Below are 380,959 nucleotides of genomic sequence, written 5' to 3'. Positions count from 1 at the left end.
CTCCAAAGCGGGTGCAAATATAAAACGACTTTTCTTCGCAAACCAAATAAATTCAGAAAAAAATTTATTTAATTTTTGATAGCTAATAACTCGCTATACCCCATTCCCAGTACTTTCAGTGAACTTCCCACCTCCTCTCGAAAGCGGCTGCAAACATACAACGACTTTTGCTCTCCAACCAAATAAAATTTGAAAAAAATTTTATTTAATCCTTAAGACCCTTTATCGCCTCGCAACCCTTACCATCTCTCGTGTCAGTGAACATCGCCTTGCTCTCAAAGCGGCTGCAAATATACGTCAACTTCTTTCTTTCAGCCAAACAAAATCTTTGGTTTTTTTGGAAAAATTTAAGGTTTTTAGTTATTGCACTGGAAGACAGTGAAAAAGACTGGAGAAGTTAACTGCTTTTTTTGGAAGTCACACTATTATTCCACTTATCACTCAAATCAAGGTACTCAAAATCCAGGGCACTTTCCTGCCTTTCCAATATATTATCACGGAAAGATCGTTGCAATATATCTTCAATTAGGAAATCTTCCTGATTGGTTTCCGGATGATATTCCTCCTTTAAGGATATATCGAACATGCTTGCTGTAGTATTATACCAGAATGCTCTCCACCCACTTTTAAGATCCTTTACCAGGTCAAAGGTTGTAATGCCGGTTTGCCTGTGGATTAACTTAACCAGGATTTGTCCTTCTGTCCTGGTGAGTTTCTTTAATTCAGCAGAAAATTCTTTCTCGATATAATCCTGGACAATCTTGGTGTATTTCTTCCTGTCTCTTTTCGATTTGATCTGATCTAAACGCGAATTGAGGTCTACTAGTCTTTCTGAAGCCAGTTTAGCATAAGGATAAACTTTACGGGTTTTTCTACGAAGGATCAAATAACGCTTTCTATCCTTCATACTGTTGAATTTCAGCTTACGTAACAAGACAACTTCCTCCAGGTCTATCATTTCCCTGGGTATAGAATCACCGGCAATGATCATGTATTGTTTCTCAATAGAATCGGTCTCAACGCTATCCTTAGGGAAAATCTTTGTTGATTTCTGCCCAATTGCATTGAAACTTACCAATACCATTAATATGTATATATACCTAATCACTATAATTTAATTCAATCGTTTGTTCATTGATTTAAACCAAAATCATTCCAAAATTAATCATTCGCAAGTTGTCACCAATCTAAAACTTTTTAAATTCGTGAAAATAATTCTGAATAATGAAGAAAAGCAAGATACTAGACAAAAAATCGATGGAGTTCCTGGAGAACTACCTTAATAATGCAGCACCAACCGGATATGAAGCCAAAGGTCAGAAATTATGGATGGAATACCTGAAACCTTACGTGGATGAATTCATTACCGACACCTATGGAACTGCCGTTGGAGTGATTAATCCTGAAGCTGAATATAAGGTTGTAATAGAAGGACACGCCGATGAGATCTCCTGGTATGTCAATTACATTTCAGACGAAGGTCTTATATATGTAGTTCGCAACGGTGGTAGCGACCATCAAATCGCTGCTTCCAAAAGAGTGAATATCCACACCAAAAAAGGAATTGTAAAAGGTGTTTTTGGATGGCCTGCTATTCATACCCGCGATAAAGAAAAAGAACAGTCTCCTAAAATGGATAATATCTGTATAGATGTTGGTTGCTCTAATAAAGAAGAAGTTGAAAAGCTAGGAGTACACGTTGGTTGTGTGATCACTTACCCGGATGAATTTTTTGTACTGAACGAAGATAAATTTGTTTGCCGTGCACTTGATAACCGAATCGGCGGATTCATGATCGCTCAGGTTGCTAAGCTATTAAAGGAAAATGGTGAAAAATTGCCTTTCGGATTATACATTACAAATTCGGTTCAGGAAGAAATAGGTTTAAGAGGCGCTGAAATGATCACCCATAGAATTCAGCCGAATGTTGCAATAGTGACAGATGTAACTCATGACACCACTACTCCAATGATCGAGAAAAAGACCAACGGACTGAATAAGATTGGTGACGGACCGGTTATTTCTTATGCTCCAGCGGTTCAGAATAAATTGAGGGAATTAATCATCGACACTGCCGAGGAAAAGAATATACCATTCCAGCGTCATGCTTCTTCGAGATTTACCGGGACAGATACCGATGCCTTTGCCTATAGTAACGGAGGGGTACCTTCTGCCTTAATATCTTTACCATTAAGGTATATGCATACTACGGTGGAAATGGTGCATAAGGATGACGTAGAAAATGTGATCAACCTTATCTACGAATCACTTTTAAAAATTAAATCAGGTGACAGCTTTAGCTATTTCGAATAGGCTATACGATTCCTAATAAATTCATAAACTCCCTGAAATCAGGGAGTTTTTTATTTTCATTGGCTGAAGTTTCACAAATCTTTAAATGTACCCCATAGTTATTCCGCTTATATTTAAATAAAAAATCTATGACGCTGTCGCCTGATGATGTAGAAACGGTAATGAACGATCCGCATGAAGCGGTGAAATTGGCCAATCTCAGATATGTTTCCGAAAGCCACCTCTCAATAATTAGAAAAAAAGTGGGGCGTGGTTTCGCTTATTACAAAAAGGAGGAGAAAATTTCAGACTCCAAAACCATAGACCGGATAAAAGGCCTGGTGATTCCACCGGCATGGAAAAATGTAAGAATCACTCATCTTCCCAATGGGCATCTTCAAGTAGTGGGTAGAGACGAAAAGGAGCGCAAACAGTATATGTATCATCCTACCTGGTCAAAGATCAGGAATCAAACCAAGTTTTTTAAAATGACTTCCTTCGGAAAAATGCTGCCGAAGATTAGAAAACAGGTTGATAAAGATCTTAATCTTGAAGGGATGCCAAAAAGAAAAGTTCTTGCATTGGTAATCCGACTTATGGAAGAAACTCATATTAGGGTAGGAAATCATTACTATGCAAAGAATAATAAAACCTACGGTCTTTCCACCTTTAGAACCAGGCACGTAAAAACCTTTAAAGACGGATTGAAGTTTGAATTTATTGGCAAAAAAGGTAAAGAGCATTCGATAACAGTTGAAGATCAAAGGCTGGTAGAATTGATCAATCAATGTGAAGAGATCCCTGGCTGGGAACTCTTCAAATTCTATAATGAAAATGGAGAAAAGCAAAGTATAGATAGTGGGATGATTAATGAATATATCCATGAAATTAGTGGCGATATGTTTTCGGCTAAGGACTTCAGGACCTGGTCTGCCACTAAGATCTTTTTCGAAACCTTACATGAAATAGGATATACCGAGGATGAAAAGCAAAACAAAAAGAATATCTTGATAGGATTTGATGCTGCTGCTGAAGGACTTGGAAATACCAGGTCTGTTTGTAGAAGCTATTATGTACACCCAAAGGTTATTGAAACTTATGAAACTGGAGAGATCAAACCTTATTTCAAGAAAGTGAACAGGGATATTGAACCGGAATATGTGCAACTTTCAGAAACTGAAAAGGCCATCTATAAACTGATAAGCGATTATAAAATTGAAATTGAGGATTAATAATATTCCATTTTTGTCATTTTTCAGATAAATTTGGTCTATGACGAATTCTATTGCCATAAGGATTGCCGACTTTTTAGCCGACTTCCCCCCTTTTTCCCTTCTTCATCGGGCCGAACTTGACAAGATTGCTTCGGAAATAAAGGTGATGTATTTTGAACAGGGACAAACTATTTTTTCAAAAAATGAAAAGGTTCATGAGTATTTCTACATAGTTCAGAAAGGTGCAGTAGATCTTCAAAAGGCAGATAACGGACAGGAACCTGAGACGATTGACAAATGCGATGAAGGCGATGTATTTGGCTTAAGACCGCTTTTTGCCAAGGAAAATTACCAGATAAACGCGATCACCGATGAAGAAAGCGTGATCTATGCCATACCCCTGAATGTCTTTAAACCTTATACCATTAGCAATTCTCAGGTTGGTAATTTTCTGATCGAGAGTTTCGCCTCTAATACGAGAAATCCATATTCCAATGAACATCGTGGAAAATTAATCGCAGACGAGGACGATATTAGCCTTAAGAAGGAAGCTCATTTTGAATTACAACCAATCCCAATCGTAAAGAAAATGGTCACTGTTTCTCCTGAAACAAGTATTCAAAAGGCAGCTACACTGATTAGCAAAAGAAAGGTTGGTTCTGTAATTGTAGTTGAAGATAAAAAACCGGTAGGTATAGTTACGGATGTTGATTTTAGAGAACTGGTTGCAACCGGAAGGTTTACTATCCAGGATTCCATTGCTGAAATAATGAATTCTCCGGTAATTTGTTATTCCAAAAATTTAACGATCTCCCAGGCCCAATTAACCATGATGAAGCATAACATCAATCATTTATGCATCACTAAAGATGGGACTCCAAACACAAAAGTTAAAGGTATAGTTTCTGAACATGATATTATAGTTTCCCAGGGTAATAATCCTGCCGTATTGATGAAAGCTATTAATCGTGCTAGCAGTACCAAAAAACTAAAAAGGATCAGGAATAAGATCATGATCTTGCTTAATGGCTATTTAAAAAGCAACATTCCACTTTCACATGTTTCCAATATTATTTTCGAGCTGAATGACGCCACCATTAAGCGTACTATTAAAAGGTGTATTGATAAAATGGATTCACCTCCACCGGCGAAATTTGCCTGGATGTCGCTAGGTAGCCAGGGAAGAAAGGAACAATTACTTCATACAGACCAGGATAATGCATTGGTATTTGAGGATGTTCCTGAAGAAAAACTTGCTGAAACGAGAGCTTATTTTCTTAAGCTAGCCACCAAGGTCACCAAAAGACTGAATATTATAGGCTACGAATTCTGCCCGGCAGAGATGATGGCCAGAAATCCGAAATATTGCCTCTCACTTAGCGAATGGAAAGAGCAATTCTCTGAATGGGTGACAACCTCAGGAAATGATGAGATCCTGCTTTGCCAGATCTTTTTCGATTTTGATATTTCCTATGGTGAAGTAAAACTCACCAATTCCGTTTCAGACCATATATTTGAGATCTTGAAAGGCAATAGTAATTTCCTGAACAGATTGGCGGCACAAGCCCTGAGAAATCCTTCTCCGTTAGGCTTTTTCAGACAGTTTTTAGTTGAACAGGATGGAGAGAAAAAAGACCTGTTCGATATCAAAAAACGTGGAATCATGCCTCTTACCGATGCTGCCAGATTGCTTATTCTCGAACACCGGGTAAAAAATATCAGCAACACTTCAGAAAGATTTGAAAAACTAGCTCAACTGGAACCAAACAATAAAGAGATCTACAAGGCATGTGCTTATTCATCCAGAGTAATGATAAAATTCAGAACAAAACAGGGCTTGAAAAATAAAGATAATGGTAGATTCATCAACCTCGAGGACTTAAGCAAGGAAGATAAGATAAAACTTAAACGCTGCTTTAAGACTATTAAAGAGATACAGGAGTTGATTAAAGTTCGTTTTCAAACGACTTATTACTTATGATCTGGAACATATTCAATAAAAAACCTATAGATGAGAACCTTCCGGAGTTCTGGCAGAATTATGCCAGAAGTTTTGAAGAGAAACTCCCTGAGGATATCTCGAAAATCAGGTTCGTTGTTTTTGATACTGAAACTACGGGATTTGATTTTGATGAGGACAGGATCTTAAGTATAGGTGCAGTTAGAATAGAAAATAATAGTATCGAGATAGGTGACAATTTTGAGGTTTTCCTGGAGCAATCAAGATTTAATCCCGAAACCGTAAAGATCCATGGCATTATTCAGAATGAAAAGTTTGAAAAAGTACCCGAACTAGAAGGCCTGAAGAATTTTCTAAACTACGTTCAAAATTCTGTTCTGGTGGCCCACCACGCCGGATTTGACTTTAAAATGATAAACCGTGCCCTTAACAGACACGGTCTTCCCAAATTAAAAAACAAAGTTCTGGATACTGCGGTTCTTTATAAAAGCACCCGTATTGCTACAAATCTTATTAACAGGGATAAGATATACTCCCTGGACGAGATCGCTGAAGCTTATAATATAGAACTTACAGACCGGCACACCGCCTCGGGCGACGCATATATCACCGCAATAATTTTTATGAAACTACTGGGTAGGATCAACAAAAAAAATAAATTGGGCATGAAAGATCTTTATAAGATCAAAAATTAATAGGTTTCATAATATTCCAGGAAATCTATGGCATCTGCTACTTCCTTTATTTTATTCTCATCAAGAAAATCCTCGCCCCTGTCATCAAGGTTAAGATATTTTTCAAAATCCCTGTTTTTAATTTTTACAGATTCCAGCCTGGAATCTCCCTTGGCCAGGTAATAATTCATATCTACTTTGTAATGAGCTGTCTTAGCCTTACTGTAGCCTGAGGATTGCTTTTCGGCTTTTCTTACAGAAATACTGGGCAGCCCCATGAACTTAACCTTATCTCCTTCAAAATACTTTACGTAATACCCTTTTTTCCAACCTTCTTCCGTAAGCAGGTTCATCCAGACATATTCATACCCTTCAAGCATATACCTGGTAGATTGATCCCTGGGAAGAGTAATCACTTCATCATTCTCATCTACCTTGATCTCTATTTGATTCGACAGAACATTATACCTTAAAAGAACTGGCATCTCTTTTCCACGGGACAGTATTTTTCCCATTCTGAATTCATCGTCTAAAAACGGGCTTCCGGAAAATTTTTCTTTTGACATGTTTGGATGCCTGGATAAATTATCCATTTCATTCAAAAAATCCAGCGTGACTTGAGTTATCTCACTGGGATTATTTGTTGGTGGAGGTGGTGGCGCCCCATTGGTACCAGATTGTGCATTAAGAAATCCTGAAAATAGCAAAATTGCCGGCAAAGTAAAATTCTTCATAAATGAAATTTTTTAGTTGTAACCGTTATAATCAAATAATATGCCAGAACTTATAATGCTTTTTCAATAATTCCTTCTACTACTTCCGGGTTTAAAAGTGTGGATGTATCTCCAAGATCTGAAGTGTCTTTCGAGGCAATTTTCCTTAAAATCCTTCTCATGATCTTTCCACTTCTGGTTTTTGGAAGTCCTTCCACGAATTGGATCTTATCAGGTTTGGCTATAGGACCGATCTTATCTGCAATTTGCTGATTGATCTCCTTTCTCAGGTTATCCTGATTACGTGATTCCCCGGTTTCTTTCAGAATAACAAATCCATAAAGAGCATTTCCTTTTACTTCGTGTGGGAATCCAACAACCGCCGATTCTGCAACAGCCGGATGCTCATTGATGGCATCTTCAATTGGAGCCGTACCCAGATTATGTCCGGAAACAATAATTACATCATCCACTCTACCCGTGATCCTGTAATATCCGGTTTCATCTCTTAAGGCACCATCACCGGTAAAATATTTATTTTCATAGGCTGAGAAATAGGTATCTTTATATCTTTCGTGATTACCCCAGATGCTTCGTGCCATAGAAGGCCAGGGATATTTAATACAAAGTCTTCCTTCAACCTGGTTTCCCTGTATCTCCTTACCTTCTTCATCCATCAGAACGGGTTGAATCCCCGGAAATGGTAAGGTAGCAAAGGTTGGTTTGGTAGGTGTTGCAAATGGAATTGGTGAGATCATAATTCCACCAGTCTCTGTTTGCCACCAGGTATCTACAATCGGACTTTTATTTTTACCAATATTATTGTCATACCAGTGCCATGCCTCCTCATTTATAGGCTCGCCAACCGTTCCAAGGACTTTTAGAGAGGAAAGGTCATATTTATCTACAAAATCAAGGTTCTTTTTAGCCAGGGCTCTTATCGCGGTTGGTGCAGTATAAAATTGATTTACCTTATGTTTTTCAACGATCTCCCAGAACCTGCCAAAATCGGGATAAGAAGGAACTCCTTCGAACATTACTGTAGTGGCACCATTCAATAAAGGACCGTAAACTATATAGGAGTGCCCGGTGATCCAGCCAATATCAGCGGTACACCAGTAAACATCATCATCTTGATAATTGAAAATATTCTTAAAAGTATACGCTGAATAAACCATATACCCGGCGGTAGTATGCAACATTCCTTTAGGTTTCCCTGTAGACCCGGAGGTATACAAAATGAATAAGGGGTCTTCAGCATCCATAATTTCGGGCTTGCAAAGATCAGAAGCTTTTTCCATTAAAGGTTCCAGCCATTTATCCCGCCCTTCCTTCATGTTCACCTCTGCCCCAATTCGTTTTGCAACTAAAACTGTCTCAACATCCGGGCAATCTTCCAGCGCCTTGTCAACTATTCCTTTAAGGTCTATGGTTTTATCTCCGCGATAAGACCCGTCTGATGTGATCATCATTTTACAATCGGCATCAAGCGTCCTAGTAGTCAAAGCTGAAGCTGAAAATCCTGCGAAAACCACCGAGTGAATTGCACCAATTCTGGCACACGCGAGTACGGCATAGGCCAATTCGGGGATCATAGGTAAATAGATACAAACCCGGTCGCCTTTCTGTATTCCGTTTTCCTTTAAAACATTGGCGAACTGATTCACCTTTTTATGCAACTCATTAAAACTAAGATGCAAGGTATCTTCCTTTGGATCGTTAGGCTCCCAAATGATCGCAGTTTTATCACCCTGGGCAAGCAGATGCCTGTCTATACAATTTTCAGTAATATTTAATTTGGCATTTTCAAACCATTTTACTTCAGGTTTTGAGAAATCCCAACTAAGCACATTATCCCATTTTTTTCTCCACACAAAATGTTCTTCGGCTACCTCCTGCCAGAATTTTTCCGGTTCTCTAACAGACTTTCTATATACCTGAAAATATTCCTCTAGATTTTTTATGTGATAATTGCTCATAATATAGGTTGGTTTAATTAAAAAAGGCAAAACCGGATAAACCGGTTTTGCCTTTAAAATTATTAAATCGGGAGGAATAAAAAAACGTTCTAGTAATAAAAGCAAGATAATATTCCATAAATAATAGAATAAATCATACTTTTTTGAGAAGCTTCTACTTTATTAAGCTTTTAAATAGGATTCTACGTTTTTCCTGATCCGGTTGTCGATATCTGAAACATCGGCTTTTTCAAATTTTTCACCGGTGATATTCTCATATAATTCAATATATCTTTCAGAAACAGATTCAATATAATCATCGCTCATTTCAGGAACGCTCTGACCTTCCAATCCCTGGAAACCATTAGAAATAAGCCATTGACGAACAAATTCCTTTGAAAGTTGTTTCTGTGCCTCGCCTTTTTCCTGCCTGTCGTTATAGCCTTTCTTATAAAAGTATCTTGAAGAATCTGGAGTATGGATCTCATCGATTAAAACGATCTCTCCATCTGCAGTTTTTCCAAATTCATATTTTGTGTCCACTAGGATAAGATCTTGTTTTGCCGCGATCTCGGTTCCGCGTTGAAAAAGTTTTCGGGTATAATCTTCCAGTTTCAAATAATCTTCTTCGGAAACTATTCCTCTTTTAATGATATTCTCTCTGGAAATATCTTCGTCATGATCACCATGTTCGGCCTTAGTAGCAGGAGTGATAATAGGCTCAGGAAACTTATCATTCTCCTTTAATCCTTCAGGCATGGCAACGCCACATAATTCCCTTTTTCCAGCTTTATATTCCCTGGCTGCATGACCAGACATATAGCCGCGAATCACCATTTCTACTTTGAATGGTTCACATTTTTTGCCTACCGCCACATTTGGATCTGGAGTCGCCTCGAGCCAGTTTGGAACAATATCACTGGTCTTTTCCATCATTTTAGTAGCAATCTGGTTCAGGATCTGTCCTTTATAGGGAATACCTTTTGGCATCACCACATCAAAAGCTGAAAGCCTGTCTGAAGCTATCATCACCAGGCGATCATCCTCCAGTGAGTAGACATCCCTCACCTTACCTTTATAAACCGACTCCTGGCCGGGAAAATTGAAATTTGTTTCAGTTATAGTATTACTCATTGAGAGCTAAACTTTAAATATTAATCGTTGTGTTCTATTTCTTTATATGCTGCAATGATCTTTTTCACCAATCGGTGACGAATCACATCCTTATCATCGAGATAAACCATTCCCACACCTTTTACATCTTTCAGAATAAGGAGTGCCTCTTTTAATCCTGAAATCACTCTTCTTGGAAGGTCGATCTGCCCCGGGTCACCGGTTATAATGAATTTTGCGTTTTTACCCATCCTGGTAAGAAACATTTTCATTTGGGCGTGGGTAGTATTTTGCGCCTCATCGAGTATCACAAAGGCATTATCCAGGGTCCTACCACGCATAAAAGCAAGAGGAGCAATTTGTATAACTCCTTTTTCTATAAAGATCTCCAGCTTTTCATGAGGTATCATATCTCTTAACGCATCGTATAATGGCTGCATGTAAGGATCAAGTTTTTCCTTTAAATCCCCGGGAAGAAATCCAAGATTCTCCCCTGCTTCTACTGCAGGCCTGGTAAGAATGATTCTTTTTACCTGTTTCTCCTTCAGGGCTTTAACCGCTAAAGCAACCCCGGTATAGGTTTTCCCGGTTCCGGCTGGACCAATTGCGAAAACAAGGTCATTCTTTTTAGAAAGCTCTACCATTTTCCTCTGGTTTGCGGTCTGGGCTTTAATAACCTTACCGCTTATACCATGAACAATAGGCTCCCCGCTTTCTTTGGAAGTACTATAATCTTCTTCGCTCTCACTTGTTAGAACTCTTTCGATGGTATTTTCATCGAGTTTATTATACTTCCCGAAATGATCCATAAGCATAGAGAATCTCTTATCGAATTCCTCCAGCATTTCCTCATCTCCAAAGACGCGAATTTTGCTACCCCTGGCAACGATCTTTAATTTTGGAAAGTACTTTTTTAAAAGTTCAATGTGTTCATTTTGCTGCCCGAAAAATTCTCTAGGGCTTATTTCTGAGAGTTCAATAAGAAGTTCGTTCAAAAGCTATTAGTTTTAAGATGAAGCATTGTAGATTTTCAGGTTATTTTTATTTGCCCTTCGCATTCCAATATCCTAATTTTGAAACCGAATTTATGGTATTTTTTACCTTATAGCCGAAGCGAATCGTTAAAAATAAAATTATATTCGCCTTCTATACAAACTTAAGGAAAATTACCAGTCTCAGATTAAAAAAATATTAACAATCGCCTATGGCAATCATTACGTTAACGACCGACTTCGGAGAGAAAGATTATTTTGCTGGTGCGGTTAAAGGAGCTATTTACAGCGAGCTTAGTGATGTTAGAATTGTTGATATTTCTCATTCTGTTTCTCCATTTCATATTAGCGAGGCAGCCTACATTATTAAAAACGCCTATAAGAGCTTTCCAAAAGGCACTATTCATATTATTGGGATAGATTCTGAATTAACCCCGGAAAACAAGCATTTAGCGGTTAAGCTGGATGAGCATTATTTTATTTGCGCCAATAATGGGATACTTTCCTTGCTAGCTTCAGAAATAAGGCCTGAAAAAATCGTGGAAATCAATATCCACGATAAGATACAGACAAATTTTCCGGTTCTTGATGTTTTCGTAAAGGTAGCCTGTCATATCTCAAGGGGTGGAACCCTGGAAGTTATAGGTAAGAGCGTTAGCAAAATTAAACATTTGAAGCAATTCGAGCCTCTGATAAATTCAGATAAAAATCAAATACTTGGCCATGTGATCTATGTTGATAACTATGGAAATGTGATCACCAATATCACTCGCAAGTTATTTGAAAATGTGGGTAAAGGAAGAGCTTTTAAAATTAGTGCCAGAACGGTTAATTTCAATACTATCTATGAAACCTATAGTCACGCTATCAATTTTAATGTAGAGAAGGAGAAACGCAAGGAAGAGGATGGTAAAAAACTGGCGGTTTTTAATTCGGCCGGTTATATTGAATTGGCCATGTATAAAAGTAATCCAAGCACCGTTGGAAGCGCCGCGAGTTTATTTGGGCTGGAATACCTGGACACCATAACTGTAAATTTTGAATAGATGTTTGTAAGAATAGTAAAAATGGGTTTTCAACCAGATAAGATCGATGAATTCCTTTGGAATTTCGAAGAAAATAAGGCTAAGATCAGGGGATTTGAAGGTTGTGAATTTTTAGAACTCTATCGAGGAAAGGACAATACAAACCAGTTTTTCACGTATAGTTACTGGAAGGATGAAGAATCTTTAGAGAATTACAGGAATTCTGAACTTTTTAAAAATGTCTGGGCCAGTACCAAAATACTGTTTAATGAAAAGCCTGAAGCCTGGAGCGTGGATAAAGTAGTTAGTTTGGAGTAAGGAGAATTGAGTATTGAGATTTGAGATGTTAGAATTTATATTTCTCACTGCATTCGAAATGACCTATTTACAAAAAACCGAAAAGCCGACAACAGACAACCGAAAACAGATAACTGATAACTGATAACTGATAACTGATAACTGAAAAGTATGCTGGCGATACTGAATAAAGAAATACAATCTTTTTTCTCTTCCTTAACGGGTTACCTCGTGATAGGACTATTCCTTATTGCATGCGGATTTTTTCTATTCGTATTTTCAGGAGGATATAATATTCTGGATAGTGGTTTCGCCGATCTGAAACCATTTTTCAACCTGGCGCCCTGGATCTTTCTCTTCCTTATCCCGGCAATTGCCATGAAAAGTTTTGCAGATGAAAAACGCATGGGTACTATGGAGATATTGTTAACTAAACCAATCGGATTCTGGAAACTTATCGCAGGAAAATATTTAGGAGTTTTAACTTTAGTAATTCTGGCTATAATCCCCACTTTTTTATATGTTCTAACCATAAGTCAGTTAGGTCGACCGATTGGAAATTTTGATGTAGGTGGCACCATAGGTTCTTATATGGGATTGATTTTTCTGGGAGGTTGTTATTCCGCAATAGGAATTTTCGCATCGAGCCTTTCCTCCAACCAGATTGTATCATTTTTACTTGGAGTTTTTCTTTGCTTCATTTGTTATTATGCATTTGAAGGATTAGGACAGACCAACATTTTTGGCACTTCCAGCTATATTCTAGAATCTTTTGGGATCAGTTTTCATTATAAAAGCATAAGTCGCGGTGTAGTGGATACCAGGGACATTGTATATTTTTTAAGTGTGATTTTTCTCTTCCTGCAACTCACCGAGATCAACCTTTCAAAAACAGAGAACCGACGTTAATGAGAGGAGCGAGTAAAATAAGGTCCTTATTGATTTTGCTGGTTATCCTGATAGCCGCAAATTTCCTAGCTTCAGAATTTTACCTGCGGTTTGACCTCACCCACGACCAGAGATACAGCTTGTCCCCCGCCGCTAAAGAAATAGTAGCCGAGGTTGAACAACCGATAACATTTGATGTTTTTCTTGAAGGTAGTTTTCCTTCAGAATTCAGGAGATTACAGAATGAAACAAGACAAATGCTGGAAGAATTTTCAGCATATAATAGAAATATTAAATTCAATTTCGTAGATCCGCTGGAAGAAGGTGGAGACGCTAACACCATCGCAGAAGAGTTTTACAGGATGGGAATGACCCCGGCTAGGCTTAATGTTAAAGAGAACGGAAAGAATAGCGAGAGCATTATTTTTCCATGGGCTATTGCCAATTATGGCGATAAAACCGTTAAAATTCCATTACTAAAAAACCAGATTGGAGCTACCGACGAAGAACGTGTAAACGCATCGGTGCAACAACTGGAATATTCACTGGCAGATGGATTGAGTAAACTCATCTATCCCCGCGAAAAGAAAATCGCGGTGATGCGTGGAAATGGCGAACTTCCCGATGCCGAAATTGCCGATTTTATTAAGACCATCCAGGAATATTACTTTATGGCTCCTTTTACCCTGGATTCCGCAACGGTAAATCCACAGAAAACCCTGGAAGATCTTAAAGATTACGACCTAATCCTTGAACCGAAACCCACTCAACCATATACTGAGAATGAAAAATATGTGCTGGATCAGTATCTAATGAATGGTGGGAAAATGCTTTGGCTGGCCGAGGCTACCAATATGGAAACTGACAGTCTTTTTAACGAGCGTGGCTCTGCCATCGCCCTTCCAAGGAATCTGAACCTGGGGGATTATTTCTTTTCCTACGGCGTACGAATTAATCCCAAACTGGTGAACGACCTCTACTCTGCCCCAATCATCCTGGCAAGCGGTAGTGGGAACAATACCAGGTTCAATCCGTATCCCTGGTTCTATAGCCCGTTAACGAGTTCTCCCAATGAGCACCCCATTATTAATAATATCGAAGCGGTAAAATTCGAGTATGCAAATCCTATAGATACTCTTGCGAACGATATTGAAAAAACCATTCTTTTAAGCAGCTCTCCAAAAACAAAACTGGAGGGTGTTCCCGTACAAATAAATTTGGATCTGGTTGGTGAAAAACCGGATATCAATTCATACAATTCCGGTGAACAAGCCCTGGCCGTTTTGCTGGAAGGAGAATTTAAATCGGTTTATAAGAACAGGGTCAAACCTTTTGAAATTACAAATCATAAGAATAAGAGTGTAGATTCTAAAATGCTGGTCATTTCAGACGGAGACGTGATTAAAAATGACATCCAGGGTGGCAAACCTATGGAACTTGGTTTTCAACGTTATACCGGCAATACTTATGGTAACAAGGAGTTCTTGTTGAATGCGGTGAATTATCTTCTGGATGACAACGGACTAATCGACATTCGCTCAAAAGAGATCAAACTTGCTTTCCTGGATAAAGAGAAAGCTGCAGCACAAAGGCAGCAGTGGCAACTCATTAATCTGGCAGGACCCTTGGTTATTTTGCTCATCTTCGGAATCGCTTTCCGGTTTTACAGAAAATGGAAATACTTAAACTAAAGCTTCTATAGAAATCTTCAGAAAGCCCATGAGGCACATATTAACAATTTCCAGAGCCATTAATTTCACAACCTATTGTTTTACTGACACTTATATCATTTTCAGCCTTCAAGTCTGTTAATAAAAACTAAGTGCAGAAGCCTTTATTTTTGACTTATTAAAATATATTTGTAAATGATTAAAACAAATCAATAAAAGCCGATGAAATTTATTGTATCCAGCAATTACCTGCTGAAACAGCTACAAATACTTGGAGGGGTAATCAACAATAGTAACACATTACCAATATTAGACAATTTCCTTTTCGATCTTAATAATGATGAATTAACCGTTTCTGCTTCAGACCTTGAGACTACCATGTCTGCCAAACTGAAGGTTGAATCAGATTCTGAAGGTAAAATTGCGGTTCCTGCGAAATTACTTTTAGACACGCTCAAGACTTTTCCTGAGCAACCACTAACCTTTGTAGTTGAAGATAACAATACTATAGAATTAAGTTCTAACCATGGTAAATATGCGCTGGCATATGCCGATGGTGAAGAATTCCCTAACCCGGTAGAGCTTGAAGATCCAAGCAGCACGGTTGTAGAGGCCGATATTCTTGCTTCTGCTATTTCCAAGACCATTTTCGCTTCAGGTAACGATGATCTTAGACCGGTAATGAGCGGGGTTTTCTTTCAATTTAAGGAAGACGGACTTACTTTCGTGGCAACCGATGCACATAAACTTGTAAAATATTCCAGAGAGGACATCAAAGCAAACCAGGCTGCTGAATTTATCATGCCAAAGAAACCATTGAACCTTCTTAAGGGAATTCTTGCAGGAAGCGAATCTGAAGTTCTTATTGAATACAACGAATCGAATGCGAAATTTACTTTCGACGACACTCAGTTGATCTGTAGGCTTATCGACGGGAAATATCCAAATTACGAAGCGGTAATTCCTAAGGAGAACCCAAATAAATTAAGTATTGAGAGAAATCAGTTCTTAAGTTCTGTAAGAAGGGTTTCCATATTCTCAAATAAAACGACCCACCAAGTAAGATTGAAGATCGCCGGAGCCGAGCTTAATATTTCTGCAGAAGATGTAGATTACAGCAATAAGGCTGAAGAGCGTTTAACCTGTTCTTACCAGGGAGATGACATGCAAATTGGTTTCAACTCTAGATTCCTGATCGAGATGCTAGGAAATCTAACAGCAGATGACGTAATGCTGGAAATGAGCCTACCAAACAGAGCGGGAATTCTAACTCCCGTTGATGGTCTTGATCCAGGAGAAAAGATCACGATGCTCGTAATGCCAGTTATGCTGAATAACTAGAAGAACCAATCGTTCAAAATAGAAAAAGCCCCGCCAGATCAGCGGGGCTTTTTCATTCTAACTAAAAAAAACCAACTACAGCTTTTATTGTGTCAAGCTGAACTTGTTTCAGCTTCTCTTTCTAAGACTTTCTTAGATGAGATCCTAATCTTTCGTCTTAACTCAAGATGACTATTCAGGATGACCTTGTTTCATTTTATTATTTCAGAAATTCTATAGTCAAAGGATAATATGGCATCTCTCCATTACTCACCTTTAAGGCATTCATAATTGGCAGGATAAGGGCGATCAAACCAATAATGATCAATCCCAGAATTCCCAATCCGAATAAAAGGATAAGCGGAATGCAGATAATAGAATAAATAAACAGACTTATCTGAAAGTTCAGGATCATTTTACCGTGCATATCCATCCCTGCTACTTTATCTTTTTGAGTGAGCCATAAAATAAGCGGAACGATAAATCCACCTACTCCGGTAACCAGGTCTAATAACTGGCTAAGGTGTGTCATGACTAACATTTGATTGTCTTCTCTCATTTTTTAAGATTTGATGGTTATTGATGGTCTCTATATAAAAGACGAGCAATCTTATGGTTTGTTACGGAAATAGGAATAGCAATAATTTCTTTCATAAATTTGCCACATGAAATTGAATGATACTATTGTTGCCCTTGCTACCCCTTCGGGTGCGGGAGCAATTGCCGTGATAAGGGTTTCAGGACCTGATGCATTAAATATTGTAGCTCCTCTTTTCAAAGCCAAAAGCAATAAGCCTTTGGAAGATCAGCCTACACATACGATTCATCTTGGAAATGTGATGGATGGAGAAAGGACTATCGATGAAGTACTTGCTTCTGTATTCCGCGCTCCTAAATCATACACCGGTGAGGAAACGGTAGAATTATCCTGTCACGGCAGTCCGTATATTCAACAGGAAATCATTCAGTTATTAATTCGCAAAGGTTGCCGTTCCGCGGAAGCCGGAGAGTTTACACTTCGTGCGTTTTTGAACGCAAAGATGGATCTTAGCCAGGCAGAGGCCGTAGCCGATCTCATCAATTCTGAAAATGCGGCATCTCACCAGATGGCTATGCAGCAAATGCGTGGAGGTTTTTCAAATGAAATTGCAAAACTGAGAGAAGAACTTTTGAATTTCGCTTCGCTTATTGAGCTGGAATTGGATTTTGCCGAAGAAGATGTGGAGTTCGCGAATAGAGATCAATTCAGAGATCTGGTTTCAAGAATCCAAACCGTACTAAAAAGACTGATCGATTCTTTTGCTACCGGAAATGTTTTGAAAAACGGAATTCCCGTTGCTATTGTCGGCGAACCTAATGTAGGAAAATCTACCCTACTGAATGCTCTTCTGAATGAAGAAAGAGCCATTGTTTCCGATATCGCCGGAACCACCCGAGATACCATCGAAGATGAGATGAGTATTGGCGGAGTTGGATTTAGGTTTATAGATACAGCCGGGATCCGTGAAACCAAAGATGTGGTGGAAAGTATAGGTATTAAAAAGACCTTTGAGAAGATCAGTCAGGCGCAAGTGGTAGTTTACCTGGTTGATAGTTCCCAGATCGCGGTAAACCGGGAAAGACTTCAGGAAGTTAGGGTTGAAATTGAAAAGATCAAAAACAAGTTTCCGCAAAAACCTTTGTTGATAATCGCAAACAAGACAGACCGACTCGCTGAAGAGGAAGTTGAAAATTTAAAGGAGAAACTACAAGATATTTCCAGTCACGCTGAAAGAGCAGAATTTTTACTATTATCTGCTAAGACCAATCTTGGAGTTGAAGAATTAAAAGATAGGCTACTGGAATTCGTAAATACCGGTGCTTTGAGAAATAGCGACACCATCGTTACTAATTCAAGACACTATGCAGCGCTTTTAAAAGCACTGGAAGAGATCAACAAGGTAGAAGACGGTTTGAATGCTGATCTATCAGGAGACCTGCTAGCGATCGATATCCGCCAGGCGCTACATCATTTTGGAGAGATCACCGGGGAGATCACAAATGACGACCTGCTGGGGAATATTTTTGCTAATTTCTGTATTGGGAAATAGACCAACAAAAAGCAAATCAACTAAATCGCAATTATATTTAGGTTTTAAAACGTAATCTTATTTTTTGAGTTTTTATTGTAAAAAGATTTCACATTTTAATTTATTACTCGGGATTATACCAAATAGGACTGGTATAAGCTCTCTCTTGAATGCTAACTGGAACATCCTTCGGTCTTTCTACACCAAATATCTTCGCGTCTATGGTTGTCCATCTAGGAGTTGGAATTTCTAATACTCTCACATAATAAAAAGCCCTTAGGTTTGAATCAAAATCAGGATCCACCCAATAACCTTCCAGTAGGGGAGCACCAATTGAGTTGTCATAGGTTGCATGTTCTATGTTTACAGTATTACCTACCTTTTCCCTGGCAATTCCATCACCGCCAATTACCCGATTTCCGGAAACCACCACGTCATAGACCTTTTCCCGGGTTTTTCCAGAATTATCCAACCAGCCCTTGACGATCTGGATTCTGTCAAGATTTGCACCGATTGGATCCCTGAGTGCTTTTATTAAAAACGATGGAGACTTACCTGAACCCGTTTTTTTTAGATCTCCGCCCATGGGAACTCCGATTTGATATGCATATTTAGCAAAATCTGAACGATTGAGATCATCTTCTTTAAAGTCAAAACTGCCAAATACTCGCACACGAATTCGTGTCCCGGTAGTGGCAAACACCTCTTTCCTTGCAAATGCGTCAAAGAGAGATTCCCGTGTATTTTCCCGAGCCCAGACTCCAGCTAGCCCTGCTGAAGCTATCTGGCGAGCATAAGTTTGAGAACCCTTTGGTGAAAACCTCCCAGCAATCACTTCTTCAAAACGAATTGGGTCTGAGGAGGGTTCCAGGCTAGCAACTTTTCCAAAATAATTGTCTTCCTCAGTGGAAGCAAGTCCAGTATGTGCATCTGTAGAACCAATAATACCGAACTTAAAAGGATTGATCTCAATTTCCTCTTCGTAAGCTAAACCTCTCTTCCAGGCCTCACGTGCATATTCACGAGGAAGCATGTCCTCTGTTTTAGGATTTGGTCCAAAACTTCCGTTGTCCCATGTTTCATAATCAGCAAATTCATCATTAGGCGATAATGCCGGGTGTGCCTCCCCATCCCCTTTCATCTGCGTGACCTCGTAGACAGGTTCTCTTTTCATACGGCGCTCTGCATATTCCTTTGTAATCGGTTCTCCGGTAAATGTTTTATCGTCAAACATCAATCCATTTGAAAGATTCCCATTATGTGGAATAGCTAATAGCTTTCCTCCTGTCTTTTGCTCATAACTACGCATCCAATCCCAAAGATCTTCTGGATTAAAGCTATCATATTGTGAAAATGGTAATACCTGAATTGCTTTATCACCTCCGTCTCGAAATATGATATTCCTATGCAGATTATTTCCTTCTGGACTTGACGTCCACTCATATCCAATGAATGCGGTAAAGGTTCCCGGCTGGTTATATTTTTCAGCAGCCTCAATTACCTTTTTCCAATAGGTCTCCATGAATTCAGGCTTATCCTCAAGAGGATCATCCCTTTCACCTAATTTTACAAGCCAATTATCGTAGGCTTCTGCCGCTCCATCAAGTCCTGATTTCACCAGGTCGTGAACTTTCTTTCCCCAATCATTAGAAAGAAGAATTGGATCAGAAGCCGCTATTGCAGGTGCCAGTCCCAAATTCTCAGCATGGTCTGCAACCACCAGAAAATCAAGAGGACGACTTAAACGAGCTTTTAGACCGGTATTGGTTTTTACTTCTTTTCCTAAGGCAAAATTGTAAGCATCTTCAGGTGTTAAAACAGCACCAATCATTCCGGCATCTGTAGAGTAACTTGTATGAAGATGTGTGTCTCCATAAAAAACCTGATTCGGAAAATCTTCTGCTGGATATGGCGAATATTGAATATTCTTAGTATTTGGAGCGGGAGTATCTTGAGAAAAACCAGCCAGACGAAATACTATAATCCACAAACTTGTGAAAATGAATTTGCATTTTTTCATAACGGGAATTTTAAATTAATTTTTAAAAGCAAATTCACGTAGATATAAGGCAATGATTAAGATAACTAAATTCTTCCTATAAAGCACATAAACAATTATTAAACAGAATTTTACAAAACGCCCATAGATTTCTATTTTATCTATGTTGACTTCAAGATAAATTTTCAAATTATCTCCATTTTCGGAAGAAGGGAATATATAACTGGTAAACTTTAATAGTACTATCTTAAATACAGTTAAAACCTACTTCCTATCATACTTTATGTTCACTCTTTTCAGAAAATATATTAGTCTCCTATTTGATTTTTATCATTTACTTAACCATTTTAAAATCGGGCATTTTGAAACTACCATCGTATAAACTTTCTGTCGGGCCATAAAAACGGAATGTAGGTAAAGGCTTTTTACCCTCCGTAGGAATCCAGTTGGTTTCTAGGCCTTTAGGTGCCTTTGATCCAACGTATATTGTTACACTACCATCATTATTCTTTTTCATTTTATTCAAATCGTAAGAAGATAAAGTGGTACGATTTAATTCGTTGTAAATTAAAGCAAATGTTGCCCTATCATAAACAGTAAGTGCCCAAAATTGTTGAATTGGCATGTTAGGTGGAACCGTCACTTTATAATCTTTACCTGGTAACAAAGGATTTCCATTCTCATCTGCTATAGAAGCCAAATACTCTGTTGCTGGACGATTGGACACAACACTTGGAAGTAAGGTGGCTGATGCCCAAAGTGCGCCTCGGGCATCTATATCAATATAGCTTCCATAATCAAAAGAAAATGTCCTGTTGTCATCTGCCAACATAAGGGAAGTGTAATATCGGTCTTTCCAAAGCCTAGCTTCAAAAGCTTCCTTTTACCATTGTTCCTGGATATGGATATATAAATCTCCCATGGCATTGTTCATTGCTTCTATAGTTTTTGTATCGGGATTGAAAGGCTTCCCTTTTTTAATTCCCAGGTATTCCAACATTCCCGTCATATGCTTATCACCTTCCTCTACATTTTCCAAAGAAAATATTTCGTGAACATCCCTGAAATAAGTGTAATCGTAAACAGGCAAAGTAGAATACCGATTATCTTCAGCATCTTCAAACTGCTGTTGGTTGGGTGCACCATCCTTGAGATAATACATTTTTAATTTTTTTGCATAATTATAGGCATCTTCTTCTGTTTTATCCTTTAGACGTATAGAACGAAATACAAATGCTATTCGATAGCTTGGTGAAGATACATGCAGATATTCTTCAGGAACATCCTTTTCATAGCCTGGAGGTGTGAAAATATAGTTTCCACCCTTTCCCTGGTCTAGGCCGGATGGCCCAACATCTGCTATTGTTCTTTGCCAATGATCTACCACCTGGCCATATAATTTTCCTTCCTCATTTGAAGAAGGGATACTTAAAACCACCGGCCCCTTACTTAAATCGGTGAAGGCAGTGATATAAGAGGTGGAGCTATTGGCTGTTAATAACTCTTTACTTGGCCCTGCCAAGGAAAGACTTGCAGCTATAATATTATTATCCAATCCAATTTCAGGAGTAAATGCGGCCGTTCTTAATTTATAAATGGCTACAGCCGGCATTGCCCAAAGTGAAGTTTCAAAAGCTCTTTGATACTTTAATTGATAATCTAAATCTTCTTTACTAAGAGGCCTGTTAGATTGACCACCAATGGGGTCTTTGACTTTTTGGGCATGTAAGCTAGAACTAAGAATTAAAATTGCACAAACCGAGTAAATCAATTTATTTGCATACATAATTAGTGTTTTCTTTAATTACTAAATTTCAATTCCCAATCCACTTTGCCATGTGATATATAGTCTAATTGAGATTCTCTTTCGGGAGGTTTATTATAAATTGTAACTTTACAGAGCCGTTGAGCTCGGGAATATTTAAGATAATTAATTTCCTGTTATTGTAATTATAAACGTTTGTTAAACAGATCGTTACATTTATTTAAAGAAAAGAAGCGTTTGATTTTAACTAAGGATTAGTTTTTAATTATAAAGGTTGAAAAGTTTATCAATAATGCTCTCTATTTGAAAAATTAAAGGTCTTGCATTAACCTAAACTACCGGAAGATTACTATTTAAATCTAACCGGTATTTTGTGTCAAACAACCTGGTGGTTAAAATCGATGAAAATTTACTTATGAATAAATTAGACCAAACTTCCAAATTTACCTTCTTTAAAGTCATTAAATGCCTGTAGAAGCTCTTGCTTTGTATTCATTACAAAAGGACCTTGCGCCACTATAGGCTCATTCAAAGGCTCACCGCTAAGAACTAAAACTAAAGCATTTTCTTCCGCCCTAACTTCAAAGGATTCTCCATCATTTGTCATCAAAGCTAAATGGTCAGTAGCAACTTTTTCTGTTTCATTAATAGAGATGCTGCCTTCTAAAACCAATAAAACGGTATTATAATTTGAAGGAAAATTAAATTTAGCTTTCCCTCCTTTCTTAAGTCTGGCATTATACATATGAATTGGCGAAAACGTAGATGCTACCCCTTTACCATTTTGATATTCTCCAGCAATCACCTCGATTTGTCCTCCGTTGTCAGGTAGACTTACTCTTCGAATATTCTCGTATTTTATTGCCTGATATTTTGGAGCACTCATCTTATACTTCTTTGGTAAGTTTACCCAAAGCTGTACCATTTGAAATTCACCACCTGCTTTACTCCATTCCTCTTCGTGGTATTCCTTATGCAAAACTCCACTGGCAGCGGTCATCCATTGCACATCACCTTCACCAATGATACCTCCCCCTCCACTACTATCATGATGAGCCACTCTTCCCTTATAGGCAATAGTTACTGTCTCAAATCCTCTATGGGGATGAACACCAACTCCTCTGGGTTTATCTGATGGTTCGAAATAATATTTGGAATTATAATCCATTAATATGAATGGATCCATTCTTTGCATATCCAACCTGAATCCACTAGGAATAAAATTATGCACTCTAAAGCCATCGCCAACGAAATGTGGTGCTCTGGGCGATGCTACTAACTCAACTGATCTGTCCATATGTTTATCTTTTATATTTACAGTAAAATTATGACGATAAGCATAAATGATAATTGATCTATGATAAGAAATCAGACTTACTTTATTTTGAAGCTATTTTACTTCTTATACGGCTTAAACTCTCAGGAGTTATACCCAAATAAGAAGCTAAAACCGCCTGAGGTATCCTGGGAAGCATTTTGGGATAGGTATTGATAAATTCAATATATCGCTTTTCTGCATCTGCGCTGAGTAAAAGTTCGATTCTCCTCTGTAAATGTCTTATATGATTATGCAATAGTCTATTATTAAAATCGGTGAAATCAGGAATGTTCTCAGATAGTTTTTGAAGAAATGCTTCACCCAACATCATCACCCTTGTATTTTCCATTGCTTCTATAATATATCTAGCGGGCCTATTGAAATAAAGGCTTTCCCGGTCTGAAAGATACCAGCTTTCCGAAGCAAAAAGTATCGTATGCTCTTTTCCTTCTTCGTTTAGGTAATATTGCCTTAAAAGTCCTTTTTCAACAAAAAATGTGTGTTCACAAAAGTCATTTTGTTGAAGTAGAACTTCCCCTTTTTGATACTCCTTAACGGTACAACTATTTACAAGTGTTTTAATAACTTCTTTATCTATATTCAGATGTGATTCCAAAAAATTGGCTAAACTAATTTGATACATAATTGAAGATAAAGAAGTAAAATACTGATAAATCAAAGATTTAAGCTGAAAGGCATTTATTTAGTTTCTAAATCTAGAAATTTAAAACCTTTTTTCAGTAAGAATTTATTGTTCTGTCTATTTTGAAAAATTAAATACAAAATATTGTATCTATTGCTTCAGAACAATTAAGGAATTATATATTAAAATGATTAACAGTCATTTAATTATTGAATTTTCAGCACCAAAAAAAATTAATTCTCAGATTATTTAAAGCTGAATGATTAGATCCCTTCTATTATCGGATATTTGGAAATTTGAATTTAACTTTCAATTAGCTATCTACCCAGGAGAATTTGACCTTTTTAGCTCTATGTAATATTCTATAGTTTAATTACGTCAATAATAACGATCATAGTAGAAAGATCATCTGGATTAGGTATTGGAGTAATTTCAAAATCATTGATACTATGATCATACTTGAATAGATTATATCCCTCCTTCCCTATTAGAGCAACCATTTCGCCTGAGTGCAGATTGACAAAGGTTTTATGGGCAAAATGTATTCCTGAAATACGGGGAACAGCTTCCAATAGATCTAATTGCTCATTTTCGATATCATAAATGTATGGCTTAACCGCACCGGAGTAACCCGTGTTCAACTGAGGAGCAAAACCCAATAAGGAATTAGTTTCAGGAATTCTTCCCAGGTTTAATAATCCGGTGTTTATACTCTCTTGTGATAATACCTTTAAGGTTTTTACTGCAAGATCTATTTCCAATAGGTCAGCATCGATCAATTCAGAATTCTTTGAAGCACTTACATAGAGTTTTTGACCTATCAGTTGAGAAGAGAATACATTTCTATAGCCCAGGCTATTTAAATCCAGATTTTCCAAAACCTGTATTTCATAAGTATCAGGATGTATTCTGGCAATCTTAACTGGTTTATCCAGTGATGGAATATCAAATTCCTCTCTAATTATACCTAGCAGATTTCCCTGACTTGGATCCCAGTCTAATGACATAAAACCAGGAACATTCCCAAACTCATCAGGAAATTCTAATTCAACCATCTGGCTATTACCGCTGGTACGATTACGAATAAATAATCTTGGCTGTGGTGGATCAAACCAGGCTTCATAGATATAAGTATTTTCTGAAGAGGATGTAACAGTATTGAATATTGTATTGAACTCCAGACCTGAAATCCTTCCGGCGTCCTCTACAACTCCAGTTTGATCACCTATAGTAAACAATCTACCGTCATTTCTAAGGGCTACATACTGGTAGTTATCCTGGACAATAGTTTCTCCTGAATCCTCTTTCTCGGGGGTTGGATCAGAATTGGTGGAGCAGGAAAATAAAGTAAAACAGGATAAAAAGATAACGGAAAGTCTCCTTAAGTTAAATTTCATTGAAATTAGATTTGAAGGTGATGAAAGTAGTAAATTTTCATTTTTAATTCATCAACTATACATCAAAAAATAATTTTATCAAAGAGACGCTATATTCGCTGGTTTGGGACCATCCCCTTACCTATTTTGCTCAAAAATAAATGGTTTTTTAAAACAGTTTAAAGGAATATGTGATCGAAATTAAATATCCATTCCTCCTAACGGTTACTGGTCGAAAAAGAACCATCCAAGGCTATTGATAAAGCGAAATATCACCTATCCTATATGATTTTATGCACTGGAGAAATAACCGGTGAATTCACTAAAGATTAATATTTGATAATATTTTATAACTTATTTTCAATATGCTAAAGTGACCATGTATCTGGATTACACTTCATTTTTCGCTAAGCCCAGTATTTTCGGGGTCTGAAAAATTCGGTAGCAAAGAATAAAAACTTCAATTATGAAAATTGAATTGATCAATTCGAATCCCATTGCAAAATATGCTAAACTAAGCATTGCCTTCAACCAGATTATAAATATTAAATCCAAAAAGTAAGACTATTGTTAAAAGGGCCAAAACAGTAGGTATGGGGATATTATTGACATTCATGGGAATTCTGAAAACCTTTTTATCGTTTTCCTCCCTGTTCCTCATTCGGTAGCGCAGTAAAGCAACATTCACCACTCCGAAGACTGTAAAAACAAAAATATTACTGATAGATGCTACAACTTTTAAATTGCCTATCAGTCCGAAGCCTATGGTCACTATGGCTATCGCGATAATTGCATAATTTGGTGTGTTTTCACCAATTCCTTTGAGGGTCGTAAATTTCTTCAGCCAGGGTATTTCGCTGTCCCGGGACACATCATAAAGAAGTCTCGAGGTACCCAGTATATTGCTTAAGATTGTTTTACTGGTAGCAAAAAGTGCAACGATTACCAGGATGGTTCCACCAATCGCTCCCCATTGAGATTTTATTACTGCCGCAAGCGGACCTTCTTTCTGAGCCAGTTCACCGGCTTCAAAAGTACTCACTGCACTTATGGCAATCAAAACATAGAGTATAAGCACGATAACTCCACTAATTAAAACGCCTTTGGGCAGTACTTTTTTAGGATCTTTAGTTTCTTCTGCTACTTTAACCAGATCTTCGAAACCGACATAGCTGAAAAAGATCAATGCAGATCCGGCCAGTATACCTGTCATTCCCTGCTCGCCCATTTCGAAAAAAGCAACGCTTCCCCAGTCCGGAACACAGAATCCTATCACTATCCCAAGCCCCGCGAGGGTAATAATGGTCGCCACGGTATTGTAATAAGAACTATATTTTGATCCTACAATATTAAAAAGTGCCATCAGAATAACAATTCCTATAATCGCTATCCAGTTAGGCACTTCAATTAACCTGCTCAAATATTCAGCAAAACTAATCGCAATGGCGGCGGGAGCAACTATCCCTGTAAAAGTCATAAAAATGGATAGAAACAAGGCGGTTTTTTCTCCTATACCCTGTTTAATATATTCAAAACTACCACCTGCATCTGGAAACCTGCTTACAAATTCTGCATAGGAAAGTCCGGTGAGTAAAGCAACTATAGCCGCTATTGCAAAGCTTAACCATAACATATTGCCACTTAGTCCTGCTGCCTGGCCTATTATCGCATAAATGCCGGCTCCAACAATTCCTCCTACTCCAAACATAAGAATGTCCCAGAAACCTAAGGTCCTTTTTAACTTATCTTCTGCCATCGAATATTATTGATCGGTTTTCCGGGAAAATAATAAAACACTTTTGAAGAAAGCCAGGGCCACTTAAACCTTAATAAACATTTAAGAAGACCAACTTTAAATACACCCAATATAACCCGTGATAGTTTCAGGCAAGATCTTAAAATCACATTTTTTTTGAGTGGGAATTAAATGGCTGTCCGTATATTTGCACCCGTGAAATTCCTGTTTCCCATATTCGCTTTTTTAATCGTTTTACGGCCTGCCTTTCCGGTAGTGGAATATGTGCTGAATTACGATTATATCGCGACCGAGCTTTGTGAGAACAAAGAGCTGGTAGAGCTGGAATGTAACGGGAAGTGTTACCTGATGAAGTCCCTGGCCGAGGCTGCCAGTGAAGAATCTCAGCAAAATAAGGAGCAGAATTCCAAAAAAGCCGAAGTACCACTTTTATTCTTTGAGCAGAAAGAGGCAGAAACCGAATTTTCCCCTGAAGAGTTAGAATTTCAGATCACAGATCACTACAAAAACCAGTATTCCAACATACTGATAGCGGAATTTTTTCACCCACCCTGCAGTTAGTTTCCTTCCGTGAAACCAAATAATAACTGCAAATAAATTTTTATGTTTTTTAATAAATTCAAAGCTTTTTTCCTTTTAACAGCTTTAACTATGGTGTCCTGCGCAGAGGATACTTCAGAAAAAAGGGCGGAATATGACCAGCTTTTCAATGAGGTGCTGGAAGTACACGATGAGGTGATGCCGAAAATGGGAGAAATCTCCTCGCTTTCTCAACAACTTTCTAAAATGGCCGATACCAGCGAGACTCCCGAGCCTTACCTGGATGCCCGGGCACATCTTAAGGAAGCCGACAGCCTGATGATGACCTGGATGCGCAGTTTTAGCGATGAATTCGTCAAGAATAAATCGGCGCTGAAGAAGATGAACAATCAACAGCTGCAGGAGCAGATCGAAGCCCTCGAGGAAGAGCGCGAAGACGTGGAAGCGATGAAAGAAGCCATCAATTCCAGCCTGGAAAACGCCCGGGCAGTTACACAGCAATAATTTCTATTTACATAGCGATTTAAACCTGCTTTCTACAAAGCGGGAAGAAGAATGCTATGCATATCCGGAAAAAGTCTGGTTGTGAAACGATGCCAATTTTCAAACAAAACTTAAAAAATAATTTGGCTTAACCGCCTTAATTTATGCTGTATCCCAACAGCCTTATTCAAATTTTAAAAAAATGAAGACCAATATTTTCAAATTAGCACTGATTGCGATGATCACTATTCTAGCCTCCTGTTCAAACGACGATGAAATGAACAATGAGCTAACAGGAACCAATGACCTAGTTATCGAATTCGATAATGGAGTGAATGGAGACGATCTTATTCTAGGGGCATCATCCTACATCAATTCTAATGGGGAAAGCCTGAAGATCGACAGGTTTAATTATGTCGTGAGCAATTTTGTGCTTATCGATGCGGAAGGTAATGAATACGTTTACCCGAAAAATGAAAGTTATTTCGTGATTAGCGAAGAAGCTGGAGAAACCGAAGTGATCCTCAAAGACATTCCTGCCAGGAAATACACTGCGATAAAATTCGGCATTGGGGTAGACCAGAAAAAATACCAGCAGGGAGCCGAAGGTCAGGGTGACTTTTTAAGCATCGCTGAAGCCCACAACATGATGTGGTCGTGGCAGGCAGGTTATAAATTCCTGAATTTCGAGGGCCAGTTCACTTCTGCTTCGGTTACTGAAGCTACGAATTTTAAGGTTCATATGGGAAGCCACGGCAGCAGCCTGGATAACTACAAAGAGGTAAACCTGGATCTTAATACCCAGGCGCTTGTTAGTTCAGAACTTAGCCCGATCGTGCATTTAATGGTAGACGCGAACAAGGTACTGGACGGCCAGCACAAGATCAAACTTTCTGAAAAAGCGGTGGTAATGGTAGACGAGGTGAAAAGTCCGCAGGTAGCCGAGAATCTTACCGGAATGTTCTTGGTAGACCACGTACATAACGGCGACGCTTCAGGACACTAAAAATTTAGACTGTCTGGAAATTGAAATTTTCGTCAAGCCGAACTCGTTTCAGCTTCTAATTTTATTGGAAAAATTCTTGAGATCCTGAAACAAGTTCAGGATGACGTTTTCATGTTTCCAGACAGTTTCTTTTTATAAAATTGCTCTCAATTCATATCAAAATGAAAAGAATGCTGATCTTTTTCGTCCTAAGCGGTTTTTTACTTAGCTGCTCGAAAGACGAACCTGAATATATTCCCATTCCCGAGAATAAAACGCTGGAAGTTGTAATTCCGCCGAATTTCCCGGAAATGGAATACGATCTCTCTGCGAACCCGCCAACCGAGAAGGGTTTTGAGCTTGGTAAAAAACTATTTTATGACGGGAAGCTTTCGGCCAATGGCTTTATTTCCTGCGGTTTTTGCCATGAACAAAAATTTGCCTTTACCCATCACGGGCATCAGTTTAGTCATGGGATCGATGACCTGGAAGGCATCAGGAACACCCCGGCCATCCAGAATATGGCTTTTCAGAATGAATTTTCCTGGGACGGGGCCACTTCGCATCTGGATCTTTTTCCCATCATTCCCATCACCAACGAGGTGGAAATGGGTGAAAGCGTTTCCAATGTGATCGAAAAGCTGAAGGCCGATGCTGAATATCAGCAACTGTTTTCCGAAGCCTTTGATAAAGGAGAAGTGAATGCTGAAAATATGCTGAAAGCCATGTCCCAGTTTATGGTGATGATGATCTCGGCAGAATCGAAATATGACAAATATGTTCGGGCAGAAGAGAATGTAAGCTTTTCTGAAAAGGAAAACTACGGAATGCGGGTTTTTCAGAATAAATGTGCTTCCTGCCATAAAACCGACCTTTTTACGGATAATTCTTTCAGAAATAATGGTCTGCCGGTAAACCCAAATATCAACGACCTTGGGCGCTACGAGGTGAGCGGAAAGGCAGCCGATAAATACAAATTCAAGGTGCCGAGCCTTAGAAATGTGGAAGTGACCGCGCCTTATATGCATGACGGCCGCTTCGGAAGCCTGGAATCGGTGCTGAATTTCTACCAAAATGGTGTACAGGATTCTGAAAGCCTGGACCCGATCTTAAAACAGAATGACCGGTTGGGAATTGATCTCAATGAAAACGAAAAAGCGGCTTTAATCGCCTTTCTGAAAACCCTGACCGATGAAAATTACCTAAATGATGAACGTTTTGCAGAATATTAAAAATATGGGAATTTTAGTACTTATCTTTTTCAGCTTTCAGTTTTTAGCGGCTGAAGACTTAAAAGATTCCATACCTACCTCTCCTGAATCTTTACATAATTACGAAGCATATTTTTGTGATGCATGTGGCTGTGCCAGTAGTGGCGGCAGTATGGGATTTAGTACGGTTGGCGACCAGAACTTTTTCGGAACCAGATATATTTACCAGCAATATCGCTCGCGGAGTGGGATTTTTAATGATTCCCCCTGGATCGATGAACATTTTAATACGCTTCAACTCTGGGGGAATATCCCAATTTCCGAAAAGATCAAGGTCAGCGCCATTCTGCCTTTTCATTTTCATAATCGTGACTTCCCTGATGGAAGCGCCCAGGAGATTTCAGGCCTGGGAGACATCAGTGTCATTGCATTTTATAATCTTATCGCTCCGTATGTGGATGGTTTTCTGCCCGAGCAGCAAAAGGCTTTAAAACACAGTCTGGATGCCGGCCTTGGCGTAAAAATGCCCACAGGGAATTACAAAAGGGAAAATAACGCAGGGAGTGTAAATCCCGGGTTCCAGGCTGGAACCGGGAGCTGGGACCTTATAGCCGCGGCAAGTTATACGATGAGCTATAATTCCTGGGGTGCTAATTTGAATGCGAATTATACCTGGAAAACCGAGAATGACCAGCAATACGAATTTGGAGATCAAACCAATTACGGACTCCTTTTTTACCGGAATTTTTCCTGGGTGGCAATGGAAAAGGTAGTGCCGGTAAGCATTCTTCCTTTTGGAGGAATTGCCGGGGAAATCTATGCCGAAAATAGGAATTTTGGACAGCCTGTACAGGAAACAGCCGGGGATATTCTCTTCGGAAAGCTGGGATTTGAAGCCGGTTACGGCAAACTTTCAGTAGGTGCGAATCTAATGCTTCCCATCACCCAAAACCTAAATAAAGGAGCTATTGAGGCCAGTCACAGGATAGGTTTTCAGTTAAATTACAGTTTATAAAAAAAAGAGGTGCCAAATCATGCCACCTCTTCCAAACTTACTTAATTACTATATGAATAAAATTAATTATTCCACTACTATACCATGGTCATGATCGTCGTGATCATCATGGTCACCATCATGATGTCCTATCATGATTTCAACAAAGGCTTCCTCCTGGTTTCCGGCAGCATCAACAACGACAACTCCAAGATGGTATTCACCTTCGGCGATACCTTCAGGAATATCAATATGTTCATGAGCTTCAAAACTTGTAGGATTTCCTGCTATCTGAAAAGTTTCCTGGTAAGACCATAGCTCTTCTTCTTGCTGCTTCGCAACCGAGTGGGTGTGTCCATCAAAGTTATTATGGATATCCACTTTATAAGAGGCAAGCCCCTGATTGTCCGTAAGGTCTATGTCAAAATGTAGCTCACCGCCTATTTCAAATTCCTCGCCATCTTCTGGCTCGCTCATCATGATCGTTGGCTTTTCGCTATCCAAAGCGTCATCATCATCACTACAGGCAGTAAAAACAGTTACTGTTAGCAGTACTAATAAAATTTTTAAATAATCTTTCATTTTTATAATTTTTAAATTAATTCGGTTTTAAGTTCATTTATATTTCAGACTGAAAAGGCCTACGAGGTGGACCTCTTACGTAAAAAATTAGGTTTGGTGATGTTACCTGGCTAATTCTAACATCGAAATTTTTCTTCTTCCTTTCCGGTATATTTCTAAACAGATTATTACTATCGAACCCGGGTACTAAGCCTTTGTATTCGGCATGAATAAAATGATCATCCCAGTGAGGCAGGCTCTTTTTGCCAAATTTCAACTCACTTAATTCGTAAATATTGGCGTGATCGTCCAGCACAAAATGAGCCGTACGCAGCATTGGTCCTGCTGTGAGCAGAAGCAATAAAAGTCGGCTTGTATGTGTGATCAAAGTATTCATTAGCTGCCAAATGGAATTTTAATATTGAGCTGTATATTTCTTCCCATCTCGGGGATCTGCAACCTCCTGTAAAAACTGGTATGATTGAAATAACGTTCGTTTAAGAGGTTGTCTACCCTTATATTGATATTTGCCTTAAGGTTGTTGATCTTTAGTTCATTTTGCCAGCTTAATCCCCATAGGGCGTAACCCGGAGTGATTTCCTCTCCCTGGGCGATACGATCCTGTTCCATTACCAGCCTATTGTTGATGCTCAATTCTGAATTATTGAAGATTCCGGAATCCTGAAAAAACTGGTAACCCACTTCAGTGAAAAGATTATTTGCAGGAGTAAATGGCAACGGAAAATTCCTGGACTTATCTGAAGTTAACTGCTTGTTATATAAATATTCACCGGCAAGGCTAAAATGCCAGCGACCTATTTCCTTATCCACGGCAAGTTCAATGCCCGAGAGTATTGCTTCAGATTCGGTGTATTGATACAACTGCCCGGAATGCGGTAATAATGAGAAAATTCCACTTGGCTTCAGGAAAATATAATTACTAAAGAAGTAAGCGTATGGGCTCAGGCTTATATTCCAGGAATTTCTGGAATAAGCCAGGTTTAGATCAAACATAAAGCCCTGCTCCGGTTCAAGATTTGGATCTCCCTGCTCGTGCCTGAAAGAGCCGTGATGTATCCCATTTGCTCCAAGTTCAATGGCTGTTGGCAATCGGAAAGCCGTACCTACATTCACCTTAGAGCTCCAGGTTTCATTAAAGTCATGATCCCAGCCTAAGCGGGCGTTAAAACTGGTAAAATTGCGATCTATTTCCTCACTTCTTTGAGCATAGGCACTGGCAACTTCTTCAGTTTGATTATTTCTTATTAAAAAATCATATAATGTTGGGTCGTAAAAACCTTCCATTTCGATTGTTCCGTAATCAATTCTAAGGCCCAGCGTCCAGAGGTTGTTTGCCGAGGGTTCATATTCGTGAATTGCAAAAAGACCATAATTGCCAGCCTGGTACTCTGGAAGTAAAAAATTAAAGCCGCCTATATCATTATTTTTCCACTGAAGATCGGCACCTACCTGTGTTTCGTTTTCGCTATTAATAGTATGATGATAAATGGCTCTGGTGGAATAAGTATGCAGATCGAAATCCAGTTCCAGGTTCGGGTTTACCTCCGGTGGCTCCTGATTGCCATAATGTGTATGAAACAGGCTCCATTCCTGGCGGTGATTCTTCTGGTAAGCAAAATCCAGTTCCAGTTCCCCATTGTCATAGATAAAACTCGTATTGCTAATCACCTTGAAGTGATTTACCCTCTGGAAAGGCTCTTCGATATTTCTGGAATCACCATCTGGCTGTACGCGGCTTATATCTGGAATACCATGAGAACCGGGGAAAAAACCAGATTTTTGATAAACGTTGCTAACGCTAAGCCTGGTAGAGAAATTATCTTTTACAACACCAACCTGGGTATACCAGTCAAGTTCTTTTCCGGCGGTATTTTTCAGTTGCTCGTCAAAAATGGGAATGTTGAAATTGAGATATGAAATCTGTTCTGCAGGTAAGCTATAATCACCAAAACTTATACCCGTAAATTTACCTTTAAAGAACCAGTCATTTTCGGTATAGGCCAATTTTACTGAAATTCCCAGGCTGTTATTCACACTTTGAGCAAAGCTGTAAACGCTCCCAGTGAATCCTTCCACTGGGAGCGTATTATTCTTGATTCTTACTACTCCGCCAATAGCATCACTCCCGTAAGCGATAGAGCCTACCCCTTTCACGATCTCCAGGTTTTCCACGTTCAGCGCGTCGATCTCCAGGCCGTGATCGGCGCCCCATTGCTGGCCTTCCTGTTTAATGCCATTTTCAGTAACGGCAACCCGGTTTAATCCAAGCCCGCGTATAATAGGTTTAGAAGCACCTGAACCTATTTGCATGGCGTTAAAACCAGGCATTCTTTCGAGTGTAGTAGCTAAAGAACCGCTGAACTGTTTCTCCAGGTATTCATTTTCAACATATAAAACCTGCTGACTCGTCTTTCTATGCTGATGTCCCTGCAACAATACTTCCTCAAGACCAGTTACAGATGTGGACAGGGTGAAGTCCAACCTTAGATCCTGGTTGAGTTGGATTATGGTATCAACATCCTTGAATCCAATCATGGAAACATGAAGTTCATAAGTTCCGGAATTCAAATCTGCTTTGTAATTTCCATCCGTAGAGGTCCAGAAGTACTTGCCGTTGATTTTAACGTAAGCACCTTCCAAAGCATCTCCTGTTTGACTTTTAACTGAACCAGATAACCTGTGAGCATTGGTATTCTGGGAGTAAGTATTGTAAGAAAACAGGGATAAGATCAAGCCTATCCAAAAGAGTTTCATATAGTTAAACCGTAAATAAAAATTGTAACAAAAGCCTGAAGTAGAAATTCTTCAGGGAATTAATAAACACTAATTATACACGGAAAAAGGGTGGTGCCCTTAATGAAAAATAGGGATCTGGAGATTTCCAGTCTGTTTCGGTAAGTGAAAGTGAATAAACGGTTTCCTTCAAAGGAACAAATGGATCAAAAGAAAGAAACTCCGTATTATCAAATCCTGAGAATTGAAAATCACAAATTTCACAATCCATCGTAGAAGTCACAAGATTCTTGTCTGTCTTCACAAGGTGCGAGTGATCTCCAAGATTTAAATTTTGAGATAAGTTATGCTCAAAGACGTGAACATATGGGTACACCAGCGCAAATAGAATAAGTAGCGCAGTGAATAAGGAAATATGTCCGGTTGCTTTTTGCATTATGGGCAAATATACATACTACAAATCTATAACAAAAGGTAATTTTCTAAAATAAGGCCATGAAACAAAGTTGATAGACCTAAGGAAATTTAAAAGTTTGCATCTATTAATGATATTGATAATAAAAAAAGCCGCTGTTCAATTACCAGCGGCTTTTTATTTTTTTAAATCTTAGAGATCACTCGGAAGTATTTGTGCTATCTATTTTTTCCATGATAGCTTCATGATCTTTTTCCATCATTTCGTGGTCTTCTTCCATACTGCTATGTTCATCCATTAACTTTTTATGATTCTCGACCATTTGTTCGATCTGTTCTTTTTTCTCTGCTTCAGATTTTCCATCGAAGTTCGCTTTCATTTCCTGATGTGCTTCAATTATTTCATCATGGCTTTTAATGATTGCATCATGTTGTTCCAGTATGGTGCTGTGTTTTGCAACATCATCAAATATCGTGGAATCTTGGATCTCTACTGATTCAAGTTTCTGATTAAAATCCTGAAACTTTTTTGACATCTCGTCGTGAGTAGCTTTAAATTCTGAATGTACCTTGGTAATACTATCGTGCTGACGGTTCAATTTATCAAATTGTTCTGATAATTTTTTGTTGTTACTGTTTTCGCATCCTGCAATTAAGATTAGTAATGCAAAAAGGTTGATTAGTCTTTTCATTTTGTTTTTGCTTTTAATCAAAATTACTAAAACGTTAATGGTTAAAGTATTAAAGGATTGATAATGTTTATCATTCATAAACTCTAAAAAAATAAAATTTTCATAACGATCTACAACACAAAAGACATTAATTAACGTAAATAAAGAAATCAATTTAAACTAAGTTAGTAGAACCTAAAAGACTTGAGTTTCAACCACCGTAATTTGTTTATGAAAAGCTGCTTGATCGAATAAATTCATCCACGAAAACATCAAGGTACAAACAGAAAGGCTCCTAAAGCCGGCCTTTGAATTTTTTTCTCCGAAGCAAAGTGGTTAGCTTTAATATAAACCTTGAGAATTAATTAGAATTAAATCTCTGATTTTCGAAATTCTATAAATAATTTTAGTTGTGTTTTATTAAAGAAGATTTCCTTTTTCATCTAACATTAAAATGACCTTTTTATCGCCATTTGCCAGTTTTAGCTTAACTTCAAGAGTTTTACACAAATTGTTATGATTGCTTCAACCAGCTTATGGTTCTTTCCATACCTTCTTCAAGTCCAACGGTAGGCTTCCATTTCAGCATTTTGTTGGCTTTTTCAATAGGAAAGAATTTATTTGAAGTTGCCATTTCAATAAAACCCTTATCGATAGGTGTTTTGACTCCTGGTAAATTATTGGCTGCTGACATTAGCTTAGCCACGAACAATGGTATTCCTTTAGGTTTTTTTCCGCAGGCTTCCCCGTAGTAATTCATGAATTTTTTCCAGGTGGTAACTTCTGAAGAAATATTAAAAGCTTCCCCATCTACCCCTGTACTTATAGCGGCTTTTATCATTGCATCTACCACATCATCTAGATAAACAGGATTGAAATTGTAGCTTCCATCGCCCAAAAATACTGGTTTTCCTTCGCAAACATTCTTATACATCATGCGGGTCCAGACGCCGTTGCCAGGCCCGTAGACCATGGAAGGCCGAATGGCAACCACTTCGATGTTATTCTTTTTGCCTGCTTCAAAAGCCAGCTTCTCACCTTTTGCTTTAGTTCTTGGATAGTTTGAAGAATGATCCAAAGCCAGTGGTGTGTTTTCCTCAATTATATCTGTTCCGCTCATATCATATACGCCAACGGTACTAACATGAACTATACGCTGTACACCAGTCCTACCGGCAGCCTCAACAAGCTTTCTCGTAGCGGTCTCATTGATAAGCTCAGCTGTTTTATCATCTCCTCCAATTGCTCCCGCGCAATGAAACACATAATCTATATTCGAAAGAGCTTTATCAAGCTCAATTTGATCTGTTAAATCAAGAGCCACCAGATCTATTCCATGATCTTTTAACTTTGAAGCCTTTTCCAGTTTCCTGCCTGCACCTGTGACCATTGCATTTTCATCTTTGGCCAGTGTTTCTGCCAGCCTGTAACCTATAAAGCCAGTAGCACCTGTCACCAGCACCTTTTTTTCTGATAGCTCTCCTGAATTCATATGAATAAAATTTATAGTTAGTATTTAAAGCAAATCCTTCAACTATAGACCTAAATATATAAAAGATAAATAGTTACGAAAACCCAAGATTCAAATCAATTTCACGCCTCGCTTTGATTGGTACTTAACAATTATTTATGAAAAACACCTAATTATTTGTATTTTATCCCACATGTATATAAAAATATGCTCCATTTTTATCGCAATTTTAATCATCCTTTCATCCTGTTCAAAGAATAGGAAAGATTCTGGTACTAATGATAATCTTTTTGGTTCCAATAAGAGAGAAGCCCCTTATAAAACCCATAAGGATCTTGAAGAAATCAGGAAAGATGGCGTACTTCACGCTATAACTATTTACAATTCCACCAGTTACTTTTTGTATAAAGGAATGCCAATGGGATTTGAATACGAACTATTATCGCGCTTAGCCGAGGATCTCGACCTGGAACTGAAAATAACTGTTGCCGATGATATTGACGAACTCTTTGATATGCTTAATAATGGAGAAGGTGATCTTATCGCTTACGGACTTACCATTACCGAGCCGCGTAAGCAACTGGTAAGTTTTACCAGTAATCATTACGTAACCCACCAGGCCTTAGTTCAGCGTATGCCAAAAAACTGGCGATCGCTTCCCGGCTACAAGATCGATAAAGAGTTGATTTCAAACACCCTTGAATTAATAAATGATACTGTTTGGGTGAGACAAAACTCCTCTTATGCCGAAAGGTTGCGAAACCTTCAGCATGAGATAGGGGCAGAAATACCGATAAAACATATAAACGGAAATAAGACTACCGATGAGATCATCAAAATGGTTGTAGATGGTGAAATTGAAAGAACCGTTGCCGATTATAATATCGCTGCCGTAAATAAAACTTTTTACCCTATTCTCGATATAGATACCCGAATTTCCTTTTCCCAGCGTATAGCCTGGGCTGTTAGAAAGAATTCCCCGAAGTTGCTTACTGCAATAAATAAGTGGATTCAAAAAGAGAAAAAAAGAGATGATTATTATGTGATCTATAATAAGTATTTCAAAAATAAGAAATCATATAGAGGAAGAATAAAGAGTGATTTCTATAGTAAGAATAGTAACAGGATAAGCCAGTTCGATGCTATTATCAAAGAGAATGCATTGAAAATTGGTTGGGACTGGCGATTTCTTTGCTCCCAGGTTTACCAGGAATCGAGGTTTGACCCAAAGTCTGAGTCGTGGGCAGGTGCCAGCGGCCTTATCCAGTTAATGTCAGATACGGCGGAAGAAGTTGGGGTGACCAATACCTTTAGCCCGGAACAAAATTTAAAAGGAGGAGTAAAATATCTCGATCGAATAAGAGATAATTTTGAATCCGTCGAAGATTCAATTCAGAGGGTTAAATTCACCCTTGCTGCTTTTAACTGCGGACCAGGCCATGTTTTTGATGCCATGCGGCTGGCAGAAAAGAATGGAAAGAATCCTAAGATCTGGGACGATAATGTAGAAGATTATATCCTGAAATTATCAGAGAAAAAATATTACCTGGATAATGTGGTGAGGCATGGTTATGTTCGAGGATCTGAACCCTACAATTATGTAAGGGATATTTTCCTGAGATACGAGCACTATAAGCAATTCATAGATAACAAACCTGAGGTTAAGATCGCCCAGGGATATTAAGATCTACCTGATTCATACAGTATTATATTTAGTTTAATACCAGCCCCACTCCTATTTTTTGCAGCAGATATGGGTTATGATCTATAATTAGAATATCATTGGCTTTGCTTAATTTCTGAAGAATATTAAACAGTAAATCAATATCGGCAAAATGAAGCCCAGTACTGGGTTCATCTAAAATATAAAGGGCATTAGTTTTTTGCTCCTGAAGCCAGTTTAATAACAATAATCGCTGCTTTTCTCCAGAAGATAAAGATTGTACCGATTGTTCAAGGTTTAAATGTGACAATCCTATCTCATTACAATCTTTAAGTAGATCTGATACTTTCCCGGAACCATCGTTTTTTTCATACCACGCTTCAAATTCTGAAATATTCAATGCTAAAACCTCAGCTATATTTTTAGATCCTACTCTGGATTCCAGGATCTCCGGTTTATACCTTTTGCCGTTACAAAATTCACATTTTTCTACTGAATTCGCTACCACATCAAGGCTCGTCTCCGTATAGCCCTTGCCTTTGCAATTCGGGCACTGACCTGATTTCATTTTATAGGAAAATTCACCAGGTTTTTTACCGGTCTCCTTAGCGAAAACCTTACTTATTTCTTTAAGCAAATTTAAATAAGAGGCCAGCAATGTATCTGAATGCGTACGTAACTTTTTGGATTCAAAATAATACGCTCCAGAAAATTCCTTTGGCAGGTCTATATTTCTACAATTTACTGGTCTTCCTGATTGAATGCTTGGGATCAGGATCTCTTTGACCAGGGTTGTTTTTCCAATACCCGACTTACCACTAATGGCCGTAATCCCTCCTACTGGTACATTCAAGGTATCTTTTACCAAAGAATGTTTAGAAAGCTTACGAAGTCTAATAGCTTCTTTCCCGTTTTTTAATTCCAGGGCCTCAGATGGCATTTTTAGAAATGGATGACATTCAGGCTTCTTAAGAAATTCTGAAGGAGTCCCCTGGTAAATTATCTGTCCTCCCATTTTTCCTGCCTGCGGTCCCATCTCAATTAATTCGTCGGCAGCGAGAATCACCTCCTTATTATGCTCGATCGCCACAACCGTATTCCCCTTATCGATAAGGTCTTTCAGAATATGAATAAGGTCTGGGATGTTTGCATTAGATAATCCTGCGGTAGGTTCATCCAGTAAATAGGTAATGCCCGTCAAGGGAGAGTTCAACTGCTTAATAAGTGCAACTCTCTGGTTTTCTCCTCCCGAAAGTGTTGAAGATTTACGGTTAAGCTGAAGATGATCTATATGCAATTGTTTCGCCCGTTCAATAGTGTTTACCAAATGTGGGCGAATTTTGGAAATCAGCTCTATATCTATTTTCTCCGTGAATTTTTCTGCAGAAAGCCATTCTTCCAGGAAATTAAAATCCATGCCTTTGATCTCATGTATGGCCTTACTGCCAATTTGAATTTTTAATCTTTCAGGCTTCAGCCCACTACCCTCGCAGGAGCTGCAAGCTGTAGGAGAAAAAAGTGCTTTTAGATTTTCGATATTCTTGTTCTTCCGGGTTTTAAAATATTCATCGGTCAAATAATGAAAAAGCCCCTTCCATTGCATTTTAAGCTCCTGAACTCCTTCCCTGGTTTTGGTCTTGAATTTCCAGTTGGTTTTCCATTCCTTCTCACCAGTTCCTTTAAAAATAATTCCTTTTTGTTCTTCTGAAAGTTGATGGAATGGAGTCTCCAGGCCAAATCCATATGCTCTTCCTATCTCCTCAACAATCGCCATATACTGGCTATCGGGCTGTCCGTAATATGCCAGGGCCTTATTATGTTTAAAGAGACCATCAGCGATACTTTTTTTCTTATCTACAACGATCTTTTCCAGGTCTGGTAGTAATTCCTCACCCAGACCATCGCAGATAGCACATTTACCGAGTTCATGATTATTAAAGAAATGGCTTGCAGATAGTTGCTCACCTTGATACTGAGCTTTTCTGGAAAAAGCAAAACGAAGGGTCTTGTCTATCCCGGTTTGTTTGGCAATATCAGAGCGTTCAGTAAAACTTTTTTCCTTTCGGGTCACGCATATCGTAGGGGTAAGGCCTTCAATATGATCTATCTCCAACTGAAAGTTCACTCCTACCCTGGAGCGCTGGTAAGAGGAGAATTGCTTGGTCATTTCCTGTAAGCCAAAACCGTGTAAAGTATCGATCACAAGTGATGACTTACCCGATCCTGAAATTCCCGTAATCACCGATAGTTTATTTTTGGGAAGTTCCAGATCAAGATCTTTAAGATGATGAGTCCGGGCTCCTTTCAGGGAGATTCTATCTCTTCTCTGGTCTACTGGTTTCTGAAAAGCAATATTTTCCGCATCTAATGAATTTTCAATTAGGTTATCACAACCGATCTTGAAAAGCTTATTATTCTCGAAACATACGATCCCGGCGGTTTGTTTTTTAAGTTGATGTAAAGCAGAAATTAGCTGCCTTACATTTCTCTGATGTAAACCAGTACTTGGTTCTTCCAGGATCAGGATGGTTTTCTTAAATTGTTTTGCGAAATGTTTGGTGAGCTTGATCCGTTGGGCCTCTCCACCAGATAAAGTATTGGAAGGCTGCCCGAGCTTGACATATCCCAGCCCCAACTGCAGCATCAGGGAAAGAATGCCGGTAATTTTACTTTCTTCAGCAAAGAATTCATAGGCCTCTTCAATGCTCAGGTCATAGATCTCCGCTATATTTCTGGAATTCCAGTCCACCTGAAGGACCTCTGGCTTAAAACGTTTTCCATTACAACTTGGACAAACCTGGTTAATCGTTCCCAGTACATTCATCGCAAGTGTGATCACACCGGCACCTTCGCAAGTTTCACATCTTCCACTTTTATTATTAAAAGAGAAGGCACCTTTAGTAAGTTCCAGAGATTTTGCTTTTGCAGATTTTGCCAGCAGGTCCCTGATCTTATTGGCAAGACCTGTATAAGTAGCCGGGTTGCTCCTTGGTGTTTTTCCTATCGGCTGATCTGATACCGCAATGAGTTTTAGTTTTTCCTTTTCTGAAAAGGAAGAAATACTTTTCAGAATTTCAGAAGTTTTCCTACTAATTACAGTGAGATCACCGGGTTCGGGATTGAATGACTTTGAAATTGAATTAGTTCCAATTTTATCTTCCCCGGGATCGTCTTTTTGTAATTCTTTCAGGGTTGGACTATTTAGCTCTTTATTTTTCAGAAAATCTTTTACAGATCCATTAAAAATGACTTCTCCCCCGTTTATTCCAGCTTCCGGACCCAGTTCCACGATCCAGTCTGCATTCCTGATAAAATCAAGGTCGTGCTCCACAACCATTACCGTATTCCCTCGACTAATCAACCTGTCTAAAATATGGCGTAAATAATCCTGGTAATTTTGAGACAAGCCTATGGAAGGTTCATCAAAAACATATAAAATCCCCTGCAGGCTGGAATTCACCTGCTTGATCAATTTGATGCGCTGGGCATCGCCGGAAGTAATCTCGGTACTCAGCGTACTCAATTGATAATCCTCCATCCCCAGCCTTATAAGATCGAATAATTGGATAAGCATTTTATCTACGAGAACCTGTTCTCCTGAATTCAATTCTTCCCCTTTCAACCGGTCATATAAACTAGTTAGAGAAAGTTCCATCCATTCCTGAAAGTTTAGACCTTTCCATCTGAATTTAAGGTGTCCTGCCTTGATACGGGCACCATCACAATTCGGACAAACCCTTGAGCTTACAAATTTCAGAATGTTCTTATTCCGGTCCCTTCTCAGGATATCGCTCATAATTGGCAAAATTCCTTTGTAATAACCCTCTTCTCGTGGTTTCGCTTTCAGTCCTTCCCAGCGCAAACGTGACTCAATACTATGTTTTCCATAATAAACCTTGATCCTGTCGCTTCCGTTCAAGACAACATTCTTTTGCTCTTTAGTAAGATCTTTCCAGGGCACATCCACGTTAAAGCCATGAGCATTGCAAACCTTATTGAGTTCTTCCACCGTCACCTGGGAATAGACAATATAACCATTGGGCAGGGTGGTGACAATTGCTCCTTCACGCAAAGTCTTATTTTCATCACCAACAAGCTTTTCGAGGTCGATATATTCTGCCTCACCTATACCGTTACAAAATTCACAAGCTCCTTTAGGGTGATTAAAGGAGAATAGCGATTTACTCATGTTCTCATTAGCACTGCAACGAGCAAAAAGGATCCTGAAAATAGCGGTTAGTTCCGAAAGGGTTCCAAAAGTGGCATTGATGGACTGAAAACGTTTCGATTGCTCCACCCTCACCACCGGAGGCAAACCTTCAATATCATCAACCTCAGCAGTAGGAATAGATTGCGCATTCTGCTGGTTGTAAGCTGAAAGACTCTCAAGGAAATAGCGATATCCTTCGTTGGCGATCACGTCCATGGCCAGGGAAGACTTTCCCGAACCCGACAGCCCGGTCACCACGATAAGCTTATTTTCAGGAATCTTTAGATCAATATTCTTAAGATTATTCTGGTGAGCATTAATAATGCGCATAGACTTGAGACTTTCAGTTTTTTGGAAAAATAAAGATAGAGAGATTCTTAAAGCTGGGAATAAGTTTTCATCGAAACTATATGGAATATAGCCAGCAATTAATAACCTATATTTAGAATTCAAAGATAGAATTCTATTTTTGCAAGTTCATTCAAGACCATATCTGAAATTAAAATGAAAAATATATCATTCCCTTCAGCCCAGGCAATTTTATTGATTATTGCCGCAATAGTTGCCATTTTAACCTGGGTGGTACCAGCCGGACAATATGCAACTCTAACTTATAACAGTTCAGAAGATGTGCTTGTGGTAACCAATGATGACAAGGTAGAAAAACTGCCGGCTACGGCAGAATCCCTTGAAACATTAAACGTAAAAATTCCTCTCAAGAATTTCACCTCGGGAGCGATCTATAAACCTATAAGTATTCCTGGAACCTATAAGAACGTTGAAGCCAGGCCGCAGGGATTATTCAAATTTCTGCAGGCTCCGGTGAAAGGTATCATTGAAACTGCAGATATAATATTCCTGGTTCTCATCATTGGCGGAACCGTAGGAGTAGTTGAAAGATCCCGGGCTTTTAATGCCGGTATTCAATGGCTCTCAGAATTCTTAAAAGGAAGAGAATATATTCTGATTATAAGTACTACCAGCCTTATTGCATTGGGAGGTTCAACTTTTGGTTTTGGAGAAGAGACCATTGCTTTTTTGCCCATCCTGGTCCCGGTATTCCTGGCTGCAAAATATGACGCCATGGTAGCTGTTGCCTGTATTTTTCTGGGGTCACAGATAGGTGTGATGGCTTCCACCACCAATCCGTTTTCAACTATCATTGCTTCAGATGCTGCAGGAATTGTGTGGACAACAGGACTCTATGGCAGAATTGCCATGCTTGTTATTTGCGTAGGTATAACCATTGGCTTTATTCTTCGATATGCAGCAAAAGTAAAAGCAGATCCCGCCAATTCTGTAATTTTCGATCAAAAGCAAGAACTTGAAAAGCATTTTGCAGTAAACTCAGATCTTACGAAGCATAAACTTACTTCCAGGCTTAAATTGATTTTACTGGTCTTTATTATTTGTTTTGTATTGATGGTCTGGGGCGTAGTTGCGCGTGACTGGTGGTTTGTAGAAATGACTACAGTCTTCTTTTTCGGAGCGATAATTATAGGTTTCCTGGCCAGAATGAAAGAAGACACCTTTATAAATGCATTTATGAAAGGAGCTGGAGATCTGCTGGGAGTGGCATTTATTATCGGGCTCGCCAGAGGTATCTCTATACTTATGAGCGATGGTTTAATTAGCGATACTATTCTTTTTACAGCTGGCAGTTTTACCGAAGGAATGGAAAAAGGTGTTTTTATAAATGCACTCTTTGTGGTTTACAACATCATCTCATTTTTCGTCTCCTCTACTTCCGGTACCGCCGTGCTTACTGTTCCAATACTCGCCCCACTGGCAGATACTGTGAATATAGGACGGGAGGTAATTGTAAACGCCTTTCAGTTTGGACACGGACTATTTAACCTAATCAACCCAACTGGGCTCATCCTTGCCTTCCTGGGAGTAGCAAAGATCGGTTATAACCGATTTTTGAAATTTGTCTGGCCATTACTGGTAATTCTGGGATTGGTCATCATGGCTTTTTTAACCATCTCAATTTTATAATTGAACTTTTTTAAAATCTATAGACCAGGGAAATATTTCAAACGAAATCATCTTCAGGCAGAATTTCAGTTTTAATAGCCTCGTTCAAAATAGAAGTAAGTGAAAATGGAAAATCTCTTTTTCCAAGAACAATGAATGAAACAGAATAGATCCCATTGAGATCATCCTGGATTAAATGATACAGCTGTGGAGAGAAATTAAGATATATGTTATTAAACAGGTCTATATCATTAAAAAAAGTATTTAAAACCATGAAATATTTATGTGTGGCTGTATTGTTCAAACCACGGCCATAAAGGTATTAAAGACCTAAATCTACGTTCCTAGTTAATTTATAGGTTGGAGCAAATTCTCCGGCTAGTAATCTGGATGCTTCAATAAATTCTTTTTCCTCTCTATTATCAATCACATATTCGATTGCAAAATTATAAGCCGGATGCACACCCCCCTAGAGGAAAATTTCTCGCTTTGAATAGCTTATTGGCACAGCCCGAAATTGAAGAAATGGTATTCTTTCCTGTGAAAATCTCCTATCTGGCTCAATACTGAAACTTCATCGATTTAATATAGGTCTAATGGGATAGACGGTTCGCTAAGGGAAAATGCGGGCGACCACGAAATATAATTATTGGTAAGGCTAACAATTCCCTTAAAACTATCTCTGGTAATTATGATTTCGGTTCGCATAGCCCGAACCGATTATAAAATTAACGGTTGAATCAAAAACAAAAGCTGAGAAGGTGATTCTAGAAGTCATTGGCTCCATTAAGATTATTTTCATCCTGAAATAGAAATTATTAAAGCTTGCTCATTCCAAGAATTCTGGTTTTGACTATAAGTAGATACTATACTCTACATAATACCGAAACAACTCAATTTAAAATAGTTAAAATTTAAAGGCGATTTCCTTCAGACGATCTATTTTTCTAATTTTTAGATAATTAACGTTAAATTAGTACGGCTACTTAATATGAATAGTGAATCAAGCTTTTCAGAATATCAAAAGGCAACTAACTAAAAAACTAAGACCGATGAAAAATTCAATTTCAGACATTTCGCTAAAAATTTTAATTTTCAGCCTGTTTCTCCTGGTAGGCCCATTGAGCTTTGCCCAGGAGGAAGAGTCGACCTCGAGGGCCGACGAACTGGCAAAGAAATTACAAAACCCTGTAGCCAGCCTTATCAGTGTTCCATTCCAGGGAAATTTCGATTTCGGCATAGGTCCTGAAGATGGAAGCAGGTTTACCATGAATTTTCAACCGGTTATTCCATTAAGTATTAGCGAAGACTGGAATTTGATAGGAAGAGTGATACTTCCGGTTATTAGTCAGAATGATGTTTTCGGCAATAGTGGCAGACAAACTGGCCTTGGAGATGCTGTAGTGAGTGCCTTCTTTTCACCTAAAGAGCCCACCTCGGGAGGACTTATCTGGGGAGTAGGTCCTGTATTTTTAGTTCCAACCGCTACAGATAATCTTGGGACAGATAAATTCGGGATTGGCCCCACAGGTGTGGCTTTAAAACAGTTTGGAGATGTCACTGCCGGGGTATTAGTGAATCATATCTGGTCTGTGGCCGGGGATGATGACAGCCCCGATGTAAACACCTCTTTCCTTCAACCCTTTATAGCAAAGAATTTTCCCGGAGGTTACGCCATCACTCTGAATACAGAATTAACCCAATCCTGGGATTACAACGCGACCTCAGGATTTTTGCATATAATTGGTTCAAAAGTAATTAGCCTTGGTTCTCAATTGGCACAGGTAGCCGTTGGCCCCAGAATTCCGTATGGAGGAGCTAATACCGGAGAATGGGGGTTCCGAGCTCAGTTTGTATTATTATTTCCAAAATAAACATCCATATGAAAAGATTTTTATTGTTAACCTTACTCTTCCTGATCAATTTAACCTCGCACGCCCAAAAGGATTCCCTGGTTTTTACCAATAATAACATCATGGTTGGAGAAGTTAAGTCTCTGGACAAAGGAGTTATTACAATTGAAACAGACTACAGCGATAGTGATTTCAAAATAGAATGGGATAAAGTAAAGGAACTATTTTCTGAAAGCACCTATCTTATCAACCTTACCGACGGACGAAGATTGAACGGAACCATCAAATCTGTTGCTGTACCAGACTGGGAGATCTACAGGATAGCTGGAGATACTGTAAAAGTAAGGCGAGATGAGATCGTGTATTTTAAATCCTATGAACAAGATTTTTGGAGCAGGGTTACCGCCTCTATTGATGCAGATTACAGTTTTACAAAAGCCAATAATTTTAACCAGATTGGCGGAAGAGCAAATATTGGCTACACCGCTCCAAAATGGTGGTTGAAGGCTAGCTATAGTTTATTAAGATCTAATCAAGATGATGTAGAGCCTGTAAAAAGACAGGATGGAAGTATATCTTACCGGGCTTTCCTTAAAAAAGACTGGTATTTTCAAACCATGATCTCCTTTCTTTCAAATACAGAACAATTACTGAATTTAAGAACAAACTTAAAGGCAGGGATGGGAAAATTCATAATCCATACGAATGTTTCTTACCTGGCCGTAGAAGGAGGTGTTTCCGGGGTTAATGAAAATTTTGAAAGCCAGATGGAAAATCAAAACTCGCTCGAGGCATATCTGGGAAGTGAGCTGGATCTTTATGATGTGGGCGACTGGAGTTTATTAACTCGTTTGATAATTTATCCCAGTTTAACTGAAAGTGGGAGATGGAGAGCAGACTATGTCCTGGATACAAAATATGACCTGCCCCTCGATTTTTATATCAAAGCAGGCCTAACGGTAAATTACGATAATCAGGCAGTTGAGGGTGCGGCAGACCTTGACTATGTAGTACAAACAGGAATTGGATGGGAATTCAATTGATTGTCATTTCGTTGCTGAAAAACCATCTGAATAATAATTGAATTTCATTCATAAGAGATGATTAGGCCTAGGTAAACAACTGAAACATAACAATTAAGGCTTTTAATTTGGTCATGAGATGACACCTTATTTCTTATAAAATATTTAAATTTATAAGGCTGTTAATCAAATACTTACATATCTAATTCCTGTCTCATGAATTTTTCAAAAAGCTTAACAATTTCATTCCTTATTCTATCGACAATTTTTACAACTTCAACCTTGTTAGGCCAGGAAACCGTTAAAACCAACAAACTTTATTACAATGGTGATATACTAACCATGGCGGGTGAAAGTCCCGAATATGCTGAAGCCTTGGTGGAATCTGATGGAAAAATAATTTATGTTGGTAACCTGGAAGAAGCGAAGAAAATTGCCGGTGATAATCACATAGATTATTCGCTTGAAGGTCAAACTCTTATTCCGGGGTTTATAGACGGGCATGCCCATTTCAGCAATTTTTCTACCCAGGCCATTGGGGCTCAACTTTTGCCATCTCCAGATGGAACAGCAGATAATATTCCTCAACTCATCAAGATTTTGAAAGAATGGAACACTCCTGAAAACAGGGAATTAACCGGATGGATTTTTGGTACCGGATTCGATGATTCCGTACTCGAAGAGAAAAGTTTCCCCACAAAACATGACCTGGACCAGGTTTCGACCGAGCACCCCATCATGATCACACATATATCCGGACATTTTGCCGTAGTAAATTCAAAGGGTCTGGAGGTTCTGGGAATCTCATCTCAAACGGAAAATCCTGAGGGCGGAATAATACGAAGAGAACCTGGGTCTAGTGAACCTAATGGTGTTCTGGAGGAACTTGCGGCAATTCCATTTATGTTCAACGCACTTGTGCCAAAAACTCCGGAAGCTCAGGTTAAATTTTTTGATGCTGGCCAGGAATTGGCTTTATCTTATGGCTATACCACCGCCCAGGACGGCCGAACCATGGATAACGATTTTATGCTGAAAATGGCAAAAGATGGCAACTTAAAGATAGATGTTATAAGTTATGTGGATTATACAATGGCTGGAAAATATCTATCAAAAAATAACAAAAAATGGAGTTATAACAATCATTTTCGATTTGGAGGTATGAAAATAACCCTTGATGGATCTCCTCAGGGAAGAACGGCGTGGAGAACCCAGCCATATCTTATCCCTCCCGATGGAACCTCTAAGGATTATAAAGGTTATCCGGCTATCCCGAATGATGAGGATGTTATAGCATATTATAGAAAGGCCCTGGAAAACAACTGGCAAACAATGACCCATGCCAATGGTGATGCGGCTATGGATCAAATGATAAGAACTCTGAAACCTTTATTAAAAGAATATGGCAATGAAGACAGAAGGCTGGTTTTAATTCATGGGCAATATGTCAGGGAAGATCAGCTAGATGAATTTAGTGAAATGAAAATTATTGCATCACTATTTCCATTGCATACATTTTATTGGGGAGACTGGCATAAGCAGATCATTGGCGACTCTCTAGGCAACTATATAAGCCCTACCCGTTCCGCATTAGATAAAGGATTAAAAGTCACTATACATACCGATGCTCCGGTAGCGTTACCTAATTTAATGCGCGTTGTATGGACCGCAGTAGAACGAAAATCCAGGTCGGGAGAGATCATTGGGCCTTATGAAAGGCTTAGCGCATTTGAAGCACTAAAAGCAATTACTTGCTGGAGCGCTTATCAGCATTTTGAAGAAAAGACTAAAGGAACGCTGGAGAAAGGTAAGCTAGCAGACCTTGTAATTCTGGATAAAAACCCTTTAAAGGTGACACCAGATAAAATCAAGGAAATTCAGGTGATGGAAACTATAAAAGAAGGAAAACAGCTATTCAGGCAGCCTAAATTTTGAAGCCACATTACCCTTCTTTAAAGAATAGCTTTTTCCAAAAAAGTTATTACTTGTATTCGCAATTATATTTTATCAATATTTTTGGAACATTAGCAGCTTTGTAATGAATGTTACCGAACAGATTCTTAGCTTGCCTTACTTTTGTATCCATAGAATCTGACTTATATTAATTATAGGATCAGGAAAATTAAAGATCATGAAAATAGAACAAATTTATACGGGTTGCCTTGCACAGGGTGCCTATTATATTGAAAGTAAAGGAGAAGTCGCAATCATAGACCCACTTCGGGAAGTTCAGCCTTACATTAATAAAACTTCGGAATCAGGAGGTAAAATCAAATATATTTTTGAAACTCACTTCCATGCAGATTTTGTTTCGGGGCATATTACCCTTTCTGAAAAAACCGGAGCACCCATTATTTACGGGCCGAATGCCAATCCAAATTTTGAGGCAATCATTGCGGAAGACGGCCAGGAGTTTAAACTTGGAGAATTAACTATTGTTGTGCTGCATACACCAGGTCATACTATGGAAAGCACTACTTATCTGCTAAAAGATAAAAATGGTAAAGATCATGCTCTTTTTACAGGAGACACATTATTCCTTGGTGATGTGGGTCGTCCAGATCTTGCCCAGAAAGCTGCCAACATGACCCAGGAAGAACTTGCCGGAACTCTTTTCGATAGTTTACGCAACAAGATCATGCCTCTTGCAGATGATATCATCGTTTACCCGGCGCACGGTGCAGGTTCTGCCTGTGGAAAAAATATGATGAAGGAAACAGTGGATACACTTGGTAACCAGAAAAAAATGAATTACGCCCTTAGAGCAGATATGACCAGGGATGAATTTATTGAGGAAGTGACCGATGGTCTTCTTCCTCCGCCTGCGTATTTCCCAATGAATGTAAAAATGAACAAGGAAGGTTACAAAAATATTGAGGAAATAATGGCAAAAGGGAAAAGTGCTTTATCTCCTGAAGCTTTTGAAGCCGCAGCTAATGAAACCGGAGCTGTAATGCTGGATATTCGCCATCAGAGCGAATTCGCTGAAGCTCATATTCCAGGATCTATATTTATTGGGCTTGACGGAGGTTTTGCTCCCTGGGTAGGAGACCTAATCAAAGACGTTCAGCAGCCAATACTTTTAATAGGCGATGAAGACCGAATTGAAGAAGCTATCACAAGACTTTCCAGAGTTGGATTCGATAATACCCTGGGATATCTGGAAGGTGGTTTTGAATCATGGAAAAAAACCGGTAAAGAAACCGATTCTGTAAAAACTGTGCCGGCGACTGAATTTAAAGAAGTAGCTAAGAACGTTCCTGTTTTCGACGTTAGAAAACCAGGAGAATTTCAGGCAGAACATGTAGCAAATGCCAGGCATACTTCCCTATCTGAGATCAATGAGCATTTGGCAGAATATCCAGAAAATGAGACTTTTTACGTTCACTGTGCCGGAGGTTACCGAAGCATGATCGCAGCATCTATCCTAAAAAGCCGTGGTATTCATAATCTTGTGGATGTCCAGGGAGGATTCAAGGCTATTAAAGAAGCAGGGATCGAGACAACAGACTATGTATGTCCATCTACCTTAAAATAAATAGAAGAATTTGATATTACAAAAGGCGGCAAAAGTGCCGCCTTTTTACTTGTGGGGATCCATTAATTATTCATCAATCTATGTAACCAAGGTTACTTATTTAAACCATTCTCCTACATAACTTTACAATGGGAAAAAATTTATGCTAATAATGTCTCTATTTGCAAGCCTTTTAGGAAAAGCACAGCAAGATGAAAATATTAAGGTATTAAACGCTACCGAATTTGAATCTGCTATCTGTGGTGATGAAGTTCAATTAATAGACGTAAGAACACCGGGAGAATTCAATCAGGGGGCCATAGAAGATGCTCAGAACCTTGATTTCTTCGATCAGAAAACTTTTTTAGCCGGCCTTGAAAAACTAGATAAGAATAAGCCTGTATATGTTTATTGCAAAGTAGGCGGAAGAAGTAGTAAAGCAGCCCGTATTATGAAGAAAATGGGTTTTGAAAAGATCTTTGATCTCGAAGGAGCCTATATCAACTATACATTCTAATTTCATGGAATCAATTGATCTCATTGATGACTCCTTCTACCATTCCACAATTACTAGCTATCCATAAATAAAGGAACTGGTTCAGGAAAAAATAGAATCCCAGGCCAATCCTCCAATTCTCCTCTATAGTGAGAATATAGATCTAAGGCGTGAACAGAATGTGAAAAAGATCAATGAAAGCTACCTGAATAACTCAAGAATGTTATAAGACAAAGTAGCGAGAGCAATCGTGATATGTGCCATCACTCCTCATATAGTCTTCGAATTTGCGCAGCCCAGGATCGATATTTCCATTATCCGTATAGCCGATGCCATTGGAAAAGAAGCGAAAAAACAAGGTTTAAAAACGCTCGGTCTCCTTGGGAGCAAACCTACAGTGACCAAGAACTTTATTCCTAAGATATTAAGAGAGAAATACGGTATTGAAACAATCATTCCTGAAGAGCATTGTCTTAGCCAGGCTCATGTTTTGTATCGAAAGAACTTACCCAGGGTATTTTTTCTGAAAAAGCCAGGTAACTCTTTTTAAACCAAATGCACCTGCTCAAAAAGCGGGGCGCAAATGGAATCATTTTAGGCTGTAATGAATTGCCTATCCTGTTTGAAAATACAAATTTTGATTTGCCTTTAGTATCTACCACAGATCTGCATGCACAAATAGGGGCAGATTTCATTCCGAAGAGTTGATAAAATATTCCAATCCAGATTTAATAGAACTTGTTTTTCAAACAATAAAAAAGGGAATTGTACAATACAATTCCCTTTTCGATTTCAATTCATATGAGTTTTATTTCTTATCAACTAACTCCCTGGTTAACCATCCTCTTCTACTCGCCGTAGCAATAGCGTAAGGTGTGATCCAGAACAATCCGAAAGTATATAGAATACTATACGAATAAGCCCATAAAGATTCAGAAAGTTTATACCTCTTGGCATAGAACAATACCGGGAAACTAGACCAGATAAGAATACTTAATAAAGTAGAGCTAATGAACAATACCGGATTGGTTATCACAAAAAATAACATCAGTAAAACAAACGGATAACTCATGATCAGTTTCAATACCTGATTGAAGAAAAGTATTCTGGTTCCAGTTTTTGATCCTTCCCTGAAATTCCCAAATACATAAGTAGACATGGCCAGGTTTTCACGCACATTACTTCTACCCCATCTAATGAACATCTTATACAGGCCTTTATATTTTTCAGGTACATTGGTATAAGCGTAAGCATTTCTTTGGAAAAGAACATGATACCCTTGCTTAAGGATCATATTGGTCATGGCTCTGTCTTCGCCAATATCAGAAGGCTGCCCCATGAAAGTCTGGTTGATCCACTCCGGAAGTACCTTGAATACCGCTTCACTGCGATAAGCAGCAAGAGCTCCAGGAGTACAAAGTACCGATTCCAGGCTACTTTCTGCAGAACGAACAAACTCAAAGCTAAGCACAAAACTCACGTCAAGCATTTTTGGTAATAACGCCTTCTTTTCATTATTAAGAACACGAATATTCCCGGCTACAGCTCCACATTTTTCGTTCACCACAAAAGGACTTACCAAATTCCTTAGGGTATCTTTCGCCACTATTGAATCACTGTCAACCGTTACGAAAATTTCACCTTTACCTAATTGGAATCCACGGTATAAAGCATGTCGTTTTCCTTTATTTTCAGGTTGCTGATAGATTGAAAGTTTGTCTCCAAGTACTTTTTTGGCCTCTTTCATCCAATACCAGGTGTCATCCTTACTACCATCGTCAATAGCCAGTAACTGTAATTTTTCTTTTGGGTAATCTCCTTCAGAAAGGCTCATCAATGTTGCCCAAACCTGTTTTCCTTCATTATAGGCCGGTACTATAACCGTACAGGTAGGCAACTCTTCATCTTTTACTCCTTCAACAGGCTTATATTTAAGATAAAGAATGAGGTTATATATAAAAAAGCAAGCTTTAAAAAGGAACAACGCGGTTGCGATTACAAAAAATGTAAAACCCCAGGTGGAATCCATTCTTCCCAGGTTATATTCTGTGAAATCACTCTGAAGAATATACACCAGATAGGCCGATCCCAGAAGTAACATAAAACTGGCTGCCCTTACCAGAACCCCAGTACGGCTTCTTACCTTTCCCGGCATAATATCATTCTGCGAAAACACAGGTTTAGACTGCCCATCTTTACCTTTAGGCTGAACGAAACCTTGCGAATTATGTTCTGATTTTTTATTATTAATTCTCATTTCAATTTTAAAATTAGTTGATCTATTTATCGCATTTAATCCGCGACACCGAGGGATCTTTCAATTCACGTGCCAATTCGAAAATCTCCGGAATCCGGGGCCATTCAACGCTAAAAATCAAGAAGCTTTGCGGATTATTACCCCAATTAATTTTTTAATTACCCAGTTTTATAAACATTATACCCAGAACATGAACTAAATCTCATTGAGATGAATTCTTTTCACGACAGGTGTACTGAAGGAATTCCTAAATTCTGTTCCATTTTTTGACCTAAAAAAAGCATCCCGTAAATAAGGGATGCTACCTTTTTAATTATCAGTATTTTAAAGGATATTTTAAACTACCTCATCTTCCTCTACTAGTTCTTCAATATCTACTTCCTCCTCGCTGTTTTCATTCATCGAAGATCCTTCAGGTTCTTCATCTCCGCTGAAATATGGAAATACATCCAGGATATTCGATTCAGAAATGGCAGGAATAGTATATTCTCCCATCGTATTCTGCATGGCCTGATTTGTGTTCTCAAAAGCTTCCTTTACATCGTTCGCCTGAATCAGCAAATAGATATTCGATTTTTTCTCCTTTCCGCTCTTGTCGTCATAGGCTATTAAGGATACTTTCACCTTGAACCAGCGATCTGAATTCTCAAATGGATGGATTTCAGAAAGATTAGCCACTTTAATATTGGTGATCATAAATTCCTCACTCGTATACGCAGTCATTTCCTCACTTATTCTGGCCTCAGCTTCGGTATAAGAAACCGCGTCCAGCAAATAGGTCTCAGTCACCTGCTTTTGTTCTCCGCTTTCAAGAGTTTTTCTATATTTTACTTTACATTCATACCAGGTTACGCTCATTATCTTAATTTTAGGGAGCGCAAATATAGATTTCCAGCAAACACTAGAATAATAAAATCTGTAATAGATATTCACAATTAAAATTCGAATGCAAAATCAGAAAATATCTTAAACCCTATATCATCTAATCGACTAAAAACAAAGCATCGTAAATTTTAAATCACTAAATTTGAAACAGTTACATTAATCAAATTTTAAAATGAATATCATGAAGTGTTTGAAATTCATAATCATCCTTATGATGTTTACAGGTTATGCTCAAGGTGATGACTGGAAAAAACTGGCTGAAAAAAGTGTTGCCTTTAAAAGTGAAACCGATAACGTAAACCTAGTGGGGAATGAACGCAATGTAGATAAGATCAAAATTAAATGTGTTCAGGGAACTGTTCAGCTAAAGGAACTCACCATCATAATGGAAAATGGAAAGGAAAAGAAATACGACGCAAAGGGGATTGGAGTAATGACCAAAGGAATGTCTTCCATGGGTTATGCTGTTCCAGATAAGGATGATAAAGTAAAACGAGTAGAATTAAAATATGACTCGAAAGGCTCAATCGCCCTGAACAAGCGTGCCAAGGTTGAAATTTGGGGTAAAAAGGACAAAGACGAATAGCCTAATTATTGCTACATTCAAAAAAACCAATAAAATATGAAAAGAAGAATATTCATGATCGCTCTGGTCATAATAGCAATTATAAATGTTGCATGTAATGATCAGAAAAAAACTTCAGAAGAAAACAGTGAAGTGACAAAAAAAGAACAAAAAGCGAATCTGATAGATGGAAAATGGGAAATGGACTATATGATTCCTCAGGAAAAATCCCTGGATTCGCTCTATCCAGAATCCAAGCCTTCATTAACCATTAATTCTGAGAAATCTCAGATCTCCGGGATGACCGGTTGCAATAATTTCAGCGGAGGGTTAACTATTGATGGCAAACAATTCAAGATAGCAGAAAACCTTGCTCTTACCCGTAAAATGTGCCCGGACATGACGGGGGAAGATACGTTCCTGAAAAATCTGGAAAAAGCAGATGCCTATTCAGTTTCAAACCGTGGAAACACGCTTAACCTCATTATGGGTGACATAGCCATAATGCGTTTTCAAAGAAAGTGATAAATTCTGTGACTATAATGATCAAAAAAAGCACTATGAATTATAGTGCTTTTTTAATTTATTTCTTTGGCGGAAGATCAAAAGCTTCTGCCTGATGTTCAAAATAATTCCGATGTGAGCCATCACAAAAAGGTTTGTTTTTAGAAAGTCCACACCTACAAAGAGAGACCAGATCTCTTCCGCCGAGATCATACACGTTTCCATCCTTATCTACGATCTCAAAATCGCCCTGGACTTTAAGTGAACCATTACTTAGAACCGTTAGTTTTGTTTTAGACATGTTTTTTATTTTGGTTAATTACAGAAACCCAAAAATAGTTCTGAAAAAACAATTTCAGGCGAAAACAACCGAAATTGCGCATAATAAAAGGGCTTTTTTGAATATTCCGATTTACAACGCTCTATTACAGGTTCTTAAATTTTGATAAAAATCAATAAAAAACTTTAAACTATAAGGTTTTCGTAATAATTTACACATATTGCCAAGTGATTATAATTAAAAAACAATGATTATGAATGCCGAAAAACCGAATGTCTTTTTCCAGCTGGAGCCAGATGAACTTATAGATATCACCCTTAAAAACAATGAAGGCAAGCTAACCGATACCGGAAGCCTCGCAATCAACACCGGTAAATTTACTGGTAGATCTCCCAAAGATCGGTTCATCGTTAAAGATGATCTAACTGAAAATAAAGTATCCTGGGGAGATATTAACCAGCCATTTAGTACAGAAAATTATGAACAGCTCAAAAATGAGGTTTTAGAATATCTGGAAGATAAAAATGTATTCAAAAGGTTTGCCTATGCCGGCGCTCTGGAAGAGTATCGTTTAAACCTTGAAGTGATCACCGAATATTCCTGGTCTAATCTATTCGCATATAACATGTTCATTCGGCCTGCAGAGGCAGATTTAGAAAATTTCGATAAAGAATGGACGGTTATAGATGCACCGGGTTTTCTGGCAGATCCTGAAAAACATGGAACACGACAAGAAAATTTCGCAATATTAAGTTTTACAGATAAGACGGTTTTGATTGGAGGAACCGGCTATACCGGTGAGATTAAAAAAGGGATATTTTCGGCTCTAAATTTTATCCTTCCGGTAGAACACCATGTGCTTCCCATGCATTGCTCTGCCAATGTTGGAGAAAAAGGTGATACCGCGATCTTTTTTGGTCTTTCTGGAACTGGTAAAACTACCCTTTCCGCAGATCCCTCGCGAAAGCTGATTGGAGATGATGAGCATGGCTGGACTCCAGATGACCGCATCTTCAATTTTGAAGGTGGTTGTTATGCTAAAGTGATCAACCTTAGCGCAGAGTCTGAGCCGGATATTTACAATGCTATTAAAAAAGGATCACTGCTAGAAAATGTAATTATTAAAGATGGAAAGGTGGACTATTCAGACACTTCTATCACGCAGAACACAAGGGTAAGTTATCCTATACATTTTATAAAGAACATTCAAAAACCATCAGTAGGAAAGAATCCTAAGAATATTTTCTTCCTCACCGCCGATGCTTTTGGAGTACTGCCTCCGGTTTCTAAATTGACTTCGAGCCAGGCAGCCTATCATTTTATTTCAGGCTATACTTCGAAAATTGCCGGTACCGAGGCTGGTATCGTAGATCCGCTGCCTTCTTTTTCTGCCTGTTTTGGTGCACCTTTTATGCCACTAAACCCAACAGAATATGCTGAAATGCTCAGTGAAAAGATAGATAAAAGCGGTGCTAACGTCTGGCTTATAAATACTGGCTGGACCGGCGGTCCATATGGCGTAGGTTCCAGAATTAAATTAAAATATACGCGGGCTATGGTTAATGCCATCCTGGAAGGCAAACTTCCCTCCAGATATACCTATGAAAAATATCATATCCATTCGGTTTTTGGAGTTGCCCAGCCAAGGACCTGCCCCGGAGTTCCAGATAAGGTTCTTAGTCCAAGGGCAACCTGGAATGATGATAAGGCTTATTACACCATGGCATTTAAACTGTCGAATTCTTTTAGAAAGAACTTCGAAAAGTTTGAGTCATATGCCAATGAGGATATAAGACGTGGCGGACCACAAAGGTTTGATTTTTAGATTCTAATTGAATGTTGATTTTCAATTTATGGTAAAAGCTGATCAATAAAATGTTTTTTATGAAAAAAAACCAATTACAGGAAATATGAAATTAAACAAAAACGTATTCCTGATTCTCGGGCCACTCGTTTTCCTGATTTTGCAAAATATTCAATCTCCAGAGGGAATGCCAGAACCAGCCTGGGATATTCTTAGCGCTACCTTCTGGATAGCCCTTTGGTGGGTCACTGAAGCGGTTCCAATTGCCGTTACCGCTCTTTTACCCATTGTTTTATTTCCCTTAACCGGTGCCCTGGATCTTTCAACAACCACGGCTTCCTATGGTCATAAATATATTTTCCTGTACATGGGAGGCTTCATTCTAGCTATAGCTATTGAAAAGTGGAATTTACACAAAAGAATAGCCTTACATATTATAAAATTGATCGGTACGAACATTAGAAAGATCATTCTCGGGTTTATGGTTGCCACTGCCTTTTTATCAATGTGGATCTCTAATACAGCCACATCGGTTATGATGCTACCAATAGGGATGTCTATTGTGTCACAATTAAAAGATGATAAAAGAACCAGCCAGGATGAAAATGATGTTTTTGGTAAAGCATTAATGCTTAGTATCGCTTACAGTGCCTCTATTGGAGGAATCGCTACTCTAATTGGAACACCACCCAACTTGGTCTTTGCAGGTTATATTCAAGAGGTTTATGCCATAGACATTAGTTTTTTCCAATGGTTAAAATTTGGGTTGCCAATTTCAATTATCTTATTAATAGGTTCCTGGTTTTATATTACTCACGTTGCCTTTAAATTTCAGGAGAAGAAATTCTCAAGAGGAAAAGAGGAAATTCAACGCTTGATAACAGAGTTAGGCCCAATGAAAAGAGAAGAAAAAGTAGTTCTTTTAGTTTTTCTAATTACCGCTATTGCTTGGATCTCTAGATCTTTTATCCTGGAAAAATTTTTTCCTGGCATAGATGACACAATTATTGCCATGATAGCAGCAATATGCCTTTTCACCATTGGTACGAGCCAGAAAGGCAACAGGATTATCCAGTGGAAAGATGCCTTGAATATTCCATGGGGAATAATTTTATTATTTGGTGGAGGTATGGCCCTTGCATCTGGATTTGAAGTTACCGGACTTGCAAAATGGATAGGTATGCAAATGACATTGCTTCAGGCTTTTCCTTTATTATTGCTTGTTTTGGTTGTTATATTCAGTGTTAATTTTATTACTGAACTAACATCAAACCTGGCTACTACCGCAATGTTGTTACCTATCCTTGCACCTATAGCCCTAAAGTTGGATCTTAATCCATATATGCTCCTTGTAGCGACTACAGTAGCTGCTTCCTGTGCATTTATGCTTCCCGTAGCTACACCGCCCAATGCCGTAGTATTTGGTTCAGGTTATCTAAGAATTCCAGACATGGTTAGAACGGGAATCTGGATGAACCTGATCTCCATACTTTTCTTAACGTTAATGGTTTATTTTATGCTACCATTAATTTGGGAATTTGAACCATTCGGTTTCAGCGATCAATTCAAGATTGAAAAGCCATAAGATTTATAGAGGTTCTGGGATTGTAAAATAAAACATAAACGGCTGCCATTTCAGGCAGCCGTTCTTTTGGCTAAAGTTTATAAACTAATTATAATTAAAAATGATTTAAGTTTTGATCGGCGACTAAGCCTGGTTATTTTCTTTTTTTCCTGAAATGACCTCAGCACTTTTCATTTTATAAGCCCCTAGTATTTTCTTATCAAAATACACTCCGTTGCAGTGCATGTCTGCCAGCACAAAATTTTCCCGTATTTTCTTTCCTGTATTTTCCATTTTTATTTTAAATATAAACATTTTGTTTAACTTTTTAATGTTTTTATTAAACATTTAAAAAAGAATTAACCATGGAAATTGAAAATGAATAATAAAACTTCCAGTGAATAAATCCATATTTTCACCCTACAGAACCTTGAATTTTTCCCATTTTTGCAAAAGATTTGAAATCAAATTATTTTCAAAAATTGTATCGATTCTTAACTAGGTTATCTGGCCTTTTCATCATCGCCCTGCACTTCGTATTTATCCTGACCGCCATTTATGACAAATGTCCTAACCCCTATCTTATCGCTATATTTTCAGGGATAATCGCATTACTTGCTTTCTTCTACATCAAAAAATTCAGTTTTCGGAATTCTGTTTACAGAAAATTAGATGTAATACTGATCCTTTTTACTGGTTTAGGCGCTGTGGTTACTTATGCCTTTAATATTGAAGCAGGGCTTGGAGTAGTTCTTTCCGCCGGGATTACAGGTTTAGCCAGTTCCCTTCTCCCCTATCTCAACAGAAGATCTGAAATTTTAAGAGAGCTCCCTGTTGCTATGTATTGCGGAGCCTTCGCCGGGATGACCTCTCCTTTGATTGCAAACGGGTACGCTTTTATTCTGGCAGCAGGTTTATTTAGCGGAATCCTTTTAATATTTACTAAAACAACCCTTCAGGGATTTGGAGGGAAACTTGGAACCATTGCTTTTGGTGGTGTAGCCCTGGTTTCACTTATCCTTTACCTGATTTTCTAATATGGATATAGCGATCATTTTAATATCTGGTATTGCCGGCGCCTTGCTCACTTTTTTACTGAACAACAAATTCCAGCTGGGAGGTGTGATGGCTTCAGCAGGAGTTTCAGTATTTGCAGGAGGTTTTTTCTTTTTCATTCCTGACCTTTTGAATGAAAACCTTACTACTCATATTCCCCTGGTCGTTATGGGTACTTCATTTATTGGAATGGCTACTTCCAGAGTAATTAAAGAGGTCTGGATCATAGGCCTATCCGGACTCACATTTTCGATAATTTACCTGCTAACAGGATCCTTTTTTGAAGGTTATGGCGGAAGCCTGGGTACCACTGCCGCCATTTCATTAATTGCCTCATACTCCATTAGCCAGATATCAAAATAGTCAGAAAACCATCCGGTTGCAAAATCAGAATATACCCAGGTGAGGGTATTCCATGAGGAAGTTAAATGCTTTAAATTAAAGCTTGAACTAATTCTCAGGATAATGAAAAGATTCACCTATATCATTTTAGTCATCTGCTTTTACAACCTTCCGCTACATTCCCAATCCTATATTGGCCACACTCTGGATAATTACAGCGGAATTCATGGTATAATTACTAACCCTTCAGCGGTTACAGATTCCAGAATGAGAACTGATGTCAACCTTTTTTCTGTTTCGACATTCGCCGGTAGTGACTATTTTTCGATTGAATTCAGCGACCTCAATAATGAGGACGGTTTCGATTTTGAAGATGATGTAGATCAAAATCCAATGAATAACAATCAATTCTTCCTGAATTTTGATGTTTTAGGGCCTTCATTCATGTTTAACCTGTCTCCTAAACATAGTCTGGGATTTACTTCCAGGCTAAGGGCTTTTCTCAACCTGAATAACATAAACGGTGAACTATATGAAAGCCTGTCCAAAGATTTTGATACCGCTGAAAATTTTAATTTTGAAATGAATGATTTCACCGGGACTACCCATGTCTGGGGTGAAATTGGCATTACCTACGGCCGGATATTATTAGACCAGCAATCCCATTTTCTAAAAGGAGGAATCACCTTGAAATATTTACAGGGTGGTGGTACCGCGTTCGCAGGATCACCGGCTCTGGAAGGACAATATGATGCGATGAATGAAATACTTACCACTTCAGGAACTCTCAATTATGGTTTTTCAACAGATTTTAACGGCGAAGATTTTGAATTTGAAGCCACGGGATCTGGATTTGGTGGAGATATTGGTTTCATATATGAATTCAGAAATACTCCGGACCTTGACTCTCTAACTAAAAAAGACAATAAGTATAAATTCAAATTAGGGCTTTCCTTAACCGATATTGGAAAGGTTTCATATGATGATACCGATTTCACTGCTTACAACCTCAATAATACAGCTTCTACAAGCGAACTTGAAAATAAAACCCTGGAAGAATTTCTGGACGATAACTACGAGGGTAATCAGAGATTTCTAAACAGTAAGATAAGTTTGCCCACTGCCCTGCATTTCATAGCCGACTATAATTTTACCAAAAGACTCTACGTTAGTTTGAATGGATCTTTTTCTCTTGTTTCCAACAACAAGGAACAGGCCAACAGAATAATAAACACGGTGACTGCCACTCCAAGATTCGAAACAAGGATTTTCAGTTTTTATCTGCCAGTCAGCATAAGGCAATATGACGGATTCGCTGCAGGAGCAGGTTTAAGATTAGGACCACTTACGATAGGTTCAGCATCTTTAATTACCAGCCTTTTATCAGATTCCAGTAAAACGGCAGATCTTTATGTAGGTTTAAAAGTGCCAATTTATCAATAAGATTTTCACTTCTTCGAATTAACCATTCTTCTCTGGAAAAAGCACCAAATGGGGTGCTTTTTTTATTCCTGTACAATTGGTTTAAGAACTTCCCAAACATTTTCGGCAAGGATCCTATGCCCTTCAGCCGTTGGATGTATACCATCCTGTTGATTCAAATCGGGATTTCCAGCAACATCTTCAAGTAAAAATGGGATTAGATGAACCTTATTTTTTTCAGCAAGTTCAGGAAAGATATTTTTGAATTCCGAGGTATAATTCTGTCCCATATTGGGCGGTATTTGCATCCCGGCAAGAACTATCTCCACGTCAGGGTTTTCTGCTCGAACAAAATCGATGATCTCCTGAAGGTTTTTACGGGTCTCGGAAAGTGGAATACCGCGTAATCCATCATTTGCTCCCAATTCCAGAACAAATACATCCACGTTTTGTTTAAGCACCCAGTCTATCCTGTTTCTACCTCCCGAAGTCGTTTCACCACTTAATCCTGCATTCACGACTTTATATGCTAATCCAAGTGAATCGATCTTCCTTTGCAGAATTGCCGGAAATGCCTCCTGCTCTTCCAATCCGTAACCGGCCGTAAGACTATCGCCAAACATCAGTATCACTTTATCTTCCTGAGCCTGGGCAGATTCCTGTTGAACAGATTCTTCAGATTCACTGGCTTCCTTTTTTTTATTGTCACCACATCCGGAAATAAGGATCATCATGAACAATGTTAAAAACAATGTGAAGCTTCTCATAGTTATATAGATATTATTGAAATCATTTCTTTATTTTGTTCAGATCGATAAAGAAACCTAAAAGTAAGAAGATGGCAAAAATTTTAAGTATTCAAAACCTGAAGAAAAGTTACAAAAGTGGATCGAAAGATCTCACGGTGCTTGAGGATATCAGTTTTGAAATTGAAGAAAAAGAGACCTTTGCCATCATAGGTCCTTCCGGAAGTGGTAAAACTACCTTGCTAGGTCTTTGTGCAGGTCTTGATCAACCAGATTCAGGAAGCATTGAACTTTGCGGCACTTTTATTAACGATCTAAACGAAGATGAAAGAGCTTTATTAAGGAATCAGAACGTAGGTTTCGTGTTTCAGGACTTCCAATTAATACCAACCCTTACAGCTCTTGAAAATGTAGCAGTCCCCCTTGAACTCCGTGGAGATAAAAATGCAACTAAAATTGGAATGGAATTATTGACTAAGGTTGGTCTGGGAGATCGATTTGATCATTACCCTACACAACTTTCAGGTGGTGAACAACAAAGAGTGGCAGTTGCCAGGGCCTTTAGCAACAGGCCGGCAATACTTTTTGCCGATGAGCCTACCGGTAACCTGGATGAGGAAACCGGGCAGAAGGTTATAGACCTTCTTATGGAATTGAACCAGGACGCAGGCACTACACTTGTGATCGTAACCCACGATTTGGAACTGGCCAGAAAAACCCAGAAGATCCTTAGGCTTAAAGGTGGAAGGATCCTGGAAACCTTAAAGGTTTGAATATGTTAGACCCTAAATTGAACACACCCAAAAAGGCAGGTTTTAACTGGCTTTTAAAAATGGCTCTCCGGGACGGAAAAGCCAGCAGTAGAAAACTGACCTTATTCATGGCGTCCATAGTTCTTGGTATAGCGGCGGTGGTTTCCATCCAATCTTTTAGCAGTAACCTGAAAGATAATATCGCATTGCAATCTAAATCCCTAATGGGTGCCGATTATATCATAGACAGTGATAATCTGCCGAATGAAAGAGTTTCTTTCATTTTAGATTCCCTGGGTGGCCCAGATGCTAAGGAAATAAGTTTTGCGTCGATGGCTGCTTTCCCGGGTAAAGAAGGAACCAAATTGGTTCGGGTTCGAGGAATTAAGGGCGGCTTTCCATTCTATGGAGATCTGGAAACAGTTCCGAAAGAAGCTGCCAATGAATACCAGGGAAATGGTTCAGCCCTACTGGATGCTACGGTTATGCTTCAGTTAGGAATAGAAAAGGGAGATAAGATCAAAATCGGGAATATTGAATTACCCGTTGGAGGCGCATTAAAATCTGTTCCGGGTAGTTCGGAAATATTTAGCTCTATAGCTCCTCCCGTGATAATTCCGCATAGATTCATTGAAGAAACCGGGCTGGTCCAGGTAGGAAGCAGAATTGACTATAACTACTACTTCGTTACAGATCCAAAATTGGATCTGGAAAAATTTGATAAAAAAATAGACCCTATCCTTGATGCGAACGATGCCGATCTTGATACACACACTTCAACCAGTGAGAGACTTGGGCGCAGATACGAGAATTTCGGAAAGTTCCTGAACCTAGTTGCTTTTATTGCACTGCTGCTTGGTTGTGTCGGGATTGCCAGTGCGATTCATATTTATATAAAAGAAAAATTACGCTCTATCGCAGTCTTAAAATGCCTTGGAGCCAGCAAAAGACAGAGCTTTTATATTTTTCTTATCCAGATAGCGATCATCGGATTTATTGGTGGGGTTCTGGGTACCACTCTTGGCCTTTTCTTGCAGCAATTATTCCCTTTGATCCTGGAGGATATTCTACCAGTGAATGTTGAAATCAATTTAGCACCCAGGGTGATCTTTATGGGTATTCTTTTAGGAATCTTAATGTCTGTGTTATTTGCATTATACCCTCTTATATCTACACTATATGTATCTCCCTTGGAGACATTAAGAGCTCAGGGTTCAGAAAAATTGAAATCAAAAAAAGCAGGAATACTGGTTTTAGCAGGCATCTTTATATTTATTTTTCTATTCGCCTTCTGGCTTCTTGAGGACTGGAAATATTCTGTTTTTTTCGTAATTGGAATCATCATTACCTTCTCTCTTTTAGCCGGGGTCGCGAATCTTTTCATGAAAAGTATTAGAAAAAATTTTCCAGGTACCTGGGGATTCATTCCGAGACAGAGCCTTCTGAACTTATTTCGACCACAAAACCAGACTCTCATCCTTGTACTGGCAATAGGTATTGGAACTTTCCTTATAAGTACGTTGTACTTTACCAAAGACCTTTTACTGGCCCAGGCTTCTATAGACGAACAGGCTGAAAGTCCGAATATGATTATGCTCGATGTTCAATCTGAACAGCAGGAGAAGGTCGCCGGAACCATTAATGCACAGGGACTTACTGTCCTGGAGAACATTCCAATTGTTACAATGCGGGTTGAAAGTTTAAAAGGAATTCCGGTAAATGAGATCAGAGAAGATACTACCTCCAGGGTTAATGGCTGGATACTGCATCATGAATTCAGAACTACCTACAGGGACAGCCTGATTTCTTCAGAAATTCTTGAACGGGGAGAATGGACGGGTAACAAACCGGAAAATGAAATCATCCCTATTTCTGTAAGCGATAATTTCGCCAAAGATGCTCTTGTTGGGGTTGGTGATGAAATTACATTTAATGTACAGGGAGTATTATTGAAAACGGTAGTTGGAAGTATAAGAACGGTAGATTGGAGCCGAATGCAACTTAACTTCTCGATTGTCTTTCCAAAAGGGGTTTTAGAGGATGCACCACAATTCCGTGTGTTAACCACGAAAGTTCCCAATGAAAATACCTCGGCCGAATTACAGCAAAATCTTGTAGAGAAATTTCCAAACCTCACGATAATAGATCTCAGGCAGGTTCTTAGCCTAATTGAAAAGATCCTGAATAAGATTTCATGGCTTATCAATTTTATGGCATTCTTTAGTATTCTTACGGGGATAATAGTCCTAATTGGTGCGGTTAGGACCAGTAAATATCAGCGTATAAAGGAAAGTGTTTTACTGCGCACCCTTGGAGCAAAAAGCGATCAGATCCTGAAAATTTTAGCCCTGGAGTACTTTTATCTAGGTTTTTTAGGGGCTCTTTCGGGAATCCTGCTATCCTTGCTAAGCAGTCTATTACTGGGGTATTTTGTTTTTGAAACTACCTTCGTTCCTTCCTGGATCCCTTTCCTAGTCCTGCTCCCCGGAATCATATTATTGGTTATGAGTATAGGTTTAGGAAATAGTATGGGTGTTATCAAAAGTCCGCCACTGGTTGTGTTAAGAAAAGAGCTGAGTTAAAGATTTCACTTAAAAGGAAAAAGGTATTTTTCGATCTTACTTTGGCCATTGCACCTAAAGGCCAGCAGATTTACAATCATTAAGATAAGTTTAACTGTGAAATCTCTGGATTTAATAGCCTAGACAGTAATTTTAATCAGGTTTTTAAGATCACTAATTAAATTGAACAAAATGAATACATATCATTTAGAATTAAATGAAGTAGATGATATCATTCCTGAACTAGCTAATCATTTTGGAACTATATATACTGAAAACCTTGGAGAATTCACCCTGAACCTTCCAGAAACTATAGGTGAAGGAGAAATAAAAGTGATAAATTTTCCTAACGGAATTGGTCTTCATACCTATCATGTCAGTTTTAAAAATGACACTCAGTTAAGATTATCTCACCTGCAGGTAAAACCCATTAGATTTATTTACTGTATAGAAGGTAATCTAGGAAGTAGTTTTGGCAATAATGAAGAAAGAGATTCCGTAGAAGAACACGAATATTTGATTGCTGCCCCAAAAGAAATGGAAACCCATAATTTAATTATACCAGGTAATGAAAAAGTGATGCTTTGTTATCTTGAAATTGATCGATCGAAATTTCAGAAATATTTCTCCTTTAATCTGGATGAATTGGAACCCATATTTTACGAATTATTTAGTGATGAAAAAGCCACAACCAGAATATCCGAAAAATCCAGTTTCAGTTTAAAAACTGCCGAGTCAATTAAAGATATAAGGAATACCGAGATTACTGGCTTTCCCAGGGTAAACTTTATTGGGGCTAAGGCTTTGGAAATCCTTAGCTACATGCTTTCCAGGTTTAAAAAGGATGATCAGAATGCTCAAAACAAAAAGCTGAAAGAGAAAGATATGAAGGCTATTGAGAAAGCCGTAGAACATATCGATGCCAATATAGCCAATACCGGTACTGTAAATGATCTATCAAAACTTGTTGGTGTGAATACTAATAAATTGCAGGAAGGTTTCCAGGTGATTTTTGGTAAGACGGTAAATGAATATATCAGAGATATCAGGCTAACCAAAGCACTGAATGTGCTTTCAACAGGGAATAAAAATGTTAGTGAAGTGGTTTATGAGCTTGGACTTTCCAGCCGAAGTTATTTTTCAAAGATATTTAAGGAAAAATATGGTATATCACCCAGAAAAGTTCTCTCCAGAAAACCTATCGCTCAAAAAGTAAGGGAGAACAAGATTGATAATTAGAAGCTTCTTCCCCCTTTTTTTTTAACAACTAATTTAAGCTTTTATCTTCTGGGCAATTTCAATAGTACGTTTTACCTGGTGTGCTATGGCTTTTTTAGTTGTATCATTTAATTCATCTCCACCGGCGCTTACGCTAATTCCATATGGATTACCACCAGCAGCAAACATGACCTCATCTGTATAGCCAGGAGCAGCGACAATCGCTCCCCAATGAAACATAGATTTATATAGAGATAATAAAGTAGACTCCTGTCCTCCATGAGGATTTTGGGCGCTGGTCATGGCACTTACCACTTTATTCACCAATTTCCCTTTGCTCCATAATGGCCCCGTAGCATCTATAAAACTTTTAAATTGGGAACTTAAATTTCCATACCTGGTAGGGCTACTAAAAATAATTGCATCTGCCCAATCCAGATCATCCTGTTCAGCCAAAGCAATGCTTTTGGTCGATTCCAAATGTTTTTTCCAGTTCTCATTCTGTTCAATGGCTTCCTTCGGAGCAGTTTCTTCAATTCTTTTGAATCGAATATCAACATCTTCATTTTGTGCGGCTTCCCTTGCCCATTCTGCCATTTGATGATTGGTTCCTGTGGCGCTATAATAAATAATAGCCAAATTTAATTTTTTGCTCATAACATCTTGTTTTTCCTAAGATAACGAGTTTAGAAGCGAACATTAGCTAAGAAATTTCTAAAGTTTTGTTAGCGGAAATCTAAGCACATTCCAAATCGTCTTCTTTACGTTGAAATATTATGATTCTTTCGGGCTATAAATTCCGATTCTTAATAACATAAAAAATGACCGATCCTATTTCTTTTAAGTTTGTATATTCAGGCGAATTTTCAAATCAAGAAGAAATGAGATTACAAATAAAAAAAGGCTTGAGTGTTTTTGCTTTGGTCTCCATAATTGGCTATTGTAATGGCCAGGAAAATGAAAAAGAATCTATGAAGAATCCGTTATTATCTGAATGGACAGGCCCTTATCAAGGTGTGCCTGCATTCGATGAAATGAAAGTTGAACTTGTAAAGCCGTCGATTCGAAAAGGCATGGAAATGCATCTTAACGATATAGACAAAATCACTGAAAATCCTGCGGAACCTACTTTTGATAATACTATTATTCCTTACGAAAAAGCCGGAGAAGAACTGGATCGTGCTTTTACTTATTATGGAATTTTCAGCAGTAATATTTCCAGTCCTGAATTCAGAGAGGTTCAGAAAGAACTGGCTCCAGAGATATCTGAGTTTACTTCGAAGATAAATCAGAATGAAGAGTTATTCGAACGTATAAAAAGTGTTTATGAAAAATCTAAAAAAAATCCACTTGATCCGGCTAAACAAAGGGTGATCGACCTTATCTATGAAGATTTCGCCATGCAGGGTGCCGAATTGGATAAAGAGGATAAGGAACGCTACGCTGCGATCAATAAAGAATTATCTGGACTTTATACCAAATTCTCAACTAATGTTCTTGCCGATGAAGAGAATTATGTGATCTACCTGAACGAAGATCAACTAGGTGGTTTGCCAGATTCTTACGTAAAATCGGCGGCCCAGGCTGCTGAAGATCGGGGCGAAGAGGGAAAATATGCGGTGACGAACACTCGCTCTTCCATGGATCCGTTTCTCACCTACTCTACAGAAAGAGAATTACGTGAAAAGGTATGGAACAACTATTATTCCCGCGGAGATAACGGTGACGATTATGATAATAATGAGATCGTAAAAAAGATTTTGAAGTTACGAGATGAAAGAGTTGAACTTCTGGGTTATGAGAATTATGCTAAATGGAGACTTCAGAATAGAATGGCCAAAAACCCGGAAAACGCCATGGATCTTATGATGAAGGTTTGGCCGGCTGCTTTGGCCCGTGTTGAAGAAGAAGTAGAAGACATGCAGAAGGTTGCCGATGCCGAAGGTGCCGAATTCAAAATAAAGCCCTGGGATTATCGCTATTATGCTGAAAAGGTTAGAAAAGAAAAGTATGACCTGGACAGCGAAGAAGTGAAACAGTACCTGGAGTTAGGTAATCTTACCGAGGCGTTATTTTTTACAGCCGGAGAATTATTCAATTTTAAATTTTCTCCGGTAGAGGAAGGAAGCGTTCCGGTATTTCATGAAGATGTAAAGGTTTGGGAGGTTAGTGATAAAAACACCGGGGAGATCGTTGGTCTGTGGTATCTGGATCCATTTGCAAGACAGGGAAAGAGATCTGGAGCCTGGGCAACTACTTACCGAAGCTACAATGATCTTACGGGCGCAAAACCCGTACTTGCATCAAACAATTCAAATTTTATAGAACCAGCTCCAGGTGAGCCGGTTCTGGTATCCTGGGATGATGCCGAAACTTTTTTCCATGAATTCGGACATGCTTTACATTTTCTGGCCGCAGATATCGAGTATCCTACTTTGAATAGCGGAGTGCGTGATTATACTGAATTTCAATCTCAATTGCTGGAAAGATGGTTATCTACAGATAAAGTGATCAATCAATTCCTTAGACACCATGAAACCAATGAAGTGATTCCGGCAGATCTGGTGAAGAAGATAAAGAAAGCTTCTACTTTCAACCAGGGATTCGCTACAACAGAGTTCCTTGCTTCTGCGATCATGGACATGAAATACCACACCACAGATCCGGAAAAAATAGATCCTGATACTTTTGAACGAGAAACTCTAAAAGAACTTAATATGCCTGACGAGATCGTGATGCGTCACAGGACTCCTCATTTCGGGCATGTTTTCTCAGGTGAAGGTTATGCCGCTGGTTACTACGGTTATCTTTGGGCTGATGTTCTAACATCTGATGCTGCCGAAGCTTTTGCTGAAGCACCAGGAGGTTTTTATGATAAAGAGATAGCAGAGAAACTGGTGAAGTACTTGTTTGCTCCTAGAAATGCGATGGATCCTGCTGAAGCCTATAAAAAATTCCGTGGTAGAGATGCCAAAATCGACGCTTTAATGCGCGACCGAGGTTTCCCGGTTCCTGAAAACCAGGATCAGTAAATCAAATTAAAATATTGAGAATGCCCTGAATTTTCAGGGCATTTTTTATTTTGAAACTATGCACAGACATTTTAAGATCTATAAACCTTATGGTTACCTAAGTCAGTTCATTACAAACCAGAAGAAGGCAGGTAAACATAAACTGTTGGGAGAGTTATTCGATTTTCCTAAAGGAACGATGGCAGTGGGAAGACTGGATAAAGACTCAGAAGGATTGCTAATATTGACCACTAATGGAAAACTTAGCACCAAGATCACGGCAGGCAACAGTGAGAAGGAGTATTATGTTCAGGTAGATGGAAAAATCACGGAGCATGCAATTGATAAGCTTAAAAAGGGAGTAGATATAAGCATAAATGGAAAATCCTACCAAACCCTTAATTGCGATGCAAGAATATTAAATAAAAGGCCGGAATTTCCAGAACGAGCAAAAGCTATAAGGGATGAACGCCATGGCCCAACTAGTTGGATAAGCATTACCCTTACCGAAGGCAAATTTCGTCAGGTAAAAAAGATGACTGCAGCTATTGGCTTCCCCACACTAAGGTTAGTGAGAGTAAGAATAGCGAATGAATACCTGGGCTCAATGAAAACTGGCGAAGTTCAGGAATTGCAAAATGTAAAGCTTTAGTATCCTGAGGCTTTCCCATCAAAACTCCTGGAGTCTGCTGCCCCATAGATTCTCCCATTCGCTGGATCTATAAATATACCCATTGCCCTACCCTGGCTTCTCCTGGTTCTAATTTCATGACCCATTTCCTCCAAAATTTCCCTTGTATCTGGAGAAAAACCCCAGGATTCCATATATGATGTATCTGGCAGCCATTGGTGATGCATACGTGGAGATTCAATGGCCTCAGCAATGTTCAATCCAAAATCTATCATATTTACGATCACCTGCAACACTGTATTTATAATGGTTCGGCCTCCTGGAGTTCCAATAATAATATAAGGTTCACCATCCCTGGTAACGATTGTTGGGCTCATACTTGATAACATCCTTTTCTCTGGCGCAATTTGGTTAGGCTTTGTACCTATACGACCTTTGGAATTGGTACAACCGGGAATCGCGTTGAAGTCGCCCATCTCATTATTCAACAGAAAACCTGCTCCATCTACCACGATCTTTGATCCATAGGACTGTTCCAGGGTATAGGTAAGAGAAACGGCATTTCCATCATTATCAATAACAGAAAGATGGGTGGTTTCTGTACTTTCATACGCCATATGTGCCTGGTTGAAATTTGCTGAATCACTAACAGATGCTCTGTTATGCTCTATAGTTTTTCTTAGTTGCTCTGCATGCGATTTTGAAAGCAATTGCTCTAACGGCATTTTTGGGTTGAAATCGGGATCTCCCAGGAACTGAGCCCTATCGGAATATGCCCGGCGCATTGCCTCGGTTAAATAATGTAAACTTCTTGCTGAATTATGACCTGTAGATCTGAGATCGAATCCTTCCAGGATATTCAACATTTCTATAAGAGCCACACCTCCCGAGCTTGGAGGTGCCATTCCATAAATATCATAACCGCGATAATTCCCTTTTACCGGCGGTAACTCCTGGGCTTTATATTTTTTCAGATCCTTTTTAGTAATTAGGCCATTTTCCTTTTTCATAAAACTGGCTATTAGATCTGCTGTTTTTCCCTGGTAAAAACCAGCTACACCTTTATCCCGTATTCTTTTCAGAGTTTCAGCCAGGTCTTTTTGGATTAGCAAATCGCCCGGTTCATATGGAGTACCATCGGGTTTTAAAAAAACCTTCGCAGTAGAAGGAAATTCTGACTTGTTCCTATCCAACCACTGCGAAAATCCAGCCAACGGTTCGCTTACCTCAAATCCATTGTCAGCAAGATCTATAGCCGGCTGAACCAACTCCTTCCAGTCTAGCTTGCCATATTTTTTATGGGCTGTAAACAAACCGGCGACCGTTCCCGGCACACCAACCGATAATATCCCGTCATGGTTGGAGTTTTCTCGCACCTTCCCATCCTCTCCCAAATACATCCTTTTGGTAGCTGCTAGTGGAGCCTTTTCTCTGAAATTGAAGGTAGTATTTTCACCGTCTTTTCCGTAATATACCAGAAAGCCTCCTCCTCCAATATTTCCAGCAGAAGGAAGGGTCACTGCCAGTGCAAAAGCTGTTGCCACCGAGGCATCCACAGCCGAACCACCTTTTTTCAAAATATCTTTACCAACGTCTGAGGCCAGATGATGGCTGCTAACCACCATCCCGTTTTCTGCAGAAACAGGAATTCTTCCTCCTTGTGCAAAAACAGGGAGATTTGATATTATTAAAAATAAGAAGGAAAAGCTAAGTTTAATGATCTGGTTCATTCCTTGGAGATTTGTGTAAATAAACCTAGCTAATATTTTTCTAAAAAGCCAATACTGGAATTAGCAATTATCGGGAACCAGGGCAAAAGCTTTTTGAAACAATAAGAAGGTATCTTTTGCTTTGGTCGCCGCTGAATTCACTTCGCCTTCTGTAAATTCCCTGGTGCGAAGATATTTTAGGAATTTATTCCAGCCTTTCATACTGCTCCGGTCGCCAGAGAAAAATTGTTGTTGACCTATTCCATTAAGATTTTTACAATTTTTGAGCTGCTTTCCTATGAGCATCCCTCCCATCGCTGATCCTTCAATAACATAGGAGGCACCAAGAGCTTCAGCTTCATTATGACATTCGAATTCAAGGTCAAATTCAAGATCATACATTCCTAATCCAGATAGGTCCTGCTTCAAGCGATTCGTTTTATCACTGCTATAATCAAGAAGGAATCTGGCAATTTCAGACTCGGCGCTTTTATAAGCTACATAATTCTGAAAAAGAAGATTGGTATAATCATCCATTCCTATAGAGTTATCCATGATCTTATTGGCGAGATTATCTTTCTCCAGTTCCTTATGCAGTTCTAAAGTCTCTTCTCGCAGTCTATCCAGCATCTTCATCATCTAATCTAAATTGATTTATGGCCTGTTTAATCTTTTCTACATTCTGCCTGTGTTCGGCATTATCTTCATTTATCTTATCGAGATAATCATAGATCTGATTTACGGTAATCTTATTATTTCTTATCTTTTCTCTAAGATCATCCCTGGCTACCATATTAAACACTACTTTTTTCAAAAGTGGTTCAAGTTTTTCTCCAAGATTATTCATATGTTTCTTCAAGATATATCCTGAAGCTCCATTTAAAATGGTATTCGCGGCTAGTTCTTCATCATTTATGGTTCCGGTTATGAAAATAAAGGCTATATCTTCGTCATATTCCTTAACCGTTTCCATAATATCAAGACCTGTACAGGTTGGCAGATTATAATCGGAAAGCACTACATCTGGTGCAAAGTTCAATAATTGTTCTTTACATCCTTCGATATCATCTGTCAACTCTATCTCAGGGTGCTTTACAATTTTATTGATCTGTCTCTTTATCAATTCCGCATCGGTCTCCTGGTCTTCCACCAATAATATTCGGAGAGAAGTATTGATCATTTATTTTTAATTATTATAAAGTATACGAAATTATCACAAAGTCGTATAACTGGCAATTTTGAATTGTTAAACATAAAAATAGAAAGTAGACCCTTTTCCTGGCTCACTTTCAGCCCATATCCTACCATTATGTTTTTCAATGATCTTTTTCACGATGGCGAGGCCTATACCGGTTCCCTTAAAATTACTGCCGGAAAACCTCGAGAAAAGATCGAATATTTCTTCTTTGAATTTTGGGTCAAAACCTATTCCATTGTCTTTAACAAAATATACAGATTTATTGTCTTTAGCCATGCAGCCTATTTCAACCTTCGGTTCATCCTCGCGTTCAGTATATTTAAGGGCATTCACGATAAGATTAGACCATACCTGGGCAATCATTCGCTTATCTCCCATCATCCTTGGCAGTTCACTTTCTACCTTGACAGTGGTACCAGAATAATTTACCCTAATATTAAAAGTCTCCATGATGTCCTCTAATAAATGATTTACCGAGAATATTTGCTTATCAAGACTTTGGCCGGAAACCCCTGCGAAGGATAAAATATTATCAATAAGCTCCCCCATTTCCTTGGTAGAACTTAAAATAGTATCTACAGCCTTCTTCCCGGATTTCTCAAGTTCATTATAATGATCCTCTTTAAGAATATGTGCATAACCATCTATTCCTCTTAAAGGCGCTTTAAGGTCATGTGAAAGTCCCTGACTGAATAGTTCCAGCTCTTCATGGGCTCTCATTAGCTGCTTATTAAGATTATCTATCTTGAGTTTCTGCTTCTCCAGGATAATACTACCAAGGCTTTCCCTAATTGCACCTGCTGCACTTATCTGGTAATCCAGCCAAGCATCAGATACCCCCGTTAAATTCTGTGTCCATTTTTTAAATGACTTCCGCGGAGTTATCCGTTGTTTTTCCTCGTCATAACCCGCTTTATTTTCAGGATTTCCGCCCCAATTCACCTTCTGTATCGCCTCAGGCCGGAACCATATAAGAAAATCGTTATTGCTTCTTCCTAATTTAATACTTAAAATTCCTGAAGCTGTATCGGTGAATTCCTCTGCCGGTGAATAAAACTTTGAAAGATTTTTCGTGAAATAAACCGCCTCGCTCTTACCAGACAAATAATTCCTGATGAGGGCCTTTACCTGCTCTTTATTAGGAGTTTCACCAACCAGGCGTAATTTATTATTGAGCATTAGTGCACCTCCTTCACAGTCCATAAGATCTGTAAAGATCACTTTCTTATCGGTTAGACCTTTCTTTATCTTGCTTTCAGATTCAATTTGCGTAACTAGCTCATCCCTTATCTTTCCCCATTCTTCTAATTTCTTTATATAGAGATTGGTCTCTTTTAAGGTTAGCTCGTTTGAGAAAATCTGGGTGAGAAATTCACAGGTTTGCCGGTGGTAATAATCAATGATCTTACTGGAATAGTGATGACAGGCCAGTAGACCCCATAATTTTCCATTGCTTATTAATGCCGCAGTTAAAGAGGCACCCACCTTCATATTTTGAAGGTATTCAATATGTATTGGAGATACACCTCTAAGCTCAGATCTTGAAAGATCCAGAGGATCGTTATTTATTGGAGATAATTCAGGTTCTAAGGGTACTGGTGAATAATTTACGTCGCCAATGATTCGTACTCTGTGCTTCATGAACAATTCACGTGATTGCCTTGGAATATCGCTCGCTGGATAATGCAGACCCAGCCAGCTCTCAAGCTGATCGGTTTTTTCCTCTGCGATTACCTCTCCATTCCATTCCTCATCGAACTTATAAACCATAACCCGGTCATATCCAAAGATATTTCGGGTGATCCTTGCCACATCAAAGCATAATTCTTCTGGAGACTCTGAAGCTCCCAGGGTATTTAGTATGTTGGATAGTTCTCGTTGATATTTGAAAGGATTAAGGTCACTCATTGCAGGCTCGAAGTCAACGATCAGGCTTTCGCCTGAAATATGAGGAATTGCAATAAACTCCACCTCGTTGATCTTAAATTCTCTTGCTTCGAGTTGTTTGCCAGACCTGATCTCTTTTCCCAGTTCATTGGCTGCTTTCTCGCCAATAAGAGCACTAAGGTTTTTAGAAAGAAGATCATTATAAGGAATTCCAAAGAACTCATCGGTGTTTCTCCCAATTTGAGTTATCTGCAGATTTTCCTTGTTACAGGCTACAATCACACCATGTGCCTGAGATTTTCCTATAATATGTATGGGTTCTTTCTCACAATTGGAGATGTCTACCTTTTCCGGGTAACTTTGCTGGGGCATCTTGCTATTCCGCTTTTAATTTAAAATAGAAGGTACTGCCCACTCCTTCCTGGGAATCTACCCAGATACTTCCTTCATGTAACAGAACAATCTTTTCTACGTGAGCCAGACCTACACCTGTTCCTTCCCTATCCTCATTTCCTGGCACGCGATTGAAGATTGTAAATATATTCTTCTGATCTTCTTTCGAAATACCTACACCGTTATCCATAATGGAAAATACCCAGAAGTCATTTTCTCTATATGCTGAAATCCTAATCTCAGGATCTCTATCTTTAGGAACATACTTTATGGCATTGCTTATTAGGTTCTGAAAAAGTAGCCTAAGCTCCACTTCGTACCCCATAAGTTTTGGCAGCGCCCCTGTATGTACTTTTGCATTGGAGTCCTTGATACTTTTACCCAGGTCATATTTCACCACTTCCACAATCTCTTTGGTGTCTATCATGGTTTTTTCCCCATTCTTACCAATTCTGGAATGTTCGAGAAGTGCCCTGATTTGAGCAGAAAGTCTGTCTGAGGCATTTTTGATATACTTAATGTAATTCTCACCTTTTTCATCAAGCTGACTCGCATACATTTTTCCAAGGACATCACTACCAAATTTAATAGTAGCTAAAGGTTCCTGAAGGTCATGAGAACAAATGGATACGAACTGCTCGAGGTCTCTATTCGCTCTTTCAAGATCGTTCTTCTGTTCCTTTAATTGTTCCTGAGCTTTCTTTAGTGCTGAAATATCCACGCAGGTATACCTTATAGTAACTAGGTTGTTATTCTCATCCTTTTCTGCGGTCGCATTCAGAATAACAGGGAGGATCCTGCCCTTACTGGTACGCATTTTTTGCTCAAGGTTGATAAGCTCACCGGATTTTTTGATACTACTCTTCAATTTCAGAGCCGTAACCTGTGAACCTTTAACAAACAGCTCATGAATTGGTTTTCCAATAAGGTCTTCCTTGCCTTCATATCCCAGCTTCTGTACAGCCTTTTTATTACACTGAACTATTTTCGAAGTTTTTGGATCTACACTGACATGTAAAACAGGGTCATCCTCATAGAATGATTTAAACCTCTGTTCACTCGCCATTAGCTTTTCCTTGGATTTCTGAATGGTCTCGATATCGATAAAGGAGATTACCACACCATCAACCTCATTATTAGAATCCATGTAAGGACTTATTCTCTGAAGGTAATTTTTTCCTTCCCTGGAAACAATATGCTTTTCCAGGATCTTTCCATTATTCAGAACCTTCTTACACCTGTCTATAAAACTTTGCTTCCTGGTTAATCCGAAGCTATTAATAAAATTATCAATTGGTCTTCCAATATCGCCATTAATAAGACTAAAATGCTTTTTGATAGCCGGGGTAAACTTCCTGATCTTAAAATCTGAATCAAGGAATATAACCCCAATATCTGTACTTTTAAGAAGGTTATTCATATCTGCATTCAAGGCCGCAAGATCATCCATCTTTTGGATATTCTCGGCATTTACAGTATTGATCTCTTCGTTTACACTCTGTAATTCTTCGTTGGTGCTTTGTAGTTCTTCATTCGAGGCCAAAAGTTCTTCATTGGCCGCCTGTAATTCTTCATTACTGGTTTCAATTTCCTCTAATGAGGTTTGAAGATCCTCTTTAGTACTTTTTAATTCATTTTCAAGGTTAGCAACATATTCTTTCGTTTGGTTGGACGGACTTATTTTAGCCACCTCCTCAACCTCATCAAAGTTAAGCTCCTTTTCAATGAAGGTGATCACATAATTCGTTTCTCCTTCCAGACTGTGATCTTTGAAAGGTTTAATTACAATATCGGCACCTATTTTTTTATCATCCTTCTTAACTACCACGTCGCGATAAACAACCCTTTCCTGTTTTTTGAACGCTTTGTTGAAGGTAGACTGGACAATATATTTCAGGTCCCTGTCCAGCATATCCAACAGGTTTATGGAAAAACCACTTAAAGGTAAGTTAGCATATTTCCTGAATTCTCCTACTGCCTGAAGAATATTATAATTTGAATCTACAAAAACTGAAGCACCTCCAAATTGTTCCAGAATAGTCTCATTAAGCTCGGTTTGTAGCTTTTGTTTAATTGGATTTGTACCAGACCCCCGGAATTTTTTCCTTTCCTTATCAGATCTATTTTCAAGTAAGCTGGCATTCAATTCGCCATTACTGGATGCATGGCTAATACCATTCTTTATCCTCGTACTTGGTTTAACGTTCTTATAAATCTTCCACCTTCTGTTAATTTCAGAAAAATTTTCCCGGTGACTTTGTACGCTTTCGCTGGTTCCCAAAACAAGTATTCCATCCTTTTTAAGGCCATAGTGAAGCATATTCATCGCCTTTTTCTGAATGCTGTTCTGAAAATAAATAAGTAGATTTCTGCATACCACCATATCCATATTACTGAATGGCGGATTCTTGATGATATTATGCTTGGAAAAGATTACCGTTCTCCTTATCTTCTCTGAGACCTGGTATCCATTAGATTTGCTCAGGAAATATTTAAGTAAAAGATCCTTGGATACATCGGCTACAATACTTTCAGGATAGATACCTTTACTTCCTATATCCAAATGAGGCTGTGAGATATCTGTAGCGAAGATCTTAAGTTCGATATTCTTACCCTGCTTCTCCATTTCTTCATGCAGACACATCGCGAAAGAATAAGCTTCTTCACCTGTACTACATGCCACATCCCATACCTTTAGTACTTCACCATCTTCTTTTTCTTCGATAAGCTTTGGAAAAACCTCTTCTCTTAAGACTTCCCACACCTTATCATCACGGAAAAATTTCGTTACACCAATAAGGAATTCCCTGTATAGAATCTCTACCTCCTCATCATCAGATTTCAGAAATTCATAATATTCGCTTAGGTCTTTACACTTACAAATATTCACACGACGCGCTACTCTACGGGCTAGAGTCGCATATTTGTACTCCCTGAAATCAAGACCTGCCTTTTGATCTATATAATTAAGGATCTTATTTAGTTCCTTCTCGTCATATTGAACATCTCCATCCTTGAAATGAAATATTGGTGGCGCAGAGATGAATTCAATTAGCTCCGGTCCCATTTCGTCCACGGGAAGAATATAATCTACCAGACCCGTATTGATGGCACTCTTTGGCATTCCATCAAATTTGGCTTCTGAAGGTTCTTGCACCATCACCATCCCATCATTTTCCTTGATCGCCCTAACTCCCCTGGTTCCATCACTTCCTGTACCACTAAGAATCACACCAATGCTTCTCTCCTTTCGTTGTTTGGCCATCGACTCAAAGAACATATCTATAGGAAGATTGAGAGTTTGATTGTTCGGCTTTTTAGTAAGGTGCAAAGAATCTCCGTCCAGCACCAGATTATTGGCTGGCGGAATTAAATAGACATGCCCAGGCTTGACCTCCATTTCATCGGTGATCTGGACAATGGGTAAATTTGTATGCTTTTTCAAAAGATCTCCCATCATACTTTTGTAATCGGGAGACAGGTGTTGAATTACCACATAGGAATTTATGTCGCTCGCAGGAATATTTTTAAAAAAGGATTTCAAGGCCTCTAATCCCCCGGCGCTCGCTCCAACAGCAATAATCCTGGATTGGTTAATTTTATTTTCTTTTACAGACTCAGCTGCAGGGCTCTCTTTGGTACTTTTCATCAATCTGAGTAGTAGGTTTTTACTCTGTAATAAAACAGAAATTCTAGAACCCGTAATAATACCATTTTCAATGAAGAAAAAATACTATTATTCAAACAATTATTGCGGTAAATAACAGTATTCCTAGGTTAATCACCTCGAATTCATTTTTAGTCTGATTCATTTGCCACGAGTTTTAAAAGCAACTTTTTTTAAAACCTGACATAATTACAGAAAATTGCCATTTCTGCAAATATTCCGAATTATTAAGAATTCTTAAATACAAATAACATTATTTTAAGAAAGTAATTAATTCAGCAATAATTACCAAATTTTGGCAAATATCATATCTTCATAATTACCTCAAATTAACAAAGATACTTTTAAATTTTAATCTCCTCTCTTGAACATATCACCAAAATAATAGGCAACAGTTTAAGATATTTTAGAGGATTTTATGGTTTTATTAATGCAAGCTTCCGCAAATTCAAAGTAAATTATTGGCTCAAAATGAATGCTAAACAATAGTATTGGCATTGTCGCATGGTATTTGTCCAATATTGGATGCAATATTTTGGCAGAGGGCCAATACAATTTGAACCAAAAAAACAAAAATGAAGACATTAGTTATTGGAGCAGGAAATATGGGATTAACTTACGCCGAAGGAATGGCGCAATCTGCAATGCTAAACAGAAGAAACCTTATGGTTTTCGATAAGTCGGCAGATGTGATTGCCAGGTTAAGAGATCTTGACCATTTCGACGTATATGAATCTCTTGAAGATTGCCTGCCCCAGGCAGATATGGTATTTGTTGCGGTAAAACCCTACCACTGTGAAGATCTTTTTGAAGAAATGAAACCAATGGTGAATAAGGAGCAAATATTTGTATCCCTTATGGCCGGTGTAACAATCGGTAAAATTCAGGATGGTCTTAATGTGAAAAAAGTTGTGAGAGCAATGCCTAACCTTCCCGCGCAGGTTGGAAAAGGTGTAACTTCCTATACGGAATCAAAAGAAGTTTCTCGAGTAGAATTACTAATGGTACGTAATCTATTAGACACTACCGGTGAATCCATACATGTAGAAAATGAGAATTATATCGACGCTTCCACCGGAATCTCAGGTAGTGGTCCTGCATATGTATTCTACTTTATGAACTCTATGCTGGAAGCTGCCAGGAAAATGGGCTTCTCAAAGAACGATTCCAAGGTATTGGTAAGTCAGACCTTTGAGGGCGCGGTAGAACTATTTAATCGAAATGACCTTTCTCCAGGTACCTGGATGGATCGTGTAGCTTCCAAAGGTGGAACAACCAGAGCTGCATTAGATTCTATGGACGATAATAATGTTAAGGATCTAATTAAGGATGCAGCCTATGCCGCCTTCGATCGTGCAGTAGAACTTGGAGAAGAAAAATAACTAAATTCAGATAACGAAAGCCTCTAAAAATGGATAATAAAAGAAGAATTGTTGTAAAGGTTGGAACTAACGTGATGACCAATAAGGACAATAGAATTTTAGGACCAGTATTAAAAAGCCTGGTAAGGCAGATTCACCATCTTTATGAAGAAGATATTATGGTGGTTCTTGTTTCTTCAGGTTCTGCTATCGCAGGAAAAGAAATTCTTGGTGAAATTAATATTGAAGACGATAGTAAACGTAGACAGGTTTATTCATCGGTAGGACAACCAAGAATGATGAGACATTATTATAGTATTTTTCATGATTACGGAATGAGATGTGCCCAGGTGCTGGCCACTAAGCGAGACTTCAGCCCTGGCATACACAGAGAGAATATGATCAATTGTTATGAATCTTTACTTTCCGAAGGAATTATTCCAATTGCGAATGAAGATGATGCGGTTTCTGTGACCATGTCTATGTTCTCTGATAATGATGAGCTAGCCAGTCTTGTTGCTGAATTGATCGGTGCAGAAAAACTGATCATTCTAAGTGATACCGACGGATTATATACCGGTCACCCGGAAGCTGATGATTCAGAAAAACTGAATAAAGTTCAGGTAGATGAGAATGTTGAAAAATACGTTCAGGCATCAGATAAAGGTGAAGGTGAAGGCCGTGGAGGAATGGAGTCTAAAATTAAGATCGCTAAAGGTACTGCATCCAAAAACATTACCACTTACATCGCAAACGGTAAGCGAGAGGATGTGATCCTTGATATTATGGCAGGAAAACCTGTTGGTACTAAGTTTACCTCGTAGAAAAAACTAGATTAACAAACTAAAGAAAAGAATAAAATGAAGTTGATAAAATCTGAAACCAAAAATAACGTACTTAAATCCATGATTAATATCCTGGATAAAAGACGCAAAGAAATTATTAAAGCTAACAAACAGGATCAGGATGCTTTTTCCAGAGACGACCAGGCACTTTATGACAGGCTGGTAGTTGATGATAATAAAGTTGATGATATGATTCGTTCCGTAAGAGAGGTTATGGAACAGGACGATCCAGTTGGGCAGGTGATCGAACATCGTAAGCTGGATACTGGATTAGACATTACCAACAAAACGGCTCCTTTCGGAAATATTCTAATAATTTATGAATCAAGACCAGACGTTACTATTGAGGCGGCAGTTCTTGCATTCAAGGCTAACAACAAGATTTACTTAAAAGGAGGTAAAGAAGCCATAAATAGTAATAAGATCCTTGAAGAGTGCTGGCATGAAGCTCTTCAGGAAAACGGATTGGAGAAAGATTGGATCGAACTATTGCATATGGATAGAACAGAGACTCAGGAATTTCTGAAAAATCCTCCTCATCAATTAGATCTTATCGTACCACGTGGTGGTGAAAGATTGATTGGTTTTGTAAAAGAACACGCTACCGGAGCAGTTCTGGTAAGCGGTAGAGGAAATAACTTCCTATATGTATCTAAAAATGCCGATTTTGAGGTAGCTAAGAAAGTGATGCTTAATGCTAAGATCGATAAGATCTCCGGTTGTAACGCGCTAGATAAAGTTCTTGTTGATAAGAATATAGAAGGCTATGAATCTAAATTGAAGGAGCTTCAGGAATTGTTCAGAGATAATAAGGTAAATATTCTTGTAGACGAAGAAGTATCGAAAGTTCTGACAGATGAAGAAAAAGTTCCGAATGAAGATACCTGGTATGAAGAGTTTCTGGCGATGAAGATCGTGATTGGAGCTATTGATGGTCTGGATGCAGCAATCGATAAGATTAACCAGTATTCCGGTGGACACTCTGCCTCAATTATTACGAAAGATAAAGATGAGGCACTCACATTTATGGAGCAGGTAGACAGTGCAGCTGTGTATCACAATGCTTCTACCAGGTTTACAGACGGTGGACAAATGGGAGTTGGAGCCGAACTGGCAATTTCTACAGATAAGCTACACCACAGAGGTCCGTTAGGATTGAAACAACTTGTAACTAACAAGTATTATGTCCTTGGTGAAGGCCATGTAAGAGTGTAATGGCTTGAGCTATATAATTAAAAAAGGCGCCTAAGGGCGCCTTTTCTTTTGTAACATTTTCATATTATTGAAGTCTAATATCTGTAAAGAATCGTATATGAAAAAAGTAATATTAGGAGTTGCGGCATCGGCGATGCTTTTTGCCTGTAAAACTCAAAATGTACCCCAGGCTGAACCGGAACAGCCAATCCTGGCGAAAATTAACCTGATAGATGTAGAAAACGATAAGGTTTGGGTCACCGTAGATCCGGATAAATTCACTTCTGAAACCACGACTTTCAATATTCCTAAAACAGTTCCTGGAACCTATTCTGAAGATAACTACGGGAAATTCGCAGAAGGATTTAAAGCCTTGGATTATAAGGGAAATGAAATGGAATTCACTAAGATCGATGACAATAGTTATTCTATCGTCAAAGCTAAAGATCTTGATAAAGTAATGTACCAGGTAAATGATTCCTTCGATTGGGAAAATGAAGGTGGGGTTTATTCCATGGCCGGGACCAACATTTTAAAGGGTGAAAACTTCCTTCTAAACCTTCACGGATTTGTGGGATATTTTGACCAGATGAAGGAAGAAGATTTCCGCCTGGAGATCCTTAGACCTTCAGATTTAATTGCTGGCACTTCTCTAACCCTGGACAAAACCATGCCCGGTGAAGATGATAATACTAAAATAGACATTTATAACCTGGAAAGGTATTTTGAAGTTATAGATAACCCTATCATGTATTCTGCTCCAGATACAACCAGCTTTATGGTTCAGGATATGCAGGTTTTGGTAAGTGTTTATTCTCCGAATAAGAAACATTCTGCCGCCAGTCTTAAACCAGAAATGGAAAAGATGATAAACGCACAGAAAAAGTTCATGGGAGATATAAACAGTACGAATAAATATGCGATCCTAGTATACCTTTCAGATTCTCCTGGAGAAGGCAATGCCGGGAATTTTGGCGCGCTTGAACACCACACTTCTACTGTTGTTGTAATGCCAGAGTCTATGGAAGCCAGTGCACTGGACAAAAGCATGACCGATATCGTATCTCACGAATTCTTCCATATTATTACACCGCTGGGAATTCACTCCAATGAAGTTCACTACTTCGATTATAATGATCCAAAAATGTCTCAGCATCTATGGATGTATGAAGGTGTGACAGAGTATTTTGCGAACCTTTTTCAGGTAAACCAGGGACTTATTAGCAACCAGGAATTCTACAACCGCATGGTTGAAAAGATAAACACTTCAAAAAGATTTGATGATACAGTGCCTTTTACCGTAATGAGCAAAAACATTCTCGAGGACGAATACAAAGACAGTTATTACAATGTATATCAGAAAGGCGCTCTAATCGGAATGGCTCTCGATATTCGTCTTAGAGAGCTAAGCGGTGGAAAAATGGGTATTCTTGACCTAATGAAAAAGTTAAACAATAAGTATGGAAAGGACAAGCCTTTTAATGATGAAGAACTTATCCCTGTTATCGTGGATCTAACGTATCCCGAAATACAGGAATTCTTCGATACCTATGTGAGCGGCCCTACTCCAATTCCTTACAATGAATTTTTTGCTAAGGTAGGACTGGAAGAAAAGGAAATTATGAATGAAGTTGGATTCTTCATTAAGGGTCAAAATCCGTATATTACTGCTAATCAACAAACCATGGAGATCATCTTCCGCCCGGATGTTGAACTGAATACTTTTCTGAAAGATTTCGGCATTAAGGGAGGAGACACTCTAAAATCTGTTAATGGAACCGAATATAATATTCAGAATGTTTATGATCTTATAATGGCGAGCCAGAACTGGAAGGAAGGTGATGATATTTCTATGACTGTAACAAGAGATGGTGAAGAATTGACTCTTGAAGGTAAGATAACAACTCCAAAAGCTATGGAAACGACTTACGCCGAGATGCAAAATGCTGATAGCGATAAGATCGAACTTCGCAATGCCTGGTTAAAGGGCTAAACAAGAATTGATTATTAAATTTTTAAAGCGGCAGGAAAACCTGCCGCTTTTTTTGTCTTCTTTAATAAATAAGCTCACTTAACTTGTTATCTTTAAAATCAGTAAAAACCAACCAAAATATGGAAATTCCTATCCTGCAGGATATAGTCATTATTCTTGGATTATCTATAATCATAATCCTGGCATTCAATCGGCTAAAAATACCGGCAATTCTTGGTTTTCTAATCGCCGGAATCATCGCTGGCCCACATGCTTTTAACCTGATAAGTTCCCAGCATGAAGTAGAATTACTCTCTGAAATTGGGATCATTTTCCTCCTGTTTGTAATTGGAATTGAACTTTCCCTGAAAGGGCTGGCTTCTATAAAAAGGATCATATTTTTAGGAGGTGGACTGCAGGTTGGAGGTACGATACTCATTACCACGGCAATCTCATACTTTATTGGTTTACCTTTAAATACCTCGATATTTTTAGGTTTTCTTTTCAGCCTTAGTAGTACGGCCATTGTATTGAAATTATTGCAGGAACGAGGAGAGATCTCTACCCCTCACGGTAAAATTGGGCTCGGGATCCTGATCTTTCAGGATATCGTGGTTGTTCCCATGATGCTATTCACACCTTTGCTGGCCGGTAAAACTCCAAATATACTTTCTACAATTGCTATAATGGCCATAAAGATTTTACTGGTACTGGTTTTGGTTTATATTCTTGCGCGATATGTTGCACCAAAAATCTTTGGATGGGTAGTGAAAACAAAAAACCAGGAACTATTCATACTTACCATTGTAGTATTTTGTTTTGGCGTGGCCTGGTTAACCTCAACTGTTGGACTATCCCTGGCGTTAGGGGCATTCTTCGCCGGCCTTATCATTTCCGAATCAGATTACAGTCATCAGGCTACAGCGAATGTTCTTCCCTTCAGGGAAATATTCATCAGTTTTTTCTTTATATCTGTAGGAACACTTTTAAACCTGGATTTTTTCTTTGCCAATCTTCTTAATATTTTCCTGCTGGTTATCGGGGTGATATTATTAAAAATGTTGGTGGTTGCCTTAACAGTCTTAATTCTCAGGTTTCCCGCAAGAACAGTTTTCCTGGCTTTATTCAGCCTTTTCCAGGTTGGTGAATTCTCCCTGTTACTCTCAGGGGTTGGAAAAGAAAGTGGAATAATACCAGACAATATTTATCAATATTTCCTCGCAATCTCGATTATTACCATGGGAATCACCCCATTTTTAATCTCCTCTGCACCCAGGATCACCTATTCCTTGCTCAAGGCACCAATACCAACTGCCGTGAGAAAAAGACTGGAAAACATTAAGAAAAGTTCTCAGGCAGAAGAAGAGTTTTCTGAGGAAAATCTACATGATCACCTTGTACTTATAGGATATGGTGTTAATGGTTCTAATATAGCCAAAGCTGCCAGAAAAGCTGAAATCCCGTATGTGATTATTGATACCAACCCCGAAAGTTTCGAGAAGGCCAAAAGAGACAAAGAACCGGTGATTTTCGGTGACGCTACCCAGAGTACTATATTGAAGCATGCCCATGTGCAGGAGGCAAGGGTGATCGTGATCGCGATCTCAGACGCTGAAGCCACCCGGAAGATGCTTACCAGTATACGTCAGTTTACCCAAACAGCAACCATTATCGTTCGTACTAAATATGTGAAGGAAATTGAAGATGCGATAAGACTGGGAGCAGACGAAGTTGTTCCGGAAGAATTCGAAACCTCCATCGAGATCTTTACCAGGGTCTTAAAGAAATACCTGGTTCCTTTTGATGAGATTCAGGAATTCATTAACCAGATACGTTCCTCAGATTATGAGATGCTAACTTCTATGAAAAAGAGTCCGCACTCCCCTGCCCTTCAACATTTGAACATTCCCAATCGCGAGATCGTGACTCTCAAGGTTCAGCGGGATAACAGCCAGATCGTAGGTAAGACCATACAGGAATCGGGAATAGGTAAAAATTACCGGGTAACCGTTCTGGCAATTCACCGGGAGCGTAAATACCTCACTGAAATTTCTCCGGATACGGTTATTCAGCAGGGCGATCTTTTGTACCTGTTCGGGCATCCCAATAATATAAACCATTTAAACAACCTGCTTTCATTTTAATATCCCATAATTTTTTAAATTGGAAGCCCTAACCATTTCTGTGATTAATGAGCACTACGCCAGATAAAATCAAAAGATATTATAAGTTCATTCGTTTTATGCTGAAATACTGGAACAGTGATCTGTTTCGCAAAACCAGTTCTGCTGTAAAGGATGATGCCCTGGATGAGGATGATAATGAGCACCAGTTTCAGCAAACTCCTGAAGAGCTAGTAGAAGATTTGAAGGCTATGGGGCCTACTTATATAAAACTAGGTCAGTTACTTTCAACCCGGCCAGACCTTCTTCCAGATGAATATTTGAAAGCATTATCCAACCTTCAGGATAATGTCTCTCCCGTTCCAATTGAAGAAATTAAAGATGTAATTGAGGAGCAACTGGGCATAAGGATTTCAAAGGCTTTTAAAAGTTTTGATGAGACTCCCCTCGCCAGCGCATCTATTGGTCAGGTTCACCGGGCAGAATTACATTCTGGCAAACCGGTCGCGGTAAAAGTTCAGAGGCCAGGGATCGTAAAAAAATTCATGAGCGATCTGGAAACCCTGGATGAATTAACGGCCATGGCTGTAAAACACCTGGAATTTGCCCAAACGTATGCTATAGACGAGGTTTTCGCAGAATTAAGAAGGATTCTAATCAATGAGCTCGATTATAAAAAAGAAGCCCAGAACCTAAAGACACTAAAAACGAATCTTAAACTTTTTGAGCATTTAATTATTCCTTCACCAGTAGATGATTACAGCGCTACCAAAGTACTCACCATGGAATTTGTTGGTGGAAAGAAAATCACCTCCCTTTCTCCCTTACGCCAGATTGAAAATGATTTTTCTGAACTGGTGGAAGAGCTTGTGGAAGCCTATCTTCAGCAAATTATCAACGACGGGTTTGCTCATGCCGACCCTCACCCGGGGAATATCAAGTTTACCGAAAATAATCAGATTGCGCTTTTTGATTTGGGAATGGTTGCCAGGTTTACCCCGCAACTTCAGGAGAACCTCATTGAATTATTACTGGCAATTAGCCGTAGTAATGGAGAAAAGACTGCCCATGTACTCTTGAAAATGAGCGAACTGAATGAGAATTCCCAACGAAAGGAATTTTCGAAAACAGTAAGCGATGTGATCATGGAAAGTGAGAACAGCCTGGCCAGGGATATGCAAACAGGCCGTATTCTTATTCAGTTGAACAGGTTGGCCATTAACACCAACATAAAATTACCTGTAGAGATAAACATTCTTGGAAAGATACTTTTAAATCTGGACCAGATCGTAGCCATGCTAGATCCCGAATTCGATCTCAGGGCGGCCATTCAACGGAATGTTCACGAGATAATGCGTAAAAAAATGCTTAGTGAACTGAAACCCGAGAATTTCTTCGGAACCCTAATTGAATCAAAGCATTTTCTGGAAAAGATGCCGGAAAGAATGAATCGCATTTCAGAAAACCTGGCTAACAACGAATTTAAACTGAAGATAGATGCGATTGACGAGAAACGAGTCACCGATGGGTTTCAGAAAGTGGCTAACCGCATTACCCTGGGACTTATAATTGCCGCTATGATCGTTGGTGCCTCCATGCTCATGCAGGTACCATCAGATTTTACTATTTTCGGCTATCCCGGCCTGGCCATGATATTTTTTCTCCTTGCCGCGGCTGGAGCGATCGTACTGAGCTACGTGATAATTTTCAGAGACGAAAACTTAAATAACAAAGACTAATCTTTAAACCTTAGAAACTCAATATCAGAATGAAGAAGTTTTCATTTTTAATTTTTTTCGGATTAATTCCTTTATTAACAGGATTTGCCCAAAAGGTAGAAATTCCAATGGATACGATGGTCACCACGCAGCACTCGGTGAATATTAAGGGAAAATCAATTAATTATACCGCGGAAACGGGAACCATGCCTTTATGGAATGAAGATCGCGAACCAATTGCGAGTCTGTTCTATACGTACTATACTCGTGACGGAATCAAAAATAAAGAGAACCGCCCTTTGGTGATCTCATTTAATGGCGGACCCGGCTCAGCATCTGTCTGGATGCATATTGCCTATACCGGGCCCCGTGTTCTGAAGATAGATGATGAAGGTTTCCCTGTTCAGCCATACGGAATTAAGGATAATCCTCACTCAATTCTGGATGTGGCCGATATCGTTTTTGTGAATCCGGTGAACACAGGTTATTCACGCGCTATTCCAGATGCTGACGGCAAAGTAGATCGTGAAAAGTTCTTTGGGGTTCAGGCCGATATTCAATATCTCGCTGAATGGATCAATACTTTTGTAACCAGAAAAAACAGGTGGCTCTCTCCGAAATATCTTATAGGAGAAAGCTATGGAACTACCCGAGTTTCGGGTCTTGCCCTAGAATTACAAAATAGCCAGTGGATGTATCTTAATGGAGTTATTCTGGTATCACCTACAGAAATTGGGCTGGATAGGGAAGGACCGGTAGAGATTGCAAACAGACTTCCGTATTTCGCTGCCGCTGCCTGGTATCATGATGCATTGCCTTCAGAGTTACAACAAAAAGATCTGGATGAATTGCTTCCAGAAGTGGAAGAATACGCTATTAATGAGCTTCTACCTGCCTTGATAAAAGGAGGCTTTATGGAAGAAGCGAGAAAACAGGAAGTAGCCGAGAAAATGTCATATTATTCCGGCATTGATAAAAAAGTGATACTTCAGAATAATCTTGAAGTACCTTTCAGATATTTCTGGAAAGAATTATTGCGTGATGAAGGTGGTTTCACCGTTGGCCGACTGGATTCAAGATACCGTGGCCTCGATGCTAAAGAAGCTGGGGATAATCCAGATTATAATGTTGAGCTAACTTCGTGGTTACATTCATTCACACCTGCCATAAACTATTATATCAGGGAAGAACTCGATTTTAAGACAGATCTTAAATACAATATGTTCGGCCCGGTTCATCCTTGGGATAGAAGCGGGAATAATACCGGTGAGAATTTAAGACAGGCCATGGCACAAAACAAGAATCTGGATGTTTTGATTCAGTCTGGTTATTTTGATGGTGCTACGACCTACTTTAATGCTAAATATTCCATGTGGCAACTAGACCCAAGCGGAAAAATGAAAGACCGTTTGAGCTTTAAAGGATACCGCAGTGGACATATGATGTATCTTAGAAGTGAAGACCTGGAAAAAGCAAATGATGATCTCAGGAAATTTATAGAAAACACCTTACCAGGAGAAGAAGCCGCCAGATATTAATTGAAATATCAGCTCAGTAAAAATCCCTTCAGGTCTTCATAATTACTGATCTGGAGGGATTTCTTTTTCTTATCCATTAAGCCTTTTATCACTACTGGAATTTGCACTTTCTCCCCTGTTGCTTCTTCCACTGTATCGAGAAATTTTACCGGGTGGGCTGTTTCAAGAAATACTCCATAATATTCCGGATTTTTTTCCAGAAATTTTTGAAGCCCTAAATAGCCAACTGCGCCGTGAGGATCCATTGTATAACCAATTTCAGAATGAACATCCTTTATAGCCTTTTTGGTCATTTCATCATTAAAACTATATGCGGAAAGTACATTCTTTACAGATGAATATTCATTTTCAAACAATTCCAGGATCCTAACGAAATTACTTGGGTCTCCAACATCCATAGCATTGGAAATAGTGGCTATACTGGGTTTAGGTTGATAATTTTCTGTTTGGATATAGTTGGTAACTGTATCATTCGCATTGTTGGCTGCTATAAAATGATCTATAGGCAAACCCATTTCCTTTGCCAGAAGACCGGCACATATATTCCCGAAATTACCGCTGGGAACAGAAAAGGCTAGTTTCATCTCCCTCTCCATCAGTTGACGATAGGCCAGAAAATAATAGAATATTTGAGGTAGCCACCTCGCTACATTGATTGAATTCGCAGAAGTAAGTTTTCGTTTTTCTGTAATATCGCTATCCAGGAACGCCTGTTTTACCATTCTCTGGCAATCATCGAAAACACCATCAACTTCTAGAGCAGTGATGTTTTTCCCCAATGTAGTTAGTTGTTTTTCCTGGATCTCACTTACCTTGCCTTTAGGATAGAGAATTACTACATCAATTCCATCTAGGCCCAGGAATCCATTTGCCACCGCTCCCCCCGTATCACCAGAAGTAGCCACCAAAACCGTGACCTTCCCTAAGCTACCTTTTTGTATGAAATAGCCCAGACTTCCGGCCATGAACCTTGCTCCCACATCTTTAAAAGCCAGTGTTGGACCATGGAAAAGTTCGAGGCTACCTGTATTGGCTTTAACAGGTACTACTGGAAAATCAAAATCCAGTGTTTCTTTGATGATATCTAGAAGATCTGCATCAGGGATTTCTTTCCCTACAAATTCTTTAATGGCTTCAAAAGCGATTTCAACCTTATCATACTCACTGAGTTCTTTAAAAAAGCCATCTGGAAGTTTTACAATTCTTTCCGGAAAATACAGCCCTTTATCGGGTGCAAGGCCTCTGATCACTGCATTTTCAAAATTGCTGTGATGTTCTTTATTATTCAGGCTGAAATATTTCATAAGACTTTAACTCCTTTTTCATTTATAGATGATAGATGTAATTCAAAAGCAATATTCTTATCAGAATAAAACCTTTGTATCTCTTCTTTTACAAGTTCAGCATTCGCATCGCCTTTGCATAAAGCATAAACCGAAGGTCCCGATCCAGAAATGCCAAAACCTAATGCTCCTTTCTCAGAAACAAGTTCTCTAAGTTCCTGGAAATAGGGAATTAAAATTGACCTTACTGGCTCTACTATCTCATCCTTCAGACTTCGGCCCAATAGTCCATAATCCTCAGTGTATAAGGCACTCACTAAGGCACCAAGATTTCCCCACTGGCTGATAGCTTTCTGCAGACTTACATTTTGCCTGATAATAGACCTTGAATCTTTGGTTTTAATTTCAATTAGCGGATGTAATACTACCATCCTTAATTCTGAAGGTACCGGTAAACTCAAAACTTCAAGCGGACAGTAACTTCTAACCAGGCTGAAACCTCCAAGAATTGCCGGAGCAACATTATCTGCATGCGCATTTCCACTGGCCAGCAATTCTCCCTGCATGGCGAACGAAATTAAGTCCAATTTGTCAAAAGGCTCGCCCAGCAGTTTATTTACAGCAAATACAGCACCTGCAGAACTGGCCGCGCTGCTTCCTATTCCACTACCCGGTTTTATTTTTTTGATTATTTCGATATCAAATCCCTGGTTTGAACCCAATTTCTGCAAAAGGGCATTTACTGCCACACCCGCTACATTCTTATCGGCTTCCAAAGGCAGATCCTGACCTGTAATCCTGGTGATCCTAATCTGATCCAGATCGTTTCTCCTCACCAACATTTCATCGCCCACAGAATCGAGACAACATCCCAGAACATCAAATCCGCAGGATAAGTTGGCTACGGTTGCCGGCGCAAAAACCTTTAATTCTTCCATAATTTCATTTCTTTCCTATCCTTATGATATCTGCAAATATTCCTGAAGCAGTTACATCGGCACCAGCCCCGGCTCCTTTTACGATCAATGGCTGTTCCGGATATCGGTCTGTAAAGAACAACACGATATTGTCACTACCGCTAAGATTAGCGAAAGGATGCTGCTCACCTACTTTTTGCAGCCCAACTTTAGCCTTTCCGTTCTCTAGCTGGGCGACATATTTCAATTCTGAATCACTAGAAGCAGCATCTTCATACATCTTTTTAAACTCTGATTCACCTTTTTCCAGCAATTCAAAAAATTTCTCATTGGTTTCTGAATTCAAACTCTCCTCAGAAAGGAAATTATCTCTTTCAATATCCTCCAGCTCAAGTTCCAGTCCGCTTTCCCTTGCCAGAATAAGAATTTTTCTTGCCACATCCACTCCGCTTAAGTCAATCTTAGGGTCTGGCTCTGTATACCCTTCTTTCATTGCTGTTTCCACCACTTTATAAAATGGTGATGAAGCATCGTAATTATTGAATACAAAATTCAAACTGCCTGAAAGTACCGCCTGGATCTTCCTTATCTGGTCACCAGATGCAATTAGATTCTGAAGTGTATCAATTATTGGCAAACCGGCCCCAACATTTGTTTCATATAAAAATGACGCTCCGTATTCCCGGGCGAGGTTCTGAAGATTTGCATAGTTTTCATAAGCATCTGCACAGGCGATCTTGTTACAGGTGACCACCGAGATCGAATTTGCCAGATACTCCTTATACCAGTTTGAGATTTCTGAACTTGCCGTATTATCTACGAAAATACTGTTGCGCAGGTTAAACTCTTTTACCCTTTTGAAAAACTCTTTTTTATCTGCTGTTTCGCCTTCAATTAGTGCTTTCTCCCAGTTTTCTAGATCAATTCCATCCTCATCAAAATACATTTTTCTTGAATTAGAAACTGCAAGCACCCTTACTTTCAGCCTTAATTTTTCAAGTAAATAGTTTTCCTGTTTCTTAAGCTGGTCAAGCAATTTGCTTCCAACATTACCAACTCCGGTAATAAAAAGATTTAATTCTTTAGAAGGCACCTCGAAAAATTGCTCGTGAAGCGTATTAAGAGCTTTTGTTACATCTTTTTTGGCTATAACTGCAGATATATTCCTTTCAGAAGAACCCTGCGCAATAGCTCTAATATTGATGTTATTATTCCCAAGAGCACTAAACATTTTTCCACTTAAACCATGGTGGCTTTTCATTCTATCCCCAACCAGTGCGACAATCGATACATTCTCTTCAATCTCTACAGGTTTGATCTTTTTAAATGCGATCTCTGCTTCAAAGGCTTCATCAAGAGCTTCTTTGGCTTTTTCGGCTTCATCTGCCTTCACCGCAATACAAATACTATGTTCAGAAGAAGCCTGGGTGATAAGGACCACATTTATATGTTCCTGAAAAAGGATCTCGAAAAATCGTTTAGAGAAACCAGGAATTCCAACCATGCCACTCCCCTCGATATTGAGCAGTTTTATCGCATCTATATGAGTAATTCCGGTAACCCATCGGAAATTCTTCTTACTCGACTTTGATATCACCGTTCCCGGATGATCAGGTTCAAAGGTATTTCTAATATGGATCTCGATATTTTTATCCAGGAGAGGTTGCAATGTTGGCGGATAAAGGACCTTTGCTCCAAAATGTGAAAGTTCCATGGCCTCTTCGTATGAAATATTTTTCAAGGAGTAAGCTTGAGGTACCAGGTTAGGATTGGCCGTGAACATACCATTTACATCGGTATAAATAAGAACCTTGTCCAGGTCCAGGGCTCCTGCGATAATAGCCGCCGTAAAGTCTGATCCCCCACGACCCAAAGTACTTGGAACACCATGATCATTCTTCGCAACAAAGCCCGGAACGATATAGAAATCTGCTTTATTTTCAGAAAAAAATTCTGTTATATTCCTGTTAGTCGCTTGATAATTCACCAATACCTTTTCATTATTGTTTTTGCAGACTATAAGCTCACGAGTATCGGTGAACAGACTGTCCAGTCCCAGGCTCTTAAAGTATTCAGCGATAATTAATGAACTTAAGATCTCACCAAAGCCGGAGACAACATGCCTGGTTTTATCTGAAAGCTCATTGAGCAAATAAACGCCTTCATAAAGAGTTTCCAACCTGTTGAACTGATTTTTAACCTGACTTAGAATTCCGCTTTGGGCAGTAACCGGTATAAGTTCACGAACCGCTTCAAGATGTCTTTTTTCATTTTTCTCAAGAATTTCTTTGTAGGATAGATCCTCTCTTGCAGCGAGTTCAGCCATAAGTAAAAGATCATTGGTTACACCGCCAAAGGCCGAAAAAACAGAAATTACTGCATCTTTTTTTAAATGTTCCTGTATAGTTTTAGCGACTAGTTTAACGCGTTCAGGAGTGGCTAAAGATGAACCACCAAATTTCAGGATGTACATAGCTGAAATTATTTAATTATTAAAAAGTAAATATGATATACTGGTACGGACGGAAATTATATAGCAAGGACCCCTAAAGGGGTAATACCGGTAATCGTGATAGTAAGAGTGAGCATTCGGAAAGAGATTTTCCCAGCTGTCATATTAATATTTTGTAGAAGTTCCTTCACGATTTTACTCCGATAAGTTTTTTAAAGGTATTCAATTTAATTTACTGGCAAAATTTTTTATCTCTCTCTCTTTAAAAATTATCATTTTAATATTTTATCAAATAAAAAAGCCTGAATCATCAATGAATCAGGCTTTTAATTAAAAATTTACAAATCAGAATTTATAGACCGCTTATATAACTACCATAAAGGTCTTTAAACCTAAGTCCTTTCGAAAATCTCTGTTTACTCAACTTTTTGTGCTCTACCAAGGCCCAAAGCAAAAATTCCTTAACAAAATATCGATCTTCTGGTTTCAGATCTGGCTGATATTTTTCAATCAATTTATTAAGTGGTTCTATTGAATCAAGTTTATCCTTGTATTCGGCTTCAGGAAGATCATCTGGAAGCTCAAATCCGGAGCCTTCAAAAAACCACTCTACCAGATCATCAAATGGTGTTTTTTCATCTGGTTTCTGTAACTTCTCGATTTTCGGAAAATAATTAGGGAAAAGTGTTTTCACTGCATTTCCAATCAACTGAAGGGCAACAAAGGCTGCTCCTTCCTGTTCGCCTTCATAAACAAGTTCTACCTTTCCGGTTATCGAAGGGATCACCCCTAGAAAATCTCCAAATCTCAGCAAGGTCTCCACTTCTCCATTTTTAATGGCCCTTCTTTCAGCTGTACTCAACAGGTTTTCAAAAGCGGTAATGCTCATTCTGGCACTAACTCCACTCTTATGATCTATGAATTCACTATCTCTTGCCTCAAAACTAATTTGCTCGAGAAGATCTTTTGCAATCTCTGGAACATGAACTAACTCTTTCTGTCTTTGGTCTAACTGTGCCTCCTGTGAGGTTATAATTTTGGCAACCTCAATGTTTTCAGGATAATGGGTTAGAATTTGTGAACCGATACGATCTTTTAATGGAGTAACTATACTTCCTCGATTTGTATAATCTTCAGGATTCGCCGTGAAAACAAACTGCATATCTAAAGGCAGCCTTAACTTGAATCCTCTAATTTGAATATCACCTTCCTGTAAAATATTGAAAAGTGCTACCTGTATCCTTGCCTGCAGGTCTGGTAATTCATTGATCACAAAAATACTTCTGTTTGCACGAGGGATCATCCCAAAATGTATCACGCGATCATCTGCATAACTTAAACGTAAGTTTGCAGCCTTTATAGGATCTACATCTCCAATAAGGTCGGCTACGGTTACATCTGGGGTAGCTAGCTTTTCAAAAAAACGCTCGTCTCGATGGATCCATGAGACAGGGGTTTCATCACCCTTTTCATTAATAAGGTCTTTAGCGAACCTGCTTATGGGTCTTAAAGGATCATCATTAATTTCTGAACCTTCAATGGCTGGAATCCATTCATCCAACAAGTTGACCATAAGCCTGGCAAGCCTGGTCTTCGCTTGCCCCCGAAGACCGAGTAAATTAATATTGTGTCGAGAAAGTATTGCTCGTTCCAATTCTGGAATTACGGTGTATTCATAGCCATGAATTCCTTCAAAAGCCTTTTCCCCATTGCGAATCTTATGCTTCAGGTTATCCCGAAGTTCATCCTTGATACCTTTCGACTGATAACCTGCTTTTTTAAGTTCTCCTAGGGTTTTAATGTTGTCTTTATTCATATTCTTTTTCTTAGCCTCTAATTCTTTTCTTACGATTTATTTCATAGTCTTCAAAGATCATTTCCCCAAGTCCTTTTAAACCTGTATAAAACGCCTTTCCCTGATTTGCCTTCGTAAATTCCTGTACAAACCTCGTTAAATAGGGATCCTGTGCGATCATGAAGGTAGTAATTGGGATACGTAGTTTTCTGGCCTGCCTGGCCATATTGTAACATTTATCTACAATATAAGGATCGAGTCCCATGCTATTTTTATAGTAACTCCCATCTCTTTCCCTTACACAGCTGGGTTTCCCATCTGTAATCATGAAAATCTGTTTATTTGTATTTCTTTTTCTGCGCAAAAGATCCATGGCAAGTTCCAAACCGGCTACAGTATTCGTATGATAAGGCCCTACTTTTAAATAAGGTAATTCTGAAATTGAAATAGGCCAGGCGTCATTTCCGAAAACTAGAATATCGAGCGTGTCTTTTGGATATCTCGTTGTTATCAATTCTGAAAGAGCCATGGCAACTTTCTTTGCAGGAGTGATTCTGTCTTCCCCGTAAAGTATCATACTATGGCTAATATCGATCATTAGCACAGTACTCATTTGAGATTTATAGTGTGTCTCCTCTACCACAAGATCAGCTTCAGACATCGAAAACTCACCTATTCCGTGATTTATCTGGGCATTTTTCAAACTTTCAGTTACTGAAATTCTGCTCAAACTATCTCCAAACTGGTAAGCTCTGAAATCTCCAGTGTGCTCGTCACCACGACCAATTTGTTTCGTGCGGTGATTTCCTGCTGAGCCTTTTTTGAGCTTTCCGAATATTTGTTCGAGCGCCTGCTGCCTGATAGCTCTTTCTGTCTTGGCAGTAATCACCATTCCACCGCCTCCATCCTGGTCTATTTCCTCACGTATATAACCTTTTTTCTTAAGATCTTCAATGAAATCATCCAACGTATAATCATCGTTGGTAAGCTTATACTCCTCATCGAGCTGTTTCATCCAGTCCAGAGCCTCCTCCAGATCTCCGGAGGTATGAGTGATCAATTCCTTAAAGATTTCAAACAATTTATCGAACGGTGAAACTTCCGGCGCATCATATTTATTGAAAATGAAACCTCTAATTGCCTTTTCTTCCTTCCTCTTCATAAATCTAAAATTAAACCTTTTTGTACAGAATATGAAAACTACTCCAATCAACACTATCTAAACTTTTGTTAATTGAATCGTTTCAACAGAACCCTCACATTGTTATTCTTTTCTTAATTACTTCGAAGTTTTCGCAGGATATTAGAGATTTGAAAAAAAACATACAATGAGAAAATTAGCCCCCCTACTCCTACTATTAATACTATTTTCTGGCCTTCAGGCACAGGAAACTTCATCGCCATACAAAACTGATTTCTGGAAAGATGGATCCTGGATTGCCGGTTCTACAGCATTAAACGTTCTTGGAGTAATTACTATCCAAAATAAAGCTGATCTAACCGATAATGAATTAGCAGATCTTAATGGTGATGATATTTGGAAAATAAACCGAGGAGCAGTTGGCAATTATTCGGTAAGTGCGGATGAACTGAGTTATGTTCCATTTTATGCTTCTTTTGCTTCACCTCTCCTTTTCTTACTCGGGGAAGATGAAAGACAAAATTTCGGCCAGATTTCGGTAATGTTCGTTGAAACAATGGCTACCACCGGAGCTCTTTTTACCATAACTGCCGGAACCGTTCAAAAAAGTCGGCCATTAGTTTACAACGAAAATCTGTCAGATGAAGAAAGGAAAGATTCTGATGCTCAAAGATCGTTTTTTGCCGGTCATACAGCCGCCACAGCTGCTGCTAGTTTCTTTACGGCCAAAGTATTTCATGATTTTAATCCAGATTCGCCTGCAGTTCCATTTGTTTGGGCTGGTGCGGTAGCTGTACCTGCCTATGTAGGTTATTTAAGAACCAAGGCCGGAAAACATTTTTTAACCGATAATTTGATCGGTTTTGGAATTGGAGCGGCGTGTGGTATATTAGTTCCTGAGATCCACAAAATTGGAAATAACAGGATCGATATTTACCCTACTGCGCAAGCAAATATTATGGGAACCAGTATAGATTCTAAAGGATTAGGCTTAAATTATAGTTTTTAAAACCCTACCAAAATATGAGCATAGGAGAAAGTATTGTCCTCTTTTTTACAATTCTAATGTGCATTCCCAGTATTGCCTCGATAACTAAATTTGATATTTGGTGGATAAGAGGATTTGATTTTCCGAGGATCCAAATAAGCTTCCTGATCATTTGTGTGATGGTAGCTTCCTATTTTGTATTTAGTTTTTCTGAACCCTGGCATTTTATTGGTATTGGAGCTCTTTTCTTAAGTCTTATTTATCAATTCACTAAGATATACCCCTATACTTATATTTCTCCAAAACAGGTTCAAAGGTTCAAAGGTTCCGATCCAGATGCTAGTATATCTATCCTGGTAAGTAACGTGCTAACACCAAATAAAAGAAGTGATAAACTCATCGCTTTGGTGAATGAAAGAGAACCCGATGTGCTTCTAACTTTAGAATCTGATAAACGTTGGGAAAACGAGCTATCTGAAATTGAGGATGAATACAAATACAATGTAAAAATCCCAAAAGATAACTTGTATGGCATGCATCTATATTCCAGGCTTGAACTAGAAGATATAAAGGTAAGAAACCTGGTTCAGGAAGATATCCCATCGATCCATGGAAAAGTTGTTCTAAGAAATGGCAAAAGGATAAAAATACATTGCCTCCATCCTATGCCACCTAGCCCAACAGAAAGTGAAACTTCTACCAACAGGGACGCAGAACTATTAATGCTAGGAAGAGATATTGATGTTGAAAAGGATTCTATTCTTGTTATCGGAGACCTGAATGACGTGGCATGGTCCAGAACCACGAGATTATTTCAGAAACTTAGCGGCCTAATGGACCCCAGAATAGGAAGAGGTTTTTTCAATACATTTCACGCTGGCTATTTTTTACTCAGGTGGCCATTGGACCATGTATTTCATACCAAGGATTTCACGCTTATTGAGATTGCCAGAGAAAAGAGTATCGGTTCAGACCATTTCCCTATGTATATAAATCTGAATTACGAGCCAACAGCTACGGTAATCAATGAGGATACGGACAAACCTGCTAGAGAAGAAGAAGAATGGGCAGAAGAAAAAATCCAGAATGCCAATCCGCTCATGAAAAGGATCGAGTATAATTTTCCAGATAATAGGTTATTTAATTGAGGTTTAAAAATCTCTTTATTCGAATAGAATTTGGGAATATTATTCAAAGCTAATTTTCAGGAAATATCCTCGATCCCTGGATACAGCAAAATTCAAAAAATAGTTTTTGAAAAATGTATCCCAATTCCAAAATTGGATTTTTCATATGAACTAATATCCATTCCTAATTGTGCTTTCAGGTTATAGTCTTTATCGACTAATTCCAGCTCAAATAAAGAAGATAGAATTTCTCGTTTTTCCGGAAAGAATGAATCTTTTACACCGTAATTTTTGCGATAACTTAAAAGAAACCTGTACGGATAATCCTCAAAGAGGTTCCCTCTCAATCCAAAATGGTGGGCCATAAGAATATTAGTACCTATTCGAAACCTATTCTCATTTAAGAGAATAAAGGGCAATCCTAAAACCTGATTATTATATGTCCAACCCGAACGATACAAGTTATTGTTGAAATAGTTATCTGCTCCGTCTTCCAAAGAACTCTGTCTATCCCTACTTTGATTTTTGGTATAGTAGAATTCATACATAAAGGCTTTCAACCAAGAGGATCCCCAGAATGTATCGCGATTATCCTCGAAATATATGGCGTAACGACCGTCTGGAAAATTACCTAGCTTAAGCCCAGATGCATCCTCATATAGATGATTGAAAATAAATTGAAAATCTACATCTCTAATTTTGGTTTTAACCTTAATCTCGTAGCTGCCAATTTGATTTCCCAAGGCATTAATCTCCTGCCCGTCGGCTACATCACCTCCAGTAGCTCCACCCGTAAAGACTTTAATGTAATCTTCAAAACTATGAGGTAACTCACCAAATTCTTCAGAATAGCCTGCCCACTGAACGAAATGCTGGACACCGACTTCAATCTGAAAATTTCCTTTACTTCTATAGACGCCGTGAACACTTTTATGATGTAAACGCGTATCTTCAATAAACCTGTCGTCATCCATTAAGTATTCTTCCCAGCTAAATTTAACTCCTAGCCCATGGTCTTCAACCAGAAAAATAGGGTCTGTAGTGAAAAATCTGATTCCAGGTAATGGAGCCGCATTCAAGGACCATAAAATATTTTCATTGGAAACACTTAAACCTTGGAAAAGATCTTCTCTTTGCTTTTTACCAAGAACGAAACCTATTTTTGGTGAATTATAAGCAAAATAGACTTCATCAAGTTTTACACCATCTTCATAGCCATCCTTATAAAAACCTCCTAAACCAAAATCCACAAATCTTTCCGATCCTAACTCGATACTAGCTGAAGAACTCAATAGGCCGTAAAAATGAGTTTTCTCATCCAATCTTCCTCTGTAATTGGTATGCATCCAGAAGGGCGATTCTTTCTCCGAAAATAACTGACCTTGACCCTCGGTTCGAATAATATATTGAACCTGGCCAAAAGAATAAAAGCTAATGGAAAGTAAAATTAAACTCAGGTAGGTTAATCTCATAAATCTGATCTAGGAACAGTGCAAATATTAATAATAAGAATTTAAATTATGTAATTTTGAGCCTAAAATAAATGCCAATGTTTTCAATATTCAGAAAGAATATTTACCTAGTTGACCTAATTGATGGAATCACAGATTTTCACAATCATGTTTTACCTGGAATTGATGATGGAGCTAAAGATATAGATGAATCTGTCTCCTTGATCAACGGGTTCAAGGAAATAGGAGTAAAAAATATTATCGCTACTCCTCATGTGATTGGAGAATATTATCCAAACACTCCCGAAACTATTTCTAAAGCTTATAAATTACTAGTTTCTGAAATTGAGTCAGAAATTTTAATTGGATATTCTGCAGAATATATGTTGGATCAGCATTTTTTGGGAATTTTAGAAAAAGATGAAGTGATAACCATCAGGGATAAAAAGATCCTTGTAGAAATGTCCTATTTTCAACCTCCGTTAAATTTGAACGAAATTTTATTTAAAATTCAAAACCATTCCTTTTCGCCAATCCTGGCGCATCCTGAAAGATATGCCTTTTATCATTCAAAAGATTTAGCGAAGTATAAAGACCTAAAAGGAAGGGGATGTCAATTCCAATTAAATATGTTATCCCTCTCTGGTCATTATGGAAACGGAATTCAAAAAATTGCTTTTAAATTACTTGAAGGTAATTTTATAGATTTTATTTGCAGCGATGCACACAGGATTGATCATATTGATAAAATAAAAAATATCAAAGTTCCGGAAAAATTCCAATCGGCAATCGAATCCTCAGTAGAAAATAACAAGCAATTATTTATTTGATTTCAATTAGCTAAACAACCGTCTTTTTAATCGTTTCCATCTACTTTCCTGTTCCACACCATAACCATATCCGTACCCATAGGAATATCCGTATTGCGCTCCATATGAGAATTTAGAATAGTCTACATCATTCAATATTACAGCAAGGCCTTTAAGCTTTCCTTGCTTTTTAAGATCCTTAGGAAACTCTAAAAGGTTCTTTTCAGTGAAATCTGCTCTAGTTACATATAGCGTATAATCTGCAAGTTGGCTTATTAGAAGAGTATCTGTCACGATCATTGTTGGAGCGGTATCCACAATAACATAATCATAATCAGATTTGACTTTTCCTATAAGCTCCTCCATTCTATCATTCATCAACAATTCCGCTGGATTTGGTGGTATTGGACCAGATAAAACTATATCTACAGAAATGTTATCGTCATTAGTTTTCGTAATTATATTATAAGGATGAACTTCATAGTCATATAAATAATCTGATAAACCTTTTTCCTTAGCATTCTGAATATTTTCTGTATACCTGTGTAACTTAGGATTTCTAATATCTGCACCAATTAAAAGAACTGATTTACCAGTACTAGCGAGAGTTCTAGAAAGATTATAAGACACAAAAGTTTTACCTTCTCCCTTAACTGTCGAGGTTACGAAAATGACTTCACCTTTTTCTTTATTTTTATTTTGAATCAGGTATGCAAGGTTAGTTCTTAAAATCCTAAAAGATTCCGCAAGCGCCGATCTATCATTCAATTGTATAACGTCTGTTTGATCTGCACCAATTCTGGGAACTTCACCAATAAAAGGAATAGATTTTAAGAGTGATGAAAGGTCTCCTTTATGATGAACCTTTGTATCTAAAAAGTTCTTTATAAAAATTATTAGGATTGGTAATATCAAACCAATAAAAAATCCACCTAACAAAATTAGCCACGGAGCAGGGTCCACCGGTTGATTGATCGTATAAGCCTTATCAATAACCCTAGCTACTGAAGCAGTAGCTGCAAAAGAAATTGCTGCTTCTTCCCTTCTCTGCAATAGAAACAAATACAATTGCTCCTTGATCTGTTGCTGCCTCTCAATACTCCTCATTCCCTTTTCCAAACCAGGGAATGTACTAAATCTACCCTGGGCAGTATTCTCCCGATTATTTAATTCACTTAACCTTACATTTATTGACTGTCTTGTGCTTTCTATATTTTCGTAAAGATTTGATCTCAATCCATCTAATTGCTCTGACAAGGCTTCAACTACTGGATTATTTACTGTAGAGCTTTTTAGAAACATTTTTCTCTCCATAACCAAAGCATTATAAGAATTAATCAATCCTGAAATACCTCCTTCATCGATTCCTACTTCTGGTAAAAAATCATACCGCTCCTGCTCTTTTAACAAAGCTTCTACAGATCGTAAAAGTTCTAATTGTGTTTCCAGATCGAATATCTGCTGTTCAGCAGCCGAAAACTTTGATTGAAATTCGGCAGCACCCGATTCAACGCTCATTATCCTGTTCTCTTTTTTAAAATCTGCAATCCCAACTTCTACAGAATCTAACTCATTGGTTATCATTTCGAGTCTGTCCTGGATAAATGTGGTTGTATTCTCAGCTACTTCTTGTTTATCTTCAACCCCTTCTTCATTAAATTTTTCCATTAGCTTATTTAGAAAATCCTCTGACTTCGAGCTTGACTCATTAACTATAGAAAGTTCAAGTATATCCTTTGATTGACCTTTGGGAGAAATCCAAAGATTTTGGATATAACTATTTGCAGTTTCTTTTAATGGTTGAATAACTACATTAACAGTATTTGACCTTTTAAAGGCTCCTTCAGTATCTCTTGATTTTGGAAGGACTGTAAAATCTATACCATTAAGACTAATTATTTCACCAATGCTATAATCTTTACTCAAGTCTGAGTTGGCTTCACGAAGATTGAATTCAGTATCAGATTTAGGAGTAATAAATAAATTTAGATTTGTAACATTTACGATAGAATCAGGCGAAATGAATTCCAAAACAAGTGGACTTGATTTATAAGCCTCTACGTTAATTACATTCCCCTCAATATAATATGATTTGTTTAAATCTAATTCATTGATAACCGTTGCAACTAGTTGCTTCGATTTTAATTTTTCAATATCACTTTGAAGACCATCTTCACCGAGCGATAGTAATGTTCCCCCTCCTGAAGGTAAGGCGTTCATAGCATTCTTCTCCTGGTCATCTACAAGTATCATAGTAGCCCAGGTTCTATACTTAGGAATGGTATACCTATTATATAAGTATGCTATTAAAACTCCAACGATAACTCCAAAAACAATCCATCTCCAATAGGTTAAATATTTAAAGACTTCAGCTTTTATATCAAATTTTGACTCATTATTTTCTTCGGAAAAGTCCTGTAAATCTTCCATCTTCTACAAACTATTTATCAATAGATATAAACTAATTATTGTGGTACCTAGGCTGATTATACCTTGATAACTAGTAAAAAATCCTGCCGATTTTACTGCTCTATAGGTTGGCTCTACATATACAATATCGTTTTGTTTCAAATAAAAAAATTCACTAGAAAAAAGATTAGTTTCAGTCATATCTATTGTACCAATCTTTTTCACCCCATTATCATCTCGAATTACCGTAATATTTTCCCTTTTTCCGTTATAAGTAATATCTCCAGATAAAGCAATTAATTCGGGAATGGACAACCTACCGTCAGTAACTGTTACACGGCCAGGACTGCCAACCTCACCTAGAACAGTTACTGTGAAATTAACAATTCTCACATCCACAATAGGATCTTTAACATATCTTCTTATTTCAGATTCGAGATTTCTTTGAATTTCGGTTCTTGTTAAACCTTCTACTTTAACCTCACCAATAACAGGAAAATTAATACTACCCTGCGGACTTACTAAATAACCGGTGAGCGATAAATTTTGGCCTCCTCCGCCACCAGATTGCTGGGAATTCGTATTCATTTGGAAAGGAGCTACAACCTCTTCATTAATTGAGGACGAGGAAACGTTAATCCTTAATACGTCATTTTTCTCAATTTGAGGCTCATATTCTAAAAGGTTCTTTTGACCTACCAAATCTTCTTTTCCTTCGTAGAAATAAACTATTTCCTCTTTAGTAGAACATGCGTTCAATAATAAGGGCAGTAAAATTAACCCTAACAATTTTCTCATAGAATGATATCTATTTTTTTTTAAGTTCAGTAACAGCATCAAGTCTTTCATAAGATGAATTGTTACTTTTAAATTCGGGGATCAACTCCTTAAGCTTTGCAACGACCTTATCATTCTTTAGCTTGGTGGCTGAATTAATAATTTTTTCAATCTTTTCGTTTATAAGAGCATAATTACGAACAACATCCTGGCCTATCATGATTTTCTTATGGTGAGTTGGCAAGGTGCTGCATTCATCATTTAATAACTCTTCATAAAGTTTCTCACCTGGACGCAATCCCGTAATTCTAACTTTAATATGCTTATTAGGCTGATATCCTGCAAGCTTAATCATTTTAATAGCAAGATCCATGATCTTTACAGGTTCGCCCATATCAAATACAAAAATCTCACCTCCTTTTCCCATAGCTCCAGCCTCTAGAACCAATTGGCAGGCCTCCGGGATCGTCATAAAATATCTAATTATATCTGGATGAGTGATGGTTACCGGACCTCCTTTTTCGATTTGCTCTTTGAATAAAGGAACCACAGATCCATTAGATCCTAAAACATTCCCAAACCTTGTAGTAATAAATTTTGTCTGCACATCACCTAGTCTAACCTGTTCATGAAACAGTGATTGCACATACATTTCTGCAGCCCGCTTAGAGGCTCCCATCACATTACTTGGATTAACTGCTTTATCTGTAGACACCATCACAAAGTGACCTACACCATATCGAACAGCAAGATCTGCAAGATTTTTTGTACCCTGAATATTGACAAAAACGGCTTCATGGGGATTGCTCTCCATTAACGGCACATGCTTATAAGCCGCAGCATGATAAAGCACATCAATTTTATAATTCTGAAATAAAACCTCCAGTCTTTTCTGATTGCCCACATCACAGATTATAACCTTGAAATTAAGGTCAGGAAATTTAGATTCAACCTCTAATTGCAGATTATGCAATGGGGTCTCAGCCTGATCTAAGATGATTACCCTCTCAGGATTATATTCTGCGACCTGCCGCACTATTTCGCTTCCAATAGACCCTGCAGCACCGGTTACGAGAATTGTTTTTCCTGTTAATTGATCTATCTTATTCTGAACTTCTAATTGAATAGGGTCTCTTTCGAGGAGATCTTCGATTTGTAAAGATTTTACACTCTGAGCTATAGGTTGATTATCCTCCCAGGACGAAACTAATGGCGCGTTATAAACCAAAATATCATGTTCCAGACACTTCTCTACAATCTTAAATTTCTCCTCTGGAGAATAAGAATGTTCTGAAAGAATTATAGCTTCAGCTCCAAGAGATTTCACCCCTTCATAGAGCTTTCTGCTATTAGCTATTACAGGTTTATCTAAAATCCTAAGACTTCTTTGAGGTTTATTCGTGAGAAATCCAACAATTTTAAACCTCCGCGGATGTTCGAGTTCTAAAGCTCCTGCTATGGATATAGCATTCTCATCAGCACCAAGAATAACGGCATTAACAAGGGATTGATTCTTTTGTAAGAGTTTAAAGTATTCGTATACCTGTTTAACTCCTAATCTAAACAAGAAAAGTAATGAAAAAGAAACCCAAAGATTAATTAAAAGTCCACCGGTTAGAAAAATCTTTTCCCCAAAACCAAAATAAACAATATAATTTATCGCCATTAAGGTTACAAAAGTACCTGAAGTAGCCAGAAGCAACTTTAAAGCATCAATATTTGACGAATAACGAATTATTCCGGCATAAGTTTTAAAAACGAAGAAAAAAAGCAAGTTGGTTCCTACAACCAACATGGCTTTCTCAAAGTAATTAAGAAATTCATACTGAACTGGTGAAAGATCAAGAAGAATAAAAATTGTAAAAACTGCCGAAATAGACACGAGAGTCAGGTCTATAAGTAGCACTGCCCAACGAGGAAGATATTTTAGATTTCTAATATCTAATGCGCTGTCCGGATCTGTAAGAATTTTTTTAAGGGCCTTGTTTAGTCTACCCATAATTACTTTTTCTATTTATTCAAACAATTTTGAATTGCCTCTTTAATTCTATTACGGTCTTCATTTGTGAGGTTTGAACCACTTGGCAAACATAAACCATTTTCAAACATCTTTTCTGAAACACCTGTGCCATAAAAAGGACATCCATCAAAAACTGGTTGCATATGCATTGGCTTCCAAAGTGGTCTGCTTTCAATATTAAACCCTAAAAGGCATTCCCTTAAGGTTTCTCTACTGAATCCAGCCACGTCTTCATTTACTGAAATCACTGTTAACCAGTGGTTACTAAAATAATCACTATTTGGTTCTTCAAAAATTCTCACTCCATCTACAGAACGGAATAAATTTACATAAAATTCGAACATTTCACGGCGAGCGTGAACTCTTTTGTCCAGAACCTCCATTTGTCCACGTCCTATTCCGGCAGAAATATTACTCAGTCTATAGTTGTATCCTATTTGACTATGCTGGTAATGAGGTGCATCATCCCTGGCCTGAGTTGCAAGAAAAACCGCTTTATTTTTTTCATCCTCATTTCTTGCGATCAATGCTCCACCTCCTGAGGTTGTTATTATCTTATTTCCATTAAAAGAAAGAATTGCCAGATCACCAAATGTTCCGCACTTTTCACCTTTAAAGGTACTTCCCAAAGCCTCTGCACTATCCTCAATAACCGGAATATCGTATTGTTTAGCAACCTTATGAACTTCATCCACTTTATAAGGCATTCCATACAAATGAACTGCTATTATGGCTTTAGGCTTTTTACCTTTCGAAATCCTATCTTTAATTGCCTTTTCAAGCTGAATAGGACAAATATTCAAAGTCTCCTCCTCACTATCTACAAAAACAGGAGTGGCGCCAAGATATTTTATCGGATTAGCCGATGCCGCAAAGGTCATACTTTGACATAGCACTTCATCTTCACTAGTAACACCCAGGATGATAAGGGCTAAATGAAGGGCTGCTGTTCCAGAACTTAGTGCCGCTACCTGGAAGGAGTCCTTGCTTGAAGAACTCAGATATTTTTTAATATCTTCCTCAAATCCAGTCACATTAGGACCCAATGGTGCAATCCAATTCTCCTCAAAGGCTTTATTAATATATTTAAGCTCGGTTCCTCCCATATGCGGGGATGATAACCAGATTTTCTCATTATTCATTTTCAACAGTATTGAATTTTATAATTCTACCAGGGTTCCCCACCACAACAGCATTATCAGGAATATCCTCAATAATAACTGCTCCAGCTCCAATAGTAACCCATTTCCCTATTGTAATCCCGGGAATTACAATAGCTCCAGCTCCAACATGAGAACCTTCACCTATTTTTACGTTCCCGGTAATCACCGCACCTGGAGATATATGCACAAAATCTGAAAGAATAGAATCATGTTCTACGACACTATTTGTATTAATAATACAATGTTTTCCTATTGTAGCACTAGAGTTTATGCTTGCGTTTGCCATAACTACAGACCCAAAATCGATAAAACTGGAATTAGATACCATCGCAGATCTGTGCACCAGAGCTTCTGAAATTGAGTTTTCTAATCTTTCGGCAATTCTTTTTCTGGTTTGATTTTTTCCAACAGCGATTATTACTGGTTGGTTTTTCATTGATGCATTAAAAGAATGATCAACCTTATACTCGAGAAGTTCTTTTACGGAAACATCATCGTCAATTACAAAGTCAACCGAATTTCCGGTAGATTCTATAACATCAATAATTACTTTTCCATGTCCGCTTGCTCCGAATATTATCATTAATTGTTTCCGTTAAAAGGTTCTGTAGTAGCCATATTTTCACTAGTGATTCCTTCTGAGACCAATACTTTTTGAACTGTTTTAAATAAAATTTTCAGGTCCAGCCAGAAAGAAATGTTTTCTACATACCAAACATCTAATTCAAACTTCTTTTTCCAGCTGATCGCATTTCTACCATTAACCTGCGCCCAACCGGTAATTCCAGGTCTAACATTATGCCTTATCATTTGTTCCTCTGAGTAAATTGGCAGGTATTCCGGCAATAATGGTCTTGGGCCTACAAAACTCATATCTCCCTTTATTACATTTATTAGTTGCGGAATTTCGTCCAACGATGTTTTGCGTACAAATTTACCAATTACTGTCAACCTCTGCGCATCTGGCAATAAATGACCATTTTCATCCCTTCCATCTGTCATGGTTCGAAACTTAATGATTTTAAAGATCCTTCCAGATTTTCCTGGCCTTCTTTGAACAAAGAATGGTTTTCCATCGTTCGCAAACGCTAACAAAATAAGCACAATAATAAATACTGGACTTATGATAATGAAACCTATAAGTGATATGAAAAAATCCAATAATGGTTTTACGATATCTTTATACATTTTTCCTACAATTTCTACACTGCCCAATAAAGGCCGCGAATTTAATCATGTTTATGAAAGGCCTCTAACTCTTTGTATTCTTTTAACAAAATTTGCCAAAACTGTTTTCTTTCATATTTATCCTGAATCAATTTTCGTGAATTGATTTTCACTTTCATTCTCAAGTCACGGTCTTCCAGTAATAGGATCATCGCCTCCCTTAGGTTATCCTTCTTTTTAGGTGGCACGATTATCCCATTAATTCCATTGGAAACAATTTCGTTACATCCATTAATATCACTTACAATCACCGGTAGGCTCATCGCGTTAGCCTGCATTACAACATTAGGAAATCCTTCCCTGTAACTTGGAAAGGTAAGAACATCTGAAATTGCAAAGAATGGTCGAACATCTGTTTGATAGCCTGTAGTAATAATTTTTTTATGGGATTTTATTGTTTTATAAACATCTTCATCTACGGGATCAAGCTCTTGTTCAAAGGGGCCAACTAAAAGTAATGTAGTTTCTGGAAATTCTGAATTGACCTTTTCAAATGATTTCACCAATTCATTGATTCCTTTCTCTTTCACCAGTCGCCCTACAAATACATAAATAAAATCTGATTCTGGTATATTTAATTTCGAACGAAGTTCGGTCTTCTCTATATCTGTAAATTTTTCAGGATCGAAATAATTTGTATCGATCCCATTAGAACTTCCCTGCCCCAGAACCTTAAATTTATTTTCTTCGGCATATCCCAGTTGTAAACATATATTCTTTAATTCAAAAGAGTTGGGATATACCCTTGTGGCCATTCGATAGGTCATTTTTTCAACAAAATCCAGTATTTTTCGTTTTGCACCTGAAGTTTCAAGTAGCGGTAAGCCAGCAACGGTATGTAATCTGATAGGCACTCCAGCTAGCTTTGAAGCTAACATTCCTATTATTCCAGCCTTCGGGGTGTGTGTGTGAACTATAAGTGGCTTTTCCTTTTTCAGAAATTGATACAAACTTATAAGTGATCGAAGATCTTTCCCTGGAGTAATAGCCCGAGTCATTTCAACGTGATAAGTACTTACCGAATTATCCTTGCCATATTTATCTAACCTATTCTTTTCCGAAGAAACAGCAGTGACATTATAATACCGATTCATAAATGTCAGTTGCCCTTCAAGTAATTTTTCTAATGATAGCGGTATGGTAGTTATCCTTACTAGTTTTTGCACTTAAAGCTTTTTTCCATTTTGCCACAAATCTAAGGTTTTCAACTATTAAAAAATGTGATAATAAAAAATCAATTTAATCCTATTACTTAAGCAGGACTTATATTCTTCAATCTGGTTTCGCTCGTGTAGGATTTTTCATAGGCCAGGTAATAATAGATAACAAAAAACATGAAATACATAATCATGGTTTTTTGCCTAATCATAATTCCCAGATTTGACATTATAAATGTCATGGCAACCGATGTAAGAATAAAAATCATCAAACAAGATTTAACTTGCGATGGTGCATTTCTCCAAAACTTGAAAAAATTCAGTTTAAGAATTTTACCAAAAAGTAAAAGGTAGATAAAATTTTCTATAGAAACGACAACCCCTAAGATTCCAGGAGCATCCAGAAATAATGGTCTGAACCAAAAAGTAAAAATTTTCTCGATTATGGAATAATCAGCCATAGCCACACCACTAGAAGCGGTTGAAAGGCTTTCTGATCTGTTCTGAGCAAAGCTAAGAAAATCCTGAACCAGGTTTTCAGATCCATTTAGGTTTACAACAGCAAGAATTTTCTCTTGAAAAAGAAATATGGCGGTGAGCGCAGCAATACCTCCAATAATCTTCTTCTTTTTCGAAATCATATTTTTACCAAAGTATAAACCGTATAAGCAACCAATGGTAATTAGTAAAAACATATGCGGCCTCACTGCAAAAATCAATAATGAAGAAAGAAATATTCCAGTTTTCCTATTCTGAGGTTTTGAGATTGAAAAAGCAAAAAGCATTATTCCAAAGAAGATTAAGGCTCCCTTTCCTAGGGAGGCCGACCAGAAATGCATGTTTGGAAAGAATAAGATTAAGGTAAGCAAGTCAATTCTCCTAAACACCTTAACTTTTTCTCTTATATTTTCCTTGAAAAAAAGAAATCCATATACAAATCCCCAGTATCCAATCCAGGTAAATAATAACATCATCATTTCATATGAGAATCCAAGGTAATTTATGAAAGGGTATGATATGAAATCTATGAAGGTTGTTTCAGTTCCTAAAAACTCAAACCAGGATTTATCTGTATTAAAGGGAACTCTGAAATATCGCTTAGAGTCAGAAGGATTCGAAAGAGAGTATATGTAATAAATCCCCCCAAAGGCTAAATGATAAAAAAATAACAAATTGAGTTTCAATTTATTTATCAGCCCATATTTTCTTTTGAGTATATCCAAGAAAACCTGATTCAGTTCATACAAAAACGGAATCAAAAGAATTATCTCAATAATTTTCAGGAATGGATCTATACTATACATAATTGCATTCTTAGCTCGCCTTAGATTTAACAAAGGTTCTGCCAAAACAAAAAAAACACCAATATGTAGTGATACTAGCCAATGTCTCGGCTATCTGGAGGATTAATTGTGTATATCATCCACAAAAAACTGTAGAAAAAAAGAGAGGCAATGCCTCTCTTTCGTCACCATTTGATTAAGAATTGTCATCAATCTGCCACAACCCTGATTGTTAGCTCTACTGAATCTGAGCATTCACCATTAGAAATAGTATAAGTGGTTGTGTAATCGCCGAGTCTAGATTCTTTATCCGGATCATTAAATGCATCTATAAGATCCCAAATTGAAGGATCAAATTCGCCATTTTTAGGAACACCTTGATCCAACAAACTCAAATAGAGCTTACGAACTTCATCCCAACTAGGAACAGCAGCCGCTTCACTTTCAGTCATTTCTCTCAAGCTATCGGTTCCTGCATCCAACTCACACGGAACAGGATCAGTAAAATCAGGTATGACGGTAATAGTTAATTCAACTGAGTCGGAACACTCTCCATCTGTAATAGTGTAAGTCGTCGTGTAATCACCTAATTGAGATTCTCGATCTGGATCATTAAAAGCATCTATCAAGTCCCAGATAGATGGATCAAATTCGCCATTTCTTGGTACTCCCTCGTCTAACAAACTTAAATAAAGCTTACGAACCTCGTCCCAACTTGGTATTGCCGAAGCTTCAGCCAATTGAAGCTCCATAGAACTGTCTTCTCCAGCTGATAACTCGCAAACAGGGATTTCCTGATCTGCTACAACTCTTATAGTAAGCTGTACAGAATCTGAACATAGATCAGAATCAACTGAATAGGTTGTTGTATAGTCACCTAGTTGTGATTCACGATCTGGATCATTAAAGGCATCGATAATATCCCAGACGGAAGGATCAAAAGTTCCGTTTCTTGAAACACCTTCACTTAATAGACTTAGATAAAGCTTTCTAACCTCATCCCAACTAGGAACAGCCCTAGCCTCAGAAAGAGTCAATGTCATCGAGTTATCAGGTCCAGCACAACCCACGACTTCATCATCCGTTTGAGAAGAAGCCTGGGTTATTTGATCATCAATAATTTCATCTTCAATAGGCTTTACTGAGCATCCGATGAAAATTAAAATAACAATAATTGAAAATAGTAATCTTGTTTGCATAGCAGTAATATTTAGAATGGTTTACTTAAATTTACGCCATTAAAAACTGCTATTTCAAAATTTTCGATGTCTGGAAGAACTTCCTGTTAAAGCATCAACCGGTTCCTACTTTAAGAATATTTTTGGAGGGTTTAATGATTATTTTGTAATAATTTTGAACATATAACCTCATTTCTTCTTTAGAAAATTTTATTAGAATACAATACCCACGAATTCAATTACTTAACATACAAAAGAGTGTTAATAGATTGAATAAAAATTTAACAGGTTTCTTTTTTTAGAATTTTCAAACATTATTTGACAAACCTTTCAAAATTTAAAAAAATAATTAGAATTCTAGGTATCTCTAGCTTATATAAAAAGCTTCCAAGCATTTCAAAATCATATTAACAACGGAACCGTAGCTGTATTTATTAAGAACTTAATTTTAAATTTCTAATCAAATTCTGCCTAAAATTTGAGGTTTTGAATAGGAATATTCAATACTCATTCAAATTTAAATTCATCGAAGTCATATAATCACGAAATCCAATTAACCTTACCTGTGAATTCTTAGATCAGCATATCTTCCTCAAATTTTTTGTTGGTAAAATATTCAGAAAACCTAAAAAAGCCATATTTTTCTATTAATTACAATTTTATATTACGTTTTTACAGTATAATTTATATCCGATTATTTACCTATCTAGTGGATAAAATACATTTTAAAATAAAATATAATCCAAGCCGAATACAATATATTTGATATGAAACTTCAATTTGATGAATAATAAACTAATAATTTATGGTATAGGTAAGTTTGCAGAATATGTTGCTTATGTATTTCAGGAGGATACTAATTACGATGTAGTAGCCTTTTGTGTAGAAGAAAATTATCACCAACAAGATGAAATCTTTGGAAAACCCCTAATTAAACTGAATGAATTGAAAAATCGTTTTCCAGCAAATCAATTTGAACTTTTTATTGCTGTAGGAAATAATCAAATTAGAAAAAAAATTTTCGATTTAACGGGATTGGAAAATTATAAACATGCAACTTACGTTTCTTCAAAATGTTCGAAATGGCCTAATCTTATAGTAGGGTCAAATTGCTTTATTGATGAGGGTTGTGTACTTCAGCCTTTCATTAAAATTGAGGATAACTGTATACTTTTCACAACAGACCTAGGCCATCATACGATTATACAAAAGAATTCATTGATGAGTGGATCTAAAACAGGAGGAAATGTTACTATTGGCGAAAATTCATATATCGGTTTAAATGCTTCAGTCAAACAAAATATAAAAATCGGTAAAAATTCAATTATAGGTATGAATTGTGCTATAGAAAGAAACACGGAAGAAAATTCAGTCTATTCAAATAAAGGAACTGTTAAACGTAATATAGATGCCTTGTCTCTAGGAAACCGCTTTTTAGGATGATTAATTTTGAAGATTTCAAACAATTATATCAAAAGGTTGAAGTTCAACATTATCCAAATTCAACACCAGAAAAGATAGTAATATCTGTATTGGTCCAAACTTATAATCATGAGCAATTCCTCCAACAATGCCTGGACTCTATTCTAACTCAAAAAACTAATTTTAATTTTGAAATCATTCTTGGCGAGGACAACTCTTCTGATAACACCCGAGAAATTTGTAAGAAATATGCAAATCAATATCCAGAGAAAATTCGGCTATTTCTACACCATGATGAAAATAAAATTAAGGTAAATAGTATTAACACTGGTAATTTTAATGCTTTTTACAATTTATTTAGTGCCAGAGGAAAGTATATTGCATTTTGCGAAGGAGATGATTATTGGACGGATGACTTAAAGCTTCAAAAGCAGGTTGATTTCCTTGAAAAAAACCTTTCCTTTACTCTGTGCTATCATAGCTATCAAACCATTAATAAGTATAACCAAGTAATATCCTCGATCGAAAGCCTTAAACAGCCAAAAATAAATATATCAAGTTATGAACTAACAAATACGGTTCATCATCCTTTGCTTCTCACCATGTGTTTCAGAAATAGATTAAAAAAAGTACCAAAGGAGGCTTTAGAAGTTGTCAACGTTGATGCATTTATAATTAGCTTATTGGGCCAGTTGGGGAAAGCTGGATATATGGAAAATATCAAAGCCTCTTTTTATAGAAAACATTCTAAAGGTATTTGGAGTAAAAAATTGAGAGTCAAAAACCTAGAAGTTAAAGCCATAACTTATCAGAAACTTTCTACATATTACAACCGGATAAATAAACCTGAATTAGGTGACAATTTCAGTTTTAAAGCTTCCAAGGTTCAAAAGAGAATTTTATGGATTTATTTAAAAAATTTAAATATTTCGCAATTAGTTAAATCAATTTTCACTTATTCAACCTAGAATCTCAAATGAAATTTAACCTTTCAAATTATTGATTGGTAAAACTTTTCATATTTCGCGGCCGTTTGATCAATTGAAAAATGAGAAACCGCAAAATCATAATTTTCCTTAATCTGCTTTTTAAAGTCTAATTTTAGTGCCATTTCTATTTTTGCCTTAATTTCGGAAATATTACCAGGCTTAAAGTATAAACCATTCCCTTCTGGAAAACATTCTCTATTTTCGGAAATATCGGAAACGATGCAGGGTTTCCCCATGAGAATTGCTTCAATTAAAGCACCAGATAGACCTTCATAATATGATGCAAAGAGAAAATAATCTGTAAACTTTAAAAGTCTTCTAATATCATTTCTAAAACCTAAAAGAAAAGCCTTACCCTCTAGACCCAAGTCTATAATTAATTTTTCCAATTCACTATACTGAGGACCGTCACCAGCAATTAACAAAACAAGGTTTGAATTAATTTTAGACAACTCACTAAATGCTTCTATAAGGTCAATTTGGCCCTTGCTTCTTACTAATCTTCCTACTGTTAGGAAAAGTGTTTTATTTTGAAATCGCTCCCTAAATTCCTCGGGGATATTTTCCTCCAATTTCTTAAAATCACGTCCTCGATGTATAACCTTAATTTTTTGATAAGAAATCCCCAGGGCCTTCACATTAGGATTAACAATAGCTTCTGAATTACTGATAAAATAATCTACCAATCCTATTCTACTTTTATCTTTCATCTGGGTTATAAATAGCTTAAACCTGGAAATTGGAGATAATAACCGATATCTATTTTTTGAGTAGGAATTGCTAACCAAGCTTCCAACAAGTAAAAAATCAGATCGCATCTTTCTGAATTCTCTTGCTATCAAATCTGCTTTAAATAAAACTGAATGAATTATTTGAGGTTTCTCCTTCTCAAAAATTTGCTGGAGCTGGTTTAAATAAAAACTTCTAGTAGCATTAACATTCCCATTCAGAGAATATACTTTTATTCCATGAGAAATAATAACATCCTTAAAATCATTATTAGGATTTAGATGTACGAAAACAGGAGTGATTTTTTTAAAACGAATAGCGGTTTGAACCAAACTATTTTCAGCTCCATAAGCTTTCAAACTATCTATAAGATATAAAACCTTCATTATCTAAGCGTAAGATATAAACTTTTTAAAAATGCTTTGAAGTTAAATGGGTTGATCTTCCAGGCACGTTTATAAAGTTTTTTAGAAAATGACCTTTTATTTAATCTCTCTAGCAAATAACCCATTAAATAATTCAAATTAGACTCAAAAACAGAGTCCTCCACAATACGAGATTTATGTTTTTTATATTGATAAAGACAAGCATAAAGTCGCTCTCTTGAGTTATGAGAATTTCTTTCTGGCCTAACATTATTTTGTAAAAATGGTTTTTGAAAAATATGGGATTCATCAATGCAAGTACTTATTCTTAGTCCCAACTCATAATTTTCCCCATAATCTAAGTTTTCATCGTACCCACCGATTTTAAAAAAAAGATCTTTAGAAATACAAAAACTTCCGGCGAGAAAGCTCGCAGTAATATAGTTATATACTTTCCCTAAATTTTCCGGTTTCCAGGATATTCTTTTCTCTCCAACTACTTTTACTACCTCCCAGCATAAAAATGGCTTATTTATATTGCTTGTGAAAATTTCCTTAACCAGGTCTTGATATAGAAAATCATCCGAATCAAGAAAAACTAAATAATCTCCCTTTGCAATCTTTGCTCCAAAATTTCTACTGGAAGAAACTCCAGAATGATTTCTGGAATAAAATTGAATCCTTTCATCAAAACAGAAATCGGACACTACTTCCCTTGTATTATCCGTAGAACCATCGTCAATTATTAATAATTCCCAAGAGGAATGGGTCTGCTCAATGATACTTTCTACCGCTTTTTCAATCCGGTCAGCCCTATTATAAGTCGGTATGATAAAACTTATTAATTTCAATATCTATAAGTACTTAGCTCTATTCCCTAGTTCGGCCATAGTTAGACTTTCAAAATCATATTTTTTATTACAATATTGGTAATGCTTTAAAATAGTTTCTAATTGATTTAAAGACTCTTTAGGAAATTCACCAAAATTATGTGGATGCCACCATAGATGATAAATCTTTTTATGCTTCGCTGAATGAGAAATTTCTTCTTTAATTCTCCTCAATTTAAAAAATTCTAGCATTCGATTGCTTGAGAAAGGCCTCAGCATTCTACTAGCTTTTTGATGTATCACCGCATTCGAGTTGGCCTTAAGGTCTTTCAGATTATATGATTTATCATGGAATCCGAAATAAGCATCTCCAGAACGAAAAATCTTTTGAGACAAAGTATCCTGTTCTGGGTTATTCCAATACCAGTTAGAAGGATTGGTTCGGATGTTTTCAATACCTAGCTCTTCACATATTTTTACATATTCTTCATTGAATTGATTCCTTGGAAAAACAAGCGATTTTAATTCTATTCCAAAAGTTTTTGAAAGCTTTACGGCAACTTGTAAATCTGATTTGAACATCTTTAGTTTTTGTCCTTCTTCTTTGCAATAATAATGTGAGTAGGTGTGAGTTGCTAATTCCTGTCCATGGGTAGAATTAATTTGTTTTATTAAATCGGGAGCAAAACAAAACTCCTCAGTTGAAGGAGAAACTATGGAAGTTCCATATTCATATGGATTTAATTTTTCATTTTTATAATATGGAATTACCTTTGGATAATTCGATTTCCATTGATTCCATCCCCTATTGAATAACATACCGACAGTGGCCCAAGTAGCATGAATTCCATATTCTTGAAAAAGTTGAAGTATCTGAGGGATTACTTCTTTGGTATTCTCAAAATATTCTTTTTTATTTCTCCAGTCTACTTTATCGAATATCCCCCAAAGCAGTTCGAAATCCAAGGATATCACTAAGAATCCAGAATTATTCAGTTTAGTCATTTATATATGATAATTTTCTCAAGCATTTTTAAGTAATACTATTCTATGCTATATGCTACGGCTATTTCATCTTGCCTTTTCTTTTTCAGCATTTCCAGCTTCCTCTTTCTTATCATCATACTAACGTATTTCTTTTGTGCCAGATAATAGTAGATTACAAAGAAGAGGAAATACATTACCATTGATTTTTGTCTCATTATAATACCCAAATTAGACATTACAAAAGCCATGGCAAGAGAAGCGAGAAAAAATGTTGTAAGACTCATTTTTACACTAATAGGCGATTTCTTCAAGAACTTTATAAAATCTTTTTTCAAAATCTTGAAGAAAAGAAAAAGATAAATGAGATTCTCTACAGAGACTATTAACCCTAAAAATCCAGGGGCATCAAAGAATAAAGGTCGAAACCAAAATGTAAATAATTTTAAGGGTAAAGGGTAATTAACCATATCGACTCCAGAACCGGAGCTACTAAGAGCATTAGCTCTATCTTCAGAGAAATTCTCAAAACCTTCAACCAAATTTTCTGAATCCTGTAATCCTGCAATTCCCAGAATGCTATCCTGCATTATAACTAGACTCCCTGTCATTACAATAAAAACCATGGCTTTTTTCCAGAATGCTATTTTTTCCTTTCCTGTAAAATAACCTAAAACAGTACCTACTGCAATAAATAGAAAAACATGAGGTCTTATATAGTACGTTATTAAAGAGCCTATCAATAGGATACCCCAACGTTTTTTAGGTTCTCCAATAGCATACGCAAACATCATAAGTCCCATAAAAATTGGTGCTCCTTTACCCAATGAGGCTGTCCAAAAATGCATATTAGGAAGAAATAAAATCAAAGTTAGCAGATCAACTCCCTTGAAAACCTTGATTTTTATTGGAATATTTTTCCTGAAAAATAAATATGCATATACAAAGCCTAAATAACCCATCCAAGCATAAATCGCCATCATCATTTCATAACTAAAACCAAAAAAATTGATAAATGGATAAGATAAAAAATCTATAAATGTGGTACTTGTCCCATAAAAGCTAAACCAGCTCTCGTTTGATAACTGTGGCCGCCAGAAATACAATTTGGAGTCAGAGTTATTATAGAGGGCATATGTATAGTAGACTCCAGCAAAGAAAAAATGATAAAAAAAGAGGTAATTCATCTTACTTTTATCAAAGAATTTATGTTTCCTTGCCATCTCACTAAAAAGTATCTGGCTGATTAAAAACAAGATAAATATTAATAAAATACCTCCTAACATCCCTTAAAATAATTCTAGATCACCCAAAGTATAATTCCATTCTTCCTCATCTAAAAATCGATCATGATTTTTTTCAGAACAATTAATATTCTTGAAAGTCAGAACCGGACCAAAATTCCCGCTTACCTGTATACGAAATAAATTATCACGGAAACTATAAGAAATAAAGTTAGGTTTATACACAGAAGACCATTTTTTAATGACTTTCCTTGCCAACTTCTTACCTTTTTCTGAATTATAAATGCATTCTGAAATTCTCAATTCTAAAAAACGGCCTCGATCTTTCAAATAGGAAGCTATGAAAATATCCTCATCATTATATACAAAATAAGGCTGGATTTTGTTATTCAGATATCTCCACTGGAGATATTTTGAAGATTTAGGAGTAAATAACTTTTTGGTTTGAATCAATCCATCATTATAATGCTCTAATAAAGGTTCTAGATTTGTCTCAAGTTTTGTAGATTCATAAACCGGTGTCTTACTTATTTTACCTATTAACCGAAACGGTGATTGCGGAACAATATTCGTACGAACTTTTCCCACTTCTTTCCAACCCATCTTTAAATAACCTGGTTTGCTCTGGGCATTTGGCGTATTAAAGACAAAGTGGTCTCCATTTATTTTCCCTTCTTCAAGTGCCTTAAAAGTAAGTTTTTTAAAAATACCTTTTCCTTGATGCTTTGGATGGGTTGCTGTATCTACTGCTCTAAAGGCACTATAGCTTTTGGAACCGTATTGCCATTTCCATCTCATAAATGCACGAACACCAATTATACCTTCCTCTTCTTCAGCAACGAAAACTAAACTTTTTCCAAAGGGATTATGCACATGTTTATACTTCCATACTTCTTTTGTTTTTTTGGAGGAAGTTTCTCCTAAACTTGCCTTTAGAACATTTACAATGGGATCTAGGTCTCTATCTGTTGCTTCTCTTATCTTCATACCGCTAATTCGGAATATTGTCTTTCTAAATTTTCTACCATAGATTTCAAGCTGAAATCTGAAATAGCGCGATTTCTTGCAGCTCTTTGTAAATCTTTTAGTTCGGTTGGATTTTCAGATAAAAAAATCAATTTTTCAGACAAATCTTTCCACTGATCTACTTCAACCATCAAACCATCTTCGCCATCATTTATCACCTCTTTTATTCCACCGGCATCTGTAGTCACTATAGCGCACTCCATACTCATAGCCTCCAAAAGAGCTATTGGTAAACCCTCGAAAGAAGAACTCATCATGAAAATATCCATGGCATTGAAGTAAGGTTTTGTTTGCTCCTGAAGTCCTGGCATTATAATCTTATCCACCAAATTATGATCGGTTACTGCCTGTTTGACTTCGTCTTCAAGTGGACCTGCACCAACTATTAGACCATATACCTTTTTTGAGGTGCTGTCAGAAAATTTCTTAAATATATGGATCCATTCTTTTATTCGCTTTTGAAACCTAAAAACAGAAACAAGTCCCACTACTATAGCATCTTCTGGAATTCCGTATTTTTTTCTAATATCTGAATCTTCATAGTTCCGCATGAATTTATCTGTATTTACACCGTTAAGGATGGTCTTTACAGGAATCTGAGGTTTAATATTTTTTATAATCGAATTAGAAACATCCTGTGAAACTCCAACGGCCAGACTTTGAGAATTAAAGGATTTTTTATTAAGTATCTTAGTGATCGGATGATAGCGCTCCTGCATGTTGTGTTCGGTATAGATCAAGGGTATTCTGGTTCTATTATGTACAATTCTACCAACAAATCCAGCCCAGGGTAAATGGCAATGAATAACATCTATCTGTTTCTCCCTACAGTAATCTATAATCTGCGGAAATTTCGAGATTAGTTGAAAATTATTCTTCGCCTGTAAACATTGAACATTTCCTCCTTTTATTTCAATTTCTGAAACCATCTGATCTTTCCAGGGAAGAAAATAGATAAAGTGAAAATCAAATTTATCCGTATCATGTATTGCCAGTGTTTCAGGCAAAAGCATTTCGGCCCCTCCTCTTCCCAAGGATTTTATTATATGTAGGATTTTTATTTTCTTCATTTGTAATTCTTCTCTGTTATAGTATTCCTATACACTTGCAAGAAGTTTTCTGCTAAAACTGAATTATTGAACTTATTTAAAACCAATTTTTTAGCCTCAAGAGTTTTAGATGATTTATCTTCAGTGAGAGCATTTCTCATTGACTGTACGAAAGATTTTAAATTATTTGGTTTTACCAAAAAGCCGGTATTCTCATTAAGAACTTCTGAGATTCCACCTACATCGTAGGCTACCACGATAGTATTATAGTTCATGGCCTCTAGGATAACTCCTGGAAGCCCCTCAACCAGACTAGGTAAAACGAGCATATTCGCATAATAAATATATGATTTTGGTTCTGGAGTTTCGCCATGAAATATTACATTCTCAGAGATACCAAATTTTAGAATAGTTTTTTCAATATCTCCTTTGAGAGGTCCTTCCCCAATGATATGCAATATGGAATTAGGATGTGACTCAAGAAAAGCCTTATGTATTTCGAGTAAGTGTTGATGATTTTTTTCTGGAGTAAGGGAACCAACATGGACAATATTAATGACACCTTCTTGGTATGGATTTTTAAAATCAATATTAATCATGTTGTCAACTCCAGTAGTAATCACATTAGTTTTGTTTGTAGTAAAAGGGTAAAGTTCATTGAGGTCTCTTTTAGAGGATTGAGAAACAGAAACCACCTGATCTACTTTTTGAAATAAAAATTTATTCAGTTCTCTAGATAGTTTACCCTTTACGTAATAACTAGTCAAGCTTGCATTCCTAAAAACAATAGGTACTTGCCAGCCGAAGATCTCACGTGAAAGTATAGTATATTTAAGAGTGTCTGAAGCATTAGCCTGTACTACATCAGGCTTAAAGTCCTTTATTATCTTCGCAATAGTTTTCCAACCAAAATAATCGGCATATCTAAAGGATTGTATTCTTTCGAGAGATTCTATTTCTTTATGAAATGGCAATTTCGCTGTACCGTCATAAATACTGTAAACCTTTACTTCATGCCCCTTGTTTTCCAGCTCTGTTGACAATTGAGCACAAAATATTTCTGCGCCCCGATATTGTTTTTTTTGAATTATCTGCAGAATTTTCAATTTTCCTTGAGGATCGGGCGTAATACCGGCAAGATCAGCATACAATTCCTCAAACTTCCGAGCGTTCTTCTTTGGATTGAATTGCTCTACTACTAAATTTCTGGCATTCGTCCCTAAAGTTTTTCTTAAGGTTTCATTCTCGCAAATTTCAACAATTTTGTTCCTGAATCTGTCCTTATCAAAGTTATCAATGATAAAGCCTGTTTGCTCATCGATGAGAACTTCTTTTACACCACCTACATTTGAAGCCACGGTTGGCTTCTCCTGAACAGCCGCCTCTAAAATAACCCCTGGTACTCCTTCTACCAAGCTTGATAATACCACACAATCAGAAGCAGATAGCAATTCCGGGATATTTTTTCTGAATCCTAATAAAAAAACGGTTTCTTTAAGTCCGTTATTCTTGATCTTTTGATCAATATCTCCATAAGTGACACCATCTCCTACGCAGACTAATTTTATTTCGGGATGTGAATTTTTCAAATCCTGAAAGATTTCGAGAAGAAATGTATGATTCTTCTCGGGGCTGAAATTCCCTACGTGCATTACTATTTTCGAATCTCCTTCCAGTCCGAGCTCCTTTTTTAACTCAAAACCGAAATCTTCGTTATTAAGCTTGTCGTTTGGAATTCCCCTTCGAATTACCGAGGTCTGTTCTTTTGGATAATTTAGAGTTTCAATTAGATCTTGAATCGATTCAGATCCAACAGAAGTGACGTGATCCACCCTAGAGAATATCTTCTTATATAGGGTAAGTTTAAGATCAGAACCAAGCCATTCACTTATAGTGCTAATATTTCTGTATACCAGAGGCCTTTTTTTTAAGTAGAAGTTTGCGAGAACCATATATTTTAAGGTATCGCTTCCATTGCACTGTATTACATCCGGGTTTGCATCTTTTACAAGCTTGACTATGGTTTTGATTAGCGAAATGGAGATCGCGCTGCTTTTTCCTTCAGAAAGATCAAGATTTTGTGCGCCTTCTACTCTCAGTATATTCGAATCATTCTTGTAGAGACCGGCAAAAATTATTGAATGACCAAAATTAATAAGTTCTTTACTGAGATTTGCGGCAAAGACCTCAGCTCCACGATATTGTCGTTTGGTTACTAATTGAAGAATTTTCAATTGATTAAATCTTTATATAAATTAAAAATTCGATTGTGAATATCATCAATTTGGAATTTCTCATTATAATTTTCCAAACTATTCTTACCGTATTTTTCACGCAACTCTTTTGAGGTGGCAAAAAACTTTAATTTTGCTGCCAGATCTTTAGTGTTTGAAGTTTCAAAAAGGGTTGCGTTAAAATCTTCTCTAACTACTTCTTCAAAAACCTTAATATTGGAGGCTATTATGGGTAATCCAGCCGCCTGTGCTTCTATTAAAGAACCACCTAAGCCTTCATATAAAGAAGGAAAAACGAAAACATCAGCTGCTAAAAGTATCTCCTGAATATCATTTCTATGACCTAACCAGTCTATGGGAGTTTGAATATCATTATTATTCAAGTATTCTTTAATTTCTGAAGTCAAATTTCCTTTTCTACCACAAAAAATGAAATGTGATTTTAATTTTTTTAGTTCGTCATCAATTAAGTAAATTGCCTCTAGAAGATCGGTTTGAGCTTTTTGATATTCCTGCCTACCCACATGAACAAATAGAATAGCATCTTCATCAATATTCAATTCTTCTCTGATTTCTTTATGTACTAAATCCTTCTCCGCAAGAAAGCGGTTCTTAGACCTCCCTCTTGGGATAACAGTAATCTTTGAAGGTTTAATTTTTAGATGATTTGAAGCATGATTTTTAACTTCCTCTGTTAGCGCAATAAAATGATCTACTCCTTTTGATTGAGTATAGCGGTTCAGATATTTATATGCAGAAAGCCCAAGATTATTGATCTTAGGATCATTGTAGCGAATTTTTGAATAACTACAATTAACGATATATTCAAGATGGAAGAAAGAAATGAACTGCTTAGCAAGCCTTACACGAATAGCCGATCTAAATAATACTGATTGAACTAAATCTGGTTCAAATTCCTCAATAATTCCGGCCAGGTTCCTGGCCTGCGAAATTAAGTTACCGTTTTTTAGAAAAGTAACATCAAAACCAGCTTCAAGTATCTCTTGTTCAATACCAACCTTACGATGTTCTAGAACAACAATTTTGAGATGAACATCAGGCTGGCTCTGGAGGTAATACCATAAATCAGCATTAGACCTTTCTGCCCCTCCCGTACCTAAACTATCTTGAACATATAGAATTTTCATAAAACCTTGTAATTGTACTTTTTAAGATGTTCTGATGCAACAGAATTAATTTTTTCAATATCTACTTCAGAAAGTTTCGAAAGGCTTCTGGAGTTCATATTCTTGATCTCGCTACTTTTCTCATGAACCGAGAAAGACCTTTCAGATAATTTATTATTAAATCCCTCGAGACCTAAAAAAGTTGTGATTTCTTTCATGAGCCTATCGGGATCTTCGGTAAACTCCTCGTATGTGATCTCAAAAACATTTTTTAAGTTCTCCTTTTCTTTTTCAAAAACATCTAAAGTGTCAACCCATTGTTTGGCACAAACTTCTATAGGGTATTTCTCTTGCTTCTCATATTCGTTACCGGAAATAATTTTGGCTTTTCGTTGAATACCTTCAGAAACGGCATAACCATTTCTCACGATATGAATAAAGTATGCCGGCTGAAATTGTTCATTTAAAAAAGATACTCTACAAACATTGGAAATAGATTTTTCAACAAGGTAAGGTTTGGATTTATAAAAATGAGACCAGTGCTTTTTAATTTTTTGAGCAGTTTTCGGTGTTGTGTCTTGACCAGTCTTCAATTGATCATAACATTCAGACCACATTCTTCGCCACCCAAAATCTTCAGGTTTTAACAACTCTGAAGTTAGCATCACTCCTTCATCGGGCAATCCGGAAATTTGAGGGTGATTTGCTAATATTTGGTTTAAAAGGGTGGTTCCAGAATTATAACATCCAAGTATAAACACCCATTTTTTATTTTCTAATGTATTACCGGAAAGCTCAAGCCCTTTATAGAATAATTTATTAGTTCTATTTCTTGAAGCTAATCTATGAAGAATCGATTTTCCCTTGTATTTAATCATCTAAGTTTGTTAAACGCCAATTTTTTGCCGAAGATTTAAAATTCTGGAATGAAGACCAGACACTTTAACTTTAAATTCAGATAGATCATCATCTGCATTTACCCTTATACGGGATATCCGCATGGGATTAATCTTAGTTATATCCTTATTTACCTGATGATCAAACAAAAAAGCTATTTCAATGCCCTCTTCCATCAATGTGTTTTCAGAATTTGGCTCCCAATTACCATTGGGATAAGCAAATACGGAAAAATTCTCGCTAAGATCTAAATCTTCAAATTTAGATTTAGCAGCATTCATTTCTTCCATGATTTGAGCCTCATTACATTTATTAATCATTGGATGCGTATGGGTATGGTTACCAATAAAAATCCCATTATCATTAAGCTCTATGAGTTGCTTAGAAGTTAATTGCCCAGAATTGATTAGGGGAAGCGACTTCAAATACTCTCTTCGCTCTTCTTCCGGAACCTTTTTTAGCCGATCTACCTGCTTCCTGGCTTCTGAATATAATTTACCTTGTCTTTCATACGCTTTTTCCACCCATCGGCACCAAAAAGTCTTATTGCTATCGATTAAATCGGTTATTATAAATATGGCTGCTGGAACCTTTAATTTTCTAAGAACAGGAAAACCATTTTCATACACGGTTATATCACCATCATCAAAGGTAATTAAAAGTGAGTTTTCTGGTAATTCAAGCTGATTATCCAAAGATTTTCGCAAATCTGAAATTGTAATAAGGTGATAATTTTCCTTAAGAAATTTCACCTGTTTTTCAAATTCATTTTCATCAGGAACCGTGTGATAAGCTAGTACCTTTAAAGACCTGGAGTTATTTGAAAAAGGAAACAGGTTAAGTAAATCGTATAATATTGATCTCATCCTATAACTTTTCTGAAATTTTCTTATGAAGTTTGATCGCGGTTTTAACCGGAAAAACTTCAAATAATCCTGCCGCAACTAATGCTTTTTTATTACCGCATTCTATAGATCTTTTTAAATAATATCTTGCGTCTTTTTTTTGGTTATTATGATAACAAAGCCACATAAGCTTATAGTTCCATCTTCTTTGCAAATGTTGATGTTCTTTTATTTTTTCAGTATGCTTTTGAATCATCAGTTTATAGCTGCGAAGTTTCTGAGAGGAATCTTTTCTAACTCGATGCCCTGAGTGGTCGTAAGTATCCACAAGAACTTCAAGCGTATGTGCAAAATCAAAATCCTGGACTATACGTAGCATGAAATCAGTATCAACAGCAGCACGAAGATTCTCATCAAAATACCCGGTTTTATCAAAACAATCGCGTCTTACAGTAAAACCAAAATCAGTTCCAAAATATAATCCATTCAGAAAAAAAACATAAGGATCATTTGCTTCCATTGGCTTCCATTTTTCAGGCGCTGAATGGTCAAGCTTGTTTCCCTGAGCATCTATTCTATTTACGTTACACCAAAGAAAACCTGGCTCATCGTATTTCTGGATTAATGAAAACATCTTCTCCAAAAAGTCTGGGTGATATTGATCATCGCTATCAAGATAACAAACATATCTCCCATTTGCCTTCCTGGCGCCCAAATTTCGTGCTCCAGCGTTTCCTTTATTTATCTCATTCTGATAAAAGCTTAAATTAGGAATCGAAAGACCTTCTACTACTTCTTTAGTTCTATCGGTAGAACAGTCATCAGCGATTATTATCTCATAATCTTTATAAGTCTGGCTTGCCACACTTTGAATAGCTTTCTCAATAAGCTTTTCTCGGTTATAGGAAGGGATGACAACTGAAAAATATGGATTTTTATTGTTACTCAATTTATATACTAATTTTTGTGTAGTTTAAACCATGAAAGTAAATCGATTAAATTCAAATCAAATTCTTTCATTTCTTCAAGATACCTGGTATCCTTTTTTAACTTCACTTCTCCTCTCTTAAAACGAAATCTATTACCATGAACCAAATGATTATCCTCGATAAAATATGCGTTTTGAGAATTTAAAATAGAATTAGAGGCAATTTCAACTTCCATCAGATCCCCTATTGTCTTTAGAACATCTTTCGGCTTCTTGACCATATCTTCGTATGTTACTTCAACCGATCTTTTATCTTCCAAAAATTTACGGGTCTTAGTATTTATATAATTCCATCTTAATGTATCATATACTAAATACTTATAGTTCAAAGTAACTGTATTACTTTCTTCATCTTTTTTCTTCAATTTTTTTTGACGCGAATAAACAATTCCTTTCACGTCTCTTATCAAATGTAAATAAGAGAGATCAAATAATCCTGTGCTTTCAAGATACTTCGCGTACCATAGCTCCTTAGAACCATCAACTATTATCTGCCCCTCTCCCTTATACAATTCTGAATATAAAGTAGAAATCACTTCGGTATATATTTCAGCCTCGGGACCATGTATTTTTCCTTTCTGAATAAAATCTTCTTTATAGCCGCACAAAATTTTACTATTGAGCTCCACTCCTCTTTTTGATTTTATTTCTTTAATTTTTTCAGCAACCTTATCAAAATAAGGAAGCCAAAAGTCACACTCGTATAGCTGACTTCCACATGAACATTCTTTCTGAGGATAGAATGAAGCTTTGTTCTTTCTTGGATACCACAATCTTTCCATTTCTCCTACATGCAAAAAATGTGTTGATTGACTTATTAATTCACCAAAAACAGTACTTCCGCTTCTAGGGTAACCAAGCATTAATAATATTTTTGGTTTATTCGATAGTAGTTTTTTTTGCATATAGTAGTATTGGTTTTACATATAATTTAGAATAGTTCGGATTTCGAGTGTAAAAAAATCAATTTAGTAAATCTTTATACCAACCATTGATTACTTCATCAGAAAAATATGATGAGACTATATCATGATTGTGCTGCTGCTTCTCGTGTGACAAAGTTGAAAATATTTGACCTTTTTTCAAGTCTTTTTCAAAACTGAAGATATATACGCCTATATTTTTATAAAATTTGAGTAAGTTGTTATCTTCCCTCAAATAAACCTTCACGCCATTATTCAAAAGGTAATTTATATTATTACCAGCCTCCTGTCTTCGATGGCCGAAAAATGCAACATCAACTCCATCCAATAGTTCGTAATATTGGGCCTTTGGTAAAAAATTTAAGATGGGATAATAAATTTTTCTGAAGTTTTGTTCACAAAATGTATTTACAGAATCGGCATTCTCTTTATTACCATAATTAAGGGGTACATATAAATTATCGATAGCATTTTTATACTCATTTCTGTTCAAAACATTCAAAATAGAAAGATGATTCCCAGAAGCGGAAGCCGAATGATTTACTAGGACATTATACTTATTACTGTCTTTGTTTAGAGAAAATTTTCGAGGATAGTTAACAGAGTCATATCGAAAATTCCTGAATTCAGCCTTTGTTTTGAAATGCTGGGTTAAAAGCTCGTAATCATAGATATTCCAGAAGCAAAAGAAATCCAAATTAAATATGAATTGCTTAATTTCCTTCTGTTCCTTTTGTTTGAAAATTTTTACGAAATTTTTCCGTAAAGTCTTTCTAACTTGAGATATGAAACCGTTATCCTTCTTATCAAATAAATCATATCTGCCTAATCTATACAAATGTTTATATAAATCGTTTCCATAGAAAATCCAATAGGTTTCGATTTTATGATCTTTGAAGATTTCATTGATCAGTTTTGCTTTATAAAATTCCAGGTAGTGAACAAAAATCTTAACCTCATTAGTATTTTCAATGGTTTCAAGAATTTTGGATTTTACTTGATCTAATTCAATTGAAAACTCAAAGAATGACACATTATCTCGGTTTTCCACAAAATAGCTATCCTGCTTTTTTACATTACAAATAAAGATATTTTGCTTTTGAGAATTAATACTCGTTCTCTCAATAGCCTGATTTATAAATTTCTGATCATCAACTAAGTGAATATTCATGTGCCCTCTTTAATATAATCCAGCTTATAATCAAATTTCTCCAGAGTTGAAGCCGCGATCTTCTCAAAAAGCTTTTGTTGGACTTCACTCATCTCACTTTTATATTTTTCAATATTTTTTTTATCGATAGGCTCTCTTGTCTTTTGTTTCCATTCTAAAGTTTCAGAAGGCTCCAATTGCTTGTTTTGGTTATATTCATGGAACTGCCTCATTGACTGTTCAAAAGGTAATTCCAGCAGATTACAAACATCTTTCAGACTTTCATCAAAACCTGTTACAAGGTCTTCATATTTTAAAATGTGAAAATTACCCTGAGGTAATCTTTTCGAAAACTTTAAAATTTGCTCATTATTTTCTGACCATTCTTTTGCAATCTCTTCTATATCGGTTGGTAAGTGTGGTTTGTATTTAGATTTAATTTCTTTTTTGGAAATAGCCAGATATGAACAAGCCACATCCCTCCCATCTCTAATTAGAAAAAGAAACTTGGCCTTTGGATATATTGTATACAATAAATCGAGATGCTTTACATAATAATTGTTTTTATCGCCTAAAAATTCAGGAGTTTTAGACTGCTGCCTGGCATAAGATTCGATTACAAATAAGCATAGATCAGCGTAGGATTCAATTCTTGAATTTCCCGAAATATTAAACCTTAACTCTTCATAATTTAAGTTCCAGGTTTCTATTTTCTTCGAAGTCTTTAAGTCTTCAACGAATAGTTGAACCTCAGAATCGTTATTAGTATTGGATAAATTCCAGGTTTTATACTTTTCATACCACCATTGAATAAAACCACATTCAGGTGGAACACATATATCACTGTGACTTGTTAAAATTAGCCTGTATAAAGATGTACCAGACCTAGGATTTCCTATTACAAATAAAGGTTCAAAATTATTCATTTACACTGTTTAAGATTTCAACTATCCTCCTTAAATCTTTTAATTCTAACCCCTTGTATAATGGAAGGCATAAAATTCGTGATGAAATGGATTCTGAGATAGGCAAGGAAATAGCATCAATATACCCCAAAGTATTAAGAGATGGATAAAAATATCTTCTGGGTACAATATTCTCATCATTTAGTAATTTTTGAAAATGAAGAAGATTGTCTTCACTCTTAAAAATTACAGGATAGTAACTATAATTCCATTCCGTGCCCTCTCGTAATCGCAGCTTATCAAGATTTGAGAAATCTAAATTTTCATTATAATATTCTACGATATCTTTTCTATCAGAGAAAACTTGAGACATATGAGGAATAACGCTTAATCCCATAGCTGCTTGTAATTCACTCATTTTAGCATTAATTCCAACGCCCTCAAATTCTCCCGGACCATTATGACCAAAATTATGACTGAAAAATAATCTTTGATTTAATTTATCACTATTGCAGAAGAAAGCACCGCCTTCTCCAGTATGAAAAATTTTAGTTGCATGAAAACTACAGGTGCTAACGTCGCCATAATTAAAAATAGAGTTTTCCAAATACTTTACTCCATAACAATGTGCTGCGTCATAAATAACTTTTAAATTATTTTTTTCTGCTATCTCTTGAATAACCTGAACATTGCATGGATTCCCAAAAACATGAGTTGCTAGAATAGCCGTAGTCTTAGATGTGATTGCCTCCTCAATCTTGCTTTCGTCTATAGTTAGGTACTCTGGATGGATATCTACAAAAACCGGCTTACAATTCTCCCATACAATTGAAGAGGTAGTAGCAACGTAACTAAAGGGAGTTGTAATAACTTCCCCATTATTTGCTAAATTTTTCAGTGCAATTTGTATTGGTAAGGTCCCGTTAGTTGTTAAGGTAACATTGGGAACGTCCAAAGTTTTTTTAATACGTAATTCTAGTTCTCTAACAAGTTCACCTCTATTAGTAAGCCATTCATTTTTCCAAATGCGCTCAAGTTGTGTATTATATTCCTCTAAAGGAGGAAAAAAAGTTTTAGTTACAGGAATCATGAGGTCGTTTTATTAGCGTGAATACTATAATCTTTAGCCACATCGATATTAAAAGATTTACCTAATTTCTGCCATTTTTCAGGATCTTCTAATAAGTAATGATCTAATCGATTTTCATCAAATTCATTGAAAAACTCCTTAATCTCTCTTATACGCAGTAAATAAAGGGCTTTATAATGTTCTCGATGTCTTTCTTCGATTGTCAGACTTTCATCTTTTATACTGCTATAAAAGTTGTCTTTCTGAGAGCTATTTTGATAAAAATCCCATTCTCTTCTATAGATTTTGGAATGTCTATAGGTATTACCAAGAGTTCTACCACTGGAGTGTTTTTTTAACGAATCGAACCATTTATCAGCATCTCTTTCAAACAAAATAAACCGTGATTTGGGAAAACGATGAAATAGAAATTTATAAAAATCCTGATACCACCATGGGTTGTCTTCAAATACCTGTCTGGTTTTAAAGTCTGATGAATTAAAAATACTTTCGTAGTCTCCCTTTAACCACTTCAAACTCCATTCATTTCTCTCACTAACAGGATAGGTGGCTACTCTGTAATCATGTTCCATAAAAAACTTACCTACAGAAGTTGTTCCGGTCTTCTGAAAAGAGATACAGAAAATTTTTTTATTTAAGTATGCCTGTAATACAGAATCTATCTTTCTAACATTCATCATCTAACAATTAAATCTTTTAGATCTCTCAAACTTTTAAGCTTCAATATATAACTTAATCCTACATATATTAATAAACCAGCACCGGCACCAATTATTGTCCTTAAAATATCCATAAAACCATTAATTAGACTATCTAAATAAAAAACAGCAGCACCACACAAACCTGCTAAGAGTATAGGTGCAGAAATATCCTTTACCTGTTGAAGAGTAGGATAATTTATAAACTTATCTGCATAGTATGAATTGATGAAAAAATTAATTACAGAAAGAATTAACTGTGAATATAATATACCGAAAATCCCAAACTGTAAACCTATAATCAGCCCCACTACAACTAATGCTTTTTTAATTACCTGAAGTTTAAGAACTAAATCTGAGCGACCTTTAACCTTTAAAATATTTAGATTATATGATTGAACCGGGTACAAAATCCCAGTAAGACATAAAATCTGAAAATAAGGAACTGCCGGAAGCCATTTTTCGGTAAATAAGAATCGAAATAGTGGCTCTCCTAAAACGGCTGCAAAAATCAATACAGGAGCAAGAACATATACTATCAGTTGCATTATTTTCCTGTAAATAGCTTTCAATTTTTTATTATCATTTTGAATACCTGAAAAAAGTGGGTATGTCACTTTATCCAAAGCATTCGAGATATTATTAACAGGCAGCTGTTTCATCGTTTCTGCACGAGTATAAAACCCAACCTGTGCAGGTTGAAAAAACTTTCCAATTAAAATTAGATAAATATTATTGAAAATCTTATTTAACAAACTCGATAATGTAATCTTATATCCAAAGTGGAAGTGTTCTTTAAATTTTTTTACATTAAAGACAGCACTTGGAGTCCACTTCGAATAAATCCATAACTGTACAGTTCCAATAAAAGCTGTTGCTATTTGACTCCATACTAAACTCCATACTCCAAAATCAAGATAGGCCAGTGTAATTCCAGCTATACCCCCAAGTAAAGTGGACGGTATTGTAATTAAAGTCTGTGTTTTAAAATCCATTTTCTTAGTTAACCTCGTACGTTGTACGCTTGAAAATGAATCTATGATGAACGTAATGCAGTAAAGCCTAATGATCGAGGTCAGAATATCTCGATCATAGAAATCTGCAATCAACGGTGCACAAAAAAATATTATTAAATAAATTAGAACACTGGCAGCTAAATTGAAGAAGAAAACCGTTGAAAAATCTTCCTGATCCAGATCTCTGCTCCGGATTAAAGATTGAGTTAAACCGGAATCCATCAGTCCCCGACCTATAGAGTAAAATACTGCTATCATCCCAATAAGACCAAATTCTTCAGGCAAGAGTAGTCTTGCAAGAAAGATGGAGACAATAAAGCTAATTAATTGATTTCCGAATTGCTGGGTAAATGTCCAAACAACTCCGGATTTTGCTTGTTTTCTTAAAGACATTTATAAGTTTGCTACAATATCTTTCAGGTACGCACCGTATTTTGATTTACCGTAGCGATCTATGGATTTCTGCAAGCCAGATTTGAAGATAAATCCTCTTTGATGGGCTACCTCCTCGATACAGCCAATCATAGTACTTTGTCTATTCTGAAGCACACGTATAAATTCACTGGCATCGTCTAGTGACTCAACTGTGCCAGTGTCAAACCAGGTCATCCCCCTAGTCATCACGCCAACTTCCAACTCTCCTGCCTCCAGATACATTTCATTAATCGTAGAAATTTCTTTCTCACCCCTGTCTGATGGCTCTACCTTTTTCGCATATTCAACTACTTTATTATCGTAAAAATAAAGACCCGGGACAGCATATTTCGATTTTGGAACTTCGGGTTTCTCTTCTATACTTATAACTTTTTTATCCTTATCAAACTCAACCACACCATATCGCTGTGGATCACGAACTGGATAAGCAAAAATAGAAGCTCCCTCTACATTAATTTTACTTCGAAGTAATGATCCAAATTCATTTCCGTAAAAAATGTTATCCCCTAGGGCTAGGGCAACTTTATCATCACCAATAAATTCTTCGCCTATTATAAATGCTTCGGCTAAACCATTAGGTTCATTCTGAACAGCATATTCGAACTTGCATCCTAAATCAGACCCATCGCCCAATAGCTTTCTAAACGATTCTTGATCGTGAGGCGTTGTGATAAAAAGAATTTCATTTATTCCGGCAAGCATTAATACCGAAAGAGGATAATAGATCATAGGTTTATCATAAACCGGTAATAATTGCTTACTTACCGATATGGTTATTGGATATAATCTTGTCCCACTGCCCCCCGCTAATATTATTCCTTTCATTCTGAGTATTGTTTTTTATAATAGTCTTGATAATCACCAGAAACTACGTGATTAAGCCAATCTTTATTACTCAAATACCAATCTATGGTTTTTGATAAACCTTCTTCGAAAGTTACTGAAGGTTTCCAGCCCAATTCGTTATTTACCTTTGAAGCATCAATAGCATACCTTTTATCGTGACCTGGCCTATCCTTCACATAGCTGATTAATTTGCTACAACTTCCCGCAGGTCTATTTAATTTGCTATCCATTACGTCGCAAAGAAGTTTTATCAAATCAATATTTTGCCATTCATTAAACCCTCCAATGTTATAGGTTTCTTTCTCTGAACCCTTGTGGAAAATTAGATCTATAGCATTTGCATGGTCTATTACATACAACCAGTCGCGAGTATATTTTCCATCTCCATATACAGGAAGTTCTTTGTTCTCAACTATATTATTGATAAACAGTGGTATTAATTTTTCCGGAAATTGATTAGGACCATAATTATTTGAACAATTTGAAATAATATATGGTAGTTCATATGTCTCTCCATACGCCCGAACGAAATGGTCACTGCTTGCTTTTGATGCCGAGTAAGGGGAGTTTGGATCATAAGAACTTTCTTCCGAAAACAAACCTTTCTCTCCAAGCGAACCGTAAACTTCATCTGTACTAATGTGATAAAAAAGTTTTTCATGGAGATTATCCTTCCATATTTCAATCGCAGCATTTAAAAGGTTCATGGTGCCAAAAACATTAGTACGGACAAACGCCAATGGATCTGATATTGACCTGTCTACATGCGATTCAGCGGCTAAATGAATAACTGCATCAAACTGCAACTCATGAAATAATCTATTGATGTATTCTGAATCATTTATATCTCCTTTTAAAAAAGTATAATTTTCAGAGTTTTCAACATCCTTTAGATTCTCCAGATTTCCAGCGTACGTTAAAGCATCTAGGTTATAGACATGGTATTCAGGATATTTACTAACAAATAACCGTACTACATGCGAACCTATAAAGCCAGCTCCTCCAGTAATTAAAATTTTTTTATTTCTTAAAGACATACACTAAACAATCATCCCCGCAGCAACGGTTTCATTTGTATTTTCATCTATCAGGATTATACTACCGGTATTCCGATTATCTCTATAAGAATCCAACATTAATCTGTGTGTAGTCCTTACAGTAACACGGGCAATATCATTCATCCCTAGATCCTTATCTTCCGTATTTCTATTATATGTGTTGATATCGATCTTATACACCACATCCTTGATCATTGCTCTTTGCTCGTTAGATGTATGCATAACGGTATATTTAGCCCTTGGCTTGGCTGCATCATTATTTAACCAACACAGCATTACATCAAATTCCTGCTCTCCTTCCGGCTGATTATTCTTTTTAACGATCATATCCCCCCTACTAACATCTATATCATCTTCAAGAGTCATAGAAATAGACATTGGAGCAAAAGCTTCCTCCACTTCTTTTTCACCGGCATTCATAGATTTGATCTTTGAGGTAAATCCTGAAGGCAGAACTGACACTTCATCTCCGGTTCGATAAATACCGCTGGCTACCCTACCTGCATAACCTCTATAATCTCTGTGTTCATCACTTTGAGGTCTTAGAACGGTTTGGACGGGGAATCGGGCATCGATTTTATTAATGTCACTACTAATATGTAATGTTTCTAATATACTTAATAAAGTTCCGCCACCATACCAATCCATATTTTCAGAACGATTGACGACATTATCTCCCAGAAGTGCGCTCATTGGTACGAAACGAACATCTTTTACAAGAAGCTTTGATGAAAACTCTTCAAATTGTGTTATGATCTCATTATACCTTTCTTCAGAAAAATCTACGAGATCCATTTTATTAATACATACAATTAAATGAGGTATGTTCAATAATGAAGCAATGAAAGAATGCCTTTTGGTTTGTTCAATAACTCCATGACGCGCATCGATAAGAATCAGCGCTGCATTTGCCGTAGAAGCACCAGTTACCATATTACGGGTATATTGAATGTGCCCAGGTGTATCGGCAATGATAAATTTTCTTTTTGGGGTTGTGAAATACCTGTAAGCAACGTCAATGGTTATTCCTTGCTCTCTTTCATCTTTCAAGCCATCAGTAAAAAGAGCCAGATCAACTCCGTCATGACCTTTCTTGGCGCTTGTATTTGTAACAGACTCTAATTGATCCTCAAAAATAGACTTTGAATCATATAGAAGACGCCCAATAAGCGTACTTTTTCCGTCATCTACACTTCCAGCGGTGGTGAATCTTAGTAATTGATTATTATTGATTTCCATTATTCTTTGCTAAACGTTTAATAAAATAATTTATAAGACTCTGAAACTAGTCCAGAGTAAAGTGGGTTTGATTAAAAATAGCCCTGTTTCTTACGGTCTTCCATCGCAGTTTCAGATCGCTTATCATCAGAACGATCTCCCCTTTCTGTCTTTCTCATTGCAGAAACTTCATCTGCGATCTTGTCAAGGGTGTCGGCATCAGATTCAATACCTCCTGTGATGGTAATATCTCCCAGAGTTCTGAATCTTATCTTCTTCTTTTCAATCTTTTCTCCGTCTTCTAGCTTTAAATATTCAGAAACAGGAATCCATGAATTATTTCTAAAGACCACTTCCCTTTCATGAGCAAAATATAGGGATGGAATGCTTATATTCTCTCTTTTTATATAATTCCAAACATCCATTTCGGTCCAGTTGCTAATTGGGAAAGCTCTAAAATGCTCTCCTTCGAATTGTTTTCCATTTAACAGGTTCCAAAGTTCCGGACGCTGATTTTTAGGATCCCACTCACCGAAATCGTTACGGTGAGAGAAAAAGCGTTCTTTTGCTCTTGCTTTTTCCTCATCTCTACGTCCTCCACCAATAGCGCAGTCCACTTTATTAGTTTCCAAAGCATCAAGCAAAGTTGTAATTTGAAGGGCATTTCTGGTGGCATTCTTGCCTTTCTCCTCGGCAACTCTACCCTGATCAATAGATTCCTGTACCGATCCAACAATAAGTTTTGCTCCAAGGCTTTCGATCAAATCATCTCGAAACTTGATCGTTTCCGGAAAATTATGCCCAGTATCCACATGCATTAATGCAAATGGAATCTTACTTGGATAGAAAGCTTTTTTTGCCAGATGTGTGACTAAAATAGAGTCTTTCCCTCCGGAAAATAAGATTACCGGATTTTCAAACTGTGCCCAGACTTCACGCAAAATGAAGATCGCTTCTGATTCTAATTCATCAAGATAATTCAGATAATATTTACTCATTACTTCTTTATTTCTAATTTTTCTAATACGTATTCAACGATCCTTGATACGGAAACTTCAGCCTTCTCAAGATCTGTTTTTACTTCTATATCTGGAAATTCAGGTGCCTCGTAAGGAGCATCAATTCCAGTAAAGTTTTTGATTTCACCAGCACGGGCCTTCTTGTATAGCCCCTTAACATCTCTATTTTCACAAACTTCAAGCGGAGTGTTAACGAATACCTCAACGAAGTCTTCGTCCCCGATTATATTCTTTATAAAATCCCGGTCAGCATTTAATGGGGAGATAAAAGAGGCAATCACTAGAGATCCGGAGTCCACAAATAATTTTGCTACTTCTGCAATACGTCTTAGATTTTCCTCACGATCCTTTCGACTAAAACCAAGATTATTGTTCAATCCTCCTCTGATATTATCGCCATCCAGGGAAAAGGTGTGAATCTCTCTCTCAAAAAGTTCCTTCTCAACCATATTGGCCAGAGTAGATTTTCCTGAACCAGAAAGTCCGGTGAACCAGACGACGAAGGATTTATGCCTTTTTAGATTATTACGATCCTTGCGACCAACATTAAACGTATGTGGTACTATATTATTCATCGGTATACTTTAATTCATTCTCTTTTTCTAACTCTTTACTTCTTCGCTGCTGAAGACCATAATCATATTTATACCAGGCTCTCTCATGCAAGTAATAAAGCACCATTTTTGTAACCAATTCTATTCCTCCAATTTTCAAGCCAGTCAACGGATTTCCTGAGATCCACCAGGCAAGAAGCATAGTATCCAAAGTACCTACACAACGCCAGGTTATGGTTTTTGCGATATGTCTTTTTCGGCTATCCCCATGTTTAGTAACTCCTGCTTTTATATTAAACCAGATTCTTTCATGTAGATAATATAAAACCATTTTGGTAATTACTTCTGAAAATCCAATTTTCATTCCAGTATAGGGATTACCCGTAATGATCCAGGAAAGTACAATGGTATCTATCGTTCCAACAACTCTCCAGGTAGCGGCTTTGGCGATATGTCTTTTATGTGTACTAGCCAATTGCCGAAACTGAAAAATGATTGTTCAGGAGATTTTCCCGGTTGTATTTCAATTCGACACCAGTTTCTTTGTCAACTACTTCAAGACCTACTGCTGAACAGATAGCCTGACCAGCTGCAGTATCCCACTCCATAGTAGGTGCAAATCTTGGATATATATCTGCATTGCCTTCTGCCACCAGACAGAATTTTAATGAACTTCCCTTTGAAACTACTTCAACTTTATCTGTCGAATTTTCCTTTAAGTTAGTAATAAAAGCCTTGGTATCATCATTTAGATGAGACCTACTTCCTACAACCCGAATTAGACCATCTTTCTTTTTAGGTGAAATTCTTGAAGATTCCGAATGCTTAAAACTTAAAGGATCTGAATCTTTTAATTCCTGCTTCCAAGCAGATTCTTCATCAGCATAATAAATTGTATTTTTACCGGGGACATAAATAACTCCTAACTTCGAGAGGTTTTCTTTAATATAGGCGATATTTACCGTGAATTCACCATTTCGCTTTATAAATTCCTTGGTACCATCAAGAGGGTCTACTATCCAGCAATCTGTCCAATTTTTACGCTCACTATATTCCAATTGCTTATTTTCCTCACTAATAATAGGAATATCAGTATTCTTTAAATAAGAATTAATTACAGCATTTGCTTTAAGGTCAGCTTTTGTAAGTGGAGACTGATCACCTTTATTTTCAATTTGAAAATCCTCACTATCATAAACCTCCATAATCACATTACCGGCATCAATCGCCGCCCTGATTGCTATATCTAATTTTTTATCCATAATTACGATCCAATTGCATAAAACTCGAAACCGATTTCTTCCTTCTTTTTTCTATCCAATAATTTTCTACCATCAAATAAGAACGCCGGTTTCAGCATGTTATCATAAATTTTTTGCCAGTCATACCCTTCAAACTCATCCCATTCTGTTAAAACAGCTACAGCGTGAGCATCCTGGCAAGCTTCGTAAGGCTGATTAACCACGGTTACGCGTTGTCTATTCTCTTCCTCAGACCTGGAATTTAAATAATCAAGATCTGCATATATTTGTTCTTTTTTAACCTTGGGATCATAAACCACTATTTCGGCCTGCTCATTTAATAGATAATCTGCTACGTAAATGGCAGAAGACTCCCTGGTATCGTTAGTGTCTTTTTTGAAAGCCCAACCTAGAAAAGCTATTTTCTTTCCAGATACAGTATTAAATAATGTTTTAACAATATTAGCTGCAAACCTTTTCTTCTGGTGATCATTCATAAGAATAACTTGATGCCAGTAGTCTGCAACCTCGTTTAATCCAAAAGATTTAGCGATGTAGACCAGGTTCAAAATATCCTTTTGAAAACAACTACCTCCAAAGCCAACTGAAGATTTAAGAAATTTGGATCCGATTCTCGAATCCATTCCAACTGCTTTTGATACCTCACTTACATCTGCACCTGTTTTCTCGCACAACTCAGACATAGCGTTAATACTTGAAACTCTCTGAGCTAAAAATGCATTCGCGGTAAGTTTAGACAGCTCTGAAGACCATACATTCGTAGTTAAAATTTTATCTTCAGGTATCCAGTGAGCATAAATATCAACCAGAGCCTGCACAGCTTCATTCCCTTCCTCAGTATCAATATCTCCACCAATCAATACTCGATCTGGATCCATTAGATCATCTACTGCCGTTCCTTCTGCAAGGAATTCCGGATTCGATAGGATTTGATAATTAACTCCATTTCCTGTATTATCAAGTATATTCTTTAAAGCCTGGGCGGTTCTAACCGGTAAGGTAGATTTTTCAACTACAATTTTATCGTCTTTCGCTACTCTGGCAATTTGTCTTGCACATAATTCAATATACTTCAGATCAGCCGCCATACCCTTCCCAATTCCATAGGTTTTGGTAGGTGTATTCACCGAAATAAAGATCATATCTGCCTGATCTATAGCCGCATCTACATCTGTTGAAAAAAACAAATTACGACCTCTGGCTTCAGATACTACATCAGATAAACCAGGTTCGTAAATTGGTATGTTTTCTACATCCTCATCATTCCACGCCTCAATTCTTTTTTCATTTATATCAACAACGGTAACATTAATTTCAGGACATTTTTGAGCAATTACTGCCATAGTAGGTCCTCCAACATATCCTGCACCGATACAACAAATATTCTTAATTTTCAAAATTGGTAGTGCTTTAATTAATTATAATTTCTTATCACATTTATCTCCAAGAATCCCCTTAACATCATATACAACCGCACCATCAGATTTTAACTCATTCAAATCTATGGCCATAAATTCTTTGTGTGCCACGGCTAATACAACTGCGTCGAACTTAGCCTTAGGTAAATTTGATGTAGTTTGAAGCCCATATTCATGCTCAACTTCCGTTGGATTCGCTAAAGGATCAAAGATCGTTAAATTAACTCCGTACTCTTTTAAGGACTTTACAACGTCTACTACCTTAGTGTTTCTAACATCCGGGCAATTCTCCTTAAAAGTTATTCCAAGAACCAGAATATTGGATCCTTTTACTTTTATATCATTTTGCAACATTAGCTTCACCACCTCACTAGCTACATATTGCCCCATAGAATCATTCATTCTTCTTCCGGCAAGAATAATTTCCGGATGATATCCAATTTCCTGAGCTTTTTGAGCCAGATAATAAGGATCTACACCAATACAATGACCACCTACTAGACCTGGTTTAAATGGCAGAAAATTCCATTTTGTCCCTGCAGCTTCTAGAACCGCCTGGGTATCAATATTCATCATGTTGAATATTTTCGCAAGCTCGTTTACAAATGCAATATTTATATCTCTTTGAGAGTTTTCAATTACTTTTGCCGCCTCAGCTACTTTAATTGTAGGTGCCAAATGAGTTCCTGCTGAAATGACTTCAGCATATAGATCATTTACTTTTTCTCCAATTTCCGGTGTGGAACCAGCTGTAACCTTCAATATTTTTTCTACCGTATGCTCCTTATCCCCTGGATTAATCCTTTCTGGAGAATAGCCTACAAAAAAGTCTTCATTAAATTTTAAACCACTCTTCTTTTCTAGAACTGGCACACATTCATCTTCAGTAACTCCAGGATATACCGTTGATTCGTAAATAACCACATCTCCTTTTTTCAGTACATTCGCAACTGTCTCGCTTGACTTATATAACGGAGTAAGATCTGGCCTGTTATTTTTATCTACAGGTGTTGGAACCGTGATGATATAATAATTACAATCACTAATCTCATTTAAATCTGCAGTGCAAAAAAGACCATTTTCATCTGAGTTTTTATCTTTTAAAACTGATTGCAACAAATCATTTTCTACTTCCAGAGTAGAATCTTTTCCGTTCATTAATTCCTGAACGCGATGTTGGTTTATGTCGAATCCAACCACAGGATATCTTGTTGCAAAAAGCCTGGCAAGCGGAAGGCCAACGTAACCCAGACCAATAACTGCTATTTTTTTATTTGCCATTAAATTATTTCTTATTTTAAATTATTCCAATACCAGGAAACTGCCTCTTTAAGTCCAGCTTCAATTTTATGTGTAGGGCTATAATTGAGTAATTTTTTTGCCTTTTCAACCGAAGCTAAAGAATGAGGTATATCCCCTGGCCTGTTGGGACCATGTTTTATTTCAACTCTAGATATTTCAGAATCATATTCTGAAAGATGTTTTTTTAACAACTGAGTTAATTCAAGCAAATTAGTTCTGTCGCCAACTGCTGTATTATAAACTTCGTTTAAAGCCTTTGGATTATCTGAAGAAATGGCCAGTAGATTCATTTGAACCACATTGTCTATATAGGTAAAATCTCTGGAGTAAGTTCCATCACCATTTATAACCGGGCTTTCATGTTTCATAAACTGCATTACGAATTTCGGTATAACTGCTGCGTATGCTCCATTAGGATCCTGCTTACGACCAAATACATTAAAATACCTAAGCCCTATCGTATCAAGATTATATGCATCTTTAAAAATATCTGCATACAATTCATTCACATATTTAGTTATGGCGTATGGGGAAAGGGGTTTGCCAATCTTATCTTCCACCTTAGGAAGGTTTTCTGAATCCCCGTAAGTAGATGAACTCGCTGCATATACGAAACGTTTCACTCCCGATTCTTTGGCTGCTACAAGCATATTTAAAAATCCGGATACATTTACCTCATTACTGGTAATTGGATCCTTTAAGGATCTTGGAACCGATCCTAAGGCTGCTTCATGCAGGATATAATCAATTCCATTAGCTGCTTTCCGACAGGTTTCCAGGTCTCTTATATCTCCTTCTATCAATTGGAACCTGGGATTATTTTCAAAAGCTTCCAGATTTTTTCTATGACCGGTCGCAAAATTATCTAAACAGGTAACCTTGGCTCCTAGATCAATTAGTTTTTCACACAGATTAGAACCTATAAAACCAGCTCCACCAGTAACCAATATTCTCGAATTAGAAATTTTTTCTTTCTGAATTTCAGTAATCAAGATATTTATTTTTTAACATTTTAAGAATTGGCAAATATAAAATATCAAATAGAACAAGAGATAATTTGAATCTTAAAGAATTGCCAAAAATATTAATTTATGTAACTATCTATATCAATTAGTACTGATTAATGATGGAAACAATTTCAAATAATTTGAATTGGCTAAGCTCTTGATAAACTGGAAAACATAAAATTTTTTCAGAAATTTCTTCAGAAATTTTCAAATGCTCATCAGTTTCTAAATAAGGTAATTTATTTAATGATGGATAAAAATACCTTATCGGAAATATTTCCTGTTTATTAAATTCTCATGTAACTTCTTAAAGATTTTTTTCGGATTGAAATATAATAGGATAATATGCAAAATTCCACGTAGTATTCTCTCTGATTTTGAGCCGCCGAATATTTGTAAAGTCTAATTCTGTATCATAGATATTCAAAATCTCTCTTCGATTAGCAATGTTTTTTTCAACATAAGGTAAAACTGCTAAACCCATCCCAGCCTGGAGTTCACTCAGTTTGGCATTTATACCTAAACCTTGAAATTTATCCGGACCGTCATGTCCAAAATTGTGCCTGTAAAATAACTCATTATAGAGTTTTTCGTCTCTGCAAAACATTGCTCCACCTTCGCCGGTATGAAATAATTTGGTTGCATGAAAACTACAGCTACTTACATCACCATAATTAAATAAAGAAGTATCCTTATATTTCACCCCAAAACAATGTGCTGCATCATAAATAACTTTTAATTTATGCTTTTTAGCGATTTTATCAATCACCTCAATATTACAAGGATTCCCGAAAACATGGGTTGCTAAAATAGCTGTGGTTTTTTCGGTAATAGCAGCCTCAATTTTCGTTTCATCGATTGTTAAATATTCTGGATGTATATCTACAAAAACTGGAGTACAGTTTTCCCAAATTATAGAAGAGGTTGAAGCCACATAACTAAAAGGAGTAGTAATTACTTCACCATTTTTTGCCAATGATTTTAAGGCTATCTGCAAAGGCAGGGTACCATTGGCTGTAAGAATTATATTTTCAACTTTCAGGTACGACTTTAATTCTTCCCTAAGTTTTTGATGCAAAGTCCCGCCATTGGCAATTTGATTTGATTCCCAAATTTCATTTAAAAATTTATGGTATTCCTCTTTAGGAGGTAAAAATGTTTTTGTAACAGGAATCATCTCTTCGCAATCATTTTGTTTAATTCAACAAATATGTTCAATTTAAATATTTTAGATAATCCAAAATAACTAATAAGGCCTACGAAGCCTCCGGAAAAGATTCGAATTATATCTGATTGATCGTATAAAACTTTATTATCGAGTATAAAGACAGCTACCCCAATAGCACATGAAAACAAATACAGTGGAATAACGTCCTTTAATTGATCAAATGCATTGTAGCCTATAAATTTCCCCGTATAACCTGCATTAATAAAAAATGCAATAATTGAAATAATAACCTGACCATACAAGATTTCTTTAATACCCATTGGAACAGTTATTACCAAACTAATGAGTATTAATAACTTTTTCATTATTTCAATCTTTAAGAAAAGATCACTCCTCCCCTTTACATTCAAAATATCAAGATTATAGGAATGTAAGGGATATATCAATCCGGTCACACAAAGAATTTGAAAATATGGTACAGCGGGCAACCATTTTTCTGTAAACAAAAATCTGAAAACTGGCTCTGCCAGTATAGCAAGGTAAATTAAAAAAGGACTCACAACGTAAACGACCATCTGCATGATTTGCTTGTAAACCCGTTTTAATCGTTTATCATCATTTTGAATACTAACGAATAAAGGAAAGGTGACCTTTTCAAGAGTACGTGAAATATTTCGCACAGGTAATTGATTCATAGTTTCAGCCCTTGTATAAAATCCAACCTGAGCCGCAGAGAAATACTTTCCTATTGCTATTAAAAATATATTGTTAAAAATTCTATTCAGTAGATCTGAGATTGTCAATTTGTAACCGTAATCAAAATGCTTTAAGAATTTATCACGTTCAAAAGCAAATATTGGAATCCATTTTGAATAACCCCATATTTGAATGGTTTTGACTTTAACTGTGGCTAAATTACTAAAAACTAAACTCCAAACACCGTAACCAGAGTATGCCATCCAAATACCTATCACACCCCCAAAAATAACCGAAGGGATACTAATAATAGTTTGAGTCTTAAAATCCATTTTTTTAGTCAATTTTGCGAATTGAACTATGGAAAGTGCATTGATAATAATGCTAATACTATATACTCTTGTTATTTTAACGAGTACTGGCTGTTCGTAAAATTCGGCAATCAATGGGGATGAAATATAGATCATGCCGTACATTAAAATACTTACTCCGAAATGAAAAAAAAATACGGTAGAATAATCTGATTCCTCACAATCAGGATCACGAATTAGAGAGTTCGTAGTGCCTCCATCTAGAAGTGAGTTCGCTACTGCCATTACAACTGAAATCATACCTATTAGCCCAAATTGTTCGGGCATTAAGATTCTTGCCAAAATTAATGAGACAAGGAATCCTATTAGCTGATTTCCGAATTGTTGCGTAAAGGTCCAGACGAGCCCACGAGTAGCTTTTCTCCTTAAAGACATTAATTTAGTCTTCTTATTTAGTTACTTTAAAAATGACAATTGTGTTACGAATGTATCACTTTTTATTAATCTTGAATTCAAAAACAACAAACCTAAAAAAAGAGAATTTTGATTTAATGTATCAAATATAAATGCTTTCAAAAGAAAACATATAATGCTATAGATTCATTCAACTTCCTTATTTTCCCCGTTCATTGTCCAAATTACCTTTATGGAACCTCATTTACTAAAAAAATATAGATCATTAAATAATTCATTTGATAAAAAGCTAACTTTCCATTTGGGCGCCGAAGCTGGTTTTTTTTCAGAATTTAATAATATGATCCTTGCCATGATTTATTGCCTGGATAATAGGATTAAATTCACCTTATATTCTAAAAAAGGAAACTTTTCGTTGAATAATGGGTGGAACGATTTCTTTCTCCCCTTTTGTGACCAAACTGAATTTTATTTACATCAACGTTATAACAGAAGGGCTAACCAGGTTAAAAACAGCAAGAAATTACCTCCTAAACTTTTAAAAGTGATTACTGGTAATGAGTTTCTAACTCAGGATATCTGGAATTCCTTCAGAAACAGTCAATTTTCAAATAAAAAATTCACTTTTCCTGATCTTGGTTTGAAGGATTCTTCCTTATTACAAGTTACAAGAACAATAATTCCCATAATCTGGAGATATAAACCCAATTCAGAAAAAATAATCAAAAAGTATAAAAGTTCTGTTGAGCTACCTCGAGATTACATTAGTATTCATATTCGGTCTGGCGATAAAAACATTGAAAGCACTACATATAGTTTTCAAAAATATATTGAAAAAGCTGCCTTGGTAAATTTTTCTAAAAATGCGTTTATTCTTACAGACGATTATAAAGTAATTAAAGAACTAGAAAAAAACTATCCTGATTGGAATTTCAGAACTTTATGCTCCCCTACTGAAAAAGGTTATAGGCATTCAGATTTTAAAAAGTATGATAAACATGAAAAGTACCTGAAACATTTAAAACTTTTGGCTAGTATAGATCTATGTGCGAAATCAAATCATTTTATTGGCACATATAGTTCAAATCCAGGAATGTTTATGGGTATGAGGATTGGTGAGGAAAATTGCAGTTGTATTGATTATGATAACTGGGTTTTATGGTAATAGCATACCGAGAATAAAAAGTTTAGATTTTATTTAAAGTCGTTAACATAAATCCATGATGTTCGGAAACCGATAAAATTTATATCTTCCATATTATCAATTGAAATTCCTAAATGAAAACAATTAAAATTTGGTTTACTGATTTCTACGAAGGTTTCGATCCAAAGAGCAACTATTTTTTAGATATTCTTTCAGAAATATATACGGTTAAGGTCCAAAAAAATGATCCCGATTTTCTAATATACTCATGCTATGGTAGAGATTTCCTTAACTTTAATTGCATCAGAATCTATTATACAGGAGAAAACCTCGTTCCAGATTTTAATTTATGTGATTATGCCATTGGTTTTCACTACATAAATTTCGAAGATCGATACTTAAGATTTCCAAATTTTGTTCTGGTTCGGGATCAGTTTAACCAGCTTTTAGATTCAAAAAAAATAATTTCTCAGTCAGTAAAATCCAAACAATATTTCTGCAATTTCATCTATGCAAATGGACAGGCCAATCCAGCCAGGGACCAATTTTTTGAAATGCTTAGTGATTATAAAACGGTGAGTTCTCCTGGGTCACATTTAAATAATATAAAAATAGATATCGGTGGAAGGTATTCCAAAGACTGGATGTATTCAAAATTAGATTTTCAGTCCAGATGTAAATTCAGTATTGCTTTCGAAAATAGTTCTGCAAATGGTTATACTACTGAAAAAATAATGCATGCATTTATTTCTAAAACCATTCCTATTTATTGGGGAAATCCTTTGATTGAAAAGGACTTTAATCCTAAGGCTATGATCAACTGTCACAATTTTAAAAATTTTGATGAAGTAGTGAAAAAAGTTAAAGAGATCGATCAGAATGAAGAGCTTTATAATTCAATATTATCTGAGCCTGTCTTTATTAAAAATCGGATTCCTGAAGAATTTAGCGAAGAACGATTGATAGTTTTTTTTAGATCGATATTTGATCAGAATTTAGAAGATGCCAGAAAACGGCCATTATATGGAACCACCAAGAAATATGAAAATGAAATTAGAAATAGAAAGACATCAGTCTCAATTTTAAAAAAAGTCAAAAATCTTTTCGATTGACGATATATAAACTAAACTATTTCATGTAGTAGAAAAATGAATCCTTTTCAACTTTTTCATAACCATGAGAAAGCAAAATTTGTTCTAATTTAAAGTTTTTTGAAGAATCAAAGTCTCTTGGATAATTTCCAATATAGAATATGGCATTAGGCATTCCTAAACTTACCCTGTTCATATGCTGTTTTATTCCCGTTGGTTCCTGAAAGAAATTATAAGTAAAAGCGGAATCAGGAAAAAGATAGGTGAATAATTGGCTTTTATTTCCGTAAAAATTGACCTTAACCTCTTCCTTCCTGAGCGCTACAACTTCATCAATTACCTGATCTATCAATTTAGCACGTATAGGATTTGTTCGGATGTGGGCTAATTCTTTTACCTCTGTAGTTTTCTCCAATTTAAAGATCGATTCATCCTCATAAAAGTTCCCTATATTTTCAACGAGAGAAAATGGAATAATTACAATTAAAAAGGTGAACAAAGGGGTTATTAAACTTATCTTGGTGAGCAAGTAAGGTAATAAAACTATGAGAAAAGAAATTTTCAAAAACCCAGTCCCTGATCCAAATGGTATTACCCATAAGAGGCAAAAAGCTAGCATCAAAATTCTAAAAAGATTTGGATTTTTTTTTAATTTTTTCTGGCTCAGCGAAATCCAAACTAGGATAAAAGAAAATCCAAATAGAAAATAAGAATACCCCGAACTATACCTGGTATGCAGAAAATATTTGGATATAATTATTCCTGAAAAAATTAATAAGAAAACGATGGAACTAAATTTCATTAGCCTATTCTGGAAATTCCAGGAATAGTGAAGTCCAAACCATATTGTAGTGATGAATCCACATGCTAAAAATAAATCTGGTAAGGCTTTAGTATAATTAGCTATTAGGGAACTTGGGTTGTGAATTTTATTGATAGAGGCAAATACAGAAAAATTAAAATTATAGTATAGAATTAGATAACCTAAAATTAAAAAGGAAGTAGTTATAAAAAGGAAAATAATACTATTTCTAACCTGTTTTTTCCTGATAGAATTTCCCGAAATAAGAAAAACAAAAATAATTGGGATCAGGATAAGATTTGGAAGTCTAATAAAAACAGAAAGGCAGGTAATCACCGATAAAGCTACTAAGTATGCAATTTTTCCCCGCTCAAGAAATTTAGCGCTGAAAAAAAATACTATACTTATAAAAAAAACACTTAAGGTATCATAACCCAAAATATTTGCATTTAATGGAGTGTAAAGAATTAGAATGACGCCCGATGCGAGAAGATATTTCCATTTTAAATTTCTTCCCTTTATTAGGAAGATAGGAATTAAGATAGATGAAAACAGTAATAAGGCGTTAAAAAAACGAACTCCTAAAACACCCTTACCGAAAATTTCTAAGTAGGCTTTTATTATCAAGGAACTTAGAAAAAAGGTGTAACTATTTTCAGCTTCAAAAAAATGCAAAGCCTGATTGAGATGAAAAAAGCTATCACTAAAATCGACACCAAAGAAAATCTTTGAAAAAAAGTATCCAGTGCAAAAAATGAAAATTATAGAAATTAATAGTTTCCTATAATTAGAAATTTCAAGAATTTTATTTCTTTTAAAAAAGGTAAATTCCAAATAGAAAGTAGGTTAAAAAAATTTTATATGTCAAACCCCGTCGACTCTAAATGCACTAAGGTAGTGGCGATAATCCTCTCTTCAAAAATACCGGGTTTTAATTTTCCTTCAAGTCGGTTATTCAAAATTTCTACCGAAGCCGCACCGAGTTCCTGGGGATGCTGTTCGATATAACTAATTGAAGGAGTTAAATATGCCGCTACTTCTCTGCTGATGTATCCTAATAACTTTAAGTCTTTAGGTATTTTGATCTTTTCTTCATAAGCAACCCGGGTTGCCAGAATTGAGCTTTCAAAATCTGTACAAAGCAAAGCCTCAACTTTATTACTAGTAAGGAGATCTCTAAGCTTTTCCTTTAGATCTGCCGATTTTGTACTTGTGACCATCATTAAATCGTCCTCACCTGGCATGGCTTTTTTGTAACCTTTAATCCTTAACTGGCCAATTCCCACATGATGAATTGCGGAGGCCAGTCCTATTTTTTCCAAACCTTTTCCTCTGAAAAACTTAGTAGCATCATAAAAGCTTTTTTCATCATCTACCCCAATTTTATCTGCCGGAAGACCAATATTGATTCTGTCATAAATTACCACAGGTATATCATAATCTAATAAGGCAAATAAGTGATCATATTCCCGCTTTTTCTGTGTTTCTTCAGAAACTGCGATCAAAACACCATCCACTAATCCAGAGGTGAGCATATCACAAATTTGCTTTTCACGGTCTAAGGATTCATTTGAAATATAGGTGATCACTTGTTGATCGTGTTTTTGTGCTTCAGCCTCCATCCCAGACAACACGCGAGCAAAAAAGGAATTGGAAATATTAGGAATCACCACACCAATGGTTCCCGTTTTGCTTTTCTTCAGGTTAACTGCTACCGGATTAGGCCTGTAATTATGAAGCTTGGCAAGTTCTTTCACCCGTTCAGCAGTCTTTGGGCTAATTTCAGAACTATCATGCAAAGCCTTTGAAACTGTGGAAACACTAACGTTTAATAGTTTTGCCAACTCCTTCAGGGTGATCTTACTTTTCATAGGGTTGAAATTAGTTAAATTAAAATAAGAAGCTTGACCATAATACCTGAAACATTTTTTAGATTACCGAAAAGCCACTAATTTTAAGTCTTCTACAAAGAAAAGAATAAAAAATTGTTTGAAAAGATTGCTAACACCAAAAATCCACCTGCTGATCATATTTTCGTCTGGGATGGTCAATGTGGCTTTTGCGAATTCTGGAAAACAAGATGGGAAAATAAAACATCAGGTAAGCTTGTTTTTAAAACCTATCAGGACTGTGCCTCTAGTTTCCAGGACATACCTTTAAAAGAATTCAAGAAAGCCAGCAGACTTATTGAAAAGGACGGCCATATTTACAGCGGACCAGATTCTGCATATAGAATCCTATGGCATGCGGGTAACAAAAATTGGCATGAGCTTTATAAAACCAGCAAGTTTTTTCAATATCTAAGCGATCATTTGTATAATCATATCGCGAAGAACAGAGGTTTTTATTTCAAGATAACCAAACTTTTGTTCGGCAAAGACCCGCTAAATCTCAAACTTTACTGGCTCCTATATTTGGGTTTAATAGCTTTATTGATTATCCTTCTTATATGAAAATTCCAAAGTCATATTGGTTCTATATTATCGCTGCCATAATCACCATTATTGGCCTGGTAACTGGATGGTATTTTTTCCTACTTCTAGTTTTTCCCCTTGGACTTTTCAGCTCCGGAAATAAAAATTAAATTCCAGACCTGGCTAGTTAATACACGAGTTAAACTTATCCTAAACACCCTAAAGTATTTGTGAGAATGCGGCTTTCAGTGTAATTTGATTTGGATTAAAAATTCAAATAAAATGAAAGATTACGGTACATTATCACAAGCAATTAATAAATTAAAACTAGAAGAAGGATACACAGAAGATTTTAATCTGCTTGATGAAAAGATACAATTGAAGTCTAAAGATCAAACCTTCGGAATTGAAGAATTTGAAGTAGACAAGGTGCTTAGGTTCGAAGGAATGAGTAATCCAGATGATAATGCTATACTTTATGCCATTACGACTTCTAATGATCATAAAGGAATTCTTGTAGATGGCTATGGAGTATCTAGCGGACAGGTATCTAAAAAAATGATGAAGAAACTTGATCTCAAGGATCATCGAGAATTGGATTAATCAAAGTTAAACTTCTATTAAAACCTTGATGATTGTTGGGCATACCACTCAATCATTGTATTTTCGAATAGAAATTAAAAAAACAATAAATAAAAACTATGAATTATTTAGGTTTGGATACAAAAAAAACTAAAAAGACAGTTGAAGAACTCAACATCCTATTAGCAGATTATCACTTATATTATCAAAAACTAAGAAACTTTCACTGGAATGTGATAGGTAAAAATTTCTTCGATTTACATGAAAAATTCGAGGAATTGTATGATGATGCAAAACTCAAAGTGGACGAAATTGCAGAAAGAATTCTTACCTTGAGATATCAGCCAACCAGTAATTTGAGTGATTATCTAAAAGATTCCAATTTGGATGAATCCCCTTCAGATATTTCTGATAGCAAGATGATAGAATTACTACTAAAAGATCATGGGCTCATTTTAAAACAAATGAGAAAGGTAGTTGAAGTAGCTGATGAGAGTAATGATGAAGGAACCATCGATTTGATTGGGGCCTATATTCGCGAACTGGAGAAAACCAGTTGGATGTTGGATGCCTGGAAAATGAAGACCAGTGATCAACTTAAACCAGTAAAGTAATAACCAATTATAAAATATGCAGGATTTTAACATTCAAGATTCAATAAGAGGCATATGGGATAAATTAGGCGGATGGCTGGATTCTTTAATCCTGAATCTGCCTAATTTTCTTTTAGCCGTAATCGTCTTCGTGGTATTTATCATTATTGCTAAATATGTAGGAAGACTTTTCGAAAGAATAACTCGAACCCATATAAAACAGGATTCAATTCGGCTTATGACCGTTAAGGTTATCAAGGCCATCATTATTTTAATTGGATTCTTTATCGCATTAGGATTACTAAACCTTGACAAAGTCCTAACCTCTGTGCTTGCAGGAGCCGGTGTGGTTGGTCTTGCCATAGGTCTTGCCCTTCAGGGAACTTTAAATAATACTTTTTCGGGATTAATTTTGAGTTTTCTTCCTGAACTTCAAATTGGAGATTGGGTAGAGACAAACGGTTACGCAGGAACAGTTACGGAAATTAATCTCCGAAATATTGTAATTAAGCAATCTGACAATAACTATGTTGTAATTCCTAATTCAAAGATCGTTGAAGAACCTTTCAAAAATTTCAGCCGAACACCACGTTCCAGAGTTTTCGTAGACTGCGGTGTGGGATATGAATCAGATTTGGAGATGGTGCGGGATCTTACCCTGGAAACGATTAAAGATAAATTTCCACAAAGAGGAAATGAAGAAGTTGAATTTCTTTATAATGGATTTGGGGATAGTTCTATAAACTTTGAGGTTAGATTCTGGATAGATGCAACAAAGAACAGGGATCTCTTAGGAGCTCAGCATGAAGCGATCATAGCGATCAAGAAAGCTTACGATGCTAAAGATATTAATATTCCTTTCCCTATCAGAACACTGGATTTTGGTAAAAACAACCTCACAATTAATCCCAGAGATTAGGGATATTCATAATCAAAAAAACCGGCTAATTAGCCGGTTTTTTTTTTGATATAAAGTCTTTAAAATTTCAGTCCTAAACCAAACTGAAATCTAGCGCCTTCTTCACCAGTGAATACACTAAAATTCCCCTGGATTGCTTCAGCACTATTAATCCAGACACCTCCACCATAGCTGTCGTGCCATTTATCACTATTTTCAGAATCTGTCCAAACCCTTCCCAAATCATAACCTGCGTAGACACCTGGTTGAAATGGCAAAAAGCTTGTTTTTATAGTATTAAAGGAATATCTAAGATCAGCGCCGGTTCCAAAAGAACTTTTCCCAGTATACCGCTCAAGTCTGTATCCTCTTAATCCTGTTTCCGCACCCAACTGTGCAGCCTGATAGAATTCATATTCCTTACCAATATTTAAATGAGCCTCAGCTCTTGTTTTCAATACAAGTTTCCGATTATTAGTAAGCGCATTATAAAAGCCCATATACGGCTTGAAATAACCATATTGTCTACCAGGATCAGTGATATTTATTTTGCCTCCTAGATTAAGCTCAAACAGCATACCCCTAGTAGGATTAAGGCGATCATCATAACTTTCGTACCTGTACATAGCATCAAGCCCAGCAAAATATTTTCTATCGAAAAACTCTGGATCCTCACTAATAAAATCTTCTGTAATAAACCTCCCCTCTTTATTTTGAACTTCAATTCCTTCGAAAGTTGCCGTAAACCCAAAAAAGCTTCCGAACGGAGTTTTATTTACCAGGGCTGCCTTTACTCCATATTCGCTAAGCCCTACCCTGTTGTAACTTAGACCAAGTTCATCCTCAAAGTTTTCAGTTTCATTTCCGAAACCAAAAAAGTTTTCAGAAAAATTAGGGTTAGCAAAATTTGCTCCTACCTGTAGATTATATTTTCCTACTATAGTAGCAAATTCAGCCTCATAAGCTAATCTAAAACCATTGGTTGCTGAATGGACTTCCCCGGAAAAGGTATGCTGGGAAGTAAATGGATTTCTTTTAAACTTATTTATGGATTTTACATATTCCAATCCGAAGGAAAATCCTGTATCTGGATTATACCCAATTTCTGGGAGTATGGAACCAGAAGCAAAGGTCTTTTTATCCTTATCATAGGTATTAATCTCGTAGTTATCTGTCAACCTAAGTTTCGCCCCGTCTATTTTTTTGATGGTATTAGGAAGTGATTTATGATCATAAACCTTCAGGCTTTTACCCGAATCGATAGTATATACATCATTGTTTTGCCCTCCAACAACGCGAACAAAGATTTTAGCCGGTCCTTCTCCAGTCACATTTATTTTATCATCATCGTCCAGGCCATACACCCAGATCTCTTCAGTTTCTTCGTTTTTATATACCTTATCGCTTAATTTTTCAGCGCGCTCCCCATCCTTATTTCTGGTTATAGTTACGCGGGTATTGCCATCTTCAAGTCTAACAATATCTATAAAATCATCTTTATCGGTTCCGGTTACAATGGCCAGATTTGCAAGATGATCATAATACCTCTCTACGATTTCAATTATATTATCACGTCTTCCCTTCAGATTTTTTATAAGGTCATCGGTAGTTTCGCCACTGGTCTCTTTTGGTAATTTTGAGAAGGCTTTTTGAATAGCTTCGTCGGTTATGTTTTGCTGAATGTATTCTGCCTGCTCTACCCATGTCTGCTTACCGGTATTCTGAAGTAAAGACCTGTCCAGTCCTAAAGCTGCAATATTGAACCATTCAACATCGCTTATATCATCATCATAAACTGCAAACTGATTGGCAAAACCTGTAAGTGCCCTTAAAGTTCCAAAAAAAGCACCGTCAAAATTTGAAAAAACCTGGTCTCTGTCTCTGGGAATAGGCTTGAAATAATGATTCCCCTGGTCATCCTCAATTTCGGCCCAGCGCCATTGATCCTGGTGCCTGTCCCAGTCACCAATTAACATGTCGAAAATTCGTGCCCTAACATAAGCCGTTTCATCAAGGATATACTTCTCATCCCTTCTTAACCTTTCGATCATATCAGCGGTACTAACTATGTCATGGTCTGGACTACCAAAGGATTCATAACCTGTCCAGCCTTCTTCCGGTCTTTCCACGATCATATAAATATCATCTCCATGTACAGAATTATATTTACCCAAAGCTTCCTGTTTCGGTAAATAGAATATTTCCGGGTTGGTATGGTAAACTCCAGCAGCTTTACTTAAGCCGGGAATAGCAAGAAATCCGTAGGGATGGGCGGCGGTGTAAAAATCTGTCATAAGATTTTCAGCAACCGTATTCTCCATTTTATCCTCTACAGGCTGATTCTTAAAGGCCACATTCTGTAAAAACCTAAGGGCATCCTTTCTAACTCTTCTGATATTATACTCTCGCCCAAGGCTGTCTTTCACTCTCAAAGATACGGTTTGATGCCCACCTCCTTCGCGAACAACTTCCAGTCCGCCGTATAGGGTATCAAGATCTGCTACTTTTAAACTAACCTCGGTACCATATAGCTCACGATATCTTTCACCCCACACCGTGTTATGAACCGGTCCTTTTTCAGTATCTGATTCTTCATAAATAGAAGCAGTCATTTTTTCAGGAAAGCTATCGGGATATTCCTTAAAATCGAAAGGAACCGGAGTTTCGATCACCTCTTTCTGAAAAAGTAATTTCGGTTTATTATCCTGGTTCGCGTAAAAACTTACCCAGGCTGATCCATCCTTAAAGACATCCAGCACAGCAAAACCCTGCCCTGGATAAGCGAAATAGCCGTCATTACTTAATGTAGCGTAAGAGGCCTTTGAACCTGAGCCTGAAACGATCTGCTTTACACTATCATGTTCTATATATTGCAGAGAATGTTCATGGCCTGAAGCAAAAATCAATCTTTCGGCTCCATGAGCAATAGCCGATAATCGATTAGCTAGAGATTTGTACCTGTTATTCTGAGCATCCTGTATAGAGACCCCCCCGGTAGTTCTGATCAAAGTCGCCAGCGACCCCAATACGGGTAAAGGAATTTTCTTTTGAGAAGGGTAGATGTGCCTGTCAAAAGTATACTGCCCTCCGTGAACTCCATTGGTACGTACAGGGTGATGCAATGCTAATAATATGGTTTTATTCTGATTTTTTTTAATCTCAGACTCAAGCTCGAGAAACATGGCTTCTCTGGTCTTGATCTGTTCACAATTATCATTGATCTTAGGATTTCTATTCCAGTCTTCCAGATACCACTGTGAATCGATCACGATAAGCTGAATATTGTCTGAAACCTCAATAGATTCAAGGCCGCAACCAATTTCAGGACTCCAAATTAGATCATCCTCGAATTTCTCTTTTAGATAATCTTTCTGCCTTTCGAGACCTTCAAGCTTTTCATTGTACCAGTCATGATTTCCTGGGATCACTACTACTTTCCCCTTATAATTTTCAATAGCGTCGAGCTGGGCATCCAGGCGGTATTCTGCCGCTTCCCGTTCAGAAGAACTCTTTGGTGGCATTCCATCTGGATAAATATTATCTCCAAGAAAAATGGTATAATTATCAGTCTTATTTACTGAATCCAGATAAGATTTAAAGGCGAGTAAACCAAGAGAGCTACCACCGGGAGGCGAATAGCCGCCATCACCAAGTAAATAAAAAGACTTTTCTACTTCCTTACCTGTAGGATAATCGAAATTTGAACTTGCCTCCCCTTCCCGGTATTTAGGTTCAACAGTGGCACATGATAAAACAAGCAATAATGTGAAGAGTGAGGCTAAAAGTTTAACTTTTTTCATAGAAAACAATGGGCATTTTTTTTTGTAATTTGGTCGATGCAATTAAGAAATTCATGTATGAATAATCTCATTGAGAAAGCTGATAAATTTGTTGAAGAATTATTTAAAGAAAAACTACCAAACACCTTTATTTATCATAACTACCAGCATACACAACGCGTGGTTAAAAGTACTAAAGAATTAATCGATAATTCCGAAATTAATGTTAAAGAGGAAGAGGCGTTAATGCTTGCCGCTTGGTTACACGACACTGGTTACATCCATAAATACAAAGGTCACGAAGAGAAAAGCGCAGAGATTGCCGAGGATTTTTTAAAAGAGAACAATGCCACCCAGGAACTAATTGAAAAGGTTAAACAATACATCCTTGCTACTAATTTTTCCAATATTCCGAATTGTCTGGGGGAAAAGATCATTAGAGATGCAGATTCTTCACATTTCGGAAAGGATTATTTTGAAGAAACCAGTGAATTTTTAAGACAGGAACTGGAGCTTCATAACATTAAGAATTTTACTAATGCTGAATGGCTTGAGGAAAACATCCTGGTTTTCACAGAAAAGCATCAGTATTATACAGATTATGCTTTAAAAAACTGGAAACCTAAAAAGGAGAAAAACCTTCTCGAGCTAATTGAAAGTAAAAACAAGCAGGAGAAAAAGCTAAAGAAGGAAGAACATAAGGCTCGTATGAAAGCCAAGTATAAGAATGAGAATCCTGAAAGAAGTATTCAAACTCTATACAGAACTACCCTTAGAAATCATATAAAATTAAGTGACATTGCAGATACCAAGGCGAATATATTATTATCGGTAAATGCAATTATCATATCCCTTGCAATTGCAGATATGATTCCTAAACTGGAAGCTGCATCCAATAAACATCTTCTTATCCCTACACTAATTCTAATACTCTTTAGTGTGGCATCTATTATACTCTCTATCATGTCCACTCGTCCAAACGTGACTAGCGGAGAATTTACCAGGGAGCAGGTTAAAAACAGGGAAGTAAACCTTTTATTCTTCGGCAATTATCATAAAATGCCGTTCGACCAATTTAAATGGGCTATGGGAGAACTTATTAAGGATAAGGATTATGTTTACGAAATGCTTACCATGGACCTTCACCTTCTTGGCAAGGTACTTCATAGAAAATACTTTCTTTTGAGGCTTACTTATACAGTATTTATGACCGGAATAGTGATTTCTGTAATGGCCTACATTCTTTCTTTTTACCTAATGTAATTCTTCCATCAGGTCTTCATAATTAATGGTTTTTTCAGGGTGATCGCTGTCTGGAGAATACAGAATGTTCACCCTAATCGCTTTTAAGCCAACCACTCCCTGAACATCTTCCAGGTCCAGCAGCTCTACTTTATCTCCAAAATAATTCTTGGCCTGCAAGTATTTTATATATTGAAGATATTCTCTTTCGTCACTTTGCTGACTATAAACTATGGTCATCTTACCCTTCTGGGTCACGCGTTCTTCAGTACCTTTAACATGAGCTTTATCAATACGTTTTTTGATGATCTCATACCTCGCATTATAAGTACCGTCTACATCAAACTTTTTCTCGTCCATTCGGTAGCGGATAGACATTGTACTGTTATACACCAAAATGAGCGAGGCCGCTTCAAGCTGAATTGGGGTGTTCTCCTGTAATCTATAGAAACGATTTTCCATCTCGCACATAGTACTTAACTGCCATAACCTAAGATTGAAAAGATAAACTTTATTAAATGGTCTTTTGTTGGCCATAGAGGCTCCTATATACATATTATGATCTACCCCATCTGTCTTATAACGTTCGAAATAATGGGGGTATATTTCCTGTGCCTGGATCTGCTTCTTATCTATATATCGGGACATGGTTCGGTTTATCTGCTGAACCGTATCATCGTATTTCTTACGGTGATTATAAACCAGACCGGTCTCCGGATTTAGCATTTTTGAATACTCATTAACCAATTCCTTAATCTCTTCAGACTGCTTTTTGAGATGACTCATAAGGGGATTCACCTCTTTTTTCAATAGGTTAAAAACTTTCTGTTCGCTACTGGCATTAAGTTTATCCTGAATTTCATCCTTGAAATCTGAAATCCTGTATTTTACCTGATCATAAATAGGTAACTCCTCGATGTCGTAAGCTTTCTTGATGATATTAAGGATGATATCCAATTGATCCAGAAGATCTTCTTTTATGGCATTATTTCTGGCTTCAGAAGAAGCTACAATGTCTATTTGCCCATAAAGGGGAAACACATCTTTGAAGGATATATCTTTAAATGAAGCAAGTCCATCCTTATCCAGGTCGCGAATGAATTTTTTTGCTTCTTCTTCAAAAACCCAAAGCACACTTGGATGAATTGATGTACATTCACTTTGAATTACTGCCTTTACACGATTCTCAAAATCGTTGCGGTTTCTTTCAACCGTGGTTACGATGTAAGGTAGAATATCATCCAGCTTAATAGCATTGATACTATTAAGTTCATTCTTTCTTTCAGACACCAGTTCCAGAACCCCTAAAAGCTTACCATTCTTAGCTATTGGCGCAAGCAAACAACTCTTCACATTATTCTTTACAAGATTTTTTGCTAAAAGGTTGTCATTCTTCTCTACATAATTATCAACATTCGAGATGGTAAAGTATGAGTTATTTTCAATGAGCTTCTCAAATCCCCGTTCACAAATTCCAGTGTCACAATCGTTCACAAGCTTTTTATCCAGGATAAAGCTTTTGGCTTTCTCGCTCTCCATCCTTTCAAAAACCATCTCGCGACGATTAAAAACAGTAAATCCTACTCTTAGATCTGGGATCTTATAAATAGACCTAAAGATCTCCTGCAATTTCTTCAGCTCTTCCTCTTCATTTACTTCCTCAAACAATAAGGTAGTTTTCAACTCGGAAATAGCATCATCTATAGTAACGTCTGTTAGATTTACAATCGTGAATCCTTTAAAGATGTAACTGTTTGGAGGGATTTTCTCTTTCCAGAGTTCTATATCCTCCACATTCTGTAGTAGAATATCAACATCTTCCTGGGTTACCTCTGGAGCGTTATCCTTTTTAAAGATTTCCACAAAATCAGCATTCATGGCAATCCTGTAGTGTCTCTTTATACCATGTTTATCTGGTATATCATAATACATGGGCCTGGAGATATCCACTTCATATTTATAATACTGCCTTAAAATTTGAATACTGGCAAATATGTACATTAATTCCTCATCAATGTTTCGGAAGGATACTTCAAAATCATCTCCTGCGTTATTCAGGATCTGTTTTAAACGCTTAGAGGAATTGAATAAAATATTGTGAAAAGGTACCGCTGCTGCCTTTATTTCATTATTGGTAAGAATACTGGGAAAAAGATCATCCAGAAGAACCTTTATTGGTTCCTCATATTTATTTAAAAGTTCCGGGTTTTCAAAACCTTCCGTTAATTCCGGAAAATCAGAAATATACTCCAGCATTTTCTCCATATATTCCTTGGAGATGCCACTCTTAATTTCTTTTAACTCCTGTTCATACTCTTCAATTACCTTATGGAAACTAATACGTATATCGAAAGGAAAGTCTTTTAATTGCTGCATAATAACCGGGTAATTTGGCATAAAATTAAAAGTTATCCAACCTCTACATAAGGAAGCTTACTGAAATTAACAATAATTTATAAATATTGCCCAAATAAGAGAACGGAGTTCTTTATTTTTGTCAAAAATCATATTACACATGAAAAAATTAGGAATATTATTTTTTGGTTTTGCCTTGCTCCTAACGGGATGTCAGGAGGATCAGGGATACTATTTAAGCGGATCAGTTGAAGGAATGGAAGACGGTAAAAAGGTTTATATCTCAGAAAGAGATGAAACTACAAGGAGTCTAAAGGCCATTGACACTACCACCATAGAGAATGGTAAATTTAAGATCGACATGGAGGATACCGATTTGCCCGGCTTAAGTTTTCTGCAATTTGAAGGCGTGAACGGTAACGTTGTTTTCATCTCTGAAAATGAAAGAATAAATTTCGATATCAACAAGGATAGTTTGCGAAACGCTAAAATTACTGGTGGTAAAGAAAACGAAGCCTTAAAAGAATATCTTGATCATTTAAAGGAACTAAATGAGAAAATGCTCGGGCTTCAACAGAAAATACGCCAGGCTGCTATTGATAGAAATTCAGAAGAATTGAATAATATTAGAGGTGCTAAGGCTGAACTGATAGATAATGATAAAAATTATAAAGAAGAGCTCTATAAAAGGAATACCGATTCATATGTAGGCGTAATGCTGCTTACAGATATGTTGAATATGAAAAGTCATTCGGCTCCCGAGGTTAAAGATATGTTTGCTGAACTATCAGATAGGTTAAAGAAAACTCCTTTAGCAAAATCCCTTGAGGAGAACCTGGATAATAATCTTGCAGTTGAAGTAGGAAGTAAAGCACCAACGTTTACAGCTCCTAATCCCGATGGTGAACAGTTATCTTTGAATGAAAATCTTGGAAAAGTTACCGTGGTAGATTTTTGGGCTGCCTGGTGTAAACCATGCAGAATAGAAAATCCAAATCTGGTGAAAACATACAATAAGTATAAAGATCAGGGATTGAATATCATTAGTGTTTCTCTAGACCGACCAGGACAAAAGGATAGATGGATAAAAGCCATTGAAGAAGACAATCTGGAACAATGGAGCCATGTTTCCAATCTTAAATTCTGGAATGAACCTGTTGCTAAGAAATACCAGGTGAAGGCTATTCCTGCTACATTTATTTTAGATGAGAATGGAGTTATCGTTGCAAAAAACCTTAGAGGTGATGCATTAGCCGATAAAATTGGAGAACTACTTAATTAACATGATGTTCACTTAAAATAGAAAAAGCGCCGATTGGCGCTTTTTTTTATTTCAATTCAAATCCCACATTCACTTTTATCTTGATCTCCAGTTCGCCTGGAGCAATAGTTTGCTGGTTTCCTCCTTTTGCTGCGCTCATTTCTACGGCTTCATCCATTCTATAAACCGGCTGAAAACTGTTATAATCCATTTCGCTTATAGATATCGACTTTCCAACTTCCTGACCTAAAGGTTCAGAAAGTTCCCTTGCTTTTTTCTGAGCATCCAGAACTGCCAATTTTCTGGCTTCTGCTTCATATTTATCCATCTCAGAAGATTTAAATTGGATACCATCAATCCTGTTCAATCCGTTTTCCAAAAGACCTTTCATTATCTTTTCGTATTCGGCTAAATCATCAATCTTAATTGATATGGCCTGGTTTGCCACATAACTATAGGTTTTATCGTTATAGTCGTAGCGCTTATTCAGGTTTAGATATTCGGTTTTAATTGCTTCGTTTTTCACGCCATTGGCCTGAAGGTATTTTATCACCTTATCCACTACCATATCATTCTGTTTCTTCACATCTGCTGCGGAAGATCCTTCATGTTCGATCCTGGATTTGATCAGTACCTCATCTGGTGTAACTTTAACGATTCCTTCCCCTGTGACATTAACTGCCGGAACCTGTAGTTCTTTTTGTGCATTCGATGCCATACCTGTGCATAGCAGTACTGTAAGTAGTAGCTTTTTCATAAGATTTGTTTTAATTTTAAAAGACTTAACCAAGAAGGATACCAAATTATATATTTCCGGTTCTTTGGAGAAAAAAAAGTACCACAATAGGGATTGCCAGGAGTAACACCATTAAAAGATGGCTTTCAAAAACCCAGGGTGCAAAAAGCATCGTTAGTAAGTAACCTCCTGTGGCTCCTCCAAAATGCGCATCATGTCCAATATTATCAGATCTACGTTTCATACCATAGATTGTGTACAGCAGATATCCAATTCCGAAAACATAGGCCGGTATTGGAATAATAAAGAATAAACCCAGCATCATATCTGGCTGAAGCAAAATAGCTGAATATAATACTCCCATAACGGCCCCACTTGCTCCAACTGCAGCATAACTCGATTCGTCTTTATGAAAATAAAAAGAGAGTAGATTTCCTAAGAGTAGACTTCCCAGGTAAATAATTATAAAAGCAAAAGAACCAAGGTTATAAATAAGAACATTTGCGAAGAAATACAGGGTAAGCATATTCACAAATAAATGTCCCGTATCCACATGTAAAAAACCAGAGGTTAAAATTTGAAATTTTGAGCCACTCTTAATATTGGCAATATTGAATTTATACTTATTAAAAAAAGATTGATCACTAAAACCTTTAAAAGAAACCAGAACGTTCACGGCAATTACAACGAGCGTTGCAAGGCTTAATTCTCCCATATTTGCATAAGTTTAATTTCAAATATACCATATATTTGCGGAAAGAATTTTTATGCAAGGATTAGTTTTCTGGTTGGTCTACCCTATCCTATGGCTTATTTCCATCTTACCTTTCAGGGTGTTTTATTTCGTATCAGATATGGTCTACGTTCTGGTATATCACATTATAGGATATCGAAGAAAAACAGTTAGAAAAAACCTTGAATTGGTATTTCCTGAAAAGTCGGAAGCCGAAATAAAAAGAATCCGGAAAAAGTTCTACAGCCACATGTGTGACATGTTTCTGGAGATGATCAAAAGCATCAGCATTTCCAACAAAGAAATTAAAAGACGTTTCACGTTTACAAACCTGGACTATCTTCGAGAATTAGAGAAAAAGGATAAAAGCCTTATCGTAATGCTGGGACACTATGCGAGTTATGAATGGATAAATGCCCTTCAACTTTATGATCTGAAATTCCGATCTTTTGGAATATATAAAAAGATTAAAAACAGATATTTCGATAATCTTGCTAAATCTATCAGGGAAAGGTTTGATGGAACACTGATCTCTACCGTAAAGGCAACCGAAATCTTTATTACTAATCAGAGAAATGGTGTGCTCGGGAATTACGCCATGATTGCAGATCAATCCCCAAAACTTAGCCGGGCACGGGTCTGGATCGACTTTATGGGAATTAAGGTTCCTGTATTTGACGGTTCAGAAAGACTGGCGCAGAGATTAGATATGAATGTTCTTTACCTGCATGTTGAAAAAACCGGTAGAGGGTATTATTCTGCCACGCTGATTCCTATTACTGAAGATCCTAAAAATGAACCCAAACATTTGATCACTAAAAGATTTGTAGAATTACTGGAAAAGCAGATTAAAGAAAAACCCGAATATTATTTATGGACTCATAAACGATGGAAACATCGCAACGAGCCCATACCTGATAATGCAGAAATAATAGATTAAGCAATAATACTTTTAATTTCCTCTATCATTTTTTGAGCAAGATCATCAGCTTCCTGCTGAGATTTTGCCTCTGTATAAATTCTTATAATTGGTTCTGTGTTAGATTTACGTAAATGAACCCAATTCTCCGGAAAATCGATCTTGACACCATCAACTGTAGAAATTTCCTCTTTGGAATGCTTCTCCTTTACAGATCTCAGAATCTCATCAACATCTATATCTGGAGTTAATTCTATTTTATTTTTGCTCATGAAATAAGAAGGGTATTCATTTCTTAATTCAGACACTTTTTTTCCATTCTCAGCAAGGAAAGTCAGAAATAAAGCAGAGCCAACGAGACTATCTCTTCCATAATGAGATTCGGGATAAATGATTCCTCCGTTTCCTTCACCTCCAATTACGGCATTATTTTCCTTCATCAAGTGTACAACATTTACTTCTCCAACGGCACTAGCTTCATATTTACCGTTATGTTTTTGGGTGACATCCCTGAGTGCCCTGGAAGAAGATAAATTACTAACCGTGTTCCCCGGTGTTTTTGAAAGTACATAATCTGCGCAGGCAACAAGAGTATATTCTTCTCCAAACATTTCACCATTTTCATCAATAAAGGCTAGTCTATCTACATCTGGATCTACAACAATTCCGAAATCGGCCTTTTCTTTTTTCACCAATTCACAGATATCTTTCAAATGTTCCTTTAACGGTTCCGGATTATGCGGAAAATGTCCGTTAGGTTCACAATACAACTCAACAACTTTTACTCCCATTCGTTTTAGCAAAGCAGGAATAGCTATTCCTCCAGTAGAATTAACTGCATCCACAACTACTTTTAGATTTGCTTTCGAAACTTTTTCTGCATCAACAAGATTAAGTTTCAAAACCTCATCTATATGCTTTTCAATATAATCTTCAATAACCGATATTTCACCAAGATCATCTACTTCAGCAAAATCAAACTCTTCTTCCTCTGCGATCTTAAGAATTTCAGCTCCGGCGGCTCCATCAAGAAATTCTCCTTTGGAGTTTAGGAGTTTTAGAGCATTCCATTGCTTGGGATTATGACTGGCAGTTAAAATGATTCCACCATCTGCTTTTTCAAGAGGAACAGCAACTTCTACCGTTGGAGTGGTTGAGAGACCAAGATCTACCACATCAATCCCCAATCCCGTTAAAGTGTTCATGGTTAATTCCTGAATCATTTTTCCCGAAATCCTGGCATCTCTACCTACAATAACTTTTAAATTTTTACCTGCAGATTGTTTTTTCAGCCAGGTGCCATATGCCGCGGCAAACTTTACCGTATCCACAGGAGTAAGATTATCACCAGTTTTACCTCCAATGGTTCCTCGTATTCCGGAAATTGATTTTATTAATGTCATTCTTAGATTAATTTTGTCTGTATTAAACTGTAAAAACGTAGGGATTTCAATATTGCACAAATATACATGGCTACCCCTCCAATACCCAAAACTTAACAAAAATTAAACCCGGTATTCTTTAATTTGTATCTTCCCCCAATGAATTTTCTGGCTCATATTTATTTATCGGGTGATAATGATCAAATTAGAATTGGAAATTTTATGGCCGATTCTATCAAAGGAAAAAAGTATTTAAAATATCCTGAGGATATACAAAAGGGAATAATTCTACACCGCGCCATAGATTTTTACACAGATACTCACCCTGTTTTTAAAGAAAGTACCCAAAGACTATTTAAAAAATATAGTCACTATAGCGGAATTATAGTAGACATCTATTACGACCATTTTCTTGCTGCAAATTGGAGAAAGTATTCAAATACACCTTTGGAAAGCTATAGCCTAGACTTTTACGAACTACTTAAAAAGAATCTGCAAATCCTCCCTGCCAAGGTCAGGCATTTTTTACCGTATATGGTTGAAGATAACTGGCTTTTGAGTTATGCCGAATTCGATGGAATTGAAAAAGTTCTATCAGGAATGAATAGAAGGACCGGTGGAAAATCAGGAATGCATTTAGCCACTAATGAATTGCGCGAACATTATTCTGAATTCCAATCAGAGTTTGAGATCTTTTTTGAGGATGTCAGGAAATTTTCAGAAAAGAAATTAATTGAAATCGTAGAAAAATAAAAGAGGCCGGAAATACCGACCTCTTCTTTTTATAAATACCTATTTGATCATTTAACGAATCTCCATCTTCCGTTTATCAACTCTACTTCCTTCAGGTTTTTACCTTTTTCAACCCACCATGTGTCATCTTTCCTCAACACCATAACTCCTTCAATAACATACCATTCTCCATTGATATATTCAGGCTCAGGATTAGTTGGCTCCGGCTCTGTTGGTTCTGTTGGTTCTGGCTCAGTAGGCTCCGGTTCTGTAGGCTCAGGCTCAGTTACCGATCCTGGATACATCACATTGATTCCCTCTACATCTCCTGTTGAAAGTTGGGAACGTTGCACAGAATATAAAGAACCATCCTTCCTGGTAATAGTGGGCTGTCCGTTAGCAGAGAAAGAATAAGGACTATACATCATGATTGAACCAAGGTCTAGACCAGCAGTATAATCTGCTCCATCCCAACCTGCTTCGTCATAAGTATAGAAATTATGCTCTCTTCCTGAGATAATATTATTAAAATGTACCGTAATAGTCTCATCCCTATCTGCCCTACTCTGCTCGTGCCATAACCCAACAGCATGTCCGATCTCGTGAACTGTATTTCCAGTTGAACAGGCATCTGCCAGAGTAATAGGTTGTCTTCCTCCAACCATTCCAACATATGAAGAACATCCTGCTCCCGGTGTGAAATAAACATAGTTAGATTCTGAGGTTCTTTTTACAAACTTAACAGCCGTATTAGATTCCCAGTGGCTAATAGCGTCTGAAACTCTTTGTTGATTTGGCAAATCCGGATCAATATCATAATATACAATATTATCATCCCAGAAGAACTTTGTTCTTCCAACACTTTTTATAGTGTTGAGATCTTCATCTGACTTATATACCAATTCCACAGGATTTTTTGAAACATTTGCTTCGGGAAGGAAAATATCTCCCTGGTAAACATATTTACCATTGATCTCTTCCACCGGCAATCTTTTACCTGCAAAGTAAATATCAGAGACTGATCCTGTTTGTTCCGGAAATGCAATTTCAGTATTTCCACCCTCCTGGGAAGATTCACCTTCCTCTATTCCAGTCATAGAATCTGAGACGTTGTCGCTATTACAGGATAATAACGCAAGTGCTGGAAGCACCAGTAGGTAATTTAATTTTTTCATAAGTAGGTTTCAAAATATAGACTGATAAGTGCTCTTTACTTACACTATCTTTCATAATTATTTTTCGTCGATTAAATTAGCATTTTATCGATTTAAGATTTTTAAGAGCTTTCTAGTTGTTAAAAATTTAACTGTGTAATTATTCTACAATGGGTGTGGTTTTAACAATTTATTTACACAAAAAAAAACACCTTCGATTTAGAAAAATTCGAAGGTGTTTTTAATTAATTTTATGCCCAGTACCATGTACCGTCCTTCAATAGAACTTGTCTCCATCCCCATCTGGTGTAGTAGTACCATTTATCGTTGTACCTAAGAACAGTTAAACCTGCTATTGTGTATTCCTCACCGTTTACATAATTAGGAGAAGTTCCTCCTCCAGAACCGCCATACATTGCATTAGCACCCTGAATATCACCATTAGATAATTCACTTCTTTGAACACTATATAAAGATCCATCTCTTCTGGTAATAGTTGGTTCTCCATTTTTAGAGAAAGAGTACGGGCTATACATCATGATAGAATTAAAATCCAGGCTTGTAGTGAACTCTTCTCCGTCATAACCAGCTGAAGCATAGGTTTCAAAATTATAGTCCCTACCGGTCTGAATATTATCCCAGTGTATTTTAATATGATTATCTCTGTCTACTCGACTCTGTTCGTGCCACAGACCAACTGCGTGACCTATCTCGTGAATGGTACTTCCGGTAGTACAACCACTAGCAAGAGTAATATTTTGTTTACCACCAATCATTCCTACATAAGAAGAACATCCAGATCCAGGAGTAAAATATATATAATTAGACTGTCCGGAACGTTTTACAAACTCCAGGTTTGTATTTGCTTCCCAGTGACTTATCGCATCATAAACACGATCCTTATTGGGTAAACTTCCGTCGATGTCATAATAAACGGTATTATCTTTCCAGTATGCAGACGTACGTCCTACACTTTTATTCTGAGGAGTTTCGCCTTTCTCATATACTAATTTTACTGGGCTCTTAGTAGCTTTCGACTTTGGGATAATTATATCCCCCTGGTAAACGTACTGACCGTTTACACTTTCTACAGGAAGTTTTAATCCTGTATAATAAATTTCTGTTTTGGCGCCTACTTCATCCGGAAAGGCTACCTCCGTATTTGCATTATTTAAATTTTTAGTTTGAGTTTGGGGCTCATTTTCAGTTTCAATCTGATCGGAAACTGGATCTTCGCTACAAGCTAAAAATGCTAATGCTGGTAGTACGAAGATTAATTTCAATTTTTTCATAAATAGGTCTTTTAATTTTTCGTTTTAAAATTTTCTGTTCATGTTTTCCGGTCTGAGTTTTACAAAGTCTATTCCAAAAATTTTAATAAATTATTGGGCTAATATTTTAACAATCAAATTCTTACAAATCACTCATATTTTTAATACTAGATCTAATTCGCGATTCAACTTTAAGAAATAAAATAGACCTTCTGGAAGTTTTGAAACCCATTGATTTTGCTGGCCAAATACAATTTCAAATAGGCTTCAGTTAACCGTAAAAATCAAACTTTCAGTTAGCAACATATAATTTTATTTAAATTCAGAACTAATTTTAAAACAAAAAAAAGCTGTCCGGATTATTCCGGACAGCTCCACACATTCCACAATGGAATGGGTATTAACCCGCTAAATTAGTCACCCCCCGGTCAAATAATTGAGACGGGTTAATTTTCTTCTATTCATTAGCAGGACATACATTCAATCTTACTGTAATGTCATTCAATGGATAACTAAAGTCTGTATCCGCATCAAGCTCGTAACTACCCACACCTGGGAAGCTAGTCTCATCATAACAAACTATCTCATCTCCTATTGAGATCTCACAATCATCGATTAAATATCCTCCTATGGCTGTTAAAGCTACTCCAACTATTATATCTCCGTCTTCAATATCAAACGTCAGGCTTCCTATTACGTCACCATCAAGCATAATATCCACAGGGAAATTGTTGCTAATATCCCCAGTAAATGAGGCAGTTTCACAATTTAGAGTGGAGTCTGGATCTGGAAGACAAGGCTCTGTTCCTGTTTCATCTTCACATCCATCACCATCTTCGTCTACAGTTGGATTTTCATTAGGACATGCATCATTGTCATCACATATACCATCACCATCAGAGTCTCCTCCTTCACCGGCGCATGGATCATTACATGTATTTGTTGCATCGTTTGGACATTCATCTTCGTCGTCGCAAATTCCATCACCATCTGAATCTCCTCCAGCATCTGCACATTCATCATTACAGGTATTGGTTGCATCATTTGGACATTCATCTTCGTCATCGCAAATTCCATCTTCATCGGAATCTCCACCAGCATCTGCACACTCATCATTACAGGTGTTGGTTGCATCATTTGGACATTCATCTTCGTCATCACAAATTCCATCTTCATCGGAATCTCCACCAGCATCTGCACATTCATCTACACATGAATCTGTTGCATCGTCTGGACATGGGTCATCACCATTGTCAGTTCCATCACCGTCACAATCGGCATCTGGATCATCGAGGTCACATTCCACAGGTTCATCCCCACAGTTGAAGAATATGTGATAGTATTCGGTTGTCTCATCATTTCCATCCTCATCAAATAACATTTGAATCATATCCCAGGATAGAGTCATTGAGATCATGGACTCATCATCTTCTTCCGCTGTATAATAAGGTTCCCAGTCTGTAAGAGTGGCTTCAAAAACCAGATATGGTGCATCTGAAGCTATTCCTTCACCAGGACCAGGAATTACAACACATAGTGGATCTGCCCAGTAAGTACCATCTTCTGTCATCCCTGTATTTGGACTAAGGTCCTCATAAATTAAATCACCTTTACCATCTTCTCTGTTTCCGTCATATTCATATAATGAGAAAGAGTAATTTGCAGTGTAGTGTCTGCCAGAATCTGTACAGTAATTAGCAAAAATACAGAAGTCATAAAGTGGTACTGGTGTAATATCAAAGAATTGATATCCATAAAGATTAACTTCACGGTCATCAAAACAAATTACATCTACGTTTACGTAATTTTTTGATCCTGCTCGAAGATCAAAAGTTTGTTCTAAGGGATCATCCACGAACATTGCAAACTCACTTCCTTCCTTAGGAGCTACCCAAATCACTTCCCCGGGTGCACCACCATCATCGCTCCAAACAACAAAATCTGTTAAGGTCACAGATACTGTAGTTTCTCCTGAGGGAATAGGAATTTCTAAATCTTCGCTATATTCGGTGAAAAGACCTTGTTCATCTGAAGATATTCCCACTATAGTTTCTACAACAGTATTATCATCTCCATACTCAAGCCTGATCTGAGCAAAAGCCGGTTCTTCATCTGAGCATTCAGGTACATCCTGTTCCTGTTGCCTGGTTTGATTATAATAATCTCCAAGATTTGGCCCCAGATATAAACTTGCAACATCGCTAGGCACATCTCCCGCTCCCTGTACTGTTTCATCCTTTGTACAGGATGACAGGACCAAAGATATTACGGCAAAAAGCGCCAAATATTTTATAATAAATTTCATCTTATTTTGTTTAGGGGTTAGTTTAAAATAATCCGGTTTAAAAGACCTAACCCGGTATACAAACCGGGTTAGAACTTTTTTGAATTATCTTATAGAGGAACTGCATCTACATTTCCACTAGGTCCATCTTCTTCATCACAATTAAAGAAAATATGCCAGTAGTTTGTAGTCTCATCATCACCATCTCTATCAAGTAATGCTTGAATATCATCCCATGAAAGCATAGTTGAAATTGTAGTTTCATCGCCTTCTGCGGTATAATATCCATCCCAGTCCTGAATAGTTGCTTCGAAAATAAGATAAGGAACATCTGAATCTAGATCTCCAGGACCTGGAACAACAACACAAAGTGGATCTGCCCAGTAAGTACCATCATCATTGCCTGTATTAGGCATTAAATCTTCATAGATCATATCACCTTTACCATCTTCTCTGTTTCCATCATATTCATATAAGGAGAAAGTATAATATGCGGTATAGTGTCTTCCTTCATCACTACAGTAGTTCGCGAAAATACAGAACTCATAAAGTGGTACCGGAGTAATATCGAAGAATTGATATCCATAAAGATTAACATCACGGTCATCAAAACAGATCACTTCGATCTCTACATAATTTTTAGAACCTGCTCTTAAATCGAAAGTTTGTTCTAAAGGATTATCTACGAACATCGCGTAATCGCTTCCCATTTTAGGGGCAACCCAGATAACTTCTCCAGGTGCTCCACCATCATCGCTCCAAACAACGAAGTCTGTAACGGTTACAGAAACAGTAGTTTCTCCTGAAGGGATTGGAATTTCAAGGTCATCACTATATTCTGTGAATAGTCCTTGATCATCTGAAGATATCCCTACGATAGTTTCTACTACTGTATTATCATCTCCATACTCAAGTCTTATTTGAGCAAAAGCTGGAGCCTCATCAGAACATTCAGGAATCATTTCCTGTTGCCTGGTAAAATTAGCATCCTGAAGAATTGGTCCTAAACTAAGACTGGCAACATTATCAGAAATATCTGATGATCCTGCTTCATCCTTACTACAAGAAGTAAGGAGTAAAGAGCATACGGCTACAAAAGCCAAATAATATTTAATTGTTTTCATAATAAAAGTTTTTAGTTAATAATTTAGAATGGTTAATATTTCCTTATTAAAAGGTTTTTAGTTTAAATCCAGCCGGGACAATTCCCAGCTGGATTATTTTTAATTAGTCATCTATTCCGCAAGAAACAGCATGCACAACTATCCAGAATGGTTCACCCGGACTATCGAAAGTGTACACTCCGCTTAACTGTTCACCTTCCTCATAAGTATAGGTGTACTGTCCAGGAGCTTTTACATCATCTCCAGTTGGTTCACTTGAGAATATATCAATATGTACTTCTGTAAATTCGTATCCTGCATTCCAGGTAATTTCTACCTGAATATCATCGTCTACCGTAGAAACAATTGCGGTACCCACAGGCATATCTGTTTTGTAGTTATTACCTGCCGCGGCATAAATGGTATAGGTTCCGGTTTCATCAGCTACCCAACCCCATCTTCCTGGAGCATCATTTAACTGATTGAATTGAATATCACCGAACATGAAAGCGGTTTCACATTCTCCTCCGGTAGAATCACATCCATCAGGAATACCATCACCATCAGAATCGATAGCATCATCGAAACCATCACACACATCACATTCGTCTCCAAAACCATCTCCGTCAGAATCATTTTGATCTTGATTAGCATCTTCAGGACAGTTATCACACGCATCTGGAACGCCATCTGCGTCTGTATCTACATTGTCATCTCCATCAGGACAAACATCACAAACGTCATTGATACCATCTCCATCAGAGTCAGGTCCTTCAGCACAAGGATCATCTGGACATCCAAAATTATCTGGGTTACCGAATTCGTCTATACAGTCGTCGCAGGCGTCACCTACACCGTCTCCATCTGAATCTTCCTGATATGGATTTTCAGCCTGAGGACAGTTGTCACAATAATCTGGTATTCCGTCCTGATCTGAGTCCATTGTATCATCTCCTCCTTCGCATATATCACACGCATCTGGCACTCCATCTTCATCGGTATCTATATTATCATCTCCATTTGGACAAATATCGTCGCAGTCTGAAACTCCGTCTCCATCGGTATCTAATTGACATAGTGGATCGCCTCCATCTGGATCGCAATTGAAGAATATATGAATATAGTCTACAGTCGAATCATCTCCATCCTGATCTAACAGAGCCTGTACCTGATTCCAGGTAAGATATCCTGATATAGTTGAGCTTGGTGCTTCTCCATAATAATCATCCCAGTCTTCCAGGGTAATTTCCCAGTATAAATAAGGCACATCACCATTATCATCATCTCCTCTTGGAATTGCTAGACAAAGCGGATCTGCATAGAAAGTATCTCCATCCTGACCGGTCATAGGCATCATATCTGCATATAATTCTGTATAGAGGTCTGAATTGGTAATAGGATCATCCTCCTCTGTTTCTCCTGAATATTCGTATAGGTCGAAGGAATAATTCGCAACGTAGTCACGACCACCTTCAGAAATACAGTAATTCGCAAAAATGCACAGTTCGGAAAGTGGAATCGGGTTGATATCAAAGAATAGATATCCGTAGAGATTCACCTCACGGTCGTCATAACAGATCACGTCCACATTAACGTAATTTTTAGATCCTGCTCTTAACTCGAATGTCTGGTCTAGTGGATCATCAACAAACATCGCATACTCGCTGCCTTCTTTTGGTGCAACCCAGATCACTTCACCAGGAGCTCCTCCATCATCGGTCCAGACAACAAAATCTGTTAAGGTAACTGTAACCGAAGTTTCACCCGACGGGATAGGAATCTCAAGGTCATCACTATATTCTGTGAAAAGCCCTTGGTCATCTGACGATATTCCCACAATAGTTTCTACTACAGTGTTATCATCTCCATACTCGAGTCTAATTTGCGCGTAGGCAGGTGCCTCGTCTGAGCATTCCGGAACATCCTGTTCCTGTTGCCTATTCGAGTTATTGAACTCGTCCAGAACCGGCCCTAAATAAAGGCTCGCTACATTATTTGGAACATCTGTCCCTCCTTGGGTTGTTTCATCCTTAGAACAGGAAGAAAACACCAAAAGGAATATGGCTAGATATGCCACATAATATTTAAACATTTTCATATTTATTGGTATTTAGAATTGGTTAATAAAATTTTTATTTAAAATCCCGAACCAAATTGAATTTGATTCGGGATTGACTTTTCTTTTAATATTCATCGAATTCACCACAAGCAACCGGCTCACTGGCTACATATTCCCCATCTACCATCTTACCATGAACCACAACAGTTCGGTCTTCAAGATTCGGTAAGAATACATCAGGAATGGTTTCTGCGTAATTTAGAAATGGTACCCCATTAAAGATCTCTGATACAGGGAATCCACCTTCATTGTAATCCAATGCTAGAGCAACCGCACCATAATCTCCACAAGAAGCGTTCTCATGAATATGTTGAGGATGCATTTCTCCGGGAGTTAATCCAAATACCGAAGTAACAGCCTGTAAAGTTGTTCCATCTAAAGAAAGATATGCGAAACCAGCTACCTCATCATCACTGTCTAAATATTTAAGACAAGCTTTGTATCTTTTTGCCTCAGGTCTTCCAAATGGTGGTGGCACTCCATCATCACAACCATATTGGAAATGATAATAGTCAAGAGTTCCATTCTCACCGAAGAAGAACTTGATCTCTGCAACGGTAATCGGTCCTTCAGCGATCAACTCACCACCTCCATTATAACCTGGAGTATCTGGTAGTAAAGTTATTTCAACATAATATTCTTCCTCGTTATCGTCAACATCAAGTCTATCTGGAACGAAGAAACAAAGTGGGTCTGCATATGCATCGCTTCCTTCACCTTCAACGTTGTTTTGAAGATCAGTATAAATAGGATCTCCTTTTTCGCCATCTACGCTTTCCCAAACATTAACGCTATAAGAAGCTACATAATGTCTACCCTCTGGAGTACAATAGTTTCCGAAAATACAGAATTCAATTAATGGTATAGGAGTAATAGTGAAGAATTGATATCCATATAGATTAACGTCACGATCGTCGTAACAAATAACATCTACATTAACATAATTCTTTGAACCTGCACGTAGCTCAAAAGTGAAGTTAGGACCAACTGGCTGATCTACAAAATCAGCAAAATCACTTCCTTCTATTGGAGCCACCCAGATCACTTCACCGGGGCTACCTCCATCATTGGTCCAGACAACAAATTCAGTTACCGTTACAGAAACAGTGGTTTCACCTGCCGGAATAGGTAACTCAAGTTCTTCAGAATATGCAGTAAACAAACCCTGGTCATCAGACAAGATTGGCACGATAATATCTTCCTTTACCGTATCATCTGGTCCATATTCGATAGAAATTTGTGCGAATCCAGGTTCTTCGTCAGAACATTCAGGTAATTCCTGAGCTTCCTGTTTAATGGCTGCCCTTGTTGCTCCGTCATTTAAGAGTGGGCCTAATTGTAAAATAGCAGTATCAGAACCTGGAGAATCGACTCCTCCGGATTCTTCCTTACTACATCCGACTAAGATGAGCGCAAAAATGGCGCTAAAAGCCAGAATTTTTTTTAAGTCTTTCATAATTACAAAAGTTTTGGTTAATAAAAATTTAGAATGGTTAATAAACTATTTGTGCGTTCATGGATTGAATTTCCATGAAGTTAAAGTGTCAATCTAAAAGTGGGTTTCTGCATGGATGCAGCTAATGAGAGTAGCTAAGTTTTCATATTCAATAGTTTTGGTTAATAATATTTTCGAATGGTTAATAAATAATATGTACAGATTATTCCCGTCAGGAAATAATTTTCAATTCAATAAATAAGGTGATTTGGGGTGACTTGTAGGTAATAACCGAAGATCAGGGGCGACTTCGTGTAATCTAATTTCCTTGTAAATTTATGAAACAGCTATGGTGTCGCTTATGGGGGAAAACCCCTATATTTTTAAATTAACATACTGTTTAACAGTTTTTTAAAACTTGTTCAGGACATTGGAAAATCAACCAGGTTATGGTTAATGGCATAAATGATACTTTCCAGTATAGTTTCAGAGTTTGTCCTTTTTATAATATTGGATCTATGTTTCTCTATGGTCTTTGGTGAAATGAATAATGTATCAGAGATCTCTTTAGTCTTATATCCTTTGCATAGCAAACTAATGATTTCCTTTTCCCGATTTGTAAAACTAAATTCTGCCATCTCACTGTTCTCTTTGAAGCATTTCTCTACCTGGTCTGCATGAGTTCCAACCTTTTCATCAATCGCATACTCTTCTCCCGAGAAGTCAATAAGCATGATGAATTGATCTGTAATACTACGGCTGAGCTTAGAGAAGCTTATTTTTGCATTTCGCAATTTGTCATTATGAACCAGTAAAGTTGTTGTGGTAACTGCTTTCATGTGTTTTCCCCGGGCAAAATTCCTGAGGGCTGTTTTAACCTTTGCCTTATTATCAATGTTTACTAGATCAGTCAGTCTTACTCCGTTCGTATTATCCATACGAAAGGTCTTCTTAAATGCATCATTCATTTCAATGATATTATTTTGCTGAAGAAGAACGATTGGCTGGGCCATAAGATTGAATAACCCCATAAAACATTCATGCCAGTAATTACATTTGGTATTACTTTTCACCTTTAAGATCCTGGTGGCGATATTTTCAAGATCGGTACTCTCATCAAGGTATTCATCTATAAAAGTCTTATACCGCTTCTTTAATAATGATATATCATTTTTATTCCCATAAACGGCCAGATAACTCTTATTCAGAAAGTGAGTAGATTTGAAATTTTTAAGGTTTCTGAAATCTGAGACCTTTGTATAGGAAGTTTTATCAAATATTATAGTATCAGGCAATAAGTTAAGAGCTGTATTAAAGGCTACATGAATAGACTGCTCCGAATTAACCTCAAAATCGACACTTACCTTTTCCTCCAAAGCGTCAATAAAATGCTGGTTCCTGCTAACAATTAATAGTTGTCTTTTTTCCATTATCAATCTGCGTTAAATTTTCAAATACTTTAAATGAAATGCAGGGGCATACATTTAACTTTTCCAAGGGTAAAAAAATCGTAAGAAGAGATTTGGGAAAAAATTTTCGGACTTTCAAATATAGGTGATTACACTTATTTTCGGTAAAAAAACAAGTAGTATTATCCTGACATTCAGATTCTTAAAAAAGAGTTTAATGGCTCTATTTAAGACTTTAAAGTTCTTTCGATTTGATAGAAAAAATTATGATCTTCTTCCAGCATCCCAAAATAAAGCTGAAATCATACGAAAAATTTACACCAACCTTAACATCAGTAACTTGCTATGGACTTTTTAAATATTAATTGAATAAGTAACTTTGCCCCCTTGAAAAATCCTATGGCAAAAAGTGAAGATAGAATTGAAGTTTTAGGCGCCCGCGTCCATAATCTCAAAAATATAGATGTTAATATTCCCAGAGAGAAACTTGTAGTAATTACAGGTCTTTCCGGATCGGGAAAATCATCCTTAGCATTCGATACAATTTATGCGGAGGGACAAAGGCGATATATTGAAACCTTTTCAGCCTATGCCCGTCAGTTTTTAGGAAGTCTGGAAAGGCCAGATGTAGATAAGATCGAAGGTTTATCTCCTGTAATTGCTATAGAACAAAAGACCACCAGTAAGAATCCCAGAAGTACCGTGGGAACCATTACCGAAATTTATGATTTTCTACGTTTGCTTTTTGCCAGGGCTGGCGAAGCCTATAGTTATAACACAGGAGAGAAAATGGTTAGCTATACAGATTCCCAAATTAAAGAACTGATCCTGGAAAATTTTAAAGGAAGGAAAGTGATTATCCTTGCGCCTGTAGTGAGGAGTCGAAAAGGGCATTACCGGGAACTGTTCGAGCAAATTGCCAAACAGGGTTTTATAAAAGTAAGAACCGATGAAAAAGTGGTTGATATCGAAAAAGGGATGAAACTCGATAGATATAAGACCCACGATATCGAGATCGTTATAGACCGGCTTAAGATCGAGGAAAAACCAGATTCAGACAAAAGACTTTCAGAAAGTATCAAAACAGCCATGTATCATGGAGATGATACTTTAATGATTCTGGATCAGGAAACAGGATCTATAAGGTATTTCAGTAGAAATCTTATGTGTCCCACCACCGGTATTAGTTATCCAAATCCTGAACCAAATAGCTTTTCTTTTAATTCTCCTAAAGGCGCATGCCCAAAATGTAATGGTATAGGTACCCTTTACCAGGTGAATACGTCTAAGATAATCCCAGACAGGAAAAAATCGATTAAGAATGGAGGGCTTGCACCTCACGGACCGCAAAAGAAGAACTGGGTTTTTTCTCAACTTGAACTTATTGCAGAAAGGTTTGATTTTAAACTGACAGATCCTATAGAACAAATTCCGGCAGAAGCACTTGAAATGATCCTTCATGGAGGAAAAGAAAAATTTTCCAGGGAATCTAAGGCTCTTGGAATTACCAGGGATTATAAAATAGATTTTGAAGGCGTTGCCAATTTTATTGAAACCACCTATAGAAATAACGATTCTTCCTCTTTAAGAAGATGGTCCAAGGAATATATGGACAAAGTTATATGTCCGAAATGTGAAGGTTCCAGGCTGAAAAAAGAGGCACTCTATTTTAGGATCCATGATAAGAATATTGCTGAACTCTCCCATCTGGACATCACCGACCTTTTTAATTGGTTCGAAAATATTGAGAAAAAACTTAGCGAAAAGCAGCTACAGATCGCCGAGGAAGTTGTTAAAGAAATAAGGACCAGGCTTCAGTTTCTATTAGACGTTGGACTAACATACCTTAACCTTAACCGTGGTTCCAAGTCTCTTTCCGGAGGAGAAGCACAGAGAATCAGACTGGCTACCCAAATTGGGTCGCAGCTGGTTGGTGTCCTTTATATCCTGGATGAACCTAGCATAGGGTTGCACCAAAGAGACAATGAAAAACTGATCAATTCTTTGGAATCACTTCGTGATATTGGGAATACGGTGATCGTAGTTGAGCATGATAAAGATATGATCGAAAGGGCAGACCATGTGATAGATATAGGGCCACGTGCCGGAAAACATGGAGGTGAGATCATTAGTGAAGGTACTCCAAACGAACTTATGAAACACGCAACCCTTACGGCAGATTATTTAAGCGGAAAAAAGGAAATTCCCGTACCAAAGGAAAGAAGAAAAGGAAACGGAAAGAAAATTGAACTTAAAGGAGCAACGGGAAATAACCTTAAAAATGTAAATATCAGCATTCCTTTAGGTAAGATGATCGCGGTAACAGGAGTATCAGGGAGTGGAAAATCCACACTGATCAATGAAACCCTTTACCCTATTATGAATGCTCATTACTTCAACGGGGTTAAAAAACCACAACCCTATAAAAGTATCAAAGGTCTGGACCATATCGATAAAGTGATAGACATTAATCAGAGTCCTATAGGTAGAACCCCACGTTCTAACCCGGCCACCTATACCGGGGTTTTTTCAGAAATAAGAAGCCTTTTCGCCAAAACCCCCGAAGCCCTGATTAGAGGTTACAAACCCGGAAGGTTTAGTTTCAATGTAAAAGGTGGAAGATGCGAAACCTGTAAAGGTGGTGGTCTAAGGGTTATTGAAATGAACTTTCTGCCAGATGTTTATGTAGAATGCGAAACCTGTCAGGGAAAGCGATTCAATAGAGAAACCCTTGAAATAAGATATAAAGGAAAGTCTATTGCAGATATTCTCGAAATGACCATCGATGAGGCTACTCCTTTCTTCGAAAATATCCCGAAGATCTACAGAAAATTAAAAACAATCCAGGACGTTGGATTAGGCTATATAAGTCTCGGTCAGCAATCTACAACTCTTTCAGGAGGTGAGGCGCAAAGAATAAAACTTGCAACTGAACTTTCTAAGCGTGATACCGGAAATACTTTCTATATATTAGACGAGCCAACAACCGGACTTCATTTTGAAGATATCAGAGTTTTAATGGATGTATTAAATACTCTTACCAATAAGGGTAATACCGTACTTATAATTGAACATAATATGGATGTCATAAAAATGGCAGACCATATAATCGATATTGGATACGAAGGCGGAAAAGGTGGTGGAAAAGTTGTAGCAACCGGTACACCGGAAGAGCTCATCAAAAAGAAAAAAAGTTATACAGCAAGGTTCCTTAAAAAGGAACTGCACTAATCAAGAAATATGAAAACACATAATAGGAATAAGGCCTGGAACGAAATTAAAACCAATGATTCCTGGGCTATCTTCAAGATCATGGGGGAATTCGTAAGCGGTTACGAAAAACTTAGCCAGATTGGCCCATGTGTCTCTATATTCGGTTCCGCGAGGACAAAGCCGGATATGAAATACTATAAACTTGCTGAAAAAGTTGCCAAAAAGATCGTAGAACACGGTTATGGTGTTATAACCGGTGGTGGTCCCGGAATTATGGAAGCTGGAAACAAGGGTGCTCACCTGGCTGGTGGTACTTCCGTAGGATTGAATATTGAATTACCCTTTGAACAACACGACAATCCTTATATTGACAATGACAAAAGCCTGGATTTCGATTATTTCTTCGTTCGAAAGGTAATGTTCGTTAAATATTCTCAGGGATTTGTAGTAATGCCAGGAGGTTTCGGAACCCTAGATGAACTATTCGAAGCGATCACCTTAATTCAAACACATAAGATAGATAAATTCCCTATTATTCTTGTTGGAACTGAATTCTGGAGTGGCCTGGTAGACTGGATCAAAAGTACGCTACTGGATAGTTTTCAAAATATTAGCGCTGAGGATATTGATCTTGTTCAGGTAGTGGATACCGAAGACGAGGTTATCGAGATCCTTGATCAATTCTATGGTGAATATAATCTTAGTCCTAATTTCTAGTTAACAGGCCTGTTGAAGGTTTCAAAGATTGACTATATTTAGCCCTAATTGCTATTCGGTTCTAAATCTATTACTAATTGAGACACCTTCAGTTTTTCCTGATACTTCTTATTTATTCGGGATGTCTTTCTGCTCAGAATGTCATCGGTGTGAAAGCGCGTCTTAACGACAGCACACGCATTATTTCCATCGATCAGAAAATCAAACTGATAAATACTGAAAACAGGGATTTAGTAAGTATCTATCTTAATGACTGGAATAATGCTTTCAGCTCTAAATCTTCGGCATTGGCAAAACGTTTTGCTGAAGATTTTGCCAGGCGCTTTCATTTTGCTAAAGATGAAGAAAGAGGTCGCACCACTATACATTCGATAAAAAATGAAGATGGCAACCAGATTGCCTGGGACCGACCAGGCGAAGTAGTGGACCTCCTGAGACTTAACCTGGAAGAACCGCTGGCACCGGGTGACTCTATCACGCTAGATCTTCAATACGACCTGAGAATTCCCGATGATAAGTTTACCCGGTTTGGAAGAGATGATCTTGGCAATTATAAATTAAGGTATTGGTACATGACTCCAGCCCCGCTTGACAATGGCTGGAAGCTATATAGCCATAAGGATCTTGGATTGCAATATGTAGAGCCTTACAAAATTGATATATCTATTGATGTTCCTACAGCCTATTATGCAGCATCTGGATTGAACCTTGTGCAAACTCAAACCAGACAGGGGTATAAAACCATTAATTTTAGGGGGAACCACCGCGTAGAAAGTAAAATGTACCTCACCAGGTCTTATATCTTCGAATCTTTAAGCGCAAATTCGAATCAGGTTATAACAAATATTGAAGATGAAGATATCAATTTCGATATTAAAAACACCCTTATAGAACGTAGCGTAAACTTCCTGAATGAAAGGTTAGGCATTTACCCGCACGAGAACATTTTTGTAACCCAGGAAGATTACCTGAAAAGCCCGATCTATGGTCTCAACCAGCTTCCAAGTTTTATTAGACCTTTCCCAGATGGTTTTCAATACGACATTAAATTATTTAAAACCATCACCAGCAATTATCTTCAGAATACCATTTTCATCAATCCCCGAAAGGAAAAATGGGTGACCGATGCCATTATGGTGTCCTTGATGATGGATTACGTAGACACCTACTATCCTAATATGAAACTTCTTGGGAATCTGAGTAAGATCATAGGAATTCGTTGGTTCCATGCTGCTGATCTTGAGTTTAATGATCAATACCAGTTCCTTTATATGAATATGGCCAGACTTAACCTGGACCAGCCACTTACTACCAGTCAGGATTCCTTGGTGAAATTTAATAAGAATATCGCCAATGCATACAAGGCTGGCGCCGGAATAAAATACCTCGAAAGCTTTCTTGGCGATGAATCAGTTCAGGAATCTGTTTCAGAATTTTACTCAAAATACAATCTTAAAAAAGTTACCGATGAGGATTTTAAAGAGGTTCTTCAAAAAAATGCATCCAAGGATATTAGCTGGTTCTTTGAGGATTATGTAGGCACCAACAATAAGATCGATTTCCGAATAAAGGATCTGGAAAAAGGCAAAGACTCTCTAAAGGTTACAATCCAGAATTTACGAAATAACTCAATGCCTGTAAGTCTTTATGGTATAAAGGATAAGGAAGTTGTTTACAAGACCTGGGTGGAAAATGTACGGGATACCGCCACTGTTACCATTCCAAACGATGATTTTGAAAGGCTTGCTTTAAATTATAACCAGGAAATTCCGGAGTTCAATCAACGGAACAATTATAAAGGAGTATCAAAATTATTAGATAAACCTATTCAATTCCGGCTATTTCAGGACGTGGAAGATCCAAGATATCACCAGATATTCTTTATGCCTGAATTTGAGTATAACCTGTATGATGGAGTTTCTATTGGTCCAAAACTTTATAATAAAACCATTCTTAGCAGAACCTTTAATTTTGCTCTTTCTCCAAAATATGGCTTTAACAGTAAAACCCTGGTAGGGTCTGCCTCTATTTTCAATTCACATCAATTCGAAAACAAGGAATTATACAATATATTTTATGGAATTGGAGGATCAAGATTTTCCTATGGGTATGACCTTTTTTATGAAAAGTTCAGTCCATTCCTGATCTTTTCCTTCCGAAACTCATATTTAAGAAGCAATGAACGCCAGAGGCTGGTAATACGTAATGTTAACGTAAGACGTGATCAAAATCCGGTAGATCCATTACTGGAACCCGACTATAATGTCTTCAATGTAAAATACAGCTACAGCAATCCAAATTTCCTAAAACATCTAACCGCTTCTTTCGATTATCAGTTATCAGATAAATTCAGCAAGGTTTCCTTCACTGCCGAGTATCGTAAGCTTTTCAAAAATAACAGGCAGATCAACCTGAGGTTCTTTTCCGGGATATTCCTTTATAATGATGCCAAGGATAATGACTATTTCAGCTTTGCCCTGGACAGACCTACAGATTACCTGTTCGATTATAATTATTATGGTCGCAGCCAGGGAAGCGGACTATTCAGCCAGCAGATAATTGTGGCTGAAGGTGGTTTTAAATCTCAACTGCAGCCAGAATTCGCCAATGAATGGCTTATTTCGGCAAATGCAAGTACTAATATCTGGAAATGGATCCATGCCTATGGAGATGTGGGAATAGTTACGAACGAAGGTGATAACGGTAAACTTTTATTCGATTCAGGGATTAGGGTTAGTTTAGTCCAGGATTATTTTGAACTTTTCTTCCCGGTATATTCCAGCCTGGGATGGGAACTTGACGATCCAAATTATGACCAGAAGATAAGATTTATCGTAGCCCTGGATATAAATACCCTTATAAGATTATTCACCAGGCGTTGGTATTAATACTGATTAACTGATATTTAAATTATCCTTACCTCAATTTCGATATTATCAACAAATTCATAATACAACAGACTTAAATTCTCGAATAAATAACAATTAAAGGTTAAAATTACATTATTATCAGTTTTTGCTTAAAAATTTGAATTGTATTTAATGATACTTTTCGCTACATTTGTTACCATTCAAAAACATGTTCATGCAAAGCGAAACACAAACTGAAAATTCAATTTCATTTGATGAATTCAAGTCTCAAGTACTTGAAGATTACAGAACTGCTGTCACCAGCAGGGAATGCAGTCTTTTAGGACGAAGGGAAGTACTTACCGGGAAAGCGAAGTTCGGGATATTTGGAGACGGAAAGGAAGTACCACAGTTAGCCATGGCAAAAGCCTTTAAAAATGGAGACTTTAGATCTGGATATTATAGAGACCAGACCTTCATGATGGCTATTAATGAACTTACAGCTGAGCAATTCTTTGCCGGCCTTTATGCTGATACAAATATTGAGAACGAACCGATGTCTGCAGGTCGCCAGATGGGCGGTCACTTTATGACCCACAGTCTTGATGAAAACGGAGATTGGAAAAACCTGATGGAGCAGAAGAACTCCAGTTCAGACATCTCCCCTACTGCCGGACAAATGCCCCGACTATTAGGATTGGCACAGGCTTCTAAGATATATAGAAATGTTGATGGAATCGAGGCAAAAAAGTTTTCAGATAAAGGAAATGAAGTTGCCTGGGGAACCATAGGAAATGCAAGTACCAGTGAAGGACATTTCTGGGAAACCATCAATGCTGCAGGAGTATTACAGGTTCCTATGGTAATTAATGTATGGGATGATGAATACGGAATTTCTGTACACGCAAAACATCAAACTACAAAGGAAAATATTTCTGAGATTCTTAAAGGATTTCAAAGAGATGAAGATAATGATGGATATGAGATCCTTATAGTAGAGGGATGGGATTATCCTAAGCTTGTAGATACTTATGAAAAAGCCTCGGCCATCGCTCGTACTGAACATTGCCCCGTTCTTATACATGTTATTGAGCTAACCCAGCCGCAGGGCCATTCAACTTCAGGTTCTCATGAGAGATATAAATCTGAAGAAAGACTTACCTGGGAAAAAGAGAACGATTGTAATCTAAAGTTCAGGCAATGGATAATAGAAAACGATTTTGCTTCGGCTGATCAGCTTGACGATCTTGAAAAAGATATCAAGAAAGAAGTTAGAAAAGCAAAACACAATGCCTGGACAGCTTATCTTCAGCCTACCTTAGAAAAAAAGAAAGAACTTGTAAAGATACTGGATAACGTTGCAAACTCTAGCCCTAATTCAAACTTCATCAAATCTATCAGGAAAGAGATAAGTGGAAATAAGGAACCTTTAAAGAAGGACTTAGTTTCTGCGGCCCGAAAGTGTCTTAGACATCTTATAGGTGAAGAAACTTCTGAAAAAAATACTCTGATAGCATGGCTAGATAAATTTGCAGAACAGGCTTACGAAGACTACGCTGCATATCTTTATAAAGAGGAAGACACTAAGATAGAAGTATTACCTACCTATGATGAAGAAACTGAAGAGGTAGATGCGCGGATCATTCTTAGGGACAATTTTGATAATATTTTCAATAGCAGACCGGAAACATTGATCTTCGGGGAAGATTCAGGTGAAATTGGTGATGTTAACCAGGGACTGGAAGGCCTTCAGAAAAAATATGGTCAATTCAGAGTTTCAGATGCAGGGATCAGGGAAGCAACCATCCTAGGTCAGGGAATAGGTATGGCCATGAGAGGTTTAAGACCTATTGCCGAGATCCAGTATCTTGACTATGTGATGTATTGCCTTCAGGGGCTAAGTGATGATCTTGCTACAGTTCATTACCGCACAAAAGGAAAGCAAAAAGCACCGCTAATAGTTAGAACCAGGGGACACCGCCTTGAAGGTATCTGGCATAGTGGTTCTCAAATGGGAGGTTTCCTAAACCTGCTTAGGGGAATGTATGTTCTTGTGCCAAGAAATATGACCAAGGCTGCAGGATTCTATAATACCTTACTAGATCTTGATACTCCAGCTCTGGTAATTGAGTGTTTGAATGGATATAGATTGAAAGAAAAATTACCGAATAACCTGGGTGAGTTAAAAACGCCTATAGGTGTAACTGAAACCGTTCAGGAAGGTGATGATATAACTCTGGTTTCATACGGCTCTACCTTAAGAATTGTAGAGGAAGTAGCTAAGGAACTTCAGGAAGTTGATATACACGCTGAAGTGATCGATGTACAGTCTCTATTACCTTTCGATCTGAATCAGGATATAGTAAAGAGTGTTGAAAAGACCAGCAGACTTCTTGTTATCGATGAGGACGTTCCCGGAGGAGCTTCTGCATATATCCTGCAAAAGATCCTTGACGAACAAAATGCATACAGGTATCTAGATAGCAAACCTCAAACATTAACCGCTAAGGAACATAGACCTGCTTATGGTACAGATGGAGATTATTTTTCAAAACCCTCGGCCGAAGATATTTATGAAAAGGTTTATGCCATTATGCATGAATCTAATCCAGGAAAGTATCCAAAATTGAGATAAATAAAGTGTTTTAAAGAAAAAGCCATGATCTGGATCATGGCTTTTTTTATTCATTCTTGTTTAAAACTATTGTTCATAAAAGTATGCCGGGCCATCACACGCCCTGATATCGTTGATCAGTACATCATCATTCTCTTCAGAAATATATAGGCTCTCTTCTGTTCTTGAAGTACAGCTATGTATGGAATGATCAAATTCATCAAATTGTAATTTATAAACCGGCTCCCCATTATCTGATTCGACCACTTTGAAATCTCCTACTCCAACAATTGTATCACCAGAATTAATAAAAACCCTTTCAAAGCTTTTATCCTTATTAAAGGAATAGGCCACCTGTAATTCAGATCGTCGCCTGAAGTTTCTGTAGACGCACAACATATATATTTGAACAAATTCCACTTTTGAGGAAGATCTACCTCGATCTCTGCTTCTTGTTCATCTTCCTGATCTTCTTCATCGGTCTCCTCCCCGGCAGTTTCATCTCCCACATCTTCTTCTTTATCTTCAACCAAATCCGAATTTTCAACTGTATTTTCTTCCGTAACGATTTCAGATGAATCATCGGAACAGGAAATACATACGATCAATAATAGAAGAGACAGGATCTTTTTCATACCAGGTTCATTTATTTGAATGAATCATTACGGGCCAGGGCCTGGTTTAACTAAACCGAATTCCCTTTTTTCTAATGATAAAAACCAGTAAGAATCTGAATTTTAAAAGTTAAAGATAGAAGTATCTTGATAAAAAGCAATATTTTTTTTACACTTAACCGTTTAATAATAATTCCAGGTAAATTTTGATGATTCCGATTTATGGAATCCATTTTTTTTCAAAATTCGGCTTTCTTTTCTCCAGAAATGCATCCCTGCCTTCTTTAGCTTCATCGGTCATATAAGCAAGCCGGGTAACCTCTCCGGCAAAAACCTGCTGCCCCACCATTCCGTCATCGGTAAGGTTCATAGCGAATTTCAGCATTTTTATAGAAGTTGGAGATTTAGCCAGGATCTCCTGTGCCCATTCATAGGCAGTATCTTCAAGCTCATCATGTGGGATCACTGCGTTTACCATGCCCATTTCATAAGCTTCCTGGGCTGAATAATTTCTACCCAAAAAGAAGATCTCCCTCGCTTTCTTCTGCCCTACCATTTTTGCGAGATAAGCCGAGCCATAACCTGCATCGAAACTAGTAACATCAGCGTCGGTTTGTTTAAAAATAGCGTGTTCTTTACTGGCCAGGGTAAGATCACATACTACATGAAGGCTATGTCCGCCACCAACTGCCCAACCAGGAACTACACAAATTACTGCTTTGGGCATAAACCTAATAAGCCTTTGGACCTCCAGGATATTTAACCTATGGTATCCGTCTTCTCCTACATACCCCTGGTGACCTCTTGCCTTTTGATCTCCCCCACTGCAAAATGCCCATTTTCCATCTTTAGTTGAAGGGCCTTCTGCAGAAAGAAGCACTGCTCCAATAGAAGTATCCTCATGTGCATCATGAAATGCATCCAGTAATTCGGATGTGGTTTTTGGCCTGAAGGCATTTCTAACATCTGGCCGATTAAAGGCGATCCTTGCTACGCCGTTATACTTTTTATAGGTAATATCTTCGTATTCCTTTGCTGTTTTCCAGTCAATTTTAGACATGATAATAATTTTAAGGTAAAAATAGAGCTTTCCGTTCATTTCAGAAAGCTGAATAAAAAAAGCCTGTAAGTAGATCTTACAGACTTGTGCTTAAGTTGTGAATACTATTGTAAATATTTTGCCATTAATGGCTGAAGTTCTGCTCCCCAGGCCTGACCAATTTCCATTCCTTTTTTTGTAAGTTCCGGAGTAACCTTGATCATTTTCTCACCTATCGGTGTTGCATAAAATGCAAGGATCTCATCCAACTCCTGTTCAGTGAAATTTTCAATGTAAACGCTAGCTAATTTTTTATATAAACCTCCTCTGCTTTCAGCAAGTTCTTTTTTAAAGGCCTCCCTGTTCTCTTCAGGAACCATTTCCACGATTGGTTCGGTCATTATTTCAAATTGCTGGCCTGCGGTTAATTCAATTAACTTTACTGCCTTAGCTTCAATACTGTTAGCTTCCTGCCCAAAAGAACTTAAACCGATAAATAATAAACAGAGGGTAAATGTGATTTTTTGCATAATGATAGTTGGATTGGTTTGAATAATTAATCACTAAAATAGACTTTTTCTGAATCTATTAAACCCAGGCACCACCTCTTTTTGCAGAATTTCTTAAATTAAAAAGGAAAAATATTTAGGTTTGCATTGTTTTTGATGTCTTATAATAAAAGCCTTAAATGAAACTTCGGTTACTTCTTATATTCTTAATGTGCGGGTATTTTACCCAGGCTCAGGAATACTGGGACAAGGAGGATTTTGAAATCAGCAATCGAAGTATTGAAAATTCATGGAGAGAGATCGGTTTTAGTTGGCAAACCGAATCTAATTTCAACCTACCTGATGGTTCCTTCTTACACTTAAGACCTGACATACAAAAAGATCAGGTAGATATGCTCGCTGTTATAGACAAAACCAACCGTAATAAGATTGAACGAAAAATTGATCTAGGTTCACCACTACCTCAAAGAAAAAAAGAGAAAAAGATATTTGAAATTTCAGGAGATTTTGAAACCAGGGATCCGAATGACAACTTCATGAATCCTTATTTTTCAAGCCCCTACAACCAGAGTAGATTAAACTACAGGAGATATTCTCCTTACCGATTTAATTATTAATCCTTCAGGTGAATCCCGTCTGGTTTAATATCGATCAGCCTCTGTTTATATAGATTTCCAGCCGCTTTCTTAAAGCTTTTCTTACTCATTTGTAGTCTGTTCTTGATCTCTTCCGGATTAGACTTGTCTGAAATATCCATAAAACCACCTGCCATTTTCAGTCGATCAAGTATCTTCTGCGCGTTCGGCTCAATACTCCTGTAGCCAGGTCTTTGCAGGCTTACATCTATTTTATGGTCCTCCCTGATCTTTTTAATAAAACCTTTAAGAGAATCTCCAATTTGCAATGGTTTAAAAACATCATCATGATAGATAAGCCCCAGATGCAATTGGTTGATTATTACATTAAAACCAAGTTCGGTTTCGTTGCTAACCAACAAATCCACCTCTTCAAAAGGCTTAACTGTGAGTTCTTCATTGTCAAGAAAAGAATGAACTTTGGAGGATGCAGCCAGCCTTTCGGTTTCCAGATCCAGGTAACAAAAAACAAGGTATTCCTCTCCTTTTTTCATGGGAATTACCTGTTCTTTAAATGGCACAAAAAGGTGCTTTTCAAGTCCCCAATCCAGGAAGGCCCCGAATTTATTTACTTCAACACAAGTAAGATTTCCAAACTGATCCCTTTTGATCTTCGGTTTTAAAGTAGTAGCCACCGGTCTTTCCTCATGATCCAGGTAAACAAAAACATCCAATTTATCGTACACCATCCATGATTCCGGAACATATTTGTTTGGCAATAAAACCTCATCACCTTCTTCATTTTCCAGATAAATACCGTGATCTGATTCCCGTATAATAATTAAATTATGAAACTCTCCTAACTGGATCATATTGTAAAACTTTAGCCTACAAAGATAGGTTTAATCATAAATAAAAAAATCCGTTTAAGGGAATATCCCAAAAACGGATGAAATTCTGAATTTTGAAGTCCTTATTTATAAAGGCTTTCTTTTCCAAAGTGCTTGGTTAGCAAATAGTAAACTACAACTCTGTATTTATTACGGTTGGATTTCCCATATTTCTCGAGCACTTGGTTAACCGCCTCATTTACTTTAGATTCATCGGTTACCCCAAGTTTCTTCATCACGAAATTCTTTTTTACGGTATCTACCTCAGATTCACTGGAAGAAGACACAGTTTCAGCATCTGCATTATAAATGCTGGGACCCATAGATTCCGCGATCTTCCTTACCAGGTCAATGTCGGGGTTAGATTCGCCTACTTTAGATTTCAAGTCATCTATGTACTGTCCTACTTTTTCATCAAGTTTACTCATAATTCTATATTTATTAGTGGTTAATGATCTGGAATATAAGAATAATGAGTCTTAACAAATGTTAGACTATGCTTAAGATTTCATAAAATTGAAATATTCAAGTAGTACTTCATCATTCAATTTTCGAGGAGTAAAGATCTCTAGCAGCTTTGGCCTTTCAGATTCTTTAAAGAAGCCATTCAAATTCTCACTTATTGCATTCTCTGAATCTGCCGCATAATATTCAAAGTTGTATAAATTACAGAGGGGTTCGGCCTTTAAATCATGAACCGTTTCGAAGTAGCGGTCAAAATTTTCCGAATTCTTATTTCCGGGTAATATTCTGAAAATACCTCCACCATTATTATTAAGAACGATAATCCTGAAATTTGAAGGTATATAGTTATTCCAGAGTGCATTGCTATCATAGAAAAAACTCAGATCCCCGGTGATCAATAGAACTGGTTCCTTACTGCTCACAGCAGCTCCCACAGCAGTTGAAACACTACCATCAATCCCGCTGGTTCCCCGATTGCAAAAGGTTTTTAGGCTTTCGTGCCATTGGAATAATTGTGCATATCTTATGGTGGAGCTATTTCCAAAATGAACTATGCTGTGTTCAGGAACCTCGGGTACAATTTGTTGCATAGCCTTAAGATCTGAATAAGGTATTTCAGCCATATATTCCTCATGCCTAACCTGTCTTTTATTCCTTATGTCTTTCCAGAAGCTTCCATAATCACTTTCAGTACTTTTTATTAACGGGAAAAATTCTGAAAAGAATGCATTCACATTGGTTTCAAAATGTTTATTCAAACAGAAGAATGTGTTGTACGCCTTTTTAGGATCAATATGCCAGTGATGCTGAGGATTATAATTTCTTAAAAAAGCTTTTATCTTCTTTGAAACAATCATCCCTCCAAAGGTGAGCAGAATATCCGGCTGTAATTGCCTGAATAAATCCTCCTTCTTTTCATCTTTTTCAATGGGCCCGATAAGTGTATCGATCCTAGTAAAAAATTCCGGCTGATCTAAATTCGAAGTAGTTTCAGTTAAAACAATCACACTCGGATCATTGGCCAGTTTATCTAAAAATTGTTGCTCTACTAAATTTGGTTGAGCAACTCCAACGATCAGCATTTTCCGTTTTGCCCTGTTCCATTCACTGGCATAGTTGGCCAGCTGATTTTCCGAATAATGTCTTTCCCTTATCTCCGGTAGAATTTGAAGGGGTTTAACATCTATGTCTGCGATAGTATCATATAAAGGCTCATAAAAAGGTACGTTTATGTGCACTGGCCCCTTCTCTTCAATAGCTTTATTAAGTGCCAGGTTCACTTCTCTTTCGTTATGTTTCTGCGCTTCGAACTGCTTTTGCTGAAGCTTAGGATCACTCGTTTCCTGCTCTAATACAAGTTCTGAATACAGGTTCGCCGAATATAAAATATGATTCTCAAAGACATTCTTCTGCCTGATGGTCTGTCCATCTCCAATATCTATACGTTCTATGGGCCTGTCTGCCGAAATAACCACCAATGGAATATCACTGTAGAAAGCCTCAGCAATAGCCGGGTAATAGTTCAATAAGGCAGAACCTGAAGTACAGACTAAAGCAACGGGTTTCTTTAATTGCTGGGCCATTCCCAGGGCGAAAAAAGCAGCGCACCTTTCATCTACTATACTATAAGCTGAAATATCGGTATGATGGGTGAACCCTATAGTTAGAGGAGCATTTCTGGATCCGGGAGAAATAACAACATGTTTGATGTCTTTGGCCACGCAAAGAGCAACCACAGAGCGGGCAACAGGGATTTTCGAGTACTTCATAGATGCCCAAAATTACAATTTACAGGCAATTTAATACATGGTTTTTGTGCTTATTTAACAAGTACAGATTTCATGGTCTGGGATTTATTCACCGTTTCCATCCACTCATCTGCTGCATTTGAATCCTTGGTAATCCCGCCACCTACGAATATGTTAGCCTTCCCGTCCTTTAGTTTCATACACCTTAGGTTTACGTATAGTTCGGTTTGTTTTGTAATGGATTTGAACTGCTGATTTTCCTGGTTTCGTCGGTTAGAGCTTCGTTTATTTTCTGTTTTGATATTTAATTCTCCCATAAAACCTGAATAGAATTCACGGGAATGATTCTCATTCTGAATAATAAATCGCAAGGCACTATCCCTTGGTAATCCGCATACTGCCGGAGTTGGATGCAATGTCTTAATTAAACTGCCAAGATTTTCAGGATCCTTTAAATTTCCTAATATATCTGTACATATATGTAGTAGATTCCCTGCCCTTGCGGAATATGGTCTGGTGGTCTTGATGTTTTCTACATTCTCGAGGTTTTCAAGATTCTCCAGGATAAAATCGGTAACAAAAAGTTGTTCCTCAACTTCTTTACTTTCCCATTCTACATCGGTCTCCCCCGAAAATACCTGGGTTCCTGCCAGAGCCATAGTTTGGAATTTGTTTCTTTCTGCCTTCAGTAAAGTTTCAGGTGTTGCACCAAGCCAGATTCCCGTCTCCGGATGACTCCATAAATAAACCATCGCTTGAGGGTATCTATCCAATAGCTTTTTAAAGATTTGAAGTGGATCTGGATCGAGAACCATGACTTCTTCAGACCGCGACAGAACTACTTTCTTGAATTCTCCATCCCTAATATGGTCTATTCCTTTCTGAACCAGGCTTTCGTGATCTTTCTGATCCATTTCCGAAAATTCAAAATCGAATGCTGAAACTGAAGGATTGCCAAGAGCTTCCTCCTCTCTGGAAATAGGTTGATATTGTGTAAATTCAGAATATTCCGAGGGGATTAAATAAACCGAAGCATTAGCATCGAAAGGCGCAAAAGCGAATCCACATTCGGTATAATCCCCGATTTTAAAGGTTTTTTTTTCTTCTTGTAATAAAGCCTTTACCAATATTTCTCCAGGTTTTCGGTAGGCCACAAATGGAAAATCAGACTGCAACTGATCCCTCAGCTTTTTATAGAATTCTTCAGCGTTGGTCATTATCTTTCTTTTGGAAGAGCAATGGTTGTAAGTTTCACAATAGAGATCAAATTCTCTTCTTCATCGGTTATCTTGATCTCAAACAATTGAGTAGTTCTTCCTTTATGGATAAAAGTGGCTTTAGCGTAAACCCATCCATCCCTGATACTTTTTAAATGGTTGGCAGAAATTTCAATTCCTCGAACAAAGAATTCATCTGTATTTAAAAAAACATAACTAGCCATACTACCCACACTTTCAGCCAGGGCCACGCTGGCTCCACCATGTAAAACTCCATCTGGTTGATGTACCCTGGAATTAACCGGCATTTTTGCGATCAAGTAATCTTTGCCTATTTCAGTGAATTCAATTTCTAGAGTTTCCATCAAAGTATTTTTACATACTTTTTTGGAAAGCTCGAGCATTTCTTCTTTCGTCATTATTTATTGGTTGGTTAGAGCATAAAAATACAAAACGACAGAGAAAATATAACGTTTACATTTTTAAGATTTCCAAATAAAAAAACTGCCCAATATTGGGCAGTTCTACATTTAATTAGTGTTGATAAATTTCATCATTTTATAAGAGTGAGTAAGTATTCACCTATATGATCTGCTCCATAATCGTGTACAATAACTCTATATGTACCACTTTCCGGCACATTATCAATAACAAGCGCCGTGGATTCACCATGGCTACCACGGGAACCCACTACATCACCAGTCGGTGAAATTAATCGAATGTGTGGGCCAAAATTGCCCGAAATTCGAGCCATGGTTAATTGTACAAAATCACCTTCAGCAGCAGTAAATGTCCATTGATCAATATCACTCAAAGGTAAATTACCGGCATGATTTGTACCAATGGTCATTGCCCCGCCCTCATCTCCATCAGGAATCACAAAATCTTCTGGAGCATGAGCAAGACGAATTGCATAATCACCGGTATTATCAGCCCCATAATCACTCAATATAATTCTGTAGGCACCACTCATAGGAGCATCTTCGACTGTGACAGCTGTAGTCTCACCATGTGAACCTCTTAAGCCTATTATATCTCCTGAGGGTGAAAGCAATCGAATTTGAGGGCCAAGGTTTCCTGCTGTCCTTGCCATAGTTAGCAATATGAAATCTCCTTCATTTGCCATAAAAGTCCACTGATCCATATCTGCTGAAGTTATACTGCCATAAATGTTTGCACCATTAGATATTGTGCCTCCCTCGTCCCCTTCAGGAACTTCAAAAGTTTTTGGAGCATGAGCGAGTTGGATAAAATATTCTCCCGTATTGTCAGCTCCGTAATCACCTGCAATAACACGGTAAATCCCCGTTTCTGGTAAATCTTCAATGACAAGTCCTATTGATGCGCCGTGTGAACCTCTAAATCCAACTTCATCACCATTAGGCCCTAACAACCGCATTTGCGGTCCAAGAGCTCCTGAAACATTGCTCATATTGAGCTGAATAAAGTCCCCTTCAGTAGCTGAAAAAGTCCAAATATGCTGTTCATTCGGTGTCTCAATTATACCATAATGATTTTCACCATTAATTAAATCTCCACCATCCCCAGGAGGATTGTTAACTTCACAGGCATCTCCTATTCCATCTTGATCGGAATCTTCCTGGTTAGGATTGGCCTCATCTGGACAATTATCGCAGGTATTACCAACACCGTCACCATCGGTATCAACTTGACCGGGATTTGCTTCATCCGGACAATTATCATCGGCATCTGGTGTTCCATCACCATCGCCATCCGTTGCTATTACCTCGCATACATCACCAACTCCATCTTCATCGCCATCAGCCTGATCTGGATTTGCGTCTTCAGGACAATTGTCACAAACATCTCCAACCCCATCTTCATCGGCATCAGCCTGGTCTGCATTGGCTCCATCCGGACAATTGTCGTCTGCATCTAGTGTTCCATCACCATCGCCATCCGGTGCTACTGCCTCGCATACATCTCCAACGCCATTTTCATCGGTATCAGCCTGGTCTGGGTTCGCAACTTCAGGACAATTATCACAAACATCACCAACTCCATCTTCATCGCCATCAGCCTGGTCTTCATTTGCTTCATCCGGACAATTGTCGTCTGCATCTGGTGTTCCATCACCATCGCCATCCGGTGCTACTGCCTCGCATGCATCTCCAACGCCATTTTCATCGGTATCAGCCTGGTCTGGGTTCGCAACTTCAGGACAATTATCACAAACATCACCAACTCCATCTTCATCAGTATCGGCCTGGTCTTCGTTAGCCACATCCGGACAATTATCTTCAGCGTCAACCGTCCCATCTCCATCTGAATCTGATGGTTCATCACAGGCATCGCCTATTCCATCTTCATCAGTATCTGCCTGGTCAGGATTCGCATTTTCCGGGCAATTGTCGCAGGCATCTCCAACACCATCTTCATCGGTATCTGCCTGGTCTGCATTTGCTTCATTCGGGCAATTGTCCTGAGAATCATCTGCTCCGTCTCCATCTGAATCTACCGGCTCACCGCCGTCATCATCATCGCAATTAATAAAAGCATGGAAATATTCAGAAGTCTCTCCATCTTCATTCATTAAACTTTGAATATCATTCAAACTCCAGGTTCCGGAAACTGTTTGTCCGTTAGCTGAACCGTAATTAGCCTCCCAATCAAGAAGCGTTGCTTCGTAATAAAGATATGGATCGCCATCTGCTTCGTCATTCTGCGGACCGGGAATAGCCAGACATATTGGATCTGCATAGAATTCACCATCTTCTCCGGTTACAGGCACTTCTCCGGAATATAGAGGAGTTCCTTCATTATTGGTGCCATAATAAATATCAAGGCTGTAATTAGCCGTATAATGCCTGCCAGAATCACTACAAAAGTTTGCAAAGAAGCAAACCTCGTAAATCACTTCCGGATTAATGTCGAAGAACTGATAACCGTATAGATTAACCAGCCTGTCTTCGAAACATAAAACTTCAATTTCTGTATAGGTTTTTGAACCTGCTCTCAGATCCCAGGTATAGGGAAGTGGATTTTCCGAAAAAACCTCAAAATCGCTACCGGCCATTGGAGCTGCCCAGATGATTTCTCCTGGAGCACCGCCATCATTAGACCATACTAAAAACTCATTCAAAGTAACAGAAACGGAGGTTTCACCTTCTGGTATTGGAATTTCCAAAGCTTCATCATAGGCCGTAAAAAGGCCATTTTCATCTTCAAGAATTTCAACAACTAATTCTACTAGCTTTTCACCTTCTCCATACACCAGGGATATCTCGGCAAATGCCGCTTTTTGATCTGAACAGGAGGGCAATTCATCAAGTGCCTGCCTGAATTCATCACTGTTGTTCATATCATTAAGAATTGGTCCTAATGAAATTATCCCAACAGAGTCATCAATTTCACTTACAGGAGTATTTTCTTCTTTACTACAAGAGTGAAATAATAGTGTGCACATCACCAAAACAGCGATGCGTTTTAAATAAAAAATCATAATTAATTTGGTTATAGGTTATACAACTCTACTACAGCATTCCTCTCAACCGGAATACGCATAAAAGATCATTAGGGGGAGTTGTAGGGTTGAAGGGTTCCATAAGGGAGGAAGTAAATTCAATTCAACCAGATTGGGGAAGGGCTAAATCTTCGAAGATATATGCAAATTTATTGTATAGGTTATTAAATTGGAATGGGGGCTTCCCCTCAAATTTTTATAACTCTTTGGCACAAAATAAATCCCTTTAATTGATTATCCTTCATCATGAATACAAAAAAAAGCCTCCAGAAGGAGACTTTTTTATTTTTAAGTTTGGTTTATAATTTAATGGAAATCTAATTTCCTGAAAGGGTCGCACTACTGGAGGTCCTCCATTTTCTACTGGTTATCTCAACGCTACTTCTTATTGGCGTTGTATCTATCTTGGCCACACCACCAAGAACGTGAGTGTTTGTCGTGTCATAGAAAAGAGCGAAGTCTCCTTCTCCAGGTTCAATAATGGAAGCGCAGGCGATCGACAATCCGTCTATACCTTGCATGATGGGATGACTTCTAATCGATTCAGAAGGTATCACGATTGGTGGCTGACCATTGAACTCCAGGCAGTCTACATAACCTCCTGTATTTCGTAGCACGGCACCCATATTAATCAGGAATTGATTTTCTACGGCAATGCCTCCACCATAATAAAGTTCGTGTTCTCCCATGAAAATGATTCTTCCTCCTTCTGAAGCAAATGCTTTCAGGGTATTGATCTCTTCAGTAGTATAATGATAATTAGGCATAACCAGCATGATCACCTTCACATCTTCAGGTATGCTTGTTAAAGATCCATTTGTTGAGCTAACATCTAAGATGGAAAAGCCTTCACCCTGGATCACGTTACGCATTGTTCCCCATATTCCCTCACATTGAGGGCAGGCAGAATTTTTACCCTGGTCGAACATTATAGTTCTTCCATCGTTTCTGCTACCTGTAGTTGTAAAATTCACGAGATTTTTAACAAATTGAACATTATTAGGATCTTGCATGGAGTTCTCATCGAAAATATTGGCATCATTTAAAACAACAATATCTCTACCCGGTACCTGGATGCTCTCACAACCTACTTCATCTACTTCAACACCAGGATCTGTATCTGGACATTCATCTACATCATTTGGAACTCCATCGCCGTCATCATCATTACCAGGTTCGCAGGCATCACCTACTCCATTATCATCTGAATCTTCCTGGTCTGGATTGGCCACGTTAGGACAGTTATCATCTGCATCGGGAATACCGTCTCCGTCAGAGTCTACCGGTATGTTGCTATCATCACAATTAAAAAAAGCGTGGAAGTATTCTGAGGTCTCACCGTCCTCATTCAATAGTGCCTGAATATCGTTAAAACTCCAGGTTCCACTGATCATTTCTCCACTGGCTGATCCATAATTATCTTCCCAATCTAATAATGTAGCTTCATAGTATAAATATGGTGCGTCATCTGCTTCTTCATTCTGAGGTCCTGGTATGGCAAGACAAAGTGGATCTGCATAGAAATCTCCATCTTCTCCAGTTACAGGAATTTCTCCAGTGTAAAGCGGAATTCCATTGGCCGAAGAACCATAATAAATATCAAGGCTGTAATTAGCAGTGTAGTGTCTTCCTTCATCTGAGCAAAAATTAGCGAAGAAACAAACCTCATAAATCACTTCCGGAGTAATATCGAAGAACTGATAACCGTATAAATTCACTAACCTGTCATCGAAACACAGAACATCTACATTAATATAATTCTTAGATCCTGCCCTAAGCTCCCAGCTAAATGGAAGTGGTGTATCAGAAAATCCTGCATAATCGCTTCCGGTCATAGGGGCTGCCCAGATAATTTCTCCGGGAGCATCATCAACATTCGTCCAAACGAAAAACTCATTCAGGGTTACAGATACTGTATTGGATCCGCTAGGAATGGGAATTTCAAGGTCTTCATCATAGGCCGTGAATAACCCATTCTCATCTTCAAGAATCTCTACTATCACATCTACTTGTGTATCATCATCTCCATAAGTCAATGAAATTTGTGCAAACCCAGGTGCTTCATCACTACAATCTGGTAAACCGTCAAGAGACTGCCTGTTTTGCTGGTTTGTAAATTCATTTAAAACCGGACCAAGATGAACCATGGCTACATTTTGATTTTGCAGATCATCTGGTGCTACCTTGTCGTCTTTACTACAGGAAACTACGAGAGCAACAAGAAATGCTACCAGCATTCTTTGAATACTAATTTTTTTCATAATAATTTAATTGAATGGTTAATAAAAAAATCTTTATCCTTCTTTAATCTATAGACTCGATCGAAGAATTATCAGGGGGGAATAGGGATCAAATAATATAGCGCAGCAGATTGTTCAAAAAATGGGGAAGGGCATTTGAATAAGATCTAAAATTATTGAATGATTCAGCTTAATCGTATGGGTATTATCCCCTATTTCTTTTCACCCTTAGTTTATATAAAGCATCCCATTTATGGTAAAAATGCTTTAAAGAGCCTGTCTTTTTCTGGATTTCCGCAGAAATAGTTTTCACACGGTTAGGATTTCTGAGTCAAATCTTCCGTATTTTTTTATTATTGCTGATTAAAGCCGCAACATGATGAACGAAAAACAAATTTCTTACGAGATAACTAATACCTATAACACCCTGAACCAATACACCCACAGGACGAAATGCGTCTGGTTGATTTTTCATGGAATTGGATATCTAAGTAGGTACTTTTTGAAATATTTCAAACATCTGGATCCTGAAGAAAATTTTATCATCGCTCCGCAGGCTCAATCCAAATATTACCTGAATGGTGAATATAAACATGTAGGAGCTTCATGGCTTACCAGGGAAAATACCGAACTTGAAATAGAGAATATGCTCAAATATCTGGATGCTATTTATGAAAATGAAAATCTTCGCGAGGTTGAAAATCTAAATATTATGGGTTATTCCCAGGGAGTTTCTGTCGCGAGCAGGTTTGTTGCCCGGAGAATGATACCATGCAAAAATCTCATTTTACATTCAGGAAAGTTGCCCCAGGAGTTGAGAACCGAGGATTTTGAATTTCTAGAGAATACCAGTTTTAATTTTATTTACGGAACTGAAGATGAATATTTAAGATCTGGAGTGGTGAAGGTTGAAGAAGACCGCCTAAAGAAAATTTTTCCAAAAAATCTAAAGATACATACTTTCAATGGTGGCCATGAGGTCAACACTGAATTGATCTCAAAATTTGCTTAATTTGTCCCAATTCTGATAAAATTTTCGTCATTCTGAACTTGTTTCAGAATCTTTTGAAATAAAATTGAATCAGACTTTAGATAAAAATATGAGTCAGAATTTAACCTCAAAAACATCCATTCTTAAAACGATGGGCCCCGGATTTTTATTAGCCGGTGCTGCTATTGGCGTTTCTCATCTGGTGCAAGCTACCCGTGCAGGTGCAGATTATGGTTTCCTTCTCATATGGGTGCTCGTCCTGGCTTGTGCAACCAAATATCCCTTTCTGGAATTCGGGCCTCGGTATGCAGCGGCGACCGGGGATCATTTAATTACCGGGTATAGAAAATTAGGGAAATGGCCCTATAGAATTTTTATTGTGGTCACGGTAGGAACCATGTTCATCATTCAGGCTGCCGTAACCATTGTCTCTGCTGGGCTCGCAGAGGTACTTTTCAGCATGGGCTGGTCCATTTTTACCTGGAGCTTTATAGTTCTGGGAATTTGTATCGCCTTGCTTTTAATCGGTAAATATTCCGTATTAGACAAAACGATGAAAATCATTATTAGCCTTCTGGCCATCGCTACATTGTCTGCCGTAATTTTTGCTTTTGGAGACGGAAGGCTTGAAAATGCTATTTCCTTTCCTGCGCCAGACATCTGGAATAAAGCAGGGATCGCCTTTATTATATCGTTTATGGGATGGATGCCTATTCCCCTGGACGCCTCGGTATGGCATTCCATCTGGACTAAGGAAAAAGCTGAAGGAAATAATAAAAGAACCAGCGTAAAAGAGGCGTTTGCCGATTTTAATATTGGCTTTTTTGCAGCTGCCTTTATCGGAATACTATTTCTGCTCATGGGAGCTTTGATAATGTTTGGAAGCGGACTCAGTTTTTCAAGCAATGGCGTAGAGTTTTCTGGTCAGCTGATAGACATGTACGGAAAAACGCTAGGCAACTGGAGCAGACCGGTTGTGGGAATAGCAGCCTTTATTGCGATGTTCTCCACTACCCTGGCCGTCACCGATGCTTTCCCAAGAGTGATCTCCGAAATCCTTGCTGAAAACAAAATTACAGATGATCATTCTAAAAAGAGACGATGGAAAAACTATAAGATCAATGTTTTTCTGATCCCGTTATTAGCGCTATTGATCCTCTATTTCTTCGGAACTTCTTTTACTGCCTTGATCGACTTTGCGACGGCAATTTCCTTTTTATCGGCCCCGGTCATAGCCTGGTTCAACTATAAAATCGTAACCGGAAACCAAATGCCTCCAGGCGATAGGCTTGGAAAAACCTATAGAATTTTCAGCCTCTTCTGTTTTGCCATATTAGTGGTTTTTGCAGGAATTTATATTTATACCCTAATCGCTTAAACTGGTTTACCCAGGATTAAATAAAACTTAAAAGCCATAATTGCCCCCTCTCCGTTCCTGATTCTTTGTAAATTAAGTTCAGGTTCAGGGAATTATGGCGTACAAGTTTACTCTTAGCGGAAAAACATACTCTTTCAAAGATCTTAAAACGGTTCTTGCGAAAGCAACTCCGGCCAGATCTGGTGACGCTCTTGCAGGTATCATGGCTGAAGACAATAAAGAACGAATTGCTGCGCAGCATTGCCTTTCTGAAATTCCGCTGAAAAAATTTCTCGAAGATTTGCTGATCCCTTATGAGAATGATGAAGTTACCCGTCTAATTATAGATGATCATAATGCTAAAGCTTTTGAATCGATTTCAGGCTTAACGGTTGGAGAATTTCGGGATTACTTACTTTCTTATGAGGTCGATGGCGAGATTCTACAAAAATTAGCCTTGGGAATTACACCGGAAATGGCGGCAGCGGTTTCCAAGATCATGCGAAACCAAGATCTAATCTCGGTAGCCCAGAAAATTGAAGTGGTCACTAAATTCAGAAATACAGTTGGTAAAAAAGGGCATTTTTCGATACGTCTTCAACCCAATAACCCTTCAGATGATCCAAAGGGTATAGCCGCCAGCATCATCGACGGACTTATGTACGGCTGTGGTGACGCGCTGATTGGCATTAATCCGGCAACCGATAATCCGCAGGAAGTTTCTAAATTATTAAATCAGCTGGACGATTTCCGGCAACATTATGAAATCCCTACCCAGAATTGTATTTTAAGTCATCTAACCACTACCCTTGAAATTATTGATAAAGCGCCGGTAGATCTAATTTTTCAATCCATTGGTGGCACCGAAAAAATGAATTCATCTTTCGGAATAGATCTGAAATTGCTTAAGGAAGCTTATGACACTGGAACAGAATTAAACCGGGGAACTATCGGAAACCAAATGATGTATTTTGAAACGGGACAGGGTTCTTCGCTTTCAGCAAATGCGCATCATGGTGTAGATCAGCAAACCCTGGAAGCCCGTGCCTATGCGGTAGCCCGAAAATTTGATCCTTTTCTTGTAAATACTGTGGTTGGTTTTATTGGTCCAGAGTATTTATATGACGGCAAGCAAATAGCACGTGCTGCATTAGAAGATCATTTCTGCGGAAAACTGCTTGGATTACCCATGGGTTGCGATGTTTGCTATACCAATCATGCGGAAGCCGACCAGGATGATATGGATTCCCTTTTAACCCTTTTAGGTGTTGCCGGATGTAATTATTTTATGGGAGTGCCCGGAGCCGATGATATCATGCTGAATTACCAGTCGACTTCCTTCCATGATGCTATGTACCTCAGGAAAGTCCTTCATAAAAGACCAGCACCGGAATTTGAAGAATGGCTGCTGAAAATGGGCATTATGGATGAAAGGGGAAATCGAAATGAAATTTCGGAAGAAATTCTAAAACTGAAATCATGAGTAAAGAAATTTCACATAAAAGCTATCTGCAAAAAGATCCCTGGGAGAACTTAAGGTCTCTTTCTAAAGCCAGGATCGCTTTGGGAAATTCAGGAGGCAGTCTTCCAACAAAAGAATTACTGAGCTTTCAGGAAGATCATGCGTTTACCAAGGACGCAATTTATTCAGAACTAAAAGAAAAAGAATTACTGGAACAACTGAAGGAATTCGATCTACCAGTTTACCAATTTCAAACCAAAGTTTCAAATAGAAAGGAATATTTACAACGGCCAGACCTGGGTAAAAAACTGTCAAATAATAGGAATACTAAGAAATCAGAAAATTTCGATATACTATTTATCCTGACAGACGGTCTTGCTGCAGAAGCCATAAATGAAGGGGCAATTCCGTTGCTTCGGGAGATCATTCCAAAACTTAAAAATGATCGTAAGATTGGATTATGCCTGGTAAAGTATGGCCGTGTGGCTATTGGGGATGAAATTGCAACATCTCTTAATGCTATATTTACAGCAGTCTTAATTGGAGAACGGCCGGGTTTATCTTCACCCAAAAGCATGGGAGTTTATACCACCTATGATCCCAAACCGGGAATCACAGATGAAAGACGAAACTGTATTTCCAATATACATGAAAATGGATTGAGTATTGATCGAGCTTCAAAATTACTTCAATACTTTATCAAGGAATCTTTCCGAAGAAAATTGAGTGGAGTGAAATTGAAATCAGGGAATTCAGGAATTATTGAAAAATAACTATTTCGTCATCCTGAACTTTTTTCAGGAACTATTGAGAAGCTGAAACGAGTTCAGCTTGACGCAGTAAGAACGATTATAAATCAAATATTAATTTTAGTGTCATTTCGAACGAAGTGAGAAATCTCTTTAAATTCTAAAAAAAGATTTCTCAATCGCTTTGCTTCTTCGAAATGACTTAAACAAAACAAGCGTCATCCTGAACTTGGTTCAGGATCTAAAAGAAGCTGAAACGAGGTCAGCTTGACGGATCAGATGAGTCATACAGAACAAAAAAAGCCCCGCATTGCTGCGAGGCTTTCTTAACTTATTGTGATTTGAAGTTTATTTTACCTCCTCAAAATCTACATCTTCTACATCATCTCCGCTCTTGGCGTCTCCACCTTCAGCTCCGGTTGCACCTTGTTGCGGTCCACCTGGCTGTCCGTTTGCTCCGCCCTGAGCTTCTGCCTGTGCTTTATACATTTCTTCTGAAGCAGTTTTCCATGCTTCGTTGATCTTGTCTAAAGCAGGCTGAATAGTTTCAACTTCTTTAGTTTCGTAAGCTTTTTTAAGCTCTTCCAATGCTTCCTCGATTGGCTTCTTTTTCTCATCAGAAAGTTTATCACCAAATTCTTTCAACTGCTTTTCAGTCTGGAAGATCATTGCATCAGCTTCATTCAGCTTATCAACTTTCTCTTTTGCTTTTTTATCAGTTTCAGCATTTGCTTCAGCCTCTTTTTTCATTTTCTCGATTTCCTCTTCGGTTAATCCTGAAGAAGCTTCAATACGAATATCCTGAGACTTACCAGTTGCTTTATCGGTCGCACTTACTTTAATGATACCGTTGGCATCAATATCGAAAGTCACTTCAATTTGAGGAGTTCCTCTTGGTGCTGGTGGAATTCCGTCTAAGTGGAATCTACCAATTGTCTTGTTATCTGCGGCCATTGGACGCTCTCCCTGAAGTACATGGATCTCAACAGATGGCTGATTATCTGCCGCTGTAGAGAAAGTCTGTGACTTCTTGGTTGGAATTGTCGTGTTAGCTTCGATAAGTTTAGTGTTAACTCCTCCCATAGTTTCAATACCTAGAGAAAGTGGAGTAACGTCAAGAAGCAATACATCTTTTACGTCTCCGGTAAGTACACCACCCTGGATAGCTGCACCAATTGCAACAACCTCATCTGGATTCACTCCTTTAGAAGGTTTCTTTCCGAAGAAAGACTCAACCTCTTCCTGGATCTTAGGAATACGGGTTGATCCACCCACAAGAATTACCTCGTCGATATCGCTCTTAGAAAGACCTGCATCGCTGAGCGCTTTTTTCACAGGCTCCATAGATCTTGTTACCAGTTCTGAAGCTAATTGCTCAAATTTAGAACGAGTGATAGTCTCTACAAGGTGTTTTGGTCCGCTTGCGGTAGCAGTTACGTATGGAAGATTGATCTCTGTTTGAGAAGAAGAAGATAATTCGATCTTCGCTTTCTCAGCAGCTTCTTTCAATCTCTGAAGTGCCATAGGATCTTTTCTAAGATCGATGTCTTCAGCTTTCTGGAAATTATCTGCAAGGTAATCGATCAGTACTTCATCAAAGTCATCCCCACCAAGGTGAGTATCACCATTAGTAGAAAGTACTTCAAATACACCATCACCTAGCTCAAGAATAGAAATATCGAAAGTACCACCACCAAGGTCATACACAGCGATCTTCTGATCCTGAGATTTTTTATCCAATCCGTAAGCAAGTGCTGCTGCGGTTGGCTCGTTAATAATTCTTCTTACTTTAAGACCTGCGATCTCACCAGCTTCTTTTGTTGCGTGACGCTGAGAGTCATTAAAATATGCAGGTACGGTAATTACCGCTTCGGTCACATCCTGTCCAAGGTAGTCTTCAGCAGTTTTCTTCATTTTTTGAAGTACCATTGCTGAAAGTTCCTGTGGGGTATAAAGACGACCGTCAATTTCTACACGTGGAGTATCATTATCACCTTTCTTTACAGTATAAGGTACTCTTCCCGCTTCTCTTTCAGATTCAGAAAACTTGTTCCCCATAAATCTTTTAATAGAGGAAATTGTTTTCTGTGGGTTAGTTACCGCCTGACGTTTCGCAGGATCACCAACCTTTATCTCTCCACCTTCTACAAATGCGATTACAGAAGGTGTAGTTCTTTTTCCTTCGGCATTAGGTATCACCGTTGGCTCACTACCTTCCATTACGGCAACGCAGGAGTTTGTGGTACCCAAGTCAATTCCAATTACTTTACTCATAACTATATAACTTGTTTTTTTACGTTAGTCTATCAATTTTACAGTCACAAGAAGTCAATCATTATGCCAGCACAATTCTTCTGACAGACTGTCACAATTTTCTAAACAGCCTGTCATTGGAACAATTCACCCGGGACAATAAGGATATAATTTTCTCAAATTATCATGGGCAGGATTAACAAATCCTTATTTTTGTTTCCAAATTGTTATTCTGAATGCGAAAAATAGAATGCATTAGCGTTTTTGACATGCTTAAGGTTGGAGTTGGACCTTCAAGTTCTCATACTCTTGGCCCGTGGAGGGCCGCTCAACGATGGGTTGGAGAACTCAAAAAGAAAGGTCGTTTTGACGAGGTTGAAAGGATTCATGTAGATCTTTATGGGTCTTTAAGTCTAACCGGAAAAGGTCATGCGACAGATATTGCTACTCTTCTTGGTTTATTAGGCCACGACCCGGTAACTATGGAAATTTCGATCTTAGAATCTGAGATTGAAAGGATCAAAGAAACCGGAAAACTTCGATTTAATGGAGAAAGAGATATAGCTTTCAGTTTTACTGAAGACGTGAAATTTAACCGAAAATTTCTCGAATTTCATCCTAACGGAATGACCTTCAGGGCCAGTCTTCAAAATGGCAAAAAAACCTCCTCTTCTTTTTATTCTATAGGTGGCGGATTCGTTGTTAAAAAGGAACGAAAGAATGCTAGCAAGAAAATGAAGAATTTCCAGGAATTTCCATTTCCTATTGAAAAGGCTACTGAACTTCTCGCTTTTTGCAAATCTGAAAATAAACCAATTTCTGATATTGTTCTGGAGAATGAGCGCTCATTAAGGACTGATGAAGAAATTGAAGCTAATTTCAAGCAGGTGTGGGATACGATGCTTGAGTCGATGTATATAGGCTGCCATACTGAAGGAACTCTTCCGGGCGGCCTCAATGTTAAACGCCGCGCCTTTGAAATGCATCAAAGATTGATCGGCGATACCAAATATACCGGAATTGAAGACTGGATACCCGCTATTCGTCAAACCGAAGTGAAATTCCGTCAAATATTAAAATGGGTGAGCTGTTTTGCACTTAGTGTGAATGAAGTAAATGCATCCCTTGGACGTGTGGTTACGGCTCCTACAAATGGTAGCGCTGGTACCGTACCCGCTGTGATGATGTATTATATGTGTATCGAAAATCACGATGCAACTTTCGAAGATCTAAAAAGATTTATGTTGGTTGCAGGTGAAATTGGAAGTCTGTTTAAGAAAGGTGCCACGATTTCTGCCGCGATGGGTGGCTGCCAGGCAGAGATTGGAGTGTCTTCAGCAATGGCTGCCGGAGGTTTAACTGAATTACTTGGAGGAACTCCCGAGCAGGTACTTATGGCCAGCGAAATCGCCATGGAACATCATTTGGGACTTACCTGTGATCCTATCGCCGGACTGGTTCAGGTTCCCTGCATTGAGAGAAATGCCATGGGCGCCATAAAAGCCATCAATGCTGCTGAGATCGCTATGGAAAGTGATGCGAGCCGTGCTAAAGTGCCTTTAGATAAAGTCATAGAAACCATGTGGGAGACCGCTAAGGATATGAATAAAAAATACAAGGAAACATCTGAAGGTGGCCTCGCTGTTAAGGTTAGTTTAAGTGATTGCTAAAAACGCATTCAAAATTTGAATTTATTAAGAGAGAATAATCTGGGGGCTAAAGTAAAAAACCTTTTCAGGAATTTTGCGCTGATGATCCTGTGCTATTTTGCCTTCTTTTTTATCCTCCGAATTCTTGATCTTTTCATCTTTGATCTGGACCTTCAGAAGTATGAACAAATGGAGATCCTGAAGATCCTGGAAGAAAATCCTTTAAAATTTATCTTTCTGGCCGCTATCGCCGCACCAGTAATCGAAGAAAGTATTTTCAGAAGCATCCTGAAACCCACGCCTATAAGCATAAGGATTTTTTTCTGCGCTTTAATTTATATTTTTGGTTTATTTATCATTCCAGAGGAGGCCCACTGGCTATTAAAATTTGGTCTTTTATTAAGCACCATCCTTTTCATTTTTTACGCTTTGGGACAACTCGTCCCTTCTAAAGTATATCATACCATCTGTTACTGGCTACACAAGTATTATTTTCTTATCTGGATTGGAGGAGCAATAATATTTGGTTTCGTACACATCTATAACTATGTAGATACTTTTCAACTGGACCTGGTTTTGATCCTAATGATATTTCCGAGGATCATCGCCGGCTACTTTTTTGGGAAGGTGAAACTGGAGAATAAAAGCCTGTTATGGCCAATTTTGCTACACAGCATGAATAATTCTATGGTTTTAATATTTGTTCTACCATTTACCCTTTCCCATTTAACATAGTCTTAAAGCATTTTTGCTTCCTCGTTTCGTAACTTCTGCTGGCAAAAATTTTATGTAGAGTTTCTAAATTTGGAACTCTTCAAAACCAATTCAAATAAATTGAATAATGAAAGCAGCAGTTATTGAAAAAGCCGGAGGCGATTTTATTATAAAAGACGTAGATAAACCCAGTCCTACTGAAAATGAAGTATTAATTAAGGTAGAAGCCTGTGGGATTTGCCACAGTGATAATTTCGTAAAAGCCGGTGGATTTCCGGGACTTGAATACCCTAGAATTCCTGGCCACGAAGTCGTAGGTATTGTTGAAGCAGTTGGTAAAAATGTGTCAAATTGGGAAAAAGGGCAACGTGTAGGAGTGGGCTGGCATGGAGGACATTGTTTTGAATGTGAGCCGTGTCGAAGAGGCGACTTTATTAACTGCCAGAATGCAAAAATTAGTGGTATTTCCTATGACGGAGGTTATGCCGAATTTATGGTCGCTCCCAAAGAGGCCATCGCCGCAATTCCAGATGAGCTCTCATCAGCTGATGCCGCTCCCTTGCTCTGTGCAGGAATTACCGTATATAATGCTTTGAGAAATTCTGGTATTCGTGCAGGTGATGTAGTCGCGGTACAGGGAATTGGCGGACTTGGCCACCTGGGAATTCAATATGCTAATAAAATGGGAATGAAAACAGTAGCGATTTCACATAGTAATGACAAAGAAGATCTGGCGAAGAATCTAGGTGCCCATCACTTCATCAATACCGGCGAAAAAGATGGTGTTGAAGAACTTCAGAAGCTGGGAGGCGCTAAACTGATCCTGGCTACAGCCCCTCACAGTGATGCTATTTCTGCCGTGGTGGACGGCCTTGGTGTAGATGGAAAACTTTTAATGGTCGCCGCTACAGGGGAACCAATTGAAGTTTCTCCCATGCAGTTATTGATGGGGAGAAAATCTGCTGCCGGATGGCCTAGTGGAACCGCCATAGATTCTGAAGACACTTTGAATTTCAGTGCAATGACAGGTACCAAACCCATGATCGAAGAATTTCCACTGGATAAAGCGAATGAAGCATTTGATAAAATGATGAATAATAAGGCAAGATTCAGAGTGGTTTTAAAACCATAAGAACTAGAATGCTAGCCTGTTGAACCGGAAGATCGAGCGATTGATTTTCCGGTTTTTTTATTATTATATTTGCCGGCATATCATCAAATTTTATGTCATCCAGATCTATTTTTTTAGTTTTTTCGATCGTAATTCTGGCTGTTTCCTGTAAGGAGAGCCAAAAGTCAGCTCCAATATCCGTCATTGAAGAAAAACCAAAGCCGGTATATACAGATTATCACCGGCAATATCTAAGAGAGATATCTTACATAGAAACCAGGAAGGATTCAGCTTCTACCATTGGAATGACCAGAATTTCTGGTGGTAAGTTTATGATGGGTGGCGATAATGATCAGGCTAGAAAAGATGAATTTCCAAAACATGAAGAATCGATAAAGGACATTTGGGTTGATGATACCGAAGTGACTAATGCGCAATTTCGAGAATTCGTGGAAGCTACAGGATATGTAACGACAGCTGAACGTTCTTTTGAAATTAAAGGAAAAAAATATGAACCGGGAGCCCTGGTCTTCGATCCATATAATCCGGAATGGTGGTGGAAGTTTGTAAAAGGAGCCAATTGGATGAATCCAACCGGGCCTGATAGTGATATAATTGGAAAAGACGATCATCCCGTGGTTCAGGTTTCCTGGTATGATGCCATGGCCTACGCAAAATGGGCAGGGAAAAGGTTACCTACCGAAGCTGAATTTGAATATCTCAACCGGGCAGGAAACGACACCCTAATTTATAACTGGGGAAATGAACATGAAAAAGCCTCGGAAATGGTTAATTTCTTCCAGGGTAGCTTTCCTAAGCAAAACTTAAATGAAGATAATTTTGAAAAAACCGCTCCGGTAAAAAGCTTCCCTGCTAACCCGTTCGGGCTCTATGAAACTTCAGGAAATGTATGGGAATGGTGCCTGGATACCTACCATCCAGACGCCTATTCAAGGACCGGAGAAAGAGTGGACGGCTATTTCCGGGATTTTGTGAACATGGAGCAACAGAAAGTTATCCGTGGAGGATCATTTTTGTGCAGCGAAAGTTATTGCACCGGCTTTAGAAATGCCGCCAGGATGAGTTCTGCCCCAGATACCGGACTTGAACATACTGGTTTTAGATGCGTTAAGGATATTTAATCGCAACCTTCTTTAGTTCTTGTATCGATTAAATGAACGATTTTCCACGCCCCGTTGAAATTAACTAGTTGAAAACTATTTACACCACAATGACTGAAATTCCCATTGTAATAAAATGAATAGGGAGTAGTCACCGTAGCTAGTAATCCATTCTTTTCTACCCTAAATCCAAGAAGTTTCTCTTCAAAACTGGCTTCAGCAGGAATTGAAGCTATGCTTTTTAAAAATTCGGAATATCCATTTGAACTCAGCTTTGTATTTCCATCAGCATCCTTTGAGACCGATTCCATTTTTGCACCCGGGTACGCAATTTCACTTAGAGTCAGGGTGTCCTGCCGGTGAAAAGCTTCAAAGAAATCCTTAACCATTTGTTCAGGAGTGTTTTCAGCAGAGCTGTTTTGTGCGAAAACAGCAGTATTTACAAGTAATAGCAAAGCAATAATAAAATTCTTCATGCTTAAAGTAGTTTTGAATGTGGCCAACGAATTTACTACTTTTACTCAAATTTAAAATCAAGCAAATGTCTGTTGCAAAAAAGGAATACAAGCGAATCACAGTTAAGTCACTTGTAGAGATGAAATCCAATGGTGAAAAGATAAGTATGTTAACTGCTTACGATTTTACCATGGCTCAAATTGTTGATGGTGCTGGGATCGATGTAATCCTTGTGGGTGACTCTGCCAGCAATGTCATGGCCGGGCATGAAACTACACTGCCCATCACCCTGGACCAGATGATCTATCACGCGACCAGTGTGGTTAGAGCCATAAACCGAGCATTAGTGGTTGTAGACTTACCCTTCGGAAGTTATCAAAGCGACCCGAAAGAGGCCCTTAGGTCTGCTATCAGGATCATGAAGGAAAGCGGCGGACATGCTGTAAAGCTTGAAGGTGGTAAGGAAGTAAAGGAAAGTATAAAGCGTATCTTACATGCCGGAATCCCGGTTATGGGCCATTTGGGCCTTACTCCGCAATCCATTTATAAATTCGGCACTTATACTGTAAGAGCAAAAGAAGAACAGGAAGCTGAAAAGCTGAAATCTGATGCTAAGATGTTAGAGAAAATGGGATGTTTTGCCATAGTTCTTGAAAAAGTGCCGGCGCAACTCGCCAAGGAAGTAGCTGAAAGCATTACCATTCCTGTAATCGGAATTGGTGCCGGAAACGGAGTTGATGGCCAGGTATTGGTTGTTCATGATATGCTTGGCATGACTCATGAGTTTAATCCAAGATTCCTTAGACGCTATGCCGATCTTCACGGAGAAATGACCAAAGCTTTCCAAAATTATCGAGATGACGTAAAGAGTCAGTCTTTCCCCTCAGATAATGAACAATATTAATTGAAGTTAGAAAGTTGAGTTCAGAGAAAACACTTTCCAATAAAAATAATCTTCAGGTCTTACATGAGGATAACCATATCATCATTGTAAATAAAAGACCCGGAGATATTGTACAAGGCGATAAGACCGGCGATAAACCTTTAAGCGAGGTAGTAAAGTCTTTTCTGAAAGAAAAGTATAACAAACCAGGAAATGTTTACCTGGGAGTTGTTCATCGTTTAGACCGTCCAACTAGCGGAATTGTAGTATTTTCCAAAACTTCAAAAGCACTTCCAAGACTCAATAAACTTTTCCAGGATAAAAAGGCAAAAAAAACTTACTGGGCTGTTGTGAAAAATCCACCAGCAAACGATTCCGGAGAACTTATTCATTGGATGAAAAGAAATTCTAAGCAGAATAAATCTTATGCTCATATAAAGGAAGTTCCCGATAGTAAAAAAGCAATTCTGGATTACAGGATGAAAAAAAAGCTGGACAATTATTACCTCCTTGAAATTGATCTTCACACTGGAAGACACCATCAAATTCGCAGTCAGCTTTCCGCGATAGGATCACCAATTAAGGGTGACCTGAAGTACGGTTTTGCCCGCAGTAATAAAGATGCGAGTATTCATTTACATTCCCGGGAATTAAAATTCATGCATCCCGTTAAAAAAGAGCCTATCCATATTATCGCCCCACCTCCTTCAGACCCAATCTGGGACGCTATCTAAAAAAATTAATCGCTTTAAAGGTTTTAATTAGTATTTTTAATTAAAACTTTTAAAAATGAAATGGCGAGGTGGCAGACAAAGCGATAACATGGAAGATCGCAGGGGTTCTTCCGGTAGAGGAAAATTAATAGCTGGCGGGGGAATTTTAGGATTGATCTTCGTAATTGCCCAGTTCGTCCTAAGCGATGGAGACATTTCGGTATTAGAACAACTTGATCAGCCTTCCGCTCCAACAGAATCACGTGAACTTACTCCTGAAGAAAAGGAACTTGGAGAATTTACAGCTACCGTTCTTGCCTATACTGAAGATACCTGGAACATGATTTTTTCTCGAAATGACCTTCAGTATCGCGAACCGGGATTGGTACTTTTCTCTGATGCTGTTCAAACAGCCTGTGGAGGTGCTTCCTCAGCGAGCGGACCTTTTTACTGTCCCGGTGATCAAAAAGTTTATATGGATCTCGACTTTTTTAAGGAATTAAGGAATCGTTTTGGCGCTAAAGGAGGTGATTTTGCGATCGCTTACGTGATGGCTCATGAAGTAGGTCACCATGTTCAGAATTTACTGGGAACAGCTTCAGAAGTTCGAAGATTGCAACAACAGGTAGGCCGAAATGAAGCGAATGAATTGTCGGTTGCCCTGGAACTACAGGCCGATTTCTATGCCGGCATCTGGGCACATTACAATAAGGAATTACTTCAGGAAGGCGATATAGAAGAGGCCTTAAGTGCGGCCAATGCTGTTGGTGATGACGCTATTCAAAGACAGACCACTGGAAGGGTGAACCCGGACTCTTTTACACATGGGACTTCAGAACAACGTATGAAATGGTTTATGCGCGGATACGAATCTGGTGATTTAAGCCTGGGGGATACTTTTAAAGAAATTCTGAATTAATTATTTATGGTATTCATTATTTCTTTTTAACAGATAACAAGCTTTCAATTACCACCGCACCTATAATTAGGCTTCCCCCTACTACCGTCTTTAAGGAAGGGATCTCAGCTAAAAAGATCGCTCCAAGGACAATTCCGTAGACCGGCTGAATACTGCTCATGATACTTGCCGCGGTTACACTAAAGTTCCTGAAACTTTTCAGAAATAAAGTATGCCCGATACATGTAGTAAGAACAGCAAGTATAAGGAGCGGTTTCCATTGCTTCAAAACACTTTCAAATTCAGCAAAGAAAATTGCAGGAAAAAGACATATTGCGATCACCAGAATCTGGTAGAACATCAAGGCCGTTCCATTGTATCGTTCAACTTCTCGTTTCATCAGCAAGTTTCGGAACGAATAAAATACAGCCGAGGCGATCCCAAATAAGATAGCGAGGAAATAGTCATTTTCAAGATCAAATTCCGGACTTAAAAAATAGATCCCAGTTAACACCAGCAATCCTAAGCCTATGTGCACTTTATTGAATTTTATTTTGAAAAGGATCGGCTCTAAAAATGCAGTTATAACGGGATATGTAAAAAGCGATAATAAGGCAATTGCTACGCTGCTGTATTGAAGGGAATAAAAATAGGTGATCCAGTGCGCTCCCATTAAAAGTCCTCCAAGGATCATTTTAAAAAAATCTTTCTTATTGTCAATATTAAGATCGATCCTTTTCCATTTGCAGAAAAGATAAAATACGATTACAGCCAGCAAACATCTATAAAAAATCGTAATAATCGGAGACAAGGTGATATATCTACCCAAAGCTCCTGAAGTACTAATTAATAGTACAGCAAGGTTTAATTGAAGAATGTTGGTAAGGTGATTGTTTTTTACAGGCAAATCAGGTTATTTATCTCGAATACTCCTTACTTTTTTCCATAATGATCTCCTGTACCGGTCTGTTCTCAATATTGCTCTCGAGCCAGGAAATGATATCCAGGTAAAGAAAAGCCCTTCTTTCATAAGGATGGTCTTCAAATTTTTTCAAGGTTGCATGAAGCTTTCTAAATTCATCTTTAATATTCAGCGGAGAAACATCAGGCATATTTCTCAGGAACTTGATCATTTCCTTTTGAACTTCATGAAGATCATCCATTTTAATAAGGAACTTATAAGTAGACTTCACCAGGCTATCTAGGTGATAATCCAGGCCGGCCTCATAATGGGCCACCAGATTCAATATCCTGGAAAAACACATAAGATCTTCCCTCATTTCAAGAGATTTATTATTGATGATCTTCTTAAGGTATTCGATACATTTTCGATTATTCCCATCTCCAAAATACAAACAGGCGATCTTATAGTAGAAAACCATGATATGATGTTCATCGATTCGCCCATTGAATTTAGTGATCTTTTGATTAATCTTTTCCACCAGCTCATCTGAATTTCCAAATTCTCCTTTCATGAATCGAAGGTTCAACTTATTGGAATACACATACAAAAATGATAGCGCTGAAATATTATCATTATGTGGAATTTTCGGGTCTCGCAGCGAATTTTCAAGTTCCCTGAGAGTTTTCTCGAAAAGATCGGTATGGCTCATATAGAACAATGATTCCAATAAATAATGATTACCCTTTAGGTATGAAACCGGATGTATTGGAATCAAATGCTCATATTCTACAAAAAGATCTTTCCATTTCATGGAATATCGGTAACATCCCAGGAAATCTTGGATTAGGAAACTGTACCATAAATGGGCTTTGTAAAGCCATAATTTCTCCTTAAAACCAAGCTTTTTAAAATCATACTCTGGTATTTTTTTTTGAAAATAATCCTTAATCCCCTGTGCCTCCTCTTCTGTACGGCAATAACCCATTTTCAGGAAAATTGAATAAAGCTCCAGTGACAGGTTGGAAAGTTTTCCTGAGACAAGGTTCAAACGGTTTAGCTCCTCTGTCTGTTTTATAAGGGTATCAGCCCGGTTGTTCATACTTCGGGTGATATATTGAGATTCAATGATCTTTTCAAGTTCCAGGATCTCATAAGCCACGTTCTTTTCCTCATAATTTAGAGCGAGAGATTTAACCTTATCCAGGATCTTCAGACTTTGCTGATACAACCCCTTGTGATATAAAATGTAAGCAAAATCCAACTGTTCCCTTATTTGAACCGGAACACTCTGGTGAGCCGGATTCAAACGAAGCGAAATTAAAAGCTGTTTGTAAAGATGTGTTTTTACGTTGGAAAGCTGAAGCTTTGTGATCCTGGTACTCTTCAGAATTTCAGCTTCATCATACTTCTTTTGGCGTGACATAACCTTATATAAATTCAGAAATTTGGAATCTGAATTCACTCCTACCCTTCCAACATACAGAGAAAACTGTCTTTTTTCTGAAGCTGAAAGAGATTTTATTAAAGAAAACAGGTTTTCGGTTAAGTCATTGGTCATTGTAAATCAATATTTTATAAATACCTGTAAAACAATATGTTAAGAGTGTTCTAATCTAACTTCAGTATCGTAACAGTTTTCAAATACCAATGGGAAAAGCATAACCATTCCGATACTTTAGATAAAGATAAAGTAAAATAAATCTCATATGCGTACTGAAAAGGTAGAAATTTTTGACACTACGTTGAGGGACGGAGAACAAGTCCCCGGCTGCAAACTGAATACAAAACAAAAATTAAAAATTGCCGCGCGACTGGATGAACTGGGTGTTGATGTGATCGAGGCTGGGTTTCCGGTTTCAAGTCCCGGCGATTTTCAATCGGTTAGTGAGATTTCAAAACTCGTTAAGAATGCGACCGTTTGCGGACTAACGCGCGCGGTGAAAAATGACATAAAAGTTGCTGCAGAAGCATTAAAATATGCCCGCAAACCAAGAATTCATACGGGAATTGGAACATCAGATTCCCATATAAAATACAAGTTTAAGGCCAGCAGGCCAGAAATTATCGAAAGAGCCGGTGAAGCTGTTGCTTACGCCAAAAGCTTTGTAGACGATGTGGAGTTTTATGCCGAAGACGCAGGAAGGACCGAAAATGAGTTTTTAGCTAAAGTTTGCACTGAAGCTGTGAAGAATGGCGCCACCGTACTAAATATTCCGGACACTACCGGATATTGCCTTCCGGAGGAATACGGTAAAAAAATCAAATATTTAAAAGATAATGTGCGGGGGATAGAAAATGTGATCATTTCATGCCACTGTCATAACGATCTGGGATTAGCTACCGCGAATGCAATAGCCGGGATTTCCAATGGTGCTAGACAGATCGAATGTACCATCAACGGGATTGGTGAAAGAGCCGGAAATACTGCTTTGGAAGAGGTCGTCATGATCTTGAGGCAACACCCATATTTGCAATTGAACACTGATATCAATCCTCAATTGTTATATGATACCAGTAAAATGGTCTCGAGGGAAATGGGTATGTACGTCCAGCCGAACAAGGCGATCGTCGGGGCGAATGCATTTGCCCATAGTTCAGGCATACACCAGGACGGCGTCATAAAGAACCGAGAAACATACGAAATTATAAATCCAGCCGATGTCGGGGTCACCGAGTCGGCTATTGTTTTAACTGCCCGTAGCGGTAGAGCCGCCCTGGCTTATAAAGCGAAGAAAATGGGTTACAATCTAACCAAACTGGAATTGGATAGCGTGTACACCGAATTTTTGAATTTCGCCGATGCCAAGAAAGAAGTGGCAGATCACGATATTCATACCATCATGGATATTTATAAAAAAAGTGCAAGAGCAATTGCTTAATGAATTATGAAGAAAACCTTATTTGATAAAATATGGGACTCCCATGTTGTGGAAAGCATACCTAATGGGCCGGACATTTTATATATCGACAAACACCTGATCCATGAAGTTACCAGTCCGCAGGCATTTAATGAATTAAAAGAAAGAAATATTCCAATTTTTCGTCCGGAGCAGATCGTTGCCACGGCCGATCATAATACACCCACAAAAGATCAGCACCTGCCGGTGAAGGATCTTTTGTCAAGAAAACAACTGAAGGAGCTGAGTCTGAACTGTGAAGAGAACAATATTACTTTATACGGACTCGGCCATCCCTACAATGGTATTGTCCATGTGATGGCTCCCGAGTTGGGGATCACTCAACCCGGGATGACCATCGTTTGCGGGGATAGCCACACTTCGACTCATGGCGCCTTCGGAACCATTGCCTTCGGAATTGGTACCAGCCAGGTGACGCAAGTTTTTGCTAGCCAGTGTTTGCTGGTTGAAAAACCGAAAAAGCTGCGTGTGAATGTGAATGGAAACCTGAAAAAAGGTGTGTTACCGAAAGATGTGATCCTGTATATCATCAGTAAACTGGGAACCAATTCGGGTACCGGTTATTTCTGTGAATACGCCGGAAATGTGTTCGAAGAAATGTCTATGGAAGGCCGAATGACTGTTTGTAATATGAGCATCGAAATGGGTGCCCGGGGCGGATTGATCGCTCCAGACCAGACTACTATCCATTATGTGGAAGGCAGGGAATTCGCGCCCAAAGGAGCTGAATTTGAAAAAATGAAAGCGCACTGGGAAACTTTGAAGACCGATGAAGGAGCTGAATTCGACCAGGAATATTCCTTTGATGCTGAAGATATCGAACCGATGATCACCTACGGAACCAACCCGGGAATGGGTATTAAATTGACAGGAGCTATTCCTTTGGAAGGAAATAAGAGCGATGCGAAAGCGCTGGCTTATATGAATTTCAAACCAGGGGAAACGCTACTCGAAAAGCCTATCAATTATATTTTCATCGGCAGTTGTACCAATTCAAGAATCGAGGATTTCAGGGTCGCAGCATCTTATATCAAAGGAAAGAAAAAAGCCGCAAATGTGAATGCGTTGATCGTTCCGGGAAGCCGGCAGGTCGCTTCTCAGATCAGGGAAGAAGGCCTGGACAAGGTTTTCGAAGAAGCAGGATTTACACTAAGACAACCCGGTTGTTCCGCATGTTTAGCCATGAACGATGATAAGATCCCGGAAGGAGAATATTGTGTTTCCACAAGTAATAGAAATTTTGAAGGCAGGCAGGGTCCTGGTTCCAGGACTATTCTGGCGAGTCCGTTAACGGCGGCTGCAACGGCCATTTCAGGAAAAATTTCAGATTACACCCAAACATTGAACTAATGGAAAAATTCATAAAATTAACAGATACTGCGGTTCCTTTGGACGCCGAAAATGTGGATACAGACCAGATCATTCCCGCTCGTTTCCTTAAGGCTACTGATAAGGAAGGATTCGGAGAAAATCTTTTCAGAGACTGGCGCTTTGATAAAAATGGAGAACCAAATCCCGATTTTGTTCTGAATCAAGATAAATATTCAGGTTCCATATTGATCGCTGGAAATAATTTTGGCTGCGGTTCCAGCCGGGAGCATGCCGCCTGGGCCATAAAAGCCCACGGATTCAAGGCTGTGGTATCAAGCTATTTTGCCGATATTTTCAAAGGAAACGCCTTAAATAATGGGGTTTTACCCGTACAGGTAAGCGCTGAATTTCTGCATAAATTATTCAAAGCGGTTGAAAATGATCCTAATGAAAAGATTATTATCGACCTGCATGAACAGAAAATAGAAATAGAAAGTTCAGCTGAGAGCGAAAGTTTTGAGATCGATGCCTATAAAAAAACCTGCCTGCTGAATGGATATGACGATATAGATTTCCTTACTAGTAAATTGGAAGAAATCAAGGAATTTGAGCAAAAGCGATTCGAAAAACTGAACAAATTAGAAGAAACCCTACAAAACTGAAAGTATGAAATTTAATATAGCCGTATTGCCCGGAGACGGGATTGGTCCTGAAATAACACAGCAGTCAGTCAAAGTGCTGAGGGCCGTTGCAGATAGGTTTGATCATGAGTTCAAATTTGAAGAAGCTAAAGTGGGTGCAATTGCAATAGATCAGTTGGGGGATCCTTTGCCGGCAGCCACACTTGAATTATGTAAAAATTCTGATGCTGTGTTATTTGGTGCCATTGGTGATCCAAAATATGATAATGATCCTTCAGCCAAGGTAAGGCCAGAGCAAGGTCTTTTAAAATTAAGAAAAGAGCTCGGACTTTTTGCTAATATCCGGCCGGTGAGAGCTTATGATAGTCTTATTCATAAATCACCTCTAAAACCTGAGAATATCGAAGGAGCCGATATGGTAATCTTCCGTGAACTTACAGGTGGTATTTATTTCGGTGAAAAAAGCACGGCTGAAGATGGCCGTTCCGCTTCAGACCTTTGTACCTATTCTATAGAGGAGATTGAACGGGTGGCTCATCTGGCGTTCAAAGCTGCTGAAGATAGAAGAAATAAACTAACGCTTGTTGATAAGGCAAATGTTTTGGAAACTTCGCGCTTATGGCGTAAAACGGTGACTGAGATCGCTAAAGCATATCCCAGCGTTAAAGTTGATTATTTGTTCGTAGACAATGCCGCGATGCAAATGATCCTGAATCCAAAACAATTCGACGTGATCCTGACTGAAAATATGTTCGGAGATATCATATCTGATGAAGCCAGCGTGATTGGCGGAAGTATAGGATTATTAGAGTCGGCTTCGGTAGGAACTGAAAATGCCCTCTTTGAGCCAATTCATGGCTCATATCCCCAGGCGGCCGGAAAGGGAATTGCCAATCCTGTAGCTTCGGTACTTTCCGCAGCCATGCTTCTGGATCATTTAGGTCTGAAAAAAGAGGCAGAAACAGTTAGAATGGCCGTGGAATTAAGCATAAAATTGAATGTTTGCACCAAAGATATTAATACCGATAATCATTATTCTACTGAGAGAGTGGGTGATTTCCTGGAAAGTGTGATCAGCGATACCGAAGGTCATATTGTAAACAATGAAAACCTCAACCTCGGGCAGATGACCATCATTTAGAAGAATTTCATGTTTGTTTAGGAGCAACCTCCTGCAGGATCTATTTCGCAGGAGGTTTGGCTTTTATAATTGCTGCAATTTTGCCCTGATGCTATTCAGCGCAAGATTATCCTTGCTCCCGGTGTGCGTATGTTTCATCCCTTCTGAAGCTTCATAATTTCCAGTCTGCACCTGCTCGCCAATGACCTTATAGGCATCCCTAAAGGATTTCCCATTGATCACCAGTTCGTTGATACTGTCTACCGTGAACAGATATTTGTATTTTTCATCTTTCAGGTCTATTTCCTTAACCTTAATCTGGGCAATGGAATGGGTAAAAATATCCAGGATTTCCTTCATATTTTCAACGGAATAAATGCTGTTTTCCTTGATTAGCTGAAAATCCCTGTGATAGCCGCTTGGCAGGTTATTGGTAATAAGAATCATTTCGTTGGCAATCGCCTGAAGTTTATTGCATTTTCCCCTAATTAGCTCAAAAACATCCGGATTTTTTTTATGCGGCATAATGCTGGAACCGGTGGTGAGCTCGTCTGGAAAAGTGATAAAATCAAAATTCTGGCTCATATAAAGGCAGATGTCCATGGCAAATCTTGAAAGAGTATTGGCTAAAGAAGCGATATTGGAGGTGACCGTCCTTTCGCATTTTCCACGGCTCATCTGTGCGGCTACCACATTGAATTTCTGAGTTGCAAATCCCATTATTTCGGTGGTAAATTCTCTGTCTATAGGAAATGACGACCCATAGCCGGCCGCCGATCCCAGCGGATTTTGGTCCACGATCCTGAGTCCGGCTTCAAGCAGATAAAGATCATCGATCAGCAATTCGGCATAAGCCGAAAACCAAAGACCAAAAGAAGAAGGCATCGCTACTTGTAGATGTGTATAACCCGGAAGCAATTTTTCCTTATGTTTCTCGGCCAGTCCTAAAAGCACTTCAATCAGTTCCTTTGTTTTTTCTGAGATCTCCTTAAGGTTTTCCTTAAAATATAATTGCTGCGCGACGAGAACCTGATCGTTCCTGGAACGAGCCGTATGGATTTTTTTCCCTGCATCGCCCAGTTTTTTCGTCAGTTCGAACTCGATTTTGGAATGGACATCTTCAAAGTCCGATTCTATTTGAAATTCACCATTTTCGAACTGTTCCTTTAATATTTCCAGTTCTGAAAGTATGGCTTCCACTTCCTCATCTTTCAAAATACCTGCTTTCCCCAGCATTTTTGCATGCGCCTTGGAAGCCAGAATATCATATTTAGCCAGGTGCATGTCCAGCTCACGGTCATTACCTACCGTGAAATTTTCTATTTGTTTGTCTATTGAAATACCTTTATCCCAGAGTTTCATATTTTCTTGTTTTAATGTCACCTCGAACGCGTCACCCCGAGCCGAGCCGAGGGGCAAGAAGCCTTTTAATTTCGTTAAGCTGTCCCGAAGCTTCGGGAGTTTCAGCTGCTCTAAAGATCCTGAACCAAGTTCAGGATGACGGTTTAATTTTCATTGTTATTCCGAAGGAGCTTACGATTGCGGAATCTCAAATTTCTCACTGCGTTCGAAATGACAGTTAATTTACTGGTGCATTGAGCCTGTCGAAGTGCCTTTTATAAGTTGCCACTAATGCACGAATAATAGATCATTAGTGCATCCGTGGCTGAATATATTAAAAGCTCAGTCCAACAAATTATTTCAGCGCCTTCTCAAGCAATTTTATATATTTTCCTATACCTTCCTCAATTTCCTTAATGTAAATAAATTCATCTGCCGAATGTGATCTTGTAGAATCCCCCGGACCTAATTTAACCGAAGGACAACTTAGCATCGCCTGGTCTGAAAGCGTTGGTGATCCATAGGTTTCCATTCCAAGGTCGATTCCGGCCTTTACCAGCGCATGATCTAAGGGCATGGAAGAGGAATTCAGCCTGAGACTACGAGCTTTGATCTCATCGACCGGTGCTTTCTCTTTCAGAATACTTTCAATTTCCTGGTTGCTGTACTTATCATTTACTCGAACATCGATCACCAGGTGTGTTTTTGCCGGCACGACATTATGCTGACTGCCGGCATAGATCTGCGTCACGGTAACTTTAACCTCTCCAAGCGTTTCAGAAATTTCATTCAGCCTGAAATTTTGGAACCATTCCAGCACTTTAGCCGTTTTATAGATTGAATTTTCCTCATTTGGATGAGCAGCATGGGATGGTTTTCCCTTGACTACCGCATCAAAAACAATCAGGCCTTTTTCGGCTACGGCCAGGTTCATTAACGTTGGCTCCCCTACGATAGCCACGTCAATCTTCGGAATTTCAGGCAAAAGTCCTGCGATGCCGTTTTCACCATTGATCTCCTCCTCTGCCGTACCCGCAAACAACAGGTTATGACTAAGATTTTCTGTAGAAAACAAGTAGGTAAAAGTCGCCAACAGGGAAACCAGGCAGCCGCCGGCATCATTACTTCCTAGGCCGTATAATTTGCCATTTTCGATCTCTGCTTTGAATGGTTCCCTGGTATAACCAGAATTAGGCTTCACCGTGTCATGATGAGAATTCAACAATAATGTTGGTTTTGCTTCATCAAAATGCTCGTTTACTGCCCAGATATTGTTTAAATACCTGTGATGTGGAATTTTATGCTCATTGAACCAGTTTTGCAACAGGTCGGCAGTAAGGTTTTCCTCTCCTGAAAAAGACTGGGTTTCGATCAGATTTTTAAGTAATTCAACGGCTTGTTCCTGAAGTTCCTGTAGCTGCATTATTTTACAATTTTTGTATGAATGGAATTTTTCTTTAATAATCCGGAATCGCCCAGTAAAACCGATTTCACTCCCCTGTCGATCGCCTGAAAGCAGTTGTGGAGTTTAGGCAGCATACCATCTGTGACCACTTTGGCTTCGACCAGCTCTTTATATTTTTCTGAATCCATCTTTAATATCACTGAATTTTCATCGGAAATATCCTTTAGAACTCCCTTCTTTTCTGAACAGAAATATAGCCGAGTTTCATAAAGCTTACTCATCGCGATTGCAATTTCAGAAGCCACCGAATCTCCATTTGTATTTAGCAAAACCCCTTCTTCAGTACAAGAAATAGCCGAAAATACCGGTACAATTCCTGGGCTCAATAAGTTAGCAATAAAATCAGAATTCACTTTTACCACGTCTCCTACAAAGCCATAATCGATCTCCTTAACCGGCCTTCTTTTTGAGATCAAAACATTCCCGTCTGCCCCACAAAGCCCAATCGCATTTTGACCTTTGGCCTGAAGTTTTGCAACTATATTTTTGTTTAAAAGTCCGCCGTAAACCATGGTGATCACCTCCATGGAATCCTTATCGGTAATTCTTCTTCCATCTACCATTTTGGTTTCATTGCCAAGTTTGCCGGCAACTTCCGTGGCTTTGTTCCCACCGCCATGACAAAGGATCTTTGGTCCATTCAATTGAACAAAATCATCCAAAAAGGAATTCAGTAAAGCCTCATTTTCGATGAGCTTCCCTCCTATTTTTACGATTTTCAGGCTTGGTTTCATTCTTTTATTTTGTTTACCACAATTACACTAATATTCGTTTCGGCTATATTTTAGGCCATTGCGAGTCTGCATTTGCAGGCGTGGCAATCTATTTTATGAGATTTCTCACTTCGATCGAAATGACCTTATTCTCTTAATTATTTTTTCGTCATCCTGAACTCGTTTGACTTCGTCGGATCTTCGATTTCAGGATCTCAAGAGAAGCTGAAACAAGTTCAGCTTGACGATCTTACTTTGCACACTCCAAAATCCTTTTCAGCACCACCTGCGCTGCGAAGGTCCTATTATTCGCCTGCTGGATCACAATTGATTTCTCACTGTCCAGCACATCATCGGCGATCACCACATTTCTCCTTACCGGAAGGCAGTGCATTACCTTCACATTTTTCGAATTTTTCAGTTTTTCCTGGTTCACGGTCCAGTTCTTTTGAATATTCAAAACCTCACCGTAATTCTCATAACTGCTCCAGTTCTTCACATACACGAAATCGGCGTCTTCAAAAGCCTTTTCCTGATCATGCTCTACTTTAGTATTTTTCCTGATGTTTGGGGCGAGGTCATACCCCTCCGGATTGGTGATCACCAGATCCACTTCTAGTCTTTGCATCATCTCCACGAACGAATTAGCAACTGACTGTGGCAATGCTTTTGGATGCGGGGCCCAGCTTAGAACTACTTTTGGTTTCTTAGCCGTATTGAATTCATTTATTGTGATCGCATCTGCCAGTGCCTGCAGCGGATGACCCGTAGCACTTTCCAGGTTAACAATAGGCACCGAAGCATATTTCATGAAACTGTTCATCACTTGTTCGGCTTCATCCTTTTTTCGGTCCTTCAATTCTGGGAATGCCCGTACCGCGATAATATCGCAATATTGAGAAAGTACCGCTGCGGCTTCTTTAATATGCTCGGCTTTATCTGAATTCATCACAGCACCATCCTCAAATTCCAGTGCCCAGCCATCGGTTCCAACGTTCATCACCATTACCTCCATCCCAAGCAGTTTTGCAGCTTTTTCGGTACTTAGACGTGTACGCAGACTCGGATTAAAAAATAGCATCCCTAAAGTTTTCCCGGTTCCAACTTTGGATTCAGGATTCTGAATTTTAAGACTTCTCGCCTCTCTTATGATTCCTTCCAGATCGTCTATATCTGCTATGCTGGTGTAGTTCTTCATTTTTATTTTGTATTAATTGTCATTCCGAAAAAGTTTACGCCTGAGGAATTTTAGATTTCTCACTTCGTTCGAAATGACATTCTTTTCTTTTATTTTATTGTCAAGCTGAACTTGTATAACTACGTTGAATCTTCGATTTCAGCTTCTCCATAGATTCTGAAAAAAGTTTAGGATAACTTTAAAACTTTATGATTTTGTTCTTTTAAAACCTGCTTTAATGCAGCAAAAAAGATTTTAAAATGTTCTTTTTTAATATTCAATGGTGGCAGGATACGCAGCAACTTTTTATTTGAAGATGCACCGGTAAAAATCTGGTGTTCAAATAAAAGTTCTTTCCTTAGAGCAGCGATCTCAAATTCGAATTCCAATCCAATCATCAAGCCTCTTCCTTTGATCTTTTTAATTTCCGGAATTCTGGCCGCTTCGGTTTTTACATATTCTGAAACCTCCACAGCATTTTCCATCAAATTTTCCTTCTGAATAATATCCAATACAGAAATTCCCGCCGCACAGGCCAGGTGATTTCCGCCAAAGGTGGTTCCTAACATGCCGTATTTTGGTTTAATATTTTCATCAATTAGGATTCCGCCGATAGGAAAACCATTTCCCATTCCCTTGGCCATCGTTATAATATCGGGTCTGATGCCATGCTTCTGAAAAGCGAAGAAATCGCCCGTTCTACCATAACCCGACTGCACCTCATCGACAATCAGCATTACCTGATTTTCTTTACATAATTCAGCAGCCGACCTGTAAAATTCGGTAGTTGCTTCATCGAGTCCGCCAACGCCCTGAATCACTTCAAAAATAACTGCAGCCACGTCGCCTTTTTCAATTTCAGACTGTAAGGCTTCAGTATCATTATAAGCTAATTTTGTAGCTTTATGTCCCAGGTTAAAAGGCGCCTTGATATTCTCATTATCAGTAATGGCCACCACCCCGGAAGTCCTTCCGTGGAAGGCATTTTCAAAATATATAATTCTGTCCTTCCCGGTTTCAAAAGAGGCAACTTTTAAAGCATTTTCATTGGCTTCAGCTCCTGAACTGCATAGAAAGAGACTATAGTCTTTAACTCCGGATACCTTTTCCAGCTTATGGGCCAGTTCCTTTTGAAGTGGATTTTTAATAGAATTCGAATAGAACCCGAGTCTTGATACCTGGTTCTGGATGGCATTCACATAAGCGGGATACGAATGACCAATAGAGATTACGGCATGTCCGCCATAAAGATCAAGGTATTTCTTACCATTCTCATCAAATACATAGCAGCCCTCGCCCTTAACAGGCGTGATATCATAAAGTGGATAAACATCAAATAATTCCATAATTACTGGTCTGAGATATTATTAATTTTTTTGAACGAGGCCTGGATTCCTTTAATTAGTGAGGAACTGAGTCCGTTATGTTCCATTTCGTTCAATCCTTCAATAGTACAGCCTCGAGGGGTTGTTACCTTATCGATCTCTTCTTCCGGGTGTTTTCCCGATTCAATCAACAGGCTCGCAGCACCTAAACAAGTTTGCATTGAAAGCTGCTGAGCATCTTTCGCATCGAATCCTAGTTGTACAGCTCCCTGGGTTGTTGCGCGTATTAATCGCATCCAGAACGCGACTCCACTTGCACAGATCACGGTGGCTGCCTGCATCTTGTTTTCAGGAATAATGATACTGGTTCCAAGTCGGTTGAAAATAGCCTCGGCGATCCTGATCCTTTTTTGTCCTGCCTCATTTGAGCATAGGCAGGTCATGGACTTACCCACCGCAATGGCCGTATTTGGCATAGATCGAATAATGAAATGATGCTCGCCAACTATACTTTCCATACGCGGAATCTTGAATCCGGTAACGGTTGAGATCAGCACGTGCTTATCGGTAAGCTCATTTTTGATCTCATGCAGGATTTTTTCCAGCTGGGTGGGTTGAACAGCGAAAATCAGGATATCAGAACTCTTGACTGCTTCCAAGTTATCTGAAGTGATGCTCACTTCATTATATTCTGAAAATTCCTGAATATCCTCCGTCTTTCTTTTGGTAAGATACAGCGTGGTAAACGCATTGCTGAAGATCAACCCCTTCGCGATCGAAACGCCCAGATTCCCGGTACCGATAATTGCTATTTTCATATTCTGGTAATTTTAGTCATTGCGAGCGGAGTGAAACGAAGCGACGCAATCTATTTTTTATAGAGACTGCTTCGCTGCACTCGCAGTGACCTGGTTTTCAATTTTATTCGAGCTTCAAACCTCACAGGTTTTGTATTCCAGCGAGGTCTCCCATAACCCCACCTTTCGACTGCGCTCAAGGTGACATCCTGAAGCTTGTCTTAATTCTAATATCTAAATACTCAATACTTTAAAAATAATTCGCCTTTAATTTCAACCCCATCCTTTCCTCCAGCCCAAACATCAGATTCATATTCTGAACCGCCTGCCCGGAAGCTCCTTTCAACAAATTATCGATCACGCTGGTGACCAGTAATTTGTTCCCGAACTTTTGCAATCTTAGAATGCATTTATTCGTATTCACCACCTGCTTTAAATGCAGTTCTTCATCAGTTAAAAAAGTAAAGGCCGAATTTTCATAAAAATTGTGATAAAACTCTTTCGCTTCTTCCAGGGTGCCTACATATTTGGTATAAGCCGTCGCATGAATTCCTCTTGAAAAATTTCCCCTGTTCGGAATAAAATTGATCTCAGAATCATGATCTGGCTGAAGTTGTTTTAGACTCTGACCGATCTCATCTAGGTGCTGATGTTCAAAAGATTTATAGGCTGAAAAGTTATTATCCCTCCAGGTATAATGTGTGGTTTGAGACAATGAAGTCCCCGCACCTGTCGCTCCGGTCACCGCGTTTACATGAATTTCATCTTTTAGAAGTCCGTTTTTGGACAGAGGCAGGATTGCAAGGCTGATCGCCGTAGCAAAACAACCTGGATTGGCTAAAAAATTTGCATTTTTGATCGCCTCCTTGTTCAATTCCGGTAGTCCGTAAACAAACGAATGTTCATCAGATTTCTGCCTGAAATCAGTACTTAGGTCCACGATTTTTGTTGTTTCTGAAAATTGATTTTCCGCCAGGAACTTTTTTGAATTTCCGTGGCCGAGACAAAGAAAAACCACATCAACTTCTATATTGATCCCGTTAGTAAATTCAATTTCGGTCTCACCAATGAGATCCTGGTGAATGCTGTAAAGCGGTTTCCCCGGCTGGGAAGTACTGAAAACGAAATTCAAATTCACTTCGGGATGATTCAAAAGAATCCGGATCAATTCCCCAGCGGTATAACCTGCTCCTCCTATAATTCCTGCTTCAATCATGAATCCTGATTTACATGTTGATAGATCTTCCCGGAATTCGAAAGGATCTTAATGAATCCCTTGGCATCATCTGCCGTCCAGGCCTTGTTCTCCTCTCCATAATTCCCGAAACTGCTGTTCATAAGGTCGTTCGGTGATTTAATTCCGTCTAAAGTGAACCTGTATGGATGAAGCGTTACAAAGACGTCACCACTCACTTTTTCCTGTGAACTCTCCAGCTGAGCCTCGAAATCACGCATTACCGGGTCGAGGTATAAACCTTCATGAAGATGCATGCCGTACCAGTTGGAGGTATAATCCTTATGCTGAAGTTGCCATTTGCTCAAAGTGTGCTTCTCAAGCAGGTGGTGGGCTTTTATAGTGATTAACGCGGCAGCGGCTTCAAAACCGACCCTACCTTTAATTCCGATAATCGTATCACCCACGTGAATATCCCTGCCAATAGCATATTTCGAGGCAATTCCTTCCAGGATTTCTATGTTCTTTTCAGGTGAATTTTCGTTTCCATCAAAGGCAGTTAGTTCTCCTTTAGTAAAAGTAAGTTTTACCTGTTTTGGTTGTTTTTCAATTAATTGTGAAGGATAGGCTTCTTCCGGTAAAGCTTTTTCTGAAGTCAGTGTTTCGGCACCACCAACACTGGTCCCCCAAAGACCTTTGTTCACCGAATATTTCGCTTTCTCCCAGTTCATTTCCACTCCCTTGCTTTTAAGGTAGTCTATTTCCTCCTGCCTGCTCAATTGTTTATCCCTTATTGGTGTAATAATCTGAATTTCCGGCGCGATGATCTGGAAGATCATATCGAACCTCACCTGGTCATTTCCGGCTCCGGTACTTCCATGCGCGATATATTTTGCCTTGATCTTTTTTGCATAATTCACGATCTCAATGGCCTGGATGATTCTTTCAGCACTCACCGAAAGCGGGTAGGTATCATTCTTCAATACATTTCCGAAGATGAGATACTTCACCACTTTTTGATAAAAAGAAGAAATGGCATCGATGTTCTGATAGCTGCTAGCCCCGATCTTTTTGGCATTCTCACCTATTTTCTGAATTTCCTTATTTGAAAATCCGCCCGTGTTCACACTCACCGCGTGAACTTCAAAACCCTCTTCTTCAGATAAATATTTCGCGCAATATGAGGTGTCCAATCCTCCGCTGTATGCTATGACTACTTTTTTCATTTTTTATTTATGCTTTTGTCATCCTGAACTTGTTTCATGATCTATAGAGAAGCTGAAACAAGTTCAGCTTGACGAAATTTCACTACTCTTTTTCCAGCTTTTCCTTTTTAAAGAAAAGCGTTTGCTTGATATGCTTTAACCTTTGAAATGTTTTCTCGTTGAACCTGCTCTTCGGTTTTTCAACTTTTTTAGCATCCTTCTTTTTCGCCGGATCGTACAACATGCCGGTACACAGACACATCTTATGATCGGTCCTGGTAAGCACGTCATAGTTTTTACAGGTCTGGCAGCCTTTCCAGAATGCTTCATCATCGGTAAGTTCAGAAAAGGTGACCGGCTGGTATCCAAGGTCATAATTGATCTTCATCACAGCCAGGCCGGTGGTAATTCCGAAGATCTTAGCCTCGGGATATTTTTTCCTGGAATGCTCAAAAATGACATTCTTAATATCCTTGGCCAGCCCCTGATTTCTGAAATCTGGATGCACGATCAAACCTGAATTTGCGACATACTTATCATGGCTCCAGGTTTCGATATAGCAGAAACCGGCAAACTTTTCACCATCCAGAGCGATCACGGCATTCCCCTTTTCCATCTTATTGATGATATATTCAGGAGTTCTGCGCGCAATACCAGTCCCGCGGACCTTTGCCGACTCTTCGATAGTATTACAAATGATCTCAGCGTACGAAGCATGAGATTTATTAGCAATGAGAATTTTCATCTGCTAAAGAAATTAAGTTTGAAACAATGTTTTTGATCTGGGTTCTCGAGGGCGGAACCGGACTCACCTAAGTTCCATGGATATATAGACGCACTTACGTGCGACGGGGAAAGCGGCGGCGCATAGGGGAAATGTCAGAAAAAGTTCTGATCTCAATTTTATGTTCTATGCTGTATGGGTAATTCAAAATGGTAAAAATCAAATAATATTAAAAGAAATGGTTTCAGGGGTCGCGGCCTAGAAGCGGCGGCGGGGCCTGAAATGAAAGCGGGGTAATATTATTTGTTTGATCGAAATCATATTGCAAATGTATACAAAATTTTAAACGACAAGCATTTACTAGATTAAAAATTGAAATAAATTTGGATTATCGTTAAGATATTCTCCATAGAAATTCTTCTTTTTCATTCTCTCTACCAGTGGTTTAAAGTCATTAGGATCTTTTAATTCGATCCCCACTACTGCGGGACCATTAGACCTGTTGTGCTTTTTAGAATATTCAAAATGGGTAATATCATCATTAGGGCCCAAAACTTTTGCTACAAACTCCTTTAAAGCACCTGCTCGCTGCGGGAAAACCACCACGAAATAATGTTTCAATCCGGAATAAAGCAATGCTCTTTCCTTGATTTCAGCCATCCTGATAATGTCGTTATTGCTTCCGCTAACAATGCAAACCACGTTCTTCCCTTTGATCTTTTCAGCATAAAAATCCAAAGCAGAGATCGCCATTGCTCCGGCAGGTTCCACCACCATCGCATCCTGGTTATATAAATCTAAAATGGTTTGGCAGATCTTACCTTCAGGAACCGTGATCATCTCATCCAGGTTTTCCTTACAGATGGCAAAATTCCTCGATCCCACTTTCTGAACAGAGGCGCCATCTACAAAACGTTCAATATTCTCGAGTTCTACCACCTTACCCGCTCGCAAAGAAGTTTTCATCGAAGGAGCGCCCTCGGGTTCGATCCCGATAATTTTTGTTTTTGGAGACAGTTTCTTGAACATGGATGAAACGCCCGCAAGCAGTCCACCGCCGCCAAGGGGAGCAAACACATAATCGATAGGTGCATCTGCCTGCTCCAGAATTTCCAAAGCGATGGTCGCCTGGCCTTCTATCACTTTTTCATCGTCAAATGGATGAATGAATACAAGACCATGGGTTTCCATATGTTTCATCGCGCTTTTAAAGGAATCATCGTAAGTGTCACCTTTCAAGACGACCTCAACCCATTTTCCTCCAAACATTTCGGTTTGCTCCACCTTCTGTTTCGGAGTAGTTCCGGGCATATAGATCACTCCTTTTACCTTCAGCTTATTGCATGCGAAAGCCACACCCTGTGCGTGATTCCCCGCACTGGCGCAGATGACTCCTTTTTCTAACTGTACCTTCGGAAGGCTGGAAATCTTATTATACGCACCCCGAATCTTATAGGATCGAACCTGTTGCAGGTCCTCCCGTTTCAGCATCACCTTCGCCTGAAACCTATTGGAATAGGTAAAGGATTCGGCCAAAGGTGTTCTTAAAACCACTTTAGAAATTCTTTCGGCAGCCTGTTTAACAGCTTCGTGACTCGGTTTGTATATTTTATCTTTTTCCAGCAAAGTATCCATTACGCGTATATTTTCTTCATTGCGGTCATCGCCGATCTTAGTTTTGCTCCGACCTCCTCAACAGGATGATTTCTTATTTCAGTATTTATTTTTTCCAGTTTATGATGATCTGGTTCCTTTCCTTCATAGGTTTTACCTGCAACCTCAGGCTCCAATGAATTCACATAATCCTTGATTAGTGGCTTGGCCGCGTGATCGAAAAGGTAGCAGCCATATTCAGCAGTATCTGAAATCACCCGGTTCATTTCGTATAACTTTTTACGAGCGATGGTATTGGCGATCAACGGAGTTTCGTGAAGTGACTCGTAATAAGCCGATTCCTCAATAATGCCGGCATCTACCATGGTTTCAAAGGCAAGTTCAACTCCAGATTTCACAAATGCGACCAACAATACCCCCTTATCAAAATATTCCTGTTCGATTATTTCTTCGGAAGTCGCTTCGGTCTTTTCAAAAGCGGTATTCTCTGTTTCAGCTCTCCAGGTATGCAATTCTTTATCATCATTCGCCCAGTCTTTCATCATTCGGCTACTGAATTCCCCGGAAATAATATCGTCCATATGCTTCTGAAAAAGTGGTCGCATGGTTTTCTTTAAGTCTTCGGAAATTTCATAGGCTCTTAATTTGGCTGAATCTGAAAGACGATCCATCATCTGGGTAATTCCACCGTGTTTTAAAGCTTCGGTAATGGTTTCCCAACCATACTGAATCAATTTCGCGGCATAATTCGGATCGACTCCTTCAGCAACCATTTTATCGAAAGTGAGGATCGAGCCGGTTTGCAGCACTCCACAAAGAATGGTCTGCTCTCCCATAAGGTCTGATTTCACTTCAGCAACGAAAGAAGATTCAAGAACTCCTGCTCTATGACCACCGGTAGCATAAGCATAAGCCTTTGCCCATTCAAGGCCAATCCCGTGAGGATCATTTTCGGGATGTACCGCGATAAGCGTTGGCACCCCAAATCCGCGTTTGTATTCTTCACGAACTTCAGAACCCGGGCATTTCGGCGCGACCATGATCACGGTCACATCTTCGCGGATCTTCATACCTTCCTCCACGATATTGAAACCGTGAGAATATGAAAGCACGGCATTCTTTTTTAGATACGGCTGGATTGCCTTGATCACAGAGGTATGCTGCTTATCGGGCGTTAGGTTGATCACAAGATCGGCTTCCGGGATAAGATCCTCGTAAGTGCCAACGGCAAAATCGTTTTCCGCAGCATTTTTCCAGGACTGGCGTTTTTCCTTGATCGCGCCTTCCCTAAGCGCATATGAAATATCGAGTCCGCTGTCGCGCATATTCAGGCCCTGATTAAGACCCTGAGCGCCGCAGCCAACAATGACTATTTTTTTATCTCTTAAAGCATCTACTCCGTTATCGAATTCTTCAAGCTCCATAAATCTGCAGGTTGCTAACTGGGCTTTTTTTTCGCTGGATGAAAGGCTGTTAAAATAGTTGGTCATGATAATGAATTTGTAGTATTAAATTTTTCTAATATTCCTGAAATTGGCATTTCGTTCTTGGTGACCGCGATGGTTCCCGATCTCACGAACTGCATCAATCCGTATGGTTTTAAAGTTTCATAAAGCGCGTCTACCTCACTGCGTTTTCCAGTCTTTTCGATTACAAAGAATTCCTTGGTTACGGTCACAATGCGTGCATTGGTTTCCTTGATAAAATCCTGGATATTATGATCGTCTAAAAAGTCCTGAGACCTGATCTTATAAAGAGCGGTTTCCTGGTAAATGGTCTCAGCATCGGTATGATAAAATGCCTTGATCACTTCGATCTGTTTTTCAAGCTGACCCACAATCTTTTTGATCTGTTCCTCGGTTACATTCACAATGATGATAAAACGCATCACTTCCGTCACCTCGCTTGGCGAAGCGGTGATACTTTCAATATTGATGTGCCTTTTCAAAAAAATGGCAGCGATCCTGGAAAGCAATCCAAGATTGTTCTCGGTGTATATCGATACGGTATAATTCTTCTTTTCCATTATTCCAATAATACGTCAGATACTGCTGCTCCCGTTGGGATCATCGGGAACACGTTTTCTTCCTGTTCAACTTTAACTTCAAGGAAATAAGCCTCTTCGCTTTCCATCATTTCTTTCACGGCATCGGCCAGCTGACTCCTTTCGGTCACCTGTTTTGCTTCAACATGATATCCTTTAGCGATCGTGATAAAATCGGGATTGATCATGGTTGTAGAGGCATAGCGTTTGTCAAAGAACAATTGCTGCCATTGTCTTACCATTCCGAGGAAACCATTATTTAAAAGCACAATTTTCACGGGTACCTTGGTCTGAAAAATGGTTCCCAGTTCCTGTATGGTCATCTGGTAACCACCATCACCAATCACAGCGACAACATCCCTTTCTGGTTTGGCCATTTTCGCGCCGATCGCTGCCGGAAGTGCAAAGCCCATAGTTCCCAGTCCGCCGGAAGTCACATTACTTCTGGTGCCATTGAATTTGGCATAACGGCAGGCGGCCATCTGGTGCTGGCCAACATCTGAGACAATGATCGCATCTCCGTTAGACTGCTTATTGATCTGCTGAATAACCTCAGCCATTCCCAGATCTTTTTTAGAGACATCCAGGTCTTTCCTGATCACTTTTTCATATTCGGTCTTGTAAAGCTCCTTGAACTGATTATGCCATTCCTTATGAGAATTCGGCTCCAGCAATTCAAGAAGTGCTTTCAAGCTTTCCTTTACATCTCCCAAAACAGGAAAATCAGCTTTTACATTCTTATTAATTTCGGCTGGATCGATCTCAAAATGGACCACTTTAGCCTGTTTGGCGTATTTTTCAAGGTTTCCAGTCACCCGGTCATCGAATCGCATCCCTATGGCGATCAAAACATCGCATTCGTTGGTAAGCATATTCGGCGCGTAATTACCATGCATGCCTACCATTCCTACATTCAGCGGATGATCTGTTGGTAAGGCCGAAAGTCCCAGAATAGTCCAGGCCGCAGGAATACCGGCTTTTTCAACAACCTGTTTGAAAAGCTCTTCAGCTTCTCCAAGGATCACACCCTGACCCCAAACAATCATCGGTTTTTTCGCATTATTGATGACATCGGCAGCCCTTTCAACCTCCAGAAGGTTCAATTCCGGAATCGGTTTATAGCTTCTTATGCCTGAGCATTTTTTATAACTGAACTCCAGTGAAGCGAATTGCGCATCCTTGGTAATATCGATTAATACAGGTCCAGGTCTTCCCGATTTGGCAATATAAAAGGCCTTTGCCATTACCTCCGGGATCTCTTCGGCTTTAGTTATCTGGTAGTTCCATTTGGTAACTGGCGTGGAAATTCCCACAATATCGGTTTCCTGGAAGGCATCACTTCCGAGTAAATGGGAGCCTACCTGCCCGGTAATGCATACCATAGGTGTTGAATCGATCTGGGCATCAGCAATTCCCGTAATGAGGTTGGTTGCTCCTGGACCGGAAGTAGCAATAGCCACTCCAACTTTTCCGGAAACCCGGGCATAACCCTGGGCCGCATGGGTAGCGCCCTGTTCATGCCTGGTGAGGACGTGGTGAATCTCCTTCTGATATTTATACAGTTCATCATAGACGGGCATAATCGCCCCTCCCGGATAACCGTAAATAGTCTCCACACCTTCCTCAAGCAAACATTTGATCACCGCTTCAGCCCCTGAAACGGTCAAGGTGTTCTTTGTTTTTACCTTTTCGAAACTTGCTGTTTTTACCTGCATAATTCACCATATTAAAATTCATCGGTCACACAGCCTTCTGAAGCTGATGCTACCATTTTCGCGTATTTATAGAGAACTCCTCCTTTAACCTTAAAAGCTGGAGCTTTCCAGGTCTTTCTTCTTTTTTCAATTTCCTCATCGCTTAGGTCGGCTTGAATCGTATTGGTTTCAGCATTAATGCTGATCTCATCTCCGTCTTTAAGAAGAGCTATAAGTCCGCCTTGCTGAGCTTCCGGAGTGATATGCCCTACGACAAATCCATGAGTTCCTCCAGAAAATCTTCCATCGGTAATAAGCGCAACCTCTTTTCCCAATCCTGCACCCATAATCGCTGAAGTTGGCTTCAACATTTCCGGCATTCCGGGGCCGCCTTTAGGCCCCTCATAGCGAATGACGACCACGTCTCCTTTTTGAACCTTCCCGGAGGAAATCCCTTCGTTGGCTTCAAATTCACCGTTAAAAACCCTCGCTTTTCCTTTAAAATAAAGCCCTTCTTTTCCCGTAATTTTCGCTACGGAACCTTCAGAAGCCAGATTACCGTATAGTATTCTGATATGTCCGGTGGCTTTGATAGGTTTTTCAACCGGATGTATCACATCCTGATCGCCGGGCAATGGTTTCACATTTTCAAGGTTTTCGGCAATGGTTTTACCGGTGACGGTCATACATTCGCCATGAAGCAATCCTTTTTCAAGCATATACTTCATCACAGCCGGGATTCCCCCTATCCTGTGAATATCTTCCATTAAATATTTTCCACTCGGCTTGAGATCAGCCAGGAATGGAGTTTCCTCACAAATTCTTTCAAAATCCTTTAAGCCGAAGCTAATATCTGCAGCCTTTGCAATGGCAAGAAAATGCAGGACGGCGTTGGTCGATCCACCAAGCACTGTTAATAATCTTATCGCATTTTCCAGGGATTTTGCCGTTACGATATCCTTTGGTTTTAAATCTTTTTCCAATAATAACTCCATCGCCTCCCCTGCTTTTACGCTTTCCAGAGCTTTTTCTGGCCCGGTTGCCGGATTGGAACTGTTAAACGGCAGACTCATTCCCAGAGCCTCAATTGCTGAAGCCATCGTATTCGCCGTATACATCCCCCCGCAGGCCCCTGCTCCCGGACAGGCTTTTTCGATCACCTGCTGGTATTCCTCTTCGGGCATTTCTCCCGAAACCTTGGAACCCCATGCTTCAAATGCCGAAACCACATCCAGTTTTTTTCCATTATGACAACCAGAAGAAATGGTGCCACCATAAACCAAAACCGAAGGACGGTTCAGTCGTAACATCGCCATTAAAGCTCCAGGCATATTTTTGTCACATCCAACCACAGTTACCAAACCGTCATAAGACATTCCTTCTACCACCGTTTCCATGGAATCTGCGATGAGATCACGAGAAGGCAAAGAAAAACGCATTCCCGGGGTTCCCATAGATATCCCGTCGCTTACGCCGATGGTATTAAAGATGAGTCCGTTTAAACCAGCTTTTTGAGTTCCTTTTTTCACCTCTTTAGCCAGGTCATTCAAATGCATATTGCAAGGATTTCCCTCATAACCCGTGCTTCCAATACCCACGAATGGTTTTTTTAAATCTTCACGACTTAGTCCAATGGCGTGAAGCATGGCCTGGGAAGCTGGCTGGGAATCGCTTTGCGTTATTTTTGAGCTGTATTTGGTATTCATTTAATATATTTCGATTTCAATAAGATTTAAAAATACTTGGTTAACTATAGTGTTTTAGCCAGTTTCCGGTTCATGAATTAATCCCAAACCAATCTTCAAATATTTAAAGTGCTGTTTTTCAGAGTTTTAAAATGTTTTAGATTACGATAGCTAAATGAAATATTTGTTGAAAATTCATTTCTGGATATAAAAAAAGCCATCTAAAAAGATGGCTTTTGGTTTATACTAAAAAGAACGCGCATCTTTCAGGGTCGGTTTTCAATAATGAAAATGACCTCAATAATAGATACGATAATGTTCTGGATTGCTGTAATCATGCTTCTAAAGTAGAAAAACTATTTTAAAATATTGTTTTACAGGGTGTTAATTTTATTTTGAATCGTTTATGCAAATCATTCTGTCCCGATACTTCGGGAGTTTCAGAATCTCAAATTTTGAAATAACTAAATTTAAAGGACCCTGAAATCGAAGATTCAACGAAGTTAAATAAATTCATTGAGAGGTATTTTGAACCATTTTTATAACAACGCGTATTAGGCTTCGACTCCGCTCAGCCAGACATTCCTAAACTAAAGACCCTGAAACAAGTTCAGGGTGACGATCTCTTAAAATTAAAGGTCTGGACTCCACTCCGACTACGTTTAGGACAAGTTGCTCAGCCTGACAGGTTACTTTTTCTTTTTCAGAGAATAAAGATCCTTCCTTCTGTCTTTCATATTTCGAACGCTTCCGAAATTGTGCAATTCCTTTAGAAGATCCAGGTCTACGTCCACCAGTAGAGTACTTTCCGTATTCGGAGTGGCTTCAGCTTTGATCCCATTCACCGGGAAGGCGAAATCTGAAGGCGTCAACACAGCACTTTGAGCATACTGAATATCCATATTATCCACTTTAGGCAGATTTCCTACCGAACCGGCAATAGCCACATAACATTCATTCTCCACCGCCCTTGCCTGCGCACAGATCTTTACCCGGGAATAGCCATTTTGGGTATCGGTCATAAAAGGAACGAACAGGATATTCATGCCTTCTTCGGCCAGGATTCGGGAAACTTCCGGAAACTCCACATCGTAACAAATAAGCACGCCTATTTTTCCGCAGTCGGTATCAAAGGTTTCCAGTTTATTACCGCCTTTCATACCCCATGCGGTCTCTTCAGCCGGGGTGATATGAAGTTTTTCATAGCGCTCGTAACTTCCATCTCTTCTACAGAGATACCCAACATTGTACATGTGTTCGCCTTCCGGCAAAGGCATGCTTCCGGTAATGATATTGATATTGTAATTAATAGCAAATTCCCTAAACGTCTCCAGAAGGCGTTCAGTATAAGAGGAAAGTCCGCGAATGGCCTCCGGTTCAGATAAATGATTGAATTGCGCCATCAAGGGTGCATTAAACAGTTCCGGGAAAAGAATAAAATCGCTCTGGTAGTTGCTTACCGCATCCACAAAGAATTCTATCTGGGAAATCAGTGCGTCATAATCCTTAAATAGGCGCATCTGCCATTGCACAAGTCCAAGTCTAACCACCGTCTTTTTGGTATCTACCAGTTTTTGTGGTTTTGTATAATAAATATTATTCCATTCCATTAGAGTAGCATACTCCTTACTTTCATGATCACCAGCGAGGTAACCTTTGATGACTTTTTTTACATGAAAATCATTCGAAAGCTGAAAAGACAAAACCGGATCATGTATCTCCTGTAATTTGACCTTTTCAATGTACTTTTTCGGGGTGAGTTCTTCCGAAAACTTTGAATAATTCGGGATACGACCTCCAAAGATGATAGACTTTAAATTAAGGTGCTCACAAAGTTCCTTTCGGGCTTCATACAAACGTCTCCCAAGGCGCATGCCGCGGAATTCGGGATGAATGAATACATCTATCCCGTAAAGAACATTACCATTTTTGGTATGAGTTGAAAAATTCTCCCCTCCAATGATCTCCTCGTAATTATGATTATCGTCAAATTTATTATAATCTACGATTATGGAAAGCGCACAGCCTGCGATCTTATTATCGATCACGATACATAGCTGGCCTTCCGGAAATTTATTAACCAGCGTTTTGATTTCGCCCTTGCTCCAGTATTCATCTGGCATAGCTCTATAGCTCTTGACCATAGAGATCTTTAACTCCTCATAATCTTTTACCTGTAAATTTCTAAGTTCTATTTTAGCTGAATCTATCACTACAATCTGAATTTTGAATACACGAAGATACTGCAGATTATGCAGTTATAGAATCGTGATAATGGGGTTTTGAATTAAAGTATTCTTAAACTTCGCAAATACCTTCTTTGATGGCGAAGATCACTAAACCAACTCTACTTTTTACCTGAAGTTTATTAAAAAGACTCTCTCTGTAATTTTCTATGGTTTTGGGACTAAGATGCATCTCATTGGCAATTGCTTTGTAGGTAAGCTCACTACAGGCATGACCTAAAAATTCAAGTTCTCTATCGGTCAATTCTTCATACTTTTCCTTACGTTCATCGCGACTTAAAGCATCAGAAATGGTTTTATTGGAATAATATCCTGTGCGATCTATGGAATTAAGTGCATGTTCAAATTCTTCCGGATCTATATCTTTTAAGAGATAACCCCTGGCACCAAGCCTTAGCATTTTAATGATAGTTTCATCTTCCTGGTCTACGGTTAAAGTTAGCACCTTTTGTTTCGGGTGATTTTCCTTAAGCCAGCTCATGGTTGCCATGCCATCCATAACCGGCATCCGCATATCCAGAAGGATTAGGTCTGGTGACACATTCCCTTCCTGAAAATAGTTCACGAGTTCTTTTCCATTCTTAAAAGCATGGATCACCTGGAAACCTTCAAAAGAATTCACCAGGATCTGAAGTGATTGCGCAAAAAGTCTATGATCGTCAACGATAATGATCGTCTTATTCATTTTAGTTAGTCTTGGTTGGATAACGTAAAGATAGCGAAGTTCCCTGACCAATTGTGGAATTTAAATTGAAATCGGTGCCAAGCATTTCGGCACGGCTTCGCATATTAAGAAGACCGGAACCTGGTTCCTGTTTTTCAACATCAAATCCGCGGCCGTCCTCTTCGGCAAAAATATGTAGATAATCTGCTGTAAACCTGAATTCTACCTCTAATCGTGATGCTCCAGCATATTTAATTATATTGGAAAAATATTCCTGTAATATCCTGAAAAGGATTATGCTGTCTTCCTGTTTAATTTCGAAAGGCTCACCGGTTACCTTTAAGTTGGCATTAATAACCTCGAGCCTGTTAAACCGGTCTATCTCATTGCTTACAGAGGCTTGCAAACCAACGTAATCTATTACTTCGTTATTTAAAGACCTGGACAAGGCCCTAACCTCAGAAAGCGAACTGGCCACAAGATCCTTGATATCCAATAAACCTTGCTGATTCTCTTCGGTCACTTTCTTATTCAGAAGATTTAATTGCATGCTAGCAACAGAAAGTAACTGACCAATATTATCGTGCAGTTCCCAACTTACATTTTTTAAGGTAGCCTCCTGGATCTCCAGACGGGCATTGGAAAGTTCAGATTTAAAATTTTGTTCAGCCTCATATTTCTCCTGAAGTATTTTATTCTTTCTTCTCTGATAGGTTATAAAGAAAAGGATGGTGAAACCGGCCAGAAAAAAGATCACCAGAATAAAGTAGATTATAAGTAAGATCTCTTCCTTTCGAAGCATGGGTTAAATCAGATTAATGAACAAGTATACATAAATTTCTATAGATGAAATAGAAATAGAATATCATGAAATATTCCTGGCTTGCGGAAAAATTCTGGTAACCAACACGGGAGTTGAATTTGCGACATTGAAAATCTTATAATTCCTGAAAGTCCAAAAACTATTCTTCTATCAGGTAGTCCGGACACCCAAAGCCAGCCTATTTTTTTTGGAGTTTCTATAATATATGTAAAAACCGATTGCGAAGAACGAATACATATAAACATTAGAATACCTGATAAGGTCATAGAAAAGTTCTAAAAACTCAGTATTCTTTTCAGTAACGTAGGCTCCATAAATACTGATAGGAACCCGCACCAGGTAGGAAATAGATATACTTACCGCAACATAGAAAAATAGTTTTCTATAAAATGATAACACTTTATCACTGATCATCATTTCATAGAAATAAAGGAAAACAGCTAACAGAATTATAAAAGTTCCCACGATATCATTGAACATCATGTCTCCATTAAAGAAATTCTCACTTCTGAACATATTGAGAACCGAAAAAATAATATATCCGTAAATGCACCACTTCAATACATTCCTGGGCTTTTTACCAGATAATTGCTCTCGTAACAAATAGGTATAAACACATATAAAGTAAACCTCAGCAATATTATAGTACCATTCATTCCTAACAAAAACGGTGTCCTTTAAAAACACGAAATGTTCGTAATTATCAAAATAGGCAAGAGCAGCATAACCACCCAGGATATCAATTATAAGAACAGACCATAAGAACCTTACAAATATTAAGACATCCTTACGCACAGAAACAGATTTATATAAAAATAAGCTTCCGGCAAGGGCTGCAATGAATTCCATTAAATAGGTCACATAGATTTTGTTGTCAAAAATAAAAGCAAGGTAATTCTCCATTAAATAAGCAGGGGTTTATAAATGTCCGGAAATCGGCAGTTCAGATAAAGATTAACTACCGGGATCGTAATCTATTGGGGGAACTCTATTAGATCCTGAATTATATGATTCAAGACTATAATCATTTTCTGGAACTGAAGCTTCAAAATCATCTTTATTTCCACCTTTTGTAGGAGCTAGAAATACGGTACTCTGATTTTTTTTGTTTCTCGAGTTCTTACCGTAATTACCAAAATAAATACGAATTCCTGGATTATTTTCTTCACCAATGGCATCAATTACTTCCTGACAAAAATTTTTAAGCTCTTCAGCACTGAACCAGCTTTCATAGGAATCTACAAAACCGGCTCTACTTACAGACTTACCTGGACCATTTTTACCTGTCCAGCCATCGAATAACTTTTTAGCGTCTACGTTAGAAATTTTCTTTCCCATGGTTTTAAGAATTAAATGATTTAGATTGTTCGGTTTTTAAAAATAAAATTTTTTAACACTAATGATGTATAAAGGGGAAATAAAGGGGAATTTTCCCCTTTTAATAACAGAGCTCCTATTCTACTTTTGAAGTCGGTCATTTTAATACAACCAAAGTGTTTTGGAGTAAAAAAGTGTCTGCAAATTTATTATAGTTCTGAGTAGGGTCTTTTCTATAGTATTTAAATAATGCGGCACTTTTTTACTTCGAATACACCAGACTATTCCAGCTATATTTCACACTTCTCAGATCTCCATAAATTGATTTTATAGCATTGAATTTTCAAGGTCGATTATATGGATTTCTGAATTTTTGACTTCCTCATCCAATAGTATTCTACTGCAAAACCTATTGTGAACATGGAATACATGAAGAAATTAGATAATTTCAGAATCATATTATATACTTGGTAAAATTCTGAATCTCCGGAGTTGGACTGAACATAGTCCTGGAAAAGATGCATGGGTATCAGGCAGAGATTATAAACCAGAAGACCAATGGAAACATAAAAGCAAAGTTTTTTATGGATTTCCAGAGTATTGTGTGACTTCAAAATTTCTAAATAATAAGCCCCAATGGCGATGCATATTAATATTGATCCCATGCTGAATGAGTAATCATTACTTTTAAAGAAATCCCCAATAAAATAAGCAACGATAGAGGATAACAGATAGAAAACGATAATTAACTTAAATAAGCGTTTTAGTTCTCTGCTTTCAAATAGAAGTATAAAATAATAGATAAATGAAGAGCAAATTCCCAGGATAAGAATGTTGTATAGCCAGAATTGGCTTTGAAATGGCGTGCCTAAAATAAATTCGAGATATTGGAATTTATAAACATAACCATAAGTTGAATAGATTAAAATAAAAAGATCTGCCAGGAAAATGAAGACAAGATAATGTATCAAAAACCTTTCATCTGGAACCTTAGTCCCTGTTTTCCATAGATAGGTCAAGCCCGCCAGGGCAGCAATGAATTCAAATAAATAAGTTGGCCAGAGATTAAACTCAACAATTACATCCCACAAAATTGAAAAGGATTAGTAGTTCGAAGGAGGCCAACCGTTCGTGCCAAGGTTAAATGGCTGCAGTTCTTCTTCATTTTCAATATCATCGGGGTTCTCATGGCTTCCTCCCTTAGTTGGAGCAAAGAAAACCGTAGTAAGTCCTTTTTCCTTACCAGGACCGGCATCCTCATCATATTTTCCAAAATAAACCCTCACGCCTGGGTTGTTTGAAATATTTTCTTTTACATATTGAAGATACTCCATAAGCTCATCTACACTGAACCAGGTTTCATAAGCATCCTTAAAGTTATTCTCACTTATGACCTTTCCAGGCCCGTTTTTCCAGTTTTCTAATAGATTTTTTGCAACTGAAGGATTGATTCTTTGCCCCATAGTATTCAGATTTAATTATTATAATTGGTTAATTAGATATTATAAATATAAATATTTAGGAATATAATTAATGGAAAGCATGATAAAGGGGAAATATCCCCTTTCAGGAAGGCAGGTCATCTAGTATATTTGTTTCAGTCATTTTAGTAAAGCTAAAGTGTTTTGGGGCAAAAAAGTGTCAGCCAAGGTTTGTTGTAGTTCTGAGTAGGGTCTTTTCTATAACGCTAAATCGCGGTGACACTTTTTTATTTGTCCCGGTTCCAGTCAAAATTCTGGATAATTCTTTTTTAAAAATTTAATCTTGTCTCCCGGTAGTTTTTGAGAAAGAACCTGTATTCCGTACTCTGATAACTGCAAGATCCTGGGATAGCCTCCCGTGGTTTGACAATCTCTCATTAGTATTATTATTTTTCCGGAAGGAGTTAACTGTACTGTGCCTGGCATAACAGGAGCAGTGATAATAGGCTGAAGATCATTCTGAAGCTCTTCCTTTACCTGAACCGCCATCCTGTTACTTTTTTCATCGGTATTAAAATCAGCATTAAATAGCTGATTTTTTTGAGTATTGGTTAAGAATTCAAACTCAGGTCCAGGATATACCCCTATTGCATTAGAGGAGATATATTCTGAATCTATTTTTAATGAAGAATAAGTTTCGGAATTGGAGAAAGAATCTGCAGAACAGGCAAGCTTCATTCCTTTTTCCAGTCTGAATTGATCGGTTAAACCTTCATACCAGCTTAAACTCTCCATGACCTTTTCAGTTTCAAATCCTCCGGAAATCCCTAAATAAGAACGAAAACCAGATTTCCGCTTACCAAATTCAATAATATCATTCTTTTTTAAATTAATTATTTCATTGTTTGATACAGCCTGCCCATTAAGCTTTGGTGACAGATCTGCCCCGCTAATACAAACCGAAGTGGGAGAATTGAACTTTAATTGCGGGCCCTGCATGGTTATTTCCATTACCGATTTCTCCTGGGGATTACCTAAAATGAGGTTACAAATTCGCATCGCGTATCTATCCATAACCCCACTTTGCGGCACCCCGAATTTTTGAAACCCATATCTACCCAAATCCTGGATACTGGTATACAAACCAGGCTGCAGAACCTCAATTTCAGCTTTCATAATTATCAACTTTTAGTTTGTATTCTCCGGCCTCAATTAGTTCAATTATTTCCTGATACTCGGTTATGGAAACCGCTTCGAATTTAATTTTATCACCTGCCGAAAAAGGGCTAGGTGGACGCTCATTTTTTCTAAATAGATCTACCGGACATTTACCTAAAATTTGCCATCCTCCCGGAGAGTTTTTTGGATAGATCCCGGTTTGATTTTCACCTATTCCAACAGACCCTTTATCAACAGATCTTCTTGGGGATTCTTTCCTTGAAATTTTAAGTCTTTCATCGAGGCCTCCGAGGTACAAAAATCCAGGTAAAAATCCGGTAAAATAAATACGGTAAAATGGTTTGGTATGAAGCTTAATTATTTCATCAATCTTCAAATTCTTGTCTTCTGAAATTAGTTTTAGATCCAGACCAAATTCCTCATTATAACATACCGGAAGAGTGAAAATTTTATAGTTCATATTTTTTGGTATATTAGCCTGTCTTACAAGCTGTTTTATACGCAAAACCTCACTATAGACATCCTCTATAGCGAATACATAACTTATTAATAACGAGTTATATGTATTAACTACCTCAACCTTTTGTTTAAACTGGGAATTCTCTATTAGGTTTTTGTAAAAAAGCACTTTTTCAAGCATCTTTTCGTCAATTATCTTTTCAAAATTTATGAGAATTGCCCGGTCCCCCAAGGGAGTTATTTTCGGAAAATCTACCATCATGAATGTTTAACTCTTATTCCTTTTTCCGCTAATTTTTTATGCAAAAATTTAATGATCTCTACAGAGGAAGGGGTGTCGCTATGCACACAAAATGTATCTGCATTTCCTCGAATTTCTTCTCCCGATTTCGTACGAATTTTCTCAAAATTGAAGATCGAAAAAACATGCTCAAATACCTCCTCTTTTTCCGTGATCAAAGCATCCTTTTCTGATCTTGAAACCAGGCTGTAATCCTGGTTATAATTTCGATCTGCGAAGGCTTCAAAAACAAGGTCGAATTTACCCATTGCCACTTCAGAAAATTTTGATTTTAAGGGCACGAAAAGCTTAAAATCACCCTCAAGATCTTCTAGGCATTCAACTATAATCCTAGCAATTTCTTCATCTTTTGCTGCATCATTATAGAGAGCTCCATGGAGCTTTACATGAGAAAGTTTTCCGCCTTCAGATTCGGCAATCTGCTTTAAACTCAAAATCTGCCCCTCAATGGATAATTTGAGATCTTCCCGAGACATTTCCATTGGATTTCTACCAAAATTCTCCCTATCCGGATATGAAGGGTGTGCTCCAATCTCTACATCGTATTCCATGGCGAGTCTCACTGTGCGATGCATACTTTCAAGGTTACCAGCGTGCCCTCCGCAGGCGATATTGCAAGCTGAGATCAACGGCATTAATTCAGCATCGAATTCACCTCCCTCTCCCAGGTCACAGTTAATATGAATTTTTTTTCCCATCTAAAAGTTTTGAATTACGTTCAATATAGATTTCACTCCCAGAAATATCGCAAGGATGATCACTATAAAACCTAGTATATTCTGAAAAAGATTATTCCTATTCTCTCCTAATACCGATCTTTGGTTCACGATCCAAAATAAGAAAATTGCGATAACCGGTAGTACAATCCCGTTAGCGATCTGGGCAAATTGAATTATTTCTACAGGCTTAATTCCAAGAGATGAAAATAAAACCCCTAAAATTATTACGCTCATCCAAACTGCCCTGAATCTTTTGGATTGCATTCCTTTTTTCCATCCAAGACATCCCTGAACTACGTAAGCAGCCGCCAGAGGTGCCGTTACCGAGGAGGTTATACCCGCAGCCAGTAAACCAACTCCCAGGAAAATAGTAGCCGAATTTCCAAAAAGTGGTTCCAATCCCTTAGCGAGGTCTCCTGCATCTTCGATCTTATCTATCTGTGCAGCAGCCGCACAAACTACGATGGCCATAGACACAATTCCCCCAAGTAGCAGGGAAAATACAAGTTCCTTCCTTACCGAACCAATATACTCTGGCCCACTCCATTTCTCGCTTACCAAAGATGCGTGTAAAAAAAGATTATAAGGTACAACCGTAGTCCCCACCAGGGCAATAATGGTTAGAAGACCGGCGTCGAAGGAGCCCGGAATAAAACCCTTAAGAATTTCAGAGATATCTGGCAAAGTTAGAATAGCCGTCAGGATAAAGGCGACACTCATGAGCAGCACTAGGGCTATAAAAATTTTTTCGAGTTTCTTATAACTACCTAAAAACAAGAGAATAAATGCAACCCCACCTATAAGCAAGCTCCAAATGTTCAAACGAAGTGCACCTAAATTGAAATTAATTGTAGAAAAAACAGATTCTACGCCCAGCACAGCTCCGGTTATATTTCCCGCCTCATAGGCTGCATTTCCAATAACTATTGCTGAAAATATCAGGAAAAGAGTGAAGATCCTTAAAAAAGGATTCTTTATCTCTTCACGAATGCAATCACTTAGACCTTTTCCAGAAATGAGACCTAACCTGGCCGACATTTCCTGAAGAATAATACAGGCAAATACCGATATTAATAAAGCCCACAATAGGGAATAACCGAAATTTACTCCTGCAACACTACATATGGTTACCGTACCGGGCCCTATAAATGCCGCGGAAATAAGTATACCCGGTCCTAAATTTTTGAAGAAATTCTTCACTCTTTTACTTTGCGATTAGCCTCCTGCAGTGCATATATCGCGAAAGTACCTAACCAGTGTCCACCTTCATAGGAGTCGCCTACCAAATTTGGAAATGAATAGGAAACATGTTCATTGGCTAAACCATTCAAGTGACCAAACTGATCTGGATATTGATTCGCTAGACCGTAAAAAATCCATGCCCGGCTAAAGTTTAAGCCGTCAAGATGTACAAGTTTTCCATCAGACCGATCTGAAACCTCTCCTACTTCTATTTCAAAATCCTGACTCTTCAATTGTGGCATAAAATCATCTATCCATAAACTGAAAGCATTCTTTGGAAGAACCTTTCTCATAATATCGATCTCTGAAAGGCACGGCGACAAAAAATCGTACCCCCCAGGCTCCCATGACACCGGACAATTATCATCCTTAAGGTAAAAATCCTGAGCAGTCTTTTTGATCAACTCTAGAAATTCTGCATTTTCAACGGTCTTAGCATAATCGTAAGCCAGGCTTAACCCAAAAGCAGTATTCGTGTGTTCTCCAACCCTGATCGGGTAATTAAGCTTTGGCAGAAAATCTATATAATTCTGAACCACAAGATCGGTTAAAGGTTGTAAATTTTCGGCAAGTTCCTGGCCTAAAGGATCTTGCCAGGTTTTAAGTTCTTCAGAAAGTTTTAGTAACCAGGCCCAACCATAAGTTCTTTCAAAGGATCCGCTTTCAGGTCTTTTAAAATAATCTAGTTCACCCTTAATGTTCTCGGCACTTAGTGATCTTTTTAAAGTTTCCCTGATGGCCTCCTTTTTTTCAATTTTTGGAAATTGCTTTAACAAGCTTACCAATGACCAATGGGCATGAACCGAAGAATGCCAATCAAAACACCCGTAAAACGCAGGGTGTAATTCGTGTGGTTCTCCAATAGCTTCCTTATTTTCAAGAGTTTGCCCCAACTTATTTGGGTATTCGGTCTCTATACATCCAAGCGGCAGATCTACAAGTTTATTCGCCTCTTCAATATCAAGAATTATAGCTTCTGTGGCATTTAACCCATCAGGCAAAAGTTCCTTTACATCTATAGTATCTTTTGAAGTATTGGCATTTGTGGTATCCTCAGCTTTGTCTCCCTTACAGGATAATAAACCAAGGCAAAGAAGAATCAAGAAGTATCTTTTCATTAGTCCAGGTTGTTATTTCCGGAATTTAATAACCGGAAATTATAGGTTGGTATTTCGATCTTTCCAAAAATATAAAAAACCAGATAAGGATTAGTTAATTAAAGCTCAAGAAATTGACAGTTATAATGGTATAATCTATAAATGATAGGTTGAAATCGCAATGCCAGCAAACATTTTAAAACCAAAAGTTTTACTGATAAAACCATATAAATACCTTATAAAAATAATTTCATCTTTTTTCCTGGTTTTCTTAAATTACAATTAAAAGGATTTAAAGATGGTTACTTTGATTCTTATTTATATCGTTGGTTTTTCCGCTCTATATTTCATAGGAATGTTCTATAATTCATTAAAAGGTTACGGTGATTGGTACACTCCAGAGCACAGGGAAAAAGTTAAACTTATTTCTGGAAGTTTATTGATTATTGGAAGTCTCTTGCTTTACTTTATAATTCAATAAAATCATCTTCAATTTTAAGCTAGCCAGCCTTCCCTATCCAAACTTCTGTATTGAATAGCCTCACCTATGTGATCCCCTTTGATATTTGTACTATTTTCAAGATCGGCGATGGTGCGGGCTACTTTCAAAATTCGATCATATGCTCTTGCGGATAGACTTAATCTTTCCATGGCTGTCTTTAACAGAGATTTTGAAGCATCATCAAGTGTGCAAAATTCTCTGATTTGCCTGGGACCCATTTGCGCATTATAATGTATATGAAGTATTTCCGAAAAACGGTTGGTTTGGATCTCTCGGGCCTTGGTCACTCTTTCCCGAATTTTCAAACTGGTCTCCCCACGTCTTTCTTCACTTAATTTTTCAAAAGGGACCGGAGTTACTTCTATATGAATATCTATCCTGTCCAATAATGGTCCGCTAATTTTGCTCAAATAACGCTGAATTTCGTAAGGAGAAGTAGAAGACGGAGCTCCCGGATCATTAAAAAATCCCCCCGGACTTGGATTCATGCTAGCGACCAGCATAAAACTCGACGGATAGGTTACGGTAAATTTTGCCCTGGAAATAGTAACCTCTCGATCTTCCAGGGGCTGCCTCATGACCTCAAGAACTCCACGTTTAAATTCCGGTAATTCATCCAAAAAGAGAACGCCATTATGTGAGAGAGAGATCTCACCAGGTTGAGGATAAGCACCCCCGCCGACTAAAGCCACATCTGTAAGAGTACTAAATGTGAACATTAATATTATATTTGAAAAAAAATATAATGTTAGGCATATATTGTAGAATATCACAAGATAAGGAGGAAGGTGAAAATCGTTCAATTAAGAATCAGGCTGAATTAGGTATAGAAAAAGCAAAAGAACTTAACATACAATATCTAGTATTCAAGGATGAAGGAATAAGTGGAACAGTAGAAAATATTAATGATAGACCTGGACTAAAACAGCTAATTGCAGCCATCGCCGCAAAAGAAATTTCAAGCGTTTTTGTAACTGATCACTCCAGATTAGAAAGAAACCCCAGAGTAGGTTTTGCTATAAAAGATATTTTTCGAAAACATTCAATAAAATTTTATACATCTGAAGGCGAAGTCAATTTATCTGATCCTACAGTGGATTTAGTATCAAATCTATATAGTCTTTTCAATGAATATTATGTTAAAAACACTCAGAGAAAAATTAAACAGGTTTTAAAGCATAACGTTAAAAAAGGAAAAATACACGGCATTATTCCTTATGGTTATTGTTCAGATGAAAATGGCATTATGCAAATCAATGAAGAGGAACGTGAGGTAGTAGAAAGAATATATTCATTAAGTCTAGAAGGAAAAGGGACATCTAAGATTGCTGAAATTTTGACTAATGAAGGAATACCAACCCGTTATAATAAATTAAATAAAGGAACCCTTACTATACCAGATAGATACGATCCGAATAAATTTAAGGTTAAAAGAAAATCAGAAATTATTTGGTCTGGAAAAACTGTAAGAGACATTATTAAAAATGAAGTTTATAAAGGAGTTAGGGTGTATTCAGGAGGCACATATGACTGCCCCGCTATTTTTTCAAATATTTATTGGAATAAGGTAAATCAAAATCTTCCAAAAAACAGAAATAATAAAGGGAAAAAAGTGGATCATAAGTATATGCTTAAGGGTATAATTAAATGTGGAAGATGTGGGGAAAACATGTATGGTAGGACTAGAACAAATAAAAAAGATAATTACTACATGTGTTCTTCAAAACGATATCCCCAAAAAAAATGTGATAATAGGAGTATAAATATTGATATTTTAGAAGGGCTTATATGGGAACAATTTTTTAAATATGAAATTTTACTAAAATCTTATAATGAGTACTTTGAAAATAAGGAGGAAGATGAAAAACTACTACTTGAAAATCTTCAAAATTTAAGGAGTAAGAAAAAAGTTTTAGCCTCCCAAAAACAAAGAGCAATTCGACTTACTATTGAAGGAAAATTGAATGAGGATGATATTACAAAAGAAATTCAGAGAATTGAAAATGCAATAAATGATATAAATTTAAAAATTGAAAGAAATGAGGAACGACTTGAAGTGTTTTCATCAAGTAAAAATAATATTTATGAAATAAGGAAAATTACCAACTTAGCTAAAAAACGAAACGTCTCGTGGGTTGATAAAAGAAATTTAATAAGGACTTACATACAAAAGGTTATGATTTATTTCGATGGAAAAAGAACATACGCTTTTTCAATTCAACTTAAATTTAACCCAAAAAAGAAAATTTATTATGTAATGGATGCTTACAAAAGAATACCTTATATAGATATGTGGAAGGTTCTTCAAGTTAGAGGACCACGTGAAATAACAAATACCGCCACATTCAATGAAAATCTATTTAATTATGATCCTGATATTGAGTGATTAACTGATGCACTTAATTATCATTTAAATATAATACTATATAAAATTTACAAGAGTTTCAAGCAGATTAAGCAGTAATAATTTTTTTTATATTTTTATTACAACAATTCGACTACCCTACCTCCGAATTTTATCATTTTACTACTTAATCAATTCAATCTAATCTATTTTAACTATGAGTAAATTTTACTACTTGGCATTCACCATTATTATTACCAATTTTTCTACAGCTCAAAAGACGAGCTACGAATTTCAACCTGAACACACAAAAAAAGTATTAGACCCTGCATATAAAGATGGATATTTCGTCTATCAAGCAAATTTTAAAAATACATCTATACCTAAGTATGACACAATAGATGTTCAAACTACTCAATACACGACCATTCTTAAAAAAATTGAACAAAAAAAATCTGATAGTATTGCGGAAAAAAAGATAAAAGCCAAATACGATGAGATTTTATCAATTAACTCGCTAATTGACCACTTTCTCTATTCCAGTGGAAGCTTTAAAAAGAAAAAACACCATCTCTATCAGGCACAATTGCTATCGAACAAACACAATCTTGACTATTTAATTTATGCTGACAAAGAATTTAATTCAGACAATAGAAAACGATTTAGTTCTATAAAGTGGAATGGGTTAGAAAATCACTTGAAAACCATAAAAAGTAAAATCTCTACTGATGGATATTATAATGAAAACACTTACCTATATACCGAATTAAATACTTTAAGAAATAAACTTAATAGAACACCAAAAACTGAAAAAGCAATTAAACAGGTAGGACATGAAAATAAAAAACTACTTCTAAGAGGGGATAGAATTGAAGATTTTGAGAACCTGTCTGGTAAGTATAAAATAATTGGCGAGTATAATTTGATTAGAAATTCAACCTATGAAGCAATTTCAGGACAATTATTAAAAACAGATAGTTTAAAAACTATTCATGGTAGTAATTTATACGGTTATGGCAGCACTAATACATTATTGGAAAATCAGAGTGGAAATATGATTTACTGCTCATATGAATTTGTAAATAAATTTGGAATCGATAATCAAATTTCAGATTACATATCCTTACTAGAAAATAATGGTTACAAAACAGATCTTGATGGTGAAATACTATACATTGAAGCTGAATTAGGTAGGGTTAGAGCAACTTATGATGTATACGAAGAAGTACAAAAAGGAAATTTTAAATATATCGACCAAATAGCAAATTCAATAATACAATTTAATAATATAATGAAAAAGGCTACTCCTTTAACAGACAAATTAGCCAATCATTACAATGCCCATAGAAATTTCACTATGACTGATTCTCGTCTAAAAAAGTGGAAGAATGATGCTAAAACAGGAGTTAATTTATTGAACCAAATTAAGTCTTTGAAGGGGAATGAAGAAAATATTAGCGATTACTTTTTAACTAAAATAGATTCAAAGACTACAGAAGAATATATTGAATTTTTACAAGTTTTAAATGGAACTAAAGTAGTCTTAGGACTTTAACTTCTAATCAAAACCGTTACCTTTTCATTTGAGGTAACGGTTTTATAAATTCAAATAAATATCCTTTATTTCTTCCTGCCTAATACCTAAATATCTCCTAGTTACAAGCGTATTACTGTGATTAAAAATTTCACTTAGGTATAATAAGGCTTGATCAGTTTTATTATTCATTTCCCATACTCTCCTTCCGAAGGACTTTCGCAAACTATGTGAACTTATTCTATTACCTGAAAAATACTTTTTGATTAATCTATTTACCTGTTGAATAGAATAAGTAGTACCTTTTTGTGATACAAAAGGCTTACCACCTCTTTTATAACTTAATGAATCTTCAAAATACCTTAAAGCTAGTTTAATATGATGATTAGATTGTAAAGTTCTAATTTTACCAGTTTTTTGTTCTACAATAGTGAATTCATCTTTTTTCAAGTCTTTAAAATTTAATTTTAAAAGATCTGAAATTCTCAATCCTAGATTACAACCACATATAATTAATAAACCAAAGTTTGGATTTACTTGTTTTTGGATAAGTAAAAAACCCTTTGAAACTGCTTTATCAAATTCAATATAAGTACTACCTGTCATAATTATTTTTTTAAAAATAATATTCATTTTTAATCTGAAAAAACATTAATGAACATCTTTTTTAAGAACCATACAATCCTGTTAAGCAGCAGTTTAATATGTTCATTTATTATACTAAATGAACTTATTATATTGGTATAAATTTTCAATTATTATGAATCAGGAAAAAATTATATTTTTTCAAGACCAAATACTTGAATGGTATTATAAAAACCATAGAAATTACGATTGGAGAAAACAACCATTGAATGCTTATAACGTTGTAATTTCAGAAATTTTACTACAACGAACACAGGCCAATACAGTTGCCAAATTTTATCCTGTTTTCTTAGAAAAATACCCTAACTGGGAAAAATTAATAGAAGCGAATGAAAAAGATCTTCAAAAGTTCTTAATTCCTGTAGGTTTAAATAATCAAAAAGGTACAAGATTATTTAATTTAGCTCAAACCGTTAAAAAATTGAAAGGTGTTCTACCGGATAATAAAGATGACATAAAAAAACTTCCCATGATTGGCCAATATATTGCTAATGCCTATGAAACATTTATTTTGAATAAGCCAGCTCCTCTTCTAGATGTCAATATGGCCAGAGTATTAGAAAGATATTTTCAACCTAGAAAACTATCAGACATTAGATATGATCCATTTTTACAAAAAATTTCATATAAAATAATTGACCATTCAGAGTTCAAAAAATTGAATTGGGCAATATTGGATTATGGAGCATTAGTTTGTAAAGCTAGAAAACCTCTTTGTGAAAATTGTGGTTTGACATCAAAATGCACATACTTCAACAAAATAACTTAATCTAATAAATTGTAAATTTTACTCGGAGGAAATAATAATTCTAACGAATCAGAGTCAATTTTAAAAAATGGACCTTTCTCTTTTACCCTACCTTTAGTATTACGCTTTATTAAATGATCTAAAGTGATTTTACCTTGTTCTAATAAAATATCAAATTGAGAGGTAATAGGTTTACGAGTGTGATAAACTCTCCTGAATTGGAAATATTCCTTATTATCTTCTTTAATACTCTCTGCCGCTACCCAAAAGGTTTCATTATGTTTTTTTAAAAGTCTACTATGCAATTTTGAAGTTTCCCAAACCACTACTTCACCATAAGAATTATGACCTTCGATCAATTGCGAAATATTCGATTTTAATTCCAATTTTAATCCTTGGGAATTTGGTCTTAAAGTTGAAACCGTGCAATAAAGCTTAAATTCATTTTCTCTTTCATAACCAAAGTTCTCCAAAATTTCTCTGGAACTTTTTAGATTACTTAATTTCCAATTTGGAACCTGCGCAAAGAGAGTTTTTCTATTATTTACTTTTTTACCTGAGCTTCTCATTGACCTATAAGACTTTAGCTCAATACCCTTGTAGTCAGGTTGTTTCGATGAATTCATAGCTATCCCCAATTCAGTTTCTAAAGTTCTTCCTATAGATGTGTCTGCCTGCAATAAAGATGCAATTGGACCTCTCTTAGCTAATCCTTTGAGCATGCCTAAAAGTTCATCAGCTATTACATTCTCTAATTGATTAATTTCCCTTATTAATTCCTGTATAGGATTTAATAAGGGTGAAGAAACTAAGTTTTCTAAATCTAATTTGGTTAGATTCAATATATTTAATTGGTTTTCATAAACTATTATTCCTATTATGTCATTTGGATCTACAAAGCTTTTTAAACCATATATCCATATTCTAGGATCTCCTTGTTTAGTTATGGGTCTATAAAGTGAAGTTTTTGTATTTTTTATTTTAAAGTCTGTATAAATCTGTGTTGGTATTATTACCTTATTAATAGGACCTTGAGATTGAGTATCAAAATCATGAATCCCGTTATTTTTCAAGTAATTTCTAACAGGACCAGTAGCATCCATAATAGACTTTTTCAAGCCATTTTCAGTAGGTTCTAATAAAGTAATACTAATTGAATTCTGAGTAAAAATCCTAATTCTAGATTTTTCTACAGAGGTAAGCTCTCTCATTTAATATTTTTTAGAATTTCATTGGCTACGGCGCGAGCCATTAAAGGTGGAACTGCATTTCCAACAAGAGTATATTGAGGAACCTCGCTTTTTCTGTTATTACCTCCTGTAGACCTTTTACCTTGAAATATAAAAGAGTCATCAAATGACTGCAATCTAGCCATTTCCCTAACAGTCAATGATCTTGGAGAATTATAATGGATATAATCATCTGGAATAGTTAGTACTGTAGGACTTTGTTTATAAGGGTCTAAAACATTGTAATTTCTTTTCTTAGAAGAAAGCCCCAGTTTTTCTAACTTAATCTTCGCAGATTCATAATTCCCAGACTTTCTAATTACATCAAGTCTCTTTATTACTTTCTCGTTTTGATTACTTGTTTTATGATTAGATAAAACATCATAAACTTTATTTTCATTCTTTAAATCTTCAAAATTTCTAACGTAAAAACCTTTTGATTTATTAAACCTTGAATGCAATCTACCTTCCTTACTCCACTCCGCAAAGGTTTTCCCTTTATTATTTAGCTTTTTTCCGTCAATAGATCTCTTTTCAATAAGGTTTTCTAATTTTAGGAATGAACCATTCAAACTTTTCTTATTATCAATCTTCTTATAACTATGGGCTTCCTCGTTATTCTTTAAAAAATCTAAATCATATAATGCTTCAAAAACTGTTACCTTATCCTTTTCTTTAACTGTCGGTGCAATTTCACTTATAAACTTTTGGTCTTTTCTACAACCAATAAACAATACCCTTTCTCTATTTTGAGGCACACCGTAATCTGAAGAATTGGCTACAAAAGGTTTTTCAATTTTGTAAAGCCTCAAGTCATCAATGATTTTATTAAAGCTTTCAAATTCTTTTTTGGAGCATAAACTTTCAATTGTTTTTATACAGTCGTCAAAACTATAAGTGTAAATTTTTAGTGCTTCTAGAATATTGCTTTTTAACTTGAATAGATTTTTAGGGACTTTTAAATGATTAAATGAATGTTCAATCTTCGATATTATATGATCAGTATTTAATTCATTCAAAAAATCATGGAACATACCAACAAAATGATCATTGTCAATATTACAATAATCCTTTTCCTTTATTATATCCCTTTTTAATTTATCCCATTCTTTTGACCTACCCAATAAATTTAAACCATGCCGGATAGTATTAATATCAACATTAGTCTTACTGATTTGATAATCTACTCCTTCAGAAGTTAATTTTTTAAATAAATTTTCTACAACACGTATATAATCTATTCTCTTTTCAGAATATTTTATTTTATCGTTTTCATATTTTTCTAATTCGATTCTTCGATTAATAAAATCAAGCTGATATGAATTTGATTTCTTGTTAAGAGATAATAGAAACTTACTTAATTGATCAATCTTATTAATATCAACAATTGAATTAATTTCTTCAATAATTAAATCTTTAATTCTGCCCTTTTCTTTTGTCAAAATTCCTTTGACATTTTCCATGACAAAATATTTTGGTTGGAGAATTTTTATTACTTGCAGGTAATGAGAAAAAAGATCATCTTTCTTATCAAACTTTTTACGTTTTCCAGCTAAACTGAAACTTTGACAAGGAGGACCACCACATACTACATCAACTGAATTATTGTTTAGCTTACTAAGTAAATTTTCTAAAAAATCAGGCTCAGTAATATCTTGACAAATAAATTCAGCATCCATCCCAAGTTGATGATTATATCTAACAACGTGAGTTAATTCACAATTTTCATTTATATCATTCGCTAAAAGAAAATCAAAATATTTGTTTTTAACATCAGCTTGTAAGAATCCTTCACTAAAACCTCCTGCTCCTGCAAAAAGATCAATAAAAGTAAAAGATTCACCTTTAGGCGATTCTTTATCAACTATTTTAACTTGATGATTTGTTTTATAACTATCAATAAACTCACCTAAGAATTGTTTCAATTCAGATGTATCAAATTTTTTTTTAGTGGAGTTATTAATTAATTCATCTGTGCGATCATACAAGTATTGGAGATAGTGATTTATTGAGTTAGAATTTTCTACCTCATCACAAACTCTTTGTTTTTCCTTATCAAAATTATCATTACTTACCTTTTCACCTGTTGATATTTTAACTTGTTTATTGCTACAGTTTATTCTAAGGTGTATCGGAGACAACCCCTTTTTATCTGCTTTATCTAAGTAAAAATTTATGCTAGCCATATTTACGGACATTTAAACGGACACGGACAAATTTACGGACAAAGCAATATAATTACTGGAGTAGCTAAAATAAATTATTAACAAAATCTCTTTAAAAGTTTTAAATATGTTTTAGAATAACTTTTTTTACAGGAAAAAAAAGTACAATGTTTTAGATAGAGGTATAAATAACTTGATAATCAATTACTTAAACAAAAATCAATAAATTATTTTTATGCCTAAAATAAATCCACTTGAAGATCTCAAATTACAGAGGTTTAGAATTCAATTTTACTCAGAATTAGCAGTTAAGTTTAAATCTTGTAATAATTACTTTTACAAAAATCATCATCTTGATTACTACAATATTGATCTCGAAAAAAAATATACAGAACAATATTTAGATGGGTATTTAATTAAAAACAATGGTCAAAATCTCGGGAATTTTAGGCTTACTGAAAAAGAATATTTTAAAATAAGAAAAAATGCACTTTTAAAAAAAAGTAATTATTCAGATAAAGAAGAAGTAGAAAAGATTAAGGAATATCTAGAAAAAAATAAAGATGTTTATAGTATTAGTAAAGGCCTTTATTTTCCTCCCCTAAGTTATATTACAAATTTCAAATGTGATGTATTTTCTGAAATCTTTGACGCGAAGCATTTTGAAAGAGAATTTTCTAAATTAGTTCGCGATTCAATTTATGGAGATTGGGATGTCGTTGAATTTATCAAGTTTAGCTATCAAAAGGATTTATACTTTCAGCTTCCTACTTCTATTAATGACCAACTAAAATTTATTAAGAAAATTGAAAAACCTTCAATTTTAAGCTGTCCCAGCTACGAGTCATTCTACCAAAAAAGATTAGAACTTTTAAAGTTCCTGGTTAACAAAGAAAAAATTTTAAGCAAGTATCCTGAAATAGTTCGATTACTTAAAAAAGGGTGTACTCAATCGTATATTGAAAAGCATACAAAACCAAGCATTAAGACTGTCAATAAAGTTGCCAAATACTACAACAACCCAATTAATAATTATATGTTTCTACCCAATGAAGTTATAATACCCAAAAAATGGACATCTGAACAAATTCTGTTTTTGAAACAAAAAAAGGTTGTAATTGAACTACTTATTAGAGGTATTTCTCAGCGTAAAATAAATAATAAAACAGGTGTCGGATTAAACAAAATAAATCAAACATCCCGCTTTCTCAAAATTGCGATACCAAATTACTGTAGTAGTTTTCAAAACAAATTAAAAATTGCTTTCAGCCCTTTAAAAGAGGTAGATAACAAATTGTATTTAAAAATTATTGATGAAATAACTAAATGAAAAAGATATCCAACATATTATTAGTTTCGAGAGCAAATTCAAATACAATAATATCCTTCAATGATTTTAGTTTTTTAGAAATTCTTAAAATTATTAAACAGACTGATGCTAGAAATTCTATTATTTTAAAAGGATGCAAAAATTTAACCCAAATTGATATAACTAATTTACTTAATAGTTCAAAATGTAAATTAACCTTTGATTTTACGTATTAGTGAATTCTTGAATTTTTCGCAATGTTCACATTTAATACTTTAACATCAGAAATCGTATGATGAGGACTTCTGAATGGTCTTTGAGCCATTAATCCTACATTATCTCTAATCCTGCCAGCAACACTGTGAATTTTAGTAGTTTCAAGAGCTTCCTGTAGAGTCATTGGAGGTAAAATTGTTGGCAATCGCTTTGCCAACATGGTTTTGCCGGCACCGGGAGGACCAATTAAGATGATATTATGCCCGCCCGCAGCAGCAATTTCCATACAACGCTTTATGGACTCCTGTCCTTTTACATCTGCAAAATCATGTTCTGGATGTTCAAGATTCTTGAAAAAAGTCTCTCGCGTGTTGATCTCAGTTTTCTCCAAACTAACTCCTTCGTTGAAAAAAGAAATAACGTCGGTTATATTTTTAATTCCATAGACCTCGAGTCCAGATACAATTGCAGCTTCTTTAGCATTTTGTTCTGGAAGTATGAATCCTTTAAATCCTTCTTTTTTGGCTTGGATAGCAATTGGCAGGGCACCTTTGATAGGCTGCAGGCTCCCATCCAGGGAAAGTTCACCCATAATTATATAATCTGAAATATTATCTGCCTTTATTTGATTAGAGGCTGCTAGAATACCTAGAGCAAAAGTCAGATCATAGGCCGATCCTTCCTTTCGAAGATCGGCAGGAGCCATATTAATAATGATCTTTTTTCCCGGTAATTTATATTTATTATTCTGTAAGGCCGCCGTTATTCGATAACTGGATTCTTTCACTGCATTATCTGGCAATCCTACAAGGTGGTAACCTATTCCTGAAGCCACATTAACCTCAACAGTGATCGTAGTCGCATCTACACCAAAGACTGCGCTGCCGTAAACTTTTACAAGCATCTATTATAGATTTAGATAAAGGCAGGGTCTTTATAATTGTTTAAAAGATAGGAATTTACATTTTAATACTTATTAATAGGAATTAATTTTCAGAATATTTTAGTTCGGTTCGAACTTTTCCTGGTTTTTGGGCATATCGTTTTATACGAACATAGAAGGCTGTTCCGTGATCCAGGTTGCTCTCTAGCACGACTTCGCCTCCATGAGCTTCCGCCACGCTTTTGATGAGGGTTAAGCCCATTCCCCAACCATCTCCATTGAATTCCTGCCTGTTGACACCTTTTTTCAGAAAGTTAAAGATCTCCAATTGATCTTCTTTAGCTATTGGTTTCCCCCAATTCTTTACTTTAATTACTGCGTACTCCCCTTCGGCTTCAATTGATATATTAATTGGTGTATTGCGCGAACCGTGTTTCACGGCGTTGGTTACAAGGTTCTCTATCACCCTTCTAATCGCTGTAGGATCAAAAATCCCGATAATATTTTCTTCAGAACAATGAAAATTAAAACTATGGGTATAGATCTCTTTAGCTTCCATATACACCCATCGAACTTCCTTTACCACATCGGTCTCAATAAAATTAAGAGTTAGCCCCTCACCTGCTTTTACACTAATGGCATCCAGTAGACCTTCTACGAGATCAAGCGATTTTTTTAAGCTTCTTAATCCCATCTTTTTAAGGTTCTCTATTCTTTCAATATCATCTTCAGGTTTTATTACGTCCAGAGCAAAATACGCTGCAGAGATGGGATTTCTTATATCATGAGCAAGGGTACCAATCAATTTCTCTCTCATTTCCTGAAGGGAATCATTATAAGCACTGGCCGACGTCAACATCGCGGTTTCAAGAGCATATTTCAGAATATTTCCAACTTCCTTAGTGTAAACCTGCTTATCTATTAAAAGTCCAGTGAGTATTCTATGAAATATAAGGTATTCTTTTAAGATTTGTTTAACCGTAAGATGTGATGCGGTGGCACGATGCCGACCATGATCAAGACTATCTTTAATAATCTCCTGATACTCGTCTTTTTCATTTACTTCAAGGTAACCATCGTACCTATTCATGATATGTGTAATATCTTCGAGTACATTCGATAACTGATTTCTTAGTACAAGATCGCTTGAAATAACAGCTGCCGGGATCTCTTCTTTAACTCGAGATTCCCAGTCATCGAGGATTCTGGACCTGTTATCCTTAATTACCTTTGCCGCATACCTCATTGTCAAGAGTTTAGCTTATTAAATTAACACAACTTTTTGATTTAAACAACGAAACGTATGTTAATCTTAATATTATCTAAAAAATTTCTTAAATGAAAAAAGCCCGCTTTTCAGCAGGCTTTATATCAACAAAATATCATGGTCTTAAGAAACCTTGATCACATTCTGTTTATAATAATCAATCAAGGCATCAATTGGTCTTCTTACAATATTGCCTAATTCAATTCCGTATGGCTGCAAGACAGCGCGAATTATATCCTCACTAAAGTAGGCGATAGTTCCAATAAAGTGAACAGGAACTGAAGTGACCTGCGGATAAGAAAGCACTCTGGAGTGAACAAAATCTGTTAATCCTTCATGAAGTAACTTATAGAAATATCCATTTCTTTCATTGGTAAAAATGAATTCTGCAAAATGGGCGAGATATGTATTTGGATTTTCCTTTCGATAAAGATTCATTTTAATGGTATCTGAATTTAGATCGAATTTTTCTTCGAACTTTTCAGCCACCTCCGGAGGCATACGTTTATAGTAATAGTCTCTAATAAGCCTTTTCCCGAAGTAATTTCCGCTGGCTTCATCCATAAGGATATAACCAAGAGAATCTACCGCCTGATGTATATCTTTTCCATCAAAATAACAGCTATTGGAACCTGTTCCCAAGATACAAACGATACCAGGTTCAGTAGTAGCTGCATATACGGCTGCTACCATATCTTCCATTACCAAGACCTCATCGGCATTAGTAAAATAATTTGCAATAATGCTTTTCAATAATTCCCGCGGAGTGGGTGTGCCAGCTCCGGCACCATAGAAATGAACTTTTTCTACTTTTGCTCTTACTTCAGCAAGTTCAGGATTTTCAGCAAGTCTTTCTTCAAGAACCGGTTCCTTAAATACAGCAGGATTCAAACCTTTAGTTCTGGTTTTAAATACCTGTTCACCTTCATTATTCAGAAGTATCCAGTCACATTTGGTGGAACCTCCATCAGCAATTAAAATCATTCTTTCTTATGATTAATTTAAACCGGAAATAAACACAGTTCACCTATCTAATTTACGATATTAAACAGCGTTCCGGGTTTATTTCCGATTAAAAATTTTATAGAGATGCTACGTGAGCAGCAAGATCGATAAGCTTAGCCGAGTATCCATACTCATTATCGTACCATGCAATTAGCTTAAAGAAATTGTCATTTAAGGCAATCCCTGCTCCGGCATCGAAATTACAGGTATGTGCATCAGATACAAAATCCTGGCTTACTACTTCTTCTTCAGTATAAGAAATTACGCCTTTAAATGAACCTTCAGAAGCTTTCTTAAATGCGGCTTTAATCTCATCATAAGAAGTATTCTTTTCAGTGCGAACCGTAAGGTCTACTACAGAAACATCGGTAGTAGGAACACGGAAAGCCATACCGGTAAGTTTACCTTTCAGCGATGGAATTACTTTGGTTACAGCAACAGCAGCCCCTGTAGAACTCGGGATAATATTCGCCATGGCGCTTCTTCCTAATCTAAAATTCTTTTTAGAAGGAGAATCTACAGTGAATTGTGTAGAAGTAGACGCGTGTACGGTGGTCATTAATCCTTCAACAAGTCCAAATTCATCATCGATCACTTTAGCAAGAGGAGCAAGACAGTTGGTGGTACAGGAAGCGTTAGAAACGATATGATCGTCTGCCTTAACGTCCTGATGATTTACACCCATTACGAACATAGGTGCTGTTTTAGAAGGTGCAGAAATTACAACCTTTCTGGCGCCGGCATCTAAATGTGCCTTCGCATTATCTTTATCTGTGAAAATTCCTGTACAGTCAAGAATTACTTCTGCTCCAACGTCGCTCCACTTTAGGTCTGCCGGATTCTTTTCAGAAGTTACTCTAATCTTAGCTCCGTCAACAAAAAGGTTTCCATCCTTCACCTCAACAGTACCATTATATTTTCCGTGTACGGAATCGTATTTTAATAAATAGGCAAGGTGATCTACATCAAGAAGATCGTTTATAGCTACAACTTCAACATTCTTATTCTGAGCGGCAATTCTGAAAGCAATTCTTCCAATTCGCCCAAATCCGTTAATTCCAATTTTTGTACTCATTATTCTGGTTTTTAATTATACCGAAGTGATGTCTGCCACCCTTCTCAATTCTTTATCTATTTTCGCGTCACCTTTTATGGCGGTAACTAGGTCTACATGCACTACTTTCTGGTGATGTATACCTACCATTATTTCAGACTTCCCGTTCATCAAGGCTTCCACTGCACCAACACCTAGTTTACTGGCTAAAACGCGATCAAAACAACTTGGTGATCCACCTCTCTGGATATGACCAAGAACAGAAACTCTTATTTCATATTCATCCAGGTTATCTTCGATGTAAGAGGCAAGTTCAAAAATGTTCTTTCCACTCTTCTCACCTTCAGCCACCACGATGATACTGGAAGTTTTACCTGATTTTTTACTTTTTTTAAGGGAATCTATCAATCTTTCTGCTCCCAGGTTCTCTTCTGGAATAAGGATCTCTTCAGCTCCTGCACCAATACCGCTGTTCAAAGCAATATCACCTGCATCCCTACCCATTACCTCAATCAGGAAAAGCCTGTTATGAGAACTGGCCGTATCGCGAATCTTATCGATCGCCTCCACCACCGTATTCAATGCGGTGTCATATCCAAGAGTATAATCTGTACCATTAATATCATTATCGATGGTAGCAGGAATACCCACGATTGGGAATTTAAATTCCTGGCTAAAAAGCTGGCCACCCGTGAAGGTACCATCACCACCAATAACGATCAAGGCATCTACCTTAGCCGCTTTAAGATTATCGAAGGCTTTTTTTCGTCCTTCCTTGGTTTTGAACTCTTCTGAACGAGTGGATTTCAAGAAAGTTCCTCCCTTATTAATAATGTTTCTAACTGAACGGGCATCAAGAGCCTCGAAGTCGGCCTCAATTAATCCCTGATATCCTCTATAAACGCCGGTACACTCTATCTTGTAAAATGAACAGGCACGTACAACTGCTCTAATTGCTGCATTCATTCCAGGAGCATCTCCTCCGGAAGTCAATACCGCAATGTTTTTTATTTTCTCAACCATTTACCTCAAAACTAACCTCTTTCAAACCAATTACCTAATTTCGGAAAAAACTAAAACGTTTTCGGTTAATAACTAATAAAAAAAGCCACTAAACAGTGGCTTTTTGCAAATATTTAGGACTTTATTTACTTATTTATCAAAATTTTATATGCCCAGGGTTCAAATTGCATTTCCTGATCCTTAGAAATTGACAATTCTGATCCACTCATATAATCTGAAAAATCACCTTCCATTTCGGCAGTAAATGATACAGGTGCAGCAGTCATATTTGCGACATAATATAAAACCTCTCCATCTTTCTCTCTTTTAAAGGCAAGAATATTTTCTTCAGCTGAAGTTTTGATATCAATGTAGCTAGCTGCATTTTTCCCGCCATTTAACGCCGGATTAGTATTTTTAAGTTCACCCAGTTTTTCTAATAATGGATAAACCTTCCCTTTGGTTTTCGGAATGGTATCTTTTTCAAAGAACAGTAATCGTTTGTCCATATCATACTCCTGCCCGCTATAGATCAATGGCATACCAGGAATAGTATAACTTAGGGCAAGCATGGCTTCAGAAGCATCTCCCATTCTCTCCCTTACGGTTCCGGCCCAGGAGTTCTCATCATGATTGGTCACGAAATTCATTAAAAAATCGTCTTCCTGGAAAGTGGTATCGATCTTTTGCATGTACTCATCCCAGTCTTTCGCCGATTTCTCTCCTTTCGCAATGCTGTTCATGATATGATGACCTTCCCAGTTATAACCCATATCGAAAGCGTTGTGAAAAAGGTCTTTTGGATCCTGAGCTTCAGCCAGCATAAAAACTGGTTTTTCTGCTTTTATTGCTTCCGCCGCAGTTTCCCAGAAGTCTGTTGGAACCGAATGAGCTGCATCTGCTCTAAAACCGTCTACATCATGCTCTCTTACCCAGAAAAGCATATCCTCGATCATCGCTTTACGCAATTCCTGATTATCAAAATTAAGGTCTGCAACATCTGTCCATCCCCATGATTCACCAGTTTCATCATTAATAGGATCTACCACCTCTCCTTTTTCATTTTGTGTATACCAGTCTTTGTGATCTTCAAGCCACTGGTGGTCCCATCCGGTGTGATTGGCCACCCAATCAAGAATTACATACATACCATTATCATGAGCGGTTTGTACCAATTCATCAAAATCTTCCATGTTTCCATGTTCCGGGTTCACCGCCCTGTAGTCTGAGATCGCGTAATAACTTCCAAGGTATTTCTTACGTTCTTCCAGATCTTCAATATCCTCTACATTTCTTCCTCCGGTAGCTTTTCTGTTCTTCATTGAGATAGGATACATCGGCATGAGCCAGATCACTTTTACCCCAAGTTCCTTAAGCTGTGGAATATCTTTGGTGAACGCATCAAAAGTCCCCTCTGGAGAATATTGACGGATATTTGCTTCATATATGACAGCTGTTTCCATCATTTCGTCACTTACAGGTGCGAGGCTATCCTTTGCGGTTTCAGCTACCGTATTTTGATCCTTTTCTGATTCATTCTTGCACGATACCAGAAAGCTGAATATCATTAGAACCAATACAATTTTCTTCATTTCTTTTTTGTTTATTGAATTTAGTGTTTAGTTGATTTTTGTTGTATAAAAGTAGATTCCGCGTTCTGAAAGGCTAAGCTTTTCTTTCCAGGTAATTTTTTCACCTGAAAGAAGGTTTTTCATTTCTACGTTTCTTAATCCCAGTTCTTCGAACCTTGAAAGATCCAAATCTACTGGCTCATTATTTTTATTCAACAATAGAACTATTTTCTCATCACCTGAAATTTGGGATAAAAGGTAGATACCATTTTCAGGGGCGAAATGAACGGTTTTGCCCTCATGGATCGCCTTACTGGTCTTCCTGTAATTTAAAATGGTCTTTAGAAATGCCTGCATTTCCTTTTGCTTTTCAGAAAGTCCTTCTCCGGTGAATGCATTCACTTCACTATCATCCCAACCTCCGGGAAATTCGGTTCTAATCAGGCCATGATCGCCAGGTTTTGCCGTATCATCCATTAAAATTTCGGTACCGTAATAAATCTGCGGAATTCTTGGAAGAGCCAGTAAATACCCTAAGGCCATTTTCGTATTGATGAAGTCTTCTTGAAGCTGGGTATAGATCCTGCTCATATCATGGTTATCTGGAAATATCATGATATTCTCTGGAGATTCATATGCAAAATCGTTAGCCAGACCTGCATACAGTTGGTGTAATCCTTTTTCCCAGCCTTCGTCTTCATTAAGTCCTTCCACGATCTTGCCCTGCATGGCAAAATCCATAGTACTTTTTAAATTGGAATCATACCCGTTTTCAACTCCATCCTGCCAATACCTGATCAATAGTGGATTCTGGCTCCATTCCTCTCCTACAATATTGAAGTTTGGATACTCTTTCATGATAGCACCTGCCCAATCACTCATGAATTCCTTGTCTGGATAAGGATAGGTGTCCTGGCGAATTCCGCCCAATTCAAGGGTTTCGATCCACCAGATACTGTTCTGAATAAGATATTTTGCCATAAAAGGATTTCGCTGATTTAAATCGGGCATGGTATCAACAAACCAACCGTCATTCATTCTTTTCTTATCGATGTCGGCTGCATACTTATCCTGGTTAACAGTTCTTTTATGGTTAGAATATCTTATTTTTTCACCATTCTCGTACTGCTCCTGGTAATTGATCCAGTTATCGAAGGGTAGGTCTTTCATCCACCAGTGTTCTAAACCAATATGATTCGCTACCTGGTCCATAATTAACTTAATTCCCCTGGCGTCTGCTTTTTCAGCAAGCTCCTTGTACTCGTCTAGAGTTCCAAAACGAGGATCAACCTGGTAGAAGTCGGTCATGGCATATCCATGGTAAGATCCTGATTTCATATCGTTAGTTAATAAAGGAGAAGACCAGATTGCAGTGAAACCCATCTCATCGATGTATTCCAGGTGATCGATAATTCCTCTAATATCTCCTCCGTGGCGGGCATAATCATCTTCTCTGTCGATGGTTTTTTCATTCAGAGATATATCTATGTCATTCGAAGGATCTCCATTGGCAAACCTGTCTGGCGTAATAAGATAGACAGCATCGGTATTATCGAAACCAACAAATTCTTCAGCTGGTTTAGTCCTGGCCTTTAATTCGTAATTATAAACCTCTTCAGACGCACCTGGAATTTTCAGTTTTAAATCGAAATTTCCAGGTTTCGCTTCTTCCGAAATTTTAAGATCAATAAAAAGGTAATTAGGATTATCAGCCTTATAAACCTCCACAATACTAACACCTTCATATTCGATTTCAGGTGTGGCTTCACCAATCTTTTCTCCATAAACCATTAGTTGAAGTTCTGATTCTTCAAAACCCACCCACCAGTTTGGTGGTTCAACTCTTTCTATTTGAGCATAAGAATTCAAGCTTACCAGAGCTATTAACAAATAAAAAATAGATTTCATTAAAAGTAAATTTAAAAAGTAAGGCTTTCTGAAATTCAGAAAGCCTTTAAAAAAATTAAGCAGTTACCGGCGTGTTTGGTTTAACCTCAACCGGTTTTCCATTTACAAGTATTTCAAGTGGATCATTACCTTCCAGGGTGAATTCGGTTTTTTCAGAAGATACAGTTACCTTTAGAATTCTGTCTCTGAAATTCACTTTAAAGGAATATCCTTTCCACTGATCTGGAATTTGAGGTTTAAAAGATAGCTGATCATCTTCCACTCTCATTCCTCCAAATCCTTCTACGATACTCATCCAGGTTCCTGCCATACTGGTAATATGACAACCTTCTTCCACTTCCTTGTTATAATCATCAAGGTCTAACCTGGAAGTTCTCAGGTAGAACTCATAAGCCTGCTCCATTCTTCCCAGCAGCGCTGCCTGAATACTATGAACACATGGAGATAAAGAAGATTCATGAACCGTTAAAGGCTCGTAAAAATCGAAATGTTTCTTGAGGTCATCCTTGCTGAAGTGATCTGCAAAGAAGTAGAATCCTTGTAAAACATCGGCCTGTTTTATATAACAAGACCTTAATATTCGATCCCAACTCCATTTCTGATTGATAGGTCGTTGCTTTTTATCCAGGTCTGAAACAGGAATAATTTCTTTATCCAGGAATCCATCCTGTTGAAGAAAAACTCCGTGTTCTTCAGAATAAGGAAAATACATTCCATCGGCGACTTCTCTCCAGGAAGAAAGCTCAGATTCGTTCAGGTTGGTAAGCCCCATGATGCGGAGATAATCCTCTTCATAGGCATCTTTTACCTTATCTATCATTTGAATACAATACTCGATACACCATTTAGCTGTATAGTTTGTATACCAGTTGTTATTTACGTTATTTTCATATTCATTTGGCCCTGTAACTCCAAGGATCACATATTTATTCTTGGCTTTACTGAAATTAGCACGCTGATGCCAGAACCTGGCAATAGCGATCATGACCTCAAGGCCTTTTTCAGGAATATAGCTGAAATCGCCGGTGAACCTTACATAGTTATAAATGGCGAATACCATGGCACCATTTCTATGGATCTCCTCAAATGTGATCTCCCACTCATTGTGGCTTTCCTCGCCATTCATGGTAACCATCGGGTAAAGAGCCGCTCCATTAGAAAAGCCGAGTTTACCGGCATTTTCTTTAGCCTTTTCCAGGTGGTTATATCGGTAAGAAAGCAGTTTACGGGCAACCTTCTGATCTTTGGTCGCCATATAAAAAGGAATACAATAAGCTTCTGTATCCCAGTAGGTACTTCCACCATATTTTTCGCCAGTAAATCCTTTAGGACCAATATTTAATCTTTCGTCTTTTCCAAGATAGGTCTGGTTCAGTTGAAAAATATTGAATCTGATACCCTGCTGCGCCTTTACGTCTCCTGAAATGGTTATGTCTGCCATTTCCCAGATAGCAGCCCAGGCATCCTTTTGTTCGGTTTTAAGCTGATCAAATCCTTTTTTCTCAGCCTTTTCAAGCACCATAGAAGCAGCCTGAATAAGATCTGATTTCTTATGGTTCATATCGGTTACATAACCGGCATATTTTACGATCGCTACTGCTTCTCCCTTTTTTGCGTCTAGAGAATATGAAAAGGAAACCCTGTCTTCATCGGTTTTTACTTCGGGAGATAGATCCTCCTTCTTACCAGATTTCAGAATTTCAGATTGCATATAGGTACCTACATGAAATTCTGTTTTCAGGGTTTTAGAAACGATATAGGCTCTTTTTTCTTCAGCTTTCACTTCCAGGGTTTCCCAGAAACGCTCCTCCCAGTTGGCATCTGTGTTGGTAATGCTTCCGTCCAGATAAGGGTCAAAACGTACCGTGGCATCAGAACTTATAGGGGTCACTTCAAATTTGATCGCTCCCAGCTCATCGTCAACAATAGAAAGAAAACGTACCGATTTCACTTCAATTTCAACTCCGTTTGGCAAAGTTGCTTCAAAAGACCTGGCCAGGTACCCTTCTTTCATATTAAGTTCCCTGCGGAAGCTTTGAACCTTCTCACATGTAAATAGATCTAAAGGCTCATCATTTACAAACACATTGATTCCTATCCAATTAGGAGCATTCAAAACTTTTGCGAAATACTCTGGATAACCATTCTTCCACCAGCCCACTTTGGTTTTATCTGGATAAAAAACTCCTCCAATATAACTTCCCTGGAAACTGGGACCTGAATATTGCTCCTCGAAATTGGCACGTTGCCCCATGGCCCCATTACCAATACTGAATAGACTTTCGGAAGATTTTACTCTCCCGGTATCAAACTCTTCTTCTATGATAGACCACGCATCAGGTTTTATATAATCTTGATTCATTTTTTCTCTGTATTCAATAATTTATCTATAAAATTCAATTCTATCTCGGTAAAATCGGTGAAAACATGGTCTGCTTCATGAAGAACATCTTTCGCACCTATTCCAACACTTAACATCCCCCCGATATTAGCAGCCTGTACTCCGGCTACCGAATCTTCGAATACCACACATTGCTGTGGTTCAACATTTAATTTTTCTGCCGCGATAAGGAACACTTCCGGATCTGGCTTTGCTTTGCTCACATCTGTACCGTCTACAATCGCATCAAACCTATGGTAGAGATCTATCTTTTTAAGAATTGGACGGGCATTCTTACTCGCCGACCCCAGGGCATAAGGAACCTGATTTTCATCAAGGTAGTCAAGCACTTTTTTCACCCCTGGCAGGATCTCACCATCATCCATCCCGTCTACATAAGATAAGTAATTCTCATTCTTCAGGGCCATTTGTTTCTGAAACTCCTCTTCAGATAGTTCCATATCGCCCCATTCCAGGATCTTTTTTAAGGAATCTACCCTGCTAACACCCTTAAGTTGTTCATTCTGCTCTTTGGTAAAATCAAAACCAAGATCATTCGCCAGTTTCCGCCAGGCCAGAAAATGAAATTTAGCCGTATCGACTATCACCCCGTCCAGGTCAAATATTATTGCTCTTCGGTCTCCCATCAATCTATTATTTTTGTAGGTTCATCAACATCATATATGCGTAAAGTAAGTACAGCAGCGATCAGGAAAGAAACTCCACTGGTAACCAGTGCATAGATTGGATCTCCACCATAAAGGTATTTTACCATTGGCCCACCTATTAAAGCGTTTATAATCTGAGGAATTACAATAAAGAAATTGAAAATCCCCATATAAACACCCATTTTCCTTGCAGGAATAGATCCGGCCAGAATTGCATATGGCATTGCCAGGATACTCGCCCAGGCGATCCCTACTCCAATCATGGAAAGGATCAACCAGTTCTCATTAGGCATTACATAAATGGATAGTAATCCTAAACCGCCAATGATAAGAGAGATCATATGTGTTCTTTTTCTACCCACTTTCAAGGCAATTGCTGGTAGGAAAAAAGCAAATATCGCCGAAACTCCGTTATAAATTCCAAACAGGATCCCCACCCAGTCTCCGGCATTATTGTAAGTTTCACTGCTGCTATCTGTAACCGGAAGTCCATATATATGGTGTGCGATCGCCGGAACAGAGAACACCCACATTCCAAAAAGACCAAACCAGGAAAAGAATTGCACCCAGCTAAGCTGGCGCATGGTTTCCGGCATTTTACTGAAGTCAGAAAAAATATCCATTAAGCTGGATTTTTCATCTTCAGCAACTTCAATCTCTTCCTGATCTTCCATTGCATCCAGTTCTTCAGGGGAATATTCTTTAGTTGTAACAACCGTAACCAGAATACTACCTACGAGAATGGCCGCCCCAATCACGAATGATAAGAGCAAATGCAAAGGAACTTCACCTACTGCCGCCTGGTTGGACACCCCAAACCAGTTAGTTAAAACATAAGGCAGCCATGATCCTATTACAGCTCCAATCCCAATAAGCACCGTTTGAACACTAAAACCTAAGGTTCGCTGGTCTGAGGGCAAATTATCTGCCACCAAAGCACGAAACGGTTCCATAGCTATGTTAAAGGAAGCATCCATCACGAACAGCATTCCTGCACCAATCCATAAAGCTGGTAGAAACGCAGTGAACATATCGGCATTTGGCATAAGAACCAAGCCGAATGAAGCAAGTATGGCTCCGGTTAAGAAAAATGGCCGTCTACGACCAAGTTTCGTCCAAGTTCTGTCGCTGTAATATCCAATGATTGGCTGAACGATTAGTCCGGTAAGTGGAGCAACCAGCCAGAACCACGAAAGTTCATGAACATCGGCACCAAAGATTTGTAAAATACGGCTTGCATTAGCATTCTGAAGAGCAAATCCCATCTGGATTCCTAAAAACCCAAAACTCATGTTCCAGATTTCCCAGAAGCTTAAAGTACGTTTACGCATATCGTAAATTTTTTTATCACGATAAGCACTATGACTTATCAAAACTTAATCAAGGTAGGAAGTAAAAATATAAGTTCTGATAAATTTCAACTGAGGCAAATATATAGTTTTTTTGAAATGTCCTGCCTATTTCTTTGATTTTGTTGATTTTCTGATCACCAGACCGGTCTCTACGATGATTGTTTTATAATATTCTTCTTCTGAAGGGGTTCGTTCCAACTTTTCTATTAATAGCCTGGCCGACTCTTCTCCTATGCGCATTCCATGTTGACTAATAGTGGTTAAACTTGGAATGAATCGCTTTGAAAGCTCTCCATCGGTAAACCCTATAACCGATACATCTTCCGGCACTTTCTTACCCTGATCTTTTATGGTTTTAATGGCAGATATGGCAAAATGCTCATTTACCCCAAACACACCATCTATAGCTTTATCCATAAGAAATTGCTCAATTTCTGATTCAGAATCTTCCATCTTTTCAATCCTAAGAACCAGGTCTTCATCGAATGGAATACCATTTTCTTCTAAAGCCTCTTTATATCCTTTGGTTCGCAATTTCCCAACACTCACATAATCTACCGTAGATATTAGTGCGATCTTTTTACATCCAATATCAATGAGGTGCTGAGTCGCTTTTTTACCACCAGTCACATCATCAATGATCACCTTATCACAGGAAATATCTTCAACAACCCTGTCGAAAAGCACCAATGGCATACCCTGGTTTATAGCTTCTACTAAATGATGATAATCTCCTTTTTGCATGGTTTCCTTGGCAAGGGACAGAATAAATCCATCTGTACTCCCATTTGCCAGCATTTCCATATTTAGTACCTCTTTATCGAAGGAGTTATCTGATAGGCATACCAAAACATTATATCCCATTTCATTAGCGACCTTTTCCACCCCGCTAATCACGGTGGTAAAGAAATGATGCACGATCTCAGGAATAATTATACCAATGGTTTTAGTCTTCCTGTTTTTAAGACTAAGGGCTATATTGTTAGGCTTATAATTATAGTGCTTGGCAAAGGCCTTGATCTTTTCTCGAGTTTCTTCTCCAATTTCTGGGCTGTCACGCAGGGCTTTTGAAACAGTAGAAATAGAAACCTCTAATTCTTTCGCAATTTTTTTTAGGGTAAGTTTTGGCTTCATTTAGTTGTGGTATTCTGTTTTTCGGGCAGTTGTAATTTTCAAACTATCAAATTTACCATATTTAAATTATTAATCTCTCAACTAGAAAAAGTTTTCAACACGAAAACGTTTTCGTCGCAGTAGCGGTGGGAATTCGCCCAATTTTGGGTTAGAATTTACATACATTTAACCCCAGGAAGTAAAAATATAAGGTTAATTTTTAGTAAAAACCAATAGAAAATTTATGAAAACTTTATTTAAAAGCACATTGTTTTTGCTGTTTATGCTGCCAATGAGCTTTTTTGCCCAAAACACCGTTACCGGTACTGTAACCGAAAGCGCTACAGGTATGCCGATTCCAGGTGCCAACGTAATCGTTAAGGGTACCACCAACGGTACTGTTACAGACTTTGATGGAAATTACTCCATCAATAATGTTGCGGAAGGTGATATCCTTACCTATTCTTTTTTAGGATTCGCAACCAAAGAGGTTGCTTATAGTGGTCAATCTAGCATTGATGTATTACTAGAGGAAGATTCTGCAACGCTGGACGAAGTCCTGGTGATAGGTTATGGATCTGTAAGTCAAAAAGACGCAACCGGTGCGGTTGAGCAAGTGAGTACAGAAGATTTTAACCAGGGACCAATTCAAACTGCCGGACAGCTTTTAACCGGTAAAGTACCAGGAGTTACAGTAACTTCAGGTGGTGGTGCTCCGGGTGAAGGAGAAACAATTAATATTCGAGGACAGGGATCACTTTCACTTGAAAGCTCTCCTCTTATTGTTGTAGATGGTATTCCGCTAGCTAACGATAATATTGCTGGTTCAAGAAACCCGCTGGATTTTATAAACCCTAATGACATTGAAAGTATGACCATTCTAAAGGATGCGTCTTCAACTGCGATTTATGGGTCCAGAGCTGCAAATGGTGTAATTATGATCACCACCAAGAAAGGAAAGGGAAATGAATTCAAATTCAATTTCACTACGGCCACAACCGTTTATACTCCTACAGAATATGTAGATGTAATGAATGGTGATCAATTTAGAGCCCTTATTAATGATATTGGAAACGAAAACGATATCGCCAGATTAGGAGATCAGAACACCAACTGGCAAAGAGAGATCTACAATACTGCATTTGGATCTGAACATAATTTAAGTGCTACGGGAAGAATTGGTAATTTCATGCCTGTTCGTGCTTCCTTAGGTCATACAGATCAGGATGGTATCCTAAGCGGAGATAATTTCACCAGAACTACAGGTTCGGTTAACCTTCGTCCTAATTTTCTGGAAGACCAGCTTCGAGTAGAACTTAATGCCAGAGCGATGTATACTGAAAATAGCTTTGCGAACCGAGATGCGATTGGAAGTTCAGTAGATTTTGATCCTACTCAGCCTATATTTGATGAAAACTCTCCATTTGGCGGTTATTTTACATGGCTAAATGCCGATAACAATCAAATTAACCTGGCTCCTACCAACCCGGTAGCTCTTATCAATTTGAAAGATGATACGTCAGAGGTGAGAAGATTCATTGGAAATGCAAAGGTAGACTACGATCTTTTCTTTTTACCTGAATTAACTGCAACCGTGAATGTTGGTTATGATATCTCAGATAGTAATGGTCGCGTGGTGACTTCAGAAGAAATGCCTTCCGCAACAAGTGACTGGAATGGTTCTTTTACCAGGTATAGTAACGAGTTCACTAATAAGCTATTTGATGCTTATTTAACATATGATAATGATTTCGATCTTCATTCTGTGAATGCCGTTGCCGGTTATTCTTATCAGAGCTTCGAGCAATATTCCTATGATTTCGATAGTGAAGCTCAGGAAGATGATTTAGAGTTCGAATTTGTTGACAGAAACAAAAATGTACTTCTTTCTTATTTTGGAAGGTTAAACTATGGTTTTGATGACAGATATCTTGTAACTGCAACTTTAAGAGCAGATGCATCTTCAAAATTAAACCCGGATGACAGATGGGGTTATTTCCCATCTTTTGCTTTGGCCTGGAATGTTAATAACGAAAGCTTCCTGCAAGGTTCATCTGCTGTAAACCAGCTTAAACTAAGAGTTGGTTATGGTGAAATTGGTAACGTGAACGGTTTGGGAGATTATAACTTCCTTACGAATTATATTGGCAGTAGATCTGATGCTTATTACCAGTTTGGAAATCAGTTCTTACAAACTTATCGCCCACAGGGGATCAATGAAGATCTTAGATGGGAAATTGGAAAAACCTACAATATTGGTTTAGATTACGCATTCTTCAATAATAGGGTATCAGGATCTGTAAATGCTTATATTAAGGAAACAGAAGACCTTATTAGTTTTGTAACTGTAGATCCATTTACTAACTTCTCTAACCAGATCGATGCAAATATCGGCGATATGGAGAACAGAGGTATTGAATTTGCTGTAAATGTAGTACCAGTTCAAACTGAAGATTTCACCTGGAATATTGGGTACAACATCAGTTATAATGAAAATGAGATCACCAACCTTCCAGACCAGGTAGAAGTTGGAGATATTTCTGGTGGAACCGGAAACAGGATTCAGTTACATAAAGAAGGATATTCTCCTTTTAGTTACTGGGTTTTAAAGCAGGTGTACGACGAAAACGGAAGACCTGTAGAAGGAGCTTACGTAGATAGAAATGGTGATAACCAGATAAACAACGAGGATAAGTATCTTTATAAGGATCCTTATGCAGATATCATCATGGGATTAAATACAAACCTTAATTATAAGAATTGGGATTTGGCAGTAGTTACCAGAGCTAATCTTGGAAATTATGCTTATAACAACATGGCATCTAGTAAATCTTTTGAAACAAGAGCTACCGCCAATGCTATTCTAAGAAACTTACATACAGATTATTATAATACTGGATTTGTTGCTTCAACAGAGAATAGTTTGGTAAGTGATTATTATATTCAGGATGCTTCTTTCTTTAAGTTAGATAACATTACCCTTGGGTATACACTACCTAACTTATTTGAAGACGCTTCTTTAAGAATTTATGGTTCTGCCTTGAATGTACTAATGGTTACAGATTATGAAGGATTGGATCCTGAGATCGATGGAGGAATTGACAACAATTTTTATCCTCGTCCAAGAACATTCTCAATAGGAGCAAACCTTAACTTTTAAAAAATAGTATGAAAATGAATTATATTAAGAAATTTTTCCTGATCGTACCAGCCTGCATCTCTTTAGTTGCCTGCCACGCCGATCTCGATCAAAATCCTATAGATCCTGACAGTTTCACAGAAACGAATGTTTTTTCAAACGCTCAGGAAGCTAAAAGCGCATTGGCAAAGCTTTATGCCAGTCTTGCACTAACAGGACAGCAGGGACCTGCCGGACAACCAGATATTACAGGTATTGATGAGGGTACTTCTCAATATTCCAGAATGTTATTCAGTCTTAACGAACTAACTACAGATAATGCCGTGGTTGGATGGGGTGACCCTGGTCTTCCTAACCTGCATGCAATGAACTGGGGGGCTTCTAACGACTTTACAACAGGGATGTATTACAGACTTGCACAGGAAGTATCTTTCTGCAACTCATTTATCTCAAATGCACAGGCTTTAAATGATAATCCTGAAGTTGCGGCTTATATTGCTGAAGCAAGATTCCTTAGAGCTTTTGCTTACTATAATTTAATGGATCTCTACGCTAATGTACCTTTGGTAGAACAGGTTTCAACAGAATTACCTGAGCAGAGTAACAGGGAAATGATTTTCGAATTTGTGGAAAATGAGCTGCTTGCTATACAGGAAGACCTTTTAGCCAGTGGTTCTAATGAATATGGCCGGGTAGATGAAGTTGCCGCATGGGGATTATTATCTAAACTATACCTGAATGCAGAATCATGGATAGGAACTCCTAGATATACCGACGCTCTTAATTATTCACAACAGGCGATCAATTCAACCTATTCAATTAATACTACCGACGCTAATGGGAATGGTTCTGCCTATGATGAATTATTCCTGGCAGATAATAATTCGAATGGTGCTCAAAATGAGTTCATTTTTGCGATCAATTTCGATGGTAACCAGTCTAAAACCTATGGAGGGACTACCTTCCTGGTTCATGCCTCAATTGGAGGAAGTATGGATGCCAGTGAATTTGGAGTGAATGGTGGTTGGGAAGGCCTTCGAACTACCAAAGCTTTGGTGAACAAGTTCAACTATTCAGTAACAGCTGAAGATGAAGATGGGAATCCGGTAGAATGGGAAGACGCGAGAGCTATGTTCTATACAGACGGGCAGAGTTTTGAAATTAACACCATCGCAAACACATTCACTGATGGTTATGCCGTTACCAAATTCAAGAATGTAGATTCTGATGGTAACCAGGGAAGTGACCTTGGAGGAGATTTCGTAGATACAGATCTTCCACTAATTAGAGTTGCCGAGATATATCTTAATTATGCCGAAGCCCACCTAAGAGGTGGCGGCGGAGATGCAGCAACTGCAACCGGCTACATCAACGAATTAAGAGAAAGAGCATTTGGTGATAATTCAGGAAATATAAACAGTTCAGACCTCAGTCTGAATTTTATCCTGGACGAGCGAGCAAGAGAATTATACTGGGAAGGTCAAAGAAGAACAGACCTAATAAGGTATGGTCTTTTCACCTCGGGAAGTTATTTATGGCCATTTAAAGGAGGTATCTCCGGTGGTATGGCTGTAGAAGACTTCAGAAGGTTATTTCCTTTACCAAGTAATTTAATTTCAGTAAATCAAAATCTTACACAAAACACAGGTTATTAAAATATCATACAAAATGAAAAAATTAAGTTTCTTACTTTTCGCCCTAATCGGTCTCATCAGTTTAAATTCATGTACTGAAGATGATCCGTTCACATTTGAAGCAAAACCAGATCCTGAAGGACTGGCATTTACGAGTACAGTTGCAGATAATTACAATTTAACTGCTTCTAATGCAGAAAATCTTGCTGAAAGATTTGTATGGAATCCGGTAGATTTTGATGTTCAGACACCAATCACCTACGAACTTCAGGGATCAACAACCCAGGATTTTATGAATTTTGATGTAATTGGTACTTCCTCTGAAAGCAACATTGGAGTTACCATTGCACAAATGATGTCTCTAGCTTCAGATGCAGGTCTGGATAATGACCCTACAACCGAGGATATGCCTAATACCGGTACGATTTACTTTAGAGTTCGTGCTTATATAGGTACAGATGGTGGTAATGCCGTACAGGAAGTTTCAGATATTATTTCTGTGAATGTAACTCTTCCTGAAGAGGAAGAAGAGAATACAGATCTTCCAAAGATCTACGTGACCGGTAGTTTTGGAGCTGCCAGTGGTTATGGAGCAGACTGGAATCCGGAAGCTGGTGTACCTCTTGCTGCTTCTGCAGTTGGTGAAACAGATTATGAAGGATTTATCTATATGAACGTAGACGCTCCGGAATATAAATTCCTTCCACAGAATGATGGTTGGGATGGTGACTATGGTGATGCTGGTGAAGAAAATGGTGCCTACACAGGCGTTTTACTGCAGGATGGAGAAGTGAATGCGGGTACTCCAGATGGTACCGGAGGATATTTCTGGGTAAAAGCAGATACTGAAGCCCTTACTTACTCTCTAACCGAAACAAACTGGGGTGTAATTGGTAATGCAACTCCTACAGGATGGGATTCTGATACCGATATGACCTATGATGCAGAAAATAAGATCTGGACATTAACTCTAGACCTTACTGCACAGGAAGCACCAGACAACGGAATAAAATTCCGTGCTAATGATGGTTGGGATATCAACATTGGTGATTCAGGAGCAGATGGAACCATGGAGTTTGGTGGTGATAACATTGGTGTACCAGAAGATGGGAACTATACAATCACACTGGACCTAAGCAATCCAAGAATGTATACTTATACTTTGACCAAAAATTAAAAATTAGCATTTTTTAATCTGGGGCTGGCAACAGCCCCTTTTTTGTTTAAAATCTGAATTATGAAAAAAAATAAATATTTATTTATCGGTGTTCTAAGTGTTATGCTTGGACTAACTGCCTGCTCATCTGATGATGATTCAGGTGAGATCGTAGATCCAACCGATGACGTGGTAGTAGAACCAACACCTGAACCAGACCCTGAACCTTTGAACCTTTCGGAATATGATAATGGTAGCAGAGTAATGATGCAGGCCTTCTACTGGGATGTAGAACCTCGCTTTGAATGGTGGACCAACCTTACTGAGAAAGTACCGGGTTGGGCAGATGCCGGAATCAACCGACTATGGATACCGGTGGCCACAAAAGGGCAGTCTGGTGGATATTCCATGGGATATGATGTTTCCGATTATTATGATTTCGGAAACTACGAACAACATGGTACTACAGAAACAAGATTTGGTTCCCGTGAAGAACTGGAAACTTTTATATCCACCGCTCATGACAACGATGTGGAAGTGATTGCCGATATCGTAATTAACCATAATAGTGGTGGCGGACTTCAGTATAACCCATACAGAGATAAAGACACTTATACCCTTTTTGATGAGGAACATGGAAATGCTTCCGGGATGTTCAACAGAGATTACGAAGATTTCTATCCAAATAGTGTGAGTAATTATGACCCGGGAAGTTTATTTTATGAGGAAACTAATTTGGATCACAACCGGGAAAGAGTTCAGAATTGGTTATGGAAAGATGAAAATTCCGTGGCAAAATATTATAAGAACGTTATGGGCTTCGATGGTTGGAGATTTGATTATGTTCTAGGATTCGAACCATGGGTGGTTAAAGCCTGGCTGGATGAAGTTGGCGGATTTTCTGTTGCTGAACTTTGGGATGGTAGAGCTTCTGTACTTGAAGATTATGTTGAGGAAACTGGAAGCGGTGCTTTCGATTTTGCAGCATTTTATAAACTTGAAGAGGGACTGGACCGTAACGAAGACCTAACTAAACTTACCGAAGCCATGCTTTGGCAGTCTTACCCGGAAAAAGCGGTTACTTTTACAGCGAACCATGATACCGAAAAAGACACGAACGAGGATAACAATATCATGCGCTCAAACAAGATGAAAGCCTACTCTTTTATCCTTACTCACCCTGGAACTCCCACAGTATTTTACCTGGATTATGAAGATGAAGAATTTAAAGAGGAAATTCAGAACCTAATTAGCATTCATAATAGCCTGGCTACAGGTGAATTAGAAGTTCTTCATGTAGATAATGACGAATATGTTATGAAAAGAAGCGGAACAGGTACTAATCCTGGATTAATTCTTTATATTAGCATCAGCAACAGTACCAAAAGAAGGACTGTAAGTTCAAACTGGAATAATGTTACTTTAATGGATTATAGTGGTAACACAACATATAACCCTACCTCCGATGAAAATGGGATGGTTCAAATCGAAGCCCCGGCAAACGGATACGCTATTTACTCGATCACCAAATAACCTTTTATTTGAATTTTCATAGGTGTTAATTCAAAGTAGGCCCCGCTAGATGCGGGGCCTCTTTTTTTAGTAGATTTCCCATCATATTTCCTGAATTTTTTCACATTTTCTCCTTGGTTTCGCAATTTTAATTCTGCATTATAACTACTTCACACTTTTTCAAATTTCAAAATTTTAATTTTCATTATTTGTCAACTTTTTATTGTTAGTAATTTTTTAATTAACTGATTTTCAATTAATTAACAATTTTTTCTTGATAACTTTCTCCAAACGATTTGTTAATTGTCTCATTTCTTTGCTTAGTTTTATACCAGGATAATAACAAAATTCTAACCTAAAAATCTAATCTATATGCCTGTAGAAGAAAAACCAGTAGTTCCACAAACCTATTCACAGGAACAGGCTTTTGAAGCTTCCTTAAAATACTTTAAAGGAGATGACCTTGCTGCCAGAGTATGGGTAAATAAATACGCCCTTAAAGATTCTGAAGGAAACATTTATGAACTCACTCCAAATGATATGCATAGACGTATCGCCAAGGAGATCGCCAGAGTAGAAAAGAAATACCCAAATCCAATGACCGAGGATGAAGTCTTTGATCTTATCAAAGATTTCAAATATATCGTACCTCAGGGTAGCCCGATGGCCGGAATAGGAAATCCTTACCAGGTTGGTTCTCTTTCTAACTGCTTTGTAATTGGGAATGAAGGAGATTCAGATTCATACGGAGGGATCATGAAGATAGACCAGGAGCAGGTGCAGCTAATGAAGCGTCGTGGTGGTGTAGGTCATGACCTTTCGCACATACGTCCTAAGAGTTCTGCGGTTAAGAATTCAGCTTTGACCTCTACCGGGATCGTACCTTTTATGGAACGCTATTCAAACTCTACCAGGGAAGTTGCTCAGGATGGAAGACGTGGGGCTTTAATGCTTTCGGTCTCTATTAACCATCCAGATGCTGAAGATTTTATAGATGCTAAAATGGAACAGGGGAAAGTTACAGGCGCCAATGTTTCGGTTAGAATCGATGATAACTTTATGAAAGCCGTAAAAAATAACGGTTCCTATACTCAAAAATATCCGGTCTTCAGTAAAAACCCGAAATTCAAAAAAGACATTGAAGCGGATAAGCTTTGGAAAAAGATCGTTCATAACGCTTGGAAATCTGCCGAACCAGGAATCCTTTTCTGGGATACCGTTATCAATGAATCTGTGCCAGATTGTTATGCAGACCTTGGATATAAAACAGTTTCCACGAATCCATGTGGTGAGATCCCGCTTTGCCCTTACGATTCTTGCCGACTTTTAGCAATCAACTTATATTCCTACGTTGAAGAACCATTTACTGAAAATGCAAAATTCAACTATGAGCTTTTCAAAAAGCATATTGGGGCAGCGCAAAGAATTATGGACGATATCATTGATCTTGAACTTGAGAAGATCGATAATATCCTGGCCAAGATAGATTCAGATCCTGAAAATGATGAGATCAAATCTGTTGAAAAGAATCTATGGCTGAATATCCGTCAGAAAGCCTATGAAGGCCGTAGAACCGGAATTGGTATCACTGCTGAAGGTGATATGCTTGCCGGACTTGGGATTAAATACGGAAGCAAGGAAGGAATCGACTTTTCAGTAGATATTCACAAAAATATTGCCCTGGCTGCTTACAGAGCTTCTGTAGATACGGCTAAGGAAAGAGGTGCTTTCTCAATTTTCGATTCTGAAAGAGAAAAAGAAAATCCTTTTATCCTAAGATTGAAGGAAGCCGACGAAAAACTATATTATGATATGCTGGAATATGGTAGAAGGAATATCGCTCTTCTTACCATCGCTCCAACCGGAACTACGAGTTTGATGACTCAGACTACGTCCGGGATCGAGCCGGTTTTCCTTCCAGTATATAAGCGTAGAAGAAAAGTAAACCCTAACGATAAAGACGCCAGAGTCGATTTCGTAGATGAAGTTGGAGATTCATGGGAAGAATATGTGGTTTTCCACCACCGTTTTAAAGAATGGATGAGAGCCAAGGGTCACGATACCGAAAAGAACTATTCTCAGGAAGAATTGGATAAACTGGTTAAACTTTCACCTTACTACCAGGCAACTTCTAATGATGTAGACTGGCTCAGCAAGGTAAAAATGCAGGGAGCGGTTCAAAAATGGATCGACCACTCTATTAGTGTGACCATCAACTTACCAAATGATGTAAGCGAAGACCTTGTTGGTAAACTTTACCTTGAAGCCTGGGAAGCAGGATGTAAAGGGGTTACCGTTTACCGTGATGGTTCCAGATCTGGAGTTCTTATTTCCAATGATGAGAAAAAGGAAGAAGACACTGAAGAAACGGCCGGTGCCTTCCCATTAAAAAGACCTGACGTACTTACTGCAGACGTGGTTCGTTTCCAGAACAATAAAGATAAATGGATCGCCTTTATCGGACTTGTAGATGGACGACCTTACGAGATCTTTACCGGTTTTGCCGATGATGAAGAAGGTATCCTTTTACCTAGATGGGTAAGCGAAGGTTATATCATTAAGGCCAGAAATGAAGATGGAACTTCAAGATATGACTTCCAGTACGAAAATAAGCGTGGATACAAAACCACCATCGAAGGACTGTCTCATAAGTTCAATCCGGAATTCTGGAACTATGCAAAACTAATCTCCAGTACACTCCGTCACGGAATGTCTATAGATAATGTAGTAGATCTTATCAACAGTCTTCAGTTGGATAGCGAATCTATCAACACCTGGAAAAATGGTGTGGTTAGAGCACTTAAGCGTTACATTGCCGACGGAACAGTTGCCAAGAAAGAAAAGTGTAATAATTGTAATTCCTCAAACCTGATCTACCAGGAAGGATGCTTAACCTGTAAGGACTGCGGTTCTTCTAAATGCGGTTAAATTACTGTTATTTCTGCTAAAAAAAAGGTCTCGCAATAGCGGGACCTTTTTTATTCTGATAACAAATTAGATCGGTTTGATTATTGCCCTGTCTTGGATTTCATTAGATAGACGCTGAAATAAATTCAGGATGATGGTGCTAAGTAAGGTCATGCCAGACTTTTTTCAGCATCTCATTAGCAGTTAAAATATCAATGATAAGATCTTATTTGCACCTTAGAATTTTCCGAAATTCTATGTTTAGATTTTCAAAAATTCAATTAACAAAAGGAGAAATCTTTTGCTAAACGCAATTAATCTATTCTAATCTAACACTTCTTATACCTACTCCCTGCGATTTCTGAAGATCTTCTTTCTGAAGTCCGGGACCAATAGAAAATTGAATGCTTTCAATGTCTTCGATCTTAAAATCGCCTTTATACGAATGATCAAAATAATAAGGCAGGAAACCAGGGTAAGGTCTTGGTAAAGTAACCGTTTTGGTTAGTTTGAAGTCTTCCAGGGGAATTTCAATATCCGAGGTTTTTTCCGGCAGATCGATGATCTTTCCAAATGCAGCGCCATTATTCATCACCAGAGAAACCAATAACTTTTTCGTATTTTCACTCAAAGACCTACCGGTTACTATAAGTTTATCCTGTCCGGAAAGTTTACGGTTCTTAATTTTCTGCAGAAAATTATATCTGAAAGAATAATCATAAATAGGCTCTGCATTTAGATTTTCAACATCCTTTTCAAATAAATTATCCACTATTATCTGAAATTCAACTTCTGTATCATTTATTGGAATCAAATTATTTTCAGGTGACCAGTTTCTTACCACATTGTCTGAATCTGTAGCTGCATTAAATAGGTAAACCGGTGAATCTTCACTAAATATCTTGGTTTTATAAATTTCATCATTATAGAAATTCCAGTCTGAAGGGCTCCCCTCTACTCCACCGGGAAAAGTCACCTCTCCATCTTCTGTTTTAACTATAAAACGATATTTCAGGAATCCGTTTTTCATTAAGATTTCAGGAACCTGGGCAGTATAGTCATAATTATTTTCTGCAGTAAGATCAACAGATTCATAGGTATTGCCATTTTGAAACCAGGCTTCAACTTTTTTGATATTTTCATCTGAGACTACAATTGCTTCAATTTGAAAAGAGCTTCCTGCAGAGGCCGTTTTAGATGGCTTATGCACCAGATAGGTCTTATCAACGGTACTTTCTTTTGCTTCAAAAGAATCCATCTCAAAATTCCAGTTATTAGAGTAATCAGAAATTACAAAATCACTTCCCTGCGATTTTACCAGGTAAGTTCCCGGTTTAATGGAAAATGAATTCCCATTTGCAACAATTAAAGTGTCATTACCCTGATTCAATCCTGATATTTCAAAGTTTTTCCCCAAATCTTTTAGTTGTAACTGCATTTTGTTGGCTTTCCAGCTGATCACGGCTACGCTTTTCTCCAGACTATTGCTGCCAAAAGGATTTCCTATCAAAATAGGATCTGGCATTACCTCAAGACGCCAGGCTCCATCTTCAAGTTTATTAATAAAATAAGCTCCCTTACCGTCGTATTTGATAATTCTCGAATTTCCATGTCCGGCAATTTCTCTTAATTCTGAAGGATCTTTTGGTTGTTCTAAGTTCGAATTTGTATAAATGAATTTTTCAGCCGAATTATATATCGCCTGGTCCCCTTCATATCTGATCTTAAAATCTCCAAATTCGAGATTCTCTGGATAGATTCCCAGATCTGTACCCAGCGGGACTTTATGAAAGATTTCTGAAGCGATCATAAGCGACAAAGCCTTATGCGGAGTATAATTCAGATTCATATAATGCGTGTTATACTCGGTATTGGCATAGGCAAGAAATGTAGGATCGTAAGCAAAGTGTGTAGCGACCTGGATACCGGCCTCCCGAAAGCTTCTGGCCATCGCCGGATAGATATAAGATTTATTTACATCGGCGGCATCAAATTCATACACCAGTTTAGCCTTGTTATTCTTTTTGATCGCATCGTTGAAAGGAATATTATAATCGTTCACATTGGGAAGCAGGTTTCCCTCCAGTTCTTTCTGAAACCCAAGTCCGGTGGGGTACCATTGAAAAGTTCCGCCGTCTATCTCTGAAGTAAAATAAGTTTCAGCAAGGTGAACGCTGTGACTAACGTTATAAAAAATAGGCTTTTTGGTTCCGGTTTTACGCATTGCGGCAACCATCTTGTTGATGAACGTTTTGACCTCCTCAGGGGTTTCGCGATGATGTGGTTCATTGCTAACTTCAAAAGCGATAAGATTCGGTTCATCCTTGTAAGCAATCCCGGTATAAGGATTTACATGCTCCAGGAATTTACCCAGATAATTTTCCTGGGCTTTGATCGCATCAGGATCAATAAGACTAGTCTCTTTTCCATATTTATCTGAAAATCCAGGCGTATCCTCATCGGGTTCGGGCCAGCCATTACCCCAGTAAGCGATCGGTGTAATTACAAAATTTATGGCTCGCTTTTTCAGTTCACTCAGCAAATAATCAAAAGCGTCCAGGTGCTCATTTTCAATAAGGTTTCCTTCTTCATCACTTATTTCGGTATCCCAAACGTGTAGTCGATACAAATCAAAATTCAGTCTGGTGAAATGGTAAATATCCTTGTCCATTTCACTTTTTAGATCCAGTCCTTTCTTCTCTGCAGACCTGTATGCATGGGCAAAAGGCGCCGAATAATTCACTCCGAAACCACGAACTTCTTCACTATTATTCCTCCAACGCATAATTCCTTCTTCATCTACATAAACATCCTGTATCTGAGATTTTCCCTGAGCTATAGAATTCAAGCTCAACATCATTAAGACAATAGTGAACAGGCCAAAAATTGATTTTAATTTCAGTGTCATTAAAAAGCTCTTAGAAATTAAATATCACAAATTTCAACTCCTTCTCGAAGAGCCGCAATTTTATCAGGATACGTTGGTATAAATTCCTGGGCAAGATAGCCTGTAAAACCAGTGTTATAGATAGCCTTGACAATGGCGGGATAATTTAGTTCCTGGGAATCATTTATTTCATTACGCCCGGGAACACCCGCTGTGTGGTAATGATTAATATACTGGTGATTTTCCTGAATGGTCCTTATCACATCGCCTTCCATGATCTGCATATGGTAAACATCGTAAAGAAGTTTAAAATTTGGTTTGTTAAGCCTTTTGACCAATTTCACACCCCAGTCGGTATGATCACACATATAATCTTTATGATCTACTTTGCTGTTGAGCAATTCCATGACCAGGTTTACCTTCAACTTACTGGCATATTCCAGTAGCGGATTAAGTCCTTTTACACAATTCTTAATACCTGTCTCGTCATCCATGCCATTCCGGTTTCCCGAAAAACAGATCACATTTTTGATCTTATGATCAGAAGCCTTTTTAATGAGTCCCTTGTAGGCAGACTGAAGTTTCTCATGATTTTCAGGATCATTGAAGCCTTCAGTTATATTCGCAAAATCATCGGTAGCCATAGAACAAACCAGGCCGTGTTTTTCAACGATATCCCATTCTGAAGGTTTTAAAAGATCGATCGCTTTAATTCCCATTTCGGCACAGGCCGCTGCAAACTCATCCAGAGGAATTTCGTTGTAACACCATCGACAAACCGAATGATTGATTTTTCCTGAAAGATCTGAATCTTTACCAGTATTTGCTATTAATACGGAGGTTCCTGCAAAAGCATTAGCCACTCCACTAAACCCCAGGATCCCGGCACCCAGTCCGAGGTTTTTGATCAAATCACGTCTTTTCAGTTTATCAGCCATAGGATTAAATTTTCCTAAATTAATTAATAAATGTATTTTTTACAATTATTATTTCGGAAATTTTTCTCACTGAACTAAGCGATCTCAAAATTATATCCCGATTTCAGTAATCTCTGGTAGTTCTCGTAATTGAATTTGTATAAAAAAGCTCCGCGTTTACTGGTAGATTTATCTTTTTCATCCAGCTTTTCAAGAACATTCAGCGATAAGACCTTTTTCCTGAAATTACGCGCATCCAGTTCTCGCTGGTAAATTGCCTCATATAAGATTTGAAGCTGTGGGATTGTGAACTTCTCCGGCAGTAATTCAAAACCAATTGGTTTGTACCTGGCAATCTGCTTCAATTGAATTAGTGCATCATGTACCATCCGGTTATGATCCAGGATTAATAAAGGTAAGTGATCTATTTCGAACCATTTTGCACCATGTTCTTCCACTAGTTTTTCATCGTAATCATCGATCCTAATCAAGGCATACTGAGCAACTGAAATACAGCGATAACCGGGATCACGGTCTTTCTTCCCGTAGCTTCTCAACTGTTGCATGTAAACGTTTTCAAGCCCCGTGGCTTCTTTGAGAACCCTCTTACCTGCTACCTCAAGATCTTCATCAAGCCTTACAAAACTTCCAATTAGTGACCACTCCCCCTTCAAAGGTTCCACCCTTCTTTTAAATACCAGTAATTTTAATTTTCCTTCATGAAAACCGAAAATGATACAATCGGTGGCTACATACATTTTCTCTTTTACCTGGTAGAGATCTTTGGTAACTTCAGTCATTAATTGCAAATTTTTATATAAAGATAAATAAATACAGCATTATGAAAGTTTTCGATCTTATGTTCTAGGTTCACCCAGTATTCAATTATACTATTGAAATTTCGATCAATATTGTTTTAAAAGGCAATATGTTGTCTGGGATAGTTTCTCTAACATGGATTCACCCACTAAATAAAAAATCCGCTCCTTAATGGAAGCGGATTTTTCAATCTTTTAAACCTATTTAGTTACTGTGCGAAGTAAACATAAACGAAGATCACTAAAGCACAGATCCCAATTCCCACCGGAAGCACGTACTTCCATGGGCTAATATCAACCTGCTTGGTATGTTGCAATACAAAGTCCTCCTTTCTTGGTTTTACTCTACCAATGATCCACATAATAGCGATATTCATTACAAATAGTATAGCCATAACGTGAAGGTAATGCGGAAGCGCATCCTCTCCTACCACGAAATATTTTAATCCCAGGTAAACCAGGTAAAGTCCAACACCACTGAAAAGGGCAACTTTCGCAGCAATAGCCGGGATCTTCTTAGAAAGATAACCTACCACTACAATGGTCAAAATCGGGATACTGTAACATCCATTCACCTCCTGAAGATATCCGAAGAGTCCCTGTGGAGCATTCGCGATCAACGGAGCAATGAACATGGAGGCAATAGCAATGAAAATCCCAAAAGTCTTTCCTTTTTTCACAACTTCTATTTCAGAAGCCTCAGGGTTGAAGTGATGCTTATAAATGTCGATTCCGAATAAGGTTACCGAAGAGTTAAGGGAACTTAAGATAGCTCCGAAAAGTACGGCTGCGAAGAAACCTACAAGTACCGGTGGCAGCACTTCATTTACGAGGGCAGGATATGCCTGGTCTGCATTATCCAGATTTCCCTGAAACATATGCCAGGCAATGATTCCCGGAAGAACCACGATGATAGGCCCCAGGATTTTGATAAATGCCGCCAGCATCAATCCTTTCTGACCTTCCTTCAGGTTCTTTGCCGCCAGGGCCCTTTGAATGATTGCCTGGTTAGTTCCCCAGTAGAAAAGCTGAACCAGCATCATTCCTGTAAATATGGTTGAGAATGGAACTGAAGCATCAGGACCACCAATTGAGTCAAACTTTTCAGGATTGGAATCTACCAGAGTGGTTAAACCTGCTAAGATATCTCCATCACCAATAGCCATTAATCCAAACACTGGGATCATCAAACCACCAATCAAAAGACCGATGGCATTAATGGTATCTGAAACCGCAACGGCTTTCAATCCTCCGAAGATCGCATAGATCGATCCCACAATCCCAATTCCCCATACACAGATCCACAGGGCAGCAGTATCACTCACTCCCAGCATTCCGGGAATATCGAACATGGTGCTGATGGCCAAACTTCCCGAGTAAAGTACAATGGGTAGGAAGATCACCATATATCCTGAAAGGAAAAGTCCAGAAACTATAGATTTGGTGGTGCGGTCAAAACGGGTTTGTAAAAATTGCGGAACTGTAGTTAACCCTCCTTTAAGGTAACGTGGAAGTAAAAACAACGCAGTTACTACGATCGCAAGTGCCGCCAGCGTTTCCCAGGCCATTACCAGAATTCCCTCACTGTAGGCCGAACCATTTAAACCCACAATTTGTTCTGTAGAAAGGTTGGTAAGTAAAACCGATCCTGCGATCACCCCTGCAGTCAAACTTCTACCACCTAGAAAATAACCATCGCTGGTGGTTTCATCGGTAGATCTGGTTGCAAAATATGCGATTATGGCAACGAGGGCGGTAAATCCCACGAAGGATAGAATTCCAATCATAACGTTTTCTTAAATTTTCGGTTAAATATAGAATTATTATTTTACAGAAAAAGCAAATGTAATGTTGTTTTCATACAACTCTCCAGGCTTTAATAAGCTCGACGGAAAGTTTCGGAAATTAGGCGCATCCGGATAGTTCTGGGCTTCTAAGGCCACTGCCGGGTATTTCTTGTCAATTTCACTTAAATAACTCCAGGTATCCGGTAACTTTTCGGGGGAATAGATCACTACAACTGGCTGATTGCTACTCACCTTCATTTTAATACCGCTAAGAGGCGCAAAAAGCTGAGCCTGAAATTCAGATTCCATAACATCAGTGATGTATACATCGTCAAGCTCCCTGTTTCCAAGTAATTTATTTTCAGAAAAATCTTTAGGATGACCTTTGAGCTTGGTAAGATTACCGGTAGGTAAATTCTTCTCATCAAGTTCCAGAATCTTGGAGGCATGAACCTGCATAAAATGATCGCTCACGCTTCCAGAACCATTCAGATTGAAGTAGGCATGATTGGTAATATTCAAAATAGTTTCCCGATCTGTTCTGGCCTTATAGGTAATTTTAATTTCATTCTCTTCAGTTAGTAAATATTTTGCAGACACCTCAAGCCTACCCGGGTATCCTTCTTCCAGGTGTTCACTAGTATAAGAAAGAATTACATATGGATTCTCTCCCCCATGCACTTTATCTATTTCCCAGAGTTTATACTGAAATCCAGATTCACCTCCGTGCAAATGAACATCGTTCTTTACATAATCTAATTGATATTCCTTTTCACCAATCTCGAATTTACCCTCGGCAATTCTTCCGGCAAACCTGCCAGTACTAGCTCCAAAACATTTTCCTTCATCCCTGTATTCATCGCTCAGATATTCATTGGCATTAGCAGGCCCAACTACCAGATTGATAAGATCACCTTTCTTATTTTTCATTTTGAAACTGAAAATGCTGGCGCCAAAATTCATGATTTGCAACCTGCTTTTCCTAGCATTTACAAGGTCTATGATCTTAAGATCAGATTCATTTATATCGGTCAAGATTATTCTTTTTTTGAATTTACCCAGGAATCAACCTTTGATTCCAGAATGGTAAGTGGTAAAGCTCCATCAGTAAGAACAACATCGTGAAATTCCCTGATATCGAATTGTTCTCCCAATTGTTCTTTCGCCTTTTCCCTTAGATCGAGAATTTTATTCATCCCGATCTTGTAAGCAGTGGCCTGGCCCGGCATTACTATATGCCTTTCCACCATTTTCACACAGGCGCTTTCCGCAGCCGGTGTATTTTCTTTATAATAATCTATTCCCTCCTGCCTTGTCCACTTTTTTGCATGTATCCCGGTATCAACTACCAGTCTGCAGGATCTCCAGAGCTCCATGGCCAATCTTCCAAAATCTGAATATGGATCTTCGTAAAAACCTATTTCCTTCGGAATATATTCGCTGTAAAGTCCCCAACCTTCCACATAGGCGGTAAAAAAGCTGAATTTCCTGAATTCCGGAATACTGTCCAGTTCCTGGGCGATTGCAATCTGCATATGATGTCCTGGAATACCTTCGTGATAAGCTAAGGCTTCCATCTCGTACTTCGGCATGGCCGCCATATCATAAAGATTGGCGTAGTAAGTTCCCGGTCTTGAACCATCTATGGCCGGTTGCTGATAAAATGCTTTTCCGGCACTTTTCTCACGGAAAGGTTCTACGGCTTTAACTACAATATCGGCTTCCGGCTGAGTATTGAAAAGCTCCGGTAGCATATCCTTCATATTATTGATGATATCCTTCGCTTTCTTCAAATAAGCTGCTTTCCCTTCTTCAGTATTTTCATAATAAAACTGTTTATCGTTCTTCATGAATTCAAAGAAATCCTCCAGCGAACCTTCAAAGCCAACCTCTTCCATGATCTTTTCCATTTCACCATGAATTCTGGCAACTTCATTCAGTCCAATTTCATGGATCTCCCCGGCAGTCAGGTTTGTAGTGGTCACCCTCTGAAGTGCGTTATTATAAAATTCTTCACCTTTAGGGAATTTCCATACTCCAGCTTCTTCAGTTGCTCTCTGCTGCTGATTTTCCTGAAATTCTATCAGTTTTTCATAGGCAGGTTGCACATGGTCTACCAAAGCAGTTTCAGCTTCACCTATGAGTGCTGTTCTCTCCTCTTCTGAAATATCAAGCTTTTCAATTTTAGATGTAAAATCCTGCATAAGAGTGCTCGACTCGGCAGAATTAGTGAAAGGTTTACCTTTTATAAGATTGCGGGATGCGTCCAGAGTTCGGTCAAAAACGAATTTTGGAGGAATAATACCATTTTGCTCACGTATTTGTAATTGCTCGATAATATCATCCATCACCTTTTCCAGGCCAACTAACCTTTTAATGTAAGCCCTGGCATCTGGAACCGAATCTATACGATGCATATTGATAAGGAATGCAGGCAATTCTGCATGCAAACCATGCATTTGTTCGATTGGATAACTATAAAACCGATATTTATAATCATCAATTTCGTTCTTCACCTGTCTTCTGTAAAGCGCATAGCTCAATTTAGTATCTTCATCCAGGGCTGCTGTATCTACCTTGTCCAGATAATCTAATCGCTTTTTCGCTTGCTCCAGGTCTTCAGAATATTTCAGGTTGGAGTAATCGTCCCATTTACCATAATTGGTTTTCATCCCTCTTCGGGTCTGGATTTCCGGAGATTCTTCAATCTCTTTCTGATATTCACTGGCAAAAAACTGGTTAAGTTCCTCCGAGGCAGTTTCCTTATCGGCGTCAGAATAAGCTCCTTCATTTTTATTCTCTCCGCAGGAGACGATCATCAATCCTAAAAAAGCCGGAAAAATATATTTTTTAAAGTTCATCTTTTTCTTCTTCTAAAATGCTGAAAATAATTTCTGAATCCCCGTAAACGGTATGGGTCTGCTTCTGAAAATCATCTTCTTCAGCTTCAAATATGTTTTCTACAAAGGTTTGCGGATTTCTGTCGATTAGAGGGAACCAGGTACTTTGAACCTGGATCTGAAGTTTATGTCCCTTTTTGAAGGTATGGTTTATTCCCTGAAGTGTGATATCCACCTCTGTCTTTTTATTAGGCTCAAAAGCCTGAGGTTCCTCAAAACCATTTCTAAATCTTCCTCTCATTACCTCGCTTCGAACCATCATATGATAATTGCTCATTTTTAAATGAGGCATGGTTTCTTCATAGTTTTCAGCATCTGGCGGGTAGACATCAATAATCTTTACGATCCAGTCTGCAGCAGTTCCGGTAGTAGCAACTTTCAGTTTAGCTTCAATAGGCCCCACCAGTTTCATGTCTTCTTCAAGTACCTTTGTTTCGAAAACCAAAACATCTGGTCTTCTGGCCGCAAACCGTTGATCGCCGGTCATATATTCACGAGGGGTGAAAACCATTTTGATTTCATTGTTATAAGAAATAGGCTTTTCAGGATCACTCACAAAAGTTTCTTTATGATCTGTAGGCTGCTCAGTGAAACTCTGGTCATCTCCCAGGTAAAAGGTTTTTGAAGTCGTATTCTTTGGAGGCCATTCGGTATAATCATTCCATTCTCTCGCCCCGGTATCGTATATATGTGCTTCAGCAAGTCTAATCCCATCCTTCGTTTTCTTTTTCAGGAAATGATTAAAGAATTCTGTTTCATATTCTCTCTGGAAGTGAGTAGAAATACTATCCCCGAAATATACATTCCCAACAGACTGTCTTCCGCTTTCCCTGGCCCAGTCACCATGGCTCCAGGGACCAAAAACAATACTGTTGTAATTATCGCTGTTCTCCTCTATATTTTTGTAGATGGCAAAAGGACCGTAAAGATCTTCAGCATCAAATAATCCACCAACGATCATAACTGCAGGCTTGATCTTCACATTTTCAAAATGCTGGACAATGCCTCGTTTTTGCCAGAATTCATCATAATTTGGATGCTCTTTCAATTGTTGCCAGAATTCATTGTCTTCCTTGTAATATTCATCAAGGTTGCTCAAAGGCTCTGCATCCATGAAAAACTGGTATTGATCTTCTGTTCCAAGCTTTGGAAATTCATACCATGCTGTATCTGTTGGTTTTTCATGTTGATATCCAAAAACTGCGGTTGCTCTCCAGTAACTTAAAAGGTATGCCCCGTTATGGTGGAAATCGTCAAAGAAGAAATCCCCGATGCTGGCCTGTGGCGAAGCCGCTTTTAAAGCGGGGTGACCACTTAACAATGAATAAGTCGCATAGAATCCTGGATATGAAATACCCCAGGTTCCAACCTTCCCGTTGTTATTCTTAACATTATTGATCAGCCATTCGATGGTATCATAAGTATCGCTAGCCTCATCTACCTCTTTTCCTTTTTTATTTGGAATATAGGTGCGCATATTATCATAATTCCCTTCACTCATCCATCTACCGCGCACATCCTGGTATACGATGATATTGCCTTCTTTCATCAGGATCTCGTTAGGACCAATTTTCGAACGAAACTGATCTTCCCCGTACGGCCTGGAGCTATAAGGAGTCCTTTGCATCAAAATTGGATATTCCTGCGAAGTGTCTTTAGGAGTGTAAATGGTGGTGTGCAGCTTTACACCATCCCGCATGGGGATATCTACCTCCATTTTATTGTAGTGTTCTTTTACAGTATATTCCGTTTCGTTTTGGGCTAGAACCGGATGTAAAATGAATAGGAAAAGTATTGTAAACAGTGGGCATTTAAAGATTTTCATCTGTAGGATTTTTATTAAAGTGCTTAAAGATAGAAATTAGGTCTTTAAACCTAAAAGAAAATTATCTTAAAGCTTATTTGGACTCCCCTGAAGGTCTTCTTGAATTCTCCTGTTAGACTAAAAGATTTTAAAATCTTTTTTTTGAACCAGTGACTTTACTATCGATATTAATTAAGGGAAATGATGATTTGCTTCTTTCTAAAATCTAGTTACTAAAATGTTTTAAATTTCGGACTAGATGCTGAACCGAGTTCAACATGACGTAAGCTTCTCAGCCTTCACCCTGAACTCATTTCAGGGTCATTAAATAAAATTTTTTAAGTAATGCAGATCTTCAGAATTTTGGAATCAGATTTCTCTACAGCAAAACGATCATCTGCCCGGTGGTTGATGATCCAGACTATTTCTTCGCCGGAACAAAGGATCCAGGCATGTTCTTTTTCCGGTAAGGAAAATTTCTCATCCTTAAAGAAATCGCTCAATTTTTTCTTTCCCTTCATTCCAAATGGATAGAAAAAATCACCCTTTTTCCATTTCCTGATCTTCAATGGAAATTCCAGTTTTCGTTCAGGGACAAAAATACAGGAGTTGGAGGCCTTATCTATTTTTTTTACTTCATTAATATGTAGTGTTCCCATTCCCGGGATCATTACCAATTCTTCTTCTTTTCCTAGGCTATATTCCTTACTTACAGAGTTTCCGTTCTGCTCGGTTAGCAGCAATTTATTTCGATCCTTAATAAGCCGGTGAGTATCTGATAAAACCAATTTTCCGGTTTGTGCATTTAGAAGATCATATACATCATTCCATTCAGAAAAACCAAAAGATTTCAACAGCTGGTACAGGATCTGTTTTTGGTTGGGAACTTTCTTCAGAAATTCAATATCTATGGCATATCCATATTTATCCTTCTTGACCAGTTTTGGATAAAGCAAACTGAGGTAATCTTCCACCAGGTCCAAACTCTCCTGCAGATGTTGCTGGGTTTTAGCAAAACTATCCAGCAATTGTGGATTCAAATCTTCCAATACGGGAACTATGTGATGCCTTATCTTGTTCCGTAAATATTTATCTGAAGCATTACTGCTGTCTTCCCTCCATTTATAATGTTTTTTCCTGGCGTAAGCTTCGATCTGCTTTCTGGAAAAGCCGAGAAGAGGCCTTACTATCTCTTCCTTTTCGGCTTTAATCCCGGTAAGTCCTTCGGGACCGGTTCCGCGGATCAAATTTATCAGGAAAGTTTCAAGGTTATCATTAGCATGATGTGCCGTCAAGGTGTAATCAAATTGAACTGAACTGCTTAATTCTGAGAACCACTCATACCTCAATTCACGAGCGGCCATTTGCACAGAAATCTTATGATTTTCAGCAAAATTCAGCGTATCAAAACTTTCGGTGTATACCTCAACTTCCAGGGAGTCTGCCAGGTCTACCACGAATTTTTCATCTGCATCGCTTTCCTCACCCCTCAAATTGAAATTACAATGAGCTATGGAAAAATCAAGTTTCGCCTCATGGCATAAATGAGCAAGCACAACACTGTCTACTCCACCACTTACTGCCAACAATAGTTTACTTCCGCATAAATATGGATAGTTAGTTTTTATAAGATTCTTGAAGGTCTTTTCCATTGTTTCTCAAAGATACAAAAGGGTGCTGCTAAATCAATTCAAGTAAGAAGTACTTTTTTCTCTCCCGAATTATTAAGAACATTAATATATTAAGGCTTATATATTGGTAAGCACCTCACGCATTGCTTTTGCCTTTAGGAGGCATTCTTCATATTCTTTTTCAGGATCAGATTTAGCCGTAATTGCTCCACCTACAGAAAATGAAAGGTATTTATTCTCAGAATTATAAAGTATACTGCGAATCACCACGTTAAAGTCGAAATCGCCGGTTGGAGTAAAATAACCTACAGCTCCGCTATAAAGACCACGTTTTGATTCTTCCAGCTCTTCAATAATCTTCATCGCAGAGATTTTTGGAGCTCCCGTCATACTTCCCATCGGGAAACTGGTGCGCAAAGCTTCTACAGAAGGGATATCATCAGCAATTTCAGCGGTCACACTGGAAATTAACTGATGTACCTGTTTAAAAGTATAGACTTTGCAAAGTTCATCAACTTTTACACTTCCTTTTTTTGCGATCCTGGAAAGATCATTTCTTACCAGGTCTACGATCATTACGTTTTCAGATTGTTCCTTGGGATCTTCGGCCAACTCTGCAGCGATCTTTTTATCTTCTATAGGGTCTTCTGAACGACGGGCAGTTCCCTTTATGGGTTGTGATAAAAGTTCTGACCCTTTTTTTCTTAAATATCTTTCAGGAGAAGCAGAGATAAGATTGAAATCCTCAAGTTTCAGGTAGGCTGCAAAAGGCGGAGTGGAAATTTCATTGAGGGACCTGTAAATATTGAAAGAATCAATATTAACATTTTCAGAATAATAATCCTGGCAAAAGTTGGCTTCATAAATATCTCCACGATGAATATGGTTAAGCATCAACCTTATTTTCTCCAGGTATTCTTCCCGGGAAATCCTGGCTTCTACCTTTACCGGCGTATGGTCTGATGCCAATTCTACTCTATAATCCCGGATCTCCTTAAAGTCATTCTCTATCTCATCATCTACCATTCTAAGGTAACTGAGTTCTACACACCCCTCTTTGATTAAGATCAATTTCTGAGGCTGAAAAAAATAGAGGTCGGGAAAATGCAGTCCGTCGAAATTTTTAGAACTTAAGTTCTCCACATCGTTCTTAAGGTCATAACTTAAATACCCAAAAATCCAGTCGGCAGTGGTTTCCTGGTATTCTTTGAGTTTATCGAAAGCCTGAACGTAGTCCGTTTTGATCGCCGTAAAAGCTTCTACAGCAAGAATGGCTTCATATTCGCCGGTCTTAGAATCGTATTCGTTACTATCCAGCCAGGCAATTTCCTGAAACTGCCTGCTCCACGACAATAACTGTTCTTTAAATTTCTTTGTTTCTTTTACGGAAAAAACTCTGGAAGTGCGCACTTAATCTTCAATTTGATGCGCAAAGGTAGTAAGCACATCCTCAATTCCCATATCCAGAACTTCGTTTATGACCTTTCCATCTTCAAAATTATCCTTAAATGAAGGCAGGCTGAAACTTTCGATAACATTTCCGCCAAACCTTCCGAAGATATTCTTCGAGTATTCCAGCGAACTGGCTGCGCCACGTTTTCCAGGAGAAGTACTTATTAAAAGGATCTTTTTACCTTCCAGAAAATTCCTGTTCACCCGGGAAACCCAGTCAATTATATTTTTGAAAAATGCTGAAGGACCTCCATTATGCTCATTTACGGCAATAACCAGCGCGTCACTTTCAAGGATCAAATTCTTTATGATGGTAGCATTGATAGGAAGGCCTTCGTTCTTTTCGATATCTACGCTAAAAACAGGCAATGGAAATTCCGTAAGTTTAATTTCCTTGATCTCATGACCCTGGATCCTGCTTAAAACATTATTTAATAATTGCTGATTAATAGAAGTGCTGCTATTAGAGCCTGCGAAGGCCAGTATTTTTCGCATTGGTCGATTTTGGACTAAAAATACCTAAAATTATTAAGTCTGATCTTTCTAAAAAATAAACCCCGGAAAATTTCCAGGGTTATATAAAATTGAAGATTTAAATTTATACAATAAAGAGTCCGGCTATTGCATTTACCTCATCCATTGTTAATGGCTCATCAAAGGCTTCAGTTATTGAAGAATTAGAATACTGAGGCAATGCTGCATTTAAATCTACACCACCTTGAATAGTATTAGCTTCCCCTGCATAAACTGCAGCTATTGGTGAACTTTCATCACCATTTCCTGTGATCCATCCTTTTTCCATTCGCATTCTACGAACCTTTGAAGCATGCCTGGCTTCTATTGAATGTATCTGAAGCGCATATTCCAATAAGGCATTATTATCTATCAAAGCTCCTGCCTGTCCTTTATAGGCTCTAACACCAGTGTCTTCAAATCCCTGGGATAATAATAAAAAGGTTTGATAATCCCCAAAAGTGTTAAAAGCTCCTCCAGCCGTGAAATCAAATTGCGGTTTTTCAATAGCATTTTCTCCCAGGGCCGTAAGGAGAAATTTTACATGCTCATCTTCATGTTTTAAGATTAGGCCAAACACATCCCTGTCATCACCTGTTATTAAACCATTAGTATCCATCCCGATCTGGTAGAATTCCTTTTCCAAGTACTCCAGGGTAAGGGCAAAATTTAATATTTCAATCGGACTTGCCATGGCTGAAGCAAATGCTGACGACATCGTTGCCGCTTTCGTTTTGTTACTGGTTGCTGCAAATGCAAAAGGAATTGACGCTAATGCAGCCTGCTTCCCAATATTTTTCATATGTCCGAAGGATTCCTTCCTGTTGGCTTTTATGTTTAAAAGTTCACCGTCGGCTATTTTATCTAAGAAATTTATAAAATTCATAATTTTAAGATTTTAGTGTTATTACTCTGTTGGAACATTATTGGCGATAATCCGGGTTTTCAGGAATCCAGTTCCAGCAACCCTTTCCAGGATATCTCCCGGCGCAACTGCATCATCGAATGCTTCTGGAAATACCTGATTTCCTAGTGCTAGATCTACCGTAATGTCTTCATCAGCAAAATTATCTGTATCACCAGTTGTTTCTCCAATAAGATCTCTGATTGCCGAGGCATGCCTGGCTTCCACCGAGACTATTTTTCCAGCAAGTAACAGGTAAGTCGCATTCGATAATAGTTTACCTGCACCATTATACGCCTGAACCCCGGTATCTTCTAAAATTTGAGAAAAAGTGAGAACTGTATCTCTATCCTGAAAATTTACAGAACTGAAATCGAATTCCAGATTTGGAGCAACTTGTCCAGGACCAAATAATGAGTCCAGGACTAGTTCAAAAAAGTCACGGTGTATCAATTCATGTTGATAGATATCATAGAATATTTCATAGTCCCCGTCCATACTATCAAATGACAAAGAATTACCGTTTACCACATTAGAGTAAAATGCTGCCTCTAGCTGTTCAAGGATATAAGCATAGTTCAATATGGCCCGGTCACCCTTACCTAAATTAAATACCTTCTTATTATTGACTCCTTTGGCTTTAGCGTCTAGTGAGAAAATCTCATCTTCTTCCGGTTGGCATGAATACAACATTAAGCTGGATCCCACTACCGCAAGCCCACCAAGTTTTAAAAAGCTTCTTCTGGAAGATGCATTTTCATTTCCTCTGTTTACTTCAACCTTAATAACTGGTTTTTTCATAATTATTTATTTAATGGTTAAAAAAATCACCTGTACATAATATACGAACAGTCTAAGGTGTTGGTTTTCAGTTTTTTATATAATTGTGATAAAAATTGAATATTTAACAGGTAACCTATTGCAAGAGGATAAATTCCATAGTTTTACCGATGATTACCGATTTCATTTGGAATGGAATTCCGACAAATTTTCATCTAATTTTCCTTTGGAATTGAATTAAATAAGAAACTGGTTCTGTTTTTTTATTCAGAAGACTAACTTTATTTAAAAATTTGCCATTTTAATGAAACATTCCATAGAAAATGAATTCCTGACAATATCTGTAAAGGAAACCGGTGCAGAACTTTGCAGCATCATTAATAAAGAGAATAACAAGGAATATATATGGCAGGCTACTCCTGATATTTGGGGAAGTCATGCTCCTAATCTTTTTCCCATTATCGGGGTTATAAAAGATGGAAAATTCTTTTATAATGGAAAAGAATACTCCGTTCCCAAACATGGATTTATAAGATACAACCAAGATATAAGGCTCAAGGAAAAATCTGAACATCAGCTTGTTTTTGAACTCATGTATTCAGAAGAAACGCTTGAAATGTATCCTTTCAAATTCGATTTCAAAATTGCCTTTACCTTAAACGGAAAAAATATTGAAGTTAGTCATCATGTCATTAATCTCGATTCTAAACCTATGTATTACTCTCTTGGAGGACATCCGGCATTTAATATTCAGCATTTTGAAAATGAAAAGATCGAAGAATATTATTTGGAATTCGATAAAAAAATAAATCTGGAAACCTATCTTCTTAATGCCGAAGGCTTGGTGAGCTCCAAAACCAGAAAGGTTCTAAAAGACGAAAATAGGATCCAGTTAACTCCGCATATTTTTGATAATGATGCCCTAATATTTAAGAATATCAAGTCTAAAAAAGTCAACCTGGTAAGTGCCAAAAATGGCAGGATCCTATCTGTTGAATACAAGGATTTCAAGAACCTGGGAATCTGGGCTAAACCCGGTGCTTCCTATGTTTGTATAGAACCCTGGTTGGGAATTGCAGATATTGAAGATACAAACCAAAACTTACCAGATAAGGAAGGTATTGAAAAGCTGAATGAAGCAGAGGAAGTAAACCATGCCTATAATATCCAGATAGAATAAAATTCACACACAATATCCTAATAAACAGTTTTTTATTATTTTCATATTATTAAAAAGTATTCTATGAAAAATCCAAAATTTATTTTCGTTTTATTATTTATGTTTATTTCATCGATTTCGCTGGCACAGGAAGATATAGTGCATATGCTGAATGGTGATGAGAAAAAAGGAAAGGTTACCGCAGTAAAAAGTGAGGTGATTAGTTTTGTTTATTCCGGAGAAGACCTGGAGTATGAGTTAAAAAAAGAAAATATCCATAAGATCGATTTTGCCAGCGGACGTACCGAGGTCTATAATCAAATTCAAAGTACCTCAACTCTACCAAATCTAAATTCTACTACAACTGCAGCGGAAAGAAAAAATAAGATTGCAGTTCTTCCCTTTAAGATTGTCTCTAATAACACTGCCTTAACTACCGAAGGAATGATGGAGGAAGTACAGGATGCCACAGCAAGCTCTATCAGGAAAAATACCAGCCAGGTGATTCTTCAGGATCCATCTGAAACCAATGCCATTCTTTATGAGAATAATATTGGGGAAGCTGAAGCCAGCAAATTGAGACCTGCAGAACTTGCCCAATTGCTTGGAGTTGAGTTTATCGTTCTTGGCTCGGCGAAAATAGACTATACCGGATCAAATTCTTATGGAAGCAGTAGTACAACTTATAAGGATAAGGAAAATAAAGACAGAAAATCAAGCAAGTCTTCTGGAAAAGAAAACACTTTTTCATCCAGCAGCTCTTTGGAAAATTATAGTACCAATATCATGATAAAGATTTTTAATGATCAGGGAAAAAGTCTTTACAATGTAGACCGCACCGGTATCGGGACCAACCTAGACAAATATGAATCTACGATTAGCTATCTTATAAAAAGATCTCCCTGGGGAAGTAAAAGAAAATAAAATTTTTGCCGATATCGCTAATTTTTAATGCCCTACCTTTGGGGCATTAAATTTTTATATTTTGAGCTTTTCTGACCTAAACTTAAATACACCATTGCGAAACGCCTTGGAAGATCTGAACTTCCAGGAGCCTACGCCCATTCAGGAACAGGCGTTTTCTACAATCATGTCTGGCCGGGATGTAATAGGTATTGCTCAAACGGGAACAGGAAAGACCTTCGCCTATTTGCTCCCTATACTGAGAATGCTAAAATATTCAGAGCAAAAGAATCCGAGAATATTGATCATGGTTCCAACCAGGGAACTTGTAGTGCAGGTAGTTGGAGAGATCGAAAAAGTAGCCAAATACATCAATGTAAGGGTTGCGGGCGTATATGGAGGTGTTAACATAAATACGCAACACCAGGAACTCATGCGTGGGCTGGATATCGTTGTAGCCACCCCCAGAAGACTTTATGATCTTGTTCTGCGCAGAGCAATTCAGCTGAAATCTATCCAGAAATTTGTGATAGATGAAGTTGATGTAATGCTGGACCTTGGCTTTAAATTTCAGGTGAATAATATTATTGACCTACTTCCGCAGAACAGGCAGAATATCATGTTCTCTGCTACCATGACCGAAACGGTTGAGGCGATGATCGATGCCAGTTTCAAGGCTCCGGAAAAAATTTCAGTAGCCGTGAGCGGAACGCCTCTTGAAAACATTGAACAAAGCGGATATAATCTGCCAAATTTCTATACTAAGTCCAATTTATTAAAACATCTCCTGGTAGACGTTGAGACTTACCACAAGGTCTTGATTTTTATAGGTGATAAAAGAATAGCCGACAGACTTTTTGAAAGTCTGGGTGAGGAATTCCCTGGCGAAGTAAGCGTTGTACATACCGGAAAAAGTCAGAACTACCGCTTAAACAGTGTTTCTGAATTCGACGCAGGAGAAACCCGAATTATGATAGCTACAGATGTGATGGCCCGCGGACTGGATATTGAACATGTTTCACACGTAGTAAATTTCGACACCCCGCAATATCCTGAAAACTATATGCACAGAATTGGTAGAACCGGACGGGCTGAAAGGAAAGGACGGTCTCTTCTTTTTACTACCGAAAAGGAACAGGAATACCTGGATGCGATCGAAGACCTAATGGATATGGAAGTACCTCAGCATGATCTTCCTGAAGATGTTGAAATTTCGAAAGAACTGATCCCCGAAGAAAGGCCTCGAGCCATTGAGATCAATAACCCTAATAAAGATATCGAGGAAGCCGGACCTGCATTCCACGAGAAAAAGGATAAGAATAAAAAAGTTAATCTAGGCGGATCTTATAGAAGGGAAATTGCGAAAAAATATAAAAAACCTAAAACGCGAGGCGACAAGAACGCCAATCGCAGAAGGAAAAAATAAAGAAATTATAAAAAGGAGCGCATAAACGCTCCTTTTACTCTTACGTCAACCTGAACTTGGTTCAGCTTCTCCAATTTGAAAATTTATCTCCTCCGAGATCCTGAAACAAGTTCAGGATGACTTCAATTTAATTGCAGTAATTGTGAATAACTAACTCCTATTCTTTCTCTTTACAGCTTTAGCCGCTCTCTTTTCTTTCAAACTCCTGGTCGGTTCTTTTTTAGCCGAATTCTTGGAAGGGGATTTCTCCTTAGACATGATTTCTATGATTAGAATTAACTTTTAAATGTAGTGATTGTTTCATTGCGAAATTCGCAATTCTTCAGGCATCATTTCGTAAATTTGTAAGTTGCCAATCATTGAACTTCCTGCTCATAAAATATTCATTATGAGAACTATAATTTTATTCCTCATTGGCCTTATCATTTTTTCCTGTAAAAATGATAGAGAGAAACCAGAAGAAATCACCCTAAAAGAAGTACCCTCGAGCAAGTATAGTTGCGCACCTAAAATGACCGATAGCGAATGGTATGAATCCGATAAAAAAGCTCCACTTTTCGATGGACTTGATGCAGTTGATTTTAAGATTGAAACAGATAATTTTGAAGTTCAGAAATACTTTAATCAGGGAATGGTTCTGGCCTATGGATTCAACCACGCCGAGGCAGCTCGCTCTTTTTATTACGCTACCAAACTCGATCCTGAATGCGCTATGTGCTATTGGGGTTATGCCTATGTTTTGGGGCCCAACTATAACGCAGGAATGGAAGACGACAATTACGAGCGGGCTTACGGCGCTATCCAGAAAGCCCAAGAACTGGGTTCGAAATCTGAAAAAGAATCAGAATTGATCTCAGCAATGGCAGCGCGATATGTGGAGGAACCTCCTGAAGACCGAACAAATCTCGATAAGGCCTATAGCGCTGAAATGAAGAGGGTTTATCAGCAGTTTCCACAAGACCAGGACATCGCCACGCTTTATGCAGAATCTTTAATGAATCTTTATCCATGGCAGCTCTATGACAAACAGGGCAACCCAGAGGAATGGACGCCGGAAATTGTTAGTCTTCTTGAGGAAATTTTAAAAAATCATCCTGATCATCCCGGTGCAAACCACTTTTATATTCACGCCGTAGAGGCTTCTAATTCTCCTGAAAGAGCAAATGTTGCAGCAAAAGCTTTTGATGACGGATTGGTTCCGGGCTCCGGTCATTTAGTGCATATGCCATCGCACGTTTATATAAGAACCGGTGAATATCATAAAGGCTCTATAGCAAACCTTCGTGCTGTGGAAGCAGATAGTATTTACGTCACGAAATGTCATGCCCAGGGAGCTTATCCCCTCGCTTATTATCCGCATAACTATCATTTCCTGGCCGCCACAGCAACTTTGGAAGGTAATAGCGAATGGGCTATGCTTGGGGCAAATAAACTTTCGGGGTACGTTCATCCGGATATAATGAAAGAACCGGGTTGGGGAACGTTACAACATTATTACGCTATTCCGCTATATGTGCAGGTAAAATTAGGACGCTGGGACGAGATCCTGAATTCAGATTTTAAGACCTATGACCTGCCATACCTTGAGGCTGTAAAAAAATATGCCAGAGGAATGGCCTATATGGCCAAAAATGATCTTGATAAAGCCAGAACCGAGTTAGAGACACTGGAAGAACTTTCAGACGATAAAAGTCTTGAGGAAGTAACAGTCTGGGACATCAATTCGGTGAATCATTTGATGCAAATCGCAAGAAGAGTGGTCAAGGCAGAGATCCTGGCCAGCGAAGAAAATTATGATGAAAGTATCACTCTGCTAAAAGAAGCTGTTGAAATTGAAGATTCCCTTAATTACGATGAACCACCAGATTGGTTCTTTTCCGTTAGACACCATTTAGGTGCAGTACAAATAGAAGCAGGAAAATATAATGAAGCGATCGCAACCTATGAGCAAGATCTGAAAAAACTACCCAAAAATGGTTGGGCCCAACATGGAATGAAACTCGCCTACCAAAATTTGAATGACAATGGCAATGTTCAGAAAATGGATGCTGAGATAAAACAAAGCTGGAAAGGGGCAGATATCCAGATCAATTCATCAAGGATAAAGTAATAACCGATTTGTAAATTCCTTCGAAACGGCAATTTACATACCTGCGTTAAGCTAGAAATTCAATTTTAGACGCTTTCTGATGTGACAGCGTCAAGATTTTCATTCCTTATCCAGTTTAAGATAAAGCTGGCCATTCTACCAATTAGAAATGTGAATCCACCAAATACGGGAGCTAACAAAGTCACTTTTAATCCACCAGCAAATAAATTAGGGTTGATATCTCCCAGGGCTTCAAACGCATCGAAAATCTGAATGAGTCCGATAAATTGTGCGAATAGACCAATCACCAGGGCCAGTAAGGCAAGCTGATTTATAAGTGTGACCGACTTATTAAAAATATGTGCAGGTGATTTTAGTTTCATCGCTGCTCTAACAATTAAGAACAGTACCAGTAGAAAGCAAATAAGAATAAGGCTCATAGCCAAGGGACCACCTTCATGTATCCTGGCCAATAACTGTTCGAAAAATCCACCCTGTTGAAAAATTAAAATACTGATTGCGATCATTGTTCGGTTTTTTGATTGTAGTCTCAAATCTACATGATAAGCCTTTCCAAAAATGAATTTTGAGATGAAATGCAAAAATCAACCCTGTTTCTACATCGTCTAAGCCATAAACTTATATAAAATGATTATAATGTCATGCGCCCTTCTAAATTTGTTATTTGTCGCAAAAACTTTCACATCTGAAAATTTAGTCACATTTTTATTTCTTGATGAAAATCGCCGGTGCATTTTTAGAATTAGGAAGAAGAATATTGCTACATAGTCTTTTATGGCTAATTGTGCTCCTGTTCTTTACATTTTTCTTTGGATTTCAAGGAGCCGATTTCAGTACCATTCTTACATTCTCGGCCTTCTTTCTCCCGGTTACAATTGGTACGACCTATGTTTTCATTTACAGGCTCATTCCGGCATATCTTATTTTGAAAAAATACCTGAAATTTTTTCTTTATTCCGTAGCCACCTTCCTTATTTCGGCAACTTACATCACCTTATCGGCATTCTACGGCATCATAATGACCCTGGGATACGGCTACCAGGAGAACTTCCCCCTTACCAAAAGCCTCATCTACATTTTAATTTCAGTATATCTCGTTGTAACCATTGCCTCTGCCTTTAGTTTGCTGAAATACAATTACTCCACTTCGGCTAAGAATGAAGAATTGAAAAATCGATTCCTGGAAGCACAGCTTAAACTGAAGGAACAGGAACTTCAGTATTTAAAAATGCAGATACACCCGCATTTTCTATTCAACACCCTAAATACGATCTACGGATTGAGCCTCTCAAAAAATGCTGCCACTCCCGAAATGATCCTGCAACTTTCAGAGTTGCTGGATTATATTCTTTACCAAACCAAAAAACCTGTAGTAAAGCTTGAGGATGAGGTAGGTCATATTCGAAATTATATAGATCTGGAGAAAAAACGCTTCCGGGAAAATCTGGATGTTCAACTCAATATTGATGAAATTCCTTCGAATATTGAACTAGCTCCCATGCTACTATTGCCTTTTGTGGAGAACAGTTTTAAACATGGAAAAGGTAACGACGGAAAATTCAAAATTTCTATTTGCATGAAATTGATCGACGAGATGCTCAGGTTCAAAATCGAAAATTCAATCTCGGGGGAAATAGATAAAAAAGAAAGTGAAGGTATTGGACTTAAGAACTTAAAGCGCAGACTGGACATACTATATGAGAATAGGTACAATCTTCATATTAAGAATAACAAAAGTACTTTTAAAGTCCAGCTGGATCTGAATATTACTAAAAAACCAACAGATGTCAGTTAAAATTAAATGTCTTATCGTAGACGATGAACCGGTAGCCCTGGATATCCTGGAAAATCATCTTTCCAGGATAGAAAAGATCGAAATTGTTGGAAGATGTCAGAATGCTACCGAAGCTTTTAATATGATGAACGCGAACCAGGTGGATCTCATCTTTCTGGATATAAATATGCCGGGCGTTACGGGAATATCTTTTGCAAAATCGATCAACAGGAATATAAAGATCATTTTTACCACAGCTTACCGGGAATATGCTATTGAAGGATTCGATTTGCAGGCAGTAGATTACCTGCTTAAACCAATTTCCTTTCCCCGCTTACTCGATGCCGTAAATAATTTCCAGGAAAATCATTTTAATCACCAGCCACAGTCGAATCAAAATGAGGAAAATGCAGATTTCATTTTTGTAAAGATCGACCGGAAAAAACATAAGATCGATTTCTCGAAGATCCTATGGATAGAAAGCCTGAGTGATTATTTAAAAATTGAAACAACTGAAGGCACTAAAGTAACCAGGGAAACTATTTCTTCCATCGAAACCAAACTGCCACAGGGAAAATTTATTAGAATTCATCGCTCCTTTATTGTTGCTATAGAAAGGATCGAATCTTATTCCTATGAAGAGGTCATCATAAATAACAGATCTATTCCGGTAAGCCGTACTTAAAAGGAGAATGTTTTAAAGGTCTTAAAGCAATTTGAATAGATTAGCTTATCCAGAGCATATGGGATAGAAATTTCACGTAACGACCATTCTCCTTTTTCATGACTAGAATATTACCACTTCCATTTAGAGGTCCGTCAACTTTAGCCCAATAGAAAATAGCATAATAACAATTATCAATATCAGAATGAAATATAAATGGTTTACTTATTTTATAAATCCCATATTTTATTTTGTTCGTTGCATCTAAACTTTTCAAATTTCCTAAAAGAAAACTTTTATCAATAGATCCTTTTGGATCACTATTTAAATATTTGGTGATTGATGCTAAATTAGATTTTGAAAAATGCTTTCGCACATCAATATCTTCATCTAATGAAGAATTCTGGATCTTATCCCATGTTTCAAATTCGCTGTACCGGTCATAATTATCACCACCACCATTAATCGGTATAAATTTAGATTGAATAAGGGCATCTTTCCCTATAAGAAAACTATTAATTACCTGATATTCTTCAGGGAGGTTTTTTAATTGGTTAGTGATCTTTACTATATCAAAACGAGGAACAATAACGCTTCCAAACCAAAGCCAATCATCTTCTGCTTGCTTTTCAATTCTTATTCTTCCAAAAGCCTGCCAGTGATCTGATTCCTCATATATTAAAGCATAGGAAATTGAATCTCTGCCTTCTTGAATTATAGGAAATGCTTTCATAAAAAATGACGAATCGCTGAGCTTATAATCAGATTTTAGTAATTTTGGATCCAACATTACACTCTTCAAATTCTTAATTTTTTCATTCAGACTTTTTGTTTCAGCAGGCCCAAAAATTGAATCCAAATCAATATTCAAATGCTGAAATCTACCATCAATGATTACACGTTGGGATTTAAAGTTTTTCTTAATAGAATCGATATTCATCCAACTGGACACAAATTCTAATTTATTTGGATTTAAAGTATGTTTAGGTAGAATTTGCAGTGGAGGAATGCTTGCTTTCCGTGTGTTATAATATTGATAACCATCCTCCAATTGTTTTTCACTTAATTGCCCAGAAGCAAATTGAAAACCAAAAATTGCAAGAATAAAAACAGGAATAAATTTGCTCATTTTCGAATATAAAAAAACCCAGACGAATTAACGTCCGGGTCTAAAATGTATATTAGATTTTACATTAAATATGTAAAGCTCTATTCTCGGTAGCAGCAAGAGCAGCTTCTTTAACTGCTTCAGCATAAGTTGGGTGAGCATGAGACATTCTGGCGATATCTTCAGCAGATGCCCTGTATTCCATGGCGGTAACTGCTTCAGCAATAAGATCAGCCGTTCTTGCACCGATCATATGAACTCCAAGAACCTCATCGGTCTTCTCATCTGCAAGGATCTTTACAAGTCCGTCAATATCTCCACTGGCTCTTGAACGACCAAGGGCGCGCATTGGGAATTTCCCTTCTTTATATTTCACTCCTTCTTCCTTCAATTGCTCTTCGGTTTTACCAACAGATGCAACTTCAGGCCATGTGTAAACCACGCCAGGAATAAGATTGTAATCGATATGAGGTTTCTGTCCTGCGATAAGTTCAGCAACCATAGAACCTTCTTCTTCCGCTTTATGAGCAAGCATCGCTCCTCTAACCACATCACCAATTGCGTAAATATTATCCACATTGGTTTGAAGGTGATCGTTCACTTCCACTCTTCCTTTATCATCAAGCTTCACTCCTGCAGCGTCAGCATTCAATCCGTCGGTATAAGGACGACGACCTACAGAAACCAGGCAGTAATCACCTTTGATCTCGATCTCTTTGTCCTTTTTGTCATCAGCCTTAATGATGATCTCATCTCCATTTCTTTTAACCGATTTCACTTTCGTGCTGGTATGGAATTTCACTCCCTGCTTCTTTAATACTTTCTGAAGTTCTTTCGAAAGTGCAGAATCCATCGTTGGAATAATTCTATCAAGGAATTCTACTACAGTCACTTCAGCACCAAGACGACGGTAAACCTGGCCAAGTTCCAGTCCAATAACTCCACCACCAATTACGATCATGTGTTTAGGAACTTCTTTCAGCTTTAAAGCTTCTGTTGAAGTGATCACTCGTTCTTTATCCAATTCGATAAAAGGAAGATTCGATGGCTTAGACCCGGTTGCAATAATGGTTTTTTTCGCTTCGATGGTCTGAGTTTCACCATCTTTTTCAATATTGATGTGAGTCTTATCTTTAAAAGATCCAAGACCTTCATAAACATCAATTTTGTTTTTATCCATCAGGAACTTCACTCCGTCGCAAGTCTGACTTACCACAGAAGATTTACGTTCCATCATTTTTTCAAGATTCAGCTTTACTTCCCCGGGAATTTCAATTCCATGGTCTTCAAAATGCTTGATGGCATCATGATAATGGTGAGAAGAATCTAAAAGTGCCTTACTTGGGATACATCCCACGTTAAGACAGGTTCCACCAAGAGTGGAATATTTTTCAATGATTGCAGTTTTCATACCCAGCTGGGCGCAACGAATGGCGGCAACATATCCACCGGGTCCTGATCCTATAACTGCAACATCATATTTACTCATAATTGTGTGTTTTTTTGTTTTTCAAAAATCGATCGTAAAAGTACAACTATTCTCTACAATGACCAATACTCTATTAGCAGTTAGCAGTTAGCAGTTAGCAGTTAGCAGTTAGCAGTTAGCAGTTAGCAGTTAGCAGTTAGCAGTTAGCAGTTAGCAGTTAGCAGTTAGCAGTTAGCAGTTAGCAGTTAGCAGTTAGCAGAAATTAAAATTTTTAGCGTACTTTAAAAAGTCATTTTTACAAATTTTCACTTTTCACTTTCACCTACAGACTAATAAAAGTACTTTGCTTCACTTTATTGATCGTGAAAATACTTTTAGTACTCGCAATATGATCCAGCGTGGTAAGCTTGGTGACCAGGAATTCCCGGTATGCATTCATATCTTTCACCAGTACCTTAAGCATATAATCAAAATCTCCACTTACATGTAAACATTCTATCACCTCGGGTAGGTTATTGATCTCCTTTTCGAATCGGGAAAGAAAATCTTTTTTGTGCTGCACAAGTTTGATCTGGCATAATACCATAAAACATTTTTCAACTTTTTGGGGTTCTACCAGGGCAACGTATTTAGAAATAATTCCTTCGCGTTCCAGTTTTCTTATGCGTTCGTAAACTGCCGTAACTGAAAGCCCAAGATCGTTGGAGATCTCCTTATTGGTCTTTTTACTATCCTGCTGAAGATGCTTGAGGATTCTCTTGTCTAACTCGTCAATTTTCATTTGCTTTTAAAAATTTGGAAAATTAATCGATTTTCGAATAAAAATAGATTTTTATTCTGAAATAGTAAATATTGACCGATTTATTTACCAGGTATGAACTATATCATTGTTTTTAAAACAGATTAGACTGAAATTTGATAAGATTAAATCAAACATTATGAAATATAAGCCAGCAGATAGAATTCAGGATCTACAATATTTTGGAGAATTTGGTGGAGTGAACCCATCAATTTCAGATTCCTCGACCTATACTTTTCTTTCAGCAAAGACCATGTTCGACACTTTTGAAGGAAACGCGGAAGGTTGTTACCTATATTCACGCCACTCCTCCCCGTCCAACCTGTATCTTGGAGAAGCTTTAGCAGCTATGGAAGGCACAGAGGCTGCTAACGTGGCAGCTTCCGGAATGGGAGCCATCACTGCAGCTCTACTGCAACTATGTAATGCCGGAGATCATATCGTTTGCAGTCGCACCGTTTATGGCGGGACCTACGCATTTCTGAAGAATTTCGCGCCGAAATTCGGCATTGAAACCACATTCGTAGATGTTACCAATCCTGAATTGGTTGAAGCAGCCGTTCAGAAAAACACAAAGGTGATCTATTGCGAATCTGTGAGCAATCCGCTTCTGGAGATCGCCGATCTTGAAATTTTAAGTAGAATTTCAAAGGTTCATGATCTTAAACTAGTAGTCGACAACACTTTCTCTCCCTTATCGATCACTCCGATCAAATTAGGTGCTGATGTGGTTATCCATAGCCTTACAAAATTCATCAACGGAAGTAGCGATACCGTTGGCGGTGTGGTTTGCGGAACTAAAGAATTCATCAATGATCTTAGAAATGTGAATGATGGAGCAGCCATGCTTCTTGGGCCAACGATGGATAGTTTCAGGGCTGCTTCGATTTTAAAAAACCTTAGAACCCTTCATATTCGAATGAAGCAACACAGTCATAACGCGATGTACCTGGCTAAAAAATTCCAGGAAGACGGATTTAAAACGGTGTACCCTGGTCTTAAATCTCACTCGGGACATGAAACTTTCCGTAGAATGATGAACGAAAGTTACGGCTTCGGCGGAATGCTTACCATAGATGTAGGTTCCTTAGACAAAGCGAATGAGCTTATGGAGTTAATGCAGGAGCGTAATCTGGGTTACCTGGCGGTGAGTTTAGGATTCTACAAAACTTTATTCAGCGCGCCAGGAACTTCAACTTCTTCAGAAATCCCAATTGAAGAGCAAAAAGAAATGGGATTAAGCGATGGGTTGATCCGTTTTTCCATTGGTCTGGATAACGATATTGCAAGAACTTATGAAATGATGAAAGAATGCATGGTTAAGGTTGGTGTTTTGAATACCGAATTGGTCTAATTTTTTGCAGGATTAAGCCGAAAGTCGTAAAATTACGATCAGAAAAATGATCAATATTAACGACCGGTTTTAAAATGACAAGCCTCAGGGTGGATCTGAAGAAATTCAGGAATACCCTGAGGCTTTATTTTTGCCACATATAAAGCACTGAACCTTAATGGAAAACTCTTCCACACAAACTGAAAATGATGCAATCATCGAAAACAAAGAGTTAAACATCTGGGAAGCACTAATTCCAGTTTTTGCCCTAATAGGGATGCTGGCTTTCAATGTTTTTGTCTTTGGAGATGATGCTCTAAGTGGTTCAAACCAGTTTATTTTACTTCTTGGAGGAGGTGTTGCAGCTATAGTAGGTTATTTCAATAAGGTAAAATTTGACTTTATGATAGATGAAGTTGCCTCGAACATTCAAAGTACTGCCGGTGCGATTTTGATCCTATTAATGGTTGGTGCCCTTGCAGGAACCTGGCTAATTAGTGGTATTATCCCAACTATGATCTATTATGGTTTACAGATCTTAAATCCTACCATCTTTCTTGCTGCCTGCGTTATTATATGTTCTGTGATCTCCCTGGCTACGGGAAGTAGCTGGACCACCTCGGCAACAGTAGGTATCGCATTGATAGGTATTGCCGATGCTTTAGGAATTTCCCTGGGCATGACGGCTGGAGCGATCCTTTCCGGAGCTTATTTCGGTGATAAAATGTCTCCATTGAGTGATACTACCAATCTTGCCCCGGCTATGGCAGGAACCGATCTTTTCACCCATATAAGGTACATGGCTTTAACTACCGTACCTACTATTACCGTAACTCTTATTACTTTTATAATAATAGGTTTAAACCTGGACACAAGTGGTTCTACAGACACAACCTCCATCCTCAATTCGATAGATTCTTCATTTAATATTAGCCCATGGCTTTTTATTGTACCAGTATTGGTGATCGTCCTTATCGTAAAAAAGACCTCTCCGTTAATAGCGCTCCTAATTGGAACTTTGATGGGTGCAGTAGCGGCGCTCATCGCTCAGCCAGATGTAGTATTGTCTGTAAGTGGTATGGATAAACTTAATTTTATTAGCGGATATAAGGGCATCATGAATGCGATCACCGTGAATACGGCTGTAGAAACAGATTCTGAAGCCCTTAATGACCTTTTCGCCTCAAGCGGAATGGCCGGAATGCTAGGGACCATATGGCTAATTATTTGCGCAATGGTTTTTGGTGGGATTATGGAAGCGATTGGTGCTTTGGCCAGAATCAGCAAGGCTCTATTAAATTTATTCCACACTACCTTTGGTTTGTTTGCTAGTACAGTATTTAGTTGTCTTACTTTGAACGTTACCGCCTCAGACCAGTACCTGGCGATAGTAGTTCCCGGTAAAATGTTCGCTAAAGCCTATAAGGATAAAGGTTTGGCACCAGAAAACCTTAGTAGGAGTCTGGAAGATTCAGGTACGGTAACATCAGTTCTAGTGCCGTGGAACACATGTGGTGCATATCATAGCGGTGTACTGGGTGTTCCGGTTCTTTCATATGCCGGTTATGCCTTCTTCAATTACCTGAGTCCGTTTATGACATTGTTATTCGCCGCCGTTGGGATCAAAATAAAAATGCTTTCCGAAAAATAGATATTATCAATCTGGTAACTCCAGGGTTAATTTCCTGATAATTCGGCAATTATAGATGCACGCTATTAAACTTCTCTGAATTGATAGATGGAATCTATTAAACAATAAAATTAAAAAATTTTCAAGCCTTTAAAATGCGCAGTTAGATGCTACTTTTGCAGTGTAGAAAAAAGAAAAAGTTAAACTTAAAAAAGAATAATTTATATGGCTTTAGTCGGAAAAAAATTTCCAAACCTTAGCGTAGACGCTATGAATGAAATGGGAGACACTTTTAAATTAAATGTATTAGAAGAAGCTCAGAAAAACAATAAGAAAGTATTGCTTTTCTGGTACCCGAAAGATTTCACCTTTGTTTGCCCTACAGAACTACACGCTTTTCAAAATGCAATGGAAGAATTTGAAAAGAGAAATGTTATGGTGATTGGAGCTTCTTGCGATACTCCTGAAGTTCATTTCGCCTGGTTAAATACTCCAAAAGATAATGGTGGTATTGAAGGTGTAAAATATCCAATTCTTGCAGATTCTAATCGTAACCTAAGTTCAAGACTAGATATTCTGGATATCATGAGCGAAACTTATGATGAGGAAACCGGGGCGATCACGCTTGAAGGAGATAATGTAACTTATAGAGCTACATACCTTATCGACGAGGAAGGAACTGTATTCCACGAAGGTATCAACCATATGCCACTTGGAAGAAATGTAAACGAATTCCTTAGATTGATCGATGCTTATTCTCACGTTCAGGAAAAAGGAGAAGTTTGTCCTGCAAACTGGGAAGAAGGTAAAGAAGCAATGAATGCAGATAGAGAAGGCGTTGCATCATACCTAAGCTTAAACTAAGAAGCACAAAGCTTAAATTAAGAATCTAAAAAAATTGCTATGATTAAGGAATTAGATCAGGATAACTTAAGCGAAGTTGTTGAAAGTAACGACACTGTTGTGGTTCAGTATATGGCCGGATGGTGTGGAAACTGCAGATTGATGAAGCCAAAATTCAAAAAACTGGCTTCAGAAAACGAAAATGCTCAGTTCATTTTTGTTGATGCGGAAAAGTTTCCGGAATCAAGAAAGCTGGCAAAAGTAGATAATCTACCAACCTTCGCGACATTCAAAAATGGAAGTTTTAAGAATCAGGTTCAAACTAACAAATTTGACCAGTTAAAAAACTTAGTTGATGAAGTTACCAGTAATTAAACATCTACAAAGAAACAACGAGGTTGTAAAATTAGAGAACACTATAGAGGTTCTGGAAAGTTTCACCGAGCACCGTTCAGTAACTGAAGAGCAAATGGATGTGGTTGGAGAATTAATTACTAACCTCTGCGGAGCTGTAGAAGTTCACAAGATGATTGAAGATGGTGTTCCTGAAAAGGACGCTGCGAATAACTTTGTAAAGAAAGTTTTAGGTTCTATAGACAAATAATTTTTTTTACAAAGCGATATAAAAGGGCTGTTTTCCAATGAAAACAGCCCTTGCTGTTTTATGATAATTTTAGTAATAACCGAAACTCAATCTTCTAAATTTATATTTCTAATAAAAAAATAATGGCAAAGATTAAACTTGGGGAGGAAATGGTCACAACATACGGAAACCTTCCTGCTATAAATGAAAAAGCTCCACATTTTGAACTTATTAAAGCAGACCTTAAAATTGGTACTCTGGAAGATTTCAAGGGTAAGCGGGTTATTATGAATATTTTCCCAAGTATAGATACGGGAGTTTGTGCCACCTCGGTTCGTAATTTTAATAAAAAAGCATCGGAACTTAAAAACACCGTGGTACTTTGTATTTCCAGAGACCTTCCTTTTGCACAACAAAGGTTTGTAAGCGATGAAAAATTAGACAAAGTGGTAAATCTTTCAGATTTCAAAGACAGGAACTTTGGAAAAGATTACGGGGTTGAGATGATAGATGGTATTTTTGAAGGTTTATTATCCAGGGCCGTTATAGTGCTCGATGAAAATAGCCATGTAATTCATTCGCAACAGGTTCCAAGTATTGATGAGGAGCCGGATTATCTTGCCGCACTGAAAACCCTATTATAATGAAGAATAGTTTCCTCGGAAAAAGAGTCAGAGGAGGAAAATATGCTATTAAAGGAGCCTGGCTACTACTAAGACATGAACCCAGCATTCAGGTTCAGTTTATAATTTCGGTTTTAGTATGTCTGGCAGGTTTATATTTTGAAATTTCCAGAGAAGAATGGATCTTTCAATTCCTAGCGATCGGTCTGGTGATGGCAACAGAAGGCTTGAACACAGCTGTAGAAGCCATGGCAGATTTTGTCCATCCAGATTTTCATAATAAAATAGGTCATATAAAAGACATAGCTGCCGGAGCTGTATTTATCGCCGCAATAATTGCAGTGATAATAGCTGGATTTATATACTTCCCTCATATCTTTTAAATCTAAAAGGTAATATTTAGCTCATTTTGCAGTTTACTTTTCTAAAGTAGCATCGGGAAAATTAATAACTTTCAAAATTGAATTATTTTTTTCTTATTTTGACAAAGGCTTATTTGTATTTTTGCCCAAATCCTTGAACCTGCATATGGCTAAAAAGAAAGCTAAGAACAAGAAAACAACCAAAAAATCCCGTAAATTTTCGCTAAAGCTGAACAGGCAGCAAAAAGTGGTTCTAGGTAGTTTCCTGATGCTTTTTGGCCTGGCATTGATCGTTGCCTTTATCTCCTTTCTATTCAACTGGCAGGCAGATCAGAGTATACTTAACGAGTTTTCCAACCGAGAACTAGAAGCAAGAAACTGGTTAAGTAAATTTGGCGCCAGCATTAGCGACTTCTTTATTTATAAAGGTTTTGGACTTGCCTCCTTCTCTATCGCTTTTTTGATCTTATTAAGTGGAATCTATCTTTTCTTTGGTTTTAACAGTGCTAATCTTAGAAAATTCTGGTTTTGGGGAATTCTGGTCATGATCTGGCTTTCTATTTTTTTCGGATTTTTCAGCGGAAAATATGCCCTGCTGGGGGGACGCATAGGTTTTGAAACAAATGACTTCATTCAGGATTATTTAGGTTTTTTCGGAACCGTTCTTCTTATGCTCTTCCTGTTTATAGCTTACCTGGCTATTCGCATGAAAGTCACCCCTGAAATGGTAGGAGGATATTTTAGATCTGGTAAAAAGGAACTACAGGATGCCATGAAGGAACATCAGTCGCAGGTCGCTGAAACAGATGAAGAAAAAGACTGGAAAGAAACTGTTGCAAAACCTGTAGTCGAAGATAAAGAAGAGGAAAAAGCGCCTAATATAGACCTATCTGAAGATAAACCTATTGAGAAAAAAGTTTCGGAGCCTTCACCACAAATGGAAATAAATCCTGCTCCAGAGGAAGATGTGGCTATGGAGGTTGAAGCTGCTCCCGAAGAGGAAGAGGAGGACAATTTAAGCACAAAACTTGTTAAAGATTTTGGCGAATTCGATCCTACTCTCGAGCTCAAAAACTATAAGTTTCCAACCATTGAACTTCTGAAAGATTATGGTGGAACCATTACTATTGACCAGGAAGAACTCGAAGAAAATAAAAATAGAATTGTAGAGACCTTAAAGAACTATAAGATCGAGATCGCCCAGATCAAAGCTACCGTTGGTCCTACAGTTACTCTTTACGAAATTGTTCCTGAAGCAGGAATAAGGATCTCCAAGATCAAAAACCTTGAAGATGATATAGCTTTATCTCTTTCAGCATTGGGGATCAGGATCATTGCGCCTATTCCAGGAAGGGGAACCATAGGTATTGAAGTCCCTAATAAGAACGCGAGTATAGTTTCTATGCGCTCTGTAATCGCTTCCGCAAAATTTCAGAATGCTGAAATGGAACTTCCCCTGGCTCTCGGAAAAACAATTTCTAACGAAACCTTTGTGGTAGACCTGGCAAAAATGCCTCACATGCTTATGGCCGGGGCAACAGGTCAGGGTAAATCTGTTGGATTGAACGCTATTCTTACTTCGTTACTATATAGCAAGCATCCAGCAGAAGTAAAGTTTGTTCTGGTAGATCCTAAAAAGGTAGAGCTTACGCTATTCAATAAAATTGAACGTCATTACCTGGCAAAATTACCGGATACCGAAGACGCTATTATTACTGATAATACCAAAGTGATCAACACGTTGAACTCACTTTGTATTGAGATGGATGATCGTTACGAACTGCTTAAAAACGCGATGTGTCGTAACATTAAGGAATACAATGCTAAGTTCAAGGCCAGAAAACTTAACCCGAATGACGGGCATAAATTTTTACCATATATCGTACTTGTAGTAGATGAGTTCGCCGACCTTATCATGACTGCCGGTAAGGAAGTAGAAACTCCAATCGCCAGGCTGGCGCAGCTTGCCCGTGCGATTGGTATCCACCTTATCATTGCAACCCAAAGACCTTCGGTAAACGTTATTACAGGTATTATTAAAGCCAACTTCCCTGCGCGAGTAGCTTTCCGTGTAACTTCAAAGATCGACTCCAGAACAATTCTGGACAACCAGGGAGCCGACCAGTTAATTGGGCGTGGAGATATGCTGTTTACCCAGGGTAATGAATTGAAAAGACTTCAGTGTGCTTTCGTCGATACACCCGAAGTTGATAAGATCACCGAATTTATTGGATCACAAAAAGCATATCCAGATGCGCATCAATTACCTGCCTACGAAAGTGAGGAAAGTGGCACAGGAGTTGATATAGATGTGAGCGAGCGGGACAAGCTATTCCGCGAAGCTGCAGAAGTGATCGTGACCGCCCAGCAGGGCTCGGCATCTTTGCTTCAGAGAAAATTAAAACTTGGCTATAACCGTGCAGGTAGAATCATAGACCAACTTGAGGCCGCAGGTATCGTTGGCCCTTTTGAAGGAAGCAAGGCAAGACAGGTTTTAATTACAGATCTAGCAGCTTTAGATCAGCTATTAAATGAACCAGACAATTAAAAAATCGTAATGAAAAAACTAGTATTTATCCTGGCTGCAATTATTTCTTTTAGCTCCCAGGCACAGAATTCACCAAAAGCAGAAAAACTATTGAATGAAGTTTCTTCCAAAGTGAAGAATTATGACAATATGGTGATCGAATTTAAATATGCCCTGGAAAACCAGGCAGAAAATGTAAGCCAGGAAACCAGAGGAGATGTGAGTATCGCAGGTGAAAAATATGTTCTAAACCTTATGGGCACTACTCAAATGTTTGACGGTGAAAAGATCTACACCATTATTCCAGAAGATGAAGAGATCAATATCTCGAATTATGTAGAAGAAGACGCAAACAGTATCACTCCATCAAAAATGTTCAGTTTTTATGAAGATGGATATAACTACGAAATGGACATCACCCAAAACGTAAAAGGAAGAGAGATACAGTACGTAAAACTCACCCCGAAAGATAGCAATGCTGAGATCAAAAATATCCTTCTGGGAATAGACAGCCAGACAAAACATATTTATAACCTGATACAAACTCAGGAGAACGGAACCAAAGTAACCATCACTGTGAAAAGCTTTAAAACAGATCAGCCACTGGCAAAAAATCTGTTTACCTTTAATGAAGATCGATACAGCGATTTTTACATTAATAGATTAGACTAAATTGAAGATACTCGACCGGTACATACTCACCAGTTTTTTAAAAACTTTTTTTTCGGTCTTTATCATACTCATGTTCATCTTTGTGCTACAGACGATCTGGTTGTACATAGGTGAACTTGCTGGTAAAGACCTGGATGCCGAGGTGATCCTGAAATTCCTTTTGTATTTCTCACCAAAACTGGTACCGCTGGTATTACCGCTCACCATCCTGCTTACTTCCATAATGACCTTTGGTTCTTTTGCTGAAAATTATGAGTTCGCAGCGATGAAATCTTCGGGTATTTCGCTTGGCCGTGCCATGCGAAGCCTTACCGTTTTTATAGTTTTTGTAAGTTTTGTAGCCTTCTTTTTCGCCAATAATGTGATCCCGGCTGCCGAATTCAAGTCAATTAACCTTCGAAAGAATATCGCCCAGTTGAAACCGGCCATGGCAATTACTGAAGGTGTTTTTAACGATATTGGGACATTCAATATCAAGGTTGATGAAAAAAGTGGCGAAAACGATCAGTTTCTTACCGACGTAATAATACATAAAAAGGGAAATGGCGGTGGAAACAATACGGTAATCAAAGCCAAGGAGGGCGAACTGGTTGGTAGTACAGATTCTGATGTTTTATCTCTAATTCTCAAGGAAGGGAATTACTACGATGAGATCCAGTCTACCGATTATAAAAAAAGAAAGCAGAAACCCTTTATGAAGAGTTATTTTGATGAATATGTCATCAACATAGATCTTTCAGATTTTAATAATGTAGACCTTGAGGATGAGTCTTACAGTTCTACTCATGGAATGCTTAAGATCTCTGAACTGGATGAAAGTATAGATTCCTTTTCAGTTTCTTACAATAACAAAATGGCTGAATTCAGCCAGAACATGTATACACGAACCGGAGTTCCCAACCTTAATATGAATTATAAGGTTAAGGATACGGTCATAGATAATCAAAAAAGTCTACTTGGATATTTTGATACATATGACGGTGCACAGATCGCCAATCTAGCCCTGGGATCGGTGAATTCTTCTCTTGCTCATTTAGCAATGAAAAAACAGGAATTCAAGGTCAGCATTAAACAGATCAATAAATTTGAGATCGCCCTGCACGAGAAATATGTACTTTCATTTGCGTGTATTGTATTGTTTTTTGTAGGTGCGCCGCTTGGAGCGATCATTAGAAAAGGTGGAATTGGGTTACCAATCGTAGTTGCTATTCTTTTATTCCTCACCTATCACTTTATTGGAATATTCGCAAAAAACTCTGCGGAAGATGGTAGCGTTCCTCCGTTTATTGCTACCTGGTTATCTACCTGGATCATGCTTCCCCTGGGTATATATCTTACTTATAGAGCTACTACAGATCAGGGGCTATTTGTATTCGACAATTTTGTAGCTCCTATTAAGAAACTCTTCAAAAAAGCCGGTCTTTTCAAGGACAAAAGTAAAACAGAATAAATATCTTTGCAGCCACAAAACTAGATTTTATGGCTCAGGTGGAGAACAATCAATATTCAATTAAACTGGATAATATTCAGGAAGCTATCGATGATATTCGCGCAGGAAAAGTGATTATCGTTGTAGATGATATTGATAGAGAAAATGAAGGAGATTTTCTGGCAGCTGCTGAGAAAGTAACCCCCGAAATGATAAATTTCATGGCCACTCACGGCCGCGGACTTATCTGTGCTCCGCTTACGGAACCTAGATGTAACGAGCTGAAGCTGGAAATGATGGTTGGTAATAATACCGATCCTATGGAAACAGCCTTTACCATTTCAGTAGATCTAAGAGGAAAAGGAGTAACTACCGGGATTTCAGCTGCAGATAGAGCGAAGACCATTCAATCTTTAATAGACCCGGAAACAAAACCTCATGACCTGAACAGGCCGGGACATATTTTCCCATTGAAAGCTAAGGAAGGTGGAGTTTTAAGACGTACAGGACATACCGAGGCCGCGATAGATTTCGCAAGGCTAGCTGGTTTTGAACCTGCCGGGGTGATCGTAGAGATCATGAACGAGGATGGAACCATGGCTCGATTACCTCAATTATTAGAAGTTGCCAAAAAGTTCGATCTTAAAATAGTTTCTATTGAAGATCTGGTAGCCTACAGAATGCAGCATGATTCTCTTATTGAAAAGAAAGAGGATTTTGAACTGGATACAAGATTTGGAAGATACCGCTTAAGAGCATATAAGCAAACCACGAACTCCCAGGTGCATATCGCCCTTACAAAAGGAAGCTGGAAACCTAATGAAGAGATCATGGTTAGAGTGAATTCCACTCGTGTGAATAATGACATTCTAGGAACACTTACCAATAATGCCGATAAAAAGCTGGATGGAATGTTTCAGGCGATCAATGATGAAGGTCGTGGTGCCATTGTTTTCATTAATCCCGCCAACCAGTCCCCTAATCTTCTAAGCAGGTTGACTGAACTTAAGGAGAGCCAGAAAAAAGGAGAGATCAAAGCTCCCCCGGTAACCATGGATAATAAGGACTTCGGGATTGGAGCTCAGATTTTGCATGATCTCGAAATTCACAAGATCAGGCTGCTTTCTAATACCCAGCAAACCAAGCGTGTGGGAATGATAGGATATGGACTGGAAATTACGGAATACGTAAACTATTAGTCAACTTCGATGATTACCTCATCCAGGGGTCTTCGCACTTTTTTAAATTTTGAGAACATATCGTCATCAGAGCGATATCCAACTGGAAGCACTAGAACCGATCTTAAATTTTTATCGTGAAGCTTTAAGAATTCGTCATATTTTTCAGGTTCGAAACCTTCCATGGGACATGCGTCGATCTCTTCAGAAGCACAAACTGTAAGAAGAGTACCCAGAGCAAGATAAGCCTGATTTATGGCCCAGGCTTCAATTTCTTCAACCTCTTTTGTCTTAAAGTCATTTACCAGAAACTCGTGAAAAGGTTTAAGGATCTCTTCGGGTGTTTCTCTTACGTGTTTTACCCTTTTGAAGTAATTTGTAATAAACTCTTCATCTACCTTATTTTCTATACAAATTACCAGAACATGCGAAGCGCTGTCTACCTGCTGTTGATTATATGAGAATTCTTTTAATTCTTTCTGGATCTCCTTATTAGAAATAATAAGCATTTTAAGAGGTTGCAAGCCATAAGAAGTAGCAGTGAGATTAAAAGCCTGTTTCAACACCTCTACTTTCTTTTCAGAAAGGATCCTGGTTTCATCAAATTTCTTAGTCGCATAGCGCCAGTTCAAAGCTTTTATATTACTCATAACCTCTTTTAAATAATATTTTACAAATGTACATAATGTAGAAGGCAAGATCGGCGTTAGGGAATAAATTAATCTGATACATCCAAATATTATGGCTATCTTCGATAAGACTCTCATCATTCTATAATGCGCCGACTTAAAAAAATCATTCTGTTTTCGGTTATTGGCCTGGTACTGATAATTTTTGCGATCCTTGGAGTAGAGGCAATTTTTAAGAGACAAACTCAGGATCTTATTTACAGGGATATTTCAACCTTGCCTAAGTCTGAAACCGTAATAATTCTGGGAGCAAGTGTACACGCAGATGGGAAGTTATCTCCCATTTTGAAGGACAGGGTAGATACCGCCATAAAATTATTCGAAAACAATAAAGTGAAGAATTTCCTTGTTTCGGGGGACCACCGAACAGACGATTACAATGAGATCGCGGCTATGACCGGATACCTTGAAGATCGAGGCATAGATAAAGACCTCATCATTTCAGATCCTGCCGGTCTGGATACGTACGATAGCATGTACCGTGCGGGAAATATCTATAACATAAAAGATGCTATTGTAGTCACTCAGGAATTCCATTTACCAAGAACTTTATTTATAGCCGAAAACCTGGATCTGAATTATAAAGGATTCCCGGCCGATCAAAGAGCCTATCAAACTGAATATCGTTTAAAACAAAGAGAAAAACTGGCCAATCTCAAAGCCCTGTGGGAAGTCTTTATCCATAAAAAACCACACTCCCTTCAGGCCGGAATATTTCCAACTTCAAATTAATCATTTCTTTTTGAGTATCTTAGAATACTACTAACTTCTAATACCAAAATAATGATTCAGTGGATAATTCACATTCTGGTTGACGCCCTTGTCTTACTCATTGCCGCTAAATTTCTTGGCAGTGTCCATTTAAAGGCTTCAAAACAGCCATAATCGTAGCCTTGATTATTGGGGTTTTAAGTTTCCTGCTAAGCTGGTTACTTACCGCTATACTCAACATCGCCACTCTGGGTATCTTTTACTTCCTCGGAATTGGTTTTGTGACCAGGGTTATTGCCTATGCTATCATAATTGAAATTGCCGATAAAATGACCTCAGATTTCAAAACTGACGGCTTTATGTCTTCGATCTGGCTGGCAGTCTTAATTGCGATTTTTGGAGCAATCGTTGATGCAATCCTTTTTTAAAAAACTACCGGGTGAGATGCCTCATCCGGTTTTTTCTACCCCACCAGACGAAAAATCCGGTTACCGGCAAAGACGCCACAAAAATGCTAAGAATAAAAGCTATGATCTTTCCGGTCATCCCAAAATACTGCCCGGTATGTATACCATAACTCATTTCCTGTAATTTGAGTCCGGTACTTTTAGAATCATAAGGTTGCTCCTGAAGAATTTCTGCTGTTTGAGGATGAAAATAGTAGTTGGACTGGTGATCATAATCAAGCGATTCTGGATAAACACCTGTTACAATAGGATGGTGGTCACCTTCGGTCCATACGAAATACATGTCGTTTCCCGGTTTCATTTTCATCGTTTCATTAAAGGCAATATCTATCGGTTCTCCTGTAATTCTCTTCTTCTGAATGATATTTTCTATATGGTGATCGCTTTCGATATCTTCACCCAAGTTTCCTACGAAATATATCCCGTCTTTCACCCAGTCATAGGAAAAGTATAAACCTGTGATGGCTACGATGATCGCCAGGATATGTAAATAGAACCCGCTTATGTTATGCAGGTCATAATTCAACCTTCTCCAACGGGCGTTCCATTTTATTTTCAAACTTTTCTTAAGGTTCTTCAGTTTTTTAGGCCACCACAGGATTACTCCGGTAATCATCATTAGAATAAAGATGAGGGTAGAACCCCCCACCACCTGTCTACCAATTTCTTGTGGTAATAACAGGTACATATGCAGGGCTTTTACAATTTCGAAGAAATCTTTAGTGAAATCCTGGGCATATAAAAACTCCCCGGTATAGGGGTCTATATAATAATAGTAAGGGGTTTCATTATGCACACCGTAAACCGCAACCGGCCTGTCTTTACCAGAATAAATTACAAAATCATCAGTGGTGCCCGGAAATCTCTCTTGTACGATTTCTTTGATCTCTGAAGGTGGTAAATAACCGGTTTCTTTCTGTTCAACAAAACGATAATCAAATAGCGCATCCTTGATCTCGTCGTGAAAAACATAAATACAACCGGTAATGGCTACTATAAAAACTATAATTCCTGTGAGAAGGCCCAGCCAGAGGTGAAGTCTGCCGGCCCATTTCTTCAGTATGTTTTTTTTCTTCTTTTTTTTCATGATATTAGAAAAAAAGGAGATCACCTTAAAGGCGATCTCCGGCTAATTCAATTCTAAAATTTGTAAGTAAGCGCCGCGGCAAAATTCCTTGGTGCCTGTGGGTTAATGGTAGACCATCCGTTATAATAATCTTCATTGGTAAGATTATTTAGCTTGAAATTGATAGAAAATTTATCTACATCATAAAAGACAGCGGCGTTCAAAATCGTATAAGATGGAAGAGTAAAAGTTCCGGAAGTATTACGGTTAAAGATCATATTCTCACTGGCATAATTTCCACCAAATCCAAGCCCAAAACCTTCCGCCAATCCAGAGGTAAACCTATAGCTGGCCCAGAGATTGGCAAGGTTTTCCGGCCCCGCAGATTCCGGTCTTCTTCCCAGGAAGTCATCATTTTCAGAAGCTTCGGTCACCTCGCTGTCGTTATAACTATATCCAGCCACCAGGTTTAATCCATCTACCGGACTTGCAGTTATTCTTGCTTCAAAACCACGACTGTACTGAGTTCCATCCTGGTTTACATCCAGGCCATTACCTAGAACGATATTCTCAACCTGAATATCATAATAACTCAGGGTCGCGAAGATTTTATCATTGAAAAAATTCAGTTTGGTTCCGAATTCAAACTGGGTGGCGTGTTCAGGATCGAAAGTAATTCTCCTGGTTTCACCGGTCTGCTGATCGATGACTTCTGAAGGCGCTACATTGCTGAACCCATCCATATAATTGGCAAATATGGATACTCTGTCTAACAGCGGCTGATACACCACCCCAAATTTTGGAGACAAGGCTGTTTGACTGTTGGAATCATTCTCGAATTGGTCTATTCTTAAACTTGCCATAGCCGAAAGCGCGGGAGTTATGTTTAAAACGTTTGAAACATAGGCGCTGTAAATGTCTTCTTGCGTTGTAGTGTTATTACGGTCTGTATTCGCCAGTAATCCATCCACGGCAGCCGTTGATAGAATTCCACTGTCCCCATCGGTAATATAATTCGCTTCATCGGTAATGCCGTAAACACTTTCATTTACATTCTGTAAACTGGCATTTCCAATGTATACGTTGCCATTTCCAATATACCCGGTACCATTATCTATAGTCTCACGTTGAAAATAATCAAGGCCGGCAACCATTCTGTTCCTCATACCCAGAATTTCGAAATCACCGATGAAATTCTGCTGAAAATCGGTAGTCAAGGTCGTTGAATTCTGGTTATTCATAAACCTGGAAAGCACAATCCCTTCATCAAGTCCCTCATAAAACCTGGTAGTTTCATATAAATAGGAATAGTAACCTTTAGATTTTGCACTTCCTCTCGAAATTGCCGTTTGCGAGGTCCACTTGTCAGATAAATTATAGATCATTTGCCCCTGCAGGCTGTAAGTAGGATTTGTTAGAGTTAGATCATTACTGGTATAAGATCTATTTGTATCATAGTTCAACTCCTCCACATTATTAACTGTTAAAGGCGCTCCCCTATCCACGAACAACATGGTAGGATTTGTAGATTCTCCATTATAGAACTCTGTGTTCACGAAGAATGAAAGTTTATCATTCACCTGGTAACTTAGTGAGGGAGCAACAAAAAATGATTTTGAAAACCCTGCATCCTGAAAAGAATTCTGTGTTTGATAGGCAGTATTCACCCTCATCGCAACATCTCCTTCTTCGTCAAGCGGAGTATTCACATCGGCGGCAATCCTGTTAAGACCAAAGCTTCCCAGGGTATAAGTAATATTTCCACCGAAATAATCATATGGTTTTTTGGTAGTGATATTTATCAAGCCTCCGTAAGAAATAAGGCTGCTTCCGTACAAGGTACCTGATGGGCCTTTGATCACTTCAATATTCTCAATATTGGCCGGATCTGGGCTTCCATTAGTAACAGCAGGTAATCCATTAACCATGGTTGGCTGCACTGGAAATCCTCGAAGAGAATAATAACCGGCTCCGTCTCCACCTCTACCGGTAGATTCCCAAAGTTTGGTGATCCCGGAACTATTTTTTAAGGCATCATCGAAATTAGTGATGATCTGCTCCTCCAGTAACTCGGAAGTGATATTATCGTAAACCTGTGGATTCTCAATATTCTTTAAAGGTAATTTGGAGACGTAAACACTCCTTTCCCTATCGTACTTATTTATTTTTCCGTTTCCCTGAATTACAACCTCATTTAGTTGCTCTTCCCCGGTTTTCAAAATAACTTCGGGAATTACAGTATTTTCTCCAGGCTTTATGGAAACTGCGATTTCTTTCGGTTTGAATCCAACATAGGTAATCCTTAAAAGATAATTCCCATCAGGTATATTATTGATTGTAAAAGATCCAGAGTTATTGGTTTCTGTACCAATGTTAGTACCCTGAACTTCTATGTTCGCTTCGGAAATTCCATCTCCATTAATGCTGGTAACCTTACCAGTTAGACTTCCAGAATCCTGGGCAAAACTGGTATAATTGATCAATATTAGGATGAGTAGTAGTTTCTTATTCATTTTTAATTTTATTTAGACTTACTTTAAATAGAGCAGCAAAACTATGTGAGGAAAATGAAAATAAAAAGCTTATTTAGATTTATTTTAAATAAAAAAATTGAATTAATTGTAAATCAAACGTTTAAAATTGAGAAGAATAAAGATTGATTATAACAGGAATTTTAAATTTAATGCCGATTTAAACTGAATTCCTTTCCTTTCAGCTACTTTTGAAATTTCAAATAAAAACCTATGATCAAATTAATTGTAACAGATGTTGACGGAACTTTGCTGAATGATAATCATGAGTTACATCCAGATTTCTGGGAGGTAGAAGAACAGCTTACTAAAAATGGAATTTTATTTTCCATTGCGAGTGGCCGACAATTCTATAACCTTGAATCCAGATTTGAAAAGATAAAGCACCGCACGATGTTCTTTGCAGAGAATGGAACTTATGTTTCTCACAAAGGCAAGGAACTTTATGTGAACCCTATCGAAAAAACAGCTGCTAAGGATCTTATAAGATTAGGCCGTGAATTGGAGAGTACAAACCTTGTTCTATGCGGAAAGAATTCGGCTTATATCGAAACCAGTGATGAAGGCTTCAGAAAAGAGATATCTAAATTCTATGAAAGACTGAAGGTTGTAGACGATCTCACCCAGGTTGACGATACCTACCTGAAGGTTACCCTATGTAATTTTAACGGGGTTGAAGAAAATACCTTTCCGCATTTCGTGAATTATACAGACCGGTATAAAATAGCAATTGCCGCAAAAGTATTCATAGATATTACCGCACTGGATGCGAATAAAGGAAATGCCATCAGGGGAATTCAAAAGGAATTGGGCATTAGCCCTGAGGAGACTCTTGTATTTGGCGATTACCTGAACGACCTTGAAATGATGAAGGTGGCCAAGCATAGTTATGCCATGAAAAATGCTCATCCAGAAATTCTTGAAGCAAGTAATTTTGTTACCAGCCACGATAATAATGATAATGGTGTACTGCGTACTATAAAATCTCTTGGGCTGTTAAATGGCTAATTTACGATAATATTGGTTTTATCCAGACCTGAATTCCCAGTGACCGGGTCGTAGGCATAAATCATGATCTCGTAAAGTCCTTTATCTAAATTTGTCTCCCCGGAAAAAGTACTGGGCTTATCCTTTTGATCTAAAACAACCTCTCTCGAATTTCCTTCAGAACTGGTTATTACTGCCTTTACTTCATATTGATTTGCATCCCATAGGCCATCTTTCGTGACAGGGCATCCACACATCATTACGATATTAGCTTCAAGCCAGATCTTGTCTGATGCCTTTATTCTTTCGTGGGTTTGCGGACTTAAGATATCCACAACAAATCCAGGTATTTCCAGCACTACTCCATCTCCGGTAATATCCTTTCCAGGGATCACCCATAGCTGGGTACTACTTACAACCTCAGCTTGTTTCTTATTGACAGGTGCGTAGGCTTTTACAGTGATAAATTTTGGTTCATCTATATCGAGAGTGGCCATATAACCAGCGGTTTTGTCGTCTGAAAGATCTACTCCCCTGCCCCAGTCCTTTTTCATGATTCTTTCAGTGTCGCCTGTACTTCCAGAAGTAATACCTTCGTCCAGTATTTCTCCTGAATATGCGTCCAGAACCATTATTTTCGCACCACCAATGGAAGTGCCAATGAATTTAGCATCCTTTGCTTTCGCCCTTACCATGATATTGGTAGTTTGAGCATTAACAAATAATAAGCTGAATAGAAAAACTATTGTAGCCAGATGTTTTTTTGAAATCATATTACTGAATTCTGTTTATTTATGTAAGTTGAGCTGTATCTCTTCCAGGTTCTTATCATTTAAAGTATCTTCCTGGTAGGCCAGCATATATTTTTCAAGTGTAAGAAATTCTTCTTTAGTAAAGTCATCTGCCTTCATATTTTCTTTTAAAAGATGCCAGGGAATCTCTGATTGATAATCATATTCTCCTATTAACATCACCGGAGTTCCATGACGAGCCACCTGATTATTTTCAAGTCCCCAGGTATCTGCCCAATCATAAATAAACTGCGCATCTTCCATTTTAAGCCTTATACAACCATGACTGGCAGGATGACCCGGCATTTCATACTGGTGCATTCCAATACCCTCGTTGTTCATAATATTAAAGTAGTAAGGTAGTTTCCAGGCGTGATTCACTGAGCTGGTTTTCATTTTCGACTTGTAGTTGGTGTAATAAAGACCATTAGGTGTAGGAGTAGATTTTTTTCCTGATGATATTGGTCCCCACCTGATCAAATCTCCGTTCTCGTACAATCCAAATGCCTGAATTCTTTGATTGATAATCAAACTCTTAGGCAGGCATTTCATTACGTGTACATGTTGTGGCATAGGCGAGTATTCCACCAGTTCGTGAGAAATACACTCTGGCACTATAATGGCCATTTTCGGTTTAATCCTGTTCTGCTCTATACGGTTAAGATCTAGTAATACCTTTTTTTGATCCTCATTGAGCAATGCGAATAAGCTATCAACTTCTTTAACAGAATGCATGGTATCCAATTCATAGACCACCTGAGTCCTGTAGGTTTTGGCTGTACGTTTTACAACGGGATCAACCTTCTTTACTATCGACCGATTATTTAAACTATCTTCTACTTCCGGCTTTGTATTACAGGCATAAAATGCCAAAAACGTTATACAGAAAATAAAATTAATAGTGAAAATAGAGTCTTTCATGGCCTTGTACTTTTACCTGATTAACAACCAATCAACTGATTAGTTTACCTAATAAATATACATAAACCAGAATACAATTTTGATCAAAAAAAAACCGGTAAATATTTTAACCACATCAGGGCTACAATATTTACCGGCCAGTATAATCAAAAATTACTTCAATTAAACTTTGGCTAATCCAGCTTCAGCATTTTTCGAAGCTATACTTTTAAAATTTTTAGGGTCTGAATGATATTTTTTCACATATTCCTGAAGAGTATCTATTTCTTCCTGGGTAAGATCATTGGCTTTCATATTCTGGGATAGGGAATGCCAGGGCTTTTGGTTTTCATAATGATATTCTCCAAATACCATAAAAGGCGTACCATTCCGTGCAATTTCAGAACCTTTCACCTCCCACATTTCAGCCCAATCGAAGATGTATTTTGCATCATCCATATATAGTCTTACACATCCATGGCTTGCCGGATAACCGGGTAGGGCATATTGGTGCACCCCAACCCCTTCAAAGTTCATAAAATTGAAATAATACGGTAAAATCCATGATTCATCTACTGTACTTACTTTTCTTTTTGCTTTGTAATTTCCATAATTCAATCCGTTCGGGGTTCTGGTTGAGCTCTTTCCTGAACTAATTGGTCCCCACTTAACCAACTCCCCTTGTTCATATAATCCGAATGCCTGAACTCTTTGTGAGATAAGAACGGTTTTTGGTATACACTGAAGGAAATTTAAGTTTTCCGGAAATGGGCTATAAGCGTTGAATTCATCTGAAGCGCAATCTGGGATTACTATAGGACGGTTGGGTCTTAGCCTATTTCGTTCTATACGGTTTAAGGCTAAAATGGTTTTCATTTGTTCATCAGAATAAATTTTGAAAAGACTATCGATATCTTTTCTCGTTTTTAGAGAATCGATAGTATAACTGATTTCTTTCCTGAAAATTTTAGGCTTCTTTTTCACAATCGGGTTTCTCATGGAAAGTTCCTTAGATTGTGTAACTGATGGTTCTACTACCTGTGTATTAGAATTACAGGCAAGGAAAAGGGCACTACATAAAAATAATAACGATAATTTACCTAAAGCATTTAAGCGTTTCATTGAAATAGTAGTTTTTAGTTTGTAGTGTGAAATTACGCACACAATGTTGCGAAGCCTGCTAATAAGCCGTTAAGCCTTTGTTGACATTATGATAATTAACCCTTTTTTAAAAAAGCATGACTCGTTTTTATCAAAAATTATCTTAAGATTTAACCATTCTTAAAGACTATGTTTTTCAGTATCTTATGGTTTTAAACAAATACGCCTTATGGAGAACAGACGAACATTTATCAAAAAATCAGGATTGATCTTAAGCGCAGCCCTACTTCCCTTTCCTGGGTGTTTGGGTTCTACTTCCCAAAGAAAACTGGGCGTTGCCCTTGTAGGACTGGGCTATTATAGTACCGACTTACTCGCTCCTGCTTTACAGAAAACAGATTATTGTGAACTAAGAGGCATAGTTACCGGAAGCCCTGAAAAGATCCCAGTATGGCAGAAAAAATACGGTATAAAAGATTCTAATGTCTATAATTATCAAAATATGCATACCATCGCTGATAATCCTGATATCGATGTGGTCTACATCGTACTTCCAACAGGTCTTCATGCAGAGTATGCTATTAAAGCTGCCAATGCCGGAAAACATGTATGGTGTGAAAAACCTATGGCCAGGACAGCCGAAGAATGCCGCCAGATCATCGAAGCCTGCAATAAGAACCGGGTTAAACTATCTAAAGGTTATCGCATGCAACATGAAACCAATACCAGAAAGATCATGACCTGGGCCGAGACCAAACCATATGGAAATATAAAAAAGGTGATCTCAGAAGCTGGTTATAACGGGGGAACCATCAATCCATGGAAACTTAAAAAGGAAATGGGCGGCGGTGCGATTTATGACATGGGAGTCTATTCGATAAATGCTGCCAGATATTCAACCGGTATGGAACCTATGGCCGTAACAGCCAGTCAAAGTACTACAAGACCTGAGATTTTTACCGAGGTTGACGAAACTACCAGTTTTCAAATGGAATTTCCCGGCGGAATCATCGTAGATGGAAAGACTAGTTTCGGTGAAAGCCTCAACCAGCTTGAAGTTACAGCCAATAAAGGTTGGTATTATTTAAAACCTATGCAGTCCTATTCCGGTGTGCAGGGTAAGACCAGTGATGGTAAGAAACTACCTCCCATGGGTAAAAACCAACAGGCTGTGCAGATGGATGATGACGCTTTAGCTATTATCAACAACACCGAAGTCATGGTACCTGGAATTGAAGGTTTGAAGGATATACATATCGTTCAAAAGATCAACGAGTCTGCCACTAATAATAGTAAAAGAGTACTAATATGATATTTTCGACAAAAAGTTTTGCAGAATAACCTATTCATCGTAATATTGCAATATATAATTTAGCTATGGGCATCACCAAAACAGATTTATTTACTAAAGAGCAAAATGAATTGGCTGTTTTAGCTAAGGCTTTCGCTCATCCTGCCCGTATCGCTATTTTACAGTATTTACTCGATTCTAACACCTGCATCAACGGTGACCTGGTAAATGAATTAGGTCTGGCCCAGGCAACTATTAGTCAGCACCTGAGGGAACTCAAGAACGCCGGACTTATTCAGGGAAATATTGAAGGTGTTTCCATGAGTTATTGTATAGATCCAGAAAAATGGGAAGATGTAAAAGAGCTTTTCAATGGAATGTTCGATAAGATCCATAATTGCGGGCCGAAGGACGAATGCTGCTAAAAAAATTTAAACTAAACCATCGTAATAATACGATATAACGATTAAAATTATGAAACTTTCAGAATTTAGAGATCAGTTATCCGGGTTACAGGAGATCGCTTTCGAGCTTCCCAATGGTAGCCTGGTGCCAGAGCATTTTCACGTTACCGAAGTTGGCAAAATAACCAAACAATTTATCGATTGTGGAGGAACTTTGAGAGATGAAGAAAAAATTTCCTTTCAACTTTGGGAAGAAAACGATTATAACCACCGTCTCCACCCGGAAAAACTGATCAAAATAATAGACCTGGCCAAAGATAAACTGGGATTGCCTGATGCAGATATTGAAGTGGAATACCAGGGCGAAAGCATCAATAAATTTGAACTTGGTTTTAATGGATCCAACTTCCTTTTAATAAATATGCAAACCGCCTGTCTGGCCAAAGAGAAATGTGGAATCCCGGATAAAAAGCCTAAAATAAAACTTTCAGAACTGCAAAATTCAGGCTGTAATCCCAACAGCGGTTGTTGTTAAATTTTTATTCTATGAAAAAAGACATGCTATATCCGGAACTTCTGGAAAAACTCAATAGACTTGAAAAACTGGAAATCCCCACGAACCGAAAAAAGGTTTTAAAGCCATTTATCCAATATGTTCAGAAAAGGAAGGATGCCGGAGATTCGATTATACTGAATTTTATATGCACCCATAATTCCAGAAGGAGTCAGTTGGGGCAGGTCTGGGCCAAGGCTATCTCAGCGAATTACAATATTGAAACAGATTGCTATTCTGGAGGAACTGAAGAAACGGAATTTTTTACGAATGCCATCAAGTCATTAGATAGAGCTGGGTTCAGGATCCAAACGGAAGAAGGGAAGAATCCTAAAATTAAGGTTCATTTTTCTGAAAATGAAGATCCTTTGGTTTGCTATTCAAAAGTTTATGATGCACCGGAAAATCCATCAGAAAACTTTGCCGCCCTAATGACCTGTTCCCACGCCGACGAAAACTGTCCTTTTATTGCCGGTTCTTCAGCTAGGATTTCTTTAGATTATAATGATCCTAAAGAATACGATGGTACTCCCCTGGCTTCCCAAAAATATGACGAACGCAGCGACCAGATCGCTTCAGAAATGATCTACGTTTTTAAAAATATTAAATAGAATGTCGAAAAAACTGAATTTTCTTGATAAGAATCTCACTTTATGGATTTTCCTGGCTATGGGAATTGGAGTAGGTTTAGGCTACTTTTTTCCCTCCATACCCGAAAATATTAATTCTTATAGCAGTGGGAGTACAAATATTCCGATAGCGATAGGACTTATCCTGATGATGTATCCACCGTTGGCTAAGGTGAAATACAGGCTGCTACCGAAGGTATTCAAAAATGTGAAGATTCTAAGCATATCACTCGTTCTGAACTGGATCATTGGTCCATTATTAATGTTCTTTCTCGCTATTATTTTTCTACAGGACCATCCGGAATATATGGTTGGCTTAATTCTAATTGGCCTTGCCCGCTGTATTGCCATGGTATTGGTTTGGAATGACCTTGCCAATGGAAGTCGCGAATACGGGGCTGGTCTGGTAGCTCTTAACAGTATCTTCCAGGTTTTTGCTTATAGTTTTTACGCCTGGCTCTTTATCACCTGGTTGCCCCCATTTTTCGGATTTGAAGGAGCTATCGTAGATATCTCAATCGGAACGATCGCGGAAAGTGTTGCAATTTACCTTGGAATCCCGTTTGCACTGGGAATTCTAAGCAGGCTGATACTTGTCAGGATCAAAGGAGAAGGCTGGTATGAGAATATCTTCATTCCTAAGATTTCGCCAATAACCCTAATCGCGCTTTTATTCACCATCGTTTTAATGTTTTCCCTGAAAGGTGAACTCATCGTGGAGATTCCAATGGATGTTGTTCGAATTGCAATTCCATTGTTAATCTATTTCAGCCTTATGTTCCTTATAAGTTTCTTTGCAAGCAAAGCGCTTGGAGCTTCTTATGATAAAAATGCATCTATTTCCTTTACCGCAGCCGGAAATAACTTTGAACTGGCCATAGCTGTAGCTATCGCCGTTTTCGGATTAAATAGTGGCCAGGCTTTTACTGGAGTAATTGGTCCTTTGGTGGAAGTACCCGCACTTATTTTACTGGTTAGGGTCTCCTTCTGGCTGAAGACAATCTTTTACAAAAATGAGTTTCAATTCAAATAGTAGGTAAGTCCCAAATTAATATTACTAAGTCCGAAAGAAAGATTAAATGAATTGGTAGAGGTTTCACCTGGATTCTCATCTAGATCTGTATGAGAATATTGTTAGGCCCCAATATCTGCATCCAAAGAAAATTTCTCTGATAAAAGATAGGAAAGTCCCGGCCGGATTGCTATACCATAATTGTTACGATCTGTATTGCTGCAATTAAGACAGTTGGTATTTTGATACTCATACCAGTTCCTGGAATAATAAACAGAGCCCGTAAGGCTTAAAGCGAGTGATTTTGAAACACTAAAAAACTTTTGAAGGTATGGTTCTATAGTAAACGTCGAACTTGTGGACTCCTGCAATTCGTTTGACCTGGTATTTTCGCTAGAATAATAATTGAACCCTAACATCACCCCGAGAGAAAGATTATCACTTAAAAAATAACCTGCCTCCGGGCTAATTCCGAAGCCAAAGCCCTTACCCTCGTAAGAATTACTTTCTGCACTATTGGTATTTATTCCTATAGATCCACCAAGACCAATGGTTCCTTTTACGATGTTAAATTTTTCTGTAGTCTCCTGGGCACTAACTAACAAAGAGAATAAAAATAAGAGAAAAGTAATGATGAAATTCTGCATAGGTATATTATTGGGCTACAACAATACAAAAAACCATTGCAAAAAAATATCGGTTACGTATAAAATTTAATATGAACTATCATTATGGCTAATCTTACGATCACCTCTTAATATCTGAATTCAGGCTCTTAGCAAATCTTCTAAAGATAATGACCTGGTGTACATACTCAAGCTTCCATCTTTATTTTGAGGCCAATCCTCACGAGGTTTATCCCAGTAAAGTTCAATTCCATTTCCATCTGGGTCATCAAGATACAATGCCTCCGAGACCCCATGATCTGCAGCACCGGTCAGGGGATAATTTTCATTGTAAAGCCTTCTTAATATAGCAGCAAGGTCTTTTCGTTCGGGATACAGAATAGCAGCATGAAACAAGCCTACCCCAGATCTGGATGCTTTTCCGGCACCTTTACTATTCCAGGTATTAAGTGCGATATGATGGTGGTATCCCCCGGCTGAAAGAAATACTGCCTGATCGGCTATTCGTTCAGTGACTTTAAAACCCAGGATATCCCTGTAAAACTTTAAGGATTTATCTATATCTGACACTTTCAAGTGAACATGGCCAATCCTCGTTTTATCAGGGGTTTTATACTTTTCAGACATCATATTTTTCCTTAAATTTAAGTAAGAATCCGAAAAGAACAGCCTTCTAATAACAAATAAGATGGAAGATAGAAATAAACCCGATTGGAGCAGCTTTACCGTAAACCAACCCATGGATATCCCGAAAAATAAAATTGTAGAATCCTGGCTCTGCCAGGCTGAACTTGAAAAATGGTTCTTAAAACTTGCTGAATTCAAAACAAGAAATGGTGAGCATCGAAAAAGAAATGAGCAAATTCAGCCAGGTGATCAATATTCCTGGCGATGGCATGGCTGGCCGGATAGTATTGAAGAACACGGTGAAATATTGAATCCAAGGGATGATGAATTCCTCAGATTCATTTTTGGAAAAGCCGGAACTGTCTCAGTAAAGATCATTGAAGAAGCGGATCAAACCATCTTAAGTTTAACTCAGGAAAATATTCCGGAAGACGAATATTCCAAGATGAATTTTCATGTAGGTTGCAAAACCGGTTGGACCTTTTATATGTTGAATCTGAAGTCCATTCTTAAGGACGGCCCGGACCTGAGAAATAAAAACAGTGAACTCCAGATGGATTGATGCATTCAATCTATTTTTTTTTAGATTATTATAACTTTTCGAAATCCCTGTTAACGGAGGAAAATCATAGCTTTAGAATCCAAAAAACAATCAGGTCTAAATGAAAAAATTTCTTGCTCTCGTTGCAATACTTTTCATAGTTTTTCTGGCACTCACCTATTGGTCTACTTCCAGCACCAGTAAAGAATTTCAAACTTGTGAGATCAAGGAATTCAATGACCTTAGCAAAGTTGATTTTCGCAATCATGATTCCGTCCTCATTGCTCCCGGCACACTTTATGAAGGGAGTTTTCTGAAAGAATTTATGCAGGGTAAGAATTATAGAAAAGCCTGGTCTACCCCGGTGCGTGTTCCCATTGCATTTCTAGATACTTTAAAAGGAGGCCTGAAGATCGTTAAAGAAGGAGGAGGTAAACAAACCCATTCCTTAAAACTAGAAAGCGAAAATGGTATTTTGTACACCCTTCGCAGTGTCACTAAAGACCCAAAGAAACTTATCCCGGAAATAGCCGAAGACATTGGTCTTGAAAATATAATTGTAGATGGGATCTCTGCCCAACACCCACATGGAGCCATCCTGGCGGCAGAACTTTCCCAAATCGCAGGTTTGCAACACACACATCCTAAAATGTATTTTATACCAATACAGGATAGATTAGGAGAATTTAATTCTAAATATGGGAATCGGCTTTACCTTCTGGAATATGAAACTGAAAGTGAAACTAATTGGAGTGAATTTGAAAATGTGAAAGAGATAGTTGAAACCAAAGACCTTCAGGAGTTAAAACAGGAAAAAGGCAAAGCTCTTCTTATCGACAAAAAGCAATTGATAAAAATGAGACTTTTCGATCTTATCATAGGTGACTGGGATCGGCATGCCGAACAATGGGGCTGGATATTACAGGAAGATGGAAACCAGATAAAAGCCATCCCGATTGCTGGAGACAGAGATAATGCCTTTTTTAATTTGAGCGGTATAATACCATCCATAATCACAAATGAAAAAATAGAACCACTGGTTAGACCTTTCGAAAAAGAGATAGATTATATGCCAGGACTGGTATATCCTTTTGATCGATATTTCCTAATAGACACCCCCAAAGAGGTCTTTTTGGAACAGGCGAAGGAACTTGAAATGATCCTAACAAATGAAAAAATAGATGCGGCTTTTAAAGTATGGCCTAAAGAGGTTTCCAGGCTAAATAAGGAAGAAATAGGCGACAAAATTAAAAGTCGCCGGGATCAAATTTCAAATTATGCTTTAGAATTTCATACAATCATCCAGCAGCAGGGAAAATTAAAGGAGCCTTTAAAAGGTTCAGAAGATGCAGAGATAGATATAGCTCTCCTACCCTGTTTTGAATGTGTTGAATAAAATTATTTCTTTTCGGTTTTAATTCTATTTTTGAGATACAATCGTTTAAAACAACCTTTATTAATGAAATTGAAATTTGCCTTTTTCCTTTTAAGCCTTTTCATCTTTCAATATTCTCATGCGCAGAGTACTGCATCAAAAAATATAAGCACATTCGATATAGAAGCCGCACAGTTGGATACAGTAAAGAAAATCTGGCTGTATCTACCTCACTCTTATAAAAATAGTGATAAGCAGTACCCGGTAATTTACATGCACGACGCACAAAATCTTTTTGACAATAAAACCTCCTTTGTTGGTGAATGGCAGGTGGACGAAAAACTGGATAGCATTGGTGAACCTGAAGCCATTATCGTAGGAATTGAACACGGCGGTGAAAACAGAATAAATGAACTTACCCCCTATCCTCATGAAAAATACGGCGGCGGAAATGCCGATAGTTACCTGGAATTTATTGTTTACGACTTAAAACCGCATATTGACAAAACCTACAGAACTCAACCAGGACCTGAAAATACGGGTATTTTTGGTTCTTCTTTAGGTGGCCTTGTATCTTTTTACGCCGCTCTGAAATATCCAGATACATTTAGTAAGATTGGAGTTTATTCACCTTCGTTCTGGTTTAATGAGAAGATCTATGAATACGTCAAAAATGCTGAGTTGAATCTCAATTCCAAATTTTATTTTTTAGCAGGCACAGCAGAATCTGAAGAAATGTTACCGGATGTAGATCGTATGGTTAAGATTCTAAAGGAGAAGGGAATTAATTCGAGTAATATCAAGAAGAGTTTTATCGAGGGAGGCGAACATAATGAAGCCTTATGGAAATCAAATTTTGCGGAAACATATCTTTGGTTAATGAAATAATTAAACATGAGGAAAGTAGTTCTTATCATATTTACAATTTTATATTCAGGCTTTTCATTCTCTCAGGTTGCAAAGGATTCAGATCTTTATAAAGAACTGAAATCCAGAGATAGTCTGCTCTTTGACCGTGGATTTAATAAATGCAAAATTTCTGAATTTCAGGATTTCATTAGTAACGACCTTGAGTTCTATCATGATCAAGCAGGAATAACCACAAATAAAGAAGATTTCTTAACTGCCGTTAAAAATAATATTTGTGGAAATCTGGATGTAAAACCGATCAGGAAATTAAGGGAAGAAAGTCTGAAGGTTTTTCCTCTTTATCAAAATGCCGAACTTTATGGAGCTATTCAGAAAGGTATACATGATTTTTTCATTAAAGAACCAAACAGGGAATTATACCAAACCGGTACGGCAAAATTCACTCATCTTTGGATTAAAGAAAATAATGAATGGATCTTAAAACGTGTTCTTAGTTACGACCATAAAAATCCGGAATAATCATGGAAAAAGTAAACCTAAAGGAGAAGTTAAGTTTGTTTTCAGATCACTGGAATCCCAGGATCGTTGGAGAGTTAAATGGCCAGCAGGTAAAACTTGCGAAACTAAAAGGAGAATTTATCTGGCATTCCCATAGGAACGAAGATGAAATGTTCTATGTAATCAAAGGCAATTTGAAAATTGAATTCCGGGAAAAAACTGTGGAAATCCAGGAAAATGAATTTCTCATTGTGCCCCGTGGAGTTGAGCATAGACCTGTTGCCGAGGAAGAGGTACATGTGATGCTTTTTGAACCATCTAAGACCAGGCATACCGGGGAGGAACAGCATGAACTAACTAATAATGACCAAAAATTCATTTAATCCATGATAGTTTTTGCAATGGTTTTCAAAACTCAGATCTTGAATCCATTAGATTTATCACTTCAAAGCTTGTATTTTTGAGTATTCCTTCAAGAGTTTTACCTGTTATTGTTTTCTCTCAATTCTGCTGTACTTCCCTTTGGTTCGCGGTAAATGCGGTTATGCCAGATCTAATAATGGGATTCAACCTGGAAATTGAAGCTTTAGGACATTTAACCTCTGCCGTTCAGCTAGGCTTTATATTCGGGACTTTAATTTTTGCTATTCTAACCATTTCAGACAGGTTTTCACCTTCAAAAGTTTTCTTTATTTGCGCGCTTTCCGGGGCATTTTTCAACCTTGGAATCTTATGGGATGATAACAGCCTATTTAGCCTGATATTTTTCAGGTTTCTTGTAGGTTTTTCGCTAGCCGGGATATATCCTGTTGGGATGAAAATAGCTTCAGATTATTTTGATAAAGGCCTTGGAAGATCCCTGGGATACCTGGTAGGCGCATTGGTTCTTGGCACCGCCTTTCCTCATTTATTGAAAGAGGTCTCAGAGAATATTCAGTTTAAATGGCAATCTGTGGTTTATTCTACTTCGATTTTGGCTGCATTAGGAGGTTTGCTCATATTGATTTTTATCCCGGATGGCCCATATCGAACAAAAAGGAAGAAGCCGGATCTTAGCCTGGTCTTCAAAGTTTTTAATAAACCAGATTTTCGTTCGGCAGCGTTCGGATATTTTGGCCATATGTGGGAATTGTATGCATTCTGGGCATTTACGCCTGTACTTTTAAATTATTATAAAGAATATCATCCAAAAGCTGATTTTAGCGTAGCCCTGGTTTCATTTCTTGTGATAGGTCTTGGTTCTGTGGCCTGCATCCTTGGCGGTTATATTTCTGAAAATACAGGTCTGAAAAGAACTGCAGGAGGGGCTCTATTTTTATCGGGGTTCTGCTGCTTGCTTTCCCCCCTACTTTTTTTCCAGAATTCTGAATTCTTATTGATAGGCTTTTTGATCTTCTGGGGACTGGTAGTAATAGCAGATTCTCCTTTATTTTCGACCCTGGTGGCTCGCAATGCTTCCGCCGAATCCCGTGGAACGGCATTAACTATTGTGAATTGTATAGGTTTTAGTATTACTATCTTAAGTATCCAATTGCTGAATTTCCTGAATACCCAGATCTCGACTGCCTTAATTTTTACGACCCTGGCTGTCGGACCTGCCTTCGGATTGTTCTTTCTTTATAGAAGTAAACATCGGTCTGTGTCCATCAAATAGATAAGTTTTTATCCAGGGCTTCTGCCGGTTCAATTACTTTTTCAGTATTTTTTGTCTCTCTGTTCTTCTTCAACCTATAATTCATTACGGGATGAGCAGTAAAAGATTTGGAAGTAAAACCTTCAGTCATGATGTCTTTAATTATACCTTCAGGTTGTGATTCTGTGATCCACTCATTTTCAAACTTCCGGTCTAAAACCAAGGGCATCCGTTTTGCTTTATTATGCACTTTTTCAAATAAAGGATTTGCTTCCACTGTAATAAGCGAGGTAGAATAATCACCATTTTCATCCTTGGTAAATATTCCGGCAAAAGTGAAAATCGATCTAATCTTATAATTTTCACTATCATCGAGGTAACAAAAATACGGCTGACTTTCCTTTCCGGAATGATGCGGTTCAAAGAAACCATCTGCAAAAATAAGACATCGCCCTTCGCGAATAGGCTTTGAATACAGCCGGGAATCGAATACTTTATCGTCTCTCGCATTCAGGGTATTGTATTTTCTATTTTTATAGAATTCTTCCCGGTTTGTATAGGAAGGCACCAATCCCCAGCTGGCCGGATACCAGTGCCTAGGCTCATCCATAGGAATTATATAAACCCGATCATGGGCAAAACCATCATTTAAAAAATAAGGACTGAAAATATCTTCCTGTACAGGAGGCTTATCCATATATCTGGTTAGGTTATCCTGGGACTGATTAAGTGATTTCTGGTAACACATGAAATTCTAATTTTTAGATAAATCTTTAACCTTTTACTACGGAGTATTTTGAAGGAAAGGTTACTGTTTAATTCTTAAATTTACTTTGAATTCTAAAATTTCAAAAATGAAAATTGAAGCCGATTCACCTCAGGATTATATCAGCAAGGTTCCGGAAGACAGAAAGATACCAATGAAAAAATTGCGAGATGAAATAAAAAGTAATTTACCAGGCGGCTTCGAGGAAACGATGAGCTATGGCATGATTGGTTTCGTAGTTCCACATTCTCTATACCCAGCCGGTTATCATTGCGACCCTGAACTCCCTTTACCTTTTATGAATCTCGCTTCCCAAAAAAATTATATAGCGGTTTATCATTCGGGAGTTTATGCTGATAAAGAACTATCGGAATGGTTTGTTGGGGAATATAAAAAAAGAACCGGTAAAAAGCCCGATATGGGAAAAAGCTGCATTCGGTTTAAAAAGATGGATCAGATCCCTTTTGAACTTATTGGCGAACTTTCTCAGAAGATCACACCCAAACAATGGATCGATCTCTACGAGAAGAACGTAAAAAGAAAATGATGAGGAATTACTTCCCGCTCAACACTAACAAAATGTCAGTTCTTTATTAAAATTGGTTCTTTTGCAACCAAAAAAAGCTAAGATTCGATTTATTCTAAAATAAAAATTATTGGTTTTAACATCGTGACCTTCTTGTTGTTAATATTTTATTAAGATTTCTCCCCTACCTCTTAAAGCTTTGGAATTTATAAGGTATAGGCATAGTTTTCGCCTCTTTAAAAGAAAATATTAAAATATAGGAAATGAAGAAGTTATTTAGTAGTCTGTTATTTGTATTGGCCGTAGGAACCGCATCTATGAATGCACAATCTACCGCAATGCCACAACAACAGGAAAAGATTGAAGTAAACGATGCCGAACTGGCACAGTTTGCAGAGGTGTATCAGCAAATGCGAATGATGAACCAGGAAGTTCAACAGGAAATGATGACCGTGGTCCAGAATGGAGATTTTGAACTTCAGAGATTCAATGAGATTCACCAGGCTAAAATGGATCCTAATAAAGAGATAGAAACTACAGCTGAAGAAGATAAGAAATACCAGGCGGTTGTTACTGAAATTGAAGAAATTCAGCCAAAATACCAGAAGAAAATGGAAGAAGTGATCACCGAAAGTGATCTAAGCATGGAAAGATATCAGCAGATGGCAATGGCCCTTAGAAGTGATGTTGAACTTCAGCAAAGACTTCAGGCAATCCTGAAAAGCTAAAATTGTTGATCTCGATAAATTTAAAAGCAGGTCTCTGGACCTGCTTTTTTTTGCATTAATATTCTCAAAACATATTTTAAGTCTATTTTAAAACTTGATAATCTACAAACCGTACAATTTTATTGTAATTTGAATTTTGATACTAATATTATGACAGGCAAGGTGAGGAAAATATTGATACTGCTTTTTTTAATGGTCTTACCAGCTTGTTATGCCCAGGAATCAGCTATGAAGCAAAAAGATAGTTTAAAATTCAACAACAAAATAGTCCCAGACGCGATCTGGCGAGAGGCTTATGTAGCATTATCTCATTATCCTGAATTAAAGGATACTCCTATTGAGTTCAAATTCAAAAAGAATATAAAAAAGTCCTTTATGCAGGCTCAGCCGAAAATAGGTGGTCTTTTTAAAAAACGGAAGAACAGAGGCTACCTGGTGTTTATAAATGAAAAATTCAAGATTGAAGACGAAGTTTTCGATATAACCGCAGTGCCTTCTGAAGTCTTGATCGGTTGGCTGGGACATGAATTAGGGCATATCATGGATTACCGTGAAAGATCTGGCGCAGACCTGCTTTGGTTTGGTGTGAAATACCTTACTTCAAAGAACTATATAAAAGAGGCTGAAAAAGCTGCAGATACTTATGCGGTAAATCACGGTCTTGGAGAACAGATCATAGCCACGAAGAATTTTATCATTAACCACTCGAAACTATCTGACAGTTATAAGGATAGAATCCAGGAATTGTACCTGTCTCCCGAAGAGATCATGGTTTTAATTGATGAGATAAGCCCAGACTAATCCACAGCTTTCTGATCCTTCAGAAATTTTTCCCACTCGGCAAATTTCTCCTCATTCATAACCTTCTCCATCTTCACCTGGCCACCTTTTTTCTTATTTACGGCATTCCATTCGTGGAACATATTGGGATCTATCGTTTTTACTTTAACGCCTTTTAGAGCTTTTGACCTGGCAACTTTATAATTCTTATTTGCCGATTTAAGTGCATTGTCAAGAGATTCTGACAACTTTTCATCATCGGCCCGGTCATTGGTTCCTAAATACCAAAAATGATAATATTCCCCATCTTCTCCCCGCTTGGCTGCCACTACGAACTCGGGAATTTTGATATCGAATTCATCCTCAAGTTCCTTAACGGCATCATTCATCTTATTCACTGAAAGCTGAGAGCCAACTACGTTTAAGAAAAACTTGGTCCTACCCGTAATCCTGATCTCGTTTTTGGCCTTATCGGTAAACTTGATGGTATCCCCTATCAAATATCGCCAGGCTCCACTAACCGTTGAAATAAGTATGACATAATCTACTTCCTCCTCAACATCTTCAAGCATAATTACCGGTGCGTCCTTGGTAATCGAACCATCCTGGTTGATGTACTCTGGTTTGAAAGGAACGAACTCAAAATAAATCCCATTATCGGTAATCAACCTCATTGCATGCGTATCTGGTCTTTCCTGCAATGCCAGAAATCCTTCTGAAGCGAGGTAGGTATCTATTACCTGAACCGGTTTTCCCAGAAGAGCTTGAAAACTCTTTTCATAGGGCTCAAAAGCTACTCCTCCAGAAGCATATACCTGAAGATTTGGCCAGATCTCATGAATATGGTTAAGATTATGGTATTCTATAACATTCTTCAGCATGAGTTCCATCCAGGATGGTATACCGCTAAGAGCACCAATATCCCATTGTTTAGCGTTCTCGGCAATCTTCTGTACCCGATCATCCCACTCATCTATTTTCGCAATTTCCTCTCCCGGTTTATAATAACTTCTGAACCAAAATGGAATGTTGCTGGCACTAATCCCGCTAATTTCACCCTCTTTATGATCACCGGCACTTTGCAGATCTGTAGAACTTCCAAGCATCATGATCTCCTTTTCAAAGAAATCTGGCGGAAGATCGAAATTGCTTAAAGCACTCACCTGTTTGATGCCAGCCTTACGAATCGCTTCAACCATTTCATCAGATACAGGAATTCTTTTACTACTCTTCCCTGTAGTTCCGGAGCTAAGGGCAAAATATGGTGGCCTACCCGGCCAGGTAACATTTTCTTCACCTTCATGATAACGATGCCACCATTCTTTATCAATTTTATTATAATCGAAATAAGGTATACTTTCAGCAAATGTTTTCCTGATATTATCAGACTTCAGAATCTTCTCAAAATCATAGTGTTTCCCAAAGGCTGTATCCTTTGCTTTTTTCAGTAGCCTAACCAGCACATCTTGCTGATCTTTAACCGCTTCCCCTTCTGGAGTAAGGGTTTCTTTAAGCTCAATAACACTTTTGATAATAGATCCGAATATTGCCATTTTGGGTATATAAATTTTAAAAGTTAAATCTACAGAGACCATTTTGAGAACGGGTAAGGATTATCAAATATTTAACGACAGATTTACAAGTTTCGGGAGGTCTTATACCTGTATTTCATCTGTTGATTGACTTTCCTGGTATTATAAAAGTTAGTAGCTTCGCCTGGGTTAAATCTTTTACATTTTATTCTTTTCATAGATGCAGCCAGATCCTCAGAAATTACTTGAACTCGCCTACGCCAAAATGCATTTTGGAAAGTATAAGGGTTACTATTTATCAGATATTCCTGAACCCTATTATGTATGGTTCAGGCAAAAGGGATTTCCGCCGGGTAAACTTGGTGACCAGATGCAACAGGTAATGGAATTGAAGATCAATAGCCTCGAAGGTCTTCTCAGGCAGATCAGAAAACGCTATCCAAGGCCCTAGATCACCCATTATACGTTCCTTAAAAAGCTCTTAATATTAGACTTCCAAATTGGTGGCTTTTTGTATTCTTCTTTGTAATTTAGCGCCCTGAAAAAACAACACAACAAACGAGACTAAAATGGCCGATACCAAGTATATATTCGTAACAGGAGGTGTGTCTTCTTCCCTTGGAAAAGGGATAATTGCAGCTTCTTTAGCGAAATTGTTGCAGGCAAGGGGCTTTAAAGCTACCATTCAGAAATTGGATCCCTATATAAATGTAGATCCCGGAACCCTAAATCCCTATGAACATGGCGAATGTTATGTAACAGAAGATGGTGCAGAAACAGACCTTGATCTTGGCCATTATGAGCGCTTTCTAAATGTAAATACCTCCCAGGCAAATAATGTGACCACGGGAAGAATTTACCAGAGCGTGATAGAGAAAGAACGCCGTGGTGAATTCCTGGGAAAGACTGTTCAGGTAGTTCCGCATATTACCAACGAAATAAAGGAAAGGATCCAGATCCTGGGCCAGAATAACGAATATGATATTGTGATCACCGAGATTGGTGGTACTGTGGGTGACATTGAATCCCTGCCATATATCGAAGCTGTTAGACAGTTGAAATGGGAACTTGGAGATGATAATGCACTGGTAATTCACCTCACCCTCGTACCCTACCTATCGGCAGCTGGAGAATTAAAGACCAAACCCACCCAGCATAGTGTAAAAACCCTGATGGAAAGCGGGATTAAGGCAGATATCCTGGTTTGCAGAACAGAGCATGAACTTTCAGACGATATTAGAAGAAAACTGGCCATATTCTGTAATGTTAGACAGGAAGCGGTAATCCAGAGTATTGACGCACCTACTATTTATGATGTTCCAAATATGATGCTGAAAGAAGGCCTGGATACAGTGGTGCTTAAAAAACTGGCATTACCAGATGATACTACGCCAAACCTTGAGCGCTGGAACCAGTTCCTGAAAAGACATAAAAATCCGAAAGCTGAAGTTCATATTGGACTAATTGGAAAATACGTAGAGCTGCAGGATTCCTATAAATCTATCCTGGAAGCTTTTATCCATGCAGGAGCAGAAAATGAGGTCTATGTGAATGTAGAATACATACATTCAGAATTTATAAATGACAGCACGATACACAACAAAATAAGCCATCTTGACGGGGTACTTGTGGCACCTGGATTTGGTGAACGTGGAATTGAAGGAAAGATCGATGCGGTAAGGTATGCTCGTGAGAATGGCCTGCCATTCCTTGGTATTTGTCTTGGTATGCAGATGGCGGTCATTGAATTTTCCAGAAATGTATTGCAGTTAAAAGGTGCCAATTCAACCGAAATGGATCCCGAAACGAAACATCCGGTAATTGACCTGATGGAAGCTCAGAAAGAAGTGACCCACAAAGGTGGAACTATGAGACTAGGTTCATGGGACTGTGAATTGAGGGAAGGTTCAATTATCCACGAAGTTTACGGTAAAGACGAGATCAAGGAAAGACACCGTCACCGCTACGAATATAACAACAAATACAAGGAGCAGCTGGAAAATGCAGGAATGCTTAGTACAGGTATAAATCCTGAAACCGGCCTGGTAGAGATCGTTGAATTAAAGGACCACCCATGGTTTGTGGGAGTTCAATACCATCCTGAATATAAAAGTACAGTAGCAAGTCCGCATCCTCTTTTTGTATCCTTTGTTAAGGCTACACATGAGCACTCCGTAAAACACAAAAATGCCAAGATGGCACAGAAGTAAGAAATGGCCATTTTTTTGACCAAGGAAGATTAAGCAAAATTAAATAATGGAAGAAAAGAAAATAGATATTCAATCTATAATCGGGTTTATTCTAATTGGAGGTATCCTATTGTGGATGCTTTATAACAACACTCCCGAAGAAACACCAACAGAGGAAACTACTACTACCGAGCAGATTCAGGAAAATACTCAGGAATCTCAAATTTCAGAAGACACCAGAAGTTCAGAACCGGTAAGAAATGATTCTACAGCCCTTGCCGATGCCCAGCGCAGATTAGGTGCATTTGGTTATTCTGAGACTCTATCCTCAGCTCAGGGTGGCACCACTACTATTTCTAATGATCTGCTGGAACTAAAAATTTCAAACAAGGGTGGTTATATTGAAGAAGCCAGGCTGAAGAATTTCAAAACTTACGATTCGATTCCGGTACACCTTATAAAGGAAGGAAACGCTTCAATGAACATGAGTTTTTCCACAACAGATGGAAGAACCCTGAATACAGAAAATCTTTATTTCGAACCTGAATTAACGGAAAATAACGGAAGCCAGATCCTTTCTATGAAATTGAAGGTTTCTGAGAACGAATACCTGGAATACCGCTATGCCATGCGCCCGGGAGAATATATGTTGGATTTCAGCATTCGATCTCAGGGTTTAACCGGAGTTCTTAATACGGCAGAAAATCCAGTACTGGATTGGAAACTGAAAGGTTACCGTCATGCTAAAAGTATTTCTTACGAAAACCGATACACCGATCTAATCTATGAATATGATGGTGGAGATGATGACAATCTTTCCAGTGGTGATGATGAAGAAGAAAATGTTAGCTATATCGCCTATAGACAACATTTCTTTAGTTCAATCCTTTTAACCGACACCCCATTTAAATCGGCTAAATTCGAGGTTGAAAACCTTGTAGACGATGAGGAAGTAGATACGGTTTTCACCAAAACTTTTGCATCTTCCATTCCGCTTGACCTGAAAGCAGGAGAGCTTAATTATGACATGAACTGGTACTACGGTCCTTCAGATTATAAGATCCTGAACGATTACGACCGAAATCTTGACGAAATAATTCCTCTTGGCTGGGGAATCTTCGGATGGATCAATAAATACCTTTTTATTCCATTTTTCGCATTTTTAGCCGGATTTTTACCTAGCTACGGACTTGCGATTATCGCGATGACCATCGTGGTTAGGATCGTTCTATCTCCCGTTACCTATAAATCGTATTTATCACAGGCGAAAATGAAGATCTTAAGACCTGAGATCAACGAAATTAGCGAGAAGTATAAGGATAACGCGATGAAGAAGCAGCAGGAAACTATGAAGCTGTATAGTAAGGCCGGAGCCAGCCCGATGAGCGGATGTTTACCTGCCCTGATGCAGATACCGGTTTTCTATGCTTTATTCCAGTTCTTCCCAAGTGCTTTCCAGCTAAGGCAGAAGAGCTTCCTTTGGGCAGACGACCTTTCAAGTTATGATACCATAGCAGAACTACCATTTACGATACCATTTTATGGTGACCACGTAAGTTTATTCCCAATCCTGGCATCTATTGCTATATTTATCTACATGATGATGACCACGGGACAAAACATGCAGGCACAGCAACAACCTGGTATGCCAAATATGAAGTTCCTAATGTATCTTTCTCCGCTTATCATGTTGTTCTTCTTCAATAACTATGCGAGTGGATTATCATTATATTATTTCACATCCAATCTTATTACTATAGGTATCATGTTAGTGATAAAATATGTGATCATAGATGAGGATAAGATCCATGCTAAGATCCAGGAGAACAAGAAGAAACCGAAGAAACAAAATAGGTTCACCAGGAAGTTCCAGGAAATGATGGAACAGGCTGAAGAACAACAGAAGAAACAGCAAAAGCGATAGTTAATTTAATTTTAGCTAGTAAAAAAAAAGGCCCTGTATTGCAGAGGCCTTTTTTTGTTTGTGATTTTGAGTGAACAGTCCTTCAGACATTAAAAATAAATCCCTGGAACCGATAGGTAATTAAGTTTTAATAACATTATTACATCGAATCATATTAAGCATCTTCTCTAATTAATCCTTTACCGAATGCCTCTCGAAATAGAATAGAAATTCTAGTGAAAATCGCCTGAAACAGAATTAATTTTTAATAGAGCCAATTAGTTTGAATAAAGATTAAGGTTTTAGTAATTAAGAATTTAGTAAACCTATTACCAAGAAAAAGCCTCTGTTTTTACAGAGGCTTTTATTATTCAAATTAAAAACATTAGATCATGAATTACTCCATAGATGGTAGCAATACCATATCGATAGCATGAATTACACCATTAGTTGCCTGAACATCAGCAGCAACAACGGTTGAAACTCCGTCATTAGCATCAGTTATAGTTACAACACCATCCGCATCTACATTAATAGTAATATCCTGCTCAAGGAAAGTGGTTACTACCATACCATCAGAAAGTTCATCAGAGGTAACATTATCTCCTGCCACTACGTGGTAAGAAAGCACATCAGCCAATAGATCTCCATCAATATCGTCTAGCGAAGACCAATCATCATTAGAGTCAAGAAGTGCTAAGAAAGCGTCATCAGTTGGAGCAAAAACAGTAAATGGACCTTCACCTTGTAAAGTTTCTATAAAAGTATAAGAATCTTCCCGTGTTAGTGCCTGAACAAGAATAGAGAAAGTTGGATCTGCTGTAGCAAAGGTAGTTACATCTGGTAATCCAATAACTCCATCTACAACATGTACTACTCCATTATCTACATCATTATCAGCAGAGGTAACAGAGCTCATTCCGTTTAACATTACGCCATCATCAGTATTTACATATAGACTTACATTTTCTCCATCAGGACCTGCGGCTGCCATACTTTCGATGTAACCCGTAGAAAGATCAGTAGACATTACACTACCATCCTGAACATGGTTCATAAGAACTAATTCAAGTACACCGGCATCAATATCATCTAAAGAAGACCAGTCATCATTTGAATCAAGTAATGCCTGAAAGGCATCATTAGTAGGCATAAAAACAGTAATTTCTCCGTCTGCAACAAGTACATCTGTTAATCCCGCTGCTTCAGCTGCTGCTACAAATGTGGTGTGCCCGTTTGCAGCTGCAAAATCCAGAATGTTATTAGATTCGGTACCGCCATCGTCAGTGGGATCTGGATCTGGGTCTGGGGTTACAGTAACGTCGTCGTCAAACTGAAAGTCATCTTCTTCATCACATGCTGTGAATCCGAGAAAAATGAATAGAGCCAGAAAACTTAATTTCGCATTTTTCAAAATAAATTTCATAATTCTAAGTTTAAGTTATTGATTAGCTTTTGATTTTTTATAAAAGTAGAACCTATTAAGGGATAATTCTGTTTAATCTTTGTTAAAAATGAATAAACACCTGTTTTTTCTCATCTTATTCGCCTGTTTTTCAATTATTTGTAATTCGCAAATTAATCAATTTGATTCAGAAGGACGCCGAAATGGTCCTTGGAAAGTCAATTTCGAAGGCACCTCTAAACCAAAATTCGAAGGAACATTCGATCATGGAAAAGAGATTGGAACTTTCAAATTTTACAAAAAAGGATTTTATGATCATCCATCTGCGATAATGAATTTCGAAAACGGAAAGGATTCTGTTCATGTGACCTATTACACCCAAAAAGGGAAAGAGATAAGTGAAGGAAAAATGATTGACAAAAAACGTGAAGGTAAATGGATTTATTATCACCAGGAGTCTGATAGTATTATGATGCTGGAAGAATATAAGAATGACAAGCTACACGGTTCCCAGAAAACTTATTATCCTAATGGTCAAATAGCAGAAAACACGGAATATTCAATTGGGGAAAAACATGGTAAAAGTTTGATCTACGCGAATAACGGACAAATAACCAAAGACCTTAGTTATATGGAGGGCCAACTTCATGGACCGGCTATTTATTATAATGTAAATGGTGAGAAGATTATGGAAGGTGGTTATTCCAACGGTAGCAAATCGGGTACATGGAAATATTATGAGCAAGGAAAATTAAAAAATGAAGAAGATTATTAATAATCGATATATTTGAATAACTTAAACAATCTACTTATGAAAAAGTTCTTAATTCTATTATTTGCAATTACTGTATTTACAGCCTGTAGTGATGATGATGATTCAGGCTCAAGTGACAAAATTGTTGGAACCTGGGTGCTGGTAGAAGCAAACAACGTTCCTGGTTTTACAGTTGATGATTGTACAGGCCAGTCTACCATCACCTTTAATGAAAACAATACCGCATCTTCTACTTTCTATGGAGATGTTGAAGGAGAATGTATGTCTGATACAGACTCAGGATCCTGGAGTAGTTCATCAAATTCACAATACACGATAAATATCCCAGGGTTTCCTGATCCTGTAACCGGCACAATTGTATTTAACAATAACAGGTTTACTTTTACACCTAATGAATTCCCTGTAGCAAGCCTCACATTTGAAAGAAATTAAATAAAGTTCTTAAACGCTTAAAAAGGTGGCTTTCGCCACCTTTTTTTATTTCGTAATTTTGTGCGCGCTTAACCGACTAGTTTAGCGGTTAAGTAAAAAAAATAAAATCAAGAGCATGAAAAAAGTGGTTGTTGGTCTTTCCGGAGGTGTAGATTCAAGTGTTTCAGCATACCTTTTAAAGGAACAGGGATATGAGGTGATTGGCCTGTTTATGAAAAACTGGCACGACGACTCGGTAACCATCTCAGATGAATGTCCGTGGCTTGACGATAGCAACGACGCTATGATGGTTGCCGAAAAGCTCGGCATTCCTTTTCAAACCGTAGATCTCAGCGAACAGTACAAAGAGCGTATCGTAGATTATATGTTCAATGAATACGAAAGAGGCCGTACTCCAAACCCTGATGTTCTATGTAACCGTGAGATCAAATTTGATGTTTTCATGAAGATCGCTCTATCTCTTGGAGCAGATTATGTTGCGACCGGGCATTATTGCAGGAAGTCTGAAACTGAAAAGGATGGAGAAACTATCTATCAGTTACTTTCAGGAAAGGATAATAATAAGGACCAGTCATACTTTCTCTGCCAGCTTACCCAGGAACAGCTTTCAAAAACCCTTTTTCCAATAGGGGAATTACAGAAATCGGAAGTTAGAAAGATCGCAGCCGAACAAAATTTGGTTACCGCTGAAAAGAAGGACTCCCAGGGACTATGCTTCATTGGAAAGGTAAGGTTACCAGATTTTCTTCAGCAAAAATTAAAACCGAAGGAAGGGGTGATCGTGGAAATTCCTGCCATAAACGGAAATTATACCAGGAAAAAGGTCAAATTCAATGATCCTAAGGAGGAACTAAAGCATCTTTCCAAAAAATATAATTATAATCTCGAAGACGGTAAAGTAGTTGGAAAACACCAGGGCGCACATTATTTCACCAAGGGCCAACGTAAAGGACTTGCTGTTGGCGGAACTCCTGAACCTTTATTCGTAATAGATACAGATGTGAAGGAAAATGTGATCTACACGGGCCAGGGAAAAGATCACCCGGGAATTTACAGGCAGGGTCTTTTCATTGACCAGGACGAGATACACTGGGTTCGAAAGGACCTTGCCATCGGTGAAAATGAGAACCTAAAGGTAAAAGCAAGGATCAGGTATCGTCAACCTTTGCAGGAAGCCACTTTGCATCAAACCGATAATGGAATGTATGTGATATTCGAAAAGCCACAAGCATCAATAACCGAAGGTCAGTTTGTAGCCTGGTATTTAGATGATGAACTGATTGGTTCAGGGGTCATCTCATAAAATATTATTGTTCCAAAATATTTTCAGGCAAAATAATTCTGAAAGGTTTTCCCAAAGCATATATATTATTATGTTTGAGGGAATCTTTACAACAGGAACAAAATGCCGTCAAAGAATAGAATTACCAGTCTTTTTAATATCGAATATCCGTTAATCCAGGCAGGAATGATCTGGGCCAGCGGCTGGAAATTAGCCAGCGCGGTATCTAATGCAGGAGGACTTGGAATTATAGGCTCAGGTTCTATGTATCCAGAAATTCTAAGGGAACATGTTCAAAAATGTAAAAAAGCGACTAATAAACCTTTCGCCGTAAATGTTCCTATGCTATATCCCGAGATCGATAAAATCATGGAGATTATTATCGAAGAAGGTGTGAAGATCGTTTTCACCTCGGCAGGAAATCCAAAAACCTGGACCAAGCATCTGCAGGATCATGGAATCAAAGTCGTGCATGTGGTAAGCAGCGTAAAATTCGCAATGAAATCTGAAGAAGCTGGGGTTGATGCAGTGGTTGCTGAAGGCTTTGAAGCCGGAGGTCATAATGGCCGGGATGAGACCACAACTTTCACTTTAATACCTATGGTAAAAGAAAAGATTTCAATTCCGTTGATCGCTGCGGGTGGTATTGCTACAGGTAAGGGAATGCTCGCTGCAATGGTATTGGGTGCAGATGCTGTGCAGATTGGAAGTCGTTTTGTGGCGTCCCCAGAAGCATCTTCACACGATAATTTCAAAAAAATGGTGGTTGATTCCAAAGAAGGTGATACAATTTTAACATTGAAGGAACTGGCCCCTGTAAGACTTTTGAAAAATAAATTTTACGAGGACATACAGGACCTTTATTCAAAAAGCCCAAGTAAGGAAGAACTTATAGAATTACTGGGAAGAGCGAGGGCAAAAAAAGGTATGTTCGAAGGTGATCTCGATGAAGGCGAGCTTGAAATTGGTCAGATTTCAGGATTAATCCATGAGATCAAACCTGCCGAAGCAATCGTAAAAGAGATCATCCAAGATTTTGAAAACGCCCTGGAGGCACCGCCCTTCATCTAATTATCCTTCTCGCATGGAGTTCAGGATCGCTGCTCCACCAAGGAAGAACATAAAGATGATATAAAAGATGATGATTAAAAGATAAATAAGAAGCATTCCCTTTGCCCAGTTTTTTCTTGAGATATTATTATCGCTGCCAAATCCCCAGACCAATAGCATAATGATTCCAACTAAAGGGATACCTGAAATAAAAATATAGAGAGCCCATTTTGCTGGGCTATTCTGACTTAACTGACTCATATTCAAAATGTTTTATCATTTCAATTTAGCATAAAATTTTTTAACAACTAATTTTATGTTCTATTTTAAACGAAAAACTATTGAAAGGCAGCAAGTTTATCTAGTTCCTTAGCAACAAAACTTCTCCATCGCATCTCAGCTTCCCTGTTTTCACTATGCATGGTTTCCTTATCAAATTGATCCTGCAAGGCTGCGCGTTCCTTTTCAATTTGATTGTAAATCCTTTTCAAATCCTGTCTAATAGTCCGGCCAATTTCATAACTATTTAACGCCTGTCTTAATTTCCGGGCGTATAGTTCAGAAATATCGAAGTGAAGTTGTTCATGAGCCAGCAGATATTCATCTGCATCTTCTTTTTTGACCCAGGATTTTTCCGGATAGAAAAATGCATGAACTTCATGCTTAAGAACCGGTTTACCAGAAGAGGTACTATAATTCCAGCTATAAGTAATCCCTGAATTCGTGTTTGCTGAATATGATAAACTGGAATCTGGCTCTGCCTGAAAATCTCCCCAGCTTAATAAAACACCTTCTCTCCATTCTATTTTCAACTGCTCCTGTTGCGGATAACCAACCACAATAAAGATCAGGTAAAAAATGGAAAAAAGTTCAATTCTCATGAATAGGTAAAAGAGATATTCTTTTCAATATCGGGATGCAAACTTTGTAGAACCGGACAGGTTCTTCCAGTTTGCTCAAGTATTCTGGTTTCCTTTTCAGAATAAGACGATGGAAATTTAATATTCACATCTATAATCGAAATCCTTCTGGGATCAGCAGCCATGGTCTTTGTAACTTCAGCCGAGGCTCCATCAATGTTAACTCCTAAAGATTCAGCTTTAATTCCCATCACAGTAAGCATACAGGTAGCCAGGGCATTGGCAACCGTATCTGTGGGCGAAAAGGCTTCTCCCTTACCGTGATTATCTGTTGGGGCGTCTGTAATCATCTTCGAACCACTCTTTAGATGCTCCGATTCTGTTCTTAAGCTGCCAAGATACTTAACTTTAGAGGTCATTCACTACGCTTTTGGTCAGATCCTTATCCAGTTTCAATATATAAATTGCATCATTAATAAATCCTCCTCCCGTACTTGGGACATAATGAAACTTACTTTCATTGTATTCAGTATAACCGGGATATTTTTCGAAAGATTCATAAAGATCTTCAGCAGAAGCCAGTCTTAAAAGAACATCTAAAGTAAGGTCATAACCTCGAACCGCGTAACGGTTTGGTTCTACATTAAACCTGTCCAGATATTCCTTATTAAAATCCTCAGTAAGCGAACTTTCATATTCTTTATCTACCGAAGGATAATGGAATTTTAGATTACCCAAATGATTATTTGAAACAATATCGTTCTCAAATGCATTGGTTTTATTTGTTGTGAACAAAGTGATATCATGTTCTCTTGCCATTCTGTTCAATGCCGAAGTAGCACTGCTCACCAGGTTAATATTTCCCGATTCAAGGATAACCCAGTTCTCACCTTCCGTCATCACTCCGGCCAGCATTTCATCTGAAATATAATTATCTGTAGGATTTACAGGTCTTGCTGAAGGAATTATATTCATAAGCTCGTTTTTCACCTGGAATGATCTGCCGTCAGCAATAATGATAACATTTTTTCCCTGCGAATTCCTGGAAATATAATCGAGCATCGCTTCCTTCATATATTCGTCTCCGGGAATTGATTGAAAGAGATTCTGATGCCCTTTCATTTTACGGTTAGACAAAGGATTTATCACCGGAACATTAGTGTTTTGCAACCTGGAGGCTGCAGCCTCTGCAGTCTCCTGTAAAAGTGGTCCTATCACCGCATCTACTTCATTGAAATTGTTGGTATTGATGATATTTGCGACTTCAGATGCTGTTTGCTTAGTATCATACACCTTCAAATTAGTAGAAATACCATAAGATTTTGCTTTGTCTAAAGCCATAAGAACACCCGAGTAAAAATCCAGCGAGATTCTTACCACCCGCTCGTTCATAATAGAATTGCGATAAGTGTCCAGTGAGTCCTCTTCGATCTTTTGTAGATGGTATGGCAACATCAAGGCAATATTCTTAGTAGACCTGTTGGTAATAGATTCGCTCAGGTCCATTTTCATATTCGAATCCTCGCTCATACCGGCAAGAGATTCATCATCAAGATCTGCTCCTTCAGGATTTTCCGGAACCTTAAGAACCATCCCAAATTTTAATCCGTCTTTCAAAGCCGGATTCAACTGCCTGAGAGAATCCATGCTAACCCCAAATCTTCTGGTAAGGCTAAAAAGGGTTTCCTGTGGCTTCACCTCATAAAATCTGAAGCGATCATCGGTAATGATCACCGGTTCATCTTCAAGCACATCAACTCCCACCTTGATCATCATCCCTGGCTGAAGAGTTTCTACTCTTGGATTTGCTGCCTCAAGTTCCTTCACGGTCATCCCATACTTTCTAGCGATCCCATATTTGGTTTCCTTTGGAAGCACGATATGCTCTCTCGTTTTGCTAATTTGACTTTCCTGAGGCTTCTGCAGCGAGGTTGGGTTTGAAGTATTTTGAGCAAGATCATTCCTGTCTGAACTAGTACTTGGAACTCCCTGAGGAATTCTTATAATCTCTCCAATTTGCAATTCTTTAGCATATAACTGTTTATTATACCTTTTAATCTGGTCTATTTCAACATTATATGTTTTAGAAAGGCTATATAGGGTTTCCTTTTTCTTGACCTTATGTTCTACGAACTGATTGGCTTTATCATTAGTAGCAGCATTTTCAGTTCCCGAAATAGTTGCATCTAAAGGAATTACCAGCTTTTCATTTACCCCAATTCCTTCCTTGGCATCTGGGTTATATTTGTAAATATCTTCTTCCTCTATATCGTAGGCTTGAGAGATGCTAAAAACGGTCTCTCCCTTTTTTACAGTATGATATTTATAAGATTGGGCATTTCCCAAAATCGAATAAAATTGAAAAAGAAAACATATTACAAATAGGTATTTCATTACGATAGATTTAGGTTGAACGATAATCTAATTATTCCCACTCAATAGTTGCAGGTGGTTTAGAACTGATATCATATACCACTCTATTAACGCCTTTAACCCGGTTTATTATTGTATTGGATGTTTTTTGCAGAAATTCATAAGGTAAATTTACCCAGTCTGCGGTCATCCCATCTGTAGATTCTACAGCTCTCAGGGCTACTACCTGTTCGTAGGTTCTCTCATCTCCCATCACTCCTACCGACTGAATTGGTAAAAGTATAGCTCCTGCCTGCCAAACCTTATCATACAACATCCAGTCTCTTAGTCCCTGAATGAACACATGATCTACTTCCTGAAGTATCCTTACCTTTTCTGCAGTGATATCTCCCAGGATCCTAATTGCCAGTCCAGGGCCTGGAAATGGATGTCTTCCCAAAAGTTCTTTATCTATTCCAAGTTCCTTGCCAACTCTTCGCACCTCATCCTTAAACAACATTCTAAGTGGCTCTACCACCTTAAGTTTCATGAAATCTGGCAATCCTCCCACATTATGGTGAGATTTTATAGTTACTGATGGTCCATTCACGGAAACCGATTCAATAACATCTGGGTAGATGGTTCCCTGTGCCAGGTAAGTAACATCCTTTATTTCATGAGCCTCATCATCGAAGACATCGATAAATGTATTCCCGATGGCTTTCCGCTTTTCTTCAGGATCGCTTAGACCTTTAAGGGCATCAAGAAATCTATCTGAAGCATCTACTCCTTTTACGTTAAGTCCCATATGCTTATACTGATCCAGAACGCTTTCGAATTCGTTCTTCCGCAGCAAACCATTATTTACAAAAATGCAATATAGATTCTTCCCAATTGCTTTATGAAGCAGCACGGCAGCTACAGTTGAATCTACCCCACCACTTAAGCCAAGAACTACCTTATCATCACCAATTTTTTCTTTAAGTTCAGATACAGTAAGGTCTACGAAAGCACCAGGTGTCCAGGTTTGTTTTGTACCCGAAATCTTTACCAGGAAGTTCTCCAGTAACTGTTTACCATCAGTAGAATGATAAACCTCAGGATGAAATTGAATTGCAAAAGTTTCTTCACCTTCAATCCTATATGCGGCATTTAATACGTCTGAAGTACTTGCCAGTCTTACCCCGTTTTCAGGAAGCTTGATAATAGAATCACTATGACTCATCCAAACCTGCGAGTTCTCTTTTATATTCTCAAATAAAGGTTCAGCATCTTTTATAACCGAAAGATTCGCTCTTCCATACTCTCTGGTATCTGAAGGCTCCACTTTTCCGCCAAAGAAATGAGCAAGATATTGAGCTCCATAACAAACGGCCAGGATTGGAAGTTTACCGCGTATTTCAGAAAGGTCTGGATGCGGAGCATCTTCTGCTCTAACTGAAAAGGGACTCCCCGAAAGGATGACCGCTTTAAAGCCTGATAGATCTTCAGGTATTTTATGAAAAGGATAAATTTCGCAGTAAATATTTAGCTCTCTTACTCTTCGCGCGATTAGCTGGGTATACTGCGAACCAAAGTCTAGGATGAGTACGTTGTTTTGCATGCGCAAAAATAGGAAAACGAGAAAAAATGCAGGCAAAGGATTTGATAAAATTTCTATATTTAATAAAGCTTAATACTCCTCATATGAAATACCTTACTGCCATCATTTTTTCCATCGCTATCGTTATTTCAGCTTTCTTTTTGGGTAATTCCTATGTTTCCCGGGCCAACCCAGATGGAGTGATCTCGGTTACTGGTTCAGGAAGCGAAAATTTCGTTTCAGATCTTATTGTTTGGGAAGGCAGATTTAGCAGGATGAATCCAAATCTCGAGCAGGCTTACAATCAATTGAACAGGGACAAGGAAATAGTTAGGAACTACCTTATAGACCAGGGCATAAAACCTGAAAATATCGTTTTTAATTCGGTTCAAACGAATGAGCAAAGAGAGAACCAGTATCAGAATGGGAATTTTACTGGCAGTATTTTTAAAGGATATGAATTGATCCAGCCCATAAAAATTGAATCAACCGAAGTGGAGCTCATCGAAGCTGTTTCCAGGGAAATCACTGAACTCCTCAATAAAGGTGTACAGTTCAATTCAGCTCCTCCAAGATATTATTACACAAAAATTGCCGACCTTAAAATTGAAATGATCTCTAAGGCTACTGAAGATGCCAGGTTAAGGGCAGAAAAGATCGCAGCGAACAGCGGTGAAAAATTAGGTGATCTTAAAAATGCCAATATGGGAGTTTTTCAAATTACAGGACAGAATAGCGGTGAGGATTATAGTTGGAGCGGAGCATATAATACGGCAGATAAAAATAAAACCGCTTCCATCACCATGAGACTCGAATTCGAAATTGATTAATATCTACGCTTAGTTAAGATTAGCAAACTCAAAACCTTTCAAATGAGTATTTTAGAGAATTACAAGGCAAATTACACCCTCTGGTTTTTTCAGTTAGACCCTAAAATCCTAAAATAAACTAATTTCTTTAACATCTTACTATAAAATTTAGGCTTTAATTTTCAAACGTTGATAATTTATTTAGAAACCGCAGGTTATCTTTATAAAGCCAAAAATCTAAAGCTTGAATAAGATCTCTAAATATGGTGATCTGGACAGAATGAAAAAGTCTGAATGGCTTTTGAATCCTGCAAGAACCCGGGAAACTATTTTGAAGTATTTGATTATTCTGATACTCACCGTTTCTCTGGCCTACTTTATAATATAGCTTTTGATTTAAATCCTTATTTTGCCCTACATTGAAAATCTTTAAAATTATTGAAGATTATTTATAAAAAAACTTCACGAACTACATGAGGTTTTTTTTATTGCTTTTAAGAAGTAAGTAATTACTTGGCAGCCACTTACGAACTTATCACGTCACGATAGATTTTCCACTCTCCATCTATTTTTTTCCATAAGGTGGAATAATGTCCGTGATCTACTTTATTTCCATCAGGAGTATAAATTTCATAATTCTTTCATACGCATATTCGCCAAAATCCATTACCTCTTCAGTATTTACTTTAAGTTTAAGCCCTCCTTCGGCCATGGGTTTATGAGCCGAAATAACGGCTGCCTTTCCATTGAGAGGCTGCTGACCAGACATTTTGAACATTACGTCTTCAGCAAAGAAATTTCCAAATTTTTGCATATCAGCAGCTGCGATCGCTGCTTGCATTTTATCGGAATTGGATTCGATCGTTCCTTTTAACTCTGATGAATCTTGAGCATTGCTACCAAATGCAAGAAATAGCAAAAGAATGAAACAAATAAATTTTTTCATGATTTGAAATTTAGTTGGTTAGTAAATTAAAAGCCGAAAAAATTGAATTCATTTGAAAATCCCCATTTTCATAGAATCATTTTTCAGACTCGGTTTAAAATACAAACTTTCTAAAAATCAATGGAATAGCTTTTATCCAGCCTTCTCTTCCAGGGTTTCCAGAATCTGGTCGATATCATTTTCGGTAGTATCAGGATTAATAAAACAAAACCGTATTACGCTTTCACCTTTCCAAATAGACGGAGTCACCAATGCAAAACCCGAATTATGATTTCTGTAGGTCCAATCCCTGTAATCTTCAGCGCTCCAACCCTTCCTTTTAAAAAGAACTACAGACAAACTTGCCGGTCTCACCAATTCAAGGTTATTATTTTCTTCAACCTTTTTAGCAGCCAGCTTTGCCAGTTCTATACCCTGCTCAATTGCTTCTTTGTACTTATTGGTTCCATGCATGGCCAGGGAAAACCACAAAGGCATTCCCCTTAACCTTCTGGTAAGTTGAATCTGATAATCTGCAGGATTAAAGCCCTGAGCACCTTCATCTTTGAAAATCTCCAGATAAGCACCTTTCTGGGAGTGAGCCTTTTTGGCAAGTTCCAGATCCTTATAAATAACGGCTCCACAATCGTATGGTGAAAAAAGCCATTTATGTGGATCTATGGTAATACTATCTGCTTTTTCGATACCATTGAACAGATGGCGCACAGAATTTGCCGCCAGGGCACCACCACCATAAGCACAATCTACATGCAACCAAACATTTTCTTTTTCACAAACCTCTGCAATTCCTTTAAGATCATCAATAATTCCCGCATTGGTGGTACCACCGGTAGCAACCACGGCAAAGAGTCGGTTTCTATCCTTCTCATTAAGATTTGTGATTGCATTGTGCAACTCCTCCCCGGAAAGGAATTCCTCTCCGGAATCTACCAGGTGTACATCTGCATCCATGACCTTGGCCATAGATTTTATAGAACTATGAGCTCCGGTTGAAGTTATCAATAATGCGCGCTCACTGGCATAATCGGGTTTTTGATCCCTCCATTCCTCCCTGGCGGTAACCAGGGCTGAAAGATTTGCCGCAGTTCCCCCACTCGTAAAAACACCAAAAGCACCTTCCGGAAGTTTAGTTAAAGAAACCAGCCATTTCATCGCCTGATTCTCGCAAAAAATACCGCCAGCGCCTTCCATCCAGTAGGCTCCGTGAATACTTGATGCTGAAGTTACCAGGTCGAACATGATTGCCGCTCTTGTTGGAGCTGCTGGCACAAAGGCCAGGTGTCGTGGATGATCTATTGGCACTGTTGCTTTCACCAAAACATCTCGGAATAACTGAAAGGCATTTTCTCCTCCAATTCCTTCCGGAGTAATTGTCTCTCCCACTATTCGTAAAAGATCCTCTTCTTTCTTTGGGGAACCTAATTCAGGGGTAACGTTAGAGATACGGTCTATGGTATACTTCATGACATCCAGGGTCATTTCTACCAGGTCCATATCGATGGTATGCATTCTGTTATTTTCCAAAAGTCAGGATTTTAAAATTGGACTCTAAAGGATCTAGTTCTTCCATTAATTTAGAGATGAGATCTTCGCCATATTCAACATAAAACTCAGAGAAATTGGTTTGTCTCTCCTGTAAACTGCGATTCGGGAAAAGATCATTTTGAAGTTCTGCAATCCTTTCCACTTCGTCCTTGAGCTTTCTTTTTTGAGCTTTCAACAATCTTTTTTCAAGATTTTCAAGGCCTTTCAACTGCTTTACTTCCTGTGCTTTTACTGCGCCAAGAAAAGATTCATCAGTCTTTTCGGCTAGTTCATACATCCCCTGAAATTGCTCAACTAGATGCTCTTTTTGTGGTGAAAAATCTATATCGATATTTGATATTTTTCGCACTTTTCTATTGATAAGTTCATGCTGTTTCAGGAATAACTCCTGAAGTGAGATATTCAGCCTTTCACGTTTAGTATTCTGCTTTTCTGTTTGTAATAGTGCCGAATTCCGAAGTAACAACATGGGAAAAGTCACTTTTTCGGCTTCAAAATATGATTTCAATTCAAGCCAGTATGCCAGCTCTCCCCCACCACCAATATAACATAGGTTTGGCAGGATCACTTCCTGGTAAAGAGGTCTCATCATAACATTAGGACTGAATCTTTCCGGATGATCTTCAAGCTCTTTCAGAATTTCATCTTTGGTCCACGAGATCTCTGTATCATTTACAAAATACTTGTCTTCCTTGCCTATGATCCTTTCGCGAATTTCGTGATCCAGGTAAAACAAATTAATTTCCCGTGGGTTCACCTGTACATTATAGTCAAGTTCATTCAGTTTTCCCACTGCTTTTGAAGTCTCCTGAAAAGATATTTGCCTGGTAAGTTCATTTTTGGCAAAGGGAACAAAATGTTTTTTTAATCTTTTATCTCCTGCCGCAATAATCACCAGACCGTACTTTCCAAAAATCTCGTTGGCGATAAACCTGGTTGCATCGGTAAGATTATCATGTTGCAGATATCCTCTTTCAAAAAGCTTTTTTAAATATTCCGCATTCTCTCCTCCTCCAATCTCTGCCGAAAAAAGCTTGAATACCTCATCCAGGCCTTCTGTGGAAAGGTTTCCCACGGCTGTCATCCCAGCTTTATCATCAGCATTATTCCATTTGAATTTTTTACCATTCAGATTGAAAAAATTGATCTCTTCAAAATCATGGTCTTCTGTAGCCATCCAGTAAATAGGGACAAAATTCTTTGTCGGAAACTGTTTCTTTAGCTTTTTAGTGAGATTGATAGTTGAAACGATCTTATACAGAAAATACAATGGTCCTGTGAACAAATTAAGCTGGTGACCAGTAACCACGGTATAGGTTTCTTCAGAACTCAGCGAATCAATATTGGCTTTGGTAGCTTCCGAAACGGTAATTCCAGAATACTGATCCTGTAGAACTTCAACAAGATCTTTCCTGATCTTATTATTGTAGGATTTCTTTTTTTCCTCAATCTGAGAATCAAAATTCTCGATGCGTGGAAATCTGTTATATAACTCTTTCAGTTCATCCTTTTCAGATAAATAGTCCAGGATCAAAGAAGTAAAGTAGTTGGTTTCGGGATATTTAACGAAGTCTGCCGACATTAGCGATTTTGAAATTTTCACGTAAAGATAAGGTCTTTTAAAGACTAAAATAAATTCAGGATTATTTAGGAAAGTCTTAACAAGCGATAAAATTTAGCTAATTATTTAATTTCTAACTTTCTATAGATAAATTTCATCATTATGTCATCACGTCTTCTTAAAATCTGCTTAATATTTATTGCCTTTTTATTCTTTTCCTGTAGTTCATCAGATGATTCCACACCCAGTGAACCAGATAGAAGCTACGAAGATGTGAAAACCGATTTTCAGGCGATAGATTTCCAAACGGGAGTGAATGATGTTTCCATTAGAGATATAAATGGAGTTCTTAGATTCTTTAGAGTAATAATCCCGGAAGGAGATCTTTCCAGTAACCTCAGACCACTGGTCATGACTTTACATGGTGCCTCTGGTGGGAATCCCGATGCTCACAAAAATACTGGTTGTTTTGCCGAGGAGGGATTTGCAGCTATAAATCCTATAATTATTAGTCCTAACGGTGGAAATCTTGATTGGATAGAATTTGCAAATCAGGTCCTAGTGCTAAGCCTTTTTGACCTCGCCATAAACTATTTGCCTGTAGATGATACAAAAGTAGTTGTGAATGGATACAGCAACGGGGGTAATGGAGCCTGGTTTTACGGAGAAACCCAACCTACGGTAGTAACTGCATCCATTCCCATGGCAAGTTCCTATAATACCTTCAATACAGCCGGAGAAGCCAGGCGAATTGATGTCCCCATGTATGTGATACATGGTGAGAACGATGAGTTATTTCCTCTGCAACGAACCCAGAATTGGGTTGAAGCAACGAGAAGTGCAGGTACAGAGATCACCCTGGAAGTAGCTCCAGGCCTAACCCACAATGAACCCTGTAACTATGTTGATCACGTGAAAAATGCAGCAATTTGGCTTGAAAATGATGTATGGGATTAATTAATTTTCCTGGATCGTAAATATTTTCCTGGCATTCGGCTTATCTGCTAAGTTGGTTTTATATTTACTGGCATTATTCAAAAACCCTATTTTTAATGAAACGCCAGATTCTATTCCTTTGTTTTTTCTTTCTAATAACACAAAACTTATTATCGCAGCAATTCCAGTCGCCCTCAGATTTTCTAGGATATGAATTAGGGAGTCAGTTTTCGCGGCATGCAGATGTTGTGAATTATTTCAAGCATGTTGCTGAAAATTCGCCATTAGTAGAATACCATACTTATGGAAAAACCAATGAAAGGCGCCCTCTTACCTATGCGATAATTTCTTCTGAAGAGAATATGGCCGATCTTGAAAAAATTAGGAAAGCTCATTTAAATAATGCCGGAATAGGTAGTTCTACTGAAAATTCAGAAACAGCTATAGTCTGGCTGAGTTACAATGTGCATGGAAATGAAGCCTCCAGCACTGAAGCCTCCATGAAAACCCTTTATAGCCTAATTACGGAAAAAACAGACTGGCTAAAAAATACAATCGTGATCATTGATCCCTGTATTAATCCTGATGGAAGAGATAGGTATGCAAACTGGTATAACCAGGTAAAAACAGAACCATATAACATTTACCAGAATGCTGCAGAACATAATGAACCTTGGCCCGGAGGAAGACCAAACCATTACCTTTTCGACCTAAATCGTGACTGGGCCTGGGCCACCCAGATAGAAACCAAACAAAGACTAAAGGTTTATAATGAATGGTTGCCGCATATTCATGTAGATTTCCATGAACAGGGCATCAATGATCCTTATTATTTCGCACCTGCGGCTGAACCATTTCACGAGATCATCACTCCATTTCAAAGAGAATTTCAAAAAACAATAGGTAAGAATCACGCCAGGTATTTCGATAAGAATGGGTGGCTTTATTTTACAGGAGAAAGATTTGACCTGTTGTATCCAAGTTACGGAGATACCTATCCTACATATATGGGAGCAATTGGGATGACCTACGAACAGGCAGGGCATGGACGTGCCGGTTTGGGAATAAAAACTGACGAAGGATATATTCTAACCCTCAAAAACAGGTTAGAACATCATCATACCACTGGATTATCTACTATTGAGGTTGCCTCCAGCAATGCTTCTGAATTGAACAAAGAGTTTCAGAATTACTTTGCAAATGAAGACTTCGTCTATAAAAGCTACGCCTTAAATGGTAGTTATGATAAACTGAAAACTTTAAAAGAACTTCTAAACAGACACCAGATTAAATATTCATATTCGGGTTCAGGACGTGTAAGCGGATATAGTTTCAGGGAGAATGGAAATGGCAATCTGAATAGCGATGAAAATACTCTTATCGTTTCTACAGATCAGCCCAAAGGAAAAATGGTAAAGGTCCTTTTTGAGCCTAAGACCAAATTGATGGATTCCCTTACCTATGATATTACCGCCTGGAGCTTGCCTTATGCTTACGGACTTGAAGCCATTGCCAGCACAAAAATCATCAATGGTTCTGGAAGACCTGAAAAGCAAATTATCGAGAATATTGCAAATCCGGATGCAGCCGGGTATATCACCAAATGGAATAGCATGAAGGACGCAAACTTCCTGGCTGAGCTTTTGCAAAATGATATAAAAGTTCGTTTTAGTGAGGTTCCTTTTATGAGCAACGGTAAAGAATTCGCTCCCGGAAGCCTTATCATCACAAAAAGTGACAATCTGCAAAAACCAGAATTTGATTCAAAGGTAATTGAGCTCGCTGATTCCCACCAAAGGCAACTTTTAACGGCTGAAACAAGTTTTGCAGGAAGCGGACCAGATTTTGGGTCATCTGATATAAAGATCATCAATCAGCAGAAAATTGGATTGCTAAAAGGAGACGAGGTTTCTTCTCTTAATTTCGGTGAGATCTGGTATTTCTTCGAACAGGATCTTAATTACCCGGTTACTCCAATTAACAGCAGTTATTTTGACCGAATTGATCTGGATGAATTTGATGTTTTGATTATTCCTGAAGGCTGGTACATTGATTTTCTAGTTGAAGACACCCTGGAAAAAGTAACTTCCTGGATTAAGGCAGGAGGAAAATTAATTGCCATTGGAAACGCAGTTGGCGCCTTCAAAAATAAGGAAGGTTTCGGCATAGCGGAAAATAAAATTGAAGAGAAAGATACTACAGCTACACATCCTAATCTTACACCTTACTCAAAAAGGGAACGTGAAAGTATCAAAAACCTGATCACCGGTAGTATAATTAAAACCAAAATAGACAATTCTCATCCTATGGCATTTGGATATGAGGATACCTATTTCAGTCTGAAATTAAGCAGCGACAGCTACCAGTTATTAAGCGAGGGTTACAATATTTCTTATATTGAGGAACCGGAAATTGTTTCTGGCTTCGCCGGAAGCGAGGCTTTAAAAAAACTAAACAACTCTTTGGTATTTGGAGAAGTCCCTATGGGTAAAGGTAGTGTGATCTACATGGTAGACAATCCTTTATTCAGGGCATTCTGGGAGAATGGAAAATTATTTTTCGCAAATGCCATTTTCTTTACAAATAATACAGGTTTCGATTATTAACATCAGAATCAAAAAATGAAAAAAATAAACTCAATTATCATGTTCCTGTTTTTACTTATATCAGGACATACTTTTAGTCAGAAAACTGAAAATTTCTCGGTAGATTTCGAAACTTTCAACCTTGAAAATGGCTTGAAAGTCATTTTTCATCAGGACACCTCAGACCCGGTTGTGGCAGTAGCTCTAACTGCGCATGTAGGTTCGGCCCGGGAAAAAGAAGGCAGAACAGGTTTTGCCCATCTTTTTGAGCATTTACTTTTTTTAGAATCGGAAAATCTTGGAAAGGGAGGATTGGATAAACTTAGCGCCAGGATAGGCGGCTCTGGAGCAAATGGTTCTACAAGCCGCGATAGAACAAACTATTTTCAGACCGTACCAAAGGATGCATTGGAAAAAATGATCTGGGCAGAAGCCGATAAGCTTGGATTCTTTATCAATACTGTTACAGAACCCGTACTGGCCAAAGAAAAACAGGTAGTTAAAAATGAAAAACGCCAAAGAGTAGATAATCGTCCTTATGGCCACACATTTTATGTAATAGACAGGAACCTTTATCCGCAAGGCCATCCGTATAACTGGCAGGTAATTGGTAGCCTGGAAGATCTTCAGAATGCGACTTTACAGGACGTTAAAGATTTTTATAATCAATGGTATGTTCCGAATAACGTTATTCTAACAATTTCAGGAGATTTTGATAAAGAACAGGCAAAGGAATGGGTGCATAAATATTTTGATGAAATAGAGCGTGGTCCCGAAATTAAAGATCTTGAGAAACAGCCTGTGAAACTTGAAAAAACAAAAAGCTTGTATCATGAGGATAATTTTGCGAAGCTTCCAGAATTAACACTTACCTGGCCTTCGGTGTATTCTTACCACGAAGATTCATTCGCACTGGAAATTTTATCAAATTATCTAGCCGATGGTAAAAATGCCCCGCTTTACAAGCATTTAGTGAAGGAAAAACAGCTTACTTCCAATGTGAGTATGTTCAATTACACCTCTGAACTGGCCGGGCAGCTAATGCTCCAGGTTAGAGCCTACGACAATAAAGACCTGGATTCAGTAAAATATGCCATTGAAGAAACCTTTGTCGAATTCGAGAAGAATGGAATCCCGGAAAAAGATTTGAAAAGGATCAAAGCAGGACTAGAAACCGGTTTCTACAATTCTATTTCCAGTGTTCTGGGGAAGGGCTTTCAATTAGCCCAATATGAGATCTTTGCAAAAGACCCAAATTTCATCAATAAAGAAGTTCATAAGCTTCTTGAAGTTACGGCCGAAGATGTAATGAGAGTTTATGAAAAATACATCAAGGATAAGAATTATGTTGCAACGAGTTTTGTTCCTAAAGGAATGCAAGACCTGGCTTTGGAGAATTCAGAAAAAGCTGAAGTGGTAGAAGAAGAGATCGTAGAAGGGGCTGAGGAAGAATTTGATGCTAGTCAGGAAGTGAGTTATGAAAGAACTCCTTCCAGTTTCGACAGAACGATTGAACCACCTTACCAGGGAAAACCCGAAATTAAAGTTCCGGAAATATGGGATGCCCGCATGCCTTCGGGAATGAAGGTCATGGGAATTACAAATAATGAAGTTCCACTGGTACAGTTCAGCCTGGAGATGAGAGGTGGCCAACTTCTGGAAACACCTGAAAAAGCAGGTCTTTCAAACATGCTTGCCGAAATAATGACCAGGGGAACCTCCAGAAAAACACCTGCCGAACTGGAAGAAGCCATCGAATTACTGGGGGCTTCAATTTACGTAAACGCAAGTGAAGAAAAACTTACCATATCCGGAAATACTCTTGCAAAAAACTATGCTGAAACCATGGACCTGGTGAAAGAAATATTACTTGAGCCAAGATGGGATAAAGAAGAATTCAATTTGATAAAGCAGGAAACCTTGAGTAGGCTTCAGGAGGAGAAGGGAGATCCTAATGCTATTGCTCAGAATGAATTCAAAAAACTCATCTATGGCGAAGATCATATTCTTTCTTATAACGAGTTAGGGACTCCAGAAACTGTGGAAGCCCTTAGCCTGAAGGAGCTTAAGAATTTTTATGAGGATAACCTTTCACCTATGGCAGCAACTTTTCTTACAGTTGGAGCAATTTCAAAGGAAAAGACGGTAAACGGGATTAAGGGGATTTCTGCCAGCTGGGCTCCAAAAAACTTAGACTTCCCTGAAATTCCTGATTTTAAACTTCCTGAAGAATCCAAGGTATATTTCTATGATGTTCCCGGTGCCAAACAATCGGTTTTCGCTTTTGGTGCTCCAGCCCTTTCCGCAAAAAATGAAGAATTTTATCCTGCAGAAGTTATGAACTATCGATTAGGGGGTGGAAGTTTCGCCTCGAGACTAACTCAGGAACTTAGGGAAGGTAAGGGCTATACTTACGGCATTCGGTCACATTTTATGGACAGAACTTATATTGGACCATTTATGATCACCAGCGGGGTAAGAACAAATATCACTTATGAGGCTGCGGAACTGGTTCGGGATATTGTGAAGGATTACTCCTCTACCTTTAACGCTGAAGACCTTGAAGTAACCAAAAGTTACATGATTAAAAGTAATGCTAGAAAATTTGAGACTCTTGGAGCAAAGTTAAATATGCTTAGGGAAATTAACGATTATGGCTATGATTTTGATTATGTGAAGAAACGAGAGGAAAGAGTTGGTGAACTAAGTGTTCTTGACATTCAGGATCTGGCGAAAAAGTATGTAGACCCAGACAGAATGTTCTATCTAATCGTGGGAGATGCTGAAACTCAAATGGACAAACTTGAAGAGCTGGGGTATGGAAAGCCAGTTCTGCTCAACTCAGAAGAAAATGAAAAATAGACCATCTTAGCGGAAGAAATAGGAAGGCGGAAATTTATAATATCCGCCTTTTTTATGGCATTTAATAGACATTTTCACTGATCAATCTCCCGGGAAATCGATTTCGGTATTTATTACTACTTTGAGTTAAAGGTATAGTAAGGATGAAAAGGCTAATTAAATCTCTGGGAAGGATCTTATTTATAATAATTAGCCCGGTATTAGTTTATGCCGGAATCGCCCTGTTTGGAGCTTTGATTCCCGTAAACAGAAAATTTCAGGAAACTGGTCCTATTCAAATATTCGTAACTCAAAATGGACTACATACAGATATTGTCCTTCCTGTTTCCAACCATATTATAAACTGGGAGAATTACATTAAACCTGCACACTTTCCATCCGTTTCAAAGGGAATCAAGTATTACTCCTTTGGCTGGGGAGATCTTGAATTCTTTAAAAAGACTCCATCCTGGGAAGACCTGGAGTTAAAAACAGGATTAAGGACATTATTCAAAAATACCCCTTCGGCAATTCATATTTACAGGCTAAAGGCAATCAAGGGAAAAGAATTTGCCATTTTAAATATTAACGAAGAACAATATAAAATGCTGGTTCAGTATATCTTGAAACACCTGGAAAATTCAGAAAATGATTTAGAACCACTGGATTTCAGATATTCTGAAAATGATGTTTTTTACAGATCAGATTCTGAATTCAACCTATTCAGAACATGTAACACCTGGGTGAATAATGCCTTAAAATACTCTGGAATCAGAACCTGTTTATGGACTCCCTTTGCCAAACCCTTATTCTGGCAATTAAACTGGTGAGAGCTAAAGAATCTGCCTAAACAGACTTTATTTTCAACTCTTGGCGCTTAGGTTTTTCAGCAGTAACATTTAATGGTTCTCCGTAAAGGTCAAAATCGGCCGCATCGGTGATCTTAACTTCGTAATAATCTCCGGTTTTAAGGTACACTGAAGAAGCATCTATTAAAACCTCATTATCAACATCTGGAGAATCAAATTCTGTTCGACCAATAAAGTAATTCCCTTCTTTGCGATCTATCACAACCTTAAAAATTTCTCCAATTTTCTCCTGGTTGAGTTCCCAGGATATCTGGGATTGAATCTCCATGATCTCATTCGCCCTATTTTGTTTCACCTCCTGTGGCACGTCATCTTCAAGATTATACGCATGTGTATTTTCTTCGTGAGAATAAGTAAAACATCCAAGACGCTCAAAACGCATTTCCTTAACCCATTCTTTTAATTCCTGGAAATGCTCTTCGGTCTCACCGGGATATCCCACAATAAGAGTGGTTCTAATGGCCATTTCCGGCACCGTTTTTCTGAATTCTTTCAAAAGCTTGGTTGTTTTTTCATGAGTAGTTCCACGTCGCATAGATTTCAGAAGATCATCTGAAATGTGCTGAAGCGGAATATCAAGATAATTACAAACCTTTGGTTCACGCTTCATCACTTCCAGCACGTCCATAGGGAATCCTGTTGGAAATGCATAATGCAGCCTGATCCATTCAATACCTTCCACGTTTACAAGGTTTTCTAGAAGTTCGGCAAGGTTTCTTTTTTTATAAAGGTCGAGTCCGTAATATGTGAGGTCCTGGGCAATAAGGATCAATTCTTTTACTCCGTTTGCAGCCAGCTTTTCAGCCTCTTTTACCAGGTTCTCGATTGGAGTGGATTTATGACCACCACGCATTAACGGAATCGCACAAAACGAACACGGACGGTCACAACCTTCAGCGATCTTTAAATAAGCGTAGTTTTTCGGCGTTGTAGTTAATCGCTCCCCGATAAGTTCATGTTTATAATCAGCTTCCAAAGCAGATAGAAGTCCAGGAAGTTCTGTAGTCCCAAAATACTGGTCTACATCTGGAATTTCTTTTTGAAGATCTGGCTTATATCTTTCAGATAAACAACCGGTCACAAAAACCTTATCTACATCTCCCTGTTGCTTTTTTTCGACGAATTCCAGGATGGTATTCACCGATTGCTCCTTTGCATTATCGATAAATCCGCAGGTGTTGATCACTACAATATTTCCATCTTCTTCATGCACAACGTCTTTATCATTCGCCTTCAGCTGCCCCATCAAAACCTCTGAGTCGTATACATTCTTGCTACAACCAAGCGTTACTACGTTGATCCTGTTCTTCTTTAGTGACTTCGTCCTCATAAACTTCTACTTTTTAGCCATGAAAAATTCCGAAGGAATCATCAAAGCGGGTGCAAAGATACAATCTAAAATTAGATTTACCTGAAAGTCTTTAGATTGAAGATTTTAGGAGAAATATTCGTGCAACTGGATCATCCAGTCCTTTTCATAATATCTTACGATGCTTATCAAAATCGCCCCGGCAATCACATAAGCCCAGTGATAGGAATTCCTTTTTACCATAAAACCACCTACCACGGCAAATACCAGGTAAGGGATTGAAAGGATGAGGTTTGGAATTACCCAGGCTCCCTGGAACATGGCCACGATCTTCATTACCACATAGAAAATACTGTAAAAGAATATGATCTTTGAAATTAGAACTAGATATCTCTGGGTATTATTACTCATCGTAGTTTTCCGGAGTTTTTCTTCTTTGGGTAGTCTTCTCAAAATTGTAGGCGAACTGTAATAATTGTTCTTCATTAAACGGCTCCCCTATGAATGTAAGTCCTGCGGGTTTATTTTCAGAAGTATAACCCATAGGAACCGTAATTGCCGGGTATTTCGCTACAGCTGCATAGCCGGCATGATAATTATTTATAGACAGGATAGCGTCGAGCTTATTTTCCTTGATTGGTTTTTCTAAAAATCTGGTTCCATTGGTTTTCAGGGAATCCTTTATGCCTGCAAATTCTTCGCTTGTAGCTGAATCGTCCACGATACCCATAAATAAAGCCTGGCCATATGGTGCACGGTTCAATGTATCCTGGTTATTGTAATCGATGATATCCTGAACATTCTTGTAATTTACCTCTCCCCCATAATTTTTTAAATATGCTGAAAGGTCTTTTTTCATATCAAGATTTAAAAGCCTGATGAAATTAGGAAGATCTATTTCTTCAGCTTCGAATTCAACAATTACAGCCCCCGCATTTTTCAGGTCATTGATTGCTCTAACATATAATGAATCCTCCATCAGAGATTTTATAACGCCAAACCTTTTACCTTCCAGGCTGGTTTCCGTAATCTCGCTGTAATAGCCAGTTCTTTGCCCTCCCGCCGCTTTGGAAGCAGGATCGGCATCGTCTACCCCAAGCATTGCGTCCAGAAGAATTGCATTATCAATAACATTTCTGGTCATTGGCCCGGGAGTATCTAAAGTGCTCGAAATTGGAATAATTCCGCCCCTACTTAAAACTCCGATAGTAGGCTTTAAACCCACAATAGAATTTGAACTTGACGGAGAAAGTATAGAACCTGAAGTTTCAGACCCCACAGCCACAGGTGCTAAATTTGCGGCAACGGCCACTCCACTACCTGAACTTGATCCTCCAGTATCGTGGATCTTTCTTCCGTAAGGATTCAGGGTTTGACCTCCAACCGTTGAAAATCCGTTAGGACAGCCCTCACAGAAAAAGTTGGCCCATTCACTAAGATTGGCTTTCCCAAGAATTAAAGCTCCGTTATTTTTTAGCTGCTTTACAATAAAAGCATCACCTGTTTTATTATTTTGAAGGGCGAAGGAACCTGCCGTGGTAGGCATTCCAGAGGCATTGATATTATCTTTAAGCAACACTGGAATCCCAAAAATAGGATGATTATTTACTGCTTTGCTTTTTTGCTGATCTTTTTCTCTGGCTTCCTTAATTAAATTAGGATTCAAAGAAATCACCGAGTTCAGTGAAAATTCATTCTCGCGATCATATTCTTTAATCCTGGTTAAATAGAACATCGCTAACTCTTCATAGGTAAGCTTATCGTTCTTAATAGCCTGCTGAATTTCAGGAATCGATTTTTCAAAAATCAGGACTTTTACTTCTTCATAGATTTCAGAGGAAAAGTCTGATAGATCCTCTTCAAAAGGTTTCCAAAGGCTATCATTATCGATCACTTTGGAATCTACCTGTTTATATTCGATCTCCTCAACATTAGTTGAATCGACCTGAACTGCCTCTGTTTCCGCAGTTTTTTCAGCATTATCATTTTTACAGCTGAACGAAGCAACTGCAGCAAGAAGAAGTAAAGTTTTTTTCATGGTCTTATTTAAAGAATGAGTCTACAAATTCGTATTTATTAAATACCTGTAGATCTTCAATTCCTTCTCCAACACCAATATATTTTACAGGGATTTTAAACTGGTCACTGATTCCAATCACCACACCTCCTTTAGCAGTACCGTCAAGTTTGGTCACCGCAAGTGAGGTCACCTCGGTAGCCGCTGTAAACTGCTTAGCCTGCTCAAAAGCATTCTGACCTGTAGAACCATCAAGAACCAGAAGTACCTCATGAGGAGCGTCTGGAATGGTTTTTTGCATCACTCTTTTCACCTTGGTAAGTTCTTTCATCAGGTTTACTTTATTATGTAGTCTACCAGCTGTATCGATCAAAACAACATCTGCTTCCATTTTCACAGCGCTTTGAACAGTATCAAAAGCCACGGAAGCAGGATCGCTTCCCATTTTTTGTTTGATGATAGGTACCTCGGTTCTTTCTGCCCAGATTTGAAGCTGATCAATGGCCGCAGCCCTGAAAGTATCGGCAGCTCCAAGAACTACTTTCTTTCCTTTACTCTTGAACTGGTGAGCTAGCTTACCAATGGTAGTAGTCTTCCCTACACCGTTTACACCTACAACCATAATTACATATGGTTTCTTGTTTTCAGGAACATGGATCTCAGAGGCCTCTCCAGTATTCGTTTCAGAAAGAAGTGCAGCGATCTCTTCACGAAGTATCTTATTAAGTTCATCGGTGCCTAGATATTTATCTTTGGCCACGCGATCTTCTATCCTGTTGATCACTTTAATGGTGGTAGCAACACCAACATCACTACTAATTAACACATCTTCCAGATCATCAAGAACTTCCTCATCTACTTTGGACTTTCCGGCAACAGCCTTACTCATCTTATCAAAGAAGCTGGATTTAGATTTCTCCAAACCTTTATCCAGGTTCTCCTTTTTTTCCTTAGAAAATATTTTTTTAAATAAACTCATTTTATTTGGCAGGTTTTATAACGTATAAGGCTTAAGCCCTATCATAAAGCGGGAATAAATATACATAAAAAGAAAAAGCCGTCCAGATTAAATCCAGGACGGCTTTTTAAGATTATTCTAAATCGTTTGTGAACGATCCTTACCTTTTCAAAAAGTCGTTTACGTCTTCCGGAGCCATGATTTGTTCTACAAAAGTGTAGGCACCGGTTTTCTCAGATTTAACCATTTTTATCGCTTTGGTTAATCTTTTAGATCCTGTTTGAATAGATGCTACTGATTTCTTTGCCATGACTCAATTATTTTATTTCTTTATGCACCGTCATTTTCTTAAGAATAGGATTGAATTTCTTCAACTCCATTCTGTCCGGTGTATTTTTTTTGTTTTTTGTAGTAATATATCTTGAAGTACCTGGTTGACCAGATTCTTTATGTTCTGTACATTCTAGAATTACCTGAACTCTGTTACCTTTCTTTGCCATTGTGAAAAATTTTTAAGTGCTAAGAATTATTTCTGAAGAAATCCCTTTGCTTTAGCTTCCTTAATTACGGCAGAAATGCCTTTTTTATTGATATCTTTTAATGCAGACGTGCTCACTTTAAGTGTGATCCATCTGTCTTCTTCAGGAATAAAGAAACGCTTCTTCACCAAGTTGGCGTTGAATTTACGTTTAGTCTTATTCATGGCGTGAGAAACATTATTCCCAACCATAGCTCTTTTCCCGGTAAGTTCACAAACTCTTGACATTGCTCTATACTTTTCTCGTTATTTCAAAACAGGCTGCAAATTAACGATTTTTTTACCTAACAGGCAACTAATTCAAAAAAAATATTTAAGACTTGAAATAATTCTTTAGAATCATCGTTAAGCTCTTGCTCTGGCGCTGTTCAGGGTGCAAAAATAATATTTTTAATCGATACGAATCAAGAGAATACCCGGTGATTTTTTAAAGTTTTCAAATCAATAAACTGAAGATCAATTATCCTTATCCATTTTAAGAATACTTTCCTGAAGTAAATTCATCGCTTTGTTTACAGTTTTTCCTATCACCTTTTCCCGGTGATTCCCAAAATTGAATTTAAAGGAATGAATTCCCCTGGGAGTTCCAATTCCAATAAATACAGTCCCTAACTCTTCATCACTGTCGCCCTTGGATGGTCCGGCATTTCCGGTAGTGGAAATGGAAAATTCCGTATGGAACTTTTTCATGGCTCCTTCTGCCATGGCTTCAGCAACCTCTGCACTCACCACAGAGTATTTCTCTATAACTTCCTTTGGAATATCCAGAATATCGGTCTTGGCCTGCGTAGAATAGCAAACCGCACTTCCTTTGAAAGAAGCTGAAGAACCTGGCGCTTTGGTGAATTTCGAGGCCAACCTTCCACCGGTACAACTTTCCGCTGTAGATAATGTCCAGTTCTTTTCCACTAACATGTTGGCAATTATCACCTCTATGGGATCATCATCTTCATAACCAAAAATGATATTTCCAATAATCTGGTGAAGTTTCAAGATCTGTTCATCAATCAGGTTCTTTAAATGTGCTTCGTTTGAACCTTTGGCCGTAAGTCTTAATCTAACCCTCCCCAGGTTTGGCAGATAGGCAAGTTTTATTTCTTTAGGTAGCCCATCTTCCCATGCTTCGATCTTTTCTGCGATAGCACTCTCCCCTAATCCATAAGTTATTACCGTCTTATGTAAGATCACCGGTCTTGAAAAACTCCTTATTAACCTTGGAATAATTTCTCTTTCCATCAATCCCCTCATCTCATAAGGTACACCGGGCATGGAAACGAAGACTTTCCCATTTTCCTGAAACCACATTCCCGGGGCTGTACCATATTCGTTATGTAAGGCGATAGCCTTAGATGGTATTAAAGCCTGGTCTCTGTTCAGGTTGGAAATTGGGGTATCTATATACTTTTCAAATAGATCTTCAATATGTTTTAATACTTCTTCATTTCTAATAAGATCATCATCAAAAAAATCACACAGGCATTTTTTGGTAATATCGTCTTTGGTAGGCCCAAGACCACCGGTTATAATGACAATATCAGCTCTTTCAGAAGCCTTCTTTAAAGTTTGAAGAATATGATGGCGCTCATCTTCAATGGAAGTTATCTGGTGAACGCTTACACCTATCTTATTGAGCTCTTTTGA

Annotated in this window: 322 protein-coding genes and 2 pseudogenes (1 of these 324 only partly in view); 135 read left to right on the top strand and 189 right to left on the bottom strand. The window is 37.9% G+C overall.

Going from position 1 to position 380,959, the window contains the following annotated elements; all coding sequences use genetic code 11:
- Window positions 1–397 precede the first annotated feature (397 nt).
- Window positions 398–1,084, bottom strand: coding sequence for a DUF4294 domain-containing protein (locus ML462_RS12045; RefSeq protein WP_262914761.1), 687 nt, complete (start codon window positions 1,082–1,084; stop codon window positions 398–400).
- Window positions 1,085–1,224: 140 nt separating this feature from the next.
- On the opposite strand from ML462_RS12045, the gene ML462_RS12040 reads away from it, so the two are divergent.
- The 4 genes from ML462_RS12040 to ML462_RS12025 all read left to right on the top strand — a co-directional run bounded on the left by ML462_RS12040 (window position 1,225) and on the right by ML462_RS12025 (window position 6,161).
- On the top strand, window positions 1,225–2,313 hold the full coding sequence (locus tag ML462_RS12040; protein ID WP_240714070.1) for a M42 family metallopeptidase: 1,089 nt from the start codon (window positions 1,225–1,227) through the stop codon (window positions 2,311–2,313).
- Between the two features lie 128 nt (window positions 2,314–2,441).
- The gene (locus ML462_RS12035) at window positions 2,442–3,524 is read left to right on the top strand and encodes a DNA topoisomerase IB (protein ID WP_240714069.1); all 1,083 of its coding nucleotides are present in this window, start codon (window positions 2,442–2,444) and stop codon (window positions 3,522–3,524) included.
- A 40-nt stretch (window positions 3,525–3,564) separates the two neighbouring features.
- The gene (locus ML462_RS12030) at window positions 3,565–5,487 is read left to right on the top strand and encodes a DUF294 nucleotidyltransferase-like domain-containing protein (protein WP_240714068.1); all 1,923 of its coding nucleotides are present in this window, start codon (window positions 3,565–3,567) and stop codon (window positions 5,485–5,487) included.
- On the top strand, window positions 5,484–6,161 hold the full coding sequence (locus tag ML462_RS12025; protein WP_240714067.1) for a 3'-5' exonuclease: 678 nt from the start codon (window positions 5,484–5,486) through the stop codon (window positions 6,159–6,161). Before ML462_RS12030 ends, ML462_RS12025 begins: the two co-directional genes overlap by 4 nt.
- Here the strand turns inward: ML462_RS12025 and ML462_RS12020 are convergent.
- The 4 genes from ML462_RS12020 to ML462_RS12005 form a co-directional block, all read right to left on the bottom strand.
- Window positions 6,158–6,874, bottom strand: a complete 717-nt coding sequence (locus ML462_RS12020) for a hypothetical protein (RefSeq protein WP_240714066.1) — start codon at window positions 6,872–6,874, stop codon at window positions 6,158–6,160. The genes ML462_RS12025 and ML462_RS12020 overlap by 4 nt on opposite strands.
- Before the next feature lie 50 nt (window positions 6,875–6,924).
- Window positions 6,925–8,832 carry an acetate--CoA ligase gene (gene acs / locus ML462_RS12015; protein ID WP_240714065.1) on the bottom strand — a complete coding sequence of 636 codons (1,908 nt, stop codon included), beginning with the start codon at window positions 8,830–8,832 and terminating at the stop codon, window positions 6,925–6,927.
- 162 nt (window positions 8,833–8,994) lie between these two features.
- Window positions 8,995–9,945, bottom strand: coding sequence for a phosphoribosylaminoimidazolesuccinocarboxamide synthase (locus ML462_RS12010; RefSeq protein ID WP_240714064.1), 951 nt, complete (start codon window positions 9,943–9,945; stop codon window positions 8,995–8,997).
- Between the two features lie 20 nt (window positions 9,946–9,965).
- Entirely contained in the window at window positions 9,966–10,919 is a 954-nt protein-coding gene (locus tag ML462_RS12005) for a PhoH family protein (RefSeq protein WP_240714063.1), read from the bottom strand.
- 209 nt (window positions 10,920–11,128) lie between these two features.
- Here ML462_RS12005 and ML462_RS12000 point away from each other — a divergent pair, with 209 nt between their 5' ends.
- The 5 genes from ML462_RS12000 to dnaN all read left to right on the top strand — a co-directional run bounded on the left by ML462_RS12000 (window position 11,129) and on the right by dnaN (window position 16,137).
- Window positions 11,129–11,962 carry an SAM hydrolase/SAM-dependent halogenase family protein gene (locus ML462_RS12000; RefSeq protein ID WP_240714062.1) on the top strand — a complete coding sequence of 278 codons (834 nt, stop codon included), beginning with the start codon at window positions 11,129–11,131 and terminating at the stop codon, window positions 11,960–11,962.
- Window positions 11,963–12,259: a putative quinol monooxygenase gene (locus tag ML462_RS11995; protein WP_240714061.1), complete on the top strand. Its 297-nt coding sequence runs from the start codon at window positions 11,963–11,965 to the stop codon at window positions 12,257–12,259. It abuts the gene before it with no gap.
- 150 nt (window positions 12,260–12,409) lie between these two features.
- Window positions 12,410–13,147 carry a gliding motility-associated ABC transporter permease subunit GldF gene (gldF, locus tag ML462_RS11990; RefSeq protein ID WP_240714060.1) on the top strand — a complete coding sequence of 246 codons (738 nt, stop codon included), beginning with the start codon at window positions 12,410–12,412 and terminating at the stop codon, window positions 13,145–13,147.
- Window positions 13,147–14,817 carry a gliding motility-associated ABC transporter substrate-binding protein GldG gene (gene gldG / locus ML462_RS11985; protein ID WP_240714059.1) on the top strand — a complete coding sequence of 557 codons (1,671 nt, stop codon included), beginning with the start codon at window positions 13,147–13,149 and terminating at the stop codon, window positions 14,815–14,817. The genes gldF and gldG overlap by 1 nt, the downstream gene beginning before the upstream one ends.
- A gap of 201 nt (window positions 14,818–15,018) precedes the next feature.
- Window positions 15,019–16,137, top strand: coding sequence for a DNA polymerase III subunit beta (gene dnaN / locus ML462_RS11980; RefSeq protein ID WP_240714058.1), 1,119 nt, complete (start codon window positions 15,019–15,021; stop codon window positions 16,135–16,137).
- Between the two features lie 199 nt (window positions 16,138–16,336).
- On the opposite strand, the gene ML462_RS11975 is transcribed toward dnaN, so the two are convergent.
- Window positions 16,337–16,675: a DUF4870 domain-containing protein gene (locus tag ML462_RS11975; protein ID WP_240714057.1), complete on the bottom strand. Its 339-nt coding sequence runs from the start codon at window positions 16,673–16,675 to the stop codon at window positions 16,337–16,339.
- A 106-nt stretch (window positions 16,676–16,781) separates the two neighbouring features.
- Here ML462_RS11975 and mnmE point away from each other — a divergent pair, with 106 nt between their 5' ends.
- The gene (gene mnmE / locus ML462_RS11970; protein WP_240714056.1) at window positions 16,782–18,206 is read left to right on the top strand and encodes a tRNA uridine-5-carboxymethylaminomethyl(34) synthesis GTPase MnmE; all 1,425 of its coding nucleotides are present in this window, start codon (window positions 16,782–16,784) and stop codon (window positions 18,204–18,206) included.
- A 103-nt stretch (window positions 18,207–18,309) separates the two neighbouring features.
- On the opposite strand, the gene ML462_RS11965 is transcribed toward mnmE, so the two are convergent.
- The 7 genes from ML462_RS11965 to ML462_RS11935 all read right to left on the bottom strand — a co-directional run bounded on the left by ML462_RS11965 (window position 18,310) and on the right by ML462_RS11935 (window position 27,042).
- On the bottom strand, window positions 18,310–20,205 hold the full coding sequence (locus tag ML462_RS11965; protein WP_240714055.1) for a DUF3604 domain-containing protein: 1,896 nt from the start codon (window positions 20,203–20,205) through the stop codon (window positions 18,310–18,312).
- A gap of 313 nt (window positions 20,206–20,518) precedes the next feature.
- Window positions 20,519–21,016, bottom strand: a complete 498-nt coding sequence (locus tag ML462_RS11960; RefSeq protein WP_240714054.1) for a DUF1214 domain-containing protein — start codon at window positions 21,014–21,016, stop codon at window positions 20,519–20,521.
- A gap of 51 nt (window positions 21,017–21,067) precedes the next feature.
- Entirely contained in the window at window positions 21,068–21,970 is a 903-nt protein-coding gene (locus tag ML462_RS11955) for a DUF1254 domain-containing protein (RefSeq protein ID WP_240714053.1), read from the bottom strand.
- 403 nt (window positions 21,971–22,373) lie between these two features.
- Window positions 22,374–23,246: a pirin family protein gene (locus ML462_RS11950; RefSeq protein WP_240714052.1), complete on the bottom strand. Its 873-nt coding sequence runs from the start codon at window positions 23,244–23,246 to the stop codon at window positions 22,374–22,376.
- Between the two features lie 82 nt (window positions 23,247–23,328).
- Window positions 23,329–23,883, bottom strand: coding sequence for a Crp/Fnr family transcriptional regulator (locus tag ML462_RS11945; RefSeq protein WP_240714051.1), 555 nt, complete (start codon window positions 23,881–23,883; stop codon window positions 23,329–23,331).
- 389 nt (window positions 23,884–24,272) lie between these two features.
- Window positions 24,273–25,307, bottom strand: coding sequence for a hypothetical protein (locus tag ML462_RS11940; RefSeq protein WP_240714050.1), 1,035 nt, complete (start codon window positions 25,305–25,307; stop codon window positions 24,273–24,275).
- A gap of 493 nt (window positions 25,308–25,800) precedes the next feature.
- Window positions 25,801–27,042 (bottom strand): APC family permease, encoded by a 1,242-nt coding sequence (locus ML462_RS11935; protein WP_240714049.1) that lies wholly within the window; start codon window positions 27,040–27,042, stop codon window positions 25,801–25,803.
- Window positions 27,043–27,213: 171 nt separating this feature from the next.
- Here ML462_RS11935 and ML462_RS11930 point away from each other — a divergent pair, with 171 nt between their 5' ends.
- The 5 genes from ML462_RS11930 (at window position 27,214) to ML462_RS11910 (ending at window position 31,276) form a co-directional block, all read left to right on the top strand.
- Entirely contained in the window at window positions 27,214–27,603 is a 390-nt protein-coding gene (locus ML462_RS11930; RefSeq protein WP_240714048.1) for a hypothetical protein, read from the top strand.
- 42 nt (window positions 27,604–27,645) lie between these two features.
- Complete coding sequence (locus ML462_RS11925; protein ID WP_240714047.1) at window positions 27,646–28,086, top strand: hypothetical protein; 441 nt, start codon at window positions 27,646–27,648, stop codon at window positions 28,084–28,086.
- 181 nt (window positions 28,087–28,267) lie between these two features.
- Window positions 28,268–29,071: an MbnP family protein gene (locus ML462_RS11920; protein ID WP_240714046.1), complete on the top strand. Its 804-nt coding sequence runs from the start codon at window positions 28,268–28,270 to the stop codon at window positions 29,069–29,071.
- Between the two features lie 161 nt (window positions 29,072–29,232).
- A complete protein-coding gene (locus ML462_RS11915; protein WP_423738478.1) occupies window positions 29,233–30,282 on the top strand; it encodes a cytochrome-c peroxidase in 1,050 nt (349 codons plus the stop codon).
- Window positions 30,257–31,276 (top strand): transporter, encoded by a 1,020-nt coding sequence (locus ML462_RS11910; RefSeq protein ID WP_240714045.1) that lies wholly within the window; start codon window positions 30,257–30,259, stop codon window positions 31,274–31,276. Before ML462_RS11915 ends, ML462_RS11910 begins: the two co-directional genes overlap by 26 nt.
- A 66-nt stretch (window positions 31,277–31,342) precedes the next feature.
- Here the strand turns inward: ML462_RS11910 and ML462_RS11905 are convergent, their stop codons facing one another.
- The 6 genes from ML462_RS11905 to ML462_RS11880 form a co-directional block, all read right to left on the bottom strand.
- Complete coding sequence (locus tag ML462_RS11905) at window positions 31,343–31,837, bottom strand: DUF4625 domain-containing protein (protein WP_240714044.1); 495 nt, start codon at window positions 31,835–31,837, stop codon at window positions 31,343–31,345.
- A gap of 37 nt (window positions 31,838–31,874) precedes the next feature.
- On the bottom strand, window positions 31,875–32,213 hold the full coding sequence (locus tag ML462_RS11900; RefSeq protein ID WP_240714043.1) for a hypothetical protein: 339 nt from the start codon (window positions 32,211–32,213) through the stop codon (window positions 31,875–31,877).
- Window positions 32,213–34,591 carry a TonB-dependent receptor gene (locus ML462_RS11895; protein WP_240714042.1) on the bottom strand — a complete coding sequence of 793 codons (2,379 nt, stop codon included), beginning with the start codon at window positions 34,589–34,591 and terminating at the stop codon, window positions 32,213–32,215. The genes ML462_RS11900 and ML462_RS11895 overlap by 1 nt, the downstream gene beginning before the upstream one ends.
- Before the next feature lie 73 nt (window positions 34,592–34,664).
- A complete protein-coding gene (locus tag ML462_RS11890) occupies window positions 34,665–35,006 on the bottom strand; it encodes a hypothetical protein (protein WP_240714041.1) in 342 nt (113 codons plus the stop codon).
- Window positions 35,007–35,184: 178 nt separating this feature from the next.
- The gene (locus ML462_RS11885; protein ID WP_240714040.1) at window positions 35,185–35,676 is read right to left on the bottom strand and encodes a hypothetical protein; all 492 of its coding nucleotides are present in this window, start codon (window positions 35,674–35,676) and stop codon (window positions 35,185–35,187) included.
- Between the two features lie 493 nt (window positions 35,677–36,169).
- Window positions 36,170–37,147: an NAD-dependent epimerase/dehydratase family protein gene (locus tag ML462_RS11880; RefSeq protein ID WP_240714039.1), complete on the bottom strand. Its 978-nt coding sequence runs from the start codon at window positions 37,145–37,147 to the stop codon at window positions 36,170–36,172.
- A 172-nt stretch (window positions 37,148–37,319) separates the two neighbouring features.
- Between ML462_RS11880 and ML462_RS11875 the strand changes: the two genes are divergently transcribed.
- Window positions 37,320–38,810, top strand: coding sequence for an MltF family protein (locus ML462_RS11875; RefSeq protein ID WP_240714038.1), 1,491 nt, complete (start codon window positions 37,320–37,322; stop codon window positions 38,808–38,810).
- Window positions 38,811–38,838: 28 nt separating this feature from the next.
- Here the strand turns inward: ML462_RS11875 and ML462_RS11870 are convergent, their stop codons facing one another.
- On the bottom strand, window positions 38,839–43,329 hold the full coding sequence (locus ML462_RS11870) for an ATP-binding cassette domain-containing protein (protein ID WP_240714037.1): 4,491 nt from the start codon (window positions 43,327–43,329) through the stop codon (window positions 38,839–38,841).
- Window positions 43,330–43,503: 174 nt separating this feature from the next.
- Here ML462_RS11870 and ML462_RS11865 point away from each other — a divergent pair, with 174 nt between their 5' ends.
- The gene (locus tag ML462_RS11865; RefSeq protein ID WP_240714036.1) at window positions 43,504–44,997 is read left to right on the top strand and encodes a YfcC family protein; all 1,494 of its coding nucleotides are present in this window, start codon (window positions 43,504–43,506) and stop codon (window positions 44,995–44,997) included.
- A 37-nt stretch (window positions 44,998–45,034) separates the two neighbouring features.
- Here ML462_RS11865 and ML462_RS11860 read toward each other — a convergent pair whose 3' ends face one another.
- The gene (locus ML462_RS11860) at window positions 45,035–45,250 is read right to left on the bottom strand and encodes a hypothetical protein (RefSeq protein ID WP_240714035.1); all 216 of its coding nucleotides are present in this window, start codon (window positions 45,248–45,250) and stop codon (window positions 45,035–45,037) included.
- Between the two features lie 778 nt (window positions 45,251–46,028).
- Here ML462_RS11860 and ML462_RS11855 point away from each other — a divergent pair.
- The 6 genes from ML462_RS11855 (at window position 46,029) to ML462_RS11830 (ending at window position 52,414) form a co-directional block, all read left to right on the top strand.
- Complete coding sequence (locus tag ML462_RS11855; RefSeq protein ID WP_240714034.1) at window positions 46,029–46,850, top strand: hypothetical protein; 822 nt, start codon at window positions 46,029–46,031, stop codon at window positions 46,848–46,850.
- Between the two features lie 8 nt (window positions 46,851–46,858).
- Entirely contained in the window at window positions 46,859–47,872 is a 1,014-nt protein-coding gene (locus ML462_RS11850) for a DUF481 domain-containing protein (RefSeq protein ID WP_240714033.1), read from the top strand.
- 195 nt (window positions 47,873–48,067) lie between these two features.
- Window positions 48,068–49,786: an amidohydrolase gene (locus tag ML462_RS11845; protein ID WP_240714032.1), complete on the top strand. Its 1,719-nt coding sequence runs from the start codon at window positions 48,068–48,070 to the stop codon at window positions 49,784–49,786.
- Between the two features lie 196 nt (window positions 49,787–49,982).
- Complete coding sequence (locus tag ML462_RS11840; protein ID WP_240714031.1) at window positions 49,983–51,389, top strand: MBL fold metallo-hydrolase; 1,407 nt, start codon at window positions 49,983–49,985, stop codon at window positions 51,387–51,389.
- Window positions 51,390–51,540: 151 nt separating this feature from the next.
- Window positions 51,541–51,885: a rhodanese-like domain-containing protein gene (locus tag ML462_RS11835; protein WP_240714030.1), complete on the top strand. Its 345-nt coding sequence runs from the start codon at window positions 51,541–51,543 to the stop codon at window positions 51,883–51,885.
- Between the two features lie 229 nt (window positions 51,886–52,114).
- Window positions 52,115–52,414 (top strand): aspartate/glutamate racemase family protein, encoded by a 300-nt coding sequence (locus ML462_RS11830; protein WP_240714029.1) that lies wholly within the window; start codon window positions 52,115–52,117, stop codon window positions 52,412–52,414.
- A 258-nt stretch (window positions 52,415–52,672) separates the two neighbouring features.
- On the opposite strand, the gene ML462_RS11825 is transcribed toward ML462_RS11830, so the two are convergent.
- Both ML462_RS11825 and ML462_RS11820 read right to left on the bottom strand, forming a co-directional pair.
- Window positions 52,673–54,121 (bottom strand): glycosyltransferase family 2 protein, encoded by a 1,449-nt coding sequence (locus tag ML462_RS11825; RefSeq protein WP_240714028.1) that lies wholly within the window; start codon window positions 54,119–54,121, stop codon window positions 52,673–52,675.
- 336 nt (window positions 54,122–54,457) lie between these two features.
- Window positions 54,458–54,979, bottom strand: a complete 522-nt coding sequence (locus tag ML462_RS11820; RefSeq protein ID WP_240714027.1) for a DUF4494 domain-containing protein — start codon at window positions 54,977–54,979, stop codon at window positions 54,458–54,460.
- A gap of 208 nt (window positions 54,980–55,187) precedes the next feature.
- Here ML462_RS11820 and ML462_RS11815 point away from each other — a divergent pair, with 208 nt between their 5' ends.
- Together ML462_RS11815 and ML462_RS11810 are read left to right on the top strand one after the other, a co-directional pair.
- The gene (locus tag ML462_RS11815; protein WP_240714026.1) at window positions 55,188–55,592 is read left to right on the top strand and encodes a hypothetical protein; all 405 of its coding nucleotides are present in this window, start codon (window positions 55,188–55,190) and stop codon (window positions 55,590–55,592) included.
- Window positions 55,593–55,628: 36 nt separating this feature from the next.
- Window positions 55,629–56,096, top strand: coding sequence for an META domain-containing protein (locus ML462_RS11810; RefSeq protein ID WP_240714025.1), 468 nt, complete (start codon window positions 55,629–55,631; stop codon window positions 56,094–56,096).
- 58 nt (window positions 56,097–56,154) lie between these two features.
- Here the strand turns inward: ML462_RS11810 and ML462_RS11805 are convergent, their stop codons facing one another.
- Window positions 56,155–56,376 (bottom strand): CDGSH iron-sulfur domain-containing protein, encoded by a 222-nt coding sequence (locus tag ML462_RS11805; protein ID WP_240714024.1) that lies wholly within the window; start codon window positions 56,374–56,376, stop codon window positions 56,155–56,157.
- 232 nt (window positions 56,377–56,608) lie between these two features.
- On the opposite strand from ML462_RS11805, the gene pckA reads away from it, so the two are divergent.
- Both pckA and ML462_RS11795 read left to right on the top strand, forming a co-directional pair.
- Entirely contained in the window at window positions 56,609–58,180 is a 1,572-nt protein-coding gene (gene pckA, locus ML462_RS11800) for a phosphoenolpyruvate carboxykinase (ATP) (RefSeq protein ID WP_240714023.1), read from the top strand.
- 85 nt (window positions 58,181–58,265) lie between these two features.
- Window positions 58,266–59,744: an SLC13 family permease gene (locus ML462_RS11795; protein ID WP_240714022.1), complete on the top strand. Its 1,479-nt coding sequence runs from the start codon at window positions 58,266–58,268 to the stop codon at window positions 59,742–59,744.
- Window positions 59,745–59,867: 123 nt separating this feature from the next.
- Here the strand turns inward: ML462_RS11795 and ML462_RS11790 are convergent, their stop codons facing one another.
- On the bottom strand, window positions 59,868–60,038 hold the full coding sequence (locus ML462_RS11790) for a hypothetical protein (protein ID WP_240714021.1): 171 nt from the start codon (window positions 60,036–60,038) through the stop codon (window positions 59,868–59,870).
- Between the two features lie 167 nt (window positions 60,039–60,205).
- On the opposite strand from ML462_RS11790, the gene ML462_RS11785 reads away from it, so the two are divergent.
- The 3 genes from ML462_RS11785 (at window position 60,206) to ML462_RS11775 (ending at window position 62,564) form a co-directional block, all read left to right on the top strand.
- On the top strand, window positions 60,206–60,760 hold the full coding sequence (locus ML462_RS11785) for a hypothetical protein (RefSeq protein WP_240714020.1): 555 nt from the start codon (window positions 60,206–60,208) through the stop codon (window positions 60,758–60,760).
- A gap of 1 nt (window position 60,761) precedes the next feature.
- Window positions 60,762–61,142, top strand: a complete 381-nt coding sequence (locus ML462_RS11780; RefSeq protein WP_240714019.1) for a hypothetical protein — start codon at window positions 60,762–60,764, stop codon at window positions 61,140–61,142.
- 102 nt (window positions 61,143–61,244) lie between these two features.
- On the top strand, window positions 61,245–62,564 hold the full coding sequence (locus ML462_RS11775) for a DUF5723 family protein (RefSeq protein ID WP_240714018.1): 1,320 nt from the start codon (window positions 61,245–61,247) through the stop codon (window positions 62,562–62,564).
- Between the two features lie 62 nt (window positions 62,565–62,626).
- On the opposite strand, the gene ML462_RS11770 is transcribed toward ML462_RS11775, so the two are convergent.
- Window positions 62,627–63,310, bottom strand: coding sequence for an arylesterase (locus ML462_RS11770; RefSeq protein WP_240714017.1), 684 nt, complete (start codon window positions 63,308–63,310; stop codon window positions 62,627–62,629).
- Between the two features lie 71 nt (window positions 63,311–63,381).
- Here ML462_RS11770 and ML462_RS11765 point away from each other — a divergent pair, with 71 nt between their 5' ends.
- The 3 genes from ML462_RS11765 (at window position 63,382) to ML462_RS11755 (ending at window position 67,841) form a co-directional block, all read left to right on the top strand.
- Window positions 63,382–64,062, top strand: a complete 681-nt coding sequence (locus ML462_RS11765) for an ABC transporter ATP-binding protein (RefSeq protein ID WP_240714016.1) — start codon at window positions 63,382–63,384, stop codon at window positions 64,060–64,062.
- 2 nt (window positions 64,063–64,064) lie between these two features.
- Window positions 64,065–66,623 (top strand): ABC transporter permease, encoded by a 2,559-nt coding sequence (locus ML462_RS11760; protein ID WP_240714015.1) that lies wholly within the window; start codon window positions 64,065–64,067, stop codon window positions 66,621–66,623.
- Window positions 66,624–66,794: 171 nt separating this feature from the next.
- On the top strand, window positions 66,795–67,841 hold the full coding sequence (locus tag ML462_RS11755) for a helix-turn-helix transcriptional regulator (RefSeq protein ID WP_240714014.1): 1,047 nt from the start codon (window positions 66,795–66,797) through the stop codon (window positions 67,839–67,841).
- A 33-nt stretch (window positions 67,842–67,874) separates the two neighbouring features.
- Here ML462_RS11755 and wrbA read toward each other — a convergent pair whose 3' ends face one another.
- Window positions 67,875–68,477, bottom strand: coding sequence for an NAD(P)H:quinone oxidoreductase (gene wrbA / locus ML462_RS11750; protein WP_240714013.1), 603 nt, complete (start codon window positions 68,475–68,477; stop codon window positions 67,875–67,877).
- A 224-nt stretch (window positions 68,478–68,701) separates the two neighbouring features.
- Here wrbA and ML462_RS11745 point away from each other — a divergent pair, with 224 nt between their 5' ends.
- On the top strand, window positions 68,702–70,852 hold the full coding sequence (locus ML462_RS11745; protein WP_240714012.1) for a M3 family metallopeptidase: 2,151 nt from the start codon (window positions 68,702–68,704) through the stop codon (window positions 70,850–70,852).
- Between the two features lie 58 nt (window positions 70,853–70,910).
- Window positions 70,911–71,483 carry a pseudouridine synthase gene (locus tag ML462_RS11740; protein WP_240714011.1) on the top strand — a complete coding sequence of 191 codons (573 nt, stop codon included), beginning with the start codon at window positions 70,911–70,913 and terminating at the stop codon, window positions 71,481–71,483.
- Here ML462_RS11740 and ggt read toward each other — a convergent pair.
- The 5 genes from ggt to ML462_RS11715 form a co-directional block, all read right to left on the bottom strand.
- Window positions 71,480–73,192, bottom strand: a complete 1,713-nt coding sequence (ggt, locus tag ML462_RS11735) for a gamma-glutamyltransferase (RefSeq protein ID WP_240714010.1) — start codon at window positions 73,190–73,192, stop codon at window positions 71,480–71,482. The genes ML462_RS11740 and ggt overlap by 4 nt on opposite strands.
- Window positions 73,193–73,252: 60 nt before the next feature.
- Entirely contained in the window at window positions 73,253–73,810 is a 558-nt protein-coding gene (locus tag ML462_RS11730) for a biliverdin-producing heme oxygenase (RefSeq protein ID WP_240714009.1), read from the bottom strand.
- Window positions 73,791–74,351 (bottom strand): response regulator, encoded by a 561-nt coding sequence (locus ML462_RS11725; protein ID WP_240714008.1) that lies wholly within the window; start codon window positions 74,349–74,351, stop codon window positions 73,791–73,793. The genes ML462_RS11730 and ML462_RS11725 overlap by 20 nt, the downstream gene beginning before the upstream one ends.
- A gap of 66 nt (window positions 74,352–74,417) precedes the next feature.
- Window positions 74,418–76,628 carry an ATP-binding protein gene (locus ML462_RS11720; protein ID WP_240714007.1) on the bottom strand — a complete coding sequence of 737 codons (2,211 nt, stop codon included), beginning with the start codon at window positions 76,626–76,628 and terminating at the stop codon, window positions 74,418–74,420.
- A gap of 4 nt (window positions 76,629–76,632) precedes the next feature.
- A complete protein-coding gene (locus tag ML462_RS11715) occupies window positions 76,633–80,298 on the bottom strand; it encodes a CheR family methyltransferase (protein WP_240714006.1) in 3,666 nt (1,221 codons plus the stop codon).
- A 593-nt stretch (window positions 80,299–80,891) separates the two neighbouring features.
- Here ML462_RS11715 and proC (ML462_RS11710) point away from each other — a divergent pair.
- The 7 genes from proC (ML462_RS11710) (at window position 80,892) to ML462_RS11680 (ending at window position 91,067) form a co-directional block, all read left to right on the top strand.
- Complete coding sequence (proC, locus tag ML462_RS11710) at window positions 80,892–81,698, top strand: pyrroline-5-carboxylate reductase (protein ID WP_240714005.1); 807 nt, start codon at window positions 80,892–80,894, stop codon at window positions 81,696–81,698.
- 29 nt (window positions 81,699–81,727) lie between these two features.
- Window positions 81,728–82,501 (top strand): glutamate 5-kinase, encoded by a 774-nt coding sequence (gene proB, locus ML462_RS11705; RefSeq protein ID WP_240714004.1) that lies wholly within the window; start codon window positions 81,728–81,730, stop codon window positions 82,499–82,501.
- Between the two features lie 36 nt (window positions 82,502–82,537).
- Window positions 82,538–83,737 carry a glutamate-5-semialdehyde dehydrogenase gene (locus ML462_RS11700; protein ID WP_240714003.1) on the top strand — a complete coding sequence of 400 codons (1,200 nt, stop codon included), beginning with the start codon at window positions 82,538–82,540 and terminating at the stop codon, window positions 83,735–83,737.
- 97 nt (window positions 83,738–83,834) lie between these two features.
- Window positions 83,835–85,709, top strand: coding sequence for a M61 family metallopeptidase (locus ML462_RS11695; protein WP_240714002.1), 1,875 nt, complete (start codon window positions 83,835–83,837; stop codon window positions 85,707–85,709).
- 119 nt (window positions 85,710–85,828) lie between these two features.
- Window positions 85,829–87,832 carry a monovalent cation:proton antiporter family protein gene (locus tag ML462_RS11690; protein WP_240714001.1) on the top strand — a complete coding sequence of 668 codons (2,004 nt, stop codon included), beginning with the start codon at window positions 85,829–85,831 and terminating at the stop codon, window positions 87,830–87,832.
- A gap of 47 nt (window positions 87,833–87,879) precedes the next feature.
- Complete coding sequence (locus ML462_RS11685; RefSeq protein ID WP_240714000.1) at window positions 87,880–89,550, top strand: ABC1 kinase family protein; 1,671 nt, start codon at window positions 87,880–87,882, stop codon at window positions 89,548–89,550.
- 29 nt (window positions 89,551–89,579) lie between these two features.
- Window positions 89,580–91,067, top strand: coding sequence for a S10 family peptidase (locus ML462_RS11680; RefSeq protein WP_240713999.1), 1,488 nt, complete (start codon window positions 89,580–89,582; stop codon window positions 91,065–91,067).
- Between the two features lie 8 nt (window positions 91,068–91,075).
- Here ML462_RS11680 and thrC read toward each other — a convergent pair whose 3' ends face one another.
- The 5 genes from thrC to ML462_RS11655 all read right to left on the bottom strand — a co-directional run bounded on the left by thrC (window position 91,076) and on the right by ML462_RS11655 (window position 98,676).
- Entirely contained in the window at window positions 91,076–92,371 is a 1,296-nt protein-coding gene (gene thrC / locus ML462_RS11675; protein ID WP_240713998.1) for a threonine synthase, read from the bottom strand.
- On the bottom strand, window positions 92,368–93,288 hold the full coding sequence (locus ML462_RS11670) for a homoserine kinase (RefSeq protein ID WP_240713997.1): 921 nt from the start codon (window positions 93,286–93,288) through the stop codon (window positions 92,368–92,370). The genes thrC and ML462_RS11670 overlap by 4 nt, the downstream gene beginning before the upstream one ends.
- A gap of 4 nt (window positions 93,289–93,292) precedes the next feature.
- A complete protein-coding gene (thrA, locus tag ML462_RS11665; protein ID WP_240713996.1) occupies window positions 93,293–95,740 on the bottom strand; it encodes a bifunctional aspartate kinase/homoserine dehydrogenase I in 2,448 nt (815 codons plus the stop codon).
- Between the two features lie 331 nt (window positions 95,741–96,071).
- On the bottom strand, window positions 96,072–97,535 hold the full coding sequence (locus ML462_RS11660; RefSeq protein ID WP_240713995.1) for a MoxR family ATPase: 1,464 nt from the start codon (window positions 97,533–97,535) through the stop codon (window positions 96,072–96,074).
- Between the two features lie 10 nt (window positions 97,536–97,545).
- Window positions 97,546–98,676, bottom strand: coding sequence for a vWA domain-containing protein (locus ML462_RS11655; protein ID WP_240713994.1), 1,131 nt, complete (start codon window positions 98,674–98,676; stop codon window positions 97,546–97,548).
- Between the two features lie 166 nt (window positions 98,677–98,842).
- Here ML462_RS11655 and ML462_RS11650 point away from each other — a divergent pair, with 166 nt between their 5' ends.
- Window positions 98,843–99,664 (top strand): phosphatase PAP2 family protein, encoded by an 822-nt coding sequence (locus ML462_RS11650; protein WP_240713993.1) that lies wholly within the window; start codon window positions 98,843–98,845, stop codon window positions 99,662–99,664.
- A 14-nt stretch (window positions 99,665–99,678) separates the two neighbouring features.
- Window positions 99,679–100,791, top strand: coding sequence for an endonuclease/exonuclease/phosphatase family protein (locus ML462_RS11645; protein WP_240713992.1), 1,113 nt, complete (start codon window positions 99,679–99,681; stop codon window positions 100,789–100,791).
- Window positions 100,792–100,883: 92 nt separating this feature from the next.
- Here the strand turns inward: ML462_RS11645 and ML462_RS11640 are convergent, their stop codons facing one another.
- Entirely contained in the window at window positions 100,884–102,242 is a 1,359-nt protein-coding gene (locus ML462_RS11640; RefSeq protein ID WP_240713991.1) for a capsule assembly Wzi family protein, read from the bottom strand.
- Window positions 102,243–102,319: 77 nt separating this feature from the next.
- On the opposite strand from ML462_RS11640, the gene ML462_RS11635 reads away from it, so the two are divergent.
- Complete coding sequence (locus ML462_RS11635; RefSeq protein WP_240713990.1) at window positions 102,320–103,051, top strand: tyrosine-protein phosphatase; 732 nt, start codon at window positions 102,320–102,322, stop codon at window positions 103,049–103,051.
- A gap of 6 nt (window positions 103,052–103,057) precedes the next feature.
- Here ML462_RS11635 and ML462_RS11630 read toward each other — a convergent pair whose 3' ends face one another.
- The 9 genes from ML462_RS11630 to ML462_RS11590 form a co-directional block, all read right to left on the bottom strand.
- Window positions 103,058–105,460 carry a GumC family protein gene (locus ML462_RS11630; RefSeq protein ID WP_240713989.1) on the bottom strand — a complete coding sequence of 801 codons (2,403 nt, stop codon included), beginning with the start codon at window positions 105,458–105,460 and terminating at the stop codon, window positions 103,058–103,060.
- A 3-nt stretch (window positions 105,461–105,463) separates the two neighbouring features.
- Entirely contained in the window at window positions 105,464–106,237 is a 774-nt protein-coding gene (locus tag ML462_RS11625) for a polysaccharide biosynthesis/export family protein (RefSeq protein ID WP_240713988.1), read from the bottom strand.
- Window positions 106,238–106,247: 10 nt separating this feature from the next.
- Window positions 106,248–108,215, bottom strand: coding sequence for a polysaccharide biosynthesis protein (locus ML462_RS11620; RefSeq protein ID WP_240713987.1), 1,968 nt, complete (start codon window positions 108,213–108,215; stop codon window positions 106,248–106,250).
- A gap of 11 nt (window positions 108,216–108,226) precedes the next feature.
- On the bottom strand, window positions 108,227–109,378 hold the full coding sequence (locus ML462_RS11615) for a DegT/DnrJ/EryC1/StrS family aminotransferase (RefSeq protein WP_240713986.1): 1,152 nt from the start codon (window positions 109,376–109,378) through the stop codon (window positions 108,227–108,229).
- A complete protein-coding gene (locus tag ML462_RS11610; RefSeq protein ID WP_240713985.1) occupies window positions 109,371–109,982 on the bottom strand; it encodes an acetyltransferase in 612 nt (203 codons plus the stop codon). The genes ML462_RS11615 and ML462_RS11610 overlap by 8 nt, the downstream gene beginning before the upstream one ends.
- Window positions 109,982–110,587 carry a sugar transferase gene (locus tag ML462_RS11605; protein ID WP_240713984.1) on the bottom strand — a complete coding sequence of 202 codons (606 nt, stop codon included), beginning with the start codon at window positions 110,585–110,587 and terminating at the stop codon, window positions 109,982–109,984. The genes ML462_RS11610 and ML462_RS11605 overlap by 1 nt, the downstream gene beginning before the upstream one ends.
- 41 nt (window positions 110,588–110,628) lie before the next feature.
- On the bottom strand, window positions 110,629–111,792 hold the full coding sequence (locus tag ML462_RS11600; RefSeq protein WP_240713983.1) for a glycosyltransferase family 4 protein: 1,164 nt from the start codon (window positions 111,790–111,792) through the stop codon (window positions 110,629–110,631).
- 86 nt (window positions 111,793–111,878) lie between these two features.
- Window positions 111,879–112,424: a hypothetical protein gene (locus ML462_RS11595; RefSeq protein WP_240713982.1), complete on the bottom strand. Its 546-nt coding sequence runs from the start codon at window positions 112,422–112,424 to the stop codon at window positions 111,879–111,881.
- An 851-nt stretch (window positions 112,425–113,275) separates the two neighbouring features.
- On the bottom strand, window positions 113,276–114,109 hold the full coding sequence (locus ML462_RS11590; protein ID WP_240713981.1) for a hypothetical protein: 834 nt from the start codon (window positions 114,107–114,109) through the stop codon (window positions 113,276–113,278).
- 918 nt (window positions 114,110–115,027) lie between these two features.
- Here ML462_RS11590 and ML462_RS11585 point away from each other — a divergent pair.
- Window positions 115,028–115,687, top strand: a complete 660-nt coding sequence (locus ML462_RS11585) for an acetyltransferase (RefSeq protein WP_240713980.1) — start codon at window positions 115,028–115,030, stop codon at window positions 115,685–115,687.
- Window positions 115,684–116,634 (top strand): glycosyltransferase family 2 protein, encoded by a 951-nt coding sequence (locus tag ML462_RS11580; protein WP_240713979.1) that lies wholly within the window; start codon window positions 115,684–115,686, stop codon window positions 116,632–116,634. Before ML462_RS11585 ends, ML462_RS11580 begins: the two co-directional genes overlap by 4 nt.
- Window positions 116,635–116,657: 23 nt before the next feature.
- On the opposite strand, the gene ML462_RS11575 is transcribed toward ML462_RS11580, so the two are convergent.
- The 29 genes from ML462_RS11575 to ML462_RS11435 form a co-directional block, all read right to left on the bottom strand.
- The gene (locus ML462_RS11575; protein WP_240713978.1) at window positions 116,658–117,341 is read right to left on the bottom strand and encodes a glycosyltransferase family 4 protein; all 684 of its coding nucleotides are present in this window, start codon (window positions 117,339–117,341) and stop codon (window positions 116,658–116,660) included.
- A 428-nt stretch (window positions 117,342–117,769) separates the two neighbouring features.
- Window positions 117,770–118,600: a glycosyltransferase family 2 protein gene (locus ML462_RS11570; protein WP_240713977.1), complete on the bottom strand. Its 831-nt coding sequence runs from the start codon at window positions 118,598–118,600 to the stop codon at window positions 117,770–117,772.
- Window positions 118,601–118,603: 3 nt separating this feature from the next.
- Complete coding sequence (locus tag ML462_RS11565; protein WP_240713976.1) at window positions 118,604–119,584, bottom strand: polysaccharide deacetylase family protein; 981 nt, start codon at window positions 119,582–119,584, stop codon at window positions 118,604–118,606.
- A 38-nt stretch (window positions 119,585–119,622) separates the two neighbouring features.
- Complete coding sequence (locus ML462_RS11560; protein ID WP_240713975.1) at window positions 119,623–120,849, bottom strand: hypothetical protein; 1,227 nt, start codon at window positions 120,847–120,849, stop codon at window positions 119,623–119,625.
- A gap of 3 nt (window positions 120,850–120,852) precedes the next feature.
- Window positions 120,853–121,794, bottom strand: a complete 942-nt coding sequence (locus tag ML462_RS11555) for a GNAT family N-acetyltransferase (protein WP_240713974.1) — start codon at window positions 121,792–121,794, stop codon at window positions 120,853–120,855.
- A complete protein-coding gene (locus ML462_RS11550) occupies window positions 121,791–122,903 on the bottom strand; it encodes a glycosyltransferase family 4 protein (protein ID WP_240713973.1) in 1,113 nt (370 codons plus the stop codon). Before ML462_RS11550 ends, ML462_RS11555 begins: the two co-directional genes overlap by 4 nt.
- Window positions 122,900–125,116, bottom strand: a complete 2,217-nt coding sequence (locus ML462_RS11545) for a glycosyltransferase (protein WP_240713972.1) — start codon at window positions 125,114–125,116, stop codon at window positions 122,900–122,902. The genes ML462_RS11550 and ML462_RS11545 overlap by 4 nt, the downstream gene beginning before the upstream one ends.
- Window positions 125,113–126,264 (bottom strand): glycosyltransferase family 4 protein, encoded by a 1,152-nt coding sequence (locus ML462_RS11540; RefSeq protein WP_240713971.1) that lies wholly within the window; start codon window positions 126,262–126,264, stop codon window positions 125,113–125,115. The genes ML462_RS11545 and ML462_RS11540 overlap by 4 nt, the downstream gene beginning before the upstream one ends.
- The gene (locus ML462_RS11535; protein ID WP_240713970.1) at window positions 126,261–127,121 is read right to left on the bottom strand and encodes a sulfotransferase family protein; all 861 of its coding nucleotides are present in this window, start codon (window positions 127,119–127,121) and stop codon (window positions 126,261–126,263) included. The genes ML462_RS11540 and ML462_RS11535 overlap by 4 nt, the downstream gene beginning before the upstream one ends.
- A gap of 9 nt (window positions 127,122–127,130) precedes the next feature.
- Complete coding sequence (locus ML462_RS11530) at window positions 127,131–128,006, bottom strand: polysaccharide deacetylase family protein (RefSeq protein ID WP_240713969.1); 876 nt, start codon at window positions 128,004–128,006, stop codon at window positions 127,131–127,133.
- 1 nt (window position 128,007) lies between these two features.
- Entirely contained in the window at window positions 128,008–128,934 is a 927-nt protein-coding gene (locus tag ML462_RS11525; protein WP_240713968.1) for a glycosyltransferase, read from the bottom strand.
- Window positions 128,935–128,942: 8 nt separating this feature from the next.
- Window positions 128,943–129,878, bottom strand: a complete 936-nt coding sequence (locus tag ML462_RS11520) for a sulfotransferase (protein WP_240713967.1) — start codon at window positions 129,876–129,878, stop codon at window positions 128,943–128,945.
- A gap of 58 nt (window positions 129,879–129,936) precedes the next feature.
- Window positions 129,937–131,067, bottom strand: coding sequence for a hypothetical protein (locus tag ML462_RS11515; protein ID WP_240713966.1), 1,131 nt, complete (start codon window positions 131,065–131,067; stop codon window positions 129,937–129,939).
- Window positions 131,064–131,972 (bottom strand): sulfotransferase family protein, encoded by a 909-nt coding sequence (locus ML462_RS11510; protein ID WP_240713965.1) that lies wholly within the window; start codon window positions 131,970–131,972, stop codon window positions 131,064–131,066. The genes ML462_RS11515 and ML462_RS11510 overlap by 4 nt, the downstream gene beginning before the upstream one ends.
- Window positions 131,965–133,041: a DegT/DnrJ/EryC1/StrS family aminotransferase gene (locus tag ML462_RS11505; RefSeq protein WP_240713964.1), complete on the bottom strand. Its 1,077-nt coding sequence runs from the start codon at window positions 133,039–133,041 to the stop codon at window positions 131,965–131,967. Before ML462_RS11505 ends, ML462_RS11510 begins: the two co-directional genes overlap by 8 nt.
- Entirely contained in the window at window positions 133,038–133,721 is a 684-nt protein-coding gene (locus ML462_RS11500) for a sulfotransferase (protein ID WP_240713963.1), read from the bottom strand. Before ML462_RS11500 ends, ML462_RS11505 begins: the two co-directional genes overlap by 4 nt.
- Window positions 133,718–135,148, bottom strand: a complete 1,431-nt coding sequence (locus ML462_RS11495; protein ID WP_240713962.1) for a lipopolysaccharide biosynthesis protein — start codon at window positions 135,146–135,148, stop codon at window positions 133,718–133,720. The genes ML462_RS11500 and ML462_RS11495 overlap by 4 nt, the downstream gene beginning before the upstream one ends.
- Window positions 135,149–136,015, bottom strand: coding sequence for a glucose-1-phosphate thymidylyltransferase RfbA (rfbA, locus tag ML462_RS11490; protein ID WP_240713961.1), 867 nt, complete (start codon window positions 136,013–136,015; stop codon window positions 135,149–135,151). It abuts the gene before it with no gap.
- Window positions 136,012–137,073, bottom strand: coding sequence for a dTDP-glucose 4,6-dehydratase (gene rfbB / locus ML462_RS11485; protein WP_240713960.1), 1,062 nt, complete (start codon window positions 137,071–137,073; stop codon window positions 136,012–136,014). Before rfbB ends, rfbA begins: the two co-directional genes overlap by 4 nt.
- 3 nt (window positions 137,074–137,076) lie before the next feature.
- Window positions 137,077–138,333 carry a sulfate adenylyltransferase subunit 1 gene (locus tag ML462_RS11480; RefSeq protein ID WP_240713959.1) on the bottom strand — a complete coding sequence of 419 codons (1,257 nt, stop codon included), beginning with the start codon at window positions 138,331–138,333 and terminating at the stop codon, window positions 137,077–137,079.
- 71 nt (window positions 138,334–138,404) lie between these two features.
- Window positions 138,405–139,310 (bottom strand): sulfate adenylyltransferase subunit CysD, encoded by a 906-nt coding sequence (gene cysD, locus ML462_RS11475; protein WP_240713958.1) that lies wholly within the window; start codon window positions 139,308–139,310, stop codon window positions 138,405–138,407.
- A complete protein-coding gene (gene cysC, locus ML462_RS11470) occupies window positions 139,310–139,906 on the bottom strand; it encodes an adenylyl-sulfate kinase (RefSeq protein ID WP_240713957.1) in 597 nt (198 codons plus the stop codon). Before cysC ends, cysD begins: the two co-directional genes overlap by 1 nt.
- Entirely contained in the window at window positions 139,899–140,360 is a 462-nt protein-coding gene (locus ML462_RS11465; protein ID WP_240713956.1) for a DUF2061 domain-containing protein, read from the bottom strand. The genes cysC and ML462_RS11465 overlap by 8 nt, the downstream gene beginning before the upstream one ends.
- Complete coding sequence (gene cysQ, locus ML462_RS11460; RefSeq protein WP_240713955.1) at window positions 140,353–141,147, bottom strand: 3'(2'),5'-bisphosphate nucleotidase CysQ; 795 nt, start codon at window positions 141,145–141,147, stop codon at window positions 140,353–140,355. The genes ML462_RS11465 and cysQ overlap by 8 nt, the downstream gene beginning before the upstream one ends.
- Window positions 141,148–141,149: 2 nt before the next feature.
- Entirely contained in the window at window positions 141,150–142,544 is a 1,395-nt protein-coding gene (locus tag ML462_RS11455; RefSeq protein WP_240713954.1) for a UDP-glucose 6-dehydrogenase, read from the bottom strand.
- A gap of 21 nt (window positions 142,545–142,565) precedes the next feature.
- Entirely contained in the window at window positions 142,566–143,846 is a 1,281-nt protein-coding gene (locus ML462_RS11450) for a nucleotide sugar dehydrogenase (protein ID WP_240713953.1), read from the bottom strand.
- Window positions 143,847–143,857: 11 nt separating this feature from the next.
- A complete protein-coding gene (locus tag ML462_RS11445; RefSeq protein ID WP_262914755.1) occupies window positions 143,858–144,859 on the bottom strand; it encodes an SDR family oxidoreductase in 1,002 nt (333 codons plus the stop codon).
- A 322-nt stretch (window positions 144,860–145,181) separates the two neighbouring features.
- Complete coding sequence (locus tag ML462_RS11440; protein WP_341481583.1) at window positions 145,182–146,051, bottom strand: DegT/DnrJ/EryC1/StrS family aminotransferase; 870 nt, start codon at window positions 146,049–146,051, stop codon at window positions 145,182–145,184.
- A complete protein-coding gene (locus ML462_RS11435; RefSeq protein WP_240713952.1) occupies window positions 146,048–147,484 on the bottom strand; it encodes a lipopolysaccharide biosynthesis protein in 1,437 nt (478 codons plus the stop codon). The genes ML462_RS11440 and ML462_RS11435 overlap by 4 nt, the downstream gene beginning before the upstream one ends.
- 211 nt (window positions 147,485–147,695) lie before the next feature.
- On the opposite strand from ML462_RS11435, the gene ML462_RS11430 reads away from it, so the two are divergent.
- Complete coding sequence (locus tag ML462_RS11430) at window positions 147,696–148,628, top strand: O-fucosyltransferase family protein (RefSeq protein WP_240713951.1); 933 nt, start codon at window positions 147,696–147,698, stop codon at window positions 148,626–148,628.
- Window positions 148,629–148,741: 113 nt separating this feature from the next.
- On the top strand, window positions 148,742–149,719 hold the full coding sequence (locus tag ML462_RS11425; protein WP_240713950.1) for a glycosyltransferase family 10 domain-containing protein: 978 nt from the start codon (window positions 148,742–148,744) through the stop codon (window positions 149,717–149,719).
- Window positions 149,720–149,735: 16 nt separating this feature from the next.
- Here the strand turns inward: ML462_RS11425 and ML462_RS11420 are convergent, their stop codons facing one another.
- Window positions 149,736–150,197: a hypothetical protein gene (locus ML462_RS11420; RefSeq protein ID WP_240713949.1), complete on the bottom strand. Its 462-nt coding sequence runs from the start codon at window positions 150,195–150,197 to the stop codon at window positions 149,736–149,738.
- 46 nt (window positions 150,198–150,243) lie between these two features.
- Here ML462_RS11420 and ML462_RS11415 point away from each other — a divergent pair, with 46 nt between their 5' ends.
- The gene (locus tag ML462_RS11415; RefSeq protein WP_240713948.1) at window positions 150,244–150,408 is read left to right on the top strand and encodes a hypothetical protein; all 165 of its coding nucleotides are present in this window, start codon (window positions 150,244–150,246) and stop codon (window positions 150,406–150,408) included.
- 949 nt (window positions 150,409–151,357) lie between these two features.
- Here the strand turns inward: ML462_RS11415 and ML462_RS11410 are convergent.
- Window positions 151,358–152,371, bottom strand: coding sequence for a LacI family DNA-binding transcriptional regulator (locus tag ML462_RS11410; RefSeq protein WP_240713947.1), 1,014 nt, complete (start codon window positions 152,369–152,371; stop codon window positions 151,358–151,360).
- Between the two features lie 114 nt (window positions 152,372–152,485).
- Between ML462_RS11410 and ML462_RS11405 the strand changes: the two genes are divergently transcribed.
- From ML462_RS11405 to ML462_RS11390, 4 genes are all read left to right on the top strand, one after another.
- Complete coding sequence (locus ML462_RS11405; protein WP_240713946.1) at window positions 152,486–152,953, top strand: thiol-disulfide oxidoreductase DCC family protein; 468 nt, start codon at window positions 152,486–152,488, stop codon at window positions 152,951–152,953.
- Between the two features lie 243 nt (window positions 152,954–153,196).
- A complete protein-coding gene (locus tag ML462_RS11400) occupies window positions 153,197–153,517 on the top strand; it encodes a phosphoribosylpyrophosphate synthetase (protein ID WP_240713945.1) in 321 nt (106 codons plus the stop codon).
- A gap of 98 nt (window positions 153,518–153,615) precedes the next feature.
- Window positions 153,616–154,110, top strand: coding sequence for a Dps family protein (locus ML462_RS11395; protein ID WP_240713944.1), 495 nt, complete (start codon window positions 153,616–153,618; stop codon window positions 154,108–154,110).
- A 16-nt stretch (window positions 154,111–154,126) separates the two neighbouring features.
- Window positions 154,127–155,008: a mechanosensitive ion channel family protein gene (locus ML462_RS11390; RefSeq protein ID WP_240713943.1), complete on the top strand. Its 882-nt coding sequence runs from the start codon at window positions 154,127–154,129 to the stop codon at window positions 155,006–155,008.
- Between the two features lie 59 nt (window positions 155,009–155,067).
- Here ML462_RS11390 and ML462_RS11385 read toward each other — a convergent pair whose 3' ends face one another.
- The gene (locus tag ML462_RS11385) at window positions 155,068–158,787 is read right to left on the bottom strand and encodes a metallophosphoesterase (protein WP_240713942.1); all 3,720 of its coding nucleotides are present in this window, start codon (window positions 158,785–158,787) and stop codon (window positions 155,068–155,070) included.
- 57 nt (window positions 158,788–158,844) lie between these two features.
- On the opposite strand from ML462_RS11385, the gene ML462_RS11380 reads away from it, so the two are divergent.
- On the top strand, window positions 158,845–160,029 hold the full coding sequence (locus ML462_RS11380) for a Pycsar system effector family protein (RefSeq protein WP_240713941.1): 1,185 nt from the start codon (window positions 158,845–158,847) through the stop codon (window positions 160,027–160,029).
- On the opposite strand, the gene ML462_RS11375 is transcribed toward ML462_RS11380, so the two are convergent.
- Window positions 160,021–162,384 (bottom strand): GAF domain-containing protein, encoded by a 2,364-nt coding sequence (locus tag ML462_RS11375; protein ID WP_240713940.1) that lies wholly within the window; start codon window positions 162,382–162,384, stop codon window positions 160,021–160,023. The genes ML462_RS11380 and ML462_RS11375 overlap by 9 nt on opposite strands.
- Window positions 162,385–162,523: 139 nt before the next feature.
- Here ML462_RS11375 and ML462_RS11370 point away from each other — a divergent pair, with 139 nt between their 5' ends.
- A complete protein-coding gene (locus tag ML462_RS11370; protein WP_240713939.1) occupies window positions 162,524–163,645 on the top strand; it encodes a TlpA disulfide reductase family protein in 1,122 nt (373 codons plus the stop codon).
- 46 nt (window positions 163,646–163,691) lie between these two features.
- Here the strand turns inward: ML462_RS11370 and ML462_RS11365 are convergent, their stop codons facing one another.
- Together ML462_RS11365 and ML462_RS11360 are read right to left on the bottom strand one after the other, a co-directional pair.
- Window positions 163,692–164,381, bottom strand: coding sequence for an SIMPL domain-containing protein (locus ML462_RS11365; protein WP_240713938.1), 690 nt, complete (start codon window positions 164,379–164,381; stop codon window positions 163,692–163,694).
- A gap of 46 nt (window positions 164,382–164,427) precedes the next feature.
- A complete protein-coding gene (locus tag ML462_RS11360; RefSeq protein ID WP_240713937.1) occupies window positions 164,428–165,075 on the bottom strand; it encodes a rhomboid family intramembrane serine protease in 648 nt (215 codons plus the stop codon).
- 52 nt (window positions 165,076–165,127) lie between these two features.
- Here ML462_RS11360 and ML462_RS11355 point away from each other — a divergent pair, with 52 nt between their 5' ends.
- Window positions 165,128–166,033 (top strand): lysophospholipid acyltransferase family protein, encoded by a 906-nt coding sequence (locus ML462_RS11355; RefSeq protein ID WP_240713936.1) that lies wholly within the window; start codon window positions 165,128–165,130, stop codon window positions 166,031–166,033.
- On the opposite strand, the gene glmM is transcribed toward ML462_RS11355, so the two are convergent.
- The gene (gene glmM / locus ML462_RS11350; RefSeq protein WP_240713935.1) at window positions 166,030–167,415 is read right to left on the bottom strand and encodes a phosphoglucosamine mutase; all 1,386 of its coding nucleotides are present in this window, start codon (window positions 167,413–167,415) and stop codon (window positions 166,030–166,032) included. The two genes, ML462_RS11355 and glmM, sit on opposite strands and share 4 nt — an antisense overlap.
- Window positions 167,416–167,553: 138 nt before the next feature.
- Here glmM and ML462_RS11345 point away from each other — a divergent pair, with 138 nt between their 5' ends.
- The gene (locus ML462_RS11345) at window positions 167,554–168,147 is read left to right on the top strand and encodes an acyl carrier protein phosphodiesterase (RefSeq protein WP_240713934.1); all 594 of its coding nucleotides are present in this window, start codon (window positions 167,554–167,556) and stop codon (window positions 168,145–168,147) included.
- A gap of 47 nt (window positions 168,148–168,194) precedes the next feature.
- Here ML462_RS11345 and ML462_RS11340 read toward each other — a convergent pair whose 3' ends face one another.
- From ML462_RS11340 to ML462_RS11310, 7 genes are all read right to left on the bottom strand, one after another.
- Window positions 168,195–169,301: a M12 family metallopeptidase gene (locus tag ML462_RS11340; protein ID WP_240713933.1), complete on the bottom strand. Its 1,107-nt coding sequence runs from the start codon at window positions 169,299–169,301 to the stop codon at window positions 168,195–168,197.
- A gap of 230 nt (window positions 169,302–169,531) precedes the next feature.
- Complete coding sequence (locus ML462_RS11335; protein WP_240713932.1) at window positions 169,532–170,572, bottom strand: M12 family metallopeptidase; 1,041 nt, start codon at window positions 170,570–170,572, stop codon at window positions 169,532–169,534.
- Between the two features lie 436 nt (window positions 170,573–171,008).
- Window positions 171,009–172,856, bottom strand: coding sequence for a hypothetical protein (locus tag ML462_RS11330; RefSeq protein WP_240713931.1), 1,848 nt, complete (start codon window positions 172,854–172,856; stop codon window positions 171,009–171,011).
- A gap of 89 nt (window positions 172,857–172,945) precedes the next feature.
- Window positions 172,946–173,959 (bottom strand): hypothetical protein, encoded by a 1,014-nt coding sequence (locus ML462_RS11325; RefSeq protein ID WP_240713930.1) that lies wholly within the window; start codon window positions 173,957–173,959, stop codon window positions 172,946–172,948.
- Between the two features lie 103 nt (window positions 173,960–174,062).
- Window positions 174,063–176,036, bottom strand: coding sequence for an MSCRAMM family adhesin SdrC (locus ML462_RS11320; RefSeq protein ID WP_240713929.1), 1,974 nt, complete (start codon window positions 176,034–176,036; stop codon window positions 174,063–174,065).
- An 85-nt stretch (window positions 176,037–176,121) separates the two neighbouring features.
- Window positions 176,122–177,513 (bottom strand): hypothetical protein, encoded by a 1,392-nt coding sequence (locus tag ML462_RS11315; RefSeq protein ID WP_240713928.1) that lies wholly within the window; start codon window positions 177,511–177,513, stop codon window positions 176,122–176,124.
- Between the two features lie 401 nt (window positions 177,514–177,914).
- Entirely contained in the window at window positions 177,915–178,922 is a 1,008-nt protein-coding gene (locus tag ML462_RS11310; RefSeq protein WP_240713927.1) for a helix-turn-helix transcriptional regulator, read from the bottom strand.
- A gap of 378 nt (window positions 178,923–179,300) precedes the next feature.
- Here ML462_RS11310 and uvrA point away from each other — a divergent pair, with 378 nt between their 5' ends.
- From uvrA to ML462_RS11290, 4 genes are all read left to right on the top strand, one after another.
- A complete protein-coding gene (gene uvrA / locus ML462_RS11305) occupies window positions 179,301–182,132 on the top strand; it encodes an excinuclease ABC subunit UvrA (RefSeq protein WP_240713926.1) in 2,832 nt (943 codons plus the stop codon).
- 9 nt (window positions 182,133–182,141) lie between these two features.
- Window positions 182,142–182,831, top strand: a complete 690-nt coding sequence (locus tag ML462_RS11300; RefSeq protein ID WP_240713925.1) for an LOG family protein — start codon at window positions 182,142–182,144, stop codon at window positions 182,829–182,831.
- Between the two features lie 77 nt (window positions 182,832–182,908).
- A complete protein-coding gene (locus tag ML462_RS11295; RefSeq protein WP_240713924.1) occupies window positions 182,909–185,719 on the top strand; it encodes a gluzincin family metallopeptidase in 2,811 nt (936 codons plus the stop codon).
- A 196-nt stretch (window positions 185,720–185,915) separates the two neighbouring features.
- Entirely contained in the window at window positions 185,916–188,315 is a 2,400-nt protein-coding gene (locus ML462_RS11290) for an alpha-ketoacid dehydrogenase subunit alpha/beta (RefSeq protein ID WP_240713923.1), read from the top strand.
- Window positions 188,316–188,381: 66 nt separating this feature from the next.
- Here the strand turns inward: ML462_RS11290 and ML462_RS11285 are convergent, their stop codons facing one another.
- The 4 genes from ML462_RS11285 to ML462_RS11270 all read right to left on the bottom strand — a co-directional run bounded on the left by ML462_RS11285 (window position 188,382) and on the right by ML462_RS11270 (window position 190,477).
- Window positions 188,382–188,561 (bottom strand): hypothetical protein, encoded by a 180-nt coding sequence (locus tag ML462_RS11285; protein ID WP_240713922.1) that lies wholly within the window; start codon window positions 188,559–188,561, stop codon window positions 188,382–188,384.
- 11 nt (window positions 188,562–188,572) lie between these two features.
- The gene (locus ML462_RS11280; protein WP_240713921.1) at window positions 188,573–188,929 is read right to left on the bottom strand and encodes a hypothetical protein; all 357 of its coding nucleotides are present in this window, start codon (window positions 188,927–188,929) and stop codon (window positions 188,573–188,575) included.
- Between the two features lie 199 nt (window positions 188,930–189,128).
- Window positions 189,129–189,968 (bottom strand): 1,4-dihydroxy-2-naphthoyl-CoA synthase, encoded by an 840-nt coding sequence (locus tag ML462_RS11275; protein WP_240713920.1) that lies wholly within the window; start codon window positions 189,966–189,968, stop codon window positions 189,129–189,131.
- Between the two features lie 104 nt (window positions 189,969–190,072).
- Window positions 190,073–190,477: a DUF2059 domain-containing protein gene (locus ML462_RS11270; protein WP_240713919.1), complete on the bottom strand. Its 405-nt coding sequence runs from the start codon at window positions 190,475–190,477 to the stop codon at window positions 190,073–190,075.
- A 158-nt stretch (window positions 190,478–190,635) separates the two neighbouring features.
- Here ML462_RS11270 and ML462_RS11265 point away from each other — a divergent pair, with 158 nt between their 5' ends.
- Complete coding sequence (locus ML462_RS11265) at window positions 190,636–191,073, top strand: hypothetical protein (protein WP_240713918.1); 438 nt, start codon at window positions 190,636–190,638, stop codon at window positions 191,071–191,073.
- Here ML462_RS11265 and ML462_RS11260 read toward each other — a convergent pair.
- The 7 genes from ML462_RS11260 to ML462_RS11230 form a co-directional block, all read right to left on the bottom strand.
- On the bottom strand, window positions 191,070–191,903 hold the full coding sequence (locus ML462_RS11260; RefSeq protein WP_240713917.1) for a CvfB family protein: 834 nt from the start codon (window positions 191,901–191,903) through the stop codon (window positions 191,070–191,072). The genes ML462_RS11265 and ML462_RS11260 overlap by 4 nt on opposite strands.
- A gap of 101 nt (window positions 191,904–192,004) precedes the next feature.
- The gene (locus tag ML462_RS11255) at window positions 192,005–192,349 is read right to left on the bottom strand and encodes a DUF2853 family protein (protein WP_240713916.1); all 345 of its coding nucleotides are present in this window, start codon (window positions 192,347–192,349) and stop codon (window positions 192,005–192,007) included.
- A 72-nt stretch (window positions 192,350–192,421) separates the two neighbouring features.
- Window positions 192,422–194,155, bottom strand: a complete 1,734-nt coding sequence (menD, locus tag ML462_RS11250) for a 2-succinyl-5-enolpyruvyl-6-hydroxy-3-cyclohexene-1-carboxylic-acid synthase (RefSeq protein ID WP_240713915.1) — start codon at window positions 194,153–194,155, stop codon at window positions 192,422–192,424.
- 50 nt (window positions 194,156–194,205) lie between these two features.
- Entirely contained in the window at window positions 194,206–195,351 is a 1,146-nt protein-coding gene (locus tag ML462_RS11245) for a chorismate-binding protein (RefSeq protein WP_240713914.1), read from the bottom strand.
- Entirely contained in the window at window positions 195,351–195,770 is a 420-nt protein-coding gene (locus ML462_RS11240; RefSeq protein WP_240713913.1) for a PaaI family thioesterase, read from the bottom strand. The genes ML462_RS11245 and ML462_RS11240 overlap by 1 nt, the downstream gene beginning before the upstream one ends.
- Before the next feature lie 134 nt (window positions 195,771–195,904).
- Complete coding sequence (locus ML462_RS16185) at window positions 195,905–198,814, bottom strand: thrombospondin type 3 repeat-containing protein (RefSeq protein ID WP_423738477.1); 2,910 nt, start codon at window positions 198,812–198,814, stop codon at window positions 195,905–195,907.
- Window positions 198,815–199,152: 338 nt separating this feature from the next.
- Window positions 199,153–201,096: a thrombospondin type 3 repeat-containing protein gene (locus ML462_RS11230; RefSeq protein ID WP_240713912.1), complete on the bottom strand. Its 1,944-nt coding sequence runs from the start codon at window positions 201,094–201,096 to the stop codon at window positions 199,153–199,155.
- 355 nt (window positions 201,097–201,451) lie between these two features.
- Between ML462_RS11230 and ML462_RS11225 the strand changes: the two genes are divergently transcribed.
- From ML462_RS11225 to eutC, 4 genes are all read left to right on the top strand, one after another.
- Window positions 201,452–202,087 (top strand): alpha/beta hydrolase, encoded by a 636-nt coding sequence (locus ML462_RS11225; protein WP_240713911.1) that lies wholly within the window; start codon window positions 201,452–201,454, stop codon window positions 202,085–202,087.
- An 88-nt stretch (window positions 202,088–202,175) separates the two neighbouring features.
- The gene (locus ML462_RS11220) at window positions 202,176–203,444 is read left to right on the top strand and encodes an Nramp family divalent metal transporter (RefSeq protein WP_240713910.1); all 1,269 of its coding nucleotides are present in this window, start codon (window positions 202,176–202,178) and stop codon (window positions 203,442–203,444) included.
- A 94-nt stretch (window positions 203,445–203,538) separates the two neighbouring features.
- Entirely contained in the window at window positions 203,539–204,906 is a 1,368-nt protein-coding gene (locus ML462_RS11215; protein ID WP_240713909.1) for an ethanolamine ammonia-lyase subunit EutB, read from the top strand.
- On the top strand, window positions 204,903–205,658 hold the full coding sequence (gene eutC / locus ML462_RS11210; RefSeq protein WP_240713908.1) for an ethanolamine ammonia-lyase subunit EutC: 756 nt from the start codon (window positions 204,903–204,905) through the stop codon (window positions 205,656–205,658). The genes ML462_RS11215 and eutC overlap by 4 nt, the downstream gene beginning before the upstream one ends.
- Window positions 205,659–205,982: 324 nt before the next feature.
- On the opposite strand, the gene dnaK is transcribed toward eutC, so the two are convergent.
- On the bottom strand, window positions 205,983–207,908 hold the full coding sequence (gene dnaK / locus ML462_RS11205; RefSeq protein WP_240713907.1) for a molecular chaperone DnaK: 1,926 nt from the start codon (window positions 207,906–207,908) through the stop codon (window positions 205,983–205,985).
- 215 nt (window positions 207,909–208,123) lie between these two features.
- Here dnaK and ML462_RS11200 point away from each other — a divergent pair, with 215 nt between their 5' ends.
- The 4 genes from ML462_RS11200 to ML462_RS11185 all read left to right on the top strand — a co-directional run bounded on the left by ML462_RS11200 (window position 208,124) and on the right by ML462_RS11185 (window position 212,503).
- Complete coding sequence (locus ML462_RS11200) at window positions 208,124–209,557, top strand: L-serine ammonia-lyase (RefSeq protein WP_240713906.1); 1,434 nt, start codon at window positions 208,124–208,126, stop codon at window positions 209,555–209,557.
- 15 nt (window positions 209,558–209,572) lie between these two features.
- Window positions 209,573–210,271 carry a CPBP family glutamic-type intramembrane protease gene (locus ML462_RS11195; RefSeq protein WP_240713905.1) on the top strand — a complete coding sequence of 233 codons (699 nt, stop codon included), beginning with the start codon at window positions 209,573–209,575 and terminating at the stop codon, window positions 210,269–210,271.
- A gap of 106 nt (window positions 210,272–210,377) precedes the next feature.
- The gene (locus ML462_RS11190; RefSeq protein WP_240713904.1) at window positions 210,378–211,382 is read left to right on the top strand and encodes an alcohol dehydrogenase; all 1,005 of its coding nucleotides are present in this window, start codon (window positions 210,378–210,380) and stop codon (window positions 211,380–211,382) included.
- Between the two features lie 92 nt (window positions 211,383–211,474).
- Entirely contained in the window at window positions 211,475–212,503 is a 1,029-nt protein-coding gene (locus tag ML462_RS11185; protein WP_240713903.1) for a formylglycine-generating enzyme family protein, read from the top strand.
- Here ML462_RS11185 and ML462_RS11180 read toward each other — a convergent pair.
- Window positions 212,500–212,958 carry a nuclear transport factor 2 family protein gene (locus ML462_RS11180; RefSeq protein ID WP_240713902.1) on the bottom strand — a complete coding sequence of 153 codons (459 nt, stop codon included), beginning with the start codon at window positions 212,956–212,958 and terminating at the stop codon, window positions 212,500–212,502. The two genes, ML462_RS11185 and ML462_RS11180, sit on opposite strands and share 4 nt — an antisense overlap.
- 65 nt (window positions 212,959–213,023) lie before the next feature.
- Here ML462_RS11180 and panB point away from each other — a divergent pair, with 65 nt between their 5' ends.
- From panB to ypfJ, 3 genes are read left to right on the top strand one after another with little or no spacing between them, the layout of a single operon-like run.
- Window positions 213,024–213,842 carry a 3-methyl-2-oxobutanoate hydroxymethyltransferase gene (panB, locus tag ML462_RS11175; protein ID WP_240713901.1) on the top strand — a complete coding sequence of 273 codons (819 nt, stop codon included), beginning with the start codon at window positions 213,024–213,026 and terminating at the stop codon, window positions 213,840–213,842.
- Between the two features lie 14 nt (window positions 213,843–213,856).
- A complete protein-coding gene (locus ML462_RS11170) occupies window positions 213,857–214,555 on the top strand; it encodes an RluA family pseudouridine synthase (RefSeq protein WP_240713900.1) in 699 nt (232 codons plus the stop codon).
- Between the two features lie 55 nt (window positions 214,556–214,610).
- A complete protein-coding gene (ypfJ, locus tag ML462_RS11165; RefSeq protein WP_240713899.1) occupies window positions 214,611–215,453 on the top strand; it encodes a KPN_02809 family neutral zinc metallopeptidase in 843 nt (280 codons plus the stop codon).
- A 16-nt stretch (window positions 215,454–215,469) separates the two neighbouring features.
- On the opposite strand, the gene ML462_RS11160 is transcribed toward ypfJ, so the two are convergent.
- Together ML462_RS11160 and ML462_RS11155 are read right to left on the bottom strand one after the other, a co-directional pair.
- Window positions 215,470–216,339 (bottom strand): DMT family transporter, encoded by an 870-nt coding sequence (locus ML462_RS11160; protein WP_240713898.1) that lies wholly within the window; start codon window positions 216,337–216,339, stop codon window positions 215,470–215,472.
- Between the two features lie 10 nt (window positions 216,340–216,349).
- Window positions 216,350–217,894 (bottom strand): hypothetical protein, encoded by a 1,545-nt coding sequence (locus ML462_RS11155; protein ID WP_240713897.1) that lies wholly within the window; start codon window positions 217,892–217,894, stop codon window positions 216,350–216,352.
- A 148-nt stretch (window positions 217,895–218,042) separates the two neighbouring features.
- Here ML462_RS11155 and ML462_RS11150 point away from each other — a divergent pair, with 148 nt between their 5' ends.
- The 4 genes from ML462_RS11150 to leuB are packed head-to-tail and all read left to right on the top strand — an operon-like array spanning window position 218,043 to window position 222,347.
- Entirely contained in the window at window positions 218,043–219,215 is a 1,173-nt protein-coding gene (locus ML462_RS11150) for a 2-isopropylmalate synthase (RefSeq protein WP_240713896.1), read from the top strand.
- Between the two features lie 6 nt (window positions 219,216–219,221).
- A complete protein-coding gene (leuC, locus tag ML462_RS11145; protein ID WP_240713895.1) occupies window positions 219,222–220,604 on the top strand; it encodes a 3-isopropylmalate dehydratase large subunit in 1,383 nt (460 codons plus the stop codon).
- On the top strand, window positions 220,604–221,227 hold the full coding sequence (gene leuD, locus ML462_RS11140) for a 3-isopropylmalate dehydratase small subunit (RefSeq protein ID WP_240713894.1): 624 nt from the start codon (window positions 220,604–220,606) through the stop codon (window positions 221,225–221,227). Before leuC ends, leuD begins: the two co-directional genes overlap by 1 nt.
- Window positions 221,228–221,231: 4 nt before the next feature.
- A complete protein-coding gene (gene leuB, locus ML462_RS11135; protein ID WP_240713893.1) occupies window positions 221,232–222,347 on the top strand; it encodes a 3-isopropylmalate dehydrogenase in 1,116 nt (371 codons plus the stop codon).
- 63 nt (window positions 222,348–222,410) lie between these two features.
- Here the strand turns inward: leuB and argH are convergent, their stop codons facing one another.
- From argH to ML462_RS11005, 26 genes are all read right to left on the bottom strand, one after another.
- Window positions 222,411–223,688 carry an argininosuccinate lyase gene (gene argH, locus ML462_RS11130; protein WP_240713892.1) on the bottom strand — a complete coding sequence of 426 codons (1,278 nt, stop codon included), beginning with the start codon at window positions 223,686–223,688 and terminating at the stop codon, window positions 222,411–222,413.
- 334 nt (window positions 223,689–224,022) lie between these two features.
- Window positions 224,023–225,090, bottom strand: a complete 1,068-nt coding sequence (locus ML462_RS11125; RefSeq protein WP_240713891.1) for a M20 family metallo-hydrolase — start codon at window positions 225,088–225,090, stop codon at window positions 224,023–224,025.
- Complete coding sequence (gene argB, locus ML462_RS11120; protein WP_240713890.1) at window positions 225,090–225,866, bottom strand: acetylglutamate kinase; 777 nt, start codon at window positions 225,864–225,866, stop codon at window positions 225,090–225,092. Before argB ends, ML462_RS11125 begins: the two co-directional genes overlap by 1 nt.
- A 229-nt stretch (window positions 225,867–226,095) precedes the next feature.
- On the bottom strand, window positions 226,096–227,043 hold the full coding sequence (locus ML462_RS11115; RefSeq protein WP_240713889.1) for an N-acetylornithine carbamoyltransferase: 948 nt from the start codon (window positions 227,041–227,043) through the stop codon (window positions 226,096–226,098).
- Window positions 227,044–227,210: 167 nt separating this feature from the next.
- The gene (locus ML462_RS11110) at window positions 227,211–228,368 is read right to left on the bottom strand and encodes an aspartate aminotransferase family protein (RefSeq protein WP_240713888.1); all 1,158 of its coding nucleotides are present in this window, start codon (window positions 228,366–228,368) and stop codon (window positions 227,211–227,213) included.
- Window positions 228,369–228,370: 2 nt separating this feature from the next.
- Window positions 228,371–229,165, bottom strand: a complete 795-nt coding sequence (gene proC / locus ML462_RS11105; protein ID WP_240713887.1) for a pyrroline-5-carboxylate reductase — start codon at window positions 229,163–229,165, stop codon at window positions 228,371–228,373.
- Window positions 229,166–229,394: 229 nt separating this feature from the next.
- Entirely contained in the window at window positions 229,395–230,360 is a 966-nt protein-coding gene (argC, locus tag ML462_RS11100) for an N-acetyl-gamma-glutamyl-phosphate reductase (RefSeq protein ID WP_240713886.1), read from the bottom strand.
- A complete protein-coding gene (locus tag ML462_RS11095; protein ID WP_240713885.1) occupies window positions 230,357–231,544 on the bottom strand; it encodes an argininosuccinate synthase in 1,188 nt (395 codons plus the stop codon). The genes argC and ML462_RS11095 overlap by 4 nt, the downstream gene beginning before the upstream one ends.
- Window positions 231,545–231,626: 82 nt before the next feature.
- Entirely contained in the window at window positions 231,627–232,268 is a 642-nt protein-coding gene (locus ML462_RS11090) for a GNAT family N-acetyltransferase (protein ID WP_240713884.1), read from the bottom strand.
- A gap of 339 nt (window positions 232,269–232,607) precedes the next feature.
- Window positions 232,608–233,882 (bottom strand): threonine ammonia-lyase IlvA, encoded by a 1,275-nt coding sequence (gene ilvA / locus ML462_RS11085; protein WP_240713883.1) that lies wholly within the window; start codon window positions 233,880–233,882, stop codon window positions 232,608–232,610.
- Window positions 233,882–235,351 carry a ketol-acid reductoisomerase gene (ilvC, locus tag ML462_RS11080; protein ID WP_240713882.1) on the bottom strand — a complete coding sequence of 490 codons (1,470 nt, stop codon included), beginning with the start codon at window positions 235,349–235,351 and terminating at the stop codon, window positions 233,882–233,884. The genes ilvA and ilvC overlap by 1 nt, the downstream gene beginning before the upstream one ends.
- Window positions 235,348–235,887 (bottom strand): acetolactate synthase small subunit, encoded by a 540-nt coding sequence (gene ilvN / locus ML462_RS11075; RefSeq protein WP_240713881.1) that lies wholly within the window; start codon window positions 235,885–235,887, stop codon window positions 235,348–235,350. Before ilvN ends, ilvC begins: the two co-directional genes overlap by 4 nt.
- Window positions 235,887–237,620 (bottom strand): biosynthetic-type acetolactate synthase large subunit, encoded by a 1,734-nt coding sequence (ilvB, locus tag ML462_RS11070; protein ID WP_240713880.1) that lies wholly within the window; start codon window positions 237,618–237,620, stop codon window positions 235,887–235,889. Before ilvB ends, ilvN begins: the two co-directional genes overlap by 1 nt.
- A gap of 11 nt (window positions 237,621–237,631) precedes the next feature.
- Window positions 237,632–239,305 (bottom strand): dihydroxy-acid dehydratase, encoded by a 1,674-nt coding sequence (gene ilvD / locus ML462_RS11065; protein WP_240713879.1) that lies wholly within the window; start codon window positions 239,303–239,305, stop codon window positions 237,632–237,634.
- A gap of 668 nt (window positions 239,306–239,973) precedes the next feature.
- Window positions 239,974–241,497, bottom strand: a complete 1,524-nt coding sequence (locus ML462_RS11060) for a carbon-nitrogen hydrolase family protein (RefSeq protein ID WP_240713878.1) — start codon at window positions 241,495–241,497, stop codon at window positions 239,974–239,976.
- A gap of 85 nt (window positions 241,498–241,582) precedes the next feature.
- Window positions 241,583–242,215 carry a response regulator transcription factor gene (locus ML462_RS11055; protein ID WP_240713877.1) on the bottom strand — a complete coding sequence of 211 codons (633 nt, stop codon included), beginning with the start codon at window positions 242,213–242,215 and terminating at the stop codon, window positions 241,583–241,585.
- Between the two features lies 1 nt (window position 242,216).
- Entirely contained in the window at window positions 242,217–242,996 is a 780-nt protein-coding gene (locus ML462_RS11050; RefSeq protein ID WP_240713876.1) for a sensor histidine kinase, read from the bottom strand.
- Window positions 242,997–243,167: 171 nt separating this feature from the next.
- Window positions 243,168–243,920, bottom strand: coding sequence for a hypothetical protein (locus ML462_RS11045; protein WP_240713875.1), 753 nt, complete (start codon window positions 243,918–243,920; stop codon window positions 243,168–243,170).
- Between the two features lie 51 nt (window positions 243,921–243,971).
- The gene (locus ML462_RS11040) at window positions 243,972–244,355 is read right to left on the bottom strand and encodes a hypothetical protein (protein WP_240713874.1); all 384 of its coding nucleotides are present in this window, start codon (window positions 244,353–244,355) and stop codon (window positions 243,972–243,974) included.
- A 332-nt stretch (window positions 244,356–244,687) separates the two neighbouring features.
- On the bottom strand, window positions 244,688–245,425 hold the full coding sequence (locus ML462_RS11035) for a hypothetical protein (RefSeq protein WP_240713873.1): 738 nt from the start codon (window positions 245,423–245,425) through the stop codon (window positions 244,688–244,690).
- Window positions 245,426–245,437: 12 nt separating this feature from the next.
- Complete coding sequence (locus tag ML462_RS11030; protein ID WP_240713872.1) at window positions 245,438–245,797, bottom strand: hypothetical protein; 360 nt, start codon at window positions 245,795–245,797, stop codon at window positions 245,438–245,440.
- A 264-nt stretch (window positions 245,798–246,061) separates the two neighbouring features.
- Entirely contained in the window at window positions 246,062–246,931 is an 870-nt protein-coding gene (locus ML462_RS11025) for a 5-oxoprolinase subunit C family protein (protein ID WP_240713871.1), read from the bottom strand.
- The gene (gene pxpB / locus ML462_RS11020) at window positions 246,921–247,655 is read right to left on the bottom strand and encodes a 5-oxoprolinase subunit PxpB (protein ID WP_240713870.1); all 735 of its coding nucleotides are present in this window, start codon (window positions 247,653–247,655) and stop codon (window positions 246,921–246,923) included. Before pxpB ends, ML462_RS11025 begins: the two co-directional genes overlap by 11 nt.
- Window positions 247,652–248,392 (bottom strand): 5-oxoprolinase subunit PxpA, encoded by a 741-nt coding sequence (pxpA, locus tag ML462_RS11015; RefSeq protein WP_240713869.1) that lies wholly within the window; start codon window positions 248,390–248,392, stop codon window positions 247,652–247,654. Before pxpA ends, pxpB begins: the two co-directional genes overlap by 4 nt.
- Window positions 248,393–249,613 (bottom strand): Nramp family divalent metal transporter, encoded by a 1,221-nt coding sequence (locus ML462_RS11010; protein ID WP_240713868.1) that lies wholly within the window; start codon window positions 249,611–249,613, stop codon window positions 248,393–248,395.
- Window positions 249,610–250,773 carry a DUF2891 domain-containing protein gene (locus ML462_RS11005; RefSeq protein ID WP_240713867.1) on the bottom strand — a complete coding sequence of 388 codons (1,164 nt, stop codon included), beginning with the start codon at window positions 250,771–250,773 and terminating at the stop codon, window positions 249,610–249,612. The genes ML462_RS11010 and ML462_RS11005 overlap by 4 nt, the downstream gene beginning before the upstream one ends.
- 277 nt (window positions 250,774–251,050) lie before the next feature.
- On the opposite strand from ML462_RS11005, the gene ML462_RS11000 reads away from it, so the two are divergent.
- Window positions 251,051–251,233, top strand: coding sequence for a hypothetical protein (locus ML462_RS11000; RefSeq protein WP_240713866.1), 183 nt, complete (start codon window positions 251,051–251,053; stop codon window positions 251,231–251,233).
- A 14-nt stretch (window positions 251,234–251,247) separates the two neighbouring features.
- On the opposite strand, the pseudogene ML462_RS10995 reads toward ML462_RS11000, so the two are convergent.
- Window positions 251,248–251,958, bottom strand: a pseudogene (locus ML462_RS10995) (YifB family Mg chelatase-like AAA ATPase); the annotation flags it as partial.
- A 26-nt stretch (window positions 251,959–251,984) separates the two neighbouring features.
- Here ML462_RS10995 and ML462_RS10990 point away from each other — a divergent pair.
- A complete protein-coding gene (locus tag ML462_RS10990) occupies window positions 251,985–253,640 on the top strand; it encodes a recombinase family protein (protein ID WP_240713865.1) in 1,656 nt (551 codons plus the stop codon).
- A 175-nt stretch (window positions 253,641–253,815) separates the two neighbouring features.
- Window positions 253,816–255,153 carry a hypothetical protein gene (locus tag ML462_RS10985; protein WP_240713864.1) on the top strand — a complete coding sequence of 446 codons (1,338 nt, stop codon included), beginning with the start codon at window positions 253,816–253,818 and terminating at the stop codon, window positions 255,151–255,153.
- Between the two features lie 42 nt (window positions 255,154–255,195).
- Here the strand turns inward: ML462_RS10985 and ML462_RS10980 are convergent, their stop codons facing one another.
- Window positions 255,196–255,765, bottom strand: a complete 570-nt coding sequence (locus ML462_RS10980) for a tyrosine-type recombinase/integrase (RefSeq protein ID WP_240713863.1) — start codon at window positions 255,763–255,765, stop codon at window positions 255,196–255,198.
- 127 nt (window positions 255,766–255,892) lie between these two features.
- On the opposite strand from ML462_RS10980, the gene ML462_RS10975 reads away from it, so the two are divergent.
- Window positions 255,893–256,546, top strand: coding sequence for an HhH-GPD family protein (locus ML462_RS10975; RefSeq protein ID WP_240713862.1), 654 nt, complete (start codon window positions 255,893–255,895; stop codon window positions 256,544–256,546).
- On the opposite strand, the gene ML462_RS10970 is transcribed toward ML462_RS10975, so the two are convergent.
- Both ML462_RS10970 and ML462_RS10965 read right to left on the bottom strand, forming a co-directional pair.
- Window positions 256,543–257,736 (bottom strand): MvaI/BcnI family restriction endonuclease, encoded by a 1,194-nt coding sequence (locus ML462_RS10970; RefSeq protein WP_240713861.1) that lies wholly within the window; start codon window positions 257,734–257,736, stop codon window positions 256,543–256,545. The genes ML462_RS10975 and ML462_RS10970 overlap by 4 nt on opposite strands.
- Window positions 257,733–259,940 carry a DNA cytosine methyltransferase gene (locus ML462_RS10965; protein ID WP_240713860.1) on the bottom strand — a complete coding sequence of 736 codons (2,208 nt, stop codon included), beginning with the start codon at window positions 259,938–259,940 and terminating at the stop codon, window positions 257,733–257,735. Before ML462_RS10965 ends, ML462_RS10970 begins: the two co-directional genes overlap by 4 nt.
- 214 nt (window positions 259,941–260,154) lie before the next feature.
- Between ML462_RS10965 and ML462_RS10960 the strand changes: the two genes are divergently transcribed.
- On the top strand, window positions 260,155–261,249 hold the full coding sequence (locus ML462_RS10960) for a trp operon repressor (protein WP_240713859.1): 1,095 nt from the start codon (window positions 260,155–260,157) through the stop codon (window positions 261,247–261,249).
- Between the two features lie 247 nt (window positions 261,250–261,496).
- Here ML462_RS10960 and ML462_RS10955 read toward each other — a convergent pair.
- The 11 genes and pseudogenes from ML462_RS10955 to ML462_RS10905 all read right to left on the bottom strand — a co-directional run.
- Window positions 261,497–262,348: pseudogene (locus ML462_RS10955) on the bottom strand (YifB family Mg chelatase-like AAA ATPase); the annotation flags it as partial.
- 82 nt (window positions 262,349–262,430) lie between these two features.
- Window positions 262,431–263,573, bottom strand: coding sequence for a sensor histidine kinase (locus ML462_RS10950; protein WP_240713858.1), 1,143 nt, complete (start codon window positions 263,571–263,573; stop codon window positions 262,431–262,433).
- Window positions 263,574–263,717: 144 nt separating this feature from the next.
- On the bottom strand, window positions 263,718–264,578 hold the full coding sequence (locus ML462_RS10945) for an N-acetylglucosamine kinase (protein WP_240713857.1): 861 nt from the start codon (window positions 264,576–264,578) through the stop codon (window positions 263,718–263,720).
- Between the two features lie 97 nt (window positions 264,579–264,675).
- On the bottom strand, window positions 264,676–265,674 hold the full coding sequence (gene gap / locus ML462_RS10940) for a type I glyceraldehyde-3-phosphate dehydrogenase (RefSeq protein WP_240713856.1): 999 nt from the start codon (window positions 265,672–265,674) through the stop codon (window positions 264,676–264,678).
- Between the two features lie 15 nt (window positions 265,675–265,689).
- Window positions 265,690–266,676, bottom strand: a complete 987-nt coding sequence (gene pfkA, locus ML462_RS10935) for a 6-phosphofructokinase (protein WP_240713855.1) — start codon at window positions 266,674–266,676, stop codon at window positions 265,690–265,692.
- A gap of 125 nt (window positions 266,677–266,801) precedes the next feature.
- A complete protein-coding gene (locus ML462_RS10930) occupies window positions 266,802–268,247 on the bottom strand; it encodes an alpha-amylase family glycosyl hydrolase (RefSeq protein ID WP_240713854.1) in 1,446 nt (481 codons plus the stop codon).
- Between the two features lie 27 nt (window positions 268,248–268,274).
- The gene (locus ML462_RS10925; RefSeq protein WP_240713853.1) at window positions 268,275–270,134 is read right to left on the bottom strand and encodes a glycoside hydrolase family 13 protein; all 1,860 of its coding nucleotides are present in this window, start codon (window positions 270,132–270,134) and stop codon (window positions 268,275–268,277) included.
- Between the two features lie 55 nt (window positions 270,135–270,189).
- Entirely contained in the window at window positions 270,190–272,496 is a 2,307-nt protein-coding gene (locus tag ML462_RS10920; RefSeq protein WP_240713852.1) for a glycoside hydrolase family 65 protein, read from the bottom strand.
- Window positions 272,493–273,161 (bottom strand): beta-phosphoglucomutase, encoded by a 669-nt coding sequence (gene pgmB, locus ML462_RS10915; RefSeq protein ID WP_240713851.1) that lies wholly within the window; start codon window positions 273,159–273,161, stop codon window positions 272,493–272,495. Before pgmB ends, ML462_RS10920 begins: the two co-directional genes overlap by 4 nt.
- Window positions 273,161–274,513 carry an MFS transporter gene (locus tag ML462_RS10910; protein ID WP_240713850.1) on the bottom strand — a complete coding sequence of 451 codons (1,353 nt, stop codon included), beginning with the start codon at window positions 274,511–274,513 and terminating at the stop codon, window positions 273,161–273,163. The genes pgmB and ML462_RS10910 overlap by 1 nt, the downstream gene beginning before the upstream one ends.
- Window positions 274,514–274,639: 126 nt before the next feature.
- On the bottom strand, window positions 274,640–275,668 hold the full coding sequence (locus tag ML462_RS10905; RefSeq protein WP_240713849.1) for a LacI family DNA-binding transcriptional regulator: 1,029 nt from the start codon (window positions 275,666–275,668) through the stop codon (window positions 274,640–274,642).
- Window positions 275,669–275,891: 223 nt separating this feature from the next.
- Between ML462_RS10905 and ML462_RS10900 the strand changes: the two genes are divergently transcribed.
- The 5 genes from ML462_RS10900 to ML462_RS10880 all read left to right on the top strand — a co-directional run bounded on the left by ML462_RS10900 (window position 275,892) and on the right by ML462_RS10880 (window position 286,016).
- On the top strand, window positions 275,892–278,807 hold the full coding sequence (locus ML462_RS10900) for a SusC/RagA family TonB-linked outer membrane protein (protein ID WP_240713848.1): 2,916 nt from the start codon (window positions 275,892–275,894) through the stop codon (window positions 278,805–278,807).
- Window positions 278,808–278,821: 14 nt separating this feature from the next.
- Window positions 278,822–280,441: a RagB/SusD family nutrient uptake outer membrane protein gene (locus tag ML462_RS10895; protein ID WP_240713847.1), complete on the top strand. Its 1,620-nt coding sequence runs from the start codon at window positions 278,822–278,824 to the stop codon at window positions 280,439–280,441.
- Window positions 280,442–280,454: 13 nt separating this feature from the next.
- On the top strand, window positions 280,455–281,597 hold the full coding sequence (locus ML462_RS10890; protein WP_240713846.1) for a SusE domain-containing protein: 1,143 nt from the start codon (window positions 280,455–280,457) through the stop codon (window positions 281,595–281,597).
- A gap of 60 nt (window positions 281,598–281,657) precedes the next feature.
- Window positions 281,658–283,109, top strand: a complete 1,452-nt coding sequence (locus ML462_RS10885) for an alpha-amylase (RefSeq protein WP_240713845.1) — start codon at window positions 281,658–281,660, stop codon at window positions 283,107–283,109.
- A gap of 351 nt (window positions 283,110–283,460) precedes the next feature.
- Window positions 283,461–286,016 (top strand): adenosylcobalamin-dependent ribonucleoside-diphosphate reductase, encoded by a 2,556-nt coding sequence (locus ML462_RS10880; RefSeq protein ID WP_240713844.1) that lies wholly within the window; start codon window positions 283,461–283,463, stop codon window positions 286,014–286,016.
- 298 nt (window positions 286,017–286,314) lie between these two features.
- Here the strand turns inward: ML462_RS10880 and ML462_RS10875 are convergent, their stop codons facing one another.
- The 12 genes from ML462_RS10875 to ML462_RS10820 form a co-directional block, all read right to left on the bottom strand.
- Complete coding sequence (locus ML462_RS10875; protein ID WP_240713843.1) at window positions 286,315–288,903, bottom strand: glycoside hydrolase 5 family protein; 2,589 nt, start codon at window positions 288,901–288,903, stop codon at window positions 286,315–286,317.
- Window positions 288,904–288,920: 17 nt separating this feature from the next.
- On the bottom strand, window positions 288,921–289,820 hold the full coding sequence (locus tag ML462_RS10870; protein ID WP_240713842.1) for a hydroxypyruvate isomerase family protein: 900 nt from the start codon (window positions 289,818–289,820) through the stop codon (window positions 288,921–288,923).
- Window positions 289,821–289,894: 74 nt separating this feature from the next.
- Window positions 289,895–290,599 carry an NUDIX hydrolase gene (locus ML462_RS10865; RefSeq protein ID WP_240713841.1) on the bottom strand — a complete coding sequence of 235 codons (705 nt, stop codon included), beginning with the start codon at window positions 290,597–290,599 and terminating at the stop codon, window positions 289,895–289,897.
- Between the two features lie 227 nt (window positions 290,600–290,826).
- Complete coding sequence (locus ML462_RS10860) at window positions 290,827–292,404, bottom strand: solute:sodium symporter family transporter (RefSeq protein WP_240713840.1); 1,578 nt, start codon at window positions 292,402–292,404, stop codon at window positions 290,827–290,829.
- A gap of 36 nt (window positions 292,405–292,440) precedes the next feature.
- Window positions 292,441–293,439, bottom strand: coding sequence for an aldose epimerase family protein (locus ML462_RS10855; protein WP_240713839.1), 999 nt, complete (start codon window positions 293,437–293,439; stop codon window positions 292,441–292,443).
- A gap of 2 nt (window positions 293,440–293,441) precedes the next feature.
- Complete coding sequence (locus ML462_RS10850; RefSeq protein ID WP_240713838.1) at window positions 293,442–295,265, bottom strand: DUF885 domain-containing protein; 1,824 nt, start codon at window positions 295,263–295,265, stop codon at window positions 293,442–293,444.
- Window positions 295,255–297,129 carry a CocE/NonD family hydrolase gene (locus ML462_RS10845; protein ID WP_240713837.1) on the bottom strand — a complete coding sequence of 625 codons (1,875 nt, stop codon included), beginning with the start codon at window positions 297,127–297,129 and terminating at the stop codon, window positions 295,255–295,257. The genes ML462_RS10850 and ML462_RS10845 overlap by 11 nt, the downstream gene beginning before the upstream one ends.
- Window positions 297,130–297,446: 317 nt before the next feature.
- Entirely contained in the window at window positions 297,447–298,760 is a 1,314-nt protein-coding gene (tilS, locus tag ML462_RS10840; RefSeq protein WP_240713836.1) for a tRNA lysidine(34) synthetase TilS, read from the bottom strand.
- Window positions 298,761–298,856: 96 nt separating this feature from the next.
- Window positions 298,857–300,149 carry an aminodeoxychorismate synthase component I gene (pabB, locus tag ML462_RS10835; protein ID WP_240713835.1) on the bottom strand — a complete coding sequence of 431 codons (1,293 nt, stop codon included), beginning with the start codon at window positions 300,147–300,149 and terminating at the stop codon, window positions 298,857–298,859.
- Window positions 300,150–300,686, bottom strand: a complete 537-nt coding sequence (locus ML462_RS10830; RefSeq protein WP_240713834.1) for an NADPH-dependent FMN reductase — start codon at window positions 300,684–300,686, stop codon at window positions 300,150–300,152. It abuts the gene before it with no gap.
- 103 nt (window positions 300,687–300,789) lie between these two features.
- Window positions 300,790–301,590, bottom strand: coding sequence for a ferritin-like domain-containing protein (locus tag ML462_RS10825; RefSeq protein WP_240713833.1), 801 nt, complete (start codon window positions 301,588–301,590; stop codon window positions 300,790–300,792).
- 21 nt (window positions 301,591–301,611) lie between these two features.
- A complete protein-coding gene (locus tag ML462_RS10820) occupies window positions 301,612–302,409 on the bottom strand; it encodes a ferritin-like domain-containing protein (protein ID WP_240713832.1) in 798 nt (265 codons plus the stop codon).
- 283 nt (window positions 302,410–302,692) lie between these two features.
- Here ML462_RS10820 and ML462_RS10815 point away from each other — a divergent pair, with 283 nt between their 5' ends.
- The 4 genes from ML462_RS10815 to ML462_RS10800 all read left to right on the top strand — a co-directional run bounded on the left by ML462_RS10815 (window position 302,693) and on the right by ML462_RS10800 (window position 307,986).
- Complete coding sequence (locus ML462_RS10815; RefSeq protein ID WP_240713831.1) at window positions 302,693–303,568, top strand: aldose 1-epimerase family protein; 876 nt, start codon at window positions 302,693–302,695, stop codon at window positions 303,566–303,568.
- A 63-nt stretch (window positions 303,569–303,631) separates the two neighbouring features.
- Window positions 303,632–304,471 carry a hypothetical protein gene (locus ML462_RS10810; protein ID WP_240713830.1) on the top strand — a complete coding sequence of 280 codons (840 nt, stop codon included), beginning with the start codon at window positions 303,632–303,634 and terminating at the stop codon, window positions 304,469–304,471.
- 61 nt (window positions 304,472–304,532) lie between these two features.
- A complete protein-coding gene (locus tag ML462_RS10805) occupies window positions 304,533–305,876 on the top strand; it encodes a DEAD/DEAH box helicase (RefSeq protein ID WP_240713829.1) in 1,344 nt (447 codons plus the stop codon).
- A gap of 388 nt (window positions 305,877–306,264) precedes the next feature.
- Complete coding sequence (locus ML462_RS10800) at window positions 306,265–307,986, top strand: tetratricopeptide repeat protein (protein WP_240713828.1); 1,722 nt, start codon at window positions 306,265–306,267, stop codon at window positions 307,984–307,986.
- 65 nt (window positions 307,987–308,051) lie between these two features.
- Here the strand turns inward: ML462_RS10800 and ML462_RS10795 are convergent, their stop codons facing one another.
- Window positions 308,052–308,492 (bottom strand): hypothetical protein, encoded by a 441-nt coding sequence (locus ML462_RS10795; RefSeq protein ID WP_240713827.1) that lies wholly within the window; start codon window positions 308,490–308,492, stop codon window positions 308,052–308,054.
- A 209-nt stretch (window positions 308,493–308,701) separates the two neighbouring features.
- Here ML462_RS10795 and ML462_RS10790 point away from each other — a divergent pair, with 209 nt between their 5' ends.
- Together ML462_RS10790 and ML462_RS10785 are read left to right on the top strand one after the other, a co-directional pair.
- Window positions 308,702–309,781 carry a sensor histidine kinase gene (locus tag ML462_RS10790; RefSeq protein ID WP_240714076.1) on the top strand — a complete coding sequence of 360 codons (1,080 nt, stop codon included), beginning with the start codon at window positions 308,702–308,704 and terminating at the stop codon, window positions 309,779–309,781.
- Window positions 309,771–310,445, top strand: coding sequence for a LytR/AlgR family response regulator transcription factor (locus tag ML462_RS10785; RefSeq protein WP_240713826.1), 675 nt, complete (start codon window positions 309,771–309,773; stop codon window positions 310,443–310,445). Before ML462_RS10790 ends, ML462_RS10785 begins: the two co-directional genes overlap by 11 nt.
- Window positions 310,446–310,485: 40 nt before the next feature.
- On the opposite strand, the gene ML462_RS10780 is transcribed toward ML462_RS10785, so the two are convergent.
- The 3 genes from ML462_RS10780 to ML462_RS10770 all read right to left on the bottom strand — a co-directional run bounded on the left by ML462_RS10780 (window position 310,486) and on the right by ML462_RS10770 (window position 313,742).
- Window positions 310,486–311,553, bottom strand: coding sequence for a hypothetical protein (locus ML462_RS10780; protein WP_240713825.1), 1,068 nt, complete (start codon window positions 311,551–311,553; stop codon window positions 310,486–310,488).
- A gap of 64 nt (window positions 311,554–311,617) precedes the next feature.
- Complete coding sequence (gene lpdA / locus ML462_RS10775; RefSeq protein WP_240713824.1) at window positions 311,618–313,021, bottom strand: dihydrolipoyl dehydrogenase; 1,404 nt, start codon at window positions 313,019–313,021, stop codon at window positions 311,618–311,620.
- Window positions 313,022–313,283: 262 nt separating this feature from the next.
- On the bottom strand, window positions 313,284–313,742 hold the full coding sequence (locus ML462_RS10770; protein ID WP_240713823.1) for an Lrp/AsnC family transcriptional regulator: 459 nt from the start codon (window positions 313,740–313,742) through the stop codon (window positions 313,284–313,286).
- Window positions 313,743–313,899: 157 nt separating this feature from the next.
- On the opposite strand from ML462_RS10770, the gene ML462_RS10765 reads away from it, so the two are divergent.
- The 11 genes from ML462_RS10765 (at window position 313,900) to ribB (ending at window position 324,961) form a co-directional block, all read left to right on the top strand.
- Window positions 313,900–315,114: an aminotransferase class I/II-fold pyridoxal phosphate-dependent enzyme gene (locus ML462_RS10765; protein WP_240713822.1), complete on the top strand. Its 1,215-nt coding sequence runs from the start codon at window positions 313,900–313,902 to the stop codon at window positions 315,112–315,114.
- Between the two features lie 157 nt (window positions 315,115–315,271).
- On the top strand, window positions 315,272–316,744 hold the full coding sequence (nhaC, locus tag ML462_RS10760) for a Na+/H+ antiporter NhaC (protein WP_240713821.1): 1,473 nt from the start codon (window positions 315,272–315,274) through the stop codon (window positions 316,742–316,744).
- A 204-nt stretch (window positions 316,745–316,948) separates the two neighbouring features.
- Window positions 316,949–317,587, top strand: coding sequence for a peroxiredoxin (locus tag ML462_RS10755; RefSeq protein ID WP_240713820.1), 639 nt, complete (start codon window positions 316,949–316,951; stop codon window positions 317,585–317,587).
- Window positions 317,588–317,626: 39 nt separating this feature from the next.
- Window positions 317,627–317,941 (top strand): thioredoxin family protein, encoded by a 315-nt coding sequence (locus ML462_RS10750; protein WP_240713819.1) that lies wholly within the window; start codon window positions 317,627–317,629, stop codon window positions 317,939–317,941.
- A complete protein-coding gene (locus tag ML462_RS10745; RefSeq protein WP_240713818.1) occupies window positions 317,922–318,170 on the top strand; it encodes a DUF6952 family protein in 249 nt (82 codons plus the stop codon). The genes ML462_RS10750 and ML462_RS10745 overlap by 20 nt, the downstream gene beginning before the upstream one ends.
- Window positions 318,171–318,292: 122 nt before the next feature.
- Window positions 318,293–318,793 carry a thiol peroxidase gene (tpx, locus tag ML462_RS10740; RefSeq protein WP_240713817.1) on the top strand — a complete coding sequence of 167 codons (501 nt, stop codon included), beginning with the start codon at window positions 318,293–318,295 and terminating at the stop codon, window positions 318,791–318,793.
- The gene (locus ML462_RS10735) at window positions 318,793–319,155 is read left to right on the top strand and encodes a diacylglycerol kinase family protein (protein ID WP_240713816.1); all 363 of its coding nucleotides are present in this window, start codon (window positions 318,793–318,795) and stop codon (window positions 319,153–319,155) included. Before tpx ends, ML462_RS10735 begins: the two co-directional genes overlap by 1 nt.
- A gap of 145 nt (window positions 319,156–319,300) precedes the next feature.
- Complete coding sequence (locus tag ML462_RS10730) at window positions 319,301–321,682, top strand: DNA translocase FtsK (RefSeq protein ID WP_240713815.1); 2,382 nt, start codon at window positions 319,301–319,303, stop codon at window positions 321,680–321,682.
- A 9-nt stretch (window positions 321,683–321,691) separates the two neighbouring features.
- Window positions 321,692–322,333 (top strand): outer membrane lipoprotein periplasmic chaperone LolA1, encoded by a 642-nt coding sequence (lolA1, locus tag ML462_RS10725; protein ID WP_240713814.1) that lies wholly within the window; start codon window positions 321,692–321,694, stop codon window positions 322,331–322,333.
- A gap of 1 nt (window position 322,334) precedes the next feature.
- Window positions 322,335–323,783 carry an LptF/LptG family permease gene (locus tag ML462_RS10720; protein WP_240713813.1) on the top strand — a complete coding sequence of 483 codons (1,449 nt, stop codon included), beginning with the start codon at window positions 322,335–322,337 and terminating at the stop codon, window positions 323,781–323,783.
- Between the two features lie 29 nt (window positions 323,784–323,812).
- On the top strand, window positions 323,813–324,961 hold the full coding sequence (ribB, locus tag ML462_RS10715; RefSeq protein ID WP_240713812.1) for a 3,4-dihydroxy-2-butanone-4-phosphate synthase: 1,149 nt from the start codon (window positions 323,813–323,815) through the stop codon (window positions 324,959–324,961).
- On the opposite strand, the gene ML462_RS10710 is transcribed toward ribB, so the two are convergent.
- Window positions 324,958–325,590 (bottom strand): NAD(P)H-dependent oxidoreductase, encoded by a 633-nt coding sequence (locus tag ML462_RS10710; RefSeq protein WP_240713811.1) that lies wholly within the window; start codon window positions 325,588–325,590, stop codon window positions 324,958–324,960. The genes ribB and ML462_RS10710 overlap by 4 nt on opposite strands.
- A gap of 126 nt (window positions 325,591–325,716) precedes the next feature.
- Here ML462_RS10710 and ML462_RS10705 point away from each other — a divergent pair, with 126 nt between their 5' ends.
- Together ML462_RS10705 and ML462_RS10700 are read left to right on the top strand one after the other, a co-directional pair.
- Complete coding sequence (locus ML462_RS10705; protein WP_240713810.1) at window positions 325,717–326,361, top strand: SanA/YdcF family protein; 645 nt, start codon at window positions 325,717–325,719, stop codon at window positions 326,359–326,361.
- 161 nt (window positions 326,362–326,522) lie between these two features.
- Window positions 326,523–326,768: a phage holin family protein gene (locus ML462_RS10700; RefSeq protein ID WP_240713809.1), complete on the top strand. Its 246-nt coding sequence runs from the start codon at window positions 326,523–326,525 to the stop codon at window positions 326,766–326,768.
- 4 nt (window positions 326,769–326,772) lie between these two features.
- Here the strand turns inward: ML462_RS10700 and ML462_RS10695 are convergent, their stop codons facing one another.
- Together ML462_RS10695 and ML462_RS10690 are read right to left on the bottom strand one after the other, a co-directional pair.
- Window positions 326,773–327,894: a PepSY-associated TM helix domain-containing protein gene (locus ML462_RS10695; RefSeq protein ID WP_240713808.1), complete on the bottom strand. Its 1,122-nt coding sequence runs from the start codon at window positions 327,892–327,894 to the stop codon at window positions 326,773–326,775.
- A 53-nt stretch (window positions 327,895–327,947) separates the two neighbouring features.
- Complete coding sequence (locus tag ML462_RS10690) at window positions 327,948–330,386, bottom strand: TonB-dependent receptor (protein WP_240713807.1); 2,439 nt, start codon at window positions 330,384–330,386, stop codon at window positions 327,948–327,950.
- A 231-nt stretch (window positions 330,387–330,617) separates the two neighbouring features.
- Between ML462_RS10690 and ML462_RS10685 the strand changes: the two genes are divergently transcribed.
- Entirely contained in the window at window positions 330,618–331,412 is a 795-nt protein-coding gene (locus ML462_RS10685; RefSeq protein ID WP_240713806.1) for an HAD family hydrolase, read from the top strand.
- Here the strand turns inward: ML462_RS10685 and ML462_RS10680 are convergent.
- The 3 genes from ML462_RS10680 to ML462_RS10670 form a co-directional block, all read right to left on the bottom strand.
- Window positions 331,409–332,164, bottom strand: coding sequence for a hypothetical protein (locus ML462_RS10680; RefSeq protein WP_240713805.1), 756 nt, complete (start codon window positions 332,162–332,164; stop codon window positions 331,409–331,411). The genes ML462_RS10685 and ML462_RS10680 overlap by 4 nt on opposite strands.
- Before the next feature lie 15 nt (window positions 332,165–332,179).
- Entirely contained in the window at window positions 332,180–333,103 is a 924-nt protein-coding gene (locus ML462_RS10675; protein ID WP_240713804.1) for a L,D-transpeptidase, read from the bottom strand.
- Window positions 333,104–333,265: 162 nt separating this feature from the next.
- Window positions 333,266–334,204, bottom strand: coding sequence for a L,D-transpeptidase (locus tag ML462_RS10670; RefSeq protein ID WP_240713803.1), 939 nt, complete (start codon window positions 334,202–334,204; stop codon window positions 333,266–333,268).
- Between the two features lie 208 nt (window positions 334,205–334,412).
- On the opposite strand from ML462_RS10670, the gene ML462_RS10665 reads away from it, so the two are divergent.
- The 5 genes from ML462_RS10665 (at window position 334,413) to arsB (ending at window position 338,093) form a co-directional block, all read left to right on the top strand.
- Window positions 334,413–335,495 carry a Gfo/Idh/MocA family protein gene (locus ML462_RS10665; protein ID WP_240713802.1) on the top strand — a complete coding sequence of 361 codons (1,083 nt, stop codon included), beginning with the start codon at window positions 334,413–334,415 and terminating at the stop codon, window positions 335,493–335,495.
- A gap of 65 nt (window positions 335,496–335,560) precedes the next feature.
- Entirely contained in the window at window positions 335,561–335,899 is a 339-nt protein-coding gene (locus ML462_RS10660; protein ID WP_240713801.1) for an ArsR/SmtB family transcription factor, read from the top strand.
- A 49-nt stretch (window positions 335,900–335,948) separates the two neighbouring features.
- On the top strand, window positions 335,949–336,413 hold the full coding sequence (locus tag ML462_RS10655) for a DUF6428 family protein (RefSeq protein WP_240713800.1): 465 nt from the start codon (window positions 335,949–335,951) through the stop codon (window positions 336,411–336,413).
- A gap of 11 nt (window positions 336,414–336,424) precedes the next feature.
- Window positions 336,425–337,042 (top strand): low molecular weight phosphatase family protein, encoded by a 618-nt coding sequence (locus ML462_RS10650; protein ID WP_240713799.1) that lies wholly within the window; start codon window positions 336,425–336,427, stop codon window positions 337,040–337,042.
- Window position 337,043: 1 nt separating this feature from the next.
- On the top strand, window positions 337,044–338,093 hold the full coding sequence (arsB, locus tag ML462_RS10645; RefSeq protein ID WP_240713798.1) for an ACR3 family arsenite efflux transporter: 1,050 nt from the start codon (window positions 337,044–337,046) through the stop codon (window positions 338,091–338,093).
- 101 nt (window positions 338,094–338,194) lie between these two features.
- Here arsB and ML462_RS10640 read toward each other — a convergent pair whose 3' ends face one another.
- Together ML462_RS10640 and ML462_RS10635 are read right to left on the bottom strand one after the other, a co-directional pair.
- The gene (locus tag ML462_RS10640; RefSeq protein ID WP_240713797.1) at window positions 338,195–338,719 is read right to left on the bottom strand and encodes an outer membrane beta-barrel protein; all 525 of its coding nucleotides are present in this window, start codon (window positions 338,717–338,719) and stop codon (window positions 338,195–338,197) included.
- A gap of 120 nt (window positions 338,720–338,839) precedes the next feature.
- A complete protein-coding gene (locus ML462_RS10635) occupies window positions 338,840–339,328 on the bottom strand; it encodes a VOC family protein (RefSeq protein ID WP_240713796.1) in 489 nt (162 codons plus the stop codon).
- Between the two features lie 58 nt (window positions 339,329–339,386).
- Here ML462_RS10635 and ML462_RS10630 point away from each other — a divergent pair, with 58 nt between their 5' ends.
- The 6 genes from ML462_RS10630 (at window position 339,387) to ML462_RS10605 (ending at window position 344,263) form a co-directional block, all read left to right on the top strand.
- Complete coding sequence (locus tag ML462_RS10630) at window positions 339,387–339,887, top strand: SRPBCC domain-containing protein (protein WP_240713795.1); 501 nt, start codon at window positions 339,387–339,389, stop codon at window positions 339,885–339,887.
- A gap of 100 nt (window positions 339,888–339,987) precedes the next feature.
- Complete coding sequence (locus ML462_RS10625; RefSeq protein ID WP_240713794.1) at window positions 339,988–341,262, top strand: HipA domain-containing protein; 1,275 nt, start codon at window positions 339,988–339,990, stop codon at window positions 341,260–341,262.
- Between the two features lie 63 nt (window positions 341,263–341,325).
- The gene (locus tag ML462_RS10620) at window positions 341,326–342,129 is read left to right on the top strand and encodes an alpha/beta hydrolase (RefSeq protein WP_240713793.1); all 804 of its coding nucleotides are present in this window, start codon (window positions 341,326–341,328) and stop codon (window positions 342,127–342,129) included.
- Window positions 342,130–342,135: 6 nt separating this feature from the next.
- Window positions 342,136–342,630: a nuclear transport factor 2 family protein gene (locus ML462_RS10615; protein ID WP_240713792.1), complete on the top strand. Its 495-nt coding sequence runs from the start codon at window positions 342,136–342,138 to the stop codon at window positions 342,628–342,630.
- Window positions 342,631–342,632: 2 nt separating this feature from the next.
- Entirely contained in the window at window positions 342,633–342,992 is a 360-nt protein-coding gene (locus ML462_RS10610; protein ID WP_240713791.1) for a cupin domain-containing protein, read from the top strand.
- 77 nt (window positions 342,993–343,069) lie between these two features.
- Window positions 343,070–344,263 (top strand): MFS transporter, encoded by a 1,194-nt coding sequence (locus ML462_RS10605; RefSeq protein WP_240713790.1) that lies wholly within the window; start codon window positions 343,070–343,072, stop codon window positions 344,261–344,263.
- Here ML462_RS10605 and ML462_RS10600 read toward each other — a convergent pair.
- Window positions 344,256–344,990 (bottom strand): SOS response-associated peptidase, encoded by a 735-nt coding sequence (locus tag ML462_RS10600; protein ID WP_240713789.1) that lies wholly within the window; start codon window positions 344,988–344,990, stop codon window positions 344,256–344,258. The genes ML462_RS10605 and ML462_RS10600 overlap by 8 nt on opposite strands.
- 106 nt (window positions 344,991–345,096) lie before the next feature.
- Between ML462_RS10600 and ML462_RS10595 the strand changes: the two genes are divergently transcribed.
- The 3 genes from ML462_RS10595 (at window position 345,097) to ML462_RS10585 (ending at window position 347,063) form a co-directional block, all read left to right on the top strand.
- Window positions 345,097–345,555, top strand: a complete 459-nt coding sequence (locus ML462_RS10595) for a DUF1801 domain-containing protein (RefSeq protein ID WP_240713788.1) — start codon at window positions 345,097–345,099, stop codon at window positions 345,553–345,555.
- Window positions 345,556–345,797: 242 nt separating this feature from the next.
- Complete coding sequence (locus ML462_RS10590; RefSeq protein ID WP_240713787.1) at window positions 345,798–346,262, top strand: DUF4168 domain-containing protein; 465 nt, start codon at window positions 345,798–345,800, stop codon at window positions 346,260–346,262.
- Window positions 346,263–346,490: 228 nt separating this feature from the next.
- Window positions 346,491–347,063, top strand: a complete 573-nt coding sequence (locus ML462_RS10585; RefSeq protein ID WP_240713786.1) for a hypothetical protein — start codon at window positions 346,491–346,493, stop codon at window positions 347,061–347,063.
- Here ML462_RS10585 and ML462_RS10580 read toward each other — a convergent pair.
- On the bottom strand, window positions 347,060–348,595 hold the full coding sequence (locus ML462_RS10580; protein WP_240713785.1) for a GH3 family acyl-acid amido synthetase: 1,536 nt from the start codon (window positions 348,593–348,595) through the stop codon (window positions 347,060–347,062). The genes ML462_RS10585 and ML462_RS10580 overlap by 4 nt on opposite strands.
- Window positions 348,596–348,794: 199 nt before the next feature.
- On the opposite strand from ML462_RS10580, the gene ML462_RS10575 reads away from it, so the two are divergent.
- The 3 genes from ML462_RS10575 to yidC all read left to right on the top strand — a co-directional run bounded on the left by ML462_RS10575 (window position 348,795) and on the right by yidC (window position 352,687).
- Complete coding sequence (locus ML462_RS10575) at window positions 348,795–349,025, top strand: DUF3820 family protein (RefSeq protein WP_240713784.1); 231 nt, start codon at window positions 348,795–348,797, stop codon at window positions 349,023–349,025.
- A 118-nt stretch (window positions 349,026–349,143) separates the two neighbouring features.
- Entirely contained in the window at window positions 349,144–350,784 is a 1,641-nt protein-coding gene (locus tag ML462_RS10570) for a CTP synthase (RefSeq protein ID WP_240713783.1), read from the top strand.
- Window positions 350,785–350,830: 46 nt separating this feature from the next.
- Window positions 350,831–352,687 (top strand): membrane protein insertase YidC, encoded by a 1,857-nt coding sequence (yidC, locus tag ML462_RS10565; RefSeq protein ID WP_240713782.1) that lies wholly within the window; start codon window positions 350,831–350,833, stop codon window positions 352,685–352,687.
- 376 nt (window positions 352,688–353,063) lie between these two features.
- Here yidC and ML462_RS10560 read toward each other — a convergent pair whose 3' ends face one another.
- Entirely contained in the window at window positions 353,064–354,092 is a 1,029-nt protein-coding gene (locus ML462_RS10560; RefSeq protein WP_240713781.1) for a fasciclin domain-containing protein, read from the bottom strand.
- An 88-nt stretch (window positions 354,093–354,180) separates the two neighbouring features.
- Between ML462_RS10560 and ML462_RS10555 the strand changes: the two genes are divergently transcribed.
- From ML462_RS10555 to ML462_RS10540, 4 genes are all read left to right on the top strand, one after another.
- Complete coding sequence (locus tag ML462_RS10555; protein WP_240713780.1) at window positions 354,181–354,846, top strand: toxin-antitoxin system YwqK family antitoxin; 666 nt, start codon at window positions 354,181–354,183, stop codon at window positions 354,844–354,846.
- Between the two features lie 36 nt (window positions 354,847–354,882).
- The gene (locus ML462_RS10550; protein WP_240713779.1) at window positions 354,883–355,278 is read left to right on the top strand and encodes a lipocalin-like domain-containing protein; all 396 of its coding nucleotides are present in this window, start codon (window positions 354,883–354,885) and stop codon (window positions 355,276–355,278) included.
- Between the two features lie 115 nt (window positions 355,279–355,393).
- Window positions 355,394–356,581, top strand: coding sequence for a tRNA 2-thiouridine(34) synthase MnmA (gene mnmA, locus ML462_RS10545; RefSeq protein WP_240713778.1), 1,188 nt, complete (start codon window positions 355,394–355,396; stop codon window positions 356,579–356,581).
- A gap of 102 nt (window positions 356,582–356,683) precedes the next feature.
- On the top strand, window positions 356,684–357,631 hold the full coding sequence (locus ML462_RS10540) for an NAD(P)H-dependent flavin oxidoreductase (RefSeq protein ID WP_240713777.1): 948 nt from the start codon (window positions 356,684–356,686) through the stop codon (window positions 357,629–357,631).
- Here ML462_RS10540 and ML462_RS10535 read toward each other — a convergent pair whose 3' ends face one another.
- From ML462_RS10535 to guaA, 5 genes are all read right to left on the bottom strand, one after another.
- The gene (locus tag ML462_RS10535; RefSeq protein WP_240713776.1) at window positions 357,632–357,871 is read right to left on the bottom strand and encodes a hypothetical protein; all 240 of its coding nucleotides are present in this window, start codon (window positions 357,869–357,871) and stop codon (window positions 357,632–357,634) included. It abuts the gene before it with no gap.
- Window positions 357,872–357,948: 77 nt separating this feature from the next.
- Entirely contained in the window at window positions 357,949–358,491 is a 543-nt protein-coding gene (locus ML462_RS10530) for a DUF922 domain-containing protein (protein ID WP_240713775.1), read from the bottom strand.
- The gene (locus ML462_RS10525) at window positions 358,488–358,889 is read right to left on the bottom strand and encodes an OsmC family protein (protein WP_240713774.1); all 402 of its coding nucleotides are present in this window, start codon (window positions 358,887–358,889) and stop codon (window positions 358,488–358,490) included. Before ML462_RS10525 ends, ML462_RS10530 begins: the two co-directional genes overlap by 4 nt.
- On the bottom strand, window positions 358,879–360,864 hold the full coding sequence (locus ML462_RS10520) for a LysM peptidoglycan-binding domain-containing protein (protein ID WP_240713773.1): 1,986 nt from the start codon (window positions 360,862–360,864) through the stop codon (window positions 358,879–358,881). The genes ML462_RS10525 and ML462_RS10520 overlap by 11 nt, the downstream gene beginning before the upstream one ends.
- A gap of 31 nt (window positions 360,865–360,895) precedes the next feature.
- Window positions 360,896–362,425 (bottom strand): glutamine-hydrolyzing GMP synthase, encoded by a 1,530-nt coding sequence (gene guaA / locus ML462_RS10515; RefSeq protein WP_240713772.1) that lies wholly within the window; start codon window positions 362,423–362,425, stop codon window positions 360,896–360,898.
- An 83-nt stretch (window positions 362,426–362,508) separates the two neighbouring features.
- Here guaA and ML462_RS10510 point away from each other — a divergent pair, with 83 nt between their 5' ends.
- Together ML462_RS10510 and ML462_RS10505 are read left to right on the top strand one after the other, a co-directional pair.
- Entirely contained in the window at window positions 362,509–363,234 is a 726-nt protein-coding gene (locus ML462_RS10510) for an SIMPL domain-containing protein (RefSeq protein WP_240714075.1), read from the top strand.
- Window positions 363,235–363,457: 223 nt separating this feature from the next.
- Window positions 363,458–363,601, top strand: a complete 144-nt coding sequence (locus tag ML462_RS10505; RefSeq protein WP_240713771.1) for a hypothetical protein — start codon at window positions 363,458–363,460, stop codon at window positions 363,599–363,601.
- 213 nt (window positions 363,602–363,814) lie between these two features.
- On the opposite strand, the gene ML462_RS10500 is transcribed toward ML462_RS10505, so the two are convergent.
- The 3 genes from ML462_RS10500 to bshC form a co-directional block, all read right to left on the bottom strand.
- Complete coding sequence (locus ML462_RS10500) at window positions 363,815–364,159, bottom strand: YybH family protein (RefSeq protein WP_240713770.1); 345 nt, start codon at window positions 364,157–364,159, stop codon at window positions 363,815–363,817.
- 132 nt (window positions 364,160–364,291) lie between these two features.
- Complete coding sequence (locus tag ML462_RS10495; RefSeq protein WP_240714074.1) at window positions 364,292–365,668, bottom strand: pyridoxal phosphate-dependent decarboxylase family protein; 1,377 nt, start codon at window positions 365,666–365,668, stop codon at window positions 364,292–364,294.
- Window positions 365,669–365,672: 4 nt separating this feature from the next.
- Window positions 365,673–367,286 carry a bacillithiol biosynthesis cysteine-adding enzyme BshC gene (gene bshC, locus ML462_RS10490; protein WP_240713769.1) on the bottom strand — a complete coding sequence of 538 codons (1,614 nt, stop codon included), beginning with the start codon at window positions 367,284–367,286 and terminating at the stop codon, window positions 365,673–365,675.
- A gap of 141 nt (window positions 367,287–367,427) precedes the next feature.
- On the opposite strand from bshC, the gene ML462_RS10485 reads away from it, so the two are divergent.
- The 4 genes from ML462_RS10485 (at window position 367,428) to ML462_RS10470 (ending at window position 374,457) form a co-directional block, all read left to right on the top strand.
- Complete coding sequence (locus ML462_RS10485) at window positions 367,428–368,222, top strand: dienelactone hydrolase family protein (RefSeq protein ID WP_240713768.1); 795 nt, start codon at window positions 367,428–367,430, stop codon at window positions 368,220–368,222.
- 95 nt (window positions 368,223–368,317) lie between these two features.
- The gene (locus ML462_RS10480) at window positions 368,318–370,807 is read left to right on the top strand and encodes a M14 family metallopeptidase (protein WP_240713767.1); all 2,490 of its coding nucleotides are present in this window, start codon (window positions 368,318–368,320) and stop codon (window positions 370,805–370,807) included.
- 15 nt (window positions 370,808–370,822) lie between these two features.
- Window positions 370,823–373,648, top strand: a complete 2,826-nt coding sequence (locus tag ML462_RS10475) for a M16 family metallopeptidase (protein ID WP_240713766.1) — start codon at window positions 370,823–370,825, stop codon at window positions 373,646–373,648.
- 143 nt (window positions 373,649–373,791) lie between these two features.
- Window positions 373,792–374,457 carry a DUF2459 domain-containing protein gene (locus ML462_RS10470; protein WP_240713765.1) on the top strand — a complete coding sequence of 222 codons (666 nt, stop codon included), beginning with the start codon at window positions 373,792–373,794 and terminating at the stop codon, window positions 374,455–374,457.
- A gap of 16 nt (window positions 374,458–374,473) precedes the next feature.
- Here ML462_RS10470 and rimO read toward each other — a convergent pair whose 3' ends face one another.
- The 8 genes from rimO to ML462_RS10430 all read right to left on the bottom strand — a co-directional run.
- A complete protein-coding gene (gene rimO / locus ML462_RS10465; RefSeq protein WP_240713764.1) occupies window positions 374,474–375,826 on the bottom strand; it encodes a 30S ribosomal protein S12 methylthiotransferase RimO in 1,353 nt (450 codons plus the stop codon).
- Between the two features lie 105 nt (window positions 375,827–375,931).
- Complete coding sequence (locus tag ML462_RS10460) at window positions 375,932–376,216, bottom strand: hypothetical protein (protein WP_240713763.1); 285 nt, start codon at window positions 376,214–376,216, stop codon at window positions 375,932–375,934.
- Entirely contained in the window at window positions 376,209–377,843 is a 1,635-nt protein-coding gene (locus ML462_RS10455) for an amidase family protein (protein WP_240713762.1), read from the bottom strand. Before ML462_RS10455 ends, ML462_RS10460 begins: the two co-directional genes overlap by 8 nt.
- Before the next feature lie 4 nt (window positions 377,844–377,847).
- Window positions 377,848–378,801 carry a signal recognition particle-docking protein FtsY gene (ftsY, locus tag ML462_RS10450; protein ID WP_240713761.1) on the bottom strand — a complete coding sequence of 318 codons (954 nt, stop codon included), beginning with the start codon at window positions 378,799–378,801 and terminating at the stop codon, window positions 377,848–377,850.
- 139 nt (window positions 378,802–378,940) lie between these two features.
- Window positions 378,941–379,090 (bottom strand): DUF4295 domain-containing protein, encoded by a 150-nt coding sequence (locus tag ML462_RS10445; RefSeq protein WP_240713760.1) that lies wholly within the window; start codon window positions 379,088–379,090, stop codon window positions 378,941–378,943.
- 7 nt (window positions 379,091–379,097) lie between these two features.
- Window positions 379,098–379,280, bottom strand: coding sequence for a 50S ribosomal protein L33 (rpmG, locus tag ML462_RS10440; RefSeq protein WP_081211513.1), 183 nt, complete (start codon window positions 379,278–379,280; stop codon window positions 379,098–379,100).
- A gap of 26 nt (window positions 379,281–379,306) precedes the next feature.
- Window positions 379,307–379,546: a 50S ribosomal protein L28 gene (gene rpmB, locus ML462_RS10435; protein ID WP_240713759.1), complete on the bottom strand. Its 240-nt coding sequence runs from the start codon at window positions 379,544–379,546 to the stop codon at window positions 379,307–379,309.
- A gap of 228 nt (window positions 379,547–379,774) precedes the next feature.
- On the bottom strand, window positions 379,775–380,959 hold the 3' portion of the coding sequence (locus ML462_RS10430) for a competence/damage-inducible protein A (RefSeq protein WP_240713758.1). Its footprint extends 75 nt past the window's final position; 1,185 of the gene's 1,260 nt are visible here — the last part of the coding sequence; its start codon lies beyond the right edge, outside the window; the stop codon is at window positions 379,775–379,777.

It is taken from the genome of Christiangramia lutea (assembly GCF_022489035.1).
Lineage (GTDB): Bacteria > Bacteroidota > Bacteroidia > Flavobacteriales > Flavobacteriaceae > Christiangramia > Christiangramia lutea.
The sequence above is the reverse complement of the archived record's forward strand: the minus strand, read 5'-3'. Positions and strand labels throughout refer to the sequence as shown.

Coding starts and splice junctions, on each gene's coding strand:
- ML462_RS12045 (WP_262914761.1), bottom strand. CDS start 1,084: ATGGTATTGGTAAGTTTCAATGCAATTGGGCAGAAATCAACAAAGATT.
- ML462_RS12040 (WP_240714070.1), top strand. CDS start 1,225: ATGAAGAAAAGCAAGATACTAGACAAAAAATCGATGGAGTTCCTGGAG.
- ML462_RS12035 (WP_240714069.1), top strand. CDS start 2,442: ATGACGCTGTCGCCTGATGATGTAGAAACGGTAATGAACGATCCGCAT.
- ML462_RS12030 (WP_240714068.1), top strand. CDS start 3,565: ATGACGAATTCTATTGCCATAAGGATTGCCGACTTTTTAGCCGACTTC.
- ML462_RS12025 (WP_240714067.1), top strand. CDS start 5,484: ATGATCTGGAACATATTCAATAAAAAACCTATAGATGAGAACCTTCCG.
- ML462_RS12020 (WP_240714066.1), bottom strand. CDS start 6,874: ATGAAGAATTTTACTTTGCCGGCAATTTTGCTATTTTCAGGATTTCTT.
- acs (WP_240714065.1), bottom strand. CDS start 8,832: ATGAGCAATTATCACATAAAAAATCTAGAGGAATATTTTCAGGTATAT.
- ML462_RS12010 (WP_240714064.1), bottom strand. CDS start 9,945: ATGAGTAATACTATAACTGAAACAAATTTCAATTTTCCCGGCCAGGAG.
- ML462_RS12000 (WP_240714062.1), top strand. CDS start 11,129: ATGGCAATCATTACGTTAACGACCGACTTCGGAGAGAAAGATTATTTT.
- ML462_RS11995 (WP_240714061.1), top strand. CDS start 11,963: ATGTTTGTAAGAATAGTAAAAATGGGTTTTCAACCAGATAAGATCGAT.
- gldF (WP_240714060.1), top strand. CDS start 12,410: ATGCTGGCGATACTGAATAAAGAAATACAATCTTTTTTCTCTTCCTTA.
- gldG (WP_240714059.1), top strand. CDS start 13,147: ATGAGAGGAGCGAGTAAAATAAGGTCCTTATTGATTTTGCTGGTTATC.
- dnaN (WP_240714058.1), top strand. CDS start 15,019: ATGAAATTTATTGTATCCAGCAATTACCTGCTGAAACAGCTACAAATA.
- ML462_RS11975 (WP_240714057.1), bottom strand. CDS start 16,675: ATGAGAGAAGACAATCAAATGTTAGTCATGACACACCTTAGCCAGTTA.
- mnmE (WP_240714056.1), top strand. CDS start 16,782: ATGAAATTGAATGATACTATTGTTGCCCTTGCTACCCCTTCGGGTGCG.
- ML462_RS11965 (WP_240714055.1), bottom strand. CDS start 20,205: ATGAAAAAATGCAAATTCATTTTCACAAGTTTGTGGATTATAGTATTT.
- ML462_RS11960 (WP_240714054.1), bottom strand. CDS start 21,016: ATGTTGGCAGATGACAACAGGACATTTTCTTTTGATTATGGAAGCTAT.
- ML462_RS11955 (WP_240714053.1), bottom strand. CDS start 21,970: ATGTATGCAAATAAATTGATTTACTCGGTTTGTGCAATTTTAATTCTT.
- ML462_RS11950 (WP_240714052.1), bottom strand. CDS start 23,246: ATGGACAGATCAGTTGAGTTAGTAGCATCGCCCAGAGCACCACATTTC.
- ML462_RS11940 (WP_240714050.1), bottom strand. CDS start 25,307: ATGAAATTTAACTTAAGGAGACTTTCCGTTATCTTTTTATCCTGTTTT.
- ML462_RS11935 (WP_240714049.1), bottom strand. CDS start 27,042: ATGGCAGAAGATAAGTTAAAAAGGACCTTAGGTTTCTGGGACATTCTT.
- ML462_RS11930 (WP_240714048.1), top strand. CDS start 27,214: ATGGCTGTCCGTATATTTGCACCCGTGAAATTCCTGTTTCCCATATTC.
- ML462_RS11925 (WP_240714047.1), top strand. CDS start 27,646: ATGTTTTTTAATAAATTCAAAGCTTTTTTCCTTTTAACAGCTTTAACT.
- ML462_RS11920 (WP_240714046.1), top strand. CDS start 28,268: ATGAAGACCAATATTTTCAAATTAGCACTGATTGCGATGATCACTATT.
- ML462_RS11915 (WP_423738478.1), top strand. CDS start 29,233: ATGAAAAGAATGCTGATCTTTTTCGTCCTAAGCGGTTTTTTACTTAGC.
- ML462_RS11910 (WP_240714045.1), top strand. CDS start 30,257: ATGATGAACGTTTTGCAGAATATTAAAAATATGGGAATTTTAGTACTT.
- ML462_RS11905 (WP_240714044.1), bottom strand. CDS start 31,837: ATGAAAGATTATTTAAAAATTTTATTAGTACTGCTAACAGTAACTGTT.
- ML462_RS11900 (WP_240714043.1), bottom strand. CDS start 32,213: ATGAATACTTTGATCACACATACAAGCCGACTTTTATTGCTTCTGCTC.
- ML462_RS11895 (WP_240714042.1), bottom strand. CDS start 34,591: ATGAAACTCTTTTGGATAGGCTTGATCTTATCCCTGTTTTCTTACAAT.
- ML462_RS11890 (WP_240714041.1), bottom strand. CDS start 35,006: ATGCAAAAAGCAACCGGACATATTTCCTTATTCACTGCGCTACTTATT.
- ML462_RS11885 (WP_240714040.1), bottom strand. CDS start 35,676: ATGAAAAGACTAATCAACCTTTTTGCATTACTAATCTTAATTGCAGGA.
- ML462_RS11880 (WP_240714039.1), bottom strand. CDS start 37,147: ATGAATTCAGGAGAGCTATCAGAAAAAAAGGTGCTGGTGACAGGTGCT.
- ML462_RS11875 (WP_240714038.1), top strand. CDS start 37,320: ATGTATATAAAAATATGCTCCATTTTTATCGCAATTTTAATCATCCTT.
- ML462_RS11870 (WP_240714037.1), bottom strand. CDS start 43,329: ATGCGCATTATTAATGCTCACCAGAATAATCTTAAGAATATTGATCTA.
- ML462_RS11865 (WP_240714036.1), top strand. CDS start 43,504: ATGAAAAATATATCATTCCCTTCAGCCCAGGCAATTTTATTGATTATT.
- ML462_RS11860 (WP_240714035.1), bottom strand. CDS start 45,250: ATGGTTTTAAATACTTTTTTTAATGATATAGACCTGTTTAATAACATA.
- ML462_RS11855 (WP_240714034.1), top strand. CDS start 46,029: ATGAAAAATTCAATTTCAGACATTTCGCTAAAAATTTTAATTTTCAGC.
- ML462_RS11850 (WP_240714033.1), top strand. CDS start 46,859: ATGAAAAGATTTTTATTGTTAACCTTACTCTTCCTGATCAATTTAACC.
- ML462_RS11845 (WP_240714032.1), top strand. CDS start 48,068: ATGAATTTTTCAAAAAGCTTAACAATTTCATTCCTTATTCTATCGACA.
- ML462_RS11840 (WP_240714031.1), top strand. CDS start 49,983: ATGAAAATAGAACAAATTTATACGGGTTGCCTTGCACAGGGTGCCTAT.
- ML462_RS11835 (WP_240714030.1), top strand. CDS start 51,541: ATGTCTCTATTTGCAAGCCTTTTAGGAAAAGCACAGCAAGATGAAAAT.
- ML462_RS11825 (WP_240714028.1), bottom strand. CDS start 54,121: ATGAGAATTAATAATAAAAAATCAGAACATAATTCGCAAGGTTTCGTT.
- ML462_RS11820 (WP_240714027.1), bottom strand. CDS start 54,979: ATGAGCGTAACCTGGTATGAATGTAAAGTAAAATATAGAAAAACTCTT.
- ML462_RS11815 (WP_240714026.1), top strand. CDS start 55,188: ATGAAGTGTTTGAAATTCATAATCATCCTTATGATGTTTACAGGTTAT.
- ML462_RS11810 (WP_240714025.1), top strand. CDS start 55,629: ATGAAAAGAAGAATATTCATGATCGCTCTGGTCATAATAGCAATTATA.
- ML462_RS11805 (WP_240714024.1), bottom strand. CDS start 56,376: ATGTCTAAAACAAAACTAACGGTTCTAAGTAATGGTTCACTTAAAGTC.
- pckA (WP_240714023.1), top strand. CDS start 56,609: ATGAATGCCGAAAAACCGAATGTCTTTTTCCAGCTGGAGCCAGATGAA.
- ML462_RS11795 (WP_240714022.1), top strand. CDS start 58,266: ATGAAATTAAACAAAAACGTATTCCTGATTCTCGGGCCACTCGTTTTC.
- ML462_RS11790 (WP_240714021.1), bottom strand. CDS start 60,038: ATGTTTATATTTAAAATAAAAATGGAAAATACAGGAAAGAAAATACGG.
- ML462_RS11780 (WP_240714019.1), top strand. CDS start 60,762: ATGGATATAGCGATCATTTTAATATCTGGTATTGCCGGCGCCTTGCTC.
- ML462_RS11775 (WP_240714018.1), top strand. CDS start 61,245: ATGAAAAGATTCACCTATATCATTTTAGTCATCTGCTTTTACAACCTT.
- ML462_RS11770 (WP_240714017.1), bottom strand. CDS start 63,310: ATGAGAAGCTTCACATTGTTTTTAACATTGTTCATGATGATCCTTATT.
- ML462_RS11765 (WP_240714016.1), top strand. CDS start 63,382: ATGGCAAAAATTTTAAGTATTCAAAACCTGAAGAAAAGTTACAAAAGT.
- ML462_RS11760 (WP_240714015.1), top strand. CDS start 64,065: ATGTTAGACCCTAAATTGAACACACCCAAAAAGGCAGGTTTTAACTGG.
- ML462_RS11755 (WP_240714014.1), top strand. CDS start 66,795: ATGAATACATATCATTTAGAATTAAATGAAGTAGATGATATCATTCCT.
- wrbA (WP_240714013.1), bottom strand. CDS start 68,477: ATGAGCAAAAAATTAAATTTGGCTATTATTTATTATAGCGCCACAGGA.
- ML462_RS11745 (WP_240714012.1), top strand. CDS start 68,702: ATGAGATTACAAATAAAAAAAGGCTTGAGTGTTTTTGCTTTGGTCTCC.
- ML462_RS11740 (WP_240714011.1), top strand. CDS start 70,911: ATGCACAGACATTTTAAGATCTATAAACCTTATGGTTACCTAAGTCAG.
- ggt (WP_240714010.1), bottom strand. CDS start 73,192: ATGAACCAGATCATTAAACTTAGCTTTTCCTTCTTATTTTTAATAATA.
- ML462_RS11730 (WP_240714009.1), bottom strand. CDS start 73,810: ATGATGAAGATGCTGGATAGACTGCGAGAAGAGACTTTAGAACTGCAT.
- ML462_RS11725 (WP_240714008.1), bottom strand. CDS start 74,351: ATGATCAATACTTCTCTCCGAATATTATTGGTGGAAGACCAGGAGACC.
- ML462_RS11720 (WP_240714007.1), bottom strand. CDS start 76,628: ATGCCCCAGCAAAGTTACCCGGAAAAGGTAGACATCTCCAATTGTGAG.
- ML462_RS11715 (WP_240714006.1), bottom strand. CDS start 80,298: ATGAAAAGTACCAAAGAGAGCCCTGCAGCTGAGTCTGTAAAAGAAAAT.
- proC (WP_240714005.1), top strand. CDS start 80,892: ATGAAGACATTAGTTATTGGAGCAGGAAATATGGGATTAACTTACGCC.
- proB (WP_240714004.1), top strand. CDS start 81,728: ATGGATAATAAAAGAAGAATTGTTGTAAAGGTTGGAACTAACGTGATG.
- ML462_RS11700 (WP_240714003.1), top strand. CDS start 82,538: ATGAAGTTGATAAAATCTGAAACCAAAAATAACGTACTTAAATCCATG.
- ML462_RS11695 (WP_240714002.1), top strand. CDS start 83,835: ATGAAAAAAGTAATATTAGGAGTTGCGGCATCGGCGATGCTTTTTGCC.
- ML462_RS11690 (WP_240714001.1), top strand. CDS start 85,829: ATGGAAATTCCTATCCTGCAGGATATAGTCATTATTCTTGGATTATCT.
- ML462_RS11685 (WP_240714000.1), top strand. CDS start 87,880: ATGAGCACTACGCCAGATAAAATCAAAAGATATTATAAGTTCATTCGT.
- ML462_RS11680 (WP_240713999.1), top strand. CDS start 89,580: ATGAAGAAGTTTTCATTTTTAATTTTTTTCGGATTAATTCCTTTATTA.
- thrC (WP_240713998.1), bottom strand. CDS start 92,371: ATGAAATATTTCAGCCTGAATAATAAAGAACATCACAGCAATTTTGAA.
- ML462_RS11670 (WP_240713997.1), bottom strand. CDS start 93,288: ATGGAAGAATTAAAGGTTTTTGCGCCGGCAACCGTAGCCAACTTATCC.
- thrA (WP_240713996.1), bottom strand. CDS start 95,740: ATGTACATCCTGAAATTTGGTGGTTCATCTTTAGCCACTCCTGAACGC.
- ML462_RS11660 (WP_240713995.1), bottom strand. CDS start 97,535: ATGAATAAAGACAACATTAAAACCCTAGGAGAACTTAAAAAAGCAGGT.
- ML462_RS11655 (WP_240713994.1), bottom strand. CDS start 98,676: ATGAAGAGGAAGGAAGAAAAGGCAATTAGAGGTTTCATTTTCAATAAA.
- ML462_RS11650 (WP_240713993.1), top strand. CDS start 98,843: ATGAGAAAATTAGCCCCCCTACTCCTACTATTAATACTATTTTCTGGC.
- ML462_RS11645 (WP_240713992.1), top strand. CDS start 99,679: ATGAGCATAGGAGAAAGTATTGTCCTCTTTTTTACAATTCTAATGTGC.
- ML462_RS11640 (WP_240713991.1), bottom strand. CDS start 102,242: ATGAGATTAACCTACCTGAGTTTAATTTTACTTTCCATTAGCTTTTAT.
- ML462_RS11635 (WP_240713990.1), top strand. CDS start 102,320: ATGTTTTCAATATTCAGAAAGAATATTTACCTAGTTGACCTAATTGAT.
- ML462_RS11630 (WP_240713989.1), bottom strand. CDS start 105,460: ATGGAAGATTTACAGGACTTTTCCGAAGAAAATAATGAGTCAAAATTT.
- ML462_RS11625 (WP_240713988.1), bottom strand. CDS start 106,237: ATGAGAAAATTGTTAGGGTTAATTTTACTGCCCTTATTATTGAACGCA.
- ML462_RS11620 (WP_240713987.1), bottom strand. CDS start 108,215: ATGGGTAGACTAAACAAGGCCCTTAAAAAAATTCTTACAGATCCGGAC.
- ML462_RS11615 (WP_240713986.1), bottom strand. CDS start 109,378: ATGAATAATGAGAAAATCTGGTTATCATCCCCGCATATGGGAGGAACC.
- ML462_RS11610 (WP_240713985.1), bottom strand. CDS start 109,982: ATGATAATATTCGGAGCAAGCGGACATGGAAAAGTAATTATTGATGTT.
- ML462_RS11605 (WP_240713984.1), bottom strand. CDS start 110,587: ATGTATAAAGATATCGTAAAACCATTATTGGATTTTTTCATATCACTT.
- ML462_RS11595 (WP_240713982.1), bottom strand. CDS start 112,424: ATGATTTCGAAAAAGAAGAAGATTATTGGAGGTATTGCTGCGCTCACC.
- ML462_RS11590 (WP_240713981.1), bottom strand. CDS start 114,109: ATGACATTGACTCTTTCTGAGGCTAGGGCTGTTCCTAGTTGGGATGAG.
- ML462_RS11585 (WP_240713980.1), top strand. CDS start 115,028: ATGAATAATAAACTAATAATTTATGGTATAGGTAAGTTTGCAGAATAT.
- ML462_RS11580 (WP_240713979.1), top strand. CDS start 115,684: ATGATTAATTTTGAAGATTTCAAACAATTATATCAAAAGGTTGAAGTT.
- ML462_RS11565 (WP_240713976.1), bottom strand. CDS start 119,584: ATGACTAAACTGAATAATTCTGGATTCTTAGTGATATCCTTGGATTTC.
- ML462_RS11560 (WP_240713975.1), bottom strand. CDS start 120,849: ATGTTAGGAGGTATTTTATTAATATTTATCTTGTTTTTAATCAGCCAG.
- ML462_RS11555 (WP_240713974.1), bottom strand. CDS start 121,794: ATGAAGATAAGAGAAGCAACAGATAGAGACCTAGATCCCATTGTAAAT.
- ML462_RS11550 (WP_240713973.1), bottom strand. CDS start 122,903: ATGAAGAAAATAAAAATCCTACATATAATAAAATCCTTGGGAAGAGGA.
- ML462_RS11540 (WP_240713971.1), bottom strand. CDS start 126,264: ATGAAAATTCTATATGTTCAAGATAGTTTAGGTACGGGAGGGGCAGAA.
- ML462_RS11535 (WP_240713970.1), bottom strand. CDS start 127,121: ATGATTAAATACAAGGGAAAATCGATTCTTCATAGATTAGCTTCAAGA.
- ML462_RS11530 (WP_240713969.1), bottom strand. CDS start 128,006: ATGAGATCAATATTATACGATTTACTTAACCTGTTTCCTTTTTCAAAT.
- ML462_RS11520 (WP_240713967.1), bottom strand. CDS start 129,878: ATGCAAAAAAAACTACTATCGAATAAACCAAAAATATTATTAATGCTT.
- ML462_RS11515 (WP_240713966.1), bottom strand. CDS start 131,067: ATGAATATTCACTTAGTTGATGATCAGAAATTTATAAATCAGGCTATT.
- ML462_RS11510 (WP_240713965.1), bottom strand. CDS start 131,972: ATGAATAATTTTGAACCTTTATTTGTAATAGGAAATCCTAGGTCTGGT.
- ML462_RS11505 (WP_240713964.1), bottom strand. CDS start 133,041: ATGATTCCTGTAACTAAAACTTTTTTTCCTCCTTTAGAGGAATATAAT.
- ML462_RS11500 (WP_240713963.1), bottom strand. CDS start 133,721: ATGATGAATGTTAGAAAGATAGATTCTGTATTACAGGCATACTTAAAT.
- ML462_RS11495 (WP_240713962.1), bottom strand. CDS start 135,148: ATGTCTTTAAGAAAACAAGCAAAATCCGGAGTTGTTTGGACATTTACC.
- rfbA (WP_240713961.1), bottom strand. CDS start 136,015: ATGAAAGGAATAATATTAGCGGGGGGCAGTGGGACAAGATTATATCCA.
- rfbB (WP_240713960.1), bottom strand. CDS start 137,073: ATGTCTTTAAGAAATAAAAAAATTTTAATTACTGGAGGAGCTGGCTTT.
- ML462_RS11480 (WP_240713959.1), bottom strand. CDS start 138,333: ATGGAAATCAATAATAATCAATTACTAAGATTCACCACCGCTGGAAGT.
- cysD (WP_240713958.1), bottom strand. CDS start 139,310: ATGAGTAAATATTATCTGAATTATCTTGATGAATTAGAATCAGAAGCG.
- cysC (WP_240713957.1), bottom strand. CDS start 139,906: ATGAATAATATAGTACCACATACGTTTAATGTTGGTCGCAAGGATCGT.
- cysQ (WP_240713955.1), bottom strand. CDS start 141,147: ATGGATAAAAAATTAGATATAGCAATCAGGGCGGCGATTGATGCCGGT.
- ML462_RS11450 (WP_240713953.1), bottom strand. CDS start 143,846: ATGGCAAATAAAAAAATAGCAGTTATTGGTCTGGGTTACGTTGGCCTT.
- ML462_RS11440 (WP_341481583.1), bottom strand. CDS start 146,051: ATGATTCCTGTTACAAAAACATTTTTACCTCCTAAAGAGGAATACCAT.
- ML462_RS11435 (WP_240713952.1), bottom strand. CDS start 147,484: ATGTCTTTAAGGAGAAAAGCTACTCGTGGGCTCGTCTGGACCTTTACG.
- ML462_RS11430 (WP_240713951.1), top strand. CDS start 147,696: ATGGAACCTCATTTACTAAAAAAATATAGATCATTAAATAATTCATTT.
- ML462_RS11425 (WP_240713950.1), top strand. CDS start 148,742: ATGAAAACAATTAAAATTTGGTTTACTGATTTCTACGAAGGTTTCGAT.
- ML462_RS11415 (WP_240713948.1), top strand. CDS start 150,244: ATGAGAAAAGAAATTTTCAAAAACCCAGTCCCTGATCCAAATGGTATT.
- ML462_RS11410 (WP_240713947.1), bottom strand. CDS start 152,371: ATGAAAAGTAAGATCACCCTGAAGGAGTTGGCAAAACTATTAAACGTT.
- ML462_RS11400 (WP_240713945.1), top strand. CDS start 153,197: ATGAAAGATTACGGTACATTATCACAAGCAATTAATAAATTAAAACTA.
- ML462_RS11395 (WP_240713944.1), top strand. CDS start 153,616: ATGAATTATTTAGGTTTGGATACAAAAAAAACTAAAAAGACAGTTGAA.
- ML462_RS11390 (WP_240713943.1), top strand. CDS start 154,127: ATGCAGGATTTTAACATTCAAGATTCAATAAGAGGCATATGGGATAAA.
- ML462_RS11385 (WP_240713942.1), bottom strand. CDS start 158,787: ATGAAAAAAGTTAAACTTTTAGCCTCACTCTTCACATTATTGCTTGTT.
- ML462_RS11380 (WP_240713941.1), top strand. CDS start 158,845: ATGAATAATCTCATTGAGAAAGCTGATAAATTTGTTGAAGAATTATTT.
- ML462_RS11375 (WP_240713940.1), bottom strand. CDS start 162,384: ATGCAGCAATTAAAAGACTTTCCTTTCGATATACGTATTAGTTTCCAT.
- ML462_RS11370 (WP_240713939.1), top strand. CDS start 162,524: ATGAAAAAATTAGGAATATTATTTTTTGGTTTTGCCTTGCTCCTAACG.
- ML462_RS11365 (WP_240713938.1), bottom strand. CDS start 164,381: ATGAAAAAGCTACTACTTACAGTACTGCTATGCACAGGTATGGCATCG.
- ML462_RS11360 (WP_240713937.1), bottom strand. CDS start 165,075: ATGGGAGAATTAAGCCTTGCAACGCTCGTTGTAATTGCCGTGAACGTT.
- ML462_RS11355 (WP_240713936.1), top strand. CDS start 165,128: ATGCAAGGATTAGTTTTCTGGTTGGTCTACCCTATCCTATGGCTTATT.
- glmM (WP_240713935.1), bottom strand. CDS start 167,415: ATGACATTAATAAAATCAATTTCCGGAATACGAGGAACCATTGGAGGT.
- ML462_RS11345 (WP_240713934.1), top strand. CDS start 167,554: ATGAATTTTCTGGCTCATATTTATTTATCGGGTGATAATGATCAAATT.
- ML462_RS11340 (WP_240713933.1), bottom strand. CDS start 169,301: ATGAAAAAATTAAATTACCTACTGGTGCTTCCAGCACTTGCGTTATTA.
- ML462_RS11335 (WP_240713932.1), bottom strand. CDS start 170,572: ATGAAAAAATTGAAATTAATCTTCGTACTACCAGCATTAGCATTTTTA.
- ML462_RS11330 (WP_240713931.1), bottom strand. CDS start 172,856: ATGAAATTTATTATAAAATATTTGGCGCTTTTTGCCGTAATATCTTTG.
- ML462_RS11325 (WP_240713930.1), bottom strand. CDS start 173,959: ATGAAAACAATTAAATATTATTTGGCTTTTGTAGCCGTATGCTCTTTA.
- ML462_RS11320 (WP_240713929.1), bottom strand. CDS start 176,036: ATGAAAATGTTTAAATATTATGTGGCATATCTAGCCATATTCCTTTTG.
- ML462_RS11315 (WP_240713928.1), bottom strand. CDS start 177,513: ATGAAAGACTTAAAAAAAATTCTGGCTTTTAGCGCCATTTTTGCGCTC.
- ML462_RS11310 (WP_240713927.1), bottom strand. CDS start 178,922: ATGGAAAAAAGACAACTATTAATTGTTAGCAGGAACCAGCATTTTATT.
- uvrA (WP_240713926.1), top strand. CDS start 179,301: ATGGCAAAAAGTGAAGATAGAATTGAAGTTTTAGGCGCCCGCGTCCAT.
- ML462_RS11300 (WP_240713925.1), top strand. CDS start 182,142: ATGAAAACACATAATAGGAATAAGGCCTGGAACGAAATTAAAACCAAT.
- ML462_RS11290 (WP_240713923.1), top strand. CDS start 185,916: ATGCAAAGCGAAACACAAACTGAAAATTCAATTTCATTTGATGAATTC.
- ML462_RS11280 (WP_240713921.1), bottom strand. CDS start 188,929: ATGAAAAAGATCCTGTCTCTTCTATTATTGATCGTATGTATTTCCTGT.
- ML462_RS11275 (WP_240713920.1), bottom strand. CDS start 189,968: ATGTCTAAAATTGACTGGAAAACAGCAAAGGAATACGAAGATATTACC.
- ML462_RS11270 (WP_240713919.1), bottom strand. CDS start 190,477: ATGCAAAAAATCACATTTACCCTCTGTTTATTATTTATCGGTTTAAGT.
- ML462_RS11265 (WP_240713918.1), top strand. CDS start 190,636: ATGAAACTTCGGTTACTTCTTATATTCTTAATGTGCGGGTATTTTACC.
- ML462_RS11260 (WP_240713917.1), bottom strand. CDS start 191,903: ATGATCCAGTTAGGAGAGTTTCATAATTTAATTATTATACGGGAATCA.
- ML462_RS11255 (WP_240713916.1), bottom strand. CDS start 192,349: ATGAGTAAACTTGATGAAAAAGTAGGACAGTACATAGATGACTTGAAA.
- menD (WP_240713915.1), bottom strand. CDS start 194,155: ATGAAGTACTCGAAAATCCCTGTTGCCCGCTCTGTGGTTGCTCTTTGC.
- ML462_RS11245 (WP_240713914.1), bottom strand. CDS start 195,351: ATGACCAACGCTGAAGAATTCTATAAAAAGCTGAGGGATCAGTTGCAG.
- ML462_RS11240 (WP_240713913.1), bottom strand. CDS start 195,770: ATGACGAAAGAAGAAATGCTCGAGCTTTCCAAAAAAGTATGTAAAAAT.
- ML462_RS16185 (WP_423738477.1), bottom strand. CDS start 198,814: ATGATTTTTTATTTAAAACGCATCGCTGTTTTGGTGATGTGCACACTA.
- ML462_RS11230 (WP_240713912.1), bottom strand. CDS start 201,096: ATGAAAAAAATTAGTATTCAAAGAATGCTGGTAGCATTTCTTGTTGCT.
- ML462_RS11225 (WP_240713911.1), top strand. CDS start 201,452: ATGATGAACGAAAAACAAATTTCTTACGAGATAACTAATACCTATAAC.
- ML462_RS11220 (WP_240713910.1), top strand. CDS start 202,176: ATGAGTCAGAATTTAACCTCAAAAACATCCATTCTTAAAACGATGGGC.
- ML462_RS11215 (WP_240713909.1), top strand. CDS start 203,539: ATGGCGTACAAGTTTACTCTTAGCGGAAAAACATACTCTTTCAAAGAT.
- eutC (WP_240713908.1), top strand. CDS start 204,903: ATGAGTAAAGAAATTTCACATAAAAGCTATCTGCAAAAAGATCCCTGG.
- dnaK (WP_240713907.1), bottom strand. CDS start 207,908: ATGAGTAAAGTAATTGGAATTGACTTGGGTACCACAAACTCCTGCGTT.
- ML462_RS11200 (WP_240713906.1), top strand. CDS start 208,124: ATGCGAAAAATAGAATGCATTAGCGTTTTTGACATGCTTAAGGTTGGA.
- ML462_RS11190 (WP_240713904.1), top strand. CDS start 210,378: ATGAAAGCAGCAGTTATTGAAAAAGCCGGAGGCGATTTTATTATAAAA.
- ML462_RS11185 (WP_240713903.1), top strand. CDS start 211,475: ATGTCATCCAGATCTATTTTTTTAGTTTTTTCGATCGTAATTCTGGCT.
- ML462_RS11180 (WP_240713902.1), bottom strand. CDS start 212,958: ATGAAGAATTTTATTATTGCTTTGCTATTACTTGTAAATACTGCTGTT.
- panB (WP_240713901.1), top strand. CDS start 213,024: ATGTCTGTTGCAAAAAAGGAATACAAGCGAATCACAGTTAAGTCACTT.
- ypfJ (WP_240713899.1), top strand. CDS start 214,611: ATGAAATGGCGAGGTGGCAGACAAAGCGATAACATGGAAGATCGCAGG.
- ML462_RS11155 (WP_240713897.1), bottom strand. CDS start 217,894: ATGACCAATGACTTAACCGAAAACCTGTTTTCTTTAATAAAATCTCTT.
- ML462_RS11150 (WP_240713896.1), top strand. CDS start 218,043: ATGCGTACTGAAAAGGTAGAAATTTTTGACACTACGTTGAGGGACGGA.
- leuC (WP_240713895.1), top strand. CDS start 219,222: ATGAAGAAAACCTTATTTGATAAAATATGGGACTCCCATGTTGTGGAA.
- leuD (WP_240713894.1), top strand. CDS start 220,604: ATGGAAAAATTCATAAAATTAACAGATACTGCGGTTCCTTTGGACGCC.
- leuB (WP_240713893.1), top strand. CDS start 221,232: ATGAAATTTAATATAGCCGTATTGCCCGGAGACGGGATTGGTCCTGAA.
- argH (WP_240713892.1), bottom strand. CDS start 223,688: ATGAAACTCTGGGATAAAGGTATTTCAATAGACAAACAAATAGAAAAT.
- ML462_RS11125 (WP_240713891.1), bottom strand. CDS start 225,090: ATGCAGCTACAGGAACTTCAGGAACAAGCCGTTGAATTACTTAAAAAT.
- argB (WP_240713890.1), bottom strand. CDS start 225,866: ATGAAACCAAGCCTGAAAATCGTAAAAATAGGAGGGAAGCTCATCGAA.
- ML462_RS11115 (WP_240713889.1), bottom strand. CDS start 227,043: ATGAAGAACTACACCAGCATAGCAGATATAGACGATCTGGAAGGAATC.
- ML462_RS11110 (WP_240713888.1), bottom strand. CDS start 228,368: ATGGAATTATTTGATGTTTATCCACTTTATGATATCACGCCTGTTAAG.
- proC (WP_240713887.1), bottom strand. CDS start 229,165: ATGAAAATAGCAATTATCGGTACCGGGAATCTGGGCGTTTCGATCGCG.
- argC (WP_240713886.1), bottom strand. CDS start 230,360: ATGATTGAAGCAGGAATTATAGGAGGAGCAGGTTATACCGCTGGGGAA.
- ML462_RS11095 (WP_240713885.1), bottom strand. CDS start 231,544: ATGAAAAAAGTAGTCATAGCATACAGCGGAGGATTGGACACCTCATAT.
- ML462_RS11090 (WP_240713884.1), bottom strand. CDS start 232,268: ATGAAAATTCTCATTGCTAATAAATCTCATGCTTCGTACGCTGAGATC.
- ilvA (WP_240713883.1), bottom strand. CDS start 233,882: ATGGATACTTTGCTGGAAAAAGATAAAATATACAAACCGAGTCACGAA.
- ilvC (WP_240713882.1), bottom strand. CDS start 235,351: ATGACCAACTATTTTAACAGCCTTTCATCCAGCGAAAAAAAAGCCCAG.
- ilvN (WP_240713881.1), bottom strand. CDS start 235,887: ATGGAAAAGAAGAATTATACCGTATCGATATACACCGAGAACAATCTT.
- ilvB (WP_240713880.1), bottom strand. CDS start 237,620: ATGCAGGTAAAAACAGCAAGTTTCGAAAAGGTAAAAACAAAGAACACC.
- ilvD (WP_240713879.1), bottom strand. CDS start 239,305: ATGAATACCAAATACAGCTCAAAAATAACGCAAAGCGATTCCCAGCCA.
- ML462_RS11055 (WP_240713877.1), bottom strand. CDS start 242,215: ATGAATAAGACGATCATTATCGTTGACGATCATAGACTTTTTGCGCAA.
- ML462_RS11050 (WP_240713876.1), bottom strand. CDS start 242,996: ATGCTTCGAAAGGAAGAGATCTTACTTATAATCTACTTTATTCTGGTG.
- ML462_RS11045 (WP_240713875.1), bottom strand. CDS start 243,920: ATGGAGAATTACCTTGCTTTTATTTTTGACAACAAAATCTATGTGACC.
- ML462_RS11040 (WP_240713874.1), bottom strand. CDS start 244,355: ATGGGAAAGAAAATTTCTAACGTAGACGCTAAAAAGTTATTCGATGGC.
- ML462_RS11030 (WP_240713872.1), bottom strand. CDS start 245,797: ATGGGGCAAAGAATCAATCCTTCAGTTGCAAAAAATCTATTAGAAAAC.
- ML462_RS11025 (WP_240713871.1), bottom strand. CDS start 246,931: ATGAAAGCTGAAATTGAGGTTCTGCAGCCTGGTTTGTATACCAGTATC.
- pxpB (WP_240713870.1), bottom strand. CDS start 247,655: ATGATGGTAGATTTTCCGAAAATAACTCCCTTGGGGGACCGGGCAATT.
- pxpA (WP_240713869.1), bottom strand. CDS start 248,392: ATGGGAAAAAAAATTCATATTAACTGTGACCTGGGAGAGGGAGGTGAA.
- ML462_RS11005 (WP_240713867.1), bottom strand. CDS start 250,773: ATGAAAAGATACTTCTTGATTCTTCTTTGCCTTGGTTTATTATCCTGT.
- ML462_RS11000 (WP_240713866.1), top strand. CDS start 251,051: ATGGTTACTTTGATTCTTATTTATATCGTTGGTTTTTCCGCTCTATAT.
- ML462_RS10985 (WP_240713864.1), top strand. CDS start 253,816: ATGAGTAAATTTTACTACTTGGCATTCACCATTATTATTACCAATTTT.
- ML462_RS10980 (WP_240713863.1), bottom strand. CDS start 255,765: ATGAATATTATTTTTAAAAAAATAATTATGACAGGTAGTACTTATATT.
- ML462_RS10975 (WP_240713862.1), top strand. CDS start 255,893: ATGAATCAGGAAAAAATTATATTTTTTCAAGACCAAATACTTGAATGG.
- ML462_RS10970 (WP_240713861.1), bottom strand. CDS start 257,736: ATGAGAGAGCTTACCTCTGTAGAAAAATCTAGAATTAGGATTTTTACT.
- ML462_RS10965 (WP_240713860.1), bottom strand. CDS start 259,940: ATGGCTAGCATAAATTTTTACTTAGATAAAGCAGATAAAAAGGGGTTG.
- ML462_RS10960 (WP_240713859.1), top strand. CDS start 260,155: ATGCCTAAAATAAATCCACTTGAAGATCTCAAATTACAGAGGTTTAGA.
- ML462_RS10950 (WP_240713858.1), bottom strand. CDS start 263,573: ATGAGGTATGCGGCAAAGGTAATTAAGGATAACAGGTCCAGAATCCTC.
- ML462_RS10945 (WP_240713857.1), bottom strand. CDS start 264,578: ATGATTTTAATTGCTGATGGAGGTTCCACCAAATGTGACTGGATACTT.
- gap (WP_240713856.1), bottom strand. CDS start 265,674: ATGAGTACAAAAATTGGAATTAACGGATTTGGGCGAATTGGAAGAATT.
- pfkA (WP_240713855.1), bottom strand. CDS start 266,676: ATGGTTGAGAAAATAAAAAACATTGCGGTATTGACTTCCGGAGGAGAT.
- ML462_RS10930 (WP_240713854.1), bottom strand. CDS start 268,247: ATGAAGAAAATTGTATTGGTTCTAATGATATTCAGCTTTCTGGTATCG.
- ML462_RS10925 (WP_240713853.1), bottom strand. CDS start 270,134: ATGAAATCTATTTTTTATTTGTTAATAGCTCTGGTAAGCTTGAATTCT.
- ML462_RS10920 (WP_240713852.1), bottom strand. CDS start 272,496: ATGAATCAAGATTATATAAAACCTGATGCGTGGTCTATCATAGAAGAA.
- pgmB (WP_240713851.1), bottom strand. CDS start 273,161: ATGGGAGACCGAAGAGCAATAATATTTGACCTGGACGGGGTGATAGTC.
- ML462_RS10910 (WP_240713850.1), bottom strand. CDS start 274,513: ATGCGTAAACGTACTTTAAGCTTCTGGGAAATCTGGAACATGAGTTTT.
- ML462_RS10905 (WP_240713849.1), bottom strand. CDS start 275,668: ATGAAGCCAAAACTTACCCTAAAAAAAATTGCGAAAGAATTAGAGGTT.
- ML462_RS10900 (WP_240713848.1), top strand. CDS start 275,892: ATGAAAACTTTATTTAAAAGCACATTGTTTTTGCTGTTTATGCTGCCA.
- ML462_RS10895 (WP_240713847.1), top strand. CDS start 278,822: ATGAATTATATTAAGAAATTTTTCCTGATCGTACCAGCCTGCATCTCT.
- ML462_RS10890 (WP_240713846.1), top strand. CDS start 280,455: ATGAAAAAATTAAGTTTCTTACTTTTCGCCCTAATCGGTCTCATCAGT.
- ML462_RS10885 (WP_240713845.1), top strand. CDS start 281,658: ATGAAAAAAAATAAATATTTATTTATCGGTGTTCTAAGTGTTATGCTT.
- ML462_RS10880 (WP_240713844.1), top strand. CDS start 283,461: ATGCCTGTAGAAGAAAAACCAGTAGTTCCACAAACCTATTCACAGGAA.
- ML462_RS10875 (WP_240713843.1), bottom strand. CDS start 288,903: ATGACACTGAAATTAAAATCAATTTTTGGCCTGTTCACTATTGTCTTA.
- ML462_RS10870 (WP_240713842.1), bottom strand. CDS start 289,820: ATGGCTGATAAACTGAAAAGACGTGATTTGATCAAAAACCTCGGACTG.
- ML462_RS10865 (WP_240713841.1), bottom strand. CDS start 290,599: ATGACTGAAGTTACCAAAGATCTCTACCAGGTAAAAGAGAAAATGTAT.
- ML462_RS10860 (WP_240713840.1), bottom strand. CDS start 292,404: ATGATTGGAATTCTATCCTTCGTGGGATTTACCGCCCTCGTTGCCATA.
- ML462_RS10850 (WP_240713838.1), bottom strand. CDS start 295,265: ATGAACTTTAAAAAATATATTTTTCCGGCTTTTTTAGGATTGATGATC.
- ML462_RS10845 (WP_240713837.1), bottom strand. CDS start 297,129: ATGAAAATCTTTAAATGCCCACTGTTTACAATACTTTTCCTATTCATT.
- tilS (WP_240713836.1), bottom strand. CDS start 298,760: ATGGAAAAGACCTTCAAGAATCTTATAAAAACTAACTATCCATATTTA.
- ML462_RS10830 (WP_240713834.1), bottom strand. CDS start 300,686: ATGCGAAAAATACTGGCCTTCGCAGGCTCTAATAGCAGCACTTCTATT.
- ML462_RS10825 (WP_240713833.1), bottom strand. CDS start 301,590: ATGAATTTTATAAATTTCTTAGATAAAATAGCCGACGGTGAACTTTTA.
- ML462_RS10820 (WP_240713832.1), bottom strand. CDS start 302,409: ATGAAAAAACCAGTTATTAAGGTTGAAGTAAACAGAGGAAATGAAAAT.
- ML462_RS10815 (WP_240713831.1), top strand. CDS start 302,693: ATGAAACATTCCATAGAAAATGAATTCCTGACAATATCTGTAAAGGAA.
- ML462_RS10810 (WP_240713830.1), top strand. CDS start 303,632: ATGAAAAATCCAAAATTTATTTTCGTTTTATTATTTATGTTTATTTCA.
- ML462_RS10800 (WP_240713828.1), top strand. CDS start 306,265: ATGAGAACTATAATTTTATTCCTCATTGGCCTTATCATTTTTTCCTGT.
- ML462_RS10795 (WP_240713827.1), bottom strand. CDS start 308,492: ATGATCGCAATCAGTATTTTAATTTTTCAACAGGGTGGATTTTTCGAA.
- ML462_RS10790 (WP_240714076.1), top strand. CDS start 308,702: ATGAAAATCGCCGGTGCATTTTTAGAATTAGGAAGAAGAATATTGCTA.
- ML462_RS10785 (WP_240713826.1), top strand. CDS start 309,771: ATGTCAGTTAAAATTAAATGTCTTATCGTAGACGATGAACCGGTAGCC.
- ML462_RS10780 (WP_240713825.1), bottom strand. CDS start 311,553: ATGAGCAAATTTATTCCTGTTTTTATTCTTGCAATTTTTGGTTTTCAA.
- lpdA (WP_240713824.1), bottom strand. CDS start 313,021: ATGAGTAAATATGATGTTGCAGTTATAGGATCAGGACCCGGTGGATAT.
- ML462_RS10770 (WP_240713823.1), bottom strand. CDS start 313,742: ATGAAAATTGACGAGTTAGACAAGAGAATCCTCAAGCATCTTCAGCAG.
- ML462_RS10765 (WP_240713822.1), top strand. CDS start 313,900: ATGAAATATAAGCCAGCAGATAGAATTCAGGATCTACAATATTTTGGA.
- nhaC (WP_240713821.1), top strand. CDS start 315,272: ATGGAAAACTCTTCCACACAAACTGAAAATGATGCAATCATCGAAAAC.
- ML462_RS10755 (WP_240713820.1), top strand. CDS start 316,949: ATGGCTTTAGTCGGAAAAAAATTTCCAAACCTTAGCGTAGACGCTATG.
- ML462_RS10750 (WP_240713819.1), top strand. CDS start 317,627: ATGATTAAGGAATTAGATCAGGATAACTTAAGCGAAGTTGTTGAAAGT.
- ML462_RS10745 (WP_240713818.1), top strand. CDS start 317,922: ATGAAGTTACCAGTAATTAAACATCTACAAAGAAACAACGAGGTTGTA.
- tpx (WP_240713817.1), top strand. CDS start 318,293: ATGGCAAAGATTAAACTTGGGGAGGAAATGGTCACAACATACGGAAAC.
- ML462_RS10735 (WP_240713816.1), top strand. CDS start 318,793: ATGAAGAATAGTTTCCTCGGAAAAAGAGTCAGAGGAGGAAAATATGCT.
- ML462_RS10730 (WP_240713815.1), top strand. CDS start 319,301: ATGGCTAAAAAGAAAGCTAAGAACAAGAAAACAACCAAAAAATCCCGT.
- lolA1 (WP_240713814.1), top strand. CDS start 321,692: ATGAAAAAACTAGTATTTATCCTGGCTGCAATTATTTCTTTTAGCTCC.
- ribB (WP_240713812.1), top strand. CDS start 323,813: ATGGCTCAGGTGGAGAACAATCAATATTCAATTAAACTGGATAATATT.
- ML462_RS10710 (WP_240713811.1), bottom strand. CDS start 325,590: ATGAGTAATATAAAAGCTTTGAACTGGCGCTATGCGACTAAGAAATTT.
- ML462_RS10705 (WP_240713810.1), top strand. CDS start 325,717: ATGCGCCGACTTAAAAAAATCATTCTGTTTTCGGTTATTGGCCTGGTA.
- ML462_RS10695 (WP_240713808.1), bottom strand. CDS start 327,894: ATGAAAAAAAAGAAGAAAAAAAACATACTGAAGAAATGGGCCGGCAGA.
- ML462_RS10690 (WP_240713807.1), bottom strand. CDS start 330,386: ATGAATAAGAAACTACTACTCATCCTAATATTGATCAATTATACCAGT.
- ML462_RS10685 (WP_240713806.1), top strand. CDS start 330,618: ATGATCAAATTAATTGTAACAGATGTTGACGGAACTTTGCTGAATGAT.
- ML462_RS10680 (WP_240713805.1), bottom strand. CDS start 332,164: ATGATTTCAAAAAAACATCTGGCTACAATAGTTTTTCTATTCAGCTTA.
- ML462_RS10675 (WP_240713804.1), bottom strand. CDS start 333,103: ATGAAAGACTCTATTTTCACTATTAATTTTATTTTCTGTATAACGTTT.
- ML462_RS10670 (WP_240713803.1), bottom strand. CDS start 334,204: ATGAAACGCTTAAATGCTTTAGGTAAATTATCGTTATTATTTTTATGT.
- ML462_RS10665 (WP_240713802.1), top strand. CDS start 334,413: ATGGAGAACAGACGAACATTTATCAAAAAATCAGGATTGATCTTAAGC.
- ML462_RS10660 (WP_240713801.1), top strand. CDS start 335,561: ATGGGCATCACCAAAACAGATTTATTTACTAAAGAGCAAAATGAATTG.
- ML462_RS10655 (WP_240713800.1), top strand. CDS start 335,949: ATGAAACTTTCAGAATTTAGAGATCAGTTATCCGGGTTACAGGAGATC.
- ML462_RS10650 (WP_240713799.1), top strand. CDS start 336,425: ATGAAAAAAGACATGCTATATCCGGAACTTCTGGAAAAACTCAATAGA.
- arsB (WP_240713798.1), top strand. CDS start 337,044: ATGTCGAAAAAACTGAATTTTCTTGATAAGAATCTCACTTTATGGATT.
- ML462_RS10640 (WP_240713797.1), bottom strand. CDS start 338,719: ATGCAGAATTTCATCATTACTTTTCTCTTATTTTTATTCTCTTTGTTA.
- ML462_RS10635 (WP_240713796.1), bottom strand. CDS start 339,328: ATGATGTCTGAAAAGTATAAAACCCCTGATAAAACGAGGATTGGCCAT.
- ML462_RS10630 (WP_240713795.1), top strand. CDS start 339,387: ATGGAAGATAGAAATAAACCCGATTGGAGCAGCTTTACCGTAAACCAA.
- ML462_RS10625 (WP_240713794.1), top strand. CDS start 339,988: ATGAAAAAATTTCTTGCTCTCGTTGCAATACTTTTCATAGTTTTTCTG.
- ML462_RS10620 (WP_240713793.1), top strand. CDS start 341,326: ATGAAATTGAAATTTGCCTTTTTCCTTTTAAGCCTTTTCATCTTTCAA.
- ML462_RS10615 (WP_240713792.1), top strand. CDS start 342,136: ATGAGGAAAGTAGTTCTTATCATATTTACAATTTTATATTCAGGCTTT.
- ML462_RS10610 (WP_240713791.1), top strand. CDS start 342,633: ATGGAAAAAGTAAACCTAAAGGAGAAGTTAAGTTTGTTTTCAGATCAC.
- ML462_RS10600 (WP_240713789.1), bottom strand. CDS start 344,990: ATGTGTTACCAGAAATCACTTAATCAGTCCCAGGATAACCTAACCAGA.
- ML462_RS10595 (WP_240713788.1), top strand. CDS start 345,097: ATGAAAATTGAAGCCGATTCACCTCAGGATTATATCAGCAAGGTTCCG.
- ML462_RS10590 (WP_240713787.1), top strand. CDS start 345,798: ATGAAGAAGTTATTTAGTAGTCTGTTATTTGTATTGGCCGTAGGAACC.
- ML462_RS10585 (WP_240713786.1), top strand. CDS start 346,491: ATGAAGCAAAAAGATAGTTTAAAATTCAACAACAAAATAGTCCCAGAC.
- ML462_RS10580 (WP_240713785.1), bottom strand. CDS start 348,595: ATGGCAATATTCGGATCTATTATCAAAAGTGTTATTGAGCTTAAAGAA.
- ML462_RS10575 (WP_240713784.1), top strand. CDS start 348,795: ATGCAGCCAGATCCTCAGAAATTACTTGAACTCGCCTACGCCAAAATG.
- ML462_RS10570 (WP_240713783.1), top strand. CDS start 349,144: ATGGCCGATACCAAGTATATATTCGTAACAGGAGGTGTGTCTTCTTCC.
- yidC (WP_240713782.1), top strand. CDS start 350,831: ATGGAAGAAAAGAAAATAGATATTCAATCTATAATCGGGTTTATTCTA.
- ML462_RS10560 (WP_240713781.1), bottom strand. CDS start 354,092: ATGAAATTTATTTTGAAAAATGCGAAATTAAGTTTTCTGGCTCTATTC.
- ML462_RS10555 (WP_240713780.1), top strand. CDS start 354,181: ATGAATAAACACCTGTTTTTTCTCATCTTATTCGCCTGTTTTTCAATT.
- ML462_RS10550 (WP_240713779.1), top strand. CDS start 354,883: ATGAAAAAGTTCTTAATTCTATTATTTGCAATTACTGTATTTACAGCC.
- mnmA (WP_240713778.1), top strand. CDS start 355,394: ATGAAAAAAGTGGTTGTTGGTCTTTCCGGAGGTGTAGATTCAAGTGTT.
- ML462_RS10540 (WP_240713777.1), top strand. CDS start 356,684: ATGCCGTCAAAGAATAGAATTACCAGTCTTTTTAATATCGAATATCCG.
- ML462_RS10535 (WP_240713776.1), bottom strand. CDS start 357,871: ATGAGTCAGTTAAGTCAGAATAGCCCAGCAAAATGGGCTCTCTATATT.
- ML462_RS10530 (WP_240713775.1), bottom strand. CDS start 358,491: ATGAGAATTGAACTTTTTTCCATTTTTTACCTGATCTTTATTGTGGTT.
- ML462_RS10525 (WP_240713774.1), bottom strand. CDS start 358,889: ATGACCTCTAAAGTTAAGTATCTTGGCAGCTTAAGAACAGAATCGGAG.
- ML462_RS10520 (WP_240713773.1), bottom strand. CDS start 360,864: ATGAAATACCTATTTGTAATATGTTTTCTTTTTCAATTTTATTCGATT.
- guaA (WP_240713772.1), bottom strand. CDS start 362,425: ATGCAAAACAACGTACTCATCCTAGACTTTGGTTCGCAGTATACCCAG.
- ML462_RS10510 (WP_240714075.1), top strand. CDS start 362,509: ATGAAATACCTTACTGCCATCATTTTTTCCATCGCTATCGTTATTTCA.
- ML462_RS10500 (WP_240713770.1), bottom strand. CDS start 364,159: ATGAAAAAATTTATTTGTTTCATTCTTTTGCTATTTCTTGCATTTGGT.
- ML462_RS10495 (WP_240714074.1), bottom strand. CDS start 365,668: ATGCATACCATCGATATGGACCTGGTAGAAATGACCCTGGATGTCATG.
- bshC (WP_240713769.1), bottom strand. CDS start 367,286: ATGTCGGCAGACTTCGTTAAATATCCCGAAACCAACTACTTTACTTCT.
- ML462_RS10485 (WP_240713768.1), top strand. CDS start 367,428: ATGTCATCACGTCTTCTTAAAATCTGCTTAATATTTATTGCCTTTTTA.
- ML462_RS10480 (WP_240713767.1), top strand. CDS start 368,318: ATGAAACGCCAGATTCTATTCCTTTGTTTTTTCTTTCTAATAACACAA.
- ML462_RS10475 (WP_240713766.1), top strand. CDS start 370,823: ATGAAAAAAATAAACTCAATTATCATGTTCCTGTTTTTACTTATATCA.
- ML462_RS10470 (WP_240713765.1), top strand. CDS start 373,792: ATGAAAAGGCTAATTAAATCTCTGGGAAGGATCTTATTTATAATAATT.
- rimO (WP_240713764.1), bottom strand. CDS start 375,826: ATGAGGACGAAGTCACTAAAGAAGAACAGGATCAACGTAGTAACGCTT.
- ML462_RS10460 (WP_240713763.1), bottom strand. CDS start 376,216: ATGAGTAATAATACCCAGAGATATCTAGTTCTAATTTCAAAGATCATA.
- ML462_RS10455 (WP_240713762.1), bottom strand. CDS start 377,843: ATGAAAAAAACTTTACTTCTTCTTGCTGCAGTTGCTTCGTTCAGCTGT.
- ftsY (WP_240713761.1), bottom strand. CDS start 378,801: ATGAGTTTATTTAAAAAAATATTTTCTAAGGAAAAAAAGGAGAACCTG.
- ML462_RS10445 (WP_240713760.1), bottom strand. CDS start 379,090: ATGGCAAAGAAATCAGTAGCATCTATTCAAACAGGATCTAAAAGATTA.
- rpmG (WP_081211513.1), bottom strand. CDS start 379,280: ATGGCAAAGAAAGGTAACAGAGTTCAGGTAATTCTAGAATGTACAGAA.
- rpmB (WP_240713759.1), bottom strand. CDS start 379,546: ATGTCAAGAGTTTGTGAACTTACCGGGAAAAGAGCTATGGTTGGGAAT.